This window comes from Chloroflexus aurantiacus J-10-fl (genome assembly GCF_000018865.1).
GTDB lineage: Bacteria > Chloroflexota > Chloroflexia > Chloroflexales > Chloroflexaceae > Chloroflexus > Chloroflexus aurantiacus.
In genome coordinates this window covers 865,073-1,326,445 of record NC_010175.1, presented here as the reverse complement: position 1 = coordinate 1,326,445, position 461,373 = coordinate 865,073, and the positions used below count along the sequence as shown (strand labels likewise).

General features: G+C 57.9%; 325 protein-coding genes, 7 tRNA genes, 4 pseudogenes and 3 riboswitches (2 of these 339 only partly in view). Of the genes and pseudogenes, 183 read left to right on the top strand and 153 right to left on the bottom strand.

The window, feature by feature from the left end:
* A protein-coding gene (locus CAUR_RS05015) for a hypothetical protein (RefSeq protein ID WP_012660574.1) crosses the window boundary here: on the bottom strand, window positions 1–14 show its beginning. The gene continues 181 nt to the left of window position 1, outside the view; the window shows 14 of its 195 coding nt (coding positions 1–14); its start codon is at window positions 12–14; the stop codon falls past the left edge of the window.
* A 133-nt stretch (window positions 15–147) separates the two neighbouring features.
* Here CAUR_RS05015 and CAUR_RS05010 point away from each other — a divergent pair, with 133 nt between their 5' ends.
* Window positions 148–1,614 (top strand): aldehyde dehydrogenase family protein, encoded by a 1,467-nt coding sequence (locus CAUR_RS05010; protein WP_012660573.1) that lies wholly within the window; start codon window positions 148–150, stop codon window positions 1,612–1,614.
* A 636-nt stretch (window positions 1,615–2,250) separates the two neighbouring features.
* On the opposite strand, the gene CAUR_RS05005 is transcribed toward CAUR_RS05010, so the two are convergent.
* From CAUR_RS05005 to CAUR_RS04970, 8 genes are all read right to left on the bottom strand, one after another.
* Window positions 2,251–3,099, bottom strand: coding sequence for a 2-oxoacid:ferredoxin oxidoreductase subunit beta (locus CAUR_RS05005; protein ID WP_012256841.1), 849 nt, complete (start codon window positions 3,097–3,099; stop codon window positions 2,251–2,253).
* Between the two features lie 27 nt (window positions 3,100–3,126).
* On the bottom strand, window positions 3,127–4,863 hold the full coding sequence (locus CAUR_RS05000; protein ID WP_012256840.1) for a 2-oxoacid:acceptor oxidoreductase subunit alpha: 1,737 nt from the start codon (window positions 4,861–4,863) through the stop codon (window positions 3,127–3,129).
* Window positions 4,864–5,690: 827 nt separating this feature from the next.
* A tRNA-Ser gene (locus tag CAUR_RS04995) sits at window positions 5,691–5,780 on the bottom strand.
* A gap of 10 nt (window positions 5,781–5,790) precedes the next feature.
* Window positions 5,791–5,884 (bottom strand) — tRNA-Ser (locus tag CAUR_RS04990).
* A 23-nt stretch (window positions 5,885–5,907) separates the two neighbouring features.
* Window positions 5,908–5,983 (bottom strand) — tRNA-Trp (locus tag CAUR_RS04985).
* Window positions 5,984–6,136: 153 nt separating this feature from the next.
* Window positions 6,137–7,492 (bottom strand): replicative DNA helicase, encoded by a 1,356-nt coding sequence (gene dnaB, locus CAUR_RS04980; protein WP_012256839.1) that lies wholly within the window; start codon window positions 7,490–7,492, stop codon window positions 6,137–6,139.
* Between the two features lie 106 nt (window positions 7,493–7,598).
* On the bottom strand, window positions 7,599–8,045 hold the full coding sequence (gene rplI / locus CAUR_RS04975) for a 50S ribosomal protein L9 (protein ID WP_012256838.1): 447 nt from the start codon (window positions 8,043–8,045) through the stop codon (window positions 7,599–7,601).
* 208 nt (window positions 8,046–8,253) lie between these two features.
* The gene (locus tag CAUR_RS04970; protein ID WP_012660571.1) at window positions 8,254–10,041 is read right to left on the bottom strand and encodes a BACON domain-containing protein; all 1,788 of its coding nucleotides are present in this window, start codon (window positions 10,039–10,041) and stop codon (window positions 8,254–8,256) included.
* Between the two features lie 199 nt (window positions 10,042–10,240).
* On the opposite strand from CAUR_RS04970, the gene CAUR_RS04965 reads away from it, so the two are divergent.
* The 15 genes from CAUR_RS04965 to CAUR_RS04895 all read left to right on the top strand — a co-directional run bounded on the left by CAUR_RS04965 (window position 10,241) and on the right by CAUR_RS04895 (window position 27,363).
* Window positions 10,241–10,894 (top strand): sugar transferase, encoded by a 654-nt coding sequence (locus CAUR_RS04965; RefSeq protein WP_012256836.1) that lies wholly within the window; start codon window positions 10,241–10,243, stop codon window positions 10,892–10,894.
* Window positions 10,895–11,033: 139 nt separating this feature from the next.
* Window positions 11,034–11,687 (top strand): acetyltransferase, encoded by a 654-nt coding sequence (locus CAUR_RS04960; RefSeq protein ID WP_012256835.1) that lies wholly within the window; start codon window positions 11,034–11,036, stop codon window positions 11,685–11,687.
* An 84-nt stretch (window positions 11,688–11,771) separates the two neighbouring features.
* Window positions 11,772–12,938: a DegT/DnrJ/EryC1/StrS family aminotransferase gene (locus CAUR_RS04955; protein ID WP_012256834.1), complete on the top strand. Its 1,167-nt coding sequence runs from the start codon at window positions 11,772–11,774 to the stop codon at window positions 12,936–12,938.
* A 201-nt stretch (window positions 12,939–13,139) separates the two neighbouring features.
* Window positions 13,140–15,089, top strand: a complete 1,950-nt coding sequence (locus tag CAUR_RS04950; protein WP_012256833.1) for a polysaccharide biosynthesis protein — start codon at window positions 13,140–13,142, stop codon at window positions 15,087–15,089.
* Between the two features lie 189 nt (window positions 15,090–15,278).
* Window positions 15,279–17,723, top strand: a complete 2,445-nt coding sequence (locus tag CAUR_RS04945; RefSeq protein WP_012256832.1) for an SGNH/GDSL hydrolase family protein — start codon at window positions 15,279–15,281, stop codon at window positions 17,721–17,723.
* 769 nt (window positions 17,724–18,492) lie between these two features.
* Window positions 18,493–19,104, top strand: a complete 612-nt coding sequence (gene ccmA, locus CAUR_RS04940; protein WP_012256831.1) for a heme ABC exporter ATP-binding protein CcmA — start codon at window positions 18,493–18,495, stop codon at window positions 19,102–19,104.
* 19 nt (window positions 19,105–19,123) lie between these two features.
* Window positions 19,124–19,873 (top strand): heme exporter protein CcmB, encoded by a 750-nt coding sequence (locus tag CAUR_RS04935; RefSeq protein ID WP_012256830.1) that lies wholly within the window; start codon window positions 19,124–19,126, stop codon window positions 19,871–19,873.
* Between the two features lie 412 nt (window positions 19,874–20,285).
* Entirely contained in the window at window positions 20,286–21,242 is a 957-nt protein-coding gene (locus CAUR_RS04930; RefSeq protein WP_012256829.1) for a cytochrome c biogenesis protein, read from the top strand.
* A 3-nt stretch (window positions 21,243–21,245) separates the two neighbouring features.
* Entirely contained in the window at window positions 21,246–21,458 is a 213-nt protein-coding gene (locus CAUR_RS04925) for a CcmD family protein (RefSeq protein ID WP_012256828.1), read from the top strand.
* 19 nt (window positions 21,459–21,477) lie between these two features.
* A complete protein-coding gene (locus CAUR_RS04920; RefSeq protein ID WP_012256827.1) occupies window positions 21,478–21,897 on the top strand; it encodes a cytochrome c maturation protein CcmE domain-containing protein in 420 nt (139 codons plus the stop codon).
* 79 nt (window positions 21,898–21,976) lie between these two features.
* On the top strand, window positions 21,977–24,370 hold the full coding sequence (gene ccsA, locus CAUR_RS04915; protein ID WP_012256826.1) for a cytochrome c biogenesis protein CcsA: 2,394 nt from the start codon (window positions 21,977–21,979) through the stop codon (window positions 24,368–24,370).
* A gap of 169 nt (window positions 24,371–24,539) precedes the next feature.
* A complete protein-coding gene (locus tag CAUR_RS04910) occupies window positions 24,540–25,637 on the top strand; it encodes a J domain-containing protein (RefSeq protein WP_012256825.1) in 1,098 nt (365 codons plus the stop codon).
* Window positions 25,638–25,669: 32 nt separating this feature from the next.
* On the top strand, window positions 25,670–26,518 hold the full coding sequence (locus CAUR_RS04905; RefSeq protein WP_012256824.1) for a redoxin domain-containing protein: 849 nt from the start codon (window positions 25,670–25,672) through the stop codon (window positions 26,516–26,518).
* A gap of 38 nt (window positions 26,519–26,556) precedes the next feature.
* Window positions 26,557–27,240 (top strand): response regulator transcription factor, encoded by a 684-nt coding sequence (locus CAUR_RS04900; protein ID WP_012256823.1) that lies wholly within the window; start codon window positions 26,557–26,559, stop codon window positions 27,238–27,240.
* 47 nt (window positions 27,241–27,287) lie between these two features.
* Window positions 27,288–27,363, top strand: a tRNA-Gly gene (locus CAUR_RS04895).
* Window positions 27,364–27,895: 532 nt separating this feature from the next.
* On the opposite strand, the gene CAUR_RS04890 is transcribed toward CAUR_RS04895, so the two are convergent.
* The 5 genes from CAUR_RS04890 to CAUR_RS04870 form a co-directional block, all read right to left on the bottom strand.
* The gene (locus tag CAUR_RS04890) at window positions 27,896–28,612 is read right to left on the bottom strand and encodes an ABC transporter ATP-binding protein (protein ID WP_012256822.1); all 717 of its coding nucleotides are present in this window, start codon (window positions 28,610–28,612) and stop codon (window positions 27,896–27,898) included.
* 109 nt (window positions 28,613–28,721) lie between these two features.
* Window positions 28,722–29,504, bottom strand: coding sequence for an ABC transporter ATP-binding protein (locus CAUR_RS04885; RefSeq protein ID WP_012256821.1), 783 nt, complete (start codon window positions 29,502–29,504; stop codon window positions 28,722–28,724).
* A gap of 2 nt (window positions 29,505–29,506) precedes the next feature.
* A complete protein-coding gene (locus CAUR_RS04880; protein WP_012256820.1) occupies window positions 29,507–30,856 on the bottom strand; it encodes a branched-chain amino acid ABC transporter permease in 1,350 nt (449 codons plus the stop codon).
* 5 nt (window positions 30,857–30,861) lie between these two features.
* On the bottom strand, window positions 30,862–32,028 hold the full coding sequence (locus CAUR_RS04875) for a branched-chain amino acid ABC transporter permease (protein WP_012256819.1): 1,167 nt from the start codon (window positions 32,026–32,028) through the stop codon (window positions 30,862–30,864).
* 81 nt (window positions 32,029–32,109) lie between these two features.
* A complete protein-coding gene (locus tag CAUR_RS04870; RefSeq protein WP_012256818.1) occupies window positions 32,110–34,545 on the bottom strand; it encodes a branched-chain amino acid ABC transporter substrate-binding protein in 2,436 nt (811 codons plus the stop codon).
* A gap of 242 nt (window positions 34,546–34,787) precedes the next feature.
* On the opposite strand from CAUR_RS04870, the gene CAUR_RS04865 reads away from it, so the two are divergent.
* Genes CAUR_RS04865 through tsaD form a run of 3 tightly spaced genes read left to right on the top strand, consistent with a single transcriptional unit; the run spans window position 34,788 to window position 37,198 of the window.
* Entirely contained in the window at window positions 34,788–35,375 is a 588-nt protein-coding gene (locus CAUR_RS04865; RefSeq protein WP_012256817.1) for a hypothetical protein, read from the top strand.
* The gene (locus CAUR_RS04860; RefSeq protein WP_012256816.1) at window positions 35,372–36,112 is read left to right on the top strand and encodes a YggS family pyridoxal phosphate-dependent enzyme; all 741 of its coding nucleotides are present in this window, start codon (window positions 35,372–35,374) and stop codon (window positions 36,110–36,112) included. Before CAUR_RS04865 ends, CAUR_RS04860 begins: the two co-directional genes overlap by 4 nt.
* Before the next feature lie 18 nt (window positions 36,113–36,130).
* Window positions 36,131–37,198 carry a tRNA (adenosine(37)-N6)-threonylcarbamoyltransferase complex transferase subunit TsaD gene (tsaD, locus tag CAUR_RS04855; RefSeq protein ID WP_012256815.1) on the top strand — a complete coding sequence of 356 codons (1,068 nt, stop codon included), beginning with the start codon at window positions 36,131–36,133 and terminating at the stop codon, window positions 37,196–37,198.
* A 64-nt stretch (window positions 37,199–37,262) separates the two neighbouring features.
* Here tsaD and CAUR_RS04850 read toward each other — a convergent pair whose 3' ends face one another.
* From CAUR_RS04850 to CAUR_RS04835, 4 genes are read right to left on the bottom strand one after another with little or no spacing between them, the layout of a single operon-like run.
* A complete protein-coding gene (locus CAUR_RS04850; protein ID WP_012256814.1) occupies window positions 37,263–37,979 on the bottom strand; it encodes an anti-sigma factor family protein in 717 nt (238 codons plus the stop codon).
* A 32-nt stretch (window positions 37,980–38,011) separates the two neighbouring features.
* The gene (locus tag CAUR_RS04845) at window positions 38,012–38,614 is read right to left on the bottom strand and encodes a sigma-70 family RNA polymerase sigma factor (protein WP_012256813.1); all 603 of its coding nucleotides are present in this window, start codon (window positions 38,612–38,614) and stop codon (window positions 38,012–38,014) included.
* A gap of 35 nt (window positions 38,615–38,649) precedes the next feature.
* Entirely contained in the window at window positions 38,650–39,498 is an 849-nt protein-coding gene (locus tag CAUR_RS04840; RefSeq protein ID WP_012256812.1) for a RibD family protein, read from the bottom strand.
* A 9-nt stretch (window positions 39,499–39,507) separates the two neighbouring features.
* On the bottom strand, window positions 39,508–40,176 hold the full coding sequence (locus CAUR_RS04835) for a phosphatidylserine decarboxylase (RefSeq protein WP_012256811.1): 669 nt from the start codon (window positions 40,174–40,176) through the stop codon (window positions 39,508–39,510).
* A 415-nt stretch (window positions 40,177–40,591) separates the two neighbouring features.
* Between CAUR_RS04835 and CAUR_RS04830 the strand changes: the two genes are divergently transcribed.
* On the top strand, window positions 40,592–40,993 hold the full coding sequence (locus CAUR_RS04830; protein WP_012256810.1) for a CBS domain-containing protein: 402 nt from the start codon (window positions 40,592–40,594) through the stop codon (window positions 40,991–40,993).
* A gap of 1,166 nt (window positions 40,994–42,159) precedes the next feature.
* On the opposite strand, the gene CAUR_RS04825 is transcribed toward CAUR_RS04830, so the two are convergent.
* The 5 genes from CAUR_RS04825 to CAUR_RS04805 form a co-directional block, all read right to left on the bottom strand.
* The gene (locus CAUR_RS04825; RefSeq protein ID WP_012256809.1) at window positions 42,160–44,094 is read right to left on the bottom strand and encodes a hypothetical protein; all 1,935 of its coding nucleotides are present in this window, start codon (window positions 44,092–44,094) and stop codon (window positions 42,160–42,162) included.
* Window positions 44,095–44,135: 41 nt separating this feature from the next.
* Complete coding sequence (locus CAUR_RS04820) at window positions 44,136–44,516, bottom strand: EamA family transporter (protein ID WP_242605070.1); 381 nt, start codon at window positions 44,514–44,516, stop codon at window positions 44,136–44,138.
* 35 nt (window positions 44,517–44,551) lie between these two features.
* The gene (locus CAUR_RS04815; RefSeq protein WP_012256807.1) at window positions 44,552–45,166 is read right to left on the bottom strand and encodes a class I SAM-dependent methyltransferase; all 615 of its coding nucleotides are present in this window, start codon (window positions 45,164–45,166) and stop codon (window positions 44,552–44,554) included.
* A gap of 18 nt (window positions 45,167–45,184) precedes the next feature.
* Complete coding sequence (locus CAUR_RS04810) at window positions 45,185–45,910, bottom strand: class I SAM-dependent methyltransferase (protein ID WP_012660567.1); 726 nt, start codon at window positions 45,908–45,910, stop codon at window positions 45,185–45,187.
* Between the two features lie 81 nt (window positions 45,911–45,991).
* On the bottom strand, window positions 45,992–47,029 hold the full coding sequence (locus CAUR_RS04805; protein ID WP_012256805.1) for a fumarylacetoacetate hydrolase family protein: 1,038 nt from the start codon (window positions 47,027–47,029) through the stop codon (window positions 45,992–45,994).
* Window positions 47,030–47,246: 217 nt separating this feature from the next.
* On the opposite strand from CAUR_RS04805, the gene CAUR_RS04800 reads away from it, so the two are divergent.
* Complete coding sequence (locus tag CAUR_RS04800) at window positions 47,247–47,906, top strand: hypothetical protein (protein WP_012256804.1); 660 nt, start codon at window positions 47,247–47,249, stop codon at window positions 47,904–47,906.
* Here the strand turns inward: CAUR_RS04800 and CAUR_RS04795 are convergent.
* On the bottom strand, window positions 47,850–48,683 hold the full coding sequence (locus tag CAUR_RS04795) for an FHA domain-containing protein (RefSeq protein ID WP_012256803.1): 834 nt from the start codon (window positions 48,681–48,683) through the stop codon (window positions 47,850–47,852). The genes CAUR_RS04800 and CAUR_RS04795 overlap by 57 nt on opposite strands.
* 634 nt (window positions 48,684–49,317) lie before the next feature.
* Here CAUR_RS04795 and CAUR_RS21165 point away from each other — a divergent pair.
* The 22 genes from CAUR_RS21165 to CAUR_RS04690 all read left to right on the top strand — a co-directional run bounded on the left by CAUR_RS21165 (window position 49,318) and on the right by CAUR_RS04690 (window position 81,935).
* The gene (locus CAUR_RS21165) at window positions 49,318–49,476 is read left to right on the top strand and encodes a hypothetical protein (protein ID WP_157866390.1); all 159 of its coding nucleotides are present in this window, start codon (window positions 49,318–49,320) and stop codon (window positions 49,474–49,476) included.
* 266 nt (window positions 49,477–49,742) lie between these two features.
* Window positions 49,743–51,032 (top strand): vanadium-dependent haloperoxidase, encoded by a 1,290-nt coding sequence (locus tag CAUR_RS04785; protein WP_012256802.1) that lies wholly within the window; start codon window positions 49,743–49,745, stop codon window positions 51,030–51,032.
* 19 nt (window positions 51,033–51,051) lie between these two features.
* Entirely contained in the window at window positions 51,052–52,119 is a 1,068-nt protein-coding gene (locus CAUR_RS04780; RefSeq protein ID WP_012256801.1) for a hypothetical protein, read from the top strand.
* Between the two features lie 96 nt (window positions 52,120–52,215).
* Window positions 52,216–56,769: an SdrD B-like domain-containing protein gene (locus CAUR_RS04775; protein WP_012256800.1), complete on the top strand. Its 4,554-nt coding sequence runs from the start codon at window positions 52,216–52,218 to the stop codon at window positions 56,767–56,769.
* A 564-nt stretch (window positions 56,770–57,333) separates the two neighbouring features.
* Entirely contained in the window at window positions 57,334–57,744 is a 411-nt protein-coding gene (locus CAUR_RS04770) for a TadE/TadG family type IV pilus assembly protein (RefSeq protein ID WP_012256799.1), read from the top strand.
* Between the two features lie 9 nt (window positions 57,745–57,753).
* Window positions 57,754–58,266, top strand: coding sequence for a TadE/TadG family type IV pilus assembly protein (locus CAUR_RS04765; protein ID WP_012256798.1), 513 nt, complete (start codon window positions 57,754–57,756; stop codon window positions 58,264–58,266).
* Window positions 58,267–58,290: 24 nt separating this feature from the next.
* Window positions 58,291–59,100 carry an SAF domain-containing protein gene (locus CAUR_RS04760; protein ID WP_012256797.1) on the top strand — a complete coding sequence of 270 codons (810 nt, stop codon included), beginning with the start codon at window positions 58,291–58,293 and terminating at the stop codon, window positions 59,098–59,100.
* A gap of 2,052 nt (window positions 59,101–61,152) precedes the next feature.
* On the top strand, window positions 61,153–62,358 hold the full coding sequence (locus tag CAUR_RS04755) for an ATPase, T2SS/T4P/T4SS family (protein ID WP_012256796.1): 1,206 nt from the start codon (window positions 61,153–61,155) through the stop codon (window positions 62,356–62,358).
* Window positions 62,359–62,433: 75 nt separating this feature from the next.
* Entirely contained in the window at window positions 62,434–63,693 is a 1,260-nt protein-coding gene (locus CAUR_RS04750) for a ParA family protein (protein WP_012256795.1), read from the top strand.
* Between the two features lie 10 nt (window positions 63,694–63,703).
* On the top strand, window positions 63,704–64,276 hold the full coding sequence (locus CAUR_RS21465) for a hypothetical protein (protein ID WP_242605069.1): 573 nt from the start codon (window positions 63,704–63,706) through the stop codon (window positions 64,274–64,276).
* Window positions 64,231–65,700 carry an ATPase, T2SS/T4P/T4SS family gene (locus CAUR_RS04745; RefSeq protein WP_242605068.1) on the top strand — a complete coding sequence of 490 codons (1,470 nt, stop codon included), beginning with the start codon at window positions 64,231–64,233 and terminating at the stop codon, window positions 65,698–65,700. Before CAUR_RS21465 ends, CAUR_RS04745 begins: the two co-directional genes overlap by 46 nt.
* Window positions 65,701–65,733: 33 nt before the next feature.
* Window positions 65,734–66,660: a hypothetical protein gene (locus tag CAUR_RS04740; RefSeq protein ID WP_012256794.1), complete on the top strand. Its 927-nt coding sequence runs from the start codon at window positions 65,734–65,736 to the stop codon at window positions 66,658–66,660.
* A 35-nt stretch (window positions 66,661–66,695) separates the two neighbouring features.
* Entirely contained in the window at window positions 66,696–67,448 is a 753-nt protein-coding gene (locus tag CAUR_RS04735; protein WP_012256793.1) for a hypothetical protein, read from the top strand.
* 1,660 nt (window positions 67,449–69,108) lie between these two features.
* Window positions 69,109–69,618, top strand: a complete 510-nt coding sequence (gene lspA, locus CAUR_RS04730) for a signal peptidase II (protein ID WP_012256792.1) — start codon at window positions 69,109–69,111, stop codon at window positions 69,616–69,618.
* Window positions 69,615–70,199, top strand: coding sequence for a signal peptidase II (gene lspA, locus CAUR_RS04725; RefSeq protein WP_012256791.1), 585 nt, complete (start codon window positions 69,615–69,617; stop codon window positions 70,197–70,199). The genes lspA (CAUR_RS04730) and lspA (CAUR_RS04725) overlap by 4 nt, the downstream gene beginning before the upstream one ends.
* Window positions 70,196–71,146, top strand: a complete 951-nt coding sequence (locus CAUR_RS04720; protein ID WP_012256790.1) for an RluA family pseudouridine synthase — start codon at window positions 70,196–70,198, stop codon at window positions 71,144–71,146. Before lspA (CAUR_RS04725) ends, CAUR_RS04720 begins: the two co-directional genes overlap by 4 nt.
* Window positions 71,147–71,233: 87 nt before the next feature.
* Window positions 71,234–72,163, top strand: coding sequence for a malate dehydrogenase (gene mdh, locus CAUR_RS04715; RefSeq protein ID WP_012256789.1), 930 nt, complete (start codon window positions 71,234–71,236; stop codon window positions 72,161–72,163).
* Window positions 72,164–72,224: 61 nt separating this feature from the next.
* Complete coding sequence (locus tag CAUR_RS04710; RefSeq protein ID WP_012256788.1) at window positions 72,225–74,018, top strand: GAF domain-containing sensor histidine kinase; 1,794 nt, start codon at window positions 72,225–72,227, stop codon at window positions 74,016–74,018.
* Entirely contained in the window at window positions 74,015–74,887 is an 873-nt protein-coding gene (gene rsmA, locus CAUR_RS04705) for a 16S rRNA (adenine(1518)-N(6)/adenine(1519)-N(6))-dimethyltransferase RsmA (protein ID WP_012256787.1), read from the top strand. Before CAUR_RS04710 ends, rsmA begins: the two co-directional genes overlap by 4 nt.
* A gap of 53 nt (window positions 74,888–74,940) precedes the next feature.
* Window positions 74,941–75,345 (top strand): PPOX class F420-dependent oxidoreductase, encoded by a 405-nt coding sequence (locus CAUR_RS04700; RefSeq protein WP_012660557.1) that lies wholly within the window; start codon window positions 74,941–74,943, stop codon window positions 75,343–75,345.
* 1,823 nt (window positions 75,346–77,168) lie between these two features.
* Entirely contained in the window at window positions 77,169–80,432 is a 3,264-nt protein-coding gene (locus tag CAUR_RS04695; protein WP_242605067.1) for an NACHT domain-containing protein, read from the top strand.
* Between the two features lie 534 nt (window positions 80,433–80,966).
* Window positions 80,967–81,935 carry a hypothetical protein gene (locus tag CAUR_RS04690; protein WP_012660554.1) on the top strand — a complete coding sequence of 323 codons (969 nt, stop codon included), beginning with the start codon at window positions 80,967–80,969 and terminating at the stop codon, window positions 81,933–81,935.
* Window positions 81,936–81,988: 53 nt separating this feature from the next.
* Here CAUR_RS04690 and CAUR_RS04685 read toward each other — a convergent pair whose 3' ends face one another.
* Entirely contained in the window at window positions 81,989–85,597 is a 3,609-nt protein-coding gene (locus CAUR_RS04685) for a substrate-binding domain-containing protein (protein WP_012256783.1), read from the bottom strand.
* A gap of 532 nt (window positions 85,598–86,129) precedes the next feature.
* Between CAUR_RS04685 and nadC the strand changes: the two genes are divergently transcribed.
* Window positions 86,130–86,975, top strand: a complete 846-nt coding sequence (gene nadC, locus CAUR_RS04680; RefSeq protein ID WP_012256782.1) for a carboxylating nicotinate-nucleotide diphosphorylase — start codon at window positions 86,130–86,132, stop codon at window positions 86,973–86,975.
* Between the two features lies 1 nt (window position 86,976).
* Here the strand turns inward: nadC and CAUR_RS04675 are convergent, their stop codons facing one another.
* The gene (locus CAUR_RS04675; protein WP_012256781.1) at window positions 86,977–88,956 is read right to left on the bottom strand and encodes an NHL repeat-containing protein; all 1,980 of its coding nucleotides are present in this window, start codon (window positions 88,954–88,956) and stop codon (window positions 86,977–86,979) included.
* Window positions 88,957–89,492: 536 nt separating this feature from the next.
* Here CAUR_RS04675 and CAUR_RS04670 point away from each other — a divergent pair.
* From CAUR_RS04670 to CAUR_RS04660, 3 genes are read left to right on the top strand one after another with little or no spacing between them, the layout of a single operon-like run.
* Window positions 89,493–90,617 carry a glycosyltransferase family 4 protein gene (locus CAUR_RS04670; RefSeq protein ID WP_012256780.1) on the top strand — a complete coding sequence of 375 codons (1,125 nt, stop codon included), beginning with the start codon at window positions 89,493–89,495 and terminating at the stop codon, window positions 90,615–90,617.
* Complete coding sequence (locus CAUR_RS04665) at window positions 90,614–91,726, top strand: glycosyltransferase family 4 protein (protein ID WP_012256779.1); 1,113 nt, start codon at window positions 90,614–90,616, stop codon at window positions 91,724–91,726. Before CAUR_RS04670 ends, CAUR_RS04665 begins: the two co-directional genes overlap by 4 nt.
* Window positions 91,723–92,928 carry a glycosyltransferase family 2 protein gene (locus CAUR_RS04660; protein ID WP_012256778.1) on the top strand — a complete coding sequence of 402 codons (1,206 nt, stop codon included), beginning with the start codon at window positions 91,723–91,725 and terminating at the stop codon, window positions 92,926–92,928. The genes CAUR_RS04665 and CAUR_RS04660 overlap by 4 nt, the downstream gene beginning before the upstream one ends.
* Window positions 92,929–93,397: 469 nt before the next feature.
* On the opposite strand, the gene CAUR_RS04655 is transcribed toward CAUR_RS04660, so the two are convergent.
* The 6 genes from CAUR_RS04655 to CAUR_RS04630 all read right to left on the bottom strand — a co-directional run bounded on the left by CAUR_RS04655 (window position 93,398) and on the right by CAUR_RS04630 (window position 99,897).
* Window positions 93,398–94,264 carry a gasdermin gene (locus tag CAUR_RS04655; RefSeq protein WP_012256777.1) on the bottom strand — a complete coding sequence of 289 codons (867 nt, stop codon included), beginning with the start codon at window positions 94,262–94,264 and terminating at the stop codon, window positions 93,398–93,400.
* Window positions 94,261–95,337, bottom strand: a complete 1,077-nt coding sequence (locus tag CAUR_RS04650) for a cell division protein FtsZ (RefSeq protein WP_012256776.1) — start codon at window positions 95,335–95,337, stop codon at window positions 94,261–94,263. The genes CAUR_RS04655 and CAUR_RS04650 overlap by 4 nt, the downstream gene beginning before the upstream one ends.
* Before the next feature lie 46 nt (window positions 95,338–95,383).
* Window positions 95,384–97,288, bottom strand: coding sequence for an N-acetylmuramoyl-L-alanine amidase (locus tag CAUR_RS04645; RefSeq protein WP_012256775.1), 1,905 nt, complete (start codon window positions 97,286–97,288; stop codon window positions 95,384–95,386).
* Window positions 97,289–97,328: 40 nt separating this feature from the next.
* Window positions 97,329–98,663: a CHAT domain-containing protein gene (locus CAUR_RS04640; RefSeq protein ID WP_012256774.1), complete on the bottom strand. Its 1,335-nt coding sequence runs from the start codon at window positions 98,661–98,663 to the stop codon at window positions 97,329–97,331.
* A 192-nt stretch (window positions 98,664–98,855) separates the two neighbouring features.
* On the bottom strand, window positions 98,856–99,050 hold the full coding sequence (locus CAUR_RS04635; protein ID WP_012660551.1) for a hypothetical protein: 195 nt from the start codon (window positions 99,048–99,050) through the stop codon (window positions 98,856–98,858).
* Between the two features lie 391 nt (window positions 99,051–99,441).
* Window positions 99,442–99,897: a division/cell wall cluster transcriptional repressor MraZ gene (locus CAUR_RS04630; protein ID WP_012256773.1), complete on the bottom strand. Its 456-nt coding sequence runs from the start codon at window positions 99,895–99,897 to the stop codon at window positions 99,442–99,444.
* Window positions 99,898–100,247: 350 nt separating this feature from the next.
* Here CAUR_RS04630 and CAUR_RS04625 point away from each other — a divergent pair, with 350 nt between their 5' ends.
* Entirely contained in the window at window positions 100,248–100,715 is a 468-nt protein-coding gene (locus tag CAUR_RS04625) for a hypothetical protein (RefSeq protein ID WP_242605066.1), read from the top strand.
* Window positions 100,648–101,094: a hypothetical protein gene (locus CAUR_RS04620; protein WP_162015851.1), complete on the top strand. Its 447-nt coding sequence runs from the start codon at window positions 100,648–100,650 to the stop codon at window positions 101,092–101,094. The genes CAUR_RS04625 and CAUR_RS04620 overlap by 68 nt, the downstream gene beginning before the upstream one ends.
* Window positions 101,095–101,465: 371 nt before the next feature.
* Here the strand turns inward: CAUR_RS04620 and CAUR_RS04615 are convergent, their stop codons facing one another.
* A complete protein-coding gene (locus CAUR_RS04615; RefSeq protein ID WP_012660548.1) occupies window positions 101,466–102,164 on the bottom strand; it encodes a hypothetical protein in 699 nt (232 codons plus the stop codon).
* A gap of 399 nt (window positions 102,165–102,563) precedes the next feature.
* On the opposite strand from CAUR_RS04615, the gene pheT reads away from it, so the two are divergent.
* The 12 genes from pheT to CAUR_RS04555 all read left to right on the top strand — a co-directional run bounded on the left by pheT (window position 102,564) and on the right by CAUR_RS04555 (window position 130,674).
* Window positions 102,564–105,146, top strand: coding sequence for a phenylalanine--tRNA ligase subunit beta (gene pheT, locus CAUR_RS04610; RefSeq protein ID WP_012256770.1), 2,583 nt, complete (start codon window positions 102,564–102,566; stop codon window positions 105,144–105,146).
* Window positions 105,147–105,149: 3 nt separating this feature from the next.
* Window positions 105,150–106,085, top strand: coding sequence for a mevalonate kinase (mvk, locus tag CAUR_RS04605; RefSeq protein WP_012256769.1), 936 nt, complete (start codon window positions 105,150–105,152; stop codon window positions 106,083–106,085).
* Between the two features lie 403 nt (window positions 106,086–106,488).
* Entirely contained in the window at window positions 106,489–112,455 is a 5,967-nt protein-coding gene (gene pulA / locus CAUR_RS04600; protein WP_012256768.1) for a pullulanase-type alpha-1,6-glucosidase, read from the top strand.
* A 196-nt stretch (window positions 112,456–112,651) separates the two neighbouring features.
* Window positions 112,652–115,654, top strand: a complete 3,003-nt coding sequence (locus tag CAUR_RS04595; protein WP_273068629.1) for an aminotransferase class III-fold pyridoxal phosphate-dependent enzyme — start codon at window positions 112,652–112,654, stop codon at window positions 115,652–115,654.
* Window positions 115,655–115,777: 123 nt separating this feature from the next.
* Window positions 115,778–116,248 (top strand): hypothetical protein, encoded by a 471-nt coding sequence (locus CAUR_RS04590; RefSeq protein ID WP_012256766.1) that lies wholly within the window; start codon window positions 115,778–115,780, stop codon window positions 116,246–116,248.
* A gap of 103 nt (window positions 116,249–116,351) precedes the next feature.
* The gene (locus tag CAUR_RS04585; protein ID WP_012256765.1) at window positions 116,352–117,053 is read left to right on the top strand and encodes a response regulator transcription factor; all 702 of its coding nucleotides are present in this window, start codon (window positions 116,352–116,354) and stop codon (window positions 117,051–117,053) included.
* 23 nt (window positions 117,054–117,076) lie between these two features.
* Window positions 117,077–118,477, top strand: a complete 1,401-nt coding sequence (locus CAUR_RS04580; RefSeq protein WP_012256764.1) for a sensor histidine kinase — start codon at window positions 117,077–117,079, stop codon at window positions 118,475–118,477.
* A gap of 583 nt (window positions 118,478–119,060) precedes the next feature.
* Window positions 119,061–122,744, top strand: coding sequence for a DNA-directed RNA polymerase subunit beta (gene rpoB / locus CAUR_RS04575; RefSeq protein ID WP_012256763.1), 3,684 nt, complete (start codon window positions 119,061–119,063; stop codon window positions 122,742–122,744).
* A gap of 296 nt (window positions 122,745–123,040) precedes the next feature.
* Window positions 123,041–127,552, top strand: coding sequence for a DNA-directed RNA polymerase subunit beta' (rpoC, locus tag CAUR_RS04570; protein ID WP_012256762.1), 4,512 nt, complete (start codon window positions 123,041–123,043; stop codon window positions 127,550–127,552).
* Window positions 127,553–127,651: 99 nt separating this feature from the next.
* On the top strand, window positions 127,652–129,619 hold the full coding sequence (locus CAUR_RS04565; protein WP_012256761.1) for a glycosyltransferase family 39 protein: 1,968 nt from the start codon (window positions 127,652–127,654) through the stop codon (window positions 129,617–129,619).
* A gap of 87 nt (window positions 129,620–129,706) precedes the next feature.
* Window positions 129,707–129,985, top strand: a complete 279-nt coding sequence (locus tag CAUR_RS04560; protein ID WP_012256760.1) for an Lrp/AsnC family transcriptional regulator — start codon at window positions 129,707–129,709, stop codon at window positions 129,983–129,985.
* Window positions 129,986–130,143: 158 nt separating this feature from the next.
* A complete protein-coding gene (locus CAUR_RS04555) occupies window positions 130,144–130,674 on the top strand; it encodes a single-stranded DNA-binding protein (protein ID WP_012256759.1) in 531 nt (176 codons plus the stop codon).
* A 4,066-nt stretch (window positions 130,675–134,740) separates the two neighbouring features.
* Here CAUR_RS04555 and CAUR_RS04550 read toward each other — a convergent pair.
* The gene (locus CAUR_RS04550) at window positions 134,741–136,984 is read right to left on the bottom strand and encodes a 6-phosphofructokinase (RefSeq protein WP_012256758.1); all 2,244 of its coding nucleotides are present in this window, start codon (window positions 136,982–136,984) and stop codon (window positions 134,741–134,743) included.
* A 277-nt stretch (window positions 136,985–137,261) separates the two neighbouring features.
* On the opposite strand from CAUR_RS04550, the gene CAUR_RS04545 reads away from it, so the two are divergent.
* Entirely contained in the window at window positions 137,262–139,448 is a 2,187-nt protein-coding gene (locus tag CAUR_RS04545; protein WP_012256757.1) for a heavy metal translocating P-type ATPase, read from the top strand.
* A 443-nt stretch (window positions 139,449–139,891) separates the two neighbouring features.
* On the opposite strand, the gene CAUR_RS04540 is transcribed toward CAUR_RS04545, so the two are convergent.
* Together CAUR_RS04540 and CAUR_RS04535 are read right to left on the bottom strand one after the other, a co-directional pair.
* Window positions 139,892–141,238, bottom strand: a complete 1,347-nt coding sequence (locus tag CAUR_RS04540) for a M20 family metallopeptidase (protein WP_012256756.1) — start codon at window positions 141,236–141,238, stop codon at window positions 139,892–139,894.
* Between the two features lie 54 nt (window positions 141,239–141,292).
* The gene (locus tag CAUR_RS04535) at window positions 141,293–142,402 is read right to left on the bottom strand and encodes a glycosyltransferase (protein WP_012256755.1); all 1,110 of its coding nucleotides are present in this window, start codon (window positions 142,400–142,402) and stop codon (window positions 141,293–141,295) included.
* 332 nt (window positions 142,403–142,734) lie between these two features.
* On the opposite strand from CAUR_RS04535, the gene carA reads away from it, so the two are divergent.
* Window positions 142,735–143,859 (top strand): glutamine-hydrolyzing carbamoyl-phosphate synthase small subunit, encoded by a 1,125-nt coding sequence (gene carA, locus CAUR_RS04530; RefSeq protein WP_012660544.1) that lies wholly within the window; start codon window positions 142,735–142,737, stop codon window positions 143,857–143,859.
* Between the two features lie 108 nt (window positions 143,860–143,967).
* On the top strand, window positions 143,968–144,810 hold the full coding sequence (locus CAUR_RS04525; RefSeq protein WP_012256753.1) for a TRM11 family SAM-dependent methyltransferase: 843 nt from the start codon (window positions 143,968–143,970) through the stop codon (window positions 144,808–144,810).
* Window positions 144,811–145,201: 391 nt separating this feature from the next.
* Here the strand turns inward: CAUR_RS04525 and CAUR_RS04520 are convergent, their stop codons facing one another.
* The 5 genes from CAUR_RS04520 to CAUR_RS04500 are packed head-to-tail and all read right to left on the bottom strand — an operon-like array spanning window position 145,202 to window position 149,387.
* Window positions 145,202–145,855, bottom strand: coding sequence for a DUF4230 domain-containing protein (locus CAUR_RS04520; RefSeq protein WP_012256752.1), 654 nt, complete (start codon window positions 145,853–145,855; stop codon window positions 145,202–145,204).
* An 18-nt stretch (window positions 145,856–145,873) separates the two neighbouring features.
* Entirely contained in the window at window positions 145,874–146,536 is a 663-nt protein-coding gene (locus tag CAUR_RS04515; protein WP_012256751.1) for a DUF4230 domain-containing protein, read from the bottom strand.
* Window positions 146,537–146,551: 15 nt separating this feature from the next.
* A complete protein-coding gene (gene menC, locus CAUR_RS04510; protein ID WP_012256750.1) occupies window positions 146,552–147,661 on the bottom strand; it encodes an o-succinylbenzoate synthase in 1,110 nt (369 codons plus the stop codon).
* Window positions 147,661–148,374 carry an FKBP-type peptidyl-prolyl cis-trans isomerase gene (locus tag CAUR_RS04505; protein ID WP_012256749.1) on the bottom strand — a complete coding sequence of 238 codons (714 nt, stop codon included), beginning with the start codon at window positions 148,372–148,374 and terminating at the stop codon, window positions 147,661–147,663. Before CAUR_RS04505 ends, menC begins: the two co-directional genes overlap by 1 nt.
* 44 nt (window positions 148,375–148,418) lie before the next feature.
* Window positions 148,419–149,387: a glutaminyl-peptide cyclotransferase gene (locus tag CAUR_RS04500; RefSeq protein WP_012256748.1), complete on the bottom strand. Its 969-nt coding sequence runs from the start codon at window positions 149,385–149,387 to the stop codon at window positions 148,419–148,421.
* A 302-nt stretch (window positions 149,388–149,689) separates the two neighbouring features.
* On the opposite strand from CAUR_RS04500, the gene CAUR_RS04495 reads away from it, so the two are divergent.
* The 15 genes from CAUR_RS04495 (at window position 149,690) to CAUR_RS04425 (ending at window position 170,280) form a co-directional block, all read left to right on the top strand.
* Window positions 149,690–150,154 carry a CBS domain-containing protein gene (locus tag CAUR_RS04495; protein ID WP_012256747.1) on the top strand — a complete coding sequence of 155 codons (465 nt, stop codon included), beginning with the start codon at window positions 149,690–149,692 and terminating at the stop codon, window positions 150,152–150,154.
* Window positions 150,155–150,946: 792 nt separating this feature from the next.
* Window positions 150,947–152,908 carry a PAS domain S-box protein gene (locus CAUR_RS04490; RefSeq protein ID WP_012256746.1) on the top strand — a complete coding sequence of 654 codons (1,962 nt, stop codon included), beginning with the start codon at window positions 150,947–150,949 and terminating at the stop codon, window positions 152,906–152,908.
* A 686-nt stretch (window positions 152,909–153,594) separates the two neighbouring features.
* A complete protein-coding gene (gene selD, locus CAUR_RS04485; RefSeq protein ID WP_083772616.1) occupies window positions 153,595–154,632 on the top strand; it encodes a selenide, water dikinase SelD in 1,038 nt (345 codons plus the stop codon).
* 198 nt (window positions 154,633–154,830) lie between these two features.
* Window positions 154,831–155,361: a chemotaxis protein CheW gene (locus CAUR_RS04480; RefSeq protein ID WP_012256744.1), complete on the top strand. Its 531-nt coding sequence runs from the start codon at window positions 154,831–154,833 to the stop codon at window positions 155,359–155,361.
* A gap of 21 nt (window positions 155,362–155,382) precedes the next feature.
* Complete coding sequence (locus tag CAUR_RS04475) at window positions 155,383–155,766, top strand: response regulator (protein ID WP_012256743.1); 384 nt, start codon at window positions 155,383–155,385, stop codon at window positions 155,764–155,766.
* A gap of 20 nt (window positions 155,767–155,786) precedes the next feature.
* Window positions 155,787–156,176: a CHASE3 domain-containing protein gene (locus CAUR_RS04470; protein WP_012256742.1), complete on the top strand. Its 390-nt coding sequence runs from the start codon at window positions 155,787–155,789 to the stop codon at window positions 156,174–156,176.
* Window positions 156,149–157,645, top strand: a complete 1,497-nt coding sequence (locus tag CAUR_RS04465; RefSeq protein WP_012256741.1) for a methyl-accepting chemotaxis protein — start codon at window positions 156,149–156,151, stop codon at window positions 157,643–157,645. The genes CAUR_RS04470 and CAUR_RS04465 overlap by 28 nt, the downstream gene beginning before the upstream one ends.
* A 130-nt stretch (window positions 157,646–157,775) precedes the next feature.
* Entirely contained in the window at window positions 157,776–160,037 is a 2,262-nt protein-coding gene (locus tag CAUR_RS04460) for a hybrid sensor histidine kinase/response regulator (RefSeq protein WP_012256740.1), read from the top strand.
* 9 nt (window positions 160,038–160,046) lie between these two features.
* Window positions 160,047–160,415, top strand: coding sequence for a hypothetical protein (locus tag CAUR_RS04455; RefSeq protein WP_012256739.1), 369 nt, complete (start codon window positions 160,047–160,049; stop codon window positions 160,413–160,415).
* A gap of 55 nt (window positions 160,416–160,470) precedes the next feature.
* Window positions 160,471–160,917, top strand: coding sequence for a chemotaxis protein CheW (locus CAUR_RS04450; RefSeq protein WP_012256738.1), 447 nt, complete (start codon window positions 160,471–160,473; stop codon window positions 160,915–160,917).
* 92 nt (window positions 160,918–161,009) lie between these two features.
* The gene (cheB, locus tag CAUR_RS04445) at window positions 161,010–162,053 is read left to right on the top strand and encodes a chemotaxis-specific protein-glutamate methyltransferase CheB (RefSeq protein ID WP_012256737.1); all 1,044 of its coding nucleotides are present in this window, start codon (window positions 161,010–161,012) and stop codon (window positions 162,051–162,053) included.
* Between the two features lie 202 nt (window positions 162,054–162,255).
* Window positions 162,256–163,665, top strand: a complete 1,410-nt coding sequence (locus CAUR_RS04440; RefSeq protein ID WP_012660540.1) for a CheR family methyltransferase — start codon at window positions 162,256–162,258, stop codon at window positions 163,663–163,665.
* 150 nt (window positions 163,666–163,815) lie between these two features.
* Window positions 163,816–164,196: a 2Fe-2S iron-sulfur cluster-binding protein gene (locus CAUR_RS04435; protein WP_012256735.1), complete on the top strand. Its 381-nt coding sequence runs from the start codon at window positions 163,816–163,818 to the stop codon at window positions 164,194–164,196.
* A gap of 1,953 nt (window positions 164,197–166,149) precedes the next feature.
* Window positions 166,150–166,701, top strand: a complete 552-nt coding sequence (locus CAUR_RS04430; RefSeq protein ID WP_012256734.1) for a c-type cytochrome — start codon at window positions 166,150–166,152, stop codon at window positions 166,699–166,701.
* 2,154 nt (window positions 166,702–168,855) lie between these two features.
* The gene (locus tag CAUR_RS04425; protein WP_012256733.1) at window positions 168,856–170,280 is read left to right on the top strand and encodes a glutamine synthetase family protein; all 1,425 of its coding nucleotides are present in this window, start codon (window positions 168,856–168,858) and stop codon (window positions 170,278–170,280) included.
* Here CAUR_RS04425 and CAUR_RS04420 read toward each other — a convergent pair.
* Entirely contained in the window at window positions 170,277–171,248 is a 972-nt protein-coding gene (locus CAUR_RS04420; protein WP_012256732.1) for a UbiA family prenyltransferase, read from the bottom strand. The two genes, CAUR_RS04425 and CAUR_RS04420, sit on opposite strands and share 4 nt — an antisense overlap.
* Before the next feature lie 557 nt (window positions 171,249–171,805).
* Between CAUR_RS04420 and CAUR_RS04415 the strand changes: the two genes are divergently transcribed.
* The 3 genes from CAUR_RS04415 (at window position 171,806) to CAUR_RS04405 (ending at window position 176,059) form a co-directional block, all read left to right on the top strand.
* Complete coding sequence (locus CAUR_RS04415) at window positions 171,806–172,840, top strand: STAS domain-containing protein (RefSeq protein ID WP_012256731.1); 1,035 nt, start codon at window positions 171,806–171,808, stop codon at window positions 172,838–172,840.
* Window positions 172,841–173,726: 886 nt separating this feature from the next.
* Window positions 173,727–173,870, top strand: coding sequence for a hypothetical protein (locus tag CAUR_RS04410; RefSeq protein WP_157866386.1), 144 nt, complete (start codon window positions 173,727–173,729; stop codon window positions 173,868–173,870).
* A gap of 2,030 nt (window positions 173,871–175,900) precedes the next feature.
* Window positions 175,901–176,059, top strand: a complete 159-nt coding sequence (locus CAUR_RS04405; RefSeq protein WP_242605065.1) for a hypothetical protein — start codon at window positions 175,901–175,903, stop codon at window positions 176,057–176,059.
* Window positions 176,060–176,120: 61 nt separating this feature from the next.
* Here CAUR_RS04405 and CAUR_RS04390 read toward each other — a convergent pair whose 3' ends face one another.
* The 4 genes from CAUR_RS04390 to CAUR_RS21160 all read right to left on the bottom strand — a co-directional run bounded on the left by CAUR_RS04390 (window position 176,121) and on the right by CAUR_RS21160 (window position 186,030).
* Window positions 176,121–180,632: an Eco57I restriction-modification methylase domain-containing protein gene (locus CAUR_RS04390; protein ID WP_012256730.1), complete on the bottom strand. Its 4,512-nt coding sequence runs from the start codon at window positions 180,630–180,632 to the stop codon at window positions 176,121–176,123.
* 21 nt (window positions 180,633–180,653) lie between these two features.
* Window positions 180,654–183,527 (bottom strand): helicase-related protein, encoded by a 2,874-nt coding sequence (locus CAUR_RS04385; protein WP_012256729.1) that lies wholly within the window; start codon window positions 183,525–183,527, stop codon window positions 180,654–180,656.
* Between the two features lie 21 nt (window positions 183,528–183,548).
* A complete protein-coding gene (locus tag CAUR_RS04380; protein WP_012256728.1) occupies window positions 183,549–184,613 on the bottom strand; it encodes an NADH:flavin oxidoreductase/NADH oxidase in 1,065 nt (354 codons plus the stop codon).
* 1,273 nt (window positions 184,614–185,886) lie between these two features.
* On the bottom strand, window positions 185,887–186,030 hold the full coding sequence (locus tag CAUR_RS21160) for a hypothetical protein (RefSeq protein WP_162015833.1): 144 nt from the start codon (window positions 186,028–186,030) through the stop codon (window positions 185,887–185,889).
* A gap of 899 nt (window positions 186,031–186,929) precedes the next feature.
* Between CAUR_RS21160 and CAUR_RS04370 the strand changes: the two genes are divergently transcribed.
* Window positions 186,930–187,388 carry a PaaI family thioesterase gene (locus CAUR_RS04370; protein WP_012660532.1) on the top strand — a complete coding sequence of 153 codons (459 nt, stop codon included), beginning with the start codon at window positions 186,930–186,932 and terminating at the stop codon, window positions 187,386–187,388.
* A 3-nt stretch (window positions 187,389–187,391) separates the two neighbouring features.
* On the opposite strand, the gene CAUR_RS04365 is transcribed toward CAUR_RS04370, so the two are convergent.
* The 9 genes and pseudogenes from CAUR_RS04365 to typA form a co-directional block, all read right to left on the bottom strand.
* The gene (locus CAUR_RS04365; RefSeq protein ID WP_012256726.1) at window positions 187,392–188,435 is read right to left on the bottom strand and encodes a GNAT family N-acetyltransferase; all 1,044 of its coding nucleotides are present in this window, start codon (window positions 188,433–188,435) and stop codon (window positions 187,392–187,394) included.
* A gap of 241 nt (window positions 188,436–188,676) precedes the next feature.
* Window positions 188,677–189,482, bottom strand: a pseudogene (locus CAUR_RS04360) (IS5 family transposase).
* 96 nt (window positions 189,483–189,578) lie between these two features.
* Window positions 189,579–190,250: a hypothetical protein gene (locus CAUR_RS04355; RefSeq protein WP_012256725.1), complete on the bottom strand. Its 672-nt coding sequence runs from the start codon at window positions 190,248–190,250 to the stop codon at window positions 189,579–189,581.
* 22 nt (window positions 190,251–190,272) lie between these two features.
* Entirely contained in the window at window positions 190,273–191,877 is a 1,605-nt protein-coding gene (locus tag CAUR_RS04350) for an Eco57I restriction-modification methylase domain-containing protein (RefSeq protein ID WP_012256724.1), read from the bottom strand.
* A 5-nt stretch (window positions 191,878–191,882) separates the two neighbouring features.
* Window positions 191,883–192,164 (bottom strand): XamI family restriction endonuclease, encoded by a 282-nt coding sequence (locus tag CAUR_RS22030; protein WP_287158329.1) that lies wholly within the window; start codon window positions 192,162–192,164, stop codon window positions 191,883–191,885.
* 21 nt (window positions 192,165–192,185) lie between these two features.
* Window positions 192,186–192,472: pseudogene (locus CAUR_RS22025) on the bottom strand (XamI family restriction endonuclease); the annotation flags it as partial.
* A 30-nt stretch (window positions 192,473–192,502) separates the two neighbouring features.
* The gene (locus CAUR_RS04340) at window positions 192,503–192,847 is read right to left on the bottom strand and encodes a hypothetical protein (RefSeq protein WP_012256723.1); all 345 of its coding nucleotides are present in this window, start codon (window positions 192,845–192,847) and stop codon (window positions 192,503–192,505) included.
* A gap of 722 nt (window positions 192,848–193,569) precedes the next feature.
* On the bottom strand, window positions 193,570–194,511 hold the full coding sequence (locus CAUR_RS04335; protein ID WP_012256722.1) for a sigma-70 family RNA polymerase sigma factor: 942 nt from the start codon (window positions 194,509–194,511) through the stop codon (window positions 193,570–193,572).
* A 296-nt stretch (window positions 194,512–194,807) separates the two neighbouring features.
* On the bottom strand, window positions 194,808–196,649 hold the full coding sequence (gene typA / locus CAUR_RS04330) for a translational GTPase TypA (RefSeq protein ID WP_012256721.1): 1,842 nt from the start codon (window positions 196,647–196,649) through the stop codon (window positions 194,808–194,810).
* A 560-nt stretch (window positions 196,650–197,209) separates the two neighbouring features.
* Between typA and CAUR_RS04325 the strand changes: the two genes are divergently transcribed.
* The 11 genes from CAUR_RS04325 (at window position 197,210) to CAUR_RS04280 (ending at window position 210,290) form a co-directional block, all read left to right on the top strand.
* A complete protein-coding gene (locus CAUR_RS04325) occupies window positions 197,210–197,959 on the top strand; it encodes a (Fe-S)-binding protein (RefSeq protein WP_012256720.1) in 750 nt (249 codons plus the stop codon).
* Window positions 197,960–198,019: 60 nt separating this feature from the next.
* A complete protein-coding gene (locus CAUR_RS22020; RefSeq protein ID WP_242605064.1) occupies window positions 198,020–198,778 on the top strand; it encodes an LUD domain-containing protein in 759 nt (252 codons plus the stop codon).
* A 30-nt stretch (window positions 198,779–198,808) separates the two neighbouring features.
* On the top strand, window positions 198,809–199,447 hold the full coding sequence (locus CAUR_RS22015; RefSeq protein ID WP_242605063.1) for a lactate utilisation protein LutB domain-containing protein: 639 nt from the start codon (window positions 198,809–198,811) through the stop codon (window positions 199,445–199,447).
* A 1-nt stretch (window position 199,448) separates the two neighbouring features.
* The gene (locus CAUR_RS04315; RefSeq protein WP_012256719.1) at window positions 199,449–199,919 is read left to right on the top strand and encodes a GNAT family N-acetyltransferase; all 471 of its coding nucleotides are present in this window, start codon (window positions 199,449–199,451) and stop codon (window positions 199,917–199,919) included.
* Window positions 199,916–200,614, top strand: a complete 699-nt coding sequence (locus CAUR_RS04310; RefSeq protein WP_012256718.1) for a LutC/YkgG family protein — start codon at window positions 199,916–199,918, stop codon at window positions 200,612–200,614. The genes CAUR_RS04315 and CAUR_RS04310 overlap by 4 nt, the downstream gene beginning before the upstream one ends.
* A gap of 3 nt (window positions 200,615–200,617) precedes the next feature.
* Window positions 200,618–201,598, top strand: coding sequence for a 2-hydroxyacid dehydrogenase (locus CAUR_RS04305; RefSeq protein ID WP_012256717.1), 981 nt, complete (start codon window positions 200,618–200,620; stop codon window positions 201,596–201,598).
* 1,129 nt (window positions 201,599–202,727) lie between these two features.
* Complete coding sequence (recD2, locus tag CAUR_RS04300) at window positions 202,728–204,905, top strand: SF1B family DNA helicase RecD2 (RefSeq protein WP_012256716.1); 2,178 nt, start codon at window positions 202,728–202,730, stop codon at window positions 204,903–204,905.
* Between the two features lie 107 nt (window positions 204,906–205,012).
* Complete coding sequence (locus tag CAUR_RS04295) at window positions 205,013–207,403, top strand: FtsX-like permease family protein (protein WP_164927835.1); 2,391 nt, start codon at window positions 205,013–205,015, stop codon at window positions 207,401–207,403.
* A 28-nt stretch (window positions 207,404–207,431) separates the two neighbouring features.
* Window positions 207,432–208,115 carry an ABC transporter ATP-binding protein gene (locus tag CAUR_RS04290; RefSeq protein ID WP_012256714.1) on the top strand — a complete coding sequence of 228 codons (684 nt, stop codon included), beginning with the start codon at window positions 207,432–207,434 and terminating at the stop codon, window positions 208,113–208,115.
* Between the two features lie 13 nt (window positions 208,116–208,128).
* Entirely contained in the window at window positions 208,129–209,628 is a 1,500-nt protein-coding gene (locus tag CAUR_RS04285) for an HlyD family secretion protein (RefSeq protein ID WP_012256713.1), read from the top strand.
* A gap of 29 nt (window positions 209,629–209,657) precedes the next feature.
* Window positions 209,658–210,290, top strand: a complete 633-nt coding sequence (locus CAUR_RS04280; protein WP_012256712.1) for a TetR/AcrR family transcriptional regulator — start codon at window positions 209,658–209,660, stop codon at window positions 210,288–210,290.
* Window positions 210,291–210,523: 233 nt separating this feature from the next.
* Here the strand turns inward: CAUR_RS04280 and mads4 are convergent, their stop codons facing one another.
* From mads4 to CAUR_RS04260, 4 genes are all read right to left on the bottom strand, one after another.
* Window positions 210,524–211,216, bottom strand: a complete 693-nt coding sequence (gene mads4 / locus CAUR_RS04275; RefSeq protein ID WP_012256711.1) for a methylation-associated defense system protein MAD4 — start codon at window positions 211,214–211,216, stop codon at window positions 210,524–210,526.
* Complete coding sequence (locus CAUR_RS04270; RefSeq protein ID WP_242605061.1) at window positions 211,213–212,346, bottom strand: AAA family ATPase; 1,134 nt, start codon at window positions 212,344–212,346, stop codon at window positions 211,213–211,215. Before CAUR_RS04270 ends, mads4 begins: the two co-directional genes overlap by 4 nt.
* 342 nt (window positions 212,347–212,688) lie before the next feature.
* Entirely contained in the window at window positions 212,689–213,744 is a 1,056-nt protein-coding gene (locus tag CAUR_RS04265) for an ABC transporter substrate-binding protein (RefSeq protein WP_012256709.1), read from the bottom strand.
* 31 nt (window positions 213,745–213,775) lie between these two features.
* On the bottom strand, window positions 213,776–214,582 hold the full coding sequence (locus CAUR_RS04260) for an ABC transporter permease (protein WP_012256708.1): 807 nt from the start codon (window positions 214,580–214,582) through the stop codon (window positions 213,776–213,778).
* A 155-nt stretch (window positions 214,583–214,737) separates the two neighbouring features.
* Window positions 214,738–214,862, bottom strand: a riboswitch (FMN riboswitch).
* Between the two features lie 311 nt (window positions 214,863–215,173).
* On the opposite strand from CAUR_RS04260, the gene CAUR_RS04255 reads away from it, so the two are divergent.
* The 7 genes from CAUR_RS04255 (at window position 215,174) to CAUR_RS04225 (ending at window position 219,844) form a co-directional block, all read left to right on the top strand.
* On the top strand, window positions 215,174–215,842 hold the full coding sequence (locus CAUR_RS04255) for a CAP domain-containing protein (protein WP_052303778.1): 669 nt from the start codon (window positions 215,174–215,176) through the stop codon (window positions 215,840–215,842).
* Between the two features lie 24 nt (window positions 215,843–215,866).
* Window positions 215,867–216,934 (top strand): hypothetical protein, encoded by a 1,068-nt coding sequence (locus tag CAUR_RS04250; protein WP_044233467.1) that lies wholly within the window; start codon window positions 215,867–215,869, stop codon window positions 216,932–216,934.
* Between the two features lie 4 nt (window positions 216,935–216,938).
* Window positions 216,939–217,532: an SCO family protein gene (locus CAUR_RS04245; RefSeq protein ID WP_012256707.1), complete on the top strand. Its 594-nt coding sequence runs from the start codon at window positions 216,939–216,941 to the stop codon at window positions 217,530–217,532.
* On the top strand, window positions 217,529–218,245 hold the full coding sequence (locus CAUR_RS04240) for a glucosaminidase domain-containing protein (protein ID WP_012256706.1): 717 nt from the start codon (window positions 217,529–217,531) through the stop codon (window positions 218,243–218,245). The genes CAUR_RS04245 and CAUR_RS04240 overlap by 4 nt, the downstream gene beginning before the upstream one ends.
* Before the next feature lie 269 nt (window positions 218,246–218,514).
* Entirely contained in the window at window positions 218,515–218,793 is a 279-nt protein-coding gene (locus CAUR_RS04235; protein ID WP_012256705.1) for a hypothetical protein, read from the top strand.
* A gap of 108 nt (window positions 218,794–218,901) precedes the next feature.
* Window positions 218,902–219,621, top strand: a complete 720-nt coding sequence (locus CAUR_RS04230) for a glycerophosphodiester phosphodiesterase (RefSeq protein WP_012256704.1) — start codon at window positions 218,902–218,904, stop codon at window positions 219,619–219,621.
* A 4-nt stretch (window positions 219,622–219,625) separates the two neighbouring features.
* A complete protein-coding gene (locus CAUR_RS04225) occupies window positions 219,626–219,844 on the top strand; it encodes a hypothetical protein (RefSeq protein WP_012256703.1) in 219 nt (72 codons plus the stop codon).
* On the opposite strand, the gene CAUR_RS04220 is transcribed toward CAUR_RS04225, so the two are convergent.
* On the bottom strand, window positions 219,841–220,176 hold the full coding sequence (locus tag CAUR_RS04220) for a hypothetical protein (protein WP_242605060.1): 336 nt from the start codon (window positions 220,174–220,176) through the stop codon (window positions 219,841–219,843). The genes CAUR_RS04225 and CAUR_RS04220 overlap by 4 nt on opposite strands.
* 165 nt (window positions 220,177–220,341) lie before the next feature.
* Here CAUR_RS04220 and CAUR_RS04215 point away from each other — a divergent pair, with 165 nt between their 5' ends.
* Window positions 220,342–220,584, top strand: a complete 243-nt coding sequence (locus tag CAUR_RS04215) for a hypothetical protein (protein WP_012256701.1) — start codon at window positions 220,342–220,344, stop codon at window positions 220,582–220,584.
* A gap of 508 nt (window positions 220,585–221,092) precedes the next feature.
* Here the strand turns inward: CAUR_RS04215 and hppD are convergent.
* Together hppD and CAUR_RS04205 are read right to left on the bottom strand one after the other, a co-directional pair.
* A complete protein-coding gene (hppD, locus tag CAUR_RS04210) occupies window positions 221,093–222,190 on the bottom strand; it encodes a 4-hydroxyphenylpyruvate dioxygenase (protein ID WP_012256700.1) in 1,098 nt (365 codons plus the stop codon).
* A 100-nt stretch (window positions 222,191–222,290) separates the two neighbouring features.
* Entirely contained in the window at window positions 222,291–223,103 is an 813-nt protein-coding gene (locus CAUR_RS04205) for a TrmB family transcriptional regulator (RefSeq protein WP_012256699.1), read from the bottom strand.
* A gap of 136 nt (window positions 223,104–223,239) precedes the next feature.
* Here CAUR_RS04205 and CAUR_RS04200 point away from each other — a divergent pair, with 136 nt between their 5' ends.
* Window positions 223,240–225,039 (top strand): sensor histidine kinase, encoded by a 1,800-nt coding sequence (locus CAUR_RS04200; RefSeq protein WP_012256698.1) that lies wholly within the window; start codon window positions 223,240–223,242, stop codon window positions 225,037–225,039.
* A gap of 148 nt (window positions 225,040–225,187) precedes the next feature.
* On the opposite strand, the gene CAUR_RS04195 is transcribed toward CAUR_RS04200, so the two are convergent.
* From CAUR_RS04195 to ptsP, 3 genes are read right to left on the bottom strand one after another with little or no spacing between them, the layout of a single operon-like run.
* Window positions 225,188–226,630, bottom strand: coding sequence for a PTS fructose transporter subunit IIC (locus CAUR_RS04195; RefSeq protein WP_012256697.1), 1,443 nt, complete (start codon window positions 226,628–226,630; stop codon window positions 225,188–225,190).
* A gap of 29 nt (window positions 226,631–226,659) precedes the next feature.
* Window positions 226,660–227,628 carry a 1-phosphofructokinase gene (gene pfkB / locus CAUR_RS04190; RefSeq protein WP_012256696.1) on the bottom strand — a complete coding sequence of 323 codons (969 nt, stop codon included), beginning with the start codon at window positions 227,626–227,628 and terminating at the stop codon, window positions 226,660–226,662.
* Complete coding sequence (gene ptsP / locus CAUR_RS04185) at window positions 227,625–230,087, bottom strand: phosphoenolpyruvate--protein phosphotransferase (protein ID WP_012256695.1); 2,463 nt, start codon at window positions 230,085–230,087, stop codon at window positions 227,625–227,627. Before ptsP ends, pfkB begins: the two co-directional genes overlap by 4 nt.
* Window positions 230,088–230,926: 839 nt before the next feature.
* Here ptsP and CAUR_RS04180 point away from each other — a divergent pair.
* The 3 genes from CAUR_RS04180 (at window position 230,927) to lon (ending at window position 236,324) form a co-directional block, all read left to right on the top strand.
* Entirely contained in the window at window positions 230,927–232,384 is a 1,458-nt protein-coding gene (locus CAUR_RS04180; protein WP_012256694.1) for an acyl-CoA dehydrogenase family protein, read from the top strand.
* Window positions 232,385–232,546: 162 nt separating this feature from the next.
* Window positions 232,547–233,344: a DeoR/GlpR family DNA-binding transcription regulator gene (locus tag CAUR_RS04175; protein WP_012256693.1), complete on the top strand. Its 798-nt coding sequence runs from the start codon at window positions 232,547–232,549 to the stop codon at window positions 233,342–233,344.
* Between the two features lie 496 nt (window positions 233,345–233,840).
* A complete protein-coding gene (lon, locus tag CAUR_RS04170; protein ID WP_012256692.1) occupies window positions 233,841–236,324 on the top strand; it encodes an endopeptidase La in 2,484 nt (827 codons plus the stop codon).
* A 207-nt stretch (window positions 236,325–236,531) separates the two neighbouring features.
* Here lon and tenA read toward each other — a convergent pair whose 3' ends face one another.
* Together tenA and cynR are read right to left on the bottom strand one after the other, a co-directional pair.
* Complete coding sequence (tenA, locus tag CAUR_RS04165) at window positions 236,532–237,188, bottom strand: thiaminase II (RefSeq protein ID WP_012256691.1); 657 nt, start codon at window positions 237,186–237,188, stop codon at window positions 236,532–236,534.
* A gap of 94 nt (window positions 237,189–237,282) precedes the next feature.
* A riboswitch (TPP riboswitch) is annotated at window positions 237,283–237,382 on the bottom strand.
* 260 nt (window positions 237,383–237,642) lie between these two features.
* Entirely contained in the window at window positions 237,643–238,557 is a 915-nt protein-coding gene (gene cynR, locus CAUR_RS04160; RefSeq protein WP_012256690.1) for a transcriptional regulator CynR, read from the bottom strand.
* A gap of 115 nt (window positions 238,558–238,672) precedes the next feature.
* On the opposite strand from cynR, the gene CAUR_RS04155 reads away from it, so the two are divergent.
* The 5 genes from CAUR_RS04155 (at window position 238,673) to CAUR_RS04135 (ending at window position 245,951) form a co-directional block, all read left to right on the top strand.
* The gene (locus CAUR_RS04155) at window positions 238,673–239,260 is read left to right on the top strand and encodes a protoglobin domain-containing protein (RefSeq protein ID WP_012256689.1); all 588 of its coding nucleotides are present in this window, start codon (window positions 238,673–238,675) and stop codon (window positions 239,258–239,260) included.
* A gap of 87 nt (window positions 239,261–239,347) precedes the next feature.
* Window positions 239,348–239,461, top strand: a riboswitch (TPP riboswitch).
* Window positions 239,462–239,509: 48 nt separating this feature from the next.
* Entirely contained in the window at window positions 239,510–240,850 is a 1,341-nt protein-coding gene (cytX, locus tag CAUR_RS04150; protein WP_012256688.1) for a putative hydroxymethylpyrimidine transporter CytX, read from the top strand.
* A 27-nt stretch (window positions 240,851–240,877) separates the two neighbouring features.
* A complete protein-coding gene (thiW, locus tag CAUR_RS04145) occupies window positions 240,878–243,034 on the top strand; it encodes an energy coupling factor transporter S component ThiW (protein WP_012256687.1) in 2,157 nt (718 codons plus the stop codon).
* On the top strand, window positions 243,034–243,699 hold the full coding sequence (locus CAUR_RS04140; RefSeq protein WP_012256686.1) for an energy-coupling factor transporter transmembrane component T family protein: 666 nt from the start codon (window positions 243,034–243,036) through the stop codon (window positions 243,697–243,699). Before thiW ends, CAUR_RS04140 begins: the two co-directional genes overlap by 1 nt.
* Before the next feature lie 425 nt (window positions 243,700–244,124).
* Window positions 244,125–245,951, top strand: a complete 1,827-nt coding sequence (locus CAUR_RS04135) for a peptide ABC transporter substrate-binding protein (protein ID WP_242605059.1) — start codon at window positions 244,125–244,127, stop codon at window positions 245,949–245,951.
* A 2,135-nt stretch (window positions 245,952–248,086) separates the two neighbouring features.
* Here the strand turns inward: CAUR_RS04135 and CAUR_RS04130 are convergent.
* The 6 genes and pseudogenes from CAUR_RS04130 to CAUR_RS04105 form a co-directional block, all read right to left on the bottom strand.
* Window positions 248,087–248,230: a hypothetical protein gene (locus CAUR_RS04130; RefSeq protein ID WP_157866382.1), complete on the bottom strand. Its 144-nt coding sequence runs from the start codon at window positions 248,228–248,230 to the stop codon at window positions 248,087–248,089.
* A 303-nt stretch (window positions 248,231–248,533) separates the two neighbouring features.
* Window positions 248,534–249,691: a phospholipase D-like domain-containing protein gene (locus CAUR_RS04125; protein WP_012256684.1), complete on the bottom strand. Its 1,158-nt coding sequence runs from the start codon at window positions 249,689–249,691 to the stop codon at window positions 248,534–248,536.
* 12 nt (window positions 249,692–249,703) lie between these two features.
* Window positions 249,704–250,174: a hypothetical protein gene (locus tag CAUR_RS04120; protein WP_012256683.1), complete on the bottom strand. Its 471-nt coding sequence runs from the start codon at window positions 250,172–250,174 to the stop codon at window positions 249,704–249,706.
* 15 nt (window positions 250,175–250,189) lie between these two features.
* Window positions 250,190–251,218 carry an ABC transporter permease gene (locus CAUR_RS04115; RefSeq protein ID WP_012256682.1) on the bottom strand — a complete coding sequence of 343 codons (1,029 nt, stop codon included), beginning with the start codon at window positions 251,216–251,218 and terminating at the stop codon, window positions 250,190–250,192.
* A gap of 28 nt (window positions 251,219–251,246) precedes the next feature.
* Window positions 251,247–252,206, bottom strand: coding sequence for an ABC transporter permease (locus tag CAUR_RS04110; RefSeq protein ID WP_012256681.1), 960 nt, complete (start codon window positions 252,204–252,206; stop codon window positions 251,247–251,249).
* Window positions 252,207–252,598: 392 nt separating this feature from the next.
* Window positions 252,599–254,412, bottom strand: a pseudogene (locus CAUR_RS04105) (peptide ABC transporter substrate-binding protein).
* Between the two features lie 962 nt (window positions 254,413–255,374).
* Between CAUR_RS04105 and CAUR_RS04100 the strand changes: the two are divergent.
* From CAUR_RS04100 to CAUR_RS04090, 3 genes are read left to right on the top strand one after another with little or no spacing between them, the layout of a single operon-like run.
* Window positions 255,375–259,550 carry a tetratricopeptide repeat protein gene (locus CAUR_RS04100; protein ID WP_012256679.1) on the top strand — a complete coding sequence of 1,392 codons (4,176 nt, stop codon included), beginning with the start codon at window positions 255,375–255,377 and terminating at the stop codon, window positions 259,548–259,550.
* Window positions 259,547–259,750, top strand: coding sequence for a hypothetical protein (locus CAUR_RS04095; RefSeq protein WP_012256678.1), 204 nt, complete (start codon window positions 259,547–259,549; stop codon window positions 259,748–259,750). Before CAUR_RS04100 ends, CAUR_RS04095 begins: the two co-directional genes overlap by 4 nt.
* The gene (locus CAUR_RS04090; protein ID WP_012256677.1) at window positions 259,743–260,192 is read left to right on the top strand and encodes a hypothetical protein; all 450 of its coding nucleotides are present in this window, start codon (window positions 259,743–259,745) and stop codon (window positions 260,190–260,192) included. The genes CAUR_RS04095 and CAUR_RS04090 overlap by 8 nt, the downstream gene beginning before the upstream one ends.
* An 895-nt stretch (window positions 260,193–261,087) precedes the next feature.
* Here CAUR_RS04090 and CAUR_RS04085 read toward each other — a convergent pair.
* A complete protein-coding gene (locus CAUR_RS04085) occupies window positions 261,088–261,573 on the bottom strand; it encodes a hypothetical protein (RefSeq protein WP_012256676.1) in 486 nt (161 codons plus the stop codon).
* Window positions 261,570–263,024: a peptidoglycan-binding domain-containing protein gene (locus CAUR_RS04080; RefSeq protein WP_012256675.1), complete on the bottom strand. Its 1,455-nt coding sequence runs from the start codon at window positions 263,022–263,024 to the stop codon at window positions 261,570–261,572. Before CAUR_RS04080 ends, CAUR_RS04085 begins: the two co-directional genes overlap by 4 nt.
* A gap of 162 nt (window positions 263,025–263,186) precedes the next feature.
* Between CAUR_RS04080 and CAUR_RS04075 the strand changes: the two genes are divergently transcribed.
* Complete coding sequence (locus CAUR_RS04075) at window positions 263,187–263,849, top strand: endonuclease III domain-containing protein (RefSeq protein ID WP_012256674.1); 663 nt, start codon at window positions 263,187–263,189, stop codon at window positions 263,847–263,849.
* A gap of 11 nt (window positions 263,850–263,860) precedes the next feature.
* On the opposite strand, the gene CAUR_RS04070 is transcribed toward CAUR_RS04075, so the two are convergent.
* Window positions 263,861–264,703 (bottom strand): alpha/beta fold hydrolase, encoded by an 843-nt coding sequence (locus CAUR_RS04070; protein WP_012256673.1) that lies wholly within the window; start codon window positions 264,701–264,703, stop codon window positions 263,861–263,863.
* Between the two features lie 181 nt (window positions 264,704–264,884).
* Between CAUR_RS04070 and CAUR_RS04065 the strand changes: the two genes are divergently transcribed.
* Both CAUR_RS04065 and CAUR_RS04060 read left to right on the top strand, forming a co-directional pair.
* Window positions 264,885–267,908, top strand: coding sequence for a helicase (locus CAUR_RS04065; RefSeq protein ID WP_012256672.1), 3,024 nt, complete (start codon window positions 264,885–264,887; stop codon window positions 267,906–267,908).
* Window positions 267,909–267,912: 4 nt separating this feature from the next.
* Window positions 267,913–268,938: an AfsR/SARP family transcriptional regulator gene (locus CAUR_RS04060; protein ID WP_012256671.1), complete on the top strand. Its 1,026-nt coding sequence runs from the start codon at window positions 267,913–267,915 to the stop codon at window positions 268,936–268,938.
* A 519-nt stretch (window positions 268,939–269,457) separates the two neighbouring features.
* Here the strand turns inward: CAUR_RS04060 and CAUR_RS21150 are convergent.
* Window positions 269,458–269,601, bottom strand: coding sequence for a hypothetical protein (locus tag CAUR_RS21150; protein ID WP_162015849.1), 144 nt, complete (start codon window positions 269,599–269,601; stop codon window positions 269,458–269,460).
* Between the two features lie 706 nt (window positions 269,602–270,307).
* Between CAUR_RS21150 and CAUR_RS04050 the strand changes: the two genes are divergently transcribed.
* The 3 genes from CAUR_RS04050 to CAUR_RS04040 all read left to right on the top strand — a co-directional run bounded on the left by CAUR_RS04050 (window position 270,308) and on the right by CAUR_RS04040 (window position 273,245).
* Window positions 270,308–271,189, top strand: coding sequence for a DMT family transporter (locus CAUR_RS04050; RefSeq protein ID WP_012256670.1), 882 nt, complete (start codon window positions 270,308–270,310; stop codon window positions 271,187–271,189).
* Window positions 271,190–271,314: 125 nt separating this feature from the next.
* Window positions 271,315–272,505 (top strand): vWA domain-containing protein, encoded by a 1,191-nt coding sequence (locus CAUR_RS04045; protein WP_012256669.1) that lies wholly within the window; start codon window positions 271,315–271,317, stop codon window positions 272,503–272,505.
* Window positions 272,506–272,507: 2 nt separating this feature from the next.
* The gene (locus CAUR_RS04040; protein ID WP_012256668.1) at window positions 272,508–273,245 is read left to right on the top strand and encodes a hypothetical protein; all 738 of its coding nucleotides are present in this window, start codon (window positions 272,508–272,510) and stop codon (window positions 273,243–273,245) included.
* A 2-nt stretch (window positions 273,246–273,247) separates the two neighbouring features.
* On the opposite strand, the gene CAUR_RS04035 is transcribed toward CAUR_RS04040, so the two are convergent.
* Window positions 273,248–274,129: an alpha/beta fold hydrolase gene (locus CAUR_RS04035; protein ID WP_012256667.1), complete on the bottom strand. Its 882-nt coding sequence runs from the start codon at window positions 274,127–274,129 to the stop codon at window positions 273,248–273,250.
* 113 nt (window positions 274,130–274,242) lie between these two features.
* Between CAUR_RS04035 and CAUR_RS21445 the strand changes: the two genes are divergently transcribed.
* The 6 genes from CAUR_RS21445 to CAUR_RS04010 all read left to right on the top strand — a co-directional run bounded on the left by CAUR_RS21445 (window position 274,243) and on the right by CAUR_RS04010 (window position 279,195).
* Window positions 274,243–274,452 (top strand): hypothetical protein, encoded by a 210-nt coding sequence (locus CAUR_RS21445; protein ID WP_242605058.1) that lies wholly within the window; start codon window positions 274,243–274,245, stop codon window positions 274,450–274,452.
* On the top strand, window positions 274,428–275,282 hold the full coding sequence (locus CAUR_RS04030) for a TAXI family TRAP transporter solute-binding subunit (protein ID WP_012256666.1): 855 nt from the start codon (window positions 274,428–274,430) through the stop codon (window positions 275,280–275,282). Before CAUR_RS21445 ends, CAUR_RS04030 begins: the two co-directional genes overlap by 25 nt.
* Before the next feature lie 89 nt (window positions 275,283–275,371).
* Complete coding sequence (locus CAUR_RS04025) at window positions 275,372–277,528, top strand: TRAP transporter permease (RefSeq protein ID WP_012256665.1); 2,157 nt, start codon at window positions 275,372–275,374, stop codon at window positions 277,526–277,528.
* Between the two features lie 320 nt (window positions 277,529–277,848).
* Window positions 277,849–278,160: an XdhC family protein gene (locus CAUR_RS04020; RefSeq protein WP_012256664.1), complete on the top strand. Its 312-nt coding sequence runs from the start codon at window positions 277,849–277,851 to the stop codon at window positions 278,158–278,160.
* A 26-nt stretch (window positions 278,161–278,186) separates the two neighbouring features.
* Entirely contained in the window at window positions 278,187–278,945 is a 759-nt protein-coding gene (locus CAUR_RS04015) for an XdhC family protein (protein ID WP_012256663.1), read from the top strand.
* Window positions 278,932–279,195, top strand: a complete 264-nt coding sequence (locus CAUR_RS04010; RefSeq protein ID WP_012256662.1) for a hypothetical protein — start codon at window positions 278,932–278,934, stop codon at window positions 279,193–279,195. The genes CAUR_RS04015 and CAUR_RS04010 overlap by 14 nt, the downstream gene beginning before the upstream one ends.
* A gap of 168 nt (window positions 279,196–279,363) precedes the next feature.
* Here the strand turns inward: CAUR_RS04010 and CAUR_RS04005 are convergent, their stop codons facing one another.
* Window positions 279,364–279,507 carry a hypothetical protein gene (locus CAUR_RS04005; RefSeq protein ID WP_162015847.1) on the bottom strand — a complete coding sequence of 48 codons (144 nt, stop codon included), beginning with the start codon at window positions 279,505–279,507 and terminating at the stop codon, window positions 279,364–279,366.
* Window positions 279,508–282,116: 2,609 nt separating this feature from the next.
* A complete protein-coding gene (locus tag CAUR_RS04000) occupies window positions 282,117–282,419 on the bottom strand; it encodes a hypothetical protein (RefSeq protein ID WP_012256661.1) in 303 nt (100 codons plus the stop codon).
* Between CAUR_RS04000 and CAUR_RS03995 the strand changes: the two genes are divergently transcribed.
* Window positions 282,413–282,640, top strand: a complete 228-nt coding sequence (locus CAUR_RS03995) for a hypothetical protein (RefSeq protein WP_157866380.1) — start codon at window positions 282,413–282,415, stop codon at window positions 282,638–282,640. The two genes, CAUR_RS04000 and CAUR_RS03995, sit on opposite strands and share 7 nt — an antisense overlap.
* Before the next feature lie 165 nt (window positions 282,641–282,805).
* Here the strand turns inward: CAUR_RS03995 and CAUR_RS03990 are convergent, their stop codons facing one another.
* Both CAUR_RS03990 and moaC read right to left on the bottom strand, forming a co-directional pair.
* Window positions 282,806–283,111 carry a hypothetical protein gene (locus CAUR_RS03990; protein WP_012660520.1) on the bottom strand — a complete coding sequence of 102 codons (306 nt, stop codon included), beginning with the start codon at window positions 283,109–283,111 and terminating at the stop codon, window positions 282,806–282,808.
* A gap of 927 nt (window positions 283,112–284,038) precedes the next feature.
* A complete protein-coding gene (gene moaC / locus CAUR_RS03985) occupies window positions 284,039–284,530 on the bottom strand; it encodes a cyclic pyranopterin monophosphate synthase MoaC (protein WP_012256659.1) in 492 nt (163 codons plus the stop codon).
* A gap of 214 nt (window positions 284,531–284,744) precedes the next feature.
* Here moaC and mraZ point away from each other — a divergent pair, with 214 nt between their 5' ends.
* The 17 genes from mraZ (at window position 284,745) to ftsZ (ending at window position 303,127) form a co-directional block, all read left to right on the top strand.
* Entirely contained in the window at window positions 284,745–285,176 is a 432-nt protein-coding gene (gene mraZ, locus CAUR_RS03980) for a division/cell wall cluster transcriptional repressor MraZ (RefSeq protein ID WP_012256658.1), read from the top strand.
* Complete coding sequence (gene rsmH / locus CAUR_RS03975) at window positions 285,176–286,081, top strand: 16S rRNA (cytosine(1402)-N(4))-methyltransferase RsmH (protein ID WP_012256657.1); 906 nt, start codon at window positions 285,176–285,178, stop codon at window positions 286,079–286,081. The genes mraZ and rsmH overlap by 1 nt, the downstream gene beginning before the upstream one ends.
* A gap of 23 nt (window positions 286,082–286,104) precedes the next feature.
* On the top strand, window positions 286,105–286,473 hold the full coding sequence (locus CAUR_RS03970) for a hypothetical protein (RefSeq protein ID WP_012256656.1): 369 nt from the start codon (window positions 286,105–286,107) through the stop codon (window positions 286,471–286,473).
* 6 nt (window positions 286,474–286,479) lie between these two features.
* A complete protein-coding gene (locus CAUR_RS03965; protein WP_012256655.1) occupies window positions 286,480–288,297 on the top strand; it encodes a peptidoglycan D,D-transpeptidase FtsI family protein in 1,818 nt (605 codons plus the stop codon).
* Between the two features lie 184 nt (window positions 288,298–288,481).
* Window positions 288,482–289,933 (top strand): UDP-N-acetylmuramoyl-tripeptide--D-alanyl-D-alanine ligase, encoded by a 1,452-nt coding sequence (locus tag CAUR_RS03960; protein WP_012256654.1) that lies wholly within the window; start codon window positions 288,482–288,484, stop codon window positions 289,931–289,933.
* Window positions 289,930–291,033: a phospho-N-acetylmuramoyl-pentapeptide-transferase gene (mraY, locus tag CAUR_RS03955; RefSeq protein ID WP_012256653.1), complete on the top strand. Its 1,104-nt coding sequence runs from the start codon at window positions 289,930–289,932 to the stop codon at window positions 291,031–291,033. The genes CAUR_RS03960 and mraY overlap by 4 nt, the downstream gene beginning before the upstream one ends.
* The gene (gene murD, locus CAUR_RS03950) at window positions 291,033–292,448 is read left to right on the top strand and encodes a UDP-N-acetylmuramoyl-L-alanine--D-glutamate ligase (RefSeq protein ID WP_012256652.1); all 1,416 of its coding nucleotides are present in this window, start codon (window positions 291,033–291,035) and stop codon (window positions 292,446–292,448) included. Before mraY ends, murD begins: the two co-directional genes overlap by 1 nt.
* On the top strand, window positions 292,432–293,247 hold the full coding sequence (locus CAUR_RS03945) for a rhomboid family intramembrane serine protease (RefSeq protein WP_012256651.1): 816 nt from the start codon (window positions 292,432–292,434) through the stop codon (window positions 293,245–293,247). The genes murD and CAUR_RS03945 overlap by 17 nt, the downstream gene beginning before the upstream one ends.
* Before the next feature lie 47 nt (window positions 293,248–293,294).
* Entirely contained in the window at window positions 293,295–294,569 is a 1,275-nt protein-coding gene (gene ftsW / locus CAUR_RS03940) for a putative lipid II flippase FtsW (protein ID WP_012256650.1), read from the top strand.
* Window positions 294,478–295,632, top strand: coding sequence for a UDP-N-acetylglucosamine--N-acetylmuramyl-(pentapeptide) pyrophosphoryl-undecaprenol N-acetylglucosamine transferase (locus CAUR_RS03935; protein ID WP_012256649.1), 1,155 nt, complete (start codon window positions 294,478–294,480; stop codon window positions 295,630–295,632). The genes ftsW and CAUR_RS03935 overlap by 92 nt, the downstream gene beginning before the upstream one ends.
* A complete protein-coding gene (locus CAUR_RS03930) occupies window positions 295,629–296,273 on the top strand; it encodes a hypothetical protein (RefSeq protein ID WP_012256648.1) in 645 nt (214 codons plus the stop codon). The genes CAUR_RS03935 and CAUR_RS03930 overlap by 4 nt, the downstream gene beginning before the upstream one ends.
* Window positions 296,270–297,694, top strand: a complete 1,425-nt coding sequence (gene murC / locus CAUR_RS03925; RefSeq protein WP_012256647.1) for a UDP-N-acetylmuramate--L-alanine ligase — start codon at window positions 296,270–296,272, stop codon at window positions 297,692–297,694. Before CAUR_RS03930 ends, murC begins: the two co-directional genes overlap by 4 nt.
* A gap of 1 nt (window position 297,695) precedes the next feature.
* Window positions 297,696–298,589, top strand: a complete 894-nt coding sequence (murB, locus tag CAUR_RS03920; RefSeq protein WP_012256646.1) for a UDP-N-acetylmuramate dehydrogenase — start codon at window positions 297,696–297,698, stop codon at window positions 298,587–298,589.
* Window positions 298,590–298,732: 143 nt separating this feature from the next.
* Window positions 298,733–299,803 (top strand): D-alanine--D-alanine ligase family protein, encoded by a 1,071-nt coding sequence (locus tag CAUR_RS03915; protein WP_012256645.1) that lies wholly within the window; start codon window positions 298,733–298,735, stop codon window positions 299,801–299,803.
* A 12-nt stretch (window positions 299,804–299,815) separates the two neighbouring features.
* On the top strand, window positions 299,816–300,634 hold the full coding sequence (locus CAUR_RS03910) for a cell division protein FtsQ/DivIB (RefSeq protein WP_012256644.1): 819 nt from the start codon (window positions 299,816–299,818) through the stop codon (window positions 300,632–300,634).
* Window positions 300,635–300,667: 33 nt separating this feature from the next.
* The gene (gene ftsA, locus CAUR_RS03905; RefSeq protein WP_012256643.1) at window positions 300,668–301,915 is read left to right on the top strand and encodes a cell division protein FtsA; all 1,248 of its coding nucleotides are present in this window, start codon (window positions 300,668–300,670) and stop codon (window positions 301,913–301,915) included.
* Window positions 301,916–301,939: 24 nt separating this feature from the next.
* Entirely contained in the window at window positions 301,940–303,127 is a 1,188-nt protein-coding gene (ftsZ, locus tag CAUR_RS03900; RefSeq protein WP_012256642.1) for a cell division protein FtsZ, read from the top strand.
* A 100-nt stretch (window positions 303,128–303,227) separates the two neighbouring features.
* Here the strand turns inward: ftsZ and cysS are convergent, their stop codons facing one another.
* From cysS to CAUR_RS03880, 4 genes are all read right to left on the bottom strand, one after another.
* Window positions 303,228–304,424, bottom strand: coding sequence for a cysteine--tRNA ligase (gene cysS / locus CAUR_RS03895; protein WP_012256641.1), 1,197 nt, complete (start codon window positions 304,422–304,424; stop codon window positions 303,228–303,230).
* A 102-nt stretch (window positions 304,425–304,526) separates the two neighbouring features.
* Window positions 304,527–304,973, bottom strand: a complete 447-nt coding sequence (locus CAUR_RS03890) for an SH3 domain-containing protein (protein WP_012660514.1) — start codon at window positions 304,971–304,973, stop codon at window positions 304,527–304,529.
* Window positions 304,974–305,078: 105 nt separating this feature from the next.
* Window positions 305,079–305,155, bottom strand: a tRNA-Pro gene (locus CAUR_RS03885).
* A 26-nt stretch (window positions 305,156–305,181) separates the two neighbouring features.
* Window positions 305,182–305,269 (bottom strand) — tRNA-Leu (locus CAUR_RS03880).
* A gap of 694 nt (window positions 305,270–305,963) precedes the next feature.
* Between CAUR_RS03880 and CAUR_RS03875 the strand changes: the two genes are divergently transcribed.
* The 3 genes from CAUR_RS03875 (at window position 305,964) to lgt (ending at window position 309,141) form a co-directional block, all read left to right on the top strand.
* A complete protein-coding gene (locus tag CAUR_RS03875) occupies window positions 305,964–307,346 on the top strand; it encodes a protein kinase domain-containing protein (RefSeq protein WP_012256639.1) in 1,383 nt (460 codons plus the stop codon).
* On the top strand, window positions 307,337–308,101 hold the full coding sequence (purQ, locus tag CAUR_RS03870; protein WP_012256638.1) for a phosphoribosylformylglycinamidine synthase I: 765 nt from the start codon (window positions 307,337–307,339) through the stop codon (window positions 308,099–308,101). Before CAUR_RS03875 ends, purQ begins: the two co-directional genes overlap by 10 nt.
* Window positions 308,102–308,244: 143 nt before the next feature.
* Window positions 308,245–309,141 (top strand): prolipoprotein diacylglyceryl transferase, encoded by an 897-nt coding sequence (gene lgt / locus CAUR_RS03865; RefSeq protein ID WP_012256637.1) that lies wholly within the window; start codon window positions 308,245–308,247, stop codon window positions 309,139–309,141.
* Window positions 309,142–309,909: 768 nt separating this feature from the next.
* On the opposite strand, the gene CAUR_RS03860 is transcribed toward lgt, so the two are convergent.
* From CAUR_RS03860 to CAUR_RS03830, 7 genes are all read right to left on the bottom strand, one after another.
* Window positions 309,910–310,950, bottom strand: coding sequence for a glycosyltransferase family 4 protein (locus CAUR_RS03860; RefSeq protein WP_012256636.1), 1,041 nt, complete (start codon window positions 310,948–310,950; stop codon window positions 309,910–309,912).
* 52 nt (window positions 310,951–311,002) lie between these two features.
* Window positions 311,003–312,178, bottom strand: a complete 1,176-nt coding sequence (locus CAUR_RS03855) for a GNAT family N-acetyltransferase (RefSeq protein ID WP_012256635.1) — start codon at window positions 312,176–312,178, stop codon at window positions 311,003–311,005.
* A complete protein-coding gene (locus tag CAUR_RS03850) occupies window positions 312,175–313,242 on the bottom strand; it encodes a class I SAM-dependent methyltransferase (protein ID WP_012256634.1) in 1,068 nt (355 codons plus the stop codon). Before CAUR_RS03850 ends, CAUR_RS03855 begins: the two co-directional genes overlap by 4 nt.
* On the bottom strand, window positions 313,239–313,697 hold the full coding sequence (locus tag CAUR_RS03845) for a DUF6992 family protein (RefSeq protein WP_012256633.1): 459 nt from the start codon (window positions 313,695–313,697) through the stop codon (window positions 313,239–313,241). The genes CAUR_RS03850 and CAUR_RS03845 overlap by 4 nt, the downstream gene beginning before the upstream one ends.
* A gap of 854 nt (window positions 313,698–314,551) precedes the next feature.
* Window positions 314,552–315,226, bottom strand: coding sequence for a hypothetical protein (locus CAUR_RS03840; RefSeq protein WP_012660513.1), 675 nt, complete (start codon window positions 315,224–315,226; stop codon window positions 314,552–314,554).
* A gap of 144 nt (window positions 315,227–315,370) precedes the next feature.
* Window positions 315,371–316,762, bottom strand: coding sequence for a selenium-binding protein SBP56-related protein (locus CAUR_RS03835; RefSeq protein ID WP_012256631.1), 1,392 nt, complete (start codon window positions 316,760–316,762; stop codon window positions 315,371–315,373).
* A gap of 1,608 nt (window positions 316,763–318,370) precedes the next feature.
* Window positions 318,371–320,335, bottom strand: a complete 1,965-nt coding sequence (locus CAUR_RS03830; RefSeq protein ID WP_012256630.1) for a DUF4838 domain-containing protein — start codon at window positions 320,333–320,335, stop codon at window positions 318,371–318,373.
* A 1,116-nt stretch (window positions 320,336–321,451) separates the two neighbouring features.
* On the opposite strand from CAUR_RS03830, the gene glgP reads away from it, so the two are divergent.
* The 3 genes from glgP to chrA all read left to right on the top strand — a co-directional run bounded on the left by glgP (window position 321,452) and on the right by chrA (window position 325,664).
* Window positions 321,452–323,602 carry an alpha-glucan family phosphorylase gene (gene glgP, locus CAUR_RS03825; protein WP_012256629.1) on the top strand — a complete coding sequence of 717 codons (2,151 nt, stop codon included), beginning with the start codon at window positions 321,452–321,454 and terminating at the stop codon, window positions 323,600–323,602.
* Window positions 323,603–323,682: 80 nt separating this feature from the next.
* Window positions 323,683–324,468 carry an endonuclease III domain-containing protein gene (locus CAUR_RS03820; RefSeq protein ID WP_242605057.1) on the top strand — a complete coding sequence of 262 codons (786 nt, stop codon included), beginning with the start codon at window positions 323,683–323,685 and terminating at the stop codon, window positions 324,466–324,468.
* A gap of 11 nt (window positions 324,469–324,479) precedes the next feature.
* Window positions 324,480–325,664, top strand: coding sequence for a chromate efflux transporter (chrA, locus tag CAUR_RS03815; RefSeq protein ID WP_012256627.1), 1,185 nt, complete (start codon window positions 324,480–324,482; stop codon window positions 325,662–325,664).
* Here the strand turns inward: chrA and CAUR_RS03810 are convergent, their stop codons facing one another.
* On the bottom strand, window positions 325,665–326,507 hold the full coding sequence (locus tag CAUR_RS03810) for an arsenate reductase/protein-tyrosine-phosphatase family protein (RefSeq protein WP_242605056.1): 843 nt from the start codon (window positions 326,505–326,507) through the stop codon (window positions 325,665–325,667).
* Between the two features lie 615 nt (window positions 326,508–327,122).
* Here CAUR_RS03810 and CAUR_RS03805 point away from each other — a divergent pair.
* Window positions 327,123–328,226, top strand: a complete 1,104-nt coding sequence (locus CAUR_RS03805; protein ID WP_242605055.1) for a M23 family metallopeptidase — start codon at window positions 327,123–327,125, stop codon at window positions 328,224–328,226.
* A 236-nt stretch (window positions 328,227–328,462) separates the two neighbouring features.
* Here the strand turns inward: CAUR_RS03805 and CAUR_RS03800 are convergent, their stop codons facing one another.
* Window positions 328,463–329,587 (bottom strand): L,D-transpeptidase, encoded by a 1,125-nt coding sequence (locus CAUR_RS03800; RefSeq protein WP_012256624.1) that lies wholly within the window; start codon window positions 329,585–329,587, stop codon window positions 328,463–328,465.
* A 165-nt stretch (window positions 329,588–329,752) separates the two neighbouring features.
* On the opposite strand from CAUR_RS03800, the gene prfB reads away from it, so the two are divergent.
* Window positions 329,753–330,857, top strand: a protein-coding gene (gene prfB / locus CAUR_RS03795) for a peptide chain release factor 2 (protein WP_242605053.1) whose coding sequence is annotated in 2 segments (ribosomal slippage) — window positions 329,753–329,821 and window positions 329,823–330,857 — 1,104 coding nt in all. Because the reading frame shifts where the segments join, the coding sequence is not laid out codon by codon here.
* Window positions 330,857–331,408 (top strand): HIT family protein, encoded by a 552-nt coding sequence (locus CAUR_RS03790; protein ID WP_012256622.1) that lies wholly within the window; start codon window positions 330,857–330,859, stop codon window positions 331,406–331,408. The genes prfB and CAUR_RS03790 overlap by 1 nt, the downstream gene beginning before the upstream one ends.
* Here CAUR_RS03790 and CAUR_RS03785 read toward each other — a convergent pair.
* On the bottom strand, window positions 331,347–331,718 hold the full coding sequence (locus tag CAUR_RS03785; protein ID WP_012256621.1) for a response regulator: 372 nt from the start codon (window positions 331,716–331,718) through the stop codon (window positions 331,347–331,349). The genes CAUR_RS03790 and CAUR_RS03785 overlap by 62 nt on opposite strands.
* Before the next feature lie 122 nt (window positions 331,719–331,840).
* Between CAUR_RS03785 and CAUR_RS03780 the strand changes: the two genes are divergently transcribed.
* A complete protein-coding gene (locus tag CAUR_RS03780; RefSeq protein WP_012256620.1) occupies window positions 331,841–332,278 on the top strand; it encodes an acyl-CoA thioesterase in 438 nt (145 codons plus the stop codon).
* Window positions 332,279–332,482: 204 nt separating this feature from the next.
* Here CAUR_RS03780 and CAUR_RS03775 read toward each other — a convergent pair whose 3' ends face one another.
* From CAUR_RS03775 to CAUR_RS03745, 7 genes are all read right to left on the bottom strand, one after another.
* The gene (locus tag CAUR_RS03775) at window positions 332,483–333,301 is read right to left on the bottom strand and encodes a PD-(D/E)XK nuclease family protein (RefSeq protein WP_012256619.1); all 819 of its coding nucleotides are present in this window, start codon (window positions 333,299–333,301) and stop codon (window positions 332,483–332,485) included.
* A 29-nt stretch (window positions 333,302–333,330) separates the two neighbouring features.
* Window positions 333,331–335,967: an ATP-dependent helicase gene (locus CAUR_RS03770; RefSeq protein ID WP_012256618.1), complete on the bottom strand. Its 2,637-nt coding sequence runs from the start codon at window positions 335,965–335,967 to the stop codon at window positions 333,331–333,333.
* A complete protein-coding gene (locus tag CAUR_RS03765; protein ID WP_012256617.1) occupies window positions 335,964–337,355 on the bottom strand; it encodes a DNA double-strand break repair nuclease NurA in 1,392 nt (463 codons plus the stop codon). The genes CAUR_RS03770 and CAUR_RS03765 overlap by 4 nt, the downstream gene beginning before the upstream one ends.
* Window positions 337,356–337,359: 4 nt before the next feature.
* Window positions 337,360–339,354 carry an ATP-binding protein gene (locus tag CAUR_RS03760; protein WP_012256616.1) on the bottom strand — a complete coding sequence of 665 codons (1,995 nt, stop codon included), beginning with the start codon at window positions 339,352–339,354 and terminating at the stop codon, window positions 337,360–337,362.
* 11 nt (window positions 339,355–339,365) lie between these two features.
* Window positions 339,366–340,256 carry a DNA adenine methylase gene (locus tag CAUR_RS03755; protein WP_012256615.1) on the bottom strand — a complete coding sequence of 297 codons (891 nt, stop codon included), beginning with the start codon at window positions 340,254–340,256 and terminating at the stop codon, window positions 339,366–339,368.
* Window positions 340,257–340,652: 396 nt separating this feature from the next.
* Window positions 340,653–344,234: a BACON domain-containing protein gene (locus CAUR_RS03750; protein ID WP_012256614.1), complete on the bottom strand. Its 3,582-nt coding sequence runs from the start codon at window positions 344,232–344,234 to the stop codon at window positions 340,653–340,655.
* Between the two features lie 5 nt (window positions 344,235–344,239).
* The gene (locus CAUR_RS03745) at window positions 344,240–344,857 is read right to left on the bottom strand and encodes a DUF3558 domain-containing protein (RefSeq protein WP_012256613.1); all 618 of its coding nucleotides are present in this window, start codon (window positions 344,855–344,857) and stop codon (window positions 344,240–344,242) included.
* A 588-nt stretch (window positions 344,858–345,445) separates the two neighbouring features.
* Between CAUR_RS03745 and CAUR_RS03740 the strand changes: the two genes are divergently transcribed.
* A complete protein-coding gene (locus CAUR_RS03740; protein ID WP_012660508.1) occupies window positions 345,446–347,773 on the top strand; it encodes an ATP-binding protein in 2,328 nt (775 codons plus the stop codon).
* A gap of 535 nt (window positions 347,774–348,308) precedes the next feature.
* Here CAUR_RS03740 and CAUR_RS03735 read toward each other — a convergent pair.
* The 3 genes and pseudogenes from CAUR_RS03735 to CAUR_RS03725 all read right to left on the bottom strand — a co-directional run bounded on the left by CAUR_RS03735 (window position 348,309) and on the right by CAUR_RS03725 (window position 352,961).
* Window positions 348,309–348,485, bottom strand: coding sequence for a hypothetical protein (locus CAUR_RS03735; protein WP_157866378.1), 177 nt, complete (start codon window positions 348,483–348,485; stop codon window positions 348,309–348,311).
* A gap of 342 nt (window positions 348,486–348,827) precedes the next feature.
* A pseudogene (locus CAUR_RS03730) lies at window positions 348,828–350,588 on the bottom strand (GmrSD restriction endonuclease domain-containing protein).
* 324 nt (window positions 350,589–350,912) lie between these two features.
* Complete coding sequence (locus tag CAUR_RS03725) at window positions 350,913–352,961, bottom strand: S8 family serine peptidase (protein ID WP_012256611.1); 2,049 nt, start codon at window positions 352,959–352,961, stop codon at window positions 350,913–350,915.
* Window positions 352,962–354,538: 1,577 nt separating this feature from the next.
* Between CAUR_RS03725 and CAUR_RS03720 the strand changes: the two genes are divergently transcribed.
* Window positions 354,539–354,952 carry a DUF6069 family protein gene (locus tag CAUR_RS03720; RefSeq protein WP_012660506.1) on the top strand — a complete coding sequence of 138 codons (414 nt, stop codon included), beginning with the start codon at window positions 354,539–354,541 and terminating at the stop codon, window positions 354,950–354,952.
* On the opposite strand, the gene CAUR_RS03715 is transcribed toward CAUR_RS03720, so the two are convergent.
* The 9 genes from CAUR_RS03715 to CAUR_RS03675 form a co-directional block, all read right to left on the bottom strand.
* The gene (locus CAUR_RS03715) at window positions 354,947–356,479 is read right to left on the bottom strand and encodes an FAD-binding domain-containing protein (RefSeq protein ID WP_012256609.1); all 1,533 of its coding nucleotides are present in this window, start codon (window positions 356,477–356,479) and stop codon (window positions 354,947–354,949) included. The two genes, CAUR_RS03720 and CAUR_RS03715, sit on opposite strands and share 6 nt — an antisense overlap.
* A 247-nt stretch (window positions 356,480–356,726) precedes the next feature.
* Window positions 356,727–358,769, bottom strand: a complete 2,043-nt coding sequence (locus CAUR_RS03710) for a tetratricopeptide repeat protein (RefSeq protein WP_012256608.1) — start codon at window positions 358,767–358,769, stop codon at window positions 356,727–356,729.
* The gene (locus CAUR_RS03705) at window positions 358,766–360,898 is read right to left on the bottom strand and encodes a hypothetical protein (protein ID WP_242605051.1); all 2,133 of its coding nucleotides are present in this window, start codon (window positions 360,896–360,898) and stop codon (window positions 358,766–358,768) included. The genes CAUR_RS03710 and CAUR_RS03705 overlap by 4 nt, the downstream gene beginning before the upstream one ends.
* Window positions 360,899–360,940: 42 nt before the next feature.
* Window positions 360,941–363,205: a glycosyltransferase family 39 protein gene (locus CAUR_RS03700; protein WP_242605050.1), complete on the bottom strand. Its 2,265-nt coding sequence runs from the start codon at window positions 363,203–363,205 to the stop codon at window positions 360,941–360,943.
* Window positions 363,206–363,209: 4 nt separating this feature from the next.
* Window positions 363,210–365,189 carry a glycosyltransferase family 39 protein gene (locus CAUR_RS03695; RefSeq protein ID WP_012256605.1) on the bottom strand — a complete coding sequence of 660 codons (1,980 nt, stop codon included), beginning with the start codon at window positions 365,187–365,189 and terminating at the stop codon, window positions 363,210–363,212.
* On the bottom strand, window positions 365,186–366,430 hold the full coding sequence (locus CAUR_RS03690; RefSeq protein WP_012256604.1) for a glycosyltransferase: 1,245 nt from the start codon (window positions 366,428–366,430) through the stop codon (window positions 365,186–365,188). The genes CAUR_RS03695 and CAUR_RS03690 overlap by 4 nt, the downstream gene beginning before the upstream one ends.
* Before the next feature lie 16 nt (window positions 366,431–366,446).
* Window positions 366,447–369,275: a glycosyltransferase family 39 protein gene (locus CAUR_RS03685; protein ID WP_012256603.1), complete on the bottom strand. Its 2,829-nt coding sequence runs from the start codon at window positions 369,273–369,275 to the stop codon at window positions 366,447–366,449.
* A 300-nt stretch (window positions 369,276–369,575) separates the two neighbouring features.
* Window positions 369,576–369,719, bottom strand: coding sequence for a hypothetical protein (locus CAUR_RS03680; protein WP_157866376.1), 144 nt, complete (start codon window positions 369,717–369,719; stop codon window positions 369,576–369,578).
* 693 nt (window positions 369,720–370,412) lie between these two features.
* Window positions 370,413–370,556, bottom strand: a complete 144-nt coding sequence (locus tag CAUR_RS03675; protein WP_157866376.1) for a hypothetical protein — start codon at window positions 370,554–370,556, stop codon at window positions 370,413–370,415.
* A 569-nt stretch (window positions 370,557–371,125) separates the two neighbouring features.
* Between CAUR_RS03675 and CAUR_RS03670 the strand changes: the two genes are divergently transcribed.
* Complete coding sequence (locus CAUR_RS03670) at window positions 371,126–371,842, top strand: metallophosphoesterase (RefSeq protein ID WP_012660503.1); 717 nt, start codon at window positions 371,126–371,128, stop codon at window positions 371,840–371,842.
* A 166-nt stretch (window positions 371,843–372,008) separates the two neighbouring features.
* On the opposite strand, the gene CAUR_RS21715 is transcribed toward CAUR_RS03670, so the two are convergent.
* The 3 genes from CAUR_RS21715 to CAUR_RS03655 form a co-directional block, all read right to left on the bottom strand.
* Complete coding sequence (locus CAUR_RS21715) at window positions 372,009–372,302, bottom strand: PspC domain-containing protein (protein WP_012256601.1); 294 nt, start codon at window positions 372,300–372,302, stop codon at window positions 372,009–372,011.
* Window positions 372,303–372,470: 168 nt separating this feature from the next.
* Window positions 372,471–376,595: an alpha-amylase family glycosyl hydrolase gene (locus CAUR_RS03660; RefSeq protein WP_242605049.1), complete on the bottom strand. Its 4,125-nt coding sequence runs from the start codon at window positions 376,593–376,595 to the stop codon at window positions 372,471–372,473.
* 337 nt (window positions 376,596–376,932) lie between these two features.
* Window positions 376,933–377,256 (bottom strand): Rieske (2Fe-2S) protein, encoded by a 324-nt coding sequence (locus CAUR_RS03655; RefSeq protein ID WP_012256599.1) that lies wholly within the window; start codon window positions 377,254–377,256, stop codon window positions 376,933–376,935.
* Window positions 377,257–377,385: 129 nt separating this feature from the next.
* Between CAUR_RS03655 and CAUR_RS03650 the strand changes: the two genes are divergently transcribed.
* A complete protein-coding gene (locus CAUR_RS03650; protein ID WP_012256598.1) occupies window positions 377,386–379,023 on the top strand; it encodes a GAF domain-containing sensor histidine kinase in 1,638 nt (545 codons plus the stop codon).
* A 273-nt stretch (window positions 379,024–379,296) separates the two neighbouring features.
* Here the strand turns inward: CAUR_RS03650 and sucD are convergent, their stop codons facing one another.
* Window positions 379,297–380,184, bottom strand: a complete 888-nt coding sequence (gene sucD, locus CAUR_RS03645; RefSeq protein ID WP_012256597.1) for a succinate--CoA ligase subunit alpha — start codon at window positions 380,182–380,184, stop codon at window positions 379,297–379,299.
* Window positions 380,185–380,232: 48 nt separating this feature from the next.
* Window positions 380,233–381,024 (bottom strand): deoxyribose-phosphate aldolase, encoded by a 792-nt coding sequence (deoC, locus tag CAUR_RS03640; RefSeq protein ID WP_012256596.1) that lies wholly within the window; start codon window positions 381,022–381,024, stop codon window positions 380,233–380,235.
* A gap of 122 nt (window positions 381,025–381,146) precedes the next feature.
* Here deoC and CAUR_RS03635 point away from each other — a divergent pair, with 122 nt between their 5' ends.
* Complete coding sequence (locus tag CAUR_RS03635; RefSeq protein WP_012256595.1) at window positions 381,147–382,049, top strand: sugar kinase; 903 nt, start codon at window positions 381,147–381,149, stop codon at window positions 382,047–382,049.
* A gap of 50 nt (window positions 382,050–382,099) precedes the next feature.
* On the opposite strand, the gene CAUR_RS03630 is transcribed toward CAUR_RS03635, so the two are convergent.
* The 7 genes from CAUR_RS03630 to CAUR_RS03600 all read right to left on the bottom strand — a co-directional run bounded on the left by CAUR_RS03630 (window position 382,100) and on the right by CAUR_RS03600 (window position 392,087).
* A complete protein-coding gene (locus CAUR_RS03630; protein ID WP_012256594.1) occupies window positions 382,100–383,224 on the bottom strand; it encodes an FtsW/RodA/SpoVE family cell cycle protein in 1,125 nt (374 codons plus the stop codon).
* A 250-nt stretch (window positions 383,225–383,474) separates the two neighbouring features.
* Window positions 383,475–384,506 carry a 3-deoxy-7-phosphoheptulonate synthase gene (gene aroF, locus CAUR_RS03625; RefSeq protein ID WP_242605048.1) on the bottom strand — a complete coding sequence of 344 codons (1,032 nt, stop codon included), beginning with the start codon at window positions 384,504–384,506 and terminating at the stop codon, window positions 383,475–383,477.
* A 93-nt stretch (window positions 384,507–384,599) separates the two neighbouring features.
* Window positions 384,600–385,055 carry a nucleoside-diphosphate kinase gene (ndk, locus tag CAUR_RS03620; RefSeq protein ID WP_012256592.1) on the bottom strand — a complete coding sequence of 152 codons (456 nt, stop codon included), beginning with the start codon at window positions 385,053–385,055 and terminating at the stop codon, window positions 384,600–384,602.
* A gap of 129 nt (window positions 385,056–385,184) precedes the next feature.
* On the bottom strand, window positions 385,185–385,556 hold the full coding sequence (locus CAUR_RS03615; protein WP_242605047.1) for a roadblock/LC7 domain-containing protein: 372 nt from the start codon (window positions 385,554–385,556) through the stop codon (window positions 385,185–385,187).
* Window positions 385,557–385,599: 43 nt separating this feature from the next.
* The gene (locus CAUR_RS03610; RefSeq protein WP_012256590.1) at window positions 385,600–390,900 is read right to left on the bottom strand and encodes a tetratricopeptide repeat protein; all 5,301 of its coding nucleotides are present in this window, start codon (window positions 390,898–390,900) and stop codon (window positions 385,600–385,602) included.
* Between the two features lie 822 nt (window positions 390,901–391,722).
* Window positions 391,723–391,799, bottom strand: a tRNA-Pro gene (locus tag CAUR_RS03605).
* 36 nt (window positions 391,800–391,835) lie between these two features.
* On the bottom strand, window positions 391,836–392,087 hold the full coding sequence (locus CAUR_RS03600; protein ID WP_012256589.1) for a hypothetical protein: 252 nt from the start codon (window positions 392,085–392,087) through the stop codon (window positions 391,836–391,838).
* A gap of 1,389 nt (window positions 392,088–393,476) precedes the next feature.
* On the opposite strand from CAUR_RS03600, the gene cysC reads away from it, so the two are divergent.
* From cysC to CAUR_RS03565, 7 genes are read left to right on the top strand one after another with little or no spacing between them, the layout of a single operon-like run.
* On the top strand, window positions 393,477–394,043 hold the full coding sequence (cysC, locus tag CAUR_RS03595; RefSeq protein ID WP_012256588.1) for an adenylyl-sulfate kinase: 567 nt from the start codon (window positions 393,477–393,479) through the stop codon (window positions 394,041–394,043).
* Window positions 394,040–394,705, top strand: a complete 666-nt coding sequence (locus CAUR_RS03590; RefSeq protein ID WP_012256587.1) for a phosphoadenylyl-sulfate reductase — start codon at window positions 394,040–394,042, stop codon at window positions 394,703–394,705. The genes cysC and CAUR_RS03590 overlap by 4 nt, the downstream gene beginning before the upstream one ends.
* Before the next feature lie 13 nt (window positions 394,706–394,718).
* A complete protein-coding gene (gene sat, locus CAUR_RS03585) occupies window positions 394,719–395,864 on the top strand; it encodes a sulfate adenylyltransferase (protein ID WP_012256586.1) in 1,146 nt (381 codons plus the stop codon).
* 16 nt (window positions 395,865–395,880) lie between these two features.
* Window positions 395,881–396,621 (top strand): sulfite exporter TauE/SafE family protein, encoded by a 741-nt coding sequence (locus tag CAUR_RS03580; protein WP_012256585.1) that lies wholly within the window; start codon window positions 395,881–395,883, stop codon window positions 396,619–396,621.
* Window positions 396,622–396,633: 12 nt separating this feature from the next.
* Complete coding sequence (locus CAUR_RS03575; RefSeq protein ID WP_012256584.1) at window positions 396,634–397,314, top strand: precorrin-2 dehydrogenase/sirohydrochlorin ferrochelatase family protein; 681 nt, start codon at window positions 396,634–396,636, stop codon at window positions 397,312–397,314.
* Window positions 397,311–398,117, top strand: a complete 807-nt coding sequence (cobA, locus tag CAUR_RS03570) for a uroporphyrinogen-III C-methyltransferase (protein WP_012256583.1) — start codon at window positions 397,311–397,313, stop codon at window positions 398,115–398,117. Before CAUR_RS03575 ends, cobA begins: the two co-directional genes overlap by 4 nt.
* A 33-nt stretch (window positions 398,118–398,150) precedes the next feature.
* Window positions 398,151–399,824 (top strand): NADPH-dependent assimilatory sulfite reductase hemoprotein subunit, encoded by a 1,674-nt coding sequence (locus CAUR_RS03565; RefSeq protein ID WP_012256582.1) that lies wholly within the window; start codon window positions 398,151–398,153, stop codon window positions 399,822–399,824.
* An 86-nt stretch (window positions 399,825–399,910) separates the two neighbouring features.
* Here CAUR_RS03565 and CAUR_RS03560 read toward each other — a convergent pair whose 3' ends face one another.
* The 3 genes from CAUR_RS03560 to trpA are packed head-to-tail and all read right to left on the bottom strand — an operon-like array spanning window position 399,911 to window position 401,933.
* Window positions 399,911–400,852, bottom strand: a complete 942-nt coding sequence (locus CAUR_RS03560) for an acetamidase/formamidase family protein (protein WP_012256581.1) — start codon at window positions 400,850–400,852, stop codon at window positions 399,911–399,913.
* A gap of 27 nt (window positions 400,853–400,879) precedes the next feature.
* Window positions 400,880–401,113: an Lrp/AsnC family transcriptional regulator gene (locus CAUR_RS03555; RefSeq protein ID WP_012256580.1), complete on the bottom strand. Its 234-nt coding sequence runs from the start codon at window positions 401,111–401,113 to the stop codon at window positions 400,880–400,882.
* Window positions 401,114–401,132: 19 nt separating this feature from the next.
* Window positions 401,133–401,933 (bottom strand): tryptophan synthase subunit alpha, encoded by an 801-nt coding sequence (gene trpA / locus CAUR_RS03550; RefSeq protein WP_012256579.1) that lies wholly within the window; start codon window positions 401,931–401,933, stop codon window positions 401,133–401,135.
* A 366-nt stretch (window positions 401,934–402,299) separates the two neighbouring features.
* Between trpA and CAUR_RS03545 the strand changes: the two genes are divergently transcribed.
* Window positions 402,300–403,718: a BCD family MFS transporter gene (locus tag CAUR_RS03545; RefSeq protein ID WP_012256578.1), complete on the top strand. Its 1,419-nt coding sequence runs from the start codon at window positions 402,300–402,302 to the stop codon at window positions 403,716–403,718.
* Between the two features lie 58 nt (window positions 403,719–403,776).
* Here CAUR_RS03545 and CAUR_RS03540 read toward each other — a convergent pair whose 3' ends face one another.
* Complete coding sequence (locus CAUR_RS03540; protein ID WP_012256577.1) at window positions 403,777–404,301, bottom strand: hypothetical protein; 525 nt, start codon at window positions 404,299–404,301, stop codon at window positions 403,777–403,779.
* Between the two features lie 726 nt (window positions 404,302–405,027).
* On the opposite strand from CAUR_RS03540, the gene CAUR_RS03535 reads away from it, so the two are divergent.
* Complete coding sequence (locus CAUR_RS03535; RefSeq protein ID WP_012256576.1) at window positions 405,028–405,648, top strand: LysE family translocator; 621 nt, start codon at window positions 405,028–405,030, stop codon at window positions 405,646–405,648.
* 341 nt (window positions 405,649–405,989) lie between these two features.
* Here the strand turns inward: CAUR_RS03535 and CAUR_RS03530 are convergent, their stop codons facing one another.
* The 10 genes from CAUR_RS03530 to CAUR_RS03485 all read right to left on the bottom strand — a co-directional run bounded on the left by CAUR_RS03530 (window position 405,990) and on the right by CAUR_RS03485 (window position 418,944).
* Window positions 405,990–406,133, bottom strand: coding sequence for a hypothetical protein (locus tag CAUR_RS03530; protein ID WP_157866374.1), 144 nt, complete (start codon window positions 406,131–406,133; stop codon window positions 405,990–405,992).
* Window positions 406,134–406,787: 654 nt separating this feature from the next.
* Entirely contained in the window at window positions 406,788–407,573 is a 786-nt protein-coding gene (locus CAUR_RS03525) for a TrmH family RNA methyltransferase (protein WP_012256575.1), read from the bottom strand.
* Window positions 407,570–409,879 carry an FAD-binding oxidoreductase gene (locus CAUR_RS03520; RefSeq protein ID WP_012256574.1) on the bottom strand — a complete coding sequence of 770 codons (2,310 nt, stop codon included), beginning with the start codon at window positions 409,877–409,879 and terminating at the stop codon, window positions 407,570–407,572. The genes CAUR_RS03525 and CAUR_RS03520 overlap by 4 nt, the downstream gene beginning before the upstream one ends.
* 32 nt (window positions 409,880–409,911) lie before the next feature.
* Window positions 409,912–410,262: a type II toxin-antitoxin system PemK/MazF family toxin gene (locus tag CAUR_RS03515; RefSeq protein WP_012256573.1), complete on the bottom strand. Its 351-nt coding sequence runs from the start codon at window positions 410,260–410,262 to the stop codon at window positions 409,912–409,914.
* The gene (locus CAUR_RS03510) at window positions 410,249–411,517 is read right to left on the bottom strand and encodes a helix-turn-helix domain-containing protein (protein WP_012256572.1); all 1,269 of its coding nucleotides are present in this window, start codon (window positions 411,515–411,517) and stop codon (window positions 410,249–410,251) included. Before CAUR_RS03510 ends, CAUR_RS03515 begins: the two co-directional genes overlap by 14 nt.
* A 568-nt stretch (window positions 411,518–412,085) precedes the next feature.
* Window positions 412,086–413,321, bottom strand: a complete 1,236-nt coding sequence (locus CAUR_RS03505) for an SPFH domain-containing protein (RefSeq protein WP_012256571.1) — start codon at window positions 413,319–413,321, stop codon at window positions 412,086–412,088.
* Window positions 413,318–414,832, bottom strand: a complete 1,515-nt coding sequence (locus tag CAUR_RS03500; protein WP_012256570.1) for an SPFH domain-containing protein — start codon at window positions 414,830–414,832, stop codon at window positions 413,318–413,320. Before CAUR_RS03500 ends, CAUR_RS03505 begins: the two co-directional genes overlap by 4 nt.
* Window positions 414,833–415,119: 287 nt before the next feature.
* Window positions 415,120–416,811 carry a long-chain-fatty-acid--CoA ligase gene (locus tag CAUR_RS03495; RefSeq protein ID WP_012256569.1) on the bottom strand — a complete coding sequence of 564 codons (1,692 nt, stop codon included), beginning with the start codon at window positions 416,809–416,811 and terminating at the stop codon, window positions 415,120–415,122.
* Between the two features lie 159 nt (window positions 416,812–416,970).
* The gene (locus tag CAUR_RS03490; protein ID WP_242605123.1) at window positions 416,971–417,753 is read right to left on the bottom strand and encodes an alpha/beta fold hydrolase; all 783 of its coding nucleotides are present in this window, start codon (window positions 417,751–417,753) and stop codon (window positions 416,971–416,973) included.
* Between the two features lie 369 nt (window positions 417,754–418,122).
* Window positions 418,123–418,944 carry an alpha/beta fold hydrolase gene (locus tag CAUR_RS03485; RefSeq protein ID WP_012256567.1) on the bottom strand — a complete coding sequence of 274 codons (822 nt, stop codon included), beginning with the start codon at window positions 418,942–418,944 and terminating at the stop codon, window positions 418,123–418,125.
* 110 nt (window positions 418,945–419,054) lie between these two features.
* On the opposite strand from CAUR_RS03485, the gene mnmA reads away from it, so the two are divergent.
* From mnmA to CAUR_RS03450, 7 genes are all read left to right on the top strand, one after another.
* Complete coding sequence (gene mnmA / locus CAUR_RS03480) at window positions 419,055–420,134, top strand: tRNA 2-thiouridine(34) synthase MnmA (RefSeq protein ID WP_012256566.1); 1,080 nt, start codon at window positions 419,055–419,057, stop codon at window positions 420,132–420,134.
* A complete protein-coding gene (locus CAUR_RS03475) occupies window positions 420,131–420,388 on the top strand; it encodes a hypothetical protein (RefSeq protein WP_012256565.1) in 258 nt (85 codons plus the stop codon). Before mnmA ends, CAUR_RS03475 begins: the two co-directional genes overlap by 4 nt.
* A gap of 66 nt (window positions 420,389–420,454) precedes the next feature.
* Window positions 420,455–420,907, top strand: coding sequence for a hypothetical protein (locus tag CAUR_RS03470; protein WP_012256564.1), 453 nt, complete (start codon window positions 420,455–420,457; stop codon window positions 420,905–420,907).
* A gap of 193 nt (window positions 420,908–421,100) precedes the next feature.
* Window positions 421,101–422,036, top strand: a complete 936-nt coding sequence (locus tag CAUR_RS03465; RefSeq protein ID WP_044233437.1) for a DUF1385 domain-containing protein — start codon at window positions 421,101–421,103, stop codon at window positions 422,034–422,036.
* 37 nt (window positions 422,037–422,073) lie between these two features.
* Complete coding sequence (locus tag CAUR_RS03460) at window positions 422,074–422,886, top strand: DUF4388 domain-containing protein (RefSeq protein ID WP_012256562.1); 813 nt, start codon at window positions 422,074–422,076, stop codon at window positions 422,884–422,886.
* 31 nt (window positions 422,887–422,917) lie between these two features.
* The gene (locus tag CAUR_RS03455) at window positions 422,918–423,448 is read left to right on the top strand and encodes a GTP-binding protein (protein WP_012256561.1); all 531 of its coding nucleotides are present in this window, start codon (window positions 422,918–422,920) and stop codon (window positions 423,446–423,448) included.
* Window positions 423,449–423,639: 191 nt separating this feature from the next.
* Entirely contained in the window at window positions 423,640–423,915 is a 276-nt protein-coding gene (locus CAUR_RS03450; protein WP_012256560.1) for an HU family DNA-binding protein, read from the top strand.
* 414 nt (window positions 423,916–424,329) lie between these two features.
* On the opposite strand, the gene CAUR_RS03445 is transcribed toward CAUR_RS03450, so the two are convergent.
* Window positions 424,330–425,838, bottom strand: coding sequence for a M1 family metallopeptidase (locus tag CAUR_RS03445; protein WP_162015845.1), 1,509 nt, complete (start codon window positions 425,836–425,838; stop codon window positions 424,330–424,332).
* A gap of 705 nt (window positions 425,839–426,543) precedes the next feature.
* Here CAUR_RS03445 and CAUR_RS03440 point away from each other — a divergent pair.
* From CAUR_RS03440 to CAUR_RS03430, 3 genes are all read left to right on the top strand, one after another.
* Window positions 426,544–427,497, top strand: a complete 954-nt coding sequence (locus CAUR_RS03440) for a hypothetical protein (protein ID WP_012256558.1) — start codon at window positions 426,544–426,546, stop codon at window positions 427,495–427,497.
* Window positions 427,494–428,732: a sensor histidine kinase gene (locus CAUR_RS03435; protein WP_012256557.1), complete on the top strand. Its 1,239-nt coding sequence runs from the start codon at window positions 427,494–427,496 to the stop codon at window positions 428,730–428,732. Before CAUR_RS03440 ends, CAUR_RS03435 begins: the two co-directional genes overlap by 4 nt.
* A gap of 297 nt (window positions 428,733–429,029) precedes the next feature.
* Window positions 429,030–429,683 carry a response regulator gene (locus tag CAUR_RS03430; RefSeq protein ID WP_012256556.1) on the top strand — a complete coding sequence of 218 codons (654 nt, stop codon included), beginning with the start codon at window positions 429,030–429,032 and terminating at the stop codon, window positions 429,681–429,683.
* A 20-nt stretch (window positions 429,684–429,703) separates the two neighbouring features.
* Here the strand turns inward: CAUR_RS03430 and CAUR_RS03425 are convergent, their stop codons facing one another.
* The 7 genes from CAUR_RS03425 to CAUR_RS03395 form a co-directional block, all read right to left on the bottom strand.
* Complete coding sequence (locus CAUR_RS03425; RefSeq protein ID WP_012256555.1) at window positions 429,704–430,654, bottom strand: hypothetical protein; 951 nt, start codon at window positions 430,652–430,654, stop codon at window positions 429,704–429,706.
* Window positions 430,651–431,580 (bottom strand): DNA-methyltransferase, encoded by a 930-nt coding sequence (locus CAUR_RS03420; protein WP_242605046.1) that lies wholly within the window; start codon window positions 431,578–431,580, stop codon window positions 430,651–430,653. Before CAUR_RS03420 ends, CAUR_RS03425 begins: the two co-directional genes overlap by 4 nt.
* Window positions 431,581–431,951: 371 nt before the next feature.
* Entirely contained in the window at window positions 431,952–432,875 is a 924-nt protein-coding gene (locus CAUR_RS03415; protein ID WP_012256553.1) for a DUF1338 domain-containing protein, read from the bottom strand.
* Window positions 432,876–432,974: 99 nt separating this feature from the next.
* Window positions 432,975–434,375, bottom strand: coding sequence for a GAF domain-containing sensor histidine kinase (locus CAUR_RS03410; protein ID WP_012256552.1), 1,401 nt, complete (start codon window positions 434,373–434,375; stop codon window positions 432,975–432,977).
* The gene (locus CAUR_RS03405; RefSeq protein WP_012256551.1) at window positions 434,372–435,283 is read right to left on the bottom strand and encodes an alpha/beta hydrolase; all 912 of its coding nucleotides are present in this window, start codon (window positions 435,281–435,283) and stop codon (window positions 434,372–434,374) included. Before CAUR_RS03405 ends, CAUR_RS03410 begins: the two co-directional genes overlap by 4 nt.
* On the bottom strand, window positions 435,273–435,905 hold the full coding sequence (locus CAUR_RS03400) for a hypothetical protein (RefSeq protein ID WP_012256550.1): 633 nt from the start codon (window positions 435,903–435,905) through the stop codon (window positions 435,273–435,275). The genes CAUR_RS03405 and CAUR_RS03400 overlap by 11 nt, the downstream gene beginning before the upstream one ends.
* A 346-nt stretch (window positions 435,906–436,251) precedes the next feature.
* Window positions 436,252–436,740: an HNH endonuclease gene (locus CAUR_RS03395; protein WP_012256549.1), complete on the bottom strand. Its 489-nt coding sequence runs from the start codon at window positions 436,738–436,740 to the stop codon at window positions 436,252–436,254.
* 482 nt (window positions 436,741–437,222) lie between these two features.
* Between CAUR_RS03395 and CAUR_RS03390 the strand changes: the two genes are divergently transcribed.
* The 5 genes from CAUR_RS03390 to CAUR_RS03370 all read left to right on the top strand — a co-directional run bounded on the left by CAUR_RS03390 (window position 437,223) and on the right by CAUR_RS03370 (window position 451,257).
* Entirely contained in the window at window positions 437,223–438,362 is a 1,140-nt protein-coding gene (locus CAUR_RS03390) for an MGDG synthase family glycosyltransferase (RefSeq protein ID WP_012256548.1), read from the top strand.
* Window positions 438,363–438,366: 4 nt separating this feature from the next.
* Window positions 438,367–439,515, top strand: coding sequence for an MGDG synthase family glycosyltransferase (locus tag CAUR_RS03385; protein WP_242605045.1), 1,149 nt, complete (start codon window positions 438,367–438,369; stop codon window positions 439,513–439,515).
* A gap of 258 nt (window positions 439,516–439,773) precedes the next feature.
* Window positions 439,774–443,178, top strand: coding sequence for a clostripain-related cysteine peptidase (locus tag CAUR_RS03380; RefSeq protein WP_012256546.1), 3,405 nt, complete (start codon window positions 439,774–439,776; stop codon window positions 443,176–443,178).
* 715 nt (window positions 443,179–443,893) lie between these two features.
* Entirely contained in the window at window positions 443,894–448,114 is a 4,221-nt protein-coding gene (locus tag CAUR_RS03375; protein WP_012256545.1) for a Kelch repeat-containing protein, read from the top strand.
* A 20-nt stretch (window positions 448,115–448,134) separates the two neighbouring features.
* Window positions 448,135–451,257 (top strand): PA14 domain-containing protein, encoded by a 3,123-nt coding sequence (locus CAUR_RS03370; RefSeq protein WP_012256544.1) that lies wholly within the window; start codon window positions 448,135–448,137, stop codon window positions 451,255–451,257.
* Between the two features lie 2,055 nt (window positions 451,258–453,312).
* Here the strand turns inward: CAUR_RS03370 and CAUR_RS03365 are convergent.
* The 4 genes from CAUR_RS03365 to hemN all read right to left on the bottom strand — a co-directional run.
* Window positions 453,313–456,951, bottom strand: a complete 3,639-nt coding sequence (locus CAUR_RS03365) for a clostripain-related cysteine peptidase (RefSeq protein ID WP_012256543.1) — start codon at window positions 456,949–456,951, stop codon at window positions 453,313–453,315.
* Window positions 456,952–457,400: 449 nt separating this feature from the next.
* Complete coding sequence (locus tag CAUR_RS03360) at window positions 457,401–458,072, bottom strand: hypothetical protein (RefSeq protein ID WP_012256542.1); 672 nt, start codon at window positions 458,070–458,072, stop codon at window positions 457,401–457,403.
* Window positions 458,073–458,569: 497 nt separating this feature from the next.
* Window positions 458,570–459,994 carry a protoporphyrinogen oxidase gene (hemG, locus tag CAUR_RS03355; protein ID WP_012256541.1) on the bottom strand — a complete coding sequence of 475 codons (1,425 nt, stop codon included), beginning with the start codon at window positions 459,992–459,994 and terminating at the stop codon, window positions 458,570–458,572.
* Window positions 459,995–460,006: 12 nt separating this feature from the next.
* On the bottom strand, window positions 460,007–461,373 hold the 3' portion of the coding sequence (gene hemN / locus CAUR_RS03350; RefSeq protein ID WP_012256540.1) for an oxygen-independent coproporphyrinogen III oxidase. Its footprint extends 7 nt past the window's final position; 1,367 of the gene's 1,374 nt are visible here — the last part of the coding sequence; its start codon lies off the right edge, out of view — the gene reads right to left on this strand; its stop codon occupies window positions 460,007–460,009.

Sequence of the window (461,373 nt, the reverse complement as noted above, 5' to 3'; positions counted from 1 at the left end):
AGCCGAATGATCATTTGATACCTCCACCATTTGTGTAATTGCTCACAATCTCATCCATACTATATGGACGATAACCCGTGTCGTCAAGTCACTAAACGGTGATATTTCCTTTGCAAAAGCTGTCAATTAGCGGAACAAGGAGGTTTCATGCCAGCAATGCTCATTAACGGTCAGTGGCAGGCTGCCGCGCAGGGTGAGGTCTTTCCCGTGCACAACCCTGCCACCGAAGAGGTGATCGACTACGTTCCCCGGGCGACGGCGGCAGATGCCGAGCAGGCAATGATTGCGGCTGAAAAGGCGTTTCGTGAATGGCGTCGCTATACGGCCCACGACAAGGCTCACATGCTGCACGAGGTTGCGCACAAGATGCGCACGCACGCGGAAGAGTTGGCAACCCTCTTGACGCTCGAAGGTGGTAAGCCGCTGGTCGAGAATCGGGATGAAATTGGCTGGTGTGCGGCCTGTTTTGACTATTACGCCGAGTTGCAACGGAATACACGGGGCCGCGTGATCCCGTCGGTCGAACCAAGCCAACTGGCGATGGTGTTGAAAGAACCATACGGTGTGGTAGCGGCAATTGTGCCGTGGAACTATCCGTTGCTGTTGATGTCGTGGAAAGTGGCACCGGCACTGGCCGCCGGGAACACAGTGGTACTTAAGCCGAGTGAAATGACCCCTCTGGCCACATTGCGCTTCGCCGAATTATGCTGTGACCATCTACCTCCCGGCGTGCTCAACATTATTACAGGTTTTGGTGATGTTGGCCGTGAACTAGTGGTCAGTCCGCGCACACAGATGATCGCCTTTACCGGCAGCTTTGCCACCGGGCGCGAGATTGCCCGGCTTGCGGCGGAGCGGGTGAAGAAGACCCATCTTGAGTTGGGCGGAAAAGATGCGTTTATCGTTGCCGAAGACGCCGATCTCGATGTGGCCGTACCGGGGGTGGCCTGGGCAGCGCTGTTGAATGCCGGTCAGGTCTGCACCAGCACCGAACGAGTTTACGTCCACGAGTCGATTGCTCGCCCCTTCACCGAGCGTCTGGTGGAATTTGTCCGTTCACTACGCCTGGGGCCTGGTATGGACCCCGATACCGATATTGGCCCACTGATCGGTGAAAAATACCGGGCAAAGGTCGAAGACCACGTTGAAGAGGCACGAGCGCGCGGCGCAACGATTCTGACCGGTGGCCGGCGTCCGCCACAGTTCAGTCGCGGCTTCTTCTACGAACCAACCGTCCTGACCAATGTCGATCACAGCTTCCGCATTATGCGGGAAGAGACATTTGGGCCAACGATTCCGATTATGACCTACCGCACCTTCGACGAAGCCATCGAGCTGGTCAACGATTGCGATTACGGGTTAGGCGCCAACCTCTACACTAACGATCCCCGCAAGGTCAAGCAGTACTACGAAGAGGTCAAGGCCGGCACCTGCTGGGTCAATGATCCACTGACCGATAACGATGCCGGGCCGTTTGGCGGCATGAAATTTAGCGGTGGTGCCCGTGAACTCGGTGAAGAGGGGCTGGAAGAGTTCCTTGAGACGAAGCACGTCCACTGGGACTTCACGATGGTGCGCAAGCCCTGGTGGTACCCTTACGGCAAGGGGAAATAAGACCGGTTGTCTGGAATGTGTCTCATAAAGCTGTGCTATCGCGATGCCTTGCTGTAGCACAGACAGATGAGCGTTGTTGTGTAGCTACGGAGCAATCACGTCTACGCTCCGTGATGCACATGTCGTGCAATTTGGCGTGCGGAAGTACAGCTTCCGCACCCATCATGCGCACGATGCCAGAAGTGTGCCGAGCTGGTCGCGGGTAAAATGTATGTTCTCGTCACGACATCTCTGTTAATATAACTCAAGTTGCCATCTATGCTGTGAGCAGACCACGGAGGTTGACTGCCAGGATGAACAGCACGACGTTGCACACAACACCGTTTGGCGTAACCGCATGAACGGTTTGGGGAGCAGTAGTTCCCATGGACGCACTACGTCACGCCTTACGGTAGCAACTCGGCTTATACCCATCCTCTATGTCCTCCGTGCCTCTATGATGACAAGGGTAGCAATCTTGGTTATGTTGTCACTTCAACATGGCAGTGTATGATCCCAAACCCATGCTTCATCGTCGAATGATACTGCTCATCTACCCTGCCTCTTGCAGAGCATTGATACCGCTCTACAGCCCGTAAAAAAACCGGTGACAGGAGCTTTCCTGTCACCGGTGAGTGTCTGATTGTCATCGCATCGCTATACCCGAAAACGGTTTAAATACTCCTGTGTATCAAACGGCTTCGGGGTCGGTCGGGGGAGTGGCTCAAGGGGTGGCCGCCGGAAGAAAATACCGAGTGGCAACCGTTCACTCTCAATGGCGTAACGCATTGCCGCATCGAGATCGGAGGGGTCGTGGCTGTCGGGCAAATTGTACACCAGCTCCTTGTACAGCTTGTAGGTATCGTAGAACGTCACACACGGACTCAACACGTGGATAAAGGCAAATCCACGATGTTCCAGACCAGCTTTGATCAGTTCAGCTAACTGTTTTGGCTGACTTGAGAAACCACGGGCCACAAACGAAGCGCCGCTGGACAGGACAATTGCCAGGGGATGCAGCGGTTGTGCCGACTGACCGTAAGGAGTGCTCTTCGTTACGTGACCACGCGGTGAGGTTGGTGAGGTTTGCCCTTTGGTTAAGCCGTAAATGGCATTATCCATCACGATAACGGTCATATCCAGATCGCGCCGGGCCGCATGAGGCAGATGGCCCAGGCCAATGCTGAAGAAGTCACCATCACCCCCAACGGCCATAACCGTCAGGTCTGGACGGGCGATCTTTAACCCAATCGCTGCCGGCAAGGCACGTCCGTGTACTGTATGCAACCCGTAGGTCTGCAAGAAGCCCGGCAACCGCGAACTACAACCGATACCGGAGACGACAGCCAGATCTTTGGGGTTAATCTGAGCTGCGGCCAGGGCCTGCTGAATGGCAGCCAGTACTCCGAAATCGCCACATCCCGGACACCAGATCGGTTTCAGGTCGCTGCGATAATCGGATGGCTTGTAGACAACTGGCGATGTGGTAACTGGTACAGCAGTCATATTCCTACCTGACCTTCGTTGATACACTTAAACCAACACTGGCTCGGCCAGCCCGTGCAACGCATGAATCTGGCGTAGAATCTCAAGGCGCGAGAACGGCATCCCGGTGTACTTCGTCATTGAATGTACCTTGATCCCCAGTTCAGCCTGAAGTAATTTGGCAAACTGACCCTGGAAATTCACTTCCGGTACCAGCACAATCTCGACCTGCTCAAGAAATTCGTTGATTGCATCAACCGGCAGCGGCGACAGCATCTGCACCTGCAACATAGCGACCGGCAAATCTTCCTGTCCGGCCAGGTAGACCGCGCCACGGCACGGACCAGCGGTTGTGCCCCAGCAAATAATGCCCACTTTAGCTCGTTCGGCACCAAAACGGCGCACATACGCCCGTGAATGCTGCAACGGTGCCAGTTTCCCCCACCGTTTTTCGGTCATCATAGCGTGATTGGTTGGGGTGTAGTCTGGATTACCGAACTCATTGTGTTCGAGACCGGTTGCAGTGTATTGGGCATGAGCAACACCGGGGGCAACCATAGGTGAGATCAGGTTCGCCGTGATTTCATAACGACGATACTGTTTGGGAGCCAGCGATCCGTTTGGTCGCAAGCGATCTACTCGTGGATATTTACTCAAATCGAACGGCTCGATAGTCTCAGTACGGAACGAGAGCGAATAATCGCTCAACACAATCACCGGTGTCTGATACTCTTCGGCCAGATTAAAGGCCCAAACGGTAAGGTGGAAGCATTCGGCAACGCTGGCCGGGGCCAGTACAATTCGTGGACTATCGCCGTGTCCACCATAGAGCGCAATATTCAGATCCGACTGCTCCATCTTGGTCGGCAAGCCGGTGCTTGGCCCGCCGCGTTGCGCATCAACCACCACCACCGGAATCTCGGCCATGCTGGCATAGCCAATCGCCTCACTCATCAGCGACAGGCCCGGTCCGGAGGTCGCGGTCATTGCCCGTTTCCCACCATACGATGCCCCGATACAGGCCATAATCGCGGCAATCTCATCCTCAGCCTGCAAATACCCGCCACCGATTTTTGGCAGCATCACTGCCATCCCTTCCATGATGTCGGAGGCGGGGGTGATTGGATAGCCGGCAAAAAATTCGGCGCCGGCGTGCAGTGCTCCGGCGATGATGGCCTGATTCCCGGTCATCACATAGCGGTCGTGCTCGCCGGTCGACTCCATCCAGAACGGGTCTCGCTTCTCTAGCTGGTGAGCATAATTAATACCGGCGTGCAACGCAGCCAGGTTGCTCTCCAGCAGATCGGCTTTCTTGCCCAGTTTGACCCGTACAATATCTTCAAGCTTGTTTAAGCCCAGACCAAACAGCGCAGCCACAACCCCAAGAGCAGCGACATTTTTGCCCCGTCGGTTCCCAACTTCTTGCGCAATTTTGCCAATCGGAACCGGGTAGGCGATCCCGGTAAATTCATCTGGTAATGGGAATTCTTCCGGGTCGTACAGCAATACAGCGTTGGCGGCTAAATCGGCGTGGTGCAGATCCCAGGCTTCGCGGTTAAACGCGAACAACACATCAACAGCATCACCCATCGAGCGGACTGGCGCGTTTGAAGCACGCACCTGAAACATGACCGGGCCACCCTTAATTTCTGCCGGAGTGGTGCGGAAGGTAAAGACATGCAGACCAGAACGGGCAGCAGCCTGAGCCAGCATTTCACCGGTGGCCGTGCTACCATCGCCGCTCTCGCCAGCTACACGGATGACGACATCTTCTTTCCGTATCATGGCGACCTCGCCGTAGCTTCGTTGCTATGCACCTGCACTGGCGCATCAAGCATGAGGATAAGGTGAACATATCATAGCACTGCCAATACGTCTCTGCAATGCCCTTTTTCTTGTGATAATTCGTGCGATGATTGTGCAAAAATAATGCGTGGTCAATAATCCGGTAATGATTGCAGAGGTAGCAACAGGCTGTTGGGGAGAAGACTGTCGGCACGACGAAGAGGAAGGAATAAGCTCTATCTGCTTCATACAGGCCACAATCAGGTGCTGGATGGCAGATCGTAAATGCACGTGTTGCGGTTTGGCGTGCGGCAGCGCTGCTGCCGCGCTAGCCTTACTCACGCTCAGGCGGGGGCGTAGCGGTCTCCTCATCGCACTATCACGCTACCGGTGATCAGAGCACGACAGCGTCGAACCGACGCTTCAGCTCTGATCACAGTGCGATCACGTTGCGGAGAGGATACCGTTGCCAGACCAGGTTGCCCGTGGTGTGTTGTGTGGCTGCCGCACGCCACACAACACGCCAGCCGTGCTCACGATCAAGTGCGGAGCGCAGCGCACACCCGTGCCGGTGCGTGACCCTGGCCAAGGGGATTGCCTGAGCGAGGGCCGACAGCCCGCCCCCAAGTTACCGGTGCATCACAGGCAATCCTACAAACCGCTGTGCAGGGGCTGGGTTGACCAATAGCGATGGATCGTCTCAGTAATGATGCCCCGATTGGTCATAGATTTTGGTATCACCACCTCGTCCCGTTGTCCTATCGGGCCATCCCTACGCTCTGGGCACAAATAACACAGCACCCGCTGCTGTTACAGCGGGTGCGACCTGGCGGGGAGGGAGGGATTCGAACCCTCGAGGGGGTTGCCCCCCTAGCGGTTTAGCAAACCGCCGCACTAGGCCACTATGCGACCTCCCCATAACTGTTCTGGAGGGGGCGGTGGGATTCGAACCCACGGGACGCATTGCTACGTCCTTCGGTTTTCAAGACCGACGCATTAAACCGGACTCTGCCACGCCCCCGCTTGGCTGGCCGGCACAAAAAATGGCAGGCGGGACAGGACTTGAACCTGCAACCGGTGGATTTGGAGGCCACTGCTCTGCCAATTGAGCTACCCGCCTTCGCGCCATTTATCCTACCACATGAGGGCGATTTTGGCAAGAGCCAACCGGGGAGCGGGTATGTGTCTGTCACACGTGTACGTCCATAGGTCACAGCACTGGTACGCTTGCCACGAACTGCACCGCAATGTGGGCTGGCGTACCCGGTCTTCTCTAAAAACCCTCCGGCGCCTGATACCGTTCGAGATTTTGAAAGCGCGTTGTCCGCGACTCAAACCGCAATGGGATCACGCCTAGCGGGCCATTACGGTGCTTGGCGATGTGAATCTCGGCGATCCCTTTCTTGTCGGTCTCCTTATCGTACAACTCTTCACGATAAATAAACATCACAATATCCGCGTCCTGCTCAATTGAACCCGACTCGCGGAGGTCGCTCAGCATCGGTACATGATTTTGCCGCCCCTCAACCGCACGCGAGAGCTGGGAAAGGGCAATCACCGGTACGTTGAGTTCACGGGCAAGGGCTTTCAGTCCTCGACTGATGTCACTCACTTCTTGCACCCGATTATCGGTGCGTCGCCCCGACATGAGTTGCAGGTAGTCGATCATGACAAGTGTGATACCAACCTCGCTGTGCAGGCGTCGGGCACGTGCCCGCACATCGGTGATGCTCAGGCCGGGAGTATCTTCAATATAGATCGGCAATTCTGACAGCACGCCCAACCCTTCAATCGCCAGACTCAGCTCTTCGCCGCGTAGGTTGCCGGTGCGCAGGCGCTGCATATCAATCCCGGTATGCATCGCCAGCATACGCTGAACTAACTGTTCGCGGCTCATTTCAAGGCTGAAGATGGCAACAGTTCCGTTTGCGTGAAACGCCACATTATAGGCCAGCGAGAGGGCGAGAGAGGTTTTACCCACGCTCGGACGTGCGGCGAGGATGATCAGATCGCTCGGCTGCAAACCACCGGTCAGCTCATCGAGGTCGTGGTAACCGGTTGGTACTCCGATCACCTCGCCTCGCCGCTCCTGCATCGACTCTATTTGGGAAAAGAGGGTATTGACGACACGGCCAATATGGACAAAATCTTGATTGTTCCGCCGCTGTGAAACGGCAAACAACTCAGCTTCGGCCCGATCCAGCGTCTCTTCGAGATCACTGGCTTCATCGTACCCCATGGCCGCAATCCGGCCACCGGCCTCGATCAGGCGGCGGAGCAGTGCCGTCCGTTCTACAATGCGGGCGTAGTATTCGATGTGAACGGCAGTTGGCACCTCGGTGACCAGCTCGCTCAACATACTCAACCCGCCCACCAGTTCGAGCTGCCCACGCCGACGCAGTTCCGCCGCGACTGTAGCCAGATCGGCCGGTTCACGTCGGTTGTAACAGGCCAGCATCGCCTCGTAAATCAAGGCATGCTTTTCAAGGTAAAAATACTCGGCAGGAAGCCAGCCGGCAACCGCAATGATTGCATCACGTTCAAGCAAGATGGAACCAAGCGTTGCCCGCTCAGCCTGGAGATCGAATGGTACACTGCGTTCGAGGCGATCTTCCCGCTTTTCCACCATGTTTCCCCCGTTGCCCACCGGTTATCCACATCAATGGTATAAAACGCCAATGTGCCGCAATTTGCGGCACATTGGCAAGGAACTGAGTTGAGCGAGCGACAGTCGTTTATTCACCCACTACAACGACCTTCAATGTAGAAGATACACCACTCATCAACTCAACCGGTACTTCGTATTCACCGGTGCGCTTGATCGGATCTTCCAGCCCGATCTTGCGGCGGTCAATCTCGATCCCGGCTACTTCGTGCAGTTTGGCTGCAATGTCGGCATTGGTTACCGAGCCGTACAGCCGGTCTTGCTCACCGACCTTGACCGTAAAGGTGAGCGTCAACTCAGCCAGCCTGGCGGCCAGGGCCTCAGCCTCTTTTCGTGCAGCCTCGGCCTTGCGGCGCTGGGCAGCCAGTCGCTCTTCGGCCTGCTTAACCTGGCTCTTCGTCGCCAGTACTGCAAAGCCCTTTGGTAGCAGATAGTTTCGGCCAAAACCGCCGCTTACATCTTTGATTTCACCAGCTTTACCCAGGTGCTCAACATCCTGGAGCAGCAATACTTTCATTTTCTTTGCGCTCACGGCGCTCTCCTTTACCTGTACCCGTTATTAAGCAACGGCCATTATCTTACCATGACCTCGCGCTGCTCGTCAACGTTGTGCATCGACAGGGAACGAGCAGCGCGATGATCGTCCTGGTAGCTGTACTGTTGCTCTTGAATGATGCCCCTCTCTGTCTGGCAGCTACGGTTCAGGCTGTTGTTGTAGCACAATATCACCCGCCGCTCGCGATAACTGGCATATACGTGCGGTATATCGTCGTCACCACGCGCAACGTGATCGGAATGCTCTGACTTCCGGCACTCCCGGCATTCACGGTGATGGTCGTCGTGTAGGTGCCGGGTGTCAGTCCAGCCGGATTAACACGATAACGCAGCTCTGTGCGATAGCCGTTACCGCTGGTTGTTTCAAGAGTCAACCAGCCTGTCCCACCGCTTGCATTCCAGGCGATGCTGGTTGACCCCAGGTTCTGGATGGTCAGGGCATAGGTTGTCTCTGGATCGGTCGGTTGTGCCAGCAGCGTGACCGTAGCCGGTACCACTGCAAGCTGTGGTGGAGTATCCTGTCGTAGATACACCGGTGTCCCACTGAGCGGAATCTGCGCCTGCCCACCGGTAATGGTGAGAGGTAAGGTTGCACCATCGCGGTTGATGAGTTGAGCACTACGTCCTGCTTCCAGCGGCACCAGTCCTGTCTCGGCAGAGCCGGTTGTCCAGAGCAGATCAACCAGGGCACCGGTACTGGTCTGGAAGCGCAAATGATAACGTGCCGCCGGGGTCAGTGCGTTGCTTTGGAATGTATAATTGTGCAGTGGCCCAAAGCCGATAAAGGTTGCAGCCCCAAGTTGGGTTGCCAGGGTTGCGTAGGCATTGGCCGCCGGTTTACGGCTGTAGCCCTGATCCCGGTTGCGCAAAAGTGCGGCATTTCCCCACAGATCGGTTGATGGACTGTCGAATTTGTCTTCCAGTTGAAACCAGTTGATGTGCCGTACACCCAGGGCCAGCGCAATGCCGTGGCTGCGCACCAGGTAGTTGGCCTGATCCTGTTCATTTTTACACACTGGCGAGGAAGCAGTACAGGTCGACCAGCCAAGCTCGCTGATCCAGATCGGCACTTGCGGTCCCCGTCTGGCATCGAGCCAGCCCCGTGTATTTGCAATTCGCCCCCACAGAGATACCAGACCGAACAACCCGGCACGATCAGGCGCGGTGTCGGGCATGTAGGGGTGTATGGCTAACGCATCAAAACTATTCTGTGCGCCGGGTACGGCGGCGAACGCAGCGCCGAGAAACTCCAGACCATCACGATTGCCGCCGGTTCGGGTTCCGCCATCGAAGACGTAGACGCCGCCGGTGGCCACAATGGCTGTTGGATCGGCGGCTTTGGCCGCAGCGTAGCCGGCAGCCAGTAACGCACCGTACTCGTTGGCCTCTCCCGGCCAGGTTGCCCAGTTGTTCGGCTCGTTCCAGATCTGCCAGGCGGCTACTCGTGGCGAGCCGGGAGCATCGTTGATCCCATCGCCATCATAACGCTCGACCGCAGCCACCACGAAGTCGGCAAAATCTTGCGGGTTTGCCGGTGGGCACCAGTAGTTTTGCGAACCACCGTTGCGCGTAATCCGGCTGGCACAATCGCCGACCCGTGCCCATGTTGGTGTCGTAAGCAACATACCGATAATCCCAAAACCGGCATTCGCGGTTTGCGAGAGTGCCGTGTCCATCAAACTCCAGGAAAAGGCACCTTTCGCCGGTTCCAGATTGGCCCAGCTAATCTCTTCACGCACCCAGCTCACGCCAAGATCACGGGTGGTATTGATTAGTGCTCCGAGATCATCATTGCGATTTTGCGGAAGCCGTTCCAGGCCGCTGAAGTAGGTGTTCATTCCCAACGTACCCAATCGTGAAGGCTGGCCAGGCGCGGCGACGAGGGTTGCCGGCAGTGTTGTGAGGAACAGCGAACTGATGATCCAACAGATGAGAAGATTGCGTGCGTATCGTTCCATAGCCGTTTCCAGGTAACCACCTTCATTGCCGTGCCTGCATCGTAGCATAGTTTGACCCGAAAAACGGAAAAAGATAAGCGACAAAAAGTGATGGCCTGATGTATACAGAGTGTCACCTTCAGTCCTCGTTCATTCATCAAACTGACATCTTCGCTCCCTACTATAGCAGTGTCGCATCAACCACTCCAGGGAGCAGTCTATGTATCGTCGGTATGGAAAACGCTTCCTCGACTTGGTGATTGTCATTCCAGCTCTGGTTGTGCTGGCACCGGTTATGGCAATCATCGCTCTGCTGATACGGATCAAGTTGGGTCCTGGTGTCTTCTTCCGCCAACAACGCCCCGGTCTGCACGGGAAACCGTTCACGATGCTTAAGTTTCGGACAATGACCGATGCCCGTGATGCGCAGGGCAATCTGTTGCCGGATGATCAGCGATTGACGCCGTTTGGCCGTTTTCTGCGGAGCACCAGCCTGGATGAACTGCCTGAACTCCTCTGCGTCCTGCGTGGCGAGATGAGTCTGGTTGGGCCACGACCGTTGTTGATGCAGTATCTGGAACGTTACACTCCCGAACAGCGCCGTCGCCACGAGGTGTTGCCGGGTATTACCGGCCTGGCCCAGATCAATGGTCGTAATGCGCTTTCGTGGGAGCAGAAGTTTGCCTACGATGTGCAGTACGTCGATCAGCTTTCATTCTGGCTCGATGTGAAGATCCTCTTCCTCACCTTGTGGAAGGTCATCAAACGCGAAGGGATCAGTCAGCCTGGATGCGCAACTGCCGAAGAGTTTCGCGGCTCGCCACCACCGCCGCCGCAGCCACCAATGAAGCCAGGAGTCGCGAGTAGCGACTGATACATACCTGAGCCGTAACCAATTGTTCTTTTCAGCGACGTATTGGATAACTGTCATTGCATACAGATAACAGACGGAGCAAGGCTTTCCTGCAATTCACCATACCCTGCGTTGCCCTGTCGAGAGAGCATTGCAAACTATGACTCAGCGCATTGTCATCATCGGCGCAGGTGGTCACGCGCAGGTAGTGGCCGATATTCTGTTACGTTCTGCTGCCCACGGTCAGGCATGCCAGCCTATCGGTTACCTCGATGATAATCCAACATGTCACGGTCAGCAGCGCCTGGGGTTACCGGTGCTGGGGCCGGTCAGCATGCTTGCCACACTTCCTCACGATAGTGTGATTGTTGCCATTGGCGATAATCGGGTGCGCGCCCGGCTTTTCGCCGAATTGAAGGCGCGTGGCGAACATTTTGCCCGTGCCATTCATCCAACGGCGATTATTGCTCCTGACGTGGTCATTGGGCCGGGCACCATGATCTGCGCCGGTGCCATTGTCAATCCCGGTAGCGTTATCGGTGCCAACGTTATCCTCAATACCGCCTGTACCGTCGATCACCACAATCAGGTGGGGGATCATGCGCATCTGGCACCGGGTGTACATACCGGTGGTGCGGTCACCATCGGCACCGGTGCTTTAGTTGGCATCGGCGCCATCGTGATGCCACAGCGGCGGGTTGGTGATTGGAGTGTCGTCGGCGCCGGTGCGCTTGTCCACCGTGATGTTACTGCTGAGACAGTGGTTACCGGTGTACCGGCACAACCATTATATGTGCGGGCTGTCGGCGAATAACGGTCGATCTGCACAGCTCCAGTTGGAGCAACCGTCAGTGTTGTGTGTGTTCAAGTTTTACGCGATATACCAGGGGAGTTGAGCGTGTCAGTTCCAATGTCAGCACCGGATATTACCGAGGCCGAGATACAGGCAGTACAGCAGGTACTGCATACCAGTTATCTGAGCATTGGCCCACAAATCAAGGCGTTTGAACAGGCAATGGCCGATTATGTTGGACTACCGCACGCGGTGGGCGTCAATTCCGGTACCAGTGGATTGCATCTGTGCTGTATTGCAACCGGTGCCCGTGATGGCGACCTGGTCATTACAACACCCTTCTCATTTATCGCCTCGGCCAATAGCATTCTTTACGAGCGAGCAATTCCAATCTTCGTTGATGTTGATCCGGTTACCGGAAACATCGATCCACAGCTTGTGGCTGAGGCTGCATCTGATCTCATGCGCGGTGGCACTGCTGCCCGGCGCTGGCTGCCTCGGCGTCACAACACGCTCGGTATACTTAGAGCGATCATGCCGGTTCACGCCTTTGGGCAACCCGCCGATATGGATCCGATCAATGCCGTAGCTGCCGAATATGGACTACACGTTATCGAAGATGCCTGTGAAGCGATTGGGTCAATGTACAAAGGGCGTATGGCGGGCACCCTCAGCGATGCCGCCGTCTTTGCCTTTTACCCAAATAAGCAGATGACAACCGGCGAAGGCGGAATGATTGTTACCCACCGTGATGATTGGGCCAGCCTGTTCCGCTCACTCCGCAACCAGGGGCGCGATGTCTTTGATGCCTGGCTCAACCACACTCGTCTGGGCTACAACTATCGCCTCGACGAAATGAGTGCAGCGTTGGGAGTTGTGCAGCTACAGCGGATCGAGGAACTTATCGCCCGTCGTGCGCAGGTGGCCGCCTGGTACAACGAACAACTGGCCGACCTCGAACTGGTCGAACGCCCGCAACTAAGCCCACATACCACCCGGATGAGCTGGTTTGTGTATGTGATCCGTATTTTGCCACCCGCCGACCGCAATACGGTTATGCGCCGGCTGGCAGATGCCGGTATTCCGAGCCGTCCGTACTTCACACCGATCCACCTCCAACCCTTCTATCGAGAACAGTTCGGGTACCAACCGGGTGATTTTCCGGTCACGGAGCGGCTTGGTAACCTTTCGCTGGCATTGCCCTTCTCCAGCGTGATGCGTGAAGAGCAGGTCACTGAAGTTGTTCATCATCTGCGTGCTGCACTGCAATGAGTGTTAGCGGTATTGGTGAATAACGAACATAGGCTTTCTAACAAGATTTTCATCACCTTTCGTCATTCACCACATCTTTTGTTCACCTACACTCAGTAGCATAAGCACAGCCACCACAAATATGTGCAGCGTTATCCAATTGCCAGCACCCCTCCCGCATACGCTGCCTTCCAGAAAGCGGCAAACGGAAAGGAGCCTGTCTTGAAGCTCATACCATCCCCTACTCGCAATCGTTATTTTTTCTTTCTCGACGCCATTCTGCTCCCATTAATGGCATACATGAGCTTCGTAGTACGGCTTGATGATCTTCCAAATGGCAATGCTCTGTTGGGATGGTTGATTCTTGCTATCATTGCCACCCCAGTTCATCTCATCGTCTTTCGGCATCTGGGGGTTTACTCCCGCTACTGGCGTTATGCGTCGATTGACGAGCTGTTGCTGCTCATTTCAGCTATTTCGCTGGCAATGCTGATCTCTACCCCAACTGCACTTGTTGTTGCTTCGGTAACACCCTTTGCTCTTCTACCGCGCTCAGTTCCAATCATCTTCTTCTTCTTTGGCCTGGCAGCTACAATCGGTCCTCGTCTGATCGCGCGTATTCGCTGGCATCGTGCAACCGTGAAGCGCAAGTCTAAAAGCGAATTGACCTTCAACATGCAGCGGGTGTTGATCATGGGGGCTGGTTCAGCCGGCACGATGATTGCCCGTGAACTCCGCGATAATCCGCAACTCGGCATGGTTGCGGTCGGCTTTCTCGATGATGATCCCCTCAAGCAGGGCATGCATATCTACGGCGTGCCGGTGTTGGGTAATCGTTACGACATTCCGCGGCTGGCTCGTGAGCGACAGGCACATTACGTCATTATTGCGATGCCTTCGGCGAGTGGTAAAGATATTCGCAGCATTGTTGAACTCTGTGAGCGTACCAGAGTGAAGACCAAAATCATGCCTGGTCTTTACGAGATGCTTGATGGCAAGGTGAGCGTCAATCAGTTGCGGAATGTCCAGATTGAAGACTTGCTCCGCCGGCCTCCGGTACAGACAGATATTGCCGCTGTTCATCAGCTTCTGCGCGGGAAGCGGGTGCTGGTCACCGGCGGTGGTGGCTCGATTGGCTCTGAGCTTTGTCGGCAAATCCTACGGGCCAGTCCTGAAGAGCTGATTATTCTCGGTCATGGCGAAAATTCGGTCTTTACTATCGAGCAGGAATTGCGTCGAGTCGCTCCGCCGACCACGAAGCTTTCGGTGGTCATTGCTGACATCCGTTTCGCTGAACGCATCATGCACATCTTCGAGCAGTACCGGCCAGAGATAGTCTTTCACGCTGCGGCGCACAAGCACGTGCCGTTGATGGAGTTGCATCCCTCAGAAGCAGTGACGAATAACGTGCTCGGTACCCGCAATCTGCTCAGCGCGACAATGCAGGTTGACGTAAGCCATTTTGTGATGATTTCCAGTGATAAAGCGGTTAATCCGACCAGTGTGATGGGGGCGACAAAGCGTGTGGCTGAGCTGCTGGTACACGAGGCGGCCCGGCAGAGTGGGCGGGCGTATGTGGCTGTGCGCTTTGGGAATGTGCTGGGTTCCCGCGGATCGGTTGTGCTGACCTTCAAGCAGCAGATCGCCGCCGGTGGCCCGGTAACGGTGACCCATCCTGAAATGCGCCGCTTCTTCATGACTATCCCTGAAGCGGTGCAATTAACGTTGCAGGCTTCGGTGTTGGGGAAAGGTGGCGAGGTGTTTGTGCTCGATATGGGCGAACCAATCCGTATCGTCGATCTGGCTCGCGACATGATCGAGTTGTCTGGCCTACAGGTTGGTCGCGATATTGATATCGTCTTTACCGGTCTGCGCCCCGGCGAGAAGCTCTATGAAGAGCTATTTGTTGAGGGTGAAGAATATGAACGGACGACCCACGCCAAGATCGTTATCGCTCGCAACGCATCACAGTTAGTACCGCGCACACTGGCCGACCAAATTCGTATTCTCGAAATGGCAGCGCTCAACGATGATACAGCCGTACTGTTGCGTACCCTTCATCGTTTGGTGCCAACCTTCAAACAGCCGACACCAATGCCGATGAACGAACCCAAACCACGCGAGCAGGCTGTTGGTGAGCCGCTGTGGCGACGACAGTTAGCCAGTGATTAGGCAAAGGCATAGCGAAGTGTTCATGTGAGGGTGCAGTTATACACGTGTAGCGTTATCTGGAATGCGGAAGCCACGCTTCCGCATTCCACTGTAAGGATGCGCGGAAGGTGTGTTCTGTCCGTTTTGTGTGAGAGCCGGTCTTGCTATCAGGTGTGAACGCAGTATCAGACTGTTGCAACAGGTTGCCATATGAAACACTTTCACCGCCTACTCCTGATCACGCTGATCGGTATGATCATCGTGGCCGCACTCCTGCGGGATGCTCGATTACCGGTTGCAGCTCAACCCTTGACCGGCGGACTGATAACGGAAACGCTTGCCGGGGATGCGGTACAGGTAATGATGCCCGGACGGTTCGCTCTCACCTTTACACCAGACGGGATCGAGGTATGGCGCGACCTGCGGCGCGATCCAGCCGGTCACCGCAATCTGGTTAATCAATCAACACCACTTCTGGTGCCCCAGCTTGCCGACGGCCAGCAAGTGGTCGGCAGGCCAACACTGGTACGTAGTTCATCATTACGCGCCGTGATTTCGTACACCTACGCCGGCACCACAATCAGTTATGAGGTGTGGGCCGGCGGTCAGATACTGATCAGCGCCAGTGGTCAGCGCGTTACGCTCTCTGGCCCTCACCTGACCGGCGATGCCAGTGCCGGAGCGGCGCTGCAAGCGATTAAATCGACATCCACTGCTCAATACTGGGTACTCTATCTCGATGCCTGGGCCGTTGATGAACTACCGCTCGCCTTGTCCGATCCGGCAATGGTCGCCGTCACCTCACCTGATAATGTGAGCTTATCCGCGAATGGTTCGGTCGCGATAACCCCACCTGACGGTGTGGTGCGGGCGCCACGGCTCCGCATCAAGAACTGGTCTGGCGGCGAGGCGGTTACAGTCGAGCGAGCCGGGGTGACCCTGGCTGAAGGTATTGATTATCTGACCGAGTATGATCCTGTCAGTGGTGATCTCCTCGTGCAATATTTGCATCTCCTGCCACCTGGCCCGGCAGCCAGCCGCACCTTCCAGATTCGTCCATCTCAGGCCGAACCGGTCTTGAGTCTGGCTATTCTCGATGCTAACGGCAATCCCCGACCCCTTGATCCGGTTACCGGTATGCTGATCGTCGATGCCGATCTCCCCGCCGGGCAGTCGCCGGCACCTGGCCCGTTAACGACGAGAGATGTCTTCCAGATTCCGTACATTCAAACCGGGCCAACGCTACGCTTGCAGGCGACCGTCACCGATCCGCCGGCTGAGTTCAGTGGTGTCCGCTTTACCATCAGTGGCCCCGGTTTTAATCAAACGATTGACGATCTCACACCCGGCGATGGTCTTACCGCGACCGTTACCCTGCCGCGCCGCGCCGAGTACAGTGTCTCGGCGACGATCCTGATCAACGGCGAACCGGGATCGCTTAGCCGGACTATCGATCCGGTCGGTTACGGGTATGTGTTCGTGAGCATTGGCGACTCGATCACCGCAGGGAAATGGGGTTTCTATCGTCTGCCGCCAGGTTCAAGCCTCACCGGTGCGAGTGATGGCTATCCGTTTACCAGCCCGCCACCGGTTGGCAGCGGCTACCCGCGCAGCGATGATGGCCGTAACTATCCCCAATCGGATAACACGCAGGCCGATAGTGCCGGCTATCAGAACATCTACTATGCCGGCTATCAGATAGAATTGAATAATTTGCTGACAACCTGCCTCAACAGCCCGGTATTCATCCTCAACGATGGCTTTAGCGGTATTCGTACCGCACGCGATCTCTACGGTAATACCACCGGATCAGACCGGATTGGGGCAAGTGGCTACCTGAATGCGCTCGGCAAAGCGACGGTGTACCGGCAGCATATCACCGATCTGGGGGCTGGGCAGGTATTGCTGCAAGTTGGTACCAATGATGCCACGGCAGTTTCGACAACGAATATCTACAACAACCTGATGCCGGCCAGTGTCTATAAAGAAGATCTGCGCGCTCTGATCAATGCCATTCGCCTGGATCGTCCCGATCTCGGATTGTGGGTTGCGCGTCTCCCGTGGCGAAATGACGGCACAACTACCCAGGCTAATACTCGCCGTGCCACAACACAGTCATTTAACCTTAGCATTGCTGAACTGGTCGATGAACTCGACGACGAGGCACCGGTTCGCTTAGGGCCAGATTTTTATACCCACTTTGCCAATTATCAAGATCAGATTATTACCACGAATCCCAGTAACGGCAATGCCGACAACATTCACCCGAATAGTGCGGGCTTCAGCGCGATGGCCGATCTATGGAGTGATGTGCTTTGCGCCGATCTACCTCGTGAACCCGATCCATCACCGACGCCGACCAGCACTATCTACATTCCAACTGTCACCAATACGTCTTCACCAACACCCAGCAGTGTTATTACGACCACGAGTAGCCCAACCGCGACTTCCACCCCAACTGCGACCACCAGCCCAACGGTGACAGGTAGCCCGACCGCGACCACCAGCCCAACGGCGACAGGTAGCCCAACTGCGACCACCGGCCCGACGGCGACCACCAGCCCAACAGTAACGGTCAGCCCGACCGCAACTCAGACCGGTTCACCGGTACAGGCACCGGGAAGCTCCATCTACATCCCAATCATCAATAGATGATGATGCGGCGGGATGCTGTGGTGTGACTGTACAACTTATTTCACAAAAGCTGTGCTGTCGTGCTCCCAGCCTGCCGGTATGGTAGCGGGGAGTGCTGACGATCATCGCCAGAGACATCACTCGTTGGATGGGGTGCCTTACCCGCTTATCATGCACGTGTTGCGGCGTTTGGAGTGCGGCAGCCATGCTGCCGCACCAGCCATGCTCACGATTCGGCGCGTGTCACGCCGTTGACCCTGCCGGTCGCGGGGATACTGTAGCGTGAATGTAGACTCCGTGGGACGCACGGCTCTGCGCCCCCACCGGATATTACCAGTGCAATGGCCTACGGCGGTTCGACGGTTGTATGTCAAATCTTGATAAACACAGTGCATCATCGCCGGGGAAGTCAACAATATCAAATCTGACAACATAGCCTGGCATGCGATTCAACCCCTTCCCTCTCGCCACCTCGGCTTGATCCGCATCCCGCGTGATAACCATCGCCTGGTGCGGATGGCGCCACTGCTACCGGCATCGCTGCGTTCAGCGGGGTCGTGCCGGTGATCGCCACAGATCGTTTGCCAGGATGACGGATAGTCGCAGATGACTGCATATCTGGTGATGTGCCGTGATGCACAGGATCGGGCAAGATGTGACATCACCCGGCATCAATCATACCGTACACGTTGCGGCGTGCAGACATACTCCTGGTGTACGGGCTGGTATAATCGTATATAGCACTCTGACACCTGTCGGAGTATCGTGCCGGAGATACGACCCACAGCATATGCAACTACGTGTCACACAACTCAGCGCCAGCTACGGTATTCGCACCATCTTGCGCGGAATCAGCTTTGAACTCCAGCGCGGTGAAGTCCTGGTCGTCAGTGGGCCAAACGGAAGTGGTAAAAGCACGCTGTTGCGTATCCTGGCCGGTCTCCAGATGCCTGCAAGTGGAAGTGTGTCCTATACAGTCGGCGATCATCAGCTTGATCCTCGCGATATGCGCCACCTTATCGGTTGGGTTGCCCCCGACCTGTCACTTTACCGGGAACTGAGTGGGATCGAAAACTTGCGCTTCTTTGCCGATGTCCGTGGGTTAGCCATATCCGATGCTGAACTTCACGATCTGCTCAGGCGAGTGGGTCTGGGCGAGCGTGGTCATGATCGGTTGGCGGCCTACTCATCGGGTATGACGCAGCGGTTACGCTACGCTTTTGCCCTGCTTCATCGGCCACCGGTGCTCTTACTCGATGAACCAACCGTGACCCTTGACGAACGGGGCACAGCGTTTGTCGAACAGATTATTACCGACCAGCGCCAACGCGGGCTGACCGTCATTGCCACCAATGACCCACGTGAGTTGCGGTATGCCGACCTGCTGCTGAAGTTATATTAGAGCACGAAGACAGAACTGTATGGCTGAGTCAATTGACACCGAGGCACAATCGTCCTCGTATACAATGCCCCAGGCTGGTGGCACAATCGCAACGCTCCGTGCGGCCTGGGCAATTTTTCGCAAAGACATTGCCTGTGAACTCAGGACACGCTACGCCATCAACACCCTTCTCCTCTTTGCGGTCAGTGCAGCAACTGCGGTCAGCCTCGGCGTAGGCTTTCTCGGTTTGCGCCGTACCGAAGAGGCACTCTTGATCCAATCGGCCCTGCTTTGGGTTGCCATTCTCTTTGCTGCCCTGAATGGACTTTCCCGCAGCTTTGTTTACGAAGAGGAGACACGAACCCTCACCGCATTACGTCTGGCAGCCTCGCCAACCGCGGTGTTTCTGGGCAAATTCTGCTTTAACCTGACGCTCGTGCTGATCCTCGATCTGGTAACCAGTCTGCTCTTTATCGTCTTGTTGCGCGTCCAGGTCGGTAGCCCACTTGCCTTCAGTGCAATGCTGGCGACCGGAGGATTGGCGTTAACCTCGGCAACCACCATCATTGCGGCCATTATTGCCCGCGCCAGCTTCAAAAATGCTCTCTTCGCGGTACTGGCGTTCCCGCTCCTCGTTGCACCCCTGATCGTTGCCATCCAGGGCACTGCGCAAACGCTTGAAAACGTCGCCTTTGATGTTGTCCTTGGCCCGATCCGCTTCCTGCTGGCCTACGTCGTGGTCACCTTTACCGCTTCACTGATGCTCTTTCCCTTTGTATGGGAGTCTTGACAGGTGAGTGGAAGTAGTATATTCACCTCACCCTATAGAGCATTGCAGTATAGTGATGGATCGGTTGCCAAAATTGCAGATCAGGCGTGCTATCGAAAGCTGCTCATTCTGGAACGTACCGCCATGAGATAGCAAGAAGCCTTTCCAATCGCTATGATGGCGATAGCGGCACGATCTGATGGCAGAGAGGTGATCTGCCATCACAATCCACGGCAGTCATGATACAATGTTTAAGGGTTGTTAAAGTGTCCCAGTAATGGCGCTGTAATTGTGGTGCCAGCGCGATACCAGGGCAGGTTTCTACTCAGGTATCATAACTGGAACTTACGTTCCTTGTTTTTTAAGCAACAACGTTGTATGATGATCAAAGCAGGGATAGGCTACCACCCGTAGGGCTAGAAAGCAGTTTGCCATGACGCAACGGCTGGCACAGATGGCAAAATTTGGGATCGGCTTGTGGATAGCCGGTGTAATGATTGCCACCTTCCTGATAGTTCCCCAATATGAAGGATTAGGTGATGCTGGTCGAATTGTTATTGTCCACGTACCCACTGCGTGGGTTAGCGTGATTGCCTTTACGATCTCAGCCATCTTCAGTGGCCTCTACCTCTGGCGGCGGCGCGAGCGTGATGATCATATCGCGGTAGCCGCAGCCGAGGCAGGTCTCCTCTTCACCTTCCTGGCTACTATTACCGGCATGATCTTCTCGCAAGTGGCGTGGGGTATTTTCTGGAACTGGGATCCCCGCCAGACATCAATCTTTGTTCTTCTCCTCATCTACGCTGCCCTCTTCGCCTTACGCGCAGCGATTGACGATGCTGACCGGCGTCGTCAGCTCAGTGCTGTCTATTCACTCTTTGCATTTGTTACGATGCCGTTCCTCTTCTTCGTCGCGCCACGGATCGCCGATAGTACATTACACCCCAATTGTGCCTTTATTCAGGGCAGCAACTGCGACGGTGTTGTTCTGGAAGTGGGCAAGGTTGGGTTGATCGGCGATCAGAAGGTGCAGTTACTCGGCCTTGAGCGGCAGGGTAATCTGCTGGTGGCGGAAGTGAAGGTGAGTACGCCAGGTTTGCAGAGCGAAGCGATTCTCTACCCCAGCCTCGATCTGGTTGACGGTGGGATGGCTGCCCGCCCTGAGTTTCCCGGTTCGCGTTTCCAGCTTGGGCTTGAAGAGTATAATGAGGCAACCGGTGCGGTGCGGTTGAATATGGAAGCCCCTGGCACCAATTTGCTAGAGAATCGCCGCACGCTTTACGTCTTTTTAGCGGCAAATCTGGGCTTTACCGCACTCTTTTTCTGGATGTTGCAGATACGTTCACAGGTGCTAAACTTACAATGGGCAATTGCCCAGCGGAGGGCCTAACCCATGGATAGCGCAGCAATTTATGTGGCGACAGCCGCTGTGTTGTCGGTCTGGATCACGATCTTTATCTATCTCTGGCGGATCGATGCGACTGCACGTGCGTTAAAACGTGAGCTGGAACGAGAGCAGGATCGCTCGGAACCGCTACCACCGGTGGCTGAAGTGAGTCGGGTGCGTGAAACCGGTATTCCTGACGAGCCGGTTGAGCGCCGTTGAACTATCTGGTGAGGAAGATATGGCTGTTGCAACTACTCCAGTGCGTCGTGGTGTCGCTATTAAGCCACTGCACGTTGTTGGTCTGGGAATTATTTTGCTGGCAGTCGTCTACGGCTTTTTTGGCTTCCAGGATGGCTTCCGTGCCTACACTACCAGTGTTGACGAGGCAATGAGCAGCACGCGAAGTGTTCAGTTGGCCGGCTTCCTGGGCAGTACCGGCGAGATGGATGAACGGGGTCGGTTTACCTTTATGCTGCAAGATGAGAATGGGAAACTGATCAAAGTCATCTCGGATGATCCGCGACCGGCAAATTTCGAGCAGGCGATTAGTATTGTCGCCATTGGCCGCTACGATCCGACCGAGCAGGCATTCATGGCAGATGATCTGTTGGTGAAATGCCCGTCGAAGTATCAGGAAATGAACCAGGCAAAGCCATAAGCGAAGGCGACAGCCGCAACACGGTCATTGCTGGTACGTTTTCACCGTCTATTGGCTTTGACCGCTGGAAAGAGTTGCTATGTATCTCTTTGGTACGTTCCTCCTGATGGCCAGTCTGGGGATGACCTTGCTGGCGATTATCAGTTATGGACTAGTTTTACGTGGGCAGCGGGTAGCGCTTAGTTATGCCCGTTTCGGTGTCTATGCGGCGTTAGCCGGCGTGCTGATGTCGTGGACGCTACTGATTACGGTGTTTCTTGCCCGCCGCTTTGATCTGGACTACGTCTACAACTATAGCTCCCGCGATCTGGAGTTCTTCTTCACGATTGCGGCCAGTTGGGCCGGTCAACCAGGTAGTTTTATGATCTGGTTGCTGTGGGGGTCAATTGCCAGCGCGTTGCTGATTCGCCGTACCAAGCATTTTGAGTCGTATGTGTTAATGGTTGTTATGGCGATCCAGGCAGCGATCATTGGGTTTGTGCTGGTGCTCAATCCATTCCAGCCCCTGGTCGATCCCAATACCGGCGTCGCACTTACCCCAGGTGACGGTCGCGGTCTCAATCCGCTGTTGCACAACTTCTGGATGATCATTCACCCCCCAATCCTGTTCGTTGGCTATGCGCTTTCCATGATTCCCTTCGCATTTGCCCTGGCTGCGCTGTGGCGGCGCGATTACGATACATGGGTGAAACGGGCCTTGCCATGGACATTGGCGGCCTGGGCATTTCTGGGGCTGGCACTCTTGCTCGGCGGTTACTGGGCTTATGAGACGCTGGGCTGGGGTGGCTATTGGGGTTGGGATCCGGTTGAAAACTTGTCGCTGGTACCCTGGCTCATTCTAACCGCCCTGATCCACGGGATGCTTGTGCAACGCACCCACGGTGGTTTGCGAAAGACCAACCTCGTGTTGGGTGTGGCGACGTACATTACGGTGTTCTACGCTACCTTTATGACCCGCAGCGGGGTCTATGCTAACTTCTCTGTCCACTCATTTGTCGCCGAAGGGATTTTTGAGGGACTGGTTGGCTTTCAGATTTTCTTGCTGGCGGTTGCCATTGTCTCGTTGCTGGCCCGCTGGAACGATATTCCTGCCCGTCCACTTAGTGACAAATTCTTCTCGCGTGATAGCTTCTTCGTGCTGGCGATTATTACCATTGTCATGACCGCGCTGGTCGTTGGTATCGGCACCTCGATGCCGGTCATTTCGGCTATTCCTGGGGTAGGGCATACGCTGCAAGAGTGGATGGGGCGTTATTTCGAGCTTGATGACGGCACCCTGATGAACCCGCAGGCGCAACCGTTTGAAGATGGCCGTTTTTCGCTTGCCCCATCCTTCTACCAGCGCACAGTACCTCCACTCGGCGTGGTAGCAATCGTGTTGCTGATCGTTGGGCCACTCCTTGGCTGGCGCGACGCTAATCTCAGCCACCTCCTGCGTGCATTGCGTTGGCCGGCAGTGTTTGCAGTGATAGCGGCTGTCGTGGCCATGATTATCAATGTGCGCGATTTGCTCTCCCTGGCTTATGTTGCCGGTGGTGTCTTCGCGTTTGGAACGAACCTGGTGATGATTATTCGTACCCTGCGTGGTGGCTGGTTACGGATCGGTGGCTATCTTGCTCACCTCGGTTTTACAGTGATGGCGATTGGGATGGTTGCCTCTTCGGCCTACGCTACTCCCGATACTCGCCTGACGCTATCTCCCGGTGAGTCGGCCCGATTGTTTGGCTATGAGTTTATCTTCAACGGCTATCAACTTGATGACCAGCAGCGTGGTGTGCTCGATCTCACGGTGAGTGACGGATCGGGTACCTTCTCGGCTCGACCGTATCTCTACTTTAATCAGCGTATGGGCGCAACCATGCAAACGCCCTCGATCCACAGCTATCTCTGGCACGATCTCTACATTTCACCGGCAGGTTATGACCCGGAACGTGATCCTTCGCGACCGGTGTTAGGTGTGGATCAGAGCGCACAGATGGGGCCATACACGTTGACCTTCCGCGGGTTCAATATCGACCGCGAGGCAATGATGCGTGGTGAAGCGAAGGTTGGCGCCCGTGTCGAAGTTACTTATGAAGGCCAGACCTTCGAGGTTGAGCCGCGGGTGGAAGTTGTCCCCAATCCGACCACGAATGAAGGTGAGTTGCAGTTCATTCCGGTCACCCTACCCGGTGGCCACACCCTGCGTCTAGCGGAGCTTGATCCGACCAACCGCATGGTGCTTCTCGAAGGTAGTGGTCCCGGCCTGGATGATCTGCCGGTGGTGCCGGCCAAGGCTGTCATTGCGGTGAGTGTCAAACCGCTGGTTGTGCTGGTCTGGACTGGTGTTATCATGATGGTGATCGGCGGTGCAATCGCACTGGTACGGCGCTACCTTGAAGGTAGTCTGGCGCTGGCTGGTGCACGAGTACGACTACCCAAAGCGTTGCCGGAACTGGCGGCTCAACTGGGCTGGCGCGGGGCCGGCGACTAGGATGTGGACACCAGATCAGGATTATATGGTCAGAGAATACTGACCAAACGTGAGCATCTGTTGGTAGCTATCTGATGTGTTTCAGCGTGTAATGATCGATGAATAAAGGACAGTCGCGGTTGGCAGGCAGACCGATGAGCCGCCAATCGCGATTGTTGTTGTGAAAGCAATGGCTGACTACTACGAAATCCTGCAAGTTCATCCGAAGGCAGATGCCGAAGCTATTCGTGCCGCCTACGAACGATTACGTGAACGGTACGATCCTGCCCGCCTGGAAGGGGCGGCTGATGAGTTGGTCGAACTGGCGCGTCGACGGCGCGACGAGATCGAACGGGCGTATCAGGTGTTAAGCGATCCCCGGCGACGTGCCGAGTATGATCAACAGCTAAAAGAACAGGTTCAACCTTCGCTGCCAGTACCGGAAGTGAAGGCAGACACGCTGCCGGTTGGCGAAATGGACGATGATCTGATCGATTTTCGTCCCTTACCGCCGGCCCGTCGTCAGGAGCGACCACCGGGCTTTAATCCACAGCCATACCTTAGCCCACGTTCAAAACAGGCTACAATGACCCGTGGACGAGTTGTGCAGCGACAACAGCCGGCCTGGCTCTTACCATCGCTGGTTGTGGCGGCGGCGACCTTTAGCATCGTGCTCGGCACATTGATCAGTACAGCAGTGGTTGCACCACCACCTGCGGCACCGACAACAGTGGCAACGATTGTCCCACCCACGCCAACCTTGCGCGAAATTCTCGATCAATTCGAGGGGCAAGTGATTGCAGCTCGACAAGTCACAGATCAGGTGCCTGACAATCCGAATGCCTGGATTAACCTTGGTAATGCACTGTTCGACAGTGTGGTGTATGTACGTGAGCAACTGACGAATGGCAATGCCGAGGCGCAGCAAATTTATCAAGAGCGGCTTCCGCGCTGGTTGGAGGCGGTTGATGCGTATCGTAAAGCCCTCGAGCTGCAACCCGGCAACGATGTCATTCGCGCCGATATTGCCGCCAGTCTGTGTTACTACGGTCTCGATACCAACAATCCCCAGCAGGCAGCAGAGGGGCTGAGCGAGGCTGAAAAAGCACTTCAGGCAGCACCGCAAAATGCCCGTGTCCTGCTCTCGCATGGCATCTGCCTGGTTGCCGTCGATCCACCGCAAACCGAGCGCGCGATTCAACAGTGGCAGCTTGTCCTGTCCATTCCGGGAGTCGCTCCGGGACTGCAATTACAGGCTCAAATCTTGATTGACGAGTATAGTCAATAAACTATATAGCTTTTCAGGTAAGGTATGCTACAATGTCAAATATGAACAGACCAAATTACTATAGTCTGTTGGGGATAACCCCTGATGCCGATCAGGCAGCAATTGATGCCGCTTATGCTGAACAACGGCAGCGCTATGCACCGGAACGGGTTGCCGATCTCGATGATGAACTCCGGGCAGTGGCGCAAGAGCGGCTACAGACCATCGAGCGAGCGTACCACGTATTACGTGATCCTGAACGGCGGCGTCAGTATGACATCAGTCAGGGTCTGATACCATCAACAAGCCGGCCAGTCCGTCGTGAGCTGAGCCGACGCGAGTGGCTGAGCGTATTTGCTTTTTCATTCATAGCCGTCGCTGTGGTGGCAGGTGTGTGGATATTTACGAACCGGGAGACACTTACCGGCCAGGCGATGGGTGAGGTGAATCGTCCGGCACCTGACTTTACAGCCCCTGAATTGCGTGGTGGTACGATAGAGCTGTCTCAATACCGGGGAAAAGTCGTTGTCCTGAATTTTTGGGGAACCTGGTGCGAACCATGCAAGCGGGAGTTGCCGGCTTTGCAGCAAGCGTATGAGCAGTTTTCCGACCAGGGTTTGATGGTCATCGGTGTGAACCTCACCGATGATGAGCAGGTGAATGGACAAACTATTGCCGATGTGGCTGCGTTCCTGGCGCAGTACGGTGTTACATACCCGATTGCACTCGATACCGAGGGTACAATCACTGAAGCGTATCGGGTCTTTCCTCTACCCACCAGCTTCTTTATTACGCCCGATGGACAGATTCGCTATGTTCACATCGGTGAACTAACCCTCGACGATATTACAGCTCGCTTTACCGAATTGCGAGCAGCGAGTGGTGGTCAAACATCGCAGTAATTGGTCGGTATTGAGGGTTGTAACAACGGAGAACCTGTATGGATCAGCCAGAGACCATTCTGGTCGTTGAAGATGACAGCGGTTTGCAGGAATTGATCCGGGTCCGCCTTGAACAGGAAGGGTATCACGTTATCCAGACCATCAGTGGTCTGGAAGCAATTAAGATTATCCGACAGCAACGACCTGATCTGGTCATTCTCGATATTATGTTACCCGACCTCGATGGGTTGACGGTTTGTCAAAAGGTGCGTGAATTTGCCTCGTTACCCATTTTGATGCTGACCGCCAGGACGATGCCCGAAGATATTATTACCGGGCTTAATCAAGGTGCCGATGACTATGTGATCAAACCGTTCAATTACGACGAACTGCTGGCCCGGATTCGTGCTTTACTACGGCGGGTACCTGCAACCAATCGCCCACTCACGGTTGGCAATAACCTGATAAGCATTGATCAGCGGAAACGAGAAGTGCGTGTACGGGGTGAACTGGTTGATCTCACCCCAACCGAGTATCAATTGCTTCTAGTACTGGCTGAGCACGCTGGCGAGGTTGTAACACACGAGCAATTGCTAAGGGCTGTATGGGGTAGTGAGCCGATGCGCGATAACGATTATCTCAAGGTATATATCTGGCATTTGCGGCGCAAGATTGAGATCGATCCGCGCCAGCCTCAGCTTTTGTTAACCGAATGGGGAGTCGGGTATCGAATGGAACCCTGATTGACAGACAACGATGAACATGCTATACTTTAGCGTGCTGATGAGGTGCGGGAGTAACTCAGTTGGTAGAGTGTGTGCTTCCCAAGCACAATGTCGCGGGTTCGAGTCCCGTCTCCCGCTCCAGTTTCCCTGGTTGGTATGACCAGGGAATTTTATTTTAGGGTCACGCTACCTTCAGATATAGTGCATCATCGCCAAGGCCATCAATCATCATTGGTCAGATCAGCTCCTGCACGGCAAGTTTGCAGCGTTGTCTACGACGTACCAACAGCTTCCCGTAGGACGGGCTGCCAACCCACACTCATGCCTCTCTTGCTCCAGGGTGGCGTACCAGCACAGGTATGTGTGCTGCACCTCGTGCCTGCCGGCGCACATGGTGGGTACGATAGCGTGGCTTCCGCACGTCACACGATGTGTTACGGACAACTCGATGGGGAAACCGTATCCACGCTAGCGAGCGACACCAAGGCGTGTGCAGCAGAAACACCGTTCTTTGTATCCGCGGTTACACCGGTGTGATGGATTTTATTAAACCGGAATGTAATATCCGTTCACGTGAGCCGACGATGGTCACTGTATGTGCAGTGATAAAACACCCGGCGTAACCGCATGGTCACGCCGGGTGTCGGGTCTCGTAGTGTTAGCGAATATTACCTTATTCCAAACCCAGATACGCCTTCTGCACCATCTCGTTGTTGCGCAAATTCGTTGCCGTATCCTCTAACACGATTTCGCCGCTCTGCAACACATAGCCGCGGTGGGCAATAGAGAGCGCTTGCAACGCATTTTGTTCTACCAACAAGACCGTCGTACCTTGCTGATTAATCGTCTGGATAATCTCAAAGATTTGCTCGACGAGCACTGGGGCCAGACCCATCGAAGGTTCGTCGAGGAGCAGGACCTGCGGTCGGGTCATGAGTGCCCGGCCAATTGCCAGCATCTGCTGCTCACCGCCTGACAGGGTGCCACCTTTTTGACTGACCCGTTCGCGCAGACGAGGGAAGAGCGTGAGTACCCGATCAAGATCGGCCTGATATTCGGGACTGCGTGTGTTATAGAGAAAAGCTCCCATTTCAAGATTCTCTAACACGGTCAGCCGTGGAAAGATCCGGCGGCCTTCCGGGGCCTGCGCAATCCCCAATTTTACGATCTCGTGGGGTGGCAATGTGTCAATGCGTTGTCCTTTGAACGTAATCTGGCCCTGGCGCGGCTTCAGCAAGCCGGAAATGGTGCGCAGAGTCGTACTCTTACCGGCACCATTCGAGCCAATCAGGGTAACGATTTCTCCGGGATCAACCCGCATTGAGATGCCCTTCAGGGCATGGATTTTGCCATAATAGGTGTGAACATTCTGCAATTCCAGCAGCGCCATAACGTCCTCAATCCTAAGCTGTGGATCCACTCAGGTGCGTACTCTGGCTCTTATGCTATCCGGTACCAGGTGACGTACCATAAGGCCACAGCTACCTCTCTGATCCGCATCAGGCCGCGTGACCAGCGGCAGCACCTTTACCAAGATAGGCCTCAATGACTCGTGGGTTGGTACGGATTGTCTGTACATCACCTTCAGCAATCTTGCTGCCATAATCGAGCACCGAGATTCGTTCCGAAATAGACATCACCAACCGCATATCGTGCTCAATCAAGATCACGGTAATGCCGCGCTCATCACGCAAGCGACGGATCAGTTGGGTTGCTTCGGTCGTCTCGTGCGGATTCATACCGGCGGTCGGCTCATCGAGCAGGATAATTTTAGGATCGCCGGCCAGCGCACGGGCAATCTCAAGCCGACGTTGGTCGCCGTAAGGCAAATTTTTGGCCAGCTCGTCGCGTTTTTCGGCAATACCTACAAATTCGAGCAACTCAATCGCCTTATTGCGAGCCTTTGCTTCTTCCCGCAACATATTGCGGGCACGAAAGATGATACTCCAGATTGAAGCCTGCAAATGAACGTGCATGCCGATGAGCACGTTCTCCAGGACGGTCATGTTATTGAAGAGGCGAATATTCTGGAAGGTTCGTCGCATCCCTAACGCAGCGATCTGATCCGACCGCCAGCCGGTAATGTCCTGGCCGGCAAATATCACGCGCCCCTTGTCTGGCTTGTAGATTCCGGTCAGCACATTAAAGAACGTTGTCTTACCGGCACCATTTGGGCCGATCACACTGACGATGCTGCCCGGTTCAACGGTGAAGGTTACATCGTTAACCGCCACCAGACGACCGAAGACTTTTGTAATATTAGAAGCCTCTAAAAGCGCCATGGCTATCTCCCCATATCGGCACCGGTTGGTGCCACCGACTTGTCGGCCTCAAGCTCCTCTTCAGTCACTTCGACCTCGTGCTGCTCTTCGCGCCGGCGCTCGTCAGGCCACAATCCTTCAGGACGGAAGATCATCATAATCACCAGCAACAGCCCAAAGAAGAGTCGCTGATACTGAGTAGGATCGAACTGGCGCGGGATGGGTAAACCGGCAGCCTGGGCTTCGCGGATCACAGCAGCCGTGCGGGGCAATATCTGCAAATCGAGCATCGTTACAATGATTGCACCGAGCATTGCCCCAGGAATGGAACCCATCCCACCGAGGATAACCATCACCAGGATATTGATGGAGCGCAGCAAGTCAAAGGTTGGTGGATTGATAAAGAGCTGCTTCGAGGCGAAGACCACCCCCATGACACCGGCAAATGATGCGCCAATCGCGAAAGCCAGCAGTTTCATGCGCACCCGTGGGATACCCTGCGCAACTGCTGCCACCTCGTCTTCACGAATCGCTTCCCAGGCCCGACCAATCCGTGAATTCTTCAAGCGAGCTACGACGATCACGGTGAGCAACAGAATGATCAGAACCAGGTAGTAGAAGAAGAGCTGATACAGGCGATTATCGTCGGCAACAACACCAAGGTTTCGCACCAGATCAACCAGCACGAGCGGGGGCCGCTCGATGTCGCGAATGCCTTGTGAGCCATTGGTCACATTTACCGGTCGATCCAGGTTGTTGGCGATAACTCGAATCACCTCGCCAAAACCCAGGGTTACAATAGCCAGATAATCACCACGGAGACGCAACACCGGTAAACCAAGCAAGACACCGGTGATCAAACCGAGAATGAGGCCAATAATCAGAAACGGATAGAACATGATCGGATCGACCGGACTCCAGGCCGGATTAATCTCGCTGATCTGTGGGGTGCTAAAGATCGCCCAGGCATACGCACCCACCGCAAAGAACGCGACATAGCCAAGGTCAAGGAGGCCGGCAAAGCCGACGACCACGTTCAATCCCAGGGCCAGTGCCGTGAAGATACCAGCCTGAGTTGCGACATCAATGTAAAACGGGTTGAGGGTACCGAAGTACGGTAAAACGATACCAAGGGCAAACACCCCCAGTACCACCTTGAACCAACCGGCAACCCGCGAGCGATACGCTACCAGCATCGACAACATAAAGAGCACGAACACGATGTCGGTGCTCAATTCGGTGCGCGGATTGGTCAAGAGCAGGAAGGAGCAGACGAGCACGTAGAAAACCAGAAATGCGTATGCGGTTGGCCCACTGCTCAGAGAAGTCGTTACGCGCTGCCAAAGGCTCTGCGGCGAAGTGCTCGTAGTCATACTGCTTACACCTTCTGCGTTGTCGCCTCACCGAGCAGACCGGAAGGCCGGAAAATTAACAGCAAGATCAGGATACTAAACGCGGCAATATCGGCATAGGCTGCACCTGAGAAATTACCGCCGGTAAAGATAGCGAGGTACGCCGCAACAAAAGCCTCAAGAAAACCGAGCACAATACCGCCGACCATTGCGCCGGTAATATTGCCGATACCACCTAACACAGCAGCAGTAAATGCTTTCAGACCGGGGATCAAACCCATATATGGATTCACGGTACCAATGCGCAAACCAAACAACGCACCGGCAGCGCCTCCAAGTGCTCCACCGATCAAGAAGGTAAGCGCAATGATCCGATTAACATCAATACCCATCAGACTCGCCGTTGGCATATCCTGAGCGGTGGCCCGGATCGCCTTGCCCAGTTTTGTGGCATTTACGACATAATTCAGGACGATCAACATGAGGGTGGCCGCGACAATGAAGATCAAATCGCGCGGACTCAGAATAACCGGTACACTCCGTTCGCCGATCTGCATTTCAAACAGGCGAATCGGCTGTCCGAAATCAGGAGTTTGGTAACGGGCATTAAAACCCAGGGGGCTGTTGGTCATTACCAGGCGGGCAAGGTCTTGCAGGATGAGTGACATGCCGATAGCCGAGATCAACGGTACCAGCCGGGGCGCATTACGAAGCGGACGATATGCAATCCGCTCGACGGTAACGGCGAGGGTGCCGCAAAAGGCCATGGCGATCAACACAACTAGCAACACGAAAACCAGCGGCGGTACACTTGCCAGCGTGCCAGAGCTGACCAGAATAAAACTCACAGTGGCACCAACGACGCCACCAATCATGAAGATTTCACCGTGGGCAAAATTGATGAATTCAAGCACGCCGTAGACCATCGTGTAGCCAAGGGCGATGGTGGCGAAGAGGAAGCCGCGAACCAGCCCATCAATGAGCACTTGCGGCAGAATGATCACCACCCGTTGCATGATGTCAGGCTGGCTGGGGGATAGTACCAGGGCAAGCAAAACAACGATCAGCGATAGTGCAGCGGCACTTCCGACAATGAAGGCCAGCAGTTGCCCGACAGGGCCAAAGACAACCCCAAGCACCTCACCGAGAGATCGGCGTGCAGTCGTGGGGGAAACCGTTGCATCGACAGCCATGAAAACTCCCGAACTTATGGATTGGGCAAGTGCGCGAGAAGAGTTTCTCGCGCACTGCCACGCGAACAACCTATCAATGGCTTATTGTGGTGGCGCAATTTCCAGCCGGCTAATCAGCTCGTTCTGGTTCCAATCAGCCGCGTTGACCTTCAACACGAAATAGGTAGCAACCGTTGGGTCTCCCTTGGCATTGAAGTCATACGTGCCGGTAATGCCAGGGAATGGTGGCAGATCGCGGATAGCCTGCACAACCTGGGCGCGGGTCGGCTTACCACCGGCTGCAACTGCTGCGGACAGAATGCCGGCAGCGCAGATGTTGGTCGCATCGTACGCCTGCGCCGAGAAGGCGGGCGCCGCATCGCCGAACGCAGCCTGGTAATCCTGCGCGTACTGGGCTGCACGCGGGAACTGGCTTACCGGAGCAGCGACGGTGGTGTAGTGCATGCCATCAACTGCATCGCCTGCCAGATCGACCAGCTCAGACGACTCCAGACCGTCTGGACCCATAAACTGGGCAGTGATGCCACGGTCGCGGGCCTGGCGGAAGAAGGGGCCAGCCTGGTCGTAGATACCGCCGAAGAAGACCAGATCGGGATTGGCAGCCAGGATCGGGGTGAGGATTGCCGAGAAATCGCTGCGCTCTTCGGTACCCTCAAAGCCGAGCACCTGCAAGCCGTTGGCCTCAGCCGCCTGGCGGAAGAACTCGGCCACACCCTGCCCGTAGGCGGTGGTGTCGTGGATGATGTAGACCGACTTCACGCCCAGCTCTTCGCGGGCAAACTGCTCGGCCACCACACCCTGCACGTCGTCGCGACCGACGACGCGGAAGGCAACTTCATAGCCGCCCTCGGTGATGTTTGGGTTGGTGTTGGCCGGCGAGACCATTGCCAGGCTGGCATTCTTGTAGTCGGGCAGTGCAGCCAGGGCGACACCCGAATTGAGGTGACCAACGACACAGAGAATATCCTGATCCGAGACGATATTCTTGGCGTTGGCCGAGCCAACCTCTGGCCGAGCCTGGTCGTCGAACGGAACCAGCTCAAACCTGATCCCAAGCGCACCCAACTGAGCATTGAGCTGCTCAACTGCCAGCTCGGCGGCATTCTTCATACCGGTACCGAGCGCAGCCTGACCACCTGACAGCGGGCCTTGGGTGGCAATCTTGATGGTGCCGAGCCGGGCAGCAACATTGCCGAGCTGAGCGGCCAGCGCTGCCAGATCGAAGTCGGTTGTACCGCCAGTCGTGCCACCACCACTGGCAGCTTCGCCAGGAGGCGCAATCTCCAGGCGGGTCACCAGCCGGTTCTGGCTCCAGTCGGCAGCGTTCACCTGCAACACAAAGTAGGTTGCCGGGTTGGGGTCACCCTTCGGGCTGAAGGTGTAGGTACCGGTGATACCCTTATACGACTGGAGAGCCTTAATTTCAGCCAACACCTGAGCACGGGTCGGCTTGCCACCGGCAGCCTTTGCCGCGTTGGTAATTGCGGTCAGACAGATACCGGTCGCATCATACGCCTGCGCCGAGAAGGCGGGCGCCGCATCACCGAACGCGGCCTGGTAGTCCTGGGCATACTTCGCAGCATCGGGGAACTGGCTCACCGGAGCAGCGACGGTGGTGTAGTACATACCATCGACCGCATCACCGGCCAGCGTCACCAGCTCTTCCGACTCCATACCATCGGGTCCCATGAACTGGGCAGTGATGCCACGGTCGCGGGCCTGGCGGAAGAAGGGGCCAGCCTGGTCGTAGATACCGCCGAAGAAGATCAGATCGGGATTGGCAGCCAGGATCGGGGTGAGGATGGCCGAGAAGTCACTGCGCTCTTCGGTACCCTCAAAGCCCAAGACCTCTAAACCGTTGGCCTCAGCCGCCTGGCGGAAGAACTCGGCCACACCCTGCCCGTAGGCGGTGGTGTCGTGGATGATGTAGACCGACTTCACGCCCAACGTTTCGCGGGCGAACTGCTCGGCCACCACACCCTGCACGTCGTCACGTCCGACGACGCGGAAGGCGACTTCATAGCCACCCTCGGTGATGTTCGGGTTGGTGTTCGCCGGTGAGACCATCGGCAGGCTGGCATTCTTGTAGTCGGGCAGCGCAGCCAGGGCGACACCCGAATTGAGGTGACCAACGACGCAGAGAATATCCTGATCCGAGACGATATTCTTGGCGTTGGCCGAGCCAACCTCTGGCCGGGCCTGGTCATCGAATGGAGCCAGTTCAACGCGGAAGCCCAGCTCAGTAAGCGGGCCAGACAACTGCTGCACGGCCAGCTCGGCGGCATTCTTCATACCGGTACCGAGCGCAGCCTGACCACCCGACAAGGGGCTTTGGGTGGCAATCTTGATCACCTGAGCCGCAGGTGGTTCGGTTGGTGCAGCCGTCGGCTGCGGTGCTTCAGTGGCCTGCGGTGCTGGCTGCGGTGTGGCTGTAGGCTGAGCCTGCGGTGCACCACAGGCGGCCAGCATCGAAGCCAGCATACCGACCAGCAGTAAGAAACTGATCGAACGCTTCATGACCGATTTCTCCTTAACATACTTCAAACCGGTAATCTGCTGTCTCCAGAGGGCTGGTTGTACACAACACAATGATACCAGAACGCCTTTGCGCAGCGCTGCTATGCATCATTGCGTTGCCAACAATTAGCCACAGTGGATGACAGTAGGCGAATATACGCCATTCACGCCAGTTTGTCAAGCAGGTCGGCACCGGCTAGAATAGTGTCAGGTAATAACCGAGAGTTCGGGAGCACCGTACAATGATGCATGACGAATCGCCTCCCATTCCATTCTGGATGATTGGCATCTTAGGCGCACTCTTGCTGATCGGCATGAGCATATTTTTACAACAAAATCGAACGGTTGCCCTGATTGATCAGTTTGCCCGCCAGCCAACACCAGCCTTGCCGCTGCCTGGTCTGCCACAGTTAGAGATTCAGAGCCTCTCGCCAGATGCACAGGAAGCAGCCCGGCAACTCTGGCAGCAGATTATGGCCGGTAATCGCTCACAAGCGGTTGATCCGGTCGCCAGCAATCAACGGTTACGGGTGGTGATCGATGGGATCGAGCCTGTTCCCAATGGGGTACGGATTCGGGGGACGGTAACAAACCTGACCGATGGCAATCTTCAGGTGCCGATCAGCGCCTTTGAGTTGCGTGACAGTGCCGGTGAGAGTTATCGCGCACCAGGAACAACGATAGCCAACCTGTCACCTGGAGCTTCGACACCGCTTGAATTGAGTGTCCCATTACCGAACGGTCGCGGCTTGCTGTTGATCACCCATCTGCCGCCGGATCCACCGCTGGAGCAACGCTTACTTATCGATGTGCAAGGGGCATCATCATGACTGAGGCGCTTCGTCAACGACTGGCCATTGTCCGTGAGCAGATTGCAGCAGCCGCTGCCGCCGCCGGACGGCAAGCTGACGAGGTACAGTTGATTGCGGTGAGTAAGACCCATCCACCGGAAGTGGTGGCAGCAGCGGTAGCCGCCGGCGTCAGCGATATTGGCGAAAATCGTGTGCAAGAAGCTCAACATAAAATCGCGGCGTTACACTCTCTGCAACCACGGCCGCGCTGGCATCTGATTGGCCATCTTCAGCGTAATAAGGCTAAAGTCGCGGTTGAATTGTTCGATCTCATCCATTCTGTTGATAGTGTACGACTGGCAGAAACGCTGGATCGGCATGCACGTGAGCGGGATCGGCGATTGCCGATTCTGCTCCAGGTGAATGTGAGTGGCGAGGCGAGTAAAGAGGGTTTTGTGGTCGTGGATGGGATTAAAAATACGACAGCTTATAGCGCATTCTTGCGCGATGTAGAGGCTATTCTGCAACTGCCGGCCCTTGAGATACGGGGGCTGATGACGATTGCGCCGATTGTTGAGCATCCCGATCTGGCGCGGCCCTACTTCGCAACCTTACGTGAGCTACGTGATGATCTGGTCCGTCGCTATCCTCAGACCAACTGGCGCGAGCTTTCGATGGGTATGAGTGACGATCTCACGGCGGCGATTGCCGAAGGGGCAACGATGGTGCGGATCGGCAGAGCAATCTTCGGTGAGCGAACAGGTAAGATGGTATGAGAGCCAGGAATTATGACTATGAATGAATTGCCCGCCAATTTCACGATTCTGGCATTGGAAACCTCTTGTGACGAGACGGCTGCTGCAGTGGTGCGTGGTGGGCGGACGGTGCTGAGCAATGTTGTCGCGTCCCAAATGGCGACCCATGAACGCTACGGTGGGGTTGTGCCGGAAATTGCTTCGCGCCAGCACATTCTCAGTCTGGCACCGGTCGTGCGGGCAGCCCTGGCTGTCCTGCCAAACGGTTGGGCTGATGTGCATGCAGTAGCTGCCACTCATGGGCCAGGGCTGAGCGGTGCACTGCTCACCGGTCTTAATGCGGCCAAGGCCATGGCATGGCGACGCGGTTTGCCTTTTGTGGCAGTTAACCATCTCGAAGCGCACCTTTACGCCGGATGGTTGGGTAGTGATCCGCCGCCACCATTTCCACTCGTTGCCCTGCTGGTGAGCGGAGGGCATACGTTGCTGGTACTCTTGCGCGATCACGGTAACTATCAACTGCTTGGGCAAACCCGTGACGATGCAGCCGGTGAAGCCTTTGATAAAGTAGCGCGTATTTTGGGGTTGGGCTACCCAGGCGGGCCGGCAATTCAGGCTGCTGCTGCCAATGCCACTCCTGGTGGTGTGCTGCCACGGGCCTGGTTGCGTGACAGCTACGATTTTTCGTTTAGCGGTTTGAAAACAGCCGTCCTTCATCGTGTGCAGGATCGGCTGGCTCAGCAAAGCCGACTGAGCGGACGGAAGGGAGCCGGTGAGACGCCGCAGCTCGATGCCCCGTTTGTGGCGCAGATGGCTTACGCCTTTCAGGAGTCGGTAGTTGATGTGCTGGTCACCAAAACCGTTGATGCGGCGCGGCGTTATCAGGCGCAGGCGATCCTCCTTGCCGGTGGTGTCGCCGCTAATCGGCGGTTGCGCGAAGAGCTAATCCGGCGCGCCAGTGTGCCAGTCCATTTACCGGCCTTTGATCTCTGCACCGATAACGCTGCAATGGTTGCTGCCGCTGCATTTTACCGGTTTCACAGCGGTGTGCAGTACGGCTGGGACGTTGATGTGACGGCAAATCTACCGCTGGAACAGGCGAATTAAGAAGTGGCCTGTATCCTGTTCAAGCCGGGTTATGTGGTGAACCGGGCGCATGGCGCTGTATAGTCTATTCAGCCCGTCGGCGGACAAACCAGATACCGGCCACAATCAGGAGCAAGATAGCCAGGGCAATCACTACCGGCCAGGACGGCGGAGCAAGTGGAGGGCTTTGGGCAGGTTGCGACTGCGCACCTGCTGAACCGTCTGGTTCAACAGCCTGCGACTCGCGGGCAGCAGCGCCTGCCGGTAACGTTGGCTCAGCCATCGCACTCAATGCCGCTTCAGACGTCGGTTCTGCTTGCTCAACCTCATTTGGACTGGCGGCGATGGCAGGAGCGTTTTCAGCAACGGGCGACTCAGGTAGCGCAGCGGCAAAGGCGGGGGCGGTGGGTGCTGTAGTGTCACCACTCATCATGGCTTGCGGAGTGCTGGCTGAATTGTTATTCAGCCCCAGCATCTGCCAGCTTATGAGAATGACCAACACCAGCGCAGCCAGGCCGCTGAGCGGCTGCCACCAGCCAGACAAGGAAAACCGGCGCCGACGCACGCCAGCCATCTCAGGAGTCAGCGTAAACGTGCGTGGTGGCGTTACCCATGGCTGTTCACGGAGGAGGTCGCGAACCGCACGCAGTTCGGCCAGTTCACGGCGTAACGATGGCTCGGCGCGCAACCGCTGTTCGAGCGCAGATCGCTCGGCAGGCGTTAGTTCGTTATCTATATATGCCGAGAGCAATTCACGATCATGCTCAGGTAATTCAGATGGTGAAGGCGACAGGGTTGTCATCAGCGTACTCGTGTAACCATCAGGTGTAACTGTTACGTGGTTGTTTCATCATCAAGACGAAATTTTAACGGTAAGAGTTCCCCGGCGCGGAGAATATCGCGCAATTTAGCCCGTGCCCGACTTAATCGCGATTTCACAGTTCCTAACTGCACACCGGTAATGTGGGCAATCTCCTCATAGGCTAACCCTTGAATATCGCTGAGGATGATCACGATGCGCTGATCTTCAGGTAGTTCGGCCAAACCACGCTGGATCGCTGCACTCAACTCTTGCTGCAACATAAGCTCATCGAGACTGGCGCCCGGATCAGGGAGATCAAGCCGATTACCCTCATCATCTGGCTCTTTGTCAAGCGACACCGATGGTCGCCGTTTCCGGGTACGTAGTACATCGTAGCAGGTGTTGGTAGCAATGCGGAGGAGCCAGGATTTCAATGCACCGCCGCGAAAGTTCGCCAAATGACGGAAAGCAGAGATAAACGTGTCCTGGGTGGCATCGGCTGCGGCATCGGTATCGCCCAACATACGATAACAAAGGTTGTAGACCCGCGTTTCGTATAGCCGTACAATCTGGTTAAACGAATCGAGATCGCCCGCTTGTGCTGCACTGATCAGTCGTTGCTCTTCATTAGCCATACGATCGCTCGTCTCTTGTACCAACCTGAGCTGTATTATACCGGTTTTGCGTCAGGAGGGATAACGATATTTGCCCGTTGAAAGAGCATATCGTCAACTCGACGTAAACTGATCAGGCGTAAGTAAGGTGGCGATTGCGGGGCAAACCCCACTCCCTCGACCAGACCAGGCCGAGGGGCAAGTGGCGGCGATGGATTGCCAACAATAATTGGGCTGATGGTCAGGAAGACTTCGTCGATCAGATGATTTGCCAGCAGTGTTCCATACGTGCGACCACCACCTTCGCTGAGCAACGTGCGAATCCCGTAATCGTGACGCAACTGTGCCAGGGCTGCAATCAGGTCAAGTTGCCCATCAGCACCGGTCAGACAAATCAGATGGGGATAGCGCTGCCGGGCACGTTCGGCACCTTCAGCGGTTGTCAGCAGGAAGAGTGTTCGTGGCAGTTCAAGGGCAACGGCTGCCGGCAACTCGCCGCTGGCCGAGAGGATGACCAGCGCCGGTAACGCAGGCCGCCCTTCGGCTGCGCGCAAGGCAGCAAACTCCGGCCAGGCAAACACCTCTCCCGGTGCCCAGCGATGGCGACGGGCTGCGCGCAGGGTGGCATTGCCGACCAGAATCGCGTCGGCGCGAGCGCGCACCAGTTCCATCAGCCAGTGGTCGTGACGACTCCCGCGGCTAATCGCGTTACCGCCGTTCCAACCCGGCTGATTGAAGGCAATTCGTCCATCGTGTGAAACAACGAAATTAGTCCAGACGAGCGGACGATGAGCAGGTAGCGGAGGAAGGCGCCAATCCCCGTTGTACACAGCCCGCATTGCTTCCGGCAACCCTGGACCGGGGTTTGGCTCTTCTTCAAATAAGAGGGTAAACGGTGCGATCATGCAACCTGGTCAGGCGACCACTGCTCCTAATCGGCTCCGCCCGGCCAGTATTCGATTACCGGGTGCCACAAGCGGATCGAGGACATCACGTTGCACATAGAGATCAACCTGGCCACCAAACCGCACACTGGCGATCCGGGTACCGGGGTTCAGTGTTGCACCCAGAGACGTTTCGCAGCGCAACCAGCGCCCCAGCGGTGCGGCAACGATAGCGATCAGCATCGGCCCCCAGGTTGTCTCCAGGCCGATATACAGCCGTTGGTTGCGCTCAGCCGCCTGGGGATCACGTAACGGACGATGATCGCCGGTCAGTTGTTCAAGATAGGCAACACGACCGGCGAGGGGAGCACGACAGATTGGTACATCGAGCGGACCGATAATCGTCGTCAGCCGCAGACAGTCACTGTGGACGAAGCGGTGCTCGTAGACTTCACGTACCCCTTGCACGTGCCCATCGGCCACGGCAAAAATGGTACGTGGTTCATCGGGTGGAATACGCCGCGGATTGCGGAAGAGTGCCGCTGCCAGCGCCGTCAGAGCCAGCGTGGCCGGTGCCAGTCGCGGTCGCAGACCAAGCGCAAGACCGGTGAGGCCCAGGCCGATCCCGACAACAGTCGTTGCCTCGACATCAAGACCAGGTAGTGCAGGTTGACGCTGATTAGTTGTCGGCTCTGACATACGTTCACCCGACAGAACAAAATGAATGTAGACGAACTGTAGCATGATTCTAGCATGAATGAGCGACCCGCGCAAACCTCACGGCGACTAGAAGGCCCCTGTTTTCGGTTCAAATACGACCGTAGCAGTTGGTTGCATTGAGGGCATACATGCTATCGGAGAAAGGCATTAACCACACAATGTGTACTGACGTGGCAGGACAGGCCCTACAGATGTGCTTCTCCTTCATTATGCCGGGTCAACCGTAGATGTCATCGCCTGTGGATGGTGGTTGATCACTACAACAGTGTTGTGACTGCGGTTGATATGATGCAAGATACCTGAAGAAGATATATATTGACGCGCCGTGTCAGATTGATTACACTAAAGAAATCACCGGATCAATCTGAACCGCAATTCGTGAAAGGGAGGTGCCATGGATCGAACAGTTGGCGAGGTGATGCATGTTGGTGTGTTGACCTGCCGCCGTGAGACGCCAATTCAGGATGTGGCCCGTCAAATGTCGGAACAAGATGTAAGTGCTCTGGTGGTCGTTGACGATGAGGGGTACATGGTTGGATTGGTTTCGCGTACCGATCTGGTCAATGCGCGCCTGTACGAGCAATACTGGAAGCACTGGCGCGGCCTGACGGCAGGGCACATTATGATCACCGATGTTGTGTCGGTCACGCCACAGGATACACTCCAGCATGCCAGCCGCCTGATGATGGAACGCCGTATCCACCGGGTGATCGTGGTCGAGCCGGGGGAAAAGGGATTGCGTCCGATTGGGGTGCTGTCGGTGACCGATGTCGTGCGCGATATTGCCAATGAGTAGGAGCGTTTTTGTTGCGCGTCGGGGATTCTGAGACTGACCGTGAAGAGATGCAATCGGTTCAGAATGCAGGCAAACTGGGTAGAGATTCTGTCCGGTTGTCTGTTACCAAATACCACACGAGTGCAGAGCGCAAGGAGTTTTTCGTTCGATGTTGCCTGAAGCTGTACCCAGCGCTTAGACAGAAGCGGAGAAGGTACAACTATCCGGCAAGGATGACATCTGGCGTCCCTGTTATCATGCTGTGAAGAAACGTGGCGATCAGGTGTAGAGGCTGTTGCACAAACGGGGAGGGGTGACGTATACGTCGCCCCTCCGGCATCTCGCCTCAAGTTGCGAGATGAGACAGGTGTCTGGCAATCAGTGGCTGTTTCGTACAAGTATCGTAATCCAAGTTACCCCCTTACGTCACCACAGCGGTGCGGGGCGTTGAGCGCGACGGGGTGAGGGGTGGAACACGGATGGACGCGGGTGAGGCGGATGAACGCGGATAGATCGTTACCCAAGGTGCTCCCTATATATCCCCACAGAGACACGGCGGATGGGCATACCAGATGTGCGTGACGTAGTGCGTCTACGGAACTGGCTGCTATCCAAACGATGCATACCGTTCAGGTACGCTGCACAATGTGGTGCGCAGCGTCGTGCTGTTCATCCTGGCAGTCAGTCTCACATGGCCTGCTCACAGTATAATGTGGCAACTTGGGTTACTTACTAACAGACTCCATGATCGTGCCGAGAATACACAGCATCCCCGTGAACGGCGTAGCACGCGCCTGGCACGAAGCACGACTGGCGCGGCAGCATGGCTGCCGCACTCCAAACGATGCGACACGCGCATGAAGAGCGGCCAAAGTAATCAATCCGGCGAGTGATTGCAATGGAGATGCTCATCAGCACCCTCGCTTCCATACCGGCGTGCCGGGAGCAGGATGGGTCGTCTTTGGTGATTGGCAAGCGTGCATGCGCCTGTGCGATGGTTGGATACCAGGTAGGGGCGGGTTCTGAACCCACCCCTACGGAATGTGGCGAACAAGGGGTAGCGAAAGGCTACGGCTTGGTTCGCGTGCCATACATTTAACCCCAGAATGGTGCCTATCTGCGAGCAAGTGTTGACGTAATCCATCGATGGCGAGCGCAATCCCGGCAGGTAGGTTCAGTTGGATGCCTCAATGCAAGTAATCGCGGATCTGCGCAACCCATAACCATACCCCTTGCCCGACGATGGTCACCATCCCCACCGTAGCCAACCATTGCCCCCAAACGGAGCGAGTGGCGAGCCGATCCAGGGCAATACCGGCTGAAATGCAGAGTGCCGGATAGAGAAATAATCCCCAGCGTAAGCCCTGATCGGCGACGAGCAGCAAGACCAGGCCGGTCAAGGTGCCGGCCCACCATGCGCCGATCAACCAGCGTAAACGCGACGCTTCAACCGACGCTGAGCGCCAGAGAAGCCATAATCCGAATAGATTGGCGAGCGCCAGACCGAATGGCAACACCAGGCTGCGCCGGTGTGGTGGTTGCAAACCGACAAGTGCCAGCACTGTATCGCTCAGAATCTGCATCGGCGCGAGACCGCCACTGGCCCCCTGTCCACTTCGCTGGACGATCAGGTCGAGATACGTGGGGGCGGTGTAGACGACCATTAGCGCCAATCCCAGCCCGCCAGCAGCAGCAGCGAATAATCGCAACGGCGTGGTCACGGTTGATGGCTGTTGCCATGCCAGCACCCATGCCCACCCGATCAACAGCCCAAATCCCAGGGTCACCCCAGAATGGGCGAGTAAACCGGCACAGATCGCCAGCATTAAGCCTATCAGCGCTAACCAACCGCTCTGGCGAGCGGAAGCACCGCTGAACAATCCGATGAGTGCCGGAAGCATAAGGGCCTGTCCACCAACATTAGCCAGCTCACCGATAGACAGGGCTTCAAAGGCTTGGGTTGCGCCGATGTAACAGGCAGCGCCGAACAATGCTGCCCGCAGGCCGAAGCCGGCCTGTTTGATCCACCACCAGATCGCCAGGCAGAAGAAGCTGTCAAGGGCAGCCGCGACTACTGTGACCAGGACGAGACGGGAGGCAAAATCATCGCCGACCAGCAATTGCAATGGCAAGGCCAACAAATAAAAGCCGACCGGATAGGGGGCAATCCCACCACCAGCATCCGCCGGCAATCCAGCAGTTAAAAAGACCTGACCCAGGCCGAGGCGGAGCAGATTATTGGCGTGAAAACCGGCATCACTGCTGATCGCATGTGGATGCAACAATCCGGCCAGGCGGACAATCAGGGCGACCTGAGTCAGGGCAATGGCCTGCCGCCAGGCCAGGTGTTGCGGCCAGCGCCAGGCCAGGCCAACGCTGACAATAGTGGCAAACAGGATCAAACCGGCCAGAAGAGGGTTTACAAGTGCGAACGCGAGGCGAAACAGAGCAAATGCCGCCACTATGATGATGCCGCTCCCGCTTAGCAGCGCAATGATCCAGTGGGAGCGCAGTTCAATGCTCTGACCCCAAACCCACAGTGCTGTCAGGATCAACCCTACCCAGGCTAGTTGAACCCAATCAGGCATTTGCCATGTATCAATCGGCCGTACCCACACATCGCGCAAGACGAAACCAAGCGCACGCGGATCGCCATCGACCTGAAGGGGGGTACTCCGAAACGTAAGTTGCAAGGTACCGTTTGCAGGTACCAGCAGCGTGTAACGGCGTGCCGGTGTTGCCGGCAACGACAGAACCAGCGGAGGTTCGCTCCCAACCTGCCACTCAGACGATGTCGGTGTACCGTCCGGTCGCCCACCCTGAGCACGCACCGTTACCAGCCAATGACCGCCACCAAGGCCGGGTAACAGCAGGCTACTCTCTGGTTGCGTCCAGCGATACGGATCATCTGCACCGGGTAATTGCCACCACTCGCCTACAGCAGGCACTGCCGGTTCAGCGGCGTGCATCATGCGGAGAAACGGCGCATCGTCTTCGCGACGCTGAGTGCGGGGATCACCACCTACTGCCAGATGAACATGCAGCGGTGCCTGATAGGCCAGCACACTGCCTATAGCGACCAGAGCCAGCACCATTGCCAGCGATAGCACACGATGGCGCATAGTGGACACCAACTGCCGAACCGCCTCTGGTATCGCAGGGATCACGACTTACCACTACTCCAGGTAATGACAATGACACCGATAACGATAATGAGTGCACCAATCAGCCGAACCGGCGATACGGCTTCGTTGAGGAGGATGCGTGAAGGGATCAAAATGATCACATAATTGAGCGCCAGCAAAGGGTAGGCAAACGAGAGATCGACGCGCGAGATGACACCGAGCCAGAAGATAGCCCCACCGAAGACGAGGGCAAACCCCAGAATAACCCGCCAATCGGTAAAGGTGGCCCAGAGCACCCGCGGATCAAGCGAAAAAGCACCGACCTGAGAGGTCACGTGATTGATACCGATCTTCAGCAGCACCTCGCCAGTAACGGTCAGCGCACTGGCGGTGATCAAGAGTGAGAGCACCAGTAGCATAGAACGAAACTTTTGTGAATAAGCGAATAACGGTTTCATGGTCGTCGACGTAACACGTAGACAGCGTAATCACAAATCCCTGAACGAAGCGGGTAATGACGTACCACATCGAAGCCATCGCCGAACATTGCCTGATAATCGGCATCGTGGCGAATATACCCACCTCGATCCAGCGCATGCATCAAGTGACCAAGCGGGTTCTGACCGGGTGGTGGTGGCGTGTCCTCCATCACCAGGATAGTGGCTCCTGGTCGCATCACCCGATACACCTCGTGCATCACCAGCCGGGCCGTTGTATCGGGAAGGTGGTGGAGGACACCGAGGATCAAACCGGCATCGAACGTCTGATCGGCAAACGGTAAGGCTTCACCACCGGCAGCAACATAGGAACCCGGTCGGCGGCGAACAGCAAACCGCAAATAGGTGAGTGACGGATCAACGCCAATATAACGATGGGCTGGAAAATCAGCGGCAAACTCACCGGTACCGCATCCCAAATCGAGAAAACGGCGGTGATCGCCGTGCCACGGACGTAATTCGCGAGCGATGGCCAGATGTTCACCGGTGAAACCAGCTTCAACCAGCCAGCGTAAGCGATTCCAGAGTTCTGGCGTAGTGCTTAATCGGTTGAGGAGAAGATCGAACATCATAACGAACCATTTCGTTAATCAGACAGCTTTGCGAGCAAGAGACACGATTGAGAGACCAAAAGGAAACCGACCACCGCGTGCAAGGTATGCCGCCTCGACCATCATCGGCAGGCGGAGCAGTGTATTGAGCGGCTTTGATGGCATGACCATCGCTGAATCGGTGTGTTGCTGTTGGGCAGGCAGGACACGTTCGAGCAGGCGTACCGCTGCCGACAGGGGAAAGAGGATGGTCAGGGCATAGGTCAGGTGCTCAATCACAAATCCATTTGTTTCCAGCAGACGCCGTACCTCACCGGCAGTGTAACGATGACGAGTGTGTACCTGCCGGTCATGCGAAGAGCGCAACCATTCGTATGCCGGCAACCGGATGAGAATACGACCATTTGAGCGTAACACACGCCACATCTCGCGCAGCGCGTGTTGCTCATCGATCACGGCACGATGATACAGCACATCGAACGACGTGACCAGATCAAAGCTCTGGTCGGCAAACGGCAACTGTACGACCGAACCACGAACCAGACAACCAGGCAGCCGCTGACGAGCGAGAGCTAACGCTTCAGCGGCCAGATCAAGCCCAACCACCATGCCATAGCGACGCAGAAAAAGGGCATCCCCACCGGTGCCACAACCGGCATCGAGAATCTGAAGATTGCGGTGAGGAGGCAAGAATCGTTCGAGCAAGGCGGCATTGATGGCTCGCATACCACCATACCACCAGTGTTGCAGCTCAACGGCTGCCATTGTTGTGTACTCATTCTTTTCCATAATCGGGCGGACTATACCAGATAGCAAAAAGAATGGCAAGCTGGCATATGTACGTCATCAATAATCACTACCGGCGAACCATCCAACCGGCGAACGAAGCTGGCCCAGTTCCGGACATTCGATGATCACCTCATCACCATCACGAAGCCATGGCCCACTATCACCCTGAATGTCGAGCAGGCATCCTCCGGCAGCCACGCCACTGAGGATAATCTCGCCTGGTTGCAACCACGTATCCTGGCTGGCAAAGGCAATCAGTTCGGCAAACGAAAACCGCATCCGTCCGGTATGATAGCGACTCACTTCCTGGCCATTGATCAGCAGACGCAACGTCAAGAGCAAACGGCCATCGTCGTCACGGTAATACTCCAGCTCATCAGCAGTGACCAGCCAGGGGCCGAGCGATGTGGCAACATCACGCGGGCGCAGAGCTGCCAGGAGAGGGTCGCGGATTGTCCAGGCATTTGCCAGCAGATAGCCGGCGATATACGCATCGGCTTCGGCGGGTGAAATATCGCGCCCGGTCTGCCCAATCACACATCCCAGGGCCATCCCACAATCGAGGGGGGCAGAGGCCGGTAATTCGACTGACTCATCAGGGCCGTAAATCGCGGTATGAGCGGCAAAACGGAAGGCGGGGTGCCGGCGATCACCGATCCAGTAGCCTGCTGCCTGGCGCAGAGCCGCTGCTTGATCATCGACAAAGGCATCAAATTCACGCAGTGACACCACTCGCGGTAACGGTGACACCAGACGTACCTGCGACACCGGTACAACTAATGCATCCTCACCAATGACGAGACCATCATGCCAGGAAAAGCTGGTTGAGGGTTCGTTCATCGGTTCCTCGCTACCCATCAAACTCACCACCGCCTGCACAATATCGGCGGCTGTAGCCAGGGTAACATCAGGATGGCTACCGCTGAGCAACGTGAGCATATCCCAGGGCGCATCAACAATATCCTCACTAACCAAAGGTGCAGCCGTAGCCAGATCAATGATCGTATCACCCAGTAATACGCCACTACGAACATCGCCTCCGGCAGGAGGAATAAAACTCACAAGACGCACAATCATCCCCTTCTCTGGTTGCATGGTGTGCACACCGGCGTAAACACCGTATACTGACCAGACTGCTCATATCATACCGGATCATGGCAGCAGGCATGTTCGTGACATCGCTAAAAATGCACACATTTACGACACAATTTGTTCACTTCTCCTCTAGGCAAAGTAGCTGGATTATGGTAGTATATTGCATATAAACAACTCTTATTTCTTTCAATCAAAAACAAAACGAGGTACTATTTTTATGGAGTACGAACTGACCAACCAACGCACTCTGAGCCGCCTTGATCAGTACATTTTGTTCTACTGGCTCATCTCGTTGTTGATCGGGATTCCGATCCTGGGGGATTGGCTCAGAAGCTGGAACGTTCCGGCAACGCTGGCCAATCCCTGGTTTGTGATATTCTTACTGGTCAGCTTTGCCCTCAGTCAGGTGTTATACGTGCTGGTCGCCCGTCACGATGGGCGACCATTTCTGTGGGGGCCAACGATCATTTTCAGCATCGGCAATGGCGTCATCGAAACATTTGCCTTTGCGACCGTATACCGGCTAGGCGAATGGATCGGCAATGGGTTAGCCGGTCAGTTCTGGCCGACGCTGGTTGGCCCGCTGGGCTTTGCTGTCGGCTTCACCGCCTTTGTCATTTATGGTGGTGTTATCCATGGACTATTCTGGTTGCCGTACCTCCCGCCTCACCTTGACGACTCGCCGCAATCGATGCGGATTCGCAAGTTGCGCCCCCTCGCTGAAATGGCGCTTGTGTTGGGTTGGAGCCTCTGCCTCTACCTGTATCAGGACATCTGGACGGTTATTTTTATTCACATCCTCGTTGATCTCGGCTTGATGTTACGGGTGCGACCGCCGGTCTTTCTGGGTGTGAGCCGACAAGGGGTGGTCGAATAGCGGCTGAGATACTTGTGCACGAGACAAGCGCAAACGTACCGAGGTGCCAAGCCAGATGTCATTGTTGTCCACAGGTACGGGGGTATGTGGTCGTAGCCGCTGCCGTACCGGCCCGCTAAAAACACCTGAAGGGCTGGCCAGATCGACAATATGGACAGTGGTTTCACTCACCATCAGGTGCGCATGACGTAGTGCAATGTCTGCGCTAAGAACGATCAGATGGCAGGCTGGATCACTGCCGATAGAGAAGAGACCGGGGGGCAGCGATATCGTTCGCTCACCCTGATCATCGTGGAGATACACACTCCATGCTGGCATCGGCGCCGGAGCCGACGGTCGGGCCGGTTTTGGTCGTCTTCGCCACATCAACCACATCCCACACGCACCTGCCCCTGCCAGACCGATCCCTACGATCCATTCTGATGGCGACACTATCGTCGGATAGGCAACGACGAATGCTGCTTGTTGCCCACAACCATACAGTGTTGCCATCTCTGGCAACGCACCGGCGAATTGGGCCTGCCAGCGCGCCTCTGCCAATCGAATGAGTGCTTTTGGACGTTGAATTGTCGAGTTACCGGTCCACACATACAGATCGTAAGGAGGATAGGGGCAGTGCAACAGCACCGCCCACGCCGTTGGTGAGATACGTTCGACGCCGAGAATAAGGGGTAGTGGTGGCGAAGCGGGAGCGGGAGGGGTCGTTGTAGCTGCAACGAGTGTTCCCCACATAGAGATAAGTGCTAGTGCCACGATGATTGGATGGCAGCGACGCATATAGCCCTCCTCATACGATGATACGCTCTGTATATAAACCGGTTGAGGAGGGCAAAGGTTACGCACATTGTTGAAAGAAATTGAGCAAAGGCATTTGTACTTCGTTATTCTGTGTTAGAACCTGTTTCAAAAATATCTAACCCAGTTTGCTCCCTTTGTCACCACAGAGACACAGAGGATGGATATAACCCGGGTTGCTACTGTGAGTCGTGACGAAGCACGTCCATGAGAACTGGCTACTACCCACATCCATGCGGTTATGCCATACGATGTTGAGTGCAACGTCGTACTGTTTATTCTGACAGTCGGCCTCCATGGCCTGCTCACAGCATTGGTAATAACTTGAGTTATCCACCAAAAGTTATATCGGTCATTACTGACCGAGTTCCATGGTGGTGTCAACAGCGTGACACACGCTGGATCGTGAGCATGGCTGCCGCACTCCAAACGCTGCGACACGCGCATGACGAGCAGGCAAGGCACCCCATCTAGCGCGTGATGGCACAACCGGAACTGCGCTCTGCTGACGGGCCAGGAGCAGGGTAGGCTAGAACCTATTTCAAAAAACCGTCCGTGACCGGTAGGGTCAACGGCGTGCCACGTGCCGGAACGTGAGCACGACTGGCGCGGCAGCATGGCTGCCGCACTCCAAACCGTGCGACACGCGCATAACGAGCGGGTAAGTCAATCCATCCAGCACGTGATAGCACGGCTGGAGCTGCGCACTGCCACCGAGCCAGTTGCCCACAACAGCACCCATGGCGATCATACCCGCTCACACACCCGTGGTTGACACCAGTTGTGGGTAATGCATTGCCCCACGTCTGATCGTGAGCACGGTTGACGCACTCCACACAATACGCCACGGGCGCCGCTGTCTGGCAACGGGATTCGCTCCGGGTGCCTCGTGGGGATCATCGGAGCCTCATTTATTGAGAACCGGTCTCAAAAACAACTACGCGCCAAAATTCAACCAAAAAATCTCAAAAATTCCGCGCACCGTTTTGGCATGTTTCACGGTTCTATATGTGTACACGTTTTTTCGCGATGAGGTGTTGCATGCGAATCGTCCAGCTACTTGTTCTGCTCGTTCTACTGACTGCCTGTACGCTATCGCCGGGGGCAACCACACCTGCAAGTAAACCACCATCGGTTTCGCAGGCTATTTCTACTGGGAAGCTGGCAAGTCCGCTTGAACCACGCCTCTGGTTGGTCACCGATCCGGCTGCGGTGCTGGCGAGTGTTCCTGACAATCCCGTCCCTGAAGACATTCCAACTGCGCCACCGTCTGGCTTTGTCAACAAGTTTGTTGTCAGTTGGGTAAAAATTGCTATTGGCTACATCGCCCGTGATGGGTTACCGCCAACGCGGGCAGCACGCGGACTGATGCTAATCTCGGTGGCATTGAATGATGCGCTCATTATTAGCAATGAAGCTGCTCAGGAAGGCGCCATCAACGAGACTGCCGTACTGGCCGGTGCAGCCTGGCCGGTGCTGCGCTACCTGCACCCGCAACACAGTGCCGAGATTGATCAAGATGTTCACGATGCGCGCTGGTACGGGTTATGGCAGCGTGATCCGATGTCGCCGGTGGAGCTTGAACATAGTTTTCAGATCGGGCGAGCGGTCGGGGAACAGATCGTGGCGTGGGCACAACAAGATGGGAGCGATGCAGCGGTCGAGATTGCTTTGCCGGCAGCAGGTGGATGGGCGACCGCTCAATTGCCGCTGGACGCTCACTGGGGATCGGTCAAAACGGTTGCCCTACCGGATGGCAGTGCTGTAACGCTACCTGCCCCTCCGGCCTGGGACAGCAGCGCCATGGAACAGGAGCGTACAACCTTTCGAGCTGCGCAGCAAGTGCTGACCGAGGAGCATCGTTCGCTGGCGTGGCAATGGCATGCCGATGTGGGTACGCCAACCGTACCCGGCATCTGGTTTGAGACAGCGATTACAACGGCTGTGGTTCAGAATCTCGATGAATTACAGACTGCTTCACTCCTGGCACACCTCGGTGTCGCTATGCACGATACAGCGGTCGCCTGCTGGTACAACAAGTATCTTTATGGGTTTGCCCGCCCTGAGCAGTGGATGAACATTGTCGAACCGGGCTGGCAGCCAGTGTTGCCCACCCCACCGCACCCTTCATACCCCTCCGGTCATGCGGCGTTCAGCTCGGCTGCTGCCAATCTGTTGATGGTTGCTTTTCCTCAACACAAAGAGCTGTTCATCAAAGAAGTAGCAGATGCAACCCGTTCACGCATCATTGGGGGGATACATTGGGTCATGGATGGGAAGCAGGGAATGGCGTTAGGGAGTGAAGTTGCCCGTTATGTACTGAGCCGCTAATTGAAGAGGAGTTACAACGATGTTTCTCAGCAATCATCGTCACTCGCTATGGATCACCTGCTGGGGATTGGTGTGGATACTATTGTTGCTTTCGCAGCCGACTGCTGCTCAATCAACGCAGCCCCAGATGCAGGTAGGTGATCACATCACGATCACGGGCCGGATTGAAGTGACATTTACCGGGTTGCCCTCGACCATAGACAAAATACGCTGGAGTTGGAACCAGGAACCTACCGATGAGGTAAGCTGGCGATGGATCGAGGTTGAGGATGGCAACGCCACCAAATGGGTCAATCCACCTCCCGATTACAACAATTACGATCCTGAAGCACCGCCGATACTCTATGTGCAATTGCTTGATCTTGATGGGACAATCATCTCACTGAATGCACCGTTCATCAGAGCACGACCGATTGAGGTAACAATGGAATTACTACCACCTGAACGGGCTATGAGCGGTTATACCAATCAGAACCATGTGAATGTTCGTCTCGTTAACATCTTCGGGGGTAAACAAGGATATGTGGCAATCCCGCACCCAGATGAACTTGTCATCCACGATTTTTTCTTCAACGATCAGCCAGCTCTCCAACCGGAGTATCCGTTGCCGGCATTAGAGGGAGAAATCTTAATTTATGTTGCAGTATGGGGAGAAGAGACTGCAAACTCGAAAAGTGACTGGTTTTCCCTGATTCGCGACATCACTCCGCCGACGTTAACGCACACTCAGGCCGACGTAGATACGGCTGGAACACCTGCCCGATTGGTGATGAGTGGACGGTTTACCGACAAATACGCTCCCTTACCGCACGCTATTGAGTGGCAATTTGTTGCCTCAGATGGATCGACCATTGGGAGTCCGGTGTTTCATGTATTGAGTGAGACTGAGGTTGGGGCAATAACTACGGCTGTTCTTAGCACAGAAGGCACACCGTATCAACTGCAGGTTACCTTAGACACCATTCCTGTGGAAGCGCGTATGCTTCAAGTCAGGCTATTTGATCGGGCTGGTAATTCGCAAGCTATAGAACCAATTCAACTACCTAATACCTCACACACCGTACACATTCCTTTCGTCGGACGATAGGTATTTCCCTGACAGGAGAACAGGCACTCATCGGGTGACGCTAGAGGCGTCGCCTTGGGTGAGTGCATGTCCGAAAACAAGGTAAGGAGACGCAGCATGGGTTTTCGTGCGCCTGTACCCGTACTCTCACGTTGGCTGGCAGTATTGATAATCCTCAGTATCCTCCTGATCGGGCTATCTGTTCTGGTACCAATTCCGGCAGTAGCACAGAGTGGGTCATACGGTTTTGCCAGTGCTGTTCCATGTCTCAACGGTGATCTTTCGCTGGCAACTACCTGTTTTGCCGACACGATGTATAAGCCAGTTGCTGCTGACGATCCGGCCCTGGTGCGCGTGACCATCAGCAGCACAAAGCAGATGCTGGCACCTATTGGCACAACCAGTGGTGGTTATCGGCAGCGAATGGCCAGTAACAGTGGCATCGGTTCTGTCTATGGTCTGGCTTACGATGATGGAGCAATTAGTGGTATTCGTCGTTTATTCGCAGGCGCATTTACCCGCCGCTTCACCAGTTTTGGCCCACTCGGTTCCGGCGGTGTGTATGAATATCGTTTCGACAACGGACAATGGCGGCCATCGTTTACCGTGCCTAACGCCGGTTCAGATCGTTTGTCCAATGATCCAGACGATACGGCAATTCTTGATGCGGTGGGTAAAACTGGTCTTGGAGACATGGAGATCAGCCCCGATGGCACGACGCTCTACATCGTTAACCTGCACACTCGCCAGCTAGAACGATACGATATTACAAAGGAAACCCCTCAACGCCTGGTACCAGTTACCGTTCCACTACACCTCATCAGTCAACATCAGCAGACACTGGCGAATTTGCGGCCTTTTGCGCTGGAATTTGCGCCGAATGCCGACTCAACAGATGGCAGTCCGCGTTTGATGGTTGGCGTTACGGATACAGCCGTACCCAATGGTGAACCGCAGGTGTTCGTACTGGAATGGAACGTTAATTCGGATAGCTGGCAGGTTGTTTTACATCAGCCACTGGTGAACGATGTCTTCAATGTTCGGTTTGTTGGTTCAACGTACTTCCATGAACTTAGAAATCTGAGTCCTAATGGCTCAGTGGTTGGATGGAATGCCTGGAATGAAACTTTGCACAGACTGAAAATTTATCGAAAAAACAATGTCATCTTTGATGCCCAGCCATTTTTGACCGATATTGAATTTAGTCCTGATGGTCAGTTTATGCGTCTTGGGTTACGAGATCGAATTGGCGACTTAACGTTCTTTGGTGTTCCACCACAAGGGCACTATACAGCAACTGCTCAAGGCGATAGCCTTAATTATCGATTTAGTGATGGTAAATGGGTGCTGGAATTATCTCCTGTTAGTCGCACTGATCAGGTGCATATTCATGACTCAAGTACAAGAGTTCTGGCAAATCGGGCCGACTGGCTGAATGACAACTTGCATAAATATCCTGGTACTGATCCGGCGCATGTTGAAAATCACATGGGTAGCTTACTGGCTATCCCAAACCCTGATGGAACCGAGACGATTGTGGCAACATCGTTGCTGGGTGACAATGCATCGGGGCTGATGTTGTATACCTCGAATCAACCGCATCCATTCCGTGCGATAACCCTGATTCCGCCTAACAGTAATAAACTGGCAACGCTCGGCGATCTTGAACTCCTCTGCACATATGCATTTATCAGTGGCCAACTCTGGCATGACCTTAACGGGAATGGCGTCCGTGAAGCGGGTGAACCACCATTGGGTGGTATACGGCTTGAGGTTTTTGAACCCGGTCAATCGGTGCCACTTGGTCACGTGGTAACGGCTACTGACGGCAGCTATACCGTTGCAGTGCCACCCAACCGGGCGTTACATATGCGTGTGGCTCCGCATCAATTCCTGAGCGGTCAGCCGCTGAACGGGATGACCTACTCGCCACAACGTGTCGGTCCTGCAAACCTTGACAGCGATGCTCATCCCATCTTCGGTGTCGTTGAGTTTGCCGGTCGTCACGCCGGGAACGGTATGACCGGCAATGCACTGATGATACCGGTGCGTGGTGAACGGATTCAGCATGTCGATATTGGGCTTACCCGGCAATTTCGTCCGGCTACCATCGGTGATCGGGTCTGGCACGATGTCAATCGTAATGGCATGCAAGACGCCAATGAGCCTGGACTTGGCGGCGTGATGATCCGGCTGGAACGTTTGCCCGGTTCTTCGCCTGCTGTGAATACCTATCCTCGCACAACTTCCAGCGATGCGCAGGGTCGCTATACATTCACCAATCTCGAACCTGGTCAGTATCGCTTGTTCGTGACTTTGCCTGGAGGTTATACCTTTGCGCCGGCAGGCCGTGGTGTAAACGCACAGCTCGACAGTGATATTGATGAGCGTAGTGGTTTCAGTCAAGCGATAGCTCTCAATCACAGTGCAACACAAACAGATATTGATGTCGGTCTGATGGCCCTGCAGGCGGCGATGGATCTCAGCGTAGAGCTGAATGCACCGGCTGAAGTAGTGGTCGGCGGCGAATTGCGCTACACCATCTCTTATCGTCATACCGGTTTGGCCCCAGCAACAAATGTGACGATTCAGATGTCAGTGCCAACCGGATCACAGTTGATTAGTGCCAGTATGCCGGTTCAGCAGCAGGGAACAACTTTGAGCTGGCAGATTGGACAACTGAATCCGAATAGTAACGGCAGAATTGAGGTGTTGGTACGTGCCCCAACAACGATTGGCAGTAATCTGAGCCAGACCGTTGCTACTGCTGCTGTCATTAGTTCCAGACCATCTGACACAAACACAACAAACAATAGCTCAACGCAGTTTACCCGCCTGACACGCGCCGAGGTTAGCATTTCTAAAACAGCACCGGTTGCTGTCCTGAGTGGCGACATGCTCCTCTACACCCTGCGGGTCGTGAATCGCGGTAGAGCTACTGCATCACAGGTAACAATTGCCGATCCGTTACCAGATCAGGTTGATTTCGTCAGTTTGTTGCAGGCGCCGGCAGGAGCCTGTCGCTATGCGGGAGCAGAGCGGACACTTCGTTGTACGATGAGCAGCCTGTCGCCGCAGCAGGAAGCAATCATCAGCTTTCAGGCCCGCCCGCGACCAGATGCCGCCAGTCGACTTGATAACCGGGCGACGGTAACGACAACGACGGCAGGCGACTCTCCAACCGATAATTCGGCGATGGCAAGTACTGCATATCTACAGCCAAATCCGGCAATTCGTTTAACCTTCGTGCCAGCTCCGGCGGCAGCAGGTGAGACGGCTCGTCTGTTGATTGGCTACCAGAATCACGGCAGTGGTGTCGCCCGCCAGACAACACTCACGGTACTCCTGCCAGCAGCGGTGACGCTCCCGGCGCTACCGACCGGATGCCAGCAGCAGGGAAATCAATTGCTCTGCGCACTCGGTGATCTGGTGCCTGCGGCCAGTGGTGAGTTACGGCTGGATATGTATGTACCAGCTACGCCAACCATTGATCAGTTGAATGTGCAGGCCTCCATTAGCACGACCACCCCGGAACGGATTGTTGATCAACAGGATAATCAGGCCAGCGCAACCGTAGCTGTTGTCCGCCCCAATCCGTTTGTGCTGCTCCGTGCTCCCACCAGCATCGTCGGTCAGGGCAGTGTGTTCGCTTACACAATTGATTATGGCAACCTCTACCGACGCCGTCCAGCGCAAACGCGACCGGCAGCCAACACCGTGCTTGAATTTGAGCTGCCGTCCGATGTGCAATTGGTCGGCGCCAGTCGTACACCCACAACCCAACAAGGGCGTTTACTGCGATGGAATCTGGGAACGCTGGATGGGCAAACTGCGGCAAGGATTGAGGTCGTCGTGCAGACCCGTGTTCCGGCTGGAACTGTCTTGCCGGCGATAGCACGGATTTCTACGCAAACACCCGCTGATGATCCGGTTGACAATCTGGCTTCGTTGAACATCAATGTTGTCCCACCTCCGACTACCATCGGTACTGCAACCGGCGATCTGCGGGCTGCCATTCGCTCGACCCTGGACCCGGCGGCACGCGATGGCAGTCAGACCAACGGTGTCTACCTCTCTGAAGGTGCTGCTATTGCCTGGCCGACCGGCGAGGTGATCGATCTGACACCACAACTGGCCAATCTGCAATTCAGTGATGAACCATTACCGTGGCCCTACGCCTACCAGGTGCGGGTGGTCGGCTGGAGTCTGACTGAAGTTGAAGTGGGTGGTCAGCGCTTCGATCCACGAGCCGCCGATAGCCGTGGCATCACCGGTTGCCGTCCGGGGACGCGACCGCTACTGACACCAAAACTGCTCAGTGGCTGCTTGTATCGCTATCTCGGTGGGGAAAGTCGGGATCAACTTGGTGCAGCCATCATTCGCGAACGCGATCTCGATGATCAGGTACATCTCTACTGGAGCAGGCCTCCAGTACCGCCCATGCGCTCTGATGTCTATCTGTACGCCACCGACCAGATAAACCGGGCGCGGCTGACGATCCAGGTTGAACTTGAGGTGCAGATTATCAATCAGGCACCGGGCAGTATCGGTGGCGTACCGCTGCCTCCCATTCCGGTGGCACCATTGCCTGATCCGGCACGCCAGATCGTATCCGGGCAGATTGACATCACCCTGCTGGCGCCGCGATCACTGGTTGGGCCGGGGAGTTAAGCGATGAGTTCTGGTCAGGATATACATCTGGCGAAACCAAAGGCGTCTGGCAGGTACAGCCGTTCGCCACCGGTAGAGATATGTCATCAGATCACAAAGCCTAGCCAGTCGAGCTGGTGGGTTAAGCAATGAGTTCCAGGGAGTATGTGCGTCCGGCGAAACAAAGGGCGTCTGTCAGGTACAGCCGTTCGCCACCGGTAGGGATGCGTCATCAGCTCACCAAGTCCAGCCGGTCGGGCCAGGAGGTTAAGCGATGCGCCAAGGGCAGGATATACGTCCGGCAAAACTGGAGGAGTCTGGCAGCCATAGCCGTTCGCCACCGGTAGGGAGGTGTCATCAGATCACAAAGCCTAGCCGGTCGAGCTGGTGGGTTAAGCAATGAGTTCCAGGGAGTATGCGCGTTCGGCGAAACCAAATGCGTCTGACAAGTACAGCCGTTCGCCACCGGTGAGGGTGTCATCAGATGAACAAAGCTCAGCAGGACAGACAGTTAGCACAGGCTGGTTCCAGGTCACAAAACAAATCGTTTCACAGCCTGCAACCGGTTGAGAAAAGGAGCACGCGATGAAACGCTATCGTACGCCGGGACAGACACTGATCGAGATGGCACTGGCCCTCCCGATCTTGCTCACCCTGGTTATAGGTCTTTTTACGGTGGGGCAAATTCTGCTTATTCATTATGCCGTCAATCAGGCGGTTCGTGCGGCAGTGCATCAGGCTGCGCTGACCGGAGGTGATCGTGCCGCAACTGAACTCGCAGCCCGGCAGGCACTGCATGGAAGCCTCGGTATTGACGTAGCGGCAAGTGAGGTTGTCATTTCGTGTCCGCGCCGACCATGCCGGCGCTACGACCCGATCACGGTTGAGGTGCGCTACCGGGCCTCACTCTGGGCAACAACGGCACTGCTTCCTTTTAGCGAGGACCTGGTGGTACGAGCCAGTGCCACACGGGCTGCCGAGCGCGATCAACAGTAGGAGAGGCGTATGTGGCATCGTCATCACGGGCAGGCATTACCAATCCTGGCGCTGATGTTGCCAGCGCTGACACTCTTCATCCTGGTGGTGATTGAGGTGGCTAACCTCTGGCTGGACGTAGCACTGCTTGAAGATGCACTTCAGCAGGCAACGCGCTCGGCTGTACAACACCTCGATTACGCGATGCTGGCCCGTAACACGCAATCGCTACGCGGTAGCCGCACCTGTCAGGCAGTAACTGTCACGAATCCCGGTCATTGCGCGGCGATTGTCAACGTAGCACATCAATTTCTGCTCGTCAACCTGCGGACTGCGCGGCTAGACGGTCATGATCCAGACAAGCTGGCTGCGGCTGTGCGCTGGACAGTGTTACCACAAGGAGGGACATGTGCGTATGTGACCAGCTCTACTCCACTACTCTGTGCTGAAGTGCAACCAACCCTGCACGGTCTGTTTGGTTTAGGAGAGATTCGCCCGCGTATTCGGGCCGCCGACACGATTGATCGCCTGAGTCGGCCATAACCTTGCAATGAAAGGAGCACTCGCATGTCTGCAATTGGTACGCTTCATCAGGCACTGAGCCGCCGACGCAGCAATCCCCTGCCGGCGATCCTCATCGGTTTGGGTTTGCTGATCACGGCTGTCTTTACCGTGATTGCCTTTCTGGAAGCAAGCCGTAGCGAGCCGGTGGTGATTCTGGCGCGGGATGTACCGTATGGACAGCAAATCAGTGCCGATGATCTTGCAGTTGTTCTGCTTCCCCGTCATCGTCCGGTGCAACTGACCGGTATTAGCTCACCGGCATTGGCCGTCGGGCAGTATGCAGCCCGCCATCTTGCGGCGAACGATCTGCTCCAGCCCTCGATGCTGATGGAGCACGCACCAACCCAACCGGTCTACCCGAACGGTGAGGCGTTGACGCCGGGGATGGTTGCGGTGCCGTTCAGTACCGAGACGATTGGCCCGCTCACCCATCGTGATCGGGTCAATATCGGCTTCAGCGATCCGAATGGGTCGCCTGATGTCTGTGATCAGGCACGACAGGCAGCCGCAGGGCGCGAGCCAACCGTGAATCCGCCAGACTCGCCGTTGCAGCCACGACCATATGCATGTCGTTTGCTCAGCGGTGCGCGAGTGCTCTACGTGGATGGAGAGGCAGGTATTGCCTACCTGGAACTGACGCCGTACCAGTCACACGTGATCCAGGCCGTACAGGCTGCCGGTCTGCCGTTGTGGGGCGAACGCTACGGCAGTGACTCCCCGATCTTGCCGGCGTTGGATCGGCTGGACATTGGTCAGATCACGGTCGAGGAATTAGTTGCGCCGGCACCAGCAGTAGACGACGTACAACCGTGAACGGTTTCAGGGGTGTACAGAACGTGAGGTTGTAGACGGGGGATAGGGCATGGAGATGCGTTAAACGCTCTCACCCCCGGCCCCTCTCCCGCACGACGGGAGAGGGGAGACTAGAAACAGGCTTTGGGTCGTCCTGATGAGGTAGGAAGGGGAGTGCATGCAGGTGGCCGTGGGCAAGGGGATGTTGAAGACCGGTGCCAGGGCATCCGGCTGCGGCAGGAGGGGGTAAGTGCCGTCGCCGCTCCTGAAGCAGTGGGCAAGGGGAGAAGGAATTAGTTGCGCCGGTACCAGCGGTAGACGACGTACAACCGTGAACGGTTTCGGGGGCGTACAGAACGTGAGGTTGTAGACGGGGGATAGGGCATGGAGATGCGTTAAACGCCCTCACCCCCGGCCCCTCTCCCGCACGGCGGGAGAGGGGAGACTAGAAACAGGCTTTGGGTCGTCCTGATGAGGTAGGAGATGGTGCAGATGGCCGATCCTGAACCAGCGGGTGCGAGGCGGCTGAAGAGCTGTGCCAGGGTGGCCTGATGCGGCAGGAGAGGGGTGAGCACAGGTGCTGCTCCTGAACCGGTGGGCAAGGGGATGTTGAAGACCGGTGCCAGGGTATCCGGCTGCGGCAGGAGGGGGTGAGCACAGTGGCCGATCCTGAACCGGTGGGTGAGAGGCGACTAAAGAGCTGTGCCGGGGTGTCCTGATGCGGTAGGAGGGAGGTGAGCACCAGTGCCGATCCTGAACCGGTGGGTGAGAGGAGGCCGGAAACCTGTGTCAGGGCGTCCTGATGCGGTAGGAGATGGCGCGGATGGCCGCTCCTGAACCGGCGGGTGAGAGGCGACTAAAGAGCTGCGCCGGGGCATCCGGCTGCGGCAGGAGGGGGGCAGGTGCCGCTCCTGTATCAGCGGAAGAGAGGTGCTGAAGACCGGTGCCAGGGCATCCGGCTGCGGCAGGAGGGGGGCAGGTGCCGCTCCTGAACCGATGGGTGCGAGGCGGCTGAAGAGCTGTGCCAGGGCATCCGGCTGCGACAGGAAAGGGGTGAGCGCCGGTGCCGCTCCTAAGCCGGTGGGCGAGAGGAGGCTGGAAACCTGTACCAGGGCGTCCGGCTGCGGCAGGAGGGGGTGAGCGCAGGTGGCTGCTCCTGAACCGGTGGGCAAGGGGATATTGAAGACCAGTGCCAGGGCATCCGGCTGCGACAGGAAAGGGGTGAGCGCCGGTGCCGCTCCTAAGCCGGTGGGCGAGAGGATATTGAAGACCAGTGCCAGGGCATCCGGCTGCGGCAGGAGGGGGGCAGGTGCCGCTCCTGAACCGATGGGTGCGAGGCGGCTGAAGAGCTGTGCCAGGTCGTCCTGATGCGGTAGGAGAGGTGGTGAGCGCCGGTGCCGCTCCTGAACCGGTGGGTGAGAGGAGACTAAAGAGCTGTGCCGGGGCATCCGGCTGTGGCAGGAGGGGGTAAGTGCCGTCGCCGCTCCTGAACCGGCGGGCAGGGGGCTGAAGACCCGGGTCAGGGCGTCCTGATGCGGTAGGAGAGGTGGTGAGCACAGTGGCCGCTCCTGAACCGATGGGTGCGAGGCAGTTGAAGAGCTGTGCCAGGGTGGACTGATGCGGTAGGGGAAGGCACAGATGGCCGCTCCTGAACCGGTGGATGCGAGGCGGCTGAAGAGCTGTGCCAGGGCATTCCGCTGCGACAGGAAAGGGGTGAACACAGTGGCCGCTCCTGAACCGATGGGTACGAGGCGGCTGAAGAGCTGTGCCAGGGTGGCCTGATGCGGTAGGAGGGGGTGAGCACAGTGGCCGATCCTGAACCGGTGGAGAGAGGCGACCAGAAGCAGGCTTTGGGGCGTTCCGATGCAGTGGAAGTTGCGTTGACCTATACGTTTACGTTCTGTTCGTCCATAAACGTGAACGGTTGTAGGGGTGAGAGCGGTTGAAACCCTCTTGTGATTGGCAGAGCATTGTTGACGATACCCAGGCCGGCTACAAGCGCAGCGATGCTGTCGTCGGTCTGAAATGACATCAATAACCATTACCATCACAGTCCAGTGGAGGGGACGTGGCATGTACGCGAATTGGGATATTCCCGGTCAATCGGTACTCGGCGGGGAGGATGGGGCGACAGTTGCCGAGGAGCTGCGTATGTTGCTCCGCAGTGGTCGCTTGCGGGATTGCTGGCACGTTCCGCCTGAAGAAGCCTTTGCCCAACTTGGTCTGGGGAAGACGATCTGCTGGCGGCAGGTGGGCTGGTATGGCCCGCTGGAAATCTGGCGCGACCCGGAGCACGCGGTGTCGGACATTCTCTTTAATGGCCCTGCCGACTCGCCCTTCTTTGTGGTGCAGCGGGGGATGATGGTCAATACCGGGGTGATGGTTCATCCGGCCTGGATTGATTGGACACAGCGGCAGCTTGTCTGGCGTAGTCAGGGTATTGCGCCTGATCAGCCACTACCGCCGTTCGTGCAGGGTGTCGTTGATGGGTTGCGTTACGCGATTACCAGTCGTAGTGCTTCCCCAGCCGGGCCGAGCCTTTCGATCCGGTTGCTCCCTGAACGATGGGCAACGCTTGATGATCTGGTTCAAGGCCAGGTGATCACCCGTGAGGCGAGTGATCTTTTGTTAGCTGCGTTGAACGGTGGGGCATCGCTGCTGATTGCCGGGCCAACGGGGAGTGGTAAAACGACGCTGGCGGCTGCGCTGACCCAGGCGATTGGCAGGCATATGCGGCTGGTGGTGATCGAAGATGGCGGCGAATTACCGCGGAGCGCCAATAGTCTGCATATCGAAGCTCCGCCGGAGCCGGGTGGTTTCGGTCGGGCAGTGACGTTTGCGCTGCGGCAGAAACCCAACTACATCATTGTCGGCGAAGTGCGTGGTGGTGAAGCAATGGCGATGTTACAGGCCGCTGCCACCGGCCACCCTGGCCTGGGCACCATTCACGCCGCTACCGTGCAAGGGGCGCTGCGCAATCTGGAGCGGATGGCCTTGATTGGTCTGGCTCAGGAAACGACCGGGGCCGGCCAGGCGGCTGCGCAGATTGTACGCGGTCTGATTACGTCGGATGTTGTGAATTTGCTGGTTGTGCAGATTGGGCGAACGCCAACCGGTAAACGTGGGGTGGTTGCGATTGAGGAGGTGCTTCCCCAGGGTGCGCAGGGCCAGAGTGGCGATCCATTTCCGACCAATCCGCTCTTCCGTTACGAACGCAGCAGTGACCGTCTGATGCGGGCCGGGTATGTCAATGCCGGTTGGGGGCTTGGGCGAATGTGATGGGGTTGCTTCAGATAGCCCTGGAGCGTTATCCGTTGCGGGTTTCCGGTGTATCAATGTGAACGGAGCTGTGCTATGGAACTGATCATCTTTAGTGCGATTGAAGGGTTGCAGGCCGAAGTTGAGCAATTGCGCGATGTTGCAGTGCTGGCACCATCGCGGATTGATCAGGTACAACGCCTCTTGAGCGGATCGCGCCCGCCAGATGCCCTCTACCTCGATGATAGTCGGGGTACGCCCCTGGCCGATCTCTGGGATTTAACGGCGCGTGCGCAGCAGGTGGGTGTGCGGGTCATGCTGGGGTTGACCGGCCCGGCACGGGCGGCTCTCGCCGATGCGCAGGCGGCAGGGTTGCCGGCTACGGCTGAACGCAATCCGGTCGCGCTGGCCGACTGGATCGGGGCGCAGATTGGCCGACGACGTGGTCACGGGACGCAGCGCTTGCCGGTGATCGCGATTGGGGCGGCGAAGGGTGGTATCGGCAAGACATTCGCAACCTGTGTGTTGGCCGAAGGATTGCGTCGGCGTGGTCTCGATGTTTTGGTGTGGGACAGCGACATCTCAAACCCCGGTCTGGTGCCGGCGTTCCGCATTCCGGCCAGCGCTCCTTCGTACCTCCACCTGGTGCAGCGCGGCCCATCGCACTGGAATCCGACCGGTATTCAGCCCTTTATTTTCCAGCCTGAGCATACCCGTGCCAATCAGCAGGGCTGGGGGCGGATCGATCTGCTGATCGGATCGCATGCTGTGGCCAGGGCCGAAAACGATTTACGCTTACCCGACTGGCAAGGGTTGTACCAGGGCATTCTTGCCCTTGAAGGGTACGATGTGGTGTTAATTGATACTCCTCCCGACTATCTGCGTCGTCCGTATGCTACGCACGTGTTGCAGGCGGGTGGCAGTGTTGTGCTGCCGACGCCTCCCGGTGCTCGCGAGCGGATGGGAGTGGGGCATATGCTCGAACACTTTAGCGAGTTGGCGCCGGAGCGGCTCGAACGCTGTTCACTGCTCTTTATGGAGCCAGAACGCGGTGTGACGGTGACGGTTGGGATGGTGGCTGAACTCTTCGCCCGCCGCTACCCGCGTGTTGGTAGTTTGGGCACGCTGCCACGCGAACCTCGGTTAGCCAGCCTCGCCGATGAACACGATGGCTACATCTCGATGCTCGATCTCGGCCCGCACAGTCGTTTCGCCCGCGCCACGCATCAGGTAGTTGAGGCTCTGTGCGCACAAGCTGGTTTGCAGCCGCGCCTGCCAATGCCGCAAACCGCCTGGTGGCACCGCTTTGCCGAGCTGTTTACACACCGTGCTCCGGTACCGGCAATGTCGTCATAAGGAGGAGACCATGCATCCTGCCTACCGACCATTAACCGTTCTCGAAGAGGGAGGACTGGCCGATCTCTTGCCGGCGTCGCATCAGGCGACCGATCCAACGGCGACAGCCTTACAAGCCGCACGCGACATCCTGCTCGCCGAGCTGCATCCCGATCTGCTCGATCCGGTGGCTCCCGCTGCGGAACGCGATCCGGCGGTGCTGCGGGTGTTGCGTGCCGCTATCGGCTCGCACACCGAACGTGGTGGGCCGCTGGCCGGTCTGCCGACTGATGATGCCAGTCTGCTGCGCCTCTTTCACGACACTATCGGCTGGGGGCCGGCGCAGCCGTATCTGGACGATGAGCGTGTCCAGGAGGTGAAGATTATCGGCGACCGCATCATGGTGCAAGAGGAGGGTGCTGATTTACGCTCGCGCCTGAACGATTCAGTTCGCCGCGCCAGGCGCTGGATCGGGCACTGGTTTTGGCCTCGCGGCTGGCGGTTCCCCTCGACCGTAGCCGGCCCCAAGACACCCTGCCGCTGGCGCATGGCACACGTATGCACGTTACCATTCCGCCCTGTACTCCTGATGATACGGCGTTGATTTGTATTCGCCGCGGGCGGCGCACCGCGTGGACATTGGACGACATTCTGAGGCGGGGAGCCTGTGATGAAGCGCTGTTTGCGCTCTTGCGATTGCTAGTGCGCGCCCGTTGCTCGTTTCTGATCGCCGGGGAAACCGGTTGCGGAAAGACAGCTTTGCTGGAAGCGATTGTCAATTCGTGGCCGGGAGAACCACACGTTATCACTATCGAGGACAATACCCTGGAGATCAATGTTCGCCATGCGGCGTGGACGCGGGAACTGGTGCAGACCAGCCTCGATCCACACGCTTTTGGGCGGGCAGCCCGTGAAGTTTTGCGCCAGACGCCATCACTGGTCGCGCCGGGCGAAACCCGTGCCGCCGAAGCAGGTGCCATTCTGGCCGTTGCGGTCAGCGGTCATGCCGTTGTCACCACAATCCACGCCCGCAATGCGCTGCGTGCGGTCAGCCGGTTGGCCGACTGTGCGGCGATGCCTGGAGCATACCTCTACGAGGGACGGCGCACGAATGCTCTTGAAGACATTTGCGACAACTTCCACGTCGTGATCCATCTGAGTCGCAACAACGGACGACGCTACATTGATGAAGTGGTGCTGCTTGACGGTTGTGATGAAACGACTACCGGCTTGCGTCCGCGGATCGTTCCCCTGGCCCGGGCAGAAGTTGACAGCAGCGGTCTGCGCTGGTATTGCGCGGCACAAGCGGAGGGCGATGCCTTGATATGGGATGGAGCCGACCAGACGCCTGACATGCTCAAACAACGGCTGCGCCTGCTCAAGATGAGCGAGCGGCCGCGGGCCGTCGCCAGCAGTCGGACAATCGTAGAAGAGGCATTGAGTCAGGCCGCGCTCGCTCGCCAGGCCAGTGCTCCTGAACGGGCACTGGCGATCCTGCGGCGGGCATGGGAAGAGCGCCAGGATGAACGGCTGGCCCAGGCGGCACGTCAGGCCCTGACCATGCTGCCAGAACGATCACAGCAGGCGACTCAGGCAGCACGCGAAGCCTGCGAACAGATTTTGGCTGCGCTGTCCAGTCGACGCTGGGAGCGTGCGGCAAGTCTGTATGCCGACCTCAACGCCGATCTCGAACGCTACGCAGCCTTTGCTCCTCCCGGCGGATGGCCTGCGCTGGCCGGGGAGATTGCAGCCGGACAGCGAGCCGATCAAGAGGCGCAGCAAGCAATAACCAGGGCAGATCAGGCATTGCGCCAGGGTCGGGCCCGCGATGCGCTCGATCTGCTAATCAAGCTCGATCCAGCTCGCTTGAGTGACGAGACGGCACTGGCGCTATTGCGAACGCGCTACAGCGCACTGAATATGCTGGTGGCGAGTGGTGAAATCAGTTCAGCGGCGCTCACGCCGGTGGCGGCTGCCCTGCGTATGCGCGAAGCGTTGGTAACTGCTCAGGGAAGCAGTTGTGCGTGATGAGGCTCTGTACTGCCGAGAAAGGATAATGATATGCCTGGCATTGACTCGCTCACCCATCCCGAAACGGCCTGGCTGGTACGTGCGGTGCCGGCTTTGCTGGCTGCATTGATTACCATGACCGCTACCTTTATCTTCCGGCAACCCCTCATGCAGTTCCTTGCCCGGTTTGATCGCTCGCGTTCGCCAGCGGTCTGCGATCCGGCGCTAGTCTGGCGGCCAGCGCTGTTGGGAACGAATACGGCCTTGCTGCTGGCCGGCGGAGCGGCGACGTTGAGTAGTCTGGTATTGGGATGGATTGGCTCAATCTGGTTTGCGCTGGTGGCTGCGCCGGTGGTGGCAGCGCTGGTTGTGCGTATCGGTTTTGCCGTTAGCCAATCACGTTATAATCGGCACCTGGAACGGGAACTGACTCCGGCCATTGGTCGCCTCAGTGCTTTGCTCAGTGGCGGTTTAGGTCTTCGTACTGCCCTGGAGCGTGTCCTGACCGATATGGGTGATGGGCCACTACGCGACGAGTGGCGGTGGTTACTTCGACAACAGGGGACACCGCTCGCCGACGGGAGCATTGCAACACTTCGTCAGGTTATTGCAGCATTGGCCGCCCAAACCTCAGCGTCGCGCCACGCAACCCTGCTCAACCACCTGGCGGTTGCCGCCGATCAGCCGCAAGACTTGCAGGCCCGGCGCTGCGCTGCGGCTTACGCCGCGCTTCAGGTGTCGGAACGACGGCGGGAAGAGGCACTGACCGAACTGGCCCAGATGCGCTACAGCGGTCTGGCCGTCGGTGGGGCAGGGTGTCTGATGGCCCTATACCTGATCGCGACCCAATGGGAGCGGGTACGGATCGCGTATAGCACTCCGCTGGGGATGGTTTTTGCCGTCATCGTGACCCTGGCTTTGCTGGCACCGATGATCGGTGGCTTCCTGTTCTCACAGGTCGAGGATGTTGATTATTAGGTATCGAGGTACTCATCGTTACTCAGGAGCTGCATATGCCTCATCTACTCACAACACCTGCGGCACCGGCGTTGCTGGCAGCGTTTTGTGGCACCTTGCTGGCCGCACTTGGGGTAGCACTTCGTCAGCAACCGCTGGTGACGAGACCGTTGAATGAACGACAACGTCTGATCATTGGTCAGAGTAGTGGACTGCTGATCGCTCTCCTCTGTTTTGGTGCTGCTCTCAGCGGGGGGATTATCTGGGTGGGATTAGGGTTGGCGGCCTATCTGGCGCTTGGTCTGAAGTGGGCACGCCAGCCCCAGCGCGATCAGCAGCGGCTGAGCCAGGAATTACGACGCCTCACGCCGGGGTTGATCGGTTTTATTCGGGTTGCGTTGGGCAGCTTTGAAGCCCCCAGTCTGCTGTTGCGACGCTACTGCGCGCAGGCAACACCCCGCCAGGCGCCAATGCGGAGCCTCGTCGCCGAGGCGTTGGCGCTCAGCGAAGAGCAGCGGATGCGCCCCTTTGCGGCACTGGCCGAAGTTGCCCGTCGCTCCAATTGTCGTGAACTGATCGATGCTACGGCAGCGCTCGCTCAGGCAGAAGCTGAAGGGACACCGGTTGAGATGGTGCTCGCTGCGCAGCAGCAGACTCTGGAAGCGTTGTTACAGGGTGAATTTCGCCGGTTGATTCGCCGGCGCACAGTTTATCTGCTGTTGTTGACTGCGATCAGTCTGGTCGTGGGGATTTTGTTAAACCTGCTCTTCGTGATGGTGGTGGGTAGTGAGGTGTTTGCGGTGTTTTAGGAGATAGGAGAGAGGAGATAGGAAATAGGAAATAGGAGAGAGGAGATAGGAAATAGCTGGGGTAGGGGCGGTGATTCCAGGCTTTAGAAGATAGGAGAGAGGAGATAGGAAATAGCTGCGGTAGGGGCGGTGTACTGGTTTGATGCGTCTACGATCAGGGGGTGGGGGTGGGTGTGGCTGGGGCGTGGTGCGCAGTGGTGTTCGGCGACACGCCCCCACTCCAGCCCGCCACCGCTATGCATTACCCACACGTCACGCTGCGTCAGGTAGACTGCACGCGCTCCCCGTGGCGCGGGCTTCCAGCCCGCGTGCAGGCATCATCGCCATCGCAGGCAGGTGCTGGCCCCGCTGGCCGGCTGGAAGCCTGCCCCACGGTTTGATACACCGTCTACCGCCGCCACCACTGCTCCCATCCACTTCCCGTTCGTGACGTGAGACCCACGCGACAGCAGTGTAACGCGAATAGTGCCCAGGATCGCGCACGATGAGGTAGACGCTGCGAGTGAGCGAAGAAGTTGACAAAATAGTTATGGGTAATGTATAGGGGGGAGGTGGAACAAGGGCCAAAATCCAGAGGGCACGGCATGCCGTGTCCCTACAGGTGTCCAGCGGTGCATCATTCAGTAGGGGCGACGCATGCGTCGCCCCTACGCATGTGTCGGCCAACGTCGCTCCCTGGAGTTGGGGCGGATGCACAACCCGTCCCGGGTTCAGAACCGGCCCCTCCATGCATTATCCACACGTCACGCCGCGTCAGGCAGACTGCACGCGCTCCCCGTGGCGCGGGCTTCCAGTCTGCGTGCAGGCATCATCGCCATCGCAGGCAGGTGCTGGCCGTGGCTGCTGGTGCGCAAGCACGAATTTCGTGCAACATAACCGTCTACGCGCAGGTATCGCATACATGCCTGATCGACTCGATGATTGGCACGAGCACATTCAGCACCTCCGTGACCAGGATGGGGAACGGTATGCCACGCGCCGGATCGTGAGCGCGGCTGCTGCGGCAGCCTGGCTGCCGCACGCCACATGTCGTGACACGGGTAACTCCGCTGGACAACCGTATTCACCCCGGCGGGTGCAGCGGAAATGCCGTTCGCCGGGTCTGTGATCACGACCAGCGTGATCGGGTGATGTCCCTCATTCACCGCATCCCGTGGATGGTCAGGTGAATGGCACAGGCACCGTCCGTAGGGGCGGGGGGCGGGTTCTAAACCCGCCCCTACGGAACCTGCCTCGACACACCATCGGCACCAGCACGCTGTGGGCAGGCTGCCGGTCTGCGTTCAGCCATCCCCATCATCAGGGTCGCGTAGGCGACAGGCGCACGGTAGCACAGCGTGATGACATCAGCTCAAGCACCCTGCCCCACGGTTTGACACGACGTTTCCCGCTGCAATCATTCCGCGTTCCGTTCCTGATGCGCACCGCTCACGGTACGACTATTCCCTGGCATGTTGCTCACGATAGCACATGGTTGACACCATGTGTATAGTTGTGGGTAATGCATAGGCTGGGGTCGGGTGTTGACGCTTTGGCGAGCCGGAGGCTCGCGCGCCCAGACGGAGAGCGGTTGTTACATGCCCTGTGTTTCACGCCCCGTTTCTAAGCTACTACGTTATAATAAACAGTAGTTAAGCAACGTACACGAGGAGGTTATTGCGTGAAATCACTGGTGCAGGCCCGCTGGATAACGCCCATACTGGTTGCAATTATCGCCGTCGCGCTGGATCAGGCGTCAAAACGCTGGATCGTTGCAACCCTTGGCCCTGAACCAATGACGAAATTTATTCCGTTGATTGGTGAAGATATTCGGTTGGCCTATTCGCATAATACTGGGATTGCGTTCAGCCTGTTTCACGGCAAGTCGGATATTTTGACCATCGTTGCTCTGGTCATTATTACCGGCGCCATCTATCTCTACATCACTCAATTACCAAACCGACGGCGATTGATTCAGATCGCGATGGGTCTCATTCTTGGTGGTGCGCTGGGAAATGTCATTGATCGTATCCGGCTTGGTTATGTGGTCGATTTTATTCAAGTTGGCTGGTTTCCGATCTTCAATCTTGCCGATAGTGCGATCACGGTGGGGGCAGCCCTCTTGATGTTGCAGTATGCACTTGATGAGATTGCATTGCGCCGGGTTCGACAGGCGATGATGTCACAATGATGATACTACGCTCGCGCTGGATGCTGCTGGTATTGGTGGCGATACCGGTTTTTGTGATCGATCAGTTGAGTAAGGTCTGGCTCAGTGATGTGCTCTTGCGCTACAACCGACCCATTCCCTTGCTGTTTGATTGGGTGCAACTGGCGTATCACGAAAATACCGGTGTCGCTTTTGGCCTGTTTCCCGATCAGGGAGGGGTTCTTTCGGTCGGGGCCGGTCTGGTGCTCTTGTTGCTTGCGCTCACATACCAGTATATCCTTCCAGCCGACTCGCGTTGGATAACGGTAGCGGTTGGGATGATCTTTGGCGGTGGTTTGTCCAATCTGGTAGATCGGATTCGCCAGGGCTACGTGGTCGATTTTATTCAATTTGGCTGGTGGCCGGTCTTTAACCTTGCCGACAGCGCAATTACCATCGGGGTCGCCGCATTGGCTTTTCATATTATCTTTATCGGTGAAGAGCCGGCGCCAACCGAACCAGAACCGATTGACGATGAACTCCTCAGTGAGTTGTTGAGTCGCGATCCCTCGCCCCCCGCAGCAACCGATGCGCGTACTTCCAGTTCGGAGTCGCTATCATGAGCGGAGAAGGTGAGATTGAATTGCTCGAAGCGGAGGAGCGGGTGGTAGTTGTACCGCCAACCCAGACCGCTGAGCGTATTGATCGCTTTCTTGCCGGTGCTATGCCCGATCTTTCGCGGGCACAAGTGCAACGCCTGATTGAGCAGGGCTTTGTGCTCTACGATGGTCGTTCACCGCGAGCCAGTCAACCGGTGCGCCCTGGCGCGGTCATTCAGCTTACCATCCCGCCACCGATACCTACTGAACTGGTTGCCGAACCAATCCCGCTTGATGTTGTGTATGAAGATGCCGATATTGCTGTAATCAACAAACCGGCAGGAATGGTCGTGCATCCGGCACCCGGCCATCCTCGCGGCACGCTGGTCAATGCCCTGCTGGCCCGGTATCCCGATCTGGCGATTGGCGGTGAGCTACGTCCGGGTATTGTCCATCGCCTTGACCGTGATACGTCAGGGCTGTTGGTGATTGCCCGCCACGATCAGGCAATGCGCTCGTTAGTCGATCAACAGCAGGCCCGTCGGATGCGCAAAATCTACCAGGCGTTGGTGATTGGCCGACCACCAGAGACCGGTACGATTGATGCACCGATTGGCCGTGATCCGCGTGACCGGCTCCGTATGGCGGTTGTACCCGATGGTCGTCCGGCGCGTACTCACTACCGCTTGCTGGACACGTTCGGAGATTACAGTCTGTTAGAAGTGCAACTGGAGACCGGGCGCACGCATCAAATTCGGGTGCATCTACGCCATCTGGGCTATCCGATTGTCGGTGATCCGGTGTATGGGCCACGCCGTTCACACCTTCACCTATCGCGTCAGTTTTTGCACGCCGCTTACCTGGGTCTGGTTCACCCGCGCAGTGGTCGATGGCAAGAGTTCACAGCGCCTCTACCCGCTGACTTACAGATAGTACTGCGCCAGTTGCAGGATCGGGCATCGTACCATTGAGACTGCGATATGCTACAATGCGCAGGGATGAGTACGACACCGTTCGTCGCATTCCATAGCTGGTGCCGCTTAGAGGAGGAGACAGTTATGCGCAAGAAGATTAGTATTATCGGGGCAGGATTTGTCGGTTCGACGACAGCTCACTGGCTGGCCGCTAAAGAATTAGGTGACATTGTTCTGCTTGATTTTGTCGAGGGTGTGCCTCAAGGCAAGGCTCTCGATCTCTACGAGGCATCACCAATTGAAGGGTTTGATGTTCGGGTGACCGGCACGAACAACTACGCCGATACTGCCAACTCGGATGTCATCGTTGTTACGTCAGGTGCTCCGCGCAAGCCGGGCATGAGCCGTGAGGATTTGATCAAGGTCAACGCCGACATCACCCGTGCCTGTATCAGTCAGGCTGCCCCGCTCTCGCCGAATGCCGTGATTATCATGGTCAATAATCCTCTGGATGCGATGACCTATCTGGCGGCGGAGGTTAGTGGCTTCCCCAAAGAGCGTGTCATTGGTCAGGCCGGCGTCCTCGATGCGGCCCGCTATCGCACCTTCATTGCCATGGAGGCGGGTGTTTCGGTTGAAGATGTTCAGGCGATGCTGATGGGTGGTCACGGCGATGAGATGGTACCGCTGCCCCGGTTTTCAACCATTAGCGGTATTCCGGTGAGCGAGTTCATTGCGCCTGATCGTCTGGCTCAGATTGTTGAGCGCACCCGGAAGGGTGGTGGCGAGATTGTGAATCTGCTGAAGACCGGCAGTGCGTATTATGCTCCCGCCGCCGCCACAGCGCAGATGGTCGAAGCGGTGCTCAAAGACAAGAAGCGGGTCATGCCGGTGGCAGCCTACCTGACCGGTCAGTACGGCCTGAATGATATTTACTTTGGTGTACCGGTGATCCTCGGTGCCGGTGGAGTAGAGAAAATTCTCGAATTGCCGCTCAACGAAGAGGAGATGGCACTGCTGAACGCATCGGCGAAAGCGGTACGTGCCACCCTCGACACGCTGAAGTCTCTCTAAAAATACCAGAGCGACGGGCGTCGTAGGGGCGCCGTCGCTCTGTTCACTACGGGTAACGAGTATGACCAGTCCGGCAAAATCATCAACCGCTGCTTCTTCGTCATCGCAACGATCACTGTCTGCCTGGAGTCCGCTGGGTGGTGAGCGTTTCTATGCTGCTGCCCGCTGGGTGTTGATCATATTGCTCGGTGTCGTAACCCAATTTTTGACCAATGGCGGTTTGTGGCCTGTTACCGATGAGATTGGCCCGTTAGAGGGCATTTTCTGGCTGTACGTCGGCTTCGCGCTGGTTTTCACCGTTCTGGCCTTTTTACAGTTTGCCGCCGGTCTGGTGAGTATTTCATACCTGTTTGATATCGCATTCATTTCGCTAATGACCTTTTTCGGTGGCGAGCGGATCGTCATCTTTTTCCCCTTGTACCTGGTACCGCTTACCTATGCTGCGATCCGTCAGTCGCGCTCGGTGAGCCTCCTTTCTGGCTTATTAGCTGCGGTGGCATACATGGCTGCCTTCATCGCATGGCGGCGGCTGATCGCGCCTGAAGCGTTGATGACGTTACTCGACTACGTGGCATTGGCTTTGCGTGGAACGACGCTGGCGATTGTGCCGTGGGTGACCGGCAATCTGGCGGAGCGGCAGAGCGAGTTCAATCGGGAACGGGTGACTCAGGCTCAACGCGATGCTGAGCAGGCGCTCAGCGAAGCCCGTGCCTATCGCGATCAGATGCGTTCGTTGTACCGGGTAGCGTTGACGCTGGGCAGTACTGCCAATTATCGACAGGTGTTAGATACGCTGCTGCAAGAGAGTCAGAAAATTGTGCCGTACCGGGCCGGGATCGTTCTGCTCTCTTCGGGCCAACCGAATGAATTGTATGTCGCTTTTGGTTCAAATCTGGCCCCAGGCGATTTGAATCGGTCGTTAAAAATGGATACCGGCCTGGCTGCGGCCCTCCGTGCCAATACCGCTCAAGTTATTACATCGTTTACACAATTTCCCTCGTTGCAACAACTTGGATCGCTGCGCACCTGTAAAGCGGCTGCCTTGCTGCCGTTGCAGGCTGGTATGCGGGTGTATGGATTGTTTGTCGTTGCGACTGATCAGACGCTCACTACCGACCAGGTTGAGATGTTGATGGCGCTGGCCAATTATGCGATTGTGGCCTTGCATAACGCACAGCTCATCTATGATCTGAAAGAAGAACGCGAAAAGTTGCTCTCGCATGAAGAAGAGGTTCGCCATCAATTGGCCCGTGATCTGCACGATGGCCCGGCCCAGGCTATGGCAGTGATTACGATGAAAGCTGAGTTTATCAAGCGGCTGCTTGAACGCGACCCGGCGCAGGCGCTGGCTGAACTCGATGAGCTGAGCAGTATTGCCAAGCGTACCAATTACGAGGTGCGCACGATGCTGTTTGAATTGCGTCCGTTGATGCTGGAAACGCAGGGCTTGAAAGTTACCCTCGAACAGTACCTCGACCGCCTGCGGGCCAAAGCCGGCAATACGGCAATTGTGCTTGAAGGAACCGATATTGATAAAGTTCGCCTCGGTTCAAAAGTTGAAGGTGCGCTCTTTAATATGATCCAGGAATCGGTAACCAATGCCATCAAACATGCGAAAGCAAACCACATTTGGGTTCGCTTACGACGCTTGAACGATCAAATGCTTGAAGTGGTGATTCAAGATGATGGGGTTGGTTTTGACAAGGCGGCGGTACTTAAATCGTATGAACGGCGCGGTAGCTTTGGCCTGCTGAATATCGATGAGCGTGCCCGTCTGGTGGGTGGCCGGGCTGAGATTGATTCGACCCCTGGCAAAGGCACACAGATTACCATTTTTGTTCCGATTGAGTCGTGAATCCATATCTGAATCCACAACGCATTCGTGCTGCCCTGCGGGCGCTCAATCTGCGCCCGACCCGTGGCATGGGGCAGAACTTTCTCCTCGATGGTCAGGTACTGGCAACGATTGTGGATGAGGCGAAACTCAATGCTTCTGATGCTGTCGTCGAAGTCGGGCCGGGCCTCGGTGTGTTGACGTGGGAGCTGGTGCAGCGTGCCGGGCGGGTGATCTGTGTTGAACTGGATCGCCGGCTTGCCGACCGGCTGGCCGCTGAGTTCCGCGATCAGTCTCATCTCTATCTGATCCAGGGTGATGTTTTGAAGGTTGCGCCTTCCGATCTGCTGGCGCGGGCTGCTGCTACGCCACCGTACAAACTGGTTGCGAATATCCCATACGCCATCACCGCCCCGCTGCTGCGCCATTTTCTTGAGGCGACCACCCCACCCGACCTGAGCATCTTGCTGGTGCAGTGGGAGGTTGCCGAACGTATCTGCGCCGGCCCCGGCGATTACAGCGTCCTGGCGCACGCGGTGCAACTGTACGCCGAACCGACGATTGTGGCCCGCGTTCCGGCTGCCAGCTTTTTCCCGGCACCGGCGGTCGACTCGGCAATCCTGCGCCTCGTTCGCCGTCCGCAACTGGCGGTGGCAGTAGACGATGTGAATGCGCTGTTCCGGCTGATCAAAGCCGGGTTTCTTCATGCCCGCAAGCAGTTAGGGAATGCCCTGCCCGGTGGTCTGGCCGCACTTGGGGTAACGGTTAGCCGTGAACACGTCGTGCAGGCGCTTCACGCCGCCGGTATCGATCCGCAACGCCGTGCCGAAACGGTAACCCTGGCGGAATGGGCAAAATTGCTCGCTGTGTTGTCCGAATCGGGGGTATAGTTATAAAGAGAGACCTTTCTGATCTGATCGTGACAACAGCAGCGGAGGCACGTGTGGCTGAGCAAACAGTACCATATTTCGCAAATCTTTACCGGCACGAGTACGCAAATTTAATCACGTTCCGTAAAAACGGCCAGCCGGTGGTGACGCCGGTCTGGTTTGCGGAACGAAACGGCAAAATCTACGTGATGACGACCGCCAGTGCAGGCAAGGTCAAGCGCATCCGCAACAACCCCCAGGTCGAGATTGGCCCGTCCGACCGGGCCGGGAAGCCGCTCGGCCCAACCGTGCCGGCACGGGCACGCATCCTGCCTCCCGACGAGGCCCGCATCGCTCGGGATGCGCTTGATGATAAATACGGTCTGATGAAGGCGATGTTTGATTTCTTTATGAACATACGAGGGGTTGAACGGGCCTGGATCGAGATCGCGCCGCTGGTAGATACGGTGGTTGAATAAAAGCCCGCTTCGGTTCTGTTGTGAGATGGTTTGGGCGCTTTAGATCAGAAGCTGTACGGAGAGTCCCCCCACCCCGCCCCGCCCCCGCTGGGGGCGGGAGAAGTCCCTCACCCCTGGCCCCTCTCCCGCAGCGCGGGAGAGGGGAACACAGTGAGCGGCTTTGTGGCTTTCTAATGCACTAGATGGCGGGTTTGTTCTTGCGTTCTGTCCACTCCTCCCCCCAGCGGGGGGAGGTTGGGAGGGGGGCGGGAAATGCCTCCCCCTAGCGGCTATGCATTACCCATACCTCGCATACTGCATTGCCTGCGTGCCGAAGCGAGTCGGGGGCGTGATGACGGGCGTGCTCCCCAGCCGGGAGCTGGGAGCGCGCGCCTCCGGCGCGCATGGTGCCGGTATCAGTGCTGGAGGGAGAAGCCAGGCGCAAGCTTCCGCCCCTGGCGGCATTCACAAACGGCCAGGACAGATGAACGAACACAACGTCTACCCTATCAGGAAGCTCTGGATCACACGTCTGCCCTCCCCTCACCCGCCCCCGCTATGCATTACCCATACCTGGTATCAACCACGTGTGTACAGCAGGGATGATCGCTATGGGTGCTGTTGTGGGTGACTGGCCCGATGGCAGCGCGCCGCTCCAGCCGTGGTATCACGTGCTGAATGGGTTGCCTTACGCACGCATCATGTGCGTGTCGCGTGGTTTGGAGTGCGGCAGCCATGCTGCCGCGCCAGCCGTACACACGATCCGGCGCTTGGCACACCGTTCCCCATGCTGGTCACGGAGAAGCTGGATGTGATCGTTTCGATCATCGAGTCGGTCCGACATGAATGCGCTACCTGTGCGTAAATGTCTGGTCATACCAGGTTCGTGCCTGCGCACCAGCGGCCACGGCCAGCACCTGACGGCGGTGGCGAGGATGCCTGCACGCAGGCTGGAAGCCTGCGCCACGGAAAGCATGCGCCACGGAAAGCATGCGCCACGGGGAGCGCTTGCAGCCCGGCCTAACGCAACGCGGGAGAGGGGAGAGTAGAGGGATGAGGTCATATCTGAACACACCCAATGCACGACATACGATTCAGACATTCTCGTCTCTCGTTCACCGCATTCATTGTATGGTAGGGTGAACGGGTACAGGGTAGGGGGGCGGGTTCTAAACCCGCCCCTACAGATCCGCCCCTACGGAACCCGCCTCTACACACCACCACCAGCACACTGTGGGGCAGGCTGCCGGCCTGCGTTCAGCCATCCCCGTCAGCAGGGTTATGTACCGGCACGGGAGTCCGTTGCAATCCGCACCGGATCGCAAGCACGGCTGGCGCGGCAGCCATGCTACCGCACTCCAAACCCTGCGCCACGGGTAACTTCACCGGAAAACCGTATCCACTCCGGCGGGTGCAGCGGAAATGCCGTTCGCCGGGTCTGTGATCACTCCTGGCGTGATCGGGTGATGTCCCTCATTCACCGCCTCCCGTGGATGGTAGGGTGAACGGCACAGGCACCGTCCGTAGGTGCGGGTTGAGAACCCGCCCCTACAGAACCGCCCCTGCCGAATCCACCCCTGCGCACCACCACCAGCATGCTGTGGGGCAGGCTGCCGGTCTGAGTTCAGCCATCCTCATCATCAGGGGCACGCAGGCAACAGGCGCACGATAGCACAGCTATAACACACGTTCGCGCACCCTGCTCCACGGTTCGGCATGACGTCTCCCGCCGCCCCCCGATGCCAAACCATGGTTACAATTGCCATGCAACACGCGCTCGATTATCATTTATCATGGACGTATTGCTCGCCTCCGACTCAACACACCAATAAACATTCATGCGTATGAGAGGACATCCTGCCGGCATACTCTTCGCCTGTGCTCTACCGGTTGTACTGTTGTTCGGCGCACTCAACCCGGTTGTGGCGCAGCAGCCCGCGCCGACGACGACACCGCCGCCTGTCACTGCGGTGCCGACCGTGGCGCTGCCGACATCAACGGTGGTGTTGCCTACGTCCACTGCTGTGCTATCCACGTCCACCGCTACGCCGCCCACGCCTGAGCCGACGCTCACTGTGCCGGAGGCCATTGACCGGATCATCAGTGGCGAGAAGCCGGTTGAAACCCTCGTTACCCTGATCGCCCAGCGTCCGCCGCTGCTGATCGCCGGGCTGTTTGTGCTCGCCCTGTTCATCGCCGCTGTCGCCGCCGCTGTCAAGCCCTGGCGCGAGCGTTTCTTCCGCTGGGTTGATCGGAGGATGGGTGGCCAGCGGATTGACATTGAGGATGAAGTGCAGCGCGAAGAGGATAAGAAGGATATCGAAGCCAAGCGGCGAGAGAGACAATTCCGGGCGGCGTTGCCGACCGGCATCGCAAACTATCTTGAATGGCTCCAGGCAGAATACGGCTCCACGCAGCCGCTCGGTATTGCCACCGAGCAGGTGCAACTCAGGCTTGAAGCTGTTCACGTGCCGCTGCGGGTCGTCGAGCGCGATGCGATTGAGTCCTACCGCAGGCGTATGCGTGGTGAAGATCGGCAGATGTTAGAGAGAGTGTTGTCCGACACGGAGAACAGCAGTGGCTATGTGTTTGAGCTGCTGAGCGATCCGGATCTGCTGGCGGCACGTCGGGCGTCTTCGAGCGACCGGCGGCGACAACAGGTGAATCGCGGCACGCCAACCGATGATGCGCCTCCGCCACCTGTGACCACAACGCGCTTGTTGCTGCTCGGCGATGCGGGAAGCGGTAAAACAACGACCTTGCGCTATGCCGCACTCCGCCTTGCTGAGGCGTATCTTAAGGGTGATGCCTCACTGCTGGCAGACGCCGATACCGGTCTGCGCCTCCATCTCCGGCAGACGCCACTGCCAATCTATGTTCGGCTGACGCTCTTTGCCGCAACCATTCCACCAGATCTGCAAGAACTGTCGCCGCAAGAGCGGCAAAACTATGCCGGTGCGCCGCCCGACCTCTTCCTCAACTGGCTGGATCGCGAGATGGCGAAGTATTGTGAGATGCCGGAACGCATGCTTTCGTCACTGATCAAGAAGAACGACGGGGGTGTTCTGCTCCTACTCGATGGGCTGGATGAGGCGGGCGATGATCAGCGCCGCGCGTATCTCGCGCAGGTGATCGACAATCTCGCACACCGGTATGCGAAGTTGCGCTATGTCGTTGCAAGTCGAACCGCAGGCTATGGCGGGCGAGTCTACCTCTCCGATTTCCTTGAACGGCACCTCAGTCCGCTGAATGAGCGGGAGGCTCAAGCGCTGATCCACAAGTGGTTCGCTGCCGTTTATGCGCGCCTGGCAGAGATCGGGCGCCGTCGCCAGGACGCTGCCGCAGATCAGGCCGCCCGGCTCTGGAGTGCCATCGAGCGTAATGATCGCCTCTTAGAAATGGCGACGAACCCGCTCCTGCTGACGGTGATGGCGCTGCTCCAGTTCAATAACGTGAAGCTGCCCGACCAGCGTGCGAAGCTGTACGAGAAGCTGATCGAGCTGCTCCTCGACCTCTGGCGTAAGCAGAATGTTGCCAACGACACGCTGGTGATGAGCATTGCGCAACTGGCAACCGAGCAACGCCGTCTGGAGGCGCTTGCCCTCTCGATGCAGCAACAGGCGCAGCAGGTACGCGAGGTGACGCTCAGTCAGGCGCAGGAATGGCTCAGTCCACTCTATGTCGAACGACTGAAGATCGACCGCGAGGCTGCCGATGAGCGGGTGCGCGATCTGCTCCACCGCCTTGCCGTAGACAGCGGCATCATCCAGCGCCGCGATGACATGTACTCCTTCTCGCACTACACGTTTCAGGAGTACCTGGCGGCGCGGGCGCTCGACAGCCTCGACAACCGTGCCGGGGCACCGGATAGTGTGGCATTTCTCCTGGATCGTAGTGGCGATCCGCGCTGGCGCGAGACCCTGCTGCTGGCTGCCGGCTCCTGGAGCAATGGTCAGCAGATCGCCAAGACGGAGCGGCTTCTGCGCGGGCTGCTCGATATGCACGATCCTGAAAACCTACTGCTTGCTGCCGCCGTGTTTGTCGATATCGGGGTGGTCGAGGAGCTGACCACCCTGCGTGATGAGACCACCACCCGCCTCCGCGCCCTCGCTGCGCTCACCGATGACTGGCGGAGGGTCGCCCACCCCGATCCGGTGCTGCGCAACCGCGCCGCGACCACGCTCGACCGGCTCGATGCCGATAGCGACCGCCCCGGCCTCGACCTGACGAAGGCCGATTACTGGGCGACCCGCATCGAGCCGGGTACGTTCAGTATGGGTGATGACAATGGATGGCTCGACGAAAAGCCGCAGTTCGACTACACCATCCGCCGGCCCTACGCCCTGGCCCGCTTCCCGGTGACCAACCGCCAGTACCTGCTGTTTATCGAGGCGCTGGCCGGGCGCGGCACGCCTGAGGCCGTTGCCGCGGCGCGGAAGCTCTTGCAGTTGATGGAGATGCATAAGCAAAAGCCGGAGGATTTTCGCCCGCACTTCTGGCCAGGCGCACGTTACCGGGCCGGCGAGGGCAACCACCCGGTGGTTGGCATCACCTGGTACGCCGCCACCGCCTTCGCCTGGTGGGTCAACGAATGGCTGCACGAGATCGGTGTGCTGACGGCAGGCGAGGAGGTGCGTCTGCCCACCGAGGCCGAATGGGAGCGGGCCGCAGCCTACCCGCCGGTCCTGCCGGGTGGCAACACGCGCGCCGGACGGCGCGAGTACCCCTGGGGCGATTGGGATGAGCTTCACCCTGGCATTCCGGCCAATACATCCGAGAGCAAGATCGGCGGCACCTCGGTGGTGGGCATCTTCCCCCACGGTGCGGCGGCCTGCGGAGCCGAGGAGCTGGCCGGCAACGTCTTTGAGTGGTGCAGCACACCGCTGGTGCGTTATCCATTCTCAGGTGAGGTGGTGAGCGCAGAAAGTCTTTACACAGGGAACAAACGTACTATTAGAACATACGTGCTGCGCGGCGGCTCTTGGTACGACGGTCGTGTCAACGCCCGTTGCGCTTCCCGCCGCGACCGCTATCCCGACCGGCCTCGTCAATTGGGGTGTGCGTCTTGCCCGTCTATTCTCCTTTCCTTCGTCTTAATGTCTTTTTGACTTCTTGTCTTTTTGACATTGTAAAGTATTTTGTATGGCCTGCGGGCTGCGCTGCCGGTGCTGGGGGTGCAGGGGGGCGCAGCATCCCCCTGCCCGCGCCGCAGGCGCGGATCGCGGTATTTTTACCACAGAGACACGGCGGACATAGCGGATAGGTATAAGCCGGGTTATTACCGTGAGGCGTGACGGAGCACGTCCATAGGGACTGGCTGCGCCCCACAGCAGGCGTGCAGTTGCGCGATACGGTGCTGAGGGCAACGTCGGGCTGTTCATCCTGACGGTCAGTCGTCAGGGCCTGCTCACAGCAGACGTGGCAACGTGAGTTTTTATCACCCGGACTCACGTTATCCCACCTTGAACTCCACATAAACAGCGATCATCATGTATTACCCGCAGGTACAGGTTACAGTGTCCTGCGAAGGTTCTGAACGTATCGCCGGTACTTGACAGTTTCCGGCCTGGGGTGGTATAAGCTACCCATGACTGTTAGCAACCAAACCTGGTGCCCCGTTGCACCATTCAGGGAGAGATAGCGTGAACTATCCGAAACGCGCTTTGCTTGCGTTGTTGCCCGTGCTGGCAATGTTTCTATTGGTGGGATTGATGGCTGCCACTCCACCGGTACCGCCGCCGCCGAGTCTGAAGGTTGCTGAACTATCACCGCTCGAAACGGCAACTATCCCGCCCACTGCAACCGCAACCCCCTCACCACTGCCATCACCAACGCTCACGCCAACCCTGGCCCGCCGCGAGTTTATCGAGTCGTATGAGGCGAAGGTTGCCCCAACCAGCTTTCTCCCCGGTCGTGGCCCGGTGTTGCCGGGGGAGTTCGTCTACGCCGGACGCCGCCTCGATTTTTATGTTGGTCGCGGCACCTTTAGCGCCGACCAGGTGCGCGATCTGGCAGTGAAAGCTGAATATGCCCTGGGCTATTTGCAACGGCGGTTCGATGTTGAGCTGACAGAACGGGTCTCGGTGGGGTTTTATAATCCGGCGCTGGCACCCACCAGCGATACACGCGGGATCGCGTATACCTACGACCGCACCAATATCCGTATCTTCTACCGTCCCAATGAAGACACCTACCAGGCGCTGGTGATTCTGACCCACGAACTGGCCCATGCGTTGCAGGCCGAAGCCTACGGTCGCGAAGCCCAGGCCCAGGCCGATCTGGTGTTGCTTGAAGGGCTGGCAACCTGGATATCGGGTGAATACTGGCTCAGTCTCTACGATGCGCCGTCTTTTCAGGCCCGTGCCCGTGAACTGTACAATGCCGGGTACCGGGGCAATCTGGCGGTGTTTGCAAACAGTGCCAATTCGATGGCCGCCTACGAGATGTGGGCCGGCTTCGTTGAGTATCTGGCCCGCACCTATGGCTGGGATAAGTTTAACGAACTGTACGCTAATGGTCGCGGGCGAGCGCCCGGTTCGGCCAACTACCGCGGCATCTATGGCAAGAGTTTTCAAGAGCTGTATACCGAATGGTATGCCACGCTGCGGTGATGTCGGCGCAATAACGGACAGACATCCATCCGCTACCCAACAGGAAACCGGTATCAGCGCACGCTACTCTGTTTCAAGCGCCGATACTCTTCCGGCGATTGCCCAACCTCCTTGCGGAAGACACGACTGAAATAGCTACTACTCGAAAAGCCTACTTCCAGGGCGATATTGGTGATACTCTTGTCGCTCTCGGCAAGCAGGTGGCGGGCCTGCAAGACCCGATACCGGTTGAGATACTCTACCGGGGTGGTGCCGAGTTCCTGCCGAAAACAGTGGGTCAGGTAGTCTTCACTCATGCCAACATAATGGGCAATATCTTGCCGGGTCAGTGGATGGGTATAATGGCTATGGATATACGCCATTGCCTTTCGTACCAGCATCTGCGCCTGATCGCTCAGCCGGCGTCGGCGCTCAAGCGCGGCCTGCAAATGGGCGAGAGTTTCATCGGCGCTGAAAATGCCTTTGCTGAGGATAGTTGTGACGCCCTGGTTCAGGAGTGCCATATCTTCTTCACTCAGCATCCGACCGGTAATCACAATGACCGGGATTTCGCGTAATCGTTGATCCTCGCGCATCATTTGCAGCAGGGTAAAGCCATTCATTTCCGGCATCATTAAATCCAGCAATACCAGATCAACCGGCTGCTGTTGAAGGATGGTGAGCGCTTCACGGCCCGAACGAGCGCGTAGTACCCGATGACCGGCGCTGTATGATTGAATGATCCGGGCGTGGAGTTCAAGCGTGTCGGGGTCATCATCGACCACCAGAATGGTATGGCCTGCCGATACAGGATCACTCTTGAGCCAGTATTGATCGAGGACGCGGGCCAGATCGGCCAGTTCAACCGGCTTGGTCAGGTAGTTAAACTCAAGCACTGTACCGTGTTGTTCGGTCATCGCACAACACAACAATGGCAGATCACGAGTCGCCGAATTCGCCTTGAGCACCCGAATTGCCTGCCACCATGCCTGATCGCCTTGCACCGCGTTCAGCACTACAGCGCTATAGCTTTTGTTTAAGAGTTCACTCACCCAGGCTGCACTATCATCTATCGGGAGTGAGGTGACGGCAAAACCACGTTTCTCTAAATGATGCTGAAGCCGCTCGTCGGTACCGGTTGAGAGTAGCAGCACACGTGATCGGGTGGTAACCGGTTGCGATTTACGGCGTTGTTTGACTGTAGGGGCAGCAATCGTGGGCAGGCGAAAGAAAAAGGCCGATCCCTCACCTTCAACGCCACTTGAGTGTACGCCGATAGTGCCGCCGTGCAACGCAACCAGCCGTTTGCAGATCGCCAGCCCCAGGCCGATGCCGCTGTAACCGCGTTCAATGCTGCGCTCTGTGCGCTGGAATTCACCAAAAATGCGCGCCTGTTCTTCCGGTGATAAGCCGATCCCGGTATCGCGCACGGTGACCGTCACTGCATCGGCTTCGGTAGTCACTGTCAGACTGACACTGCCGCGATTCGTGAATTTTATCGCATTGACGACCAGATTTAAGGCGATCTGCTGCAAGCGAGTGCGATCTCCCCAAACCCACGGCCCTTCGGCGGGAATGGCGTCGTGCCAGATGAGGTGCTTGTCGGCTGCCATTTGCTGTCCAATATCAGCCACCGCACGCATCACCTGTCCCAGATCAACAACATCGCACACCAAACGCAACTGTCCGGCATCACTACTGGTCAGATCGAGCACATCACCGATCAGCCGGCTAAGATGGCGGGCATTGTCGTAGATACGCTTGAGGTCGTGCCGTACCTGTAGCGGTAAATGTTGCGTCCCCTCGGCACTCTCGCGCAACAGCAGATCGCTCATGCCAACAATCAGGTTGAGCGGTGTTTGCAATTCGTGACTCACCATCGACAGGAAGCGACTCTTGAGTTGATTTGCCTCTTCGGACAGGCGGCGCCCTTCAGTTGCCGCCCGGTAGAGGCGGGCGGCATTCAGTGCGGCACTGATCTGCTGCACAATGGTGCCGTAGAGATCGAGGCGTGAGCAGTCGAAGGTGACAAAACCGGCCTCACTATCGATCCCGGTCAGCGGAATCAGGCTGAGCTGAAATGGCTGGCCCGCTGTCAGCCATTGGGAGGGCGGAAACGAGCGACTACGGATCCGAATAACCGGTTGCTGGGGCATCGTCACCGCTCGTAAGCGACACCAGGCTACCGGATCGTCGCGATCAGCTTCAAAATAGCCAATCCAGAGTAGCGGCAGGTTTAATTCGGGCAGATGTTGGGCCAGAATGTCGTAGATGTCACTTTCAGCCAGCGCATTCAGCAAACGGGCGGTGAGGCGACCGATCCGGTTGTTGGTCTGGTGTTGGGTGTGGCGGTAATGCCAGTGCTGAACTCGCATCGCTGCACTGATGGTCATACGAGCCTCATCGAGGAGGTTCAGCGCGGCAGGGTGGAACGCCGGATCAAGCAGGCGCGGCAAGACATCACGAATGTACGAGATGGCAATCTGCCACTCGTGCGCATCATCACCGACCGATGTCACCTGCTTGAGCATCTGAGCGAGTACGGTACGGAACTGGTCAGGGCTGGCCGCCTGCACACTCTCAAGAAACGCTGTGAGCAGACGCCGGCAAAGCTGATCAATCTCTTCGGGTGTGAAGCCACGCGATTTCTGACTGAGCAGATCTCCCATTGAGCGAATCACCGCATCGCGCAGATCAGTCGTGTCTGAGATGTCGGGATGCAGGGATGTCATCTCCAGGGCATCGGCCAGCACCGCATTCTGGCTACAACCGCACGACTCACGGATGATCAAACGAGTCGGCACCTGTACCAGTTCCGGCAGGGGTACTCGTTCGCGCAAGTGATGAACCATGAGCTTCAGTGCCTGATACCCCATCTTGAACAGGGGAATCTGTACCGAGGTGAGCGCCGGTTCTGCCAGCAAGCCTTCTGGGCGGTCATCAAAGCCGATGATGGCAATATCGTCCGGCACCCGGTACCCTGCTTCCTGTAACGCCGAAATGGCTCCCAACGCCGATTCATCATTGCTTGCCAGTACTGCTGTGAATGGTACGCCTGTAGCCAGCAGTTGGCGCATTGCAGTGTAACCGCCGGTGAACACGTGACGCCCAAAGGCGATCAGGCGTTCATCAACCTCTAACCCGAACCGGGCCATGCTGCTGTGAAATGCCCGCAGTCGGTCACCGGTATCACCTTCCAGGTCGTGTTCACTACCGGCAATAAAAGCAATCTGACGATGGCCGTGTTCGATCAGGTGCTGAAGAGCGAGGTAAATCCCACCTGCATTGTTGGCAACAATGGTCGGCCCCGGCTCGCCGGAACCGACGAAGATCACCGGATGGCCGGCATCGCGAATGGCCTGCACCATCTGCGACCGCTCTGGGCGCTGCAAAGGGTTGATGATAATCAGACCGTGGGTGTTCCATGGCCCAACCGGTACAAAATTGGTACCATCAGCGATGGTGAACCATGCGGGTTGCGAGGGATCGTTGAGCTGGAGCGATGGCCCCATGCCGCACGCTAAGAGCAGATTACATTGCAGGTCTTGGGCTGCCTGTCGGATGCCGAGATAGATCGGGCTGAGGTAGCTCATGGTCAATGCTGTGCCGTAGAATTGCCAGCCGGCAATCACTCCGACAGTTGGCCAACGAGTTCGCTGCGACATTGCTCTGGTATTACGCATAGGCTTTCTGCTGGTTGGCGATTGATACTTTCTATGATACTACCATTTCTGAAGTGTGGATATTGGTCAAGAATATAATGCTGGTCGGGCAAAAGGGGGGCCGTGCCGGGCGATGTTACATACATAATCCAGGTTGCCACCTACGCTGTGAGCAGGCCACGAAAGACTACCTGCTATGATGAACAGCACGACGCTGCGCACAACATCGTGCAGCGTAACTAAACTGTACGAATCGTTTGGGTAGCAGCCAGTTCCGTAGACGCACTACGTCACGCACGTCTGGTATGCCCATCCTCCGTCTCTCTGTGCTAATATAAGGTAGCACCTTGGGTGATGATCTATCCGTGTTCATCCGCCTAACCCGCGTCCATCCGTGTTCCACCCCTCCCCCCGTCGCGCTCAACGACCCGCACCGCTGTAGTGACGTAAGGTAGTACCTTGGATTACATAATGCGCCGCTAATCACACGGCGCGATGACTATCATCGGATACAATACCGTCGGAGGATCGGGTTGTAGTAAAGGATGTCATAATGGAACTTCCCCGTCATATCGTTGACGCCGTGGTCGCGCAGGCGCTGGCCGAAGATGTTGGTGGTGGCGATCTGACCACCTTGACCGCTATTCCGGCGACAGTGCAGAGTTCCGCGCAGGTTGTGGTGCGTGAGGCCGGTGTGGTAGCCGGGCTGCCGGTCGTGATTGCCGTTTTTCGCCAGCTTGATCCTGGCGTCGCCGTGCAATGCCATGTGGCTGAAGGGGCGGCTGTTTCTGCTGGTACGACCCTGGCAACGATTACCGGTTCGGCGCGTAGTATTCTCACCGGTGAACGGGTGGCGCTCAATCTGTTGCAGCGGCTGAGCGGGATTGCCACGCTGACTGCGCAGTACGTTGCCGCAATAGCCGGCACGCAGGCGAAGATTCTCGATACCCGGAAGACAACGCCTGGGCTGCGTGCCCTGGAGAAATACGCTGTACGGGTAGGTGGTGGCTACAATCATCGGTTTGGCCTGTACGATGGGGTGATGTTGAAAGACAACCATCTGGCGATCCTGGCTGCCCAGGGGATCGATCTGGCCGGGGCGATCAGGCACGTGCGCCGGCAGCTTGGGCCAATGGTGCGGCTTGAAGTTGAAGTCGAGAGTGTGGCGGCAGCAATCGTTGCTGCCGAAGCCGGGGCCGATCTGATCTTGCTCGATAACATGCCGCCTGATCAGTTGCGGCTGGCAGTACAGGCTGTTGCTGGGCGCGCCAAAACGGAAGCCAGTGGTGGCGTGACGTTGCAGACCGTGCGCGCGATTGCCGAAACCGGTGTTGATTATATCTCGGTTGGCGCGCTGACCCATTCGGTGCGTGCGCTCGACATCGGTCTCGATATTTGATTTATGGCACACCCAGCAGGGCGACAGCGTCGATCTCGCTCCAGCTTCCATCACGCTGATCGATGGTGATACGCGCACTGACAATTCGGGTCAGGGTTTGTTCAAAGGTGATACTCTGAATAAATGGGCATTCGGGGGCCGGTGCCGGATCGGCCCGGTAGACGACGCGCGCTGTCCCCTGTTCATCAATCACTTCGACTAGCGTGATGTAGCCGGGTTGGTGATTCTGGTGAATGATCAGGCCGGTAGCAAAGACCGGATCGGCGAACGTGACCGTCAACGTCTCACGACTGCCGGGAGTTGCCGGTGCCCAGGCATTGGGGCTGTCCTGACATTCCGTGACATCAGGCGGGCCAACGGCACCGGCTGGATCATAGTCAGGTGCGTAGAAGCTGCTGGCAGTGGCTGCGCTTGCCCACTGCCGGATGATGTCACCGGTTGGGGCGGCTGCTGTCGGTGCCAGGGCCAGCGCGGTTGCCATGGCTGCCTCGTCGGTCTGCAAGCGGAAGGCTGAGATCGCGCTGTATTCGCCACTGTTATCGCTGATCCAGACCACGCCACCCGGTGCAGCAACGATCCCGTTGGGCAGACTGATCTCGCCGGGGTTGGGAATGCTGCCGGGTGTAGCCGGTGCCCCGCCACGGGCCACAATTGTGCCATCGGGAGCCAGCCGGAGAATGGTACCGGCATAGGTGGCAAGGTAGAGATAGCCGGCACGATCAAGGTCGAGAACCGGCCCCGCCAGCAGGGTTGGATCAGCCGGGTCGCCAAAGCGCGCCAGCACACTGCCATCGGGAGCCAGTTTGACAATCGCGCCGGCAAAACTCTCTGCCAGGTACAGCACACCGCTTTGATCAACCACCAGATCGGCGGGCGCCAGATCAGCCGGAAGCGTGATCCGTTCAATCAATCGACCATCAGCACTGAAACGTACAATACTGCTGACGGCCAGTCCATCGGGGCCAGGTCGGGTGTCGATTGCATAGACGCTACCATCACTCCCAACCGCAATGCGTTGCGGTGCCGATAGCCCAAACTGGTCGGGCGCATCGCCATGTCCACCCCAACGCCCGATCAGATCGCCTGTCGCGCTGAAGCGCACGATAGCATTGCGCCCGTAATCGGCGACGTAGAGATCGCCGTTTGGGCTAAGGGCGACATCGTAGGCGTCGAGCAGATCATCGGCGCCGAAAGTGGTGCGTAGCGTGCCGTCAGGTGCGAAGACCCACACACCGCGCCCACTTTCGGCAAGGTAAATCGTGCCATCGGGCGCTGCGGCCAGGCCACGGGCCGCGATAAAGCGGCTATTCGCCGGGCCGCTGCGGCCACCGAGCCGTAACACGAAGCCGGGTGGCCCTGTACGGACGATCTGCGGCTGGGCGGCCAGGGCGAGTGGGGTTGGCGTCGGGATAGCCAGCGGCAAGAGTTCAATACTTGCGAATATCTGATCGATAGTTGCTGCTTCGCGCTCCCACTGATCGCCGGCGGCCTGGGCCAGAATCCGCACGATGCGAGTGTCATCAACCAGCACCAGCAGGCGTCCGCGGCCACTGGTACCACTGACATCGGCCTGCAATCCCTGAGCGTTGCCCAGGCGGATTGGTTGTGTCGGTGCAATCGTATACCCAGACGATTGGATTGCACTGCTGGCCAGCTCGAAGACGGTTTCGGGATTGGCCGTGCCATATTGCGCCGTAAACGCCGGGACTGTTGTGGTGTCGATCAACAACAGCGGGGCGTCAATCACCGTTGCATCGAGGGCGGTTGCCGTCGCGGCAATCCGCAGCGTGTTGGCTTCTAACCGACTCTGCCAGCCTGCCGGCAGGCGTAAACGCAACCCGAATTCGGCAAAGGTTACATCCTGTTCAAGCAGGATCGGCGTTGGGGCCGGCGGAACGGGGGTGGGCGTTGGGGCCGGTGGTGCTGAACAGGCCACCATCATTCCGGTTAGCAAAATAACGGTCACGAGACGAAGAAGCATGCCGGTTCCTCTGTTGATCAGGAAGCGCGATGTCAGTTGTATCATAACCCAGGTTGCTACCTTATATCACCACAGAGGCACAGAGGACACAGAGGATGGGTACAATTCGAGTTACCACCTTTAGGCGTGACGTAGCACGTCGATGGGAACTGGCTGCTACCCACATCGTTCGTGCAGTTACGCCATCCAGTGTTGCGTGCAACGTCGTACTGTTCACCCTGGCAGCTAGTCTCCGTAGCCTGCTCACAGTAACCTGGGTTGTCATAACAAATGGGTAAATATTGCCATCGTGATCTGCCAACAAACCGTTGTGTATGCAAAGATACAGCCTTCACCTACCCGACCAGACTCCGCAGCCTGTCTCAACAATCTGCTAGCCTCATAAGTGTATTTTTCCCAGATTGATATGACAACATTGCAAGCGTATCACCCATTTCATTAACACTAAGGTTATACCTCTTCGTTATACTCAACGTAGATCGCGGTTTCCTTTGCGCTGCGCAGGAACAATCTGAAGATTCGGATCAGGAAACGCTATGAACGGTTCAGCGCTCTACAACATCGGCTTTGTGCTCGAACAGGCCCTGGGGCATGTGACTCACGCCAAAAACTTGCAGGCGAATATCAGCAATGATCCTGATGTCCGACCGCATTGGGCACTCATTCCGTTTGAGACTCATGGTCTGGCAGCGCGTATACCGCTCTACAAAAGTAACTGGACGGTACGTGCCGGTTTGCGGGCGCGCCGCTCATTGCGCCGATTGACCAGACACACGACCCTTGATGCGCTCTTTTTTCATACGCAGGTGCCGGCTGTGCTGGCCGCCGATTGGTTGCAGCGCTACCCCGGCATCGTCTCGCTCGATGCCACTCCGTTACAGTACGATCAGCTCGGCCCGTACTATCAGCATGATCCAGGCCCGCCCTGGCTGGAACGGATTAAATGGCAGCTCAACCGACGTTGCTTTCAACTGGCCCGCCATCTGGTCACCTGGAGCCAGTGGGCGAAAGATGGCCTGATCGAGGGCTACGGTGTGCCGGCAGATAAGATTACCGTCATCCCGCCCGGTGTGAATGTGCATGAATGGCAACGCCCGACGCCGCGTACCCGCCACGAGGGGCCGGTAAAAATTCTGTTTGTGGGAGCCAATCTCGAACGCAAAGGGGGGCTGCTGCTGATCGAAGCCTTCCGGGCACTGCGCCCGCTCGGTGTTGAACTGCATCTGGTGACCAAAGACCAGGTGCCGGACGAGCCGGGGGTGTTTGTCTATCACGGGATGCAGCCGAACAGTGCCCCACTGAAGGCGCTCTACCACCAGGCCGATATTTTTGCCTTGCCAACGTTCGGCGACTGTCTGCCAATGGTGCTTTCGGAAGCGGCGGCAGCCGGTTTGCCGGCGGTGACGACCCGTGTCGCGGCTATTCCCGAAATTGTCCGTGATGGTGAGACAGGCTTATTGATCCCGGCTGGCGATCTGAACGCGCTCACCGAGGCCCTGCGTCGCCTGATCACCCGTCCCGACGAGCGATTGCGGTTCGGCGAGCGGGCAACGATCCACGTGTCACGTATGTATGATGCCCGCCATAATGCCGGGCGACTGTTGGATTTGATCAAGGGTGAGGTCGATCTGGCCCGTATGCAAGAGAGGATTCCGGCGTGAATCAGGTTTTGCTTACCGTTTCAGGCATTATTCCATCTGATCTTGAACAGCAGATTGCTGCCGGTCGGCGCCCGCGCGCCGATTATCTTGAACTGGCCCGTCACTTCGGCGCCGATTTGATTGATTATCGGATTGCACGCGAGACCAGCGGGCCGGTCGGTCGTCTGTTTGAGCGCCTGGGAGGGCCGAATCTGCTGCTGGCCTGGGCCTGTTTTACCCGTCGTCATCGCTATCAGGCGATTGTCACCGACGGCGAACAGGTTGGTTTACCGCTGGCAGCCCTGCTCAAATATTTTACGCCCAACCGGCGGCCCCGCCATCTGATGATTGTCCACGTGTTGTCGGTGCCGAAGAAGATGATCTTTCTTGATCGTTTTGCTGTCCATACTCACATTGACCGTTTTATGGTCTATTCAACGTGGCAGCAGCGATTTATCACCCAACGGTGGGGCTTACCCGTTAAACGAGTGCCGTTTACCCCATTTATGGTTGACGACCGGTTTTTTCATCCCCGTCACGCACCGCCGCGCCAGACCCCACGCCCACAGATTTGCGCAGTTGGGCTGGAAAGGCGTGATTACCCGACTCTCCTGCGTGCTGTTGATGGTCTCGATGCAGACGTGGTCGTGGCTGCTGCCAGCCCGTGGTCAAAACAGAGAGATACCACCCGGAACCAGCCGATTCCACCCAATGTGCGTGTCCAGAAGTTCAGTCAATACGAATTACGCCAGCTCTACAGCGATAGCCGATTTCTGGTGATGCCGCTCGAACCGGTAGAGTTTCAGGCCGGAGTAACGGCTATTCTGGAAGCAATGGCGATGGAGCGGGCCGTTATCTGTACGGCAACACCCGGCCAGACCGATGTTGTCGTTGAGGGGGAAACCGGTCTGTACGTACCACCACGCGATCCGGATGCCTTGCGGAAAGCGATTGAACATCTCCTTGCCGAACCGGAAAAGGCAGCCCGTATGGGCCGCGCCGGGCGCCGGCGGGTTGAAGAGGAGATGAACCTCGATCATTATGCCGTGCGTCTGACCGATTTTCTCTACGATACGCTGACCGAAGTCGGTGTTGAGCCGCTGTCGGGTAAGCATAAGGAGCGACTATGATGTCGTTGATGTGGGGCTTGTTGACGGTGATCTTCTGGGTCAGCGGGATTGTGCTGGCAGGGATGGTGGCTTATCTTCTGCTGCTCACCGGAGCAGCCTTTTTCGCCCGGCGCACAACGACGCTTCGTCCGCATCCCACCACGCGCTTTGTGATCATGATACCGGCGCACAATGAAGAGCGCCTGTTGCCCGATCTGCTGACTAATCTGCAACAACTCGACTATCCGCGTGAACTCTACACTGTACACGTCGTTGCCGATAACTGTTCGGATCAGACTGCCGCAGTTGCTGCCGCGCATGGAGCCATCGTCCACGAACGATTCGATCAGACGCTGCGTGGCAAGGGGTACGCTTTGGAATGGTTGTTGCAGCAAATCTGGTTGCGCCAGGAACCGCACGATGCGGTCGTCATTCTCGATGCCGACACGGTGGTCTCGACCAATTTTCTACGGGTGATGGATGCCCGGCTGGCGCAGGGTGAACGAGTTATCCAGGCTTACTATGCGGTACGTCAACCCGAAGGCGCATGGAGTGCCGGAATCCGTGCGGTGGCCTTGATTGTCCTGCACTACCTCCGCCCTCTGGGCCGCATGGTGCTTGGTGGCTCGACCGGCCTGAAGGGCAATGGGATGGTCTTTGCCGCCGACATTCTACGGCAGCAGCGCTGGACAGCCTCGCTGACGGAAGATATTGAGTACCACATGCGGCTGATTCTGGCGGGTGAGCGCGCCATGTTTGCGCCCGATACCGTGGTATGGGCCGAGATGCCCGATAGTCTGAAGTCTGCCCAAACCCAAAATGAGCGCTGGGAGCGCGGACGGATGGAGATGGTGCGCCATTATGTGCCGCAACTGCTGCGTGAAGGGTTGCGCCGACGAAGCTTTTTGCTGATCGATGCTGCCATCGAGCAACTGATTCCACCCTTTTCGGTGGTTACCGGAGCCAGTGTATTGCTCTTGCTGATCGCCCTCGTCCTGGGTGACCCGGCAGCACTCGCGCTGGCCGGTTTTGTGTTGCTTGGTCAGGTTGTGTACATTCTCAGTGGGCTGATCCTGGTGAAGGCACCGTGGCCGGTTTACCGCTCGTTACTCTTCACCCCGCTCTTTGTAATCTGGAAGCTGTGGCTCTACATCCGGCTGCTACTCGGCATCAAACCGCGTGACTGGATTCGGACGGCCCGGAATCGGGCACCGCATTCGTGATGGTAACAGATACCTGTTTGAAACTGGAAATGACACCTGTGTCAGAAGAGCGCGGGTGTGCGACAGCCGACGCGGGACAATGGTGGCTGACCACCATGCCCGCGTCGCTTACTATAGAGGCTATGTCTTCATCACAACGTCGCGTGGTGTTATATCACATCTAATCTACTGCGTGGCACGTGATCCACGACATACCCTTTCGATACCTCCTCATCCGTCGCATCCCTCGCATGGCGATGAGAACCGACATGGAAGGGGCGGGTTCTAAACCCGCCCCATATCTGATGCCGGGCCGTGATGCACCGGATGGGGCAAGATTTGGTATGCGACCCTGATTCCCTGCGGGCATTTTCGCGTCGTCAGTATGGCCTGAATGTTCGGTGCTCGTCATAACCGCTGACAGCAGGAAGCGCATGCGCGTTGCCGCCTGAATCGCTCTGCTTTTGATCGTGCCCACACCTGACGGACGCTAGCGACGGGCGGAATGAGGCTGTTCCGGCGAGATTGTTGGCAGGCGATCCCATACCAATAAGCCAGGCTGGGCACTGAGGAGCACCCGGTCAGGCGTATACCGTACTGTAAGTCCGCCGGCACTTCCCAACACCCGCCGATTGAGATCGGGGGGGATGGCAGTAATAAAGCCCTCGTCGTCGAAAAAGAGGCGGACGCACGAAAAGGCGAAGGTCAAGTCATGGGGGCTGGCTAGCGTTACTTCAAGTTCGGAATCACCACTGACACCAACCTGTCCACCGAGATCGTTGAGCATCTGCCGTAGCGCATCAATATCGACATTGAGGCGCTGGCCTTTGCTACCGCTCAGGGTGATGGTGATATGACGACTGGTGAGTACCGAGTCGATCAAGAGCAGCTCGTAGGGTGTCTGCTCGAACAGTACTGCCGCTGCCGGATTCGAGCGATCAATAGCACGACCGGCCAATGCCCAGCCCAGTGCGTTCACATCGTAGGCTACACGCATGGCAGTGGGAAATGAGAACGAAACTGTCGCTGCACCCTGGATCGAAGTCGCCAGACTGGCGGCTGGTATGCCGAAGCCGTACAGAAACCCCCGCAGAATATGCAAGCCGAGGTCGAGGCTGATCCGGCGCGAACGCCGACCGCTGATATCGATCAATTGTGATACCGCAGGCTGCACGCTCAATGGACTGGAGTCGGTAAGGAGCGGCAACAACGAACCACGAAACACGCTCCGATTATCCCGATGAATAACGACCGACAATGGGCGAATGCGCGCATCAGGCACCCGCACGGCATTGGCTCCGAACAGGTCGTGTACCAGGGAGACCAGGGGATCATTTGGGCAGAGATGCAGAATCATAAACAACCTCGTCGGTGCAATTTCAAAAAGGGTGGTAGATCGTTACTGGAGATCGTATGCGTGACAGATGCTTTTGGGTTGGCCTGCCCAGAGGAGAGCGACTGACGGAAGGAAGCCACCTCGCTGGCAATGAGCGTTACCCGCACGCGATCCCGGTGCGACGCCAGTGGTGAGGTAGCAACACCGATGACCAGATCGATCTCATTGGCAACCACACGATGGATCTGCTCAATCGCCTGATGGACATCGATCAGACCCAGGTTACTGCCACCGATGATTGAAGCGAAGACACGGCGGGCTTTTTGTAAATTTCCTTCGAGCAAATCACATTTCAGCGCGAGCTGCATCGCACGCTGGGCAGCATCACTTCCTGTTGCACTGCCAATCCCAAGCATCGTTTGTCCGGCCTGACTGAGGGTCTGCCGCACGTGGGAAAAATCGAGCTGCATCAGTGAGGGGAGGGAGAGCTGATCGATCACACCGCTGATTGCAGCAGCTAAAATCGTATTGCTGTACGTCAGCGCAACCGATAGGGTTGTCCGCGGATCGACAAAATTCAAAATCTTTTGATTGGAAACCACAACCACAGCATCAGCCTCTTTGCTCACACTGGCAAGTCCCTGTTCGGCAATCCGGCTCCGCTGTCCCTTTTCGACCTGAAACGGCATCGTAACAAAGGCCAGGGTCAATGCTCCGAGCTGACGGGCAAGCCGGGCGACCACCGGCGCGGCACCGGTACCGGTACCACCACCCATACCGGCGACAATCACAACCAGATCGGCGCCACTCAATGCCTTCGCCAGCATTGGCTCGCTCTCGACAGTTGCGGCTGCCCCGACATCAGGCCGCCCACCCGCTCCCTTTCCGGCGGTCTGCTGTGGGCCGAGCAAGATACGGGTTGGAATAGTGGTACGCCCTGCCAGGTCTTGCAAATCGGTATTGGCAACGACCAGATCCACCTGATCGTTCTGGAGCTTCAGCGTACTGACCAGATTCCCACCACATCCGCCCAGCCCAATCAGCTTGATGTTGATCGGGGCGCGGGCGTGAAACGAAGAAGCTGTTGACTGCATATGATTCCTGTGATGTTGTGATAGGTGGCAGCGAACCGATTGCCGCCTACAAATGCATGGTCATTTCGCCTACGTGTATCCGGTTGCTGCTAATCTGAAAATGTCGGCAGAGTAACTGAATGAGCGCCTTTGCTGCTTTACGAAGTGTCGGCGGGGCGTGGTCAAGTTCACCCTCAACAGCAATGACCAGTGCCCGTTGATCGAGCTGTTCGGCAGGCAGGCCGATACCACGGGCAGCCCGCGCAACATAGCGTTCGTGCCGCAACCGAAAGACGGTGCCGGTATGATCGATGTAGTAGTGCCAGCGCGCAGCCGTATGCGCCTGCGTCAGTGCCAGGCTCGCCGGTCCTGGCGTTGGGATAACGACAATGGTATCAATCGCTCGCCGACGTACCTCACCGTCACCGGCAAAGAGACTGACATCGATGAACGGGCGATCAGGTCGGGGTGATCCCACCAACGGGGTTGCCTGCATCACCGGGAGCGAACGCGGATTGTGCATCCGTGATAATCGGATAACACCGGATACGCCCTGACGGTGTGAGCTGAGCAATGCGGTGAGACGACCGAACGGATTGCCCGGTGGCAGTGGCCGGTCGAGTGGCCAGTCCGGTGCCGGCAGGCGACAGGCCACCACATCGAGGGCAAACGGCATCAACGCGATGGGGATGCCATCAACGACATCTGTTTCGGGTGGGCCAAGCGGTGCGCCCAGATCTTCGTCAAGCGCGTACCGCACGAGCGCCGCCTCAGCCTGATACCGCCGACCGGTACGCAGGGCAAAGAGATCATCAAGCAGGAGATTCGCCAGTTGCCTGGCTCGCTCACGACTCAGACCGGGAAGAATCATCTGGCCTGCCGCAGCACGTCGAATATCACTCAGACGGTAGATTACCTGCCACTGACCAACCGGCGAGCAGAGGCTGTCGAGGGCGAAGTGCTGGCAGGCGACATGCCATCCCGGTGCCAGAGCGAGGCGGTGGTTGTGACTGATTGGCATGCCAAGTTCAGCCTCATGGTCGAGAAAATACTGATGGAATGCCCAGCCCGGTTGAAACCCGTTGATCGGGTCGGCAGCCCGGAAGATAGCGTCGAGGAGCGCCAGACGTTGCGGGCTGGCGGGAACATCACGTAATCGCTGAATTGGCTCATCGGGGCGCAGCGTGTCATCCGGGCCAACGGTTGCAAAGAGCGCATCACGAGCGTAGACCTCCACCAGATAGCGGGTGCCATCGGGAAGTGACAACACTCGTTCCCGATCATTCGGTGATGATGCCGCACGTGATGCCGGTGGACGGGCGATTAACGAGGCCACCGGCATCCCCAGATGAAGGGTACGTGCTGTGGTAGCGAAGGGCCAGCTCGCGGGCAGGCCACTCCCGGCGGCGCGATAGGCGACATCGAGCATCCGTTGGCGCATCTGCTCGGTCGGCGGCATCGTCGGGGCGCCGGGAAGATCGGCAAACACCTCACTGACAAAGCGTTGCCAGGGGAAGCCAGCCGGATCGGTCTTCCGACCGGGGGCAATGTCAAGGTGGCGGACAACCTGGTTTGGCGGAATCTGATACTTCTGCACCAGCTCGCGGGTTAACCAGCGTGCCGCCGCATACTGTTCCGGCGGATACGGATCGCGACCATCGTTCCGGTTCTCTAACTCAATCCCAATCGACACATCGTTACAGCCGTAGACGGTACGTCCGTCCACCTCCCAACGACTGACACCGGCGTGCCAGGCAATATCGTGATCGGCAACCAGTTGCACAATGTGTCCACGTTTATTGATGTAGTAATGCACAGACACTTCACGGCCTGGCGCACCACCCTGACGCAGCCACTTCAGATCACCGGGATAGGTGCCGGCGGTGGCGTGTAACACCACCATACGGATGCGATCAGGGGTGCCGGGCTTGAAATTGTTGCGCGTCATTCCTAGCCATTCAATCTGATACATGACTCACCTGATATATGTTCAACAGCGCCGGCAGATTCCCTTACTGCCGATCTGCTTGCAAACGCTGACGTGCCCATTCCTCTTGAATGCGTAAACGCCGGATATGTGGATGGCGAGGCTGCGATGATAACGATGGGCCAAGCGTAAGAACCGGTGGCTGGTCGGTGGGTGGGCGCAGGTAGATTGGACCGTGGCTGCGACTACGCACATAGAGGGCCGGCACAAACCACGACACCTGATCGGTTTCACCGACATACAGGGCAATGCGGGCAGCTGCCAACGCTTCCTGAACACTCCGTCCCTGGGCCAGACCGGCGTACACAATACTGGCGATGCGGGTAGCGGCGTCGGCCCGAATCGTAAACTGCATCCCAATCACCACCGGCACGCCGGCCATACTCAGTGCCGGTGCGACGCTACTGAGCAGGGTTGCGCCTGGGGTTGCCATAGCGCCCTGACAGGCGTGGAGCACAACCATCTGCACACCGCCAAATGCAGCCGCAAGCGCATCTGGTGGCGTCCATTCCTCGCCACCACGTTCGTGGTCAAGCAGCAGTGCCCCGCTCCCCTGCTCATAGCGACCGTGGCCGTAGTAGTGAATGACATCAGGAGACCATTCGCGGACGACACGTTCCAGCTCCCGGCGGGAAACGGGACTCAGCTCGCGAACCTCGGCCAGATTCCGTTCGAGCAGAGGTTGCAGGGCGTGCATACGCGCACTCCGCTCGATTTGGCGGAGTTCCATCGGAATACCGGCCTGTGGTGAGAGCGCGAGAATCCGCAGCGCACCACGCCCTGGGGTTGGTGCAGGTGGAGGACCGGTATGCTTCAACCGTCGTTCAATCGTCGCCGCCAGGCGACGCTCCGTCAACAGTGGCGTTGGTTCATCAGCCCAGAGCAATTCCCAGGGCAACGCAGCCAGTGCGACATCGGCTGGTGCGTGAGCGTGAAAGTGGCAAGAAATCAGGAGCGGTCGATCAACAGCCAGGGCGTAGGCTCGCACAATCTTCAACGCCTCGGCACCACGCTTATCGTGCGTGAGTGCGCGAAAGAGCCGTCGCCCGACCCGTCGTGGCAAATCAACCGGTGCCCGATTATCTTCATCCCAAAAATTGAGTTCACGGAGCCGATCCTGCTCTGCCTGACTAAACATAAATGCCGTCTCCTGGGCGGCTGTCCAGGGGTGGGGATATGCCGGGTCTTGCAAGACATCGAGTGCGCGCAAAACCAGCGGCACATCGGCTTCGGCAATCGGCATCGGCATCTGGCTCTGCGTAATATCAATCACTTCGTTAGACTCCCAACGCACGAAGAAACCACGTTGGTACGAACTGAAATCGATAGACAGCAGGACGGGCTGGTATGTTGATCGCATAGCGTTTGCCGGTATTGGTTGCAGGGTAAACGAGAGCTGTAGGGTAGAACCGACCTGATCGAACCGCGCAAGCAGTGCCCTTCGCAGGCAACACAACTATTGCGGAATAATACAAACTATCGCCTGGCGAAAGCACGGCACATAATGCTCAGTACTCCTACAAGCCCTCTTACACCATCAGAAAGACATCCTCTAACGTTCACTCGACGAGTGCGGCACCTCGGCCTCGAGTAACCTGCTGAGTAGTTGCTGGTCAGGTTGCCGCTCGGCGATAGCCAGGCGATCACGTTGTAACGTCTGACGTAACCGTTGCCGGGCGATTGCCGCGCTGGCCGTTGGTCGGTGCAATGATGAATGAAGAGTATTGGGATGCGAGCGGGTCATCATTGAAAATCCTCCCTCCTGTGCAAGTATCGTAGACAAACATCACCGGAAAGCGCCGCCTGACGTGGTAACCCGAGCTTCAGTCCTGGCCCTGGGGCGGATCAGACTAGATTGTCATCGGTCCTCCTTTCTACTATGTACTGTAGTAAACATAACCACACAGAAAGCGCCGTCTAAATATGGTCACCCGGCCTTTAGCCTCAACCCTGGAGTGGGCGGATCAGAGCTACATTCTCATTGGTCCTCCTCTCTACTATGTACTGTAGTAAATACGATCACCAGAAAGCGCCGTCTAAATATGGTCACCCGGCCTTCAGCCTCGGCCCTGGAGCGGGCGGATCAGAGCTGCATTCTCATCGGTTCGCCTTTCTACTATGTACTGTAGTAAATACGATCACAAAGAAATACCACCTTCTGCCAGACCGACCACCGTCCAGTCACGACGAGACCAGCGGCCTGCGTTAGCCAGCAGGGTTGCCTGACACTCCTGCCAGCGTTCAGGACTCCACAGCTCCAGATACTGATCCATACCGACCAACACCGCGTGTCGTTCCAGCGTAGCGTAGCGGCGCAACGACTCGCTGAGGGTGATAGTTGCCTGTTCATCAATCGCCAGCACGTGGGCATCGGCAAACAGCAACCGGCGCAGCCAGCGTTCGTCGGCACCACTCAGCGAGAGACTACTCACCCGTCGGGCCAGCCCGCGCCAGAATGGTTCCGGGCACAGATGCAGACAGCGCTCGAACCCACGGGTAACCACGACGCCGGGGAAGAGCAGCGGGCGTAGCGGAATAGGGAGCGTCAGATTGCCGGCTTCATCGAGTGTCACGTCCCATGTACCAAGTAGCATGTCTGCCTCATTGTACAATAACGGGAGCTATTGGGGTTCTTTTCAGGTTGTTGTTGGTATACTGCATATACTATAGCATATAATATTCGAGTCGTCTAGCCCTCTGCCGGGTTCTTCCTGGGGACTTGACTTTACTACAATATGTAGTATTATAACACCAAACCGCACTAATACGCCAAAATATTGATCGAACGATGCAGGAGGAGTTTCATGAGGTAGATTAACTACATCCCAACAAGCACCCAATAACAACCTGACGGCTAGACAAATCGAACGACCTGTGCTAAAATGATGTCCAACAAGAACCCGAAAGGAACCCCGCAATGCAAACAGTGAACAGCGACGCAACCATGAATACTGTGACCAATGCCGATCATCTGGCTGTGCAACTCCCACTTCAGGTTATGGGGCTATCAACTGTCTACGCAGCTACACTCGAGTTGATCGAGCGCCGCTTCCCAACAGTGTTGCCCGATCACCTGTGGGCAGAGGTCGCCGGCGGGGTCGTTCTCTCGCTGGCGCCGGTTGCCCTGGCGGCTCGTCGCCTTGGCAGCCTTGACTGGCGCCGCTATGAAGACCTGGTATGGCGAAGTTTTGTGGCTGCGGGCATTCCTATCATTCTCTGGCAGTTAGGCGAGAATGTCTTGCGTCGCCGCGCAGCCGAAGAGTACTTGCGCCGACCACGAAGGAGCGCGATTAATTATGCCGACGATACCGCGCCGCTGGCCAACCGAACTGGAGACCGAGAGGGTGGAACTGATCCGCGTGGCGGAAGAGGCGGCTCAGGCCATCCTTCAGGCCCGGAGTACGCTGGATGAGGTACGTGCCGAACTCGGTCGTAATGTCCATTTGTGTCGGGTGCTGATTGTCACTGCCGAACGGGCCGTGTACGACGCCCTTGCCGACCTTGAACGTATGCGGCGGCATATGGCTGTCGTGCGTGGCGCCGAGATTAACGGGCGCTGGCCGATGGTTGCTGCCCGTCAGCGTGATGAGAGCGAGCACGCCCTCGAACAGGCACAAACCTGTCTCGAAGAAGCACAAGACCTCTTCGAGACATTACGGCAGAGTTATCTGGCTAATTTTATGCTGGCTGAAGCTGTCCTGGCCGATATGACGCTGGCGCTGGCACGTGCCCGCCGTGCTCTCGAACAGGTTGTGCGTTTACTGACCGAAGCAGCTATTGGCCGCGAGTAGAGCATCATCGGTGATACGCAGGTGACAGATGATGAAGTACTCTGGAACTTCCTGCACTGGCCTCCAGTGTACTTCAAATCACGTATGCCCTGCGTCCCTTGTATATGAAGAGTATGGCGGCTATGGATACCCTACCCTGAAGGGGAAAGTACTGACATGCGTCCGTAGTGAATGAACAGCTCACTACCACCTGCTGGTAGCAGAGAAAGGGTAGGGGCACGGCATGCCGTGCCCCTACCTCATCGTCGCATCAGGTTGCTCTGCATCCACGCCCCTGATGAATCTCCAGTTCCTTGCGAATGGCACGTTTGGAGGCACTCCAACCCAGATATGACACCTGAACGATGCACACTGTTGAGCAAGAGTTGATGCTACGGCGTTGGTGTTACCTGCACTGTACTGGTCGGTGTCGGCGAAACGGCGGGTGGTGTAGCAAGTGGCGTAGGTGTTGTAACATCCTCTGCCGTGTCGCCGGCAATGTCGCTCAGTCGATTCAGAAATCGGATCAAACGTTCACTCCGTAGCTCAACCTCACGAATGCGCTCATTCTGCTGGGCCTGGACGGTTGCAACGACCGCTACCAGGACGCGCTCTTCTGCCAACTGATCTTGCAGGACAACCGCTTCAGCAACCGCTGTTTGCAATGCCCGGCCCAGCGCTACGGCAGTGGCAGCCTGGCCGACCTGGGCTGTTGCCGCTGTCGCCAGCGCATCAGCCTGTACTTCCAGTTCATCGATCCGCTCACGCGCACCGTTCAGATCGCTCAGGGTCTGGGCCTGAGCAGTTTGAAGCTGACCAATACTCTCCGCCTGGCTGGTCGTAAGCGCCTGGAGCGTCTGCACGCCCTCATTGGCCTCGCGAATTTGCTGTGGCGTGGTCAGATCGACACCTGCCCAGTAGAGAATGCCACCTGCGACAACCAGTGCCAGTCCCACCGCTATGGCAATGGTGAATAACCAGCCGATGAATCCGATCAGCCGACTCAGACAACTGCGCGATTGGGTTGGCGGGGGCGCGGTACGTGCTGGTACCTGGGGTAGAGGGTTTTGATTCGGTTCAGGTTGGGTCATGGTCTTCTCGTCTAATCTGCGCGGACACACGCGGTATTGTATCATGCGTAGCAGTCTGATCCACACGTTGAGATGATATGATGGGTTCGTAAGATTGCAGATAGTGTCGTGTGGTTTGAAGCGCAGAAATCGTACTCTTCACATGTACGCTGCCAGGTGCATTACATTCGCCACTTTGCCTGATTTCCCATCAATCTACCGCAAGGCTTTGTGCATAGCGAGGCTGGAGCAGGTTTCCAATCCCTGCCATCGGTAGATAATCGACGCAATAGGTGGCTACACGGTGCGTTGTGTCTGAACAGGGTGATGGAACCCTATCGCTTTCCCGGTGCTCACTCTTGACAGTCCGCAGGGCCATGGCTACAATCGCAGCAGCCAGATTGCTACACCGAGGAGCATATGAGAGTTCCACTGTCGTGGTTGCGAGAATTTGTAACAATTGATCTGCCGGTCGAGGAACTGGCCCGCCGCCTGACCTTTGGCGGTATGGAGGTCGCTCAGATTCATCGTATCGGCGTTGAAGGTGCCCCTTTGCCCTGGGATCCCGAACTGATCGTGGTGGCAAACGTCCTGGAGGTTCGTTCGCATCCGAACGCAGATCGCCTGGTGCTGGCCGACGTTGATTACGGTGCCGCGCAGCCCCATACGGTGGTGACCGGTGCCCCCAATCTGTTTCAGTACCGTGATCAAGGGCGTTTAACTCATCCGCTCAAGGCGGTATTCGCTCGCGAAGGTGCGCAGTTGTACGATGGTCACGCTGAAGGGTGGGTGATTACAAAACTCAAGGGCCGCCCGGTACGTGGCGTGATGAGCGATGCCATGCTCTGTTCCGAGAAAGAGCTGGGGTTGAGTGAGGATCACGAAGGTATTTTGATTTTGCCCGATGACGCACCGGTCGGAATGCCGTTACGCGATTATTTAGGCGAAGTAGTGCTTGAAATTGATCTCACGCCTAATTTCGCTCGTTGTCTCTCTATTGTTGGTGTGGCCCGCGAAGTTGCCGCCCTCACCGGTGCACCACTGCATATCCCCGAACCACAGGTTGAGGCAACCGGCCCTTCGCTGATTGGGCGGGCCGCAGTGACTGTGCTTACCCCCGATCTCTGTCCGCGCTTTATGGTCGGGCTGGCAGAAGGCGTCAAGATCGGTCCGTCACCCTTCTGGATGCAGCGCCGGCTGATCAATGCCGGGATGCGCCCGATTAACAATATTGTTGACATTTCCAACTATGTGATGCTGGAGTGGGGCCAACCAACCCACGCCTTCGACGCCGACCGGGTTGCCAATCGTCATTTGATTGTGCGGCTGGCCCAGCCTGGCGAACGCCTGACCACGCTCGATAACCGTGACCGTGATTTAACCCCTGGTGATGAGAGTGGCTTAACCCATCCGCCCCTGCTGGTTTGCGATGAGACCGGGCCGCTGGCGGTGGCGGGTGTGATGGGTGGTGCAAGTTCAGAGGTAAGCGAGGCAACAACGAATGTCTTGCTGGAAGCGGCGATCTGGGAACCGGTACAGATCCGACGTACCGCCCGTGGCCTGAAGCTGCCTAGTGAGGCATCACGCCGCTTTGAACGCGGGGTAGATTACGAGTTGCCCCCTATCGCGCTGCGTCGCTGTCTCGAACTGATGCGTCTCTACGCCGGTGCCACCATTGCCGCCGATTTCATCGATGTCTACTCGCGTCCGTGGCAGTCGGTGACGATTGATTTACCTCCGTCCGAAGTGCGTCGGCTCCTCGGCATTCACCTCGATAGCCATACCATTGCCGACATGCTCAGCCGTCTTGGCTTTGAGTGTACGGTGGTGGGAAGTGCAACGGTCGGTGATTTTGCCATGCTGGCGGTTGAACCGACAGTGCGCGTGAAGGTGCCTTCATTTCGACAAGATGTGACCATGACGGCTGACCTGTGCGAGGAGATTGCTCGCATCTACGGTTATGACCGCATCCCAGATACCCGACTGGCCGACGAGCTGCCGCCACCGGCGACCCAGCGCGCTATCGAGCTTGAGGAGCAGGTTCGTGATCTGATGGCCGGCGCCGGTCTGACCGAATTGATCACCTATTCGCTGATCGATATGGAGCTGGTTGCCAGGGTCCACCCATCTGAAGCGATAGCTGATCGCTACCTCAAGCTGAGCAATCCCAGCACACCAGAGCATGTCTACCTGCGCCGCTCGCTGCTGCCTTCAATTGCCGCAGCGCTGGCGATGAACCTCCGTGAACGCGAACGCTCGACAGTCTTCGAGATCGGGCGGGTGTATCTCCCACTTGCCCAACCAGGACAGGATGATCGCTGGCTACCCGACGAACCCCGGCGTCTGGCAATCGCTCTCGCCGGTCCTCGCCAGCCAGAGAGCTGGTTGAGCACCGACCGCGACTGGCTCGATTTCTACGATGTCAAAGGGATTGTCGAGCTGCTTGGTGAACGCCTGGGGCTGTCCGACCGGCTGAGCTTTGTGCCGCTCACCGACGACGAGCGCTTCCACCCCGGTCGGTCAGCGACGCTTGTGCTCACCACGCAACGTGACGGGCGTGGACGGGCGGTTGAGCAGCAGGTCGTTGGTGTGCTTGGCGAAGCCCATCCACAGGTACGTGCCCGGCTTGAGGTGACGGTACCGCGCATCGTGCTGGCCGAGATTGATCTGGAAACCCTGTTCGTCCATGCCGGACAGGCGGTCTACCGGCCAATTTCGCGCTTCCCGGCCAGTACGCAGGACCTCTCCATTGTTGCCGACGAAACGGTGACTGAAGCCCAGATTCGGAGCGTCATTCAGCGTAGTGCCGGCGAATACCTGGAGAGCCTGGTCCTCTTCGACCGGTATAGTGGGCCACAAGTTGGTGAAGGCAAGCGGAGTCTTACCTATCACCTGACTTTCCGGGCTCCCGACCGCACCCTTCTCGACGAGACACTGGCGAAGATTCGCAAGAAGATCATTTCCAGTCTCGAACGGGAACTGGGTGCTACAATCCGCAGCTAAGCGATGGCAACGGCACCGGCGAAACTCATCCTCTGTGGCGAGCACGCCGTCGTCTACGGTCGTCCGGCGATTGCTCTGCCACTGGCCGATATTCGCGCCACGGCTACCGTAGCGCCATCTCCTGCCGGGAGTGGGCCGATGATCCATGCCCCTGATCTCGGTGGCAGGTGGCGCGTGGCCGAACAGCCGACCGATCCACTCAGCAGGCTGGTCACCACTGTCGTCGAACGTTTCGGGCTGCCGGCTGATGTCGAGATCACAATTCGCTCTGCCATCCCAATTGCCAGTGGGATGGGCAGTGGCGCCGCAATTGCCACGGCAATTGTGCGAGAGCTGTTGGCCTACGGCGGTCAAACTCTGCCACCGGCAGAGATTTCTGCCATCGTCTACGAGAGTGAACGTGCGTATCACGGCACACCGAGCGGCATTGACAATACCGTTGTTGCGTTTGAACAGCCTATCTGGTTTCAACGCCGTCCTGATCAACCACCACTCATCGAGCCGATTGTCATTGGCACTCCCCTGACTCTGGTGGTCGGTGATACCGGTGTGCGTAGCCCCACACGCTTACCGGTTGGTGCTGTGCGCGAGCGCTGGCAAGCCGATCCTGCTCGCTATGAAGCACTGTTCGACCAGGTAGCAACGCTGGTCGTTGCTGCACGAACTGCCCTTGCCGAAGGGGATGTGGTGACGTTGGGAACGCTACTCAACACCAATCACGAATTGCTCCGCGACATTGGCGTGTCATCGGCAGAACTTGATTGCCTGACCACCGCTGCCCGTTCAGCCGGCGCTCTGGGTGCCAAACTGGCCGGTGCCGGTTGGGGTGGGGTGATGCTGGCACTCACTACCCCCGATCAGGCACCGGTTATTGCGGCGGCATTACAGGCCGCGGGTGCAACAAATACCCTCGTGACCACAATTGCAGCCACCGGCTGAAACCTCTCAGAAATGCCCTCACCCCCGGCCCTTCTTCCGCTACGCGGGAGAGGGGTGACTGGGGTTTGCGCTAGTGCTTCCTGATGCGGCCAAATTTGCGTTAGCCTTTCTGCCCATCCCTGATCTCGCAGAGAGCAGGAGCCTGCTCTCGCTAGAGGCGACGGTGTTGCGGCGCACGACCGAAATTCATTCCTCTGCGCCTTGCCCCTGGTGGGAGCGACACGAGGGCCAGGGGGTGTGGGGGATACGGCAAGAACACGTTCCGCATGCCGGTTGTTTTTAATTCGTTGCCAACAATACTATTGCATAAAAAATTAAATTATGGTATAGTGATACCGGTTTCCACCAATAACTCAAGCGCCAACGAAGTCACATTGCTCAGTTGCACTAGAGAGGTCGTGCCGTGTATCATCGTAGCCAGCGAACACTCCTTGCCCTCCTCATTGTCTTCGGGTTGTTCGTCACCCTGCTACCGCCCCCAGTCCTCGCCGCCGGCGAAGCCGTCAGAGGAAACTTCAGTTCATGGAATCCCCTCCTAATGTCGTCCAGCCTGGGCGGAACCTTTGTGTACGTAAGTAATCCGGTTAATAACAGTAGTCTTTCGCAAGTTGAGTTCAAGTTCTTCAAAGACACCGAACAGTGGTACGGGAAAGATGCGCCGAATACGATTACGTTCGGCACGATCTTCACCGGTCTCAGCACTGGCGGCTATGATGAGCGTAATCTTAGATTTGCCCACACGAATAACAGTGTGTACGTCTTCAAGTGGGACGGTAATACGCGCGGCGTGGTCTTTCAACTCGACGCCGCTCCGGCTACGATCAGCGGGGTGAGCCGTTCGCCGACAGCACCAACTGCCGGTCAGGCGGTGACCGTTACGGCGACGACCAGCGGTACCTCACCGGTTCAACAGTCCTTCTGGCTTCGCTATGCCGTCAATGGTAACTGGAGCGCTTCAACAGTTGTTCAGATGACCGGTAGTGGTAGTTCGTTCAGCGCTACGATTCCGGCCCAAGCTGCCGGTACGACGGTCAGTTATTATGTCTTCAGTTCGGCCAATACGAGCAGTATTGCCGGCGCTGATGCCGATCTCATGACGATAAACGCCGATACCAACGGCGGGAGCAATTATAGTTACACGGTGAGTAGCGGTACGAGCGCTATTGCCCCTGCGCAGAGTCGGGCACTCTGGCTCGATCTGGCAACGATAGCCTGGAACGGTGGTGCAGCCAGCAGTTTTCGCTTGCTGTACGATCCTGACGGCGGGATGACGACGGCTGCCGAAACGACGCTGTGTACGCTACCCACCCCGGCCACACCGTGTTATCTGCCTCTGACAGCTAGCGGGACGGTGAGTGGTTATAGCAAAAATCCGAACGCAACCGGTCTCACCCGCCTGCTGACCGGTCTGACCACCGACGCCGCCTGGCATCTGTTGCGCGGGCAGTTGGTCGTCGCCGCCTACGATGGCAGTGGGAACCGGATTGATGCCACTCGTGTCCAGATTCAGGGGGTGCTTGATGATCTCTATGCCGCCAACGCGACAACTCAAACCCTGGGTGTGAGCTATAGCGGTGCCGTTCCCACGGTTCGGCTGTGGGCACCGACGGCGAAAACGGTTACTCTCCGCCGTTTTGCCAGCTCCACGACGACGACCTACACCGATCACCCGATGACGCTCGATCCGACGAGTGGCGTCTGGAGTGTCACCGGCGATGCGAGTTGGGATCGTCAGTTTTATCTCTTCGCGGTCGAGGTCTATGTTCCGGCACTCGATGCAGTGGTCACGAACCTGGTCACCGACCCCTACGCCGTCAGTCTCTCGCAGGACGGTGCCGCCGCCAATGATGTGCGGAGTCAGTTTGTCAATCTCGACGATGCCGATCTCAAGCCGACCGGTTGGGATACACTGAGCAAGCCGGCCCTGACCAACCCTGAAGACATCGTGATCTACGAGGTGCATATCCGCGATTTCAGCGCCAACGATAGCACTGTCGCTGCCGCTGATCGGGGTACGTATCGGGCGTTTACCTACGATGGCGCCGGCCCTCACCCGAATACAACCCTCTCTGATGGGATGAACCATCTGTTGCAACTGCGGCAGGCCGGTCTGACCCATATTCATCTGTTGCCAACCTTCGATATCGCCTCGGTGATCGAGAATCCTGCTGAGCGCAGCGAACCCACCATCTCGTTCAACCCGGCGACCGACCGGGCTTCGAGCAATCCCCAGGCGGCAGTTGGTGCGACCCGGCAAACCGATAGTTTCAATTGGGGCTATGATCCATACCACTACGGTGTTCCCGAAGGCGCGTACAGTAGCGATCCGGATGGCGTGACGCGCATCCGCGAGTTCCGTGAGCTGGTGCAAACCCTTAACCAGAACGGCCTGCGCGTGGTGATGGATGTGGTCTACAATCACACTGCCGCCAGCGGGCAAGATGATAAATCGGTACTCGATAAGATTGTTCCCGGCTACTACTATCGCTACGATACCAATGGCACGCTTTACCAGTCGTCGTGCTGTGCCGATACGGCCACCGAGTACGCCATGATGGAGAAGCTCATGATCGATACGGTCGTGCGCTTCGCGACTGCGTACAAGATCGATGGCTTCCGCTTCGATCTGATGAACCTGCATACCCGCCAGAACATGCTCAATGTGCGATCAGCAGTGCAGGCACTGAACCTCTCCACCCATGGCGTTGATGGCAGCACGATCTACCTGTACGGCGAAGGCTGGGATTTCGGTTCGGCCAGAGACAAAGGGCTGACCGTTTGCCCGCACTGCTATGCGCACAAGCACAACATGACCGGCAGCGGTATCGGTGTCTTCAACGATGTCATTCGTGATGCCGCGCATGGTGGTTACAGCACCGACCCGGTTGGTATTCGTCGCCAGGGTTTCATCAACGGTCTGAGCTACGATTGGAACGGTTACAACTACCCCAACCGCTTCCAGAGCGATCTGCACGCTACCATGGATACGCTGCGTTCAGCGTTGCGCGGCAGCGGTACCGATTGGAACGGGCAGGGTAATCCCTTCACCGACGATCCGCAAGAAGCGATTAACTACGTTGAAAAACACGATAACGAGACCCTCTTCGACCAGAACGTCTTCAAGTTGCCCAACGGCGACGGTAGCGGCAATCCGGGCTGGATCGGCAGTAGCATTCCCACCACCACAATGAGTGATCGGGTGCGCAGCCAGAATATGGGAGTGAGTCTGATCGGCCTGGCGCAGGGGATTCCCTTCTTCCATATGGGGCAGGACATCCTGCGCTCGAAATCGCTCGACCGCAACAGTTACGATTCGGGCGATTGGTTTAACCGCGTCTACTGGGATCGCAGCGCGAACAACTTCGGACGTGGGCTGCCGCCGGCCTGGGATAACAGTTCGCGCTGGGGCATCATGACCCCCTTGCTCAACAACACAGCTCTCGATCCCACTACTGCCGATATGAATGCGGCGGCGGCGCATCTGCGCGAGACATTGCGGCTGCGTATGAGTTCGCCGCTCTTCCGCCTGACCAGCGAAGCCGACGTGAATGCCCGTGTTTCGCACTACAACACCGACAACAGTCGCGATGCCTTGCTGGTAATGCGGCTCTCCGATCAGGTCGCGCCCGATCTCGACCCGAATTGGGAGAACATTCTGGTCTTCTTCAACGCCAACAAGGTTGCGCAATCGATCACCATTCCCAATGCGAACGGGTTTGTTCTGCATCCACTGCACACCAACGGTATTGACGACGATCCGGTGATCGCAACCGCGACGTTCAACGACGCGACCGACACCTTTACCATCCCGGCGCGCACGACGGTTGTCTTCGTTTCAACGCAGCCGATGGAGCCGCCGAGCAGCATCGACTGGGTTGGATTGATGTACCCACGCGGCGGTGTCGCCCACGCGATCAATGAGAACAATTTCGCTCCTGCCGGATTCGATGTCTTCGTGCAGGTCTACGAAGCAGGGGTGACGCCAGGGCCGGGCCAGGGTGCGGGGATCGAATGTTACCTGCATTGGGGTCGCTACGGTCAATCGTGGACTGATCTGCCGATGACCTACAATACCGACGTTGGGAATAACGACGAGTATCGGGCGACCATTCCCAAAGCGACGCTGGAGGCGCTGGCACCGGGAACGTATGGCTTTACCACCTACTGCAAGAAGCCGGGCGAAGCGCCGAAGTGGAAAGCGAACAGCTACAACATCAACGGTAATCCTGCCGATGATGACCAGCGCGATGGCCTGATCACGATCATTCCCAGTGCAGATAGTGCAATCGAACCAAATGGTGGTGTCTTCGTCCACCTCTTTGAATGGCGCTGGAGTGATGTGGCAAAAGAATGCACCTTCCTCGGTCAAAAAGGCTACACCGGGGTGCAGGTCTCGCCACCGAACGAGCATATTGTGCCAACCGCTGATCTGGGTGGCAATCCGGCCAATGACTTCCCCTGGTGGGCGCGGTATCAACCGGTCACTCACGACACCACCCGCTTTACCAGCCGCAGCGGTACCTGGGCTGAGTTCCAGCAGATGGTGAACACTTGTAATGCTGCCGGGGTTGCCGTCATTGTCGATGCGGTGATCAACCACATGGCCGACATTCAGGTCGGCACACCACCAACCGGCACTGCCGGTACCACTTACCAGTCGCAACCGGCAGGCTCACGATTTTACGGGACGCAATACCTGCCCGATGATTTTCACGCCGATTGTTTGATTAGCGATTACAGTGATCGCTATCAGGTCCAGTATTGTCAGTTAGCCGGCCTGCCAGACCTCGATACCGGTAAGAGCACTGTGCAGACGAAGCTGCGTGCTTACCTGCAAGCCCTGCTCAATGCCGGTGTCAAAGGCTTCCGCATTGATGCTGCCAAGCACATGGCCGCGCACGAGGTCGGTGCCATTCTCGATGGGCTGACCCTCCCCGGCGGCGGTCGTCCGTACATCTTCAGTGAAGTCATTGACATGGATCCCAATGAGCGGATACGCGATTGGGAATACACGCCTTACGGAGACGTCACCGAGTTTGCCTACAGTATTAGCGTGATCGGGAATACCTTCAATTGTGGTGGATCGCTCAGCAATCTGCAAAACTTCACCACGAACCTACTGCCCTCGCACTTCGCCCAGATTTTCGTTGACAACCACGACAACCAGCGCGGGCACGGTCCCGGTGGTGGCTGTGTCGTTGACCATCGCGACGGTCGGGCACACGTGCTGGCCAATATCTTCACGCTGGCCTACCCCTACGGCCACCCGTCTATCATGTCCAGCTATTACTGGACAACCAACCCCAACAGCAATGCCGGAGATAGTCTTGGTCCGCCGAGTAGCAACGATGGTGGTACAACCTGGGGGCCGGGGCTGGGTGCCGATACACGTCCGGTCTACGGTGCCGGGCAGAGCGCAGGCGATTATCCGGCCAATTGTGCCGGTACGTACCCGAACCCGGTGACCGGTGGTGATCTCGGCAAGTGGGTTTGCGAACACCGCTATCCGGCAATTGCCAATATGGTGCAGTTCCGCCAGACCACGCACGGCGAACCGGTAACGAACTGGCAGAATATTGGGGGAACCCCAACCAACCATATTGCCTTTGGGCGTGGCAACAAGGGCTTTGTCGCCATCAACAACGGATCGGTAGCCGCACCAACGACCTACCAGACCGGCCTGCCTGCCGGCTTCTACTGTGACGTGACGAAGTACGATTTCCAGGGCGGGAAGTGTGTCCTGCCCGGTACCAACACACCGGCGCCGGCCAGTGCATTGATTGAGGTCAATGCCAGCGGTCAGATCGTCAACTATACCCTGGCCGCGCAGGATGCATTCGCCATTCACATTGATGCCCGGCCACAGTACCAGATCACCGTTCAGGCTGACCCAACCGGTAGCGGTGCAGTGATCGGTGGCGGTACCTATCTGCACGGCGCAACCGTCACTGTGAACGCAACCCCGGCCAGCGGCTACACCTTTGTAAACTGGACAGAAGGGGCAACAGTTGTTGCAACAACAGCCAGCTACAGCTTCGTTGCCACGGGTGATCGCGTCCTGACAGCCAATTTCGTGCCGACGGCGACCCCCACGCCATCGGCGACGCCGACCACCCCCACGCCGTCGGTGACGCCGACCACCCCCACGCCGTCGGTGACGCCCACCACCCCTACGCCATCGGTGACGCCCACCACCCCCACGCCGTCGGTGACGCCGACCACCCCTACGCCGTCGGTGACGCCGACCACCCCTACGCCGTCGGTGACGCCGACCACCCCTACGCCGTCGGTGACGCCGACCACCCCCACGCCGACGACTGAACCATCACTTCCCACCCACGAGGTGTATATCCCGCTGGTGATGAATTAGAACGAACTACTTTCCTGTTCAACAAGCGACGGAACGCACAGCGCTGTGCGTTCCGTCATCCAGTTCGTGCGGTCATGCGAGCCAGAGGCTTGCGCTCCCGGCTCCCAGGAAGGTGGGCGAGCATGCCACTCCCCACCGTGCCGCGCCAGGCGCAATAGCTACCCTTACCTGTGCTACAATCTGGCTACGAACTTGCATGGAGTATACCCGTATGTCGTGGTCAGATCTGCTTGCCCATCACTACCATATTCACGGCACACTCACGCCATTACCCGGCGAATACGACCTCAACCTGCTCGTCACAACGGACAACGCGACCCAATACGTACTCAAGGTGATGCGACCGGATTGCGATCCGGCGCTGGTCGAACTGCAATGTGCGGCGCTTGAACACATTGCTACGGTAGCCCCCGATCTGCCGGTGCCGCGTCTTGTGCGTACCCATACCGGCGCGGCATATGTTGCCGCCAATGATCGGCTGATCTGGCTGATTACTGCTCTCCCTGGTGAGGTGTATGCGACCTTTCGACCGCATACAGCCGCGTTGCGCACCGATCTGGGACGACGGGCAGCCCAACTCGATCAGGCGCTGATGACCTTTACTCACCCGGCTCTGAGCCGTCCGCTCAAGTGGAATCTCCTGCAGGCGGAGTGGGCACTTGATCAGATCGCCGTTATTGTCGATCCCGACCGACGCCAGCTCGCTGCGGCAGCACTGCACGACTACGTCGGCGTGAAGTCCACGCTGTGCGCGTTGCCCCACACTGCAATCCACAACGATCTCAACGACTACAATCTGCTCGTGTCGGCTTCGCCCAAAGGTGTTGTCAGCATTAGCGGCATCCTCGACTTCGGCGATCTGTGTTCGGCGCCACGGATCTGCGAACTCGCTATCGCCGCCGCTTATGCCCTGCTCGATCAGCCTGATCCCCTGCGCTGTTTGAGTGATCTGGTGAAGGGCTATCACGCCGTCTGGCCATTGACTATCACCGAGCTTGATCTGCTCTGGCCACTGCTACGCGCACGACTGGCGGTGAGCGTTGTTAATTCGGCACTGATGCAACAACAGCGGCCAGACGATCCCTACATCACCATTTCTGAAGCACCGGCCTGGCGTCTGCTGGCAGCTACAGCGACGACCGATCCAGAGCTGGTTGCGGCCCGCCTGCGTGTGAGCTGTGGAATGCCGTTCAGCCCTGCCGCAACCCGTGTGCAGTCGTGGCTGGCGGCGGCGCGTGGCCATTTCGCGCCCGTGCTTGGTTGCGATCTGACGAACGCGCCGGTGGTGAGTCTGGCTGTCGCCGAGCAACCGCTGCCGCAAGACCCCTTTGCCCTCACCGCTGCTGAAGCGAGGCGGCTGTGCGAAACAACACCCGCTACTGTTCAGATTGGTCGCTACGCTGAGCCACGGCTGATCTATACCGAACCGGCGTTCTTCACGGCGAACCATCCTCTGGCCGAACGGCGGACGGTACATCTCGGTGTTGATCTCTTCGCCCCGTCCGGGACACCGGTGTACGCGCCCTTGCCCGGGATGGTGGTAGCCGTTGAACGCTTCACCGCGCCACTCGATTTTGGTGGTATGGTCGTGCTCGAACACCAGACCCCAAATGGCGACCATTTCTACACACTCTACGGGCATCTCGACCCGAACAGCCTGGATCATCTGCACGTCGGTGAGTCAATAGCCGCCGGGCAACCCTTCGCCGCCCTGGGTGACGCTGCAACCAACGGTGGCTGGCAGCCGCATCTTCACCTGCAACTCATCCTCGATCTGCGGGCGCTGGAAGGGCACTGGCCCGGTGTGGCAGCACCCGACGAATGGGAATGGTGGCAGGCGGTATGCCCCAATCCGGCGCCACTCCTCAATCTCGCCGATGAACAGGTTGCGTATCAACCAATCGACACGACCGGCCTGCTTCAGGAGCGGCGGCGTCATTTTGCCGGTAATCTGCGCCTCAGCTATGCGATGCCCTGCACACTCGTGCGCGGCTGGCGCCACTATCTGTTTGATGATTGGGGTAACACCTACCTCGACGCCTACAACAATGTTCCCCACGTCGGCCATGCCCACCCCCGGCTTCAGGCAGTCGCAGCGCATCAGCTACGGATGATCAATACCAATACCCGCTACCTGCATCCGGCCCAGATCGCGTTTGCCCACGAGCTGCTGGCTAAATTACCCCCACCGCTAAGCGTCTGCTTCTTTGTCAATTCTGGTTCCGAAGCCAATGAACTGGCGCTCCGCCTTGCCCGCACCTTCACCGGGGCGCGCGACATGATCACGATTGATCATGGCTATCACGGCCACACCACCGGTGCTATCGACATCTCGGCCTACAAGTTCAATCACCCCGCCGGCAGTGGCAAACCGGATTGGGTCGAAGTGGTAATGGCCCCCGACCCCTACCGTGGCCCTTACGGTGCCGATGGCGAACGGTATGCGGCAGAGGTGGATCGGGCTATCGAGCGTATCGCCGCCCGTGGTCGGCGTCTGGCCGGCTTCATCGCCGAGACCTTCCCCAGTGTCGCCGGGCAAATCATTCCACCACCCGGCTATCTGGCCGCTGTCTACCGCCGGGTCCGCGCTGCCGGCGGCGTCTGTATCGCCGACGAAGTACAGACCGGTCTGGGGCGGCTGGGCACGCACTACTGGGCCTTCACGACCCAGGATGTGATTCCCGACATCGTTGTCCTGGGCAAACCGCTCGGCAATGGTCACCCTATCGGCGCCGTCATCACCACTGCTGAGATTGCCCAGGCGTTTGACAACGGGATAGAATTCTTCTCGACGTTTGGTGGCAGCACGCTCTCGTGTGCGGTGGGGCGCGAAGTACTGCGGATCATTGACGAAGAGGGCTTAATGGCCAATGCGGCTCACATTGGCAACGACCTGCTGGCCGGCTTGCGCGAACTTCAACAGCGCCACCCCGTTATTGGTGATGTGCGGGGGATGGGCCTATTCATCGGCGTGGAACTGGTCAGTAACCGCACTACGCGCGCCCCGGCTACAACAGCGGCATCCTATATCAAAGAGCGCCTCCGCGCTGAACGCATATTGATCGGTACCGAAGGACCTTACGATAACGTGTTAAAAATTCGTCCGCCGCTCACCTTTGACCGGGCAGCATTTACCGTTCTGCTCGAACGACTTGATACCGTACTCGCCGAGAGCTTTATTGCCCGTGTAGTTGAATAAGTGTCGGTATTCATACGTAAAGTTTCCACTATCTCTTCACGACATCTTCACAATTGCCATCTATCCTGATAGTGGAACTGGAAACACTCGACAACCCAGTTACAATGGAAGGAGTACGGTATTATGGAACAACGACGTATCAACTGGCCGGCGTGGCTGGCCCTTGGCATTTCGCTGCTGGCACTGATCGTTGCCTTCGGCAGCCTGGCAATGAGTCGTACCACTGCCTGGACGATGTGGACAATGCCGGGCTGGTCGAATCAGCAGGTCATCCCACAAGGACCACCTGCCATGCGCGGACGGGGTGATCAGGGTCAGGTCATGCCTCCCGGCTGGCACAACCAGCGCGGCTGGATGAATCCCGGCATGGGCTTCCAGCGTGGGCCGGGGATGATGGGTGGTCGCGACTGGTTTGGCGGACTGATCAGGTTTGTTGATGGCTTGCTCAAACTGGCGGCACTGGCCCTTCTGGTCTGGCTGGGCTTCCAGATCTTTCGCCAACGCCGGAACCAACCGCCGGCAGCGAACCCACCTGCCGGGCCTTCACCCCAACCACCGCTCACCCCGGCAGGGCATGACCCGCGCGTCGAATAGTGTTGGCACAGGAGATATGGAAGACGCGGGACAGTCAGCCTGGCTGTCCCCATCACCTTCTTACCGCAGTTGAATCGGCTGATGGCAGGAGGAAGCAACGGCTATGTCTCGCACCATCCTTGTGGTAGATGATGAACCGGGCATTGTCAAAATTGCCCGCGACTACCTTGAACGGGCCGGTTTTCAGGTGATCAGTGCCGGCGATGGGCCGACAGCGTTACGGCTGGCGCGGCAGGAACATCCAGCCCTCATGGTACTCGATCTGATGCTACCCGGTATGGATGGACTTGACGTAACCCGTGCCCTGCGCCAGGACCCGCTTACTGCGCGCTTACCGATCATCATGCTGACTGCCCGCGTCGAGGAGACCGACCGTCTGATTGGCCTGGAACTGGGTGCCGACGACTACATCACCAAACCCTTCAGCCCCCGCGAACTGGTAGCGCGCGTGCGTGCCGTCTTGCGGCGCAGTGAAGGTTCAACCTCGCCAGGGAAGCAGATTCAGATCGGCGGATTGGTTATCGACCTCGAATGCCGTAGTGTCCGCCGAGATGGTGAAACGATTGAACTGACCGCGACCGAATTCGATCTCCTTGCCGTTTTAGCCAGTGCGCCGGGTCGCCCCTTCACCCGTGCTCAATTGCTCGACCGTGTTTACAACACCGAATATACCGGCTTCGACCGGACTATCGACGCCCATATCAAAAATCTCCGCCGTAAGATTGAACCCGACTCGAATGGGCCACCACGCCTGATCTTGACCGTCTACGGAGTTGGCTACAAGTTTGCCGAAACGTATCCATAATCCGATGCTCATTGAGGTGCGATATGCGCCCGCCTCGCCTCTTCAACCTGATGCTCACCGCCTTCGCCCTGGTCATCGTGCTCGGTATCAGCGGGATGGCACTTGCGTTCTGGCTGGTCGTGGGCCAGAGCAACCCCGAACAGATGCGCTGGATGGAGGCCGAGGCAGCCGCACGTACTCAGGCCGCTCAGCTTGCCGCCTACTATCAGCGTGTCGGTTCGTGGCGCGGGGTTGAACGTCAGTTGGGGCCACTTCCCCAGGGCTTCGGGAGTATTGAAGGAGCAGTATCTCTGCTCGACGAGAACGGGCGTGTCGTAGCCGGTCGCCGGCGTCCGATGATCTTGCGTGGTAACGAAGCTGTACTGCGTATACCGATTGTTGTCAATAATCAGCAAGTCGGCACTCTGGTAATCTCGGTGATAGATACCGATGAAGCTTTTCCGGTTGGCAACCTGAACCGCCGCCCGCTCTTGCTGGGTATGCTCAGTGCCGGAGCCGGACTGATGGCGGTCCTACTGGTGCTGGCAGCAATCTTCTCGCGTCAGATCAGCACCCCCTTGCGCCAGATCAGCGCAGCGGCCCACGCTATTGCTGACGGGGATCATAGCAGCCGGGTACAAACCGCCAATGTGCGCGAACTGGCCGATCTCTCTGCCAGCTTCAACCGTATGGCCGAGGCGTTGCAACAAGCCGATCAGCAACGTCGCCAGCTTACCGCCGATATTGCGCACGAATTGCGCACGCCACTCTCGATCATCAAAGGTCGTCTCGAAGGGATTCAAGATGGCGTGTACGAAGCTGACGCCGAACAGATTGAGGCACTCCTGACCGAGGTGGCCCTGCTTGAACGCCTCATCAACGATCTCCATCTGCTGGCCCTGGCCGATGCCGGTCAACTGCCTCTCTACCGCGAAGTCGTATCGCCGCAGATGCTGGTCAACGAAGCGATCCGCTCATTCACCCCCGCAGCCAACGAGCGCAATGTGCGGCTGAGCGCTACGATTGACGACAATCTCCCTGACATTGAAGTCGATCCCCAGCGTATCGCCCAGGTGCTGGGCAATCTCATCGGAAATGCGCTCCGCCACACCCCGGCGGGCGGAGAGGTGATCGTAAGCGCCCACCGTGATGAGAGCGGCATTCGTTTCGAGGTGCGTGATACCGGCGCCGGCATTGATCCTGCCGACTTACCGTACATCTTCGACCGCTTCTACAAGGCAGATCGGGCCCGCAGTCGGAGCAGCGGCGGTGCCGGTCTGGGGCTGGCAATTGCTCGCCGTCTGGTCGAAGCGCACGGCGGCCAGATTTGGGCAACCAGTGCATTACAGCAGGGTACAACGGTGAGTTTCCGGTTGCCGGTATCACCAACTGCACCTGAACCGGCGAACCAACTATCTACAGGAGCACTGCTCAACAACATTTGACATACCTGCTCAATCGTAACAAAAAACCTGACCTGAATCGGCAGCATCCTTTGGCACGTCTGATATACTGCTCACGTTTATCGCGACGTCTCCCAAACATCCTCTCCACCACACATCAGCAAGTTGCCCATCAGACCACGCAGTGGGTGGTGCTGTTGGCGACACTAACATCCTTACCTTACTTCCAACCAGGTCTGCGTTCCCGTGCTTCAAATATCCACCTCTTCCCCACGAGCAATCGCCTCGGTGGCATTTGAACCGTTTACCACCCTTTCCCCATTGAATCGTGCTATACTACTAGCAACAGCAAGAATCCCGTGCTGATAAAAAGAGCTTGCTCTTTTCGCAAATCCGTGGTATCATTGTCTTTCGCGATCTGTATATGCGCCGTATTGATACAGCGTAATGGTGGGTAGTCCCCGTGTGGGGCACAACAAGACGTAAACAAACAACGTGCCGTGTCAGTCCGCCTGCGGCCCGCTGATGGGTAGCGCTGCAGGTTGGCTATTTATGTTTTTTCGATCATTGATCGCCACGCAAGGTCGTGTGCTGAACCGTAAGCGTGATACAGAGAGAGGTGCGTATGCCCCCGTTGATTGAGAGCGTGGTTCTTCAGCCATTGATCGCCCCGATCGACCCGGGCGCCGATGGGCGTCGGTCGCGCCGGATTGAACGCCGCTCCTTCGCCCGGATCAAGGATGCTATCGATCTGCCGTTACTGATTGAAACTCAGCTCAAGAGTTTTGAGTGGTTCAAGCGAGAGGGGCTGCGCGAACTCTTTGATGAGATTTCGCCTATCACCGACTTTACCGGCAAAAATCTTGAACTCCACTTCCGCGATTATACCTTTGGTGAGCCGCGCTACGATGAGTTCGAGTGTCGTGAACGCGATTTGACCTACGCCGCTCCGCTGCGCGTGCGGGTTGAATTGCGTATCCTGACCACCGGTGAGATTAAAGAGTCGGAGATCTTTCTTGGTGATTTCCCGATCATGACCGATAACGGTACCTTTGTCTACAATGGTGCTGAACGGGTCGTGGTCTCACAGTTGATCCGCTCTCCCGGCGTCTATTTCAAAGATGAGAAGGAACCAACCAGTGGTCGCTCGCTTCACACTGCCAAGCTGATCCCCAATCGTGGTGCCTGGCTCGAATTTGAGACCAATAAGCGCGATGTGATCAGCGTTAAGGTCGATCGCAAGCGTAAGATTCCCGTGACCATCCTGCTGCGTGCAATTACCGCCTGGATTGCCGAGGAGAATGGGAATGGACGCTGGGTGCCGGATAATGAACTCGATAAGTTCGGTCACAATGACCAGATTATCGAGTTGTTCCGTCACGTCGATACAGTGCCAGAGCACCCATACATCCATGCCACGCTCGATAAAGACCCTTCGCGCAATGCCAAGGAAGCTTTGCTCGAATTGTACAAGCGGCTCCGTCCCGGCGATCCGCCTACGCTTGAGAATGCCCGCTCGCTGATCGAGTCACTGCTCTTCAGCCCTCGCCGCTACGATCTGGCAAAGGTGGGGCGCTACAAGCTGAATAAGAATCTCTGGGAACGTGATGTCCGTCGCGATGGTGCCAAAGCACCCGATTTGAGTGTGCGGGTGTTGTTGCCACGTGACATCTTCCGCATTGTCGAGCAGCTCATTCTGCTTAACAATGGTCATGGGCGGCCCGATGATATTGACCATCTCGGCAACCGGCGCGTGCGCACGGTCGGTGAACTGATCCAACAGCAGTTCCGGGTTGGTTTGCTGCGCCTTGAGCGTGTTGTCAAGGAACGCATGTCGTTGCAAGACCCGGCAAGCGCAACGCCGAATGGTCTGATCAATATTCGCCCGGTCGTTGCGGCAATGCGCGAATTCTTCGGTGGCTCGCAGTTGAGCCAGTTTATGGATCAGACCAATCCGCTCGCCGAGTTGACCAACAAGCGCCGTTTGTCGGCACTTGGCCCCGGCGGTCTCTCGCGTGATCGAGCCGGTTTTGAAGTGCGTGACGTGCACCACTCGCACTATGGCCGCATCTGTCCGGTTGAGACACCGGAAGGTCCGAACATCGGTCTGATCGGCACGATGTCTACCTTCGCCCGCGTCAACGAGATGGGCTTTCTCGAAACACCGTACCGCAAGGTGTACAACAGTGTAGATAATGTCCAGGTCTGGAAAGAAAAGGGTATTCTGCTGCGCGACGTGCGTGATCTGCGCACCGGCGACCTAATTGCCGCCAAGGGCACCCGGGTGAACGATGAGATCGCTCGCCAGATTACGATTGGCCTGCTGCGCGGTCAGATTCTGCGTGAAGACATCGTCGATCCCGATACTGATGAGCTGATTGCCGAGGCAGGTACCGAGATCAACCGTGCGCTGGCTGAACGGATTGTTGAGCTGCCGATCAAGCATATCAAGATCCGCCCGGTTGTTTCGCAAGAGGTCGATTACCTGAGTGCCGATGAAGAGGACCGTTTCGTCATCGTGCAGGCGAACGCGCCCCTCGACCAGCATAACCGCTTCCTCGATACGATTGTCTCGTGCCGCTTTGGTGAAGACTTCGTGAGTGAGCGGGTTGAGCGGGTCGATTATATGGACGTGTCGCCAAAACAGGTGGTGAGTGTCTCGACATCGCTGATCCCCTTCCTCGAGCACGATGACGCCAACCGTGCGCTGATGGGTTCAAACATGCAGCGGCAGGCTGTGCCCTTGCTCCGCCCCGATGCCCCAATCGTCGGTACCGGGATGGAGTATCGTGCGGCTCGCGATAGCGGTCAGGTTATTGTGGCCCGGCGCGATGGTGTTGTCGTGAGCACAACCAGCGAACGGATTGTGATTGAGGAAGACGACGGAAATCAAACTGAGTATCGTCTGCGCAAGTTTATGCGCAGCAACCAGGACACCTGTATCAATCAGCGGCCAGCGGTTGTTCGTGGGCAACGGGTGAAGGCTGGTGATGTTATTGCCGATAGCTCGAGCACCGATCAGGGTGAGCTGGCTCTTGGTCAGAACGTTCTGGTCGCCTACATGCCCTGGGAAGGCGGTAACTTCGAGGACGCGATCCTGGTCAGTGAGCGGCTGGTTCGCGAAGACATCTTCACCTCGATCCATATCGAGAAGTATGAGGTTGAAGCCCGTGATACCAAGCTCGGCCCCGAAGAGATTACCCGCGATATTCCCAACGTTGGTCAGGAGAGTCTGCGTAATCTCGATGAACGCGGCATTATCTACATCGGCGCCGAAGTTCAACCCAACGATATTCTGGTCGGTAAAATCACCCCGAAGGGCGAAACCGATCTGACTGCTGAAGAGCGTCTGCTGCGCGCTATCTTTGGTGAGAAGGCCCGTGAAGTAAAAGATAGCTCGCTGCGCGTGCCAAACGGGGTGCGCGGTAAGGTGATTGACGTTAAGGTCTTCTCGCGGAGTGAAGGCGCCGAATTGCCGGTTGGCGTCAATCAGACGGTGCGCGTGCTCCTGTGTCAGAAGCGGAAGATTAGCGCCGGTGACAAGATGGCCGGTCGCCACGGCAACAAGGGTGTTGTGTCACGGGTATTGCCCATCGAGGATATGCCCTTCCTCCCCGACGGACGACCGGTAGACATTATTCTCAACCCGATCGGTGTGCCGTCACGTATGAATATCGGTCAGATCCTCGAAACGCACCTGGGTTGGGCCGCTGCTCGCCTCGGCTTCCGCGTAGCAACCCCTGTCTTCGATGGTGCCCACGAGGATCAGATCAAAGACCTGCTCGTGCAGGCCGGATTGCCCGCCGATGGTAAGGTGACACTCTACGACGGTCGGACTGGCGAGAGGTTCGATAACCCGGTGACGGTGGGCTATGCCTATATGCTCAAGCTCGCTCACCTGGTCGAAGACAAGATTCACGCCCGTTCAACCGGTCCCTACAGCCTGGTTACCCAGCAGCCGCTGGGTGGGAAGGCCCAATTCGGTGGTCAGCGCTTCGGCGAAATGGAGGTCTGGGCACTCGAAGCATACGGTGCAGCCTACACGTTGCAAGAGATGTTGACGGTGAAGTCCGACGATGTTGTCGGTCGGGTCAAGACCTACGAAGCCATTGTGAAGGGTGAACCAATCCAGGAGGCAGGTGTTCCCGAGAGCTTCAAGGTGCTGATTAAGGAATTGCAGAGCCTTGGCCTGAGCGTCGAAGTGTTGAGCGCCGACGAGAAGCCGGTTGAGCTGAGCGATGATCTCGACAGCGACATCGGTGCTCTCGAAGGAATTAACCTGAGTGGTATGGAACGCGGCGAGTTCTAGCATCGCTCGCTTTGACCCGTTGGCACAGGCTTCCTCTCGTTCCGATCAAGAGAACGGGGAATCTGGTACACGAAGGGCCGGTATTCAGGCTGGGTGACAACTCGATCTGACGGTTGATACATACCTGGTACCCGGCCCTTCACCGAACAAATGTCTGTTTGGTGAATAGCTTTTCTCACCGAACGACAGGCGCATAGACGACGGCAGCTAACTCAGTTGTGCGCTGATGTGGTTGATTGAACCACAAGAAGCGTCTGGAGACTGGCGGAATTCTCCCGCTACAGGAGTAAGCCCACATGCTGGAAATTAACGACTTCAACGCCATTCGGATTAGCCTCGCCTCACCCGAAGACATCCGATCGTGGTCGCACGGCGAAGTCACGAAGCCTGAAACTATCAACTATCGCACGCTCAAACCTGAACGTGATGGTTTGTTCTGCGAACGCATTTTCGGCCCAACCAAGGACTGGGAATGCTTCTGTGGTAAGTACAAACGTGTGCGCTACAAAGGTGTGGTCTGCGACAAATGTGGTGTCGAAGTTACTCGCTCGAAGGTACGCCGCGAGCGTATGGGCCACATCAACCTGGCCTCACCGGTCAGCCATATCTGGTTCGTCAAAGGAACGCCGTCACGGCTTGGTCTTTTACTCGACATCTCGCCACGCAACCTTGAGCGCGTGCTCTACTTCGCTTCGTACATCATTGTCGAAGTGAAAGAAGATATGCTCCAGGTTGCCCGTGAGATGATCCAGGAAGAGTATGCCGCTCGTCGCCAGAAGATACAGAAGCAGGCTGAGGAGAAGCGCATCGAGCTAAGCACTCAGTTGACGCAAGACCTTGGCGGGATGGAGACGGCCCAACGGAGCACCCAGCGCCAGATTGAAGAAGAGTATCGCCGTCTGCGTGATGAGATCGCCAGCGAGGCCGAACAACTCCGTGAGCGGTTAGAGGAACTCAGTGGTACGCTGGCCGATGAGGATATTCTCTTCCGTGGCGTCACCGTCGTTGAAGAGGGTGAACCGATCAACGAAAACACCCTTGACCAGCTCGACGAGCTGGTTGAGCAGGAGCTTGAGGTGCTCGAAGAGCGGCGCCGGCGCGATCTGGCCGATGCTGAGTTGCTCACCGATGCCGAGCGTGAGCGCAAAGCCTACGAGGCGACCCAGGAGCAAGAGCGACTGCAAGAGCGACTCCAGCGCGAACTCGATCATCTCATGCGCGAGGAGAAGGAGAAGCTCGAACAACTTGACACGCTCAAAGTTGGACGGATTATCACCGAAACTGAGTATCGCCAGTTGCGCGACATCGCTCCCGGTGTCTTCCGCGCCGATATGGGTGCCGGTGCGGTGCGGGAATTGATCGAAAAGACGGTCAATCTCGACAAACTGGCCGAAGAATTGCAGGCCGAGATTCAGTCCTCGCAGGGACAACGGCGGAAGAAGGCTACCAAGCGTCTGCGCGTGGTGGAGGCGTTCCGCAAGAGTGGTAATCGTCCCGAATGGATGATCCTTACCGTGCTGCCGGTGATTCCGCCCGATCTGCGCCCGATGGTGCAGCTCGACGGTGGCCGCTTTGCGACCAGCGATCTGAACGATCTCTATCGCCGGGTGATCAACCGGAATAACCGCTTGAAGCGCCTGATTGAACTCAACGCGCCGGAAATCATCGTGCGCAACGAGAAGCGCATGCTGCAAGAGGCGGTTGATGCGCTGATTGATAATGGTCGTCGCGGTCGGGCCGTGAGCGGTAAAGGCAAGCACCGCCTGAAGAGCCTGAGCGATATGCTCAAGGGTAAGCAGGGTCGCTTCCGCCAGAACCTGCTCGGTAAGCGCGTTGACTATTCGGGCCGCTCGGTGATCGTGGTCGGGCCGAACCTGCAACTACACCAGTGTGGTCTGCCCAAGAAGATGGCGCTTGAGCTGTTTAAGCCCTTTGTGATGCGCCGCCTTGTCGAGCGTGGCGTAGCTCATAATATCAAGAACGCCAAGCGCGCTGTCGAGCGTGTGCGCCCCGAAGTGTGGGACGCCCTCGAAGAGGTGATTAAAGACTATCTGGTGCTGCTCAATCGTGCACCATCGCTGCACCGGCTCTCAATTCAAGCGTTCGAGGCCAAACTGATCGAAGGATCGGCCATTCAGCTCCATCCGCTCGTCTGTGCCGCCTTCAACGCTGACTTCGACGGTGACCAGATGGCGGTACACGTACCGCTGTCGCGCAAAGCTCAGGAAGAGGCGCGCACGCGGATGCTGAGCAAGTATAACCTGCTTAGCCCGGCCCACGGTGAACCGATCATCACCCCCTCGCAAGACATCGTGTTAGGGTGCTACTACCTGACCATGGTGCGTGACGGTGCAAAGGGATCGGGGAAGCGCTTCTCCTCCATCGACGAGGCGATGCTGGCTTACGAGAAGCATCTACTCGACATCCAGGCCCCGATCTGGATTCGGATGACCGGAACGCTGTCGGGTAAGAGTGATCGCCCGGTGCGCGAGCTACCCCTGGCTGCTGACGGCACGCCGCGCATGCTGATCGAAACCACGATTGGGCGTATTCTGCTCAATAATGAATTGCAACCGCCATTGCGTTTCCGCAACCGCCTGATCGACAAGAAAGGGCTGAAGGAGATCATCGCCGATTGCTATCAGTACTACACCAATCTGCGCAATCTGAGCGAAGATCAGCTCAATGAAGTACGGGCTTCCCACGGCAACAAGCACGTGCAGGAACTGGCCCGTATCTACGGCTCGGAGATGACTGCTCAGCAGGCCGACCGCATCAAGGCGCTCGGTTTCCGCTATGCTACGTTGGGCGGTATGACGATTGGTATCGAAGATATTGAAGTACCGGCCAAGAAATACGATATCGTTCGTGAAGCCGAGCAGTTGGTGGCCGATGTTGAAAAGCAGTTCCGTCGCGGTCTGATTACCGAAGAGGAACGGTATCAAGAGGTTGTGCGTATCTGGCAAGAGGCTACCAAGCAGACCATTCAGGCGGTTAAGGAAAACCTCAATCCCTTTGGCCCGGTGGCGATGATGTCCACCTCCGGCGCTCGTGGTAACATCAACCAGATCTCGCAGATGGCCGGTATGCGTGGCCTGATGTCAGACCCGACCGGTCGGATTATCGAGCTGCCGATTAAAGCCAACTTCCGCGAAGGCCTCTCGGTGCTCGACTACTTCGTCTCGACCCACGGTGTTCGCAAAGGTCTGGCCGACACCGCACTCCGTACCGCTGACGCCGGTTATCTGACCCGCCGATTGGTTGATGTGGCCCAGGATGTCATCATCACCATCGAAGACTGTGGTACCGAAGAGGGATTGTGGCTCCACGGTGCCGATGATGATGAGCTGATGGAGAAGCTCCAGGTACGCATGTTGGGTCGTATCCTGGCCGCGCCGATCTATCACAAAGAGACTGGTGAACTGATTGCCGACCGCAACACCGAGATCGACGAAGAGCTGGCTACTGCTATTCTGGCCAGCGGTCAGGAGTCGGTCTTCGTTCGCTCACCGCTCAGTTGTCAGGCCGAACATGGTCTCTGCCGGCTGTGCTACGGGCGCAACCTGGCAACCGGCAAGCTGGTCGAGATCGGCGAAGCAGTTGGGATTATTGCTGCCCAGTCGATTGGTGAGCCGGGCACCCAGCTTACGCTGCGCACCTTCCACACCGGTGGTGTTGCGTCAGCCGACGACATCACGCAGGGTCTGCCGCGTGTGCAGGAGATTTTCGAGGCCAGAGTACCGAAGGGCAAAGCACTCCTGGCCGAGATTGACGGTGTCGTCCAGATTGTGCGTGACGAAGAGGGTGTCCGTACCATTCGCATCGTCTCAACCGATGTTTACACCGATGAATACCCGCTTGGTCGCGGCTTCAGCCCAACCATCAACCACGAGAGCGAGGTGTATGAAGGGCAGGTTATCGCCGAAGGGCCGGGTGGTGCTCAGATCGTAACCCGTCTGACCGGCAAAGCCTTCATTCAAGGCGACCGGATCATCGTCAGCCAGGAAGATCACCAGGAACGTGAACTGGTGGTACCGCACAATGCCCGCATCCGGGTAGAAAACGGTGAGCGGGTGATGGCCGGTCAGCAACTAACCGACGGTAGTGCGAATCCGCAAGAGCTGCTCGAACTGCAAGGCCGCGAGGCGGTGCAGCGCTATCTGGTCAATGAAGCGCAAAAGGTCTACCGCTCACAAGGCGTTAACATCAACGACAAACACATCGAGGTCATTGTACGGCAGATGTTGCGCCGGGTGCGGATTGAAGACCCAGGCGATACCGGTCTCTTGCCGGGTGAGCTGATCGATAGCGCCGAGTTCCGCCGTCTCAACAACGACATTGTCAGCCAGGGTGGCGATCCGGCAACTGCGGCGACGATGCTGCTCGGTATCACCAAAGCCTCGCTCAACACCGACAGCTTCCTGGCTGCCGCCTCCTTCCAGGAGACAACGCGAGTGCTGACCGATGCCGCCATTCAGGGTAAGGTTGACTACCTGCGTGGTCTGAAGGAGAATGTCGTCATCGGGAAACTCATTCCTGCCGGTACCGGGATCGAGAAGCGGATCGAACGTCCGCACGAGGATCTGATCGGCGAGATGGCTCGCATGCTCGAAGAATCGCAGCAGGCGGAAGAAGCCCCCGCCGAGACCCGGCGAGCGACACCATTGCCGACGCCAAATGGGAACAAAGCCCCAGAAAGCGACAACGACGCACTCTTACGGGCACGACTGGAAGAGTTGCTGAGTGGTGATGGCGATAACGATCAGAGTGATGCTGAGGAAGAAGATAACGACTTGCCGGCATTCTAGATCTGGTTGACAGGTGATGGCAGAGCCGCGAAGTGCATTTCTGGTATGCGCTTCGCGGCTTTGTTCATGAGAGCGACTTGAAAAGCATCTGACGCTCATATGAAAGCACTACGCGACACCATCCAACAGTGGCTCGCTCAGGAATGGCAGGCACTGCACGCGCCAATCCTCTGGATGGGAATAGGCATGATCATTATCGTTGCCACCATCTCTGCCCAGTTACCTCATCAACACGTGATTGATGTTGGGTTGGAAGAAGGTGTTGGTAACGCTGATCTGCCATTTTTACGCGATTTCAACACCCCCGAAGAGGGTGTGCTTGGCAACTTTCGTTGGAGTGGTGGTAACTCGAAAATCTTCGTCCCGCTATCTGGCAACCGACCAGCTCTGATCGAACTTCGTTGGCTGCCATTGAGCGAGTCGATTAGCGCACAGGCACCAACTAGGGTTGAGGTCTGGAGCGATCAACAACTGATTGCTGAATTACCGGTCAGTGCGCTTGGCAGCCGGCAATGGTTATACATACCGGCAACCGGTGATGGTCACCTGTACCTGCGGCTGGTGAGTGATGTGTTTCAGCCAGCGCAAGATCCGCGTCAACTCGGTCTGCCGCTCGAACGGATCGTGATAGCAGTAGTTCCCGGTGGCTGGGGCTGGCCGGTGTTACCGCCACTCTTGTGGTGGATGGGGGCAATAGTACTGGGCTGGCTCATCCTGCACCGCACCCTGTCACAATGGGCCGGGTATGGATTAGCGATAGGGGTCAGTGCAGTCAGCCTTGCGCTTATCCTCGATCCGGCACGGTGGGCGTTCGGCGCAGAAGCGGCCTTTATCGCATTGGCCCTCACCTATCCGTTAACTCTGGCAGTACAGGCCGGGCTGCGTGCGCTCGCCATCGGCGAGGCCGGGTCGTCACTCAGTGCTATCGTAGCAGTTGCCTTTGCAACCCGGATCGGCGGACGCTTCTACCCGGCCAGTATGCCCGGCGATATTGGCTTCCATACCAATCGCTTTCATGAAGCGTTGGGTGGGTTTATCACGATTATCTCAAAGAATCGGGGAATTGATTTTCCGTATCCACCGGGGCCGTACCTCTTGCTGGCGCCGGCTCGCGTATTAGGTCTTGAAACTCCGCTCCTCTTACAAATTGGGGCAGCCCTGGCTGACAGCCTGAGTGCGATCCTGATCTACCTGATTGCCCGCCGTGTCCTCCCTTCGCGACCGGCAGTGCTGGCAGCCGCAATCTATGTATTTACCGCCGCAACGTACCTCACCACCTGGTGGTCTTTTGACACTCATATTATCACCCAAAGCCTCTACCTGCTCTTGATTTGGGGAGTTATTCGAGCATGGGAAGAGTGGCAGGCCGGTCAATGCTACCGTGAATGGATAGTGGGTCTGGCAGCATTGAGTGCGATGGTCTTTCTCGGTCATTTTGGGTTTTTGATTAGTAGTGGTGCCTTACTGGGAATGCTACTTGGCATCGTCTGGTCGGCTGGCTGGTTGAATGCCCCGTGGGCACAGCGTGTTTGCCGTCCACTAACGATGGCTATCGCTGGCGGAGCGATCTTTGCGATTGTCTTCTTCTACAGCGCTTACCTGCCGATGTTCCTGGCCCAACTGGACACAGCACGCAGTGGTGGCTTAACTGCCGTTGCCGGACGACCACCAATTAGTCGAGCTGCTCTCTGGAACACCCTCTGGCAGGCCGGCCTGATTGCCCACTATGGATTCTTCCCGATCCCGTTTGCCATAGGTGGCCTCTGGCTGTTGTATCGGCGGCAGGGCTGGCAAATCACGACTGGACTGATGGGACTGAGTTTCGTTGTTGCGCTCATCTTCGCTATTCTGCCCTTTATCACCCAAATCTCCAACAGTCCTCGCTACCTGATGGCTCTCGGTTGGGTGGTAGCAACCGGCTGTGCTGCCGCTTGCGATGCCCTCTGGCGTCGAGGGTGGGCAGGACGGCTCAGCGTTCTCGCTGCTGGCTTACTGGTCATGCTCAACACACTCTGGTACTGGTTAACACCCATGCTTTGGCGTGCCCGACCACCTGAACCTTTTTAGGCCAGTATCGACGACAGCAGCACGTACAGGTAGAATCTGGTATCATTAGCTTACCTGTCCTCGGATCCGTCATTCAGGAGTGCGCTCATGGTCACTGCCTTCGTATTTATCACCTGTGAACCACAACGCATCAGCGATATTGCCCAGGAAGTCGCCGAACTTCCCAACGTCGCCGAAGTCTACTCCGTCACCGGTGACTACGACATCATCGCGGTGCTGCGGGTCAACGCTTACGAATCGCTTGATGAAGCTGTTCCTGGTGGTATCGCCCGTATTCCTGGTGTGCGCCACACCACAACCGTGCTCGCGTTCCGCCGCTACTCACGGCGTGACCTTGAAGCCGGTTTCGATATTGGCCTGTCGTAACAACATCACAAATCTGTCACATGATTGCAATGCTATGCTCTTGACGATGCGACAGAGCATATGCTATAATTCGCACAATAGTTCGAGATCGTGCGGGAAAGCTCTCGCTCGGTTCGGTACAGTTGGGACGATAACACACGAGTAACGAGGAGGGTATCATGGCGAAGGATTTGAACAAGGTTCAATTGACAGGCCATCTCGGCGCTGATCCTGAGATGCGTTACACCGCACAGGGAAGCGCAGTTACCACATTCCGGGTGGCGAGCAACCGCACGTGGCGCGATAAAGACGGCAATACACACGAAGAGACCGAGTGGTTCCGCGTCGTCGCATGGGACAAGCTCGGTGAAATCTGCAATCAATACCTCACCAAAGGTACCCGTGTTTACGTCGAGGGTCGCCTTCAGACCCGCAAGTGGACGGATCGCGATGGGCAGGATCGCTATACGACTGAGGTGATCGCCCAGGATATGATCATTCTCTCCCCCAAAGGTGAGCGTGGGCCAATACCTGATGCTGAACCGGCATACGACGAGCCAATGGACGAGCCGGTGCGGCGGACACCGCCACCGGTACCACCCACACCTTCACGTTCGGCAACCAGTGCTCCTTCTACCCGACCACCGGTTAGCCGTGCCCCTGCTCGCAATCAGCCGCAACCTATCGAAGACGAAGATATTCCCTTCTAGTGCTAGTCTCTGATGCATACGCGGGTGAGGATAATCTCACCCGCGTTGTCGCATCATTTGCAGCCAGCACATTGCCGGTGACGCTAGAGTAGCGGCGTGTGATACCAAGTCTTAACCGATAACTCAAGTTGCTACCTTTGTCACCACAGAGGCACGGAGAACACAGCGGATGGTTATAGCCTGAGTTGCTGTCGTGAGGCGTGGCGTAGCGCGTCGATAGGAATTGGATGCTCCCCACGTCGTTCAGGCAGGTACGCCGCACGGTGGTACGCGCAACGTCGTGCTGTTCATCCTGGCAATCAGCCTCCGTAGCCTGCTCATAGCATAGGTGGCAACTTGGGTTAACCGATACTGTTCATCGTTGCCGAGGCTACCAATAGTTGTTGGCACCACAGGGATGGCTAGATGCCTCTCCCCGTGGGGGGGCAAGGTTGGACAGAATTTGTGAGCGTATATAGGAGATAGGGCTTGGAGATGTCATGAACACCCTCACCTCCGGCTTCCTCCTATGCATTACCCACAACTCGGATATTGCTTGGCCCACGTGCGGGATCGGGGCCGGCGTGTCGGCGGGTTGAAACCCTGCCTCAATTCGTGGAAGGCCGGCAGGGCTGACCTGCCGGCGGGGAGCAGGTGTCAGTCGCACGTATGGATAGACCCGGCGGGGCGTGCAGGTCGTGAGGGAGGGCGTCAGCCTACCTGACCGGCAGGGCTGACCGCGCGGAGGGAAGGGGGCTGAGCGTGCTCAACGGTAGCCCGGCAGGGGGCGGAAACGGTGTGGTGAAGGGCAGCGAGGGGAAGGGTTGGCGGGTTTTTGCGCCGGCGGGTTAATGGAGCGGCGGGTTGGCACGGATTGGCGGGTTGCAACCCTGCCTCAATTCGTGGAAGGCCGGCAGGGCTGCCTGGCGGCGGGGAGCAGGTGTCAGGCGCACGCATGGATAGGCCCCGGCGGGGTGTGCAGGTCGTGAGGGAGGGCGTCAGCCTACCTGACCGACAGGGCTGAGCGTGCTCAACGGTAGCCCGGCGGGGGTCGGAAACGGTGTGGTGAAGGGCAGCGAGGGGAAGGGTTGACGGGTTTCTGCGCCGGTGGGTTAATGGAGCGGCGGGTTGGCACGGATCGGCGGGTTGAAACCCTGCCTCAATTCGTGGAAGGCCGGCAGGGCTGCCTGGCGGCGGGGAGCAGGTGTCAGGCGCACGTATGGATAGCCCCGGCGGGGTGTGCAGGTCGTGAGGGAGGGCGTCAGCCTACCTGACCGACAGGGCTGAGCGTGCTCAACGGTAGCCCGGCGGGGGTCGGAAACGGTGTGGTGAAGGGCAGCGAGGGGAAGGGTTGACGGGTTTCTGCGCCGGCGGGTTAATGGAGCGGCGGGTTGGCACGGATCGGCGGGTTGAAACCCTGCCTCCCTTCGTGGAAGCCTCTCCGGGGCTGACCTGCCGGCGGGGAGCAGGTGTCAGGCGCACGTATGGATAGCCCCGGCGGGGCGTGCAGGTCGTGAGGGAGGGCGTCAGCCTACCTGACCGACAGGGCTGAGCGTACTCAACGGTAGCCCGGCAGGGGGCGGAAACGGTGTGGTGAAGGGCAGCGAGGGGAAGGGTTGGCGGGTTTTTGCGCCGGCGGGTTAATGGAGCGGCGGGTTGGCACGGATCGGCGGGTTGAAACCCTGCCACCCTTCGTGGAAGCCTCTCCGGGGCTGACCTGCCGGCGGGGAGCAGGTGTCAGGCGCACGTATGGATAGACCCGGCGGGGCGTGCAGGTCGTGAGGGAGGGTGTCAGCCTACCTGACCGACAGGGCTGAGCGTGCTCAACGGTAGCCCGGCAGGGGGCGGAAACGGTGTGGTGAAGGGCAGCGAGGGGAAGGGTTGACGGGTTTCTGCGCCGGTGGGTTAATGGAGCGGCGGGTTGGCACGGATTGGCGGGTTGAAACCCTGCCACCCTTCGTGGAAGCCTCTCCGGGGCTGACCTGCCGGCGGGGAGCAGGTGTCAGGCGCACGTATGGATAGACCCGGCGGGGCGTGCAGGTCGTGAGGGAGGGCGTCAGCCTACCTGACCGGCAGGGCTGAGCGTGCTCAACGGTAGCCCGGCGGGGGGCGGAAACGGTGTGGTGAAGGGCAGCGAGGGGAAGGGTTGACGGGTTTCTGCGCCGGTGGGTTAATGGAGCGGCGGGTTGGCACGGATTGGCGGGTTGAAACCCTGCCACCCTTCGTGGAAGCCTCTCCGGGGCTGACCTGCCGGCGGGGAGCAGGTGTCAGGCGCACGTATGGATAGACCCGGCGGGGCGTGCAGGTCGTGAGGGAGGGCGTCAGCCCGCACGACCGCAGGGCTGGCCGCACGGTGCGGAGGGGGTGCCGGACGTGCTGCTGGATCGCCCTGGCAGGGCGTGCCGTTGGCGAGGGGGCACAGATCGGCGGGTTGGGTGGGGCAGCGGGGGACGTTGCGCCAGCCCGTGAAGCAGGCTTCCTGCCTGCGCATCATCGGCGACGGCCAGCACCTGACGGCAGTGGCGGGGATGGCTGCACACGGGCTGGAAACCCGTGTCACGGGAACGGTATTGATGTTGTGCTGATAATGCAGCAGGACGCTGAGGAGTGCGTGACCACTTGGATGGAGTGCGTGACGAATGATGCACCGTATTCATCACGATGTGATATGAGGTGTCATACCGGTTACTGGGTGATATGTGGGTAATGAAAAGCGCGGCGTGGAAGAAGTGAGATGAGAGTGCTGTGCTGGCGCTTCCTGATGCGGTAGAAGTTGTATTCCCTCGTATTTCCTGCCTGTCCTTGCAGCATCACGGGCGAGGGGCGATGAGAGGGCTGTGCTGGCGCTTCCTGATGCGGTAGAAGCGGTGCCGGCTTATATTTTCAGTCTGTCTCTGAACTCGCCGGAACGGAAGAACGTTCCCACCCCTGTCCGCCCCCGCTGGAGGCGGATGTGAACGGTGCAGGGTGAGTCAGTAGGGCACGCAGTTCCAGGTGATGGGTGAGCCGGAGGATCGCGCGCGCAGGGGATATACGTAGGCACCGTGGTGCAGCGCCTATGTCCAATCTTGACTGACAATGTGCATCGCTCAGGTTGTTGCGCCCATGCTGAAGCTCCACGAAGCACGCCCCTGGCGGGCCGCTGGTGGGTCGTTGCAGGTGTACTGACTGGTTTACGTGCCGTTACGTTCAGGGGCAATGTCAAGGTGGTGCCTGGACGCGGGTCACGCTTGCGTTGTTCTCAGATACGACACGCCCTCACCCCGGTCCGCTCCCGCTGGGGGTGGATGTGAACGGTTCAGGGTGGGTCAGCAGGGTGTGCGGCTCCAGGCGGTGGGCGAGCCGGAGGCTCGTGCTCCCAGGGGATACCAGCACTTACGCACCGCAGTGCAGCGTCAGAGTGACGTTGGAGGGTGTGCGGCTCCAGGCGGTGGGCGAGCCGGAGGTTCGTGCTCCCAGGGGATACCAGCACTTACGCACCGCAGTGCAGCGTCAGAGTGACGTTGGAGGGTGTGCGGCTCCAGGTGGTGGGCGAGCCGGAGGCTCGTGCTCCCAGGGGATACCAGCACTTACGCACCGCAGTGCAGCGTCAGAGTGACGTTGGATAGTGTTTCATGACTTCCATTAAACTGGATTTGATATAAATCTTACGCGCAGAGGTGCAGCGTTTCGGGGTGTCGCCGTGCTGAACAGCTATCGGCGAGCCTCTGTTGGGTCGTTACCGGTGCGGAGCGCTGGTTCAAAACGTTCGTGCTCAGAGGCAGCGCCAGCGTGATATGTCTCTGCTCGCAAGGTTTGGACAGCCTGGTACAGCCTGATGTAGCGGTATGGGGTAGGGAACGGTGTGACGTCCCCTACCACAGCAATCACGCTAGCTCTTGTTCAGCGATGTGCATCATTCCGGGGGGCCCGTGCTAAGCAGCCACCGGGTGTGCTACCGGCAAGCCCCTATTGGGTCGTTGCAGGTGCAGAGTGCTGGTTCAATATCACGCTCAGGTTCGGCATCAGGCTCATTTTCGGATCGTGTGCCAAGCCTTCTGTGGCACCAGATTTGATATTCATCATTGCCGGGCCAGCGCACCTGCTATTACTTCCCGCTCTCAACGGTAGGTGATGGCGGCGTCGTGAGCAAATCGGTCATTTGCCGCAAAGACATCCACCACTGCTCTCGCGGACGGGCATGCACCGGATCCATCAGGCGTGGCATATCGTCGAGCTGATGTATCTGGACTTTACCGCCCCGATAGCCGATGAACGCCCCGATTGGTTCGCGACGGTCAGCGTGCTCGACCAGGAACTCGATACAGCGCACGGCCAGACGGGTAGCCTGAATACGGTCGAACGGCGAAGGATCACCTCCCTGCTGCAAATGACCGAGAATCGCCTGCCGTACCTCGAATAGCTTACCACCCTCTTCTTCAAACAACGAGCAGATGAACGAGGTGGTGTAGATCGGATTCGCTTTTTCATTGCGAATGATCAAACTCAGGCGCTTACCAGCACGAAACCAGCGCATCATCTCGTCGAGATCGGCTTGCAATTTGCGCAGGCTGATGCCTTCTTCGGGGAGGTAGACCCGCTCGGCGCCGGTTGCCAATCCGCTCATCAAGGCCAGATAACCACAGTCACGCCCCATAACTTCGACAATGAAACAGCGCCGTGAAGCCACCGCCGACTGCTTGATCCGATCAATTGCACTGACGATGCTGTTCAATGCGGTATCTGCACCCAGACTCAGCTCAGAACCGGGAAGATTGTTGTCAATCGTTGCCGGCAAGCAGATCATAGGGATGTTGAATGCCGGGAAGATGTGTCGCTCGCTGTACAGCTTGTAGATTGCCTGATACCCGGTCCAACCACCGATCATCAAGATACCGTCAATTCCGAAGCGCTCGATGTTACGGGCAATCTGGTATAGCTCGCTGCCTTGCGGCACCTTGCGATTGGTGCCCAGCTCGGCGCCACCCATCGTTGCCCAACCACTTACGCTCATCCAATCCATTTCGTGGATGTCGCCATCGATCAGTCCCTGAAACCCATTGCGCACACCGAGCATCGTATGGCCGCGGTCAATGCCGATCCGCACCGCTGCCCGTACCGCCGTATTCATTCCCGGTGCCGGGCCGCCACTGTGCAGCACTGCGAAGCGATGCCCGCGCCGTAATCGGTCGGGGGGCGAGGGCTGCGACTGAATGAGGGTGCCGAGGGTGCGGTACGCCTCCACAAAGCTATTGCCCCGCATCGCCAGCGCACGTTCGTAGTCGCGCTGGGCAATCGCCTCGGCAACCTGATGGGTATCGCGGACACAGGTCATCAGTGGTAGACGCACAACCCGATTCTCACGCAACCCGATCAGTTTCGGTTCGGCATTGGGATCGGCTTCCAGTAACTCTTCAACCGCCGTTGCCCCCAATAATGAACTCATCCAGCGATCAAATGCGCTGGGAGCGCCACCACGCTGCACGTGGCCGAGGATGGTCACTCTGGTATCTTCACCCAGACGCTCTTCCAAAATTTTCTTGACATACGAAGCCGTGATTGGTTTCCCGTCGCGATCACACGCCCCTTCGGCTACCACCACAATGCTGTCGCGTCGCCCCTGTTCGCGTCCGATCCGCAGCACATCGCACATATGCTGCTCCCAGTCATCCATTTGGGGAGGCATTTCAGGGATAAATGCCCAGTCTGCGCCACCGGCAATCGCCCCCATCAGCGCCAGGTAGCCACAATTCCGCCCCATCACCTCGATGACAAAGGTACGCTGATGACTGGCCGCCGTCGAGCTGATTGCATCAATCGCCTCGGTGATACGATGCAGCGCCGTGTCGGCACCAATGGTCATATCGGTACCGCAGAAGTCATTGTCGATACTGCCCACAATCCCGGCAATGAGGAGATTGGGATGGGCGGCGGCCTGCTCGCTGCTGATCTCACCAGCTGCGACCAGTTCGGCCAGCAGTTCCGGCCATTCACGACGAAAGAGGTCGGCACCGGTGAGGCTGCCATCACCACCGATCACGACCAGGCGGTCGATCCCGTGGGCCAAGAGATTCGCTGCTGCGCGGCGTCGGCCCTCGCGGGTGCGGAATGCCGCGCTGCGCGCCGTACCAATGATCGTACCGCCACGCTGGATGATGCCGCCAACGGAACTCCAATCCATGCGCCGGATCAATTTTCCACCTTCGATCAGACCCTGATAGCCTTCGTAGATTGCAAAGACTTCACAGCCACGACTGATGCCGGTGCGTACAACAGCCCGTACTGCGGCGTTCATACCCGGCGCATCGCCACCACTGGTTAAGACTCCAATTCGGATCGTTGGATGTGTCATTGTATTCCTCGCCCTCTTGGCGGATAGCGATATGGTTGCATGCGCAAGTATATCACAGGAGCGCGGGGTGAAGAATGCGCAGAGTCTCCATGCCGGACGACGGGTAGAACTCGTGCGTCTTGTTGAGATTATGTATTGAATACAACAGTATTTTCATTGCTGAAAAGTACCAGTAAGACATGGTTTCATTTTCATGCATTCCCCTTGACTCGGCGACAAAATGGCGTAAAATGGAGTCGTAAGCTGAACGTTTTTGTCCTGCTGAGGAATTTCAACCATGAACAAACAGCAGTTTACGATTAGCGGGATGGATTGCCCGGATTGTGCGCGGAAGATTGAACGGGGAGTCGCACGATTGCCGGGTGTGACGACGTGCGAGCTGCATTTTACCACTGCCCGCTTGCACGTAGCCGGTGATGTAGATCCGGCGACAGTGATTGCGCGGGTACGCGATTTGGGGTACGACATTCAGGCTGAGGCCAGCTCCGGCGATGAGTTACCTCCGACGTTTTTACGTTTTATGCTAAGCCGCCGGGAGACCCAACTGGCCTTGATCGGTCTGGTGCTGGTATTGCCGGGGATAGTACTCCACGAAGTGCTCGGTTGGGATGCGTTGTGGATAGAGGTGCTATCGCTGCTGGCGCTGGCACTGGTAGGGCCGGGCATTGCCCGTCAGGCCTGGCGAACACTCCGTACCAACCGTGAGCTGGGGATTGATGCACTGATGACCATCGCTGCCATCGGGGCGGTGGTGATTGGCGCCTATGTTGAAGCCGGGCTGGTGCTGGTGCTCTACGCTATTGGCGAGGCGCTTGAAGGGTATACGGCCAATCGTGCCCGCCACGCTATTCGTAGTCTGCTAGAGCTGACGCCACCGACCGCCACACGGCTGACATCCGGCGGTGAGCAGGTGGTACCGGTTGCCGATTTGCAGGTCGGTGATCGGATTCTGATCCGGCCCGGTGAACGGATACCGGTTGATGGCACGATTGTTGCCGGGAGTTCGCTGGTGAATCAGGCGCCGATCACCGGCGAGAGTCGGCTGGTTGAGCGCGATGTGGGGGATACACTCTTTGCGGGGACGATGAATGGCGAAGGCAGTATTGAGCTGCGTGTTGATCGCCCCGCCGCCGAGAGTGCGGTGGCCCGGATGATCCATCTGGTGCAGGAGGCGCAGGAGCGCCGGGCACCAGTGCAACGGTTTATCGACCGCTTTGCCCGCATCTATACGCCGCTGGTCACTGCGCTGGCAGCGCTGGTTGCAATCGTACCGCCACTCGTGTTCGGGCAACCGTTCTGGAATCCCGATCCGGATACGTTTGGCTGGCTCTACCGTGGTCTGGCACTGCTGGTCGTTGCCTGTCCGTGTGCGCTGGTCATCAGCACGCCGGTCAGTATTGTGAGTGCGCTAAGCACAGCGGCCCGGTATGGGGTGCTGATTAAAGGTGGCGCATACCTGGAGACGCTGGCACGGGTACAGACGATTGCGCTCGATAAGACCGGTACGCTTACGACCGGTAAACCAACCGTGGTCGGTCTGCGAGCCGTTGGTTGTCCAGCAGGCGAGGCGACTCCGGTCGGGCATTGCCGTACCTGCGATGAACTGCTTACTATTGCTGGAGCGGTCGAGCGCCGTTCTGAACATCCCCTTGCCCACGCGATTGTCGGTGCGGCGGTTAATCGTGGTCTTACCCTGCCACCAGCCGAGCAGGTACGGGCGTTGACCGGGAAAGGCGTGGTGGGGGTGGTCAATGGCGATGAAGTCTTGATCGGGAGTCATCGGGTCTTTGATCAGGCGTTGCGTCACGATGAATGGCATTGTCTCGCGGCGAAACACGATAGTCAGCTCGGCTACACGCCCCTGATGGTCGGTGTTGGTGGTCAGTATCGCGGCACGATCACCGTTGCCGATACGGTACGGGCAGAGAGCCGAAGTGCGGTGGCAGCACTCCGTGATCAGGGCTTACGCATCGTGATGCTCACCGGTGATGAGCCGGCGACCGCCGAACGGATTGCCGGTGAGATTGGGGTGTCTGAGGTGCGCGCCGGTCTGTTGCCCGAAACCAAGGCTCAGGTGGTCAGTGCATTACGTCAGTCTGGTGGTGTCGTTGCAATGGTCGGCGACGGGATCAATGATGCGCCGGCCCTGGCAACCGCTGATGTCGGGATTGCGATGGGGGTGCAGGCCGGGGGCACGACGCAGGCTATGGAGACTGCCGATATTACGCTGCTTGGTGGTGATTTGCGGCAGTTGCCGTTTGCAGTAGCACTTAGCCGGCAGACTATGCGCACGATCACGGCGAATATTGTCTTTAGCATTGGGATCAAGCTGATCTTTATCGTTCTGGTGCTGGCCGGTCTCAGCACGATGTGGATGGCCGTTTTGGCTGATGTGGGAGCATCGCTGCTGGTCACGCTGAACGGTATGCGCTTGTTGGGTTTTCGGGCGCGGTTGCCGCAGTAATATCAAATATTGATGGCCATCGATGTCGCGGCTTGGTAAAGGGGGGGCGGTACGCCGCAAGACGACGGTACGGCGGGTTGGTGCAGGTAGCGAGCGCGCCGGGGGCGCACGCTCCCAGTGCGTGCGTTGCAGTAATGCCCCACCCTCACCCGCCCCCGCTGGGGGCGGGAACCAACGATGCCGGATGGCTCCCGCTGGCGGGGGTTGGTGAAGGGGGCGGTACGCCGCTGGACGACGGTACGGCGGGTTGGCGCCGGGGTGAGCGCGCCGGAGGCTCGCGCTTCCAGATTAGTGCTTACACATCGTAGTGTAGCATTCAGGTGACGCCAGAGCGTGTGCTATGACTCCTGGTAAGCCGGATTTAATATGCGACAGCGGGTAAACGCTCTCACCATTGGCAGGGAGGGACGCACAGACGTGCGCCCCTGGAGCGACAGAGATCATTACCCGGCGAAATGTCGGATCAGACTCCCCATCCAATGGATAGCACGCCAGTAGTCGGCGAGCCGGATGTTTTCGTTCGGGGAGTGGACGCGCGTGCCGTGGTAGCCGCAGCCGGCACCACTGGCGACGGGTGTGCCCAATGCTGTACACAGTGGGTAGACCGGCCCGGTACCGGCCATGGTGGGGTAGAGGATGGGTTCGCTGCCGTAGACCTCGCGGGCCGAGGCGAGCGCTGCCTGGACAATCGCTGCATCGAGCGGCCCACGAGCCGGATGTTCCCCACCCAAATCAATAATTTCGATGTCCGCAAAGCCCTCGGCGTCGAGATGCCGGCGCAACTGGTGCAACACTTCAGCCGGCTCCATATCCGGTACCAGGCGAAAGTCGATCTTGGCGCGCGCTTCGTTGGGCAGGACGGTTTTGCTGCCTTCACCGGTGTAACCACTCACCAACCCACAAATCGTACAGGTTGGTTCAAACAGGTGGCGGCGCAGACGATCCAGACCGCGCAGACCATCAAGGAATTCATCCAGACCAAAATCGGCCAATAATTCTTCGTCATTGGTTGGAATGGTGGTCAGAGCGGCCAGATCGGCGGCTGAGGGGGGCCGGACACGGTCGTAGAAGCCAGGGATGCGCACCCGACCATCAGGGCCTTTGAGTGTGTTGAGTGCCCAGGTCAGTCGCCAGGCCGGGTTTGGCACAAAGGTCGCATACGAGGAGTGGAGATCGTAGCTGGCGCCACGGGCCACCAGTTCGACGTATTGAATACCTTTGGCGCCACAGGTTACGACCGGTCGTTCGTTGATGTCAACCCCGCCTGTCTCCCAGAGACAGCCATCGGCGCGGAGGAGGTCGGCATATTCGCGACAGACCGCCGGTAGGGTGCGCGAACTGACCTCTTCTTCGCCTTCAACGGCGAAGATAATGCGGATCGGCAGTTCACCCTCAGTCGCCAGCCACGCCTCAATCGCCTGAATGCGCAGCATCAGGTTGCCCTTGTTGTCGGCAACACCACGTCCGTAGAGCTTACCGTCACGTTCGGTCAATTCAAAGGGCGGACTCTGCCACAACTCAAACGGCTCAGCCGGCTGCACATCGTAGTGGTCGTAGATGAGCAGGGTGCGTGAGCCGTTACCAATCGTGGCGTAGACCATCGGGTTGCCGCCGTCAGCCTGCAAGAGGCGGGTTTCGGCGCCTAACCGACGCAAGCGCTGTTCGACAAAGCTTGCCGTCTCGTCGATGCCACGGTTTTGGGCAGCCACCGAGGGGATACGTACAATGTCGGCCAATTCAGCCAGAAAGCGTGAGCGCTGGCTTTCCACGTAAGCTGCAAAACGTTCCATGAGCTGCTCCAATTGTACAAAAGCGGTTCAGGCAGTCATTATAGCACTGTCATTTCAGGGTGATACTGTCAGCGCCTCGGCATATACCTGCTCGATGCGCGTTACCATATCTGCGAACTGAAATTCGGTGACGGCGCGTTCGCGTCCGGCCAGTCCGAACGCCCGCGCCCGCTCCGGGTTACACCAGAGTTCGGTCAGCGCTGCGGCCAGTGCTGGTGGATCGTCTGGCGGCACTACCAGGCCGGTGCGCCGGTGCGCCGTCACGTAGCTGGTTCCGGTGCCCAGTTCGGTACAGATGACCGGTAAGCCGGCCAGTTGCGCCTCGATTTGCACGATCCCAAACGCCTCACTGCGCGCTACTGAAGGCAATACCAGCACATCGGCCAGCGCGTAGAGAGCACGTAACGTCGCCTGATCAACCTCTCCCAACACATGCACGCGATGGTGAATGCCCAATTCTGTGGCCAGGCGGATGAGATCAGCACCGCGTACCGTGGCATCGCCGCCGGCAATAATCGCGTGCCCGAAGGGTAGCAGGGCCAGGGCACGGATCAGGCGGTCTACACCCTTGTAGTAGCGCAGGCGTCCTACGAACAAGGCATTGGGGCCGGGAAAGCGTTGGCGAAGGGTCGCTACCAGGTGTGGATCGGGCAATGGCAGCGGTGGGATACCGAAGGGCACCACCCGCACACGCTCGCGGTGACGCTGAAGCCATGGCGATGAATGTACCAGCGACGGGCTGGTGGCAATAATCCGGGCCGCCCGGCGCAGGGTACGCTCGATCAGAGGGGCGGTCAGCGTTCCCAGCACCCGTTGCCGCACAATATCGCTGTGGTAGGTGACGACCAGCGGCGATTGCACGGTCAGGAGGGCCAGATCGCCAAACGGGTAGGGGTGGTGAAAATGGATCAGATCGGGGTGCAGGCGCGGTACCTGCCAGAGGAGGGGGAGGCTGATCGGCGCACGGGCCAGGGTTAGCTGGCGTGGGGTTGCCACCAGATCGACACCGTTGCGCTGTGTCCGCCAGCCGCGCCGCCCCGGTGCGGCAAAGACGACCGTTACTCGATGACCACGTGCAGCCAGTGCTTCGCTCAACGACTGGAGATGATGTTCAATGCCACCCTGGATCGGTGGGTAGTCTTTGTAGAATTGCACGATATGCATGGTGTGTATCTTACCAGCTTCGACTGCCTGTTTGTGTATCACCACAGAGGCTGGAATGCTCTGTGTACTCCGTGTCTCTGTGGTTTACCACCAGGGTATGGGTCTACCGCAAGAGCACGGATTGGTGAGTTTACCACAGAGGTATAGATGCAATATTCTCTGTGTACTCCGTGTCTCTGTGGTGAAATACCGTCACACTGTGTACAAGACATAACGCTCTTTACGAATGGCAACGATCCAACGAACAACGTAACTTCTATGTTACAATACGCCAAATAGTTGGATGGGCGGCAAGAACTACGCCGCGTCTCACAATGAGAGTACAACAGACAATGGATGCAGTGCTTGTCTTAGAAGATGGTCGCGTCTTTCCCGGGCGGTCGTTCGGTGCCCCGGGTGAGCGTGTTGGTGAGGTTGTTTTTCACACCGGCATGACCGGCTATCAAGAGATTTTGACCGATCCCTCGTACTGCGGTCAACTGGTCACGATGACAGCACCGCACATTGGGAACACCGGCGTCAACGATTTTGACCCGGAGTCGATCCAGCCGCAGGTTGCCGGTTTTATTGTGCGTAGCTACAGCGAACACTACAGCTCATGGCGTGCGCGTGGCAGTCTCTCTCAACTGCTGCGCGACTATGGGATCGTGGCGATTAGCGATGTTGATACCCGTGCCCTCACTCGCCATATCCGTACCGCCGGGGCGATGCGCGGCATTATCTCCACAACCGGCGAGTCGATAGAGTCGTTACTCGCGAAATGTCGGGCCGCGCCGCCGATGGAAGGGTTGGATTTAACGCAAGTGGTGACCTGTCCCGAACCGTACCATTGGGCAACCAACAGTGTGCCGTTTACCCCGCCCTACCCGAACGGCCCGGCGCAAGAACTGCGCTTCCACGTTGTTGCTTACGACTTCGGCCTCAAGCGCACCATTTTGCGCCGTCTGGTCGATCATGGCTGTCGGGTGACGGTGGTACCGGCCACAACTCCACCCGAAGATGCGCTGGCCCTCCAACCCGACGGTATCTTCTTCTCGAATGGGCCGGGCGATCCGGCAGCGGCGACCTATGCTGTGGCCACGCTGCGCTCGCTGCTCGGTAAACTCCCGATCTTTGGCATCTGTCTCGGCCATCAATTGATGGGGCTGGCCCTCGGCGGGCGCACCTACAAGTTGCCGTTCGGCCACCACGGTGCCAACCATCCGGTGCGCTATCTGCCCACCGGTCGGGTTGAGATCACCTCGCAGAATCATGGGTTTGCCGTCGATCCGGACTCGTTGCCGGCAGGTGTTGTTTTGACCCATATCAACCTGAATGATCAGACCCTGGAGGGTTTTGATTATCCTGAATTGCAGTGCTTCAGTGTGCAGTACCACCCCGAAGCAGGGCCAGGGCCACACGATGCAACCTATCTCTTTGCCCGCTTTGCCGAGGCAATGGCTGCCCGCCGTTCGTAGGCGGAAGCAGGCCGGGAAGGTGGCCGGGGGAGAGACGGCCACCTTCTGCGTTACCCATGCCTGCGCCAGACCGAATCAAGACACCGTGCAGATGTAGAGCAGAACGCCATGAGCAGCGAACACGATCCCCGTAACCGGCTCAACGACCTCGATGCGCGGGAGTGGACGTATGCGCTGCGTTCTGTCATCAGCACTGCGTATCCAACCCGTGGGCCGGAGAGCTTTGCCCACCATCTCCGTCGTCAGCACCCCTCACCCAAACCGCCCCAACTTATGGCCGAACTCATCCGCTTCTTCACCCGCCAGCATGGTCACGTGCTCGATCCGTTTGCCGGGGTTGGTGGTACGCTGATCGCCAGTTCGCTGGAGGGGCGCACGGCAGTCGGTATCGATCTTTCAGCCGAATATGCAACCATCTACCAGGCGGTTTGTGCTGAGCTACAGATCGCGCCGCAAACCTATGTGGTTGGCGATGCCCGTAATCTGCTCGAACTGCCGGAGGTGCGGGAACGACCGTTTGATCTGATTCTGACCGATCCGCCATATGCGGCCATGATGGCGCGCCCGAAAACCGGCGAGCGGCGTAAACGCGGTCGGCCCAATCCCACGCCGTTCACAACATCAGCGGCGGATTTGGGCAATCTGCCATACCACGAGTTTATCGGTGAACTATGCACCATCCTCACCGCTGCGCTCCAGGTGTTGCGTCCCGGCGGGTATCTGGTGATCTTTGCCAAAGACCTGCAACCCACTCCTGAGCACCACAACATGCTCCACGCCGATCTGGTGATTGCCCTGCGCCAGGTACCGGGGCTTGAGTATCGTGGCTACCGGATATGGCACGACCAGAGTCAGCGACTGTACCCGTTTGGCTACCCGTATGCGTTCGTGGCAAATCAGATGCACCAGTTTATTCTGATCTTTCGCTGGCGGGGGGATGGGAAGGGGTGAGGTTCTGAAAGGTAGAAGTCATCTCTTTAATCTTAGAATACGAGAAGCTATCTCATTCATTGCCGACTGATTCCATGATCGTGACGAGCACACACAGCATCCTCGTGACCAGCCGGGTCAACGATGTGCCACGCGCCGGATCATGAGCACAGCTGGCGCGGCAGCCATGCTGCCGCACGCCAAACGCTGCGACACGCGCATGACGCGCGGGTAAGGCAACCAATCCAGTGCGTGATGGCACGACCAGAGCTGCGCTTTGCCAACAGGCCAGGAGCAGGATAAACTGTCTTTGGTGATTGACGAGCGTTCATGCGCCTGGGTAACAGTCTGGGAGCACGAAGCACAGCTTTTATGAAATAAGTTCTAATAACTTCCCATCACTTACAGGCATCTACGGCGCACTATACCCGCGCACGATGACCCGCACCTCGGCGATGCCCAGGCTGTTGAGGAATTGGGTGTAGTAGGTTTCGGCATCACGGGCGGCCTGTGACAAAATGCCCGACTCGATAGCAGCTTCTACCAGTGCGGCCTTTGCCTCGGCATCAACGGATTGAAAGAATTGTTCGAGTTCGGTGCGCGGGCAGATGAAGCCGGGACAGAAATCGGTATTCTCGATGATCCGGCTATTAGTCAGATCGAGGCTTACCTGATCGGTGAAGACTTGTGGCGGCGGTAGGGTGATCTGGACCCGGCGGCCATCGCTGCTCACCCAGACATCTTCGGGGCGCAGTTGACTCAGATCGATACCGGCGGGCACCCGACCCCGGATCAGCACCAGAAACTCCTGGCGCACTCCCAGATTGCGCAAAAATGTCGCCCAGCCACCCGGCGCATCGAGATGGCGGATTTCCACACCGGCGTAGTGCTCGATGAAAATCTGCTTATTCACGCGCCGCACGGCCTCTATAATCTGCGGCCCCACAGTGGTGGTTGAGGTGGCCTGCGGCGCAGATGGATTCTGAAACGCCTGGATAACACTCCAGATCAGAAAGAGCACCGCAGCAATGGCGAACCCGTTCCAGATCAGTTTCAACGTGCGCATAGATGCATCCACCTCACGCTACGGGGTGAGCGGTTCGATAACGACGCGACTAAAGCCGAGATCATCGATCAGCCAGCGTTCGAGGCGGCGGTAGGCAACTTCGCTGGCGATGCTGATCAATCCCTGATCACCGGCAACCCGTTGTTTGATGTCGGCGCGGGCCTGGGCCAGGGCCTGATTCTGCGCCGCTGTGATCTGACTGCCGATCCAGCGACGCGACTCGCCGATCACCTCGATCTCAATCGGATTTGGTTCGCCGGACACGGTGGCCCGTGGTAATCGGATCAGTAGCGTATTACCATCACGCCGAATCTGGGCCTGGCTTAGATCAACGGCCAGGCGAACCTCGGCGGTCACTTTCAGCGTGATCTCATCACGGCCAAAGAAGCTCTGTGCTCCGCTCACCGTCGTGACGGTTGTGACCGGAAATTTGATCGCCAGCTCGATTGACGGATCGATCCGGCGTAGATCGGGCAGCGGAATGAGTGTCGGGGCAACCGCTGCCTGGGTTGGTGGCAATGGAGTAAATGTCGGTGGTGATGTCGGCCACGGCTCGGCTGTGACAGGCGTCGCGACTGGCGCCGGGGTGCGCCAGCCGCTGTTGACGAACACGAGCAGACCAATCATCACGAGCGCCACCACGCCGCTCACCAGCCATTGAATTGGGCGCTGTTCCATCATGCATTCCACATGCTGCTACGCACGCAGCATGACATAATCGGTCGTGACTGCCGCAAGACGTTCCAGATCGACCTCAGCCCCACTCCCTGGCCCGGTTGGGACGCTGAGTGTACTGTCGGGGTTGAGCGTAAACGGGTTGGTCACAATGTCCTGGTGGAAGTAGCGATCATTCGCGCTGATGTCGCCGGGCAGGCTAAAGTTGGGCAGACTGGCCAGCCCGACGTTGGCAGCCCGCCCGATGCCGGTTTCGAGCATGCCGCCGCACCAGACCGGGATGCCGGCGGCCTGTGCCAGATCGTGAATTCGCCGGGCTGCCGTAAAACCACCAACCCGCGACGGTTTGATATTGATTACGCCGCAGGCACCCAACTCAATTGCCCAGCGGGCATGATCTGGCGAGACAATGCTCTCATCGAGACAAATCGGCGTGCGGAGCAGCCGCTGAAGTTTGGCGTGATCGATGATGTCGTCATGCGCCAGGGGCTGCTCGATCAACAACAGATCAAACTCGTCGAGCCGGGCCAACTGGTCGGCCTGATCGAGGGTGTAGATGCTGTTGGCATCAACCTGCAAGCGCAGATCGGGCCAGCGCTCGCGTACAGCCCGTGTTGGCTCGACATCCCAGCCCGGTTTGATCTTGAGTTTCACCCGCTGGTAACCGGCATTGACATAACCGGCGACCACATCAAGCAACGCCTCTATCGACTCCTGGACACCAACACTGACACCAACTTCCACCCGTTGCCGGGTGCCGCCGAGCATTGTGCTCAGGCTCGTGCCCTGTGCGCGCCCGAACAGATCCCAGGCGGCGAACTCAAGACCGGCCCGTGCCATGCGGTTGCCGCGCACACGGGTAAAGATCGCATCCACCTCCTCTGGCCGGCTCAGATCACGCCCCAGCAGCATCGGGGCCAGAATCTCGCGCATCATCACCCAGGCGGTAGATTGGGTCTCTTCGTTGTACCACGGCCCCACGCCAACCGGAGCTTCGCCCCAGCCCACTACCCCCTCGCTATGCAGGGTCACAATCACCGAATGATTGGCCTCTTCCCGCCAGCCGCTCGTCTCGAAGGGTGCCCGGTATGGCAACCGGATCCGTCGCAATTCGATGGCCTCAATCCGCATCAACGCACCTCCAACAGCTCCACTTCAAAGATCAGAGTTGCTCCTGGTGGGATCACACCACCCGCCCCGCGATTGCCGTAGGCCAACGCCGCCGGAATAATTAACTGACGACGCCCGCCAACCCGCATACCGGCAACCCCTTCATCCCAGCCCCGAATGACTCGTCCGGCACCGAGCGGAAAGACAAACGGTTCCCCACGGCTGAGCGAGCTATCGAACATACTGCCGTCGGTGAGCCAGCCGGTGTAGTGGACGGTTACAGTGCGACCGGCCATGGCGGTTGCCCCATCACCAACTGTTAGATCGGCGTATTGCAGGCCACTGGCACTGGTCGTATACCGATCAGCCGGCAGGTCTTGCGGCGCTTCCGGTGGGCCGGGCAAAACCTCAACCAGCTCAACATCGAAGGTCAGGGTTGCGTTCGGTGGAATCACCGGCGGATACCCCATCGCTCCATAGCCGAGATGGGGCGGAATAATCAACCGCGCCTTGCCACCAACCCGCATCAGGCCAATCCCCTCATCCCAGCCGGGAATGACCATCCCGACACCGAGGGGAAAGCGGATCGGCTCGCCACGCTCATACGAACTATCAAACACACTGCCATCGGCCAGCATCCCGCGATAGTGAACGGCGACAATCGCACCGGGTTGGGGCTGCTCGCCATCACCGGCCTGAATTTCGACGTACTGGAGGCCACTTGCTGTGGTCATGATCGACTCCTGTCTGTTGAGGCCCTGATGGGCACGGATACATACTACTGACCTTCCGAATTGGAGATCAGCGGAAGATACATCGTCTGTTCAAGCGCGATGGCGAACAAGCGCGGCCAGTATTTGCCGGTGACGTAGATCAACCCACGCTCTTGATCGTAGGCAATCCCGTTCAGCACGTCGGCGGCAGCACGCTCGGTTGGCGAGAGTAATCCACTCAGATCGAGAATACCGGTCACCTGACCGGTGTTCGGATCGATGCGCACAATCTGATCACTATACCAGACATTGGCGAAGATCGCGCCATTGATATACTCCAGCTCATTCAAGCGGTCACGCGGTTGATCGCCAATCCTTACTGTGACCGTGCGCTCAATCACAAGCTGGCCCGTCGCGACCGTCGCTTCCGGATCGATAAAGTAGAGCGTCGCTGTGCCATCGCTCATAATCAGCGACGAGCCGTCGTAGGTTAAGCCCCAGCCTTCGCGCGGCATGGTTGCCGGCGGCACCGGGTAAGTGAATGAACCGATCTGATTAAACGTCGCAACATCGTAGATCAACCCACGCTGATTCTGCCAGGTCAGTTGAAAGATGCGATCACCAATCCGGGCAATCCCTTCCCCGTAGAGGGCCGGATCGCCGAGGCCAACGCTGCGCAACACCTGACCGGTCTCCAGCTCCACTTCGCGGAGTGACGAATTGGCGTAATCGCCGGTTCCTTCAAACAGCCGACCTGGCCCGGCAACGATCAGTCCCTGGGTCCATGCACGCGGATCGTGGGGATAGGACGCAACAACCCGATAGGGAAGCAGTGGCGGTGCCTGAGCTGTGGTGTCAGCGGCGCCGACCAACGGCAACAGCAGATGCGTGGCAGTCGGGGTTGGGGCCGGCACCTCGGCCAGCGGAATTGCGATCAGGGTGGTCGGTGTTGGTGCAGGCTGATTGGCGGGTGCAGAACCACACCCGGCCAACAGACCTATTACCACCAATACCAGCCAACGCAACCAGTTCACGGGTACGCCCTTTCTGGTTTCATGCAAGCGGCATCACAGCGACCCTTCTGCCTGTCTTGCTATAGCCCAGGCTGCACAACACCTGCAAACAGACCACCTTTCGGCAGAGGTATTGTACCACCTTCAGCCGTGGTTGGAATACGTTGCGGCGGATACTTACCCCCAGGGTTGCAACGTCATTCTTTACCATCTGGTTGACAGATCATCACTACGCAAGGGAAAGAAATCCTCTTCAAAAGAGCCGCTCTTGTGCTAAGATCACAACTACAGACATCCAGTTTATCAGCGCAAGGAGGCGCGCCATGACGAACAAAACAAAAACGACCGTTCCGGTCGAACAAGAGATTCGCTACTGGATGCGCACACCGGCTATCACCATCAACCTGGCTGCGCCACTCAGCGAAGCGCTGGCCCTGATGCGCGAGCACGACATCCGGCGGCTACCGGTGGTGGTTGATACGGGTGAATTGCGCGGCATTATCACACAGGGTGACATTCGCGGCGCCGATATTATGCGGGTCGCCGGTCTCGATCCGGTCGATATTGCCCAGGCCCTGCGTAATGTAAAGGTCTACGAGGTCATGACCGAAGACCCAATTGCGGTTACGCCGGAGACCAGTCTGCGCGAGGCGGCGTTGTTGATGATCGAGAACAAGATTGGCGGCTTACCGGTGATTGACGAAAACAAGCGTGTGATCGGCATCATCACCGAGAGCGATCTGTTCGAGGCGCTGGTGCAGCAGCTTGAGACGCATCCGCGGTTCTGAGGCTTGAGATATGGGGAGAGAAAATAGGAAATAGGAGAGAGGAAAAAGGAGAAAAGAGTGGTGTGCTGAGTGGGTGCGGGGGGTGTTGCGCGTTGCATGCGGTCTGGGAGCGGTGATTAATGATCTAACCCTGCTTCTCAACCCTAAGGGGAGAGGAGCAGGGGATTTTTTTCAGAAGAAGTGTGCGTTGAGGTGTCTTCAGGTGTGAATATGCGTGACAGGACTGGTGGTGCTGGTGCGCACTGGCAGCGTATGACAACCCAAGTGCTACCTTTGTCACCACAGAGGCACGGAGGACACAGAGGATGGGCATAACCCGCTTTGCTACCGTGAAGTGTGACGGATCGCGTCGTTGCGCGCAGCGTCGTGCTGTTCATCCTGGCAGCCAGCCTCACGTGGCCTGCTCACAGCATAGGTGGCGACTTTGGTTATCTATAAACCAGACTTGAGATGAGGGGTTGAATTTTTGGGCTTGCTGAAAAGGGCGGACAACAGGCATCCCAATCATCGTCGAGCTACCAAACCGTACCACACATTCGTTAAAAAGTGGTAAAATCGGGCAAACCTTGAGGCAAGGGATACATATCATTCTGGGAAGAGAAGATATGCCTCCCTGCTCGATGCAGCCATTCAGACAGGCAACACGATGCAGACGTTCCTTGTTGCACGCTGTTGCCAACTTACCGCACGCTCAGGTTCTGCATGACGTGCTGAAAAGCACCGATGCACAACCAAACTATCCTGCTTTACTATACCGCTTCGTAACAACCAGGCAATGCAGGAGTTATCGAAATGACACATCAATCGAGTTCATCGCCGTCCCTTCCCCCTCACCAACTCGAACACTTCTCCAGGGTTCTTGAATTTGCCGGTCTGATCCTTACCGAGTCAGATGCGCAGGGGAATATCACCTATATCAACCAGGCTACCCGCCGCTACTTCGGCTACGCACCAGAGGAATGTATTGGGAAGTCGGTACTGGCCTTTACCCACCCCGATGATCGTGAAACCCTTCAGCAGACGATGATCGAACTCGTCAACCGCCAGCAACGCTCAGCAGAGATCGAAAATCGGGTGATTCATCGTGATGGTACCGTTTGTACATTCCTCTGGTCAATCGTCATCCACTACGACGACAATGGTAACCTGACCGGGTTCACATCCATTGGCCAGGATATTTCGACACTTCATCAATTGCGCGACAAATTGTACGAAAAACGCGAAATTCTCTACAACGTGATCGATAATCTTCCCCTGGGTATTTTCTGGAAAGACAAAGAGTCGCGCTTTCTGGGTTGTAATCGACGTGTCCTTCAGGATGCCGGTCTCAGTACCTTCGCTGAAATTATTGGCAAAACCGACTTTGAGTTGCCGTGGCGAGATAAGGCAGCCGCCTATCAGGCCCATGATCAGGTTGTGCTAACCTCTGGGCCGCGGCTGAATATCGAAGAGACCCTTGTGCGTGGTGATGGCAGTTCCATCTGGTTGCGAACCGGCAAAGTACCACTGATCCGCAATCAACAGGTGGCCGGTGTCATTGGCTTCTACGAAGATATTACCGAACAGCAACAGAAAGAACAAGAACGGCGAACATTGCTCTTGCTCGTAGAGAATGCCCCCGATGGCATTGCGCTGCTCGATCCGCAGTTGACAATCACCTACGCCAACCCGGCATGGTTGACGATGTTAGGCAAACACGAACTGGTTGGACAGTCGTGGGTCGATCTTGTGCATCCTGACGACCGTCCGCAGATTGCAACCATCGTTCAGCAGGCGAAGATCGGCAGCAGTCCGCGCACCAGGTTACGGTATATACACAGCGATGGTTCGGTGATTACCGCATATATATCATTGCCGGTATTACGTAATCGCCAGGGTACGATCACCGGTTATGGCCTTATCAACCACGATATTACTGAAGAATTAAAGTCAGCGGAGCGGCTCAGGGCCAGTGAACAGCGCCAGCGCGCCCTCTTGCAGGCCATTCCTGATCTCATCTTTCTCATGACGCCAGATGGCGTTTTTCTTGATTATCACACAAATGAAATTGCCTTTGCTGTTCCACCAGAGCAATTTCTCAACCGACATTTTGCTGAGGTGTTGCCTCCAGCACTGGCCGAGCTGACGGCACGTAACCTGGAAGAATTGAAGCGCACTGGCAGCATCCAGCGTTACGAGTACCAGATGCAGATAGATGGGCAGATACGCGACTATGAAGGACGTATGACGCTGAGTGGGAATGATGTGTTGGTCGCGATTCGTGACATTACAGATCGGCGCCAGTCTGAGCGTGAACGCCAGACCATTGCGATGCAAGAGCAGATCATTGCCGCACAGCAAGCAATCTTACACGAACTGAGCACGCCATTGTTGCCAATTGCCGATGGAATTGTGGCGATGCCGCTGATTGGGGCCATCGACTCAAGTCGTGCCCAGCTCGTGATGGAGTCCCTGCTCAGTGGCGTGGCTGAATATCGGGCGGCGATAGCGATTATCGACATCACTGGCGTCAAGGTGGTAGACACCCAGGTGGCGGGAGCGTTGCTGCGTACTGCCCAGGCGGCAGGGATGTTGGGCGCCCAGGTCGTGATTACCGGGATTCGACCGGAAATTGCGCAAACGATGGTGTATATCGGTGCTGATCTGGGTAATGTGGTGACGAAGGCAACACTGCAAGAGGGGATTGCCTTCGCGCTTAATCACCGGCGGGTCAAACAATCAACGCAGAATGGAAACGTCAGGATGATGAAATAGCCGGCGTGCGTGGCGTGCATTGCGAAGATCAGGTCAGTACTCTACGAGTAGAGGGTCTGGTGATGCGTTGAACGTCCTCTCCCCCGGACCCTCTCCCGCGCACGCCTATGCATTACCCACATGCCACATAGAAGCCGGTATGCCCCCTTATAGCACATGGTGCTGGACACGGCGCATCGTTCGTCACGCACACCAGGCAGTCATGGGTTCGGCAGCGCCCTGCTCCTCGTCGGCAGGCCAGCCCTGCGGTCGTGCGGACTGAAGCCCTGCCTCACGACCTGCACACCCCTGCGGGGCTATCCACGAGCGTCTGGCCCCACTCCCCGCCGGCAGGCCAGCCCCGGAGGGGCTTTCACGAATTGAGGCAGGGTTTAACCCGCTGACTCGTCGGCCATCACCCCCGCTCCCGCACGCGAGCTATGCAGTATTCGAGTAATGGGTAACGCATAGCGCGCATGCGAGAGAGGGGAGACCAGAAGCCTGCGCTGGATCTTTCTGATGGAGTGGTGGTTGAGTTCGCTCATAGTTGCTGTCTGTCCCTGAACCTGCCGCACGGAAGAGGGGAGAATAGAAGCCTGCGCTGAGGCGCCCTGATGCATTCACATCGCAATCATACGAAGCAGCACGATCTAACACCGATAGGCTATAATACGATTGAACCGACAACCGTTGCTGAGACCCGAACCATGGACAAACGCGAACAGATTCGTTTGACAACTCTGGCTGCATGCGCCGGCTGAGCAGCGAAGTTGGGGCCGGGTGCTCTGACGACGATGCTGGCGACGTTGCGCATTCCACCCCAGGCTCAGGTGTTGGTCGGCCTGACTGAAGGTGATGACGCGGCAGTCTACCAATTGAATAGCGATACCGCCCTGGTACAGACGGTTGATTTCTTCCCGCCCATCGTTGATGACCCGTACACCTATGGCGCTATCGCCGCTGCCAATGCCCTGAGCGATGTCTACGCAATGGGAGGGAAGCCATTGTTTGCGTTGGCCATCGCTGCCTTCCCCGATGACCTGGATCAGTCAGTGATGTCGGCGATCTTGCAGGGTGGCATTGACAAAGCTGCCGAAGCCGGGGTAGCGGTTGTGGGTGGGCATACCGTAAGCGACCGTGAGCCGAAATATGGCCTCTGTGTGACCGGTACGATTGATCCACGACAGATTATCACGAAAGCCGGTGCCCAACCGGGTGATCGGTTGTTGATCAGTAAGCCGCTCGGTACCGGTGTGATCACGACGGCAGCCAAACGTGACACCATCACCGCTGCTGATCTGGCAACTGCTATCGGTTCGATGTTAACGCTCAATCGCCAGATCGCCGAACTGATGATTCAGGTTGACATCCACGCTGCAACTGATGTCACCGGCTACGGGTTACTCGGCCACGCCGGCGAGATCGCCCGCCAGAGCAAGGTGGCGCTGCATATCACAGCCGACGCCGTACCGCTCTTGCCCGGCGCACTCGCTTACACAGAAGCCGGGATGATCCCCGGCGGCTTGCGCCGTAACCTTGAATTTGCGACGTCATTTACCACCTTTGCCCCTACTGTTCCCCCTGTCTATCAACTGCTGCTGGCCGATCCGCAAACCTCTGGCGGATTGTTGATCGCTGCACCGCCACACGCTGCTGCTGCCTTGCAGGCACTCTGCGCTGAAGTTGGGCAACCGCTGTGGGAGATCGGTGAAGTGATCGATGGTAGTGGTATCGTTGTTCGATAAATCATTCTCTGTGTTATCAAATGTTGATATATCGTAATAGGCTGGTTCCTGGTGGCTGGTATACTGATTCAGCAATAAGGGTTATGTACCCATAACCCAATAGTTGCTGAAAAAACTGTAAGATTGTAACCACTAAAACATACCTCGCCGGCACATCACTGCCGACCCAATGCCATGGAGCAGGCAAAGGAGCCGCCTATGGATCTCAACGAACTCTTCGCCGATCCCGCCACCCGCGAGGTCCTCCGTACCCGAGCCAAAGCCTTAGCCGGCCTGCAGCAGCGAGCCAACAGCGTTGAAGGTGAACTCACTCTTCACTTCCTGCTTGGTGAAGAAACCTACAGTATCCCGGCCAATACTGCCCGCGAAGTGCTCCGCTTCACCCCAGTTGCGTCACTCCCTGGGGTGCCACCGGCAATTCTCGGTCTTGTAAATGTGCGGGGTCGCTTGCTGACGTGCATTGATTTGCGCCCACTGCTCGGCCTTCCCCCCTCGCCTCCGCGTGAAACCATGCACCTGCTTGTTATCAGTGCAGGTGCGGTTGAAGCGGCCTTGTTAGTTGATCAGGTGCTCGACATGCATCGCCATACCGGTGTTCTGCAACCGACACCGGCGATGCTGGCCGGAAACGGTGTCAATTGGATACGCGGAATGGACGAGGCTATGGTGATCCACCTTGATCCGGTAGCACTCTTGCATGATCCACGCCTGACCACCGGCGATCATTAGACATCATTGAAGGAGAAGTCCATGGCTGATTCCGATATCCTGCTCATCGAGGATAGCCCCAGTCAGGCGCTCAACTTTCGCTTGATGCTGGAGCGGGCCGGTTATCAGGTGCAGGTGGCGCCTGACGGCCTGACCGGATGGCGTACTGCCCGCACCCAGTTACCACGCATGATCCTGCTCGATATTGACTTGCCTGCGCTTGATGGATTTCAGGTATTGAGCCGCTTGAAGCGCGATCAGCAGACCAGAAACATTCCGGTCGTGATGCTGACCCATCGTGATCGGATAGATAGTGTGCAACGCGCACTCGATTTGGGTGCTAACGATTATCTCTTCAAAGATGATGTGCCCTATGAACTGCTCAATGTCGTATCACAAATTCTGGCCCTATCCGGGCAGGAATAGACCAGCGAAAGGAAGCGGATATGTCATTCCTCAATCAGATTAGCCTCCGCAACAAAATATTGCTGCTCGTGGCATTGCTCTTTGTTGGCATCATTATTGTCTCAGTGGTGGCTTATCAATCGCTGCTCGGCGCCAACGAGCGCGAGCAAGAGGTAAGAATTGCGTACAGCATTATTGCCCATACCCGCCAGCTTGAAGCCAGCATGCACATGATGGAGTCGGGTGAACGGGGTTTTCTGATCACCGGTGATCCGGTGTTTCTGGAGAAGTATGAAAGTGGCAAACAGCTCTATCTGGCTGTGTACAGCGAGATGCAACGGGAAATACCACGCGATTCGGAGTTTTATACATTACTTGAAGAAGTAGATCGCGAGCTTGAGAAATGGAAAACACAGGTTCCGAGCCTTTGATCAACCTGCGCTACGCTGTGAACCGGAATGAAGCGCAACTTGAGCAGGTTATTCAGGGTGTGGCCAGTCGTGCCGGGTACGAAACGTTCACCCGCATCAGTCAGATAATGGAGCAATTGGTGAGTTCTGAGGAAGAGCTGCTCAATCAACTCTCGGAATCCTCAGCCCAAAGTCTGCAAAGTCTCCAGATGGTTTTAATTGGTGGGCCAGGACTCACTGTTGTACTCGGCACACTGCTCACTTTAGTGATTGCCGGCAATATTGATCATCGCCTCAAGAGCGTTACGCAGGCATCCCTGCAAATGGCCGGTGGGCGAATTCATGATCATTATGACCTTCCTGAAGGACGTGATGAAGTTGGGCGGCTGGCCACAGCGTTCCGGCAGATGGCCGAGACCATTCGTCGCCAACTGGAAGAGCAACAACGGGCAAATGATGAACTTCGGGCAGCGAATGCAACCAGGGTGGCGAAGGAATATCTCGAACGCATGGTGCGAGAATACAGCGCCTTTGCTGAAGAAATTGCCCGTGGCAATCTCACGGTGCGACTGCAAGTCTCTAACAATAACGATGATCTGTCGCTGCTCGGTCAACAACTGAACGCGATGGTTGAGGGTTTGCGGACGATTGCCGCTCAGGTCCAGCGTGCCAATACCGATATTTCGAGTACTGCCGCCGAAATTCTGGCTGCCACCACCCAGCAAGCCTCATCCGCAGCAGAGCAATCGGCTGCGCTCACGCAAACTGCAACCACTATCGATGAGGTGAAGGCGATTTCGGTGCAGACGGCAAAACAGGCGACGCAGGTTGCAAACGATAGCCAGAATGCACTCGATATTGCCCGCCAGGGTGCGCAGGCGGTTGAAGACACGATCAATGGCATGAACCAGATTCGCAGTCGCGTGGAAACGATTGCACAGACTATTCTCGGTCTGGCCGAGCAAACGCAGGCGATTGGCGTGATCATGACGACGGTGAGCGAACTGGCCGATCAAAGCAATCTGCTGGCCCTGAATGCGGCTATCGAAGCTGCCCGGGCCGGTGAGCAGGGTAAGAGTTTTGCCGTCGTAGCCCAACATGTGCGTGAACTGGCCGAACGCTCGAAGGCGGCTGCCCAGCAAGTGCGTGATATTTTGGCCGAAATCCAGAAAGCTACCAATGCGGCAGTAATGGTGACTGAAGAGGGAGCCAAGGGGGTTGAGCAGGGTGTCACCCTTGCCGCCCAGGCCGGTCAGATCATTCACCGGATTGCGCGCGAGGTTGAAAACGGTGCTCAGGCCAATATCCAAATGGCTGCCGCTGCCCAGCAACAGATGGTAGGTATGGAGCAGATTGGGCAGGCGATGGCGAATATCCAGCAGGCTACTGCACAGGCATTGGCTTCGACCCGCCAGGCCGAACGGGCAGCGCAGGACCTGCATGCCCTGGCCCAGAAGTTGCAGCAGACAGTAGCTATTTATCGGCTGTAGGTCAGGAAGGACTGGTATCCGGTCACCCTGTTCACTATGGGTGACCGGGTGGAAGTATCTGCGTCAGCGAGCGCGGGACTGTTTTCACTACCGGCTTGCGACCTTACGCTCATCTAACTAAGAGGTTTATATGCTCTCTGATGACGATATTCAGGCGCAGGTGCTGGCCGTCTTTCGCGCAGAACAGGCCGAGCATCGTCAAACCATCATCGATATTCTGCTCGATCTGGAGCGGACACCAGATCACCCTCGCCGTCGTGATCTGGTTGATCACCTGTTTCGAGCCGCTCACAGTCTGAAAGGTGGGGCACGCGCTGCTGGTGTCAAAAGCGTTGAGCAGATCGCTCATCACATTGAGCATATCTTTGCGGCCCTGCGCCAGAACCAGCTTACGCTCACCGCCGATATCTGTGATGTGATTTATCAGGCGCTTGATGTTATTGGCGCGTTGATGGAACAGGCGGTGCCGGGGCAAATAGACGATCAGGACGCATTGGATGACTTACTCGCTCATCTGATGGCAATCGGCCAGAACATGCGCGACGGCGACGCAACCAGTCTATCACCATCTTCATTTACGCCAGAAGATCACACCCGGCAGTCGGCGCCATCGCTGGCCGCCGAAACAAGTGTCCGGGTTGATGTGGCTGTTCTCGACAATTTGATGAGCGAAATGGGGGAGTTGTTAACAAGTACGCTGCGTACCCGTCAGCTTGCCCGTGATCTGCAAGAACTGGCCCGGCTGCCTGAGCGCTGGCAGCGCGCCTGGCGGCGAACTGCACCGTTCCTGCGCCACGGATCGTCGTTGCATGCCAATGGTCAGCTCATTCCGCAAAGTCAACAACAGATTGTCATCGACATGCTCAGGCAGGCAAATGACGTTATCAGTGCACTCGGTACAAGATTGTCTCAGCTTGCCTATCAGGCCCGCGATAATCACGATCTCCTGGCCGATATTAGCACGCGGATGCAGGCCCAGGTGCAGCGTACTCGTATGTCGCCCCTGAGTAGAATTGTCGGTTCATTACGCCTGCACGTGCGCGATTTGGCTCGTAGCGCCGGCAAAGAAGTGACATTTGTCGTCGAAGACTCTGGGGCAGAAGCTGATCGCCAGGTCCTTGATCAGGTGTATGAGATTTGTCTGCATTTGCTCCGCAATGCAGTGGATCATGGGATTGAACCCCCTGAGGTGCGTAAGGCCAGGGGGAAACCACCTACCGGTCTGATCCGCCTGACGGCGAACGCCAGCAGTGACCGCCTCAATCTTGTGATTAGTGACGATGGCGCCGGGATTGATCGAGAAGATATCAAACGGCATGCGCTTCAGCTCGGTCTGTTGAGTCAACATGACAGTGAGCATGCTGACGATGCGATGGTTCTCGATCTCATCTTTACTCCAGGGTTCTCGACCAAATCGCATGTCAGTGAGTTGTCGGGACGGGGGGTTGGCCTTGATGTCGTGCGAACGACTGTCGAGCGGATGGGAGGGAGCGTGACGGTAATGAGTGTTCCCGGTCAGGGCACAACGTTCACTCTGGCTCTCCCGCTCACCCTCATGCGCACGCGCGGTCTGCTGATGTATGTGAATAATCAAGTCTTTGCCTTACCCGTTGATAGTCTACGCCGCGTGGTGCAGGTTAATCGTACCCAACTTCATACCCTGGAAGGTCGTCCGGTTGTGCTTGTTGATGGACGGCCATTACAACTGATTTCCATGGCCCGGCTCATCGGTTTTTCATCAGAAACAGTGATCGATTTCCCTGGTCCCAAGCCGGCATTATTGATCGGGAGTAATGAACGACAAATTGCCTGTATTGTTGATTCTATCGGCGAAGAGATCGATCTCGTCGTTCACCGGCTGCCACCACCATTACAACGGGTTCGCTTTGTCAGTGGCGCGGCAATTCTCGCTGATGGCAGCGTAGCCCCGATCCTTGATGCGGTCGATCTGTTACGAGCAGCCCTGACGGTTGAGCATGCGGTGATGTTACCGACTGCCAATCCTACCCCTGCTCATTCGCCGACGATCCTCGTGGTTGATGACTCAATCACGACCCGTACATTGGAAAAGAACATCCTGGAAGCCGCCGGTTATCGGGTTGTGCTGGCAACTGATGGTCAGGAGGCACTGGAACGATTGCACAACTTGCAAAATCAGGGTGGATGTCAGCTTGTCCTGAGTGATATTGATATGCCACGTTTGAATGGCTTCGATCTGACTCGTCAGATTCGCACCGATCCTGCCTTCCGTCACTTGCCGGTGGTACTCGTTACCTCGCTCGATAGTCCAGCCGACCGCGAACGTGGCCTGGCTGCGGGTGCCGATGCCTATATCGTTAAACGTGCCTTTGATCAGCAAGCACTGCTGGAAACTATCGCACGGTTGCTATGAGATAGTACTATGAAACACATCCAGACCCAAAAAATCACGGTCAGCAATGATGCTGATCTGATACTGCTTCGCCAGATACTGCGCCAGAGTACGCGAACGATGGGGTTTTCGCCTGCGAAACAGGCGCGTATTACTGCCGCGATTAGCGAAGTCTTGCGTGCCTGTATCGCGCATTTCTGTACCAATGATGTGAGTATTCACTGTGAAGATAATAACCACACCCATGCTCTGGTCATCGAATGTGACACAGATGGAGAGACGTACCATCGTGTTGCCAATCAACCATCGGTGCAAACTGCCTATCAATTGATCGATGATGTCAAAGTCAAGTCATCGCCATTCGGCTATCACATTGAGTTCCGCATTGGTGTTGCGTAATCACAGGATGGGATTGGGGAAACATGCTGGATGTGCATAGTGACAGGGCGCATATATGAAGAATCAAACGTTTCTTACTTTTCGAGTTGGTCTGCAAACCTTTTCGCTGCCGGTAGATGTCGTCGTTCAGGTGGTGCGTCTGCCGGCGCTCACCATGCTTGCTGAAGCACCACCGGCAATAGCCGGCTTACTGAATCTGCACGGTCACTTAATCCCGGTGCTGATCGGTCATGTTCTGCTCGATCAACATGGTTCTGTGGGGATCAATAGCTTTGTGATCGTTATCGGTCATAACATTGAGCATCCCATACTGGGTTTGATCGTTGATGAAGTGTACGATGTGGTGACGGTATCTGCTGACCGGTTCGTGCCGCTGGAATATGAGAATAGACTCTTGTGCGCATCGCTACGCATCGATGATCAGATCGTACTGGTGCTTGAGCCATCGGCGCTGTTTGAGCGAGCCAGTTTGCGCCAAACGTTCACAACCGTGCCGGTTTAACCTGTGGCCATCGGAATGTGTGCAGTTTGTGAAACCGGATTATTGAGGTTACACCTGGAAAAGCCTTCTTTCAGCAGTGCCGGGCAACCTGTATGAGTATCAAAGAACCAATTCGGGTTTTGTTAGTTGAAGATTCACCCAGTCAGTTACAACTTCTGCGCTCGTATCTTGAGGCAACACCTGATCTGGTGGTAGTAGGCACCGCTATCAATGGTCGGGATGCTGTCCAATCAACGCTGCGACTGCATCCACACGTGGTAGCAATGGACATCCATTTGCCGGTGTTCGATGGGTATGAAGCAACCCGGCAAATTATGCAACAACGCCCAACACCGATAGTGCTCTTCAGTTCGAGCACCGGCGATGCGGAACAACGCGCTATGGCTGCACTGGCAGCCGGCGCCCTGGCGGTCGTTCGTAAACCGTCTGGCCCTGTCGATCCGGCCAGTGCTGCTGATCGTGACCATTTGATCCGCACGTTACGTTTAATGGCTGGGGTCAAGGTGGTAACCCGCCATCCACCGCGTATGACGCCGAAGCAGATAGATCAGGCCAACAAGGAATATGCCATCCTGGCTATCGCGGCCTCAACCGGTGGTCCGGCAGCGCTGCAAACGATCCTCCGTGATTTGGGAAGCAGTTTCCCGCTGCCGATTGTGATTGCGCAACACGTGACATCAGGATTTATGCGAGCTTTTGCTGATTGGCTTGCCAGTACCATTCCATTGTCGGTTCATGTTGTCGAACAAGAGACGCCGATCCTTCCGGGCCATGTGTATCTGCCGTGCGATGATCACCACCTTGAGATTGTCCGGCAGCATGTGGTTACCATAAAGAGGTCTACGCCGCATGATCGCTATTGCCCGAGTGCTGACCATTTGTTTAGCAGCGTGGCGCATCATTACGGATCACGTGCTATTGGCGTGATTTTGACCGGGATGGGTGACGATGGTGCCCAGGGGTTGCTGGAACTGGCGCGAGCCGGTGGGACAACGTTTGGTCAGGATGAGGCTTCGTGTGTTGTTTATGGGATGCCGAAGATGGCTAAAGTCCGCGGTGCTGTTCATCATGAATTACCACTGGAACAATTGGGGATGGCGGTTTCGGCAGTGCTGGGAAAGGGGGGAAGGGGATAGGAGATAGGAGATAGGAAATAGGAGAGAGGAGAGAGGAGAGAGGAGAGAGGAGAGAGGAGAGAGGAAATAGGAGGTAGGAGAGAGGAGAGAGAAGAGAGAAGAGAGGGAAGAAGAGAGCGGAGAGGAAGCAGGATGTTGGGATTGTTGAGTAGGATTGCTGTTTTCAACGGTTTCTTCAGGCTGGTAAGTTAGAGAGATGCTTATGCTGTCGGATGAGCTTTACCATCGGTTTGCGACGCTATTGCGCCAGCGTGCTGGATTGTGTTACCCAGAGCAGCGTCGTGCTGATCTGACCCATGGCCTGCAACGACTGGCATTGCATCTGGGAGTGGAGAGTTTTGCGCAACTTCTGGCCATGGTTGAGAGCCGTCCGTCAGCCTGGGATGAGCTGATTGCCGAGCTTACCATTGGTGAGACCTATTTTTTTCGTAATGCTGCACAATTCGCGGCGCTGCGTGACATTATCTTGCCCGATCTGATGCAACGCCGTGCAACGATGCGCTATCTCCGGCTCTGGAGTGCCGGTTGTGCGACTGGTGAGGAGCCTTATTCGCTGGCAATCACGTTGCACGAAGTGCTACCCGCCAATCCGCCCTGGCAGGTGAGTATTCTGGCCACCGATATTAATCGGCGGTTTCTCAATCGTGCTCGTGAAGCGCGCTACGGTAACTGGTCGTTTCGCGAAACACCAGATGATCTGCGCGACCGCTATTTTGTAGCTGAACCGGAAAAGGGATTGTGGCGCTTACGTGACGATATTCGTCGAACGGTGACGTTCGCCCAGCTCAATCTTGCTGAACCGACCTATCCGGCACCGCACCTGGGGATTGTGGCCTTCGATCTGATCTTCTGCCGGAATGTCATGATCTATTTCGATGAGGAGACGACCCGGCAGGTCGTGCAGCGGCTGTACGATGCGTTGGTTCCCGGTGGCTGGCTGGTGGTTGGTCACGCTGAACCGAACGTAGTGCTCTACCGACAATTTGAAACTCATAACGCGCCGGGAACCATTCTTTACCGCAAACCATTACAGGCACCGTTGTTTACGAACGCATCAACACCGGTTCAATCTGGGCCTGTAGTGCCAGCGCCTCCGCCAGCGCTACCTGCCTCACCGGTATCACTCTCTTTACCTCCACCTCCCCGTGCATCATCTGCCCCTATCTCATCGGGTGTGCTGTCCAGTGCATCACCTCCTGCACCTGTCCGTGCTGAAGACTTACTGCACGTGGCCCGCACGGCTGCTGATCGGGGTGACTGGCAACAGGCGCAGACACAGATTGAAGCTCTGATCAAAGCCCATCCGCTATTCGCGCCCGCATACCATTTGCAGGGGCAAATCGCTGAGCATCTTGGTCACCTCGAAGCCGCATTAGCTGCCTACCGTCGGAGTGTGTATCTCGATCCACGCTTGATTGTCGGGTATATTGGTATGGCCCATGTGTATACCCAGCTTCAGCAACCCGACGCTGCACGCCGGACTCTGCGCAGTGCACAAACGTTGCTTGGCGCTCTCGCCGATTCTCAGGTCGTTGATGACGCTACCGGTAGTACTGCGGCGGAACTGCGCAATTATGTACGTCTGTTAATGGAGAAAGTTGATCTTCGCTAGCACCGATGTCAGGACGATTGTTCCTGTGACAGCAGCGTGGTAGCACGGCCAGATCGGCGGCGAACGTCGCCGGTGTTGACACCGTGTTCGTCTCGTGGTAGTTTGAAAGTATACTACTATCGCAACTAACGCATTGTCGAGGGAGGACGTATGCCCAAGATCACGATTGGTGATCGTTCGGTTGATGTTGCAGCCGGTACCCGGCTGGTGCTGGCGATTGAGCAGGCCGGGATCGCGATTGGTCACCGTTGTGGCGGTTATGCCCGCTGCACGACCTGCCGGGTGGCGTTTGCCGAAGGTGAGCCTGAAGAGATGACGGCGGCTGAGTACGCCAAACTGAGTGAACGAGGACTGCTTGGACAGTACCGGCTTTCGTGCCAGATTGTTTGTCACCACGATATGGTGATCGCCGACGTACCGATGACCCTCGAAAGTCAGGGCTGGACGGATACCGGTCCTGCGCCTGAGCCAACGGTAACCCCTGATCCGACAACGTTGCCACGGGAAGTTCTTGCCAGTCGGCAAGGGTGACGGGGTGATTGTTTGGACGTTTTCCACAAGTTGTTTCCCGGCAGTATATTTGCGTAAGGGCGGGTTGACGTACCCGCCCATTATGATGCCGTCCAGTAGTTCAGCGATGGACGTTATACGCGAGCGTATGCGGAAGATAAGGCTTTGGTATGAGCTGAACGCCCTCACCCCCGGCCCCTCTCCCGCGCCAGGCGCGCTATGCATTACCCACATGTCGCGCTGCGTTAGGTCGGGCTGCCAGCGCTCCCCGTGGCGCAGGCTTCCGGCCTGCGTGCAGGCATCATCGCCACCGCCGGCAGGGGCTGGCCATGGCCGCTGGTGTGAAGGCTGGACGTCTTCCCCATGGTCTGATCCAACGGCTACCTCCGCTGTTATCATCCGCTTTCCGTTCGTGACGTACGACCCACGCGACAGCAGGGTGACGCGATAGTGCCCAGGATCGCGCACGATGAGATAGGTTCGACTGATGAGCGAAGCGGTTGACAACCTGGGTATGGGTAAGGCATAGCGCTGCGCGGGAGCGGGGAGCGTAGCGGCTGCGATTACCTCTGAACAACCATCCATGGCACGCGATGCAAGATATTCCCGTCCACCGCATCCCGTGGATGGTCAGGTGAACGGCACAGGCACCGTTCGTAGGGGCGGGTTCTCAACCCGCCCCTACGGAACCCGCCCCTACGCACCACCGGCACCAGCACGCTGTGGGGCAGGCTGCCGGCCTGCCCTCAGCCATCCCCATCATCAGGGGTACGTACCGGCACGGGTGTCCGCTGCAATCCGCGCCGGATCGTGAGCACGGCTGGCGCGGCAGCATGGCTGCCGCACTCCAAACTGCGCGCCACGCACATGATGCGCGTGTAAGGCACCCCATTCAACACGTGATACCACGGCTGGAGCGGCGCACTGCCACCGGGTCAGTCACCCACAACAGCACCCATAGCGGTTATACCCGCTGATACGCATGTGGTTAACACCAGTTGTGTGTAATGCATAGAGCCAGGCGCGGGAGAGGGGCGTTTCGATGGATTGGGGCGTCCTGATAGGAATCTGGCAGTATAGGCCATAAACGCCACCGATTTCCCTGCTGCTGCACCTGAACGATGCCGCGTCGGACGCCGGTAGGGGCACGGCAGCCGTGCCCCTACTGACGGCAAGCCACGAGCGACGCGCCAGGAGTACACGCGGTAACGCTTCTGTACGAGGATGACACCCGAACAATGCACCTTGTTGAGCAAGATGTCGGTATGCGACGGTAGACATTCCTGTCAGGCAGGTAGTGGGCGCGCCTCCGGCGCGCGCTCCCAGCGTATGCAGACAAGCCCCCACCCCAACCCGCCCCCGCCGGGAGCGGGAGTCATCTATACGGGCAGGTGGGGAGCGCATTGTTCGCGCACGTATGTGTCGCTCAGGGCCGGTGTGATAGGTTGATTGTGTGATCTGCGTGCTGTTCTCCCGGTGTTGATGGAACCGTGCGACACGCGCCGGGCCTGAAGGACGGTGGATGCGGCAGCACGGCTACCGCACTCCAAGCCATGCGACACGGGGATCACTGCGTGTGACCGGTGTCCACGCCGATGTGTGGTTTTGATGGCGATGTACAAGCTGCTATCCATTGTGTGTTTGGAGGCCGATTGCCACCTCGGTAGGGGCGCACGGCTGTGCGCCCCTTGTTGAGGCTGGCATACCAGAAGTATGCCCACTGCCGGCAATGCTGCGACAATGGCAAGTGTGTGCGTTCTGAACCAGGTGTGGAATGGTGATCTCTACCCGGTAGTCTCCTCAAGATGAACTGTTCGGTTCACGATGTTGACGCTTTTGGATCTTCTCTTCTCTCAGATCGTTCATCTATACTAGTCATATCCGGTATGTATCAACACCTGACAGGCCTTGCATGGCTTGCTGATGGTTTTCATTATTCACAGGTAGTTTTTTTCAATTGTGAGGAGACGTCTGATGAAACAGATACTCTACTGGATCTATGCACTGACGTTGCTGGCCATGCTTGCCGCTTGCGGCAGTGCTGCTCAGACTCCAGCACCTGCGCCGGCCCCAGTTTCTGAACCGGCAGCCTCACCTGCCCAGGTAACTGCGTCAGATCAGGCTGCTGCCGCCAGTCAGGCCGGTTCGTCGGGAAGTTCTGCTGCTTCATCTGAGCATGTAGAAATGCCCCTTCCACCGGCATTAGCCGATACGTCACTCTCGGCAAAGGGTGATGTCAATCGCGGGAAGGCGATTTTTGCTTCGTCGTGTGCAGGGTGTCATTCTACGGCTACGAATATGCTGCTTGGGCCGGGGCTGGCCGGTCTGTTTAGCGTCAATGGGCCAGTGTTGCCGGATGGGGTTGACTACAAAGGTATGTTGCCGAACGGCAAGGAGCGGAGTGAGGCTAATGTGGCCGAGTGGATTCGGACCGGTGGATCGGGGAGTATCGGTTTTATGCCGCCGATGCCTATTTCTGATGAGCAAATGGCCGATCTACTGGCATACCTGCGCATGTTGGAGTAGTTAGTTACGATATTTCCCCCTTCCCCCTCCCCGCCGGTCCTGTTCCTCTTGCTCTCGGTGAGAGGGACGGGACCGGGTTATGACGGTCGTTGCAAGCGGGTAGATTGCCTCTGGTTCGCTACCACGTGCTCCCCCTCTTGATATTCAAGGGTAGATATTGTATGCAGTAGATACGCTTTGGTATGGGCTGAACGCCCTTACCCCCGGCCCCTCGCCCGCACCCGGCGCGGGAGAGGGGCGTTGCGATGGATTGGGGTGTCCTGATAGGATATCTGGCAGTATAGGCCATAACCGCCACCGATTTCCCTGCTGTTGCACCTGAACGATGCAGCGCTGGACGCCGGTAGGGGCGACGCATGCGTCGCCCCTACGACGCTGACGGCAAGACATGAGCGACTCGTCAGGAGTACACGCGGTAAAGTTGCTGCACGAGGATGACACCCGAACAATGCACTTTGTTGAGCGAGATGTCGGTATGCGACGGTAGACATTCCTGTCAGGCAGGTGGTGGGCGCACCGGAGGCGCGCGCTCCCAGTGTATGCAGACACGCCCCCACCCCGGCCCGCCCCCGCTGGGGGCTATGCATTACCCACATGTCGCGCTGCGTTAGGCTGGGCTGCAAGCGTTCCCCGTGGCGCGGTCTTCCAGCCCGCGTGCCGGCATCATCGCCACCGCTGGCAGGTGCTGGCGGTGGCCGTTGGTGCGCAGGCGAGAAGCCTGCGCCACGCCCGCGACCGACGCTCTGCGATGTTGCCCAGGGTTTCTGGCGATGATGTACCGTGTTGGTCAAAATGTGAGAGCGCGGATGGTCAAAAGCCAGATATGCGCTGCACCCCCGTCGTCCTCGTGGCCCGCAAAGCAACCGCTGCCACCCGCCCGTGATCGCGAGCACGGCTGGCGCGGCAGCATGGCTGCCGCACTCCAAACGCTGCGTCACGGGTAATACTGGTCGGTAACGGTATCCCCGCTGAAACGTGATTCCACTGTGCGGAGAGCGGCAGGGTAACCGCTGCGACACGCACCGGATCGCAAGTACGGCTGGCGCGGCAGCATGGCTGCCGCACTCCAAACGGCGAGCACATGTATGGCTGGCGCGTGAGGGAGTGGTACCGGCACCATGCGCGCCGGTGGCGCGCGCGCTCCCAGTGTGCAGGTGATGAGTGCGCCGGTGGCGCGTGTTCCCAGTGTATGCAGACACGCCCCCACCCCGGCCCGCCCCCGCTGGGGGCGGGAGTCGCCAGTGTGGGGTGGGTCGCCGCTGTGTGGGCTGGTTGAGGTTGCGACATTCGGCTGGGCGAGCCTCCGGCGCGCGCTCCCAGTGTGCAGGTGATGGGTGTGCTGGAGGGGTGTGCTTCCAGCGTATGCAGACACGCCCCCACCCCGGCCCGCCCCCGCTGGGGGCGGGGGAACGCCCTTACCCCCGGCCCCTCTCCTACGCCCGGCGCGGGAGAGGGGCATTTCGATGGATCGGGGCGTCCTGATAGGAATCTGGCAGTATAGGTCATAACCGCCACCGATTTCCCTGATGCTGCACCTGAACGATGCAGCGCTGGGCGCTGGTAGGGGCGACGCATGCGTCGCCCTTACTGACGGCAAGCCATGAGTGACTCGTCAGGAGTACACCCGGTAACGCTTCTGTACGAGCATGACACCCGAATAATGCACCTTGTTGAGCAAGATGTCGGTATGCGACGGTAGACATTCCTGTCAGGCAGGTAGTGGGCGCGCCGGAGGCGCGCGCTCCCAGTGCTCAGGTGATGAGCGCGCCGGAGATGCGCGCTCCCAGTGCTCAGGTGGTGGGCGCGCCGGAGGCGCACGCTCCCAGCGTATGTAGACAAACCCCCACCCTAGCCCGCCCCCGCTGGGGGCGGGAGTTATCTGCGCAGGCAGGTGATGAGCGCGCCGTGAGGGGTGTCGGGATGGTGTCGCGTAAGCGCCAGTTACACTCTCGTCATGACGGGCAGGAGGATAGCCCCCGCCCTGTCTATAATGGCAGGGATGTCGGTTGCTTCCGGGATGCAGGCTCGATCCCCATGCCATAACCACTGATGGGTCGGTTTGGTTGCAGGGTTTTGTCAACCGTTGCTGCTGTTCGGAGTATAATACGACCCAACAACGTTACCGTTGTCTGGAGTAAAGAAAAGGAAGCCACCATGACCGAGCTACGCGACTTTCTCGAAATCCCCTACGAGCAACTGGAAGAGCTGAATCTGAGTGTTAAGCGGCAGCGTCTGGCCCGCGTTTCGCCGGATGTGATGCGCGAGGAGCGGATGCGCTATTTGACCGACGAGCGGCGGATTAAGGCGGTGACCGTCTGTTTTACCGACCTCGAAGGCCGGCTGCATATGCTCGATTACGACAAGAAGTTTCTGCTGTCCTCCGCCGATAATCTGACCTTTGACGGTTCGTCGGTGCGAGGCTTTTCGGTGCAGGCCGAGTCGGATTTGCGCCTGGCGATTGACTGGTCGGCTTTTTACTGGTTGCCGGCAGATATTTTTGGCCCCGGTAAGGTGCTGGTCTTTGGGTTTGTGTTGAATCAGGACGGTAGCCCCTACGAGGCTGATATGCGGGGGCGGTTGCACCGGTATGTGAATGAGCTGTATCAGCGCGATGGGCTGACCTGCAATGTGGCTGCTGAGATTGAGGGCTTCCTGTTTAAGGGGCGCAATGCCGAGCAGCGCTTCCGCGAGACCGGTGAGTTTACGATGGTCAGTACCGGTGGTTATTACCACTCGTTGCCGGGTGATCCGCTGCGCCAGTTCATCGATATGGCTGCCGAAGCGCAGCGGGCGATGGGGTTTGAGAATGAGAAGGATCACCCTGAAGTGGCGCCGTCACAGTTTGAGATGAATTATAGCTATACCGAGGCAACTATCGCCGCTGACCAGATTCTGCTTTATAAGTTGATCTGTCGCCAGGTGGCGAGCAAGCTGGATATGACGGCCTGCTTCCTGCCGAAGCCGGTGACCGGGGTGAATGGCAATGGCATGCACACCAATATCTCGTTGTCGCGCCACGGCGAGAATCTCTTCTACGATGCGAATGGCCCGGAACGGCTTTCCGAGCTGGCCTGGAGCTTTATTGACCGTATTCTGAACAGTGGTCAGGAACTCTGCCTGATCCTGAATTCGAGCGTCAATGCCTATCGCCGGCTAGACCCACACTTCGAGGCACCAAACCAGATCAAGGCGTCACCTACCGACCGCGGTTCGATGATCCGGATTCCGATTGGTAATGCCCGTTCGGCCCGGATTGAAGTGCGCTCGATTGCGCCCGATGCCAATCCCTATATGGCGATTTATGCGCTGCTGCGCACCGGTCTCGAAGGGCCGCTGCCGACGACCGATGTTCGCAACGGCACAGCAACGCTTCCCGATAACATCTACGACGCTATCACCAATTTCCGCCAGAGCACCTTCCTGGCCAGCATTCTCGGTGAAGGGGTGCACAGCCGTTTCGCCGACCTGAAGACAACCGTCGCCGACCGTTGTCCACGCAAGCTCGGTACGTTGATCAAACGCGCCGAGGTGCAGTTCCACCACGAAGTCACCAATCAGTACCTGTGGAGCCGATTCTAAGCACCGGCCCCACCCCGAATCGACCTCGTCCGGTGAGGGAGCGCAATGGCGCGCGACCTCTTTACAATGCCACAATTGCCGCTGCCAGTACCAGACAATACCAGTAAGGTGTAGAGCATGTACGAGACGTGATCGGCAGCGGGATTGCGCAGTAACAATACCCGACCCGCAATCACCAGACACATCCCGGCCAGCAGGCCGTCGAGCAACAAGGTTCCGGCGTTCAAGCCGTTGGGCACGAACAGCGCGGCGTGGGTGAGCACAGCCAGCAACGCAAAGGCGATGGCGATAAATACCCGACTCGGCCACTCGCCGAACACGATTGGCAGTGTGCGGCGGCGGTTCATCCGATCACCTTCCATATCGCGCAAGTCCTGCAATGATGCATGCGAGAGCAGAGTAATGGCAGGTACCAGGAGCCAGCTCCACGCTTCTGGGGTCAATGGCCGTACCATCTGCCAGGCTGCGGCCAGTTGCGCAATCGCTCCAAATACCATCGAGAGGTTCTTAAACCAGTAGTGACGGGCAAACTGACCGAAGTTGTGCAGGGTCAACGTCACCTGCCAGAGCAGTGTCCATTCCAGTACTCCCAACCACCAACCGACTGCGGCAAACAGCACCATGGCAATGATCCAGCGCACGAAAGCGCCGCGCCGCGAGACCAGGCCACTCGGCAGTGGGCGGTCGGGTTTGTTGAGCCGATCCTCGACTTCGCCGGCCAACTGGTTGGAAATGCAGAAGGTGGTGCAGTAGAGCCAGAAGTAGATGGTGCCCCAGATGATCAGGCCGGGCAGGGCGGCCCAATCAGGGTTCTGACTATGCCAGGCTGCCAGAACAAAGAGCATACCCGGCATCACAGTGGCCGAAATGTCGTACCGATTGAATTTCCAGTAGAGGGTGATTTCGGAGCGAAGAACATTGAGCCAGCGGGAAGGAGTAGCTGCGGGAATGCCTGTCAGAACGTGCATTGTTTGCTCCTGTGCGAGTGGCATGCAAAAACGACAGCACGTCGTAAATTGTATCTACTGATGAATATTTTTTCAAGTAGCTTTGCCGGCAGTATTATTCCTGTTTGATCTGTATACTATTCCCATATGGGTATAATTCACTCTGTCTAACGCGGGTGCCAACGCCGGTGCTGTGGTACAACCGGTGGAGCCGGGTCAGGGCTTGACAAGCCATTGCTCTGACGGAGCGGTGGCGTTACGTTGAGTAGCCATCGCTACAACGGAAGGGCTGGCTCACGTTGAGACGCCGTTCTGTGCTCTGCGATGACGGTGACGGCTACTGAAGCAAGCTAACCCTGGCCCTCGTCCCGGCAACATGCTGTGGCAGGCAGGAATGGGAACGTTGGCTACCGGCGCAGGTGAAAAAGATGTCGCGAAAACCTGAGTTGAATGGCACCAAAAAGCTCTATAATGTGATATTGTTAATTGCAAGCAAGGGATGGATTGTACACCTTACAATTTTGTCATTATCACGTGCGCAGGACTAAACACTTATTCATCTTGATGGGAGTCCGACCATGGGCACCTCGCAAACATTTCTCGAACAAACACACCGGCGCATTACCTGGTCAATTGCACTCGGTACGTTGATCATCTCGGTCGCTGCGTTCGTGATCACTCTGCTGGCCTCGCTCTTCAGCCAGAGTGTGTTTACGGTTATCATTCTGACGATTACGCTGATTACCGGGATTGGCTGTGCGATCACATTGCTGGTGTTAGCCCGCCAGCAACCGCTCTGGCAGGCAATCGTCACCTTTGGTCTCATGATCATTGCCTGTGAAGTGGCAATTGCAATCTGGCTACCCGAATTGCGACTTGCCACTATCCCCTTTCTGGCCGTAGTCATTTTGCTGGCCGGGCTGCAAGGGCAGCGCAGCTTCTCAATCGGCGCGACGGTTCTGTGTGTGGTGGTGGCGATTCCGTTAGTTGTTCTGAACCAGTCCACCACCGACACCCGCATTGCGCCGCATCTGCTGATGTTTCTGGAAACCAGCAGTATTGTGGCGCTGTTTGTCGCGATTTGGGCTTTCCTCGACCGCACGATGACCGCTCAGATGCAGGCGTTGCGGCTCGCCGATCAGCGGGCCGATGAGGCCGAAGCGGCTCGCCAGGCCACAGAGGTGGCGCGGCAAGAGATCGAGCAGCGGGCGCTTGAGCAGCAGCGGTTGCTTGAGTTGATCGATGTGCTGGAGTTGCCGGTGTTAACGATTGACGATAAGGTGCTGCTGGCGCCACTGGTCGGTCATCTCGATAGTCGGCGCACCGAAGCGTTGCGCGGGCGGTTGCTGGATATGGTTGCCAGCCGTCGGGCACATACGGTGATTATTGATGTGACCGGTATTTCGTTTATTGATACCGCTGTTGCGAAGGCGCTGATCGATACCGCAACGGCGATTCGGCTGCTCGGTGCACGCACGATTGTCAGTGGAATCGGCCCGTCGGTGGCGCAGACCCTGGTGCATCTGAATGTCGGTCTGGCCGAGATCGCTACTGCACCAAATCCTGAAGCGGCATTGCGTCTGACGCACGCTGTTGCGGTGAATGGGGCGTAGGGATGGCATCCAGGAGGGAGCGGGGAGTAGGGAATGGGCGTGCGCCAGATGGCTCCCGTTCACTTTGATCGCCCCCTCACCTCACCCCCCAGCCCCTGCTCCTCTCCCACCCAGGGAGAGGAGCTATGCATTACCCCCATGTCGCGCTGCGTCAGGTCGGGCTGCACGCGCTCCCTGTGGCGCGGGCTGGCAGCCTGCGTGGAGGCATCATCTCTACCGCCGACAGGTGCTGGCTGTGGCCGCTCGTGCGCAGGCTGGAAGTCTGCGCCACAGTGAGATAGGCGCTGCTGATGAGCGAAGAAGTGGACAACCTGGGTATGGGTATTGCATAGCAGCGAGGGGAGATTGGGCGGGAGGTGTCTCCTCCCCCCAGCGGGGGGAGGTTGGGAGGGGGGGCCGGGATTGAGGTAAGCGGCAGTCATCTGGAGCACGCCCCTCCCCACTCCCCTGCTCCTCTCCCTATGCATTACCCACATGTCACGCTACGTTAGGCTGAACTGCAAGCGCTCCCCGTGGCGCAGGCTTCCAGCCCGCGTGCCGGCATCCTCTCCACCGCCGGCAGGTGCTGGCCGTGGCCGTTGGTGCGCAGGCACGAACCTGGTATGACCAAACGTCTACGCGCAGGTATCGCATGCATGCCTGACCGACTCAATAATCGAAACGATCACATGCAGCTTCTTCGTGACCAGGATGGGTAACGGTATGCCACGCACCGGATCGTGTGCACGGCTGGCGCGGCAGCATGGCTGCCGCACTCCACACCGCGCGACACGGGTCATGGTGGTCGGCAACGGTATCCACGCTGACACGTGATCCCACTGTGTGGAGAGCTGCGGGGTAGCCGCTGCGACCTCCACGTGATCGCAAGCGCGGCTGGCGCGGCAGCATGGCTGCCGCACTCCACACCGCGCGACACGTGTATGACGAGCGGGTCAGGCAATCCATCCAGCACGTGCTGGCACGGCTGGAGCGGCGCACTGCCACCGGGCCAGTCGTCCACAACAGCACCGATGGCGATCAGACCCGATGATACGCACGTGGTTGACACCAGTTGTGGGTAATGCATAGGGGAGAGGAGCGGGGGAATGATGATGGGAGTGCGCCATACTGGTTGCCGGGCACTGCAATCCCGGCCCCCCTCCCGGCCTCCCCCCGCTGGGGGGAGGAGGTGGGGAGAGGTTTCCCGCTGGGGGGAGGAGGTGGGGAGAGGTTTCCCGCTGGGGGGAGGAGGTGGGGAAAGGTTTCCCGCTGGGGGGAGGAGATGGGGAGGTGAACCCCGCTGGGGGGAGGCAAACTCCCGCCCCCAGCGGGGGCGGGCTGGGGTGGGGGTGTTTCCTCACCTCACCCTCCAGCCCCCGTTCATCAGGGGAATGGGGAGTGGAGAAGGGCGTGCGCCATTATGGTTGCCGGGCACTGCAATCCCGGCCCCCCTCCCGGCCTCCCCCCGCTGGGGGGAGGAGGTGGGGAGAGGTTTCCCGCTGGGGGGAGGCAAACTCCCGCCCCCAGCGGGGGCGGGCTGGGGTGGGGGTGTTTCCTCACCTCACCCTCCAGCCCCCGTTCATCAGGGGAATGGGGAGTGGGGAATGGGCGTGCTCCGCAAGGGTTGCCGGGCACTGCAATCCCGGCCCCCCTCCCGGCCTCCCCCCGCTGGGGGGAGGCAAACTCCCGCCCCCAGCGGGGGCGGGCTGGGGTGGGGGTGTTTCCTCACCTCACCCTCCAGCCCCCGTTCATCAGGGGAATGGGGAGTGGAGAAGGGCGTGCGCCATTATGGTTGCCGGGCACTGCAATCCCGGCCCCCCTCCCGGCCTCCCCCCGCTGGGGGGAGGAGGTGGGGAGAGGTTTCCCGCTGGGGGGAGGAGGTGGGGAGAGGTTTCCCGCTGGGGGGAGGAGGTGGGGAGAGGTTTCCCGCTGGGGGGAGGAGGTGGGGAGAGGTTTCCCGCTGGGGGGAGGAGGTGGGGAGAGGTTTCCCGCTGGGGGGAGGAGGTGGGGAGAGGTTTCCCGCTGGGGGGAGGAGGTGGGGAGGTGAACCCCGCTGGGGGTAGGCAAACTCCCGCCCCCAGCGGGGGCGGGCTGGGGTGGGGGCGATACAAGGACAGAAAACAGGTAAAAGGAAAGCGGCGTATCGCCCCCTCTGGGAGCGCGAGCCTCCGGCTCGCTCATCACCTGCCTGCGCCGATGACTCCCGCCCCCAGCGGGGGCGGGCTGGGGTGGGGGTGTGTCTGCATACGCTGGGAACGCACACCTCCGGCGCGCTCATCACCTGCCTGCCAGGAATGCCTACCGTCGCATACCGAAATCCCGCTCAACAAAGTGCATTGTTCGGGTGTCATCCTCGTACAGAAGCGTTACCGTGTGTACTCCTGGCGAGTCGCTCGTGGCTTGCCGTCAGTAGGGGCACGGCATGCCGTGCCCCTACCGGCGTCCAGCGGTACATCGTTCAGGTGCAGCATCAGGGAAACCGGTGGCGGTTATGACCTATACTGCCAGATGTCCTATTAAGACGCCCCGATCCATCAAAATTCCCCTCGCCCGCGCCGGGTGCGGGCGAGGAGCCGGAGGGGAGGACGTTCCCCCGCTCCCAACGGGGCTATGCATTACCCACATGTCGCGCTGCGTCAGGCCGGACTGCAAGCGCTCCCCGTGGCGCAGGCTTCCAGCTTGTGTGGAGGCATCCTCTCCACCGCCGGCAGGTGCTCCGTGGCCGCTGGTGTGCAGGCGAGAAGCCTGCGCCACGCCCGCGACCGACGCCCTGCGATGTTGCCCAGGGTTTCCGGCGATGATGTACCGTGTTGGTCAAAATGTGAGAGCGCGGATGGTCAAACCAGCCAGATATGCGCTGCACCCCCGTCGTCCTCGTGGCCCGCAAAGCAACCGCTGCCACCCGCCCGTGATCACGAGCACGGCTGGCGCGGCAGCATGGCTGCCGCACTCCAAACGCTGCGTCACGGGTAATACTGGTCGGTAACAGTATCCCCGCTGAAACGTGATTCCACTGTGCGGAGAGCGGCAGGGTAACCGCTGCGACACGCACCGGATCGCAAGTACGGCTGGCGCGGCAGTATGGCTGCCGCACGCCAAACCCTGCGACACGCGCATGACGAGCGGGTCAGGCAATCCATCCAGCACGTGCCGGCACGGCTGGAGTGGCGCTCTGCCACCGGGCCAGTCGCTCACAACAGCACCAATAGTGATCATACCAGCCGATACGCACGTGGTTGACACCAGTTATGGGTAATGCATAGCCCGCCCCCGGCGGGAGAGGGGCCGGGGGTGAGGGCATTCACCCCGGCAACCGCTCCCACGCTTCCAGCACCAGCCGGCGCGTGCGGTATTCGCCGTACTGGCGTTGCTCTTTCTCTTTGAGGACGCGGAAGGTTTCGCCGGGAAAATCGCTCTGGGCGACCCGTTTGGCGTAGCCGGTTGGATCGAGCGGATCGCGCACCTCTTCCCACGGGTCGAGGATGTTGGCCAGTTCACGCGGGGTCAGGTCGGCGGGATCGAGCACGTAACGCAATTGTTTGCGGGTCAGCCCGTAGAGGCGGGCGTAGTACGCATCCAGTTCGGCGCGCAGGATGGCCCGACGCTCCTCGTCCCAGCGGAAGGGGGGAATGGGGAGGGGGGAGTCGGGAGCGGTAATTATTTCTGCAAGGAGCGAATCAAAGCTCTCAGGATGCGGCCTACCCGGTCGCACTGATCCAGCAGCGGCTGCACTGTCTCCGCTGCTCTCAGCTTGACCCGCACTGCCGGCAGATAGGTTGCCGGATCGTTCAAGGAACCCTGCGAGATGGGCAAGAATTGTATGTATTCCCCACGCTTCTCCCATCCGTACCCCTCGGCGATGGTCGTCGGTACCGGGGCGGCTGCCCGCCGTATCTGACCGGTCATCCCGTAAAGCTCCGCCCTGGGCAAGGTTGCGGTCAGGCGCTAGCACATCTCCGCCAGGTTCATTGCCTCTTTCCAGGCGTCCAAATCGCGATAGGAATTCACCAGGCCCGATCCCATGACACGCCTCCCACTGTCGAATGATTTCTTTGCGCATCTGCTTCCCCCATTCCCCATTCCCCACTCCCAACTCCCGCCACACGTCGGCGGCAAAGGGGGCCATGTCCCAGGCGGTGTAGGTCAGTTCCAGCACGCGCGGGACGATGAAGGCCATGTCCTGTGCGGTGTAGGCGGTGGGCGGGAGGACGGGGAGTTGTTGGACGTAGAAGAAGTTCATATTGACGCCCGCCAGTTTTTGACGCACGACCCAATCGAAAACGAGGCTACCCAGTGTCCCGTAGAGAGCAGCGTAAAAGGTACTGGGGAGCTGTTCAAGAAGCATAACTGGAAGGCTGTTTCCCACCCCCACCCTCGGCAGCAGGCTGAAGATGGCGGTTCGTTCGTTGGTAGCATTGGTGACATTCCGAAACCCCAACAACCACCCACGTTGCCAGTTGCCCAACCGCTGTTGCACGTCGCCGGCGGGTACCCAGTACCAGGGTATGGCGACGAAGTCCGGTTCGGCGTGTTGGGCCGCGTCGGGGGTGGGCAGGTGCGTGCTGCTACGGTCGCTCACCCCATGGTAGGTGCCGAAGCGGTGGTCGTAGTGCCAGATCATTTTCGCTTCGTAGAGCGGCAAGTAGCGGGAGTCGGGAGTGGGGAGTCGGGAGTCGGGCTTTCCCCATTCCCCACTGCCCACTCCCGATTCCCTTACAAAAACATTCCCTACCAGCCGATAACCCTCCCCCTCTAGCTCGGTGCGGGTGCGGAAGAGGTGGGAGTCGTTAGCCATATGGAACATTGCCAGAAACCGCACACCCCAGGGGTTGAGGGATGCGTGTCGGGAATCGGCTTTCCCCACTCCCTCTTCCCCATTCCCCTCTCTCACCAGCACCGGCACCCGCTCGTAGATCGCCCTGGTCAGTTCGGCGTCTTGGCGGGTGCGAAAGACGGGCAGGGTGCGGGTGTTGGGGTTGATGCGGGTGATGTCGGCGCTCGTCAGGCTGAAGACCCGGCGCGGGTCGCGGAGGTGGTCGGTGCGGGTGGCAAAGAAGGCAAAGCGCATGCCTTCGTCTCTTCTCGCGCTGCCGCCGGTCTGACCGTGGATGGTGAGCAGGCAGAATTTGTAACTGCGATGGACGTGGGGGAAGATGGCTTCCCGGTTCTCGAAGTCGAACAGGCTGACCAGCGTTCCGCTCGTGACCAGGTCGGCGAAGAAGTGCTGGTTGGTCGCATCGGTGGCGATGCCGGTGGGCAGAATGACTCCGGCCCGTCCGCCGGGCGCCAGCAGGGTACGGATACGTTCGGCAAAGACCGAGTAGGTGTTGATGTCGCCGCGTCCGGTGAGTGGGTAGCAGCCACTGCCGCGCAGGAAGCGGCTGGCGCTTTCGGCGGCGTGCAGGGTGTGCTGATACGCCTGCCAGAGGTCGGGATTGGTCTGCGGCAGCGCGGCGATCAGACGTTTGCGAGCCGCAGCGTTGGGTGCGGCAGCAATGCCGGCATCGCGGCTGGCAAAGAATTCCTGCTCTTGCAGTTTGATGCGCTCCCACGGCGGGTTGCCGAGTACCACATCGAAGCCGCCGGCCCGCACTCCCGGCCCCTCTCCCGCCGGGGGCGGGGCGAACACGTCGGGGAACTCCAGCGGCCAGTGGAAGAAGCGCTGTTCGAGCGCGATGGTTTCAGCGACGGCGCTGATCATGGGATCAACTTCCTCACCGGTCAGCGCGGCGCGCACGACTCTGGTGGTGATGTAGTCGGCGGTTTGGGTTTTGCTGAACTGCTGAAAGAAGGCTGCCGTCCACAGATCGCAGGCCAGCTTCCAGCGCCGGAAGTGCGGATCGTGCGCACGCTCGTCGTAGCGCTGCCGCTTGCGGCGCACATTCGCCGGCGAGTCGTCGGGGATGGCGTCAACCTCGGTCAGCAAGCGGGCCAGGGGGCTGAGATCGGGGTCGATCTGCTGATCGAACAGCCCCAGTTCGATCTGCCCGGCCTGTTCGTGACGGTTGCGTTTGCGGATACCGGCAGCGATCTGTTTGTCGTCGGTCGAGAGCGGTTGCAGCGCAGCTTCGGGAACACCGTCACCGATCACGCTCAGATCGCTCACCCCCACCAGCGAGTCGCCGCATTTGATGCGGTGGTCGAGGAAGGTGAGCGGTCGGGCGACATCGTGCGACTCGATCCACAGTGCAACGCGGGCCAGCTCGACCGCCAGCGGGTTTTTGTCAACGCCGTAGATGCAGTGAGCGATCACCTCACGCACGCTCTGGCGCACGGCGTCGGGCGATGGTTCACTCTCGCTGTGGCGCAGACGGGCCAGTTCGCGGCCCAGGTAGCGCGCGGCGGCGAGCAGGAAGTGACCGGAACCGCACGCCGGATCGAGCACCTTGAGCCTGAGCAGCGCGGCAATTTTGGCGTCGGTAGTACGGGCAGCCTTGAGCCGGGCTTCCAGCACCGGCTGCAAGGCGCTTTCGACCAGTTCGTGAACGAGTTGCGGTGGGGTGTAGTAGGAACCGGTGGTTTTGCGTTCCGAACCACTCGACAGGCTAAATGACCACGTCTCGCAATCCTTGCCGATCAGCGGGTGGTAATCGAGCAAACTCTCGTAGACCGACCCCAGCTCTTCGGTATCGAGCGCAGCGTAATTCACCCGCCGGGGCTGGTCGCGCTCCTCTGGCCGGTACCAGCCCAATTGCCAGATCGCCTGCAACAGCACGTCGTTGTGCAACCGACACTCATCGAGGGGCAGCGGTTCAAACAACTCACCGTTGAGCGGGGCAACCCCCAACGCCGCGGCGAAGCGCTCGTCGCGCAGCGCCCGCCAGAGCGCCCGCAGACTATGCCAGAGGTCAACGTCGTCGGTATAGGCGGCGCGCCCGGAACTCAACCGCACCAGGCGGCTGATACTGTAGTGATCGCGGTAGAGGTCAGAGGCACTCATCAGGCCGCGATTCTCGGCCACCAGCAGAAAGAGCATTCGATAGACCAGGCGCAGCAGGTCGCCGTAGAACTGAAGCGGATCGTTGGGGCGATAGCCGCCGGCCAGAAAACCGTTGGCGAGGGTCGTCAGCGCCTGCTCAACCCCTTCGCGCAACCGCTCACGCACCCGCCCACCCTGTTCGAGCGCGGTACGGTAATAGACCTCCAGCCAGCAGCGTTCGGCATCGTCGTACCCCTGCGGCAACCGCGAGCGATGCAACAGCCGATAGGCGCACACAAAGTCGTCGAAGCGGTGATCGGCAAAGATCATGCCGAAATCAACTTCAAGGTACGACTGCCGGCTCATCAGGGTTGAATTGCGCAGCAGACGTACCACGCTGCCGTTGGCAACGATCCCCCAGAGCGCATCGCTCTGATTGAGGTATTGCTGCATCAGCGTATGGGGTGACCAGCGTGGACGGCTGTTTGGATCGATGGTGCCTAACGGTTGGTCAACCGCGACGAGATGCATGGGCGGGGATTCGGCGGCTGCGGCAGCCCGGTGCGAGATCGGAAACGAGAGATTACCTGCCTGATACGGTGTCTCATTTCGCTGCACGTCATAGCCGAGCAAGCTGAAAAACGGAACGTGCCACTGATTGCGGGTGATACGGGTGATCTGCCCGGATGAAGCGTGATCACCGAGGCGCTGCACCTGCTGTTGAAACAACTCCCACTGTGCCCGGGCAGCGGCAAACACGGCAGCCACTTCATCAGAGAGGGTTCCGCTCAGGCCAAAATCGGCGGCCCGCTGACCGGGCAGGTCGTTGCGGTCGAGTTGTTCGAGCAGGTCGGGCGAAAACAGCCCACCTTCAATCCGAATCGCAGATGTCATTGCTATCTCTCTACCTTCAGATCAGCGGCTTCGCACCGTTGGTTGCAACACCAGCAGACCGATCAGATCAGGGGGAAAGATCGGCTCAACCGTCACCCCCCGCACCTGTTCCTGTATCACCCGCCGGACATCGCGGTAGGCTTGCCTGAGATCGGTAGCCCGCTGCTCGATCTGCCGGTGCAGCTCCTGCCAGATTGGGTGGTCACGGGTCACTTTATCGAGGTCGTTCAGCACCAGTTCGGCCAGTTCCCGCTTTTCGTCCGGTGATAGATTCGCAGCGGGTTGGGCCGTCGTCAACAGATGCAGCGCCTCGTCGGCAGGCAGCCAGTGCCGCTCTGTCCCGGTAGCAAAGACAAACCCGCTGACCAGTGCCTCTTCGGCCAGCAGCGGGCGCTGCTGCGCGGGCAGCGTCAGCAGGTAGCGCGAGCGGGTGAGGAGTAAGACGGTCAGCCGATTCACTGCTGTCGTGCGAATCACGCCTACCCGCGCCACCACGGCTGGGGTGCCGTCGCTGCGCCGGCTCTGGGCAAGAGCAGCTTCAAACAGGTAACTGCTCAGGGTGCTGACCAGCCGATGATTACGTCCGACGTACTCGGCGCCGGGTGGGGTGGGCGAGAGGAAACTGATAGCCAATGGCCCGGTCTGACGGGGCAGGGCGTCACGCACCACTGCCGGCGTGTAGGGGCCGGCTTCCACGAGCAGCACCTCGGGCTGACGCGGATGCGGGCGTACCCGCAGATCGAGGCGGCTGGCCGCCGTGACCACAAAATCACGCACTTCAGCCGGATTGCCGAGCACGCGGTCGGTAGCGTCCAGAATGGGCTGGACATCGGTCAGCTTCAGGGCGTGCTGGGCAAAGCGGGTGCGCGTCCGCCGCTCCCGTTCGGTGGCTTCGTCCCAGCGCCGGTGAAAGTCCTGGGTTGCCGGTGCCTCCAGATCAAGCGTCAACTGTTGCGCATTCGGGCTGCGGCGCAGGAACAGGGCCTGGGTAAGCGCTTCGACCACACTCTCGGATGGCACCGGCACGTGGGCACCGAGGGCACGGCGAATTTCGCGCGCCTTGCGCAACAACACATCAATCACGACCCCATCAACCTCGTTGTTGAGGCCGTAGTAGCGAACCGTCACCACCGTTGGCGCCTGCTGGCCGTAGCGATCAACCCGCCCTTCGCGCTGCTCCAGGCGGTTCGGATTCCAGGGCAGATCGTAATGGATCGCGGCATTGTACCGCTCGTGCAGGTTGATCCCCTCTGAAATACAATCGGTAGCGACCAGCACCCGTGGCCGGTCGAGCGGAGCCGCTGCAATCACCGCCCGTCGCTCCTCTTCCCCCATCCGACCGGTGACCAGGGTGACGTGGCAGTCGGTAAGCTGTTGCCGCAACGCCTGCGCCACATAATCAGCCGTAGCCACATAGCGACACCAGATAATCGGCGCATAGCCATCATCGATCAGGCGGCGCGTCAGATCGATCACCCCGTGCAGTTTGGCGTCCTGCCCCTGACGGGCAATCTGTTCGGCGCGGGCGGCAAGCGCGGCCAGGCGGCGTTGTTCACTCTCGTTGAAGGTGATCTCGGCCTGTTCAATCACCGCCGTTGGCGGCTCATCATCCGGTTCCGCCGTCTCCGTCTCAAAGACGATCCCCTGCCACAGCGCATCATCGAGCGGTTCATCGTCGTCGGCGTACAGGCGGGTGGCCCGCTTCCGCAACGCCATCACTGCCGCGGCGGGACTGGACATCACGCAGCGCAACAGCGAGAGTGCCGCCCAATAGCGGACACGGCGTTGCGGTTCGCGCAGCCCATCACCGCTTCTGACCAGACCGTTGCAGAAGGTGTAGACATCGCGAAACAGATTGTAGTAGGCGGGTGTGAGCGAATAGTGTTCATCGCGCAACTCCCGTTGGGGAAAACCGGGCAGGCCATCGGCCCACCCCTGCTCGATGTCGGCGCGGGTACGCTGGACAAAATGGCGTGCGAGGCGCGCCCGTTGCGCGTCGTTGAGATTACTGACATCCCACTCGGCGAAGGCCGGATCGATCAACCCGATCAACGCTCGAAACGTGGTCGGCGCGCCACTGTGCGGGGTAGCCGTCAGCAAGATGAGATGGCGGTCGGCCTGAGCCGCAAGCTCGCGCACCAGTTCGTGCCGCAACTGCCCGGCGGTTTCGGCTGCCGGTGCCACCCCGTGCGCCTCATCGACAATCACCAGCTCCGGGCAGAACAGCAGAAAGCGGGCACGATTGCGGGCCGTCTTCACCCAATCAATACTGATCACCTGGACTGGAAAATGCTCATACATATCCCGTCCGGCGGGGGTCTGGCGTTCGAGCTGAGCAATCGTACCGGGACGGATGACCACCGCGTCGAGGTGAAACTTCTGCTGCAACTCCTGCTGCCACTGGTCGCAGAGGTAGGGCGGGCAGAGCACGGCCAGGCGGCGAATCTCACCCCGATCCCACAATTCACGGGCGATCAACAGGGCCTCAATCGTCTTCCCCACGCCGACATCATCGGCGATCAGCATGCGTACCGGCTGAAGGCGCAGGGCCATCAGCAAGGGCACGAACTGGTACAGGCGGGGGCGGATCGAAATCCGCCCCAGTGAGCGCAGGGGGGTGGCGCCGTCGCGCAACGCCATGCGCGCCGCCTGCCAGAGCAGCCTGGTCGCCTGCGCATCCTGTACCTCAGCGGCGGTCGGCAGCGGAAACTGCGCCTCACTCACCCGTTCAGTCGGCAGATCGTAGGCCAGCACCTCGCTCAACACCCGCGAGATCGCAACCACCTCATCGCTCCGCCCGGTCAGTGGCCGCAGCAGGATGCGGTCATCATCACTACCGGGCAAGAGCACCCAATCGCGTTCGCGACAACGGACAATCGAACCGGGCGTCGGCATGGATGAGCCTTCTCGGACAGCTTACCAGGCGCGCAGGTATTGCGGTGGTGGAGCGAGATCGTGGCCCAGCGCACGGGCAGCGCGGAGCGGCCAGTGCGGATCGCGCAGCAGCTCGCGCCCCAACAGCACCAGATCGGCATCACCGTTCCGCACAATCGCATCGGCGTGTTCCGGGCGGGTAATCATCCCCACTGCGGCAGTCGCGATCTGCGCTTCACGGCGTATCTGTGCGGCAAACGGCACCTGATAACCTTCACCGACCGGGATGCTGATACCGGGGGCAATCCCACCGGAACTACAGTCAATCAGATCAACCCCGCGTTCACGAAGCATCCGGGCCACCTCCACCGTATCGGCAATCGTCAACCCTTCCGGCGTCCAATCGCTACACGACAGCCGCACCGCGAGCGGCAACTGGGCCGGCCAGGCGGCGCGCACAGCATCGGTCACTTCGAGCAGCAGGCGCGCCCGACCGCGCAAATCACCGCCATACGCATCGGTACGGTCATTGCCGAGCGGCGAAAGAAAATTGTGCAACAGATAGCCGTGGGCAGCGTGAATCTCAACCCAGCGAAAACCGGCGGCCAATGCCCGCCGGGTGGCAGCGGCAAAATCGGCCACCACCTTCGCAATCCCCTGTGCATCAAGCGGCGTCGGTTGCGGATAACCGGGCGCAAACGGCTCAGCCGTCGGCCCCACCACCGACCAGCCACCGGCTTCCGGCGGCACCAGCTTACTGCCCTCCCAGGGCCGCCCCATACTCGCCTTTCGCCCGGCGTGCGCCAGTTGAATACCGGGCACTGCCCCTAAACTCTCGATCAGACGAACCAGCCTGGCCAGCGCCTCGACATGATCGTCGCTCCAGATACCCAGATCGAAGGGCGAAATGCGGCCCTCTGGTGAGACGGCGGTTGCCTCTAAGATCACCAGACCGACACCACCGGCAGCGCGGGCGCCCAGGTGCATCAGATGCCAATCGCCGGGAAAGCCGTCGTGCGCACTGTACTGACACATCGGCGACATCCCGATCCGGTTACGCAGCGTCACTGCGCCAATTGTCAACGGTGTAAAGAGATGTGGTTGCATAGTCTCATCTTCCTGATACTGGCAGTTGTCCTCTTGCCAGTATACCCGTATTCGGGGAGAGCAGGCAAATAGGAGGGAAGCACCTCACCTCACCCCCCAGCCCCCGTTCATCAGGGGAGTGGGGAATGGGGAGTGGGGAGTGGGGAGTGGGGAAGGGGCGTGCTCCGCAAGGGTTGCCGGGCACCACAATCCCGGCCCCCCTCCTGACCTCCCCCCGCTGGGGGGAGGAATGGTAAGGTGATTCTCCCCCCGTCACCATCATAATAGCACACCTCGCGCTATTTGTCAACCCCGCTGGGGGGAGGAATGGTAAGGTGATTCTCCCCGCTGGAGGAGGAATGGTAAGGTGATTCTTCCGCTGGGGGGAGGAATGGTAAGGTGATTCTTCCGCTGGGGGGAGGAATGGTAAGGTGATTCTTCCGCTGGGGGGAGGCAAACTCCCGCCCCCAGCGGGGGCGGGCTGGGGTGGGGGCGATACAAGGACAGCAAACAGGACAGCGGAAAGCGGCGCCTATCGGCTCACTGGGAGCGCGGCCTCCGGCACGCTCCACCACCCGCCCTGCGCCGATGACTCCCGCCCCCAGCGGGGGCGGGTTGGGGTGGGGGTGATACAAGGACAGCAAGCAGGACAGCGGAAAACGACCTATCGCCCTCCTGGGAGCGCGGCCTCCGGTGCGCCCACCACCCGCTCTGCGCCGATGACTCCCGCCCCCAGTGGGGGCGGGCTGGGGTGGGGGCGATACAAGGCAAGCAAACAGGACAGCGGAAAACGACCTATCGCCCTCCTGGGAGCGCGCGCCTCCGGCGCGCCCACCACCTGCTTGCGCCGATGACTCCCGCCCCCAGCCTATGCATTACCCATAACTATTTTGTCAACCTCTTCGCTCATCAGCAGCGCCTATCTCGTCGTGCGCGATCCTGGGCACTATCGCATTGTAACGCTGTCGCGTAGGTCTCACGTCACGAACGGGAAGCGGTGTACCAGCCCGTGGCGCAGGCTGGAAGCCTGCACACCAGCGGCCACGGCTAGCACCTGACGGCGGTGGAGAGGATGCCTGCACGTGGGCTGGAAGCCCACGCCACGCCACCCACGCTACGGGGGGCGCTGGCAGTCCGGCCTAACGCAGCGTGACATGTGGGTAATGCATAGGGGAGCATGGCGAGCTGCACCGGGGCGTCCTGATGCCATGGCGGTAGGTGCGTTCATCTGTTCTGTCTGTTCCTCCCCCCAGCGGCTATGCATTACCCATAACTGGTGTCAACCACGTGCGTATCAGCCGGTATGATCGCCATAGGTGCTGTTGTGGGCGACTGGACTGGTGGCAGTGCGCTGCTCCAGCCGTGCTATCACGTGCTGAATGGATTGCCTTACACGCTCATCATGCGCGTGGCGCAAGGTTTGGAGTGCGGCAGCCATGCTGCCGCGCCAGCCGTACACACGATCCGGCGCGTGGTACACCGTTACCCATCCTGGTCACGAGGGTGTTGGATGTGCTTGTTTCGATCATCGAGTCGGTCAGGCATGCATGCGACCCCTACGTGTAGATGGTTATGTTGCAAGAGATTCGTGCTTGCGCACCAGCGGCCACGGCCAGCACCTGCCGGCGGTGGCGAGGATGCCTGCACGCAGGCTGGAAGCCTGCGCCACGGGGAGCCGCCACAGGGGGCACTTGCAGCCAGCCTAACGCAGCGTGATATGTGGGTAATGCATAGCCCAGCGGGGGCGGGTTGGGGTGGGGGTGATACAAGGACAGCAAGCAGGACAGCGGAAAACGACCTATCGCCCTCCTGGGAGCGCGGCCTCCGGCGCGCCCACCACCTGCTTGCGCCGATGACTCCCGCCCCCAGCGGGGGCGGGCTGGGGTGGGGGTATCCTCTCCACGCCCTGTAAAGACAGACGGAATGGATGAGACACAGGCATGGCTACCGTCGCATACCGAATCGTGCTCAACAAGGTGCATGGTTCGGGTGTCATCCTCGTGCAGAAGCGTTACCGGATGTGCCACTGGCGAGTTGCTTGTGGCTAGTCGTCGGCGTGGTAGGGGCGACGCATGCGTCGCCCCTACCCAGCGTCTAGCGGTGCATCGTTCACGTGCAGCAGGGAAACAGGTGGCGGTCATGACCTATGCTGCCAGATGTCCGATCAGGACGCCCCAATACATCTAAACGCCCCTCGCCCGCGCACGCGGGCGAGGGGCCGGGGGTGAGGGCGTGCTCACTCCTTGATAACGCTGTTCACCACGCGCAGGAGATACCGTATAATACAGCCATCGTTTCCCGATGAACCATAGCCGCTGCAATGCGGTCGAGAGAGCCATGCACAGCTTCCATCCACAAACCCCCGATTGGGAACCGCGTGTCCGGGCCAGTTTTGCCCGTCAGGGGTTGATGCAGGCGCTTCATGCCGTGATCGAACACCTCAAACCCGGCGAGGTGGCAATCACCATGCCTGCCGATCCGACCTACAGCCAGCAGCATGGCTACATCCACGGCGGTGCCATTGCCAGCATTCTGGATAGCGCCTGTGGCTATGCGGCGCTGACATTGATGCCGGTCGGGCGTGAAGTGCTGACGGTGGAATTCAAAGTTAACTTTCTCAGCCCGGCCCGTGGTCAGCGCTTTCTGGCGGTGGGGCGTGTGGTGCGTGCCGGCAAAACGGTGACCGTCTGCGCCGGCGAGGCGTTTACTGTTGATGGTGACCGGCGCGTTCCGATTGCCCTGATGCAGGCGACGATGATGGCGGTGCCGGAGATGCCTGAGCGCGCAGCGCACTGAGCGCTAGCCCATTGTCTGCTTGCCGGTGACCAGCGGGTAATCTGCCTCTGGCTGACGGCGCAGTTGATCGAGCGGGTGTGGTTGGCGGCGGATGAGGCCGTGCAATGGGCGAATGAGCGGACTGCGATAGCGGCAGCGGGCAAGCCGGTGATCGGTTGTAGCAAAATTGCGTTTGTAGTTCATCACTCCTTCGATTCCGGCGCTGGTATTGAGGTCGTAGTAGCGGAATCCGCGCTGTGCAGCATCGCGCACAATCTCCACATCGAGGACAACCATTGCCCGTCGCTTGAGCGCCTCGCGGGTCACGGTACCGTGCCACGCCGTCACATGGTGATTCCAGTAGAACGCCAGCGTACCACCAACTACCATCCCATCCAGCTCGACCACCCACAGCGTCAGCTCTTGGGGGTATTGCTGTTCAAAGGTACGGACATGCTGGAAGAACTCCCACGGATAGCCGTAGTGATCGGGCTGGCCCCAGCGCTGTACCGCATCGCGGTATGCCCGATAGTAGGCTTCGTAATCGGCGAGAGAGGCTGCCCGCCGAATCTGAACCCCTTCGCGTAGGCCACGCCGGTAATTGGTGCGCGTACTCTTATCAAACCGCTGAAAGATTGTTTCAAAAGGCGCATCCAGATGTAAGATATGGGCAATCTCATCACCAAACTGATAGGTTGTGTCGAGGGTCTCTGGCGGCGCGAGCGGATTGGTCAGGTAGTAAAAATTGCTCACATTCCAGCGATAAACCTGGCGGTAGAGCGCAGCGGCATCATCGGCGCGTAATGGGCCATCGGCAATAATGCCGCCGTAGCACCCCTCGAAGGTTGACATCAGGGCCACTAGCGGCCCGCAGCGGCGAAGTTCAAGTAACGGGAGAATGGCCCGTGTGCCATTCGGGAAACGGGCAGCGATCGTGCGGTCGCGCAACGTCGGTTGTACCCGACAGGCCAGCTCTGTCCATAGCGGAGAGTGAAAAAAGGTGGCGTATGGACAGGCGCGGGCAACGTCCCACCAGAGTTGTCGCTCAACCGGTTGAATAATCTCCATGCGGTATGTCCTGTGATTGATATGTCAGCGACGCTATCGATGATGTATCTTACTCCTGTCTTACCACACTGTAGCCACCTCAGATCAGGGAAGATTTCCCTGATCTGAGTGACAGAGTTGTCAACGAGGAGATGAACAGCGCTCATCACAGGGCGCATCGAGCCTACAGGTAGGATCGGACAGTGAACCTTCAACAGGCCACAGCGAGCACCGTACTCACTTTCTACCCCTCTAGAGCCTGTTATGAACTTTGAACCATGAGAGCGACAAACCGATGGGCCAACAAGATGGCAACGGCAACGACATGCAAGCCGGCCAGCGTCGCTGCCACACGTTCGTCGTCACGCACCAGGCGACGGAAGCGCGTCATCCAGGCAAACCTGCGCTCGACCACCCAGCGCCGCGGCAGCAAGACAACGCCCCGTTTGGCGGTCGGCAGCGTGACCACCGCCAGGCGACTGCCGTGGGCGGCGGCATCGGCTGCCGGTTGCTCACCAGGGTCGCCCTGGTCAACGAAGGCCACCGCTACCGTGTCGCCAGTTACCTCTTGAATGCGCTGCGCCAGTGCCGCTACCTGCGCCCGGTCTTGGTCGTTGGCTGGGGTGACCACCACCGCCAGCAGTTGTCCAAGCGTATCCACGGCCAGATGCACCGTCGAGCCGTTCCGACGTTTGTGCCCATCGTAGCCGGCACGTCCCCCGCTTTCTGGCGTCGACTGAAGCGTCCGGCTGTCCACCATGACGGCGCGGGGCTGGGGTGTGCGGTCGGTGATGTCGCGCAGCAGCATCCGCACATCATGCACCATCTGCGCAACCACGCCCGCTTTCAGCCAGCGCTGGGTCTGTTGATACACCACGTGCCACGGCGGTACGTGTTGGGCAGCATCCGCCACGGCGCACCGGTACGCAGAAGGTAGCGCAGCCCGTTGTAGACGTCGCGCAGGGAATAGTTCCGCTGCGGCGCTGCTTCGTCCATCAGTGTCAAATAGGGCGCAACAAACGCCCACTCTTCATCGGAAACATCACTGGGATACGCTTTTCGTGTCATAGCGTCATGATATACGAGCAGAACCGAAAAGTCCATAACAGGCTCTAGCCCTAGCCGCCGACCCGTGCCCTGCGACCTCCACCCACCAGCCACCACTTACCCACTAGCCGACGCCTGCGCAATCAACCGATCCATCATCTCAACCAGGTGCGCTATCTGAAGTGCTGCAAACACCTCCCGCGCCCGTTGCAGATAGGGCAAGGCTTCCGCATTGCGCCCGCGTTGCAGAAGGGCAATGCCGTAGTTGCCGAGATCAGCGCCTTCGCTGTACCGGTCATTGATCATTCGCCGCAGCGTCAGTGCCTGTTCGAGCAACTGCCGGGACGTTGTCGGGTCAACATCGAGGTGCAGACGGCTCAGCGCAGCCAGCGTGTTGGCTTCGCCGAGGCGGTCGCCGAGGGCGCGGTAGGGGGGCAGCGCCGCCTCATAGCTGCGCAGGGTCGCGTCGATCTCCTTCCGGAACTGCTGCGCGTCGCCGATAGCCCTCAGCGTGTTGGCTTCGCCGAGGCGGTCGTTGTTGCGACGGGCAGCGGCCAGGGCGCGTGCCAGGTGCGCCAGAACCTCTGGCCGGCCTCGTTCACCTTTGAGCATCCAGTAGTTTCCCAGCCGCGCCGTGGCCCGTGCCGCACGGTTGACGCCGTTACTGTCCGCGTCGTGGTCATAGCCCCAGTCCAGGTAGCGGGTCAGGTTTGGTTGTTCGAGGGTCAAATAGGGGGAATCAGGGCGGAATGTCGCATGTATCCATGCCGATTCATGTTCAACACCCATCTGTGGCGTCTACACCATCTTCTTACCCGACATCCTCAAACAAGGCAAACTGCCGATGTGCGCCAGCCTGTAATTCAGGCCAGCGCTCAACGAACCCAGATGCCGAAATACGGGCCAGCTCAGCCGGTTCGATCTTGTGCAGGCCCCCACCATACACGCGCCCTTCGCCGCGCAGTTCATTACTGTTGAGCTGATGAAGCAACGCAAATACGTCAGCGGCGGCATCGGGATGCTGCTGTAAGAGTTGTGCCAGATAGCCCGTCGGGTAGAGCATCAGGTAGAGGTTGGTTGCAATCGCACGAGATCGGTTCCAGATGAACCGGAACGGACGTCGCTCGCCGGTGCCGCGCCCCATATATGTGCAGAGGAATGGTGCCGGATCGCGGTGCTCCTGGCGGTACCAGGGGTTTCGTCGCTCAATCAGATAGCCACGCCGAACACCAGCCTGTTCGGCCGTTTGAAAATACTCCCAGAGTTTCGGGAACTGAGCCTGTACCACCGGTTCCGGCAGATTGCAGTCGATGACGCACAATTGTGGTTCGATCTGTGGGTAACCGTCCGGATCGGCCTCAATTATCGTTGTGTTCAGAAAGCGTGGTGCGGGCAACACAGGACGCAGGAATTGTGGCGGAAGGCGAAGCTGTGCAGCTCTGGCGCGCTCGATCACAAACCATGCGTTATTACCGGTGACAATGCCGCGCTGGATGCGGAAGAGATCACCGAGCGTGAACGTATCAACAGTACTCGACAGGCTCCTGTCGTTGCAGGCATGACGTGGGTAAACCGTCCACTTTCGCGAATCACGCAGGCATTGCAACGGTATGTGCTCACTGAACCACGGGTTCGACAGCCTACCCCCGAACGTAACGTCAATCACGTGATCGGGCGGTGGTGGCACCTTCTGAAACACCAGCACGGCTGATGAAACCAGCGCGTCACCAAACTGTACGTCCTGTGGATCAAAGCGATGTATCCGAAGAAGGGTCACGTGATCGGTGAGGTAACGCTTTAGTGCCGTCCCGTAGTTTACGTCCATAAACTCGGCAGGAACCAGCCAGGCCGCATAGCCACCGTCAGCCATCCATGCCGTCGCCAGCAGCATGAAGTAGACGTACAGCCCGGCGAGACCGTGGACATGGACGCCGGTCTTGCGAAAGACGAGTGCGCGGAGCCGCTCTTTCTCCTCACGATGCAGGTGATGGTGACGCACATACGGTGGATTAGCGAGTATCAGGTTAGGGGCGTCCGGTCGCTGGAACGTGTCAACAATGTGTGTAAAATCCCCTTGCACGACGTCAAGCCCGAAGGGTGCCCATAGATCGCGAGCAGCGCTGCACAATGCCGGATCAAGCTCGATGCCGACCGCAGACACGATCTGTTCTCTCCCGAATGCAGCGAGCACAGCGGAATAGAAGCTACCGGTACCGAGCGCAGGATCGGCAAAACGAATCGTCTGGAGCTGATCGCCGGCAACCAGCTTGATGTAGCGGGCTATCTCTCCTGCCAGGGCGTAGGGGGTTGCAAACTGACCGAGTCGATTCCGCTCGTCAGCCGGTTTACCCGCATCAAATGCCGCCTGAATCGCCTGTCGTCGTACTTCAACCAGACTCTCGTCACTTGCTACCATTGGCACTACAACCCCAGTAGTTTCAGATCATCTATGCGATGTTCCCACACCCAGTCAATCCCTTCAGCCGCCATATAACCGAGATAGTCACTCCCAAAATAGCCGCACAAAAACAGCACGAAGGTCAGGTTTGGACCGTAGGTTGCCCGTAACTGGTGAACTTTGGTTACCTCTTCCTTGCGGCGCTTGTTCGTATTGGCAACATCGCCTGCGGATTTGGCCTCAAGCAAAACCGGTAATCGTTCCGTGCGAGGCCGGGCAGGTTGAATGACAACATCAATCGGGATACGAATGTTATCAAATTCTTACTAACTCCTGCCAGGCCAACGAGGCGGTCAACTGCCAGTGGTGGCGCAGTACACATCCGCAGTGTGGGAAGAATAGCCGGATGTTGACGTAGGGTGTACGTGTCAAGACGACGCAGATCGTCAGTCAGGTGAAGCGTATGCCTGACGTGTTCAGTTGTTGTTGTGCGTGTGGATCGGAACGTTTCAGGAGCAAATGTTATAAACCAGCGGTTGAAATAGTCAATTGACGCTGCAATGTCCGCTTTCCAGAGATGTGGTTTGTCGGCATTGATATATGGCAGGTTCATACTGCACGTTCCTCAACATCCGCACCGGCATCAGTCCTGCGGCAGTGTCTTGAGCAGCCATTCCAGCACCTCCTTGTCGGTCGCGTGGGCCAGTTCGAGCGGCGGTTGGCCGGCGCGGCGCAGCGTGCCCTGCGCTGTCTTCCCCTGGTCGCGCCTGGATTTGCAGTAGGCGATAATCCGTTCCGCCAGGGCGATAATGGCGGTCGTGGCGGCGGCGATGTCGCCGGCATCGCGGATCACGACCATGATCGTCTGCCAGTCGAGGTCGCGGTGCTGTACGGGGCGGGTGGTGAAGCCACCCTGCTGCAACACGAGAGCAAGGGTCTCGGCCTCGCCGGGTGGGAGATCGATTGCAATACGGATGTCGTGGCTCATAGGCGGTGGGTATGGGTATCGAATACTTTTTTCGATTATAGCAGGGGAATCGCTTAAGTGCGATGACAATTGTTACACTATCGGGGGTGGGAAGGTTCTCGTATGGCATAGTGGTCATTGCAGGCAGTGAGTCGTCGCTGGTGATGCCCGGTGATGGGGTGGCCTGGCTGTGAGGGGAGATTTCCCGTCTGCGCTTCTGGTACGTGATGAACGTGGGATAATGCTGACGGACAGGCGGGAAGTCTGCTTCACGGGCTACCCTACTGCTCATCACGGATGGGGAAGGTAGACGGGCGTGCCTGGCGGGGAGGCCGCTCCGCCCCGTGCCTAATTGTGGGTATGGCTGCTGCACACCATACGACGCGCTACAGAGAAACCAGGCTGGAGTGGCTCTGGATTTAAGTAGGGCTGTGTCCGGTGGTGCGCTACGCACCGCCCCCGCTGGAGGTTTCTGTGGTTTGTTTTGGTACTGTCTGGCTTGGTGTTGTCTGTGACCTGCCCCCACCCTAACCCGCCCCCGCTGGGGGCGGGAATTTTTGTATGGGATGATATTCGCTGTTATGAGTTGGTGGAGGGGAGCGGTACGCTGCTGGGCGCGCCGGAGGTGGGTGCTTTCGGCTGCGGATGGAGGGAATTTGTACGGCTATCACCACTCTCAATATGACACGGCGCGCCGTTGGCCAACGACGCGCCTGTAGCGGGGTGATTGCTGCGCTGGATGATTATTCTTCGTTCACATAACCCTGCAATTGTGGGTGCAGGGATGGATCGCGCAGTTTGCGGAGCGCTTCGTGTTCCAACTGGCGCACGCGCTCGCGGGTCAGGCGGAGGCGCTGTCCGATCTGTTCGAGGGTGTGCATCGGCTCGCCGTCCAGGCCGTAGCGCAGGCGTAGGATGCTGCGTTCGCGCGGCGAAAGCTGTTGCAGGGCGTGCTGGACATCGGCTTGCAGCATGCTCTCGCTCACTTCGTCGAAGGGGGTGGGCTGGAGCGGATCGGTCAGGATTTCGGCCAGTGCGCCACCGCCATCTTCGGTATGCGGTTCATCGAGTGAGGTCGGCGCCAGACCGGCCTGTTCGGCCCGTTCGACCTGCTCTACGCTCAGGCCGGCAGCCTGAGCCAGCTCTTCCAGGGTTGGTTCGCGGTCGAGCTGTTGCGAGAGTTCCTGGCGCAGACGCGAAAGCCGGCTGAGCCGTTCGCCGAGATGAACGGGGAGGCGCACGGTGCGACTATGGTCAGCAATGGCTCTGCCAATGCTCTGCCGAATCCAGTACGTGGCGTAGGTGGAAAACTTCAGCCCACGACTGGCGTCAAACTTGTCAACGGCGCGCATCAGGCCAACACTCCCCTCCTGGATCAGATCGAGCAGGCTCAGGCCGTGACCCTGATAACGGCGGGCGATGCTCACAACCAGACGCAGGTTTGAGTTGATCAGTTGGGCACGGGCCTGTTCCCCGGCATTGACCTGGGCTATGAGCCGTTGCTTTTCAGCCAGGGGAAGCAGTGGCTCATTGTGCAAGCGCTCGGCTGCTCGCCGACCCTGACTCATAGTTTGGGCCAGGTGCTGTTCCTGCTCGAAGGTCAGCAACGGCTCGGCGCCGATTTCGTTCAGGTAGAGCACTATTGGGTCAGATGCACTGCGGCCAATCGTGGTAGGGTTCCTCATTCTACCTCCTTAGACATCGGTGAACACTGCCGATGTCTGTCATGTGATCCGTGAGGGGTACTTATGAGACGTCAGCAGGTGCCTCGGTGGTTCCCCACGGCCCGAAGGTGTCTACGGGGTGACGGCGTAGCGCAGGCTCAAGCGCCGTCGGTCGTATGTCAGGTGCAAGTGACGAGGCGTGCAGCGCGAGGGACGGTTTCCGGGTGCAGATACAGATGCACGCTGCCCGTCGCCCCATAGTATCGACGGGCAGCATAAAGAGAAGGTTAAAGAAAAATGAGAAAAGGATGAGTATTTTAGCGTTCGCTGAGGGCGAGTTCGCGCCGCTTCTTCTCGCGCCGACGGTCATCGGAGCTGAGCAGGCGTTTGCGAATGCGCCAGCCTTTGGGTGTCACCTCGACCAGCTCATCGTCGCTGATGTATTCGATGGCATCGTCAAGCGAGAGCTGGCGCGGCGCATCGAGCCGGATCGTTTCGGCGCCACGGTTGTTGCGCATGTTGGTGAGATGCTTTTCCTTGCAGACGTTGACTTCCAGGTCGTTGTCGCGGATGTGTTGCCCGACGACCATGCCTTCGTACACCTCTTGACCAGGGGTGATGAAGAAGACGCCGCGATCTTGCAGGGCGTGGATGGCGTAGGTGGTGGCGACGCCGCTCTCTGCCGCGATCAGGCTGCCGTTGGCGCGCATTTCGATCTCGCCGGCATACGGTTCGTAGCCGAAGAAGATGCTGTGCATTATGCCGGTGCCGCGTGTCGCCGTCAGGAAGAGCTGGCGAAAGCCGAGCAGGCCGCGGGTCGGTACGAGATAGACGTAATGCACAGAACCGTCTTCTGAAATTCGCATATCGCGCATCTGCCCCTGGCGTTTGCCGAGCAGTTCGACCACCACCCCCTGATATTCACTCGCCACTTCAATCTCGACCAGCTCCATCGGTTCGAGGCGCGTTCCATCCGGTGCTTCGCGGAAGATCACTTCGGGTTTCGAGACCTGAAACTCGTAGCCCTCGCGGCGCATGGTCTCGATCAAAATGCCCAAATGCAACTCACCCCGTCCGGCGACGATAAAGACATCGGGGCTGTCGGTCTCCTCAACGCGCAGCGCTACATCGCGCTCCATCTCCTGGAAGAGGCGCTCGCGCAGCTTGCGCGAGGTTACGTAAGTACCTTCGCGCCCGGCGAAGGGGCTGGTGTTGACGCCGAAGGTCATGCGCACGGTCGGCTCTTCGACTTTGATCGGCGGCAGCGCTTCGGGGGCCAGGGCATCGGCAATGGTGTCGCCGATAGCCGCATCGCTAATCCCGGCAATGGCGATGATGTCGCCGGCCTGGGCCTGTTCCACTTCCTGGCGCTCAAGGCCGTTGTAGACGAAAATCTGGCTGACCTTAACCGGCGAGATGGTACCATCGCGGGCAATCCGCACGAGTGGCTGGCCTTTGCGGATCGTCCCTCGCACCAGTCGTCCGGTCAGAATCTTGCCCTTGTATTCGTCGTAGCTGCTGGTGGTGACGAGGAACTGCACCGGTCCTTCAACGTCAACCGTTGGTGGTGGGATGCGGTCGAGAATGCACTCGAAGAGCGGTTCCAGCGAGTCGTGTAGCTTGAGCGGCGAACGACCGGCGTGACCGAGGAGGGCGTTGGTGTAGATGGTGGCAAATTCGGCCTGTTCGTCGGTGGCACCGAGATCGACGAAGAGATCGAACGTCTCGTTGACGACGTGGTTGGGGCGGGCCTGGGGCCGGTCGATCTTATTGACGACGACGATGGCGTGGTGGCCGGCCTGCAACGCTTTGCGCAACACAAACTTGGTTTGCGGCATCGGGCCATCGACCGCGTCGACCAGCAGGAGCACGCCGTCAACCATATTCATCACCCGTTCCACCTCGCCGCCGAAGTCGGCGTGGCCGGGTGTGTCGACGATGTTGATCTTCACGCCGCGGTAGTTCACCGCGGTGTTCTTCGCCAGAATGGTGATACCTCGTTCGCGTTCCAGCGCATTGCTGTCAAGCACGCGCTCTTCCACCTGCTGGTTCTGGCGGAAGATTCGGCTCTGCTTCAACATCGCATCGACCAGGGTGGTCTTGCCGTGGTCAACGTGCGCAATAATCGCGATATTCCGTAAATCAGTTCGCTGAATCATACCTGTTCCGTTAGTGTTGGCCGTTGGTTGGCGCAAAAAACGCTCAGGTTCAACCTGAGCGCGACGATGCTACATGCATTATACCATAACGTTAGGGTGGGGTAAGGGTAGAATGTATCTCATCAAGCTGTGCGGTCGTGATAGCAGATTTTCAGCCAGGCTCATAAACGCTTGCCCATCACCAACGGTAGTGCCGGTGACCATTTACGGTGCTATCACCCCTGGATTGGTTGCCTTGCCCGTTCGTCAGGCGTGTGTCGCGGCGTTGAATATGTTGCCCGATGTCACATCTGGTTTGTAGAAACCACGGCACGCTATCTACAGTCACCCTCGCGCTGCACCTTTGAGTGCCGGATTACGCTGTGCAAACCCTGTATGCCCCTGGAAGCGCAAGCCTCTGCCTCGCTCATGACCTTGAACAGCACACACTGCTGATGATTCCACGTCCAGCAGGGGAGCGCCCTCCTGAGCCGGGGCACGCTGCTCGTCTCAGGTATTTCCGTGAAGTTTTGGTATAATACCGGTATCAATGCTCTTTCAGCCTCAGAGGAGACGAGACCGTGACTGTCGGCCGCCGTCGGGTGACGTTTTTTGCCACATGTATCGTTGATCAATTGTACCCAACCGTTGGACTGGCTGCGGCCAGTTTACTGGAACAGCAGGGGGTAGCGGTTGACGTACCGGATGACCTGCTGTGCTGTGGGCAGATGGCGTTTAATGCCGGTTTCCGTGATGATGCCTATGCGGTTGCCGGGCGCACTCTTGAAGTCTTGCGTGGTAAAGGCGATGTGGTCTTGCCGTCGGGATCGTGTGCGGCGATGATCCGTCATCTCTACCACGAATTGTTTGCCCATACACCGTTTGCTGCCGCTGCCGATGAACTGGCTCACCGCACGTATGAGTTGAGCGAATATCTGGTTGATGTGCTGGGTGTGACCGATGTTGGTGCCCGCTTTCAAGGTCGGCTAACGTACCACGACGCCTGCCACGGCTTGCGTTTTCTGGGTCTGGGCAATCAGGCGCGGACGTTGCTGAGCCGGGTGGAAGGTGCCGAAGTGGTTCCGCTTCCCGGTTGTGATCAGTGTTGCGGGTTTGGTGGATTGTTTGCGGTGAAGCAGGCTAACATTTCAACGGCCATGCTCGAACGCAAACTGGCAGCGATTGAGTCAACTCACGCCGATGTGCTCGTGACCGGCGATGTATCGTGTATGACGCAGATTGCGGGTGGGCTTTCCCGGCGACAAAGTGCGACCCGTGCCCGCCATCTGGCGGAGGTTCTGGCGAATATGATTGATGCACGTCAGGGATGACGGTGTGTCAGGGTATTGCCTGACCGTCGCTCATCGCTGGTGTGCCTGAAAGAAGACAGTATGGCGCAGACGATTGCTTTCTATGATCGCGTTGATCATGCCCTGCACGATGAGTCGTTGCAGACGGCGTTGACGCGGGCGACGACGCGCTTTGTCGGTAATCGCGCCGGCGCGATTGGTGCGTTGAGTGATGCCGACCGGCTGCGCGATCAGGCGCGGGCGATTCGGGCGCATGCGTTGGCCCATCTCGATGAATTGCTGCCGCAACTGGCGGCGAATGTTGAAGCGCGAGGCGGGCATGTGTGCTGGGCCGCCGATGGTGAAGAGGCTCGCCGCTATATCATCGATCTGGCGCGTGCGCGTGGCGTGAAGAGTATTGTGAAGTCGAAATCAATGGCCTCGGAAGAGATTCATCTCAACGAGGCGCTGGAGCACGCCGGTTTTGAGGTCGTCGAGACCGATCTGGGTGAGTATATTATTCAACTGGCCGGTGAGACGCCGTCGCATATTATTGCCCCTGCTATTCACAAGACGCGCGAGCAGGTCAGTGAGCTGTTTGCGCAGCATCTCGGTATGCAGCCGACGACCGAAGTACCGCCGATGATCCGCACGGCCCGTCAGGCGTTGCGCCAACGCTTTTTGCAGGCCGATATGGGGATCAGTGGGGTCAATTTTGGTGTGGCTGATAGCGGTGCGATTGTGATTGTCGAGAACGAGGGGAATGCGCGTCTCTCGACGACGGTGCCCCGGATTCACGTGGCGATTATGGGTATTGAGCGCATTGTTGCCCGTCTCGCCGATCTGGGGGTGATGTTGTAGGTACTGGCGCGCTCGGCAACCGGCCAGAAGTTGAGTGTCTATACCAGTCTGATCAGCGGCCCGGCCCGCCCCGGTGAAGAGGACGGCCCTGAAGAGTTTCACCTGGTCTTGCTCGACAATGGCCGCTCGCGGATTTTGGGTGGTCATTACGCCGAGTCGCTGCTCTGTATCCGCTGTGGTGCCTGCCTGAACGCCTGCCCGGTCTATCAGGCGATTGGCGGTCACGCCTACGGTGGGGTCTATTCTGGCCCGATTGGGGCGATTCTTACGCCCCTGCTGCAACCCGATCTTCCCGACGCCTATCTGTTGCCGCAGGCCAGCTCGCTCTGCGGGGCGTGCCAGGAGGTTTGTCCGGTGCGGATCGCTATCCCCGATATGCTGTTACGCCACCGGGCCGATGCCGTGAAGGCGGGGAAGGCGAATCCGATTGAAAAAGCGGCGATTAGTGGCTATACCCTGACGATGACCCATCCGGCGCTGTATCGCGCCAGTGGCAAGGCGGCGCGTTTCTTTAGCCGGATTCTGGCGCGGAAAGGTCGTTTTCGTCGCTTGCCACCACCCTTGCATTTGTGGACGCAGCAACGCGATTTTCCTGCACCACCACCGAAAACGTTTCGTGAATTGTGGGCCGAACGCCAGAAGCAGCGCCGGAATGAGGAACAAGCCTGATATGCGTATGGAGATCACCATCCAGGCCGAACGACCTGATAGCAGTGATGCCCTGGCTCTGATCGGTGAACTGGAAGCGGAGCTGGAACCGCTCTACCCACCAGAAAGCCAGCACGGGTATAGCGTTGAGCAGTTGATCGCCGCAGGTGTTGCCTTTTTCGTCGTGCGGGTTAACGGTGAAGCCGCCGGGTGTGGGGGGATTCAGTTCTACCCGGACTACGGCGAACTGAAACGGATGTATGTGCGACCGGCTTTTCGGGGGATGGGGCTGGCCGGTCGGTTGATCAATCATCTAATCAGCTTTGCAGCGGAACGCCAGTGCCGCCTGCTCCGGCTGGAGACCGGTATTTTGCAAGATGCGGCCATCCGGTGTTACGAAAAGGCCGGTTTTTACCGGATTGGCCCTTTTGGCCCGTACACCGATGATCCGCTGTCGCTGTTTTACGAACGCCCGATTGGAGCACAGGCATGAGCCGAGATCAGATTCTTGCCAATATTCGCACCAGTTTGCACGCGAACCGGCCACAGCTTCTGGCCGAAGCCACCCGTGCACCGCATGAACCGCCACCGTTCGTTCTGCCGCCACAAGGCGATCTGGCCGAACAATTTGTCATTGAGCTGACCAGGCTTGAGGGGAAAGCCTACCGGGTCGCTACCGCTGAAGATGCGCTGGACATCATCGAGCGGTTACTGGAAGAGAATCAGGCCAGTCAGGTGATCGGCTGGGACATCAACCAGATCGGTCTACCCGGTTTATCAGCATTACTGAGCGCTCGTGGTGTGGTACCCGCCGTCACGAACATCCGTGGCGACGTTCGGCAGTCGCGCCTGCAAGAGCTGGAGCCGGTACCGGTCTGTCTTTCCGGGGTCGAGCTGGCGATTGCCGAAAGCGGGACGATGCTGCTCCGTCACGGCCCTGGTCGGCACCGGCTGGCATCGTTGCTCGCGCCCTGTCATATCGCGATTGTGTTTGAACACCAACTGGTACGCGGTCTCGGCGAAGCGCTGGCCTTGCTGGCACAGCGCTATGGCGACGAGATTTTTGGCCCTACCAGCAACCTGACCTTCATTACCGGCCCGTCGCGTACCGCCGACATTGAAATGACCCTCTCACTGGGTATTCACGGCCCACCCCAGGTTCACGCCATTCTGGTCGGTAAAGGGTGATCAATGGAGCGCACAGCCAAACCTCGTGTCTTTGTTACCCGGCGCCTGCCTGAGCCGGCGATGGCTATTCTCCACGAACACTGTGCTGTATCGCTGTGGGATAACGTGGAAACCCCGATCCCGCGCGATGAATTGTTGCGGGGTGTTGCCATGGTCGAGGGCCTGCTTTGCCTGATTACTGATCGGATTGATAGCGAGGTCGTGGCCGCCGCTCCTCATCTGCGGGCGGTGTCGATTATGGCGGTCGGTTACGACAATATTGACCGGGCTGCGCTGGCCGCACGAGGGATTACGCTCACCAACACGCCCGATGTGTTGACCGAGACAACCGCCGATCTGGCCTGGGCGTTGCTGCTGGCCGCAGCGCGGCGGGTTGTTGAAGGCCAGAAGATGATCGAGCGGGGAGAATGGGGTCCCTGGTATCCGCTCCAAATGGTCGGCCAGGACATCTATGGCCGGGTGTTGGGTGTGGTCGGTGCCGGACGGATCGGGCAGGCGGTGTTGCGGCGCGGGCGCGGGTTTGCGATGCAGTTGCGCTATCACAATCGGCGGCGCAATCCGACCCTCGAAGCCGAGATCGGGGCGGAGTATCGCACGCTGGACGATCTGCTGAGCGAGAGTGATGTGGTCGTGGTAACGGCACCGCTCACCGCCGAGACGCGGGGGATGTTTGGGGCCGCGCAGTTTGCCCGCATGAAGCCAACCTCTATCTTCGTCAACGTGGCGCGTGGGCCGCTGGTGCGCGAAGACGACCTGGTGGCCGCGTTACGCGCCGGCAGGCCATGGGCCGCCGGGCTGGATGTCTTTGAACGCGAGCCAATTGGCCCAGACCATCCACTGCTTACCGTCCCCAATGTGGTGTTGACCCCGCACGTCGGCAGTGCCACAGTGACCACGCGATTGCGCATGGCGACACTGGCCGCCGAAAACCTGGTGGCCGTGCTGTACGGTCGCCCCACACCGCATATTGTGCGTCATGAGTGATCGTACATCTGGTGTGACAGCAGTCAGGGCACGCCGGTTCGGTATCATCCTGATACTGTGCCTCACCTGGCAGGAGTGAGGCGCGGTGTCCCTCATCCCAACCTCCCCCCGCTGGGGCTATGCATTACCCACATGTCACGCTGCGTTAGGCCGGGCTACAAGTGCTCCCTGTGGCGCAGGCTTTACGTGGGGCAGGCTGGAAGCCTGCTCCGTGGTCTGATACACCGTCTACCGCCGCCACCACTGCGACCATCCGCTGCCCATGCGTGACGTGCGACCCACGCGACAGCGATGCAACGCGATAGTGCCCGGGATCGCGCACAATGAGACAGGTGCTGCTCATCAGCGAAGAAGGTGACTACCTGGGTATGGGTAAGGCATAGCGCTGCGTGGGAGCGGGGCGCGTAGCGGCTGCGATCACATCTGAACAACCATCCATTCCATTGCACGCGATGCAAGACATTCCCATTCACCGCATCTCTTGGATGGTCAGGTGAACGGTACAGGTACCGTTCGTAGGGGCGGGTTCTCAACCCGCCCCTACGAACCCGCCTCTACACACCACCGGCACGAGCACGCTGTGGGGCAGGCTGCCGGCCTGCGTTCAGCCATCCCCATCATCAGAGTCACGTACTGGCACGGGAGTCCGCTGCAATCCGCGCCGGATCGTGAGTGCGGCTGGCGCGGCAGCATAGCTGCCGCACTCCAAACCCTGCGACACGCGCATAACGAGCGGGTACGGCAATCCATCCAGCACGTGCTGGCACGATTGGAACGGTGCACTGTCACCGGGCCAGTCGCCCACAACAGCACCTATGGCGATCATACCTGCTGATACGCACGTGGTTGACACCAGGTATGGGTAATGTATAGCACCCCAGCGGGAGCGGGATCGGGGGTGAGGCATTCTCCGCCCCTGACAACACACCCCAATGCAGATGATCTGGCGACAACCCCAAGCGGCTTGTCGGTGCCACTTCAGCACGGGGACAACCAAAAGGTAGGGTCACACGCTCGCGCACTCAGGTAGCTTCGCTATAATTGTGAATGCCAGACATCATCAACACCGGACGTGCGGGCAGAGAGTCGTTTGCCGACCTGAACCGCACGCCAAACAAGCGATACATTTATGCAGCAGCTTGACGGCACCCTCGAACGGATCACCTTTCAGAGTGAGAGCGATGGCTACACCGTGGCCCAACTTCGTCCGCTTGGCAAACGTCACACGGTGACAATTGTCGGCAACCTGCCGGGCGTACAGCCCGGTGAACAACTCAGTCTCGAAGGTGAATGGCGCGATCACCCGACCCATGGCCGGCAGTTTCACGTCCAGCGCTACCGGAGCCGTCTGCCAGCCACGGTTGATGGTATTCGCCGCTATCTGGGCAGCGGCTTGATCAAGGGTGTCGGGCCGGTCCTCGCCAAACGGATCACTGAAACCTTTGGCAAGTACACCTTAGAGGTGCTGGATCGCGAACCGGAGCGTCTGAGCGAAGTCCCCGGTCTGGGGCGGAAGAAGGCCGTGCTGATCGCCGAGGCATGGCGGGCGCAGCAGCGTATCAAAGACCTGATGTTACTCCTGCAGGACCTGGGTCTGCCTACCGGGGTTGCCGTTCGTATCTACCGGCATTACGGCGATGACGCTTTGCGAGTGGTGCAACAGGAACCGTACCGTCTGGCCGATGAAGTTGATGGGGTTGGGTTTCGTACCGCTGACGCCATTGCCGCCGGTCTCGGCATTGCCCGCGATGATCCGCAGCGGATCGCTGCCGGGCTGCGTTATACGCTGGCACAGGCTTCCGACGAAGGGCATTGTTACCTGCCCGCCGGTGAACTGACCAGACGCGCTGCCAGCCTGCTTTCAGTGACGACTGCTGCGGTGACGGATGTGTTTACGCAGATGGTGGCAACCAATCAGCTTTGGCGCGATCCAATTGTGGCCGATCCCGACCCTGATCGCTACCCGATCTACCTGCCGCCGCTGGCATTTGCCGAGATTGGGGTTGCCAACGCCATTCGCCGCCTGATCCAGCAACGCTCGTCCCTGGCTGCACGCTATGCACCTAGCCGCTGGAACCTGGTGTTTGCCCATCTTGCCGAACGGCGTGGGATCAATCTCAGCGATCAACAGCGCCGTGCGGTACAGACGGCGCTGACCACACCGGTCATGTTGCTCACCGGTGGGCCGGGGACGGGCAAAACCACCAGCCTGCGTGCGCTGGTCATGCTTTTACAGGCCAGAGGCTATCGTCCGCTGCTGGCGGCACCGACCGGACGGGCAGCCCGGCGCTTGAGCGAGGCGACCGGCCTGGAAGCCCGCACTATTCACCGTCTGCTTGAATATGGCCCTGATGGAACATTTCGCCGCAACGCCGAATATCCCCTCGACTGTGACCTCCTGGTGATCGATGAAGCCAGTATGCTCGATATTGTGCTGGCCAATCAGCTCCTGAAGGCGATCCCAGCCGGTGCGCATCTGGTCATCGTGGGGGATGCCGATCAATTGCCGAGTGTTGGCCCTGGCCGTGTGCTTGGTGATGTGATCGAGAGTGGGGTTGTGCCGCGGGTGCATCTCGATGCGATCTTTCGCCAGGCTGCCGGCAGTGGGATTGCCGCCAATGCGCGACGGATCAACGAAGGCCACCTTCCCGAATGGGGTGCGCACGATGATTTCTACTTCTTTGCAGCTGCAACACCCGAACGGTGTGCGGCGCTGACCGTAGAGCTGGTGGTAGAACGCATCCCGCGTCGGTTTGGATTTGATCCTCGTCGTGATATTCAGGTGCTCAGTCCAACCCACAAAGGGGTGGCCGGAGTTGCGGCCCTCAATGCAGCATTGCAGGCAGCGTTGAACCCACCGCGCCCCGGTGTCGCCGAATACCACAGTGGCGCTACCATCTTTCGGGTAGGGGATCGCGTCATCCAGCAGCGGAACGATTATGATCGGGATGTCTACAACGGTGATGTTGGTGAGATTGTCGCGGTTGATCCCACCGGGCCAACAGTTATGGTGCGCTTTGAGGATGGTCGAACCATCCGTTACAACGGTCTCGATCTCGATGATCTCACCCTGGCTTACGCCCTCAGCGTCCACAAAAGCCAGGGAAGTGAATACCCGGTTGTCGTCCTTCCCCTCCTGCTGTCCCATCAGCCACTGCTGCAACGTAACCTGATCTACACCGCAGTGACCCGCGCTCGCCAGCTTGTCGTGATCGTTGGTGATCGGCGAGCGGTTGAGGTGGCGATTGCCGCAGCCAATGTTGAACGCCGCTACACCGGCCTGAGCATTCGGCTCGGTAGAACCTGATCGCCCTGGCCGTGACGCAAAACACCAGTAAATCGTCATCTTTTTTGATTGACCGATCAGTCAATATGTGCTATACTCCTGACAATTCGATCAAGCGAGAACGGCCTATGATCAGTCCTCGTTGGCACAAAATCTGGCGCGACCTGCGGGCAACCCCCACCCGCACCATCCTGGTCGTCCTTTCCATCGCGGTAGGCGTCTTCGCCTTCGGCGTCATTCTCACCACGCGCACGGTCATCGAGCGCGAGTTGCGGCGGAGTTTTCTGGCTATTGATCCGGCGAGTGCGATTATCACCACCACTACCTTCGATGACGATCTGGTCGAAGCCGTTGCCCGGTTGCCCGGCGTGGCGATAGCCGAGGGTCGGCGAGTGGTACCGGCCCGCATCCAGCTCAGTGCTGGCCGTTGGGAAGACGCCCTGATCACCGTCTTGCCCGATGATGGTCAGCGGCGGATTGGGATTGTTCGTCCCCAGGCCGGATCATGGCCACCGCCTGATCGAGCGCTGCTCTTTGAGCGTGCTTCGCTATCCCGCATCGGTGCCACCATTGGCGCAGAGGTGGTCGTTGAACTGCCGGGAATTGGCGAACGGACGATGCCGATTGCCGGTACGATCCATGATCTGAGTACGCCGCTGGCCGTTTTAACGGCGCAGTCGTTCATCTACATGAACGAAGAGACGCTGCGCTGGCTGGGTGGCCCGACTGGATACAACCAGTTGTACCTGGTGGTCAACGGTGATCGGCGTGATCTGGCGACGATCCACGACATGACCCAGGCCGTTGAACGCCTGCTTGAGCGCAGCGGGCATCCGGTGTTGCAAACCTATGTGCCACCACCGTTACAGCATCCGGCAGAGGCGCTCTTGCCGGTGATTACCGTCCTGATGACCATTGTCGGCCTGCTGGCGCTGGTTGCCAGTAGTTTTCTCAGTATCAACACGATCAGCGCCATTCTCAATCAGCAGACGCGCCAGCTTGGGGTGATGGCTGCCATTGGCGCCGGGCCGCGCACACTGGCACTCATGTACACGGCAACCGCAGCCTTGTTCGGCCTGCTGGCACTGGTTCTGGCTGTTCCGACCGGTTTGCTGGCAACGCAGGGCTTTGCCGCGTTTTTAGGCAGTCAGTTGAATATCGATCTCCCCTGGCCTCTGGTGAGTGGTGACATCCTGCTGCTTCAGATTGTGGCGGGGCTGGCAGTGCCGGTACTGACCTCGCTCTGGCCGATTCGTAGTGCTTTGCGTCGCCCGGTCCGCGTGTTGTTGAGCGGTGAAACAGCACCGCCACCACCACCGCGAGTGGTTACTATGATCACTCGCGCCTTTGGCACCTACCTTCGCCGGCCAACGCTCCTGGCGCTGCGCAATGCGTTTCGGCAACGGGCCAGGCTGTTCCGCACCTTGATTGCGCTGGCGCTGGGTGGCAGTGTCTTGATTACGGTGATGACGCAACGTACTTCGCTCTTCACCACGCTCGAAGCAAGTCTGTCGAGTCTGAATTACGATCTTGAAGTACAACTGGCGCATCCATACCGGATCGAGCGTGTCAGCCCGCTGATCGCCGCGATCCCGGCGGTGACCAGAGTGGAGAGTACCCAACGCGCTTTGGCCTTTCCGGTTCGTCCCGATGGTACCGATGGCGAGGAGCTGGCGTTGCGGGCGTTGCCGGCGGATACCGATTTCTTCCGTCCCCGCTTGAGCGAAGGGCGTTGGCTGGCCGGGCCAGGGGTGCGCGAAGTGGTCTTCTCGACGAATATCCTGATGAAAGAACCGTACCTGCGCGTCGGTGATTGGGTCACGCTCTCGATCAACGGTCACGAATCGCAGTGGCGTCTGGTTGGTTTGATCGAGGTCTTCACGCCGCCAACCATGCCTGCCCAGGCCTATGTCGATCTCGATGCCTTTACGACCGAATATGGTGGGGTAGGCCGCACCGATACCTTGCGGGTTGCCACCATCGGGCATGATCCCCTCAGCCACGCCGCTGCTGCCAGGGCGATTGAGCAGCAGTTGACAGCGTATGACATTCGTCTGCGCCTGATTCGCACCATGAGCGATGAACGGCGTATTCTGGAAGAGCGCTTTAATCTGGCAACCGGTGCTATCTCGATCATGGCCCTGATTATCGGTACGGTTGGGGTGTTGGGGTTGACCGGTACGCTGAGCATCAATGTCCTTGAACGTACCCGCGAGATTGGCATTTTGCGCGCTATCGGTGCTGATGACGACGCCATCCGCGAACTGGTGATCACCGAGAGCTTGACAATGGCGCTGCTGGCGTGGCTGGCCGGGGTCTTACTCTCCATCCCGATGAGCTATGCGCTGGCCTACAACTTTGGTAAAGCGCTGTTGAATGTTCCCCTGATCTGGAGTTATTCACTCCCGGCGATCTGGATGTGGCTGGGGGTGGTGATGATCTTTGCCCTGGTAGCCAGTGTGTTGCCGGCCCGCGCAGCGACCCGAATGTCGGTGCGTGAGGCGCTGGCTTACGAATAATGTTGTTGTCACAAGAAGGCGTGCCGGTATGGAGACGAAGACGCCACTAATTACGCTCACCGCTGTAACCAAAGCCTACGCCACGGCTGCCGGCGACTATCTGGCCCTGCGTGGTATCGATCTGCGCATCGACCCCGGCGAATTCGTCGCGATTGTCGGTAAGTCGGGCAGTGGCAAATCAACGCTGCTCAATATCATCACCGGCATTGATCGGGCGAGCAGTGGCGAGGTGCGAGTCGCCGGCGCCGATCTGATGCAGATGCCGGAATCGCGGATGGCGAGCTGGCGTGGGCGCACGGTCGGGATTGTGTTTCAGTTCTTTCAGTTGTTACCAACTCTGACGACGCTGGAAAATGTGATGTTACCGATGGACTTTTGCCATATCGGTACACTGCGCGAACGGCGCGAGCGAGCCATGGCATTGTTAGAGAGGGTTGGGCTGGCCGATCAGGCCGATAAATTGCCCATGGCACTCTCTGGTGGTCAGCAGCAGCGGGTCGCGATTGCCCGTGCTCTGGCCAATAACCCACCGCTCCTGGTCGCCGATGAGCCAACCGGTAATCTCGACTCGCAGACTGCTGAGGCGGTGTTTCAGCTCTTCATCGAACTGGCCGGCCAGGGCACAACGATTGTGATGGTTACGCACGACAGCGATCTTGCCCGGCGGGCTGGTCGGGTGGTACTGGTATCAGATGGCCGGATTGTGCATTGAAAGTGAGGCGATTATGCGCAAGTTTATCATTCCACTCCTTGCCGTGCTCTTGATAGCTGGTGGCGCATACGCTATCTTCGGGCCGAATGGTCCGGGTGCGCAATCGGCACCGTCGCCGGTTCCGACGGGCGAACCGGTTGTCCCACCGCTGAGTGTCGAAGGGCGCGTCGTGCCGGCGCAAGAGGCATGGTTGCGCTTTGAACGCAGTGGTATCGTCACCGCAATCCTGGTTGACGAAGGTGATACAGTGACGGCGGGTCAGGCATTGATCCAGCTTGATGATCGACTTCAGCGCGCTGCCGTGCAACAAGCGGAAGCGAATCTGGCCCGCGCCCAGGCCCGCTATGCATTGTTGCTGGCCGGGGCATCTGCCGAAGCACGAGCGGCTGCGGAAGCCGCTCTGCAGGTAGCCGTCGCGCAGGCGACGCAGGTGGCGCTGGCGGTTGTCCCTGCCGATGAGCAGGCGATTGCAGCCCAACTCGCCGAAGCCCAGGCCGCACGAACCAGGTTGCTGGCCGGGGCCGATCCCGATCTGATTGCGCAGGCGCAGGCAGTACGTGATCAGGCAGCGGCGAATCTGGCTGCCCAGCAGAGTGCGCTGGCGGCGGCGAAGGTGAATGCGCAACTGGCAGTTGAGCAGGCGGCGAATGTGCTCCGCGACCGCCAGGCCGACTACAGCCGAATCTACTGGGAAAACGAAGAACTACGCCAAAAGCTGGGTGAGGATGAACTTCCCCAGGCCAGAATCGATGCAGAAGCGGCAGCATTACGTGCCGTACAGAACGCCGAGGTAGCGCTGGCCCAGGCCAGAGTGGCCGCCGAACAGGCAGTGCAGGCCGAGAAAGAGGGGCTTGCCGCAGCCGAAGCCCGTCTACGTGAAGCAGAGGCGCGACTGGCTGCGCTCCTCAGCCCACCCGATGCCGATCAACTGGCGGCGATTGATGCCCGAATTGCGGCTGCCGAAGCCAGCCTGGCCCGACTACGGGGCGATCCGCGGCAGGCGCAACTGGCTGTCGCCCAGGCCCAGGTTGCCCAGGCCCAGGCTCAGGTCGCCCAAATCAATGCCGTACCGCGGGAGGAAGAACTGGCTATCGCCCAGGCCGAGATTGCCGCTGCCGAAGCTGCATTGGCCCAGGCCAGGCTCGAACTCGCCAACATGGTATTGCGGGCACCGTTTGCAGGTGTCGTCTCGCGCATTGAACTGCATCCCGGCGAGCTGGCATCACCTGCCACACCGGCTCTTCTGCTGGGCGATCTGCGCACATGGCATATCGAAACCACCGATCTCAGCGAAATTGATGCAGCCCGGATCACGCCGGGGGCGGAAGTAACCATCACCTTTGATGCCTTACCCGGTGTGACGTTGCCGGGACGGGTACGCACCATCCAGCCCTACGGTGTCGAGCGTCTGGGTGAAATTGTGTATACTGCTCTTGTTGATTTACAGGCGTATGATCAGCGTTTACGCTGGAATATGACAGCAATCGTAACCTTGACCGACACAAATCGCTAAGGTTGCATGGCTGTGCCCGGAGAGACACCATGGCCCCGCGTGATGAAGCCGAACTTCGGCGGCAGCAGATTATTGATGGTGCGCTCAGAGCTTTCTCCCAGTTGGGCTTTGAGCGTGCCACCAATCGTGATATTGCCCGTGCAGCCGGGATTGGATCACCCGGTCTGATCTACCACTACTTCAAAGACAAGACCGACCTGCTCTACCAGGTGGTGCGCGAGCGCATGCCCTTGATCCAGCTCATTGACTCAATGAAGGAGTTAGATGACACCCCGCCGGAGGTGGTGTTACCGCAGCTTGCCGGTCGTCTGGCCCACCTTATCAATCAACCGCTGACCGTCGCGATTGGGAAGATCATTATCGGCGAGGTGCTACGCCATCCCCAGCTTGCGCAGGTGATCAACGAGATCGGGCCAGGGCGGGCAATGAACTTACTGGCAGCCTACCTTGAGCGGCAAATGGCGCTGGGCAGATTACGTCGTACCGATCCCCAAATCGCCGTCCGTCTCCTGATAGGCCCCCTCTACGCCTATTTCTTATCGCGATATGTACTCAACCAGCCTGAAGCGCATGCCATCTCACCACACGCAATGGTAACCGAAGCAGTTGATCTCTTCTTGCGGGCAATGCAACCGGAAGCGAATCAGAACCCCTCTTCCTGAACAGCGCGTTTTCGCGGATGTTCTACTGTGCGGTTGAAGGTGTTATCTGAGTGTGGAGAGGGTGTGTTTATCCTGATCTGACGCTGACCAGGTTAATGACGCGCCGGTTGTACGTCTGGCAGTAACACGGTTCTGACAACCTGAATGATGCGTCAGTCAGGATTTGATATGAGTGATGTACATCTCTGGATAAAAGCTGGTATCCGTCGATCCAGATGTCAAGTCAGGATATGCTACGGGCGGGGAAACCACTCGCATAGCGCCTGTCGAAATCGCTGAAAGTTACACAGTACGAGCGGTCTGTTCGTGCCGGCCAGAAACCACTCGCATAGCGCCTGTCGAAATCGCTGAAAGGCTCTATCCTGGCATCCGGTAAGGCTCACTTGTTGGGCGAGCTTCTGGAAGAGAGAAGATGATCGCGGAATCTGTTTTTGCCGCAGTAGCTTTTCCATCACCTGTTTGGGATTACGAGGTTTTCCGTTGGGAAAGCGGTCGGCGATTTTTAACGTTTCACTATACAGATGTTCGTCGCCTTTTGCGATGATGTTGATGACCTGACGAGAATTCGCAAATACCCACATTTCCAGTTCGGGATCTAAGACGACCGCAATGCAACGGTTTTCCCATCCTGTACGATACAACCGTTCTTCAATCGCTGCTTCTAAACCTGGTGCGTCTACATCTTCTCTGCCACAGCCTTCACGGTCAAACATAACGAGTGCGTACTGATAGTTCCTGTAACGAGTTCGCAGCCATGCATCGGCGTGACGAAATACACCGGGATCGCGTTGCGGATGCCTGAACACATCGAAAGTGATGTTTGATCGCGTGCCTAACGCTTCAGGACGAGCCATAAGGCCGCGTATAGCGTACTCCATGTCTAAGTCAGCGACCAGAAAAACAATGTCCTTTCGCTGTCTATTCATCCTGGCATCCCACTGGCAAGCAGGTCACCGAGTGCAATTTCAGATCGCCACTCCTTAAGGTGCGGATGTTGATCTCCGGGTACGATGTCTGTTGCACCGTGTTGCGTTAACGCAAAACAGAGTAGTTCACGTGGTCTGGCAAGGTTGAGTAAGATTGGTGAGTGTGTTGTACAGAAAATCTGCCCTTCGTAAACCGATGAGAGTGACTGGTATACGGCTTCCAGCGCACGAGGATGGATGCCATTTTCCGGTTCCTCAATAATGTAGACTCCCTTCTTTTCCGGGAGATATGCCAGGAGTGTCAATGCAAACAGCCGCAGCGTTCCATCTGACAGGAGCCAGGAGGGAAGTAGCTTACCGTCTTTAGTAATGACAACAAGATACCGATAACGATCCTCTTCCCGCTCCTTCACGGTAATTGTTTTGATGTCAGGTAAAACTGTTCGTAGATGGTCTACCCAAAGCTCTAACTGTAAAGGTTGATGCTGAAGACGTTCCACGACAATTGCCAGATTGGCTCCATCGGGCTGAAATGTTTTGGGCGCTTCCGGGTGGCAAGGCCAGCGCATATGCTGGCTGCTGAGCATTACAAAGTGAAGTTGCTCTGTGAGCATCTTGCGCAGCCATTGGCTTACAGGAAAACGGGCTTCTTCGGGAATGAGTAAGAGACCTGCCCGGTCTTTCCCTACATGCAAGGGAAAATTCCAATCGGAAGTTTCTGAGCGCACGTACACGCGACCATCAGCAGTACGCGACATCACCTTTCGGTAGCCAGCCGGCGCTCTTTTGCCTGGCATCTTCACAATCGATGGCGGTGGTTTCATTTCTGCCGGAAAGACCGTTTTGGATACATCTTGGGTGGAATGGTTGGTATGCAGAGCTTCCCGAACCAGCCAGAGGTTTTCTACCAGAAATGTGAGCATTCCTTCTTCGTCGGTTCCGATCCGAACTTCGTAGCGTATCCGGCTGTCATCTTTTTTATGACGGAGGTGTTCAGGAATGTGGAGTTCTACAGCGAGTTCAACAGGATGTGGCTCCATCTGCCAGACAAGATCGCGTACCGAGCGCGCACGTTTCTGCACCGCTTTTTGTAACCCCTCTTCGAGGATGTCTTTCAAGAACACCAGCACATCCAGGAACGTACTCTTCCCACTGGCATTCGGTCCTACAGAATCTGGAAGGTGTGTAGCTCTTGCCGGATGTAGCGGAGGCATTTATAGTTCAGAGCCTCCAATGTATGCAGAACCATGGCTGATAGACTCCGTGCTCCTTTTGGCGCTTGTGTCAAATTGTACCACCAGACAACTTCTTTGGCGCGTACATCTGGGTTGCAGGCGCACGTCGGCCTGTGTGTTGGTGTCTGGCGAGTGTTCTACCTACCGCCACCCCTCACTCAGCACCTACCCGCAAAAAGCACAACGGGTAGGCGAAGGCATTCCCTTCACCTACCCGTCGCAGGTTGTGCGACGTGATCAGTACGATCCGCCCGGTACAAACTCATTCGTGAACGCCTGCTGCACATCAACCGGCGCAGACAGCAATCCCGCTGCGCGCATAAACTCCTCGGTGCGCGTCCAGAGCTGGCCGTCGGTGTAGCCCAAACCGTATTGCGCAGTTAATTCATTTTGCCAGAAGGGAAGACTCTCTTGCAATACCTGGCGTTGTAATGAGAGATCGCCCAGTTGGGCTTCGGGAATGAATTGCAGGCTCAGATCAAACGCCTCATCAGGATTGGCCAGCGTATCGGCCAGCCCGCGCAGACTGGCCCGCACAAATTTCCGTACCAGCTCAGGATTCTGAGCGATCAGGGCCTCACTTACGGCGATACCATTGGCGGCCAGGTTAAAGACATCGGCTGCCAGCAGAACATTCACTTCGACACCCTGACCGCGCAACTGAACCGGTTCGTTCATCGCGTAGCCAATCGCGACCGGCACCTTATCTTCCATCACCGCAGCGGTTTGGGTGAAGCCGATCTCCTGCACGGTCACATCGGCTTCGCTCATACCGCCGGCGTAGAGCGCAGCCAGAAGCGCATAAAAGCTCTCGCCGAAACGGCCAGGAATACCAATCGTCTGCCCGCGCAGGTCATTCACACTTGCCAACGGCACATTGCTCTTGGCGAAGAAGGCAATCGGGAAGCGCTGATAGAGCGTCATGACCGTCTTGACCGGCAATCCTTGCTGGCGAGCCAGCAGTACCGAGGTGCCGCTGGTGGTGGCGAACGCAACCCCACTGGTCGGCCAGGTTGCAGCTCGCTGCAAGACATCATTCTCGAAGTTGTAATCGAAGACGACCTCAATCCCTTCGGCAGCGTAATAGCCTTTGGCAGCCGCGACATAGTAGGGGGCAAACTGAATGTTCGGAATATACGACATCGCCAGCGTGACTTGTTGTAAGGTTGGTTGAGCGTTAGGTGCCGGCGCAGCCGTCGGTGCCGCAGCAGGCGTGGTCGGTGTTGGCGCACTGCACGCGGTGATGAGCAGGATGATCAGGATACCCAGAGTAAGCACACGGAGTTTCATCATTGTCATGCTCCTGAATTGACGTGTGTCATTGCTATGATGCTTCCCAGCGAACCAGTAGTCGTTCCAGCAAACCGGCCAGCACGTAGAGGGTTAACGTGATCAGGGCCAGTGTTGCCAGGGCAACAAAGATCAATGGCGTATCGAACAGACCACGAGCAATATTGATCAACGCGCCCAGGCCAACCCGTCCGGCGACAAACTCGCCGACTACGGCACCGGTTGTGGCGAGCGCCAGCCCGGTGCGGACACCGCCGAACAGTACCGGCAGCGCCAGCGGAGCTTCGACGTAGCGCAGCAGTTGCCAGCGATTGGCGCCACTGATGTATGCCATCTCGATCAGTTCGCGGGGAATGCTGCGAATCGCGACCACCGTATTGATAAGAATCGGCAGAAAGGTGATCAGTGCAGCCACCAGAACTTTCGAGGTCAGGCCGGCGCCAAACCACAGGATAATGAGGGGAGCGACTGCCACCACCGGGATCGCCTGACTGGCGGCCAGCACCGGGGCCAGGGCCTGTTCGAGCCAGCGGATGTGTGCTAGCGTGTAACCCAGGATAAGCGCGATGATCAGTGCCAGCGTGAACCCGCCCAGAGCCGCGCTCAGGGTGGCGAGAGTGTGCTGCCAGAGCAAACCACTACTCAGTGCCTGCCAGAAACGTCCGGCAACCAGGGCCGGCGAAGGCAGAATAAAGGCCGGGTAGCCGCTCAGAGTCACTCCTGCCTGCCAGAATACGAGCAGGAGCATCAGGGTGACTGGTAAACCGAGAGCCGGCCACTCGAAGCGTTGTAGTGATCTGACCCGCGGCGAGACCCTTGTTACAGGCAATGTTTGCTGCATCGTTCCAACTCCTTTCGCGGCGGGCATAGAAAAACCCCGCCGAGCGAACGCTCTTCGGGGTACAGATACGGAAGCATGACGGGAAATGATCCCGCCAGCAATGGCAACGATACGAAGGCGCGCACCGTGTGCGTTACCTGCATCCTTGCCCATATCTGGATCTTCTTTACATCCGGACTGTAACCGTCGGCCCCGGAGTTACACCGGATCCTGCGTGCCTCTCAACACGCTCGTGGGCTATACCACCGATCGGGAATTTCACCCTGCCCCGAAGATCGTTTGTCGCTGTTGATGATAGCATTAATCGGGGATTGATGTCAAGGATAGACGTGCGGGGTGTGGTGTAGAACCCGTTATGAATCTGTAACTTGACCGTGATCCGCAGTTGGCCTGTTCATCATGCTCTGCCGGACAGCATCTTCGGCGACCCATGATCCTCGTGGCATGCGGGAGCCATGTTTCTGCACCAACCGCCTTCTGTACCGGGTACGGTTAGCTTCTGCCCCCCCAACGCGATGGTTTGCTTGAGACGAACTTTTCCGTATGCTACACTTCACTTCGGGAAAGGCGGCACGGTGAAGGAGGAAGCGAATGACCTATCAGAAGATGGTACGTCACTGGTGTATGCTGCTGTTGCTACCGGTATGTGTTACTTTCACTGCCCTCGCCTTCGATCCCACCGTGCAAACCCCATCATTGCTATTGGACGAAGCGTTGACGGTATACTACGGCAACCTGGCCCGCCGTGAGGTCGGGCAGCCGCCACTCCGCTGGAACCGACAACTGACCTATGCGTCGCGCTGGTTTGCCTGGGATTCGGTAGAGAATCGGCCTACTCCATATTGTGGACATCAGGATACCAACGGCCAATGGCCGAGTGATCGGGCACCACTGTTTGGTTATCTGGGTAGTAGTGGTGCTGAAAATGCGTATTGTGGCTACATGAGGCCGCAGGATGCGATCAATGGCTGGTTGAATAGCCCCGGTCATCGGGCTAACTTGCTGAGCGCCGGTCATCGAGAGATTGGGTTGGGCTATTACCGTCGTGCCAGTGATGGGAGAGGCTACATTGCGCAAATGTTTGGGAATGACTCAACGTATGCCCCGGTTATTATCGAGCACGAAGCCCCGCAAACGCTGAACCCTTCAGTATCGTTGTATCTCCATCAGCGACAGGCTCAATCCGGGTTCGCCGGTCTCAGACCAGCAAATGCATTGATGGTGGCCAACGAACCGTGCTTCGTCGATGCGCAATGGTAACCCTTCACCAATGAATTTCGCCATGTGCTACCCGCCGGTGAAGGCTGGCGAACGGTTTATGTGCGAACCCGCGATGATGTCGGCTATACGCAGACGGTGAGCGATACGATCTATCTTGGGGCGAACCTGCCGGTTGCTGATCTGGCCAATACCATGAGTGATCGACAAGAGACGGTGACGCTCGCCGGTTTGAGTCATCCCTCCTTCACCCAGGTACAGTTCAGTTTGGGCTGGCTGGTTGATGAAACATACTCTACGTTTCAACTGCTCTGGGGGGCAGGTGAGCGAGTCGCCGATCCGGCAGCCTGGGGCGGTGGTGCCTTTCGCCTTGCACCGGCATCCGGCGAAAGTTCGGCGTGGGTTTGGGATTACCGGCCACTCCTGTTCAAGGATAGATCTCTGGTAGCGTATGTACGCCTGAAAGTTAGTGACAACACCTCACCCGCCGAAATAGCGCGCTTCGCAGTGGGAGATGGCGACCAGCAGTATGGCCCACTTACGCTGCGCGGAATAGATTTTACCGCTGCCGGTCAGTATCAGGAATTCGCGCTCCCCTTTCGCTATACCGGTAGCGACTTTCTCATCTTCCAGTTCTGGCGCAGTGGTAATACTAATACTGAAGTCTTCGTTGATGCAGTGACAATCTTTACCGCGCCGCAGCCATTGGTGTCGCCGCTCACATTTACTGTTCCCGGCAACAACTACCGTGGTCAGAGTGTGTGGGTACGCTATACCGATGGGCAGGCATTTACCGGGTGGAGTGAAGCCCCTGTGCTACCGGCCCAGCCGATCACCATTTCGCCACGGGTGTTAATGGTGCAGCGCGATAGCCCGCCTCCCCCTCCGGTCGTTCTCTCAACGCCATGCGCCCAGCCATCCTGGCAGGTTGTGCAGGCTGATCCGTGGTTGGGTAGCAGTGCTGAGCAGGGGGCACTGCGTTTGTGGGTCGATCCGAGTGGACTGCCCACCGGTATCCACCAGGGCAGCATCACATTTGCGGCGCCCGGTACAACCTTTCGGCTGACGGTGCCGGTTAATCTGATGGTTGTCGATCAACTGTTTTCAGTCTATACGCCACTTATTGTGAGGTAATATCATGCGGCGGTTCCTGTTCATCTGCTGGATAGTGATGATATGCACGGCCTGCTCGGCTGTCAGTCCACCGGGCACGACAACCGCAACCATCATCGATCCCCCAACTGTGTTGAGTGATTTTCAGTTGCCGGCCAGTACCGGTCATGATCTACGGTTGAGTGATTTACGTGGTCAGCCGGTGTTGCTCTATTTCGGGTATACCCGTTGTCCTGACTATTGTCCGATTACGCTCAGTGAATTTCGGCGCACACGCGAACAACTCGGTGCTGATGGTGAAAAGGTGCATTTCGTGTTGATCAGCGTTGATCCGGCGCACGATACGCCAGAGGTCCTTGCTGCGTATCTACGTGGTTTTGGTGAGGGTTTTATCGGCTTGCAGGGTGATGATGCGACGCTGCGCCGTATCAGTAAAGAGTACGGTCTGACGTATCGCCATGGAGGGGGCCATCAACAGCATGGCGACGCCGGTGTCGAACACAGTACGGCGAGTTATTTAATCGATCAGAATGGCCGGCTACGGATCGTTTATCAATATGGAACCGCTGCGAATGTGTATGTGCAAGACATTCGCGATCTGCTCAAAGAAGCTCAATGAACTATCGTTTAAGCCGCCGTTCACTGCTGACATTAGGTGTTGTTGCTCTCAGTCAGACGGTTGTCCGTGCGCAAACGCCGGAAACGCAACCGATTTATCTGCCAATGGTTATGCGTTCGCCACTGCCGGGCACGTTACTCGGCCCTCCCAGCGGTACCGCAGAAGCGGCGATTGCCTGGCTGTCTCCACGCAGCACAGCCTACGTCCCCTACGATGTTGGTGTCATCGTCAATGGCTACGCCGAGATTGGTCAGGCGGCTGAAATTGACTGGTTTCTGGCCATTGCGCAATGCGCGCATGAAACCGGTCATCTAACCTCGTGGTGGTGTCAACGACCACGCCGTAATCCCGCCGGCATTGGCGTGACCGGAGAAATCCGCGAAGCGCCGCCCGATCAGCCACCAGGCCCCGATTGGGCGTGGGACGAGAGTATTCAACGCTGGCGAGCCGGGTTGAGTTTCGCGTCGTGGGTCGGCGAGTCGATCCCGGCGCATTTGGGGCGGTTGCTGGCCTATGCCCTTCCGCCGGGTGCCGGTACACCCTATCAGCAGCAACTGATCGACTATGCCCTCTGGCGGCGTCCGCTCCCTGACCATCTACGCGGTGTGGCGGTAACGATCACCGATCTGAACGGACGATGGGCAGTGCCGGGTACAGAATACGGTCAGCGCATCCTGGCTCTGGCCGAGCGGATGCGGAGTGAAGGTTATTGAATCATAACTCGCCGTGTGTAGACAGATCGCCCCTTTAGCGCGTTAGAGCGCCGTACTACCCGATTTTAGCAAATGTTGACGCATCCCTTGACGTGAGGGTTACGCGGGTCGTATAATAAGGCTGTGTTAAGAACGGCAAAACTCCCGTGAAGGAGGCCGGCTATGAAAACATGTGTGACAACGTGGTTGAGGGGTGTATAGGGCGGTACAGGCCGATGCCTGTAGCCGCCCTTTATGTTTTCCGGGCACGAGACGAAGGAGGTCTCCCTATGCACTCGGACTTAATCGGTAAGATCGAAAAGGCCCGGCGTTATGCCGCCGAACCAGAGCGAATCAAGTTCAGTGACCTGCGGGCAACATTTCACGGTGGCAACAGCGATCACGAAATCTCGCTTCACGATGGGCAATGGTCGTGCAATTGCTCGTTCTTCCGCATGTGGGGCACCTGTGCTCACGTCATGGCAATGCAGCGTATTCTCCATCCGATGCTAACCGAAGAAGCCCGGCAAGCCGATCTGGCGATTGCGCAGCCAGATCTGAATGCCTGATCATGGACGACGCATCTTCACAGTGAGATTGACGCCTAAAGGTGGCGCGGTGATACTGATAGCGGGGCGAGTGGCGCCCCGCTATCGGCATTGTTACGACGAGGTTCTATGACGCCATTGATCATTGCGCATCGTGGGGCATCGGCTGATGCTCCGGAGAACACGCTGGCGGCCTTTGAACTGGCCCGCCACCAACAGGCTGATATGATCGAGCTGGATTTGCAACTAACGGCGGATGGGGAGATTGTGGTCTTTCACGACGATACGACGGCGCGTTGGAACGGTCGGGATGAGCCGGTGGCCCGACTGACGCTGGCCGAGCTGCGGCACCTCGACATTGGCGGCGAGCGGGTGCCGACGCTAGCCGAGACGTTGGATTGGGCACGGAGTGCGGCGATGCCGCTCAATCTTGAGCTAAAGCGGCCCGGTATGGCAGCGCGCTGTGTGCAACTTGTGCGTGAATTTGGCATGGTTGATCAGGTGATCGTTTCGTCATTTTATGAACAGGCACTGCACGAATTACGTGCGACCGATCCGGTGATTGCCCGCGGCTATCTCATGGGGATTCGCACGTATCGGCCCGATATACGGCTGCGCGAGTTCTGGCCATTTCTGGCGCTGCGGCGGGTCGAGGCTACGGCGTGGCATCCGTACCACGGCTTGCCCGGTCTCGATTGGATCTTGCCGAAAGTCCGACGCGCCGGGTATAAGGTGAATGTGTGGACGGTAGATGATCCGGTGCGTCTCCGTGATCTGGCCGCGCTTGGTGCGAGTGGTCTGATTACAAACAGGCCGGCTGCGGCGCGGGCTGCGCTCAGTAAAGGATAATCGCTTGAAACGGCGCATCTGGCTCGTTGTGCGGGGAGTAGGGCCATTGCTGGCGGTGCTGGCTGCACTGATCGGTGTGCCGGCACTGCTGGCCTGGCTTATCACCGGGGGGCCGTTAAGCTGGTACCATTTCCTGATTGGGGTAGGAGTGGCTGTTTTACTGATTCTGGGTGCCGGTCTGGTGTTGGGGTGGGCACTGGGCAAACGGCTGAAGGGTGACTAAACACCATCAATCGTGCGCTCAAAGGCGATCAGTCGCGGCACGACAGCGCGGCGAATTTCGACGTACTGCTGCGACAACCAATGCCCGATACCGCGAATATGCGGCAGCGGCGCCTTGCGGAGCCAGCGTAGCCCAAAACGGGCAACAAGATGGAGCCGGCGCAGGAGGCGATCACGCCGTCCCAACAAGATAATCGCCAACACATAACCGGGCCAGCCGGGAATGATCGGGAAGAGTGAACCGATCAGGCCCAGCACCAGAAATGTAATACCGAGCACACGGCGCACGGTCGGATTGAAGCGTAAGAAGCGAATAACTGTTATCATCATCATATCCTGCAACGAGGTGACCTCGACGATTTGCCTACCCGTAAATTATTGTACCTGATTGGTGCTACCATGGAATAGCAAACGAAATTAACAATCTGCTGAATCTTTGCTGATATTCTGTCATTTTGGTAAGAGGAAAAATCCCTCTTCTTGCGGTGAGGTGTAGCTATGGCTGAACAATCGTGGTGGCAACGTCTGGTGGCAGCGGTTGAACGAGAGTATGAGCGGCGGATTCGACGGGCCAGTCTGCTGGGTGAGTTTAAGCCGGCTGACGATCATCACCATGCCCATGCATCGGCGACGCCGACCCCCGATCATGCCGTTGAAGAAGAGGAAGCGGTTATCGTCAATGTGCCACGCGGGACGAAGATCAGTCGGCGTGATGCGCATGTTGAGGAAGAGGCTGGGTAGGGGGTAGGAAGTAGAAAATAGGAGATAGGAAAGAGGAGCGAGGAGAGAGAAAATAGAAAATAGGAGATAGGAAAGAGGAGCGAGGAAATAGCAGAGAGGGAGACGGTATGGTGGAGAGGGGTTGAGGAGGTGTGACTCCCGCTCCTGTTGAGAGTAATGTGAGGTGTGTTTCGCTCACCCCATACCCCTTCCCCGCCATATGAAGTGCGGCAGCCATGCTGCCGCGTCAGATGTGATCACTGTTCCCAGCCACCTGGCAGCGCCGGTCTATCGGTCGGTGGGGCGCGGGGCCTCCCCGGTCCTCGCTTTTCTCCCGCCAGGGAGCAGCGCAGGTCGCTCTCAGCAATACATCTGCCCCCAGCGAGTTTAGGGATGGACAGAACACAGGAGCTAACACACCGTCTATTGCGTCAGGAAGTCGCAGCGCAGCTCACTGCTCTCCCCTCTCCCGCGACACCGCGGGAGAGGGGCCAGGGGTGAGGTCGTGCCCTCCCCCCTTCATCATTCACTACAAATTGCCACGCCGGGCCTGTTCGCGTTCAATGGCCTCGAAGAGCGCCTTGAAATTACCCTTGCCGAAGCCCCGGCTGCCTTTGCGCTGGATAATCTCGATGAAGAGGGTTGGCCGATCCTGGAGTGGCTGACTGAAGATTTGGAGCAGGTACCCCTCTTCATCACGGTCAACCAGAATCCCCCGCTCCTGGAGGGCCTGCCGGCTCTCGTCGATTTTGCCAACCCGCTCTTCGAGATCATCGTAGTAGGCGTCGGGTACGTGGATAAACGGAATACCGGCAGCGCGCAGTGCATCAACGGTCGCACAGATGTCGCCGGTTGCCAGGGCAATGTGCTGAACACCGGGGCCGCCGTAGTACTCAAGAAACTCTTCGATCTGGCTCTTGCGGCGCCCCTCAGCCGGTTCGTTGATGGGGAACTTGATCCGACCGGTACCGTTTTGCATCACCTTCGACATGAGGGCACTGTACTCGGTGCTGATGTCGTGATCGTCGAAGTGTACCAACTGGCTGAAGCCGAGCACATCACGGTAGTAGTTGACCCAACGATTCATTGCCCCCAGTTCCACGTTGCCGACGATGTGGTCAATGGCGGCAATCCCGGTTTCCGGTACCGGTAGTGGTGTAGTGATCGGCTGGAAGCCGGGCATGAATGTTCCCTGGTAGTTTTCACGCTCGATAAATGAGTGGACGGTGTCGCCATAGGTGGCAATCGTCGCCTTGATAATCCGGCCATGTTCGTCCACATATTCGGTCGGCGCCTGCACCGGAATCCCGCCACGGGCAACCGCTGTTTCATACGCAGTCACCGCATCACGGACGCGCAGGGCAATGTCTTTCACCCCATCGCCGTGGTGGGCAATGTGCTGCGCAATCGGGTGATCGGGCAGGAGGGGAGCGGTCAGGACGAAGCGGACATTGCGGCGTTCGAGCACATAACTGGCCCGGTCGCGCACCCCGGTTTCGAGACCGGCGTAGGCAACCGGACGCAGGCCGAGTGTGGTGCGGTAGAAATGGGCAGCCTGACGGGCATTGCTGACGTAAAACTCAACATAATCAATGCCAAGTAACTCAAGCGGATCGGCGGAGCACATACGGCACCTCCACGTTCAGGGTGATGCGTCCACCCTGGGATTAGTTTGGTTACCCGACACGCCCTGAATGTGGACGCATCACACTCAGTGGCGTGTAACACTAGGTGGGCTGGAACGGTTCGGCATCACTCCAGAGTTGCTCGAACGCACCCTGCAGGAATACGCTGAAGTTGGGATGGGTGACGCAGAGTGCGGTGAGACTCAGCGCACCGGTAACGGGGTCCTGGAGCGAGAGTAAGGCGATGCGACGGTCGTAGAGATTCACCTTGAGCGGCAGGGTCTCGACCATGCGCGCCTGTTGCCCCCATTCAACGAACTGCGTCACCCAGGCTCGCAGGTCAGGGTTTGCCAGGGCTGACCGTTCGTAGAGTGCGCGATAGCGCACACCGCGACGGAGTGGTTCGGCTACCTCGGCGAAATTGCTTTCCCGGTCACCCAGTAACGGGAGCTTGAAACAGACGCTGATCTCGCGTTCAGCACTCTGCGCCAGGGCCAGGGCGCGCTCGACAACGAGCCGGCGGTCGAGCAGGACATCAACATAATCGAGGGGATCGATCTGTTCATGACCAGCCGTAAAAGCAGGTGTCAGGGTGGTGAGGAGCGTGTGGACGTGTTCGGTCAGTGTAGCCTGTTCGTGCTCGAATTGCCGACGACGCTGCTCGATCAGGGCCGGTAGGGCGATGGCCGGATCGATGGCGACGTAGTGGCGTTGACCGTCGCTGTGACGTTCGATGGCGAGGCCACGCGCACAAAGTGCGGCCAGTACGTCGTAGATGCGCTGGCGAGGAATGCCGGCACGCACCGCTACCTGCGCCGGGGTGTAGCTCCGGCGTTCGAGGAGCGCCAGGTAGGTGGCCGCTTCGTAGCGGTTGAGACCTAACGCCATCAGTTGTTCCTGGATGCGATCAACCATTGATCTGTATCTTATTGTCACCACTTATCAGTGGTGTCTATTATACAGGGTTTCTGATTGGTTGGCAAGTCATGGTATGCTATGCTGTATATTGCGTTTATGATCGCGAATAATCGCAGCGATAACACCTGTGCTTATGTGGTATTTCACACCCTACATCCTCTTGCCACTTGCTGCGGTGCTCCTGGCGTTAGGGGCAATGCGTCTGGCCTGGCCATATCGGCGACTACCGGTGGCAAAGGTCTTTCTTGGCCTGATGTTTAGCACGATCTGGTGGTCGATGTGTCATGCCCTGGAATTGTCGAATGCGACTATTGCCGGTAAGGTGCTGCTGAGCAATATTCAATACATCAGTGTGGTGAGCGTGCCATTATTGTGGCTATTGTTTGCACTGTGTTACACAGATCGCGCTCATCTGTTGCCGCGTAGTGTGCTGTACAGTTTGATCCTGCTCCAAAGCGGATTTTTGATCGGTGCCTGGACAAATGGCTGGCATCGGTTGATGTGGCCGCGGGTGGAATTGACCTATACTGCCGGTGGCCTTTGGGTGCTGACCGGGCCGCATGGGCCGCTGTGGTACGCCAGTGTTCTGAGCGCCTATGCGATGGTGTTTGCCGGTACGGTGTTGATGATCAATCAGGCGATCCGCAGTCAATCACTCTACCGCGCCCAGGCGATCAGTCTGGTGGTTGGAGCACTCCTCCCTTGGGCAGCGAGTATGCTCTTCGTAACCGGACTCAGTCCGATCCCCTTTGTTGACCCAACGCCGGTCGCTTTCGCGCTCGGTGGGCTGGCTTTCACCGTTGCGATGCAGCGCTACCGCGCACTTGACCTCTTGCCGGCGGCGCGTGAGCGAATCGTTGATCAGATGCCTGATGCGATTATCGTGCTTGATATGCATGATCGGATCATTGACCTGAATCCGGCAGCACAGGCGATTTTGTCGGCAACGACAGATGTTCTTGGTAAGTCGTTGGCACGTGTTGCACCGCCCTGGCTGATTGAGCAGGTCCGTGATCGGTACGAAGGCCAGTTTGAGGTGCAACAGACCGGTGAAACGGGGACGACGACCTACGATTTACGTTGTACCACGTTGCGCGATCGCGATGGCAGTCCGGCGGGGCGGATCTTTGTGCTGCGCGACATTACCCTCTTCAAGCAGGCAGCACAGGCTTTGCAAGAAGCGAAGGAGGCGGCTGAAGCGGCCAGTCAAGCGAAAAGTGCCTTCCTATCAATGATGAGTCACGAATTGCGGACACCACTGACGGCTATTTTGGGCTACAGTGAGTTTCTACGCGAGGATTTGTTGAATCGGGATCTGCATTCACTGACATCCGACCTTGACCGGATCATTACGGCTGGACGGCATTTGTTGACGCTGATTAACGATATTCTTGATTACGCGCGCCTGGAAGCGAATGCCGTGACGATTCACCCAGAGCCAGTTCACATGTCTACGCTGATCAATGAGGTTGTGATGACGTTGCAGGGACTGGCGAAGCAGGGGCAAAATACTATCACCGTTACTGTGGAACCAGACCTGCCACCGGTGTTGGCCGATCCGGTACGTTTACGTCAGGTGTTGTTGAACCTGGTTGGCAATGCCTGTAAGTTTACCGGGCAGGGTGAGATTCGTGTTCACTGCTACCGTTCAACCACTGCTGAGATTCAGATTGATGTGAGCGATACGGGGATCGGTATTGCTGCCGATCAGCTTCAGCACCTGTTCAAGCCATTTGTGCAGGTAGATAATGGTCCAACCAGACGCTACGGTGGCACCGGGCTGGGACTGGCTATCTGTCAGCGCTTGTGTCAGGTGATGGGAGGCGCGATCCTGGTCACGAGTGAACCGGGCCGTGGTTCGACCTTTAGTGTGCGTTTGCCGATCACAGGTGTGCCATCTGCACCATGTGAAGTTTCACAAGAGGATGGCTAAGGATGTGTCGCTGACACAGATGCGCTCCGGTGTGATGGGTAATCTATTGAGGATGAATTCAGTAGTCACACTTGGGGTGCGGAAGCCTGGCTTCCGCACCCCGGTTGCTGCAACGATTGAGTTGCGTGTGTAACGCTGGTTGCGATGACTAATCAGCCGTCCCCCGCACTGCTGCCGTTGTCGGTGCTTCGGCGGTATTCAGTGGTCGCTTGAGCACATAGAGCATCGCTGCGGTTACCAGGGTACCGGCCAGGATGGCGACGATGTACATCGGCAGGTTGCCGACAGCATTCGGAATAGGCAGCACGAAGATACCACCGTGTGGCACAGCCAGCGTTGCCCCGAAGAGCATCGAGAGCGCACCGGCTACTGCCGACCCAACCATAATCGAAGGAATGACGCGGAAGGGGTCTTTGGCCGCGAAGGGAATGGCACCTTCGGTGATGAAGGAGATGCCGAGTACGGCAGCGGCCTTGCCCGCCTCACGCTCTTCGTCAGAGAAGCGATCTTTGAACAGCAGGGTCGCCAGTGCCAGGCCGAGCGGTGGGGTCATACCGGCGGCCATCACGGCTGCCATCGGCGTCGTGACTTGCGAGGCCAGCAGTCCGGTGGCGAAGGTGTAGGCAGCTTTGTTGACCGGGCCACCCATATCGAAGGCCATCATCGCACCCAGGATCAGGCCGAGGATTAGCGCACTGCTCTGCTCCATGCTTTGCAGCCAGGCCGTTAAGGCATTGAGGGCTGAACTCACCGGCTGGCCGATCACGTAGACCATCAGCAGACCGACGAATAGCGAGCTGAGCAGCGGCAGGATCAGTACCGGCTTCAGGCCGGCCAGTGTCTTGGGCAGGTTGAGGTTCTGGTTGAGCCATTGCGTCGCGTAACCGGCGATGAACCCGGCCAGGATACCGCCGAGGAAGCCGGAACCGGTGGAAGAGGCCAGCATGCCACCGATCATACCGGGGGCCAGACCGGGCCGATCTGCGATAGAGAAGGCGATGAAGCCGGCGAGGATGGGTACCATCAGCGCGAAGGCCGATGGGGCACCGATCTGGAACAATGCCCAGCCCAGCGTGCCACGGTTTGCATCTTCGTAGACGTAGATACCGCCGAAGGCAAATGCCAGGGCAATGAGCAGACCACCGGCTACCACGAAGGGGAGCATATAGCTGACGCCGGTCATCAGATGCTTGTACGGGCCGGCTACGCCTGATGCGCGGGCCGCCTTTGCCGCTGCGACCTGATCAACCAGATCGGATCGTGCCCCCGCCGATACTGCTTTGGTGGTGGCCTGGGCAAGTGCTGCCTTCACCACGCCTGCCCCGTCGTGAATTGCCGCTTTCGTGCTGGTTTCGTAAATCCGCTTGCCGGCAAACCGACTCAGATCGACTTTGGTGTCGGCGGCAATGATCACCACCTCGGCAGCGGCAATATCAGCCGCCGTCAGCGTGTTTTCGGCGCCAACCGACCCCTGTGTCTCGACCTTGATCGTGTGGCCGAGACTCTCTGCTCCCCGTTGTAGCCCCTCCGCTGCCATAAAGGTATGCGCGATACCGGTGGGACATGACGTAATTGCGACAATGACCGCCATGGTTCTCCTCCCTTTGCTCCTTACAACTTCTATTGATCAACAGGCGTCACGGTCGTGACAGCCGGATCAACCACGGTAACGGTAACTTTTGCTGCCAGCGCGATCAGTTCAGCGCGTGGCGGCAGGTGTGCCCCAATTGAACCGAGCGCTGCCAGTGAAAAGGCTGTTGCGCGACGAGCGATCTCGGTTAGCGATAGTCCTTCAACGAGGCCGGCAATGGTGCCGGCGACCATTGCATCCCCGGCACCGACTGTACTCCGCACGGTGACCGATGGCGGGATGGCGTGCAGTAATTGCGTTCCATCGCTAAAGATTGCACCCTGCGCACCCATAGATACAATTGCCAGCCCTACTCCCATCTGATTGATCCGACGCGCCGCATTGCCCACTGCTTCCAACCCTTCACCATCGAGCAGATCGATCTGGCGTAGCTCATCAAGGTTGGGTTTCACCAGTGAAGGTTGGGCTTGCAGACCGGCAATCAGGGCCGGCCCGCTGACATCAAGGGCAACGTTGCAGTTAAAACTGCGGAGACGGGCAACCAGGTTGGGAATGAATTCAATCGGTACGCCGGGCGGTAACTTGCCGGCCAGCACAAACCATTCGTGATTAACGGCCAGCTCATCGATCACGTCGATCAGGGTGTTCAAGGCAGCGGGTGGTGGCGGCAAACCAGGGAGATTAATATCGGTCGTCTGCTGGTTCGCTTCATCAACGATTTTTACCCCGATCCGGGTGGCACCCGGCACCCGGACAAACCGGTCGGTGATGCCTTTGGCCGCAAAATGGCGCTCAAAGATATGGGGATTTTCGGCACCGAGTAAGCCGGTGGCGGTGACCGAAAGGCCATAATCGGCCAGGAAGGATGCGACATTCACCCCTTTGCCGCCGGCATCGCGTTGCATAGCGCGTGCCCGGTTCACGGTGTTCAATTGAAAATGATCGACGAAGACCGTCTGATCAATGGCCGGATTGAGGGTTATGGTAGCGATGTTCATAGTGCGCGCACCTCCGCTGCATTACGACACGCCAGTGCTCGTCGCGCCAGATCACGCAGATCGGCGGCACTCAGACCGCGCAGGTGCGCTTTGATGGTCGCGACACTGGGAATACTGACGCTCAGCTCTTGGACGCCTAAACCGACCAGAATCGCTGCGCCGAGCGGATCACTGGCAATACCACCACAGACACCGACCCAGCGTCCGGCACTGGCTGCGCCTTCGACGGTGCGGGCAATTGTGCGGAGCACAGCCGGGTGCAGACTATCGGCCTGGCGGGCCAGGTCTGGATGCAGGCGATCCATCGCCAGGACGTACTGCGTCAAATCGTTGGTGCCGATGGAGAAGAAATCGACCTCTTGCGCCAGCACGTCGGCCAGCATGGCTGCCGATGGTACCTCGACCATAATCCCGATCTCGACCGGTGGCGCATTGAGTTCGGCACGGATGCGCTCGGCAATCGCTTTGGCCTGTTGCACCTCTTCCAGCGTAGCGACCATCGGAAACATCATTTTGAGCGGGCCGTGCATAGCGGCGCGGTAGATGGCGCGTAATTGCGGCTCGAACAGATCGGGTCGGCGCAGGCAGAGCCGTAAGCCACGAATACCCAGGAACGAATTGTCTTCGCGGGCAATATTGAGATAGGGTGCCTCTTTATCGCCCCCAATGTCGAGGGTGCGAATGATCAGCGGACGCCCATTCATCGCCTCAACCATCGCCCGGTACGCCTGATACTGTTCCTCTTCGTCGGGAGCACTGTCGCGTTCGAGGAACAGAAACTCGGTACGCATTAAGCCAACCCCGTCGGCACCGTTCTCAAGGGCACGCACAACATCAGCTACCCGGTTGACGTTGGCAGCAACTTCGATATGGACACCATCGCGGGTGATGGCCGGCTGATGACGGGTAGCGAATGCCACCGCCTGTTCCTGATCGAGACCGGCGCGCAAGGCACGCGCTGCTTCAACATCGGCGGCTGATGGTCGAAGATAGAGCCGGCCACTGTAGCCATCGAGAATTGCCGGCGTACCGTCTTCAATATCGAGCACGGCAGTACCGGCGGCAACGATGGCCGGCAGGCCGAGTGAACGGGCGATAATCGCGGTGTGCGACGTTGGGCCACCGAGCGCTGTACAAAGCCCCAGCACACTGTCGGGATCGAGCGTGGCCGTGTCAGAAGGGGTCAGGTCATCGGCTACCAGAATTGCCGGTTCGGCCAGACTGATGAACGGCATCTCACCCAGGCCGAGCAAGTGGCGCAACACCCGCTGGCCGACATCGCTCAGATCGACAGCGCGCCCGGCCAGTACCGGGTCATCAAGCTTTTCAAGCTGAGCAACACGGGCCGCGATGGTCTGTTGCCAGGCCCAGGCCGCGCTGTGGCCGTCGAAAATCCGGCTGACAGTTTCACGCATCAGCGCCGGGTCGGTCAGCAATTCGGCATGGGCACGGAAAATGGCGGCGCGAGATGAACCAAGCCGACGGCTGACTTCACCGGCCACCAGCTCAAGCTCGCTGCGCGCCTCGGCAATGGCCCGTTCGAGAGCGGTGGCTTCGCTCATCCGGTCACCGGGAGTATCGCTGACAACCAGCGGTGCCCGGCGGTAGTGGCGGATCGGCCCAACCGCCAGCCCCTCGGCGGCAGCGATGCCATTAATGGTCGTAGCAACGTGCTGTGGCACCCACCCGCGGTAGGGCACTTTCGGACGATTGGCCGTGTCTTCGGCAACCGGTTCCTCGCCCATACCACTCTCAACCAGGGCCTTGAGCGCGGCTAAGGCCGCCGGAGCGTCGGTACCCTGAGCCGAAATGGTAACGCTGGCCCCACTACTCACCCCCAATTGCAACAGACTCAAGAGGCTCTTGCCATCGGCCACCGCATCGCCATAGCGGACGCGCACCGCGGCCTGAAAGCGTCTGGCCGTTTCGACAAAGGCGGTTGCCGGGCGGGCGTGCAGGCCGGTTGGATTGTGAATCACCACCTGAATCGCGTGATCGTAGTCACCGGGGGATGGGGAAGCGGGCAGGGGACGGCTACCGGTCAGCGCTTCGACAATATCGGCAGGATCACGAGTCTGGGATAACCGTTCGACCAGCGCCGCATCACCGAGCACACGGGTCAGGCGGCGTAAGATGTCAATATGCTCGTCGGAACGGGCGGCAATGCCGACAATCAAACGAGCCGTCTCACCCGCATTCCACGTGACGCCGTTGGGAATTTGCAAGACAGCAATGCCGGTTTCGAGGATGAGGTCGCGGTCTTCCGGTTTGCCGTGCGGAATAGCAATTCCATTACCGAGGAAGGTATTGGCCAGCGCTTCACGGGCCAGCATACTCTCGATATACGCAGGTTGAATATGGCCGGCCTCGACCAGCACCTGCCCAACCTGACGAATCGCCTCTGCTTTCGAGGTCGCGGTCGCGCCGATGCGCACACTCGCGGCGGTTAGCTTTACCATAAGAGCACTCCCCTGTGCAGCAGCCTGCCTGGCTGCCCGAACCTGTTCTTCGCTTCGTTGCGGTAAATCGACAACCTGTCGCGCAAGGAGGGCAGAGGGTGCGGGTGCCGTTGCCGATTTCACCAGACTATCGGGTTGATGACGAGTTAGATGTTGTTGTTCGATGGCACCATCATATCACATATTTTCGTTTTGTCAATATATGTTTTTGTTTTTGCTGTAATTTGGTTTTCGTTTGATTTCTTTGTTGGTCGTTCGTCGGGCGGCATGTCCTGGTAGCACTGCCGGGTCAGGCGAGAGCGATGGACGCGCCGAATATTGATGTTCCCGCCTGAAACCCGCCCCTACGGACGTTGCCGGTACCCGATCAGATTGCCTTCGCGATGGATGATTGATGATGTCGTCGCTACGACACCAGATGTGATATGACCCGTGACGTTTGGTGTGTCGTGGTAGGGGCGGGTGCTAAACCCGCCGTGGGTGCTAAACCCGCCCTGGGTGCTAAACCCGCCGTGGGTGCTAAACCCGCCCTGGGTGCTAAACCCGCCGTGGGTGCTAAACCCGCCCTGGGTGCTAAACCCGCCGTGGGTGCTAAACCCGCCCTGGGTGCTAAACCCGCCCCTACATCGCGATGGATGATTGATGATGTCGTCGCGATGGAGAAAGCGGAGGTGGCGAAAGGGTTTGTGTTGGATCGCGTGCTGTACATTATATTTTATCAGATTTGGTATGACATAGAGCGCAGACAATCACATCATCACTCTGTGCCCTCGGTGTCTCTGTGGTGCATCACCCATCGCACTGCCAGATTTGCTATAATCCCAGCAGAGGTGATGACTATGGAACAGCATATCTTTTCGCCGCTGGCGTTTTTGCGCCACCAGTTGGCCGATCTCGCTCAACCAGACTATCTGGAAGCGTATCAGGCATGGTGGGAACACGAGGGGAAGCCGGTCTCGGCGGCAATTGATCGGGCCGGGACACCCTGGCTGCGAATGTTTGATCGCCAGGGGCAACGGGTTGATGAGATTCTCTACCCCGCTGAATACTGGCGTATGGTGCGGCAGGGCTACCAAAGCGGTGTGATCTGGCGGGTCTTTACCGAAACCTCACTCGTGCCGCACTACCTGTTGGGCTATCTTACCGCTTTCTACGATGCCGGTCTCTACTGCCCGTATACCGTGTCACTTTCAACCGCGGTGCCGCTGGCTAAGTATGGGACGGAAGCAGTGAAAGCCCAGTTTTTGCCGTTGCTGCTGCGCCAGGACGCAACGGTCTGGCAGGGGGCAACCTGGATGACCGAGATCGGTGGCGGCTCTGATCTGGGGACGACCGTAGCGACCATCGCGGTTGCTGAGGATGGCCGCTGGTATCTGAGTGGTGATAAGTATTTTGCCAGTAATGTCGGTGCCGAACTGGCAGTAGTTGCTGCCCGCTTCGCCACCGGCCCGGCAGATATTCGTGGTCTGGGCCTGTTTCTCGTCCCCCGCTACCGCGCCGATGGCAGTCTCAACTACACCATTCGCCGCCTGAAAGACAAGATCGGTACGCGCGCGGTACCCACCGGTGAAGTAGAATTGCGTCGCAGCGAAGCCTATTTGTTGGGGCGGGCGGAATGGGGTATCTACCTCATTCTGGAGACCCTGAACCTCTCGCGGGTGGCAAACAGTGTGGGTAGTGTCGCGCTGGCCCAGCGTGCGCTGGCCGAAGCAGTGAGTTTTGCGCACCAGCGTCGGGCTTTCGGTAAGCCGATAGCTGCCCACCCCTTGCTCAAACGTCAGATTGAGGAACGCATTGTCGAACTGGAAGCTGCCTTTGCGCTGGCCTGGGAAGCGGTTTGCCTGCTCGAACAAGTCTGGCATGTGACACCACCCTATCCAGAACAGTACCATCTCTTTCGTTTGCTTGCGCATCTCGCCAAGTACTGGACGGCTGAGTTTGCGGTGCAGACGGCAAAGTGGGGGATGGAGGTTCACGGCGGGATTGGGACGCTCGCCGAGTACAATGCCGAGCGCTGGTTGCGCGATGCAATGATTCTGCCGATCTGGGAGGGAACGCCACACCGCCAGATTCTGGACGGCCTGGAAGTGATGGAGCGCAAAGGGGCGCATCGGATGCTCTTGCACTATCTGGCTGCTGATGCCCCAACGCAGGCTTTAACCGACATGCAGCATCGGATCGAGGCCCATCTCGCACTTCCCCAGGAAGAGAAAGAAGCCGGGGCCGAGAGTCTCTTCCGTGATCTGGCCTTGCTGACGGCACACACCCTGCGCGCACGCCGGCTGGCCAGGCGGTGATGGCGGCGTGCGCTGGTGATCAGGTTATGGTTGCCCTTCCTGTTGCCCATCTGCAGCGGGTTGTGTGTTCACGCGCCGGCGAACACCCTTGACGGGCCTCATGCCGGCAACGTACAATACCAACGTAAACAAACGAAACTTTATGCAACTGGAGATACATGCATGCAGCCCGACGAGAGCACGATTGGAGAACGCAGCCCCCTAATGCTCGACCGGCGAACCCGCATTGCCGAACTCGTGCGGCAGCGTGGTTCAGTGCGGGTCAATGAGCTGGCCGATATTTTCGGTGTGACACCGGTCACGATTCGTAACGATCTGGCTGCACTCGAACGTGAGGGAGTGCTGGTGCGCGATCACGGCGGTGCCGTCGCTTTGCCGGCGACCAGTGCGTTGATTGCGTTCGAGCAACGGGCCAGTATTCGGCTTGAGGCAAAGGCACGCATCGGGGCGGCGGCGGCGCAATTTGTGCAACCCGGTGATACCATTCTGCTCGATGCCGGAACGACGGTGGTTGAGATGGTGAAGCATCTGCGGCAGCGGACGCCGCTGACGGTGGTGACCAACGCTTTGAATGTGGTCATCGAGTTACGTCATCTCAACGATGTACAGGTCTGGATGCTGGGAGGTACGGTCAACTACGCCACGTTCGGTACTCTCGGCCCGCTGGTTGAACAAAGCCTGGGTGATCTGGTCGTCGAGAAGCTCTTTTTGGCCGCCGAGTCGGTCGACTCGACGTATGGTGTGACCGATTCGACCAGCGAGATTGCCCATACCAAGCGCGCATTGGCACGGGCTGCGCGGAGGATTATCCTGCTCGCCGATTCGAGTAAGTGGCAGCGGCGTGGATTTATCAAGGTGCTGCCTTTAGAAGCAATTGAGACGATTATCACCGATACCGATCTGCCGGAAACCGAGCTACGTCGGTTAGAGATGGCCGGCGTGCGCGTTGTGCTGGTGTGAAGCGCCTGTCCATGCCGAAGGGGAGTGACCTACACCGGTAGGGATCGACGATCATCGGCGCGTCTCGTTAGAACTTATTTCATAAAAAGCTGTACTGGTGCGCTCTGATAACCATCTCCGGTGCCATCACGCGCTGAATTGATTGCCTTGCTCGCTCATCATCCGCGTGGTGCGTCGTTTGGAGTGCGGCAGCCATGCTGCCACGCCGCCCGTGCTCACGATCCGGCACGTGTCACGTCGTTGACCCGGCTGGTCACGCGGATGCCGGGTGTGCTCGCTACGATCATGGAATCGGTCGGCGATGAATCAGGTAACTTTATAAGATGTTTTTTGAAACAGGTTCTAGCCTACTCTACCGGTCGCCTACCTTGCGGCAGACCGGCAATTGTTAGAATTACACTAGAACTTTTGTCCCATCATTGACACGCTCCACTATGAGTTTCAAAATATACATAGTGCGGAAGTCTTGTTCCGCGGATCAATGTGGAGACGTGCTATGAATGATGAAACATTGCGGGAACAGACGACTGCGGAGTCTGAAGAGACATCACCAACGACACCTTCACCCGAACCAGAGGTGGTTGAGACGCTGCCCCTCATTCCGTTAGAGGGAGCGGTCGTTTTTCCTTATATTGTGGTCAGCCTGACGCTCGATGAGTTGGGGTCGGCGTCAGCCGAAGCCGCAGCGCGCGAGGGGCGTCAGGTGTTGCTGGCTGCCCGGCGGCCCGATGCGCCTGCCGATGCGCCGATTACCGACCAGCTCTTCAATGTAGGGGTAGTGGCCCGGATCGAGCAGCTCGGTACCTTGCCGAATGGTGCCAGCGGGGTGGTCGTGCGGGGGCTGGTGCGTGCTGTGCTGGGTGAAGCCGTCCAAACCACGCCGTATCTGCGTTTTCGCTTTACCCGCCGACCCGATGTCTTCGAGCGCACTCCGGAGCTTGAGCAGTTAATGGTCGAGGTTCACGCCGCGATTGACGCGGTGCTCGAATTGCGCCCCGGCGTGACGCAAGAGATTCGCAATTTTGTCCGCTCCATCGACGATCCCGGTCATCTGGCCGACAACACCGGCTATTCGCCCGATTACACCTTCGCCGAGCGCCAGGAATTGCTCGAAACCTTCGACGTAAGCGAGCGGTTGCGCAAGGTGCTGATGTTTTACCGCAAACAGTTCGCCCTACTCGAAGTTCAGGCCAAACTGCGGCAAGAGGTGCAGGAGAGTGCGGCCCGGCAGCAACGCGAATTCTACCTGCGCCAGCAATTGCGCGCTATTCAGAAAGAGCTTGGCGAAGATACGAGTGAAGCCGCGGAACTTGACGATCTCCGGCAGAAGCTGGCCGCTGCCGATCTGCCTGAAGTTGCCCGTAAAGAGGCCGACCGTGAGCTGAGTCGTCTGGCCCGGATCAATGCCAGCTCACCGGAATATCAGATGGTACGTACCTACCTGGAGTGGCTGGCTGAGCTGCCGTGGAATAAGTATACCGGCCAGCCAATTGATATTGCCTTTGCCCGCCAGGTGCTTGATGAAGATCATCACGGCCTCCAGAAGGTCAAAGAGCGGATTCTGGAATATCTGGCAGTGAAGCAACGTCGGGCAGCGTTGGGTGAAGAGAACCTGCGTGCCAATCGCGAGCCAATTCTCGCCTTTGTTGGGCCACCCGGCGTGGGCAAGACCAGTCTGGGGCAGAGTATTGCCCGTGCGCTTGGCCGGAGCTTCGTCCGTATGAGCCTCGGTGGTGTACGTGATGAGGCCGAGCTGCGTGGTTTCCGCCGAACGTACATTGGTTCGCAGCCGGGGCGGATCATCCAGGAGCTGCGCCGTGCCGGTACTGCCGACCCGGTGATCTTGCTGGATGAAATCGATAAGCTGGGGATCGATTATCGCGGTGATCCGGCAGCCGCACTGCTTGAGGTGCTTGATCCCGAACAAAATCACACCTTCACCGATCACTATCTCAATCTGCCGTTCGATCTCTCACGTGTCCTCTTCCTGGCAACGGCCAACACGTGGGATACGGTACCGCCGGCGTTACGTGACCGGATGGAGGTGATTGAGCTATCGGGGTATATCGAAGACGAGAAGGTGCAGATTGCCCAGATTCATCTGGTGCCGCGCCAGTTGCGGGCCAACGGCTTGCGCCCGGAAGAGGCTGTCGTCACCGAAGACGCCATTCGCTGCATCATTAATGAGTACACACGCGAAGCCGGTGTCCGGAATCTGGAGCGTTCGATTGGTGCGGTGCTGCGCAAGGTGGCCCGTCGCCTGAGCGAAGGCGAGATCGATCCGGCCAATACGCCGTTTGTGGTCGATGCTGCGTTTGTGCGCGCCGCGCTGGGGCGGCCACGCTTCACCAATGAAACCCGCGAACGGATCGATCAGCCCGGTGTGGCGATTGGCCTGGTATGGACACCGGTCGGCGGCGATATTATCTTTGTGGAGGCCAGTGCGGTTGAAGGGAAGAAAGAACTTACAATCACCGGCCAACTGGGTGAGGTCATGCGCGAGAGTGCCGAAGCGGCGCTGACCTACGTCCGTTCGCGCGCCCGTTCGCTGGGCATCGAGCCGGATTTCTTCGAGACCCACGCCATTCACATTCACGTGCCGGCTGGTGCGGTGCCCAAAGATGGCCCCTCAGCCGGTATTACGATGGCAACCGCCCTGGCGTCGGCGGCAACCGGTCGGCTGGTGCGTGACGATATTGCCATGACCGGCGAAATCTCACTGCGTGGGCGGGTGTTGCCGATTGGCGGCATCAAAGAGAAGGCACTCGGCGCTCACCGGGCCGGTATCCGCACTGTGATCCTGCCCAGGCGGAATCTGATCGATCTCGACGACCTGCCGCCGGCGGTTAGCGCCGAAATGACCTTCATTCCGGTAGACACCCTTGATGAGGTATTGAGCATCGCCCTTCTGCCGCCGGCGACGACCACAGATACGCTCACTGTGGCGCAGCGGAGTGATGTGCTCACCCCGGCATCCTGAGTTTAGGGATGGACAGACTATTTGAATGCATCTTTCAGTGCATCAGGAAGCTATAAACAAAGCCTCTGAACGCCCCTCTCCCGCGCTGCGCGGGAGAGGGGCGGGGGTGAGGGCGTTCAGCGCATCGCCAGGATATATCGCGCGAACGCACTCGCAGGTTCTGTCCGCCTTGACATCCCAAGAGATGCCGGGATGATGAGAGCATCATCAGGGTAACCACTGCTCCAGCCGATACGCACTATCCCAGAACATCCACTCCAGGCGAGCCGAATAGATGAAGGCGTCCCGCATACGTTGTTGCTGCGTCGCCGATGCCTGTTCAGCGATGGTGTCGGTCAGCGCAATTGCCTGCGTCACCACCTCATCAAACTCCTGGCCGGCGTAGGTGTCAATCCACTTCTGGTAGGGATTGTTGGGCGCTGCACGCCGATAGATGTCGTGTCCCACCTCACGATAAATCCAGAAGCACGGCAACAGCGCCGCCATCCCCTCTTCGTAACTGCGACAGGCCGCGGTTGCCAGCAAGAAGTTGGTGTAGGTAAAACAGGCCGGAGCCGGCTGCCGCGTTGGCGTCTCAATCCCAAATTCACGAAAATAGGTGTGATGGAGAGCGCGCTCAACCACCGCCACCCCTTCAGCAAAGCGCACAAACTGAATAATCGCCGCTTCATCAGGTGCCCGTCCGGCCATTATCGCCAGTGCGCGGGCAAAATCGGCCAGGTACAGCGCATCCTGCTGCATGTAGAAGGCGAACTTCTCGCGCGGCAAAATTCCCCGCGCCAGCTCCTCGTTGAACGGGTGATAGATAATGGCCTGATAGATGTCGGTAATTGATGACCAAAGGGTGTCGGTAAAGCGTGTCATACATCCTCCCTGCGTCCAAAAGCCGGATACCGTATCCGCAGAGAGCAGACGACTGAGAGGGGAAGCGAGAACGAACTCAGGAGACTGGCCGAACATCGTGCCCGGTTCCGATTTCCTACGCCGGTATTACCCGGATCAGGTTCAAGGGTTCCTCTCAGCCTCGCGTTTGTCGCAAAGCGCCCCTACGGAACACGTGCGAGTATAGTCGAGAACGGGCAGGCGTGTCAAGTGTTCTGGCCTGGGAAGGGGGAACGAGCTGGGCGGGTGATAGTGCATACATGCTCACAAACATTCACGCCATTGGATCGCCTCGCCCTCATGGACGTAACCCAATGTTCACCCGGCATCGTACTGGGCGTTGTTGTGTTGCCCAGGCATTCCCTGGAAACTGGGAGCGCGAGCCTCCGGCTCGCTACGATGCTCATTGTCAGTCAAGATTTGCTACTACCGCACGTCACCCCGGGCTATGGGCTATCTCCTGCCTTGAGGCCCACACCCTCAGTTTTGCGCGGGTCATGGCTACAAACGCCCGTGTCGCTGCGCAGCGGTAGGCATTGTGGCGGAAGAGCAATCCCACCGTGCGCCGTGGCGTTGGATCGACCAGGGGAATGCCAACCAGGTCGGGCTGACCGCTCAAGACCATTGCCGGTAGCACTGTCGCTAGCGTGAGTTGCCGTACAGCCGCCAGAATACTACCGATAGTATTCATCTCGATCTGAACCCGTGGTTGAATGCCGGCAATATGCGTACAACGATCCCAAAGCCGACGGGTGCAGAACGTGGTTGAGAGCAAAATAAGTGGCTGCTGATGAAGTGATTGTACCGGTAATTGGGGCAGATCAGCCCAGGGATGCTGCCTGGACACAACGACAACCAGATCTTCGCTGAATAGTTCCTCGCCAGTAACACCTGCCGTCTCTGGTGGCACAAAGCCGATCCCGATCTGAAGATCGCCGTCGGCGAGTCGTTGCTCAATGTCGCGGGTCGCCAGTTCTTCAATCTGCAAGCTAATCGCCGGGTAAGCATTGGTAAAAGCGGCTACCAGATCGGGCATAAGATAGGCGTTGACCGTTTGCACAACACCGATCCGGAGCATCCCACGTTGCAGGCCATTGAGTTCATCGATGGCAACCTGGGCTTCGCTCAGCTCTTGCAATGCCCGCCGGGCGTGTGCAACCAGAATCTCACCCGCCGCTGTCAGCCTGATGCGCCGACCGATACGGTCGAACAAAACCGTCCCAATCTCTTCTTCAAGCAGTTTGATCTGTTGCGAGAGGGCCGGCTGAGAAATGTAGAGCTTCTCGGCAGCACGGGTAATGTGTCCTTCCTCGGCTACCGCCAGAAAGTAGCGTAATTGCCGAAGTTCCATTGTTTGATAAGTCTAACTTATGCTTGAGATAAGAATAACGTATTTCACTTATTATCATAGCGCGCTTAGACTGAGCTTGCAACCAGAAAAGGGCTACTCTTCCCGGAGGTGGGTTATGAGCGAAGCGATTCCCGGTTACACCTATGGTACAGCGCAGGTGGCACAATCGCCGGTGAGCCTGGAAGAATGGGAACTGCTGAAGCAGACAGTGCTGTGGACAGCCGAAGACGAGCAGTATCTGCGTATGGCCGGCGAGGTGCTCGGCGATCAGGTCGATGCAATCCTTGATCTCTGGTACGGATTCGTCGCGTCGCACGCTCATCTGGTGTACTACTTCACCGGCTCTGACGGCCAGCCAATTGCCGATTACCTGAGTCGAGTACGCCAGCGCTTCGGTCAATGGATACTCGATACCTGTCGGCGACCCTACGACCAGGACTGGCTCAACTACCAGATGGAGATTGCCCTCCGCCATTACCGCACGAAGAAGAATCAGACTGATGGCGTACAATCCGTCCCGATGATTCCGTTGCGCTACATGATAGCCTTCATCTACCCGATCACCGCTACCATCAGAGAGTTTCTTGCCCGCAAAGGGCATTCAGCGGCGGAGGTGGATCGGATGCATCAGGCGTGGTTTAAGTCTATTGTGTTACAGGTGACGTTGTGGAGTTATCCCTATACCAGGGAAGGCGATTTCTGACCGCTCCGCAAAATCGCCTTGACAGCTCTTCGGCCAACACTTTATAATGGCGGGCAACCACCGTCTGGTGGAAACAAGTTGATCACACAGCGTGTATGAGGGAGATCGGGGAGCCGGGCTGAGAGGATGGTCGCTATCCACCATCGACCTCGTGAACCTGCTCTGGGTAATGCCAGCGAAGGGAATACACGGTGGTTTATGCATTAAACGCCACCCCTTCGCGGGTGGCGTTTATCGTTGGAGGTTGGTATGACGCTGAAGGCACGGCTGCGCACGTGGTTCCCCCGCTTGCAGGCTCCGCCCACGTGGGGGATCGATCCGGTTCCGGTTGAACATCGGCGGTTGCGCTGGTTCGACATCTTCGTCTTATGGTCAAGTCTCGGCGTTGGCCTGTTGGTGTTAGAGGCGGGGGCGTTGTTAGTTCCTGGCTTAAGTCTGGCGCAGGCATTGATCGCCATTCTCATCGGTACTGCCATCGGGTCGTTGTTGCTGGCGCTGGTTGGCGTATTGGGGAGCGTGTACGGCGTGCCGACAATGGTGCTCTTGCGTCCCGTGCTCGGTCGCCATGGGTCGTATCTGGCCTCAATCTTCAATATCGTGCAACTGATCGGTTGGACGGCCTTCGAGCTGTGGGTGATCGGGTTAGCTGCCCATCACGTGGGGCAGGCGCTTTTTGGCGTGAGCAACTATTACGCCTGGGTAGCGGTGTTCACGGTCTGGTGTGTCTTGCTGGCGTTGGGTGGGCCACTGGTAGTGGTGCGCGAGTGGCTAGAAAAGTTTGGGGTCTGGATCGTTTTTGGCGTGACCATCTGGATGACGATCTATCTGTTTACCCGCTACGATCTCATCGCGCTCTTGAACCGTCCGGGAACAGGTGATCTGCCGTTCTGGTTGGGAGTCGATCTGGTAGCGGCCATGCCAATCTCCTGGATTCCGCTGGTGGCCGACTACAACCGCTTCGTGCGGCGTTCACGCGGCGGCTTCTGGGGAACGTATGCAGGTTTTGCGCTCACCAATGTCTGGTTTTACGCGCTTGGTGCTCTCTTCCTGCTGACGGCGAATGTGGCTCAACCCACACCGGAAAACCTCATCACAGCAATTATGGCGATGACGGGAGGGGTGGTGGCGCTGGCGGTGATTCTGGTCGATGAAACGGACAATGCTTTCGCCGACATCTACTCAACGGCGGTGTCGGTGCAGAATATCTTTCCGCAGCTCAATCAGCGCCTGGTGATTGTTCTGGTTGGAGTTGTCGGGTTTCTCCTCGCCACATTGCTGACGATGAGTGAGTATTTCACCTTTTTGCTGTTGATCGGGTCGCTCTTCGTGCCGCTTTTTGGGGTTGTGCTGGCCGATTATTTCGTGGTGCGGCGCCTGCTGGGGCTACACAGCGCTACATTGGTCGACCAACCTCCGGGCTGGCAGTGGAGCGGAATGGTTTCGTGGCTGGCCGGTGTGGTGATCTATCAGACCATCACCCAACTGGCTCCCCAGATCGGCGCCAGCATACCGGCGTTCCTCATCACGTTTGTGATGTACACGGCTTTACGGTTGGTACAACGGCAACGTCTGCTCCGTACCGCCAGTTAATGATGAATCACGAGAAAGGAGTGACCGGTGAAGACTCGACTGATTGCTCAGGCAGTGGTGCTCATTGCCCTCGGTGTGGCGCTGGCTCCATTTACCTCGTTTCCCATCGGCATCGCCAGAGTGAATCCGACCCAGCACTTCATCAATGTGATAGCCGCCGTACTGCTAGGGCCGTGGTGGGCGACCGGCATTGCCGGTGTGATCGCCATCCTGCGTATCTCGCTGGGGGTGGGGACGATTCTGGCCTTTCCGGGTGGAATGATTGGTGCGCTGCTTGCCGGTTTGATCTTTCGGGCCACGCGCAACATGTATCTGGCTGCGCTGGGTGAGGTGATCGGTACCGGGATCATTGCCGCGCTGGTGAGTGGTCTGTGGGTGGCACCGGTGTTCATGCAAACCTCAATGGCCCTTCACCTGTTGATTGCCTCGTTCCTCAGCAGCACGGCACTTGGTTCGGCGATTGCCCTGGTGGTGTTGAAGGCTCTTGAGCGTGCCGGTGTTGTGAGATTACCCGGCAAAGAGGGGTTACATACCTTGAGGCAGATCGTCGTTCGTGATCTCAGCTATCGCTATCCACAGGCGACGCAGTGGACATTGCGTCGCCTGAACCTGTCGATTGACGCCGGTGAATACGTGCTGCTCTGCGGTGCCAGCGGCAGCGGCAAATCAACCCTGTGCCGGATACTTACCGGGTTGATTCCGCACGTGTACGAAGGAAGCATTGAGGGGACAGTTCTGGTTGACGGGGTTGACACCCGTGAACAGTCACCCGCCGATGTATGCACCCGGATCGGTCTGGTCTTTCAACATCCGCAGTGGCAACTCTTCAACAGTACAGTTACCCGTGAGATTGCCTTTGGCCTGGAAAGTCTGGGGTATGCACCGGCAGAAATCCGGCAACGTATCGACGAAGTCGCCGGTTGGCTCGGCATCGAGCATTTGCTTGCGCGACATCCGCAACAGCTCTCCACCGGTGAGCAGCTTTTGGTAGCGCTGGCGAGTATTCTGGCCATGGGGTCGCGGATCGTTGTCCTCGATGAACCGTTTGCCAATCTCGATGGCAGGCATGTGACGCAGGTGCAGGCTATCCTGCGCAGGCTTCATCAGCAAGGAGTGACGATCATCGTTGCCGAGCATCGGCTTGGGCTGGTGGCCGCCGATGCGACCCGTATGATCGTGTTGCACAATGGTCAGGTTGTGCTGGATGGGCCGCCGGTTCAGGTTCTGGCCGCCGATATTCAGCAATTTCATCTCGAACCACCATTGCCGGTACAGATTGGCCGTGCTCTCAACCTGAAGCCATTGCCGTTGACGGTAGAGGCTGTGCTGGCGCAGGTCGATCATCAGCAGCTTGCGACCATGTATCCACTTCCACCCGCCTTGCCGCGCTCTGCAAACGGATCGCCACTGCTCAGCGTGCGCGATCTCTCGTTCTCCGCCGGCCAACGGCGGGTGCTGAACAGTGTTCATCTCGATCTGTACGCAGGTGAGGGGGTGGCAATTGTCGGGGCTAATGGCGCCGGCAAAACCTCGTTGATCAAACACTTCAACGGTCTTCACCGTCCCCAACAGGGACAGGTACGGGTTATCGGGAAAGACACCCGTACAACACCGGTATCGGTGCTGGCCCGTCACGTGGGGATGGTATTTCAGAACCCTGATGACCAGTTGTTTACGACCCGTGTCCGCGATGAGGTGGCGGTTGGTGCTCGCGTCATGGGTGTCTATGATCCGGATCAGGTAGCGGCTGTATTACGCACATTTCAGCTTGAACACCTTGTTGAGCGCTCGCCCTTTACCTTGAGTGCCGGCGAAAAACGACGGCTGACACTGGCGGCAGCGCTGGTGACCAATCCGGCAATCCTGGTGCTCGACGAGCCAACAACCGGTCTCGACTGGCCGGCACGGCAGGCGCTGGCCCGGCATCTCCGCGAACAGGTGCAGCATGGTCGCACCGTAGTCGTGGTGACGCACGATCTGGAGTTTGCCGGCGCACTCACCTCACACTGGTTCGTCCTGGCCGATGGATGCCTGCTGGCCGAAGGGGTACCTCACGCGATATGTATGCAACCCGCCGTGGTACAGGCGGCTGACCTCCTGCTTCCTGATCGCTACCGGCTGGCGCTGGCGTTACAACACGTGGCTGCCGACGCGGGCGGTCGTCAGAACGAGGGAGAGGTGTAATGGCGTTCCACCTTGATCCACGCGCAAAAACGCTGATGGCTCTGCTGTGGACGGTGGTTCTGAGCACAGCCGCGAGCATTCCCGTTCTCGTGATCGGGATGATGCCGGTGTTGCTGATCGTATGGTGTAGTGGTCAACAGCCTGCCTTCCTCCGCTGGTTACGCCTGATTGCCCTGATGATCACTGGCTGGATGATCATTGCCCTGCTGACCCTCGACTGGCAAACCGCCTTGACCGTTGGTCTACGGATTCTGGCTCTATCGAGCATCTTTTTCGTATTTCTCCGCACCACCACACCGGAAGACCTGGGTGGCGCGTGGCAGCAGACGGGAGCACCATTCCCGCTCATCTTTCTGCTCACCGCCTCCCTCCAGTACGTCCAGGTGATGGAGCAGCGCATCCAACACATCATTGCTGCGCAGCGGGCGCGGGGTATTCCACTTGAGCCGGGATGGCGGGCACTGCGGTATTATCCGGCGCTGCTGATTCCACTGCTCGTGCAAGCGCTGGTCTCCGCCGGACATCTGGCCGCAGCGATGGAAGCGCGCGGTTTCAGTCGAGCCGGTCGCAGTCAATTCCTCACATATCACTGGCGTCTTCGCGATTGGCTTGCTATTGGGATGACGGTTATGGCAGCCGGGTTCCTGTTCTGGTTGCGCCTTTGAAAAGATGTGGTATGTAGTACGGCGGTTGATGCGAGAGTGTTTCAACCGGGATGCGGGTTAACATTCGAGGGGTTTCATATCACAACGCTGTGCCATCGTGATGTTACGGTGGCACAGACTCATGAACGTTCACAACGTGTTGGCACGACCGCACGGAAGCGAGACGTGTCGTCTATCCGTGCGCTCGATTGGCTTCCTGCTACGCTCCGTGATGCGCGTGTGGCGTCGTTTGGCGTGCGGAACCCATGTTTCCGCTCCCACCGTGATCGATGTCAACGGTCAATCTGCTCACGGGTATGGCGTGCGTTCTTGTTTCGATCATCTGGTCTGTCGATGATTGATGAAGGTGACTGCTAACTATCAGTTTTATGACACCTTACCCGAATCGTGGTGAGGTGTAGAGGGAGGTTTCTGTGTTGTCCCACATGGTTTCTCGGCTTTTCCTGATCATGATCGTTTTGCTCCTGGCGGCATGTGGTCAGCAAACGTCACAATCGCAGCCGCCAACTCTACCGTCGGCACAGGAAACAGTAACAGCAGGGCCAACTGTAGCGCCGCAACCAACGGCGGTGCCAGAGGCAACGGCGGTACCGGCATCTACCGCCGTGCCGACAGCGATCCCGCCATCGGGAGGGAAGCTCACCATTCTCTCCTGGCAGGCAATAACGACGTTGAACCCGCATCTGGCTACCGGCGTCAAAGATTTCAACGGCGCCACCGTGATTCTTGAACCACTGGCACGCTACAACGAGCGTGACGAACTGGTGCCGTTCCTGGCCGCCGAAATCCCAACCCTTGCCAACGGTGGCATTGCTGCCGACGGTACCAGCATCACCTGGAAGATCAAACCGGGGTTGAAATGGTCAGACGGGAGCGATTTCACGATTGACGATATTATCTTCACCTGGCGCTATTGTGTTGACGAAGCGACCGGCTGTACGAATAAGACCTCATTCGATCCGATTGCCGACATCACGCCAATCGATGATACAACGTTCACCATCACCTGGAAGGAACCGAACCCCAACCCCTACATCGCCTTTGTCGGATCGGCAGGCATGATCCTGCAACAAAAGCAATTTGCAAATTGTATCGGGGCTGCGGCAAACACAAGTGCCGAGTGCCAGGCCGCCAACCTGGCTCCGATTGGTACCAATGCCTGGAAAGTGAAAGAGTTCCGTCCAGGCGACACCGTCATCTACGAACGCAACCCCTTCTACCGCGATGCCGACAACGTCTTCTTCGACGAGGTTGAGATCAAGGGTGGTGGTGATGCCGCCTCGGCGGCGCGTGCCGTCTGCACAACAGGGGAAGCCGATTTTGCCTTGAATATGCAGGTTCCCAAAGCGGTACTGGAGCCGATTATTGCCGGTGGCGCCTGTGATGTGGTGGCCGGTGGTTCAACCGGCGGTGTTGAGCGTATCGTGATCAACTTCACCAACCCCGATCCGGCCCTCGGCGACCGGCGCAGCGAGCCTGATCAGCCGCATCCCTTCCTGACCGATCCGGCAGTACGCCGGGCAATTGCGCTGGCAATTGATCGCAAGGCAATTGCCGACCAGCTCTACGGGCCGACGGGTGCGCCGACCTGCAATCTGCTGGTGGTACCGGCCCAGATGAATTCACCCAATACAACCTGCGAGCGTAATGTGGCCGAGGCAAAGCGGCTGCTGGACGAAGCCGGTTGGGTGCTGAAGGATGGAGTGCGAGAGAAAGATGGCGTAAAGCTGGTCGTTACCCTACAGACCAGCGTGAATAACCTGCGCCAGAGCACGCAGGCCATCATCAAAGCCAACCTGGCCGAGATCGGCATTCAGACCTACCTCAAGGCGATTGATCCGGCTGTCTTCTACAGCGGCGATCCGGGCAACCCCGATACGCTGAACAAGTTCTACGCCGACCTGCAAATGTACACCTTCGGTCCCAGCTCCCCCGATCCACAGTCATATCTGGAAGGCTGGATCTGCGCCGAGGTAACGTCGGCGGCGAACCGCTGGAACGGCAACAACGTGAGCCGCTACTGCAACCCGACCTACGATGCGCTGTTTGCACAGTTGAAGACCACCTTTGATCCGGCGCAGCGGGCGCAGTTGGCAATTCAGATGAACGATCTGTTGGTCAACGACGTGGTCGAGATACCGCTGATCAACCGTTACACACCGGTAGTCAAGCTCAAGAATCTGGACGGGCCGACCTTCAATACCTTTGACAACAATCTCTGGAATATTGCTAGCTGGCGGCGCGTGCCGTAAGGTTTGGCGAACGGGCAATAACGGACACTGGTGCGCGTCCCGCAACGCAAGGCGACACAGGGTGCGAATATCAACCGGAGACACCAGGTAGGGGCGGGTTCCCAACCCGCCCCTACCGAACCCGCCCCTATGGCCATTCATGGGTTGACATAAAAACCAACGCGATTTCTACCGTATCAGGATGCCCCAGCGCAGCTCGCCGTTCTCCCCTTTACCGCAACGCGGGCAAGGGATCGGGGGTGAGGGCGTTCCTCCGCTCCCAGCGGGGGCGGGCCGGGGTGGGGATGTTTCCCCCATGCCTGGCAAAGACAGACGAAATGGATGAGCCACAGGAATGACTACCGTCTCATACCGAATCTTACTCAACAAGGTGCATTGTTCGGGGGCACTCCTCGTGCAGAAGCGTTACCGGGCATACCATTGGCGAGTCGCTCGTGGCTTGTCATCAGTAGGGGCGACGCATGCGTCGCCCCTACCGGCGTCCAGCGATGCATCGTTCAGGTGCAGCAGCGGGGAAATAGGTGACTGTTATGTCCTATGCTGCCAGATGTCCTATCACGACGCCCCAATCCATCGAAACGCCCCTCGTCCGCGTCGGGCGCAGGAGAGGGGCCGGGGTGGGGGTGTTCTCCCTCACCACACCTCCCAGCCCTCGTTCATCAGGGGAATGGGGAGTGGGGAAGGGGCGTGCTCCGCAAGGGTTGCCGGGCACTGCAATCCCGGCCCCCCTCCTAACCTCCCCCCGGTGGGGGGAGGAATTGTAGGGTGATTCCCCCGGTGGGGGGAGAAATGGAAAGGCAATTCCCCCGCTGGGGGAGGAATTGTAGGGTGATTCCCCCGGTGGGGGGAGAAATGGAAAGGCAATTCCCCCGCTGGGGGAGGAATTGTAGGGTGATTCCCCCGCTGGGGGGAGGAATTGTAGGGTGATTCCCCCGCTGGGGGGAGGAATTGTAGGGTGATTCCCCCGCTGGGGGGAGGAATTGTAGGGTGATTCCCCCGCTGGGGGAGGAATTGGAGGGTGATCCCCCCACTGGGAGGAGACAAACTCCCGCCCCCAGCGGGGGCGGGCTGGGGTGGGGGTGTGTCTGCACACGCTGGGAGCGTGCGCCTCCGGCTCGCTCACCACCTGCCTGCGCCGATGACTCCCGCCCCCAGCGCTATGCATTACCCACATGTCACACAGTGGCCGGTATGATGTATCGGTCGTGTCACGGGCTACCAGAGATGTCCTGGCCGTGCCCGGTAGGGGCGCACGGCCGTGCGCCCCTACCACTGCCGGTGCGGGATGCTGCCGTCACCTATAGGAAAACAATTGTTGCCGGTTGGCACCTGGGATGTCCGCGCAGCAGGCAGCAGTAACCACGACGGGGATGCGCACCCAGCGGGAAAACGTCCGGCCCTGTTCGGCTCGGCCCGACGCCACCGTCCGCCACTGCGGTCACCATCCAGGTTCCGTTGGTGCGCGCTGGTGTGATGGGCGAATGAACTGGACACCTCCGGCATCACGCCAGCGCTGGTGCCGGGCGTGATCCGCCCGTAGGGCCGTGCCCCTACGCGCTCATCCGGCATCATGACCGCGCTGGTGCCGTGCGGTGATGAGCAGAGGAGCGCAGGCTACGATACGCCCTGATGAGCAACGCAGATGGCAACGATACCGTTATAGGTCACTCACGTTGCCACCGATACGGTGAGCAGGCCAGAGGCGCTGACGGTCAGGATGCACCGCACGAGATTGCCTTTATTACCGGATGGCGTAATCGCATGCACGATGTGGGGGGGGCAGCCAGTTCTCATAGACGTGCTATCTCACGCCTCACCGTAGTAGTCCTATGCATTACCCATACCTCGAATACTGCATTGCCCGCGTGCCGGAGCGGGTCGGGGGCGTGATGACGGGCGTGCTCCCCAGCCGGGAGCTGGGAGCGCACGCCTCCGGTGCGCATGGTGCCGGTACCAGTGCTGAAGAGAGGAGCCAGGCGCAAGCTCCCGCCCCTGGCGGCATTCACGGATGGCCAGAACAGATGATCGAACCCAACGTCTACCCTATCAGGAAGCCCTCGATCAAACGTCTGCCCTCCCCTCTCCCACCCCCAGGGGCTATGCATTACCCATACCTGGTGTCAACCACGTGCGTATCAGCGGGGATGATCGCTATGGGTGCTGTTGTGAGCAACTGGCCCGGTGGCAGCGCGCTGCTCCAGCCGTGCCGGCACGTGCTGGATGGATTGCCGTAGCCGCTCGTCATGCGCGTGTCGCGCAGTGTGGCGTGCGGCATCCATGCTGCCGCACCAGCCGTACTTACGATCCGGTGCGTGGCATACCGTTCTCCATCCTGGTCACGGAGATACTGGATGTACTCGTGACGATCCGGGAAGCGTTTGCAACATAGCCAAACGCATCAGGATACTGTGGAGTGTGTGACCACATGGTGTGCTTGCCGCACAATGTGCCATGGGGTTTCATACCGGCTGCCGGGTGACATGAAGGTAATGCGTAGGGCAGGATCATGCTCCAATGGCATCCCCCCAGCAGGGGTAGATTGGGAGGGGGGCGTAATCCTGAGAACGTCCATTTCCCACTCCCTACTGGCAGCGCGTTGGATTTTGAGCCTGGGTAAAGACGCGCTCGAACTCACCGAGATAGGCTGCGGCCAGCACCGGGTCTTCAATGATGAGCAGGTTTTCGTCGTTGGTGCGCTCGGCGCGGCTGGTGAAGTTATACGAACCGGTGATCACAATCCGTTCATCAACCACGATCACCTTGTGGTGCATGGTATAGCAATTCCCATCGGCTAGAACTTCTACGCCTGCTTCGCGCAACGGCCCAAACTCGGAACCAATCCCTTCAGCGTTGCGCTGCTCGAACACCCCCCGTACCGGAATACCGGCCTGCTGCCGATTAACCATCGCCCCGGCAATCTCGTCACTGGTAAACGAAAAGGCCATAAACACGACCGACCGGCGGGCATTGGTGATGACCTCAACAATCCGTGCGGCTGGCCGTTCGCGTGGCGTAAAGTAATTTTCGATAGTTGCCTGACCGGTGGTGATGCGGGTGTGAGGGGTTGTTGCCTGTTTGCTGTTGCCGAACCGACCGGCGGCCATTTCCGCAAACTCGACGCGATAATTTTCGACGATGGCCGGAATGGTAATCCGCAACAGGTTGTTGTTGTTGCGGTAGGTGTCGTTGATCGTCACATTCCACGATCCCGTCCAGACGATCCGGTTGTCAATGATAACGAATTTGCTGTGGAGAAACGCCGTTGTCTCTTCCCAGCTTATTGGAATACCACCTTCTTCAATAATCCCGGCGAATTTGGCATCTACCGGGTCCTCCAGGCTTTCACGGTCAAGCGCCAGCCGCACCTGTACCCCGCGCTGGTGGGCAGCAACCAGCGCTTCCGCCAGTGGTTGCAGGGTGTATTCAAATGTCGCCAGATCGATACTCTGGCGAGCATTGGCAATATCGGTCAGCATATCGCGCAGAAACGGTGGCGTGACCCGGTCGCGTGGCACATCGGGATAGACCAGTGATGGGGTTGTGAAATAGACGGCGATGTCGCCACTGACATCAGGTTTAGGTTGGGTTTCAATCCCGAACAGCGCCGGATCGAGACCGAAGCGGCGTAGATCAATAATCCCGGCGTTAATCAGATAACCGAGGGCCAGGATGAGAAACAGCAATATGATCTGCGTGCGGTTGGGGCGATACGGTCGTGACGAAGAGGGCTTGCGCGCCATAGATTCCCCAGTCTAGCGACGGCCCAGATGGGCCAGCAGGCTGAATGGTACCGCATGCAGCCACCGCTTCGGATACGCCGGTACCGGCGGGGAAGGGGGTGAACTGATAGTGTCAGGGGGAGCAGGAACCGGATCACGATCAGTCGCGCTTCCCAGCACAACATCCGCTGCCGGATCAACACGCTGATCCGGGGCGGTTTCGCTTGTCTCTGGTAGTGTCGGCAGCAGAGTTGTAAGCGCCCGTTCCGCCGTCGCCACCGTGCCATCTGCCCGCGCAGCGGCCCGCACCGCCTGTCGCAGCGCCTGCGCAATCGTCTCGGCAGTAGCCTCATCAGCCGTCGTCACCGTCAATGCAACAGCACGGGTTGTTGCCCAGCGCAGCAACTGTGTCGCCTGATCATCGGATAAGCCGGCGGTCAGACGCTCGTCTTCTTGCAGCGCTTCAACGACCAGTTGTTGCAGCGGTGTGAGATTGCGGCTCATCGGCTCAACCCAATCTTACAGCCGTGAACGTGGATCGAGTGCATCGCGCAGACCATCACCGACGAAATTAATGCTAAGCACCGTCAGAAAGATCAACATACCGGGGAAGAGGGCCAGCCAGGGGGCTGCCTGCAAATACTGGCTGCCGTCGGTCACCAGCCGGCCCCAGGTCGGTGTATCAGGTGGGAAACCGACACCCAGGAACGACAGGGTTGACTCGGTGATAATCGCACTCCCCACTTCCAGCGTTGCAGCGACGATAATCGGACCGATGGCGTTGGGTAGAATGTGGCGAAACATAATTGCCGGACGGCTGATACCCAGCGCAATGGCGGCCTCAACAAACTCCTTCTCCTTAAGCGACAGGAAGGTGGCGCGCACAATCCGGGCCGTACTCATCCAGGCCAGACTCCCGATCACCGTGACCACAATCGTGAAGATACCGGCTTCCGGCGACCCCATGAGTTGAATGACCGGATCGCGGAACAGATAGACCACCAGCAACGTAAGGGGAATGGCCGGTAGCGAGAGAAACAGATCGGTAATCCGCATCAAAATCTGATCAACAACCCCTCCCAGGAAACCGGCGGTGGCACCAATGATGGTACCGAGCGAAATCGCAATTGCCATCGCGGTCAGACCGACCAGCAGAGAAACCCGGCCACCGTACAAAGTGCGTGCCAGCAAATCACGACCGAGATCATCGGTTCCGAAGGGATGAATGGCACTCGGCGCCGAGAGAATATTAAGAAAATCGAGATGGTCAATTGCCGTTTGCAGGTCAACCCGATCCTGCAAAAATGGTGAGCCAATTGCCTCTAGTTCTGCGGCCAGACGCGGTACATAGAAATATGGCCCAACAAATGAGAACAGGGCCAGTGTGAACAGTATAACGACCCCCAGCATTGCCATGCGATGCTTGCGAAAGCGCCGCCAGGCATCGCTAAGCAGCGAACGTGGTTTCGCCGCCATCCGCGTGGTCATCTGCTGGGCACGGGCACTGGCCGAAATCCCTATGGCGCCGTTCATTTCTATTTCAGACATACGCTAACCCCTTCCGGTTGCCTCTCGTTTACGAATAGCGTACTCGTGGATCGAGCACACCGTAGAGAATATCGGCAATCAAATTAAACACCACCGTCAAAATGGCAAAGATGAACATCAACGCCATCACGACCGGGGTATCAGAATTATTGATCGACGTAATCAACAGCGCACCCAAACCATTCACCCGGAAGAGATTTTCGGTAATAATTGCGCCGGTGAAGATGGTGGGAATACCGAGGGCAATCAACGTGACCACGGGGATCAGGCTGTTCACTAAAACGTGGCGTAACACAACCATGCGGTCGCTCAACCCTTTGGCACGCGCTGTGCGCACATAATCGAGCGAGAGGTTATCAAGCATTGATGAGCGCATGAAGCGGGTGAGGGCAGCGGTCTGTTGCACAACCAGCACCAGCACCGGTAAGGTCATCTGGCGCACCTGTTGGGTGAAGGTCTCCCAGTCAACGACCTGCAATGTTGTGTTGTACACAATTGGAAACCATTTCAGATTAATTGCAAAGATCAGCATCAACACCAGACCGGTGAAGAACGAAGGCACTGAAAAACCAATAAATGCAAAAAAGGTAGCAACGTTATCAAAAATTGAGTACTGCTTTACGGCTGAAATAATGCCAATCGGGATTGCCAGCAACACTGCGATCAGGTACGCTGTTCCCACAACCGTTAATGTTTGCGGGAGGCGCTGCCAGATCAGATCAATGACCGGGCCACGGGTACCAAACGAGAAGCCCCAATCCCCCCGCATAAGCGAGGTCAACCAGCGCACATAGCGAATTGGCCAGGGTTGATCCAGGCCAAACTGAATCCGAATCAGTTCACGGGTCGATTCGGGAATGGCCGGATTGAGGGCGAACTGGGCCAGTGGATCACCAGGGGCAAGTGCAAGCACGGCAAAAATCACAAAACTGATAATCAGGAGCGTCGGAATAGCAATTAAAATACGCCGAATAATATACTGCAACATACGCCATTGCCCCTGTCGAATGTAGCACGGCTATAAATCCGTGTTATGCTTCACCCATATCCTGTGCCGGTTCACCGGCGTGATAATTTCGACATATTTCTCAAGTAATGATGTCCAGACTGCATCTTTGCAGAGTGCGAAAGATATGTTTCCGTACTAACCCGGCTTATAAACACTGGCGTGCGTGATAGAGCGGTCTATCTGTCGCCTCCATCTGCGCCCAACCTGCCGAAGCATTGGGGAAAGCCCACACTCGAACGTGCATTGTCAACATGTGCCGGCGATCGAGATGCGTTCAACATTGTACAGCATGTCGCAGATAGATGAACTCGCTATCGTGGAAGTGCGAGAGGCGGCAAGATCGCTCCTGCCACCCCTCGCGCAGGCACCGTTTACGGCACGCGCCGCCAGCTTGCGATATTCCAGAGGCTGCTATCGAAGGTATTGAAGTCGGGCCTTCCAGATTCTTCAGCTTGGCGTTGGGCGTGCGGCGGTTAATCAGCGGAATAACCGCAACATCATTGACCAGCAGATCGTTCATCTGAATGGCCAGCTCTGCCCGGCGCTGCAAGTCGAGTTCACCCTTCAACTCCTCGAAGAGCGCATCGTATTCGGGGTTGCAGTAGCGGCCATCGTTGTTGCCGTTCCACTGGTTAGCCGAAGAGGCTACTTCGGCGCAGATCCAGCCCTGCAAATACTGCTGCGGGTCGGTCGACGATGGGCCGTTGGTGTACATTTGCAGGTCGGCGTAGAACTTGTTCAGTGTATCGGGGTTGCCCGGATCGCCACCAAAGAAGACGGCGGCGTCAATAGCCTTCACGTTAACCTGAATGCCGATTTCGGCCAGGTTCGACTTGATAATCGCCTGTTCGCCCTGGCGCAGCGTGTTAATGCTGGTCTGGAACGAGACGATCAGCCTGATCCCATTCTTCTCGCGTACTGAGCCATTCAGCACCCAACCCGCCTCTTCCAGAATCCGCTTCGCCTCTTCGACATTCCGTTCGCAGCTCGTGTTGGGCGAGTTGACGCTGGCCGGCACGACCAGGATATTGCAGGTCGGTTCACCGGTCGGTCCGTAAAGCTGCTCGGCAATAGCCTTGCGGTCAATCGCCAGCGCGATGGCACGGCGCACGGCGAGGTCGGTCAGGAAGGGGTGCGGCTGATCGGGTTCGCTGCGCTTGTCACCCAGGGCCGGGTCAGGGTTAGCGAAGTTGACCACAATCCGCTCGACACCGAACGAACCACCGGCGATAGCATCACAATTACCGGCAGCCAGAATTGGTTCGAGCACGGCCTTCGGAATCTGCAAGTTCCAGGCAAAGTCGACCTCAGCCGTTTCACAGACTGCCCGTGCTGCCGACGTGGCATCACCACCACCCTTAATCTCGACCTCATCGAAGAAGACATTGGCAGCATCACGGTAGAAGGGGTTCCGCTCGTAGATTACCGTGTCACCGGGGCGGAATTCCTTCAGCTTCCAGGCATTGGTGCCAATCGGTGCCAGATTAGCCGCCTGGCATTCAGCACTGGTGCTGGCCGCAGCACCGATACAGTTCTCGAACTGCTTCTTCTGCAAGATCATACCGAGCGGGCCAACGAACGAGATGTAGGGGTTGGCGTTCGGCTCTTTCCAGATGATCCGGAAGGTCGTGTCGTCAATCTTCTCGATGTTCGCAATTGGATCGAAGGCCGCCTTGGTCGTACAGGCCGTGGCTTCATCGGCGCAGTACTGCCAGGTGAAGATAATATCGTCAATCGTGAAGTCACTCCCGTCCGACCACTTCAGACCCGGCTTGATCTTCCAGGTCACGCTGCTACCATCAGCGGCAACCCCGCCATTCTCCAGCGTTGGGATTTCAGCGGCCAGGAACGGCACCAACTCGTCTTTCTCGTTGTAGCGGGCCAGCGGTTCGAGAATCACCGTTGCACCGTCGAAGTCCTTGGTACCGGTTGCCAGGTGCGGATTAAGCGTCGTAACTGCCTGCCAGTACAGGATCGTCAGCTTACCACCCTGCTGCGGCGCGGCGGTTGGGGCCTCGGTTGGGGCCGGTGCAGTTGTAGCTGCCGGTGCAGCAGTTGGCTGTGGGGCAGCAGTCGGCTGCGGGGTAGCAGTTGCCTGCGCTGCCGGTGCTGTGGTCGGTTGTGCCTGCGGTTGTTGCGTACCACACGCTGCCAGGACCATTGCCGCCACTGCTACGAGGGTCATCCATACCCAAAGTCGTTTGTGCGACACAGGAACCTCCTCACTCTAAAACGAACACCTGTATTTGATGAACAACGCTGGCCGCAGCCGTCACATTCCACAGGCACTGCCGTTGATCCGGCACTGCCGCTGAACATCTGTTGATCGACTGTCGGACTGGGCCAACGTCTCATCCACCGTTATGCACGCCCTCACGGCGCGTCGCCAACCCCGAACGCGGGTATAGCAAAAGAGCGGTTGATCAGACGGTGATCGTAACCGCTTTGCGCTGCCAGGCACAACTGTGTGTTGCGCAACTCCATCGCCCTTGATCGCCACTTTCACTGAGGTGCAGAGTGTCTTGAACAGTACCACAGGGTAGGCAAGTTGTCAAGAATGACCGGTGCATCTGTGACTAGATAACCTTTCAATATCCCTCTGTGCCACTGTAGTAATTATTCTGATGTGCTGCTGAACTACCGTATCATTATTAGAGGTTCCGCTCCACCACGTGCCGGATCGTAAGCACGGTTGGCGCGGCAGCATGGCTGCCGCACTCCAAACGAGGGCAATCCGGGCTGGAAGTGGTATCCTTGCCGGTGTGCGGGATGGGGTGCTGGTTAGGTGTGTCGGAGGTGGGGCATTGTCAAGCGCAGGTGATGAGACGCCCGATTTGATAAAGTATCCCTCTGTGCTCTCTGTGTCTCTGTGGTGATATATGGACAGGACGCGGATGGACGCGGGTTGGGCGGATGGGCGCGGATAGGTAGGCGTTGGTGAACTGCCCCTGACGGGACGGTTGGCGGCAGGCGCGGTAGAAGTGTGCCCTACCCCTCTGTGTCTCTGTGGTGACAGTCTCATATTCCCACGCGCCACTGAACTGTGCTATGATGTCACTATATCAGATTTCACAGCAGATGCAGTGTCGTTGAAACACCTATGCCACTTATCCTGCGCGCTTAACCTGCGATCAACAGACCTGTCAGGTGGCGGTTGCCGATTCCGGGCAGGTGCTGGCCGAGACCCCGTTGCAAGACATCCCCGATATGACGGCGATTGTCGGTGATCCACCAGGCAAACCCAATCGTCGCGTCGGTGATCCATACGCAGCCGGTGAGCGGTTGTTTGCGGCGTTGGGTGGTACCCGCCTCCTGCGTATGCTGGAGAGCGCCGCCGATGATCTGCTGCTGCTGGCGTGTGATGAGCGGGCAGACCGGATACCCTGGGAATACGCGGTGACTCCCGACCGACGGTTTCTGTTCTTTCAGTGTAGTATCCTGCGCCTCGAACCACTCCCGGCCCCACCGTTTGCGTCCGATCCGCCACGGCTGCTGGTTGTCTGCGCCGATCCGCTGCTGTACCCCGATGGCAGCATCCCTGCCTACCATCTCGATTTTGATCGCGAGATACGGGCGCTGAAGCAGGCGCTGGCGAAGAGTCAACGGGCGCTGGTAGCCCAACGCGTTCCGCCGACCCGGTATGCGTTGCGCGAGGCGCTGGCCGATGGCCCGGCTATTGTTCACATCTCCTGCCACGGTGCGTTGACAACGGTTGCCGATGGCGTTGACGTGGTACTTGCGTTTGAGGACGACTGTGGCAATCGCCAGGTCTTGTTGGGGCGCGACCTGATACGTTACGCACCGCGTGGTGGTCTGCGCCTGGTCGTGCTCAGCGCCTGTCAGAGCGCACCACTGGCACGGGCCTTTGTGCGCCAGGGGGTGCCGCTGGCCCTGGGTATGCAACACAATTTTCCCGATCCGTTGAGTGACGATCTGGTGGCTGCCTTCTACCGTTATCTCAGTGCCGGTCGTCAGCCGTCGGAGGCGCTGCGCCAGGCCCGGATCAGGCTGGCTGACGAACATCCGGCGGCTGCCGGGATGCTGGTAGGCTACACCTGTGACAATGGCTGGGCTGCGCTGAACCTGCCCCCAGGTCAGCCCACAATTCACCTCGATTGGTCGACGCCCGTCAGGCTGCCAGATCAGGTGACCGTGCCGACAACCGGTCTGTTAGGCCGGAACGCCGAGCTGGTCGCGCTGGCTACGGCGTTGCAGCAAGGGCGAGTGGCGACGATTGTCGGTGCCGGCGGTATGGGCAAAACTGCGCTGGCGGCTACCTTCATCCGCCGTTTTGGGTGGCGCTTCGGACGGGTTGCCGGTGTGAGCTTCGCCAATGCGCCGATTGACGAAGGGCGGGTCTGTCGCGAGCTGATCGAGCGGCTGGTCGGCCCGCAGGCATTGCAGACGATCATATCCGCCGGTGACCAGAGCACCGATCTGACGGAGCGTTTGCGCCAGGAGCTGTGCGATCTGATTGAGCCGGACGACCTGCTGCTGTTTGACAACTACGAGAGCATTTTGCAACCAGATGCGGGGGCTGAGGCTGCGGCAGCGGCAGTGCAACGCCTGACCCATCTGTTGCTGAGTAGGGGATGTTATCTGCTCTTCACCAGTCGGGCGCACCCAACCGGTCTGCCCGATGAGCGGCTGGTGCCTGAGCGGGACGGTATCGTTGGTCTGAACCAAGAGGCCGCGGTTGAGCTGTTTATGCGCATGTCGAGCCGGGCCTGCAATGGGCAACCGGTCGAGACTCACAGGCAGATTGCCCGCCAGGTGGCAACGTACACCGAGGGCTACCCGCTGGCGATACAGCTTCTGGCTGCGGCCTATGACGAGTACGAGGGTGAACCGCACCACTTCCTTGAGCGCTGGTCAGAATATCTGGCCCAGGCGCACCGTCAGGGACTCGATCCACGCCACGCCCGGCTGGCAAGTGCGCTGGAGGTGAGTCTGGCACCGCTGGCCGCAACCGAGCGCCGGCACCTGGAGCAACTGAGCAGTCTGGAGATGCCCTTTTTTGCCGCTGCTGCGGTGTTTCTGTGGGGCTTACCAACCGATGACGATGGACAACCAACCGACGCTGCCCTTGCCGACGCCCGGCAGACCCTGGGCATGTTGGTGCGGCGAAGCCTGCTACGGGTAGCAGAGTATGTGACAGATGACACAGGTATACCGACCGATCAACCGGCCACGTACCGTTTCCAGCCCGTGATCCGGCAGGAGATACAACGCAGGAGTGAACATCCATCACCACCTGGTGGTCTCGTTGCCTACGGTGTCTGGCTGGCGAAGCTGGCGTATGGTCAACTGAACCGTTCACCGGCGCTGGTTGAGGTCGTCTGGCAGAGCCTGCCGCTGCTGAGCGCAGCGACCACTGCCCTGAGCGGTGATACCCGCGCCTGGCACATCTGGCGGGTCGCCACCGTTCGCCGGCACTTCGGCGATCTCACGACGGCGCGTACCGAACTGGAACAGGCCCTGGCAGATGTCGGTGACGGTACGGCTGTTCGCAGCAGATTGCTGCATGGATTAGCCGATATCTCTGTGGTGCAGGGGGAGCTGGAGCGGGCCAAGGCGCTGTACGAGGAGAGCCTGGCGATCACAGAGGCGCTGAAGGATGTGCAAGGCAAGAGCGCCACGCTGCACGCGTTGGCGTATATTTATCGGGTGCAGGGGGAGCTGGAGCGGGCCAAGGCGCTGTACGAGGAGAGCCTGGCGATCACAGAGGCGCTGAAGGATGTGCAAGGCAAGAGCGCCACGCTGCACGCGTTGGCGTATATTTATCGGGTGCAGGGGGAGCTGGAGCGGGCCAAGGCGCTGTACGAGGAGAGCCTGGCGATCACAGAGGCGCTGAAGGATGTGCGCGGCAAGAGCGCCACGCTGCACGCGTTGGCGTATATTTATCGGGTGCAGGGGGAGCTGGAGCGGGCCAAGGCGCTGTACGAGGAGAGCCTGGCTATTGACGAGGCGCTGAAGGATGTGCGCGGCAAGAGCGCCACGCTTACCGGTATTGCCGATATCTATCTACTGCGCCGGCAATGGTTGCAGGCGGAAGCCTGTCTACGTGAAGCGCTGCTGCTGGCCGAACGCCTGTCTGATCAGCAGCAGATCGCGTTCTGCACGGTGAAGCTGGGCCAGGTGGCACAGGGACGGGGTGATCAGGCGACGGCCCTGGCGCGTTATCAGCAGGGGCTGGCAATCTTTGAACGGCTGCGTATGCCCCGTGAAATCCAGCAGGTACGGGCACTCATCGCCGCACTTGACCAGACCACGCCGTCACTTGCCGAGGCGATTGCGGCCTGGATCAATGATCCCGGCGATGATCAGACCCGCCTGCAACATCTGGTCGCGTTGCTCAATCGGATTGTCAACGAGGTGGTGCAGACGGTGCGGCAGGCTGATCGGCAGGCGGCTGAGCAGGTGGCAGAGACGCTGATTCCGCTGCGGCTGTCGCTGCTCCGGTGGCCGGCAGCGCAGGCGTTACCACCGTTCAACACGTTCTTCGGTTGTTTGCAGGCCCTGCTCCGGGGTGAGGAGCAGCAACTGACCCGCCTGCGTGCCGGGCTTGATGAGGGGCTGGCTGCAGCGTTGGCTGAGGTAGAGCGGTTGTGTAGGGCAGACGAGGCGGAGCTGCGCACTGCGGCACGGGATCAGCAGATTGCCGGGCTGCGCCAGCAGGTGATGGCTGCCATGCCCCTGGCGCTGGCCGACACCGACGAGCACCGTCGTGCGCAGTTCGTGCAGCAGCTCGAACAGGTAGCGGCGCAGGCGGCGGCAGATGAGCTGCCCGGATCGCCCTGGCTGGAACTGGCTGCCTTCCTGCGGGCATGTGCGACGCTGGTGCGCGATGGTACGGTGGTGACCGATGGTCTGAACGCGACCGATGCGGCGCTGATCGCGGCCTGGGCAGCCTATCGGGTAGCGGTGGCGTCCGGCGATCCGACAGCGCTGGCAGCGGTCTTGCCCCAGCTCCCACCAGAGGTACGCGAGCAGGTGCTGCACGTGTTGAACGCGCAGCTTGCCGCCCATGTGCAGAGTCTGCCACCTGAGCAGCAGGTGGCGCTGGTGGCCGAACAGACGGTGACTGCCACCCGGCAGGCGCTGAACACAGGTGATCCACAGGTGCGGATGACGCTGGCCGATCAGGTGCAGGCGGCTGCCGACCATTACGCCGACGGCGAAGCGCCCGACTCGTTGTATATGCAACTGGCTGATCTCCTGCGCTACTGTTGTGCCTGGTTACGCGGCGAGCCGTTACCGCCAGTACCTGAACGTTTCCGCCATCTGGTATCGGCACCTGAAGAAGGAGGATCACCGGTATGAAGCCATCCCTCGCCAAGCCCATACGATGCAGGCGGTGTCAGCAGTACTGGACGGTTGATCTGGCACGGTTGGGCAAGCCGGAGCAGGTTCTCTATCGCGGTCACGAGCGGCTGCGGCTGGAGGTCTTCCGCCTGGTGTGCCCGTTCTGCGGCAACGTTGAGATGCTGGAAGTGACCTTTGAGGAGGGGCGCGATGCCTGATGAGATTCGCGCTGTGCGCCAGCGGGCACCGACGGCTGAAGAAGAGGCGTTGCACCGCTGGTTTGAAGAGCAGGCGAAAGACCCACCCAGGCCGCTGGAAGAGGGGGCCAGGCAGATCATTGGGCTGGTCAGTGCCCTCTACAGTGTCATTTTCGGGATTCTGGCTCTGGCAGATACACCGTTGCCGGCGTATTTGACCTGGTTGCCGGTACGGGTATTGGGCGCGGTTGTGGTGCTCTCGTATATGGTTGCATTGCTGGCCGCCCTGCTGGTGGTTGTCCCCGGTGCCTACCGCTACGCGGCGGCCAGTCAGACGCAACGCGAACAGGCGTTTCGCCGCTTGATGCAGCGCAAGCTGATCGGGTTGCGGGTGGCGCTGGCGGCATTCGGGACGGGGAGTGTGGCTTTTGCCGGGTTGTTTCTGATCGTGTTGTGGGGCTAACAGGCAGATGACTATCGCGGTGACGCAATCAGCAGCCGACGCTCTTCGTGACTACCTCGCCGGTGCGGATCGTGCGCCGCATCCGCGAGTATCCGTGGTCATTATGTGCGGGACACGGATGGACGCGGATTGGGCGGATGGGCGCGGATCGGGCGTAGGCGTTGGTGAACTCCCCTGACAGGATGGTTGTGGGTAGGACGCGGATAAATGCGGGTTGGGCGGATGGGCGCGGATCGGGCGTGAGGGTTGGTGATACACCCCTGACTGTGCATAGCTGAACTACTGTATCAGACTCCCTGGTAGATACAGCTCCATACCTGTCATCGCAATGGCAGCAAACCCGACGATGTTTTTGGGCGATACTGGGTATCAGATAAGGTAATCCGCGAACATCCGCCACATCCGCGAGTATCCGTGGTCATTATGAACAGGACGCGGATGAACGCGGGTTGGGCGGATGGGCGCGGATCGGGCGTGAGGGTTGGTGATACACCCCTGACTGTGCATAGCTGAACTACTGTATCAGACTCCCTGGTAGATACAGCTCCATACCTGTCATCGCAATGGCAGCAAACCCGACGATGTTTTTGGGCGATACTGGGTATCAGATAAGGTAATCCGCGAACATCCGCCACATCCGCGAGTATCCGTGGTCATTATGAACAGGACGCGGATGAACGCGGGTTGGGCGGATGGGCGCGGATCGGTCGTAGGCGTTGGTGAACTCCCCTGACAGTACGGTTGGATGTAGAGGCGGCGGGAGTGTGCGGAGCGGAGCGCGTGCTATGCCCGATACAGTACCCCTCTGCGCTCTCTGTGTCTCTGTGGTGATATGGATACCAGTTCAGGCGCTGTTGAATGGCAGGGCATGATTTTTATGACGCCTGATGTGATTCTACCCCAGCACCACCCGCGCAATGTGTGCGATTAACCAGCGACTGACTATGATCTCCTGATCGAGACGGTGCTGGTCGGTGCGGGGTAGGTTGAGGTGTTCGAGGAGGGTGTCGGTTGCGCTGTGGATGGCGAGGAAGGCGTGATCGGCACCACGTCGCTGGCGGTCGGTCAGGATGGCGGCGGTGAGGCCAACCCCAATCAATGGCCAGTCGCCGTCGCTGAGGGTTTGGGCGCGGTGGTAGGCCCAGGTGGCCATGGCTTGTGCAGTTGCGGCGCTGACCGCCGGTGCGTTGAGGTTGCCGGTGATGGTCGCCAGTGAGCGCGGTGAGTAGGCGTCGATGGCTTCCAGGACGGTACGCGATGAGCCGGCAATGGCGTGGAGCCAGGCTAACCCCAGGCTGCCGGCTCCGGCAAAGACGAGGACCAGGCGGGTTGGTGCGGCGTGAATGGCGCTGATCTGTTCGGCAATGTCGGGTGGGATCATGGCGTCGTGCTCCGTCTGAAGAGTTCTTGCCACGCTGCGCAGTCAATGGTCTCGCCTTCGGGTAGTCCGGCTGCGGCGCGAAAGGTGTGGACGGCGCGGGCTGTGGTTGGGCCGAAGAGACCATCTGCCGGGCCGGGATCGAAGCCGAGTATTGCCAGTCGGGCCTGGATGTCGGCCACCGCCGGATCGTAGCGACGTGCTGCGTCGGTTTGGGGGCTTAACGGGCTGAATGATGCGCAGTCGCGGGCTACCGGGTCGGCATCCGGTACCCAGGTGAAGGCAAAGCCGGTGGCAATGGTAGGTTGCGGTGGTAGGGTCGGATCGGTGGGTAGCCAGATGAGCGGATCGGTGGTGGCGAAGCGGATTAAGGCACCACGGGCCTGCGCATCCCAGAGGACGGCTATCGGTTCGGTGAGCGGTTCCGGGCGTAGTGGTGTGATCTGGCCGTTATCGCTTATGCGCGACATGAACGGGCGGAAAGGGTATTCCCACGAGTAGACAGTGGTCGGTACCATTTCGACGAAGGCGTAGACGAAGCCGTCGGCCAGGCGTTGCGGGGCACGCACCAGCGGAATGGTGGTTTCGTCGGCGGAGAGGAGGGCGGTTTCGCTGCCGTCGTCGGCGTTGATCAGGTAGAGGCCGAAGCGGATGTCGGGGCCGGGGCCGCCACCCGCCACCGCCAGGTCACGACCGTCAACGCTCCACAGCTCCTCTTCGCAGCAACTGAAGGCACGCACGATCTGGCCGTCCGGCCCGATAATGACCGCTTCGCCGCCGGGAATGCCGATTTCCGGTTGCATCACTGCGTAGAGTAGCAGCCGGTCACCGGTTGGCGACCACGCGACCGGGATGTAGCGCCAGGCCGGATTTTCCATGTCCGGCGTTTCTGGGACGGGGTCGTCGGCGATGACCAGCTCCGGTCGTCCGCCGGTGATCTGGCTGAGGTAGACGCCAGCCGGTGAGTCGGCGCGTCCGTTGATTAGCCCAGGCGCAGGGTTGGCGAGATGGTACACAATCCGCTGACCGTCGGGGGAGATGCGGGGGTTGGTGATTGCCTGTTCGCTGAAGATCACCCGTCGTCCGTTGCCGTCGAGGGCGACCAGGTCGTTGCCGGTCAGGTAGACCAGGGTGCCGTTGGCGGCAACGCTCATGTCGCGTACCGGTTGTGGCTCGTAGGTGATTTGGGTCAAACGCTGACCATCCGGCTCCAGGCGCATCACCTGATCGTTTTCGATCAGGTAGACCGGGGCCGGGATGGTGGCGGCGGCGATAACAGTGGGTGGCGCCGTCGGTGATGCGGTTGGTGTGGTGATCGGTTGCACAATTGGGGTAGCGGTTGCAACCTCTCCCGATGGCGTGGCCGTGGGGGGTGGTGTGGGCTGGGATGGGGCAGAGATGCAGGACGTGAGGAGGAATATGATTAACCACCCAAAATACCAGACGTTTTTCACAAGACGGCTCCTGTTGGTAGGCGAGAACATCCTGGTGTGGCCGGGTGTGCATCGGTCGAGGTGGCCCGGCAGTAGTGGTCATAATTGCCGACTTCGCGTATCATCATACCGTATGCAGGGCTGCTTGAACAGGGCTGGCCGGTCTCTGGCAGAGGAGGTTGCTTGAGTACGTCGTCGTTTCCGATTGAACAGGTGCTCGATACGCTGGAGCGTGAGCTGGCGGTGTATACGCCGCCGCTGATTGACCAGATGGGAGAGGTGAGTCAGACGCCGTTTCGGATTCTGATTGCGACGATCCTCAGTTTGCGAACGAAAGATACGTTGACGGCGGTGGTTGCGCCGCGGCTGTTTGCGGTGGCCGATACGCCGGCGGCGATGGTGGCGTTGGGGGCGGAACGGATTGCTGAGTTGATCTATCCGGTTGGGTTTTATCGGGTGAAGGCGCAGCAGATTGTGCATATCTGTCAGATATTGCTCGAACGGTATAACGGTGAGGTGCCCGCCGATCTGGACGAGTTGCTGAAGCTGCCCGGTGTCGGGCGTAAGACGGCTAATCTGGTGGTGACGGCGGGCTTTGGGCTGCCGGGGATTTGTGTTGATATTCACGTCCATCGCATTTGCAACCGCTGGGGTTATGTGCAGACGCGCACGCCGGAAGAGACGGAGATGGCGTTGCGGGCGAGGTTGCCGCAACGCTATTGGATACCGATTAATCGCTTGCTGGTGACGCTGGGGCAGAATATCTGTCACCCTACGTCGCCGCGGTGTAGTATCTGCCCGATCCGTGAGGTCTGTCCGCGGATTGGGGTGACGCGCAGTCGGTGATGGTGGGGCGTTTACGATGGGTTCGAGTGTACCGGGGCCAGGAAGCCATTTAGCAGGCCACGAAACGGGCGCACGGCTTCGATGTGCGGGAAGTGGCCGCAGTGTGGGATGACGACGAGCTGCGAGCCGGGGATTTCGCGGTTGGCAATGCGGGCGTAGTCGAACGAGAAGACGCGGTCGTGTTCGCCCCAGACGAGCAGTGTGGGCACGCGAAGCTCGCCGAGGCGTGCGCGCAGGCCGGTGAGGGTGAGATCGGTGGCGGCGTAGCGCCGGCTGAGGGCGGTGAGGGCACGGCGATTGGCGGTACCGCTGATGGCGGCCCGACCGCGCTCGATCAGGTCGGCGGTGAGGTAGGGTTCGGGGTTGTGGAAGGCGGCGGCGAGAAAGGCGCGCACGACTGCGGGGTGGGCCGAGAGCCAGAGGATGGTCTCGCCCAGGACAGGCCAGCCGCCGATGATGGTGAGTGGCGATGGCTTGATGAAGCCGTCGGTGGCGATCAGTACCAGGCGGGCGATCCGTTGGGGATGGCGGAGGGCGGTCGCCAGCGCGTATTTGCCTCCCATCGAATGCGCTACGAAGACGGCACGCTCGATACCGAGTGCGGTCAGGAGACCGGCGTAGAGATCGCTCTGCAAGTGCAGTCCATAGGGGGCGTTGACCGGCTTTTCTGAGCGTCCAAAGCCGAGGGCGTCGACGGCTAAGGCGCGATACCCCTGTCGAGCCAGCCAGTCTACAGTTGGTTCCCAGTCGGCACACGAGCCGGCGAAACCGTGTAAGAGGATTACAGCCGGCCCCTGTCCGGCTTCGATCCAGTGGAGTTGATAGCCGTTGATCCGTAACCAGCGTGAACGCATCGCTTTTCCTCGTAGACACAGGCCATAGTGAGTATACCACGGGTAGGCGAGTGGTTGACAGTGATGAAGCGCAAAAAGGGCGTTTCTGCTCATTGCCGGCCATTGAATGTACATGTATACTCTGAGTATATGCAAACATTGAGGACAGGCGCACAGATGGCTGTTCCTCGTGCGGACGATTATGAGCGACCTGATCGACATCTTGCAGACGCTGGCAGCCCGGAGCGGACGATCCTCGTCGCCGTTGATTACGTTGCGTTCGTTTCCGCCGGGAACCGGCACCCGCATCAGCCATCTGGCGGTCGATCAGGGGTTGCAGGAAGCCTGGGTTCAGGTGGTTGGTACGCCGTTCTTTCAGGCTCAATCGATTGCGCTGGCAGCCCTGCGCCGGGGAATGCCTTTTGCCATTACCGGCAGCAGTATGGTCAGTCGGGCCAGTCTGCACCTCGTCACCCTCGATCTGCTGCGGAATGAACCGTCGGCCACTGCATTGTTGATCGCGCCCGATCCCGATCTGGCCCTGCTCCACGAGCGCGAGGCGATGTTGCTGGCCCGTTATTGTCGTCCGGCGTTGCCGATTGCCGCGACCGGTGGCATGCAGCGGCGGGTGGCGCCGACGGCGCGGCTGGTAATTACGACGTTACCCGAACTGCATAACCATCTGCTCAGGTTTCACGACCGGGCCTGGCGTTTTTTCTGGCAGCGTCTGCGGTTGATTGTGATCGCCGATCTGCACGTGTTTCACGGGGTTGCCGCCGCTCATCTGGCGATGACGCTGTTGCGGGCGGCGCGGTTGACGAGTCAACCGCTGCTGCTGGGTGGGTCGCTGGCAGCGGTTAGTGGCGCCGAGACTGCGCTGACGATGTTGACCGGTCGTGAATGGCGGATCACGGCGGTTGATGATCTGCCGCGTCCGGCCACAACGCTGGCGCTCTGGCAGAGTGATGGCGAACGGCGGCGCGAGATTGCCCGCCTGGCCGAGGCTTTTCTGGCTGCCGGTGCTGCGGTGCGGCTGGTGGCGACGCCGTGGGAGTTGGCCGATTTGCGGACGCTGGTTGACCACGAGGCGTTTAGTGTTGGGACGCAGCCGATGCCGGCCCATGTGCAGATCATTACCGGTGCTGATGTTGGTGCGGCCACGGTGCAGGCTGCGCTGGCGAGTGGGGCGGTGCTGGTCGTGCTGATCCTCGGTCGGGGGATGACCGAACCGGCTTTGCAGCGGCTGGCAGTGACCGATCTGGCGACGTGGCCGCTCTTGCGCCCGCCGGTGTGGCCGCCGGTGTTGAACAATTCGTTTGTGTCTACGTTGCATCTGGTGTGTGCCGCCAGTGAGCAGCCACTACGCGCAGAAGAGATTCGGCAGTGGCAGGTTGAGAGCATGGTTGAACAACTGACAGCAAAAGGCTATCTGAGCCGGCTCCCCGATATGCCCCCCGTCTGGTTGCCCGGTGACCAGAGCGATCCCTATATTCCGCTCGATCTGCACGCTGCCGGTACGGAACCGATCTACCTGCTTGATGAGCAGGGGCGGCAATTTGCGACTACCGACTCGTCACTGTTCCACCGCTGGATGCATCCGGCGGCGGGATTGCCGCCGTTACGCGGCGGGCAACAGGTCATTGCTCGCGACGAGGATCAGGGCACGATCACGCTGGCACGACGGGATGGCCGGCGTACTCTCCCACTGCGGCAGTGTCAGGTGCAGATTCGTGAAGAGTGGGCACAGCGCGAGTTGCGCCGTTCGCGCGGGGGGCGCGGGCCGCTCCTGAGCTGGGGACGGGTCGTGGTTGAAGAGCAGGTCTACGCCTACCGCGAGCAGATTGGTCGCGAACCGGCTCAGGAGCGAAAGCTGGCTACACCGCTGACCTATCGCTGGCAGAGTCCGGCAGTGTGGGTGCGTCTCGGTCAGCCGATCCATCCGTCGGGTCAACAGGTGGGGTGGTCGGTCGTCGCGGCGGCGGCGTTGATCACACTGGCCCGTGTAGAGGATTGTGTGCCGGCTTACGATCCGGCGACTAATCATCTGTATCTGATCGATGCCCAGAATAGCGGTAATGGGCTGGCTGAGTGGTTATACGATCAGATCGAGACGATCCTGCCGCTGGCCTACGACATTGCCCTCGAACAGCGCACCGATCCGCTCTTTGAGCCGTTGGCGCGCACCGATATGGACTGGCTGCTGGCCGTGTTGAGCGGCGAAACCGAGGTGGCAATCGCGATGCCGGCGTTGTCACCGGGCCGCACGCCGGGGGAGAACAGGCCGGCGCGCACACCTGAACCGCCGGTGCGAGAGCCGGAACCACCAGCGCGAGAGCCGCCGGCGCGGTCTGAACCACCGGCGCGTGAACCGCCGGTGCGTGAGCCGCCAGTGCGTGAGCCGCCGGTGCGGTCTGAGCCACCAGTGCGTGAGCCGCCAGCGCGTGAGCCACCGGCGCGGTCGGCGGAACCGCCAGTGCGAGAGCCGCCAGCGCGTGAGCCATCGGTACGGTCTGAACCACCGGTGCGAGAGCCACCAGTGCGTGAACCGCCAGCGCGGTCGGAACCGCCAGCGCGTGAGCCATCGATACGGTCTGAACCGCCGGCGCGAGAGCCGCCGGTGCGTGAGCCGCCAGTGCGTGAGCCGCCGGTGCGGTCTGAGCCATCAGTGCGTGAGCCGCCAGCGCGTGAGCCACCGGCGCGGTCGGCGGAACCGCCAGTGCGAGAGCCGCCAGCGCGTGAGCCATCGGTACGGTCTGAACCGCCGGCGCGAGAGCCGCCGGTGCGGTCTGAGCGCAGTGCCGATGCGCAGCGTGGCCGCTACAATCGTCCCGGTGGGCGGCATAGTGGACGACGGGTTCCTGATCAGCCTGAGCCACCCGAAGCACCGGCGGTGCCGGAGCCACCGACTGACGATTCGCCGGCGGCGAGTGTTCCCGACGCCGAGGCGATTCTGGCCCGGCTCCGCCAGCGGCGTGAGCGTAATGGCCCGGCGCCGACGAGCCGCGAGAGGCGTCCTGAAGGTCAGCAGCCGCTGGAGCCGCGTTTTCAGCCGGGTGATCGAATTATCTGTATGCCCTACGGGGCCGGACGGGTGCGCGCCAGTATTGTGAGTGAAGGGCGGGAGCTGCTGTTGGTTGAGTTTGATGAGCACGGCGAATTGCGGATTGATCCCTCGGTCAACATTGTGCGGCGCTTGCCGCCGGTAGAGGACGAAGGGAGTGAGTAGTGCGATGTCTAATCCGGTTATTCTCTATCTGCCATTGCTCGTCCACAGTGATGTTGCAGTACAGCGACAGGCGACGACTATTCTGCTGACCCATTACGGTAATCGGGCACTGACCTACTTGCGCCGTTTGCTGGACGATCCTGAACTCGCTGACCAGGCCCGGCTGGCGTTGAAAAATATCGGCGAGATCAGCGGTCTGCGGGTTGAGCTGCGCCCATTTCGCGGCGTGTATGTGCGTTGTCTGGGTGATTTTCAGGTCTTCATTGATAGCCGGATGATCAAACCAGACGAATGGGGGCAGAGTGAAGGGGGCAAGGCCGGCGGTCGTAAAGTGCAGGGTATGTTTGCCTACCTTGTGCATTGTGGGGTTGAAGGGGCGACGCGGAGCGAGATTGCCGAGGCGGTCTGGGGTGGTACGGCCTCGGCCAGCAGTTTTGCCAGGACGCTTACGGCATTACGGCAGGTGCTTCAGCAGTGCGGTGGCGAGGAGCTGGCTGCCAGTTTGCTCTACACTGACCGGCAGCGTTGTGCGCTCAACCCTGATCTGTATCAAAGTGATGCCGATTTGCTTGAGCGCACGTTCGATCTGGCCACCAGGACGGCCAATACCCAGGGTGTAGAGGCAGCCCTTTCCTTCTATCAATACGTGCTTGATCTGTACGATGGGCCGTATATGGAAGGGGTTGTGGGGGCGCAGGAGTGGGCAGCCGAACGTGGGGCACGGTTGTTGAGCCACGTGGTGCTGGCAGGCGAACGCCTGGCCTCTACGGCTTTGCACAATGGTCAGGTGGAGCAGTGTTTGCAGTACTGCCAGCGTGTGTTGGCCCACGAGCCGCGTGCGGTAGGTGTCCTGAGCCTGTTGTTGCGGGCCGGTCACCGACTTGGGTTACCGGCAGAAATACAGCGTGCCTACCAGCGCTACCTGTCAGCGACCGGGATCAATCCGCGTCGCAAGCGCGATGATCCGGTGGTGAAACTGTACCGGGAACTGTCCGAGTCGGTTGAGGATCGCGGTAGCAATGGCGGGTAGTATCTTAACCCAAGTTGCTACCTTACGTCACCACAGCGGTGCGGGTCGTTGAGCGCGACGGGGGGAGGGGTGGAACACGGATGGACGCGGGTGAGGCGGATGAACGCGGATAGATCGTCACCCAAGGTGCTACCTTGTATCACCACAGAGACACGGAGGATGGGCATAACCGATGTGCGTGACGTAGTGCGTCTACGGAACAGGCTGCGACCCAAGCGATGCATACCGTTCAGGTACGCTGCACGATGTTGTGCGCAGCGTCGTGCTGTTCATCATAGCAGGTAGTCTTTCGTGGTCTGCTCATAACGCAGGTGGCAAATTGGGTTATCTTATGTTGGCCGCCACGGTGCCTCGTGCAGGTTGGCAGACTCGTGCCGGAGCGCTGCTGGTGGGCTGAAGGTGTGCTGGTTGGTTCAGGGTGTTTCAAGTGCAGCGATAGGGTGGGGTGACACGCCCCATCCCGGCCCGCCCCTAACGGGGGCTATGCATTGCCCACAACTGGTGTCAACCAAGTGCGCATCAGCGGGTATGATCGCCATAGGTGCTGTTGTGAGCGACTGGGCCGGTGACAGGGCGCCGCTCCAGCCGTGCTATCACGTGCTTGATGGATTGCCGTACCCGCTCGTCATGCGCGTGTCGCGCAGTTTGGAGTGCGGCAGCCATGCTGCCGCACCAGCCGCGCTCACGATCCGGCGCGTGGCACACCGTTCCCCATCCTGGTCACGGCGGTGCTGGATGGGATCGTGCCGATCATCGAGTCAGTCAGGCAGGTATGCGATACCTGCGCGTAGACGTTTCGTTGTACCAGGTTCGTGCCTGCACACCAGCGGCCACGGCCAGCACCTGACGGCAGTGGAGAGGATGCCTCCACGCAGGCTGGAAGCCTGCGCCACGCCACCCACGCCACGGGGAGCGCTTGCAGTCCGGCATGACGCAGCGTGACATGTGGGTAATGCATAGGCTGGGGGCGGGGGGATGCTCCCACCCCAGCCCGCCCCCGCTGGGGGCGGGAGGATGCTCAGTTAGGGTGAAGCCGCAGGATGTGCGCCGGAGGCGCGCGCTCCCAGGGGAGGCCAGTGCGTTCGTACCACAATGGCGGACTGACAGGTGTGGTACTCTGTTCCAGCTAATGACATGGGTATGCGATACGCCCCACCCCAGCCCGCCCCCGCTGGGGGCGGGAGGATGCTCAGTTATGGTGAGGCCGCAGGATGTGCGCCGGAGGCGTGCGCTCCCAGGGGTGGGGATGGTAGATCATGGGCTGTGATTTCTCCAAAACCAGATTCGATATGAGAGTGCTCGTTTGGTTATCACCGGCGACCGTTGCGTCTGTTTGCACTGCTCGTCAGGTAGAAACGCAGACATTGCTATGAACATTACCTCAATTCAGCATGTTCACCCCGCCTGGCGGGCAGCGTTGTGGATGGCCGGCGCACTGCTCTCGTTTAGTGCAATGGCGGTTGGTGGTCGCGAACTCGCGGCTGAGTTATCGACGTTTCAGATTCTCTTCTTTCGTAGCCTGATCGGGTTGCCGCTGGTCGGGCTGGTGGTGATGCGCTACGGTGGCCCACAACAATTGCGCACCCGGCGGTTGCCACTGCACCTGCTGCGTAACCTGGCCCATTTTGGTGGGCAGTACGGCTGGTTTTACGGTCTGGCCTTCATCTCGCTGGCCGAGGTCTTCGCGATTGAGTTTACGGTTCCGTTGTGGACGGCGCTGCTGGCAGTGGTCGTGTTGGGTGAGCGGTTGACGCCCATTCGCCTGCTGGCCGTTATCCTTGGTATCGCGGGTACGTTTATTATCTTGCGCCCCGGTAGCGGTATGATTCATCCGGCTGCGTTGGCCGTGCTGCTGGCGGCATTTGGCTATGCCACTGCCCATACGCTGACCAGGAAGCTGGTCAGTACCGAGACGCCGCTGGCTATTTTGTTCTATATGACGCTCATCCAGTTGCCCCTTGGGTTAATCCCGGCACTGACCGATTGGACGCTTCCGTCACCTGCCCGCTGGCCGTGGGTGATTGTGGTTGGCGTGTCGGCGTTGACGGCGCACTACTGTATGGCGCGAGCGCTGCGGCTGGCCGATGCGACTGTGGTTGTACCGCTCGATTTTCTGCGGCTACCGCTCATTGCCCTGATCGGTGCGCTGTTCTACGGTGAAACGGTCACCTGGTCGCTGGCGTTGGGATCGATCCTGATCCTGTCCGGTATTGCCACCAATCTGTGGGGCGAGCAGCGTCGGCAGGAATAATCCGCCAGACAGCAATGATGGTGCAGGCAACAGGCGGCGAATGGCTGTCAACCTGTACACATACCTGCGGTGATGGTAGAATGTAGACTGATGATAACACTACCTGTGCCAACCTGAAACCTTCCATGAGCGGAAATATTCTGACCCACATTGTCAGTTTTGGCTATCTCTTGCGAGAGATGGGAATCGCCGTCAGCCCCGGTCAAATTGTCGAACTGATCGAGGCGATTGAGCACGTTGGTCTGCTGCGCCGCGAGGACTTGCGGGCGACGATGCGCTGTATGCTGGTGTTGCGCCGCGAAGACCTGCCGTTGTTTGATGTGGCCTTTGAGTTTTTCTGGAAGAAGGCGCTCGGTATTGACCTGGAACGCGAGATGATGCAGATGCTGCTCCCGCAGGTTAAAATTCCGCGCCGTCAGTTGCGTCTACCGCGCCGCCAGCCTACTGCCGATGATGCCGATGCCGCTGAAGGTCAGGAACGGGAAGAGATTGACATTCAACTTACCTTTAGCCGTGACGAGGCATTGCGCACCAAGGATTTTGCCCAGTGTACCTGGGAAGAGGTCCAGGCGTGCAAGGAGCTGATCCGGCGGATGGAATGGCGGATTCAACCGCGGCGTACCCGACGCAGGCGTCCTGATCGGGCCGGTCGGCTGTTGGATATGCGGCGTACCCTGCGGCGGAGCTGGCGTTTCGGCGGTGAACCGGTTGAGTTGTCGTGGCGTCATATCCGTACCGAGCCGCGTCCGCTGGTGCTCATCTGCGATATTTCGGGTAGTATGGAGCGCTATTCGCGCATTCTGCTCCAGTTTGCCCATGCTATCTCGGCGGGGTTGGGTGATGTAGAGACCTTTGTCTTCGGTACGCGCCTGACCCGGATTACCCGGCAGTTGCGCCACAAAGATATTGATGATGCGATTGATGCGGTGAGCAAGCATGTGGTGGATTGGAGCGGCGGTACTCGCATTGGTGAGGCGATCAAAGAGTTTAATTTTCGCTGGGGGCGGCGCGTATTGGGACGGAGTCCGGTGGTGTTGTTGATCAGCGATGGCTGGGATCGCGGTGATCCGGAATTGCTGGCCCGCGAAATGGATCGGCTGCAACGTTCGTGTCACCGCCTGATCTGGTTGAATCCGCTGCTCGGCACCCCTGGCTACGAGCCGTTAACGGTGGGGATGCAGGCTGCCTTGCCGTTTGTCGATGATTTTCTGCCGGTACACAATCTGGTCAGCTTAGAGCAGCTCGGTGCGAAACTGGCTGCCCTCGGCCCGCAACGTCCGGCTCGCCGCCAGCGCATGACGATCACGCGAGGCTGATTATGAGTAATCCTGTACAGTTGAAGGCAGAAGCCGATGCCTTGATTGCACGCGGCAAAGCCCTTATCGCCACCGATTTACCGCAGGCTACCGATCTGCTCAATCAGGCGGTTAAGCTCTACTGGGCTGCGGGCGAGTATTACAGCGCCGCAGCGCAGACCGGTAATTATGGTTGGGCGCTCCGTCGCATGGGGCGACCCGATCTGGCCCGGCCATACCTGGCTCGTGCGGCTGAGATCTTCGCCGATCTGGGGCTGACCGATTTTGCCGAACGTCACCAGGCAGCAGCCGATGATATTGCTGCTGATCTGACGCCAGAGTTTCTTGCCAGTCTGCCGCCGATGGTGCGGCGGGCAATTGAGCAGCAAGACGGTGCGGCGCTCCAGTTCGCGATAAATGCCTTGCCACCCGATGAGCAGCAGATGGTGATTGATCGCCTCGCGGCCATCGGGCTGATCAGTCTGGCCGATGACGATGATACGGCAGGGCAGGCCGTGCAGCAGTTTGAGCCTTTGTTGCAGGCAATTGCCGCGGTGGCCCGTGGTGATGAACGGGAACGGCCAGATGTCGAGCAGGCATTAAACGACCTCGAACGCAAGGGCTGGCGGATTCGCAAGGCAGTGCATCAGATCTGGCAGGGTGAGCGACGACGCCAGCGCCTCACGCATGGTCTCGATGAGATTGATACGGCTCTGGTGAATCGCATCCTGGATATTCTGGCTGAAGCGCAAACGCCGTAGTGTCAGGTCAAAAACGCCAGCAATGCGGCCAGGGTCTCGGCGGGTGCCTCTTCGGGGAGAAAGTGACCGCCGGGCACGCTGTGGCCCTGCACGTCCAGCGCATACTCTCGCCAAACGTTGATCACATCATACTTTCTGCCGACAAAACCCTCGGCTCCCCAGAGCACCAGTAGCGGACACTGCACCTTCCGCCCGGCACGACGGTCGGCCTCATCGTGTTCGAGATCAATAGTCGCTGCGGCCCGATAATCGGCACAACTGGCAGCAATTGTGGCCGGATCGCGAAAACAGCGCAGGTACTCAGCCACGACCTCATCGCGAAAGGCAGTGGGGGTTCGGCCCCAATGCTTCAGTTTACTGCGCAACCAGAACTCCGGATCGGCGCCGATCAGAGTTTCGGGCAGCGGTGCCGGCTGAATCAAGAAGAACCAGTGGTAGTAGGCCGTCGCAAATTCACGGTCGGCGGTCAGGTACATGTAGTGGGTGGGGGCGATATCGAGCACAGCGGCCCGCTCAATGCGATCCGGGTAGTCGAGGCACATTCGATGGGTTACCCGCGCACCGCGGTCGTGACCGACCACCGCAAAGCGGGTGAAGCCGAAGTGCTCCATCACCTGCACCATATCGGCAGCCATTGCCCGCTTACTGTAGGTGATGTGCGAAGGATCATCAACAGGTTTGGCACTGTCGCCGTAGCCACGCAGATCGGCAGCGATCACTGTGAACTGTTGGGTGAGTGAGGGGACAATTGCATGCCACATCGCGTGCATTTGCGGATAGCCGTGCAGCAACAGCAGCGGCGGCCCACTTCCACCGATAGCGCCGGCAATTGTTACCCCGTTCACGTCGCAGCGAAATGGTGTGCATTGGTTAAGAATTGTCAAGGACCCACCTCACTTTGTTGAAAAAACATTTCACATGGTGGTGATAGATCAGGTATAATCAATTCTATCCGAAGTCAGCTCAACCGTTGCTTACTAACAAAGGAGGAAACGACGTGGTTTCTCGCATGCGTGTGATCGCGCTGGTACTGGTCGCATTACTGGTCAGTGCCTGTGGAAGTGCGCCGACGACAACGGCGCCGACGGCTGCACCTGCCGGTGAATCAGCACCTGCGCCTGCTCCCGCACAGACTCTGCGCTACGCTTTTGGTGGTGGGCCGGTTGGTGTGGTGTATTCCAGGTGTATGCCGATGTTATCTCGCTGATCATCAAAGAGAAGGTTCCCGGCGTAGATATTACGGCTGAAGGTACCGGTGGTTCCGCCGAGAACCTGCGCTCGGTCAATGCCGGTGATCGGCAGTTTGGGATTGTCTATTCGGGTGATGTGGCTCTGGGGGCGCTGGGACAGTTGCCTGACGATCCCACCGTCTACGACAAAGTGATGCCGGTGGCCCCGCTCTACGGTGGTGTTGCCCACTTGGTTGTGACCGAAGCCAGTGGCATTAACTCGGTGGCCGATCTGGTTGGTAAGCGCATTGCGCTGGGGAATGCCGGTTCGGGTGCTGCGCTCAGCGCCGAACGCTACTTCAAGGCGCTAGGTCTGTTCGATAAGATTCAGATCGAGTACCTTGGTTACTCGCAGGCGGCGGCAGCGATGGCCGACGGGCAGCTCGATGGCTTCTGGGTGTTGGCCGGTTTCCCGAACGCATCGGTACGTGAAGCCGCAGCCGCCACCAAGATCAAGCTGATCGATATCTACACCCCCGGCGTTGAAGGTGGCTTCTTCGAGCAGTATCCGTTCTACTCGCAGCGGGCGTTGACCGGTGGTGCATACGATGGTATGCCAAACGATGTTATGAGCTTCCAGGATACAGCGCTTTGGGTCGCCAATGCCGATGTACCGGAAGACATTGTGTATCAGGCCCTGAAGGCTGTCTACCTCGATGGTGGGCTGGAGCGACTCCGCGAGGCGCACCCATCTGCCAATGAGATGGGCCTGGAAGTTGGTATCACCGGGATTGCGAATAAGTTGCACCCCGGTGCGGTAAAGTTCTGGACTGAGCAGGGTGTACAGATTCCCGACGAATTGAAGTAGGCTCTTTCATTGAACAGCAACGGGGCGGCTGAGCTGGAACCGGAGGGAGCAGTTTGCTCCCTCTGGTACTACCACGTAAAGAGGCGCTTATGTCTGATCTGAAACAACCTGATAGTGTCGGTGCAACGCCAACCAGTGACGAGATCGATCAGGAAAAGGTTCGCGAGTATCTCGAACAGGAAGAGAAACCAACCCGGTCGTTGGGTCGCTTTTGGGGTATCGTTGTGACCCTGATTGCGGTCGGCATGGCCGGTTTTTATATCTACACCGCCGGTACGCTGCCGGCACCGGTGCAGTGGCAACGCGGAATCTATGTGATGTTGACCTATATTCTGGTGTTGCTGCTGTACCCCGCTGTTGGCAAGAAGAGTCCCTTGCAACCGTGGCTGTCCGGTCTGGCTGAGCGATTGCCGGGGCCGCTGCGCGCAGTGATTGTGCCACGCGGCGGGCCGACAATTCTCGATCTGGCGCTGATCGTCATCACGGTCATCGTTGTTGGTTACTTCATCATTAACTATCCGGCATTGCAACGGCGGGCCGGCGCGTATAATCCGACCGATTTTACAGTGAGCGTCATCGGTCTGATCATCTCACTGGAGATTGCGCGCCGGGTATTGGGCTGGTCGATGACGCTGATCGGCCTCTTTTTCATTCTCTACCTGCGCTTCGGCTTTGTGCTGTACGACATTCCGATTCTTGACACCTTTGCCCATCGTGGCCAGCCCTGGCAACGGGTGGCAACGGTGCTCTTCCTCGATCAGGAAGGCGTATTCGGCGTCATGGCCAATGTGCTGGTCAGTTACGTTATTCTGTTCATCTTTTTCGGCGCATTTCTCAGTAAAGCCGGCGCCAGCCGTTTCTTCATCGATCTGCCGCTGGCCCTGGCCGGACGAAGCACCGGCGGTCCGGCAAAAGTGGCAGTCTTGTCGTCGGCACTGTTTGGCTCGATTTCCGGGAGCGCAATTGCCAACACCGTCAGTACCGGCACGTTCACCATTCCCTTGATGAAACGGGCCGGTTTTCGACCTCATGTGGCTGGGGCGATTGAGCCGTCGGCGTCGATTGGCGGTGCATTTATGCCGCCGGTGATGGGGGCGGGCGCGTTCTTGATGTCAGAGCTGACGAACACGCCCTACTCGGTGATTGTGGCGATCTCAATTGTGCCGGCCATTCTCTACTTTCTGTCGGTATTGACGATGGTACATTTTGAGGCCAAGAAGTTCGGGTTAAGTGGGATCAAAACCGAACAGACGGCCTGGCAGATCATTCGGAACGAATGGTACCTCTCGCTGCCGCTGCTGGTCGTCATCTTTATGCTTGCACAAGGGTTTTCGCCCGGCTACGCCGCGTTCTGGTCGATTCTCTCGTGTATCCCCCTGATGTACCTGTTGCCGGAAAACCTGGCCGATTTCAAAAATCCGGCGGCACAGGGTGGGACGGTGGTGAACGCCTTTCTGCGCAGTACGGTTCGCGTGATCAAGACGATAAACGAGGCGATCCAGAAGGGTGTACGTGATACGCTGGTGATCGGCGCCACCGTTGGCGTGATCGGGATGATCGTCGGTACCATTTACGCGACCGGAGTAGGGCAACGGTTTGCCAACATCATTGTCAGCCTGAGCGGTGGTAATCTGCTGATTGCGGTGCTGCTGATCGGCATCGCGTCACTCATTCTGGGCATGGGGGTACCGGTAACCGCAGCTTACCTGATCACCGCTGTGATTGCCGTCCCAGCGTTGAATGATTTGGGGGTTGCGATCCTGGCGGCGCACATGATCGTCTACTGGTTTAGCCAGGATAGCAATATCACGCCGCCGGTCTGTGTGGCTGCTTATGCGGGTGCCGCGATTGCCGGGGCCGATCCCTGGAAGACGGGGTGGACATCATTTAAATTTGCGAAATTGCTATACGTGATGCCGCTCCTCTTCGCCTTTACGCCAGAGATTCTGATGATTGGCGAAAGCGGTCAGCCGCTGGTCGATGTAGAATGGAGTAAGGTCGCGATGTCGTGGTTCTCGGCGACCCTCGGCACGATTGCCTTCTCGGCGGTTTCGATGTTCTATCTGGTGCGCAAGACGACGTGGTGGGAGTGGGTGATCGCCGCGTTTGGCACGTTCCTCTGTTTCTGGCCCAGCCTGCTGACGGATGCGATAGGCGTGCTGATCGTTGGCGGTGTCTGGTTCTGGCAGTGGTACGATGTGCGCCGACAGCGCCAGGCAGAGGTGCGGTCGAGTATGGCCGATTAGAAGATCGGCTCACGGTTGCCACGATGATACAGGCAGGCTTGTGGGGCGGGTGAGACCTCTCTACACCTGATCATTGTGGTAACTGTACGAGGGTCTCCACGGAGAGCACAGGCTTCGGCCTGTGCTACTCCGGCTCAATCTTGAGAGATTGCTCTCGTGATCGGCAAGGGACGGTTCTGAGCCGAGTGCAAGTATCTTCAGTTGATGTCGCCGTGTGACACTTGTTACCATGGATGTGGGTCAATTTACCTTTTGGTCTGACCCGTGGTGAAACCTCTGGCAGCTAGTAGAGCGCCGGACGTTCAAAAGGAGCGCGAGTCATGCACGAGATTATCGATGCAATAGATCGCTGGCTGGCACGTGGCGAAAAGGTGGCAATAGCAACCGTTGTGCGCACAATGGGTTCCTCGCCACGCCAGGTCGGTGCCAAGATGGCGGTATCATCCGGCGGCGGGATTGTCGGTTCGGTCAGTGGTGGCTGTATTGAAGGTGCCGTCTTTGATGCCTGCCAGGAAGCAATTGCAACCGGCCAGTCCCGCCTGCTCCATTTCGGTGTTGCCGATGAAACGGCGTGGGATGTGGGATTGGCCTGCGGTGGTACGATTGATGTGCTGGTCGAACCATTGCGTTGAGGACCATACGCGGAACAGGAATGGCTATGAGCACAATCTACGAGCTGGTACGTGAGGCGGTGCGCAACGGAACGCCGCTGGCAACGATAACCGTCCTGGCGGGTGGTCCGGTGGGGGCGAAGATGGCCCTCAAGCCCGATGGGCAGACGATTGGTGATTTGGGTGAGGCCAGCCTGACGGCGCAGGCTGTGCAGGCGGCTTTGCCTTTGCTGGTGGTGGGGGAAACGCAGACGGTTACGCTCTCACCAGAGGTAACCATCTTTGTCGAGAGCTTTGTGCCGCCACCGACGTTGTATATGGTCGGTGGAGTACATATCAGTATTGCCCTGGCCGCGCTGGCGAAAGTGGTTGGCTTCCGCACGGTTGTGATTGATGCGCGGGAAGCATTTGCTACCGGCGAGCGGTTTGCCCATGTTGATGAGCTGATTCTGGCCTGGCCTGACGAAGCACTGGAGGGCAGGCTCGATGCCCGCAGCAGCGTGGCAGTGCTGACCCACGATCCCAAGCTCGATGATCCGGCATTACGAGTGGCCTTACGCTCGCCAGCGCGCTACATCGGCGCTCTGGGTAGTCCGAAAACGCATGCCCGCCGGCTCGAACGCCTGGCCGCGGAAGGGTTTACTCCCGCCGATCTGGCGCGCATTCACGGCCCGATTGGGCTGCCGATTGGCGCAAAGACCCCGGAAGAAATTGCGCTCAGCATTCTGGCCGAAGTAGTACAGGTGGCGCGCCGTGGCTCAGCCGCGACCGGCCAGAGAGGAGGATCAACCAATGACCCCGCTTGATCGTCATCAGGCTGAACTGCTATACGAGGGCGCACAGGCGCTGGTACGGGGTGATAAAGAGCGGGCACGGGCATTACTGCTAGAGCTGGTTGAACTGAATGAAAACATCCCGGAAGCCTGGCTCTGGCTGAGTGGTGCAGTTGATGATCCCGCAGACCAGCGCGTAGCCCTCGAAAATGTGCTGGCGCTCGATCCCGATAATCCCTACGCTCAGGAAGGGCTGGCCTACCTCGATGCGCAAAGGTCGTAGGTGTTGATGGGATCTATCTCATAACGTGGTGGCTTTGTGGTGCCTGAGTCTGGTGGAATAGCGTTGATGACACGTGAACTAACGATCACCAGCTATTAAGATTTGGCAGTATCTGTCTCCCTAACGATTCCTATGCATTACCCACAACTGGTGTCAACCACATGCGTATCAGCGGGTCTGAGCGCCATAGGTGCTGTTGTGGGCGACTGGCCCGGTGGCAGGGCACCGCTCCAGCCGTGCCAGCACGTGCTGGATGGATTGCCGTACCCGCTCGTTATGCGCGTGGCGCACGGTGTGGAGTGCGGCAGCCATGCTGCCGCGCCAGCCGTGCTCATGATTAAGTGCGGGGTACAGCGGATTCCGCATCGGTCACTTTTTCATTACCCATACGTCGCCTGACAGCCAGTATCCCCTGAGAGCACGAGCCGGAGGCTCACTCACCGTTTGCAACGGCCCCCCTCCCGGCCTCCCCCCGCTGGCTATGCATTACCTGTAACTGGTGTCAACCACGCGCTTATCAGCGGTTATGATTGCCATGGGTGCTGTTTTGGGCGACTGCCCGGTGGCAGTGCGCTGCTCCAGCAGTGTTATCACGTGCTGGATGGGTTGTCTTACTCGCCCATCATGTGCGTGGCGCAAGATTTGGAGTGCGGCAGCCATGCTGCCGCGCCAGCCGTGCTCATGATTAAGTGCGGGGTACAGCGGATTCCGCATCGGTCACTTTTTCATTACCCATACGTCGCCTGACAGCCAGTATCCCCTGAGAGCACGAGCCGGAGGCTCACTCACCGTTTGCAACGGCCCCCCTCCCGGCCTTCCCCCGCTGGCTATGCATTACCTGTAACTGGTGTCAACCACGCGCTTATCAGCGGTTATGATTGCCATGGGTGCTGTTTTGGGCGACTGCCCGGTGGCAGTGCGCTGCTCCAGCAGTGTTATCACGTGCTGGATGGGTTGTCTTACTCGCCCATCATGTGCGTGGCGCAAGATTTGGAGTGCGGCAGCCATGCTGCCGCAAAAGCCGTGCTCACGATTAAGAGCGGGGTACAACAGATTCCGCATCGGTCACTTTTCCATTACCCATACGTCGCCTGACAGCCAGTGTCCTCTGCGAGCACGAGCCAGAGGCTCACTCACCGTTTGCAACGGCCCCCCTCCCGGCCTCCCCCCGCTGGCTATGCATTACCCACAACTGGTGTCAACCACGTGCGTATTAGCGGGTATGAGCGCCACAGGTGCTGTTTTGGGTGACTGTCCAGTGGCAGTGCGCCGCTCCAGTCGTGCCGGCACGTGCTGAATGAATTGCCGTACCCGCTTGTCATACGCGTGTCGCGCGGTTTGGAGTGCGGCAGCCATGCTGCCGCAAAAGCCGTGCTCACAATCCGGCGCGTGGCATACCGTTCCCCATCCTGATCACGGGGGTGCTGGATGGGATCGTGCCGATCATCGCATCGGTCAGGCATGCATGCGATCCCTGCGCGTAGATGTGTTGTTGCCCCAGGTTCGTGCCTGCGCACCAGCAGTTACGGCCAACACCTGACGGCGGTGGAGAGGATGCCTGCACGCAGGCTGGAAGCCTGCGCCACGGGGGACGCTTGCAGTCCGGCCTAACGCAGCGTGACGTGTGGGTAATGCGTAGCTAACGATTCAGAGGCGGAGAGAAAAAGAGGAGACATACCTTCTATCGCATCAGAAAGGTATAGATTAAACTTCCGGTTTCTCCTCCTCCGTAGTGCGCCGGGGAAGAGGAAGTTGAGGGCATCGCCATAGGCTATCGCTTGCCCGCGCTCCCATGTTCTATCCGCCCTTGCATTGCCGCACGGACGTACCATACCCCAGGCACCATTCATACGTCTTCCAATCCCCGCGCTGTGAGAGCGCGGCCTTGGGTGAGGGCGTTCAGGGCATCGGCAGGCGCTATCTCTTGCGTGATAGGATGCTCCGTCCGTTCCTAAACCCCAGCGTTGGCAGGAGCGTATCGCATATCACCGCCGGCAGCAGAACAAGCCCAAGACGATTGCTCATCATCACCCTGACAGCGCAACAGTGCTCCTGGGTCTGTCCTCCTTTTCTGTGCAATCTCCCATCATCAGTCGGTATTCACATCTTGAGTAACACTGCGCATCACTGTCTGGCACCGAATATGCGGTGATCCATGGCTGTCCGTCATATTCGCAATGATCCGCAGGTGTCGCCTGTGCAATTCGGGCGGGTTCCGTAGACGGCAACACCGTCAGGTATGGCAGGGCAGGCCAGGTAGGGGCGGGTTCTGAATCCGCCCCTACCCGCCCCTACGGACATTGTCAGTGCCTGTTCATATTGCCGCACGAGAAGGTGGCGAAAGGGTGCGTCTAGAATCGCCTGTCATGCATTGGACTGTATCAGATGTGATATGAGCCTCAAGTTGCCACCTATGCTGTGGGCAGGCCACGGAGGCTGACGGCCAGGCTGTGAACAGCACGACGGTGCCCGCAACACCGTGTGGCGTAACCGTATGAACAATGTGGGGCGCACCAGTTCCCATGGACGCGCTACGTCATGCCTCACAGTAGGAACCCAGATTATCCACACCCTCTGTGTTCTCCGTGTCTCTGTGGTGACAAAGGGAGCAACCTGGGTAATGAGTGCTCTCCACCCCGCTGAACTAGAACCTGTTTCAAAAAACATCTCCTATGAGGATATCTCATTCGTTGCCGACCGGTTCCATAATCATAACGAGCACACCCGGCATTCGCGTGACCAGCCGGGTCAACGACCTGACACGTGCCAGATCGTGAGCACGGCTGGCGCGGCAGCATGGCTGCCGCACGCCAAACGTCGCGACACGCGAATGATGAGCGAGCAAGGCAACCAATCCAGCGCGTGATAGCACCGCAGATGGTTGTTAGAGTGCGACAGTACAGCGTTTTATGAAATAAGTTCTAGACTATCTGCCCCACCCAGTACGTATTGCGGCTTACGGTTGGCATTGCCCGCACAGTAATTCCTTCGATAGTCGTTACTTCAGCTTCGTTGACCAGCACCAGAGTCGGTTGCACACCGGGAAAGCGGGCTTTGTAGGCTTCAATCGCTTCGGTAATCTTGCGCGCTACCGGGGTTTTTGGGTTATCGTCGTACCACATCAGAAATGGTGGTTGGCGGCGAAAGGCGGTTTCAGGCGTGGACAGGACAGGTGCAGGTTCGGTTACGGGTGTTGGCGTGTGAGAACGTGATGCGTGTGCCATACGGTGCTGTCTCCTTCGAGATTGGGATGGGCAAGATGGTTCCTGATACGGTAGTGCAACAACCGGAAGTCGTTTTGCTCATCCGCGACGCAATTACGTGCTGGATCGAAAACCGTTCACGCCCGGTCATGTGGGCGTTGCGCTGTCTGGCGGGCGGAAGCAATGCTGCTGCACCGACCGTGCGCGCTGCCCGGTGCGTGTCGCGCCGGTTAACCTGCTGATCACGAGTACGATGTGCTCGAATTCGCGATCATCTGGCTTTGCAACAAGCAGTGCGATGACTGATTATCAGGCAGCACGCTTCATTGACCCTGGCTACGCATAAAAATACTGCTGTGCGCATCTATAAATGAACGGTGTGATTAATCGTGGCGGGATCAACCTTCTCATATCTGACGAAACCACTCGCGCTGGAGGTACCAGTTCCCGGAACGCAAATCGTGAATGAGGGTTCGTTCAACACCATCGGCGCAGGCAACCCGGTAGTAACGCCGTTCACCATGACGATCACAGGTATCGCGAATGTGCAGGACATTGACAACCCGGTGAATACTGTTTTGGTACTGAAACGTAGCCGGGAGGAAACCAAACCGCATCGCGAGTAGCGTAATCCGGTCACTTCGTGGTGGATGTCGCCAGACAACGGATGATGGGTGGCGGGGCCATTCCCGCAACATTCTCCAGCTTAGCATACCTGATCTCCGGCTTGTAATCTCTTTGCTGAACCGTATTGTATCAGAACATTTGTTCAATGTCAAGCCAGAAATCCAGAAGACCACAGGGAGCGATGGGTTCAGGGGTGGACGGAACATGCAAGTGTGTGCGGAAGATAGGGCCTGGGGATACGCTGAACGCTCTCACCCCCGGCCCTCTACCGTGCAACGGGATAGGGGAGATCAGGCAGACGCTGTATCAAATCTGGCAAGATACAGTGCATGATACGCCCTCTCCGCTGCACAGACATCCAACGGTGACTCGCACGATCAGTGCGGTCATTGACGGATCATGAGTGCTGACAGCATATCCGCGTCCATCCGCGTTCCCCCGATGCCCACCCCCGCAGATACCCGCGAATTACCTTACCGCCTATCCGCGTTCATCCGCCTAATCCGCGTCCATCCGCGTTCTGACAATGCCCCCCCGCAGATACCCGCGAATTACCTTACCGCCTATCCGCGTCCATCCGCCCAATCCGCGTCCATCCGCGTTCCGACGATACCCCCCCGCAGATACCCGCGAATGACCTTACCGCCTATCCGCGTCCATCCGCGTTCCGACGATGCCCCCCCGCAGATACCCGCGAATGACCTTACCACCAATCCGCGTCCATCCGCGTTCCGCCGATGCCCCCCGCAGATACCCGCGAATGACCTTACCGCCTATCTGCGTCCATCCGCCCAATCCGCGTCCATCCGCGTTCCGCCGATGCCCCCCGCAGATACCCGCGAATGACCTTACCGCCTATCTGCGTCCATCCGCGTTCCGCCGATGCCCCCCCGCAGATACCCGCGAATGACCTTACCACCAATCCGCGTCCATCCGCCCGATCCGCGTCCATCCGCGTTCCATCGATGATCAACACGGATATACGCGGATGGCGCAGATTCTCGCGGATCATCTTACCGTGGACGCTGCCAGTCGCCACTCCGTCCCCCGCGCTTGGCGATGAGGCGAATCTGGTCGATCTGCATAGTCTTATCGACCGCTTTGCACATATCGTAAATCGTCAAAGCGGCGATACTGACAGCGGTCAGTGCTTCCATTTCGACCCCGGTCTGGCCCTGGCAGCGCACGGTTGCTTCAATTTCCAGGGCATTGCTTGCCGGATCAGGGGTAAATTGCACGCTGGCGTGACTCAGATTGAGCAGGTGGCACAGTGGTATCAATTCGGCAGTACGTTTCGCAGCCATAATGCCGGCTACGCGCGCTACGGCCAGCACATCGCCCTTGGGAAGTTTGCCATCCATGATCAGGGCAAGTGTTTCCGGTTGCATCACCACCCGGCCACGGGCCACCGCTTCACGAGCAGTGACGGCCTTATCACCAACATCTACCATGCGAGCATGGCCGGCAGCGTCGAGATGGGTCAATTCGTTGTGCGCTTCGCTCATGTGTTCCCCTTTTTGTAATTGTTACCTGTGATCCGCTCAAATATTCTACGCGATCTTCTGTATATATCTGAATTTCAATCAAATTGTTATGCAAATAGATGCTTTACTGGCTTGAAACGCGGCAAGGAGTCGGCTATAATGTGGCGACAGGTGGGGAAAAGTGGGGAAAAGTGGGAGAAAATCCCACACTCCTTACGGAAAAGGGTCGTAACCGGTGTTTCTTGGGTCATACGAGCATACCATCGACGAGAAGGGACGCCTGGCCATCCCGGCACGTTTTCGTGCCGATCTGGCCGGTGGGATGGTGGTGACCCGTGGTTTTGACCGTTGTCTGCTCATCTTTCCCCTACCCTACTGGAACGATCTGACCCGGCGGGTAAGTGCGTTGTCGCTGGTAGATGAAGATGCGCGTATGCTACGCCGCTTGCTCTTCGCCAGTGCTTCGGAACAGGAGATGGATCGCCAGGGACGGATTTTGTTGCCGCAGAATCTGCGTGAAGCCGGTGGGTTGACAGATCAGGTGTTGCTGGTTGGGCTTGATGCGTTTATTGAAGTTTGGGCACCTGAGCGCTGGCGTGAGGTGCAACAACGTCTGGAAAGTCAGGGGCCACACTTCGATGAACAGATGCGGAAGTTGGGGATTTGATGGCGGTAACGTTCCAGCATACACCGGTTCTATTAACCGAGGTGCTGACGATGCTGGCACCGCGCCCCGCCGGGCAGTATCTCGATGCAACTGTCGGTGGTGGGGGGCACGCGCTGGCGGTGTTGCAGGCAGCGCAGCCCGGTGGCAGGTTGCTGGGGATCGACGCCGATCCCGCTGCACTTGCGGCAACTGCTGCTCGCTTGCAGGCAGCCGGTCTGATCGAACAGGCCGTGCTCTGCCATGGCTCTTTTGCCGATCTAGCAACGCTTGCCGCTACTGCCGGTTTTGGCGCTTTTGATGGCATTCTGTTCGATCTGGGGGTGTCGTCATACCAGCTTGATACGCCTGAACGCGGCTTTTCGTTCACGGCAGATGGCCCTCTCGATATGAGGCTTGATCCAACGCAGGGCTTGACCGCTGCCGATATGGTGAACAGATTGAGCGAACGTGAACTGGCCGACATTATCTTCTTGTATGGTGAAGAGCATGCTGCCCGCCGCATTGCACGGGCAATCGTTGAGCATCGGCGAACTCAACCCTTTCAACGCACGGCAGAACTGGCCGAGGTCGTTGCGCGTGCAGTCGGTGGGCGTCATGGTCGTATTCATCCGGCAACCCGCACGTTTCAAGCCCTGCGGATTGCGGTAAACCAGGAGCTTGATCGGTTGCGGGCTACTCTACCCCAGGCGGTCGATCTATTGGCACCGGGTGGTCGATTGGCGGTGATCAGTTTTCATTCGCTGGAAGATCGTATCGTGAAGCAGTTTCTGCGGGCCGAAGCATCTGGAGAGACACCACGGCTAACAATTGTAACGAAGAAGCCGATAGTGCCGACGGCTGCGGAAGTGGCAAACAATCCACGTGCGCGCAGTGCAAAGCTACGGGTTGCTACCCGGATCGGATAGCGGGTCATTGAGAGGATAGAGGTATGGCAGTACGAACTGAACACATTCCAGCCATTGTGGGCCGAGTGCGGTTGCGACGGGTTGACCTTTCGCGCTACCTGCGACTCGATGGAGCACGCTATATGCTGTTGTTGAGCCTCATCTTCTGCTTGCTCTGCCTGTTGACACTGGTGCAGAGTGGTCTGGTGACCCGCATGAATTATGAGCTGGTTGGCTTGCGACAGCAGCAGGTGCAGCTTAATCGTGAGTTTTCGCGGCTGCAAGAGCAGATGGCCCGTGTCCAGTCGGTTGAAGCGCGCATGAAACGGGCCACCGAATTGGGCTTTCGCACACCGACACCCGATCAGGTGCGGTATGTTCGTATTCCAGATTTACCGCCACTTGATGAGTAACCTGCTATGGCTACTACGACCCGCCGCTCATCTGTGCCAACGCCAACGACGGCAGCAACGACGCCGGTTCCCGCAGGCAAGCCACTACCGCGCTGGCGCTTGCAGGTGCTCCTGGCAAGTTGTTTTCTGATAACAATTATCATCGCTGTTCGCCTCGTTGATCTCCAGGTGGTGCGTAGCAACGACCTCGCTCGTAAGGCGCGGCTGGAAATTGAGACGCCGACCTTGCTGGCACCGCGCCGTGGGCAGATTAGCGATGCCAGTGGGACAGTGCTGGCAATGGATGTCGAACGCCAGAGTCTGTTTGCTGTGCCGCCCCAGGTGCCTGCTGCCCGCAAGGCGGAGATTGCAGTGTTGATTGCCGGCCTGACTGATCAGCCGGCAGATCAGATTTTATCGGCGTTACGTTCGGATCGGCAGTGGGTGCGTCTGGCGCGCTGGCTTGAACCAGAAGTGGCGGCACAGGTCGCCGAACTGGAGTTGCCCGGTCTCTGGCTGGTCTACGAGCCGATGCGTTTCTATCCGCAGGGTATCTCTGCGGCTCAGATTGTCGGTGCATTAAACCTGAATGGCGAAGGCGTCAGCGGGATCGAAGCCTACTACGATCAATTACTACGTGGTACCGAAGGGCGGATTGAAGGTGAGTTTGATCCGAATCGCAACCCGATTGCAACCAGCCTGGCCCGCACGCTGCCACCGCAAGATGGTGCCGATTTGCAGTTGACCATCGATCCATTTATTCAGCAGGTGGCGGAACGAGAGCTACAGCAGGCCATCGATGAGCAGAATGCCGATGGCGGTACGATTATCGTGCTTGATCCGCGTAGTGGCGCTATTCTGGCAATGGCCAACTGGCCATTCTTCGATCCGAATCGCTGGCAAGAGTATCCACCAGAGGTGTATGGACGTAACCCGGCAATCGGTACGATTTACGAACCGGGCAGTACCTTTAAGATGGTGACGGCAGCGGCGGCCCTCAGTTCAGGGGTGGTGACGACAACGACGACGGTTGATGATCCGGGTTGGGTGATACGCTACGGTCAGACGTTACGCAATTTTGATGCGGCACCCCACGGCCCGCTGACGCTGGCCGGGATGATTTACTATTCGAGCAATGTGGCGGCATTGCAATTTAATGAGTTGGTTGGGCCAGAGACCTTTTACCGGGTCTTGACGCGCTTCGGTTTTGGCCAGCCGACCGGCGTCGATCTGGCCGGTGAAGAGAGCGGGATTGTTAATTTTTATGGTAGTGCCGGCTACAGTCCGCTCACCTTTTTGACCAACGCCTACGGTCAGGGGATTTCAGTAACCCCGTTGCAGTTGGTACAGGCCGCCGGTGCCATCGCGAATGATGGGGTGATGATGCGGCCTTATGTGGTGCAGCAGATTTGCCGCAACAATGAATGTGTCCGCACGGAGCCACAAGTCGTTGCCCGACCGGTGACCCCAGACGTGGCTCGTGCAGTGCGCGAGATGATGGTCGAGTCGGCGAATCACTACGCACCGGTGATTTGGGGGCCGCGCACCGGTAACTGGAGTGACCAGTGGCTTGTACCCGGTTATCGGGTGGGAGCCAAAACGGGAACGGCCTCGATCCCGTTGCCCGGCGGGGGGTACGATCCCGTCTACACGATTGGCTCGGTGTTGGGCATTGCCCCGGTCGATGAACCGCGGTTTGTCGTACTGGTGAAGATTGATCGACCAAAGAAGGATACGCTCGGCGTACTTACTGCTATTCCGGTCTATTACAACGTGGTCGAGCAGTTGTTACGCTACGCGCATATACCGCCTGATCGTAGCCTGGTTAGTCCAGGGCAACCGTGATGGGGCAGGAAGATGTTCATCTGGCGGGTTTCAGCTTGTTATCAGCTTGTGCCGACCTCTACCGATAGAGGTCGGCGAAAGGGAGATGCTATAATGGCCTCCGCAAGACGGTTGGTTTCGGCAACGGCTTGGGGAGGGCACATTGATCAGGCTCGACAATTTATTGTACGGAGTACAACCTCGTGTGATACGACAGGCGGTAACGCTGCCGCCGTCCTGGGCCAATGCTCAGATTGGCCCGGTGGTAACCGACTCGCGCGAGGTAACGCCGGGATCGCTCTTTGTGGCATTAACCGGCGAACGCACCGATGGACACCGTTTTCTGGCCGATGTGGTGACACGCGGTGCTGCGGCGGCGCTGGTTTCACCAGAAAAACTGACTGCGCTGGCATCCAATCTCGATACAGTCGCTCGCCCCTGGCGGTTGATCGAACCGGCGCAGGCTCAGACTCTGGCAACCGTTCCGCCTGACGCATGTCTCCTCATCGCTGTAGACGACCCGCTCTTCGCCTTGCAGCGCGTGGCCGTCTACCATCGACAGATGTTCACGCCGACGGTGATTGGGATCACCGGCAGTGTGGGCAAGACCTCGACAAAAGAGGTTGTGGCGGCGGTCTGTAGCCGACGCCTGCGTACCTTAAAAAGTCAACGTAGTTTTAATAGTGAGGTGACGTTACCGGCAACCTTACTCGGGCTGACTGCCGACCATCAAGTGGCAGTGCTCGAGATGGGGATGTGGGCGGCGGGTGAGATTCGCTTTCTGGCGACGCTTGCCCGCCCCCAGATCGGTATTGTGACCAATGTTGGCCCTTCGCATCTGGAACGGTTGGGAAGTATCGAGGCCATTGCGAATGCAAAGGCCGAACTGCCTGAGTCGTTGCCCGCCGATGGCTGGTGTATCCTTAATGCCGATGACCACCGGGTGGCGGCAATGGCGAGTCGCACTGCTGCTCGGGTGCTGACCTACGGCTACGCGCCAAACGCCGATGTGCGTTTACTTGATGTGGTGAGTCATGGATTGTACGGGATCGAGTTGACGGTTGGCTATGAAGGCCAGAGTCATCGCCTGACCACACCACTGATCGGTCGCCACCACGCCTATACAGCGCTGGCAGCCATTGCTGCCGGGCTGGTGCTGGGGCTGGACTGGGATGCAATTGCCGAAGGGTTGCGTGAACCGGGTGAACAATTGCGATTGCGTATCGTGCCCGGTCAGCATGGAACAACTATTATCGATGACACCTACAACGCGGCACCACTTTCGACTATTGCTGCGCTTCAGGTACTGGCTGAAACCAAAGGGCGACGGATTGCCGTGTTAGGCGAAATGCTCGAACTGGGTGCAGCCAGCGTTGAAGGTCATCAGCAGGTAGGGGCTGCGGCGGCAACGATGGCCGATGTGCTGGTTGCCGTTGGGCGACAGGCGCATACCATGGCCGAGGCAGCACGTTCAGCCGGAATGCCGGCAGAGCAGATTCTGGTATGCGACAATAATGAGGCGGCGATCAACTTGCTGAACCGGTACATCCAGCCCGGTGACCACCTGCTTATCAAAGGGTCGCGCGGCGTACAGATGGAGACGATTGTTGCCGCCTTGCAGGCTACTACTCGTAACGACACAGGAGAAATTGCGTGAGCGTCCTTCGTGCAGTGCTGGTTCAGGATATGGCGCGTGCCCTCTTGCTTGCTGCGGCAGCGTTTGTGTTGACCCTGATCATCGGTGGGTGGTGGGTACGCTTTGCGCGCCGGCATAAATTGGGGAAGCGTATCCGACCGGATGGCCCCCAGAGTCATCTGGTCAAAGTGGGCACGCCAACCATGGGTGGCATCATGATCGTAAGCACCGTGTTGATCCTGACGATCCTGTTTAACCTGGTTGATCGCTGGTCAATGCTGCTGCCTCTGGGCGTGATGGTGAGTTTTGCCGTCCTGGGTGCGATTGACGACTGGCTGTCGCTGACCGGTTCCCGTTCAAAGACGCACGGCTTTACGGTGCGCTTTAAGTTCTGGATTATGATGGCAGTTGCTTTCGTGGCCAGTCTGGCGCTCTACCTGCCGCAGCCGTATGGTCTGGAGCACGAAGGTCTCGTTCAGATTCCGTTCGTCGGTGAAGTGAATATCGGGTTGTGGTTTATTCCGATTGCAGTGCTGATTATCGTCTTTATCTCGAATGCAGTCAATATCACCGACGGTCTCGATAGCCTGGCTGGTTGGAATCTGACGCTCGCCTTTGGGGCGTATGGCGTGATAACGTTTCTCGCCGAGCCGCGCCTGACCAATCTGATGGCCTTCTGTTTCACCGTAGTGGGTGCCTGCGCTGCCTTTCTCTGGTATAACGCCTATCCGGCGCAGGTGTTTATGGGTGATCTGGGTGCCCTGGCGCTCGGTGCGACCCTGGCTGTGGTGGCATTACAATCGCAGCAGTGGTTACTCTTACCGGTGATAGGGATCGTGTTTGTGGTGGAAGCGTTATCCACCATGATTCAGACCGGCTATTTCAAATGGACAAAATGGCGGTACGGCGAAGGTCGGCGTATCTTCAAGATGGCGCCACTCCATCACCATTTTGAATTGCTCGGCTGGAGTCAACCGCAAGTGACGCAGCGCTTTGTCTTGATCGGCACCGTGGCCGCAATGGTTGGTATCTCGCTGGCGCTGATTTTTGGCCCCCCTGCGACAGGGTTACAGGTCGATCAACCGGGGATCATTGTGATTGAAGGTGATGGGAGCCGGTAATGATAGCGGTGGCAGGAAAACGGGTGCTCGTCATGGGGCTTGGGGTTCACGGCGGCGGCCTGGGAGTGGCACGCTGGCTCTTACGCCATGGTGCCGAAGTGACTGTAACCGATCTCGCTTCGGCTGAGATGCTGGCCGAACCGAAAGCCCAACTTGATGCATTTGCCGCCGAGATTGGGAAGCAGGTGCGCTACACATTGGGCGAACATCGGGCCGAAGATATTCAGGCCGCCGATCTACTGGTAGTTAATCCGGCGGTGCGCCCCGACTCACCCTGGCTGGCGCTCGCCCGGTCGCATGGGGTCAGCATCGAAACCGAGATGACCCTCTTCTTTCGCGCCTGCCCCGGCCCTATCCTGGGAGTGACCGGCACGAAAGGGAAGACGACCACGACCCTGATGCTGGCAGCGATGGTCCGGCAACGCTACCCTGATGCGGTTGTCGCCGGAAACTTGCGCATTTCGGCTTTAGAGGCTCTCGCACAGATCGGGCCGCAGACACCGGTTGTGCTGGAGCTGAGCAGCTTTCAACTCGAACGACTCGGCGAAGCCGGGTTAAGCCCGGATTATGCCCTGCTGACCAATCTGGGCATTGACCATCTCAACTGGCACGGCTCGTTTGCGGCCTACGCGAACGCCAAGCGTCAGATCATGGCGCATCAGGACGAAGATGGGATTGCGGTTTTACCACCAGAGCAGGCCAAAACCTGGGGGCGTGGCCGGCGCGGAATCATCAGCTTCAGCCTCTCTGATCCAACGGCTGATGCAACGGTTGATGCCGATGGGTATCTGCGCTATCGTGATGTGATACTTGCGCATCATTCTGATCTGCGCTTACCTGGCACCCACAATCTGGCTAATGCCCTGGCGGCGGCTACGCTGGCCTACCATTTTGGGATCGAACCGCACGAGATCGTAGCCGCCCTCCAGAGTATGACGGCGGTCGAACACCGGCTGGAGCTGGTCGCAACGATTGATGGCGTGCGGTATATCAATGATACGACGGCGACGAATCCATCGGCAACAGCGGCTGCATTGGCGACTGTTGCGGGGCCGATTGTATTGATCGCCGGCGGTGCCGATAAAGACCTTGATCTGGCATACCTGGCGGACACCATAGCGCAGGGTGCTGCGGCAGTCGTGTTGTTACAGGGAAGTGCAACACCACGATTGCAGACACTCTTGAGCCAGTGCGCACCACAATTGCCGCTCGCCGGGCCTTTTGCCGATCTGTCCACCGCGGTAGCAACAGCCCGCTCGCTTGCTCAACCCGGTGGTGCAATCTTACTTTCGCCCGGATGTGCCAGTTTTGGCATGTTTCGGAATGAGTTTCACCGCGGTGAGGCGTTTCGCCAGATCGTGCGCGAGTTGGCTGGCGGTCGCGCCGGGGAGCAGAAGTATGACCCGTCCACCTGATGAATCCGACGATATTGAAGCATTTCTGCGTCGAGCCGAGCGCGAGTTTGGCCTTCGTCCCGATCTGCCGGAAGAACCTCCTCCACCTCCACCCCGCCCCGCTCCACCTCGTCCGTTTGTGACACAGAGTTTGCTCTGGGCGATAGGGATTGTCTACGTTCTGAGTTGTGTGCTCAGTGGATCGTTCTTTCAACCGGCATTTCCGGTACTGGCAGTCCTGGGGGCGAAGATCAACGAGCGGATTGCCGATGGTGAACTATGGCGGCTGTTGACCGCTGTGTTCCTGCACGCAAACCTGATCCATATCTTCTTCAACGGGTATGCGCTCTCGGTACTGGGGCCAGAGACCGAACGTTTTTATGGCCATGGCCGTTTTCTCGCCCTCTATCTGATCAGTGGACTCGGTGGCAGTATCGCGTCATACGCTCTCTCTCCGGCACCGGCAGTGGGAGCGAGCGGGGCAATCTTCGGTCTGATTGGTGGGCTGGGTGTGTTCTACTATCTCAACCGCCGGGTATTGGGTGAGTTTGGTCAAAATCAGGTGCGTGGCATTGTGGCAATTGCCTTGATTAATCTGTTGATTGGTTTTGCAGCCCAGGGCGTCATCGATAACTGGGGGCATCTCGGTGGATTGCTGAGTGGGATTGTGATCGGCGTTGCCCTCGCCCCTCGACTGACTGTCGATCTACGCTTTTTTCCACCGTTGTTCATTCGCCGTTTCCCGATGCAGGGCTGGTTGTGGGTGTTTGCCATTGCACTGGTGATGATTGTCCTGGTACGCCTGGTAACGCCGGCATAACGTGGTTGATTGGGAAGTCGGGATTTTGTGAAGGAAAGAAGAGGAGTATGGTCAAGAGTGATGGATCGCGTCCAACACATTTGCTCTTTGACCGCACACATCGCTCGCCAGACCGGGTATTACTGGCTACCGTGATTGGGTTAACTGCGTTTGGTCTGATTATGGTCTACAGCGCCAGCTTTGTTGAGGCTTCGGTGTTGTACAGTAATCCGTTCTACTACCTGTTGCGGCAGGCAACCGGGGCAGTGATAGGGCTGGTAGCGCTGTGGGTCATGCAACGGATCGACTATCGGGTCTGGCAACACTACTCGATTCAGTTGATGGCAGTGGCGTTAGTGCTGCTGGTACTGGTGCTGATCTTACCGGCCAGTATGACCGAGGTGAATGGTTCGCGGTCGTGGATACGTTTTGGTGAAGGATGGCTGGGGGTATTGAGTATTCAACCCGCCGAATTTGTCAAGCTGGCCGTGATTATCTACTTCGCCCACTGGCTCTCGCGACGCGGTCATCGGTTGGGGGATGTTGCATATGGTCTGGTACCGTTTGCAGTGATACTGGGGTTTATCTGTGGTCTGATCATGTTGCAGCCGGATTTAGGCACCACGATAATCATTCTGATGATTGGCGGCACCATTTTCTTTGCTGCCGGTGCCAATCTGTTGCATGTGACCGGGGCCGCGTTGCTGGCATCGGTTGCCTTCTTCGCCCTGATCGTCACCTTTCGCAGTGGGCGCTGGCAGGCTTTTCTCGATCCCTGGTCGCGGGCCAGTACAGAAGGGTATCAGATCATTCATTCACTCTACGCCTTTGGCAGTGGTGGTCTGTTCGGGCAGGGTGTGGGGATGAGCCGGCAAAAGCATCTCTGGCTTCCGCAACCACATACTGATACAATCTACGCAATTATCGGTGAAGAGTGGGGATTGCTGGGCACGCTGGCCGTCCTCGTCGCCTTTGTGATTATTGCGGTACGTGGGTATCGGATTGCTGCGCGTGCGCCATCTCCCTTTGCCGCCCTGGTTGCAGTGGGTATCACGTCGTGGATCGTGTTTCAGGCGTTTGTGAATATTGCGGTCACAGTAGCGCTGATACCGTTTACCGGTCTCACACTACCGTTCCTGTCATACGGCAGTTCATCGTTGATTAGTTGTCTTATGGCTACCGGTATCCTGTTGAATATTTCTCGCCATGTCGATCAGTCAAACGCACATACCACAACCTCAGTCGCATCCGTTGCCGACAAAGACATTACGCCTCATCCTGTCGGGTGGCGGCACTGGCGGTCACGTCTATCCGGCGCTGGCAGTCGCCCACGCTCTCGCTGATCAGGCACACGTCGTGTACGTGGGGAGTGTTGGGGGGATGGAAGAGCGCATCGTGGCACGGGAAAGCCGTTTGCCTTTCCGGGCATTACCGGCAGCAGCGGTGCGTGGTCGAGGGCCGGTTCAGGCAACTCGTGCCCTGATCACATTGCTGCGCGGTGTGATCGCAGCCGGGCACTTACTGGCTCGCGAGCAACCGGCGGCTATTCTGGGTACCGGTGGCTATGTCTGTGTGCCACTCTTTGTGGCAGCAAAGCTGCGCCGGGTACCGACGATGATCTATCTGCCGGATGTTGTGCCAGGGCTGGCGGTGCGCATGCTCAGCCGGATTGCCGATCTCACAGCAGTCAATGTCAGCGACTCATTACCACGCTTGGGCTTGCGTGAGGGGGATCGGCGGGCATTGGTGACCGGCTATCCGGTGCGGGATGAATTGTTTACCACTGATCGGGCAACGGCACGGGCCGCATTTGGTATTCCACCGGATCAAACAGTGTTACTGGTATATGGTGGTAGTCGGGGCGCACGTAGTATTAATCGGGCAATCGCTGCCCTCCTGCCGACATTACTGCCACTCTGCACCATTATTCACGTCTGTGGGCGCGAAGGCGATCAGGTCTGGCTGGAGGAAGCAGCGGCTCGTCTTGAACCGGCTCTGCGTGCACGCTACCTGCTCTTCCCCTACCTGGAGAGCGGCCACGCGCAAAGTATGACAGCCGCGCTCGTGGCTGCGGATGTCACCGTCTGTCGGAGTGGAGCGTCAACCCTTGCCGAGTTGCCGGCGGTCGGTCTGCCGGCGGTGTTGGTGCCATACCCCTATGTTCATCAGGATGAGAATGCCGATTATCTGGTTCAACGGGGTGCCGCGCTGAAGGTGGCCGATCATGCAATGCTCGGTGACGGAGCGCCTGAAGAGGGGCCACTGGCGAGCGCAATTCGACAATTGGTGATCGATCAGAAGCAGCGGAAACAGATGGCAACACGCAGCCGTGATCTGGCTCGTCCTGATGCGGCGCAAAGGTTGGCCTTAGCACTACTTGACCTCGCATCGAGGAGTTCAGCATGATTGAGCAATGGATGATAATCCCGCTTGCGCAGCCGGTCATTACACTCAATTTGAATGGTGTGGCCATTTTGCTCATTCTGATGGCGTTGGGCGGATATGCCGGCTATCAGCAGGGTATGCGGAACCTGTTGACCCTGGCACTCTGGACGATTATTGCCTATATCACCTGTGTTCAGGGTGGCGATTTTATTGTCGGTTTGATCAATCGCATATGGGTTAATGCACCACGATTTGCGGCCTTTCTGATCGGCAATGATCCTTCACTGGTACCACCACTGGATCCGTTGATCACACCGGGATTTCAGGTTCCGCTCTTCTTTCGGCTGATGGCGTTTATTGCACTGATCCTGTTAGGCATGTTTTTCGATAGTAAAGCGGCCTGGAAAGGCCCACCCAAAGAGCGATTGGCCCGGCCATTAGGCTTGTTTGTCGGTGCGCTGATCGCTCTGCTGTGGACGAACGCCGCAGTGGTTTTTTGGCGCGAGTTTGTGAACAATGGTGGCATTCTCGAGGGGCCGATTGCCACATTGTTGAATGTATTGCCCGACGTGAGTATTTTGCTACCATCGCTGATTGCGATCTTCTTCATGATTTTAGGGTTGATTATTTTGTTCAACTTTCCGAAGGTTTGGAAACCGTGAGTCACTATCATATCATCGGGATTGCCGGAGCAGGGATGAGCGCGATTGCCCATCTGCTGCTCGACCAGGGTCATACAGTGAGCGGTTCGGACTTGACCGCAAACCACGCTACGGCTGCACTCCAGGCCCGGGGTGTACAGGTCTGGCGTGGTCATGATCCGGCGTATGTGCAGGGTGCCGATGTTGTTCTGGCGACAGCAGCAATTCGTGGCACCCACCCTGAATTAGAGGCGGCTGCGGCGGCAGGGATCCCTCGCCTGAGTCGGGCCGACTTGTGGCGTCTGTGGTCAGAACAGCGCCCGGTGATTGCTATCGCCGGGACCCATGGCAAGACCACAACCACCGCATTGACAGCGCTGGCGTTGCGTGGTGCCGGGATCAGGTGTGGTTTTCTGATCGGTGCTGATGTGCCGGCGCTGGGTGGGAGCGCACAATGGGGCGATCCAGAAGCACCACTGGTGATCGAAGCCGATGAATACGACCGGGTCTTTCTGGCGCTGACACCGGCGCTGGCGATTATTACCAATGTCGAATGGGATCATCCCGATGTCTACCCCACGCCATCTGAGTACACGGCAGCCTTTGCCGCCTTTTCCCGCCAGGTGCGTGATCCACGCCGGTTACTGGTCTGCGCCGATGATCCCGGTGCCCTCGCTCTTGCCGGGCAGAGTGAAGCCCGCCTGTACGGGATCGATGAGCACATTGCCACCGATCCGGTCTCTTGTCGACTGGCCCCACTCGACTGGACGGCAAGTGGGGTGACAGGAACTGCTACCGGTCAACAGTTTGATCTCTGGTACTACGACCGGCGTTCGTTCGGACGACGGCTGGCCGCGACAGTCACGCTGGCTATTCCTGGTGAACATAATGTACGAAATGCAACCGCAGCACTGGCAGCGGCTGCGCTATGGGGCGCCGATCTGCGTACAGCCGTCACTGCACTGGCAGAGTATCGTGGCAGTAGCCGCCGGTTTGAGTGGCGGGGTGATGTTGGTGGGATCACGGTGATTGACGATTATGCCCATCACCCAACCGAGGTGCAGGCCACGCTCCTGGCTGCCCGTCAGCGCTATCCGGATCGACGACTCATCGTCTATTTGCAACCGCACACCTTCAGCCGTACGCGCAGCCTCTGGGATCAGTGGCCGGCAGCGTTTCGTGAGGCAGCCGTTGTGCTGGTCGGCGATATTTATCCGGCCCGTGAGCAGGGCGATCCGGTCGCGCTGGCCCAGTCGCTGGTTGACCATCTGATTGCACACGGTATTCCGGCGCGCTACGCCGGCCCATCGGCGCTTGCGCCATCCGCACTGCTTGCGGTAGCGCAATCCGGTGATGTTGTGCTGACCCTAGGGGCCGGTGATAGTGATCAGGTGGCAGCAGCGTTTCTCGAACAGTGCAGCGCAATGTCAGAGGAGAGATGAGATGCCAGTTGCATTACCGGTAACGTTATACCCCGATGAGCCAATGGCGCGCCATTCGTCGTGGCGTGCCGGAGGAACGGCGCGCTATTATGCTGAGCCGGCCACACCCGATGAAGCCATTGCGCTGGCGGCCTGGGCCAGAGAGCAACAGTTACCGTTGATCTGGATCGGTCGCGGAACGAATTTACTTGTACGCGACGAAGGGTTTGACGGCGTGATTGCGTCGTATCGCGGGCAACGCTGGGAACTGATCGAACACGGCGAGACTGCTGAAGTATGGATTGAAGCCGGTGCGCCAATGGCCGGAACGGCCCGGCGGCTGGCGGCAATGGGATGGGCCGGTCTGGAGTGGGCCGAGGGGCTGCCCGGTGCAGTCGGTGGCGCAATTGTTGGCAATGCCGGTTGTTATGGCGGGAGTGTAGCCGAAGTGCTCATTACTGCTGATCTGCTGCTCAATGGTAGCGAATGCGTTGAATGGTCGGTACACGATCTGGCATACACGTATCGCGAGAGTGTACTCAAACAACTGCTGCATACCGGGATTCCACCGCTGGTACTGGCCGGCCGCTTCCGCTTGCAGCGCGGTGATCCGGCGGCATTGACGGCGCGGATGAAAGCGATTGCTGCCGAACGCAAACAGAAGACACCGGCAGGTAGTTCGTGCGGCAGTGTCTTCAAAAATCCGGCAGGCGATTTTGCCGGTCGTCTGATCGAGGCTGCCGGTCTAAAGGGTGTACGGATCGGTGATGCAGAGATTAGTACATTGCACGCCAATTACATTATCAATCGTGGGCAGGCCCGGGCCGCCGATATTTTGGCGTTAATTGATCTGGCTCGCACAAAAGTTGCTGATCAATTTGGGATTACGCTTCAGCTCGAAGTGCGGATTATTTAGAGGCTGAGATGATCAAAATAGTGAATGAAATACCGAAAAGTGATCAGTATAAACGAAACAATAAGCAAAATTGGATCGCCATGCTCGTTGTTGTAGATAACGATCGTCTCACCGATCGATACGTGTGGTAGAGGAGGCAATAAATGACCGATTCGATCACCGTGGCCGTCGTGTTTGGTGGGCAAAGTGGCGAGCACGAAGTGTCATTAGTATCAGCCCACGCCGTAATGAGCAATCTTGATCCGGCGCGCTACCAGATTGAAGCGATCGGTATTGGCAAAGACGGTCAGTGGTGGCATGGGCCTGGGGCACTGGCAAAATTGATGGCTGAAGCCGATCCTGCCCGGTTGCCGGCCAGTGCGGCGCAGGTTGCCGCGGGGCCGGTGCATGCGCTTGGGCGCGTTGGTGCGCCGGGATGGGAGCTACCTGCGGCTGATGTCATCTTCCCGGTTTTGCATGGCCCGTATGGCGAAGATGGCACTATTCAGGGGTTACTTGAACTGGCCGGTCGGCCGTATGTCGGGTGTGGCGTGGCGGCCAGTGCGGTCGGGATGGACAAAGGTCTGATGAAAGCTGCGTTCGCCGCTGCCGGCCTACCGGTGTTGCCGTGGGTGTTGGTGCGTCGTAGCGAACTGGCTGATGAGTCTGGCCTGTGTGCCCGGCTTGAGGCTGCCCTGCGCTATCCGATGTTTGTGAAACCGGCCAACCTCGGCAGTAGCGTAGGAGTGAGTAAAGTTCGTGATCGGGCCGAATTGCTGGCCGGTCTCCACGAAGCGGCTCGCTATGATCGGCGGCTTATCGTCGAACAGGGTATCCCGGCACGCGAAATTGAAATCTCGGTGTTGGGGAATGATGAGGTCGTTGCCAGTATTCCCGGCGAGATCATTCCTGCCGGCGAATGGTATGACTACCACGCCAAGTATATTGACGGCGGTTCGCAGACGATAGTACCTGCCGATCTTAGCCCAGCGCAGATCACGCAGGTGCAGGAACTGGCAATGCGGGCTTTTCAGGCCATTGATGGCGCTGGCCTGGCGCGAGTAGATTTTCTGCTCGACCGCGATCAGGGCACACTTTGGGTGAATGAAGTGAATACGATGCCCGGGTTTACCCCGATCAGCATGTACCCCAAAATGTGGGCAGCAAGCGGCCTGTCATACGCTCAGTTGCTGGATCGACTGGTTGATCTGGCACTGGAGCGTGCCAGGCGGTAGGAGATAGAGGGCATGGAATACAATCCGCCAAATACTCGTGAACGAATCGTCGCCCGCCGTCAGCGTATGCGGCGAAACAGCACCGAGCCGGTCGTGCCCGGTTGGCGCTGGCGATTGCGTGAAGGCTTACGGAGCGGGCGGATTGTCAGCGGTATCGTGTTTGTCATCAGTTGTTTTGCGCTCTTCTACGTCCTGTTCAGCAGCCGGTTTCGGGTACAGACGGTAGAAGTTGTTGGGGCTGAGTTTTTAAGCCCGGAGCGCATTGTTGCCGCTGTTCCACTGCGGGGTCTACCGATCTGGCTGGTTGATGAAGAGCAGGCTGTTGCGCCATTGTTAACCAGTCCGTTTGTAGAGGAAGCCCGGCTGACGCTCAGTTTACCTGATCGAGCGCGGATTGTGATTGTCGAGCGCCAACCGGCGATTTACTGGCGAACCGGCGGGGTTGATTATCTGGTTGATCGGCAGGGATATGTTATTGAAGCTGCTGCAACACCGCCCGCCGAAGATGAGTTAGTGATTGTCGATAGCTCAAATCTACCGGTCGAGCCAGGGATGCGACTGGATACCGATGCGTTGACGCTGGCCCGTGAACTGGCTTTTGTCCTGCCCAACCAGATCGGATTACATCCGGCACAGATCGGGTGGGATTTTGGGTTAGGGGTCTTTGTACGGACAGCGCAGGATCAAATGATTGTTTTTGGCCGTAGTGAAAGGCTTGAACGTAAATTGACAATTCTTGCATATTTACTCGCCGATGGCACACCGTTTACCTATCTTGATCTACGACCAGTCAATCCATTTTATCAGTATCGTCCTGACGGCAGCTCATAAACGATACCCGTTGGGTCAGGCAGCGAGGACACTATGGCACGCACCATGGCACGCACCATTGTTGGCATAGATGTAGGGACAAGTAAAATCTGTACCATCGTCGGCCAAATCGGTGATGGACGACGGCTGAATATTCTCGGTGTTGGGATGGTGCCCAGCCGTGGGATCGACAAAGGAGTGGTCGTCAATATTGACGATGCCGCCACTGCAATCGAAGCCAGCCTGGAAAAGGCTGAACGCGCCAGCGGTTTACGGATCAGCCACGCCTTTGTCGGGGTTGCCGGTCGTCACATTTCGTCACTTAACAGTCGGGGAGTGGCAGCCGTTCAGAATCCCGACGGGATCACCCGGCAAGACGTGGCGCGGGCAGTGGAAGCAGCGCAACTGGTAGCGTTACCCACCCAGCGCGAGATCATTCACGTCATTCCCCGTACCTATGTGATCGATGGTAATGATGGGATTCGCGATCCGATTGGGATGAGCGGGCTACGTCTTGAGGTGGAGACACACATCATCACCGGCGAGGCGATGGCAATTCAGAACCTGATCCGGAGCGTCGAGCGGGCGGGTGTGCAGATTGATGATCTGGTCTTACAGCCGCTGGCTGCCGCCGAAGCGGTGCTCAGCGATGACGACAAAGAGCGTGGCGTGATGCTCATCGATATTGGCGGCGCCACCACCGATCTCGCCATTTTTGCCCAGGGCGGGGTATGGCATACCGGAGTAATCCCGGTTGGTGGGCAGCACTTCACCAACGATATTGTTTATGTCTTGCATACGCCGCCGAATACCGCCGAGTATTTGAAACTGCGCTACGGCAGCGCCATCGCCGGTAATCCGCCCGCGCCGGGTGATGAGAGTGATCTCATCGATGCGGAAACATTGACGGTAGGTGAAAAGCAACAGATCAGTGCTCATCTCTTGAAACAGGTTCTACAGGCACGTGCCGAAGAACTTATTGAGCTGATCGTTGCTGAAGCCCGTCGGAGCGGATACGAAGGCATGCTTCCGGCCGGCATTGTCTTGACTGGAGGTGGGGCACAGCTCAGTCGCTTCGACGATCTTCTGCGTGACGACCTGGGATTACCGGTACGAATCGGTATTCCGGGTGGGTTGGGGGGTCTCACCGACTCACTCGACTCACCGGCATATGCGACGGCTGTTGGGCTTTTGCGATGGGGAGTGCGTTACGGCGGGCGGCCGCCTGAGCAGTCCTCGTCTGATGATACGAGTTCACTTTACGAGCGCTTCCGCCGCTGGTTGCGCGAATTATTGCCATAACTACCAGTTCAAGGAGGGTTACACATGGTTGATCGCAGTAGCAATGGCTTCTCGTTGGAAGACTTCGCTCAGATCAAAGTCATTGGCGTTGGCGGCGGCGGCAGCAACGCAGTTGATCGCATGATTGCTGCCGGCGTACAGGGAGTTGAGTTTATCACGGTGAATACCGATGTCCAGGCTCTGATGCACTCGCTGGCGCCGGTGCGGATTCGGATCGGCGATAAACTGACCCGTGGTCTCGGCAGTGGTGGTAATCCGGTTATCGGTCAGAAAGCTGCCGAGGAGAACCAGGAAGACATCTACGAGCAGTTGAAGGGGGCCGATATGGTCTTCGTCGCTGCCGGGATGGGTGGCGGTACCGGTACCGGTGCATCACCGATCATTGCCGGGATTGCCCACGATCTCGGTGCGTTGACCGTTGGTGTGGTGACACGCCCCTTCACCTTCGAGGGCAATCATCGCCGAAAGGTCGCTGAGGCCGGGATCGAGCAGTTGCGTCCGGTTGTTGATACGCTGATTGTGATACCCAACGACCGTCTGTTGCAGACGGCCAGCAAGAATACGACCTTCCAGCAGGCGTTTCAGATGGCAGATGATGTTCTGCGCCAGGGCATTCAGGGTATCTCGGACTTGATCACGCAGCGTGGCTTGATCAACGTGGACTTTGCCGACGTTAAGACCATCATGGCCCAGCAGGGTTCGGCGCTGATGGCGGTTGGCTTCGGCAAAGGCGATACGCGAGCACTCGATGCCGTGAATCAGGCGATTGCCAGCCCATTGCTTGAAGTGAGTATTGATGGCGCCAAAGGCGTGCTCTTCAACATCACCGGTGGTGAGGATTTGGGGATTATGGAGGTTTACGAGGCTGCGGATATTGTGGCCAAGCAGGTCGATCCCGACGCAAATATCATCATCGGCGCGGTGATCGATCCAAACTTCCCGCCCGGTGAGATCAAGATTACCCTCATTGCTACCGGCTTCGATGTCAATCGTAGCTCGAATGTGCAGCGCACCCGCTCGTACCCGACGGTAGCGACCAGCACCGGCCAGGCGACCGGTCAGATTGGCAGTCAGGTAACCCAGCAGCGGCCACGCCAGCCGGCCCAGACCCCGACGACACCGCCGGTGCAGCCGGTACGACCGGCGATCACGAACGATGATCTCGATATTCCGCCCTTCCTGCGCGGACGTGATCGCAATCGCCAGCGTTAAGCGTATGGACAGCACGCGAAGCAAGGGTGGGTGAAGAAATGTCTTCACCCACCCTGTGCGGTAAATATGCTGTATCAGGTCGCTTCGCTACCTGCGCTGCTCAACGGAGTGTAAACCCCAGCATCAAGGCCAGGTCGCGTACTACTGCCTGAGCTGAACTCACATCACGGCCTTCTTTTGCACCATCAATGATCATACCGGCCATCGTATGCAGAACGGCCAGGACGGTTGGGGTGTCAAGATCATCGTTCATTGCGGCGATGACGTCCTCACGGCCACGGCTAACGTCGAGCGGGCTATGCGAGCCGCCGGTGACACTCAGCGCCTGCCGCAGATCGGCAGCGTATTGCTCGAAGCGCACGAGGGCATCGCGACGGTAATCAAAATCTTCGCGGTAGTGTTCACTCAGCAAATACCAGCGGATCGCATCGGGATGGTGCTCGCGTAAGGCATCGCGGGCAAATACCAGATTCCCTAGCGACTTACTCATCTTTTCACCGTCGAGCCAGACCAGGCCGACGTGCATCCAGAAGCGGGCAAAGGGCCGTTTGCCGGTTGCCGATTCACTCTGGGCAATTTCGCATGAATGGTGGGGAAAGATCAGATCAGCTCCACCGCCGTGAATATCGATCTGCTCACCCAGGTAGCGTTGCGACATTGCACTACACTCGATATGCCAGCCTGGTCGCCCCAGCCCCCATGGACTCTCCCATTTCGGTTCGTCGGGATTGCCACGCTGCCAGAGCACAAAGTCAAGGGGATCGCGTTTATTGGGGTCATGCGGGTTATTCCCTCTCTGGTTGGCGATGGCGAGCAATTCGCTATAGCCCATACGGGCCATGCGACCAAAGTCGGGGTCGGTTTGAATACTGAAATAGACATTGCCATCAACAACGTAAGCGTGACCCAGCTCGATCAGTCGCTCGATGATGGGGATCATGGTGCCAACCTCTTCACTAACCCGCGGGAAGAAGGTTGGGGGTAAGATATTCAGGTCGGCACAATCGGCCCGGAGTTGTCTGATCTGACGTTCGGCCAGCTCATCCCATTGCACGCCATCACGGCGGGCGCGCTCAAACAGCGGATCATCAACATCGGTAACATTCTGACAGTAGCGCACGGTCGCCCCTTGCCACTGAAGGTAACGCACCAGGACATCAAAGACAATGAAGGTACGAGCGTGACCCATGTGGGTAGTGTCGTAAGGGGTGACGCCACAAACATACAGCGTAACGGGCCGGTCGGTCGGTACAGTGAAGGTTTCGCGGGTTCGTGATAGCGTACTGAAGAGCTGCATAGGAACTATCCTTTACTGAAACCATCCAGGATGGTTAGTTCGAGTCTCATATAGTATGGTACCACTACTATTGCTCAGACAGATATTGTTGTTTGATGCAAATCATGGGGTGACAACCGGTACCTGAGCTGCGATAGCGGGATCAACTTCAAGCACTGTTGCCGACATCCAGCCACTCTGCCCATCACTGAGGCGCACCAGATACCAGTTGGCCCGTTGTCCCTCCAGGATAACTTCGGTGTTGACGGGGAGAACGGTAATGACCTGAAACGACGTGCCCGGGCCTTGCCGCACGTTTGCTTCCACGCTCACCCGTCCGCGCAGAGGATTGATGGTTGGAGTGATCGTGGGTGATGGGGCCAGCACGATGATCACCGATGTACGAACCGGCTCTGGCGTGACCGGTGTCACCGTCGGCAAGCGCGGGATGGTCGGGAAGGGGCTGGGAGTTGGGGGAAGGGCTGCTGCCAGATCAATACAGGCCGAGAGGAGAACGAGGCATCCCAGCCACAGACAGCTACTGGTCAGGTAAAAAATTCGTTGTCTCATAGGCGTACTCGCTATCATCGAACTTCTTACCTGTATCATACCAATCCCGGCAGGAACATGCATGATAAAGAGCGTCTGTGTGGCGACACAGACGCTCTTTGTATTTGGTCGGGGCGAGTGGATTTGAACCACCGACCTCCGCGACCCGAACGCGGCGCTCTACCAGGCTGAGCCACGCCCCGTATTGTGAGAGCCAGACAACTCTCGCTGGTGCCGAAGGTGGGACTTGAACCCACACGGGGGTTGATCCCCAGCGGTTTTTGAGACCGCCGCGTCTGCCATTCCGCCACTTCGGCGCGACATCGCAGATTATAGCAGTCAATGGCCGGTTCGTCAAGGATAGCACGGAGTGTGTGCTCGGGAACGAACAGCCATGTTGAGCGTATGCGGAAGATGGAACGTAAAGATGGCCTGAACGCCATCACCCCTAATCACACGCACGTAAGCTGCGTTCGTTCATAAAACTGTCACCCTTGAACGCAGCGGGAGCGGGGAGGCCAAAAGTCTGTGTGGGGCGTCCTGAAGAAGTGTAGAGCCTGTTTCAAAAATATTTACGAGAAGTTACCTCATTCATTACTGACAGACTCTATAATTGTGACGAGCACATACAGCATCCTCGTGCCCGGCAGGATCAACGGCATGCCACGTCCCGGATCGTGAGCATAGCCGTCGCACTCCAAACTTCGCAACACGTGGATGACGAGCGCGCAAGGCAACCAATCCAATGCGTGATGGCATCGGAGATAGTCTTCAGCCCTTCTCACTGTCATACCAGTAGACTGGAAACAGGATACGCTGTCGTTAGCGATTAGAAAGCCTTCATGCACCTGTGCGACCGTCTGGGAGCACGATAGTACAGCTTTTGTGAAATAAGTTCTGGTAGATTCAGATATGCTGCCCGTCCCTGAATTCGCTCGTGCGGGCGAAGGGAGACCAGAGGTCTGCGCTAGTGGTATAATTGGCTAGAAACGATAGCTACGGTAGTTCGCTATGCTGATGCCTGATCGACTTCCAGACAATCTGACCGTGCGGGGAACGAATGATGCGTACACGGTGCTCAACCTCATCGGTCGTGGAGGTATGGGAGCAGTGTACCGTGTCCGGCGGGTGAGTGACGGCAGTATCTGGGCCTTGAAAGAGATGCGGCCGCTTGGCGACATTAGTGATGAAGAGCTGGCTGAAACCCAACACCTTTTTTTGCAAGAGGCTGAACTACTGCGCTCACTATCCTTCCCCAACTTACCGGTTGTGATCGACCTCTTTGCCTATGAAGGTCGGCCCACCATGATTATGGAGTTCGTTCCCGGTAAGACGCTGGAAGCCATTCTCCGTGAAGCGAATGCCCCCATGCTTGAACAGCAGGTTATCGCGTATGGGATTCAGCTTTGTCGAGTTCTGCACTATTTGCACACACGACAGCCACCGATTATCTACCGCGATCTGAAACCGGCAAATGTGATTCTGACGCCGGACGGTGTGTTGAAGTTGATCGATTTTGGGGTGGCACGCCGGCATAAAGCCGGCAAGACGAAAGACACGATTGCGATGGGGTCAGCCGGTTATGCCCCGCCTGAGCAATACGGTCGTGGGCAGACCGATGCTGCTTCAGATGTGTATGCGCTTGGCGCGACGATGCTGCATCTGTTGACGGCCATTCCACCGGTGCCGTTGCAACCTCCCCGGCGGGGTGAGATCATCAGGATCAATCGCTCGGTCTCGCCTGAAACAGAGGCGATTGTGATTCGGGCGATGAGCCTGGAGCGCGATAAACGTTTTGCCAGTTGTCTCGACATGGAGCAGGCACTGCATAAGCTCTTGAAGACGCCATACGTTGATCCGACGCTCCGGATGCAGCCGCTGCCGCCTACAAAGCCGGCAGCGCCACCGCCGGTTGTGCCCCCACCCGCATCAACGTTGCCCGGTGCAGGTGAGAGCGTAGGGGTGGTTTGTGATCAATGTGGACGCCTGAACAAACCGCAGGCACGGTTCTGTGCCGGTTGTGGTACAGCCCTGTCTGGCAAAGACGTCGTAGCGGAGCCACCACTGCGCAAACCACCGGCACGTCTGATCCTGCGCTCTCCCTATCGAACCTGGGAAGTGGTGCTAGATCGTTCGCCGATCCGGATCGGACGCCGTGATCCGCGACGGGCCCATTTTCCCGAAATCGATCTGGCAGAACACGACCGCGGGATTGCTTCCCGCCTGCATGCAATTATCGAACGACGTGGCGATCACTATATTCTCACTGATCAGAAGAGCACTAATGGGACGGAGATTAACGGTAAGCAAATTTTGCCCAACGTGCCGCAGCGTCTGCAAGCTGGTGATCGGATCAAGATCGGTGAGGTAGAGATGGAGTTTCGGTGGAACTGAAAGCACTCATTCTCCGCGCTCCCGGTATTAATCGGGATGCAGATGCGGCGCTGGCCTGTGAGCTGGCCGGTGCCCAGCCCGAACGAATTCACGTCAATCGGTTGATCGAGCGCTCAATTCGATTGACTGACTATGCAATGCTGATTATTCCGGGTGGTTTCTCGTATGGCGATCACCTGGGTGCCGGTCGCTTGCTGGCAGTTGATTTGATCCATCGCCTTGGCGAAGAACTTGAACGCTTTGTTGCCGATGGCCGGCCCGTCATTGGCATCTGTAACGGCTTTCAAGTGTTGGTGAAAGCAGGCTTACTACCTGGCCCGCTGCGGCAGTCACCGCGGGTAACCCTGACGACAAACGAATCGCAGCAGTTTGAATGTCGCTGGGTGCAGCTCGAAGCAGTAGCGCATAGCCGGTGCCGGTTTACGCAGGGTATCGAGCAGCCCATTGAAGTGCCGGTTGCCCATGGTGAAGGACGAATTGCTGTTCGGGATGAGGCAACCCTGGCCGAATTAGAAGCGAATGGGCTGGTAGCACTTCGCTATGTCGGCGAGGGGTATCCGGCGAATCCCAACGGGTCACCACACGCGATTGCCGGTCTGTGCAATGCGCAGGGGAATGTACTGGGGTTGATGCCGCACCCCGAAAATGCTGTGTTGCCCCACCAGCATCCACGCTGGACACGCGAACCGGCCCGACGCGAGGGTGATGGGTTGCAGATTTTTCGCAATGCCGTGCGCTACGCCGCGTCGCTGTAGCGTGCATGCAGAACGTGTCTTGCGGTTGGAAAGCCACCCTTAGCGGTGGGTACTGCTCTTTTTCATCAAACATGATGTGCAGCCGGGCGTATGTCATATCTGCTCTGGATTGCAATTTAACCTGAGAGGAAGTAGAGTGCAATATGGTTCTCTATCCGCCTGACGATCCTTTTCTGATTAGCTTTACCTTGTTTGGTATTCCGATTGTGGTGCGCTGGTATGGTGCCATCATCATGACCGGTGCCCTGATCGCGGCAATGCTGGCTTCACGCCGGGCTGTTGCCCGTGGCTACCATCCCGATCACGTCTGGAATCAGTTGATGCTGGGGTTGATCCTTGGCATCGCGGGAGCACGCATTTACTACGTGGTATTTGAGTGGGAACGGTTCGCACCGAATCCGTGGAGTGCGCTGAACCTGACAACTGGCGGAATTGCCATTCACGGGGCGATTATCGGCGCATTACTCTCAACCGTGATCTACACGCGCTATGCTAAATTGCCCTACTGGGATTGGCTCGATGTCTGTGTGCCCGGTTTTCTGTTGGCGCAAAGCATCGGACGCTGGGGAAACTTCTTCAACCAGGAAGCGTATGGACGACCAACGGATCTGCCCTTCGGGTTGCGGATCGATCCGGAATATCGCTTGCCGCCCTACAACGATCTGTCTACGTACCCGATTACCACCCTCTTTCACCCTACCTTCCTGTACGAGTCGATCTGGAATCTGGTCGGGGTTGGGGTTCTGCTCTGGCTCGACCGGCGGTTCGGTCGTTTGGCGCCACCTGAACAGCGCCGGCTGAATCCGGGTGATCTGCTGTTTTTGTACGGTATCATCTATTCGATTGGGCGGTTCTGGGTTGAAGGTTTACGCACCGATAGCCTGTGTGCAAATGGGATCGGTGGTGAATGTGAGGGGAGTATTCGGGTTGCGCAACTGGTCAGCGTAACGACGATTGTGCTGTGTGCGTTCCTTCTCTACCTGAACCATCGCCGCCCCTTTGCCGGGCAGACTGCCGGTACACGGGCTGAGTCGGTGTAGGAGGGGGAGAAGGTAGGAGATAGGAGAGAGAAGATAGGAGAGAGAAGATAGGAGATAGGAGAGAGAAGATAGGAGATAGGAGAGAGAAGATAGGAGATAGGAGAGAGAAGATAGGAGATAGGAGAGAGAAGATAGGAGATAGGAGAGAGAAGATAGGAGATAGGAGAGAGAAGATAGGAGATAGGAGAGAGAAGATAGGAGATAGGAGAGAGAAGATAGGAGATAGGAGAGAGAAGATAGGAGATAGGAGAGAGAAGATAGGAGCGAGGGGGGTGTGCGAGGTGTAGATTGGATTTGATGTCAAGCCTGGTTTCACGTCATCGTGCGCTATTTACCGTCACTCCTTCGTTGTATCTTTGAGCGCTCCATCGTGGTGGACAGGCACTGGTATCCCCTGGGAGTGCGAGCATCCGGCTCGCTCCCCACCTGTACCAGCGCACGGTGCCTGCGTCTCGCGAGGTGTCGCCACCCCAAACCAGCGGGAGCTATACGGCATCAGCATTCTTGCGCCCCCAGCAGGTTCAGGGACGGACAGGAACTGTGAGTTAATATAACGTTCTCCCCTTTCCCGCATCGTGCTATGCATTACGCATACGTCACCCAGTAGCTGGTACGATACATCGGTTATGTCACGGGCCAACAGGGATCGCTCTGGCCGTGCCCGGTAGGGGCGCTCGGCCGTGCGCCCCTACCAACGCCGGTGTGGGATGATGGCACAATCCACAGGACGACAATGATAGCCGGCTGGCATCTGGTGATGTCCGCATTCTACCCCTTGCCGCACAACCGCCCGTACAACTGTCGAAAGCCCTCACCGAGTGGACGGTAGCCGAAATGAGTGACGACCTTCGCCCGGCCATGCTCGCCGAAACGGCGGCGCAGGGCAGCATCTTCACCGAGAATCTGTACCTTTTCGGCATAACCCGCCACATCATCACGGGCTACCAGAAACCCATTCTCGCCATCGTCAACCACTTCGGGTAACGCAGCGACGTTGGTGGTGACGACCGGGCGCCCACAGGCCAGCGCTTCTGCCGGTGCAATCCCAAAACCCTCTAGCCGTGATGGAAAGAGTAGAATGTCGCAGCTCTGGTAGGCGGCCACCAGACCATCCCGATCCGGTGAACCGATTGGGATCATGCGGGGATGGGGTGGCCCGGTATCGCGTCCCTGAAAGCCACCAGTGTAATACAGTACATAGTCTTCAGGCAGCCGATCCATAATCCGTGGCAGCAGATCAAAGCCTTTACGACGGGTACGATTGCCGACGAAGAGCAGGCGAATCCGGCCATTTGCCGGCGGCAGGCCATCGTCGCGGCGCTGCATACCCGGCGGCGGCACAAAGACATCGGTGTCAATGCCATCGTAGATGAGAACGGTATCGCGCCGGCCATAGGTCGCTTCGACCATACGTTGGGTAAAACGGCTGACGCAAACCACTGCATCGGCGTAGGCGATGGAAAGCCCGTCGTAGCGCGACTCGACCAGGCGGTAGAAGAGGCGCTGGGCAAATGAACTGTACGGTTGCAGATCGGGATCGGTGGTCAGGTGATGCACGGTGGTGACCACCGGTCGGTCGTACCCGCGTAGACTGAAGGCTATGCGGGATCGGCCCTGGACGACATCAAACCGTCGCACCACATCGGCGGGCAGTATATTGGGAATTAACATCGGCAGAAAATTGTACAGCTCAGGCAGCCGTAGCAGTTCAGAGGCCAGGCCGGCGCGACGGGTGGCACGGGTGATGTTCTGAATGCCGAAATCAACACCGCCCCGGCCCAATGGCGAGATGTAGAGAGGTCGTAGCATACTGACAATTCTCAGCTTTTGCGCGCTCAGCGCTATTTCAGGTTGACACAGTTCACCAGTAGTCACCGCAGAATGGTGGCAGGCCATCGAGTGCCTGTTCGAGCAGCGTCAATGCCTGCCGGTTCGGTGCGGCGAGGAGACCGAACGCAGCCGCTGTGCGTGGGCGGAGATAGCGGCTGAGAAGCTGGCTGAGGGTGGCACTGGTACAGGCGAGATCGGCCTCACCGGCCCCCAGTCGGGTAACTTCTGCCCGCCCATTATCCAATGCGATCTGATAGCGTCCGGCATTGTCGGGAAGCCAGTCATCGCTAATCTGGATGGTTAGACGCCCGTTGCCAACCGGTGCGAAGGGATAGTCGCTCAACAGGCGTGCGGTATCGAGCACGCGCTGCATGAAGAGTGGGACAACAGACGTAGGGGCTGGTGCCGGCAGCAGCGCATTCAGTGGGGCATCGATAGGCGTTGGTATCTCAGCCGCCACAATCTGATCGGCATGCCGGGCGATGAAGACGAAGAGCTGGGCGCGGGCGACCGGATCGAGGGCCACAATGTCACGGCACACCAGCCGATCACCCTGCTCGTTCCGTTCGAGACGATAGATCAGGTATGAGCGGCCACGTCCCTGTTCGTCACGCCAGATAAAAGCATGGTACCGATCACCACTCCAGGTGTGCAGCACATCCACCTGCCACCAGTCGTGATCGCGCACCAGTGGGCCATACCGTCCACGTAGCGCACCGCGGTAGATGGTATCGAGTTCGGCGATATGGGCAGCGGTTGCGGCAACGTAGGTGCCGGGGGCGGCAGCGAACGATTGCAGATGATCAGGCGACGCCTGAACCTGTCGACGTTCACCGGCCAGTGCCCAGCCCAGGCGCTGGTAGAACGTGTGACGGAAGGGATAGAGGAGCGCCAGCACAGCCCCGCGTTCGCGTAGTTCAGCACAGGCATGGCGCAGTAATTGTTCGGCGTAGCCACGTCGGCGATGTTGCGGCCAGGTGGCTACACTGCCAATCGCGCCAACCGCCAGCTCCCCGTATCCGGCCTGCATCTGAAACGGCATGATTTGCAACTGCGCAACGAGTTCGCCATCAACAAACAGGCCACGCAGTTGAGCAATGACTGCCGGGGTGTAGCGACCACGGTGATACTGGCGGGCGAACGCATAACTATCGAGCGCCCAGAATTGCTCGAATTCTGCCGGCGAGAGTACGCGATAGTCAATCATGAGCGTGGCTTTTCAACCAGAATGAAATAACTACCACACCGCATCCAGCCAAACAGCCAGAGATCGAGTTCCATCAAGAGGGTTACGGCCAGCAACGCATAATAGACCGGCCCCTTCTTGCGTAGCCGACTACGCATCCGCTGGCGGGCCCGAATTTCACGCGCTGCACCGGCACTGACTCGGGTGGGAACAGACTCAGATGCTGAACGTCCCCGATTCCGCCCGATCACTGCCTCTCCCAGTTTCATTAAGACGTGTTCGACAAAAGTCGTGAACAGGCTATTCCAGAAGATGACCTTTACAGGTCGCAGACCGGCACGTTCAAACGCCGCCAGCACATCTTCCCAGGTCTCCAGGGCTTTGATATGGTCTGACTTGCGGAGCTTCTCGCGCTCGAAGTCGTACACGCCAGCTTTGACAAAGAGACGCCCCAGGAAGCGGCTGACATCAATCAGCGGTTGGATCGGCGACCGCTCGCGAGTGTTCGAGAAGGCCAGCATCCGTCCACCCGGACGCAGCACACGGGCCGTTTCGGCCAGATAGGCATCGATAACCGGTAACGGAAAGTGTTCGAGAATGTCAATCGCAAACACCTTATCGAAACTGTTGTCGGCGAACGGCAACAGTCGCGAGTCGGCCTTCGCCAGGGTGACGGTACGCACCGCCTCATCGGCGAAGAGCGTGGCCGGATCGGAACCGACCATCAACCCCACATACTTCGCGTTCCAGACCGCATGTTTGGCTGTGCCACACCCGTTATCGAGCACAATATCGTTCTTCTGCCAGCGCATCAGTCGGCGTAGTGTGCGATCACGCACACCGGCGGCCAGCAGCGGTGGTGCCAGCTCCCGGTAATCCAGTTCGGCAGCCAGTTGCTCTTCGTCGCTGACATACTTTGATACGTAATCGAACTCTGCCCCTCGTGGCATCAAATCGATATAGCCATCGCAGAACGGGTAGAGCGTCTGACAGCGCGGGCAACGCACACCGTTGGCTTCAACCACTAATGGACGTACCCGGCAGGTTGGACATTGTAACAGTGAAAAGATACGTTGGTTGATCATGGTGATGGTGGAATCCAGCGCCGTTGGATTTCGGCGGCAAGGATGCTATCGAAGAGCAAGAGAAAGAGACCTTGAACCAGAATACCGGCCCCCATACCCCGACGGTCGGTGCGTTCACCTGCCTGTCGGATGAGCCACAGACCACTCCCAATGTAGAGGAGGTCGAGACCGGCGTTGATCAGCAAGATATTCCGTAACCGTTCGGCAGCAGCGTGAGCTTCGTTTTCATCAATATCACCAAGCGCAAGGTCTTCGGCCTTGAGCAGTGCCTGTCGGCGTCCGGCTACGGCCAGCAGCCAATCAATAGCGCCCCAGCTTATGGCCTGAAGCCCAAAGTGCCGCCAGAAACCGGGAATGAGCGACAGGATTGCGCCACCGATAACACTCCCAAGCCCCCACCGGGCCAGTGGCTTGAGTGCGTGGTACTGAAAAGAGAAGAAGTTGTTATTCATCATCGTATCTTACCCGAATGATCCGAATGCTCATAGCAGTCGGCATTAGTATACACGGGATGGGCCAGGTTGTGGGCAGCGCGTGAGGTATTGATTCGGTCGTGCGACAGAACGGGACACGGATGGACGCGGATTTGGCGGATACACGCGGAGGTTCTGTAAGGGTTGGTGATCCGTAACCTGATGCTACGCATCGTTACGTATTCGTGGTTATCGTGACGGGACACGGATGGACGCGGATTTGGCGGATACGCGCGGATGCTCTGTCAGTGTTGGTGATCCGTCACCTGACGCTCCGCACCACTACGTATTCGTGGTTATCGTGAGGGGACACGGATGGACGCGGATTTGGCGGATACACGCGGAGGTTCTGTCAGGGTTGGTGATACCTAACCTGACGCTACGCATCACTGAGTATTCGTGGTTATCGTGACGGGACATGGTATGGACGCGGGGCTGGCGGATACGCGCGGATGCTCGGTAAGTATTGGTGATCCGTTTATACCCATTCTCTGTGTTCTCTGTGCCTCTGTGGTGGATAACAGCATCCCCGCGACCAGCAGGATCAACAGCGTAACACGCGCCTGGCACGAAGCATGGCTGGTGAGGTAGCGTGGTGCCCCACTCCATACCGCACGACCCGCGTATGACGCGCAGGCAAGGCAACTAATCCAGCGCGATTGGCAAGCGTTAATGCGCACCTGTACGGCTGTCTGGGATCACGACAGCACAGCTTTTATGAAATAAGTTCTGAACAACACACCCACCCCCGCCGGCAGGCAAGCCTCGAAGAGGCTTTGACGACGTGAGGCAGGGTTTTAACCTGCCGATTCTTCAACCTGCCGGGTCCTGCCCCTTTACACCAGCCATATTTCCCACAATCCCCACCCCAGCGTGATGCCACCGGTAATGGTGAGAACGGCAATCCAGATTACATCGGTATTGATCCAGGCCCGGCGGAGTACTTCAAGCCCCATGATCCAGTACACAGCCAGTGCTGCCGCAACCATGGCAAGAAACATACCGGCCGTATGGACACCTGTTGCCAGCAAGGCTACTCCCAGCGACTCGCTCAGAGCCGGGCTATGATGAGCGTGACCGGCGTGTAGCGCATGTGAGGTCGGTGTCATCATGGCCAGAAATGGCGCGACCATCAGGCCGGCACCGTGGGCCGTTGCCATCAGGAACGACCACGAGACGAGCTGCCACCAATTGGCCCGGAAACGGGTTCGTGGATGGCGAAAACGTACCAGCAGCCGCCATCCGCTGAACAACAGGAGTGCTACTCCGGTCAACACCAGCAAGAGGTCGGTGGGCAGCGTTTGCCCCAGAAGGGCGACGACAATCGCCGCCACGCCAATGGCCGCTGCATGACCGAGGGCAATCGGGCCGAAGGCATACAACACAGCCTGCAAACGCTGCTCTTGTAATCCCAGCCCAACGGCAAACAACCAGCCCATCGCGGGGTTTATGCCGTGAAACAGGCCCAGCGCAAATAGCGACATCCAGATCAAGGTCGTTGTCTGATCCACTGGCAGAGTCCTTATGCTGATATGTCTTTACGGGATGATGCTACGACCAGTTGTCGTATCGCTTGTTGGGCGTGCCGAAGCCTTGCTCCGGCACGCCTGCGCCACGAATGGTTCCTCACGAGGATGGTGAGGAGCGTATTCAGATCATGGGAAGCAGTACGAATCGCTCGATGCGTCACCACCCTGAAGCCGGATTTGGTGTACCCGCTGCTCACCGAAATCGACGAAGAAATTGGGATCGAATTGCATGCCACCGTCGGGATTAACATCTACCTTGACCATCCAGCCCTTGATCCCATCTGGATAAAATTGCTCGTCCCACGCCCGGTACAGCGAATTGGTGAAGTAGACCCGTCGGCCATCGCGGCTGATTTCCACCATTTGTGGCCCACCGTTAAGTTCGGCAGATGTCGCTGGATGCCCGGCCCGACGGACGATACCACCAATTTGCACTTTGCCGGTCAAGCGCGGGTTAAACGGATCAGATACATCGTATTGATGCAACTCACCTGTGCCCCAACACGATACATAAAGGAAGCGGTCATCGACACTCAGGTTAATGTCGGTAACGAGTGGTGGTACTGCTTTAAACGGCTTCAGGATAGGAGGAAGCTGGTCTTCGGACGCCGGTTCGGCGGGAATGTCGATCACCTTCTTCAGGTGCCAGGAACCGTTGTCGCGGTACCACAGCCAGATGGAGGCTGAAAGGTCTTTCAGGCTCACCACACAGTTCATGAAGCCGTAGGCTTTGGTTGGGTCGTGGGCCGGACGCAACTCCAGCGCCATTTGATATTCAGCACCCAGGTCAAGGGTCTGCAAATGACGGCGGCGGTAGAGGTCCCATACGTGGAGGCGATGACCGTACTTGCCGGCCAATAGCTCGTCGCCGAGAACGCCACTTTCGACCATACGTGGGGTACCCCATTCACTGGTCAGCAGGGTGTCATAACCGAGGTGCCACCAAAAGTCGTAATGCAGATACTGATCGCCACGGTCGATCTCCCAGCGTCCAAGCACTTCCAGGTTGTCGTGGTCGAGGATGAAGATTCCGCCGGGTCCTTCACCCTCTGGTGAACCCAGCGCCGAGATGTAGATGCCGTCTGGCCCACAGTGAACAGTATGCGGACGAGCATACCCGGTGCGTTCGGCGAGTTCATTTGGATCGATAACTTTCACTACTTTCGGTTGGGTGGGGTCGGGCTTTGTGTCGAGAATGGTAATATGCGAGCTGCGAATATCCGGCACAACCAGATACCGGCGTTCGACGTGGGGATGTGGTGCATTTGGGCAGAGCATTGAACTGCACGCATTCCAGCCAAAATGGTGGAGTTCACCACCGGTGTAGGGCATGTCGGTGACCCCAACGACTTGACCAAATGTACTCGACTGACTATCGACATCCACGACACACATTGCATCGGGCTTGCCGTTTGCCATTGGGTTGAGACGCACCACATAGGCCAGCTTCTCGGCTGGAGCCTTAACCGCCATCCGTGGTGATGGATAGAATGTGGGGTCTGGACGCCAGGTGACCATGCGAACCTCCTTTGCAGACTACGCTGTCTTGATACGGTTGATAAGGTTGGGATGTGTTTCTAAACAGACACTCAGTACCAATGTCGCGCCAGGCGCGTTTGTACAGACTGAAACGTCAGTCGTATGGAGAGGATTGCTACCGATAATCGAACTATATAACGTGTATCAGGCAGAGTCAAGGGGCTGCGAGAGGTGTTGTTCGTGGAATGTAGCATTGTGCTGTCGGTGATGCAAAGGGGCACGGACGGAAACGATGCTACGCTGCGCACTCAGGTGCGGTGGCAGAGTGATGATAGGAGTGCGGGTTGTGCTTGCGCTGCTCCTGGCAGTGATTGGATTGGTGAGACGCCCCCACCCTACCCCGCCCCCGCTGGGGGCGGGAAGCGGCGGTGGCGGATGGCTCCCGCTGTCGTGGGCCGGTTGGGGGCGCGCCTCCGGCGCGCGCTCCCAGTGCGCAGGTGATGGGGGCACTGGAGGGGAGTGCTCGCAGAGCATACAGACACGTCCCCACCCCGGCCCGTCCCCGCTGGGCTATGCATTACCCATAACTGGTGTCAACCAGGTGCGTATCAGCGGGTATGATCGCTATTGGTGCTATTTTGAGCGACTGGCTCGTTGGTAGTGCACCGCTCAAGCCGTGCCAGCACGTGCTGGATGGATTACCGTACCCGCTTGTTATGCGCGTGTCGCGCGGTTTGGAGTGCGGCAGCCATGCTGCCGCGCCAGCCGTGCTTACGATCCGGCGCGTGGCATACCGTTCCCCATCCTGGTCACGGGGGAGGGCTGAGTGTGCTCGTGCCGATCATCGAGTCGGTCAGGCATGCATACGATACCTGTGCGTAGACGTTTGGTTGTACCAGGTTCGTGCCTGCGCACCAGCGGCCATGGCCAGCGCCTGACGGCGGTAGAGAGGAATGCCTCCACGCAGGCTGGAAGCCTGCGCCACGGGGAGCCTGCGCCACGGGGAGTACTTGCAGCCCGGCCTAACGCAGCGCGACTTGTAGGTAATGTATAGCCCCCGCTGGGGCGGGAAGCGGCGGTGTGGTATGGCTCTCGCTGTCGTGGGTCGGTTAGGCGCGCCGGAGGCGCGCGCTCCCAGTGCGCAGGTGATGGGGGCGACAGAGGCGTGCGTTCCCGGCTTTCCCAGGGGATACTGGCGCTTGTTCACTATACTTGCATCGACAATAGACACTCTCTCCACCTGCATACCGGTGGGAGGGGTCTGGCCTTGCTATAGCGGAATACATGCATCCGCTACCGTAATAATCATCCTCCGTCACCCATTACCACCAGAGTCTACGCTGCTGTTTGGTTGGAGAGCGAACCTTTGGCTGCCGCACGCGCATTCTGCTGGCATCGATGTGAATCACTCTCCACCGGCATGCCGGTGGGAGGGGTCTGGCCTTGCTATAGCGGAATGCATGCATCCGCTACTGTCATAACCATCATCCATCACCCATTACCACCAGAGTCTACGCTGCTGTTTGGTTGGAGAGCGAACCTTTGGCTGCCGCACGCGCATCCTGCTGGCATCGATGTGAATCTCTCTCTCCACCGGTATGCCGGTGGGAAGCATCTGGCCTTGCTATAGCGGCATACCTGAATCCGCTACCGTAATAACCATCCCCGCCAAAGCTGAGCAAAAATGATGGTGAGTTCCCGCAAACGACGCCAGCGCATTTGGGCCTGGCGCCAGGGAGGGGCGATCTGGCTCTCAAGATGGTCAAGGTGCAGTTTCAGGATGGTGCGGAACAGGCGGTGACCGGAGCGTGCCGTCGGTGGTACGTAGCGTCCTGCCCAGTCGAGTAGATCGGCGTGGGTTTCACGTGCTGCGGCCAGCGCCTGCTGCTGGCGAGCCGGTGGCGCCCGCCGGGCCTGGAGGACGGCGACTTCTTGCCGGGCAGCGAGGAACCGTAGTAACAGTCTGCTGTGTGTCCATTCGGCCAGATCGGCGGCGAGTGCCGAGGACTCAGGCGTGGCACTGTTGGGTGTCAGCAAGGCTTCGCCGGTAGCGATAATATCCAGCGCGGTATGCAGGATCGAGAGGCGCTGTTCGCAGTACGGCGATGGAATATCGTAGCCGTCGAGAACGTCACGGGGTGGTTGTGAAATCGGGTCACGGCGACGACCGGGATGCTGGCGTTGAACCTCTGCCGGGGTGATGTCGAGCACCTGTTGCCAGGCCTCTTCAAGCGCTGTATACACCTGATCAAGCAGGGTTGGGTTGGCCGGAGAGCGGATCGCGGCGTATTGATGACGAAGTGCTGACGGGTCCTGGTGGGGATTCCAGGCAAGGGCAGCGAAGGTGTGCGGGTTGGGGCCGGGAGCCAGCCAGGGCCGGTCGCCGGTGAGCAGGGCATGAACGCCGGTTACGCCCCAGTCGCGATAGGTGCGGAGATCGGCAGCAATGGTGTTGCTAAGAGGTGGCAGGGCTGATTTGAACAGAATCCCATCGAGGTAGTACTCGAAGACGCTGACTCCGGCGGGAAATAGTTCGCTGATGGCTGCAATTTGTTCGGCAAGCGGGCCGTTGATCGGGTGAGTGGACGTGCCAATGCCGGCAGCATACGAGCGCATGCGTGGCGCAATGAGGGCCTCTACATTCGCTGCCGGGACAATCTGTTGTGGCCGCGCCATGGTGTCGTGGTAGGCCAGAAAGCTGATCCGGGCGGTCGGATTGATCGCAGCCAGTTCGTCGGCCATCACATTCACCAGCAACAACGACTGATCGGCAGGGCTGAGCTGTGCACATTGTGGGCACAGGCACCAGCCGCCGCTCAGACGATCAACCGGCCAGAGGTGATAGACTGCCGCGTCGGGTTCGGCCAGAAAAAAGGATCGTGCCCATTCACGAACCAGCGCCTGGGTGGTAGGGTTGGTCGGACAGGGGTTGCCATCAGATACGCGACGACGACCGTTGAAGCGGAAGAGTTCCGGTTGGCGGCGAAAGCGCTTGCGTGGAAGAGCGTCGGTGAGGTGATGACCACCGATTTCCAGCCGTAGCCCTCGCTCGCGGATCAATGGCCAGAGGCGGTTGCGCTGTTGTTGCCACGAGCGTAGACGGCAGGCACCAAGCGGCATCCCCTGATCGCCGATAGTGTGAATGAAGATGGTGTTGAGTCGGGCGTGTGCTGCCCACTCAATCCACGCTTCGGCCTGCGCTAGAAAGATGTCGTGGCCGATGACCAGACCCCGGCGGGTGAATGCCGGTTGCCCGGCGAATGTTGCTTCTGGTAAGGCGATCTGATCAGGGCAAGGTACTCGCTCGTTGGTAACGCCAGGGCCGACCCACAGCCATCCCCAGCTTTCGAGCAGATGGTACACGGCGTAGAGTAGTCCGGTTGGGCCTTCACCGACTAAGACAAGACCATGTTCGTCGGCGAAGCGAACGAAGCCATCGCCGGCAGCACCGTGACGCAGGCTGATCCGGTGGTCGTGCGCCTGACCAACAAGTGGGAGTGGCGGGCCACCCATTCGTTGGATGGCCTGGCGTAATTCATGGGCGGCGAATTGGGCCGTTGGATGGTCGCTGGGGAGTTCGATGACCCAGCCTGGTGAGAGAATATGTTTCATACGTATCCGGTGAGCGTTCACCAGTTCATTGCGTTGTTTGTCGCTATTATAACGTCAGTTCGGTTAGAGCCGAGATCACGCGACATTCGTTTACCGCCAGGTCGTTCAGCGTAGCACGTGCGTGGTGGTTTTGTCGCCGGTTATCCTGGTTTAGGATTAAAGTTGACATAACATTTTTAAACGAATGGGATGTTCTGATATGCGATTGCTTGCGTACCACCTGCGGTGTGCAGATGGAGTGTCGCTCTGCCCGGCCCGCGTTCCGACACGCACCTGTGGATCACTGGTGATGAAGCAGAACATCGTGAAGCAACTGACAATACCTTCTATCTCCTATTTCCTATCTCCTCGGATCGAGAGCACGGCTGGCGCGGCAGCATGGCTGCCGCACGCCAAACGATGCGAGACGGGTAATCCAGGCTGGAGACGGTATCTATGCCGGCACGTCATACGACGGTGAGGCCAGCAGAAACGCAGTTCTCTGTGTCCGTGGTCACTGGCAGCGTGATGGTGTGCGCACGAGCGATGATGTTGAGGAAACCAGATGTGATCTGACTGGTAAAGAAGCCGCTGAACCGCGCACCGGATTGTGAGCACGGCTGGCGCGGCAGCATGGCTGCCGCACTCCAAACGATGCGAGACGGGTAATCCTATACGGAAATGGTATCCTCTCCGAAACGTGATCTCACTGTGTTACGGCAAGACTGGTTCTGTACGTCCGCACTCAGGGGTGGTGCCAGCGTGATCGTTGGAACACGGTTTATGAACGCTATTACGCCAGATTTGATCTGATACAGCAGAATACCGTGAAGCGACCGACAATACCTCCTATCTCTTATCTCCTATTTCCTATCTCCTATTTCCTATTTCCTATCTCCTATCTCCTATCTCCTATCTCCTATCTCCTATCTCCTATCCCCTCCCTCACTCATGCGACCAAAAATTAGTTGCATAGTGGACAAATTTGCCGTAAGCGGCTACAATTGCACTCAGCCGTCATTTCCCGCTGCGCAGCACATGGAAAAGTGTCAGACAACATGGCGGTGATAACAGAGTTCCTGGTATCATACCAGTACAAGCGGACATTGTTCATCAATATGATGATGTGGGGGTATCATGCTACGGTTTGAACATGAGATCCTGTTCACGCCTTGCCCGGAACGCATTGCGCGCCTTCGCGAACTTGCCTATAACCTCTGGTGGACATGGCATCCCGAAGCGCAAGACCTCTATCGCTCTATCGATCCAGAGCTATGGGAGCTGGTGTACCACAATCCGGTCGACTTTTTGCGTGATGTACGTCAGCGTAAGCTGGAAGCAGCAGCAAATGATCCGGCCTATTTGAAGCGGTACGACGCGGTGCTCAAGAGCTTCGATAGCTACATGAGCGCGAAGAAGACCTGGTTTAGCAAAAACTATCCCGACGCCAAAGATACTCTGATCGCGTATTTCAGTGCCGAGTTTGGTCTGCATGAGAGTCTACCCATCTACTCGGGTGGTCTGGGGATTCTGTCGGGTGATCACATCAAAGAGGCCAGCGATATGGGTATTCCGCTGGTCGGGGTTGGTTTTATCTATCCACAAGGTTATTTCCGCCAGCGCCTCGATCAGAGCGGCTGGCAGTTTGCTGAATATAACAAGCTCAATTTCGCCGATGTTCCGGCACTCCCGGCACTTGACCCGGAAGGTCGGGAAGTGGTGGTCGAGGTTGAGTTACCCGGACGTACCATCTACGCGAAGGTCTACAAGTTTCAGGTGGGCCGTAATGAGCTGTTGTTGATGGATACCGACATCCATCCCAACAGTCCGCAAGACCGGGAGCTTTCGGCCCGGCTCTACGGTGGTGATCAAGAGATGCGTATCTCGCAAGAGCTGGTGTTGGGTGTCGGTGGTGTCCGCGCATTACGCCGGCTCGGTTACAAACCGACCGTCTGGCACATGAACGAAGGCCATTCGGCGTTTCTGGTGCTTGAGTTGTGCCGTGAGCTGGTGGCGCAGGGCTATAGCTTCGAGCAGGCGATGGAACAGGTAAAGGCGCATTGTGTCTTTACCACCCACACACCGGTACCTGCCGGAAATGACGCCTTCCCCTTGCCGATGATTGAGAAGTTCTTCTGGAGCTTCTGGCCGCAATTAAACCTGACTCGTGATGAGTTTATGAGTCTGGCGCTGCAAGAGCAGCAGTGGGGGCCGACGTTTGCAATGACTGCGTTGGCCTTACGGTTTTCAGCGTTCCACAATGGGGTGAGCAAACTCCACGGTCATGTTGCGCGTGGGATGTGGCAATGGCTCTACCCCGGTCGCAGCCAGGATGAAGTGCCGATTACCTCAATTACCAACGGTGTGCATACTGCGACCTGGCTGGCGCCCGAAATGCGCACGCTCTACAACTCGTATCTCGGCAAGAATTGGGAAGACAATCTCGATGATCCACAGATCTGGCGGAAGGTGTACCAGATTCCTGATGAGACCTTCTGGCGTACTCGCCAGAAACTGAAGAGTGATCTGATCGCCTTCAGTCGGCAGCGTCTCCAACAGCATTATATGCGGCTGGGCATTCCGGCGCCGGTCTGGCCGGTACTCGAAGAGAACATTCTGACCATCGGTTTCGCCCGGCGGTTTGCGACGTACAAGCGTGCAACCCTGCTGTTCAAAGATGTTGAGCGGCTGAAGTACATTCTCAACCGACCCGGCAAGCCCATCCAGATCATCTTTGCCGGGAAGGCTCACCCGAAGGATGATCCGGGCAAGCACTTTATTCAGGACGTGTATCGCATGGCGATGCAGCCGGGGCTGGCCGGACGGATCATTTTCCTCGAAGAGTACGACATAGCGGTTGGACGTGCTCTGGTGCAGGGGGTCGATGTCTGGCTGAACAACCCGCGCCGCCCGTATGAGGCGAGTGGTACCAGTGGGATGAAAGCGAGCCTCAACGGTGCACCCAATTGTTCGGTGCTTGATGGCTGGTGGCCGGAAGCGTATAACGGTCGTAACGGTTGGGCGATTGGTGACGAGCGGGAGTACGCCAGTCAGGAGGAGCAGGACTGGAACGATGCGCAGTCGCTGTACCATTTGCTCGAACACGAGATTGCCCCCCGCTTCTACGACAATCGTGATGCGAATGGGATTCCGGTTGAGTGGGTACAGATTTGCAAGGAGGCTATCGCTACGGTAGCGCCGCTCTTTAGCACGCGCCGGATGCTGGCCGACTATCTGCGCGAGATGTATATGCCGGTAGCAGTGCAGGATACACCAACCGGAGTGTAGTGTTCAGACCGGCACGATGCTGATACATTGTCGATTGCGTTGAGGGATTCGTTGTGCAACCTGGAACGCCAAGCGATTCAATGACGAGCTGGCAGCATCGTGTCAGTCCACTTGATGTCTACCGGCGGCTGGTGAGCCATTTTGGGGTGCTCTACGGCCCAGAGGCTCACCAGCCATGGTGGCCGATTATAAGTTCCAACCCACAGCTCGAAATTGTGATCGGTGCCGTGCTGGTGCAGCAGACGCGCTGGGAGACGGTTGAAGGTGCGATTGAGCGTCTCTATCGGGCCGGGCTGATTGATTTGCATGCACTCGCTCAGGCGACGGTCGCCGATGTTGCCGAATTGATCTATCCCTGTGCCTTCTATCGTCAGAAAGCTGCTGGATTGATTGCCCTCGCCCGTGCGATTAGTGAACGCTACGGCGATGTTGCGGCAATGTTGCGCCGCCCGACGGCAATGCTGCGCCGTGAATTGCTGACGTTGCCGCGCATTGGCCCGGAGACGGCAGATGTGATTATGCTCTATGCCGGCGATCATCCATTGTTCGTGGTTGATGCCTACACCCGGCGGATTTTTGCGCGCCTGGTACCTGACGAGATTGCCTGGGATCGAGCCAGTTACCATCAGGTTCAACACATCATTGCGGCTGCGCTGCCGTCTGATCCCCGATTACTGGCCGATTTCCATGCCCAACTCAACGAGCTGGCTGTTCGTTATTGCCTGAGCCGACCACGGTGCGATGGCCCACCGGCCCGGCGGGTCTATTCACGACAGCCAGGCCGGAACAGTTTTCTTGATCGCCACGATGGTTGTCCATTACGTTCGGTGTGTACGTGGTATCAGGGCCATCGCCAATTGTCTTAACGTGAGCGGCTATGTCAACATCACCACTGACCGTTTTCCTGGTGTTTTTACGCCTTGGTCTGACGTCATTTGGGGGGCCGGTAGCTCATTTAGGTTATTTTCGGGCTGATCTGGTCGAGCGGCGACGCTGGCTCGATGAAGTAATGTATGCCGACCTGATTGCGCTGTGCCAGTTTTTACCGGGGCCGGCCAGCAGCCAGGTAGGGATTGCGATTGGCACGATACGTGCAGGTCTGCTGGGCGGATTAGCAGCCTGGCTGGGATTTACGTTGCCGTCCGCCTTGATCATGATCGCTTTTGCCTACGGCATTGCGCTGTTGGGTGATGTGGCCGGCAGTGGCTGGTTGCATGGCTTAAAAGTGGTGGTCGTGGCAGTGGTGGCACAGGCGGTCTGGCAGATGGGGCAGCGGCTCTGTCCAGACCGGTTGCGGGCAAGTATAGCAGTTATTGCCGCTGTGATCCTCGTGATCTGGTCAGATGCTCTTGTGCAATTGCTGGTGATTGGGGTCGGCGGGCTGATCGGGTGGCGCCTGCTCCAGTTCCAAACGAACAGCAATTCTGTCATCAAATCGCCGATTATGCCGCGTATCGGTATGCTGTTCGGTTTGCTCTTTGCTATCTTACTGGCCGGTTCGTTAATCATCACCTCGTTCGGCGGCAATCCAACGCTGACTCTGCTGGCGGGTATGGTACGTAGCGGCTCTCTGGTATTCGGAGGTGGGCATGTGGTGCTGCCGCTTCTGGAGCCGGTTGTAGTTGGTGGCGACTTCATGAGTGCGGAGACCTTCATCGCCGGTTATGGCGCTGCGCAGGCCGTACCAGGCCCATTGTTGAGTTTTAGTGCGTATCTGGGCGCAGTGGCATCAGCGTACCCCGCCGGTTGGGTTGGCGGGATATTGGCCCTCGTTGCTATCTTTCTGCCCTCGTTTTTGCTGGTGTGGGCAGCATTACCCTTTTGGGCAACCCTACGCGCCCGGCCCGATGCGCAGGCCGCTCTGGCTGGTGTGAATGCAGCCGTGGTAGGGGTTTTGCTGGCAGCCTTGTATCAGCCAGTGATAACCAGCGCGATCCGTGGCCCCTTTGATGTGGCACTGGCGCTAGGTTCTTTTGCTGCGCTACACCTCTGGCGCATACCACCGTGGGCAGTTGTGCTCCTCTGCGCACTGATCGGTGGTTTCGGATGGAGTGGCCAGTAATCAATCAGGCCAGCGCATCAGATCGGCCACCTCACTCTGCCCAACCGGGTGCTGGCCGCGCTCAATAGCTGTGCGCAGCCGTGTAATCCGGTCTGCCGAAGGTGTTGAGGTTTGCCGGTCGAGCCAGCGATTGAGTGCCTCGACGTACAGCATTGTCAGATCGGTCGGTTCGGTAGCAAGTGGAATCAATTCGGCCAGCGTCGCCTGTAATCGCCCCCGTGCAGCCGGCCAGTCGATAACATCGGGCATCGCCTGGATAGCGTCGAGGAGACGGGTGGCACGGGCGCAGACTTCTTGTCGTTCAGAGGGAGGCGGCGGTGGCGGCGGTGGTGGTGATGCGAGAGATGGTGACTCTTCAACCACATTGTTACCGCTAAGTATGGTTGTCATGCGCTCGAAGCCGGCCTTCAGCAACTGTTCCATCTCACGACTGTAGTGCAGCCAGGCGCCGATCTGCATACCGGCGGGGTCGGGAATATCGCGGCTGCGCCCGGCCAGTTCGCCAAGCGAATAAATGGTGGCCTGCGGATAGCGACTGCGCAGTACACGGGCAATCCCGCTATCGACTGCGATGAGCAGGTGAGCAGTATGCGCCAGATCATCGGTTAACGACCGGGCCACGTGGTCGTCGATGCTCAGACCCATAACAGCAAGCGCATCGCGAGCTGCCGGCTGAAGCGGATCGTCATCGTGACCAACAACGCCAGCCGATGCAATCTGCCACGTGTGACCTCGTTCCTGAGCCAGACGACGTAGTAAAGCCACCGCAATCGGCGCCCGGCCAGTATCGGCAGCGCCGATGATTAGAATAACCGGTGTTGGAGAAGGGTGAACCTGCTGCATACCCATGTGTCATTCCCTATCTACCTGCACACTTGCTGCATTGTAGCATAACGTCATTGTGGGTTGTCCGAAATGGCAGTGGTTGCCGTCATCTGACGCCGAAGAGGTCCGCATACCCACATTCCGGCTAACCCCCTGCATCAGAAAAATACTCACGTCACCTCTACGCACTACCCTCTCCCTCCTTATCCTTGCAGGACAAGAAAGGGTGCCAGCCCTCAGTTACGCACTTCCACTCACACCCGATCTGCACCGTACAGCCCCCTCTTCCCCCATCTTACTTTTCTATCTCCTACTTTCCTATCTCCTACTTTCCTATCTCCTACTTTCCTATCTCCTACTTTCCTATCTCCTACTTTTCTCCCCCCTCTTGACCAACTCAGCGACTTATGGTATGTTGCTGCCGTTCCCGTATCAATGGCGATAAGGGAAATTCATGTTCATACACCCGGTTGTGTATGAATGTGCGCTCCGCAACAGGACCACGCTCGTCCTGTTTCTCGTCACATGCACTGTGACGATGCGATTCCGTGTTGAATGGCGTTCGTCCCCTGTTTGGGCGACGCCCGGAGGGACAACTGCATGCCGATGCATTCGACGTGCCGGCGGTGCGCTTTGATCGCACCACTCTGGCTGATCGCCGTAATGCTCTCGCTACTCGCGCAACCAACGCCGCTCTTCGCTGCTCCCTCACTCGTGCTACCCACTCCCCCCGGCGAACCATGGCGGATTATTCAAGGGTATGCCTGCGGTACCCATAATGGTTGGGATCGCTATTCCCTTGATCTGGCGCAGGTACACGGTCCGACGTATGATGCACCAATTCGTGCTGCGGCGAGTGGTACGCTATGGCACTGGGAAGCTCGTAGCGGTACCATCATTCTTTCCCATGGCAACAACTTTTTTACAATGTACACACACCTGAGCCGACCAGTCACTACTGAACGTGGTCGGTTTTTTGCAGTTGGCGAGGTGTTGGGGTATGCCGGTGATCGGGGTTCACCCGGCATTCCTCATCTGCATTTCACCGCCTTCACAGCCGGTGCGAACGGTTGGAGTGGCCGGCAATCCATTCCGCTCAAGTTCGCTGAAGGCTACGATTTGCCGGAGATCGGTGGCTGCAATCAGCACGGGGGCAAGGTCCTGACCGCAATGGCATTGCAGGACCCAATCATCACCTTTACCAGTGCTGCGTTGCCGGGTGGATGGTACAGTGCCGATCATCAGATCGATTTCAGTGTGGCCTGGGGTGGTGGCGGTCTGAGTCAGGCGTGGAATATGGAACCTCCCGCCGATACGCCAATGTTCCCCGGCGCATTTGATGGCTATGCACGGCTGGCCGATATGGGGGAGGGCTGGCATACGCTCTACGTGCGGGCCTGGGGACCTGATGGCCGGCAAACGCTGGCCAGTTATGGGCCGCTTGGTTTTGACTACTCGCCGCCGGTGCTGACCGTAACTCCTGCCGAATTACACATCGTGCAGACGCAACCGACCGTGGTAACCTGGCCGGCAGCAGAGGACGCCTTATCCGGTGTGTCCGGCTATCGCATCTATCTCGGCCCGGACCCAACCGGCGAGAGTGAGTGGTTTGTTACTGAACCAACGCTGACACTGCCCACACTGGCACCCGGCGTCTACGTCTTGCGGGTCAAACCAATTGACAATGCCGGCAATGTTGGTGCGTGGCAAACCGTGATGACGATCCGGGTGGAATAGTGTCGGTTGGATGTCAGGGAGAAGGGGCAACTCCGGCGTCGCCCCTCCTGATTGGCCGGATGTGTGGGCGGGTGGTTCTTGAATCCCAGACGCACTTCTCATTGTGTCACCTGGAAGAGAACAGGCACCTCAGTCACCATCCGGTGAGGACATAGTACCGATCTTCCCTACCATCGGCGGTACGTCAGGTTTGTTGCTTGATTATGGTGATGACTGGTTGTAACAGGTTCCGGCCATCACCGCCGCACCACCACCGGCGTACCGACCGGTGCCCACTCGTAGAGCCATGCCGCCGCTTTGAGCGGTAGATTAACGCAGCCGTGACTACGACGAACACCAGTGCCAAACTGGTTGTGCCAGTATGTTCCGTGCAGAGCGACACCGCCAACAATGTACATGGCATGAGGAACCCGCGGTACAACCCAGCATTCACCACCGGCGCAACCGCGCATGGTCTGTTCGCGAACTTTGGCGTAAATGAAGAAGGTGCCAACCGGTGTATTGAAGCCATCACGTCCGGTTGAGACCGGTGCATCGAAGATGATTCGATCACCTTCAACCGCGTATAACCACTGGTCGCTAAGATCGACAACGATCAGCTTGCCGCTACGGAGTGCCGGTTGGGGGGGAGGTGCCGCAGCCGGTCGGGCAGTTGGTGCTGGGGTTGGTGATGGAGCCGGTGCCGGCGGAGCTGGTGCCGGTGCCTGTGGTTGTCCGCTGGCATCAACCGGTATCGCATTCCCGGCGGGAACCGGACGCAGATCGATGCCACGTAAGCGAGCGAGGGCACGGCCCAAATCGCCGATCTGAATCGCCTGTTCGGGAGTAGCCGGACGTGGATTCACCTCAAGCCGGGCGCGTTCAAAATACTGCACTTGCCGCAAAGCCCCACCGACGTATTCCCAGTGCGGTTCACTGATCGGCAACCCAAACACCTCGGTCGCCCCATGAGCTTCCCAGAAGGCGAGAAAAGGTGGGCCAAGGGTGTAGCCGGTCTCGGCGAAAAAGCGACGATTGGGGTTTTCGCGAGCGGCGGCGGAGGGTGGGGGAAATGATTTGCCCAGTGCAGCGATATACTCGGCACCTACTCGTCCGCGCAAGACCGCGTTGTTATAGGCGGGATGCAATTCCAGGCGACCGCGCTCGAAATATTGAACGGTGAGATCGCCTTCGCGCAATGGTGCGCTGATAGGCTGACCGAGCGTTAATGCACCTTCGCTTGATCGCCAGACCGACAGAAAGCCATAGGTATCATCGAGCCGCTGACCGGTGGCTACAAAATAGAGCGCACTGCTCTGGGCTTGTGCCGGCACGACTGCCAGTGCCAGTATGACTGCCAGCACCCAGCTAGTATATCGCATCATCGCCTCGCTTCGTTCCAGGCCCGAATCGTGATTGTATTATACGGCACGGCAAGCCATGGTACCATAGGGAATGTGGGTATCATCAACCATTGAGATGATCGTGCAATTGCCGACGGAATGAGTTGCTATAATACGGGCAACAAATACAGATAAGGAGCAGCTATGTTAGCCGATTTACACGACACTCTGGAAACAGTTCGTTCGCGCTATACCGACTTACGGGGGCATCTTTGACCTGGCGGCAAAGCAGGCTGAAATTGAGCAGTTAGAAGCCAGGGCCGCCGATCCCGATCTATGGAATACACCGCGCGTTGCGCAGGAGATCATGCAACGGCTCACCCGCCTGAAAGAAGAGGTGACGGCGTGGAATGATCTTGAACGGCGCATCGCCAGTGCAGCCGAACTTATCGAACTGGCCGAGCTGGAAGGTGATGAGTCGTTGACCGCCGATCTGGCCGCTGAAGTACAGGCCATTCAGCGTGAAGTGGCGCAGCGTGAGCTGGAAATCCTGCTTAGTGGCCCTTACGACGACCGTGATGCCTTTCTTTCGGTGCAGGCCGGCATGGGTGGGACAGACGCACAAGACTGGGCGGCGATGCTTTTGCGCATGTACACGCGCTGGGCCGAACGGCGAGGGTATACGGTCAACCTGATCGACATGAGCGAAGGCGAAGAGGCAGGAATCAAGAGTGCGACTATCGAGATTCGTGGCCCTTACGCTTACGGCTACGCCCGCGCCGAGGCCGGTGTCCATCGCCTGATTCGCCTGTCGCCGTTCAACGCTGCGCACACCCGCCAGACCAGCTTTGCGCGCGTCGAGGTGATGCCAGAAGTTGATGATGCGCCTGAAGTAGAGATCAAACCGGAAGACCTGCGCATTGATGTCTTCCGCAGTGGGGGTCATGGCGGGCAAGGCGTGAATACCACCGATTCGGCGGTACGCATTACCCACCTGCCAACCGGAATTGTGGTTACCTGTCAGAATGAACGTTCGCAGATACAGAACCGCGAACTGGCCATGCGCGTGTTACGGGCGCGACTGCTCGAACGCGAATTGCAGCGTCAGGCCGAAGAACGTGCGCGACTCCGGGGTGAATATCGCGAGGCCGCATTTGGTAACCAGATGCGAACCTATTACCTCCATCCTTCAACGCTGGTCAAAGATCATCGCACCGATTACGAAACGAGCAACGTACAGGCAGTGCTCGATGGCGAGATCGATCCGTTTATTGAAGCCTTCCTACGGGCAAACGTGCGGGAGACGTGATGGAAATCAAATATACGCCGTGGCGCATGCGCTATATCAAGCGGGGTGAGACGCCGGATGAGGGATGCGTGTTCTGTGCAATGGCAACTGCCGACGGCACTGATGATGCCGAACGTCTGGTGCTCTACCGTGGTCAATATTGTTTCGTGGTAATGAACCTCTACCCATACAACACGGCGCACTTGATGGTAGTGCCCTATCTCCATGTTGCCGATCTCGCCGCGCTGGATCGAACAGTTGCCAGTGAATTATTTTACATAACTCAGCAAAGTGTCGGGATTCTGCAAACGGAATACGCACCGCACGGCTTCAACCTTGGCATGAACCTGGGGCGAGTAGCGGGGGCCGGTATCGCCGATCACCTGCACATGCACATCGTGCCGCGCTGGAATGGCGATACCAACTTTATGCCGGTGATTGGCGATACAAAACTGATCCCAGAAGCGCTCGACGAGACCTACGCCCGACTCCGGCCACACTTTGCTGCACTTAGCTCAGTGTCCGATCAATCAGCTCAACCAGATGATGTACCTCAAACGGCTTCTGAATAATCACTGCGCCTTCAGCCTCAAGATCGGCAAACCATGGCTTGCGGTTGAGCGCAGTGATCAAGAAGATCGGAATGCCATTATCTTGCAGACGTTCCTTAATACGCTGGAAGGTCTCAACGCCGTCCATGTTCGGCATCATAATGTCGCTGATAACCAGACTGGGTGAGAGGTGCTCGAGCATGCGCAGACCTTCGAGGCCGTCGCGGGCCAGCACAACATCGTAACCGGCGTTGCGCAGGGCAATGGAGAGAATGTTTTGGAGCCCCAGGTCGTCGTCGATAATAAAGATAGTACCCTTATTCGCTGGCATATCGATGTCCTTACCGGTTCTGAATGAACTGCGCCGGGATAATACAAGAGTGGATTGGCGTCGCGTTGAGCGCCATTATACCAGAGAGTAGACAGTGGGTTTGCATATTTAAGGAGCGTGACATGAATCTGTCTGTACCGGCTGTATTGGCCGAATATCCCTTCCACTACCGGATTGAGGTGCGGTTTCGCGATCTTGATGCACTGGGCCATGTGAATAATGCGGTGTACGCCACCTACTTTGAGTCGGCACGGATCGCGTACTATCAACGTCTGGTGGGTGGTTCACTCGACCGGTTGGGGATTATTCTGGCCGAATTGACGATTAGCTACAAGGCACCGGCCCATTTTGGCGACGAGTTACTGGTTGGCGTGCGGGTGAGCCGGATTGGTGGTAAGAGTTTTACAATGGACTATGCTATTGCACGTGTGGGTGATGGTGCCTTAATCGCAACCGGGCAGTCGGTACTGGTAGCCTATGACTACGCTGCCGGTCGTAGTGTGCCGGTCAGTGATGAATTCCGTGCGCGGGTGGCGGAGTTTCAGGGTGAGGTTGGGTGAGGGGGTGGGTTGTATTATCTGTCTACGAACCTTGGCTTTGCTAAAAAGACTCATGACCAATCGTTCAAAAAAGCAGAGGCGGTTAACCACCGCCTCGCGCCCTATTCCCGAAGAAACAGGGGGGATACACTTTCCTTGTATCATGCCTCGTTCATAGTGTCAATCAGAACAGATGAGCATTTTTAAACCTGCTTCATTCGCCAATTAAGGAAGGTCATCCAATCCGGCAGTACGCCAGATTTCCTGGTCTGGTTGGTCGTCAGTGAAATAGCTCATGCGGCGTTCAGCGAGACGCGATGTGCCACGAACGTATTGGCGGTACGAATTGCACGAAAAACGGGCGTCACAGTTGCGGCATACCCGCGTACCGAAGCGTTCATGCGTCCGTATACCAGGGATGTTCTCTTGCAACCGTTCGAGGGGCGGCGGAGAGAACTCGCCATTTTCGATTCTGTCTACCGTCTCGCCAAACGCAAGCACAGTGCGGTCCTTATATGCCGGGTCGTACTCGATGGGAATGAGAGGCTCCCAATCTTGAAGGGCAGTTTCCAGGGCCATCGGTTCGGGGTTCTCAAGTGCCTCCTTGATGGCGTGGGGAAAGGCGGTAGCGATGATCGCCATGGCGTCGAGCGCTTCACCGCGCAGCTCCTGCCAGATATGAGCATAGACGTTCAACTGCTGCTTGTAAAGTTCCAGGTTGGCACGCACATAATCGGCGTCATGCGTCTTGATGTCGTACATCACGGTCTGATCATCGGCGCGCAGGATGTCTACCACGCCTTCGATAGTGTACTCGCGTCCCTGTGGTGATCGCTGACCGGGTAGGCTCAGACGCACCTCAGTATCGGTGATGCGTTCAGCAATCTTACGCATACTGCGCCAGTAAAGTAACACCTGATCCAGAGCGGTCTTTTTCACGTCTGCCGTCAGCGTATGTCCGCTTTCCAGGCAAAGTTGCTTGAAGTTCTCCTCAAAACGCTGCCGAATAAAATCTTCAATATCGTTAAAAGGGTCTTCGGTCATAGCTTTCCTTCTTCAACAGCGCTCATTTGCTATCTGCCATCTGTTAGTTTGCGGCGGCGAATGATCTCGTGGTGCAAATCCTCTATCGTGCGATGCACCAGCGAGCCGAAGAACATCGTTTGCGAACGAGAAGGAACGAAACCGAACTTACGGAAAATCATGTACTGCCGCGGGCATGTCTGATAGAGCAGGTAATCGGCGGTGAAAGAGTACACTTTGGGCAACGTCTCATCGGTTGCGACAGCGTTGGGCAAACTGTTCAGGTCGAAATCAGCCAGGCGAGGTAGATTACCGTTCAAGATAGGTTTGAACGCTTCGTCCTGGCGCTGCCCGCGTCCGGAAAAATGAGCCAGGATGAGCAAATTCTGCGCCCGCGACAGGGCAACGTAGAACATGCGGGCAATATCAAAGGCGGTCATTCGATCAAGTGGTTCGCCGGCCGGGCGTGACAATAAGGGGCGTACCAGACGTTCGATGAGAGGAGCACCGTGGTCGCGTTTATCGAGATTGCCCAGCACTACGACCGGGAACTCCAATCCTTTGGCCTGGTGGATGGTCAGAAAGGGAATGCGTCCGCGTGGGAAGGGATTCTCCTCGTCTTCGCGCTCGCCCTCTTCCAGGCGGTAGAGAGCGAAGATGAAGGAACCGAAGAACATTCCCGAAAATTTGTGTTCACTGAGAATGGCAGCGGTCAGAATGTTGACACGTTCCTGCACGAAGCGTGCCAGGTATTGCGTTAGCAGTCCCAGATTGGCTACTGCGCCTTCGTCGCCTTGTCGTTCGGCACGGTCGAACATGGCTTTGAAGTGCTCAAAGCCCATCAACTGGTAGAACAGGTCGAGCAGGTTCCAGTCGAGTGAGGTTGCACGGCGAATAACATATTCCAGCGAAAGTGGTCGTCCCTCGCTGGCGCGCAGGAGCACGAGGCGGTCGAGGTATGCGCTAGACACCAGGCGGTGTCCGGTCTCTGAAAGTCCTGGTGCGTCAGCCAGGGCGCGTTTCATGCTTGCCGGATCGTAGAGCTGATCGGGAAGCCAGCGGTTGCGGGTCAGCACGGCTTGCAGGGCGGCATAATCGCTGAGGGCGCGCTGAATCTCGTCGCGGCGGTTCTGAATGAACTGCTTGAGTAACGGGTCGGTCTGCTGTAATTCATCAGCGCGGGTTTGAAGGGCCGTTAAGTAAACCTCAAAAGTTCGCAGATCATGTCCCCTCCCTTCGATTGTAGGGCGTCCGAAGATGGCAAGGAAGATGCCCAGTACATCTCTGGCTTCGTCCACTTCCAGAAAACGCCCAGCGCGTGGAGCATACACGTCCAGCCCTTCCGCTTTCAATGCAGCGATCATACGCTTCGCCTGTTCGGATTTGAGCGAGGGGTAGAGAAAGGCGATCTGATTCGGGTTTTGAACTTTCCCTGTCTCGATAAGGCGACGGACAAAACGGGCAATCTCCTGGCAAGCCTGCTCCGGCTCAGCGGGAGTGCTGGCTACTACGGCTGGCGCCAGGTCGTTACGATAGGCACGAATATTTTTAGGGATGCGGTAGACCATTCCATCTCTGTCTTGCCAATTGGTGTGATTAATAAAGCGTCCATAGGTTTCAACAATGTGGGAACGTGAGCGGTAGTTGATCTCCAGGGAAATGGTACGAGGTGTCTGGTTCAGATACTTCTGGCAGCGGGCTGGAAACTGGACAAAGTTTTCCACAGTTGCGCCGCGAAAGCGGTAAAGTGCCTGGTCGTCGTCTCCTACTACGCATAGGTTACCTGTTCCTTCTGCCAAGCGAAAGAAGATGCGTTCCTGGATAGTGTTGGTATCCTGATATTCATCCACAATCACGTGGCGAAAGACACCACCGGCCCCCTGGAACTCCTGTAAAACCTGGAACGCCTCGCGCTGAAGCAGGGCAAAGTCGGTTCTTCCCGCCTCTCGCAGGCTTTGAAGATAACCCTCGTAGAGCGCCAGCAGCAAATCTACATCTTGCGGTGAAAACTCGCCACGTACCAGGCTGGAAAGGCGCGGGCGCAACTCGGCGGGGTCAAGCAATTCTTCCGAGAAGCGGTTGAAGAAGGGGCGTAGTGCTTCGATTGCACGATGACGAGAAGCTGAAGGTTGCGTGTTCAAGTGTCCGGTAACGACTTCAGCAGCCGAACTGGGATCAAGGCCAGCAGCGCGGGTGACGATCTCCCAGTTGGCTCGTTCGTAAAGGTGGAAATACTGCCCCAGGTCATCCAGAAGCGCAGGCGAACGAGGCCGCTGGCGGTCGAGAAAAAAACGTCGTCGGTCGGTAAGTATACGCTGGCAGAGCGAATGTACTGTGCCAATGTACATTCCAGCCAGGTCATAAGGCTGGCCGGTCAGGTTGGTGACCAGACCGAGATAGGAGCGTAAACCATCGCTTAACTGTCTGGCTGCCTTCTCGGTGAACGTAGCAAGAAAAATCTCCTCGGCTTTCACTCCATAGTAAACCATCAAGTTGAGCGTTCGCCAGAGAAGGACACGCGTTTTGCCGGAACCAGGACCAGCAGTCAGGTAGAGAGGGCCATCTACGTGCAAGATAGCCTCACGCTGGGCATCATTAGGTGTGAAACCGCTCATCTCCCACAGGCGTTCGATGGGAGGAAGTTGTCGCCTGGTAATAGCAGTGAGATGTTGGTGAAAGGTGCTCACGATAGTGCTCTCCGGGTTAACAAGTCAAGCACACGCCCGCCGGGTTGCGTGCTGATGGCCGTGTAGCGATGAGCCAGGGCGATGGGAATTACGGCATCACGGTACAACTCTGTTTGCAATTGTTCGAGCAGTTGTACTGCCGTTGGTAAGTTGGGGTAACGTGTCCAGTCAGTCTTTTCCCGGATAAAATCACTACCCGGTTCTTCTTTCGATGGGTAAGGATAGGGAAGGGCAAAGACAAACGTGCGCCCTTGTTTGGTTTTGAAAATAAAGTCTTGCCCATAATACGTCTCAAATCCAAACCCACCTCTTGAAGGTTCGCGATTGGCTAAAATGTACTTGTAACGATACTCATCGTCTATTGCAAATAAGCGATCTGGGGGCAAAAATCGGTTGATTAACCCTAAATAGTCTACAATCTGTCCTTTTTTTTGCAAACCGATAATCAGCAGAGGAGGTTGGTGATATTTAGCCAGTCTGGTATTTACCTCGTGGAGGTAAATCATAATGCTGCGGTGTAGCCAGGCGGATGCACCAAAAATAGCTAGTGGCCCGTCTATGAAGAAAGCGATTTTGGTAAGCGTCAAAAACGCTTTTTGTTCAATAAACCGAATGTAATGAATAGGTATGAGATGCTCTAATACTATCATCAGGCGCGAAAGTGCTATCTGATTGGATTGATAATCAGTTACCTCTTCCCAAATCCGCAAGCAATCGCTTGGGTAGACGGGGGCACCGCAGTACGGACACATCTGAGGATCAAGTTTATCTTCTAATTCAACCGGGCCACGCTCACACGTGGGACATTTGTGCAATTTCAGTTTGAGGGGTGTGCCAGTGCCCAGATCTCCTGGTCGGCGGGAGGCCAGAAAGAAAAGAGTACTTCGCAAACTGGTGTGAAAGTTTTTAGGGTCAAAGCGCGTCTTTTCTGATAGCAATTGTTCATCCAGCGCAGCACGGAAACTATCCCGAACACTATTCTGTCCTTTGATGCGTACATTGGCACTTGGCAGGACAAAAGTGAGAGATGCATTCTGATCTTGCAAAGCAGCCACTTTGAATGGGTCAACAAAACGACCTTCCCGAAGTTTGGAGACATCTTTCAAGCTAAACAAAATCGCGCCTACTTTCAGGTATCCTAGTCTTGTGCTGGGTATTTCGTCGTCAAGTGCAGCCTCATAGTTGCTGCCATCGATTGCCAGAACAAGTTCTACGGGATTCGCCTGAGCAGCATGTGGTGGTGGTTTGAAATCACAAATCAAGTGTTGAGCTTCGGCCTCATCTGGCTGCGTCAGGTATTCGCAAGAATTCAGGAAGGACTGGACTTCAGGATTTTTGATAAAGTCTGCATGGGCAGTTTTGCTGGCACGCTCATTCTCATAGGGCATACGGTTACTCCTGATTGGCAGCCATGCGTTGACGTTCCGCTTCGGGGTCGAATTTGTCAATCTGAACAGGAATGACAAAGGGGCTGGAGAGCATTTTGACGCGAGCAAAGCCTACGTCTTGTGCCCGAATCAGCGAATCACCAAAATCCTCAAAGTCGTAGAATTGAGACAATTCTTTGACCTCGCGGGCATTGTTTAAATGAGTGATAAACCAGTTTTCTGTGTTTGCCAGTATGTTCGGGTGCATGGAAGAAACTTCCTGAGTCGCGTAGACCAGACTGATGCGATATTTGGCCCCCTCTTTTGCCAGGCGTGGCCAGGTCTCGGTCAGGTCCATGCCCTTGCCGATCAGGTTGTGGGCTTCTTCGATGTAAACAACAATGTTGGGAGGAGTTCTCCCTTCGACGAAAATCTGCATCGAGTTCTGGAAAATCTTCTGGGCAATCCGCGTACTTACTTTCTCACGAATACGTGCATCACCGACGGAAAGGTCAAGGATAACGATCTTGCCATCTCTAAGCAGTTCGTAAATCTCATCGGCGACTTCGGAAGTGCGGTTTGGAGAATGGTACTTGATGGCGTCAGTCAGGATTCTGTGGCCGGAGATGTAGGTATTTCCCTGACGTTGCGCAATCATGTTAATCAGCGTTTGCAAGGCGTCGTCAACCCAGTCTTTGCCGTTGCCGGAAGAACTTTTGAGCGAGGATTCCTGATTGGCAAGGCGCAAGGCCAGAAACCACTTCTTCGCCTGTTCGAGGGTCAAGCCTTGCGATGGATCAGGAAGATTCTCCCCTGCTTTACTGTTAACACTGGTCCGTATTTCCTTACTGGCATCAAATCGTACTTTCAAATTGGCAGGTGGCTCAAACCCGGCCACGTACAGCAAAGTCTTGTAGGCCGCAACGCGCACTTGCCAGCGCTTGTATTCACTGAACTCTCCTTTGTCAGGTTCGTCAAGAGAAAGGTTAACGAATGCCCGCACGTAGTCGGTGGTCACGCGGTTGGCCTCTTCCAGTTCACGCTGAATGATACCAAAGCCTTCATTGAGCTGCTCATAAAAATTCGTGCGCAGCTCGCGAAAACCCTCTGCTTCTAACATGCGGTAGCGCACGGTATCTTTGGGGTAAATATCGGCCAGGGCACCCTTGTCCTGCTGATTGGCATTGGCGTACTCGCCATTAATGTCATAGATGATCTGTCCGATCCGCGCCTGACTCGCATCAGCCACACGCTTAACTACTGAAACCATCTGCTTGATCATGTTAGATTTTCCGGTGCGAGTCATGCCCAATACGGCGGTACGGCGTCCCAAAAAGTCAGCCGGTTGCACGAAAACTGGAACTTTTTCCGCACGTACAGCGCGTCTGTGCAAGCGGTCGGTGGAGGTGTAACGTACTGTACCAATCTGAAATGGCTTGATTTCCCCTTTCAGACCCAATTGTTCGGCCATCTCCCGCGCAGCATTGCGTCGAATTGGGTCAACATAATTAACAATCGTTTCCAGTGCTTTTCCGTGAGGGCGATAAACATTCAGGCGCGTGGCCGTGGCAAAGGATTCTAAATCACTTCCCAGCCAGAGTTCATCCTGATCTACAAAAAATGTGCCTAACACACGGCATTTTAGTCCGCTAAACTGCATCTCGCTGCGCGTGATGTCATCCAGTTCGCGATCAGTGCCCATCGGGCTTTTCTGGTCTTTAAAGTGGTCAATTTTTGTGCGTACCAGGTCATCATCTTGGGGTAATTTAGCTGAACCCAGTACGCGCAAAAGAATCACTTCCATCTCATCTTCAGACGCTTGAGTGAGGTTTTGTGGATCGAAGGAAGCCGCTACCAGGAAGCAGTTGTGAGGGATGCCGAGTGCCTTATACTTCCACAGATCATTGGTCATCACATAGGCAAATTCGTAGTCAATGGCATATACCCAGCCGACAAAATTTTCAGATTGTAGTAGTTCTGCCAGAGGAGATTTTTTCAGAATAGAATTAACATTTTGCATCGATGTACTCCTTACGAATGACCATTAAGTTCTGGCAGTATTTCCAGGTTGGAAAGAATAACCTCTTTGCCGCGTTTCCGTTCCCGTAGCATCGAAAGGCTATACAGGAATTCAACATTAGAACGTTTGGTTCCATTGGACTGACTGGCAATGGCTTCACCGTATAAATACTCAACTCGCTCCGCTGAATCGTAGCTTAAGAGCCATTTGTCGGTCATATTTAGAAGAGTATCCCTTAACGCACTGTGGTCTTCTTCCTGAAAGTAATACCGATAAAGTGTATCTGCCTTTTCAAAAAAGGGTGGATCGAGATAGAAAAACAGACCTGACTCAGGCAGTTTACCTGTGCGTTGCTCTGACCGAATAGCCTCCAATCCCTCTTCCCATGAAAGGTTCCAAACCGCATAAACGTTATCCCGTCTGGCAGCGATCTGTTGAATACGTTTGATCAAGGTTTGGCGAGGAAAACGACAATCAATTTTGTATGGCGATGCTTGCGTCTTTCCTCCCAGTGGTCCTACTTCCTGACGCAGGATGCCTGAAAAACTGGTTCGGTTAAGAAACAGACACGTCCAGGCTTGTTCGCGAGTTGTGGATGGATCGCTTTGTTTGATCCTCTCCCATTCTTCTAATGTGATAGGAGCATTTTCAACTTTGTCAACTAGCCATTGAGTATCCCAGAACACCGTTTGCCAGAAACTGGCGATCCATGGATCGCGGTCAATCAGGATAATTTTGTCTACTTTTTGTCGTAAGAGTAAATGTAATCCGACGCTGGCCCCACCTGTAAATGGCTCAATGTAAAGCGTTGGGTGAAAAGCGTTAATCGTCAATGACTTCTCAACGTATAACGTCAAATGGCGCTTTGAGCCGGGGTATCGCAGAGGACTGTAGTATGGCATTGAAAATAAGTTATCCTCACAGCAAAGTAAGACTCTGTTTTCTTGCTATTATACACCAGTCGATGAGGGTAGGGAATAGCGGTTGAGTTGTATATAAAGTCACTACCGCCTCGTCCATTTCCCAACAACCCGGTTTGCATCGGAATGGGCGGATCATCTGGCGTATTAAACTCCGAGCCAGACACTTAGCAAGTGCCTGGCTCGACTGTCGACTCGATTGCTCTGTACGCCGGCTGCGACTACCAGCGTCGTCTTCCCGGCGAGGGATCATGCGCCTTACGCACGGCTACCATCTTTCACCCTGATTGCTGCCTGCGCAGGTGACAGCAATGATCCCGCGAGTAGAACAGGGATGGTCAGGTTGATGGTCATTCGCATTGGTAGGTGCTTCACTCATCACCGCCTGACCAGTGGCAGGAAGATCCGTCGATCCAACGTCAATATGGGTCCGCGAACCACATTACCAACAGACACGCGCACGGGCAACACGACTGTCTGCAACGGCTGGCCGCCGCCTGGGTCTGCGGTGATGGTGACAGTGGCCGTGTACACATTGCCCTCATTGAATGTGGTGGGGTTTGCAGTCAGGGTGAGCGTGACCGGTGTGGTACCACTGCCCGCGCTCAGACTGAGCCACGAACGATCACTACTCGCCGTCCAGGTCAGACTTCCGCTGCCGGCATTGATCACACTGACCACCGCCGATTGCAGCGCCGTCGTGCCCGGCGCGAGGTGCCAGTTTACCTGATCCGGACCTACCGCGAGATATGGCCCCGGCAGTTGCAGGTCGTCGTCCACAACCACGACCACGCTGGCACTGGCCGTCATTCCTCGACTATTCGTGGCCGTTAGCGTGATCGTGTTCGTGCCCACCAGCAAATCTGTTACCGAAAGTAACGGCCCGCTGCCCAGAACCTGCCCGCGCTGGTTGCGCCACACAAGCGATGCGCCATCCAACCAGCCATCCTGTAGATCGAAGGCTTCGCCGCTGAAATTGACGATCTGACCATACCGGATGCGCAGGCCGGTTGCCGGATTGAGTATGGTTACGCGCGGAGGCTTGTTTGCCACGGTGAACGGCGTGGTATCAGCTTGCGCCGTGTGGCCACCATCAGATGCAACCACGCGCAGTACGGCCCCGCCGCCGCTGAACAGCGCAGTGTCAATCTGTGCGCTGTTGCCAGTTACTCCAAGGCGCACCGGTCGGAACTCCGTCTCGCCCACACGCTGATAGAGAATGTCGAAGGTCAGTGGGTCGCCGTCAGGATCGTTCGCCGTCCAGTTGAGCGTGACCGTGCCGGTGACCGGGCTGGTTGCACCGCTGAGGGCAACGTTGCCGACCGTCGGTGGGTTGGCGCTGAGCGACCAGGTTGCCAGGGTCTGCCCATTAGCCCGCCGCACGATACGCACCTGGCGCGTGCCGTTCACATAGGGCACAGCCTGATCTATGCCAAGATCGTCGTCTTCGCCCTGCGACAACCCGCTGAAGGGATGGTCGGCCAGCAGCACACCGTTGCCATCGTAGAGTCGGATGGCATAGTCGCCGGGATTGAGCGGCGGCACACTGGCCGGATTGCTCATCCGCCGCACAAACAAGATCGAGGCCTGGCTGCCATCGGCGCGGAGATTGCCCGCAATGTACAGCCATTCGCCTGCTACCTGCGGCGTGCTGGATAACGCCTGGAGCTGCGGCGGGTTGGCGATCATATAGTTGTAGAGCGCCTTATAGGTGTAGTCGCTAATCCACCATGGATTACAGTAGCCGATGATGTCGTACCACTGATCGTTGGGCTTGATCGAGGGAGCGATCCCCAGGAACCCATCACCGCTATCGAAGCCTTCCAGCGAGCCAACCCCGATGCGGCTGTTTGCGTAGGGATAGCTGTAGTCCATGGGGCCGTCTTTCTCAGTGTTGCCGCATACCCTGGTGTCCAGCGCCGATCCTCTAAAGGGATGATGGCGGCCCAGCATGTGCGCGATCTCGTGCGCAGCAGTATCGGCGTCCCATGCCGCCCCGCTGGAGACACGCGCCCACGGGAAGGCCTGGCCGCGCACCTTAGCACCTGGTCCATTGGTAGAAATCAGGCCGTAGACAAACAGGCGGTCGCTGTATTTCCATGCCGAGCGCAGATAGGCGAGCAGGTGATTGGCGTAGCGGGTCGAACACAGGTCGCGCCGATCCACCACCTTGCCGTCTTCCCACGAGATGTAATCGTTACACTCGACATTGGTCATGTTCACACGCGAGCCGAGTCCTTCATCCATGATGTGCCAGTAATCCCAGGCGAGACCTGATCCACCGACTGTGTTGGCCAGGGGGAACATTCGCCGCACCAGTGAGACGGCGCCCATCACGTCACGCTGATAGTCGGGATAGAAAGTCTGATTGTTGAGTCGATACCCCAGACCGACCAGCGTCACTTTAAGCGCGGGCGAAGGCAGGAAGTTGAACGGCCCGGCGGTGGATATGTTGTCGTTGTAGTTTGGTTCCAGCGGGAACTGGTACGGGTTCACGATGGCCGTCAGTCTCAGATTGTTTTTGGTCGTCCACTCCCATGGCAACTCGAACAGAAAGCTATCATTGATGTTGTTGTAATCCTGAAAAACCTTGATGCGGATTTCGGTCCCGGCAGGGTTGACGGGGAGCAGCGGCCCGCCACTGCCGCCGTCCCACGAGCCGTAGAGCAGGGCCAGTACAGGTCGACTAACAGGCATTGGTGTGCGTACAAAAAAGCGCACAAACGTGCGCCGATTCTGAATGAACGGCACGCTGTAGGCGTCGTCCTGCACGCCCTGGGTTACCTTCAGTCCGACGGCAAACAGATTGATGCTGGGCAGCGCGGCGGCGTTGTTAGGCAGTCGTTGCACATTGTTGCCCTCCTGCCAGTACAGATGCGTGCCGTCGGTGGTCAGCCGGCTGGCGAGCCTGGCGCCGGTGGTGAAGTACAGCGCATCCACCTGACCTCCGCCGCGCGGGGTGCGCAGCAGAAAATCCGTGTTAACGCAGAACGGAGCGCAACCGGTTCGACGCCTTTCAAAGAAGTACAGGTTGTTGCCATCGGTGATCGGCGACAACACCACACGGTTGGGATCGGGGCTGCATGGGTTGTTGCTGCAATACACGGGAGCGCTGGTAGCTCCGCTGATGTTGCTATACGTCACTACCTTGTTGCCTTGAGCAATGAACACGGTGTCGAAGAAAAAACAGCTCAATCCGCTACACAGCGTGCGGCCGCCTTCGGCGTAGTAGCCGGTGACGCCGCCGGCGAGCAGTGTGGTTGCCAGCGTGTCCACGTCAAAGCGCCACAGATTGCCGCCCTGGATCCAGTACACAAAATAGCGCTGCACGACGCCGCCGAGAAACGAATAGCTCGTCTGCAGGTTAGAGGCACCGGTACCTGGACCGGTCATGAAGATGGCGACGCCGCTCGATTTCGGCACCCGATACAGCGTAGCGTAGTTGTTGCTGTCATAGGTCATGACAAATATGTGCGTGTCGTCAATTGCCAGTTCGGCGCGGCCTCTCAGCAAACCATTGACCAGCTCCGGCGTGTCGCCAGGGTTGGCATCAGTTGAGAGACGCATCAATCCGTTGGGACCAGTCCAGTATACGTAATCGTCATCGGCCACGATGTTTGATAGAATGCCAGGCGTATTGCAGGCTTGTGGTTCGCGGTAGAGATCGCGGGGTAGTCCACCACGTGTAGGAATACGTCGGATGGACTCCTCGTATGTCGTGCTCGGCGACACCGCGGCGGCATTGGGGCCGCAGGGCGGAGGTGCCCGGTGTGTGAAGAGTTTCGGGTCCCGCAAGTAGAAGCTGGTGACGTCGTCGGCAAGGGTTATTGGGACGTCCTGCAACTCTATTGTTGAGGTGACCCCGGCTTGGGCCTGCACCGCACCGGGCAGCAGCCCCGCCAGCAGGACGATCAGCGCCAGCCAATGCAGCGTGATAGGCGGAAAGCGTCGTGGTTTCATTGCTCTCACCCCTTCTCTTGCAAACGGCGGAACAGCACGGTCAGGTAGTCGGCGATCTGCGACTCGCTGCTCAGGGTCGGGGTATCGGCAGGGAAGCGCAGGAAGATGTAACGGCCATCCTGCAGGGCCTGCACTGCACGCAGCTTGCCCTCTGGGATGACCCAGGTGTAGCCTTCCTGCACGTAATCGGACAGGCTACTCACGGTTACCCCCGCCAGGCGATTGGCGGGGTTGGTGTCCATGCACCATTTGACCAGCGTCTCCTCACCGGTGTAAGCCTGCACCGTGAATGCTTCCTGCTGGGATGCGCCAGGCGGGGTGTAAAACCAGTTGCAAGCCGTCCAGCCGGACATGACGGTGTCCATCAAACTGTCGGGCGTCACGCCGATCATGCGCTGCAACTCGTCGGCGGGCACCAGCTCGGCACAGGGGATGGCGAGTGCTGCTGACGCAGCCGGCTGATCCGTGACCGACCCGACGGTGACGGCAGTCGTCGGCTCCGGCGGGATGGCTGCGGGTGTCGGTCCGGTCTGTGCTGCGGATTGGCCACCCCCGCATGCACCCAGGAGAATCAGGGCAAAAGCCGTGAGCAAAACCGATAGAAGCGCAAATCCGCGTCGCATATGGTCTCCTTCTGCAGAGCATCGGCCAGCAGGCCGGCAAAGGTCTTGAGGCCGGTTTCGTTCGGCGCGTTTCGATAGCAACCACCAGGGTGGCTTGTTCGCGGCTCTTACCCAAAGCGAGTGTGGATCGGCGCCGTGGTTGAAGTCCGCTACATTGCCAATCTCGCTGATAGCTCGGTTCTGGATGGCTGTACGCAGCCGGCGAGGTTCGTGCCATGCAGACAAAAAGGGTATTGCCCCGCCCATCTCTGCCTACGTCGCACTGGTCGCCCGCACTGCCGGGAGCGTCATCATTCGCGAAGTGCTACAACACAGCGAACAACTTACGACCAGGCACCGTTTCGACAGCATTCTGCGGGAGCGTCTGGCATAGCTTGCCGGTGAGGACAGGGTGGCCATTGTCAGCTACCTGTGGTGTGCCGCCCCAGACAGCCTGTGCCAACAGCACTGCGTCTCACAAACACCATCCATGTTTCGTCTTCCGATCTACTCCGTGAGCCAGGGCTATCTGTGTCCATGTTGATCGAATCTTGTTTGCAAAGGGTCACGCACAGCGTTACAATTAGCGTGACAAAGCGTGACAGAACCATGGACGAAACCGCCACACCTTCCTTCGGGGCCTGGGTGCGCCGGCGACGACGGGCGCTGGACCTGACCCAGGCCGAGCTGGGCCGGCGCACCGGCGCCAGCGCCGCTACCATCCGCAAGATCGAGGCGGATGAGCGGCGGCCCTCGCGCGAGCTAGCCGAGCTGCTCGCTACAGCACTGGCTGTGCCCGATGATGAACGTGCGGCATTTCTGCGCGCCGCGCGTCGGGCTGTTGCCGTTGAGCATCTGTCACCGGCTACGCTGCCACTCTCTCCGCCGTCGGTGGGAACGCCGCACAACCTGCCTGCGCCGCTCACCTCTTTTGTCAACCGCACGCATGATGTTGCCGCAGTCACGACTCTGCTGCGCCGCAGCGATGTACGCCTGCTCACGCTTGTCGGCCCACCCGGCATCGGTAAAACACGGCTCAGCGTCCAGGCCGCAGAGGTACTGCTGCCCGATTTCCCCGACGGCGTCTGGTTCGTTGACCTGGCGTCAATCACCGATCCGGCGCTGGCGCTGGCAACCATTGCCCGTCAGGTCGGGGTTTTGCCTCTAGCCGATGTACCACTGTCTCAACGCTTTCGCACCGCCCTGGGGGCAAAGCGCGTGCTCCTGGTACTGGACAACTGCGAGCAGGTGGTGGATGTCGCGACAGACATAGGTGAATTGCTACGGGCCTGCAAAGGATTAAAGGTTCTGGCGACGAGCCGGGTGCCGCTGCATATCTACGGCGAGCACGAATACGTTACGCCACCGTTATCGCTCCCACCACCGGGAACCCTGCCTGACCAGATGCCGGCGTTCGAGGCGGTGCAGTTGTTTGTGACCCGCACGCGCCAACACCGGCCAGCGTTCGTCGTGGACACTGCCAACGCTGGGGACGTGGCGGATATTCTGTACCGGCTCCAGGGCATTCCACTGGCCATCGAGCTGGCAGCGGCGACCCTGCGCCGCATGTCGGTGGCGGATCTGGCCGCCGCACTGCGCAGCCAGACGGGCTGGGTTGAAATGGTTCAGACCTCAGCGCGCGATCTGCCGCCCCGCCAGCGCACACTGTCCAACGCCATTGCCTGGAGCTACGACCTGATCGATCCAGACTCCCGCGCATGCTTGAGGCATCTCGCCGTTTTTGTCGGTTCCTTCACCCTGGACGCCGCGGCTGCGGTCTGTATAGGGGAGACAAATGCGTCCAGTCGTGCCCTGACACAGTCGTGGCTGGTGACCCTAACCGATCACAGTCTGGTTACACCTGAGCCTGATCGGTGGCGGTTGCTGGAAATGATCCGCGAGTTTGCCTGGAACCAGATGACTGTGGCCGAGCGCATCCAGGCCCAGAAGCGACATGCACGTTACTTTCACGACTTACTGACACAGTCAGCGGGCCAACCAGAAGCTATCGAACAGGATCACGACAACTATCTGGCTGCGCTCCACAGCTCGATTGAACAGGGGGAAACGGCGGCTGCGCTTCAGATGTGCTCTGCGCTGGCCTGGTTCTGGGAGACACACGGCTATGTGCGCGAGGGGCAGGCGTTAATCCGTCGTAGCCTGGCGCTGCCAGGGACGATGGATGCCGACCAGCGTATCAACCTGCTGTTCAAAGCGGCAAACCTGTCGTGGCAGTGCTACGATTTCACCAGCGCCGACGAGTTTGCCCATCAGGCCATTGCTCTCGCACAGGCGGAACAACCTGCACGGCTGGCTGCGCTGTTCAACCTGGTGGGGCGTATAAACATCGAACGTGGGGAGTTTAGCCAGGCAGAAACAGCGTTGCAGCGTAGCAAGGCGCTGGCGCACCAGCGGCCTGATCTGCTCAACCCCGGTTTCCCCACGCTGCAACTGGGCGAGGTAGCCTGGGCACGCGGCGACCTGGTCACAGCACGGGCGCTGTTCGACGAAGCCGCTACCTTGCTGCCCGACGCCGGGCCGGACCTGGCGCGTGCCATCCTGCACACCGACCGGGCCGAGATCGCTCTGGTGCACGGGGATACGACGACTGCACGGCGAGAACTGCTGCTGGCGCTACCTCACGTCCGCCAGCATGAGCGCCGGATACGCTTCTGGCTGGTCACGCTGGCCGGCTGGCTACTGGCCGATAGCACTCAGGATAACGCTGCCCTAAGCGCGCAGTGCCTGGCCGCCGAGGAGGGACTGGGTGAGCGCGGCGGGCCACTCTCGCCCATCTACCGGACGCTGATCGCCCAACGCCGGCAACGTGCGCGTGAGCGGATTGACGCCGCACAGTGGTCAGCCCTCTGGCGCACTGCACGCACGTGGACGCCGCAACAGGCGCTCGTATGCGCCGAAACCTGGCTGAAGCGTTGAGCAGATTTGTGTCAGGACGTATCACATACCAGTTCTCTCCCAACGCTACGGTTCATCTTTTTGCCGGATTGACAAGATATATTCGCGTCCATCTCTGCGGCGCCCGAATCAAGCCAGTACCTGCACCCACTGCCCTGCAAATTGGGAGATGGCTTGTACAGAGCGACTCTATTACTCGCGGATTGGCTGATACACGCAAGCGCGGACGAAGCAAGATGCTCCGCAAAACACGTTGCCGAACGGTATCACGCCGTGACCGCTGCGGGAACCAGCAGGTGCCGTCGGTGCGGCCCGTTCCAGGAACGCCGGCAGGAAGCGCAGTGGGATCGCCCGCGTTGTACTCCGTCACCCGCGCCGGCAGCCAGGTCTTCTGCACACTACTGTGCGCGGTGGATACCGCGCTGAAACACGGGCGTGCGTAGTGTGTGCAGCCAGCTCCCGGGAAAGGTTCGCCTGGTACGCGGAAGCTGCGCGTCATCGCTCTCGATCACAGAGGGAACACGTGTCGGGCAGCGCGTTAGCGTCTCGCGAAGAACTAGACCAACTGAACAGGCGAGAGCACGCCGTTCCGTCCGCGTCGTGCATGCCGGGTACTGGCTGCACCTGTGTGGCGTTGTGTCGGGCGATTGCGACTGGCTCGCCAACCAGCAGCGCCACGGCGAAACGTCCACTCCTGGCGAAACGCCAGCCAATTGGTGGCAATGATCATCATCAGGTGTTTCAGCAACGAGGGTAAGCAGCCAGGCCAGGGGCCTGCTTTCTGGGCATCACGTGTCTTCTGAATGGTGTTCGTGGGTCATGGTGCTGCCTCACCATACCTTTCTGGCACGCTCAGGGCAGGCCCCTCATAAAAAGGGCCAAAAGCCAGGTGCGGCAGCCATGCTCACGATCCAGTGCGTATCACGCTGTTGATTCTGCTGGGCACCGTATCACGCTGTTGAACCTGCTGGTCACGGCGATGCTATGGGTGCTCGTCACGTTCATAGAGTCTGTCAGGAATGAATGAGATCACTGGTCGTGAATGTTTTTGAAACAGGTTCTGGTAATGTCAGTCCTACCTTTGCGAAAGGTGCATGAACCCCTGCCGAATAATATCCGCCATAAGCTGGCGACGTTGCTCCAGGAACGTGAAATAGTCCATGGTGTACCACTGTTCAGGCAGGGCGTGAAAGCGATACATCTCTTTCAGTTCGGCTGGGGAAAACTGTTTTTCGTATTGTGGTGCGTATACAGTCGGTGGCTGGTCACTGATATCGATGTTATCGTGCCATTCGACCAGCGCATAGTTGGCTACCTGGTTGACGTCGCGCTGTTCGGTGATCTTCTGGCGTGCCAGATATTTACGCGGAAAGAGATGATGTCGCTCCAATGCTTCTTTCCTGGCCTGGGTATTGGGGTCTAACAGATCGCGAATCTTCATACGCGAGTAGAGGACCGGCCCATCCAGAATACATAGGGCGGCAATGTAGGCAGACTGACCGGTACTGCGAGCTGAGGCAGTAGCCAGATTGTTGGGAAGCGTGACCTTCCAGTAATCTGGAGTAAACACTGCATGAATTTCCTGCTCTAAAGCACGGATAAAATCGTCAGGATTGGTGTAATCACGCAGCAGTGCCAGATCCAGACTCATTCGAGACTCAGGTGATCCGGTATTGCGTCCGGTCAGTGAACTCATAAAGAACCAGCGGGCCATCAGATTCCGCAAAGTAGAGAGATCGAGCTGAAAATCACGTTTGCCGATCAGCCAGAAGGCATAGGTATACGTCAGAGCCGTTTCAGAGGTAATCATTTTCGGATGGATAAAGCCGGCTCGTTTAATCACCTTGATAAATTCATGCCAGTGTTGCAGGTCCAACACATAGGCTTGCGCTTCTTTCAGTACTGTGAACTGTTCATCACGCCGTTCAACAGAAAACTCGCCACTCTGCAGGTCTTTACCCCGTAAAATAGAATAGACATGCTCGAGTCGCGCACGGCGAAAGGCCAGAGCTACATCTACGCGCAGTAGCTGGTCGGGTGCAGGCCGGAAGTACAGGTTGTAGGGAGAAGGCTGCCTATCAGCGGGTTGTTGTCTGGTCTTGCGGGCAAAATCTTCCAGTTCTTTGCGCCCCTCGTCCCAAAAGACAGACATAAGCGTCAGGACAAAGTCGGCCTGGTTGAGTGTGCGACCACGGCTGTTAATGCGCACAAAGATTTCCGACACCTGCTCTTCATTGGCATTGAGCGAAATTTCCAACGCGGTCATTGGATAGTTGCTGAGGTTGACAACACGCTGAATAGCGGCGGGAATGCGTTTGCGGGTGTCAGCATCCAGTTCGTGACGCCTGGTCTGGCGGTCTAAAAATTCGGAAACGAAGGCGTATTGGTCAAATTCAGGTTGCCAGAGAATACTGATGTCGGCAATCCAGGATGGATCGCGCTCGATGGCAGTGTTAGTGACTTCAAAGCGATCCTCGAGAGGTGAAAAGGCGATTCTGATGTATCGGCGCTGGAACTCCTGATCAATAACAGGCTCGCCCCTCATCACTGCATACAGGGCAGTGAGGCGTTGCTGGCCATCAACAATGAGCAGGTGAGGCACCTTCTGTTTACCATGCGCACCGATAGTGCGGTGTTCACCAGGATAACCATTCTCTCAAAAGAGCAGGGTGCCGATGGGGTAGCCGCGATACATAGAATCGAATAAGTCGCGAACACGGGTGGTATCCCACACGAAGGGGCGCTGGATGTCAGGTAAGCCAATCTCGCCGATAGCGATGTCTTCCAGCAGTTTACTGACAGAATAATCAACTTTTTTGAACAACAGGTTGCTCATAATGGTCATCTCTCCTCGAAGTAAATAACGACATTACGCGGCAGGCAAACATTGGCATCACCAGACAGTGCGATAGTGACTAAAATAACCCCTTTGGCACGAATCTACGCATCTATCACCCACAGGATGCGACTAATCCCTTGTGGCGTGATAAGGGTGGCAATAACCTGATCAGTATCTATCAGTATTCTGCATGTGTAGTCAGAATATAGTGTTGTAGCAAGTTTTTTTGGCCTTTTTCTGAGGCTTGTTGGATCGAATCTGGTGGCATAGCATTCGTAACCCCTGATCCAAAACAGTCGCATCCCGAACAGACATTAGTTACTACCGGCTCACCACCGGCATGTACACACTAAACGTCTCAGGTTCTGGTGGAACGCTAAACGGACATATCAAGGCGTATGATTGTGGACCTTGCGGAATATTGCTCCCCACGACCTGTACCGTCCATTCGCCGGCAGCAGCATCGGCAATCCGTACCTGTTCGATAGTGTCAACGTTGTTGACGCCCTGCGTAGCCGGGTTGGCCGGATTGTTCTTATCGAGCACCCAGGGCAGGTACGAGCCGGTATCCGGGCCGATCAGGAGCAAATTGAGGTTGTTGATGAGGGTCTGGCTGGCGGCAAGGGTAGCCGGAACGTCGTCCCAGGCCAGAGTGCATGTCAGTGGTCCGCCGGCATGGGTGATGGTGTATTCGTGTGTTTGCCCATTTGTAATAGTGTTGGTTGTGATATACCGCGACTCAGCCGGGCCGGTGGTTGCAGTGATGAGGTTGATAGCCGCCAGGGCATCCACGTGACCGTAACCGAACTGGTAGTCTGGGCCGGGATTGCCCAAATCTTCGGCGGTATGCACCAGGATTGCGCGCAGAGTTGCCGGGAGTGGATCACTGTTGTACGTCAGATTGTACGCTTCCAGCATCAAGCCGAGAATGCCTGATACTGCCGGGGTTGCCATCGAGGTGCCGCACCAGCCATTCGCGCCGTAAGTCGGACCGGGCAACGTTGACCAGATCGCTCCTTCGCCACCAGCTTCACACCCCGGAGCGACGACTGTCGGGTTGACCCGACCATCCTCGGTTGGGCCGAATGAACTGAAGTCGGTCATGGACTTGTCATCAGAGTTGGTGGCCCCAACGGCAATCACATTCTTGCCCATCGCACCGCCACTTCCGGTACGCCAGCCGTTCGGGCAGTAGCTTTGCTCGTTGCCATTGGCAAAAGCGACGGCGATCTGCTTTGTTATCTCAGTTGAATATGTACCGTGAACCAGAGCATCAAACATCGCTGCGAACTCATCATACACACCGAGTACGGTCAGGTCGCATATCCCACCCGTGTCCGGCCCCCAGGAATTTTGCGAAATATCGAGATCGTAGTCCTGAATAGCCTGCATCACCTCCAGGTCTACATCGTACACATCGTATGACAACACCGTTGCCTGATCGGCGTGGCCACGCAGATCACGACCTGACGGACTACCGGCGCCGCTACCGGCAGCAGTACCGGCAACATGGGTGGCGTGATAATCCGTACCGGCAACATCACCACATCCATTTGTGAATGAGTCGGGATCGCCAATCGTAAGCCGGCCACTGAAAGCGGGATGATTACTCTCAACCCACCCACAGTCCCAAACGCCGATCACAATACTACCCGGTGCCGAAGCCGGATTGCCGTGATAACCAAGTTGATGCACCAGATCGGTTTTGGTTGCACTACGCCCACCATCGTTTTTCGGTTCAAACGGACCCGGCCAGGCATCGATCCAGAAAACGCTATCCGTCCGACTCAAGGCTGTAAGTGCGGCAACATCGGGCAGCAACGCAAGCACATACCGCCGTTCCGGCAACAGCTTCGCCACACTCCCACCGAGACGTTGAACGAGATCGCGAAGCGCAGTCAGTTCAACATCGGCATACGTTGCGATCAGCACCGGCAATGGCCAGCGGTCGAGATAGCGATGCAGGCGTGGTGACAGTTTATCGGCGGGCTGGATGGCAGCGATAGCGCGAATGCTCGCCGGCAGGGTTGCAGCCTGAAGCCACGCAGTGGGGATGGATGCGTACCAGGCATAATCCGGCACGTAAGCCAGCAGCGTGACACCCTCTTGAGCCAGAGCATCACGTTCAGCATCGGTAGGAACGTGCGCAAACTGCACAAAGACGTGAACCCGTTCCGGCGCCTCGCGACCATCCGCCGCACTGACCAGACTGCGCTCACCGGCAGGAAAACCCGGCTGCGGGATAAAGGTGCGCGAACGTAACCGGATGAATGGCCCTGCCGGTGCCGAGAGGGAGATGGTCGGCAGCACAACGAGACCGGTCATGCCAAAGAGAGTAACCGTCAGAAGAAGGCGCAAAAATAATCGCATACGTTGCTCGCTGTGCTCTGGAAATATACGCATACATTATAAACAAAAACCTCACCAGATGGACATAGACTTACACTCTGACTCACACCGACTTGCCCGGCATCGTATGCGTTACCAGCGACGCCTTCTCTCCCAACGCTACGGATCATCTTCTTGCCGGATTGACAAGATACATTCGCGTCCATCTCTGCCGCGCCCAAATCAAGCCAGTACCTGCACCCACTGCCCTGCAAATCGGGAGAGGGCTTGTCCAGGGCGACTCTGTTGCTCTCGGATTGACCGATACACGCAAGCGTGGACGAAGCAAGATGCTCCGCAAAACACATTGCCGAACGGTAATGATCGCTGCGAGAACCATCCGGCACCGCCGGTTCCCGCCTCCAGCGGGGGCGGGGTAGGGTGGGGGCGGGTCGGTATGTCTTGCGAGCACATACCTCCCGCTCCCTCACCGGCAGCACTGGGAGCGCGCGCCTCCGGCGCGCTCATCACCTGCGCCATCCGGCACCGCCGGTTCCCGCCCCCAGCGGGGGCGGGTGAGGGTGGGGGCGGGTCGGTATGTCTTGCGAGCACGCCGCCGCCTCCCTCACCGGCAGCGCTGGGAGCGCGCGCCTCCGGCGCGCTCCCCACCTGCGCCATTCGGCGCCGCCGGTTCCTGCCCCCAGCGGGTGCAGGGCAGGGTAGGGGCGGGTCTGCATACCCTGCGAGCACGCCGCCGACTCACTCACCGGCAGCACTGGGAGCGTGCGCCTCCGGCGCGCTCCCCACCTGTGCCATTCGGCGCCGCCCGGCAGCACTGGGAGCGTGCGCCTCCGGCGCGCTCCCCACCTGCGCCATTCGGCGCCGCCGGTTCCTGCCCCCAGCGGGTGCAGGGCAGGGTAGGGGCGGGTCTGCATACCCTGCGAGCACGCCGCCGACTCACTCACCGGCAGCACTGGGAGCGTGCGCCTCCGGCGCGCTCCCCACCTGCGCCATTCGGCGCCGCCGGTTCCTGCCCCCAGCGGGTGCAGGGCAGGGTAGGGGCGGGTCTGCATACCCTGCGAGCACGCCGCCGACTCACTCACCGGCAGCACTGGGAGCGTGCGCCTCCGGCGCGCTCCCCACCTGCGCCATTCGGCGCCGCCGGTTCCTGCCCCCAGCGGGTGCAGGGCAGGGTAGGGGCGGGTCTGCATACCCTGCGAGTGCGCCCCTCCCGCACCCTCACCGACAGCACTGGGAGCGCGCGCCTCCGGCGCGCTCATCACCTGCGCCATTCGGCGCCGCCGGTTCCTGCCTCCAGCGGGTGCAGGGCAGGGTAGGGGCGGGTCGGTGTGTCCTACGAGCACGCCACCGACTCCCTCACCGGCAGCACTGTGAGCGCGCGCCGCCGGCGCGCTCATTACCTGCCAATCAAGATTTGATGTCATCCCTGCCCGGAAACGGTGCAACGGCGTTTCGCCATACCCGCTCCACGGACGAGGTCGGCTCGATCCCGCCAGTCCCACTCTGCCCAGGGACTGGCGTTGATGTGGTACTATGGACACCCAGGCTGTATGATATGGGTGACGAAAGTGAATAACATCATTCCCCAGAGGTTAGCCATGCAGCGCTTTGACCGACAGATCGATCTGCGCCGCCTGCCACGGGCAACTATCATTGGTGCTGTGATTGGTGTAGTTATCAATCTGATTATTTACGGTGCTGCCCGGGCCGCCGGGCTGGAGTTTCGGGCACCGGTGCCACCGACGAATGAGCTAATGCCGTTGCCGGTGATCGCGGTGATCACGGCGACGGTGGTGCCGGCGATTGGGGCCGCGCTGGTGCTGGCCCTGCTCAGTCGCTTCACCGCTCGACCGCTGCGGATATTTCTCATCTGTGCGGCAGTGGTGCTGGTGATTTCGTTTGCCGGCCCGTTTACGCTGCCGGTCAGTCTGCTTGAGCAGATGGTGTTGAATCTGATGCACGTGGTGGCTGCCGGCGCTATTGTCTGGGCTTTGGTGCGGTATACCTCATAAGTCCAGCCTGAGCTGGCGGCTGGAGACGGTTTTGGACGGGCGGCGCTGCGGGCGCCAGGTGCGCGAGCCGTGGCGTTGATGGACTGCCGCCGCTTCCTGGGCGGTTTCGGGTCGGGCACGCACGGCGGCAATCGCAGCGCGGGCGCGTCGGTAGGCAGCCTCGTGATCGACAATTGGCGCCGGGTAGTCGCGCCCGATCCGACAGCCGGCCCGCTCTTGTCCGTGACGGTCGAGCAACCAGGGGGTGTGGATGTAGGGCGTGGGGACGTGCGCCAGTTCGGGCACCCAGCGGCGGATAAAGATGCCTTCGGGGTCGTGATCGATGCCCTGTTTGACGGGGTTGTAGATGCGAATGGTGCGGTTGCCCGAAGTACCCGCCTGCATCTGCATCTGGCTGTAGTGAATGCCCGGTTCGTAGTCGATCCAGCGGCGGGCCAGAATCAGCGCCGGTTCGCGCCAGTGCTGCCACAGGTCGTAGGCCACAAAGCTGACCAGCATGGCCCGCATCCGAAAATTGAGCCAGCCGGTCGCGGTGAGCGCACGCATACAGGCGTCGACGAATGGGTAGCCGGTGCGGCCACTGGCCCAGGCCACGAGCAGATCAGGGCGGTGGTTTTCTTCGCGCATACCGTCGTAAGCCCGCACCAGATTGCGGACTTCGATCTCCGGCTCGTCTTCCAGCTTCTGAATGAAATGGCAGTGCCAGTGCAGCCGTGACTCAAAGGCATTCAGCGCCCGCACCCAGCCCCGGGTCGCCGGTGACGGATCAAACGCGAGTTCAGAAATCCGGTGGCGGGTCGCCTGGACGACGGTACGAATGGACAGTGCTCCCCAGGCCAGATAAGCACTCAGGCGGGAACAGCCTTCCCAGGCGGTTAGCGGACTGGCGAGGGCGCGATGGTATTGTTGACTGCGCCGGTGGATAAAGTCGGTGAGCGTCTGTAGGGCCGCAGTCTCTCCCGCCGGCTGATGCTCGCTGAGCGTGTCGGGCGGCAACGAGAGTTCGTCGGCAGTAGGAATGGTTCCCGGATCAATGGCGAGTGGCGGTAAGGCCGATGGAGGCTGGGCCTGCGCGGCTGCCATGCGCTCTTCCCAGCGGGCCTGCCACTCATCACGCGACGGCAACCGACGCACTACCCCGTTCTGCGGCAGCTCGTGAAACGGAATCCCACGTGCGCGGGCCCAACGCCGGACTGCCCGGTCGCGGGCATAACTGAGCAGATTACCGGTCTCCTCGTGCGCCCAGATCGCTTCAATCGGCCAGGTGCTGACCAGGTGATCAAGCACCTCAACCGCCTCGCCAACCCGCACCACCAGCGGCTGACCAAGGCGGGCCAGGTTTGCTCGCAGTTCAACCAGACACCCGCGAATGAATGTCCAGTGTCGGGCCGCGAAATCGGGTGCGTGGATGAGCGATGGTTCGACGATGTAGAGCGGGAGCACCGGGCCACGGGCAGCGGCGGCGCTTAGAGCCGGATGGTCGTGAAGGCGGAGATCACGCTTGAACCAGACGAGTTGTATATACATCTGCGCAGTTGAGTAAGCGACTGATTGGGCACTACCGTTACGCCAATAGCTTCATTATGTATGGTACCACGGTTTTGGGGGCGGACGGGGTTGGGTGCGGGAGTGGGGAGTGGGGAGTGGGGAGTGGGGAGTGGGCACGCTCCAGGGTGTTCTCCCGCCCCCAGCGGGTGCGGGCTGGAGTGGGGGGTGAGGTGAGGGGCCGGGATTGCGGTGAGCGAACGCCATACGGAGCACGCCCCTCCCCCCCTCACCGCACCTCAACCCGATCCACCACAATCCCCAGCTCACGCCCATCCGGCGCAGACCAGGACTCCACCCGCAACTCAATATCGCGCAGGGTAGTCGACTCCGCCGGCGCCGGTAGGCGCACCGTCAACCAGCGCCAGTTGGTGTCAAGCTGGAACGGATGACAGCGATTGTCGCTACAGAACTGCACAGTAACCGGCGCGTCGGGGCGTAATGCTGCCACGCGCAACCGTACCACCTGACCGGTGGCCGGGATGCGAATCCTCGCCACCGGCCCCGTCCAGCGACTGCGGGCACCGGCCAGGGTCTCGGCGGGATAGAAGCCGACAAGATAACCAAAATCAAGACCATCACCCACATCAATCACCGGTGTCGGCAATGGTCGCGTGTCGCGCCAGGCCAGATCGATCAGCGTCTGCTCACTCACGTACTGCGGGCGATACGCCTGACGGGCTTCGTCGAGATTGCCGGTTGCCCGCAACAGATCGCCAAGCCGGATGTACGTCGGTGGGTAGAGGATATTGAGGCGTTGGGCGGCGCGGTAGGCATTCAACGCACCTTCATTGTCGCCCTGGATACGTAGCACATCCCCCAGCACGAGATACCCGTCAGGCGTGGGTTGTGCGGCCAGTGCCTGCCGGTACGCAGCAGCGGCTTGCGGCAGGTTGCCGGTAACGCGGGCAAGGTCGCCGCTGAGCCGCCAGAAGCTGCGGACACCGCCCTGGATGGCGTATTCCCACTGGTAGGCGATCAGGATCGAAAGACCGACACCCCCGCTGATCAGCAACGCTGTGCGCAGGGCTGGCTGGTTGAGCCGATACCAGTGCGGGAGTGCCAGCCACGCCCGTGCCGCATAGGGGATGAGGGCGAAGAAGATGAAGTGGCGATAACGCCCTTCGCCGTGGGTCACCAGCGATACAGCGATGAAGTAGATCAGCCATAAGCCGACCAGCACTGCCGGCGCCCGTCGGTGCAGTGCCCCATACACCAGACCGGCTATCCCGCCCACGGCAATCAGGCCGTATAACAGATCGTCGAAGATAAGGGCAGATAGAAAGAGCAACGGCGGTGGATCGGCCCGGTAATCTTCCAGCAGAAAGCGATCCTGGATCGCCTTCACCCGCCAGATTGCCAGCCAGTTCGGCCAGAGTTTGCGCAGCATAATCGCCGGGTCTTCGCGCAGCCGCTCCAGCCCACGCGCCGTCGCGTATGCCGCTCGCTCGGCCGGATCGGGAATGTTTTCCAGCACGCGAAAGATGGTTGCCATATCTTCGCGTGGTTCGTTGAATGCCCAGAGATTGTACGACAGGCCGGTTTCGATCAGAATACAACTGCGATAGCTCAGACAGTTGCGGATTGTCCACGGTGCCACAACGATCACCGCACTGGTGGCGAAGATCAGCCCGGCAAGCACCGGCGTTGGTCGCCGTAGCAATTGTGACCAGTTGCCGGCAGCAACGACCGCAATCCAGCCGCTCACCAGCAGCGTAAAGTACAGCGGCATCGAGCGGGTCAAGAGCGCCAGCCCCCACAGGCCACCGGCAAGAAACAGACGCCAGTCGCGCCATTGGGCACCGCGTCGCCGCCATACCAGCAGTAGCCACCACGCCGCACAGAATAGCGTGGTGAAGAGGGTTTCGCTCATATAGAGCGAGGCAAAGGTTGCGTTGGTGAGCAGAATGGCGGCTCCGCCGGCGGCCAGGCGATGCACCCACGGCCCGGCGCCATCGGCTATCGCCTGCGAGAGCAGGTAGATCAGGTAGACGTTGAGTACGCTGAGGGCAATGTTGGGCAGCGCTGCCAGCCAGACATTACCACCACTGAGCCAGAGTGATCCGGCTAGCCAGAGCGGATAGAGCGGTGCCCGCAGCCAGTGGTAGCGTTCGTAGAAGCTCCATCCCCTCCCGGCCAACAGGTCACGCGCCACCGTGAGATACTCGACCTCGTCGTTTGCCGGCAGATGCAGCGGTTGCAGCCAGAGTGCCAATCGGATCAAGGCCGCTATGGTCAGGATTGCGATCAGCCACCACGCCTCGCGCTTCATCGTACCTCCACAAAGCCTAGTTGCACCCCTAGCCGGCGACCATCGGCGCTGGCCGGATCGTATTGCCGCGGCCAAAAGGTAGGTGTCGTGATCGAGATCACCAGCTCTTCTGCGCGGAGCGTTGCCGGTAATGGGATGGCGATGGTTTGCCGGTCGGCACCAATCGTGAAAGGCTGCGGCTGGCCGTCGGCAATCGTTACCCAGATGGTGACGGCGCTTCGATCAGGCCGGCCACTACGTACTGTCAGCCTGATCTGCTGAGCGTTGGCCGGTGTGCTCAGACGTAGCTGTGCCCATCCGGTCGTCCAGCGCCATTCCTGTTCGCCGGGATCGGTCTGGTGCATGCCGCGAATGAAACCGAGCGCCAGACTATCGCCGACGACGAGTGTCGTTGGCGGTGGCGTAACCGAGCGCTCCCAAAGCCAGGTGGCGAGGTCTTCACGCGACCCGGACGCAAAATCACTCAATTCACGCCGCGCAGCCTCCAGCTCCCCCCGCCGGCGCAACACGTCGCCGCGCAGCAGATGCGGGTAAGGGTGGGCGGGCAGGATCGTGATCGCTTCCTCCAGCCAGCGCAACGCCGCTTCCTCATCATCGCTCAGCAGAGCGGCTCTGGCCAGCGCGACCCGCGCCAGCACCGATTGATCGTCACCCGCCAGCGCCTGGTACGCAGCCGTGGTTGCCGTTGCCGGATCACCGGCGGCCAATGCCTGTTCGGCACGCCACAGCGCCAGATGTTTGCCGGCCAGTTGCCAGGCTAGCAGCGGGTACGGGGCGTGCCAGAGCGTGATCAGCATGGCCAGGAGCGGGATAAGCAGGGTTTGTGGTTGGCGGGGAATAGTTTTGTACAGCCCCGTCAACCACGCCGCACCAGCCATGCCGGTGTAGGCGAGCAAGACCGGGTAAAGGGGGAGACGATACCGCAGTTCGACATGAAAGATGAGCGTGGTGAAGAGGACATACGCGGCCCACGCGCCCAACAACCAGGCCGGACTCGTCAGGGCGCGCAAGAAGGTCGCCGGACGCTGCGGTGTTGTCTGCGCTGCCGTGTGCCAGCGCTGGAACAGACCAAAGCTACCGCCGATGAGGATGATCAGCCACACCCCATCTCCCAGGATCAGGCGGGCCGCGACTTCGCCTGGCGAGACCCAGATCGCCGGTCTGGCCCGCATATCATCGGCGTGTTCGAGGGCAAAGAAGAGGCGCAGCTCACGAGCCATCTTTGCCAGAAACCGGGCCGGGTCGGCCAGGATCACCGCAATACCGCGTTCGGTAGCCAATCGCTGCCGTAATAACCGGTCTTCACCCAGAGCGTAAAGCTGAGCTTTCACCGCTTCGCGACCGGCGGGGTCGTTGTCGAGCCATAGATTCTCGGCGCCGGTGGTATCGATCAGAATCACCCCGCCGTAGGTCAGGGTGTTGCGGATCGTCCATGGCCCCACTACAAGCGCACATCCCAGCCCAAAGATCACAGCCTGCTGTAACCGTTGCCGGTGTTGCCCGCGTACCCAGCCGTCTATCAGCCACCAGCCTATCGTCAGCGGGAGTAGGGGCAACGCCACCGAGCGGATCAGACACAGCGCTCCGCAGATCATCCCGGCAACCAGAGCGAGCCGCCGCGATAGCTGCGGTATCAGAATCAACCAGAACAACAGGCTTAGCCCGGCCAGAAAGAGGGTCTCGGTCAGTAATTCGGTCGCGTTAGCGGCCAGCGTATAGTTACACGCCGTCAGCAGCCCGGCCAGCAATCCGGCGCGGCTGGCAAAAGCGGGTGCGGCCTGCGGCGCACTGCGGCTGGCCAGCGTTCGGGTGAGCAGGGCTATCAGTGGTACCGTCAATGTACTGATAATCGCCTGCACCAGCCGCAGATTCTGCACCAGCGAGTCCACCAGCACAATCGCCGTCGCCAGAAAGATCGGGTAGAGCGGTGGCCGCATCAGCCGCAGCTCAACGTAACGTCGTTCCTGCAAGAGGGTAATTGCCTGGGCCAGATATTCGGTTTCGTCGCCTCCCAGCGGATAGAACTCGCGCCAGCGCCAGACCTGAAGCCGCAAGATCAGCGCCAGTATCGTCAGCGCGGCGACGGCGATCCACCAGTTACGTTGCGCGGTTCGTTGATCGGTATTCATAGTCATGGTACCGGTTAATCACAACCGGGTTTCTGCACAGTCTCATCTCACCTCTGCCCAATCCAGCTGAAACGCCAGAATCCGCACCTGACCGACCTGTGGCCCTTGCCTGCGCACCAGGTCGAGCGCGTCAGGAATGAAGCCGGGGCCGTGCAGGGTGATGATGTAATCGCTTCCCGGCGAACGGGCCGGCAATGCAAGACAGAACTCCTGTAACTGACGTTCAGGTTGAAACTTCCCCACCTCAGTACCATCGAGCCAGACCGTAATCGCTGGTGGTGTCAGATCGGCTGGCCAGTTAGCCGCTGCGCGGAGACAGAGCTGCCGATTGTTGCCCGTCGCGGCTGCCGGAAAGCGCAAAGCGGCCCTCTCCCCTGCCCAACGCACAGTCGCGCCGAGAACCGGATCAAACTCGCCGAGGTAAAATCCATCGATATAACCGAGATCGTTATCGTCGGCCAGATCGATCCGGTCACCGGGGAGGCGGGGCGGTTTGAGCCACTGCCATGCCCAGCCCGTCGGGTTCCAATCGTCAACCAGGGTTTGCCCAAGCGATTGGCGCGCCCCATTCAGATCACCCATCTGCCGCAGCAATTCGCCGCGGATCACGGCGGTCTGCCATGGGTAGAGCGGTTGCTGACGGGCCAGCAGTTCCAGTCCGACAGCCGGCTGCCCCTGCCGGGCAGCCAGTAACGGTTCGCCGACAGCGCGTGCGTAAGCCGGCAAATCTGGATCGGCGAGCGCCTGCGCCCACGCTGTCAGATCGTCGGCGGCCACGGCGGCGGCTAACCGTTCTACGGCAGCGTACTGCGCCCGACTCTGCCAGGCGATCTGCGCTGCGGCTATCGCCGACGGGTAGGGGCCAAAGTAGGATGCCCATTGTGATGGCGCACCGGCGGGTCGTGGTTCAAGATAGGCGTAGGGAGTGGCGGCAATCAGCCACACCAGCCCGGCCAGCGTTGCGTAGCCTGCCCCCCGCCGGTTCACCGGCCACGTGCGCCGGTGGAGGATGGCCGCCAGCGTAAACATCGCCAGAACAAACAGAAACGGTAGCAGCGGGATGCGGAAGCGGTTAATCGCGAAGAGTAACGGCGCCGCCGCCAGATTGTACAACAGCCACCAGCCAATCAGCCCGGCGAGCAGTGATTGCGGTCGGCGCAGGACAGCCCACCCCAACACGGCCAGCGGCAACACAATCACGTAAAGCGTATCGTCCAGCACAAGCAGGGCCAGCGTGTACCATGCCGGCAACCGCCCCAGGGCAAAGCCTTCCGCCAGTCGCTCATCACCGCTGTAGTTGATTTGAAAGAGATCGATCAACTCTGCAAATGTCTTCTCGCCAAACGCCCACGGTTTCGCCTGGATCAGACACCAGCCTTCGGCACTAAGCACGTGTTGTCGTTCAGCCTGCGTTATCGCGGTAACCGGCTTGGCCAGCGCAGCGGCCAGCCGTGGATCGTTCCGCTCTGCCAGACACGAACCGGCAGTGAGCTGCGCACGGATATCATCATCAAGGGTTGGGTCGAGCAGCGCCAGCACCAGATTGCGCGTCGGTGCATCGCTCCGGCCACCGTCGTAGGCGGTACGGGCACCCAGGGCCAGGTTGTAGGCGCTGGTTGTGTCAATGATTATCAGACCGCCATACGTCCGCGACGCATAAAACGCCCACGGCCCGATCAGACAGCCGGCAGCCAGTAACGGCAACAAGCCGCTGATCAATCGTTCACGCCAGTGACCCGGTGTGCGCCAACCGATCCAGCCGGCAATCAACGGCAGAAAGCCGAGTAGTAAGCCACGGGTGAGCGTCGCCAGACCGAGCAGCACACCACCGATCAGCAGATTGCGCCGCTGCCGGGGATTAGCCAGCAGGCAGAACGCCGCCAGCAGCAGGCTGATAAACAGCGTTTCGCTCAGCAGCAGTTGCGGATACATCGCCAGCGGTAGCGACAGTGCGCTCAGCAGAGCGGCACCGCCAGCCATGCGCGATGTCGCTCCCAACTGTCGGCTGAGCACATACACCAGGCCGACATTGACCAGACTGAGCAGGTTCTGCGTCACGAAGATAAACGCTTCGTTCCGCCCAAAGAGCGCGATATGGGCGGCCAGAAACAGCGGGTAGAGTGGCGCTCGCGTCCACAGATACGTGGTATGCCAGGCAAAACCTCGCCCGTTGGCCAGCCAATCGGCAGATGCCAGATATTCGGCTTCATCAGATATGAGACCGAGGCGCGGCAGGTTGCCCCAAAGTGCCAATCGCAAGCCGATACCGGCGCCCAATGCCAGCAGCAGCGGCCAGTGTTGTCGCAACCAACTATTCCTCACCGGCAATGACCTCAATCGTTGTTAACCAGAGCCGCCCTGCACTCAGTGCTCCCTCGCCACGCACCGGCAGACGGCCATCGGGTGTCGGATCGGTCGGTCGGTACCAGCCGATCAAGAGCTGATAGTGACCGGGTTCCAGGTCGGGCGGTAAATGCACCGTGCGATCATCGCGCGCCGGCTTCCCCGGCAGCCATGTACTGGTTGGCAGATAACCGGCCAGCGGTTGCCCATCATCGCTGGCAACCGGTGGCTGCTCACAATCGCGGCAGAGGTGAATGAAGAGGCTGTAGTCCTCACCGAGTGGCTGTGTCACATCCCAGAACAGACTGAGCGGGATGTTGCCACCGGCGCGATAGATGCCCGGCCCCGCCGGCGTGGTGGCCTTCAGCGTATAACCGAGAAACGTCAACTGCTCGCCAAACACGGCGTTACCCGGCGTAGCCGGCTGCACGATCTCGCCGGTAATGTACGCCTCCGGTGCCTCCTGACAGAAGAGATGAACCCCCTGGAAGCGCCAGATACCGCACGGCCACGTCCGCTGCTCGCGGCTGAAAGCCCAAAAATTACCGACCAGACCGTACTCATCACCCGGTCGCGGCGGATCGACAGTCCGCGCATGATCGGGAGCTATCAGGAGCCAGCTTCGCGTATAACCGGTTAATGCCGCCCGCCGTTCGACATCCCACTCACGCTGAGTATAGCTGGTCTCGCCCGTCCAGAAATTGGCAAAGCTGATCGGCTGCGGTGCCGGATCGCTGCTCAACCGGCTCGCATAGTAGTCGTAGAGCGGGCGCAGGTATCCTGGATGCACCACAACCGCATCATCGGGATGTACCCGGCGCATCAATTCGCCGATTGCTTCACGGTATTGCTCCTTGACCGGGTCGCCAGAAAACAGCCCGAAGCGTGGTTGGGTCAGGGCCAAAGCCGACGTGGTCAAGACACCGGTTAACATTAGCCATGCCAGCGCTCGTCGCCAGTTCGTGTGCCCAACGCCAATTGCGAGAGTGATCAACCAGATTGGAAAGACGATCATCAGATAACGTGCTTCGTAGAGCCGGGTGAAGAGAAGCTGTACCCCGAACAGCACCAGTGGCACACTCCCCATCACCCCGATGACCAGCCGACTCGATTGCGGCAGACGTGCGAATCCGATCAGGCCCAGACCAAACAGCAGGAGCCACGGCACAAGCCAAAACCATTCGAAATCACCCGGCCAGCGATCCAGGCTAAAGCGGGTGATGGTCAACCAGAGGGCGGTCAGCGGATCGGCGGCGATTGACGCTCCACTCGCTGCCCGATCACTACCGATGCCGGCAGCCATAGCGCCGATCATACCCAGACCGATCAGAAGCAGGCCACCGGCGATAGGAATCGTGTACCGGCGCGGACGGCTGAACAACCACACCAGACCGGCACTCAATGCCAGCAGTGCCGTCAGCCGATGGATGAACAAGGCCAGCACCGTTAACCCGATCAACCAGTACCACACCTGCGCACGCTGCTCGTGTACGGCGCGCAATGTCAGCCAGAGGATCGCAGTACTGACCAGCAGCACCAGCGCGTAGACCTTCGCTTCCTGCGCATACCAGATGGCAAAAGGCGAACACACGCCGATCAGCGCAGCCGCGATGGTCACCGCGTCGCGTTGCGGCGAGTCGCCAACCGCACGTCTCGCCGCCAGCGCCAGCAGCGGCACGCTCAACGCACCCGCTATCGCCGAAGGGAAGCGCAGTGCCCACTCACTCGCTCCGGCCAGACTCATCCATCCCTTCAAGATCACATGGTAGAGCGGGTAGGCTGCGTTAGGTCGGATCAAATCGATCAGCAGCACCGTCCACGGCTGCATTGCCATTGCCCAACTGTTGCCTTCATCCAGCCAGAGACTCTGATCGCCGAGCCGGTAGAGGCGCAGGGCCAGCGCAGCGATGCCGATCACAAGCCAGCCTATCAGCCATCGCCACGTCATGGCCTGACCTCACCGCGTAGTGCAGCCGCAAAGGCAGCTTCATAGCGTGCCGCTGTATTCTCCCACGTCAGCTCATGCAGAATGCGTTCGCGCGCTGCCGCCCCCAGGCGGGCTGCCAGTGCCCGATCTTCAATCAGGCGACCAATAGCGGCTGCCAGGGCGGCTGCGTCGCGTTCGGGAACAATCAGGCCATGCACGCCATCCTCGATCACATCGGGCACCCCGGCTACCCGTGCCGCCACAATCGGGCGCGCCGCCCCCATCGCTTCCAGCAAAACGTTGGGCAAGCCGTCAACACCCTCTCGCACAATCGGCAGCGCAAAAACATCGGCAGCGGCCATCGCCATCGCAGTACGCGCCCGGTCGAGCTGACCGGTAAACAGCACGGTGGTGGCAATACCCAGTCGGGCGGCCTGCGCTTCCAGGGCCGGACGCAGATCGCCGTAGCCGACGATAACCAGACGCGCTGTAGGGTGCATGCGCAACACCGCCGGCCACGCATCGAGCAGAACACTGAACCCCTTTTTACTCACCAGTCGCCCTAACCCTAACACCAGCGGGGCGTGGGCAGGAATATTCCATTCGGTACGAAACTGCTGCGCCGCTGCCGGATCAGGCCGAAACTGATCGGGATGCACACCGTAGGGAATGACGAAGGTACGGGTCGGGTTAGCGCCCAACCGTACTCCTCGCATGCTCAGATCGGCACTACAGGCAGTGACGGCGGCAGCGCGTTGAAAGACCAGCCCGGCTAGGGTACCCATGATGCGTTGTGTCTCGGCCAGATAGATGTCGCTGCCGTGCAGGCTGACCACCAGCGGCAGGCGAGCCATGAGCGCTGCGAGGGCAGCGGGCGGCCCGTTGGGTAAGACCCAATGCGCCTGCACCAGATCGAATGGTTTTCCCCTGGCCCGCGCCTGGTGTAATTCGCGCCTCAGAGCACTGAACGAAGCAGTAAGCGCAAACGGCGCCGCCAGCCACGCCCGTTCGCGCACCTGAGTATCGCTTTGCAATGATTGGGCATAGCCCCAGATATTGAGTGCCGGATGCGGTGCGTAACGGAAGAAACGCAGATGAATCCCACGTTCGTAGGTACCGCGCCGCAGATCGGGATGCCACGGTGCCACCAGTGTCACCTCGTGACCACGAGCCGCGATCCCGGCGGCAATCTCTTCGATGAACGGTGCCGTTGTTTCTCGCGGATATTTTGGTAGTGATGAAGCCAGCATTAAGATGCGCATACGGTACGATGTTCCATTATGAGTCGGGGATACGGTAGATAAATGCCCGAAAATCAGGTGTTGGGCTGGCGTACAGCAATTCAAAACCGTCGATGATCATCCCCGGCTGGTTATCGTGATCCATCAGCGGAGCCAGCAAACGCCCGACATCACCCTTCACCCGCATCTGGTTTTCCAGCACCAGATATTGCGCACCGTAGTGGCGGGCAATCTGCAATAACAGCTCACGGTCATCCGTATTAGGGATCATCACTGCCGGTCGTTCGGTATGCCAGTTGACCTGCCACGGTAAGCGGGTCATGATCACGGCATCGGGTGGCGTGTTCGCCTGTAACCACTCGTAAGCGGCCAGGTCTTGGTGCCAGATTTGTGGTTCGTTACGTACCTTGTCTTCTATATCGGCCTGCGAGCCGGCCACAATCGTGATAATCGCTGCCAGCGCCAGGATCAACCCTAACGGCGCCCAGCGCCGATCCCCAACCGCTGCCAGCCGGTCATAACCGGCCCAGATAACCCACGCCGCCAGCAGGGCCAGCCAGGGAATAAGCGCAACCCAGTAGCGTTCCTCATTGGTACGCCAGTACGTCAACATAAAGATGATGTATGGCGTATACGTAAATGCCAGCAAACCAGGCCAATTCCGTCGATAAGCAATAGCTGCCAGAAACCCGGTGAGCGCCAGCCACGCGCCGAGCGGGGTCAGAATATTCTTCTGCGCATCGTGACTGAAGAGAGCAGCAAGCACAGGTGGCGCACCCGGCCAGGCCGGCATCAGGTACGCCCGCAGCTCGCGCACCTGCGTCTCGAACTTGGTAAAGGTCGCATCAAAACCCCAGCGTAAAATCCAGCTCCGATCAGGCAATCCCGGCCCGCCCCATTCTGGCGCAAAGACGCGATAGATTTCTGACCAGGCATCCCCACTCACCCCGCGATAATCGAGCACCCAGGCATCGTAACTTTCGGTGCTGTAAACCGGTTTCCCGAACAGAATGAGATTACGCACCAGATAGGGCGAAAGGATCAGGAGGGCAATGGCCGACCAGACGACAATCGGCGTTAAACCGACGCGCAGCCGTTGCCAGCGCTGTTGCCAGTCTCCCGCCATACGCAGGTGGTTCGCCAGGATCGTCAGTTGCCAGAGACCCATACCCAGCGCGAACATGGCCCCACTCGGCTTCTGCAACATCATCAGCCCGGTGCTGACAGCCGAGATGAACAGCCAGCGCCACTGTCTCGCCGGATCGGTATGGCTCTGAAGCAACGCTGCTATCGCTGCCATACTAAAGACCACAAACGCCAGATCGTTCGTCACATAGATCGATAATCGGAAGAAAAGATAATTGGTCAGCACAAGCACAGCCGCCGTTACACCGACCCGCCGATCCCACCAGCGACTGCCAACTGCGTAGATAAGCACGATCAGGATAACATCGAAGATAAAATTGGGTATCTTTGCAGCCCACGCCGTTGGCCCAAACAGAGCAAAAAAGGGCGCGATCCAGACCGGCTGCAACAGCGGCCAGGTCTCCTGGGGGCGCGTTAGACTGTCGTATGGATAATAAAACTGGCTGATATAGTCAACGACCCAACCCCGTCCACGCACCAGATTACGGGCGACAATAGCGTTGTCGCTGTAATCAGCGTGGCCCACATAGGGTAGAGCAGCGATAACCGTCGCTTCAAAACCCAGCCAGATGACGGCGAATCCTCCCAAGACGAGCCACGCACCGCGTCGGCTTGCCAGCACATCAACCAATCTGTCACTCAAGCGCGGCAAACCGGCCCGCCCATAGGTCAGAAGTAACGCCAGCAAGGTCGTGCCCAACAGCGTTAACAGCAGCGAGTCGGGAAAAACCTGCCAGAAAAGGCGTATCCCGGCTGCCGTCATCCAGTTGATCACGTGCAGCAGTACATACCCAAAACAGACCAGGGCCACTGCCACCAGCCCATAACTCAGTGCCTGCCCCTGACCATAACGCTGCACCAGGAAGCGCAGGTAGAACAGAAGCGGCTGCCGATAGGCAATCAACAGCAGCACCAGCAAACCAACCATCGCGACGTTCAGGATCGCCGCCATCCAGATGCGAGCGACCGCCAGCCCAATCGCAGCCGCACCAATGCCGATTGCCGTGATGACGTACACCTGACTCTGACTCAAACGCAATCGTGTCAGCAAGAGCGCCAGCAGCAGCGCATTCCACCCCATCAGAGTCACTGCCGGCCATGCCGGCGGTAACCACAGCGCCGTTTCGCCGGCGGGTGAGATACGGACTTCGGCCAGACGCACCCCTTTTGGTCGCGGATCGCGTTCATCGAACAGCGTTGCCGAAGATTGCAGCACGAGGGTAAGATCGCCGTGCTGATGGGCAATTCCCGGCACCGCAAATGAGTAGGCTTCCCAGGTTGGTTTTGGCACAAAACTGCCAACGACTGCCCCATCAATCAACACCATCACCGATGGTTGTGTCCCAACCGTGGCCGGCCACCCTTGCGCCACCAGCGTCAACTGCAACGGCGACCCGGCACCGACGTTGGGCAACACAATCACAGCGCGCTCACGTGTCCAGCGCGAACGCCCGGTTGGTGAATCGGGAGTCAATTCATCCGCAAACAAATCCCCGCGCTCAACCGGTATCCGTCCCAAACCCGGACTCACCCCTACAAAGAGGCGATCTCCCGGCCAGCCAATCGCAACCCGACCCTGCGGTGGGGCCTGGTACGCCATCGCGCCGGCCAGCAATGCCAGGGCCAGTATGAACAACAGCACTCGTACCGTTGCCCGCAACGATGGCACGGTGTCGGCTGCAAACAATTCACTACTGATCGAACGATCACTAACGGTCATCGTGCTCCTTCGCCACTCGCTCCAATGCCGACGGCCATTATACCGCTATTTATTGCCGACCGTAGTCTGCCGCATACTGCCTGGTACGTGATAAGCCTCTGAAGAATGCATGATACCCTCATCGCAACCTGTATCAGATAGTGATGAGAGCTGCTACCCCATCAGGTGACAGCACCCTGCACCCACTACCTGCTCGCACTGCGCTCCCCCTGGGAGCGCGCGCCGGAGGATCGCCCCCCTACCAACTTACCCCCGCTGGGAGCTATGCATTACCCATAACTGGTGTCAACCACGTGCGTATCAGCGAGTATGATCGCCATGGGTGCTATTGTGGGCGACTGGCCCGGCGGCAGTGCGCCGCTCCAGCCGTGCCAGCACGTGCTGGATGGATTGTCGTATCCGCTCGTTATGCACGTGTCGCGACGTATGGAGTGCGGCAGCCATGCTGCCGCGCCAGCCGCGCTCACGAACCGGTGCGGATTGCAGCGGACTCCCGTGCCGGTACGCGCCCCTGATGATGGGGATGGTTGAACGCAGTCCGGCAGTCTGCCCCACAGCGTGCTGGTGCCGGTGGTACGTAGGGGCGGGTTCTCAACCCGCCCCTACGGACGGTGCCTGTGCCAGTCACCTTACCATCCACAGGAGGCGGTGAATGAGGGACATCACCCGATCACGCCGGTCGTGATCACAGACCCGGCGCACGGCATTTCCGCTGCACCCGCCGGGGGGATACAGGTTTCCGGCGGCGTTACCCGTGTCGCGTCGTATGGAGTGCGGCAGCCATGCTGCCGCGCCAGCCACGCTCACGAACCAGTGCGGATTGCAGCGGTTTCCCTGCACGTTACGGGGGCTGGCTTGCCCTTCTGCTGTCCCGCCTCTCCCGCAGCGCGGGAAAGGGGTTAGGGTGGGGACGAGAACGCTCTCAGCGAGGGCAGGCCGGGTTGAGGGTGGGGCGCACATCCCATCAGGCCACAGCACCCTGCACCGCTGCCGGCCCGCACTGCGCCCCCCCCCTAGGAGCGCGCGCCTCCGGCTCGCCCCCCTCCCAACATCCCCCGCTGGGGAAAGGAGCTGAGAACGTACACCCGCCTCCAGCGGGCTATTCACTACCCACAACTGGTGTCAACCACGTGCGTATCAGCGAGTATGATCGCCATGGGTGCTATTGTGGGCGACTGGCCCGGCGGCAGTGCGCCGCTCCAGCCGTGCCAGCACGTGCTGGATGGATTGTCGTATCCGCTCGTTATGCACGTGTCGCGACGTGTGGAGTGCGGCAGCCATGCTGCCGCGCCAGCCGTGCTCACGATCCGACGCGGATTGCAGCGGACTCCCGTGCCGGTACGCGCCCCTGATGATGGGAATGGTTGAACGCAGGCCGGCAGTCTGCCCCACAGCGTGCTGGTGCCGGTGGTACGTAGGGGCGGGTTTCGTAGGGGCGGGTTCTCAACCCGCCCCTACGGACGGTGCCTGTGCCAGTCACCTTACCATCCACGGGATGCGGTGAATGAGGGACATCACCCGATCACGCCGGTCGTGATCACAGACCCGGCGAACGGCATTTCCGCTGCACCCGCCGGGGGGATACAGGTTTCCGGCGGCGTTACCCGTGTCACGACGTATGGAGTGCGGCAGCCATGCTGCCGCGCCAGCCACGCTCACGAACCAGTGCGGATTGCAGCGGTTTCCCTGCACGTTACGGGGGCTGGCTTGCCCTTCTGCTGTCCCGCCTCTCCCGCAGCGCGGGAAAGGAGCCGGGGTGCGAGCGGGGCGCACGTCCACGCACCGCAATGCGTGGATCGCATGGTAGTATCAGTTGCATTGCAACGGGATGCCTGTTATCATCAAGCGCTATGATCTGGACAATTTCTGATCTCCATCTTTCATTTGCTCGTCCCAAGCCGATGGACATCTTTGGCCCCGGCTGGAAAGATCATCCCGAACGGATTGCGCAGGCGTGGCGGGAGCGGGTCGCTGCAACCGATTGGGTTTTGATCGCTGGTGATATTTCCTGGGCAATGAAATTGCCCGACGCCCTGCTTGACCTTCAGTGGATCGATGCCCTACCCGGCACGAAAGTGTTAATCCGGGGCAACCACGATTACTGGTGTCCACGCCGGGTGAATTCGATCCGACGCCATCTGCCACCCAGCCTGCGCCTGATCGGGGCTGATGCTCTTGACATTGGCGAGGCCGTGGTGTGTGGAACGCGCGGCTGGATTACTCCGGAAACCCCAGGGTTTACTGAAACCGATCTCCCGATCTATCAACGTGAACTCGGTTTACTGGAACGGGCACTGGCTGCCGGCCAGGCATTGGCTGTGAACAAACCGTTGATTGTGATGATCCACTTCCCCCCATTCGTCAATCGTCAACCAACCGAGTTTTCCCGTCGAATCGCTGCCTCCGGTGCGGCTGCGTGCATCTACGGCCACCTGCATCGGCGTTACGATTGGGACAACGCTGTGCAGGGGCGCGTCGATGGGGTCTACTATCAGCTCACCGCCTGTGATTACCTTGGGTTTGGGCCGGTGGCTGTGCGAGGATTGAACGGGTGGAGCGGCGGCTAACCCCTTCGCTACGCCAGTGTCTCTCTGGCAAGTTCTGACCCCTCCCCGTGTCCGCAGCGCAGTAGAGGGGCCAGGGGTTGAGGGTGTCTCACTAACCACATCTATGACAACAAGAGCGAGTAACGCATCGCGCTACTCGCTCCTCAATCAACCATGCACCTTCGTCCTACCGCCGAAAGACATCGCGAACTTCGCTAAGGAACCGTTCCATAATGACCCGCATCTCGCCGATGGCCGTATGCAGATTGTTCGTCGTTGGGTCGGCGTCTTCATTCGGCATCAGCAACCACAACAAGATATAGAACAGCACACCCATGCCGTTCACCAGGCCCAATACCACAAAAACCAGCCTGATGATAACCGGATCAACCCCGATATATTGGGCCAGCCCACTGGCAACACCGGCAAGCATGCGATCATTGCGCAACCGTTGCAACCGTTGTGTTTGTGGCGTATTCATCGCTACCCTCCTCCCACTATTCGTACTGTCTGTTTGACGCTGTCGCCGTGTTATTAGTTGCACTCAGGAATGGCAATGCGGCAACCAAAACTGGTTGCCGCATGTGCGTGAGGTTCCGGTTGCTCTCATCAGGGTAACGAGGCGGGTAAGCCTGCTACCCCTCCTGTCCTAATTCCCACACGGGTCTACATTTCGCCAGTTGAGCACAGTGTCATTGACCGTCTGCACGCCACTCGTACCGTAGGTCAGCGTCAATTGCCGGTTGGCCAGCTCTTCACAAGTCGCACCCTTCTCAACGTAGTCCCACGATCCGAGGGTGTACTTGTATTCGAGTTGCGTGCCCTCGCGTCCGGTGAAGGTGATTGTCCACTGTGTTGCCGAGACCTGCGTCATCACCACACCACCCGGATTCCACTGCGGTAAACCACCGTCGAGCCGGTCAAGGAAGCCGGCAATGTAGACGCTGCGCCCAATCGCGTCTTCAACCGGGGTCGGTACCGTCACATTCATCACCAGCGTAACCGTGCGGAGTTCGGCGGTAGCCGTTACCGGTGCGCTGAAGGCTGAACGGTTGAAGGAGATGTCTAAAGAACGCACGTCATAGGTGTACGTTGCCCCCTGCATGACACCGGTGTCGGTGAAGGTGGTTGCAGTTGTACGGGCAAAGATGAGTTCATTGCCGTTGCCATCGATACGGCGTACTTCGTAGGCATAGGCATCACCGACGGCATTCCAGCTCAAGACGATTCCTGCCGGGGACGCGCTGATCACTTGCAGGCCGGTTGGGACTGCCGGCGGTGTTGTGTCACCACTGGAAAGAACGGTGAGTACGCCTGGTTGTGGCGGTAAGCCACTGAACGGCCCACTGCTGTCGGCGTAGAGCCAGTCGCGTCCGTTGGTGGTGCTGTAGCGGAAGACGTAATCGAAGGTGCCAACCGTTTCGGGCTGGAGTTGCGCCTTGAATTCGTCGTTGTTGCCGGCATCAACGTTGAAGGTAGCCTCCACCCACACCCAGTTGCTCCCACGGGGATCACTGCCCTGCGGGCCGTATCCCACCTGAGCACGCAGGCCAGGTGTCGCGCCGGGCTGACTGGTTACACCGTCGATCCAGACCTGCCCGTAAATATCCGGGGTGGTGTTGATGGCCGACACGGTGTGTGAGATCGCCGGTGGCCATTGCAAATTGGCCCACCCAATCCGGTAGTGCGGCAGAGCGCTCACTTCCGCCGAAGCTGGCCCTTCGTTCCCGACGGCGTCAAGCGCACGGACAACGAAGTAGTAGGTTCGCCCGTTCTCTACCGTGGTGTCGGTAAAGCTCAGACCGCTTACCGGCGCAGTATTGACCTTGACCCAACCACCGCCACTAACCGGGCTGCGGTAGATGTTGTACGCCTGTGCTCCACCACTGGGCCGCTGCCAGCTCAGGCTTACCGACCGATCACCCTCTTCGGTGACCTGGAGGTTGGTGGGGGCCGCCGGTGGCGTGAGATCGGCTCCCGGCTCGCTGATCAGCACCGTACCGCTCAGCGGGTTCAGCGTGATCTGGATGCTCCCGTTCACGACCTGTACCGTCTCGTCGAGCTGATTGCCAACGGTAAACAGCGCGCAGAGTTCTACCCCATTGGGCAGAAAGCCCTGTACGGGTACCGTGATCGTCTGCGTTGTTGAGCTGCGATTGATCAGCACCAACGCGGCTTTATTGCGATACTTTCGACCATAGGCCACAACGCCTGCGGCATCGTCGGCCAGCAGCGGTGTGAAATCACCCTTCGCCAGCACCGGATAACGGTTGCGCAGCTCGGTCAGGCTGCGGTAATGGTTCAGAAGGTTGGTGTCGGGTGTACCACCCTGATCAGGCCAGGGATAGGTGCGGCGGTCATCTGGATCATCATCGCCGGTGACTCCTACTTCATCGCCGTAATACACGGTCGGTGCACCGGGTACGGTGAATTGGATCAGAGAGGCCAGTTGGACACGCCGCTTACCTTCTGCCAGATTAGCGGCATTGAATTCCTTATCGGCGCGTGTCTCCTGTCCAGGCGTAAGCGTCCACAGAATCCGCTCCGTATCGTGGCTGCCGAGCAGATTCATGAGCGTGTAGTAGGCTGCATCCGGGTAGTCTTCACGGATCGAGGCCAGTCGACTCAAGAATTCTGATGGACTGATGACCCGGCCACTGTCACCAAACCCTTTGCTGTCAAACGTTCCCCCAGGCAGGAGCAAGCCGATCACCGCATCACGCAGACGGTAGTTCATCGTTGTATCGGCAGTCTGCCCACGGAGGTGGCGCAGCAATGTTGAGTCCTTCTGCCACAACTCACCAATAATCAGACCGTCTCGTTTGGTCTGGCGCACGACGGTGCGGAATGTCTCCCAATAGCCTGCCGGGAAGCTGGCATCTCCCATCACATCCAGGCGCCAACCGGCGGCACCGCGTCGTAGCCAGAAGCGTGTCACACTGTTGGCTCCGGTTAAGAAGTAGCTCTGCACATCCGGGTTTGATTTGTTGATTTCGGGGATGGAGTCGAAGCCAAACCAGCCGACATAATCGTCGCTCGTACACGGAACATTATTCGTGCGGAAGTTGAACCAGGTGCGATATGGCGAGGCCAGTGACTCGCAGGCACCCAGGGTCGTGTAATGGCTATAGCGGTCGAAGAAGGGGCTATCCGACGACATGTGATTGAAGACGCTATCGAGGATCACTCGCATCCCACGCCGCCGCGCCTCCTGAACCAGGTGCGCAAAGGTGCCGTTATTGCCAAGATAGGGATCGATGCGATAGTAATCACGGGTATCGTAGCGATGGTTCGATCCGGCGGCAAAGATGGGATTGAAGTAGATGGTCGTGATGCCCAATTGCTGGAGGTAGTCAAGTTGCTCGATCACGCCGGCCAAATCACCGCCGTAGTAATCACGTCCCCGTGGCCCTTCGATAGTTGGACTCCAGGCCGGTGGGGTCGTGTCAAACCGCCACGGACAATTGGTGGTTGCGTCGGCATAGTGACGGCAATAGCCTTCAGGTAATTCACCCCAACCCAACGTAATCACCGGATCATCGTACCGGATGTCACCGTCTTGCGGATCGTTATGCGGATCGCCATTGCGAAAACGATCAGGGAAAATCTGGTAGATGACTGCCGTTCGTGCCCAGTTTGGCGAGGTGAATGCCGGATCGTAGAACATCAAGGCATAACTGAAGTCAACGACATCATCCGTCATACGTCCGCTGCCGCCATCGAGCGCTGCGGTGTTATCGGCGTAATAGTCGGTATCACTGCCATCGGTGACAATAAAGCGGTACCAGAGGTTGTTCGGTTGCGCCTCATTCAGCGTAGCCGCCCAGAAATCGCACCGACGTGGCCCATAATCGCCGTAACAGTCGGTATTGGCAGCGACGACACTCATCGGAATGAACCGCTGTGCCCCGGCATTGACATCGTACACCCGCAGGGTTACCGCCGTGACATCATTGTGGAAGGTGCGGAGCCGAATTGTCACCGGTGTACCGGCAGGTACAGCACCTCCCGGCGTGCGATAAAGAGGATCGCGCGAGTTGTGGTAAACGCCGTCCCACTCCACATTGTTGTCAGGCTGCGGGAGTGCACTACGTACTTCCACACCAACATACGTAGTTGCCGTATTGAAGCTAAAAATGACGGTTGCCGGGCCGGTAACTGTAAAGGGAACATTGTTCCCAAATGCGCCATAATTTGGGTTTGCCCAGCTCTCATTTGTGGCAATCTTGAACTCATAATTGCCGGGTGGAATGGCGTCAGTGGCAAATGTAAAGACACCATCACCATCAACATCACTCATGAACGTGCGCAGACAATCTGGTTGCCAGTCACCACTGCACCCGATCTCGTCGTTGAAGTTACCCGGTACGGTGTAGATAGTGTTACGCACGCTGTCGGCGATATAATGGGTTTTGTGATCGTAGTAGAACCGTACACTCTGTGCACTGCCGAGCGTCACCGGGATGTTGGGGCCATTCTGCTGAAAATTAGCCCCATAGTTTTCAGCCCAGCTCCCCATTGCGATCTTGTATTCGTAGCTCCCTGCTGGAATCGTCTGCGAGACGAACAGATAGACACCGTTACCCTGAGCGCTGAAGGCCGCTGCGGCACATCCCGGATCCCAATCGCCACAGGCGCCGCCGGTCGCTTCCGACTGTAAATCACCTGCCAGGTTAACTGACGCTGGTAATGGCGTGTGATCGGCGAACGCAACCGAGGAGAGTGGTGCAATCGTTGCACCAAAGAGCACCCCAATCGCAAGGATGAGGTGCATCAGGCGGAGAAACATGCGCGGTCTTACACAAAGCTCCTTTGCACGAATAGTGCTCTCTCAACACAGCGGCATCCGGTCGGGGATGCCGTGAAGCGGCGTCATTGCACTGGCCGCACGTTGGGCGCTACGGAGCTGGGAAGGGCGCGGCGATTTTTGTTTTACTCAAAATAGTTTTGTATGAAATAGATGCTTGTGCAATTTATTATATGAGACTACCGGCACGTTTGTCAAGAGGATGTTTCAGGTATGTAGATGCAACATGCACTTGCCGGCGAGGTTCCAGGCCGATGAGGTAGGGAACGGGGATGCGGTGCGTTACCAACGAATGTGCTCTGGCTCATTGAGACGATGGCCAGTCAATCAGCACATAGATCTCGTCATTGATGATCTCAACCGGGTAGGTAGCGATACGTAGCCCCACCGGTGGCACGATACTCTTGCCGGTACGCACATCGTATGTCCATCCGTGCCAGGGACATGTGACGGTGTGATCAATCAATACCCCCGCCGAGAGTGGGCCACCTTCGTGTCGGCAACTGTCGCTAAAGGCGTAGATGTCACCACCAACATTGGCGATCCCGATTGGCAGTCCATCAATCTCAACGTATCGCATCTGACCTGGTAGTAATTCGTGACGATGACAAATTTTAAACCGTTCCACAGGCGCTACTCCATTGACAGGCGAGGTATTTATGATTACAGTACCATTACAATATACGCCCTCATACGTTATAATACGCATTATACATATTACTGGATCGGAAACTCTTGCCACAATTCGAGGTGCCTTATGCCGCCGCTTGCGATCAATCAGCGCCAACTGGAAACGCTCAGTCAACTGCTTATTGCCGGCGGTCACCACGAAGTGGCTGATCTCTTGCAGGCATCGCTTGATCGCCTGATCGCTTTCTGGCCGGCTCAGGCCGGTGCATTGCTCTACGTTTCGCCATACGGTGAAACGACGAAGGTGATGCACGGCAAACTCGATGCTGAAACGTTGTTGTTGATCGAGCAGGCGCGCGATGGCTTCACCCGTCGTGACGATAATGGCGAACCGATTGTCGGCTCGTATTCGATTGACGAGGGGCGTGACCTTATCGAGTTGCCATTACAGAGCGGCGGGCAGGGTGTGGGACTGCTGCACCTGGTGGTCAGCCGTAACAATCAGCAGTCGGGGGGGCATCCACCCCTGGATGAGGAGTTGCTTGTGCTGCTGGTGCGGGCAATTGGTGGTGAAGCCGATAAGCTGGCCATGTTGCGCCGGGCCGAGCGGGATTTACGCGAGCTGCATCTACTCTACGAGATCGGCCAGTCACTGGCAGTGAATCTCGATCTCGCCAGTCTGCTGAACGATATTAAGTTACGCGCCCCCAAAGTTGTTGGGGCCGAGCGCTGCTCAATCTTTATTCTCGATGAAGAGACGAATGAGTTAGTCCTCGAAATTCCCGGCGAGCAGCGTCAGTATCGGATGCCGGCTGATCGTGGGATTGCCGGTTGGGTGGTGACGCATGGCGTTGGTCAGATTGTGAATGATGTCGAACACGATCCGCGCTGGTACGATGCGATTAGCCGTGAAGCCGATTTTGTCACCCGCTCGATAGTGTGTGTGCCGATGCGGGTGAAGGATCGGGTGATCGGTGCCATGCAGTTGTTGAATAAGGCGAACGGTCAGCCGTTCACCGATCAGGATATGCAATTGCTGACAACGCTGGCGGCTCAGGCGGCCATTGCTATCGAGAATGCCCGCCTCTATCAACGGCTGAAGGAAGAGCGTGACCGGCTGTTGCTGAAAGAGGCCGAGGTACGCCACGCTATTGCGCGCGATTTGCACGATGGCCCCACTCAGAGTATCGCGGCAATCGCGATGAATATTGAGTTCATTAAGCGTCTGTTCAAGGCCATGCCTGAACGAGTTCCGGCTGAACTCGATACCCTGGCTGAACTGGTGCAAAAAACGACCCACGACATTCGCACGTTACTGTTCGAGTTGCGTCCTCTCGGCCTCGAAACGCAGGGTCTGCTGGCAACATTGCAACAGTACGTTGAACGTTGGCGCGATCCATCTGGTAGTGATACGAAGTTGCGCCTGGAAGCACCGGCTCAGGTGCCACGCCTGTCACCCGAAGTTGAAGCAGCCGTCTTCATTATTTTGCAAGAGGCGGTGAATAATGCCCGCAAGCACGCGCACAGTGATACGATCACTATCTATTTGTATGTTGAAGAGGATCACTTTGTAGCCAGTGTGCGTGATCGCGGGCGGGGCTTCAATGTTGCTGCGGTGGAAAGTGGCTATGTGAATCGCGGTAGTCTCGGCCTGTTGAATATGAAAGAACGGGCACGTCTGATTGGTGCCGATCTGCGTATTCGTAGTGAGATCGGTCAGGGGACAACGGTTGAATTGCGTATTCCACTGAGTCAAGCGCGTTGATGCAGGGTTTGGCCGCGACAGACGACGCTCGCCTTGCCTGCATCCCGGTCATCCGCCAAGACCTGCGCAGGTTGAGTTTGGTTGCCGTCTACCCGACACAGCTCAACCACGACCTGAGTCGGGCATCTCTCCTATCAAGTCTAGTGTCGCAGGGTTCATACCCCGTGATCCGACGCTCACCCTTGCTGATCACAATTATCTGGCCGATCAAAGATGAAGAGGGTGGATTTCTAACCCACCCTCTTCCCGTGCGTCGTACTACTATCACCCAGCCTACCCGGCACGGGCGCTAAGCGCCTCTTTAACCAGGCCGGCAATATCGGTTGGCATCCGGGCAACGCGCACCCCAACACTTTCCAGCGCGGCGATCTTTTCCTGGGCGGTTCCTTCGCCACCGCTGATGATCGCACCGGCGTGTCCCATGCGTTTACCGGGCGGCGCTGTCTGGCCCGCAATGAAGCCTACCACTGGCTTCGTCACATGGGCCTTAATGTAAGCGGCGGCCTCTTGTTCGGCGGTACCACCAATTTCGCCAATCAGAACAATCGCCTCAGTTTGTGGATCAGCCTCAAACATGCTTAATACATCAATGAAATTTGTCCCGATAATCGGATCGCCGCCAATGCCGACGATAGTGCTCTGCCCAATGCCCAGCCGGGTGAGCGCATCAACCGCTTCATAGGTCAGGGTACCCGATTTGCTCACGATCCCAACCGGGCCGGGCATCGCGATGTTACCGGGAATGATGCCCACTTTGGCTGCTCCTGGCGTAAGCAAGCCGGGACAGTTCGGCCCGATCAGGCGCACGCCGCACTCTTGCACAAAGGCGTAGGTACTGACCATATCGAGTGCCGGGATGCCCTCGGTAATACACACGATGAGCGGAATACGGGCGGCTGCCGACTCGCGAATGGCATCGGGCGCAAAGGGTGCAGGCACATAGATAACCGCAGTGTTGGCGCCGGTTGCAGCGACTGCTTCCGCTACTGTATTGAAGACAGGCACTCGGCCATCAATCGCCTTCTGACCACCACGTCCGGGGACGACGCCGGCAACGACATTTGTCCCATACTCGATCATCTGGCGGGTGTGAAATTCACCCTCTTTACCGGTAATTCCCTGTACCAACAGTCGGGTGTTGGCATCGATCAGAATGCTCACTCGTTCCTCCTTAATAAAGTACAGATATACGATGCGATATGCTTTATCTTAATACGTGTCGCTATTTCGCGGTTCAAGGTTTGTGCCTTCAGCCTCCTGCACAATGGCAACACCTGCCGACGTGCCGATTCGGGTTGCCCCGGCTGCGATCAGTTCCTGGGCCATTGCCAGTGAACGCACGCCACCTGATGCTTTGACGCCAATGGTCGGCCCTACCGCTGCCCGCATGAGGCGAATATCGGCAACGGTCGCCCCACCCGGCCCGAAACCGGTGCTGGTTTTCACAAAGTCGGCACCCGCCCGTACTGCCAGCATACAGGCCATCACCTTCTCAAAATCGGTCAACAGGCCAGTTTCCAGAATAACTTTTACTAATACGCCACTGGCATGGGCAGCATCGGTAACAGCCCGAATATCATCAACCACAGCGTGATATTCACGTCCGCGAAGTGCCCCAATCGCCAGCACCATGTCTACTTCACGTGCCCCATGCCCGATAGCCTGTACTGTCTCGAAGACCTTCACTTTTGTTGTGGTGGCTCCGAGCGGGAAGCCTATCACCGTGCAGACCCGCACTGCCGAACCGCTGAGCGCACGCGCACAACGTTCAACATAACGCGGATTGACACAAACACTGGCGAACCGGTAACGCTCGGCCTCGCTGCACAGCCGGTCAATCTGATCAACTGTCGCTTCAGGCTTGAGCAGTGTATGGTCGATAAAACTGGCAATAGGGGTATCTGAAGCAGGTGGGACTGGTGGATGCGCCAGGGGTGTACCAACCGGTAATCCAACCAGGGCATCTATGTGTGACCGCACCTGTGCGATTAGATCTTCCACGACGAGGCTCCTCTTGACGACTGGCGCCAGGTTCTGACATCATTCACGATGCTATTGTAGCATAGCCGCGCAAGCTGCTTGCTGAACAGCAATGATAGGCATGTGCTCGCAGAGGAGAGGGTATGACGCGATTTGATGCTATCGGCGTGGGAATTGCCAGTTGGGATCTTGTCGGCGTGACTGCAACGTCACCGGTGTTAGGTCAGAAGCAACCGCTTGCCGGATATACGGAGATGGGTGGTGGGCCGGTCGCGACTGCGCTGGCGACCATGGCCCGTTTCGGTGCTCAGGTAGCGCTGGTCAGTGCTGTTGGCGATGATCACTACGGTATGGCGATCAAGGCCGAGTTGACCAGATTCGGGGTTGACACCTCGTTCGTTGTGACCGGTCGTGGCTCTTCGCATATTGCGTTCGTGTTGGCCGAACCCGGGAGTGATCGGCGAACGGTATGGTGGTACAACGAGCCGACGGTGTTTGCCGATCTCTCATTTCCTGCCGAACTGGCAGGACAAACCCGTGCGTTGTTGATTGACTCTCACCTACCGGCGGCTCTCTCTGCGGCTCGTCAGGTACGGGCTGCTGGAGGACGAATAATGATTGATGCCGAGCGGGTCAATCCAACAGTGCTGGAATTACTACCACTCTGTGATGATATTGTCGTCTCTGCCAATTTTGCCCGTGCAGTCACCGGCCTTTCCGACATAGTAATGGCAACTCAGGCATTGGCTGAACGGTATCGTACACTGGTTGTCGTTACCGCCGGTGAAGCCGGTAGCTGGGCCTGTCACAATGGTGAACTCATTCACACGCCGGCCTTTCCCACTACGCCGGTGGACACAACCGGTTGTGGTGATGTCTTTCACGGTGCCTTACTGTTCGCGTTGTTGCGCAATGATCCATTGCCGGCAGCCTTACGCTTCGCCAGCGCAGCGGCTGCGCTCAAGACACGCGGACTCGGTGGTCGAACTGCGTTACCATCGCTCGCCGAGGTTGAGGCCTTGGTTCGCACTACCACTGCGCAGTAGCAAGATACGGTTAATGTGTATGGTGAGATCAGACAATCGGTAAAACTGCATCAGAAAGCAATATGTCGGTGGCGAAGACTGATACTTTGTAACAGGCCAATGGCGATCAGGGTGGTCACCATAAAGCTGCCTCCCGCCGAGACGAACGGCAATGGCAGACCGGTTACCGGCAGGAGACTCATGTTCATGCCAATGTTGATGACGGTGTGACTGAAGAGCATCCCGAAAATACCGAGCGCTATCAATCGGCCAAACTGATCACGCGCTTTGCCAGCAATAGAGAGGGTCTGCCAGAGTACGACCGCCTGAAAGATGATCAGCACCACACCACCGATAAACCCTAATTCTTCGCCGATAACAGCGAAGATGAAGTCGGTGTGCTGCACCGGCACGTAATTGCCCTGACTGAACAGGCCACGGGTGAGGCCGGTGCCGGTCAGACCGCCGGAACTGATTGCATTGAGTGCCTGAATGACGTTATAAGCGGCATTAAAATCAACAGCCGCCGGATTAGTGAGCAAGTAGTAGAATGTACTGAGCCGAACTTGCTGATAGGTATCGAGCACGTAGTGCCACGCGATCCATGCGAGTGGGATGGCGGCAATGAACAGGGTGATCAACTGGACCAACCGCATGCCACCACCCCACGCCATCGTCAGCCAGATGCCGGCCAGAACCAGCGTTGTGCCCAGGTCGGGCTGGATAAAGATCAACGCCATTGGTACACCGGCGATCAATAATCCACCTATCTGCACCAGCCAGCTTCCACCACGATCAGCGTAGTGCTGCCAGTACGTGGCCAGCGCAATGATGAGCACGAGTTTGCCCAGTTCAGCAGGTTGAAACGTTCGTTCACCGATGGCAATCCAGCTCTGCGCACCTTCACTTACGCGGCCGATTACCAATACCGCACCCAGTAGTAGTATTGTGCTGACGTAGAGTGGGCGCGCCAGGCTGGAAAGCAAGCGGTAATCAAACGACATCATGGCGACCATGGCGATCAGGCCGACAACGATATATACGATTTGACGTCCGAAGACCGGACGTAATGGTAAGCCATTACCGGCCACTGCATTCAGGGTTGCACTGTGGAGTGCCAGGCTGCCAATAATCAGCAGGACAGCTACACTGACCAAAATGCCCCAATCCAGATCCCGCCAGCGCCGCGTTTCCACTGGGTACCTCGTTATGTCGTTGTTGTCCAGGTCGTGAACAACTCTGCTGGTATTGTATCTCTGCCGTGCTCAGTATCCATGTGTCAGATGTCTGGCGTTGGGAAGCCATGCTTCCGCGCCTGTCGTGCTCTATATTTGGATGCACATGGCACCTGCCGGACTTTGCCCGGATGGTTAGACTGCTATTAATTGTCAGGTGTGTCTATTGTGCACGAGCAGAAGCCTATATCAGCGCGCTATGAAACAACTGCTACTTTGTCTGAGCTACGTCACAACGCACCAGAGGTCGCTCGATGGCTGCTGCTACCCGATGCAATTGCTTCATCAGATCGGCAAAACTCTCAGGCACCAGTGACTGTGTCCCGTCGCAAACGGCAAAAGCTGGATTGTCATGCACCTCAATGATCAAACCATCAGCGCCGGCAGCAATGGCAGCTCGCGCCATCGGAATCACCATGTCGGCCCGACCACTGGCATGCGACGGATCAACAATGACCGGTAGGTGCGAAAGCTGCTTGATCAAGGGCACCGCTCCCAGATCAAGGGTAAAGCGCAGACTGTCATCGAACGTGCGAATACCTCGTTCACACAAAACAACGTTTGGGTTACCTTCGGCCAGAATATACTCTGCCGCCAGCAACAAATCCTTCACGGTAGCCGCAAAGCCGCGTTTGAGTAGTACCGGGTGGCGGGTACGCCCAACTGCCCGCAACAGCGAGTAGTTTTGCATATTGCGCGCACCGATTTGCAGCATGTCGGCATACTGCACGACGAGCGGTAGTGTCTCGGTGTCCATCACTTCCGTGACCACCGGCATCCCGGTTAACGCCCGTGCTTCAGCCAGAATTTGTAAGCCGGCCTCCCCCAATCCCTGAAAGGAATAGGGTGAGGTGCGCGGTTTATAGGCCCCACCACGGAGGATGACTGCACCGGCGGCCTGTACCGCTCTTGCTACATTGAAGGTCTGTTCGCGGCTTTCGACCGTACATGGCCCGGCAATGATGGTAATGCCCGATCCACCGATGGGAATGCCACCAACGTCGACAACGGTGTCCAGCTCTTTGAATTCCCGGCTCACCCGTTTGTAGGGTGCTGTGACCCGGATCAATTGACTCACGCCGGGCAACCGTTGTAATCGTCCGGCCTGTTCAATTGGGCCTTGATTTCCTGTAATTCCGATGGCTGTGCGTGTTGGCCCAGGCATCGGATGTGGAGTGAATCCCATCGCCCGGATTTCAGCGCAGACCGCTTCGATCTGCTCCGCCGTGGCATGTGCTTCCATGACTACTAGCATAGACAAGGCGGCGGTTGGCGGCAAGCATCAGGTTGCGCCAACCGCATTGACGGACGTAGTGTCCGTTATTCGGAACAACGACTATTCGTAGATCCAGTTGTCGAGCGCACGATTCCACTCGCCAATTAGCTCGTGCGGTTGGAAGAAGATCGCTGTCTCGCGCTCACCACTTTCCGGCGAGTCCGAAGCGTGAATCAGATTGCGACCAATGTCTACTCCAAAGTCGCCCCGGATCGTCCCCGGTGCTGCTTTGGCCGGATTTGTGGCGCCTACCATTGCCCGCACCAGCTCCACGGTGCCCGGCTTTCCGGCAACGACTGCCACAACGACCGGTGCAGAGGTGATGTAGCTGACCAGACCGTTGAAGAAGCTCTTGCCTTCGTGCTCGGCGTAGTGGCGGCGCGCCAGAGCCTCGTCGACCTGCATCAGCTTGAGGCCCTGAAATTTCAAGCCCCGCTGTTCAAAGCGGCTGATGATAGCGCCGATCAATCCTCGTTGTACGGCGTCAGGTTTCAAGATTAACAGTGCACGTTCCATGGATACCTCATAACATTAAGAAACAGGTCTGTTTCCCGCGGTCAGTATACCACATACAAAATGCTGACAAACAAAAATCGACAGGTTGTTACCTGTCGATCTGTGCTCTGAGCTACCATTGAAGGCGCGTTAGATCGGAACGGCCTCACTGATCCGTTTGGCCGCACGGCGCATTTCCATCTTGACCAGGCCGAGATTGACCGTGCGCTGTGTGATCACCACCAGGATTAGCTCTTTGGCTTCCAGCAGTAAGATCGAGCCGTCTTTGGCATCAATAATGGAGTCAACTAAATGTCCGACTCCGAGTCGGCGGGTCGCTTTATCAATTTCACCGAAGACTGCCGCGGACATTGCTCCCAGTATTTCGGCATCTTCTTCATCGAGCAGTGTGCTGGCTACGACCAGGCCATCTTTGCCGACCAGCAAACTGCCAATCACACCGTCGACCCGAATGAGATCTTCTACGATGCGGCGCATGCTAAACCTTTCTTGTGGTGCCATCGCGGAGTCTGCTTTCTCTACATAAGAAAGACGGATACCTCACTTATTCGGCAAATGTGACGCTGTAAGTGGCAATCGCCTCTTCCAGTCGTCCCTGACGCGAGTACACATCACCAAGGATGCGATATAACTGACGAAGAACTGGCGTGTCCTCGATGGTGTTGATAAGGTCTTCCAGCTCCTCGGCCATTCGATCAAGCAGTGTCGTGTGCTTGAGTAAGCGACGATAGATGACAGCCATTAGCTCGGCCTGCCCGGTTTGCGCACAGAGGCGGGCAATGGTGAAAGCCAGAGAGTGATTGGCCGGATTGGTGCTCAGTTGTCGTAAGTAATCGTCGATTGTTGCATTACCGGTAGGAATAAAGTCTTCTGGTGCCCGTGGCCGAATTGGTGCCCGTGCCGAACGACCACGCCCGCTGGTCAGAGCTTCACGGCGGGCAAAACGAAGATCGTCACGAGTCGGTGCTACACTTCGTCGCTCTTCTCTTGTCGGCGTCCGTAACATCGGTTGCGCTTTAGGTCGTTCGCTGAGTGGTGGCAACACGACTCGTGCCGGTTCACTCGTCATCGGCTCAGGCGGTGCATTCCAGATGTCATCAAGCGCCTCCAGTGGTTCCGGCACGAAGCCAGTATCTTCTGGTGCTGGCGGCGGCGGTGGTTCCTCTACCCGTGGAGCGGTGCGTACAGCTTTTGCTACCGGTGCGGTTTCGGCAATGCTGAAATCAAACAGGTCATCCTCAGCCGCCCCCGTCCCCGACGGCGAAGCCGCTTGCTGGGCCGCCTCAAGCTGGGCAATCTCCTCCGGCGACAACCCCAGCTCTTCGAGCGAGAAGGGGGTCAGCTCCGGTTCAGCGGAAGCTGCCGGCTGTGCCTGCTGCTGTTGGGCGGCCTCAAGCTGGGCAATCTCCTCCGGCGACAGTCCCAGCTCTTCGAGCGAGAACGGTGTCAGCTCCGGTTCGGCAGGCGCGGCGGGCTGGGCCTGCTGCTGGGCCGCCTCAAGCTGGGCAATCTCCTCCGGCGACAACCCCAGCTCTTCGAGCGAGAAGGGGGTCAGCTCCGGTTCAGCGGAAGCTGCCGGCTGTGCCTGCTGCTGTTGGGCGGCCTCAAGCTGGGCAATCTCCTCCGGCGACAGTCCCAGCTCTTCGAGCGAGAACGGTGTCAGCTCCGGTTCGGCAGGCGCGGCGGGCTGGGCCTGCTGCTGGGCCGCCTCAAGCTGGGCAATCTCCTCCGGCGACAGGCCTAGCTCTTCGAGCGAGAAGGGCGTCAGCTCCGGTTCGGCAGAGGCGGCGGGTTGGGCCTGCTGCTGTTGGGCGGCCTCAAGCTGGGCAATCTCCTCCGGCGACAGTCCCAGTTCTTCGAGCGAGAAGGGCGTCAGCTCCGGTTCGGCAGGCGCGGCGGGTTGGGCCTGCTGTTGGGCGGCCTCAAGCTGGGCAATCTCCTCCGGCGACAGGCCCAGTTCTTCGAGCGAGAAGGGGGGCAGTTCCGGTTCGGCGGAGGCTGCCGGTTGGGCCTGCTGCTGTTGGGCGGCCTCAAGCTGGGCAATCTCCTCCGGCGACAGGCCCAGTTCTTCGAGCGAGAAGGGCGTCAGCTCCGGTTCGGCAGGCGCGGCGGGTTGGGCCTGCTGCTGGGCGGCCTCAAGCTGGGCAATCTCCTCCGGCGACAGTCCCAGTTCTTCGAGCGAGAAGGGGGTCAGTTCCGGTTCGGCGGAGGCTGCCGGTTGGGCCTGCTGCTGTTGGGCGGCCTCAAGTTGGGCAATTTCCTCCGGCGACAGGCCTAGCTCTTCGAGCGAGAAGGGGGTCAGCTCCGGCTCGGCGGAAGGTTGTGCCAGGGCTGGCTCTTCATCGAATGGGGTTAAATCCGCCGTCGCTGATGAGGTTGCTGGAGCAGGTTCTTCCTCATTTAGCTCGGCCTCCATATCGATAATCTCATCGCCATCCCGTATCTGAATGCCGGCCCGGTAAAGCGACCAGCCAATCTGCTCAATCCGGTCAGCTTCCTGTTCGGGGTCTTTCACCACAGCGATAATATCGGTCAGATCGACGTACCCCTGGCGATGTCCCAGTTTTATCAAACGGTTGAGATCGGGGTCGCCGGTATCGATCATCGGTTCTTCATCATCAGAGAGGACTACTGTCTCAAAGTTACCCAGGCTGATACTGTCTATTTCATCGGGTGAAAGCCCAAGCTCACTACTGGTTGTTGCCCCACTCTCAATATCTTCAAACGAGAATGGCTCAAGATCGGCAAACTCATCAAGTGAGAAGGGTTCGACCCCAGGCAACTCAAACGATGGCTCTGCACTTGCTGTATCCAGATGTGCAAACACATCGTCTGTAGAACCAGTTGATGACAGCAGGCTATCAATTGGCTCATCGGTGAAGACCATCGTTTCACTTGTGGTCGCCGGTTGCTGCGCCGCCTCAAGCTGGGCAATCTCCTCCGGCGACAGGCCGAGTTCTTCGAGCGAGAAGGGGGTCAGCTCCGGCTCGGCAGGGGTTGCGGGTTGGGACTGTTGCTGTTGAGCGGCCTCAAGCTGGGCAATCTCCTCCGGCGACAACCCCAGCTCTTCGAGCGAGAAGGGGGTCAGCTCCGGTTCGGCAGGGGTTGCGGGTTGGGACTGTTGCTGTTGTTGGGCGGCCTCAAGCTGGGCAATCTCCTCCGGCGACAGGCCTAGCTCTTCGAGGGAGAAGGGGGTCAGCTCCGGCTCGGCAGGCGCGGCGGGTTGGGCCTGCTGCTGGGCGGCCTCAAGCTGGGCAATCTCCTCCGGCGACAGGCCTAGCTCTTCGAGGGAGAAGGGGGTCAGCTCCGGCTCGGCAGGGGCTGCCGGCTGGGCCTGCTGTTGGGCAGCTTCAAACTGAGCGATCTCTTCCGGCGACAGGCCTAGCTCTTCGAGGGAGAAGGGGGTCAGCTCCGGCTCGGCAGGGGCTGCCGGCTGGGCCTGCTGTTGGGCAGCTTCAAGCTGAGCGATCTCTTCCGGCGACAGGCCTAGCTCTTCGAGGGAGAAGGGGGTCAGCTCCGGCTCGGCAGGGGCTGCCGGCTGGGCCTGCTGTTGGGCAGCTTCAAGCTGAGCGATCTCTTCCGGCGACAGGCCTAGCTCTTCGAGGGAGAAGGGGGTCAGCTCCGGCTCGGCAGGGGCTGCCGGCTGGGCCTGCTGCTGTTGGGCAGCTTCAAGCTGGGCAATCTCCTCCGGCGACAGGCCTAGCTCTTCGAGGGAGAAGGGGGTCAGCTCCGGCTCTTTCGGCAGGTTGACCGGCTCACTCTTTTCACTCAGAGCGCGAACCGCACCGGTTGGCGCCAGACTCTCATCGATACTTGCCTTTGGGATGCGGAATGTACCGGTTAGACGCTCAGGTGTATCGTCATCCTCGCGAAGCGACACATCATCATTTGAGAAATAAGCGGCGACATCAGTTTCAGTTAGCTCAACCGGTGACAATGGTGGCTCCTCGACCGGAGGCAACGAAGCCGCCCGTTCGACCAGCTTACTGAAAATCGATGGGCCACCCTGCTCTGGCTCTTGGGGTAACTTGATACCACCACCGCGAGCTGATGGCTCTTGCCAGCTATAAATCCCTGGCTCGATAGACTCGGTGTGTGCTTCGGGAGATGCTGATACTGCATCATCAAGTGCCAGATCGTCGAGCGAGAAGGGCTGAAGTGTGGCCGGTAGTTCATCACTCGCCGATGTTGCACCGAAATCAAGATCGTCAAGGGAAAATGGTTGCAGACCGCTCAGTTCATCGGCAAAGGTGTCGGCTCCGCCGGTTGTTGTTGATCTGCCTTCGAGCTGGGCAATCTCTTCTGGTGACAGACCCAGTTCTTCGAGCGAGAAGGGTTGCAGGGTCGGTTCGGCGCTGGCCGCAGCAGCGGGCGCCTGACCTTCGAGCTGGGCAATCTCTTCTGGTGACAGACCCAGTTCTTCGAGCGAGAAGGGTTGCAGGGTCGGTTCGGCGCTGGCCGCAGCAGCGGGCGCCTGGCCTTCAAGTTGGGCAATCTCTTCTGGTGACAGGCCCAGTTCTTCGAGGGAGAAGGGTGTCAGCTCCGGTTCGGCGCTGGCCGCAGCAGCAGGCGCCTGGCCTTCAAGTTGGGCAATCTCTTCTGGTGACAGGCCCAGTTCTTCGAGGGAGAAGGGTGTCAGCTCCGGTTCGGCGCTGGCCGCAGCAGCGGGCGCCTGACCTTCAAGCTGGGCAATCTCTTCTGGTGAAAGGCCCAGTTCTTCGAGCGAGAAGGGTTGCAGGGTCGGTTCAGCGCTGGCAGGTGTGGTTTCGGTTACACCTACTCCAATTTCATCAAGTGTCAGGCCGGTTGGTGTAGCTGATGAGAGGGGTAAATCCAGATCAAAATCGAACTCATCCCGCTCAGCAGGTGGTTGTGTCGGTTCAGCCACACTGGTTGCTGCTGGTGGCGAAAAGAGCAGCATAGCCAGCAGATCATCGTCTGAAGTGGCAGCTACTGCGGCTGCCACCGGGCTGGCTGCCGGTGTCAACCAGCCTGTCTCGGCAAAGAAATCGTCCGCCGGCGTCGATGCAGGTTGCTCCGCTGCCACTGAAGCTGCGCGTCGCGCCTGCCATTCGGCCTCGTCCCATGCCGGCAGGGAAACGTCAGGTGTTGGTATACCGACCGGCAGCGTGTCAAACAGAAGTTTTGCGACTGTCTGGTAGGGATCAATACGTTGCGCAACCCGCCAGTAATCAAGCCCGCGCTGATCGCCATCTAATAGCAATATTCCGCCGAGGATCAGATTTGCCTTGAGCAGATGGGGTTGTTGCTTCAACGCATCCCGACACACGGTAGCTGCTTCATCCAGTTGACCGTCTCGCCAGAGTGCTTCAATCAGACCAACCCAGGCATCGAGCCGGTCAGGATGCTCAGCAATAACCTGTCGAAATTCGTGGATAGCCTGTGGCAACATATGACCACGGGCATACAGGCGGGCAAGACCAGGACGGCTCAGGCGGAGAGCGGCATGCTCGCTGCCCCAGGCTTCGGTGTAGAGACGTACCAACTGGGCACGTAGTTCGGGCATATCAGGACGGATCTCCAGTGCCTGCTCGAACTCGGCAATCGCCTTATCCAGCCGACCCTGCCATTCATACGCCATTCCCAGACCGACGTGGGCCGGAATATTTTCGGGGTCAACCTGTAAGACCTGTTCAAACGTTGCCGTTGCCGCAGGCAAATCGCGTTTTGCCAGATATGCCTCACCTAAAAGTCGTTGAGCTTCCAGGTTGTCTGGATGGTGTTCAAGGATATGCTGGATCAGGCCGATTGCCTGCTCGATCTGGTTCGCCTCGAGAAATGTTCTGGCTTGTGTATAGGCGTCTTGCAGGCTAATAGTCGCCATCCTGAATCCTCCCACATCATTACTGTTGGCGCCGCCGGAAAGTGAAACATCATGCGTTGAGGGAACGCCAGAGCAATGCGAATGATATTCGCCGCTTGCAAGCAGTATAGCACCGAATTATGGCAGGTGTGACACTTCGCAGCAGCTTATGTCTCGCGGCTTCTCAAGCAACGCATACGGCAGCTTACTACGTTCATGCCTCATGACTCGAAATGAGCCACGTCCTTTCAGGAATGCGATGCAGTAGCTTGAGGAACACCCAGGTCTATTTTACGCCGGGCAGGAGTTCCAGGTTATAACTGGTAACGATTCCTGCTGTTCGGGTGCCTCGCCAAAAGGCGAACACTATGCAATCCACAGGCTCACATTGTAAACAGTATAGCATATACGTTCACTGCATGCAATGTTTTGTCGGATGCAAACAGAAAATGTTGATTCACAACCTGCCTGAACATCTGATCGCAGACTGTAACACCAGTTTGAATAACGAATTCTGCAATCCCGGCAGATCGGCGCTAGCACAGCACTTCGGCATCCGAAAGCGAAATCTGCACCAGGATAGTGCTTGCGTTCTACGACGTTTGTGCAATGATTGACACCATTTGGTATAAGTATCACCACTAAATCATCAATGATGTTGCAGCAAGCGTATGTTTATCTGAAACGAACGTTATGGTAATAACTGATATTATCACCATTGTTTGCAAATCTCGTGTTACACAGCGTCACTCAACATTGGGGAGATAGGACTGAGGTTTGCTCTTCTTCCTGACCGGGGGATTAAACGATAAGACTGGCGAGTAAACACTCGCCAGTCTTGTCTGGTCGGGGCGACTGGATTTGAACCAGCGACCTCCTGAACCCCATTCAGGTGCGCTACCGGTCTGCGCTACGCCCCGAACGCCCCTTGATTATAGCGCGGTCGAGGCGAAGAGTCAAACATCACGCCAGATATGCGAGGCGAAGAAGCCGAGCGCAGCGCCGAAGGGAAGCGCGCCACCACCCCATATCAGCACGGCAGGAAAGAGAACTGCCAGCCACTGCTGCCATGGCGCATCAGGGGTTAGCTGGCCGGTGAACAAACCGATGATGACGGTGAATAATCCGCCCAGGATCATGGCCAGGATGGCCAGGACGAGTGCCCCATACATAGACCAGCGTAAACGACGTGCAGGTGATGGATCCATATCAACACCAGTGAACTCATTGTTGTCAAAGTGATCCGATGCTGTACAGGTATGGTACCTGCAAGTGCCTGTCATCGTCAACTCTGAATGAGATCAAACAAGCTGGCTTTTCTTCATCGATGCGCTGGTGAAGGTGTTGTCCTGATCTATACTGTGGTGGACTGAAAATATGATCTGCCACAGCGTCTACCTCATCAGGAAGACCTGAGTCAGACCGCTGTCCTCCGCTCTTCCCCATTGCGGGAGAGGGGCGGGGGGGAGAGCGTTCAGGACGCCTAAAGACCTGCCTCTACGCTCGCATGTGCAGTCTGCCTTTGAATGCTGATGGAAGCGATAGGCATACCTCAACACGTACTTGTAAGACCATGCGAGTGTTGCCCCTTTCTGTTATGGTCTCCGCTGACCCGATTCAGTTGCATCGGCACCATTTCTCACTGACACCGGGCTGAGGCAGGGGTAATATCAAATCCAGAAGGTATGACACACCAGCTACGACCTTGATGCTGTACCCGAATGATGCACCGCCGGACACCAGGGTAGGCGCACGGTTGCCGTGCCCCTACCCACTGAGTGAATGCACATTGTTGAGCAAGATGTATCCAGTGTGAGTATCGTGGTGCTGGTGCGGCTGAGTCAGGTCGCCATTGCAGTGTAGGGACGCACGGTTGTGCGCCCCTACCGGGCATCGGCAACATCGTTCCTGGCAAGTGCAAGGCCAACACACTGTACCCGTGTCTCATCCTGATACCACGTGATGGTGTAGGTACGGCATCGTATCGTCGGGGAAACCGGCGGAGACGCCCATCACGTCGGGCATCCGTATGGGTTTTCAACCAGCCTCACAATCCGTCGGTACACCACCGCCCTGATGGTATAGGTTCCGCATGTACACTTCGCTTGCGAACGAAATCGGTCAAGATCATTCTTGAGTTCTTGATCAAATATATTGACAAAATTGCTGTTCTCCTCTATACTCAAGCCTGCACCGGTGCAATCGTGCTCTACCTGGAAGAGAAAGTGAGGGCAACCGTGCAGACGCTCCATGTTCGCACTGCCAGGGTTGGTTCTATCAGTTCATCGGTACGCTGCACTCAGCTTTATGAGGGGCACCGTTTTAATCGGGTTTGGTGCTGTCCATTAATCCCCACTGCCGGCTCCTGTTCGATTGGTTGTACCGGCGGTTCAACCCTCACATAATAGCCGCCTGCCACCTGAGCTAGCGCTATCTGGCTCTGTTGGCTACAGGAGCCTGGAACAGGCAGGCGTTCGACAAAGCTATTAATTCCCCAGTGCCACCGCTGCCATTTGGGAGACCGAAACTTTGCGGGCCGTAGCATCGATATGCTACGAGTGGTCTGCTGTACTCAATTACAGTCTTGGGATAAGGAGATGTTTGTGTCCACTATTCCAACAACCCGATCAGGACTTGTCGTCTGGTTTACCGGGCTTTCTGGCGCCGGGAAAACAACGCTGGCACGGGCGCTGGCGACGCTGTTGCAAGAGGCCGGCTACCCGGTTGAACAGCTCGATGGCGATGTCGTTCGTGAACATTTGTCGAAGGGGTTAGGGTTTAGCCGCGAAGATCGTGATACGAATATCCGGCGGATTGGTTTTGTAGCCAATTTGCTGGCCAAACACGGTGTGATCGTGTTGGTCAGTGCGATCAGTCCCTACCGGGAAACACGTGCTGAGGTGCTGGCTGCCGCACCCAGAAAACTTGAGGTGTTTGTGGAGGCACCGCTAGATGTCCTCATTCAGCGTGATGTGAAGGGGCTGTACGCGAAGGCGTTGCGCGGCGAGATTGCGCAATTTACCGGTATCTCTGACCCTTACGAACCTCCGTTGCATCCCGATGTCCATCTGCGCACCGATCTGATGAGTTTGCCGGAGTGTCTGGATCATCTGCTGGCTGCGCTGGAACGGCTGGATATTGTGGTGAAGGTGAGTCACCAATGACAACACAATACTGGGACGCGAACACCGACCCTCGTGATGTCATTCGCTGGGCACTTGCCGGTTATCCCGATCTGCTGATGACCAGTGCATTCAATCTTAACGGGGTCGTGCTTATTGAGCTGGCAGCTCAGGCCGGTTTTGCGGGCGAGGTGGTTTTTGTGGATACCGGCTACCATTTTCCGGAGACCCTTGCCACTCGTGACCATCTGATCACGCGCTATCCCCAGATGCAGTTTGTCACCCTAAGTGCCGACCTGCCACCTGAACCGTGGGGGGAAGAGCAATTTCGGAGCGATCCCGATGGGTGCTGTCGCGTGCGAAAAGTTGCTCCCCTGCGTGAATATCTGGCGCGCAAGAATCCTTCTGCTCTTTTAAACGCTCGCAGTCGTGATCAGGCCGCAACCCGCCGGGATCTGGGTTTTGTCGAGATTGGTGAGCGGGTGCGGATCAATCCACTGGCCTACTGGCGGCGGGAGCAGATAGAGGCATTTGCGCAAGCCCATCACCTGCCGGTGAACCCATTGTACTGGGCCGGTTTCAAGAGTATCGGCTGCTGGCCCTGTACACGGGCCGTGCGCCCTGGTGAAGATGTGCGGGCCGGGCGTTGGTCGGGGAAGGGCAAGATTGAATGTGGCCTATGGATCGGTGAACAATCGCTGTGAACGAGGTGAGGTGATGATACCACAAACGAGTTCTCTCCCGAAGCCGCACGGTGGTGTTCTGGTTGAGCGGATTCGGGTTGCACATCCACGCGAATATGACCATCTGCCGGCACTTGAGCTTGATGAACGGGCGTATGCCGATCTCGAACTCATTGCCACCGGTGTCTATTCGCCGTTAGAAGGTTTTATGGGCCAGGCCGATTATCTGAGTGTGCTGGAAGAGATGCGCCTGACGAATGGTCTGCCGTGGAGTATCCCGATCACCCTGGGGGTGTCGGCACAGGATGCAGCTTCCTATCGAAAAACAGTTCGTTTGACGAAGGATGGGCGAACGGTAGGCTTGCTTGATGTCGAAGAGCAGTATCGACCTGATAAAGAGCATGAAGCACTGGCGGTCTATCGCACCACGGATCTCGCCCATCCCGGTGTTGCGGCGCTGTTTGCGCGAGGGGATGTCTATCTGGCCGGTAAGGTGCAATTGCTGACCCTGGATCGGGGGCCATTCCCCGAACACCACTATACGCCTCGCGAGACGCGACAACTGTTTCAAGAGCGGGGCTGGCAGACAATTGTCGCTTTCCAGACCCGAAATCCCATTCATCGTGCCCACGAGTATTTGCACAAAGTCGCACTAGAGTCGCTCGATGGTCTGTTCCTTCACCCGCTCGTCGGCTCTACCAAGTCGGATGATGTTCCGGCCCCGGTGCGGATGGCGGCCTATAAAGTTCTCCTCGAACGCTACTACCCGCAAAACCGGGTGTTGTTGGGTGTCTATCCGGCAGCAATGCGCTACGCCGGGCCACGTGAAGCAATTCTGCACGCCATCAGTCGCAAAAATTACGGCTGCACCCATTTCATCGTGGGGCGCGATCACGCCGGGGTTGGCAACTATTACGGCCCGTATGAGGCGCAGGCCATCTTTGACCATTTCCGTCCAGAGGAGATTGGCATCCATATTCTCAAGTTTGAGCAGACCTTCTATTGCGTAACCTGCGCCGCAGTTGTCTCGCCGCGTACCTGCCCTCACGATACCCAACATCACCTTGTTCTTTCAGGCACGCGGGTACGTGAATTGTTGCGCGCAGGATCGCCATTACCGCCGGAGTTTACCAGACCCGAAGTAGCTGAAGTGTTACGCGCTGCTTACCAGACGCTGTAGCCGGTACGAGGGTAAGATGCTCGAAGTGTTGCTTGGTTTGCTCATTGCTGTCAGCATTGGTCTGACCGGTGTTGGTGGTGGCACGATCACCACATCGGTGTTGATCCTTGGTCTGGGGATTGCGCCGGAAGTAGCGGTAGGCACAGCGCTGTTGTTTGCGCTGTGCGCCAAAATTCCGGCTGGCCTGATCTACTGGCAGCAGCAACAGGTACATCCGCAGACCCTCGCCCGGCTGCTGGCCGGTGGTGTGCCGGCTGTTGTGATCGGTAGCTTTCTGTTACACGCTTTGAAAAGCTATCGCGATGTAGTGCTGCTCGGTATTGGTTTGATCGTGCTGGTGGCCGCAGGGATCAATCTGTTCGTGACCCTGATCAAAGTGCCCTCATTTCATCTCGCACCGGGTTGGATGATTGCCGGCGCCGGATTTATCGGTCTTGAAGTAGGCTTCTCATCGGCTGGAGCAGGGGCTTTGGGCACGTTGTTACTGCTCAATACGACACGGCTCTCACCCCAGGCGGTGGTTGGCACCGATCTCTGGTTTGGTCTGATCCTCTCGGCAATTGGGGGCGGAATCCATACCGTTTTGGGGCAATTCGATCTCTGGTTATTTCTCAAGCTGACCGGTGGCGGCGTGATCGGCTCGCTGGCGGGAGCCTGGCTGGCCCAGCATGTCAGTCAGCGGCCATTCCGCCTGGGACTGCTGGCGTGGATGATGGTCATTGGCTCACACCTGGTGTTTCGCAGCCTGATGCGCTGATTGAGGTGATGTATGTACTATCCGGTGATGCTGGATTTACGCGATAAAAAGGTGCTCTTCATCGGGGGTGGTATCGAGACTGAGGTCAAGGTGCAGCGACTGGTGGATGCAGGTGCACGGGTCAGACTCATCTCACCGTTTGATCATCCGGCGCTGGATGCACTCGTGCAGGATGGCCGGCTCGACTGGCAACGACGTGCGTATCACTATGGTGATCTGGTAGGCTTCATGCTCTGTTTTGTCCATCTGCCAGATACAACTCTCAATGCCACCATTGCTGCCGAAGCCCGTGAACGCGGAGTCTGGCTGAACGCAGTCGATGATCCGCCCCATTGCGATTTTATCTTGCCCTCGATTCATCGTCAGGGTGATCTGGTCATTGCCATCTCGACCAGTGGTGTCGCACCGGCGCTGGCAGTGCGGATCAAAGAGCATCTGAGCGCAGTGTATGGCCCAGAGTACGCGGCATTTCTGGATGTGCTGCGCTCGTTTCGCTCGCTGGTCAAACAGGCTTACCCACATAGCTTTGCCGAACGACGCGCTGCCTGGTACCGCCTCGTAGACAGTGGAGCGCTGGCTATGCTGCGGGCAGGCGATTACGTTCAGGCGCAGAACCTGCTCTGGCAGGCTCTGTACGACACTGCTTCCGCTGTACCGGTCGATCTCAGCCTGCATCAACAGGAGGTGGTATGAGCAAGGTTTACCTGGTGGGTGCCGGCCCTGGTGATCCTGAATTACTTACGCTCCGTGCGCTACGGGTGCTCGGCGAAGCTGATGTGGTGCTGTACGACCGCCTGGTGTCTGCGGAGATTCTGGCGTATGTCAACCCGCAAGCTGAACGCATCTACGTCGGCAAAGCAAAGGGTGACCAGGATCGGGTGCAACGTGAGATTCTTCATCTGTTGTTGCACTATGCTCGCGCCGGACGCACGGTCGTGCGCTTGAAGGGCGGCGATCCCATGGTCTACGGGCGTGGTGCTGAAGAGTGGCTCTTTCTGGCTCAACACGGCATTACCGTTGAGTTAGTGCCCGGTCTCAGTTCAGCGCTGGCGTTACCGGGAATGGCCGGTATTCCGTTGACATTACGCGGTATTGGGCGAAGTTTTGCCGTGATCTGTGGTCAGGAGCAGGGTGGTGCTGCGCCTGAGATAGCTCCCTATGCCCGGATCGATACTCTGGTGATTCTGATGGGGGTTGAACGGCGGGCAGAACTGGCGCAGGCGCTGATCCAGGCCGGTCGTGACGCCTGGGAACCCTGCGCTTTTATCGAGAACGGCTCTACACCCAACGAACGTATTGTGCTGGCAGCGCTGGAAGCTGTGGCGCAGGGGCGGGTTGCGGTTCAGGCACCGGCAGTCTGGGTAATCGGCCCGGTGGTGGCGGTGCGCGAGCAATTGCAGGCGGTGGCTGCTGATGAACCGGTACATGCAATGCCTGTTCCGGCTTACACCGGGATGCATCAGGCCAGGGACGTGGTCGTTGTTGAACGCGGATAGCAATCCGTGAAGCTATGAGTGCGGAGAAAGTTTATGACGGATACACCCAGGCTTTCAAAAGTTGAGCAGATCAAACTGGCCAGCCGGCATTTGCGAGGGCCGGTAGATCACGAGCTGCACGACGGAAACGATCACTTCAGTGATGAAGGGTATCAGATTCTCAAGTTTCACGGCATTTATCAACAAGACAATCGCGATGTGCGTAAAGCCCGCAAAGCGCGGGGATTGGGGCCGGAGTATTCATTTATGATCCGGGTGGCTATTCCCGGTGGCCGGCTTAGCCCGGAACAGTATCTGACCCTCGACCGGCTGGCGGATGAGTTGGGCAATACCACGTTGCGTTTTACTACTCGCCAGGCCATTCAGTACCACGGCGTGCGCAAGGGTGGCCTGAAGCCACTGATTCGCACGCTTAACCGTCATCTGCTGACTACACTCTCGGCATGTGGTGATGTGGTGCGGAACATTGTGGCCTGCCCTGCACCTTTTGTTGATCGTCAGCGGATCGAGCTGATGCAGTATGCGAAAGCTCTTTCTGATCGGCTGAAGCCAAAGACCCGTGCCTACTACGAAATCTGGCTCGATGGGGAAAAGGCGGCGAGTCTGGAAGAGGATGAACCGCTCTACGGTGCAACCTATCTGCCGCGCAAGTTCAAGATTGCCTTTGCCTTCCCCGGCGATAACTGTGTTGATGTCTATACCCAGGACATTGGAATTGTGCCGTGGATTGAAGAGAGTCTGCAAGGGTTCACCATTCTGGTTGGTGGTGGTCTGGGCCAGAGTCATGGGGTTAAGGAAACCCATCCGGCACTGGCAAAGCCGCTTACCACTGTAGCTCCCGCCCAGCTTTTTGAGGTTGTGGAAGCGATTGTGAAGGTGCAACGCGATCATGGCCGACGTGATGACCGCAAGCTGGCCCGGATGAAATATCTGGTTGAGAGTTGGGGCATCGAGCGGTTCAAAGCTGAGGTCGAGCGCTACGTTGGCTATGCGTTGCCTGAACCCAGACCGCTCACGTGGCTCAGCGCCGATGATCACCTGGGATGGCACGAACAGGGTGATGGCCGGCTCTTCTTTGGCCTGTTTGTCGAAAATGGGCGGGTCAGAGATCATCTCCGGGCAGCAATTCGGGATGTTGTGCAGCGTTTCGGCCTCGAAGTTCGCCTGACTCCGCAGCAGAATATCCTGTTCGTGAATATTCAACCGGCTGATCGTGCGGCCATCGAGGCAATCTTTCGCCAGTATGATGTCGCGCTACCCGGTACCATCCCGCTCGTTGTTCAGAATGCGCTGGCCTGTCCAGCTCTCCCCACCTGTGGTCTGGCAATTACCGAAAGCGAGCGGGTCATGCCGCAGGTGATTCGTGACATGAACGCCCTGCTGGATCGGCTGGGACTCCACGATGGCCCGGTTCCGCACGTCAGAATGACCGGCTGCCCCAATGGGTGTGCCCGACCCTATACCGCTGAAATCGGATTGGTAGGACGCAGCCTGAATTCTTACACCATTTATCTGGGTGGCAGTCCTTTGGGAACCCGCCTGGGAGAAGTCTATCTCGATAATGTCAAGCGCGAGGAGATTGTCGCGCGGCTGGAACCGATATTGCTACTCTATCAGCGCGAACGCAACCCGGGCGAGTCCTTTGGTGATTTCTGCCATCGGCTGGGCAGTGCAACCTTGCAACACCTTGCCGGGCAGAACGAATAACAAACCATCGGGGGTAACAGCAATGCGTTACCCCCGGTTCCTGACGGATATGGTGTTGTTGTGCGGATATTTGTCAACCGACCATCTCACGAGCGGAAGACGCTCAACGCCATATAAAACGAGACACACCAGTTCGGGGCATCAACGATCTGGCTAATGCGTAGATCACCGGCCAGACTGCACAGCACGTAAGCATCTTCACGGCTCAGGTGATAATTATCGGTAAGCCATTCAATCATATCGCGCACCGCATTGCGGGCGTTCTCCATCAGATCGGGGCCGATAGCCGTCGTCACGTAATACCCACGAGCATCGTATGCCGGCTGAATCGGTCCGGGTGGCGTGTAGAAGTGGTAGCGCCACGGCTTCAAGGAACGACCCTTGATCACATTGAAGCGCAGCGAGAATTGCATCGGGCACTCGATACCGGTGACGCACACTTCACCATCGCCCTGCGCTGCATGGCAATCGCCTGCCGAGAAAAGGGCGCCCGGCACGAAGACCGGCAGGTAGAGTTTGGCACCAACATTCAGATGGCGGGTATCAATATTGCCGCCCCCTTTGCCGGTTGGCAACACATCGAAGGCGCCAGGTTCGTCAAGGGCAACCCCCATCGTGCCACAGAATGGCTGAAGCGGAATATGGATGTCATCGCGGAGGGGAGCAGTCTGGCCGTTGCTCAGGTCGAAATGGCGGATATACGGTGCTGTGAAGTCTTGGGCCAGCAACCCTAGACCGGGAATGATACCCGTCCAGCCCCAATCGAGTGGTTGCAGACGCAGAATCTCAACTTCCAGAATATCGCCGGGCATGGCATCTTTGACAAAGATCGGACCGGCCAGCGGGTAGAGTTGTCCAAAGTCGAGATTGAGTAACACGCTGGCATCGCAGCCGGGTGTCACCTGATTATTCGTTACCTCTGCCGTTTCACAGTGTACGACGTCGCCAGAAGCGATCTCGATTGCCGGGGGTAAGCTGTTGTCCCACTTGTGATGAACTTTGCCTTTTTCCAGGACGTGCTCAGCCATGGTAATCCCCTTCTGTTGCTACACACTTCATCCAATGACCATGCAGGTAATTGTGCGCTTGATCCCGCTAATGGCGTGGATTTCACTCATCACCAACCGCCCAATCTGGCGTGGATCAGGCGTTTGCACGGTTGCCACAATGTCGTAGGGGCCAGTCACAGCATCGACTGCAATCAGGCCATCAATGGCGCGCAACGCGGTCAATACTTCACCGATCTTGCCCGACTCAGCCTCGATCAAGACATACGCTCGCGCTTCCATGACAATGCTCCTCTCTTGATTACGGTCGTGCAACGGCGCTCAACAGTTCGCGAATATACGCAGCGGCACCACTCACCCGGTCTTCAGGTGGCAGACGTTCCAGGCGATCAATCAAGGCACTGCCAACAATTGCTCCATCGGCAATCCTGGCTACTTCAGCAATATGCGCTGGCTGGCTGATCCCAAAACCGACAACCAGTGGCAGATTCGTCTGCTGGCGCACATTGGCAATCAGATCGGTCAGATTCCCGGCTAAAGTCTGCCGGGCACCGGTCACACCGGTTAGCGAGACGATGTAAAGAAAGCCACTGGCCTGGGCAGTGATCTGGCTGATCCGGGCCGGTGGGGTGGTGGGGGCGATGAACATTATCAGGTCGAGCTGGTGAGCAGCGGCAAGCTGACGGAGATCATCTGCTTCTTCGAGCGGCAGATCGGGAATAATCCAGCCATCGCCACCGGCTGCCGCCAGAGCGGCACAGGCGCGTTCGAGACCGTAACGGAGCAACGGGTTGTAGTACCCCATCAACAGCAGGGGGGCCGCCACCCGACGGGCCCGTAATTCGGCGACCGTTGCAATACAATCGGCAATCGTAATCCCGTTTTCCAGAGCGCGCTGGGTCGCCCGCTGAATGGTCGTGCCGTCTGCCAGCGGATCGGAGAAGGGGATGCCCAATTCAAACAGACTGGCGCCGGCTGCTTCGAGGGCCGGTACCAGTTCAAGGGTGCTGGTGCGTTCGGGAAAACCTACGGTCAGGTATGGCATTAGCGCAATACGCCCCGCAGCGCGGAGTCTGGCAAATGTTTCGGCTATTCGGCTCATAGTGTGTTCTACAGGTAGAGAGGTCAATCGCTGTACCTGACATCATACCACAGGTTCGGGCATGCGCCATGGTGTGGACAAAGAGTGTGTTCTGGCCGGGGTACCTGAACTGGATCAGAGGTGTGACGATACATCGGCGAGCAACTGTGTCATGTTGTATACAGCGAGCTATGGGAAGTCTGAATGTGTCAGGGCTATCGGTGGATGACCATTGCGCTCACCAAGGCAAGACAGTGCATCACGGCGTGTTAAAAGCCGAGGTTCATGTAATGGTGGTGTAAACTGAACCGACCCCACCTTATCTTCGCATGACATGGCGTGCTATAATACGACACAACACCGCGCTCTAGCCCAAGGAGCTGGAACATGGCAATGGCAGATACATTGCTACGCCCATTTCGTCAGGCCCAACACTGGCTGGCTGCCCGTCCTCGTTTGCGGATGTGGCTGCGGGTATTGCGCCTGAGCCTCTTCCAATTTGGGATGGGACTCTCGCTGGCACCGCTGACCGGTACGCTCAACCGTGTGCTGATTAACGAGTTAGGGATTGCAGCGTTCCTGGTAGGTTCATTACTGGCTCTCCACTACTTTATCTCACCGGCCCGCGCCATTGTCGGATTCAAGTCGGATGTTCATCGAGCTGCCGGACGCTGGCGTACCCCCTATCTGGTACTTGGTGCGATGCTGACCTACGGTGGCCTGGCGACTGCTCCCTTCTCGCTGATTCTGCTGAGTGGTGAAGGCTACTTACCATTCCCGTTAGCGGTCATTGTTTGTTTTGCGATCTTCTTCGCCTACGGTCTGGGCGTGAACATTGCCGAGACGATCTATCTCGCTATTGTCAGTGATGTGACGCCGGTAGAAGAGCGTGGTCGGGTGTTGAGTCTGCTCTGGGTGGCGCTAGTCTTGGGAACGATTGTCGGTTCGTTGCTGATCGGTGAACTGTTGATCGACTATAGCCATACCCGGTTGATCCAGGTGATGCAGGGATCGGCGTTAGCCTTTGTATTCCTGACCTTCCTGTCAATGCTCGATCAAGAGCGGTTGAAGCCGAATGGCGAGCTGGTTGATTTCACGCCGGTACGGGTGCGCGAGACGCTTGGTGAGTCGTTGCGCATGCTGGCAGCGCAGCGCCCGCTGCGGAACCTGTTCATCGTGCTGGCACTGGCCACGACCGGCTTTGCTGTGCACGATGTGCTGCTCGAACCATACGGCGGTCAGGTGTTGGGGATGAGCGTGGCCGAGACGACGCGCCTGACTGCGGTGTGGGGCGGTGGGATGTTGACCGCGATTGTCTTAACCGGCTGGCTGCTCTGGCGTGGTCATCCGGCGTTGCGGATGCTGGGAGGCGCTTCGATCCTGGGTGTGGCCGGTTTTGCGACCATCAGCCTGGCCAATACTCCCGATCACGTTGGACAATTCCTGGGAGGGATTGCTCTGATCGGAATGGGGCGCGGTATGCTAATTGTCGGTGGCCTTGCGCTGGTGATGGGGTTGTGTGACCGTTCCCACGCCGGTCTGTTCCTTGCCCTGTGGGGTATTACCCAGGCGCTATCGCAAGGGGTCGGAACGATTGCTGCCGGTCTGGCCCGCGATATTATCGGCAGAATGAGTGGCGTGGTTGCCAGTGGCTATATTGCTGTCTATCTGAGTGCGTTGCTGCTGATTGCGGTAGCCGGGTTGCTGCTCCTCGTCCTCAGTTTGCGCGGTCAGCTCCGCGCCGAGCAGGTGCGTTCGCCGTGGAGCAGCCTCGAACAGGTGAATGCCGATCAGATTATTTTCTAAGTCGCTTTTCAGCGCGAACGCCCCCGGCGGTTCTATCCCACCGGGGGCGTTGCCTTCCTCAGTCAGCTTGTCGTCGCCAGATCAGGCCGAGACCGATCACGATCAAGACCAGCGGCCAGACCCAACCAGCCTGATTGAAGATCACCTCCAGCAGCGTCACCCCACTTTCACCGATGATGAGCAACGATCCGATAGCGGCCATAATCCCGCCGGGAATGAAGGGCCACCAGACCCGTTCATTCGCGAAGAGTGCACTTAAGAGCGGGATCGCTGCCCAGCCGACCGCAAAGGAGAGCAGGAATACGCCACTTTCAGCCTCTTCGGCCAGCGGCAGCACATCGGTCAGAATGGCACCCAGGCCGATCCCGCCAAGAATACCCGCCGGAATAAACCAGCCGCTGCAGCGAGTGCGGATGCCGACTGCGGTGAAGATGATGGCCAGTGCGGGCAGGATCAGCAATCCGGTGTCGATAACATTTCCCAACAACAGGACGACCCCAATCGCGATCAGGGCAAGACCAATCGTTGCCCGGTCGCCATGTTTGGTGGTGGTCGTTTCGGTTACAGACGTTTCGGTGGTCATTGTCTACCTCTCTTTCGCTGACTCCCTTCGCTGCCTCTACTATACAAAGGAATGGGCTGAGCCAACAGTGTCAAAGGTCAGATGTTGGTCATATCGTGGTATATGACGGTTGGCATAGTGCCTGCCGTCGGTGATGGGCAGGTGTGAGCACGAAACTCTTCCCCGTGATCAACCTGCTGGTGAGTATCAAGAACGAGGATTATTCACTGTGCGCGTCTGCCTCTAGTGCGCATATGTGTAGAATCTGGAACCTGCTTTCGGTACGCATCTGGATTGCGGTAGGCAATGGTTTGTGCCAGGTTTTCGCCGACATACCTGCGGTACAAACCTGATTGCGCTCGCAGGTGCCGGCTTGAGGTATAGTAACCAAGGTTGCTACCTTACGTCACCATAGCGGTGCGGGTCGTTGAGCGCGACGGGGGGAGGGGTGGCACACGGATGGACGCGGGTTTGGCGGATGCACGCGGATAGATCGTCACCCACGGTGCTCCCTTCTATCACCACAGCGACACGGCGGATAGTCATACCAGATGTGTGTGACGTAGTGCGTCTACGAAACTGGCTGCGACCCAAACGATTCATACCGTTCAGGTACGCTGCATGATGTTGTGCGCAGTGTCGTGCCGTTCATCATCGCAGGTAGTCTTTCGTGGCCTGCTCACAGTGTAGGTGGCAACTTGGGTTATCATAGTCTGAATAATGCTTGTTGATGCTTACGGAGTTGCTATGGTTCCCGAACGCCTGATCGCCTACACGATTGCGGTTGCCATCCTGACTCTCATCCCCGGTGCTGACACCATGCTGGTGCTGCGCAATGCCCTGGCTCGCGGGCGCCTCGCCGGTATTGCAACTGCCTTTGGTATCGGGAGTGGTCTGTTCGTGCAGGCAACGCTCTCCGGTTTGGGGTTAGCCGCGATTGTGCTCCAGTCGGCACAGCTCTACCACGCGCTCAAACTGGCCGGTGCCTGCTATCTGGCCGGGTTAGGTCTGTGGACGATTATTACCACCTGGCGACAACGATCAACGGAGGAACCGCATCTGCCCGTCGGTCAAGAGCGCCATGCCTTTGTCGAAGGTTTATTGAGCAATGTCCTCAATCCAAAAGTTGCGGTGTTTTATCTGGCATTTTTGCCGCAGTTTATCGATCCAGGTGATCCGGTTTTGTGGTCGGCACTCGCGCTCACGACCATCCACTTCATGTTCAGCATTCTCTGGTTTTCAACCCTAACCTTTGTTGTCGCCGGGGTCAGTGTCTGGCTGCGCCGCAGTGACGTGCGTCGTCGGCTCAACTATGCCACGGGAGCGGTACTGGCCGGTTTGGGAGTACGGTTGGCGGTTGAGGCGTAATTCAAATGCAACTGACCGTTCTTGTGTGGGATGGGTACCCATCATGTTCACGAGATGACAGGTGCTTGTGTCAAATCTTGAGTGATGCTGTGCATTAGTCAGGTTGTCAGACCTGTGCGGGAGCGCTGCCAGGCGTATCACCAGCGAGTCGCCAGGACGTGTCGCAGATGCACATTCGCGCTCAGGTGCCGCACCGGGATGATTGATGGCAGGGGTATCGGGTGTGCGTTACTACCACCTACGACATCCCCCCAGCCTACACTGTCCCTGCTAGGGCGGAAGCACGTTCTCAGCTCCTCCCCCCTATGCATTACCCACAACTGGTGTCAACCACGTGCGTATTAGCGGGGATGATCGCTATGGGTGCTGTTGTGGGCAACTGGCCCGATGACAGTGCGCCGCCCCAGCCGTGCCGGCACGTGCTGGATGGATTGCCGTACCCGCTTGTTATGCACGTGTCGCGCAGTGTGGAGTGCGGCAGCCATGCTGCCGCGCCAGCCGTGCTCACGATTCGGTGCGTGTCACACTGTTCCCCATCCTGGTCACGGAAAAGCTGGATGTGATCGTTCCGATCATGGATTCGGTCTGGCATGAATGAGCTACCTGTGCGTAGACGTATTGTTGCACCAGGTTCGTACCTGCGCACCAGCGGCCACGGCTCGCAACTGCCGGCGGTGGAGAGGAATGCTTCCACGCAGGCTGGAAGCCTGCGCCACGGGAAGCCACCACGGGGAGCGCTGGCAGTCCAGCCTAACGCAGCGTGACATGTGGGTACTGCATAGCCAGCGGGGGGGGTTGGGAGGGGGCGTGCTGTGTCAGGTGACGAGCAAGCCGGAGGATCACGCTCCCAGGGGGAGCTGCGCTCGTGCACAGTGGTGGAACCCTCACAACCGTAGCGTCAGGGTGAAGGTATAAAGTCTGTCAGGACTTTTTGGGGAGTGATGTGTTTGACAGTGCAGTGCTGACATGCGACAGGATCGCTCTCCTATTGGCAGTGGCGCGCTGGATGGCGATCTGGTTGCACAGGCTGGATGATGTTGGAGACGGGTGAATTGCGACTATCACAACATCATATGAGGCACGTGGGGAAAGACACCGTCTGCACCCATCCGGGGCGATGTCGGCTGGGCAACCGCTGATTATTGTGAGCGGGTCGCTTCGTACATCAGGATGCCGGCTGCCACTGCCAGATTGAGCGAGTCGCTACGCCCCCGCATTGGAATACGGACAACCAGATCACAGGCGGCAAGCTGTTCGTCCGTCAGGCCGTGCCGTTCGCTGCCCAGCACCAGGAGCAGTGGTCGCGGGTAGGTTGTGGCCCGGTAGTCACTGGCTCCGCGATCAGAGCTGCCGACCAGGGCGATACGGTGCTGTCGTGCCCAGGTCAGCAGATCGGGCCAGCTCGTGCGTGCAATCTGTTGGCTGAAGAGGGCGCCCATGCTGGCCCGCACCGCTGCCGGGTCGAAGGGGTCGGTCGTTGCGCCGACCAGGATGACGCCGCTGAAGCCGGCACCATCGGCAGTGCGTAAGATTGTGCCCAGGTTGCCCGGATCGGCTACTTCAACCAGTACCACCCAGCCAACCGGCGCCGGCGACAGGTTGGGGAGGGGGGTGTAGTGTATGCGCCCGACGGCTGCCAGGCCCTGCGGGTTGTCTTTGTCGGCCAGGCTGCTGAAGACTGCTGCACTGACGGTCAGTATTTTGCCGCCGCCAGCAGCATAGGTGTCGATCAGTTCGTGCGCAAAGCTGCTGTTGAGCAGTTCAGGGGCAACGACCAGCATGTCGAGCGGTGCACCGCATTGAATCGCTTCGGCGACCGGGCGAATCCCTTCAATCAGGTAGCGCCCCTGCTCGTCGCGAGCTTTGCGTTGCCTGAGCGCACGCAGGGCTTTGATGGTTGGATTGGCGAGGCTGGTGATCATCATACCGGGAGTACTTTGCCAGGATTCAGCCGACCGGTGGGGTCGAAATGGGCTTTGATCTGACGTTGCACAGCAAGCTGGGCCTCACCGAGCGCCTGGGTCATGAATGGTCGTTTGAGGGTGCCGATACCGTGCTCTCCCGACAGCGTACCACCCACGGCCAGCGCCACTTTGAAGACGGCTTCTGCGCACGGCCATAATCGCGCCACTTCGGTCGGATTGCGGGCATCGAAGAGGATGTTTGGATGCAGGTTGCCGTCGCCGGCATGACCAAAGACTACGATAGGCAGGCCGTAGGTGGCGCTTACCTGCTTGATCTGGCCGACACATTCGGCGATGCGGGTCACCGGTACGCTGATGTCTTCACCCAATCGGTTAGGGCGAATGCGAGCCAGGGCCGGTGCGATCACTCGTCGTGCCTGCCAGAGGTTTGCTTCGTCGGTGGCGTTGCGCGCCACTGCTACCCGTTGTGCGCCGCCGGCCTTTGCCAGTTCGGCCAGGGCTGCTGCGTCGCGTTCAACCGCTTCCGGTTCACCATCGGCCAGCATTAATAACATCGCTCCGGCATCAGCCGGCAGGCCGATGCGCAGATACGCTTCCACGGCGGCGATAGTGGTGTCATCCATCAGCTCCAGACTGGCTGGAATAATCCCCGATGCCATGATCCGTTCGACTGTGGCACAGGCTGCGGCCAGATCGGCGAAGATCGCCATGGTCGTGCGGCGGGCGCGGGGCAGTGGGATCAGCCGCAGGGTTGCCTCGGTAATCACGGCCAGGGTTCCTTCGGAGCCGACAAGGAGTTGCACTAATCCATCGCTCTCACCCTGACCGGCCAGGCCATCGCCGTAGCGGGCGATGGAGCCGTCGGCCAGTACCGTCGTTAATCCCAATACGTAATCGGCAGTTACTCCATATTTCAGACACCGCGGCCCACCGGCGTTGCAGGCGATATTGCCGCCGATGGTCGAGGCCGCCTGACTGCTCGGATCGGGGGGGTAGAAGAGGCCAACGCGCTCGGCGGCCCGTTGTAGTTCGGCAGTGATGACACCGGCGCCCACGTGGGCAACCTGTTGCCCGCGATCAATAGTTATCTGTTCCATGCGGTTCAGGCCAATCACCAGGCACCCCGGTGTTGGTACGGCGCCGCCTGCCAGGCCACTGCCGGCCCCACGGGTAACTACCGGCAGATCATGTGCAGCCGCAATCTGCATCAGGGCGGCGACTTCAGCCGTGCTGGCCGGTAAGGCGACCGCATACGGCAATGCTTCGGCCTCGGCAATCGAGGCGTCCTGCCCGTAGACCGCCAGTTGGTCGGGATGGTGGATCAGGTAACGGTCACCAACCACCTGTTTGAGGGCAGCGATACAATCGCCAGGCGTCTGGTGCTTGCGAGGGGTCAGGGTTGGATAGGGCGGTTGTGGCGGTGGGCCAAACTCGTAACACGGTTGAGCGCCGAGTGTGGCTAGCTGCGCTTTCAACGTTGCATAGCGCCGGGCGTCAGGTAATGGCGTGACGTGGATGCTCCCTACACCCAGATCGCCCCAGATGGTGGTAGCGGCATCACCGATCTGCCGACAGGCGGCGATCCCCTCGGCCAGTTTGCTGCGCGGTAGTGTCATATCGAGGCGTTGGTCGGCGGGCAGAGCACAATGCCGGCGCGCAAGCTCTTCCCAATGCCGCCAGCCGTTGGCGGGGTCACGGGTAACGGCGAGCTGATGGAGATCTGCCATTGCCAGTACCTGCTGCGACTGGCGAGTCACCACTTCTGGCAGGCCGGCCAGGGCGATGAGGAGCAATCCACCGGCATCGAACGCTAATGCCCGCAGCTCCAGATTGGCGGTCATTAGATCGGCTGCCAGCATCAACAACCGGTCAAGCGGCCCCGCTACCAGGTACAGGGTGGTCATTGCCGGCAAAGGGCGCAAATTGAACGTCAATTCACGCAGATCACCGAGGCGCACGCCCTGCCCGGCCAGTGCGCGGTGCAGGTTGTAGCCAGTTGCCCGCTTGAGGGTTGGGCCGCCGACGTGCAACAGACCACTGGCGGTTTCCAGGGTTGCTGCCCGCACATAGCGACCGATTGGCCCGCTGTACAACCGATACCGACCACCACTGTTACAGGCTACCAGTTCGGCGAGCGTTGCGTCGGTGTGTAACGGGGCAACCGGCAGACAGAGACCGTATGCGGCCAGAGCTTCATTAAGGGCGGTTGCGGTTGCGGTTGCCGGTGCGCTTGCCAGCAGTGCACCGGCATTGATGGTGAAACCTGTGGACGTGGTGGTCATATCTGGTTGTGCGCTATAGTTCATGCGTATACGTTGGTTGGGTTGCGGTCGTTGACTTACCCGGCAGGATTATAATCTACTACCAGCGCAATTGCCGCAGCAATCTCATCCATTCTGATGGCCGGTGCTCGTCCGACCATCGTGCGCAAGCGATGCACCTCAATCGAGTGCAACTGTAACAGATCAACGGCGTGTGGCTTACCTAAGCGGGTCGGCCAGGTTCCCTCCAGACGCTGCAACCACACCATACCGGCAAACCGGTCTTCCCATGGGCGCAAGCGGGCGACCAGACGGATCGGCAGATGTTCAAAAGCGTCAGTACTCACTATCAACACTAACCCTGATGTTTGATCACCGAGATCGGCCTGCCAGATCTCACCACGCCGGGGCGATTTACTTGTGCTCACTCGTTGCGACCTCGTTTACAGAATCGGCGACAGACTGATAGAGATCGAGTGCATTGGCCGCCTGCGCAGCCAGGATCGCATGGCGTTCAGCCTGCGGTAGCCGGAGCAATTGCCGGCAGGGAACAGTGTGAGCTGGAGGTGGCGGTGGGTAATGACTTTCCGGCACATCCTCGGCCTGGATGGTTTCAGGAATAGTCTCAGGGATGACAGTTTCGGCGAAAACGGCCTGCGCCACACCGGTTGCCACCTCATCACCCAGCAAACGCTGCGCTTCTGCGGGATCGATCAGCTCTTCCGCCAGGGCGTGAAGGGTGGCCCGCCGCAACCAGAGCGGTTCTTCGTGTGGCAGTGGTTCCGGTTCTGCCATTCGCCAGCCCCGTTCACCGAATTCGATCATCCACTTGCGGAAGAGAGATGGACTGATAATGTCCAGCGTCTGCATGCGGTAAAGCAGCGCCTGGATGCTCATACCGAAGTGGTGCTTCATCAAGAGCAATTCATCCAGATGTAGATGATGACGGCGCTCACCGATAAAGGCGCGCAGATCATGGGCTGGCGCGAGAAATGCCGCTGCAAAGCGAAACGCAGCCTTCTCTTCATCGAGATTGTCTTGCGGTTGCAGCACCAGATGCGCCAGCTCGTGGGCGAGATTCATCCGCCATCGCGCACCATCATCGCTCCGCTGCGCAATCACCGCTGCGGCCAGCGGATGACCGTGTTCATCACGGGCAATTACAGCAACGCCATCGAAGCCGTCAATGGTTGCGAGTTCGATAACGTGCAAGCCGTGATCTTCTAACACGTCGGTCAAATTGGCAATCGGTGCACTACCCAGATCCCAACGGTTACGGAGAGCGGTAGCCGCAGACTCAACGTCGTCCAGATTCTTCACCGGATACTCCTGCAACGGGACATCGAGTACCCTGGTGTCGCCAATAAGCCGTTGTAATCGCACCCGTTCGCGCAATGCCTCTTCGGCCAACGCGGCGAGATGCTCACTCTGTCGTTTGCCGAGCGAAGCCCGTTTACGATAGGCAACGACATCTACCCGGATATTGGCACCGTCGAGGAGATCGGTCGGTCGGACACCGAGTGCCTGCGCTAAGCGCTGAAGCACCGTCGGTGATGGTTGAGCGTGCCCATGTTCATACTTGGAAATAGCCTGACGGGTAACAATGTGGTTGGTTGCCTGAGCCAGATCGCTGAGGGTCATGCCGCGCGCCAACCGCAACTGGCGCAATCGTTGACTAATCATGGCCAACTCCTTCCTGACAGTTGACAATTATCGCTGTTCGCTGACACTTTGTCAACCAGTGTTGGAAGGGGTGGAATCTGAAAAATACAATGTTTGAACCTCATCGCATGGCAATGTGAACAGGTACATGCACCGTCTGTGGGGGCTGAACCCGCCCCTACCTGCCCAATTTGATAGGGTGATCAGCGATGGGAATATCTCAAAACGGCTCCTCCGGGAACGTGAGTATGTGGATCAGGGAAACCGCTGCATCTGCCCCTGATCACGAGCCTGGCTGATGCGATAGCGTGGCTGCTGCACTGTAAACGACGCGACACAGGCAATCCGGTCGGGAAACCGTAGCTACGGCGTTTGATCCCACTGCGTGCGCAGCGGAAGCGCCGTTCTCCGTGTCCGTGATCAGGTCACTGCTGGCGTGAGGGTGTGATCACGAGCAATAACTTCAGCAACCCGGATTTGACACCCCTCGCCTGCAATCACGTGTTCTGTCCACCCCTAAAAACATAGAGAGAAAGGGATTAACCTCCCTTCCCCTCCCTAACATTCCCTATTTCCTATTTTCTACCTCCTACTTCCCCATCCCATCCCCATTACCGGTCAATTTCGGCAACAACTGCGCCGTTAGCAGCGTAGTTAATGCCGAAGCATCGCCGCCGTCGCTCTGGATGACAATCGGGCGTGGGGCGCGTTTCATCAGTGTTTCGGCCACCTGAAGCCGGCGCCGGGCCAATTCATATTGCAGCACAGCCCGATTGTCCTGGTACGCCTGACCAAGATACTCCAGACCGCGCGCCTCATTTTCGGCCTGGCGTAGAGTTGCCCGGCCACGCGCTTCGATCTCCCAACGCACGCGCTGCGCTTCGGCCTCTTTCTCTTGCAGCATACGCGCCACGTCTTCACGGGCTTTATTGATCGCTGCCCGTACCTCGACCAGTTTGGCGTCGCGCACCTTCCTGGCACGCTCAATCTCAAGTAGCAGACCGTCGATCCGTTGCTTTTTGATCAGTTCCCATTCACGTGCGTAGGCTTGCAACTCTTTCGCGACACGCTCGCGGGTCGCCAGGTGCTGCTGATACTGATCGGGCAATTGCACATCAGGAATGTTGGCACCGGTAATGCGGACACCGTAGCGGGCCAGTTGGCGGTTGAGTAGCTCTTGCATATCACCGACATCGCTGCCACGCAGATCGTAGGCGCGTTCGGTTTCAACCCGGCGTGCCCGCTGCCGAATGGCGTCCTGCACCGCACTGCTCAGCACCAGATCGAAGTTACTGGCTCCCAGGCGGCGCACAAAGGCGACGGGGTCTTCGATCCGGAACTTCAAGAAGAATTCGATGGACTTCAACGGCACATTTTCGCGGGTTGGCGCCGCCATCACCGGTGCGGTGTACGGAATCTCGGTGCTGGTGTCAACCACGGCCTCGACCTTCTCCCACGGCCACCAAAGGTAATGACGACCCGGTGACAGTGTACCGACAATCTGTCCCCAGCGCGACAGAATACCGGTTGTGCCCTGTTCGATCTCGATAATCGCACCGAGTACAAACGACAACCCGGCCCAGATAAAGAAGATCAGCGCCAGGAAGAGCGCCAGACCGCCGAAGACTCCCCCACTGAAGACGGCGACACCGATCAGATACAACCCGATGGCCAGTGGCAAAAGCCAGCGTGCCCGTCGGCGATCTCTGGGAATCACCACCGGCACCAGTTGCCCCTCTTCACCGGAGCGAAGGAGTTGCCGGATGCGGTTCCAGGTCGCTACTGCCTCGCGGATACGCGAAAATTCACGTCGTGGCTCACTCACCGCGGTTCTCCTTTCTCGCTGCGCTGTTCGGTCTCAGTGGTGACGACTTGGGCGATCTGTTCAGATCGGGCCAGGATGCGCTGGCGAATCTCTTGCATACGGCTACGGATGGCAGCGACATCTTCGGGCGAATAGAGCTGGGTATCGGTGATGCCCAGCATCCGTTGCGCCAGGGCCAGATAGTCGATAGCTGCCTCTTCACCACCACCGACCTGCACGATCTGCGGCAGATGATCGGCCACTGCTTCCAGGCGGTCGAGAATATCTTGCTGGTACCGGTATTGCAGAATTTCGGGATAACGTGCGGCACCGACTGCCCGAATATCGAGCGCCTGCGCTTCCAGCAGGGCAGCGTTGGCCCGGGCAGTACTCTCGGCTTCGCTCAGCAACTGGCTGGCATACGCATTAGCGCGGTACGTCTCTTTCTCGCGGGCAATATCGATCTGGGCCTGGTAGGTGGCAATTTCGGCTTGAATAGCCGACAACTGCTCGCGCAGGCCGGCCAGTTCCCGGTTCAGATCACCTTCATCTTGCTCCTTACGCAGAGCCAGTTCGTATTCGTAGGTGTACGCCTCTTTCGCGACCCGGATCATCTCCGGTTTGGCGAGATCGATCCGGTACTCCTGACTCGACGGCTCGGCGTGGGTGATGTTGGCGTTGACAAAGCGTACCGCTGGCAGAAATTGCTGGTTCAGCGTGTCAAGCAGACTCTGCGTACTCTCGCCTACCAGATCGTAGATGGCTTCAGCGCGCTGCTCATAGATCAGAGCGCGCGTCACTTCGCTAACCGCATTCTGGAGCTTCTCTTGAAAGCCTTTTGCGCCACCCAGGGTAAAGATGAACGCTGCCGGGTCTTCGATCTTGAATTGCAAGAAGAGATCGACCGAGGCATTAACCCGCGAAGCGGTTGGTGCTTCCCGGATCGGCGCGTTGTACGGATATTCGCGCGTCACATTGACGATGTAACTCACGCGCTTCCACGGATCGAGCAACACTTTGCGTCCTGCCGGTGCGATCTCCTCCAGCCTGCCAAAGCGGGTGATCAGTGCCTGGCAGCCGTCGGGCACCATAATGAAGGTGTTACGCCAGAGACTGTAGGCTACATAGCCGATGACCAACAGCCAGTAGTGCGGCCCGAACAAAACAAGGCTCAGGTTGGTGAAGCCCAAGGAGACGGTATCGATCAGCAGACTGAAGAGCCAACCGATTAGGCCGATCACTACCAGGATAGCGGTGACTGCGATCCAGAGCACCGAACGCGGATCACGGGGGATCACTACCGGTGAAATAACGTTGGCGACCTGCCCGCCTGAATCGCGCTGTTGCAGATTACGGTTCAGCAACTCAGCCGCCTCATCGAGCAGAACACTCATCTGCTCGATCCGGGTTGCTCCGCTTTCGTTGCCTGAACGCTGCGAAATGAAGTCGCTGGCCTTGATTTGCAATTGATCGAGTTCACCACTCTCTAACAATTGCTTTACTGCCGTAACGCTTCGTTGGACCCTATTCATGATTCACTCCTGTTCGCTACGATCAGCTTGCAGTATTCGATACGAGATACATCGTGCAGAGGTTGCAAGAGAACCTGCTTATGGGAGATGGCGAGTAGCGGGAAGGTGTGGTTGGACGTAGAAGTATCCATGTGAGTTCAGCAGTAATGCGCTATCGGCTCTGACAGGAACGGCTATCTGTGAGCACCGGCTTCGGCCTGTACAAAGCGATCAGTCCTGCCAGCAAGCGTCACCTGAGTGGGTGGGGTAGGCGCCGGTATGACCCTGGCCTACCCGTGTCTGTTGGGTTATGACCGTTGTTCGCGTGAAAGCAACTCTTCAACTAACCGGCGGCGCAGCAATTTACCAATGAAGCTCCGCGGTAGTGCTTCGCGAAACTCAATTTTGTCGGGAACAACCGGCAGATTGACGCGCTCGCGGAGAAATGCCAGCACCTCAGCTTCGCTAACCCGTTCACCGGGTCGGGTGACGGCGAAGACGCGCACTTCTGTCTTGCCATTGGGCAGCGGCACCCCAACGACTGCGGCATCGATCACCGTCGGATGTTCGTACAGCGCCTCTTCGAGATCGCGAGGGTAGATATTGTAGTTGCCGGCGATGATCATCTCCTTCTTGCGCTCGATAATCTGAAAGTAGCCGTCAGGCAACATCCGGGCAATGTCGCCGGTGCGCAACCAGCCATCAGCCGTGAGCGCTTCGGCAGTTGCTTCCGGGTTGTTCCAGTAACCGGCCATAAGCTGCGGGCCACGTATCAGCAGTTCACCGATTGCGCCCGGCGGCAGGTCTTGACCGGTTTCCAGATCGACGATCCGCGCTTCGGTGTCGGGGATTGGCAGGCCGATAGTGCCGGCACGTCGTGCGCCGCGCAACGGATTGGCGTGGGTAACCGGCCCCGCTTCAGTCAGACCATACCCTTCAACCAGGCGGCTACGGGTGATGCGCTCGAAGCCTTCCTGCACCTCTACCGGTAGGGGTGCGGCACCGCTCAGACAACTCTTGAGTGACGAGAGGCCGTATTTGCGCACCTCGCGCACTTCGTTGAGCGCCGCGTACATCGGGGGGACGCCGGGAAAGATCGTTGGTCGTTCACGGCGGATGGTATGCAGCACGTTGTGCGTCTCGAAAGTTGGGAGCAGGATCAGGGTTGCGCCCAGCGCGATCCCAACATTCATACAGGCAGTCATGCCGTAAGCGTGCGAGAAGGGTATGACGCACAACACCCGCTCGTTGCCCTCTTCGGCATCGGCGTACCACATTCGTGTCTGATACGCATTGATGTACAGGCTGGCGTGGCGGTGCAACACACCCTTGGCGGCGCCGGTTGTGCCACTGGTATACAGAATAACAGCCGGATCGCCGGCGTCGAGCGTGGGCAACTCGCCGTCCTGACCGGCAGCCACCAGATGTTGAAACCAGAGCGCCTGGCTTGCCTGAGCATCGGGAACCCGGTGGCCTTCCTGCTCCTGACGCAGCAGGGTAAAGAGCAGACGCTGGCTCGATGGCAGATATTCCTTCAGATTGGTGTAGATCAGCCGAGGAAAGTGTAGTTCAGCCCGCACCTGCTCAACCAGCCGATGAAACATACTGAGCGCAATCACTGTTGTCGCCCCCGAGTCACGCACCTCGTGGGCAAAGCCTTCGGCGTCAAAGATCGGATTAGCCAGAACCACAATCCCCCCGGCAAGCAGGACGCCGAAGTAGGCAATGACGGACTGGGGAATATTGGGTAACAGGATGACCACCCGCTCGCCCGGTTGAAAGCCGGTACCGAGCAGGCCACGGGCAAACCGGTTGGTCTCTGCCCATAGTCGGGCGTAGCTGAGCGTGCGACCGTAAAAGGCGATGGCAGTGGCGTCTGCAAAGCGCTCGGCGGCCTGTTGCAACAGCACCGGCAACGGCTCTGGTTTCAGGTCAAGCGTTGCCGGCACACCCGGATCGTAATGGCGAAGCCATGGACGACTGGTAAAGAGATCGGTCATGCAACTATCCCTTACAATGCTGGTGAGGGAAGACCTGGCAGTTTCGATTATCAGCCGTGACTCTGCTGGTGTCAATAGCAATTTAGTGATGTACGGTGTAACTCAAGATTTGCTATGACACCTTCACTGCCAGCGCCCATGTGATGAATGAGCGAACGCCTAATCACGCCAGCTCCGTGGCCCTTCCAGAAAACGGTCGATCAGACGATTAACCGCATCGGGACGTTCGAGATGGGGGAGATGGCGAGTATAGCGCACGATTTCAAGCCGGGCGTTCGGCATTAATTGTTGACTCTCGCGGGCCTGGGCCACCGGGGCGATAAAATCCCACTGTCCGGCGATAATCAGCGTCGGTGTCTGCACCTGGGGCAAGACGGTTCGCCCGTTCCAGCGGAACAGCGTGCCGGCCAGTACCCGCTGGATAACCTTCACCGGCGCATAGGTTTTCGGCATCAAAATGGGCCGCAACCTCTCCAGCATTGCCAGCGAGATCGGCAACTTGACGATTCGCTCGTGGAGCGGATGCAGATGCATTTCTGGCCCGGTTGCAATCAGAATCAGCCGGCTGACGCGATGAGGCTGGCTGGCGGCAAAGGTGATGGCGATTGGCCCACCGAACGAGTGTGCCATCAGGATAAATGGCTCCTCAACTTGCAAGCGGGTTATCAACTGCGTCATGTCCCACAAAAACTCTTCGAGTGAGTACGCCGAATTGACGACTTCAGAGCGACCATGGCCGCGTAAATCTGGGGCAATGACGCGATAACGACCGGCTAAATGGCTGATCTGGTGTATCCACTGTTCGAGATTACCGGCACAGCCATGAATACAGACAATGGTACCCTGGCATTCACCATTGAGTGGCCCGATGTCCACGACGTTCAATCGCACCGGTGCTGTGCCGGTAAGCTGGATCTCTTTGCGGTAGGGTTCAAGGTTCATCACAGTATAACTTTCTGAATGCACCATCGCGAAACTGACATATCTTAACCCAAGTTGCCACCTACGCTATGAGCAGGCCACGAAAGACTACCTGCGATGATGAACAGCACGACGCTGCGTACAACATTGTGCAGCGTAACTAAACTGTACGAATCGTTTGGGTAGCAGCCAGTTCCGTAGACGCACGACGTCACGCACATCTGGTATGCCCATCCGCCGTGTCTTTGTGGTGATATAAGGTGACACCTTGGGTGCTATCCGCGTGCATCCGCCTCACCCGCGTCCATCCGTGTTCCACCCTCCCCCGTCGCGCTCAACGACCCGCACCGCTGTAGTGACGTAAGGTGGCAACTTGGATTATCTTGCCGCTTACGAGTCGGTCTCGGCGAGAAATGCGCGGAGAGCGCGGGTGAATGCCCGCGGTCGTTCGTCCATTGGGTTGTGGAGACTGACCGGAATCATGACATAGCGTGCACCGGGTATCACCTGGGCCAGACGGCGAGCGTGGGCAGGCGGGGCCAGACTATCGAACTGCCCGGTCATTACCAGGGTTGGGACACGGATCTGTTGCAGTCGTTCGTCTGCGCGAGTCGCGAAGAGCGAACGCAAAATGCGGTACAATCCTTCTGGGTCAAACGTGGCGAGGTACGATGCCCGTCGTAACCACGGACGAATCCAGCCGCCACCGTGCTCGTGCGGTATCCGCTGACCGAGCGGTCGAAACGCACGTCCAATAGCCTGGGTCAGGCGAAAGGTTGGCCAGCCGAGATGTGGCAACAGATAGATACGGGTATAGGCCGGCATGCGATAGGCGTCGACTGCCGCATCAATAAGAGCCAGGCGCTGTACCAGGTGGGGGTAGTGAAGAGTCATCTCGACGGCAACGCTGCCCCCCATCGAATGACCGACCAGAATGATGGTTGAAAGGCCGAGATCATGGCAAAAATCGGCAATCAACACGGCAATCCGCTCAATCTGGTCGGCCCGTCCAATCCGACTCTCGCCATGACCGGGCATATCGATGGCAAAACAGCGGTAATCACGGCCAAGGTCGCGAAGGGCGCTCCACCAGAGTTCCTTAAATGCGCCCCACCCGTGGAGAAACACGATGGCCGGGCCAGACTCACCGGCAGTCAGATAGCTGATCCCAAGCCGGTGGTGGTAGTGCTGCATGATTTGGACGATTGACATACTATCGCTACTGAACGGATTTCAGAACAGTCTTGCCCGATTGTGGCACTATTATACCTTTTCACCACAATCGAAACGGCAGCTATCGCTAGAGCAGGTATAATACTGATATGGCAAACGTATTAGTGGCAATGAGCGGCGGTGTTGATAGTTCACTGGCCGCAGCACTCTTACTTGAGGCCGGTCATCAGGTGACCGGCGTTACCATGCACTTGTGGGATGACGACGAGCAGGGCTTGCGCGAAAGTCTCTGCTGTGCGGCAGAGGCAGCGGCAAGCGCCCGCCGGGTCTGTGCGTTGCTAGGCATCCCCTTTTACGTGTTTAACTATCAGCGTGAGTTCCGTCGGCACGTGATCGATTATTTTATCCGTGCCTACACGCACGGTCTTACCCCTAACCCCTGCGTCGAGTGTAATCGCATGATTAAGTTTCGTGCTTTACTTGACCGGGCGCGGACATTGGGGTTTGATGCGGTGGCAACCGGTCACTACGCCCGCATCATCCAGGGCGAAGATGGTCGTTATCAGCTCTGGCGGGCGGTTGATCTTGAGAAAGATCAGTCGTATATGCTGCATATGTTAGGTCAGGCCGAGCTATCGCGCCTGATCTTTCCGATTGGTGCCTACACCAAGCGCGAAGTACGTGAAATGGCTGCCGCCCGTGGTCTGCCCAGCGCTGACCGTGAAGAGAGCCAGGATATCTGTTTTGTGCCCGACGGCGATTACCGCAATCTGTTGCGGATCGAATCGCCGGAGAGTCTGGTGCCCGGCCCAATTGTTGATCTCGAAGGACGGGAAATCGGGCGACACCGTGGATTGCCGCTGTACACGGTTGGTCAGCGGCGCGGTTTGGGTCTGGGTGGCGGCGAACCACGCTATGTCGTTGCGATTGACCCGGCCCGGAATGCGTTAATTGTCGGCCCAGCGGCAGCCCTCAATCGCGCGCGCTTTACGGTCATCGATGCATGCTGGGTTGATGATGCGCCACCGGCTGAGTCATTCACCTGTCTGGTGCAGGTGCGTGCCCACGCCGAACCACTGCCTGCACGTGTCTCGCAACAACCCGACGGTCGCTGGCTGGTTGAGCTAGAGCGACCACAGCGTGCGGTCAGTCCCGGTCAGGCTGCTGTCTTCTACCGCGGACAACAGGTGTTGGGTGGGGGCTGGATTGCGCGCCCGGAGGTCGCATGAGTGCTCTATCGCCGGCAGCCCTCCTCTTGTTGCTCCTGACCACAACCCACGCTGCACTTGCCCACGTCTTACTTGGCAGATCGTGGCGGCAGCTCCCTATCTTCTGGGCGACTGCCGCCGCAGGCTGTTTAATCGCCACCCTGCTTGGCTGGCGATTTCCGTTGAACATACCGGCACCAGCCGGAGTGCCAATGCTCGAAGCCTCGTTACTGGCATGGATACTACTCATAGTTGTTTCACGCTTACGGCTATGATATAATTCAGCGCACTATAGTGCCCTCACAGTCGCATCATGTGCGACCCGGTATGGAGGTAGCCCCGTGTTACGTTGGATTGGCATCGGTATCGGCCTGCTAACCGCGGTTTTGTTCGGGTTTATTATCGCAGCAATCTTCCTCGGTGAAGGATTCCGCGCAGCCTGGCGTGATGTGTTCATCGTGATCCTGGCGGCGTTGCAATTAATCGGCGCAGTGTTGTCAATTGCAATCCTGATCGCTATTCTCTACGCCGTTGAACAGATCAATCGCCTGGCGCGTAACAATGTGATACCGAAATTGGACGAGGCACTGGCCAAGGCAAATGAGGCGCTTGATGCCACTCGCACCATCGCCCACAATGTGCGTGATTCGGCTCAAACGGCAACGACAACAACGACCTACGTCGCTGAACGAGTGGTTTCGCCGATCATCCGCATCTCCAGTCTGGTTACCGGCGTCCGTGCTGCAGCCACGACTCTGGCTCGCCGTGATAAGACCGATGGCCAGGCTGGGTAGCGTATGATCTACCGTTGGGTATACGCTACCGGTCATAGCTATAGCGTTGTGTGTGCGATGTGCTCATCAGAAGACGGTCGTACCAGGGGAATCACGCCAGGTTCGATACAGTTTGGTGCCTGCTGGTATGGTAAGATAAATGGTAGTAGAGGTTTGCGTGCCCGTGAGAGAGCCGAGGCAAGTAGAAACCGATATGAGTGGGCAGCAATTTAAATACGGCGGTCAGGCAGTTCTCGAAGGCGTTATGATGCGCGGTCGTCACCAGGCGACCGTCGTTGTGCGTCGCCCCGATGGCAGCTTTGCCCGCCTGGATATGCCGGTTCCCCCACGTGCGGCGCGCTGGCAGCGTTTGCCGTTGCTGCGCGGATTTGCTGCTCTGGCCGAAGCTTTCACGATTGGCCGCAAAGCACTCGACTTTTCTGCCACTGTCGTAGCTGCCGATGAGGAAGAACAATTACACCCCTGGCTCCAGGGTCTGATCTTCATCGTAACTATCGCAGTTGCGGTTGGTCTCTTTGTGGTGATGCCATCACTAGTAGCCAACTTCATCGGTCAATTGGGTGCACCGATCTTGTTGCGTGAAGTGATTGAGGCATTGATCAATCTGGCGATGGTCATTGCCTACATTGTTGCGATTGGCCGTATTCCCGACATCAACCGGGTGTTTGGTTACCATGGTGCAGAACACAAGGTCATCAATGCCTACGAGGCCGGTTTACCACTCACCGTCGAATCGGTCCGGCAGTGCAGTCGTATCCATCCCCGCTGTGGCACCAGCTTTCTGCTCGCAGTGGCCTTGATAGGGTTTCTGATCTTTCTATCAGTTGCAGGATTGCCCGTCTGGCAACGAATCATAGCGCGTATTGTCCTGATTCCTTTGGTGGCAGCCGTTGCCTTTGAGGTGCAGCAACTGGCTGCGAATCACTACCATCGGCCATGGGTGCGCTGGCTGCTGGCCCCAACCCTGGCAGCGCAGTACCTGACAACACGTGAGCCAAATGATGATATGATTGCTACAGCAATTGCTGCCTTCGAGGCAGTGTTGCATGCCGACCAACACGCTCAGGCGCAACCGGTTCAGGTAACTGCGAATGTGACCGGTCTGGTCGATACACAACCGACAATGTGAGGTCATTCACCCATAACCCGCGATAGCGGAGGAATGTATGGCATTGGTGGGGAACATCCGAGATTTTAGCTTGTCAGACTTTCTCTCACTCGTTGATCGCGGGTATAAAACGGGTGCGCTGCATCTGTCGTATAATGATCAAACGGCGCGTCTGTACTTCGAGAAGGGAAAATTATTGCTGGCGGCACGCCGTCCTGAAGATGAAAAACCGGATCTCCTGGTGCGGCTTGGGGTGCTGAATGCCGAACAAGTTGCTCAGGCATGTCAGACACTTGCAGCACGAGGCAATGGGACGACCCTCAGCCAGGTGATCATTGATACTGGTCTGGCAAGCCCTGATCGATTACAGCAAGCCTTGCTGGGGCACACCGAACAGTCAGTCTATGGGCTGTTTGCCTGGCCTGAAGGCGATTTTCTTTTCGAGCATAATCAGCGACCGGCGCCCGATGCACCCTTGGCGCCGACGCCGATCTCTATCGACCACCTGATTATGGAAGGGGTGCGACGGATCGATGAATGGGAACGCATCCGTGATCGCATTCCGTCGACCGATCTGGTGCCACGGTTTTTGGCCCCACCAGGCGAAAAGCTCAAGGGGATGCGCCTGGCACCTGATGAATGGAAGGTCTTCGCTCGCATTAATGGCCGTGATACACTGGCCGAAATTGCCCAGAAGACCGGATTGAGTGATTTCGATGTGTGTCGTGCGGTTTATGGGTTTCTGACCGCCGGAATGCTGGAGCTAGTGAAGCGACAGCGCGTGCTGGCTGCTGGAATGCCTCCGGTAGAACAGCCGCGTTTGAAGAAGAGCCTTGTTAATCGGATCATCAATCGGATCCGCAGCATGTAGCTGGGGCCAGAGCATCGGAGCGGAGGGCTGTGTGCAGACGGTAAAGATGGTGATCAGCGGCGCCGTGAACGCCGGCAAAACCGAGTTTATCAAGACGATCTCGGAAATTGAGGTCGTTTCGACGGAGCGCCGGGCGACCGACGATACTCGGCTGATCAAGAAGGAAACGACTGTCGCGATGGATTTTGGACGCATCGCGATCTCTGATGATCTCGTGCTCCATCTCTTCGGAACACCGGGACAGAAGCGCTTCGATTTTATGTGGGAGATCCTCGCCGAAGGCATGCTCGGGCTGGTGATCCTCGTCGATAGCACACGACCCGAAACGTTCCGAGAGACGAACCGGATCATCGACTTCTTCGTCTCGTATCGCGATACACCGTATGTGATTGCGGCAAACAAGCAGGATCGGCCTAATGCCTGGTCGCCGGAAGAATTGCGACTGGCTCTGCGTCAACCACCGCATATCAAGGTGTTACCGTGTACGGCAACGGATCGCGAGAGCGTGAAGAATGTGTTGCTCGAACTGCTCTACGTGATCCAGGAGCGCAGTGAAGACTAAGTTCGCCTCGTTTTCGGTGGCTTTGTAATGCGTAAAACTCGTTTTGCGCATTGCAAAGCCATAAAATATTGTTGGAAAATCTCAGATGCTGTTTATCGCATCAACAAGAGATACAGGTCTTGACAGATGCGGTATACTGCTTTCTGAAGAGATATTCAGGTAGGAGTGAATATTTAAGGAGGACTGCACCGATGCAGAAGACCGATTTCATTAAGGCTGTGGCCGAGCGCGCAAAGGTTTCGCAGAAGGAGACGAAGCTGATTATCGATGCCGCGCTCGAGGTGATCACCGAAGCATTAGCTCGTGGCGAGAAGGTGACGCTCACCGGTTTTGGGACGTTCGAGGTGCGTTCGCGGCAGGCACGGGAAGGTGTCAATCCGCAGACCCGCGAGAAGATGCATATTCCCGCTACGAAGACCCCTGGCTTCAGCGCCAGCAGCACCCTCAAAGAGGCTGTGCGAGGTTAAAGCTGCGGATAACGTTCCGTTTTGTCTTGCCGGTCAAAAAGAGTACGGTACAACCGTACTCTTTTTGCTTTGTCTCGAGGGTATATCACACGTGGCAGCAGAGAATGCAAGGCGCACTATCTAACCGTCACCCTGGCATTGCACCGGAGCGTAGATGTGTTGAACCAGCGCTCCTGCTCCATAAGATCGCATTCCACAGCGGATACCGTAGCGCGTCGTATGATATCCGCTGTTGTAATGCCAAATCTTGCTCAACAATCTGCATTGTTCAGGTGTGCCAGTAGGGGCGACGCATGCGTCGCCCCTACTGGTGTCCAGCGTGCAGTTCCCGTCGCGATCAGGTGTGATTGGCGTCGAACGGTACCCGTTGGCTTGGATCTGCCGGTAACACTCTCTACCATATACCCGGCGTGATTAGGGGATCGGCACGGCGGTAGCGGTGAGCACCCAATCCGTGAATAGATCATCCAGGTCACATCCACACGCCTGACCGGCGATACGGATCAGATCAGGGCCGGCGATTTCCCGCCAGCGATACGTAGCGACGTATTGTTGGAGAAAGTCGTTGAAGGCAGCTTCGCCAATGCGTTGGCGGAGTGCGTGAAAAAAGAGCGCTCCTTTCGCATAGGCAATCGGGACGTAACGCCCATTATTGAGCGCCGCCGGGGGAGTAGCCAGTGGCGCATCGCCGCCCCGCTCGCGCAATCGGCGGTAGCTGGCGCGGAAGGCTTCGAGTTCGGCTGTGGCCTGGGCAGGGTTGTCGATCATCTCGTAGTAGAGTATCTGGCTGTAACTCGCCAACCCTTCGTCAAGCCACGCCTCGCCCTGGGCGTCGTTCCCAATCAGCCCGTACCACCACTGGTGGCTGATTTCATGGGCGATGGTCGTCTCCAGTAAGCGGTCGTTGCGTCGGTACAGGTCTTGCTCGATCAGCACTACACCGGGATACTCCATGCCGTAAAACTGAGTCAGTGCCGCCTGGATAACTTCAAACTCGTTGTACGGGTATGCCCCGAAACGCTGGTTGAAGACCTGCAAGGCTGTGGTGGCAATCGTCAGACTCTGCTTACCGGCGGTCTGATCGTTCGGTTGCACGTAGCTGATCACCCGTATGCCGTCTATTTCAGTGCTGATCGGCATGAGACCCTGGAGTGCCGCCAGATAGAATTCTCGCATCGGCCCACTGACAAATCGGGCTACCTGGCGGTTGTGATCTGTGGTACGGTGCTCAATCCGACTCCCGCTACTGACCAGATGCCAGTCGGCGGGTGCATCAACCGTAACGTCGTAGAGCGCAGTTGCGCTGACGGTAAAATCACCGCGTGACACGATTGGTCGGGTATCCCAGCCCATACCGGGGATGTAGCGGGCCAGCAGCGGATAGAACGAGGCAATCGACCAGACCCCGGCCTCCAGATTGTACGCGCCGAAGATGCGTTGACTGGCGTTGCGGGGTGTGCGGGCCGTGAAGGTCATGGTGACCGTTGCGCTCTGGCCGGGGGGAAGCGGTTGCGGTGCGCGCAAGCCAATCAGGGTGTCGCCGTGTAAGGTGCGTGATGGCACCGGTACCCCATCGATCTGCGCCGAAGTCACATCGAGTCGTCCACCAAAATCAGGGTGGTTGGGGTAGAGATGAAACCAGATGGTATCGAAATCCACCTCGCTGCGATTGGTCAGGCGAACACTGACTGCACCGCTCAAGCGGGGGCCGGTTGGATCAAGCTGCACCGTGAGGGTGTAACGATCCCAATCTGCATCGGTAAGGTCGGCAGCATGCTCGGCCCGCATCGCCGCCGTTTGGGCCGTGATGAAGGGATCAACGATGGTCGTAGCCGCCGGCGGATCGTCGCGGAAGACGGCACCGGGGAAGAACGGGGTGACGCTACCAAATGCAATGATAATCAGAAGCAATAGTCGTATCATAAAGGCATCATACCACAGCCTGGCAGGGATGGTGAAACGCCAAAGCCTGGGAGCATGCGCCGCCGGCGCACTCCCTACCCGCAACAGCACACCGTACCCGCATCTCGCGAGGTATTGCAGGCCAGAACCGGTGCGCGACAGCGAGCCATACCGCACCGCCGGTTTCCGCCCCCGGCAGGGGTGGACTACAGCACACTGCGAGACGCGGTACCACCCATCAACACCGGTGCTGTCCTTGAACGTGAAGGTACGTGTACCTGCTGAACGTTTCTCGCCGCCATGGGCCGACGACAAGAGGATGGTTTGCTGCCTGCCGCTATTTGTCTTTGCCGGTTGTATTGTGATAGCATGCCACATCATCTACCCACCGTCTCCGTGGCAGCGTTTGTTACCCTGGAGGCAAAGATTCGCCATCGGTTACCGATAGCCGGCAAACTTCTCACCGGTTGGGCCAGGAGATAGTATCTGTCTGCCGGAGTGATGCCTGGGATACTCTGTGCGATAAGGGTCTGACACGTTCACAAGCTACAGGCAGTATCGCCCAAAAAGCAGATGTCAGGTTGCTCCTTTTCCCTGGTATGCTGAAGGTGTGTGGGTTGCCTGTTCGCCTATGTGTATGACTGGTTCGGAGCGATTCTGCGACAATGTGACGGTTGGACATTGTTTACTTCTCATGCGCCATACCGCTGAATGGAGGCAACGGCGATGCTTGACTGGCTGTTGAACTGGGGGAACCGACCGAAAGCGGGTGCTCAGCCGACGATTGTGCGTGGTGACCGTCCCGGTGTGCCGATACCGCTGAATGTAGCGCTAATTGTCCACGATCCACCTATTCCCGAACGAGGGAACCTGCCGTTAAGCAAGGTGATGGGCTGGTACGATCCTGAAGTACTGGCAGCGCAGTATATCGCCGATCTCCGTATTTGCTCAGGGGGGATTGCCGATTACCGGATTGTCGTGCGGCGCACGTTTACCGATTTTCCGGTGAAGATTGACGGCTTTCGCTACAATAGCGCGACCTATCTGGCTGCCTGGGAACGCCGCATCCCTTTTCATCAGCCCGATGAAGCAGATTATGAGCGATTGCTGGCCGAGATTGGTTTAGGCGATGCCATTGATCGGGGTGAGATTGACGAAATCTGGCTATTCGGTTTTCCCTATGCCGGCTATTATGAGAGTCGGATGATTGGCCCCGCTGCCTTCTGGTGCAATGCGCCGCCGCTGCACATTCCTGCCGCACGCCGCTATATTGTGATGGGGTTTAATGTCGAGCGTGATGTTGGCTGTATGCTGGAGAACTTTGGTCATCGGGTTGAGTCGATTATGACCTACGTCTATCGGCATCACCCGGCTGAACGCAATCTGTGGACGCGCTTCACCCGCCTTGATGAGTGCGGTAACGTCCATTTTGCGCCTTCCAGCACCCGTGATTACGATTGGGGAAATCCGCGTCGGGTGGAGTCACGGGCCGACGCCTGGTACCAGTTTCCCGACTTGAGCGCACCACCGCGACTGATGGATTGTGCCGAGTGGGGAAATGGCGATATGCGTCTCCATCATCTCTGGTGGCTCGACCATCTGCCGCGAGTTGCCGGTGAAACTGATGGCGTCCTCAACAACTGGTGGCATTACATTTTACAGCCGTGGGTCGTGCAATGATGTCGTCAGCACAGCAAACCGGGTGGTGGCAACGGTTAACCGCCTATTTCAATAACGGTCAGCATACATTAATGATGGCAGCCTATGCCGTCATCACGGTAGCGCTGGTTGAGTATATCCTCTTTCATCGTCATCTACCGGCAGAACGCTTTTATCCGGTCATAGTGCTCTTGAGTCTGCTGCTGGCCCTTAATGCGGCTTGGGATAGCCTGCAACTGCGCTGGGGTGATGTGGTCGCCAATCGCCTCTTTTTCGGGCTGAGTTCATTGATCTTTCTCGTGGTCAATTATCTTGGTCTCGATGAAGGCTGGACCTTCCTGCCCTTCATTCTCTTTGTGATTGGCTCGCAGGCCATCATCGGTCTCGGTATCTGGCCTGGTCTGGCGCTCAGCCTCTTGCTCTATGCCGGCTGGAATGGCGTGCTCTGGCTGCGTGGCGTGTCGTCAACCCAAATCCTGACCCAGGCGCCATCGATTGCGCTGGGTCTCATCTTCACCCTCATCTTTTCCATCGTGTTAGCCCGGCTCAGCGAACAGATGGCGCGCACTGAGCGTCTGGCGGCTGAACTACGGGCCGCGAATGAGGCGTTAGCAGCTTCGCGCGAGCGCGAACTGGCCCTGGCTGCTGCCGAAGAACGGGTTCGCCTGGCGCACGAGATTCACGATGGCCTGGGCCATCATCTAACCGCCCTGCACGTGCAGTTACAGGTCGCAGCCCGCTTACTCGAACACGATCCGGTTCGTGCTGCGCAGGCGCTTCATCTGTGCCGTGAAGCGGCACAGGCCGCCTTAACCGAAGTGCGTCAGAGTGTGGCTATAATGCGGAGCAATCCACTTGCCGAGCAGCCGTTACCGGTCGTCATTGAACGGCTGGTACACGATTTCAGCCGGGTCGCGTCCTTCCAGATCAGGTTTGAACAGGCGGGTGAGATTGGTGAGATTTCGCCGGCAATGGTCATGACGCTTTTCCGCGCTGCCCAAGAGGGTTTGACGAACGTGCAAAAGCATGCTCAGGCTACGTGTGTAACGGTGCGATTGATTGCCGATACCGAATCGGTGCGTCTCGACGTGATCAATGACGGGCCGCCCGCTCCTGCGATTGGCGAAACCGGTTTTGGTCTGGCCGGATTGCGCGAACGGGTGAGCCGGCTGGGTGGCGAGATACAGGCTGCACCGCAACCGGAAGGTGGTTTTCGCCTTGCGATTGTGCTTCCCCGCAGATCGAGAAATGCATGACAGAGTAAGGCGGAGAGCGCCCATGTGTATCGCTGAAAAACTCTTTGGCGTCAGGGGATCGCGAAGTGCGGAAGCCATACTTCCGCGTCACCCCGGTCTGGTGCTACGAGCGCCGGGGGTTTGTCGGACTACCTCCCGAAATATATTGATTGTCCGTCCCAGAACGGTGACAGGGTGTCCAGCGGTTAGAGCGAGAACACATCTTTGCATCCGCCGCTGACGCGCTCGCAGATGCTGTGCAGTGTCCGGACAGCGTCACCTGATACGTGGCGCTATAGTAACGTCAGGCGAGGGACTATGATCCGCATCCTGCTGGTTGATGACCAGACCCTGGTACGTCAGGGTATTCAGACCCTGCTCGATCTTGAAGCAGATTTGACAGTTGTCGGCACTGCCGTGAATGGTCAGCAAGCCATTGAACTCGTTGAGCGGTTGCAACCGGATGTTGTTCTCATGGATATACGGATGCCGGTAATGGATGGGGTTGCCGCCACTCGCGAGATTTGTCGGCGTTGGCCACACATCGGTGTGATCATCCTGACCACCTTTGATGACGATGAATACGTGATTGAGGGCTTGAAAGCCGGTGCCCGTGGCTACATGCTCAAAGATGCCGACAGCAGCGACATTGTCGCCTCAATCCGCATTGTGGCCCGTGGTGAGGCATTGATTCAGCCGAGTATCACCCGCAAAGTACTGGCCGAATTCTCTCGCCTGGCCGCTTCGGCACCGGCCACCCGGCCATCGCCGTTAGCCGAACCGCTTACCGAGCGTGAGATGGATGTGTTGCATGGCATTGCTGCCGGACACTCAAACCGCGAGATTGCCGATCAGCTCTGTATCAGCGAGGGTACTGTCAAAAACTACGTCTCTAGCCTGCTGGCCAAACTGGCCGTGCGTGACCGCACCCAGGCCATCATCCGTGCGCGTGAATTGGGGTTGTTGCCGTAATTCCAGCGAGTGCTTGCTATCTATGCAGTCAGCACCCAGATATCTCTGATCAGAAATGTCTGCAAGTCTTTAATCTGCTCGTAGAATTGCTTGCCGATCACAGATTCAGGCAGATCAACATAGTAAACTCCATCTAAACCATTTAAAGCGATTGTGTAACCCAGAAAATGGTTACTTTTGAATGTTGAACTAATCCCAAAAGGACTATTTCCAAACCTGGAACGCTGTACGTCGTGGAGAAAGATTGCTACAACCGGTACGTTTCTGCCCAAGATGTGACTGAGGAGATGCTTATCAAGAAAAATCTTGTCCAGACGATCTTTGCTTGTTGTCTTTACTGACGCAATAATTTCTTTTTCGTGAAGAGTTCTGGTCTCGGCAACAACAAGAGTACTTCCTTTTGAGAATACCAAATCTAACTCAAAAGACATTTCATGGTCAGGATAACCAGGTAGGGGCAGAGTAATCGTTCTCGAATCGCAGTCTAACCCTAATCTCTGAATTATCAGCCTGATAAATATCTCGAAAAGCTGCCCTACCCGTTTACGTGATTGGTTTGAGTTATCGAATGAATCACCAACACAACCGATTGATTGTTGTATTGTGTAGATGACTTTGTGAACTCCACGAGATTGCAAATATGCTGAAACGTATGGTCTTCTGATAACATCATCTCTGTCTGATTTTACGTCATCAAGAAATGACAAAAATTGATTGAATTCTTCATTAAAGCTGTTAGCATCTTCAATGAAGAGATTTGTGTTGATTGGACGTGTAATTCTGTATCCGTAGAATTGATCAAACTGATAAAAAATATAGTGATGGCGGTTAGGCGAAACGATAGGGGTAAGCTGCTGGCGATTGACGAATGAAAGAAAGTCGTAGCATAGTTTGTAGTATTCATCAAGGCTCTGGAAGGCAGTCTTATCCTGTACTCTGACTTGTAAACCAGATAATGTGACTGTGGTCATCGAATGGATTTCCTTCGTTCAGCATTCTCAAAATCGTATTGAATCCATTTTTCGATTGGCCAATCTTCTACTAATTCAATTCTTTGGACTGCCCATTGACAATATTCGAGCGAAATATCACATCCTTTCCACCGACGTTTGAGTTGTTCTGCAACGACCGCAGTAGTTCCAGAGCCAAGAAATGGATCAACGATCACATCACCAACATTCGAGGATGCCAGAACTAGCTTTCGTAGCAATTCTTCAGGTTTTTGGGTTGGATGCGGTGTTTTCTCGTGCATCCCGTTGCAGGTGGTTGGTATTTCCAGCACGTCTCTCGGCTTTGCACCGCGTGGATGCGGTCGCCAGACAGCCTGGCGTCGTCTTCCCCGGCTGTATTGGCTGGTCTCTGCCTGTGGATGGTCGGGATATTTCAGCGTGTGATGACCATAAGGGATGCGAATATCATCAATGTTGAATGTAAATTGTCTGTCTTTGCGGAAATGAAGGATACTTTCATGAGAACGTCCCCAGTCTTTTCCAAGGTTTGCTTTGTTTTTATAATGCCAGATCAGCCAGCGACATCCTTTAAAAAAGCGCGATGCCGGTAATTTGAGATCAGCAATAATTTCGGAAAATCCACAAATGTATAACGTACCGGTAGGTTTGAGAACACGAGCGGCTTCGCTGATCCACTCTAACGACCATTCAACATACGCTGCCTGCGACTCGAAGCTATCCCACTCTGCCTTGCGAATGTTATATGGTGGATCGGCAAAGATCATATCTACCGACTCGGTTTCAAGCGACCGGAGCCAGGCAATGGCGTCGCCAATCCAAATCTCTCCATGAGGGTGCGTGTAGTAGAGCACAGGTTCGTGCGGGTCTGATGGCACATCTTCGATATTGAGGATCGTTCCCTTTCGTATCGGCTGACCAAAGAACATGGGGAGTTCTTTGTTCCGCGTATACGATGCCGAAGCCTCTCTGACTTCGGGGAACAAAGGATATGAATCGTGGTGATCTTGCATATGATTTGCTATATCTCTGGGTGTATTGTCTGAGTTTCGCGTGGATAACACAATTGATGTTCGTCACTGTAGCAAAGAGGTATGGGTTTGTCAAGAACAGCATCTCTTCATTACTGATGTTTTGGGGTAGTTGTTTTCAATGAGACAAGGTTCTGCTTACTCCGTCTTGGTCGGGTCGTTTTGAGTGCGGAAGCCGTACTTCCGCACTCACCGTACTCTATATCGGACACCGCGGAACAGGCTGGCTTGCCTGTCGCTCTCACCAGTGTTGTGTACACGCCAATGTCTTAATGAGTTCGCTTCACCGTCTGCGTGCTGTAAGTGCTCTCGAAGATTTTATCAGCGTTGCCGGCCTCGAACCCTTCGCGCCGATGCTCCCGCCGCAGCTCGTGTGGCGGCAGATGGGCAAACTCATCGAGCGGACGCCGTTCGGCAAACTCAACATACGAACCGGCAATCTGATGACGTTCGCCGCCGGCAAACTCGGCCCAGATCATTTCGGCTACTGTGCTCGATTGCAAGAGCTTGCCGTCGGGGCTGACCTTAATCTTCCCACCGGCATCATTCAGCTTAAAGCCATGCCGTTCGAGGAACGCATTGAAATCGGCAATCGTGTTGTAGCCGGTCGGTAGATTGTGGACGGTGATCGTAAAGTGGTTAAGGTAGTAGCGATTGTAAATCACCCAGGCCGCATACTCGCTCTCGGCAGCTAGCCGCTGGTAATCGGCCCACGTCGGCAGGCGCCAGAGTGGACGGTGCAGAAACTCATCAACCTGCGCGGCATCGTCCAGATCAAGGGCATCGACCGGATCAGATGTCACTTCATCGGTATAGCTGTGAATGATGGCCGCTGCTTCTGGGGAAAGATCGTTCACCCGCAGCTCAGAAATGAAGATACGGGGCAGATCGGGGCGGGGCGGATGGTACCAGAAAGCATCGAGCTTCTTGGCCGGGAAGTGATACCGATCACGCCGCTCATAGCCGTAGTGCAGGAAAATCTTCTCCAGCGAGCGGATGCCGAGGTGCGGCACACCCATCGTGCGGAAGGCAATATGGTCGTTCTCGATCTGATCGGGTGAGGTAATAATCCCTTCGCGAACCATAGCCTGCGCAATCGCGCTGACATCAGGTACCCGTTCGCGATAACGGCGCATCAAACCGTCGAGTACCTGCTCAAAGATGCGGATACGGTCGGTGGTTGTGGTTGTCATAACTCCTCACACTACTCACACCACGCCTGCGTGGTGACTCTCTTGTAGAGGTATCTTACCCGATCACCGGCCCGGTTGTGGATACGCCAGAAGATGGATTCAGTTCACGGTGGTGACAGAGTAGCGCAATGGCAGCCAGACCCGCACTTCCGTCCCGTCGCCAGGACGAGACATAATCATACACTGACCGTCCAGTGCAGTTGCCCGTTCGCGCATCTGCCGTAAGCCGAGATGTCCGGCAGGTGGTTCCTCACCAGGATTAAAGCCAACCCCATCATCCCGCACGTGGATGATCAACCCCTGGTCGCGCACTCCCAGCTTGATCCAGACCCGGCGGGCCTGCGCATGCTTGGCAACGTTGTTCAGGGCTTCCTGCACAAAGCGAAACGCTGCCAGCTCAAGCACCGGAGGCAGATCGGGCGGCAGTTCGGCGAAGTCAATCGAAACGTCCCAGTCTTGCTGCTCGGCGAATTCGTTAATGAAGCGGCGTAGAGCGCCGGCAAAGCCCAACTGCCCGATCTCAATCGGCCGCAGGGCAAAGATTGCCCGTCGCAACTCTTCAATCTGACGGCGCAGATTGGCTTTGAACGTAGCAAACTCTTCGCGTAAACGTTCTGGTTCCTGGGTCAGCCAGTCTTCCCACAGATCAATCCGCATCCGCATAAACGCCAGCGACTGGGCAACACCATCGTGCAGATCACGCGCAATGCGGGTACGTTCAGCACTAATTGCCCGTTCAACCGCAGCAATACTGGCAATCGCCCGATCCCGGCGCCGGCTATTCACCACCGCCTCCGTCAGCTCTCCGGCCACCGTCGCCAGCAACGGCTGAAGTACCGGCTGACGGGTCTCGCGTAATGTGGCGGGACCTTCTTTGAGGAAGGCTTCGATCCATCCAATCGGGTGGGCATCGTGCTCTACCAATGGGAGCACCAGGCACGCTGCCCAATTGCATCCTAAATGCGGTGACAACACCACCGGTTGATCGGGGGGTGACGTCATCAAGCGCAACAGAAACGCTGTCCGGGCGCGTTCCAGCTCTCCAGCGTCGATCCCGGTCACGCGGGCCGTGTACGGCTGACCCTGCTCGTCCATCAGCACAATTGTGGCTGCACCGGCATTCACCAATCGGGCCGGCAGCGTGATCGCATAATCGAGCACCTCATCAAGCGTGGCGCTCGACGCGACCCGCTGATTGATCTCGTAGAGTAATTCGAGGCGCTCGTTACTCTCGCGCAGGGCGGCCAGCATACGCGCTTCATTCGAGATCCGCAACCGTTCCTGATGGATGGCCCAGCTCAACACACCCCAAATCGCGGCAAACGCCAGCAGCCCCCACACAATCGGATCAAGCGCTCGTCCGGCAGGTGTCTCCATCGCGGCATCAAAATACAACCCTTCCACCAGGCGGGTCAGCGCAAACAGCAACCCCACCACTGCCGCGAACGGCCAGCGCAGGCGTACCAGCAATTCAATCGTATCAGAGGGTGGCGTCTTCATGGGTCTGACTTCATCACACGCTCGAACGCCCGGTAGTGCAACGGCAGCGCCTGTTCCAAATGACGATCAGCCACTGCCCAGGTATGCGCCCCATCGGGCAGGGCCGCTATCGGAGTCGCATTGGCAATACCGAGGGTTGCCAGCGCCCGGAGCAGATACTCACCCCGGTAAAAGTTTGCCCCCCACGGCTCAATGTGCTCCGGTCCATACTGAATCATCCAGGTAATCCGCCGCAACGCAGCCCGATTAGCCCGCATCAACAGACAAATCGGGTTGTGATCGCGCAAACGATCCGGATCGCGCGGTCGTCCCAGTGCCGGATCGAACATTGACGCGGTAAAGAGCGTGTCGTAGCGTCGTGATCGCCGACCGTTGTCGCTGGCGTAAGGAAACGACCCATCATAGGCACTGACACTGACAAACAGCTCTGGATGCAGGGCAACCGCTTTCACGGCCATATAGCCACCGAGCGAAAAGCCAGTGATTGCCCTGGCCTGGGGATGCGCGTGAAATTCCCGTTCCAGCAACGGCAACACTTCCTCAAAAAAGAACGTCGCAAACCGACCACTGCCGATCCCTTCTGCATCGGTCAAATGTGGTGCCGCAAAATCGGCTAGCAAACCGGGAATCCGATTATCGGTACTGGCCAGACCGGGCATCGCCAGAATCAACGGCCCAATCTCCCCTCGTGCGCGCACCCGCTCATAAACATCAATAGCGCTCCCCATCCGGCTATCATCTTCGCGCCGATTAACCCATTCCCGTTCATGACCGCGCAGCAGATAAACGACCGGCAACGCCGGGCCGTGGGGATGGTACTCTGGCGGCGTATACACATACATCCGCCCCTTCACCCCCAGGCTACTGCTCTCCCACTCAATCAATTGTGCACGCGGATCAATCTCCATTGCCCTGCTCTGGTGGCGTGTTCAAAAGGCGCTCAAGCAGATCGGTCGCCGCGACTCGGCGGGGCAGCGGTGGCGGCAGATCAATGGCCGGCTCGTTCGGCTCAGTCGCCGGCGCATCACCAAACGCACGGCGCGGGCGCGGCAACGGCGGCGGCACAGCATCGGCCACCTGCTGCTGACGGGGCAACGGCGGCGGAATAGCCGCGTCGGCATCACCCGCAACAGCCTGCGACCCTTCGTCCAACACCGGCGCCTCCTGCTGCCCAAACCACTGCTGGTAGGCATAACCGATCACCGCCAGCACTGCCGGCAGCAACGCCAGCCACGCCACCACCTGAAACATCGCACCGTGCGGCGTATCGGGATTAAGCATCGCAATCACCGCTGCCGCCACCGCCAGCATCAAACCACCACCCCAAACCCGGCGAAACCAGCCCGCATCCCGCCAGAAAAGCGTCAGCCCGGTGACGATCAGCAGCAACGTAATCAACGTCAATATCGGCCCCACACCGGCCACAGGCCAGGTAGCCAGACTAAAACCACCCAGCACAAACACCAGACAACCAAATGTCCGCTCCGGCCCCCGCAAAAGAGCGCCCAATAACCGACCAAATCCCCGCATAACGGCTCCGTTGGCTTACCCTGTGTATAGTATACCATCCCACTCGCGCCCAACCCGCTCCCCGCGAACCGATAGACCGGTTGGATGGGGAAAAATAGAATCGGTACAGCGTTGACACCTGCACCGCTATAGAGTACGCCACAGCCGCAGCCCGCCACTGCAAAAACGAGATGGACACTGGCGCATTCCTGCGATCATTGCGGCGTGGATGTGGAGGAATAGTGTATCATAGGATGCTGTCTACACCCTATGATACACTTGTTGCGTGATTTGGCGTGCGGAAGCTATGCTGTGTTTTTTGGATCAGTCACCGGTTGGGCAGCCGAAAACGTTATGACAAGTCGAGTTACATAGACTCTGATGGACGAGGTGCTTTTGAGCTACCAGCACCTTCAACAATACTCTGATACGGGCCAAAATCTATCTGCCACTGATAGCGGGAACGCTGTCGCCATTGCGCAAATGCTTGTTTCTTGTGTTGCTCAAAAGTGTCTCGATCACACCTGTTAACATTCATAAAGTGCTGAGCTACTTTCTCATAATCAACAATTCCCTTAGCCGCATGTATCCCTGCAAGACCAATATGCTTCACCCGATGACATAAGGGACATAGCGCTATGAAACCGCGTAAGGTTTGAATGTGCTTTTCATCATCATATTCCCAACGTTCGTGACACTCTAACCGGCCTGTGGCTCCACAGATACCACACCTGTGTCCATACTCGGCGTAAACGCTCTTGCGGATGTTGTCCCATACTTTCCTGGGAAGCACTTTGCGCATGTTTGCGTACCAGGAAGTTGAAGGAACTAATTCGATGACCAGTCGTAAGTTCACAACTACATCTCCAGTGATTACTAGCACTTATTTCATAAAAGCTGTGCTGTCGTGCTCCCGGCTTTTCGCCCAGGCGCATGAACACTTGCCAATCGCCAACGATAGTCTATCCGGCTCCTGGCTCGTTGGCAGAGCGCAGCTTCGGTTGTGCCATCACGCGCTGAATTGGTTACCTTGCCCGCTCGTTATGCGCGTGGCGCGGCGTTTGCAGTGCAGAGGCCGTGCTCACGATCCATTGTGTGGCACGCCGTTGCCCATACTGGTCACGAGGATGCTGTGTTTGCTCGTCACGATCAACGGTAGAGAACATCTAACAGCAGTATACACCTCATTCACGACCTATAGCTGTTTTCCGCCTTCTCATCACCGGTCTCTGACATTCGGTTGGGAAAAGGTAACTTTATGCAGACGACTTATGGTACCATACGGTTGAAAGATACTATTGTTCGCGCACAGCAACGTGCCTCGTGGGAGATAGATCTATGCCGCGGGTGTTAATCTTGCACGCATCGGTTGGAACCGGCCATAAGCGTGCTGCTGAAGCATTGGCTGCTGCTTTTAGTCGTCGCCAACCGGGTGAGGTACGGGTTGAAGACGTACTTGACCACACCTCACGTCTGTTTCGCCTTGCCTACGCACGCTCGTATCTCGAATTGACCGACCGGGCGCCGCTAGTGTGGGGCTATTTTTATACTCAAACCAATGCCGATCCGAACCTGGCCGAGATAACGAATAATATCCGCAAGCTGGTTGAGGGCATTGGTACGAATGGTTTGAAAGAGGTCTTGCGGGCATTTCAGCCAGAGGTCATCATCTGCACCCATTTTCTCCCGATGGAGCTGCTGGTCAGTTATAAGCGCAGTGCGCGCCTGACCGAACCGATCTACTGCGTGATTACCGACTACGCAGCCCATACCTTCTGGACGTACACCGAGATCGATGGCTATTTTGTCGGTGACGAACAGACACGCGCTCAACTGATCGAACGCGGTGTTAGTCCACAGCAGATCGTCGTGAGTGGGATTCCGATTGACCCGGCCTTTGCCCAGCCCAACGATTGCCGCGAAGCACGGCAACGGCGCGAACTCCCGCTTGACGGGACGGTCATTACCCTCTTCGGGGGCGGGGTTGATGATGAACACGTGCGATTGATCGTCAGCGGTCTCATGCAGAGTTCGCTCAAGGCAACCCTGATCGTGGTTGCCGGGCGCAATACAACCCTGGTCGAGTCGTTAAGCGATTTTATTTCCACGCCGAACATTGATCTGCGTGTGTTGGGGTTTGTCGATTATGTTGACGATTTGATCACCGCCAGCGATCTGGTCATCACCAAAGCCGGAGGTCTGATCGTGAGCGAAGTTCTGGCCCGCGGTACACCGATGGTTATCATTGACCCCATCCTCGGTCACGAGGAATGGAATGCCGATTACGTCGTCAGTACCGGGAGCGGTATCCAGCTCCGTATGTGCGAGTCGACACCTCGGGCTGTGGTGAACCTCCTTAACCATCCAACCATGCTGGTTGAAATGCGCCGCTGTGCGCAGGCGGCAGCGCATCCGCGGGCGGCGCTTGACATTGCCGAAAAGGTGATTGCCGATCTTGAGAGTCACCGCCATGACTAATGCTATGAATCGACAACCGATTGATGTCCTGTTTGCGATCTCTGATACCGGTGGTGGTCATCGTAGTGCTGCGGTGGCAATCAGTGCTGCCCTTGAGCAGATGTCCGGTGCGAGCATCACCTGGGCAATTGAAGACCTCTTGCAGGCGACGAATGTTCCCGGTGTGCGCAGTGCGCCCGGTCTCTACGATCAACTCTCAACCCGCTGGTTAAAGCTGTACAATTTCTCGTTCCAACTGACCAATTCCCAATCAACGGTCAGCTTTCTATCGCGGATTGTCTACCTGATTGCCCGCCAGAACCTCAATCGTCTGCTGACCGAGCGGCGGCCACGACTGGTGGTTGTCACCCATCCCCTCGTTCATCGCCTGGTATGTGCGGCCCGGCGGCGACGGCAGCATTCGTTCCGCGTGCTGACCGTCGTGACCGATCTCGTCACCCTGCATGCCTCGTGGAGCTATCCTGGTGTTGATCTGGCATTGACCCCAACCGACGAAGCGTACCGATTAATGCACAAACGCGGCATGAAACCCAGCCAGCTCCAGCGCTGTGGTTTTCCGGTACATCCCAAATTTGCTGCCGAGCAACGCGATGCCCCAACTGCCCGCCGCGATCTTGGACTGGAACCGGATCGGTTCACCGTCCTATTGACTGCCGGTGGCGTCGGCTCTGGTCGTCTTGGCGAGCTGGTGCAAACCCTCGAACAACAGATGCCCGACAAACAATTCCTGGTTGTGACCGGCAAGAACCGGGCGCTCTACGAAGAGCTACGCAGTGGGCCACGGCTACCGCATACCCATGTGTTTGGTTTCGTCAACAACATGGAAGAGCTGATGGCGGCCAGTGATGTGGTGGTCACCAAAGCCGGCCCTGGCACGTTGATGGAAGCGTTAGTCATGCGCAAACCGGTCATCGTCACTGAGGCGGTGGGTTTACAGGAACACGGGAACATTGATTTTGTGCTGAACTACGAGTTAGGCTTCTTCTGCCCCACCAACGAACGGATTGTAGCCGCAATCAGCCAGCTCGAAGACCCGGTGCGCTACGCCGAAACCGTCGAACGACTCAAACATGCCGTACCGCGCGACGGGGCAATCCAGATTGCCCGCGTTATCCACCAGCAGTTGAGTTTGCAACCGGTTGGGGGATCATAACACGAATCCAGATTAGCAGCCTATAATTTCCACCTGTAATTCCGTACCATCTGCATCCATCCCGCAGGAGCTACTCAAAGAGCCTCTCCTGCGGGATGTTTATATGTTGCTGCCAAATTTACTCCTCTCTCGCATTTCTTAAACATGAATCGCTGTTTGAACGGGTCAAAAGGTCTATCCGGTACCGTGCTGGTCGTGTTGTCGGTCTGTATTAGTTGTGAAGCATTGCGCGTGTAACACCCGCAAAGGAGTGCCCGTATGATGCGCTATCGCCTCCTCTATCTCCTGATCGTCGCTCTCTTGTTGAGTAGTAGCTCGCCACTGGTCGTACAGGCGGATCGCCGAACACCCCTGCCGGTTTATGCCGGTACCCGTGAGCAGGCGGTTCAAGCAGCAGTGCGCGACCAGAAAGGAGTATCTGCGACAGCAATCCTCGAAGTTGGTTCTATTGCTGAGCTTAATGGCTGGACATTCGGAACAGTTGGCGTCTTCGCCGATAACGAACTGCCAAACGTCTATCTCTACCTGGCCGAGCAACGCACCGAAGGTTGGGCGGTGGCGATTGAATACACCGACCTGTTCCGGGCAGCGTTGAAGCACATTCCGCGAGATCTCCTTACGCCTGAGCAATGGGCAACCCTGGATTATAATCCTGCAACGTCGTTACAGAGCCTGATTGAATTACAGAACGACCGTTCGATGCAAATTTCCCTGCCCTGGCCGGTCGGTGAAAGTCGATACCTGACCCAGGGACCTCACGGTGCTCAATCAGCGGCACTTGACTTTGCCGGGCCTGCTAATGCCACTGTCCATGCCGCACGTGGTGGTGTGGCGTACCATGCCTGCCCTGGAGCCGCTGATACGCATCTTCGCATTGATCACGGTAATGGTATTTCGACAAATTATTACCATCTGGACGCGATCACAGTTGGTAATGGTCAGGCAGTCGCGCGTTGGGAAGCGGTTGGTCGACAGGGTACAAAGGTGCGCTGTCAGGGTTACGTAACCGGTGCTCATTTCCATTTCTGGATAACCATTAATGGTCAGAATATGCCTATTGATGGTTTTGAATTTGGCGGATGGCATGTGTCAGGAAACTGCATGATACGGATCCGGGATGCCACCACCCGTTGCGCATCAATCTACTTTACTGCAAACAATACGATTACTAATGAAGGCGCTATCGGTAGCGGCTACTCGATTGGACAAGGAAGTGGCCGGGAGCCGGTATTTGATCAGGCCTACAATCGTCACGGTGGCGCCCGAAATCTCGGTTATCCCGCCGGATTGGTTGTATGGTGGGGTAACACCAATCCCGTGATGATACAGGAATATGATGGTGGTGCCTTTGGACCATCGCTGCTAGTGTATGATCGCAACAATGACCCGGATCATTTACGAGGTGTGCCGGCTTATGTGCTCCGTGGCGCATTTCGTCAACACTATCAGTCAATCGGTGGACCAGATTCGTGGCTTGGCGTACCTACCAGTGACGAATACCTCAATACTGAAGGAAAACCCCAGCAAAGCTTTCGTAACGGCTTCCTCATCTACCATGGGCCGGGAAATATTGAGGCACGTAGCTGGCCGGCACCGCAGGATGGCCAGTGGCACGTACAATTTCGGAATTACGTCCATGATGTGTGGAATTTCCAGATGGGACCAACCTGGGTCGAGAATCAGTCCATTAGCTCCCGTAGCTCTTGCTGGGTGGATAACGCCCCTGGTAGTGAACCCGGTGCAATGCGGTGGGGGGTCTGGCCCGATTACTTCACTGTGCGCTGGTCGGGACGCTTCTACTTCGATGAGGGAGTGTATCGGTTCCGCGCCGCTGCTGATGATCGGGTGTACATCCGGGTTGATGGCAACCTGATCATTGAAGACCGTGACTGGGGACGGGTCAATGAAGAGTATACAGCAGATATACGGCTGAGCGCAGGATATCACGATGTAGTGGTCGAATTCATTGAGTTCTGGGGCCAGGCATGTACTGACTTTTCATGGACAAAAATTACGCCCGAACCACCCAGCAATCTGCGTCAAACCGGGAGTACCACAAACAGTGTTTCGATTGCCTGGCAAGACAACTCCAACAACGAGGATGGCTTTCATATTTACTGGTCGGATGGTAGCAACTGGCACCGCATTGCGTCAGTTGGGGCTAATGTTACCAGCTATACCATTCCAAATCTGAACTGTAATGGCTATTTCATCTACCGTATCACCGCTTACAACGGTGCGGGTGAATCGCCACCAAGCAATCAGGTTGAGACATGGTCGGCGGCCTGTCCAACTGCCACCCCTACGCCAACAGCGACCCCACGTCCAACGTTGACGCCTACTCCTACAGCGACGGCGCGGCCAACGGTAACGCCTACTCCGCAACCAACATTTCTTTTCATGCTCTACCTTAATGGGGATAATAACCTCAGTCGGTATATGCAAAACGCTATTCGCAATCTGGAGGCTCTCACCCTCAATTCTAATGTCAAAGTGGTTGCGTTGATAGATAGCAACGGGCGTGGTGATACGAGACGGTTGTTAGTCCAGAAAGATGGCCGATACACTCCAAATGTGAATTCCTGGAGTATGGGCGAACTCAACATGGGAGACGCGCAAACACTGCAAAATTTCGTCCAGTGGGCGCTGACCACGTACCCTTCCCAATACTCCTACCTGGCTATTGCCAGCCATGGTAATGGCATTGAAGGCTTCTCCTGGGACGATTCACACAACAGAGACAAGCTGACACCCGCTGAGGTGCGCACCGCACTACATAATGCGACAAATGGTGGTCAGCGGAAGATTGATATTGTCCACTATGATGCCTGCTCGATGGCATTGTTGGAGCAAGCCTACGACATACGGTCTTATGCGAACTACCTGATCGCATCCCAAAATCTGGCCTGGGCTGTCTTCGCTTACAACCTCTATGTGCCAGCAACCCAGCTCAGTAGTGGAGATGCAACAGCACTGGCTGGATTGGCCGATGCGATTGCCGAAATCAGTGCCGATACTACTCCACGTACCCTGGCTGGTCGGATTGCAACACTGTACTACAACCACCGTCTGATTAACAGTAAACCGCGAACAGTCTCCGTACTTGATCTGAGTCAGGTAAACAGTACACGTCAGGCTCTTGATACTCTGGCAAATGCGTTGCGAAGTAATTTGTCAGGAGTCACAACCTCTATGCAGAATGCTCGTTCGGCAGTTCAGAAATTCGACTCACGTGAGCCGCTATACAGGATCGATCAGGATGATGAGTACATCGACCTGTATCATTGGGCTGATACACTGGAACGGTACGTGCAGAATGCAACAGTGCAGAGTGCGGCCCGCCAGGTGAAGGATGTGGTCAAGAATCGGTTGGTCGTCGTGAACTACAGGGCAAGCGGGGTGTACAATGATATCTACATCGAACTAGATAACGCTCATGGGGTTAGTCTCTACTTCCCACGGCGGTCGGGATCGAATGATTATGAACAATATCTCGATCACCTCCGATTCCAGTTCACCCGCGATAGTAGCTGGGATAGTCTCCTCGCAGACTTTTTCGGAGTAGCTGCTTTGCCCCCAGAGTCACCGTTCAATCGTGAGGTGTTACCACTGCTCATTCCCAATGAGGTTGTCTACGTACCACTTGTTGTACGCGGACGGTAGAGGTTGACATACTGGTGGTAACATTACAACCCGCATCTCCGCGATAGTGCATCTTCCCTCTCTGCTCTCTGCCGGTAAGAGAGCAGAGGGGGAACCATGATGTCAGGTGTATGCTGGCGATGGAGTTGTTCGCTGGGAATGGGTATATCCTGTACTCTTATAGGTTAGATTGCAGCCTGTCTGGATGCCATTGTAAAGTCTTCCCTTTGACTGACAGCTATGATATCAAATCTGGTTCTGTAGGAGTCCTGACACACTACTCAGAGTCGCCCTGACGCTATCCTTGAGCGACGTATTACTATCTGCAAGAACTGAATGATTGCTGTGGTAAGGCACGCTATGCCGTGCCCCTATCTCGTGCCACCACATCGGGTTGCTTTGTCTTATCTAAAATCTGGGAGTGGTGAAAGCACGACATACGATCCAGCCATCACCCTGCACGCACCTGAGAACGGATGCGCGGAGTCGGTGCTCTTTCGACAACCTACTGGCGGCTCGGTCTGGTGGCGATTCAGCACGAGTACGCCCGGCTGAACGATGCACGTCTTTGCGCACAAGTTGCTGTTATCTACAAAGATCTATCTCCGATACTTTCTTTTGGTGAAGACGACACAAATACTCTCCCCTCCATACCCTGATCATTGCCAAAAACCACCTTTTCCCTCCGTCTCTTTCTCATAGTAAACCCTAATCTATCCAGGTTTGGGAGTGAACTATGCGTCGTCTTCTGTTGCTCTGCACGTTGATCGCGATACTGGGTAGTGTTTTACCGGTGGCAGTACCGCGAGTGGCCGCTACCCAAACGATTGGATGGCATTCTGATGTGCCGGTGGCGCGTCAGCACCACGCAATGGCGGCGAATGCCACAGAGATATTTCTGTTTGGTGGCACAGTTGTCGACCAGAATCCACAATTACAGAATGACTTATGGGTATGGCGTGAGGGGCGCTGGCAATGGTTAGGCTTCGGTGGACCTGGACCGCGTAGTCATACAGCGCTGGCGTATGATGCACGTCGTCAGGAACTGGTGCTCTTTGGTGGGTGGGACGGCCAAACGATGCTGGGTGATACGTGGGTATGGTCAGCCGGGGGATGGCAGCAACGCCAGCCCGCCCGATCTCCATCACCACGTCGTGCTCACGCCATGGTCTACGATCCTCAGCGCGAGCAGATCCTGCTCTTCGGCGGTTATGATGGCCGTTCACGGAATGATACCTGGGTCTGGGATGGCGTTACCTGGACACAACTCTTCCCGGACAGTGAGCCATCAACGCGGCACGAACACGCCATGGCCTATGATGCAGCTTCCCGACAGATCGTGCTGTTTGGTGGTGCGTCGGTCACCGATTTCGGTTCGCAGATACTTGATGATACATGGGTGTGGGATGGTACAAGCTGGGTTTTTCAGTCACCAACAACATCACCTTCTGCCCGTACTGATCACATCCTGGTGACAACAACAGCGGGTGTTTTACTGTTTGGCGGCGAAGATGAGCAAACCCTGCTTGACGACACCTGGTTGTGGCACAACCATTCCTGGCAACGCTTAACACCTTCTCTGTCACCTTTGGCGCGTAGTGGTGCAGCAGCAGCGTTTGCTCCTGTGCAGCAGCGTCTGCTCTTGTTTGGCGGGAATGGGCTTTTTGAAACATACGCCGATACCTGGTTCTGGAATGGGAGTACCTGGCAGCCGCTTTCCGGGCCGTCAGCTCCTTCCTCGCGAACACAGACGGCGCTGGCTGATGATGTTGGACGCGGAACCATTGTTTTGTTCGGTGGTATTGACGGTGAACCGCTAGACGATACCTGGTTATGGACTGCCGAACAGGGCTGGCGAATGGTATCACCGCCAACACGACCTTCCCCTCGTTTCGGCCACGCAATGGCCTATGATCCACTTCGTCAAGAGGTTGTCCTCTTTGGGGGGTACAGTGGTAGTAGCCGTAACGATACCTGGGTGTGGAATGGTAGCACGTGGGTACTGCGCACGCCGTCTGTGTCACCACCACCACGCTGGGGACACACCCTGACGTATGATGCCGCTCGTGGTCGGATCGTCCTGTTCGGTGGCGCTCAAGGCACAGCCGGCTTTTACAGTGATACCTGGGAATGGGATGGCCAGACCTGGATTGCGCTATCACCCACTGTTCGTCCGCCGGCACGCCGCAACCATGCTGCTGCCTATGATTCACTCCGTGGTCGGGTAGTACTGTTTGGTGGTTATGCGCTGCAGGGCGAAACACCAACCTACTTCGATGATACGTGGGAATGGGATGGGAGTCGCTGGCAGCAGGTGGTGGCTCGTGGCCCTGCTGCACGTATGGGACACACCCTCTTCTACGATGCCGTTCGCCAAAAGAGCATCCTTTTCGGTGGGATTGGTGATGACGAACTGAGTGAAGTGCTCTGGGCCTGGGATGGAGTGTCCTGGACGCAACTCCCTGATGTACCGCGTCCTCCTGTATTGTCATTCCACGCGGCTGCGTATCAACTGGCAACCTGCCGGGCCTTGATTGTTGGTGGCATACCAGAACGTGAACAACTTTACGTATGGCAACGTGCTGAGTCCTCTTGCTCGGCTTTGCCGACGGCTCGAATTGACAGTGTGTCACCGAATCCTGCTAATCGCAGTACTGATCGTATTCAGTTGATCGGGAGTGGTTTTGCCGCTAACGGGAGTGGTCGCCAGATTAATGCCTATCGCTGGTTGATCAATGGTGCTGTCCTGCCTGGCACAACCGCTCACCAGACGCTCAATGCGGCTGATTTCGCGGTCGGTGTCTACGAAGTCGCGCTGGCGGTGCGTGACAGTGCCGGCATCTGGTCGGCACCTGTTACTCAAACCTTAACGATTATCGATAATCCGCAGATTGTAGTGGCAACCGATCCAATTTCAGCAACCGTCGTGAGCGGTGAGCGTACTGAGCGATTGTTGCCGATAAGCAATCGTGGTGCCAGCCCGTTGACGATTAATTTGCGGGTTGAGGCTGGTACTGCAACCGCTTCGTCCCATCCGACTGCTGCAACGGATACCTCATGGACGTTGCCCCGTCTCTATCGTCCACCCGACCGTCTCGATGCTCGCCTTGCCCACTTTGCTCAAACAACATCAACGCGCCATGAGACCTATCTGGTCTACATGGATGAAGTGGCCGATCTGCGGGCAGCAATGCAAATTGAAGACTGGCGTGAACGGGGGCGTGCCATAGTCCGTCATCTTCAGGAAGTTGCCGCACGTAGCCAGGCCGAGACGTTACGCTATCTGGAAGGGCAGCGTCGAACCGGCGCAGTGAGTTTTTACTGGTCGCTGTACAGCGTAAATGCGATTGTGGTGCGAGGGGATGCCGAAACTCTGCGCACATTGCTGGCGCAGCCACGTGTTATTGGGATTACGATCAGCGAGACCTATGCGATTGATGAGATGCCAACTGGCGCCTCCCCGCAATCAACTGGCGTCAGATGGAACATTAGACGGATTGGGGCTGATCGGGTCTGGAATGAACTCGGTGTGCGCGGCGAAGGTGTGGTTGTCGGGAGTATTGACACCGGGGCGAAGCTCGATCATCCGCTTCTCAACGCCAATTATCGTGGTCGTTATCCCGATGGTAGTTACGATCACAGCTATAGCTGGTTTGATCCGACCGGTACTTTTCCCGACGCGCCCGGTGACGATAACGGACATGGCACGCATACGATTGGCACGATGGTCGGTATTGACGGTATCGGTGTCGCACCGGGTGCCCGATGGATCGCCGCTCGTGCCTGTAGTCGTCGCGCGTGTCAGGATATTGATATCTTGCGGGCGATGGAGTGGATGCTTGCGCCGTATCCGTCTACACTCGGCCCGGTGGCAGCTAATCCTGACATGCGACCCCAGGTGGTGAATAATTCGTGGGGCGGGCCGGGTGGTCGGCCACTGTTCCAGCAGATGGTAGCCGTATGGCGCGCCGCAGGTATCTTTCCTGCGTTTGCTGCCGGGAATTGCGGGCAGGCCCGTCCAGGCTGCCTTGTTACCGGTGTGGGTAGTGTCAGTTCGCCCGGTGATTATGCCGAGAGTTTTGCTACCGGTGCCACGCATGATAACGATACACTGGCAGCCTTCAGTAGCCAGGGCCCGTCGCGTTTGACCAGTAATGTGAAGCCGGATCTCGTTGCGCCTGGGGTGGCCATCGAGTCGGCGGCACTGAATGGTGGCACGCTTCCCCAGAACGGTACCTCGATGGCCAGTCCTCACACCGCAGGAGCAGTGGCGCTCCTGCTATCGCTTCGCCCCGGTCTGGCTATTGACCAGCTTGAAGCCTTACTCCGCACAACCGCCCGTGATCTGGCAGCACCGGGGCCTGATCAACAGACCGGCTATGGCCTGCTCGATGTCTACGCGGCAGCTCAGGCAGCTCGCACCGGTCTGGGCTGGTTGCGACTGCCACAAACCAGTGGCGTGATTCAGCCTGGTCAAACCCTCTCCATTCCCATTCACTTTGATGGTCGTGGCATGCCGGCGGGCACATATCGGGCTGTGCTCATTATTCAAAGTAATGATCCATCGGCTGCCGAAATTCGCATTCCGGTGAGTCTCATTGTACAGAGAGTACTTCGGCAATCGCATCCATTGATTACTCACCGTACCGCTGATGGCATGCTGATCCGCTGGACAGCGCCTGATGGTCGGATTGCCCGCCTGGAGTACGCCGTGCAGGAAGGAGGGCCGTGGATCAGGCAAGTCGGTACCGCGAGTGCCATTCCAGGAGAGACACTCTTCGTACTCCGTGGCTTACAGCCAGACACTACCTACTTCCTGCGTCTGATTGCGATGGATGGCAGCATTGAAGATAACGGAGGTCGTTTCTATCGGGTTACCACAGCACCTGCACTCCCCTTTGCCATTGACGACATCGTCACGCCGGTTCGGATCTATGTGCCGCTGATTCAGCGCTAAGTTGGGGAAAGGATGGTTCTATGCGTACACGCTCTCTCCGTCCATGGTGGCTATCGTTTGGGTTGATTGCACTGCTCCTGCTCAGTGTAGTGCGGCCAATCACGCCAGCACAAGCCCAAAATCAGGAGCAAAATCTCATCATGTCTGGTGATCCCAATCTGCCGGCCAGTGTCTATGTGTTGGCGTACAATACCTCGACCTACGGCATCTATTTCTTGCGCGATGATGCCTGGCATCTGGTTACGGCTGTTCCGGTCAGTTCCGTCACCGTTGATCGGGTGATTGCGAAGCTCTCCCCAGATCGGCAACGAGTGGCGTATATGGTGATTGATGGTGATACCGGGAATAGTGCGATCTTCGTGACCGATCTCTACGGTCTGGATACAACCCTCATCTACGCCAGTGAGGATCCGGCACTGGCGGCGACCTCATTCGCCTGGTATGGCGATCAGGTTGCTTATACGCTGGCCCGTGGCCCCTTCGCTGGCGAAGCTGATGCAAACGCCATCAACCGCATGGAACAGGCAGCCGTGGCCAGCTTCGCCGGTGAACTGTGGCTGAGCAGCGCCGATGGTCAGACCCACGAGCAGATTGTGGGTGAGGGTGTAGGGCAGATAGTGGCCGGGATTGCTGACACTGGCACGCTGTTCTATACCGTCGTCAATACCGAAACGCAGAGTCTGGTCGGTCTCAACAGCATTGATGTTGACGATGGTACCGTGCGCGATCTGCTCCGCAACGACGACGATACCATTTACCTCTCATTCGATATTGTCCAGACCGCTCCTAACACGACGCGCATTGCGGCTGTGACCACCAGTTCGCTCTTCTCCACCGTTCCTGAGAGTGGTACCAGCCTGTTGACGGCGAATCTTGATGGTAGTAACGTTCAAGAGGTCTACAGCGACCCGCGTGATATTGGCGCTGCGGTCTGGTCACCGCAGGGTGACAGGGTGGCGATTGCCCGGCGCTCGACCGGTGAGGTGCTCGTCCACGATTTGCAGACGGATACAACCCAAACCCTGACGGTCTCGGTGCAGACGAACGGTCTCCAGTGGAGTGAGGATGGTTCGGCGCTGATCGGCTTGCCAGCGCTCGATAGTGTGGCCAATCCTTTCACCAAAGGACTGGTTGTCTTTGGTCTGGATAACACGGAACTGGCTTCAGTTGAAACCCAGGCTACGGCAACGACGCTGTACAGTCGGTATATCGTGCCCGGTTTCGACCCAACGACGTATGCACCGTATGTGCATCAGAAAATCGATACACCGGCGAATTTTACCGGTAAAAACCAATCGTGTGGCACAGCATCCACAGTCATGGTGCTGGCCAGTCTAGGCAAAGTACGCGGTGATCTCGGCAACCTTGTCGTGCAATTCCACCACGGCCATTACTACAACGGCACCTATGTGCCGTCATCCTCATTCGGACGCGAACCCTCAGAACGGGCACTCCGCCTGTATGGCATTGATCAAAAGGGTGGTCCTCCCTACAATAGCGATACGCAGCAGCACCATATCTACACACTCCAGGGGGTAATCTACGCGCTCGAACGCGGTCATGCGGTCATTGCCGGCACCAATCTTTCCAGCGTCGGCCATATCGTAGTGATTATTGGTTATGAGCGGGCCGGCAATGAGGTGCGACTGATCGTCAACGATCCGGCAGGGAATGCCAATAACCGCCGTACCTATGGTACTTTGCGGGATGGGGCAGGGGTGGTGTACACCTGGGAACAGATGACCGCAACTTATCCTGGCTTCTTCTGGGCATTTAAAGTCAACGCCATTGCCAGCACCGGTTCGGTGGTCGACGCTTCGCAATGGCGTGGCGAATACTTCAACAATACGTCACTATCCGGGAGCCCGGTGTTAGTGCGGGGTGACAACACGATTAATTTTAACTGGGAGACTGGCGCACCAGCTCCTGGGGTACAGGCCGACAACTTCTCGGTACGCTGGACAAAAAAGGTGCGTGTTGATCGGAGTGGTGTGTATCGCTTCACCACCGCTTCTGATGATGGTTTGCGGATCTATGTTAATGGAAGGCTGGTGCTGAATCAATGGCAACCGCGATCCTTTACCCCTTCGGCCACTGACGTTTACCTCGCGGCCGGTGAGCATGTGATTAAAGTTGAGTATTATGAGGTAGTGCGTACTGCTGCGGTACGGGTAAACTGGCAATACCATACACCTGCCATGGTATGGACAGGATCGTATTATAGCAATCGCTTCCTGCAAGGAACACCGGCACTCACGCGCAATGATCCCGCTATCAATTTCAACTGGGGCTTGGGCAGCCCAGACCCTGCATTGCCACCTGATAATTTCTCGGTGCGCTGGCAGCGTTCACTCTTCCTGCCCGGTGGTGCCTGGCAGTTCTACACGCGCAGTGATGATGGCAGCCGGGTCTTTCTGAATGGCAATCTGATTTTGAGTCAATGGTGGGATCACGCAGCACGGTCGGCGTATTCATCCTACTACCGCCTCAATCCCGGCACACACAACCTGATAGTTGATTTCTACGAAAATAGTAGTGTGGCTTCGATGGAATTTGCCTTCTGGCCGAGGGTGTTCGCCGAATATTGGAGTAACCGTAATTTCAGCGGAACCTACCGCTCGGAAGTTCTCAATACGGTGAGCAAGAATTGGGGATTAGGCGGACCGCATGCGTCCAATCAAGACAACTTCTCGTCACGCTTCACCTGGCCGGTATCGCTCAGAGGCGGAACGTATCGTATCTGCGTCAGATCCGATGATGGCTTCCGGTTTAAGGTTGATGGGCAGGTGAAGTTTGAACGCTGGCGTGATAGCGTGGGGCAGACCTGTGCCAATGTGGCTATCAGTGCCGGTTGGCGAACATTCCAGATCGAGCACTACGAAGCCACTGGCCTGGCATATCTGGAAGTGACCTGGGGCCGTGCTGATGGGACGTGGTACGGTATTGCGCAGCCATCGGCACTGTCATCAGCGCAGATGGGTGCTCAGGGTGTTGCGCTGACCCAGCAAAGCAATACCGGCGATGAGGTTGAGACATATTTCCAACTGCTGCACGAACAGGGCACGCTTGGATTAGGTCTCGAAGCCGAGCAGCAGGAGCCGTCGGCCAGCTTTATCGTGCGTGTACCGTTGGTTCAGCGTTAGGATGTAGCTGCCAGCCCTCATCATCAGCTCATCGAATCACCGATGAGGGCCGGACATCTCAGCGAATGGCGGCCAGAGGGCTGCCATTCGCTATGGTTGTTGATACTGTCCACCGTGCATCCACTTGTAGATGCAAGGGTGTCGAGGATGATCGCCCGGTGTCACGTTTTGTGTGTAATAAAAGTTATGATGCCCTACCCACAGTCGTGCTGACACTGCACCTGATCAGTGCACTGCTGTGCGCAAGCGTTGGTAACCAGTAGGAGCGCACGCCACTAATACGCCCATAACCCGGTATATCACATACGGCTTCTCCACGCTGAACCGTTAACCCCCGCGCTCGACGATGCGGCGTAACCTTGAACAGGCTCGCGAAAGCGGCTACACCCCGAACCGTTAACTCCTGCTCCTTACAGGCGATACAGTAGCGGACACCATACGTCCTCGCCCCGGTCTCTCTCGCGCTGTGGGCTATGCATTACCCATACCTCGAATACTGCATTGCCCGCGTGCCGGAGCGGGTCGGGGGAGTGATGATGGGCGTGCTCCCCAGCCGGGAGCTGGGAGCGCGCGCCTCCGGCGCGCATGGTGCCGGTACCAGTGCTGGAGGGAGGAGCCAAAAGCAAGCTCCCGGCCCTGACGGTATTCACGGACGGCCAGGACAGATGAACGAACACAACGTCTACCCTATCAGGAAGCCATGAATCACACGTCTGCCCTCCCCTCACCCACCCCCGCTATGCATTACCCATACCTGGTATCAACCACGTGTGTATCAGCAGGTATGATCGCCATGGATGCTGTTTTGGGTGACTGGCCCGATGGCAGCGCGCCGCTCCAGCCGTGGTATCACGTGCTGAATGGGTTGCCTTACACGCGCATCATGTGCGTGGCGCGCAGTGTGGAGTGCGGCAGCATGGCTGCCGCGCCAGCCGTGCTCACGATCCGGTGCGGATTGCAGCGGACACCCGTGCCGGCACGTACCCCTGATGATGGGGATGGCTGAGCACAGGCCGGCAGCCTGCCCCACAGCGTGCTGGTGCCGGTAGTGTGTAGGGGCGGGTTCGGTAGGGGCGGGTTCGGTAGGGGCGGGTTCTCAACCCGCCCCTACGGACGGTGCCTGTGCCGTTCACCTGACCATCCACGGGATGCGGTGGACGGGAATGTCTTGCATCGCGTGCCATGGATGGTTGTTCAGAGGTGATCGCAGCCGCTACGCTCCCCGCTCCCGCGCAGCGCTATGCCTTACCCATACCCAGGTTGTCAACCGCTTCGCTCATCAGTCGAACCTATCTCATTGTGCGCGATCCTGGGCACTATCGCGTCACCCTGCTGTCGCGTGGGTCGTACGTTACGAACGGAAAGCGGATGATAGCAGCGGAGGTAGCCGTTGGATCAGACCATGGGGCAGACGTCCAGCCTGCGCACTAGCGGCTACGGCCAACCCCTGCCGGCGGTGGCGATGATGCCCGCACGCGGGCTGGAAGCCCGCGCCACGGGAAGCGCTTGCAGTCCGGCCCAACGCAGCGTGACATATGGGTAATGCATAGCGCTGTGGGAGAGAGGAGGTAGAAGCCTGCATTGGGGCGTCCTGATAAAGTAGAAATTGCGTTTTTTGTCCGTTCCTGAAGCTCTGCGAGCAAGGGGAGGTCGAAGCCTGCGTTGGGCCGTTCTGATGCGGTAGACATTGCCTTACCCCATACGGTCTATCCGCTCTTGAATCTTCAGCAGACAGATTGAGACTGCTGCGTGCTGCATATCACCTCTCGGCATTGAGCAAGCATGACAGGCTATCCAATCATCACCCTACGGCCTCGCCTGAGTGCAGATGCGCTAAACCGGTCCTCCTGTGCTGGTGACAACCTGCCAGCGGTTTGGCGGTGGCACGTCCGGTGGTGTTTCGGTATAAGTGTGACACCGGCACGATACGCATCGTTGTGTAAGCGGTGGTATTACGATGTCTGATAACTGATACCAGATTTCAATTGATCAAACATTCAGAGACACGATACAATCGTGCCTCTGAATGAATTGCAGTTGTGGCCTGGATATGTGTTACCGCACAATCATCGGTACATGCACATAATACTCGACGCTGAGCGGTGCTAATGGCGCGAGACCCTCATCTACTTCCGGGTCTCCCGGATTCAACGCTACGACACCGGCGGTTAAGAGTTCACTCCATCGGGTGTAACGGGTAAACTCAAACAGGTAATTATTGACATAACTGTTGAAGGTGGCGTTGCGTCTGGTGTAGTCAGGGTAATATATCGAGATACCATGCACATCGCTCAGGTCAATACGGTAACTGCCGTACCTTGCAGGCAAGGTTGCGATTCCAACTCGATGGCCGTTAGGGTTGGGTAAGATAAATGACTGTGTACCGGTCAATTCATTGATCAACTCGTCTGCCCGTTGTTGGATCGCCCGGTCTGAAATGCTGTCTCTGACGTTTCGGGTCCAGCTCAGGAGGTCCACGTATGCATCAGAACGGGCGTTGCGGTAGTCATTATCGCTGTTAAGATGGCTGCTGCTATTGCGAATGTTCTGTACCTGGTTGAAGTGTTCATTGCTGTTATTGGCATAAGCAGCTAACTCAGCAGCCAGGCGGTCAACGGTAGAAGCAACGGTTGTCACGCGACCGAGATCAAGGGCGGTAATAGTGAATGGTACTCGTTTCTGCACTGACTTATCGGCGTAGATCTGTACCACCGTGCGTGCAACCATTTCTGGTGTACTTGTTGCCGTAATATCGGCAACGTATTCGTCATACGCGAAGAAGCTCCAGCCCAGGTATTGCGAAGCGATGAGCAGGCGTGATCGGAGTGGCACTTCACTTCGCGGCCTCAGTTCAAAAGCGACCTCTAGCAGTCCCATCGAGCAGGCATCAAGGTGAATCACGTCAATTGGTGCGACGCCGGGTGCATTGAGCGCTTGACCAAGTTCTTTGATGGTGAGATACGCACTGTTGTTTCTTCTCCCATCATCACGTGCGTCACTCGTCGAGTCCCAGGCAATGCCCTGGACGCCCTGCCCATGATTGGCAATAGCCAGGTAGTAGTGCCGTGCCGGGAAGGTCTCTTGCCCCCAACGTAAGAAGTTCGCCAGTGTAAGTGGATCATCCATTGCTTGTTCTGATATGCTGTTCTCGCTGGGTGGTTGACCAGGATGAATAAGTATGCGACGAGTATCGTTGTTTTGTGGCCCATCGATCTGGATAGCGATCCGAATAGACGAATTACTGAGTTGTTTAAGATTTCTGATAGTGTTATTGAAAGATTTCAGTAATGCTTGACCATCGGCAGCATAATCGGCATCGAGGTAAAGGAGTATCGTCCAGGCCGGTATGTTCTGAATGCGTGGACTAACATACACTGAGAGACTGGTCTGTTGAGACCACTCGCCTTCATTATCCTGGACTTTTAACGTAATCGTGTGTGTACCGCTACTCAAACTGGCAGCCGGTATTGCTAATGTTCGGCTGGTGCTGATTTGACCATTCTGGTTTGACTCCCAGCGCCAGGCATGGATGGTGTTCGTTTCATCACTGTCTTGGCCCATACCCTGCACTATCAGCGTATCATCAGCACTCAGACTGCTCAGGTTGAGGTAACTGATCGTGGCGATTGGTTGTGTAAACCGCATCGGGCGATATATCTCGATCTGTCTCGTATCCGGATTGAAGGCATAGATGTTCCCATGCTGATCGATGTCCCATCCTTTCACCTGATTATTCAGTTCAATAGTGTACAACGGAGGGCTGGTAAGGTCGCTGTCACGAACCCGAATCGCGTCTTCACGATAGATATAGATGTTGTTATTAAATACCTGCAATACATTGTCGAGAGTAGGATCAAAGGTAGCTGATACCGTTCTCTCCACCGTCCCGTCCAGCCGCAATTTTTGAATACGCTCATTACCTCGATCAGCGACGTAGATATATCCATTTGAGTCAATTACCAGATCACTGGGTAAATAGAATCTTCCGGGTTTGCTACCCGTCCCGCCCCAGCTTGAACGGTATTGACCATCGGCAGAGAATTGCAAGACCTGATTATCGAGATCTTCCGCAATAAAGATAGTGCCGTTTTGCGCTACTGCAATTGCGCCTGCACTGACATCATTGATTGGAAATGAGAAGAGTTGTTGGCCGAGCGCATTGATTTTGTAGACGCGGGCAGTGGTCGAGCTTGATTGATCAAGGATATAGACCGAACCATCAGCAGCTTTGGTCATATCAACAATGCGTCTTGGGAGCGGATTAAGCGCCACTTGGGTCGATGTCACAGATTGCTGGAATGTCAACCGGGTAACCGCAGCCGGTTCACGATTGGCAATAAACAAAGTATTATTGGGCACGGTCACCGTTCCGATAACATCACGATACCGGCTTGATCTGCCCCATGATCGAGTTGTACCGCGTGTTGGGTCAAATACCAGCACCTTATTAGTGTAACTCGTCAGGTAAAGCTGACCGTTTGGTGCAATGGCCATATCGTTAAAGAGTTCACCCGGAATCGTCCATTGCTGTGCAATTGCGCCGGTGGTTGACAGACGGACGATACCATTGATCGGATCGGTCACCCAAAGGTTGCCACTTGGGTCAATTGCCATGCTTTGAATAGAGGTGAGCGGTGTGTTCAGCGTCGTCGTCAACTGACCGCCAGGGGTGAATGTATATATATCAGATTGTCCGGTCGTAATATACACGTTTCCATTGCGATCAATGTCGATGTCTGTGCCATGGATACCGGTTGACCATTGCCGCTGCAAATCACCGGTAGTGCTGAAGATGGTCACTCCCTGATTGTAGACAACGGCAATAGTTCCGTCGGGCGCCAATGCAAGATCATACGGGAACGGACACGATGAGAGTTGGGTACATAACATCCACGAATGCACATAGCGACCCTGTCGGTCAAATTTTTGGATGCGACGATTGCCGGCGTCGAGGATATAGACATTACGGCTTGCGTCAACAACTACGCGACGCGGTAGGTTAAATTGCCCTGGGTTTTGCCCGTAATGCCCCCACGGTGGTTGAAGAGGATTACCATTAGTATCAAAGGCCTGAATCTGATGCGCTTCTTGATCAACCACAAATACCTGATACTCAGGGTTGATTGCAATACCGCTCAGGCCGTCAAATTCGCCAGATATGCTGCGCAGCGGTATTGATTGCAGGGCTACAAAGTCATTGGGACTCCGGCGGGGTAACACAATGTCAACTTGTTGGCTTCCCGGTTGCACCTCATGAGTCAGGCTACGCTCTCGGTTGCCAAGTCGTGCCGTGATGGTAATTGTTTCACCGCTTTGCACTTGTAGCGGATCGTCACTAAGGCTAATCTCGTAAAATGGGACGTTGTCAACAGTGTTGATGTAGCGGGTGTACAGGGAAATACTGGTACCACGTGAGCTGGTGATCGTAATTTCGGCCCCCGCAACCGGCTCTCCATCAACATATACGATACCGTTCAGGCAGCAGGTGGTCTCTACTTCCCCCGGCGGTGTGACGCCGCCACAACCTCGTGGTAATGGGATAGCACCCGATTCTTGGGTGTCACCAGCCTGATTAGCACCTGAGGTCAATGGTGAAGAGTGTAGGATCGGCATGCTAAACACCGGTGCATTGAATGAGACCAGGAGAATAAACAATCCGCCTAACAGCATGCTACGGATACAGGACGCTGCCATAGTCAACTCCTCTTGTTGATAGTGATGGAGTTTCCAAACCCTCTTGATGTCACGTCACGAATCACATGGCTATATGTTTTCAATGTTGAATTTGCTTCATAGTTCGCATATTTCTAACAACAAGTTGACTGCTAGTGAACGCTACCGAAGATCGCCTGACGTAACACAGGCGCAACCAGCTTTCACGTTCGTCATTTCTGGTTAGTAGGAGGAAATGCTGATAGAGTCGGGCTGCTGGCGATAGATTTGGACTATTGCCGCGCACTGGTGTGCGCTGATCGGCAGCGGGGGGACGCATATCGGATCTCCTTGTTGCCTGATTCCTTCTACTACTAAAGAGAGCACGCAATACGTTGTTTTTGGCAGGCAGAGAGAAAACGCATTCCAACCGCTATGGCAAGGAATGCGTTGTCAATATGAATGGGTCAATTGCCGATCCAGGCGTTATGTTAGAAGCTGTGAAGTTCGCGAATGGTGGGATCGTGTTGCAGACGACGAAGGTAGTTTTGTTTGATCTGATACACTTGCTGCACTGTAGGAAATTGTTCTGGTAGTTGTTTGACAATATCTTGTGGTTTGTAACCTTGCATATCCAGAGTGAGAATCAGGAGTTCTTCCTCGGATAAGATTGCACGAATACGTTGCCAGAGAGCAATCTTTAATTCTGGATCACCAGGTTGCGCAGGTAAATGTTCATGTAGATGAGCGAACAAACGTTGGCGCTTCCTCGTGCGCAGTGTTCTTAACACCGTTGTTTGAACGCATTTTTTCCAGTATTTAATGAGTTTCGCCGGATTATCGGTAGCAGTCAGTTCCTCATGGCGTTGCCCGGCCTGATATAATGCGCACAATGCTTCGTGTATGATGCCTTGCAAATCGTCATTATCCAGATCCTCTATTGACCCCAGCTTTACAATGTGTTGGATCCAGGTACGCTGCATGCGTCCGAAAATGACAATGATGTGTTGCCAGGCATCTTGATCACCGGCAAAAGCGCGGCGAAACAGTGCCATACAGTACGGTGATAGTTGTTCGTTGGTTTGACGGAAGACAGTTCGTTCTCGTTCACAACCACAGATGAGCTGCTCAAGGGGGAGGTTGAGTAAACTATCTACACTCATTGTTCAACCTCAGTGCATGGTAAATGACGAAACCCTTCAGATATTTGGCCTGGCCGGGTCTCTCTTAATGGTTACTACTTGTAGTCGTTAGCGGGATCGTGGAGAGTGTAGTATTCGATAATGAAATTTGTATGACAAAACACTGATTGCTATTTTTGCTAAATATTAATGATAGTAGCAGTAAACTGAAAGTTTGTTCGGGGTTCTTAGAGAGGTTAAAATTCTTAGTCTTAATTGCAAGTGAAGGGCAAAGGATAAACCTACACGAGAGGACGTCTCGGAAACGTTACCGGATCATGTGGTTGGATGACACTTCTGGCTATATGTGGAAGTGTGTTTGTCTCCACGGCGAAATCCCGCACCGAATTGGAGACTTTCCGGGTTGCGTGATGCACGTGGTACACGGTTGGGCGTGCGGAAGCATAGCTCCCGCACGCCACCATCTCGTTAAAACCCGGTCGCAGCATCTGACCGGCGATGCCTGGAACGTTCTCTCCTCACCCCGACGCCGTCTCTGTGGAAACTGCGGTAGTTCCATGGGCTGCCAGTGCCGCAGCGATCCGCTCGCCTGCCTGCACACCGCTGGCCCAGGTTTTGGGCACTCCAACGCCGTCGCGGTAGCTGCCGGCAAACTGGATGGTCGGCAGGCGCTGTTCGAGTTGCACGAGGGTGGCAATCCGCTCGCGGTGCCCAAAGGTATACTGGGCAATGGCGGTTCGCCAGCGAGTAACATGGGTGAAGATCGGTTGCCCTCTGATCCCCAGGAGCTGGTGATGATCGCGAATGGCCGCTTCAATCAGTGTTTCGTCACTCCGTTCGGCCAGTTCGGGCCGGATAGCACCACCACTGAGGGTTGTGGTGAGGACATGATCGTGTGGTGCAACGTGCGGGAAGATGCTTGATGTCCAGAGAATGCCGAGGAACTGACGCTGTTCGCTTGAGGGGGCCAGCACACCAAAGCCGCTCAATTCCTGGCTGATCTGGTCACGACGAAAGCCGAGATGTACCACTGCTACCGGCGCATACGGAATGCCGCGTAGGGCACCAGCCGCTCTTTGATCAACCGACTCAATGAGATCAGCCGCCGTAAAGGCTGGGGTGGCGATAATGAGGCTGCGACTGATGAGTGTCTCCGGGCCGTTCACACCATCAATCGTCACTTCCCACCAGGAGTCGCGTGGTTGGAGCTTGACCACGCGCCGTTCTGTCCAGACATTGCCGGCACCCAGGGCTTGCGCCAGAGCGCGTGGCCATTCGGCCAGGCCACCGCGGAAGGTAAAGGTGCGGCTGCGCATCTTTGGCTCACTCACCTGAGTCTTCGGTTTGGGTTTGCTCAGCATGCCGCGCACGATGCTGCCACTGCGCTGGGCCGCTTCCCACAGTGATGGAAAGACTGCCGCAGTCGAGAGCCGTTGCGGATCGCCAGCGTAGACGCCGGCAACAAATGGATCGAGGAGGTGGGCGGTAGCCTCTGCACCAATCCGGCGGGTGAAGAAGGCAGCAACGCTTTCATCGGGATCGGTCGATCCACGGTTGATGAACGGTTCGGCCAGTACCCGCAATTTCCCCCGCCACGAGAGTAATCGCGTGGTAATCAGCCCGACTGGTGAGGTTGGGATTTCAACCGGTGTACCATTGATCAGGATGAACCGCCGTTTGCTACATGGCGCTGCCGGTGTGATCCGCTCGCGCAGACCCAGATCGATCAGTTCCTGCCACAATCGCGCATCGCCGGTACCCACCGTGTTCGGCCCACAATCGAGAATGTAGCCTTCTGGTGTGGTGATGGTCTGGATCACACCGCCAACGCGATTGGTCGACTCGATGACCAGGACCCGATAACCACGCTTGTGGAGCGTGTAAGCCGCAGCTAAACCGGCAATGCCACCGCCAATCACTACACTGTCGTATCCCGCCATCATGTGCGTTTCTCCTCATACTGTGCTCGAGAAGACCGGCCGTTCTGTTGCCTGTTGGAGGTATCGATCAAGTTCCATCGCCAGATTCCGGATAAAGAAGCGCCCGCGCTCGGTGACACGTAACCGGTGTGGTTCGATGGCTACCAGGTCATCGGCTGCGTAGGCGGCAATTCGTTCAATCTCAGGCGCCAGGACATCGCCTAACCGGTCGCCGTAGGGCGGAAGCGCGAGATCGAACGGTACTTCGAGGTTGCACATCAGATGCATAATCGCCTGCCGACGCATCAAATCGTCGTCACTCAAGCGCATGCCGCGAATGATCGGTAGCTGCCCCTCATCAATAGCCCGCTGATAGCGTCCCAAACCGGCATCATTCTGTACATAGCGCCCGGCCAGATCACCGATTGCACTCATCCCGAACCCGATCTGGTGTGGCGCCGGTAAGACAGTGTAGCCCATAAAATTGCGTTGTAACCGGCGCTCTCGGGCAGCGACAGCTAATTCATCACTCGCCAGCGCAAAGTGATCCATCCCGATCCATTCGTAACCAACGGTGGTCAAGGTGTCAATCGCCTGACGAAAGAGCTGAAACTTCTCGTAACCGGTTGGCAACTGCCGGGCATCGACGCGCTTCTGGTTAGGTCTGGCCTGGGGTAAGTGGGCATAGCTGAAGCAGGCAATGCGATCAGGACGCAGATCGATCATAGCCTGTAGTGTCGCCGCAAAGCTGGTTGGTGTCTGATACGGCAGGCCGTAGACCAGATCGATGTTGATACTGCAAAAGCCGGCGTCGCGCGCTGCCTTGACGACGGTTTCGGTCTGGTGGAGAGGTTGGATGCGGCCAATGGCGACCTGGACTGCGGGCGCAATGTCTTGCACGCCAAAGCTGATGCGGTTGAACCCCAGTTCGCGGAAGAGAAAAATCTGTTCACGGCTGCCGATGCGGGGATCGACTTCCAGCGCGACTTCTGCTGCTGGATCGAGCGTGAATGCTGTGCGGAGCATACCCATTAACCGCCGGCTCTGCGCTTCATTCAGAAAATTGGGCGTCCCGCCTCCCCAATGGAGTTGCACCACTCGACGATTGCTCCCTAGCGCTGCGATAACCATACTTAGTTCACGTTCGATCCGGTCGAGATAGTGATCAACAACGTCAGGCCGTCGGGTTGAGGTGGCATTGCAACCGCAGTAGGCGCAGCGTTCAGCACAAAATGGCAGATGAACATAAACGCTGAGCGAGTCATGTGTTACAGCAATGTCGGCTAACGCGGCCAGGTAATCGTCTGCGGTAAAGCTGTTACTCCAATGGGGAACGGTTGGATAACTCGTGTAGCGTGGGCCGGGTCGGTTGTAGCGATCAATGGTTTCGCGGGTGATCTCAA

Coding starts and splice junctions, on each gene's coding strand:
- CAUR_RS05010 (WP_012660573.1), top strand. CDS start 148: ATGCCAGCAATGCTCATTAACGGTCAGTGGCAGGCTGCCGCGCAGGGT.
- CAUR_RS05005 (WP_012256841.1), bottom strand. CDS start 3,099: ATGACTGCTGTACCAGTTACCACATCGCCAGTTGTCTACAAGCCATCC.
- CAUR_RS05000 (WP_012256840.1), bottom strand. CDS start 4,863: ATGATACGGAAAGAAGATGTCGTCATCCGTGTAGCTGGCGAGAGCGGC.
- dnaB (WP_012256839.1), bottom strand. CDS start 7,492: ATGGTGGAAAAGCGGGAAGATCGCCTCGAACGCAGTGTACCATTCGAT.
- rplI (WP_012256838.1), bottom strand. CDS start 8,045: ATGAAAGTATTGCTGCTCCAGGATGTTGAGCACCTGGGTAAAGCTGGT.
- CAUR_RS04970 (WP_012660571.1), bottom strand. CDS start 10,041: ATGGAACGATACGCACGCAATCTTCTCATCTGTTGGATCATCAGTTCG.
- CAUR_RS04965 (WP_012256836.1), top strand. CDS start 10,241: ATGTATCGTCGGTATGGAAAACGCTTCCTCGACTTGGTGATTGTCATT.
- CAUR_RS04960 (WP_012256835.1), top strand. CDS start 11,034: ATGACTCAGCGCATTGTCATCATCGGCGCAGGTGGTCACGCGCAGGTA.
- CAUR_RS04945 (WP_012256832.1), top strand. CDS start 15,279: ATGAAACACTTTCACCGCCTACTCCTGATCACGCTGATCGGTATGATC.
- ccmA (WP_012256831.1), top strand. CDS start 18,493: ATGCAACTACGTGTCACACAACTCAGCGCCAGCTACGGTATTCGCACC.
- CAUR_RS04935 (WP_012256830.1), top strand. CDS start 19,124: ATGGCTGAGTCAATTGACACCGAGGCACAATCGTCCTCGTATACAATG.
- CAUR_RS04930 (WP_012256829.1), top strand. CDS start 20,286: ATGACGCAACGGCTGGCACAGATGGCAAAATTTGGGATCGGCTTGTGG.
- CAUR_RS04925 (WP_012256828.1), top strand. CDS start 21,246: ATGGATAGCGCAGCAATTTATGTGGCGACAGCCGCTGTGTTGTCGGTC.
- CAUR_RS04920 (WP_012256827.1), top strand. CDS start 21,478: ATGGCTGTTGCAACTACTCCAGTGCGTCGTGGTGTCGCTATTAAGCCA.
- ccsA (WP_012256826.1), top strand. CDS start 21,977: ATGTATCTCTTTGGTACGTTCCTCCTGATGGCCAGTCTGGGGATGACC.
- CAUR_RS04910 (WP_012256825.1), top strand. CDS start 24,540: ATGGCTGACTACTACGAAATCCTGCAAGTTCATCCGAAGGCAGATGCC.
- CAUR_RS04905 (WP_012256824.1), top strand. CDS start 25,670: ATGTCAAATATGAACAGACCAAATTACTATAGTCTGTTGGGGATAACC.
- CAUR_RS04900 (WP_012256823.1), top strand. CDS start 26,557: ATGGATCAGCCAGAGACCATTCTGGTCGTTGAAGATGACAGCGGTTTG.
- CAUR_RS04890 (WP_012256822.1), bottom strand. CDS start 28,612: ATGGCGCTGCTGGAATTGCAGAATGTTCACACCTATTATGGCAAAATC.
- CAUR_RS04885 (WP_012256821.1), bottom strand. CDS start 29,504: ATGGCGCTTTTAGAGGCTTCTAATATTACAAAAGTCTTCGGTCGTCTG.
- CAUR_RS04880 (WP_012256820.1), bottom strand. CDS start 30,856: ATGACTACGAGCACTTCGCCGCAGAGCCTTTGGCAGCGCGTAACGACT.
- CAUR_RS04875 (WP_012256819.1), bottom strand. CDS start 32,028: ATGGCTGTCGATGCAACGGTTTCCCCCACGACTGCACGCCGATCTCTC.
- CAUR_RS04870 (WP_012256818.1), bottom strand. CDS start 34,545: ATGAAGCGTTCGATCAGTTTCTTACTGCTGGTCGGTATGCTGGCTTCG.
- CAUR_RS04865 (WP_012256817.1), top strand. CDS start 34,788: ATGATGCATGACGAATCGCCTCCCATTCCATTCTGGATGATTGGCATC.
- CAUR_RS04860 (WP_012256816.1), top strand. CDS start 35,372: ATGACTGAGGCGCTTCGTCAACGACTGGCCATTGTCCGTGAGCAGATT.
- tsaD (WP_012256815.1), top strand. CDS start 36,131: ATGAATGAATTGCCCGCCAATTTCACGATTCTGGCATTGGAAACCTCT.
- CAUR_RS04850 (WP_012256814.1), bottom strand. CDS start 37,979: ATGACAACCCTGTCGCCTTCACCATCTGAATTACCTGAGCATGATCGT.
- CAUR_RS04845 (WP_012256813.1), bottom strand. CDS start 38,614: ATGGCTAATGAAGAGCAACGACTGATCAGTGCAGCACAAGCGGGCGAT.
- CAUR_RS04840 (WP_012256812.1), bottom strand. CDS start 39,498: ATGATCGCACCGTTTACCCTCTTATTTGAAGAAGAGCCAAACCCCGGT.
- CAUR_RS04835 (WP_012256811.1), bottom strand. CDS start 40,176: ATGTCAGAGCCGACAACTAATCAGCGTCAACCTGCACTACCTGGTCTT.
- CAUR_RS04830 (WP_012256810.1), top strand. CDS start 40,592: ATGGATCGAACAGTTGGCGAGGTGATGCATGTTGGTGTGTTGACCTGC.
- CAUR_RS04825 (WP_012256809.1), bottom strand. CDS start 44,094: ATGCGCCATCGTGTGCTATCGCTGGCAATGGTGCTGGCTCTGGTCGCT.
- CAUR_RS04820 (WP_242605070.1), bottom strand. CDS start 44,516: ATGCTACTGGTGCTCTCACTCTTGATCACCGCCAGTGCGCTGACCGTT.
- CAUR_RS04815 (WP_012256807.1), bottom strand. CDS start 45,166: ATGATGTTCGATCTTCTCCTCAACCGATTAAGCACTACGCCAGAACTC.
- CAUR_RS04810 (WP_012660567.1), bottom strand. CDS start 45,910: ATGGCAGCCGTTGAGCTGCAACACTGGTGGTATGGTGGTATGCGAGCC.
- CAUR_RS04805 (WP_012256805.1), bottom strand. CDS start 47,029: ATGCAACCAGAGAAGGGGATGATTGTGCGTCTTGTGAGTTTTATTCCT.
- CAUR_RS04800 (WP_012256804.1), top strand. CDS start 47,247: ATGGAGTACGAACTGACCAACCAACGCACTCTGAGCCGCCTTGATCAG.
- CAUR_RS04795 (WP_012256803.1), bottom strand. CDS start 48,683: ATGCGTCGCTGCCATCCAATCATCGTGGCACTAGCACTTATCTCTATG.
- CAUR_RS21165 (WP_157866390.1), top strand. CDS start 49,318: ATGGCTGCCGCACTCCAAACCGTGCGACACGCGCATAACGAGCGGGTA.
- CAUR_RS04785 (WP_012256802.1), top strand. CDS start 49,743: ATGCGAATCGTCCAGCTACTTGTTCTGCTCGTTCTACTGACTGCCTGT.
- CAUR_RS04780 (WP_012256801.1), top strand. CDS start 51,052: ATGTTTCTCAGCAATCATCGTCACTCGCTATGGATCACCTGCTGGGGA.
- CAUR_RS04775 (WP_012256800.1), top strand. CDS start 52,216: ATGGGTTTTCGTGCGCCTGTACCCGTACTCTCACGTTGGCTGGCAGTA.
- CAUR_RS04770 (WP_012256799.1), top strand. CDS start 57,334: ATGAAACGCTATCGTACGCCGGGACAGACACTGATCGAGATGGCACTG.
- CAUR_RS04765 (WP_012256798.1), top strand. CDS start 57,754: ATGTGGCATCGTCATCACGGGCAGGCATTACCAATCCTGGCGCTGATG.
- CAUR_RS04760 (WP_012256797.1), top strand. CDS start 58,291: ATGTCTGCAATTGGTACGCTTCATCAGGCACTGAGCCGCCGACGCAGC.
- CAUR_RS04755 (WP_012256796.1), top strand. CDS start 61,153: ATGTACGCGAATTGGGATATTCCCGGTCAATCGGTACTCGGCGGGGAG.
- CAUR_RS04750 (WP_012256795.1), top strand. CDS start 62,434: ATGGAACTGATCATCTTTAGTGCGATTGAAGGGTTGCAGGCCGAAGTT.
- CAUR_RS21465 (WP_242605069.1), top strand. CDS start 63,704: ATGCATCCTGCCTACCGACCATTAACCGTTCTCGAAGAGGGAGGACTG.
- CAUR_RS04745 (WP_242605068.1), top strand. CDS start 64,231: ATGCACGTTACCATTCCGCCCTGTACTCCTGATGATACGGCGTTGATT.
- CAUR_RS04740 (WP_012256794.1), top strand. CDS start 65,734: ATGCCTGGCATTGACTCGCTCACCCATCCCGAAACGGCCTGGCTGGTA.
- CAUR_RS04735 (WP_012256793.1), top strand. CDS start 66,696: ATGCCTCATCTACTCACAACACCTGCGGCACCGGCGTTGCTGGCAGCG.
- lspA (WP_012256791.1), top strand. CDS start 69,615: ATGATGATACTACGCTCGCGCTGGATGCTGCTGGTATTGGTGGCGATA.
- CAUR_RS04720 (WP_012256790.1), top strand. CDS start 70,196: ATGAGCGGAGAAGGTGAGATTGAATTGCTCGAAGCGGAGGAGCGGGTG.
- mdh (WP_012256789.1), top strand. CDS start 71,234: ATGCGCAAGAAGATTAGTATTATCGGGGCAGGATTTGTCGGTTCGACG.
- CAUR_RS04710 (WP_012256788.1), top strand. CDS start 72,225: ATGACCAGTCCGGCAAAATCATCAACCGCTGCTTCTTCGTCATCGCAA.
- CAUR_RS04695 (WP_242605067.1), top strand. CDS start 77,169: ATGAGAGGACATCCTGCCGGCATACTCTTCGCCTGTGCTCTACCGGTT.
- CAUR_RS04685 (WP_012256783.1), bottom strand. CDS start 85,597: ATGCGTAATACCAGAGCAATGTCGCAGCGAACTCGTTGGCCAACTGTC.
- nadC (WP_012256782.1), top strand. CDS start 86,130: ATGGAACTTCCCCGTCATATCGTTGACGCCGTGGTCGCGCAGGCGCTG.
- CAUR_RS04675 (WP_012256781.1), bottom strand. CDS start 88,956: ATGCTTCTTCGTCTCGTGACCGTTATTTTGCTAACCGGAATGATGGTG.
- CAUR_RS04670 (WP_012256780.1), top strand. CDS start 89,493: ATGAACGGTTCAGCGCTCTACAACATCGGCTTTGTGCTCGAACAGGCC.
- CAUR_RS04660 (WP_012256778.1), top strand. CDS start 91,723: ATGATGTCGTTGATGTGGGGCTTGTTGACGGTGATCTTCTGGGTCAGC.
- CAUR_RS04655 (WP_012256777.1), bottom strand. CDS start 94,264: ATGATTCTGCATCTCTGCCCAAATGATCCCCTGGTCTCCCTGGTACAC.
- CAUR_RS04650 (WP_012256776.1), bottom strand. CDS start 95,337: ATGCAGTCAACAGCTTCTTCGTTTCACGCCCGCGCCCCGATCAACATC.
- CAUR_RS04645 (WP_012256775.1), bottom strand. CDS start 97,288: ATGTATCAGATTGAATGGCTAGGAATGACGCGCAACAATTTCAAGCCC.
- CAUR_RS04640 (WP_012256774.1), bottom strand. CDS start 98,663: ATGCGATCAACATACCAGCCCGTCCTGCTGTCTATCGATTTCAGTTCG.
- CAUR_RS04635 (WP_012660551.1), bottom strand. CDS start 99,050: ATGATGACCCGCTCGCATCCCAATACTCTTCATTCATCATTGCACCGA.
- CAUR_RS04630 (WP_012256773.1), bottom strand. CDS start 99,897: ATGCTACTTGGTACATGGGACGTGACACTCGATGAAGCCGGCAATCTG.
- CAUR_RS04625 (WP_242605066.1), top strand. CDS start 100,248: ATGAATACTGTGACCAATGCCGATCATCTGGCTGTGCAACTCCCACTT.
- CAUR_RS04615 (WP_012660548.1), bottom strand. CDS start 102,164: ATGACCCAACCTGAACCGAATCAAAACCCTCTACCCCAGGTACCAGCA.
- pheT (WP_012256770.1), top strand. CDS start 102,564: ATGAGAGTTCCACTGTCGTGGTTGCGAGAATTTGTAACAATTGATCTG.
- mvk (WP_012256769.1), top strand. CDS start 105,150: ATGGCAACGGCACCGGCGAAACTCATCCTCTGTGGCGAGCACGCCGTC.
- CAUR_RS04595 (WP_273068629.1), top strand. CDS start 112,652: ATGGAGTATACCCGTATGTCGTGGTCAGATCTGCTTGCCCATCACTAC.
- CAUR_RS04590 (WP_012256766.1), top strand. CDS start 115,778: ATGGAACAACGACGTATCAACTGGCCGGCGTGGCTGGCCCTTGGCATT.
- CAUR_RS04585 (WP_012256765.1), top strand. CDS start 116,352: ATGTCTCGCACCATCCTTGTGGTAGATGATGAACCGGGCATTGTCAAA.
- CAUR_RS04580 (WP_012256764.1), top strand. CDS start 117,077: ATGCGCCCGCCTCGCCTCTTCAACCTGATGCTCACCGCCTTCGCCCTG.
- rpoB (WP_012256763.1), top strand. CDS start 119,061: ATGCCCCCGTTGATTGAGAGCGTGGTTCTTCAGCCATTGATCGCCCCG.
- rpoC (WP_012256762.1), top strand. CDS start 123,041: ATGCTGGAAATTAACGACTTCAACGCCATTCGGATTAGCCTCGCCTCA.
- CAUR_RS04565 (WP_012256761.1), top strand. CDS start 127,652: ATGAAAGCACTACGCGACACCATCCAACAGTGGCTCGCTCAGGAATGG.
- CAUR_RS04560 (WP_012256760.1), top strand. CDS start 129,707: ATGGTCACTGCCTTCGTATTTATCACCTGTGAACCACAACGCATCAGC.
- CAUR_RS04555 (WP_012256759.1), top strand. CDS start 130,144: ATGGCGAAGGATTTGAACAAGGTTCAATTGACAGGCCATCTCGGCGCT.
- CAUR_RS04550 (WP_012256758.1), bottom strand. CDS start 136,984: ATGACACATCCAACGATCCGAATTGGAGTCTTAACCAGTGGTGGCGAT.
- CAUR_RS04545 (WP_012256757.1), top strand. CDS start 137,262: ATGAACAAACAGCAGTTTACGATTAGCGGGATGGATTGCCCGGATTGT.
- CAUR_RS04540 (WP_012256756.1), bottom strand. CDS start 141,238: ATGGAACGTTTTGCAGCTTACGTGGAAAGCCAGCGCTCACGCTTTCTG.
- CAUR_RS04535 (WP_012256755.1), bottom strand. CDS start 142,402: ATGCATATCGTGCAATTCTACAAAGACTACCCACCGATCCAGGGTGGC.
- carA (WP_012660544.1), top strand. CDS start 142,735: ATGGATGCAGTGCTTGTCTTAGAAGATGGTCGCGTCTTTCCCGGGCGG.
- CAUR_RS04525 (WP_012256753.1), top strand. CDS start 143,968: ATGAGCAGCGAACACGATCCCCGTAACCGGCTCAACGACCTCGATGCG.
- CAUR_RS04520 (WP_012256752.1), bottom strand. CDS start 145,855: ATGCGCACGTTGAAACTGATCTGGAACGGGTTCGCCATTGCTGCGGTG.
- CAUR_RS04515 (WP_012256751.1), bottom strand. CDS start 146,536: ATGATGGAACAGCGCCCAATTCAATGGCTGGTGAGCGGCGTGGTGGCG.
- menC (WP_012256750.1), bottom strand. CDS start 147,661: ATGCGGATTGAGGCCATCGAATTGCGACGGATCCGGTTGCCATACCGG.
- CAUR_RS04505 (WP_012256749.1), bottom strand. CDS start 148,374: ATGACCACAGCAAGTGGCCTCCAGTACGTCGAAATTCAGGCCGGTGAT.
- CAUR_RS04495 (WP_012256747.1), top strand. CDS start 149,690: ATGACGAACAAAACAAAAACGACCGTTCCGGTCGAACAAGAGATTCGC.
- CAUR_RS04490 (WP_012256746.1), top strand. CDS start 150,947: ATGACACATCAATCGAGTTCATCGCCGTCCCTTCCCCCTCACCAACTC.
- CAUR_RS04480 (WP_012256744.1), top strand. CDS start 154,831: ATGGATCTCAACGAACTCTTCGCCGATCCCGCCACCCGCGAGGTCCTC.
- CAUR_RS04475 (WP_012256743.1), top strand. CDS start 155,383: ATGGCTGATTCCGATATCCTGCTCATCGAGGATAGCCCCAGTCAGGCG.
- CAUR_RS04470 (WP_012256742.1), top strand. CDS start 155,787: ATGTCATTCCTCAATCAGATTAGCCTCCGCAACAAAATATTGCTGCTC.
- CAUR_RS04465 (WP_012256741.1), top strand. CDS start 156,149: ATGGAAAACACAGGTTCCGAGCCTTTGATCAACCTGCGCTACGCTGTG.
- CAUR_RS04460 (WP_012256740.1), top strand. CDS start 157,776: ATGCTCTCTGATGACGATATTCAGGCGCAGGTGCTGGCCGTCTTTCGC.
- CAUR_RS04455 (WP_012256739.1), top strand. CDS start 160,047: ATGAAACACATCCAGACCCAAAAAATCACGGTCAGCAATGATGCTGAT.
- CAUR_RS04450 (WP_012256738.1), top strand. CDS start 160,471: ATGAAGAATCAAACGTTTCTTACTTTTCGAGTTGGTCTGCAAACCTTT.
- cheB (WP_012256737.1), top strand. CDS start 161,010: ATGAGTATCAAAGAACCAATTCGGGTTTTGTTAGTTGAAGATTCACCC.
- CAUR_RS04440 (WP_012660540.1), top strand. CDS start 162,256: ATGCTGTCGGATGAGCTTTACCATCGGTTTGCGACGCTATTGCGCCAG.
- CAUR_RS04435 (WP_012256735.1), top strand. CDS start 163,816: ATGCCCAAGATCACGATTGGTGATCGTTCGGTTGATGTTGCAGCCGGT.
- CAUR_RS04430 (WP_012256734.1), top strand. CDS start 166,150: ATGAAACAGATACTCTACTGGATCTATGCACTGACGTTGCTGGCCATG.
- CAUR_RS04425 (WP_012256733.1), top strand. CDS start 168,856: ATGACCGAGCTACGCGACTTTCTCGAAATCCCCTACGAGCAACTGGAA.
- CAUR_RS04420 (WP_012256732.1), bottom strand. CDS start 171,248: ATGCACGTTCTGACAGGCATTCCCGCAGCTACTCCTTCCCGCTGGCTC.
- CAUR_RS04415 (WP_012256731.1), top strand. CDS start 171,806: ATGGGCACCTCGCAAACATTTCTCGAACAAACACACCGGCGCATTACC.
- CAUR_RS04410 (WP_157866386.1), top strand. CDS start 173,727: ATGGCTGCCGCACTCCACACCGCGCGACACGTGTATGACGAGCGGGTC.
- CAUR_RS04405 (WP_242605065.1), top strand. CDS start 175,901: ATGGCTGCCGCACGCCAAACCCTGCGACACGCGCATGACGAGCGGGTC.
- CAUR_RS04390 (WP_012256730.1), bottom strand. CDS start 180,632: ATGACATCTGCGATTCGGATTGAAGGTGGGCTGTTTTCGCCCGACCTG.
- CAUR_RS04385 (WP_012256729.1), bottom strand. CDS start 183,527: ATGCCGACGCCCGGTTCGATTGTCCGTTGTCGCGAACGCGATTGGGTG.
- CAUR_RS04380 (WP_012256728.1), bottom strand. CDS start 184,613: ATGCAACCACATCTCTTTACACCGTTGACAATTGGCGCAGTGACGCTG.
- CAUR_RS21160 (WP_162015833.1), bottom strand. CDS start 186,030: ATGGCTGCCGCACTCCAAACCTTGCGCCACGCGCATGATGAGCGTGTA.
- CAUR_RS04370 (WP_012660532.1), top strand. CDS start 186,930: ATGCACAGCTTCCATCCACAAACCCCCGATTGGGAACCGCGTGTCCGG.
- CAUR_RS04365 (WP_012256726.1), bottom strand. CDS start 188,435: ATGGAGATTATTCAACCGGTTGAGCGACAACTCTGGTGGGACGTTGCC.
- CAUR_RS04355 (WP_012256725.1), bottom strand. CDS start 190,250: ATGGGTGTTGAACATGAATCGGCATGGATACATGCGACATTCCGCCCT.
- CAUR_RS04350 (WP_012256724.1), bottom strand. CDS start 191,877: ATGGTAGCAAGTGACGAGAGTCTGGTTGAAGTACGACGACAGGCGATT.
- CAUR_RS04340 (WP_012256723.1), bottom strand. CDS start 192,847: ATGAGCCACGACATCCGTATTGCAATCGATCTCCCACCCGGCGAGGCC.
- CAUR_RS04335 (WP_012256722.1), bottom strand. CDS start 194,511: ATGAGGAACCCTACCACGATTGGCCGCAGTGCATCTGACCCAATAGTG.
- typA (WP_012256721.1), bottom strand. CDS start 196,649: ATGATTCAGCGAACTGATTTACGGAATATCGCGATTATTGCGCACGTT.
- CAUR_RS22020 (WP_242605064.1), top strand. CDS start 198,020: ATGGCGCAGACGATTGCTTTCTATGATCGCGTTGATCATGCCCTGCAC.
- CAUR_RS04315 (WP_012256719.1), top strand. CDS start 199,449: ATGCGTATGGAGATCACCATCCAGGCCGAACGACCTGATAGCAGTGAT.
- CAUR_RS04310 (WP_012256718.1), top strand. CDS start 199,916: ATGAGCCGAGATCAGATTCTTGCCAATATTCGCACCAGTTTGCACGCG.
- CAUR_RS04305 (WP_012256717.1), top strand. CDS start 200,618: ATGGAGCGCACAGCCAAACCTCGTGTCTTTGTTACCCGGCGCCTGCCT.
- recD2 (WP_012256716.1), top strand. CDS start 202,728: ATGCAGCAGCTTGACGGCACCCTCGAACGGATCACCTTTCAGAGTGAG.
- CAUR_RS04295 (WP_164927835.1), top strand. CDS start 205,013: ATGATCAGTCCTCGTTGGCACAAAATCTGGCGCGACCTGCGGGCAACC.
- CAUR_RS04290 (WP_012256714.1), top strand. CDS start 207,432: ATGGAGACGAAGACGCCACTAATTACGCTCACCGCTGTAACCAAAGCC.
- CAUR_RS04285 (WP_012256713.1), top strand. CDS start 208,129: ATGCGCAAGTTTATCATTCCACTCCTTGCCGTGCTCTTGATAGCTGGT.
- CAUR_RS04280 (WP_012256712.1), top strand. CDS start 209,658: ATGGCCCCGCGTGATGAAGCCGAACTTCGGCGGCAGCAGATTATTGAT.
- mads4 (WP_012256711.1), bottom strand. CDS start 211,216: ATGAATAGACAGCGAAAGGACATTGTTTTTCTGGTCGCTGACTTAGAC.
- CAUR_RS04265 (WP_012256709.1), bottom strand. CDS start 213,744: ATGATGAAACTCCGTGTGCTTACTCTGGGTATCCTGATCATCCTGCTC.
- CAUR_RS04260 (WP_012256708.1), bottom strand. CDS start 214,582: ATGCAGCAAACATTGCCTGTAACAAGGGTCTCGCCGCGGGTCAGATCA.
- CAUR_RS04255 (WP_052303778.1), top strand. CDS start 215,174: ATGACCTATCAGAAGATGGTACGTCACTGGTGTATGCTGCTGTTGCTA.
- CAUR_RS04245 (WP_012256707.1), top strand. CDS start 216,939: ATGCGGCGGTTCCTGTTCATCTGCTGGATAGTGATGATATGCACGGCC.
- CAUR_RS04240 (WP_012256706.1), top strand. CDS start 217,529: ATGAACTATCGTTTAAGCCGCCGTTCACTGCTGACATTAGGTGTTGTT.
- CAUR_RS04235 (WP_012256705.1), top strand. CDS start 218,515: ATGCACTCGGACTTAATCGGTAAGATCGAAAAGGCCCGGCGTTATGCC.
- CAUR_RS04230 (WP_012256704.1), top strand. CDS start 218,902: ATGACGCCATTGATCATTGCGCATCGTGGGGCATCGGCTGATGCTCCG.
- CAUR_RS04220 (WP_242605060.1), bottom strand. CDS start 220,176: ATGATGATGATAACAGTTATTCGCTTCTTACGCTTCAATCCGACCGTG.
- CAUR_RS04215 (WP_012256701.1), top strand. CDS start 220,342: ATGGCTGAACAATCGTGGTGGCAACGTCTGGTGGCAGCGGTTGAACGA.
- hppD (WP_012256700.1), bottom strand. CDS start 222,190: ATGTGCTCCGCCGATCCGCTTGAGTTACTTGGCATTGATTATGTTGAG.
- CAUR_RS04205 (WP_012256699.1), bottom strand. CDS start 223,103: ATGGTTGATCGCATCCAGGAACAACTGATGGCGTTAGGTCTCAACCGC.
- CAUR_RS04200 (WP_012256698.1), top strand. CDS start 223,240: ATGTGGTATTTCACACCCTACATCCTCTTGCCACTTGCTGCGGTGCTC.
- CAUR_RS04195 (WP_012256697.1), bottom strand. CDS start 226,630: ATGGCGGTCATTGTCGCAATTACGTCATGTCCCACCGGTATCGCGCAT.
- pfkB (WP_012256696.1), bottom strand. CDS start 227,628: ATGAACATCGCTACCATAACCCTCAATCCGGCCATTGATCAGACGGTC.
- ptsP (WP_012256695.1), bottom strand. CDS start 230,087: ATGGTAAAGCTAACCGCCGCGAGTGTGCGCATCGGCGCGACCGCGACC.
- CAUR_RS04180 (WP_012256694.1), top strand. CDS start 230,927: ATGGAACAGCATATCTTTTCGCCGCTGGCGTTTTTGCGCCACCAGTTG.
- CAUR_RS04175 (WP_012256693.1), top strand. CDS start 232,547: ATGCAGCCCGACGAGAGCACGATTGGAGAACGCAGCCCCCTAATGCTC.
- lon (WP_012256692.1), top strand. CDS start 233,841: ATGAATGATGAAACATTGCGGGAACAGACGACTGCGGAGTCTGAAGAG.
- tenA (WP_012256691.1), bottom strand. CDS start 237,188: ATGACACGCTTTACCGACACCCTTTGGTCATCAATTACCGACATCTAT.
- cynR (WP_012256690.1), bottom strand. CDS start 238,557: ATGGAACTTCGGCAATTACGCTACTTTCTGGCGGTAGCCGAGGAAGGA.
- CAUR_RS04155 (WP_012256689.1), top strand. CDS start 238,673: ATGAGCGAAGCGATTCCCGGTTACACCTATGGTACAGCGCAGGTGGCA.
- cytX (WP_012256688.1), top strand. CDS start 239,510: ATGACGCTGAAGGCACGGCTGCGCACGTGGTTCCCCCGCTTGCAGGCT.
- CAUR_RS04140 (WP_012256686.1), top strand. CDS start 243,034: ATGGCGTTCCACCTTGATCCACGCGCAAAAACGCTGATGGCTCTGCTG.
- CAUR_RS04135 (WP_242605059.1), top strand. CDS start 244,125: ATGGTTTCTCGGCTTTTCCTGATCATGATCGTTTTGCTCCTGGCGGCA.
- CAUR_RS04130 (WP_157866382.1), bottom strand. CDS start 248,230: ATGGATGCCGCACGCCACACTGCGCGACACGCGCATGACGAGCGGCTA.
- CAUR_RS04125 (WP_012256684.1), bottom strand. CDS start 249,691: ATGGCGCGCAAGCCCTCTTCGTCACGACCGTATCGCCCCAACCGCACG.
- CAUR_RS04120 (WP_012256683.1), bottom strand. CDS start 250,174: ATGAGCCGCAATCTCACACCGCTGCAACAACTGGTCGTTGAAGCGCTG.
- CAUR_RS04115 (WP_012256682.1), bottom strand. CDS start 251,218: ATGTCTGAAATAGAAATGAACGGCGCCATAGGGATTTCGGCCAGTGCC.
- CAUR_RS04110 (WP_012256681.1), bottom strand. CDS start 252,206: ATGTTGCAGTATATTATTCGGCGTATTTTAATTGCTATTCCGACGCTC.
- CAUR_RS04095 (WP_012256678.1), top strand. CDS start 259,547: ATGAAGCCATCCCTCGCCAAGCCCATACGATGCAGGCGGTGTCAGCAG.
- CAUR_RS04090 (WP_012256677.1), top strand. CDS start 259,743: ATGCCTGATGAGATTCGCGCTGTGCGCCAGCGGGCACCGACGGCTGAA.
- CAUR_RS04085 (WP_012256676.1), bottom strand. CDS start 261,573: ATGATCCCACCCGACATTGCCGAACAGATCAGCGCCATTCACGCCGCA.
- CAUR_RS04070 (WP_012256673.1), bottom strand. CDS start 264,703: ATGCGTTCACGCTGGTTACGGATCAACGGCTATCAACTCCACTGGATC.
- CAUR_RS04065 (WP_012256672.1), top strand. CDS start 264,885: ATGAGCGACCTGATCGACATCTTGCAGACGCTGGCAGCCCGGAGCGGA.
- CAUR_RS04060 (WP_012256671.1), top strand. CDS start 267,913: ATGTCTAATCCGGTTATTCTCTATCTGCCATTGCTCGTCCACAGTGAT.
- CAUR_RS21150 (WP_162015849.1), bottom strand. CDS start 269,601: ATGGCTGCCGCACTCCAAACTGCGCGACACGCGCATGACGAGCGGGTA.
- CAUR_RS04050 (WP_012256670.1), top strand. CDS start 270,308: ATGAACATTACCTCAATTCAGCATGTTCACCCCGCCTGGCGGGCAGCG.
- CAUR_RS04045 (WP_012256669.1), top strand. CDS start 271,315: ATGAGCGGAAATATTCTGACCCACATTGTCAGTTTTGGCTATCTCTTG.
- CAUR_RS04040 (WP_012256668.1), top strand. CDS start 272,508: ATGAGTAATCCTGTACAGTTGAAGGCAGAAGCCGATGCCTTGATTGCA.
- CAUR_RS04025 (WP_012256665.1), top strand. CDS start 275,372: ATGTCTGATCTGAAACAACCTGATAGTGTCGGTGCAACGCCAACCAGT.
- CAUR_RS04020 (WP_012256664.1), top strand. CDS start 277,849: ATGCACGAGATTATCGATGCAATAGATCGCTGGCTGGCACGTGGCGAA.
- CAUR_RS04015 (WP_012256663.1), top strand. CDS start 278,187: ATGAGCACAATCTACGAGCTGGTACGTGAGGCGGTGCGCAACGGAACG.
- CAUR_RS04010 (WP_012256662.1), top strand. CDS start 278,932: ATGACCCCGCTTGATCGTCATCAGGCTGAACTGCTATACGAGGGCGCA.
- CAUR_RS04005 (WP_162015847.1), bottom strand. CDS start 279,507: ATGGCTGCCGCACTCCACACCGTGCGCCACGCGCATAACGAGCGGGTA.
- CAUR_RS04000 (WP_012256661.1), bottom strand. CDS start 282,419: ATGGCACACGCATCACGTTCTCACACGCCAACACCCGTAACCGAACCT.
- CAUR_RS03990 (WP_012660520.1), bottom strand. CDS start 283,111: ATGCTAAGCTGGAGAATGTTGCGGGAATGGCCCCGCCACCCATCATCC.
- moaC (WP_012256659.1), bottom strand. CDS start 284,530: ATGAGCGAAGCGCACAACGAATTGACCCATCTCGACGCTGCCGGCCAT.
- rsmH (WP_012256657.1), top strand. CDS start 285,176: ATGGCGGTAACGTTCCAGCATACACCGGTTCTATTAACCGAGGTGCTG.
- CAUR_RS03970 (WP_012256656.1), top strand. CDS start 286,105: ATGGCAGTACGAACTGAACACATTCCAGCCATTGTGGGCCGAGTGCGG.
- CAUR_RS03965 (WP_012256655.1), top strand. CDS start 286,480: ATGGCTACTACGACCCGCCGCTCATCTGTGCCAACGCCAACGACGGCA.
- murD (WP_012256652.1), top strand. CDS start 291,033: ATGATAGCGGTGGCAGGAAAACGGGTGCTCGTCATGGGGCTTGGGGTT.
- CAUR_RS03945 (WP_012256651.1), top strand. CDS start 292,432: ATGACCCGTCCACCTGATGAATCCGACGATATTGAAGCATTTCTGCGT.
- ftsW (WP_012256650.1), top strand. CDS start 293,295: ATGGTCAAGAGTGATGGATCGCGTCCAACACATTTGCTCTTTGACCGC.
- CAUR_RS03930 (WP_012256648.1), top strand. CDS start 295,629: ATGATTGAGCAATGGATGATAATCCCGCTTGCGCAGCCGGTCATTACA.
- murB (WP_012256646.1), top strand. CDS start 297,696: ATGCCAGTTGCATTACCGGTAACGTTATACCCCGATGAGCCAATGGCG.
- CAUR_RS03915 (WP_012256645.1), top strand. CDS start 298,733: ATGACCGATTCGATCACCGTGGCCGTCGTGTTTGGTGGGCAAAGTGGC.
- CAUR_RS03910 (WP_012256644.1), top strand. CDS start 299,816: ATGGAATACAATCCGCCAAATACTCGTGAACGAATCGTCGCCCGCCGT.
- ftsA (WP_012256643.1), top strand. CDS start 300,668: ATGGCACGCACCATGGCACGCACCATTGTTGGCATAGATGTAGGGACA.
- ftsZ (WP_012256642.1), top strand. CDS start 301,940: ATGGTTGATCGCAGTAGCAATGGCTTCTCGTTGGAAGACTTCGCTCAG.
- cysS (WP_012256641.1), bottom strand. CDS start 304,424: ATGCAGCTCTTCAGTACGCTATCACGAACCCGCGAAACCTTCACTGTA.
- CAUR_RS03890 (WP_012660514.1), bottom strand. CDS start 304,973: ATGAGACAACGAATTTTTTACCTGACCAGTAGCTGTCTGTGGCTGGGA.
- CAUR_RS03875 (WP_012256639.1), top strand. CDS start 305,964: ATGCTGATGCCTGATCGACTTCCAGACAATCTGACCGTGCGGGGAACG.
- lgt (WP_012256637.1), top strand. CDS start 308,245: ATGGTTCTCTATCCGCCTGACGATCCTTTTCTGATTAGCTTTACCTTG.
- CAUR_RS03860 (WP_012256636.1), bottom strand. CDS start 310,950: ATGCTACGACCTCTCTACATCTCGCCATTGGGCCGGGGCGGTGTTGAT.
- CAUR_RS03855 (WP_012256635.1), bottom strand. CDS start 312,178: ATGATTGACTATCGCGTACTCTCGCCGGCAGAATTCGAGCAATTCTGG.
- CAUR_RS03850 (WP_012256634.1), bottom strand. CDS start 313,242: ATGATCAACCAACGTATCTTTTCACTGTTACAATGTCCAACCTGCCGG.
- CAUR_RS03845 (WP_012256633.1), bottom strand. CDS start 313,697: ATGATGAATAACAACTTCTTCTCTTTTCAGTACCACGCACTCAAGCCA.
- CAUR_RS03835 (WP_012256631.1), bottom strand. CDS start 316,762: ATGGTCACCTGGCGTCCAGACCCCACATTCTATCCATCACCACGGATG.
- CAUR_RS03830 (WP_012256630.1), bottom strand. CDS start 320,335: ATGAAACATATTCTCTCACCAGGCTGGGTCATCGAACTCCCCAGCGAC.
- glgP (WP_012256629.1), top strand. CDS start 321,452: ATGCTACGGTTTGAACATGAGATCCTGTTCACGCCTTGCCCGGAACGC.
- CAUR_RS03820 (WP_242605057.1), top strand. CDS start 323,683: ATGACGAGCTGGCAGCATCGTGTCAGTCCACTTGATGTCTACCGGCGG.
- chrA (WP_012256627.1), top strand. CDS start 324,480: ATGTCAACATCACCACTGACCGTTTTCCTGGTGTTTTTACGCCTTGGT.
- CAUR_RS03810 (WP_242605056.1), bottom strand. CDS start 326,507: ATGCAGCAGGTTCACCCTTCTCCAACACCGGTTATTCTAATCATCGGC.
- CAUR_RS03800 (WP_012256624.1), bottom strand. CDS start 329,587: ATGCGATATACTAGCTGGGTGCTGGCAGTCATACTGGCACTGGCAGTC.
- CAUR_RS03790 (WP_012256622.1), top strand. CDS start 330,857: ATGGAAATCAAATATACGCCGTGGCGCATGCGCTATATCAAGCGGGGT.
- CAUR_RS03785 (WP_012256621.1), bottom strand. CDS start 331,718: ATGCCAGCGAATAAGGGTACTATCTTTATTATCGACGACGACCTGGGG.
- CAUR_RS03780 (WP_012256620.1), top strand. CDS start 331,841: ATGAATCTGTCTGTACCGGCTGTATTGGCCGAATATCCCTTCCACTAC.
- CAUR_RS03775 (WP_012256619.1), bottom strand. CDS start 333,301: ATGACCGAAGACCCTTTTAACGATATTGAAGATTTTATTCGGCAGCGT.
- CAUR_RS03765 (WP_012256617.1), bottom strand. CDS start 337,355: ATGCCCTATGAGAATGAGCGTGCCAGCAAAACTGCCCATGCAGACTTT.
- CAUR_RS03760 (WP_012256616.1), bottom strand. CDS start 339,354: ATGCAAAATGTTAATTCTATTCTGAAAAAATCTCCTCTGGCAGAACTA.
- CAUR_RS03755 (WP_012256615.1), bottom strand. CDS start 340,256: ATGCCATACTACAGTCCTCTGCGATACCCCGGCTCAAAGCGCCATTTG.
- CAUR_RS03750 (WP_012256614.1), bottom strand. CDS start 344,234: ATGAAACCACGACGCTTTCCGCCTATCACGCTGCATTGGCTGGCGCTG.
- CAUR_RS03745 (WP_012256613.1), bottom strand. CDS start 344,857: ATGCGACGCGGATTTGCGCTTCTATCGGTTTTGCTCACGGCTTTTGCC.
- CAUR_RS03740 (WP_012660508.1), top strand. CDS start 345,446: ATGGACGAAACCGCCACACCTTCCTTCGGGGCCTGGGTGCGCCGGCGA.
- CAUR_RS03735 (WP_157866378.1), bottom strand. CDS start 348,485: ATGATGATCATTGCCACCAATTGGCTGGCGTTTCGCCAGGAGTGGACG.
- CAUR_RS03725 (WP_012256611.1), bottom strand. CDS start 352,961: ATGCGATTATTTTTGCGCCTTCTTCTGACGGTTACTCTCTTTGGCATG.
- CAUR_RS03720 (WP_012660506.1), top strand. CDS start 354,539: ATGCAGCGCTTTGACCGACAGATCGATCTGCGCCGCCTGCCACGGGCA.
- CAUR_RS03715 (WP_012256609.1), bottom strand. CDS start 356,479: ATGTATATACAACTCGTCTGGTTCAAGCGTGATCTCCGCCTTCACGAC.
- CAUR_RS03710 (WP_012256608.1), bottom strand. CDS start 358,769: ATGAAGCGCGAGGCGTGGTGGCTGATCGCAATCCTGACCATAGCGGCC.
- CAUR_RS03705 (WP_242605051.1), bottom strand. CDS start 360,898: ATGAATACCGATCAACGAACCGCGCAACGTAACTGGTGGATCGCCGTC.
- CAUR_RS03695 (WP_012256605.1), bottom strand. CDS start 365,189: ATGACGTGGCGATGGCTGATAGGCTGGCTTGTGATCGGCATCGCTGCG.
- CAUR_RS03690 (WP_012256604.1), bottom strand. CDS start 366,430: ATGCGCATCTTAATGCTGGCTTCATCACTACCAAAATATCCGCGAGAA.
- CAUR_RS03685 (WP_012256603.1), bottom strand. CDS start 369,275: ATGACCGTTAGTGATCGTTCGATCAGTAGTGAATTGTTTGCAGCCGAC.
- CAUR_RS03680 (WP_157866376.1), bottom strand. CDS start 369,719: ATGGCTGCCGCACTCCATACGTCGCGACACGTGCATAACGAGCGGATA.
- CAUR_RS03675 (WP_157866376.1), bottom strand. CDS start 370,556: ATGGCTGCCGCACTCCACACGTCGCGACACGTGCATAACGAGCGGATA.
- CAUR_RS03670 (WP_012660503.1), top strand. CDS start 371,126: ATGATCTGGACAATTTCTGATCTCCATCTTTCATTTGCTCGTCCCAAG.
- CAUR_RS21715 (WP_012256601.1), bottom strand. CDS start 372,302: ATGAATACGCCACAAACACAACGGTTGCAACGGTTGCGCAATGATCGC.
- CAUR_RS03660 (WP_242605049.1), bottom strand. CDS start 376,595: ATGCACCTCATCCTTGCGATTGGGGTGCTCTTTGGTGCAACGATTGCA.
- CAUR_RS03650 (WP_012256598.1), top strand. CDS start 377,386: ATGCCGCCGCTTGCGATCAATCAGCGCCAACTGGAAACGCTCAGTCAA.
- CAUR_RS03635 (WP_012256595.1), top strand. CDS start 381,147: ATGACGCGATTTGATGCTATCGGCGTGGGAATTGCCAGTTGGGATCTT.
- aroF (WP_242605048.1), bottom strand. CDS start 384,506: ATGGAAGCACATGCCACGGCGGAGCAGATCGAAGCGGTCTGCGCTGAA.
- ndk (WP_012256592.1), bottom strand. CDS start 385,055: ATGGAACGTGCACTGTTAATCTTGAAACCTGACGCCGTACAACGAGGA.
- CAUR_RS03615 (WP_242605047.1), bottom strand. CDS start 385,556: ATGGCACCACAAGAAAGGTTTAGCATGCGCCGCATCGTAGAAGATCTC.
- CAUR_RS03610 (WP_012256590.1), bottom strand. CDS start 390,900: ATGGCGACTATTAGCCTGCAAGACGCCTATACACAAGCCAGAACATTT.
- CAUR_RS03600 (WP_012256589.1), bottom strand. CDS start 392,087: ATGGATCCATCACCTGCACGTCGTTTACGCTGGTCTATGTATGGGGCA.
- cysC (WP_012256588.1), top strand. CDS start 393,477: ATGTTTGTGTCCACTATTCCAACAACCCGATCAGGACTTGTCGTCTGG.
- CAUR_RS03590 (WP_012256587.1), top strand. CDS start 394,040: ATGACAACACAATACTGGGACGCGAACACCGACCCTCGTGATGTCATT.
- sat (WP_012256586.1), top strand. CDS start 394,719: ATGATACCACAAACGAGTTCTCTCCCGAAGCCGCACGGTGGTGTTCTG.
- CAUR_RS03580 (WP_012256585.1), top strand. CDS start 395,881: ATGCTCGAAGTGTTGCTTGGTTTGCTCATTGCTGTCAGCATTGGTCTG.
- CAUR_RS03575 (WP_012256584.1), top strand. CDS start 396,634: ATGTACTATCCGGTGATGCTGGATTTACGCGATAAAAAGGTGCTCTTC.
- cobA (WP_012256583.1), top strand. CDS start 397,311: ATGAGCAAGGTTTACCTGGTGGGTGCCGGCCCTGGTGATCCTGAATTA.
- CAUR_RS03565 (WP_012256582.1), top strand. CDS start 398,151: ATGACGGATACACCCAGGCTTTCAAAAGTTGAGCAGATCAAACTGGCC.
- CAUR_RS03560 (WP_012256581.1), bottom strand. CDS start 400,852: ATGGCTGAGCACGTCCTGGAAAAAGGCAAAGTTCATCACAAGTGGGAC.
- CAUR_RS03555 (WP_012256580.1), bottom strand. CDS start 401,113: ATGGAAGCGCGAGCGTATGTCTTGATCGAGGCTGAGTCGGGCAAGATC.
- trpA (WP_012256579.1), bottom strand. CDS start 401,933: ATGAGCCGAATAGCCGAAACATTTGCCAGACTCCGCGCTGCGGGGCGT.
- CAUR_RS03545 (WP_012256578.1), top strand. CDS start 402,300: ATGGCAATGGCAGATACATTGCTACGCCCATTTCGTCAGGCCCAACAC.
- CAUR_RS03540 (WP_012256577.1), bottom strand. CDS start 404,301: ATGACCACCGAAACGTCTGTAACCGAAACGACCACCACCAAACATGGC.
- CAUR_RS03535 (WP_012256576.1), top strand. CDS start 405,028: ATGGTTCCCGAACGCCTGATCGCCTACACGATTGCGGTTGCCATCCTG.
- CAUR_RS03530 (WP_157866374.1), bottom strand. CDS start 406,133: ATGGCTGCCGCACTCCACACTGCGCGACACGTGCATAACAAGCGGGTA.
- CAUR_RS03525 (WP_012256575.1), bottom strand. CDS start 407,573: ATGATGATCACCAGCCTCGCCAATCCAACCATCAAAGCCCTGCGTGCG.
- CAUR_RS03520 (WP_012256574.1), bottom strand. CDS start 409,879: ATGAACTATAGCGCACAACCAGATATGACCACCACGTCCACAGGTTTC.
- CAUR_RS03510 (WP_012256572.1), bottom strand. CDS start 411,517: ATGATTAGTCAACGATTGCGCCAGTTGCGGTTGGCGCGCGGCATGACC.
- CAUR_RS03500 (WP_012256570.1), bottom strand. CDS start 414,832: ATGAATAGGGTCCAACGAAGCGTTACGGCAGTAAAGCAATTGTTAGAG.
- CAUR_RS03495 (WP_012256569.1), bottom strand. CDS start 416,811: ATGACCGATCTCTTTACCAGTCGTCCATGGCTTCGCCATTACGATCCG.
- CAUR_RS03490 (WP_242605123.1), bottom strand. CDS start 417,753: ATGAACCTTGAACCCTACCGCAAAGAGATCCAGCTTACCGGCACAGCA.
- CAUR_RS03485 (WP_012256567.1), bottom strand. CDS start 418,944: ATGTCAATCGTCCAAATCATGCAGCACTACCACCACCGGCTTGGGATC.
- mnmA (WP_012256566.1), top strand. CDS start 419,055: ATGGCAAACGTATTAGTGGCAATGAGCGGCGGTGTTGATAGTTCACTG.
- CAUR_RS03475 (WP_012256565.1), top strand. CDS start 420,131: ATGAGTGCTCTATCGCCGGCAGCCCTCCTCTTGTTGCTCCTGACCACA.
- CAUR_RS03465 (WP_044233437.1), top strand. CDS start 421,101: ATGAGTGGGCAGCAATTTAAATACGGCGGTCAGGCAGTTCTCGAAGGC.
- CAUR_RS03460 (WP_012256562.1), top strand. CDS start 422,074: ATGGCATTGGTGGGGAACATCCGAGATTTTAGCTTGTCAGACTTTCTC.
- CAUR_RS03450 (WP_012256560.1), top strand. CDS start 423,640: ATGCAGAAGACCGATTTCATTAAGGCTGTGGCCGAGCGCGCAAAGGTT.
- CAUR_RS03445 (WP_162015845.1), bottom strand. CDS start 425,838: ATGATACGACTATTGCTTCTGATTATCATTGCATTTGGTAGCGTCACC.
- CAUR_RS03440 (WP_012256558.1), top strand. CDS start 426,544: ATGCTTGACTGGCTGTTGAACTGGGGGAACCGACCGAAAGCGGGTGCT.
- CAUR_RS03435 (WP_012256557.1), top strand. CDS start 427,494: ATGATGTCGTCAGCACAGCAAACCGGGTGGTGGCAACGGTTAACCGCC.
- CAUR_RS03430 (WP_012256556.1), top strand. CDS start 429,030: ATGATCCGCATCCTGCTGGTTGATGACCAGACCCTGGTACGTCAGGGT.
- CAUR_RS03425 (WP_012256555.1), bottom strand. CDS start 430,654: ATGACCACAGTCACATTATCTGGTTTACAAGTCAGAGTACAGGATAAG.
- CAUR_RS03420 (WP_242605046.1), bottom strand. CDS start 431,580: ATGTTCTTTGGTCAGCCGATACGAAAGGGAACGATCCTCAATATCGAA.
- CAUR_RS03415 (WP_012256553.1), bottom strand. CDS start 432,875: ATGACAACCACAACCACCGACCGTATCCGCATCTTTGAGCAGGTACTC.
- CAUR_RS03410 (WP_012256552.1), bottom strand. CDS start 434,375: ATGAAGACGCCACCCTCTGATACGATTGAATTGCTGGTACGCCTGCGC.
- CAUR_RS03405 (WP_012256551.1), bottom strand. CDS start 435,283: ATGGAGATTGATCCGCGTGCACAATTGATTGAGTGGGAGAGCAGTAGC.
- CAUR_RS03400 (WP_012256550.1), bottom strand. CDS start 435,905: ATGCGGGGATTTGGTCGGTTATTGGGCGCTCTTTTGCGGGGGCCGGAG.
- CAUR_RS03390 (WP_012256548.1), top strand. CDS start 437,223: ATGCCGCGGGTGTTAATCTTGCACGCATCGGTTGGAACCGGCCATAAG.
- CAUR_RS03385 (WP_242605045.1), top strand. CDS start 438,367: ATGAATCGACAACCGATTGATGTCCTGTTTGCGATCTCTGATACCGGT.
- CAUR_RS03380 (WP_012256546.1), top strand. CDS start 439,774: ATGATGCGCTATCGCCTCCTCTATCTCCTGATCGTCGCTCTCTTGTTG.
- CAUR_RS03375 (WP_012256545.1), top strand. CDS start 443,894: ATGCGTCGTCTTCTGTTGCTCTGCACGTTGATCGCGATACTGGGTAGT.
- CAUR_RS03370 (WP_012256544.1), top strand. CDS start 448,135: ATGCGTACACGCTCTCTCCGTCCATGGTGGCTATCGTTTGGGTTGATT.
- CAUR_RS03365 (WP_012256543.1), bottom strand. CDS start 456,951: ATGGCAGCGTCCTGTATCCGTAGCATGCTGTTAGGCGGATTGTTTATT.
- CAUR_RS03360 (WP_012256542.1), bottom strand. CDS start 458,072: ATGAGTGTAGATAGTTTACTCAACCTCCCCCTTGAGCAGCTCATCTGT.
- hemG (WP_012256541.1), bottom strand. CDS start 459,994: ATGATGGCGGGATACGACAGTGTAGTGATTGGCGGTGGCATTGCCGGT.